Here is a 459,904-nt window from a genome sequence, read left to right on the forward strand (position 1 = left end):
GGGGGGGCCGGCGCCGGGGCGCCGCCACCGCTCGGAGCAGTACCGCACGTTCTCCCAATCCCGGGCCCACTTCTTGCGCCAGACGAACGGCCGCCCGCACACCGGGCACGTCTTGCTCGGCAGCGTCAGCTTCTTGTGGACCACGGCGGGCTCCCTACCAGTCGGCGATCTGCGGGAGTACCCGCTCACCGAGGATCTGCAACCGGTCCGACGAGGCGATGTCCGGCAGCCCGAGATGCACGTGCTGAATGCCCAGGTCGGCCAGCCGCCGCAGACTCGCCAGCACGTCGTCGACTCCCTCGCCGTCCGCGCCCGGATCGAGCCGGGCCATCACCGTCTTCTCGACCTCCGCCTCGTCGCGTCCGAGGTCGGCGCAGTGGCCGCGCAGCACCTCGAGTTTGTGGGCCAGGTCCGGGGTGTCGAAGAGATTGCAGGCGTCGGCGTACTGGGCCACCATCCGCAGCGTCTTCTTCTCGCCCCCGCCGCCGATCAGGATCGGCGGGTGCGGCCGGCTGATGGGCTGCGGGTGGTTCAGCGTCCGGGTCAGGGTGTAGTGCCGGCCGTGGAACGGCTCCTGCGTGTCGGTCCACATCAGCTGGTGGATCTGCAGCGTCTCCTCCAGCCGCTCGAACCGTTCCTTGGTCGGCGGGAACGGCAGGCCCAGGCCGGCGGCCTCCTCGTCGTTCCAGGCCGCGCCGATCCCGAGCATGGCCCGCCCGCCGGACAGCACGTCCAGCGTGGTGACGCACTTGGCCAGCAGGCCGGGCTCGCGGTAGACGACCGCGGTGACCCAGGCCAGCAGCTGGGCGCGCCGGGTGTGCGCGGCCAGGAACCCGAGCGTCGTGTAGGCCTCCAGCATCGGATCGTCGACCGGCCCGACCGGGCCGATCTGCCAGACGTGGTCCATCACGCTGATCCGGGCGAAGCCGAGATCGTCGGCCTGCCGGGCGACCCGGGCGAGATCGTCGGCCAGAGTGGCCGTCCCGCCCGGGAACGTCAGGTTGGCCAGGTGGATGCCGAGCTTCATCGTCTTTCTCCGATCCTTCCGCGCCGCGAGCGGCGGCGCCGTCCTCCAGGGTGCTCCCGTCGACGTCCGGTCACTGCCCGACCCGGCCGTCGATGCACTCGCGCAGCAGATCCGCGTGCCCGCAGTGCCGGGCGTACTCGTCGATGCGATGGACCCAGATCTCGCGGAGGGCGATCCCCTGGTCGCCCACCCGCTCGCCGAGGTCGGGGTACCGGTCGAGCAACTCGTCGGTCTCCCGCTGTTCGCGCGCAAGATCGGCGAACGCACCGTCGACGACGGCGGGATCGCCCACCGCGCCGGCGAAGTCGCCGCCATCAGGCCCGTACAGCTTGTCCAGCGGCCGGTCCGGACGGACCCAGGTCCGCCAGTCCCGTTCCACCTCGGCCAGGTGGCGGACCAGACCCAGCAGCGACAGCGACGACGGTGGCACCGATCGCCGGGCCAGCTGCTCCGCGTCGAGCCCTTCGCACTTCATCGTCAGGGTCAATCGGTAGTCGCGCAGATAGTCCTGGAGGGTGGGGAGTTCACCGTCCGGGCTGACCCCGTCGGTGTTGCGCGGATCGTTCTGCGGGTTCACCCACATGTCCGGGTAGACGGTCGCCTGCGTCCAGCGCTCGGGTCGTTCGGTCATGGGCCCAGCGTCCTCCGCTGCCCCCGACGCGCAACCGGCGGTGCCGGCGTTCCGGACGGGCAGCAGACCGCGCTCGGCGAACATCTTGCGGGCGGTGAAGGTGGCGTTGAGCGCCCGCGGGAATCCGCAGTACACGGCGCTGTGCAGCAGCGCCTCCACGATCTCCGGGGCCGTCAGCCCGACGTCGAGAGCCGCGTTCACGTGGACTTCGAGCTGCGGTTCGCAGCCGCCCAGCGCGGTCAGCATGCCCAGCGTCACCAGCTGTCGGTCGCGGGGCCGCAGGCCGGGCCGGGCGTAGATGTCGCCGAAGCCCCAGGCGACGACATGGTGGGCGAGGTCCGGCGAGACGTCGGCCAGGGCGGCGACGACGCGGGCCCCGGCCGCACCGTCCACCGCGTCCAGTACCGCGGCGCCCCGCTCGTACCGCTGCTGCCGGGTCTGCGCACCGTCGGCCGCGGTCATGACGCGGCCCCGTCGACTCGGGAGTCGGCGCCCAGCAAGGTGTCCCGGTAGGCGGCGATCTTGTCGGCCAGCGCCGCGTCGTGCGACTGCAGGCGGGCGATCTGCTCGCGCAGCGCGGCCTGATGCCGTTCGAGCACGGCCAGCCGCGCCCGCGTGGTCGCCGGACCCTGCGCCCGCAGGTCGGCGTACTCCCGCATCTGCGCCACCGGCATTCCCGTCTCGCGCAGACGCAGCAGGAACGCCACCCAGCCGACGTCCTGCTCGTCGTACCGCCGCCGGCCACCGCTGGTGCGGGCGATGGGGCGGATCAGTCCGACGCGTTCGTACCAGCGGAGGGTGTGGGCCGTCAGACCGGTGACGGCGGCCATCTCGGCCACCGACAACCCGCCGCCCGGCGCCCACGCCTCGTTCTGTGTGCTCACTCCATCGACGGTAGGAGTGCGAGCGCACTCGAAGTCAAGGGCGTGTTCTCAGGAGGCGGGCAGCACGGATGACAGCGCCTGGGACTGCCCGCGGCCATCCCGCAGCTCGAACTGTTCCCACGTCCCGACCCGGACCCGATCGGCGATCAGCGGGGATTGCCCGGCGTCGTCGGCCGACACCCACCGATCGTCGGAATGGCTGAACAGGGCGACGGAGGTGGCGTCGACGGGCACGACGGTGAAGGTCTCCCAGCCGCCGACCCCCGACCGGTTGGCGATGAGGGGACGAGTGCCAGCCGCCTCCCCGGTGACGTACCGGCCGTTGGCCAGTGACCGCAGACTGACATCGGTGGCCGACAGACTCACCATGTCGAATTGCTCCCACGACCCGCCGACCGCGTCGCGGGCGGCGATCAACGGCAGCCGCCCGCCGTTCTCAGCGGTGACGAATAGGCCGTTGGCCTTGGACATCAGGGTGACGACCCTGCCCATCGCCAGCACGCCCCCGGTGACGATCGCGGCGGTACGCACCTGGTCCGGGCACTGCTCACCGCCGGTGATCGACACGATGCCGACGAAGGTGAACTGAGGCTGCAGCAGGGCCGTGTTGTCCTTGGTCAGCTCGGTGAGGATGCTGTCGACGGTCGCCGTCGCGGCCGGTTCCGAGCTCATCAGTTCGGCCCACGGGTTGTTCGAGACGCCGAAGGTGGGGGCCATCTTGATCCCGTAGGGGTTCGTCCCACCGCCACAGGCCCACTCCCCGTTCACGGTGTAACGGGCATAGTCGAAAGCGCTACCGGCGGCCTGCAACGGCGGAGAACCGACGGCGGCCCGGGCCTGGTTTAACCTGGCCATCAGGGCTGCGGGGAGCCCCACCTCGTCGACGACGGGCGTCGCGTCCCGGGCCGTCGCTGTGGGGGCGGTGATCATCGTCCCGATGAGGGCGAGCACGGCGGCCAGCACTGCGGAGCGAAGGGGACGGTGCATGACGGCCTCCCGGGACACGAGCGGACAGTGATCGCGCGATCACGGTAACGCCGTTCCCATCCCCCCACCCGGTCACATCGGACAATTCGCCGGGCCGGCCGTCGTGGTGGCGCCGATGACCTGCGCTGACGCTGGTCACCTCGGCCGAACGGGGCGGGCGGCGGCCCGGATTCGGCGAGATGACCAGCGTCAGCGGCGTTCGACAGCGTCAGTCCGGGCGGGCGGCGGGAGGCCGCCCGGACGACGGATCGGTCACTGCTGTCCGGCGAGGGTCCGCATCTGCTCGGCCCCGAACGCGTCACCCAGCGGGCCGCGCAGTTCGAACTGCTCCCAGCCACCGATGACGGCCCGGTTCGCGATCAACGGTGCCCGCCCGGCACTCTCGGCCGTCACCCAGCGGTTGTCGGCCCGGCTGGCCAGGGCCACGGTGCTGCCGTCGACGGGAACCAGCGAGAACGTCTCCCACGTCCCGACCGAGGAGCGGTTGGCGATGAGCGGGAGCGCCCCGGCGGCTTCCGCGGAGACGTACTGGCCGTTCGCGAGGGAACGCAGAGTGACGTCGGTGGCGGAGACCCGCACGACGTCGAACCGTTCCCACTGGCCGACGCGGTCACGGTTGGCGATCAGTGGGAGGGCGCCGCCCTTCTCCGCGGTGACGTACTTGCCGTTCGCCTTCGACACCATGGTCACGACCTGGCCGAACCAGGCGACCTGGTCGGTCGCGACGACGACCGTCCGCAGCGTGTCCCCGCACTGGGATCCGCCGGACAGCGAGGCCAGACCGACGTACCGCAACTTCGGGTCGAGCAGGGACTTGTCGTTCAGCAGATCCGCCAGGATCGCCGTGATGTCATCGGAGGCCGCCGGCTGAGCGTGCACGCGTTCGGTGAACAGCTCCGGGTCGAGACCGAACGACGGCAGCACCGAAGGCCCGTCCGGATTGGGCTGGCCGTTGCAGGCCCAATCGCCGGATGCGGAGAACAGGGCATAGATGTCGGCGCTCTGGGTCGCACTCAGTGGCGGCGCCCCGGCCTTCGCCCGCGCCTGGTTGATCCCGGTGACCAAGGCCAGATCGAGCGCCTGGTTCGCGACCACCGGGGGCGGATCCGCCGCCGCCGCCGGTCCGGCGGTCATCACCCCCGTCACGACCATCAGCAACGCGGCGAGCAGGAGACGCAAACGCTGGGCCATGAAAGCCTCCGGTTGGTGGCCACCTGGGCGTGACCGTGCGCGGAACGTACCGGTATGCGGATGGCTCTGCACGGTGAACGGCACCGGTTCGGGCGCGCCCCGATCGGGGGTTTCGTCCTCCGAAAGTGGGGGTGCTGGCCCCACCCCGGGGGATCGGCCAGCGCCCGAGCCGGGTGTCGGGTCCGGCTCCTACAGTGACCCCATGTCCGAGCCCCCGGCGATCGAGCGCGCCTCCGACGCGCCGGCCGTCCTGGTGCGCTCGGTGCACCGGACCTTCGAGCCGGACACCGCCCCGGTCCGCGCGCTGCGGGGCGCCGACCTGACGGTGGAACACGGCGAATTCGTCGCGCTGACCGGCCCCTCGGGCAGCGGGAAGTCGACGCTGCTGCAGGTGGTCGCCGGTCTGGACCGTCCGGACAGCGGTTCCGTCCGATTGGCCGGCACGGCGCTGGACGACCTGAGCGACGACGAACTCGCCGTCCTGCGACGCCGGCACATCGGGTTCGTCTTCCAGTTCTTCCGGTTGCTGGACAGCATGACGGCGCTCGAGAACGTGGCGCTGGCGGCCATGATCGCCGGGGCGGGCCGGGCGGCGGCCGAGGCGCGAGCCCGGGAGCTGCTGGATCTGCTCGGCCTGCTCGACAAATCGGGTAGCAGTCCGGTCACGCTGTCCGGGGGGCAACGGCAGCGCCTGGCCATCGCCCGCGCGCTGGCCAACCGGCCGACCGTGCTGCTGGCCGACGAACCGACCGGCGCGTTGGACAGCGCCGGAGCGGCCGGCATTCTCGAGCTGTTCCAGCGGCTGAACGCTGCCGGCCAGACCATCCTGTTGGTGACCCATAGCGAGGAGGTGGCGGCCGGGGCGGGTCGCCGGGTCGCGATGCGCGACGGCCGTCTCGAGCCCGTCGCCGTCGGTGCGGGCGACCGGTGATCGGCGACCGTCAGGGTCGGGCCCGGGCCCGCCGCGCCCTGACGTCGGCGTCGCTGCTGGCCGCCGTCGCCGTGGCCGCGCCGGCCTGTCTGGCCGGGCTGCTCGCCGGCTGGCCGTCGCTGCCCTGGGTCCTGGTGGTGGTCGCCGTCCTGCTGATCGCCGGGCAGGTGGCCGGGGCTGTGCCCGGTGCGCGCCGCCGGTCGACCGACATCCTGCTGACCGCCGTCACGGTCGCCGGCGCGGCGGCCGCGGTGGTCGTCGGGTTGGTCAGCTGGTTGCTGGTCGTCGGTCGGGTCCCGATGGGGGAACCCGGTTCGGCCGAACGCCCCCTGGTCGTGGCCACCCTCGTCGCGTTGCTGGCGACCGCGGTCACCGGCGCGTCGATCGCCCCGGCGATCGCCCGTGGGGTGCGTCGACGCCGGATCGGGCCGGCGACGGCGGTGGCCGATGTGCTGTCGGTGCTCCCGGAGCAGCCGGCGTCCAGCGCCTACGACGCGACCGGCACGACGGCGCGCGAATTCCTGCACGACTACGCCGATTCGGCCCGCCGGGTGCTCCGGTTGGGCACCATCACGGTCTGGGCCGGGGACGGGTATCGCTTGACCCCGGCCGTGCGGCTACCGACCCCTCTGGAGGAACCGGACGGGCGTGAACTGACCGGCGAGGCGCTCCGGGTGCTGACCCGGGCCGGGGTCGCCGGTCCGGGCTGGGTCTCGCTGTGGCTGCCCGACCATGCCGACACCCTGCACCGGCACCCGGCAGAGGGGGCGCCGGACCAGCTGCGGATCGCCCCCGCGGTGGCCGGGACCGGCGACGGGGTCGAGGTGCTCGCCCTGCTGGTGGTGACCCGGGCGGCCGAGGACGAGGAGTTCGGGCCGGCCGACGAACGGGCCCTGGCCGCGGTGGCCACCCGGCTCGCCATCCTGCTGCGCAACCGCACCCTGGACTCGGCGTTGACCCGCACGCTGGAAGAGCTCCAGGTCGCCAACGGCGAACTCCGCGCCTCCCGCGCCCGCCTGGTCGCCACCGCCGACGCCCAGCGGCGCGCCCTGGAACGCGATCTGCACGACGGCGCCCAGCAGCATCTGGTCGCTCTGGCGGTGACGGTCAACCTGCTGCGATCGACCATGCCGGAGATCACCGACGACCAGCAGGAGCTGCTCGACGAGCTGGACGCCGGCGTCCGGTCGAGCATCGCCGAACTCCGCAGCCTCGCCCACGGCATCTACCCGCCGCTGCTCCGCGACGCCGGACTGGGGAGCGCCCTGTCGGCCGCCGCGCGACGCAGCCCGGTCAGGGTGACGGTGCAGGCGCGGCTCAGCCGTCGGTACCCGGCCGACATCGAGTCCGCCGTCTACTTCAGCTGTCTCGAGGCACTGCAGAACGCGGCGAAGTACGCCGAGGGCAGCCCGGTGACGATCACGGTCAGCGACGGACCGGAGATCGCCGCCGACGGCCTCGCGCGACGGGGGGAGCTCGTCTTCGAGGTCGCCGACCAGGGGCCGGGTTTCGACCCGGCGACGGTGGCTCGCGGGGCGGGCCTGACGAACATGGCCGACCGCATCGGCGCCATCGGCGGCACACTCGACCTGCAGGCGGCCCCGGGCGCGGGGAGTGCGGTCCGCGGTCGCGTGCCGCTGGCGGAGCCGTCATGACCTCGCCCGCTGCCGCGCCGGAAAGACCTGCCGCCGCGACGTTGTCGAGCTCGACCGATACCCGGCGAGCCGACTCGCCCACCGCGGCGATCGTGCTGCTGGCCCGGGCCCGCTGGCGCGACGGCTGGAAGGGTTTTCTCGTCTGGGGCCTGCTGATCGGGGTGCTGGCCGGGGCGGCGCTGACCGAGGTGGCGGCCGGGCAGCGCACGGCCACCGTCTACGACCGGCTGGTCGATGCCGTCGGCTGGGACGATGCCCGGCTCAACCCGCGGCCGGACCCGGCCGAACTCGCGCGGATCGCGGCGCTCCCCGGTGTCGAGGCCAGCTACCACGAATGGTCGTGGGTCGCCCAGGTGGAGGGCCCCGGCGTGCGGTACATCGACATCGGGGCCGGTCCGGCCGACCACCAGGGGCTGGTCGACCCCGTCATCGTCGACGGCCGCGCCGCGGACGAGACCCGCCCGGACGAACTGGTCATCGCCGAGGGACTGGCCCAGGATTCGGGATGGACCGTGGGCTCGCAGGTCTCGACCCAGCTGCTCACCCCGCAGGAGGTCACCCAGTTCGGCGCGGGCTTCGACACACCCGACGGGGGCCCCGCCCGCTTCACCGTCGTCGGCATCGCCCGGCTGCCCGCCTTCGGCAGCGGCATCGCCAACACGCACGCCACCGAGGCGTTCTACCAGGCCCACGCCGACACCGCGGCGCTGCTCACGGTCTTCCTCCGCCTGTCCGACGACCCGGCGGAGCGCGAGGCCTTCCGGGCGGCGGCGGCCGAGTACCTGGCGGACAACCCGCCCGACCTGGGGATCAGCGGGCTCGGACCGGTGCGGGTCATCGACACCTCGACGCTGGTCAACCCCTCGGTGCTGACCGGCATCAGCGTCCTGAGCACCGCACTGCGGGTGGTCGCCATGGTGGTGGCCCTCGCGGCCGCACTGCTGTTGCTGACCGTCGTCACCCGGCGGTCCAGCAGCGACCGCATCGACGAGACCGTCGAACGAGCACTGGGTCTCACGCAGGCGCAGCGGGTCCTGAGCCGGGTTCTCCCGCTGACCGCCACCGCCGGTGTCGCCGCCCTGACCTGCGGCGTGATCGGCCTGGCCTCGTCGGCGATTCCCCCGATCGGCGGTCTCGCCCGCCTGGAACCACGTCCCGGTTTCGCGCCCCAGTGGTGGGTGCTCGCGGCCGGGGTGGTCGTCACCCTGGTGGGCGTCGTCGTCATCTCGACCCTCGGATGCTGGGTGGTCCGCAGCCGATCGGCGTCCGGATGGACGGCGGCCGGTCTGCTCCCCCGGTCGTCGACCCGATGGGATCCGTCCCGCGCGACGCGCCCGCGGCTGTCGCGGTCACCCGCGCTGACCGTCGCGCGCCGGCTCGGGTCCGGCCGTCGGCGGTGGGTGGCTATGACCCGGACCGCGGTGGTGGCCGTCTTCGTCGTCGCAGTGGTCGCCTCGGCCACCGTCGCGGCCAGCATGGGACGCACGGTCGACACCCCCGCCCGGTGGGGCTGGAACGCCGACGTCTCCCTCATCGACGCCACCCCCGAACAGGCTCAGGCCCTGTCGCTCGATCCGCGGGTCGCGGCGATCAGGCTGGTCCGGGCGGCCACGGTCCCCCTGGTGCCGGGGGCGGCGGCTGACGGTACGGCGGCCAGCGGCGACGCGGTCCTGGCGTTCGGCTACCGGGACCAGCTGGGAAGCATCCCCTGGTCGGTCATCACCGGACGGGTTCCGACCACCGATAACGAGGTGGCGGTGGGCACCCTCACCGCCGGTCGGCTCGGGCTGATGGTCGGGTCGACGATGCAGTTCCCGGGGCCTTCCGGACCCGCGGACTACACCGTCGTCGGGACCGTGACTGTCGCCCCGGTGTCGAGCACACCGCTGGGCGACATGGCCCTCATGACACTGGATGGCCTGACCCGGATCGACCGGGGCCAGTCCTACGACCACGCCGACATCGTGGCCCGCCCCGGTCAGGCGGAGTCACTGATCGCCGACCTCGCCCAGCAGGCCGAGATCGCCCTCCCCGGACGGCCGGAGTCCGTCGTCTATCTGGCCGACGTCCGGGAGCTGCCCGGTCTGGGAGCGTGGCTCTGGGCGGGCGCCACCATCGCCCTGCTCGTCGCCGGGTGCACGGCCGCCATCCGCCGCGGGGCCACCGAGGGCGCCACCCTGGCCGTGCTCGGCATGACCCGATCCGACCGACGATCCGCGGCGGCCTGGGCCGCGTTCCTGGTGGTCACCCCGGGGGCGCTGATCGGGACTCTGCTCGGCGTGCTCGTCGGACGGCTGGTCTGGTCCAACACCTGGGTGAGCGGGATCGCCACCGACGCCGTCGTCGGGTGGCCGGTCCTCGTCGCGGCTGCGGTCGGCCCGGTGGTGGTGGCGGTGCTCGCCGCCGTAGTGGTCGCCGGGCGGGACGTGCCGGCCAGATCGCCGGTGGAGTAGCAACGCCCGTCGCGATCGCGGCCGGCGGGCCTGGCCGACGCGGAGTCCAGCTCCCCGCGTGGCAGAGTGACCCGATGACCGGGATCCCCGTCGAGTTCGCCGATCGGCCCGAGAACGCGGAGCCGCGTCAACGCTATGGTTTGTTGCGCGGGAACCTCTCAGCTTGACCGTGACGCATCCTGGGCTGACTCTAGGGCTGACGCACTCCGGTCTGTGACGGTGGCAGCCCATTCAACGAGCGCGTCATGATTCTTGGCCAGATCTTCTGCGTTCGCCGTCGATACGGCCTCAATCCAAGCACCTGGGGCACCCGCTTGTTCGGCGCAATCCGCATCAGCCGTGGCTAGTTCGCGCTCGTTGTCACGCATCTGTAGGTATTGACTGAATCTGTCCTCAGACGAAGAGACTGCCACTGCACCTCTTGCCTCGTACAGGTTGGCACGGATTGCTCCGCTAGAAGCGGCATTCAAACCCTTACCCTCGATGCAAACCCTCCATTCTGAGGCCACGCCTTGCCACTTCGAACTCTCGGCGACAGCTGTCTTGGCCTGATTGAGACTCTGGCTAGCTATCCAGGTCATGCGCGTATAGCGGGCCAAATCTCCATACAGATCCCGACGCACATCTGCATAGCATCCATCGGCACCTACATTTACCGTGTAGCCATCGTCGAAGGTCTCTGTGACTATTTTTGAAGGATCGCCGAACGCTGCCTTGTACGCTGCCTCGCGATCCAGGTCACTAGCTGCTTTCCATTGGCTAGACTCGTCAGGCGTTTGGGCCTTGAGAAGTCTGGTCGCCACGCCGTATCCAACTTCTTCCGCGATCGCACGGGTGGGCGGCGGCAACAGGCCCAAATCGGTTTCGTCGGGCTCGGCTTGCGGTTCGGCCGACGACGGGTAGCCCTTCTCGTGAACACACTTTTTCACGAGGACGGCTTCGGCTGAGCCTATGACCTCCGAGGTTCGTTGAACCTGTGCCAGCGCGGCGGCCGCTTCTTGTGCTCGGGCTTCTATTCCAGGTCCTGAACCAGAGCAGCCAGAAGCAGTAGACATTGCGACGATCGCGAGCGTGGCAGCAGCCCACCAACGGGCCCGGGTCTGGCAAGCTGCCACGACCCAGGCCCGACGAGCTGGCTGCGTCAGCAACTGGGGCGTCCGTCCCACTTGTGGGAGGAGCCCCGATCGCTGGCGGAGGAGTTGTAGAAAACGTCCCAGCCCTGCGCGACACAAATGGTCTGCGCGCCGCTGAACTGGGTGTAGTCGTAGACGACGACTGGGACGTCCCAGCGGCTTCGCCATGAGCTGTCCTCGTTGTAGAGATTCGCGTAGCTCGTGAAGGACCAGTTGGTGTTCGCCTGCGTAAACTTATAGGTGGGGCCGTTGAAATAGGTGTCCTTCGAGACGCAGAACTCCTGGCTGGCGCAGGCCAAGGCAGCCCTGGCTGCGGTACCGGAGCCAGCGGCTGGTGCAGGTGCCGCGGATGATCCAACCGGGGCGCCTGGGGTGGTCACAGGAGGGCTGTCGTCGGCATTGGCGACGCCGGACGGGGCGAAGAGCATGCACCCAGCAGCGACGGCAACACCGACGGTAGAACAGACTCGCGAGAGCAAGGACATTTTCTCCTCCAAGAGCTGCGGATGCCTCGATTGCTGCCGGGGCGTGAACCTTCAGGAAGCTTAGACAGGCTAGGCACGGTCTGTCTATGCATCGTGCTGTCCGAATCTAGGTATGGTCGACACATGCGCCCAGACGCGGTCCGTGGCCACCTAGACATGCTGATCTTGGCGGTGCTCGCCGCTGGGCCCCTTCACGGATACGCACTCCTCAACGAGATTCGGAACCGAAGTCGAGGTGAGCTGGATCTTGCACAGGGCACCGTTTATCCGGCACTTCATAGACTCGAAGGTGCAAACCTGCTGGCCAGTGACTGGCGAAGAGTTGATGGTCGTAGACGCCGCTACTACCACCTCACGAGTCCGGGCCGCGAGGCGCTCGCCGATGAACGATCGAACTGGAACAGACTCATGTTAGCCATCAGTGCGACCATCGCGGAGCGTTGATTCAACGTGAACGAGACATACCAGCTCTATTTGCAGAGTATCGAAAAAGAACTTGCGTGGCGTCAAGATGTCGGCGACATTGTCGATGAATTGCACGACCATTTGTCATCGTCTCACGAGCGGCTGATTTCGATGGGACTGAACCCATCAGAGGCGGTCGATCGAACGATCTGCGAAATGGGAAGCCCAGAGGCCGTAGCGTCGTCGTTCTTAGACGACGGCTATGGCGGCGTCGCATACCCGTCCCGCTCCTCGAGGGCGGGAGGCCTGGCCTTCATCGTTGCTGGTTTGATGTGGTTAAGCCTAGGATTGTCCTGGTCGTTCTCGTACTACCGTCCCGCAAGTTGGGTCGCGGTCCTCAATTCCTACTGGTCCGGTCTCGTTTCAGTCGCTGTTCTGCTGACTTCACTCGGGGTCATTTCTTTAGCTTCGAGACTAGCTCGCCCGGTGACCGCTATGCTCAGATTTGGGTCAGCTAGTGCTGCACTGGCGGCGGTCGTCGCTATCGTTTGTCAAGATTCAGCCCCAGTTTGGGCACCATTGCTGGGTGCTAGTACTGCGCTCTCAGCTCTGGCGTACAATAAGTCGTTCTGTGTGTTAAGAATTAGTTCGGCCGTGCTCACGAGTCTGAAGTTTTGGTTCCTGCCCACCTTGCCTCTGCAATTGACAATCGGGCTGATTAGACCCCAGGTGGCAGATGGCGCACCACTTGGATGGCTCGCCGGCTTTGCTCTCCTCGGGATCTCACTGATCAAGACCGGTAGTGCATTATCTTCGGAGCACTGCAGGATCAGTCCCCCTGAAGTGGATCTCGCACAGACATCTGCAAATTGATCGGGCGATAGGAACGGCAGCATCCTCGAACCAGTTGTGTCGGCCGGTCGGGCGAACGCGCGTTGCGCCTCGATGGACACGTGCTCTTGACCGACGATCGCACCCGTACTGGGTTTGGGGCCTTGGCTGGGGTGACGGCGACGACGACCACACCCCGGGCATAACACAGGCCCGGTTGTTGGACGCGGCGGCGCCGCCACCGTGGCTTCGGAGCGTTGGCGGGGTCCTTCCTCAGAGGCACATGTGAACGGACGCCTACCGCACGGGTGCGCGGAGACGGCATTCCCCGGCCGCCTTGACCAGGTCCGGAGCAGATCGTGTCTCGCGTCGGTCTGCGCTTCCGACCGAGGTCGCCGAGTACCTGTCGACCCACCACGCGCCACCCGGGCAGCTGACCAGGCCCGATCTCGCGGTGACCGCGCAGTCCGTCGTCCTCGACGCACCGACCGACCCGCTGCGGGCGGAGCCGACCGCCGATCCGCGGTCACTCAGGCCGGCGCCGACGGCCGACTGACCTGAGCCCAGAGCTCGGCCAACCGCGCCGGGGTCAGACTCTCCTTGGGCAGGAACAGCAGTTCCTCCCCGGTGGTGGGGTCGGCCAGGTCGAGATCGTCGCGGGACTGGGTCGAGACGAGTACCACCAGCGACCAGCCCGCGGCCCGGACGAGGCGGGCGGCCTCGACTCCGCCCATGCCGGGCATCTGCACGTCGATGAGCAGCAGGTCGGGGTGCAACTCGCGGCAGAGACGGACCGCCTCTTCGCCGCTGTCGCCGTCGGCGACGACCTCGAAGCCGGGGGTGCGGCCGACGACGGCCCGGGCGACCCGACGGAAGGGGGCCTGGTCGTCGACGATCGCGACGCGCACCGAGGGCGCCGGGGCGGTCATTGCGATTCCTTGAGGAACACCAGGACGGCACGGACCCGGCGGTTCAGGTCCTTCTCCTCGGCCAGTCCGAGCTTGGTGAAGATCGAGTTGATGTGCTTCTCGATGGCCCGTTCGGACAGGAACAGGGTTCCGGCGATCGCCGCATTGCTCTTGCCCTGCGCCATGTTCGACAGCACCTCGGTCTCCCGGGGGCTGAGCGAGTCGATGACCGACGGCCGCGCGGTGCTCGCCGTGACGAGTTGCTCGACGACCGTCGGGTCAATGACGGACCCGCCGTCGGCGACGGCCCGGATGGCGGCGGTCAGCTCGCCGACGTCGGCGACCCGCTCCTTGAGCAGGTAGGCCCGTCGGGCAGCCCCACCGGACAGCAGGGCCAGCGCGTAGGCGGCCTCAGCGAACTGACTGAGCAGGACGAGTCCGGTGTCCGGGTGCCGGTCCCGCAGGTGACCGGCCACCTGAATGCCCTCGTCGGAGTGGCTCGGTGGCATGCGGATATCGGAGACGACGACGTCCGGGCGTTGTTCGTCGACGAGGGCGAGCAGCGAGGGCAGGTCGGTCGCGGTGCCGACCAGCTTCAGGGTCGGGTCGAGTTCGATGAGGCGCACCAGCCCCTGCCGGAGCAGCGAGTTGTCCTCGGCCAGCACCACGGAGATCGTCACGTCGAAAAGGGTAGCGACGTCCGGTTCACCGATCCGGGGTGCAGGTTCCCCGGATCCGGTGGTGCTGTCCACACCCGGCCACCCGAGGTCCCGGCGGGAATCTCAGAACCAGCGCTCCAGCACCCGCGCGACCCCGTCGTCGTGATGATCGGCGGCGATCTCGTCGGCGACGGCGACGACGTCGTTGTGGGCGTTGCCCATGGCGACGGCCCGACCGGCCCAGGCGAACATCTCCAGGTCGTTGGGCATGTCGCCGAAGGCGATGGCGTGGGCGGGGTCGATGTCCCAGCGGGCCGCGAGCCGGTCCAGGGCGGCGCCCTTGTTGACGCCGGCGGCGGCGACCTCGATGAGCCCGTCGTCGGTGGACCAGGTGATGTGCACGGGACTCCCGTCCACCTCGGCCGAGTCCTCGGTCGTCGTCCAGCCCATCGTGTCGGCCGCCTCCTGGGCGACGGCGGCGAGCGTCCGGGAGTCCGTGCGCCCCCGGACCAGGAGTTTGGCGACCGGTTCGGCCAGCAGGGTCTCCCGCGGCGACCGCTGGAAGTAGCCGAACGCCCACGGATGGTCGTACGACTCTTCGGCGATGCAGGCCTGCAGGGTGGTGCCGAGCCGTTCGACGGCCAGCGAGACCGTCGGGTCCAGTTCGGTGAGGCGCCCGATGAAGGTCTGCATGACCTCGGGGGTCAGCGGCGAGGCCGCGATGATGTCGTCGGCCCCGACGTCGTAGACGATGGCCCCGTTCATGCAGACGGCGACCCCGGTGAACCCGGCCTCCAGGACCGGGGTCAGCCACCAGATCGGCCTCCCGGTGGCGATGACGACGGGGACGCCGGCGTCCTGGGCCCGGCGCAGCGCGGCCATGTTGCGGTCGCTGACCTTCATGCCGGACGCGTCGAGCAGGGTGCCGTCCATGTCGGTGACGATCAACCGGGGCGGGGTTTCGGCAGCGGACCGGACCGGGGACGGGGAGGAACTCACCGGTGCATTCTCCCGCAACGGCCGGCCGGGGCCGGACCGCCGCGGGCCTGCCGGCCCGAACTAGCGGCGGGCGTCGACTCCGCCACGGTGCAGCCGGCGGGCGAGGGCCCGCTCCCGGTACCAGGCCCGGATCTGCGGCGTGATGCTGTCCGGCTCGTCACCGGAGAGCCGTTGCCGATGCCGCTGGGCTGCGCCCTCCCAGGTCAGCACGCCCAGCTCGACCGCGACCAGATCGGCGACCTCGGCCCGACCGGGCCGCCAGTCCTCGTAGTACCCGACGGTCAACCGCGAGATCATGCCGCGACGCTGCGCCGGCGAGAGGTAGCGGAGCAGGTCCGCGTAGTCGTCGGCGATGGTGGGGGTGGACGGGCCGGCCTCGACGATCGGCCAGGGCGAGATCGGGCGGTGGGCGGCGGCCGGGCCCGCGGACAACGACGATCCCCCTCGCCGCTGTCCATTCATCGTCGTGCTCCCGTCCACCGGCCGACCGGTCGCTCGCCAGAGCGTCGAATTAGCTCGTTAGCATTCACTGTAGTTAATCAGCTAACTGTTGGCAGCACCCGTCAGGGTGACCCGTCACACCCCTGTCCACCAGCGACAACCGATCCGGTGGTGCGTCCGCGCCCGCCCGACCGGCACCGGCCGGGGACCCTATGCTCGGCTGCGGTCGGTGACCTCGCCGCCGGCGGGGCGCCGAGGACCCGCATCCGGGTCGGTGCGCCAAGAAGGGTTTCCCATGGGGGCGACGGACGACGCACGTTCGCGGTCGTCGCGCATCCTGGTGGCCACCGCGGAACGCGGCCGCGTCCTGCACAAGAGCGGCACCTTCGACAAGCTGATCGCCCTCGGCCTCGTCGCCTACGGCGTCCTGCACCTGTTGGTGGCCTGGATCATCGTCCGCATCGCCTGGTCGGGCCGGCACGGCAACGTCACCGACGAGACGGCGCTCCACGAGATGGCCGCCACCCTCGGCGGAGAGGCCCTACTGTGGGCCACCGCCCTCGGCCTGATGGCGATGACCCTCTGGCAGATCTTCGAGACCATCTGGCGGCGCAACCCGTCCGAGAGTGCGCTCATGCGCCGTTTCGGCCGGTTCGGCAGCCTGATCAGCGCCGGCGTTTATTTCGGCGTGGGGTTCAGCGCGGCCCGCGTCGCCCTGGCCGGTCGCCTCGTCCGTGAAGGCCGTGCTCCACTCGATCCCACCCCGGAGATCGCCCTGATGACCACCCGCGTCCTCGCAGTGGGGATCGGCATCGGCATCGTCATCGCGGCGGGCCGGCAGTTCTACCAGATCGGCCGCACCCGGTTCGCCGGCGAGCTGCGCCCCGGCGTCCCCGCCTGGGTCCTGGTCGCCGGCCGGGTCGGGTACGTGGGCAAGGGCATCACGCTCGGCATCATCGGCGTGCTCATGATCATCGTCGGCGTCAACGGCCGCGTCGGTCCGCCGGGGTTCGAGGCCCTGGTCCGGCTGATGAATCTCACCCCCGCCGACGGCTCACTGCTCGTCATCAAGGCGGTCGGCCTGGTCCTGTTCGGCCTGTACTGCTTCCTCTGGGCCGCCTACCGCAGGAGATGACCGACGCCGATCACCGGCTGCCGTCGAACGGAAGCCGCCGGGACACCGGGTCGATGATCTCCTCCATGGACCGCATGTCCAACAGGGGCAACCCGGCGAAGGCGGCGAGCCGGTCCAGCACCCGGCGCATCGGATTGCGCAGCAGCACCGCCACCGGATCCGGCTGGGCCTGCCGGAAGGTCAACAGGGCGGCCCCGGCCCGTTCCGCCTCGGCCCGGCAGTCCGCGCCGGTCAGCGCGGCCGCGATGGCCGCACCGAGCGGCTCGGTGACCGCACCGGCCTGCTCCCGGACGACCGGCCACCGCCGGTCGTAGACCTCGCGGCCGGCCAGATCGTCGACAGTGGTGGCCAGCGCGGTCAGCTGGTGCCCGACGGACCGGGCCAGGTCGGCCCGGGGCAGGAGCATCCGGACGGCCGCCCGGTGGCGCAGGTGGGTCGGGGCGACGCGGCCGGTCCGGCCGGCCCGGCGCACGTCGTCGGCCAGCTGCTCGGCCCGGATGGACAGGTCGGCGGCGTCGGCAACGAGCCGACCGGAGCCGCCGGCGTCGGTGGTGGTCACGCGGGTCACCACCTCGGCCATCCCCGCAGCCAGTGCCGCCAGCTCCCCGGTGGCCGCCCGCACCGGGTTCGGCGGGACGAGCAGCAGCGCGACGACGACGGTGACAACGGCCCCGACCACCGTCTCCCACAGCCGGTCCCAGGCATAGGTGTGGGGGTCGGCGTCCGCCGCCGCGAACACCAGCAGGGCCGACAGCGCCACCTGCGCGTTGACCGTCGCGCCCGGGCCGCGGGAACCCCACCGGATGGATCCGAGACCGAGGCCCACCAGTAGAAGCAGGCCCAGTGTGAGCAAGGTGGGGGGCAGCACGTGCAGGGCGGCCAGCCCCAGGGTGACGCCCAGCAGCACACCGACGATGCGGGTGAGCGAGACGTCGAACGAGGCGAACGGGTCGGTCCGCATGGTGAGCACCGGAACGATGACGGCGTAGATCGGGGACGGTGGTGAGCCGAGCCGCCGGCACAGCTCCCAGGCGATGAGCGCCGCCACCAGGGTCCGGCCGATGTCGGACGCGACCGCCGACCACGACCGGGGCCGCACCTGGTACGGACGGGACCCGGACGGCGCCGGGTCCGGACGGATGCTCACCGGCCCAGCATCGCCGATCACCCGGCGGAAGGTGGCCGCCCCGGCGTGATCACCACCGCCACGGGGCACCGAACGACCATGATCTCCCGCGCCCCCCAGGGTGGCCAGACACCGGGCACTGCGTCCTGGGCGCCCCCGGAAGCCGTCACTCCGGAGCCGCCCCGCCGGCTACGGGGCCGTCTGCTGCGGCAGTACTGGGACGACGTGGCGATGGCCCACTGGCCCGTCGACCCGGAACAGGTCGCCCGGCTGCTCCCCGCCGGTTGCCGCCCCGACACCCTGGACGGCCGCACCTACGTCGGGCTGATCGGCTTCCGCATGGTGAAGCTGGGGTTCGGTCCCGGCCCCGGGCTGCCCTGGCTGGGCACGTTCCTGGAGACCAACGTCCGGCTCTACACCGTCGACCGGCTCGGCCGGCGCGGCGTCTACTTCTGCTCTCTGGACGCCCAGCGGGCGTTGCCCGTGCTGGGTGCCCGGCTGGCCTTGCGGCTGCCCTACGAATGGTCACGGATGTCCCTGGAGCGACACGGGGACGAACTGACCTACCGGTGCCGGCGGCTCCTCCCCCGGCCGGCGGCACAGGGGTCGATGACCGTCCGGGTCGGCGAGCCGATGACCGCACCGTCGGCCCTCGACCACTTCCTCACCGCTCGGTGGGGCCTGCACGTCCGCTGGTACGGCGGCCGCACTCTGTATCTGCCCAACCGGCACGAGCAGTGGCCGCTGGCCGCGGCGTCGCTGATCCGGCTGGACGACGATCCAATCGGCGGACTGCTCGGCCGAGCCGGATTCGCCGTCGGCGGCGAGCCGGTCAGCGTGGTCTACGCGCCGCGGGTGCGGGTCGAATTCGGCCCGGGGGACGTCGTCCCGACGGAGTGACGTGAGCCCCGGCGGGTCCGCGCGGTCAGTGCGAGCGGCCGGCGTCCGGACCCCAGGCCGACAGCACGGCGGCCTCCACGATGGTGGCGACGGCGTACAGGACGATGGAGCTGACGACCGCGAGAACCACGATGGTCCAGACGCCGCCGTAGTTGCCCTGGCCCTTGTAGCCGGACAGCACACCGCCCATGCCGTCGAACCCGGCCAGCCACTCGGCCAGCATCGCGCCGACCACGGCGCCGGGGACGGAGATCCGCACCGAGGCGAAGAACTGCGGCAGTGCGGACGGGATCCGCACCTTGAGCAGCGCGGTCAGCTTGGATCCGCCGTTGACCCGGATGACGTCCAACGCCTGCGGTGAGGCGCCCCGCAGGCCGAGCACGATGTTCACCAGCGCCGGGAACAGCACCACGATGGCGGCGATGACCGCGATGGCCACCTTGCCCTGCCCGAACATCAGCAGCAGCACCGGCGCCATCGCGACCAGCGGCACGGACCGCAGCAGCATGGCGATCGGCATGAAGGCGAACTCGAACGGCTGGAACAGCACGAAGCCGACGGCGATCGCCGAGGCGATGACCATGCCGGCGACGAAGCCGATGGCCGCGTCCAGCAGCGTGGTCCCGAGCGCCGAGAAGGCCGCCGATCGGGCCGCCTCGGCGGTGAGCGACGCCGGCCGCACCCCGGGCGGCGGGGTGGCGGAGAACAGGTAGTTCCACACGTCGAGCGGGGTCTTGCCCACGAACGGCGAGACGTCGAAGACCTTGAGCATCAGCGCCCAGAGAGCGGCCAGGACGATCAGGGCGACCACGACGGTGACGACGGCGGTCAGGATCCGCCGGCCGATGCCCGAACCGCCGGACCGGGTCTCGAAAGCCGCGGCGGCGGCGGGCCCGGCGGCGGCGGTGACGGGTTCGGTGCGGGTGAGCGTCATCGCCGGCCTCCTTCGGTGCCGCCGGTGGTCCACGGGGTGACGAGCCGGGCGACCAGCCCGACGAGCAGGTACCCGGCGCCGGCGATCAGACCGGAGATCAACGCGAGGTACCACAGCTGGGGGGCGTCCGACTGGGACTGCGCGGCGATCAGCGCGCGGCCCATCGTCGAATCCCCGCCGGAGCCGAGGTACTCGGCCAGGACCGCACCGAGGAACGCGGCCGGGGCAGCGATCTTGAGCGCGGCGAACAGGCTGGGCAGGGCGGCGATGAGCTGGACCTTGCGCAGCATCGTCCACTTCGAGCCGCCGTAGGCGCGGATGAGATCCAGCGACGTCCGCGGCGCGGCCCGCAGGCCGACCAGGCAGCCGACCACGGTGGTGAAGAAGACCGACATCGCGGCCAGCACCACCGAGGCGCCGCTGGGGTTGGCGCGACCGAAGGTGATGACCAGGATCGGCCCGATCGCCACCAGCGGGATGCAGTAGGTGACGATGGCGATCTGATTGACGATCTCGGCCAGGAACGGCAGCAGCAGGACCAGCACCGACAGGGCGATCGCGGCCAGGTTGCCCCACACATAGCCCAGGGCAGCGGATTTCACGGTCGCGCCGGCGTTGTTCAGGGTCGACGACCACTGCGCGCCGTCGAAGAACTTGGCGACAACCTCGACGGGACTGGGGATGGCCTGGCTGCTCTGGAACAGCGTGAAGGACGCGACCCACCAGACGACGATGATGGCGACCGTGCCGACCAGTCCACCCAGCCACGGCGGGGAGTCCTGCCACCACCGCTGCCGCGGTGCGGTCGGGCCGGGAGCGGGGACGGGCCCGCCCGGGCCGGGGATCTGCTTGGCCGTCAACAGGTCGGCCTCGACGGTCGACCCGGACGACGTCTGACTGTCACTCATCGCCGGTTCACCCGGCCTCGGCGCCGGGCTGACCGCCCCGGCCGAACAGGATCTCGGACAGCTGGTCGGCGTAGGCGTGGAACTCGGGGGTGCGCATCAGGTCCGGCGTCCGCGGCCGGGGCAGATCGATGGTGACGACCTCGGCGACCCGGCCGGGCCGGGGGCTCATCACCGCGACCACGTCGGACAGGAACACGGCCTCCGAGATGCCGTGCGTGACCATCAAAGTCGTCGCCGGCTTCTCCGTCCAGATGCGGAGCAATTCGACATTCAGCCGCTGACGGGTCATGTCGTCGAGGGCGCCGAACGGCTCGTCGAGCAGCATGACCGTCGGCTGGACGACCAGGCAGCGGGCGATGGCCACCCGCTGCCGCATACCGCCCGAGAGCTGAGCGGGCTTGGCGTTCTCGAAGCCCTTGAGCCCGACCAGCGAGATCAGGTCGTCGATCAGACCGGACTCCGGCTTGATCCCGGCGACCTCCAGGGGCAACCGGATGTTGCTGGTCACCGTGCGCCAGGGCAGGAGCGCGGCCTCCTGGAAGGCGATGCCCAGCTCGTGGTTGCGCTGGATCTCGCCGGTCGACGAACCGTTGATCAGGGCCCGTCCCGACGTCGGCGTCTCCAGACCGGCGAGGATCCGCAGGATCGTGGACTTCCCGCAGCCCGACGGCCCCAGCAGGGACAGGAACGAGTTCCGCTTGGTGCCGAGACTGGTGTCGGCCAACGCCGTCACCGAACTGCGGCCCAGGCTGAACTCCTTGCTGAGCCCCTGGATGTCGATACCGGTGGCGGCCCACGGTTCGGCCGCCGGGTCGATGGTGCTGACGGCCGACCGACGATCGGCCGTCACCACCTCGGTCTGCTCGGTGCTGCTCATCGACATCTCCCTCGCCCCAGTGGGTCCCGGTGGCTTCGTGATGGGCGGTGGTGCGGGTGGGGCACGGTCGGCGCCGGTCAGGCCTTGATCAGGCTCGGGTCGGCCGCGTAGACCTCCTTGAGGAGGCTCATGTCGAACAGCTGGTCGGCGGTGACCGTGATCCCGATCTCGCCCAGCGCGGTGATGATCTGGGAGATCAGGGTGTCGGTCATCGTGAACAGACCGTTGGCCTTCGTGTCGGCCGAGACGACGAGCTCGTTCTGAGCGGTGGCCTGCTCGGTCTGCTCGTCGAGCTTGAGGCCGAGATCCTTGCCGTAGGTGTTGACCGCGAGGGCGGCGGCCCCGGCCGGATCGGCCACAGCATCGGTCCAGCCGCGGATCTCGGCGGTCAGGAAGGCCTTGAGCATGTCGCGCTGGGAGTCGATCGTCTCCTGCGCCACGGTGAACGTCTCCGCGGTCAGCGGCAGACCGTTGTCGGCGAACGAGAGCGTGACCGGCGTGAAGCCCTGCGCCTTGACCAGGAACGGCTCGTTGGTCAGGTACGCCATGAAGCCGTCGACCTTCTTCTCGGTCAGCGGCGTCGGCTCGTACTGGACCACGACCTGCGTCAGGGAGGACGGGTCGATGTTGTTGGCCTTGAGGAACCCGGCGAAGATCGCCTGGTTGGTGCCGGCCTGGATGCCGAGGGTCTTGCCGACCAGGTCCTGCGGGGTGCGGATCGGCTTGCCCTCCTCCAGCGAGAGGATGCAGAACGGGTTCTTCTGGAAGGTGCTGCCGATGATCTTCAGCGGCGCGCCCTGCTCGGTGACCAGGCGGGCGGTGGCGTCCGGCGCGGACAGACCGATCGTCACGGTGCCGGCCGCGACGAGCGCGTCCGCGCTCTCGACCGGCCCGGTGACCAGGTCGACCTTCCCGAAGCCCGCGTCGGTGTAGTAGCCCTTGCTGTCGGCGAAGAACTCGCCACCGAACTCGATGTTCTTGATCCAGGACAGCTGCAGCGAGATGTCGCCGTAGGTCCCGGGGGCGACGGACGCCGCACCGGACGAGGCGCTGGCCGAACCACCGGACGCGGCCGCGCTGGTCGCCGAGGACGTGCTGGCCGACCCCGAACCGGAACCGCAGGCGGCCAGCGCACCGGCACCGGCGACACCGAGGGCGCCCAGGCCCGCGATCCGCAGGAACGACCGGCGGCTGGAGGTCGACGCGGCGACCCGCGCGGCGGGGTCGGTCAGGGCCGGCGGCAGCTGCGGGCTACGGGGATCGTTCGAGGTCATCGGGTCCTGCTTTCGCGTCGAGTCGGGCGGCGCCGTGAACAGCACCGGGAGGCAGCGCGCGAACGCTGCACTCGGACACGTGGACGCCACGTCGGTCCGCAGACCGACCCGCCGGACGTGCCGTTGCGCCGAATGTAGGAACGCGGATGACGCGGGGGATGACCGCTGTGTTTCCGGCTCGTTGCCGACCGGCCGGACGAGCCACCCGTCGACCCGCCGTGGCGCGCAGTGATCGCCTGCTCACGAGAACTCGCACGGCACAGCCGGATTCCGGCGGGAGATGGAGCGATCAGCCGCCGTCGGCCATCGACTGCGCCCACCGTCGCGCCACCGGAGCCAGCGGGGAGGTGTGGGTGGTGGCGTCCAGCGACCGGGCGAGGGCACCCGCGGCGTGGAGGTCGAAGCGCTGTCCGGCGACGAGCTCCGGTGTCGGCGGTGGGCGCCAGCCGAGCGCGCTGACCGTGTCGACCACCCGATGCGGCCCGAGCAGACCGGGGTGCGAGCGCTCCGCGGGATCGTTCAGGTCCAGTCGCTCCACCAGCAGCGGTGCACCGCCCTGGCGAACCGTGGTGCGCACGTCGACCGCGCCGCCCCGCTCACCGACCCGGCCCAGCACGACGGTCTCCCGGAGCACGGCGCTCCCGGTCGAAGCGAGGTCCACCGTGGTGACCCGGTCGACGTTGGCGCCGTCGCTGACGACGAACGGTTCCCCGAGCCAGGTCAACCGTCCCCCGTCGGCCACGCTGATCCGGGCCGACCACCGCGACGGCGTCCCGAAGGCGTTGTAGGCGACGGTGCCGGCGGTCTCGACGATCTCCAGCCACGCCCCCGCCCCGACGTGCACGTCGATGACGATGTCGTCGTCGGCGACCAGCACGGCGCTGGTCGCGACCAGTGCGACCACCGCGCCGCGGTCGGTGCTGCGCACCCGGCGGACGGCCAACACCCCCGACCGGAGATCGAGGCGGGCCCGGCCGGGCGCCGCCTCGATGCCGATCCGGGTGAGCGACCGGTTCAGCGCTGCGACCCGGCGCCGGTGACGGGCGCGTGGTCGTGCTCGTGGTCGTCCGGGCCGTGACTGTGCACGTAGCCGCCGTCCTCGTCGGCGTGACTTCGCTGATGTTCCCCGCCTTCGGCGTGGAAGTGCGGGGCCATCGGTCCGGGGTCGACGGCGACGTGGTCGCCGGAGCGGAACGAGGCGAGCACACCCCGCAGCCAGGTCTTGAGTACCTCGATGGAGTCGCGGTCGGTGCGGGACAGGCCGAGCACCGGGCGGCCGTCGCGGGCGGCCTGCGCGTCGGCCACCATCTGCGGCACGTCGACCCCGACGTACGGGCCGAGGTCGGTCTTGTTGACGACCAGCAGGTCGGCCCGGCCGATCCCGGGTCCCCCCTTGCGGGCGACGTCCCCACCACCGGCGACGTCGAGGACGAAGATCTGCGCGTCGACCAGGGCCGGGGAGAACGTCGCGGTCAGGTTGTCGCCTCCGGACTCGACGAGAACGACGTCCAGAGGCGCGAAGTCGGCCTCCAGGTCCTCGACGGCGAGCAGGTTGGCGGTGACGTCGTCGCGGATGGCGGTGTGCGGGCAGGCGCCGGTCTCGACGGCCCGGATGCGCTCGGGGTCGAGCACTCCGGCCGACCGCAGGAAGCGGGCGTCCTCGTCGGTGTAGATGTCGTTGGTGATGACGCCGAGGGCCAGCTCGTCGGCGAGCTCACGGCAGATCAGGGCGATGAGCGACGACTTGCCGGTGCCGACGGGGCCGGCGACACCCAGTCGCAGCGATCGGGTTCCGGCCGGGGCGAGATCGGTCATGGGCTGTGCCTTCCGCTCGGGGATCGACCGCCGGGCCTGACGGTCGAGTCGGCCGGGCGGGACGGGGCGACCCTATACGCGCCGGCGACGGTCCCGTGGCCACGCTTCGCTCACCCCCGGTCCGCCCTCCCCGCGGGTCGCGCAGGACCACCGCCACCGCATCATGGAATGCGGCGGCCCCGGCCGACCCGACGGGGATCCGCGACCACCGGAGGTAGTACGAGCTGTGCGACGCCCCTTCCATCCGCTGTTCTGGACCCTGGCCCAGCTCGGCTCCCGCATCCGCGCCCACGCCCCCAGGGGCACCGAGGATCCGACCCGGCAACTGCCCCCGCTGGAGACCGTGTGGGTCCCCACCCGGCACGGCGACCTGCGCACGGTGCTCCAGCGCCCGGCCGCACCGGATCGTGCCGGCGGGCGTCCGCCGGTGCTGGTGCACCTGCACGGCGGCGGGTTCGTCAACCGGCACCCGGAGCAGGACCGGCACATCGCCCGCCATCTGGCCGACGAGCTGGGGGCGATCGTGCTGCTCCCCGACTACAGCACCGCTCCGCGGGCGGTCTACCCCCGCGCCGAGGAGGAGGTGTTCGACCTGGTCGGGTGGGTCATGACCGATCAGCGGTACGGCTGGGACGGCGGGCGGATCGGGCTGAGCGGGGTCAGTGCCGGCGCCAAACTCGCCATCAACGCGTGCCAGCAACGGCACGCCGCCGGGCTGGCCCGGCCGTCGGCCCTGGTCCTGGTCGTCCCGGTCACCGATGTCGTCGACAACGCCCGGACGTCCGCGATCCGGCGGCCGGTGATCGGGCCGTTCTTTCAGCGGTTCGTCGGCTGGGCGTACTTCCCCGAGATCGCCCGTCGGGCCGAGACCCTCGCGTCACCGCGCTTCGATGCCGCGCTGGCGCAGGCACTTCCGGCCACCCTGGTGCTCACGGCCGAGTACGACACCCTGGCCCCCGAGGCCGACGAACTGGTCGGTGTGCTCCGAGCCGCCGGAGTCGAGGTGGCGCACCACGAATACCCGGGCGCCGACCACGGTTTCGTCGCGACGAAGCCGGTGGGGACGATCCGCGACATGCTGCGTCGGATGGCCGGCTTCCTCGGCCCGCGACTCACCTCGCCGCCGATCGCGGGCGGAGTGCCGGAGCCCGGTACGCCGGGCGACCGGCGGTAGAGACGCGCCGACCCCGTGACCGGCACCCCGGGGTGGGGCGCCGACCACGGGGTCGGGAAGCTCTGGATCAGGCCGAGCGCAGCAGACGCGCGGTGTCGCGGACCGCCACGCGATGGGCGATGCGGACGGCCAGGCGCCGCTCGATCTGCTCGACGGGCAGGGACCAGTGATCGGCGACCCGGCCGGCGAGGAACCGGACCAGGGTCGGGTCCAGCTCGGGGGTCCGGACGACGGCATCGGCGAGGCGTTCGACGTCGGCGTGGGCCGGTCGACGGGGGTCGACGAGGGTTCTCGGGGCGGTTCGTACGGTCATGGTGACTCCTTGGTGTTCAGGTCGGTGCGCGGTGGCGGAGGTTCCGCGGGACCGCAACAGCGTTGGTGTGCGGACGCGACGGCGCGCCTGGGGCCGGTTCCTCCGACTGCGGCGGCAGTGGGTCCGGCGGATCGGGGCCGACGGTGGCCGACCGCCCTGCTCGGGCGGGGTGGCGGGGCTCGGTGCAGTGCGGCACGGCCTCGTGACGATCGTCAGAACAGCCCCCCGGCGTTCTGAATCGATACATCCCACTGTACCGGCGGCCTGGACGGCGCCGCCGTGACACCACCCACACGGGTGGGACGACAGCGGGAACGGCCACGGAACGCGGTGCCGTCGCCGCCTGAACCCGGTCGCCGGATCGCGTTGTTACCGTCGGGCCGATGGGGAGTTCCCCGGGTGGGCAGCTCGGCCGGTCCGACCGGATGGCGGTCATCCTCGCCCGCGACGGCGACCGCTGCGTCTGGTGCGACCGCCCGTTCGGCCGGCTCGTCCCGCCCACCACCGACCACCTGATCCCGCGGGTCAAGGGCGGTCCGTCCTGGCTGGAGAACGAGGTCGCCGCCTGCCGTCGGTGCAACGGCCAGCGCGGCCACCTCGGCCCGGTCGACTGGCTGGCCGAGTGCGAAAGACGTTGCTGGGCTGTCCATGTCACGGCCATCGGCGCCGCGCTCGACCGGCTGGCCGCCGCGATCGTCGAGCGCGGCGGACAGCGCCGGGCCCGGCAGTACCTCCAGACCCAGCGCCGCCGCTTCGCCCGCCGCACCTGACTCCCCCACCCCCGCACCCCCGCCCGACTTGGTAAAGACGGTCGCTGTTTCGTCGGGCAGACGGCGTGTACTCCCCAGTCGCGAGCGGCCCGGTCAGCCGACGTCCACCAGGGCGGCCACCGGCGCGGTGCGGGCCGCCCGGCGGGCCGGCAGCACCGAGGCCAGCAACCCGGCCACCACGGCGCCGCCGAGTACGGCGAGGATCTGCCCCCACGGCAGGTCCATCACCAGCGCCTCCCCCGCCGTGGTGATGACGGCCGACGCCCCGGCCCAGCCGAACAGGATGCCGGCGAGGACGCCGACCAGGGTGCCGGCGACGGCCAGCAGCACCGCCTCGATTGCGAGCATCCGCCGCAGCTGTCCGCGTTGCAGGCCGAGAGCCCGCAGCAGACCGGACTCGCGGGTCCGCTCGACCACCGACAGGCTCAGCGTGTTCGCGATCCCGACGACGGCGATGACCACCGCCACGGCGAGCAGGCCGATCGCGAACGTCAGGATCTGGCTGAGGCCCTTCTGCTGGTCCGTGCGGATGGGCGCGGCGCCACCGACCTGGATCCCGTTCTCCCCCACCGTGAGACGGTTGACCTCGGCGACGATCTCGGTCGACCGGGACTGGTCGGCGATGGTCGCCCAGACCACCGTGGCCGGCGCGGTGGCCGACAACAGGTTCAGGGTCGACGCGGCGACGACGACACTCGCTCCGTTCTGCGTCCCGGCCAGACCGACCGGGGCCTGCCGCACGGCCAGCGCCGCGGTCGTCGTCCCGTCCGGCGCGGTCAGCCGAGCGGTGACCCCTTCGACCGGGCCCTCGATGCCCCAGTATTCGAGGTCGATCAGCACCTCGCCGGGAGCCGGTTGCACGGGCGCCGGCACCCCACCGGCCGGCGCTCCGAGCACGGTCACCGGCTCGGCGAGATCCTGACCGCCGACGGACACCGACAGCGTCGCCGCCGCCCCCGGGAGGGTGACCACGTCGCCCATCCCCGGCACCGCGGCCAGCCGGGCCACCAACGACGGCGCCTGCGTGCCGAGCGCACCGTCGGCGGCCGACAGCGTCAGGTCGACCGGATACCGCTCGGCCAGTTCGCGATCCAGGGTGGCGGCGGCCGATGCCGAGCCGACCAGCAGGGTGACGATGAGGCCCACACCCACCATCAGCGCAGTACCGCTGCTGGCCGTGCGGCCCGGGTTGCGCAGCAGGTTGCCGGCCGCCATCCGGCCGGGCACGCCGGCCAGCCGACCGACCGACCCGAGGGCGGCGATGAGCGGAGGCAGGAACGTCCGGCTGAGCAGCAGCACGCCGGCCGCCGTCGCCGCCCCGCCGAGCAGGGCCAGCTCGAACCGACCGGCCGTCGCCCCGTGGACCAGCGCGACCAGGCCGGGGACGGCCAGCACCAGCGCGACCACCACCCGCACCCGGGACTGCCGGGCCGCCGATGCCGCGTCGCTGTCCACCGGGCGCAGCGCGGCCAGCGGGGCCACCCGCATCGCCGCGGCCGACGGCACCCAGGCCGCCACGACGGTGACGACCACCGCCGCGATCGCCGTGACCACCAACCCGACACCGTCCACCGCGAGACCACCGGTGGACACGCCGAAGAACCGGGCGACCCCGAAACCGCCGGCCACGCCGATACCGACCCCGAGCACACCGCCGATCGCGCCCAGCACCGCCGCCTCCAGGAGCACCTGCGTGCGGACCTGTTCACGGGTCGCCCCGACGCAGCGCAGCAGGCCGATCTGCCGACGCCGCTGGGCGATGAGGGTCGTGAACGTGGTCGCGATGACGATCATGGCCACGACGATGGCGACGACCGCGAACCCCGTCAGGACGTCCCCGAGCACCCGGACCTGCTGTTCCGCCACCTGCGCGGCCGTGGCCGACGCCGCTGCGGCCGTCTCGACGGTGGCCGACCCGGAGGTGGCCGCGCCGATCGACTGGGCCAGGGCGTCGGCGTCCCCGCCGCCGGTCACCAGCAGAAAGGACGGGGTGGTCCGCGGGAACAGCGCCTCCAGTGCGGCCGCGGTCACGTACCCGACGTTGGCCCCGCCCGGCGACCCGACCGCGTCGACCAGACCGACCACGGTGAACGTCGTCCGCGGGGTCGCCCGGGCCGTGGCCGCTGCGTCGGTGCTCGCCGACGGCACCGGCCAGCCCTCCACCGTCAGCGTGCCGCCCACGGGCAGATTGCCGCGGTCGGCGGTGTCCCGGGTCAGCAGGATCTCGTCGTCACCGGACGGCCACCGCCCGGACGACAGGGTCGTCCACCGCAGGGCCGGGTCGTCCGGCAGGCTCCGCGCGCGCAGCCAGCCGCGGGAACCCTCCGCGGTGTAGGCCCCGAAGTTGTCGGCGACCGGGGCGACCGCGGAGACCCCGGGGACGGCGCGCACGTCGTCGACCAGGATGTTCGCCGCGGCCGGGTCGTACGTGGCGTCCCCGTCCGGGACGACGACGACATCGGCGGTGCGGTACTGGGCGGCGGCCGCGTCGGCCACGGCGGCCCGGAAGGTGGCCGAGAAGACGCCGGTGGCGGAGATGAACGCGGTCCCGATGAGGATGGCGACGGTGACGGCGACGAACCGCCCGGGAGTCGCCCGCAACTGGGCGACGGCGGTGTGACGGATGCTCATCTGCTCACGCATCCAAGGGGCGCAGGGTGGCCAGGATGTCGTCGGTGCTCGGCCGGTCCAGGTCGCCGGCCACCCGGCCGTCGGCCAGCAGCAGCACGCGATCCGCGTACGAGGCGGCCACCGGGTCGTGGGTGACCATGACGACGGTCCGCCCCTGTTCCCGGACCGCGCCCCGCAAGGTGGCGAGCAGCGCGTGCCCGCTGCGGATGTCCAGTGCGCCCGTCGGCTCGTCGGCGAAGATCACCTCCGGGTCGGTGACGAGCGCCCGGGCCACCGCGACCCGCTGCTGCTGGCCGCCGGACAGTTCGGCCGGGCGGTGCCGCAGGCGATCCGCCAGCCCCAGGGTGGCGACAATGCGCTCCAGGGCGGCCCGGTCGACCCGCCGCCCGGCCAGTTCCAGGGGCAGCACGATGTTCTGCTCGGCGGTCAGGGCGGGCAGCAGGTTGAACGACTGGAAGACGAACCCGATGCGGTCCCGACGGACCCGCGTCAGCTCCCGGTCGGACAACGCCGTGAGATCGGTGTCGCCCAGCAGGACGCGACCCGACGTGGCCTGGTCGAGCCCGGCCAGGCAGTGCATGAGCGTCGACTTGCCGGACCCGGACGGCCCCATGATCGCGGTGAACGCGCCGGCCGCCACCGCCACCGAGAGGCCGTCGACCGCGGTCACCTGGGCGTCGCCGGTGCCGTAGACCTTGACCAGCTGCTCGGCGGCGCAGGCCACCCCGGCGGGTGATCGGAGGCCACCCGTGGCGGTGCTGACGGACGGGGACGACGTCATGTGGGGGTCGCTCCTTGTGGTGGGACGGTGCGGCCGGTGGGCCGCGATGGTCGTGCTCGACGCTAGGAACTCCGCGGCCCACGCACAGCGGACTCGGGTCGTCGGTACGGCCGGGGCGGGTGCCGCCACCGGGGGACCCGGTACGACCGTGGTCCCACCTTCCCGACGCCCGGCTGCGACCGTGGTCGCGGATGGGCTGCCCGGGCGGGGGACGGGCCGCCGGGCCGACCGCCGGAGCGGCCGGTGTCCCTAGGCTGGCGGAATGCAGGAGCGTCTGACCCGGTGGCTGTCGGACAGCCGGTGGCCGGGGGACGCCCTGGTGGCGCTGGCCGCCGCGCTGCTCGTCCTGTTCACCGGCGGCAATGGCGGCTACGTCGAGTGGCTGGCCAACACCGCTCTGGTCGCGACGCTCGTCTTCCGACGCACCCAGCCCCGGCTGATGATCGTGATGGTCGCCGGACTGTGCCTGCTGCAGATCCTGCTCACCTCGCGGCCGCTGCTCGGTGACCTGGTGATCGCGGCCGTGGTGCACGCGTCGGCCGCCTACATCGCCGATCGTCGCTGGGGCAAGGCCACGCTGACGTTGGCCCTGGTGGGCGCCGGTCTGGCCGCCGTCCGCTGGAGCGTGATCCCCGACTCGATCGCCGCCAACGACGCCCCCGGCGTGGTCACCGAAGTGCCCACCGTGCTGATGAACTTCCTGGCCGGCGCGGCTGCGGTGACCGTGATGTACCTGCTGGGCTCCCGGCAGCGGGACCGCCGCGAGCGGGCCGCCGAGCAGGTGTCGGCGATGGAGGAACGCACCCGGCTGCTCACCGCCGAACGCGACCGGCGGGTGGAACTCGCCGCCGCCGCCGAACGGGCCCGCATCGCCCGCGACCTGCACGACATCGTCGCCCACTCGCTCGCCGTCATCGTCGTGCAGGCGCAGGGGGCGCGGGCCGCGGCGCTCGCCGATCCGTCGGTGGCCCCGGCCGCGCTGGACACCATCGCCGAGACCAGCCGGGACGCCCTGGCCCAGATGCGGCAGATGGTCGGGGTGCTGCGGGCCGGCGGCCCGGACCCGACCGGTCGACCGGCCGATGACGGTCCGGTGCCGGGCGGGTCGGTCCGGACGGCCCCGCTGCAACCGGCGCCCGACCTCGCCGCCCTGCCCGCGCTGGTCGAGGCGGTCCGCACCACCGGGCTGCCGGTGCACCTGCAGGTCTCCGTCCCCCCGGACCTGCCCGTCCCCGTGCAGCTCACCACCTACCGGATCGTCCAGGAGGGTCTGACCAACGTGCTCAAACACGGTGGGCCGGCAGCGTCCGTCCGCATCACCGTCACCGGCCCGCAGCCGTCGCCCCTGGGGCCGGCCCTGCGGGTCACCGTCATCGACGACGGACGCGGCGCCGCCGACGATCCCGCCGCCCCACCCGGCGAGCCCGGGCACGGGCTGCGGGGCATGCGGGAGCGGGTCGAGCTCCTCGGCGGCGATCTGCGCGCCGGCGCACGACCCGGCGGCGGATTCGCGATCACCGCCGTCCTGCCCGTCCAGCGACTGGTTCCGGGGCGTTCGTGAGCGCGCCGGACGGGGTGATCGGGGTCGTCCTGGTCGACGACCAGCACCTGGTGCGCAGCGGGTTCCGGATGCTGATCGACGCCCAACCCGACATGCAGGTGGTCGGAGAGGCCGCCGACGGCGGCGCCGCGGTCGACCTGATCGAACGGCTCGCCGACCGGGTCGGCCCCGGCGACGTGATCCTCATGGACGTGCGGATGCCCGTGCTCGACGGCGTGGCCGCCACCCGGGCGATCCGCGCGCGGCGGGGCCCGGCGTCCCCCCAGGTGCTGGTGCTGACGACCTTCGACCTCGACGAGTACGTGCACGCCGCCCTGCACGCCGGGGCCAGCGGATTCCTGCTCAAGGACGCCCGCCCCGAGGACCTGCTCGGCGCCGTCCGCGCCGTCGCCCGCGGCGATGCCGTCGTCGCCCCCAGCGCCACCCGCCGACTGCTCGACGCCTTCGCCGGCCGGCTGCCCGTCGGCGGCGACACCGGCCCGTCCGGCCCCGACCCGCTCGCCGCGTTGACCGACCGCGAACGGGAGGTGCTCGTCGAGATCGCCCGCGGCGCCACCAACGCCGAGATCGCCGCCACCCTCTACATGGCCGAAGGCACCGTGAAGACCCACATCGGTCGGCTGCTCACCAAACTCGAGGCGAGGGACCGGGTCGCCCTGGTGCTGGTGGCCCATCGGGCGGGGCTGCTGACCTAGTCCGCCGCCCCGCCCGCGACTTGGTAAAGAACGCCGCTGTTTTGTCGCGGAGGCGGCGTGTTGCGCCCAGTCGCGAGTGCTTCAGGCGCGGAACAACCGCTGCCCCGCCACGGCATGCCGCTCGGCCCATTCTTCGACGAGCGGGGCGGTAGTCGCCGGCAGATCGTCGACGGTTGCGAGACCGGCCAGCGACGAGAGGTTCTCGATGTCCGGTGCGGCCTCGAACACCCACCGGGCGGCGCGGGTGGGGTCCATCGGTTCCAGCTTGAGAGCCGCCGCAGCAACGGTCTGGGCGTCGTCGTAGCCGACGAGCCGGGCGACCTGGGCTGCCGACAGTCCAGCCGCGGCGCCCGCCACGCCGAGTACGACGCCACGACTGGGCTTCCCGACGTGGGTCAGCGCCCGCACACCGAGGTCATCGGGCCACAGCCCGCGCAACAGCCGGAGATAGCCGCGGCCGAGCACCTGTGCGTTGTCCCGCAGGGCGGGGCTGACCGTCCGGGCCCGCCAAGCCTCATCGACGGCCGTCAGCCTGGCGGTCAGGTCATCGGGGGCGGTGGCGTCAAGCACCTCGCGACGCGCCAACACCGCGGCCCCGGCTTCGACCGGGACGACGCTTCGCAGCCGGGCCGTCAGGTAGGACGGGATGTCGTCGACGGTCATTCCCGCGCGCAGCGCCGGCTCGAGTCCGGCCGACTGGGTGTGGGCACCGGTCGGAAGACGAGCGTCGCCCAGCAGCATCAGCAGGACCTCGGCGGACGTGGACGGCACCCGCCGACCGTAACCCGTTCCGCGACTCGGTAAAGCCGGCCGTCAACTTGTCGCCGAGACGGCGTGTTCCGCCCTGTCGCGGTGGCGATCTGACGTCGTCCCTGACCAACCGGCGTCGAGCAGGGCCCGTCGGACCCGGTGGACCGTCGCCGCCGGGGAACCGAAGAAGGCCCGCCCGGTCACCCTGACGACTCGCCAGCCAGCCGCGGCCAGGCCGTCCAGGCGCAGGACGTCGCGGTCGAAGACGAGGGTGTCGGTCCGGTGGTGGTCGCCGTCGTACTCGACGACGACACGGAACTCCTCGTAGACCAGATCGCCACGTCCCAGGAAAGCGCCGTTGCTGGAACGGATGTCGACGTTGAGGCGGGGCTCCGGCAAGCCGCCGTCGAGCAGCCTGAGCCGGAGCAACGTCTCCGGTCGCGATTCGGACCCCTGACGGGCCAACACCACCGCCTGTGCGACCTTGCGGCGGCCGCGCCCCCGGTACGTCGTCAGGCGTTCGGTGAGGTCGGTCAGCGTCACGTACGGGCGCCCCTCCTCGGGGTAGACCGAGTCCAGGATCAGGGCGTCGGCGACCGCCACCAGGTCGGGCATCGTCAGGACGAGGGACAGGTGACACAGCAGTGTGGCCGGGTCGATCGTGCGCAGCCCATGCCGTTCGACGATCTGCGCTCCGCGGTCGGAGATCTGCCGAGCCCGCACCCCGGGCCGCCGCGGCGTCCAGGCATCGCCCAGCGCGACGACGTGCAGGTCTTCGGCCCCGTCGTCGAACGGGAGCGGCAACGGCCAGATGCGCGCAGCCGTTAGTGAGCTGAGCGCGACTCCGTTTGGCACCGCTGCCAGCAACGCGAGGCATCGCCGGCGTAGGGCCACCGCACCCGACTCGTGCTGCCAGTCGGCGGCGCTGCCGGCGACGATCCGTACGCCGTGGTGGGGCGCCCAGACGTCCCGACGGCGAAGTCGCGACGGCGGGACCTGACTGGAACCGACCAGGATCGGCCGGTCGACGAGGTTGTCCGGAAGTGGCCAGGGCGCTCGGGGCATGCGCAGAGGATGGGCCGGGCGTCCGACACGCACCCGAAACTGTCCACATCCGTCGGAATGACGGCCCGGTCATCCCCAGACCGTGGCGAGGCCTTGACGCCTTCCCGACACCCGACGGCGCGCGACTGAGCGCAACACGCCGCCTCCGCGACGGAACAGCGGCGGTCTTTACCAAGTCGCGGGGGACGTCAGCGCGGCGCCCCTAGAACATCGAGTACAGCTGCGCCAACGGCAGTTCCGTCGCCGGAGCGGGCTCGACGCGTTCACCGTCGATGGAGATCTGGAACGTGTCGGGCTCGATGTCGATCTTGGGCAGCGCGTCGTTGTTGATCATCTGGGCCTTGCCGACGTCGCGGGTGGGCTTGACGCCGACTAGCTCTCGCCGCAGCCCGAGCCGACCGGCCAGGCCGTCGTCCAACGCGCGCGGGGCGACGAACGAGACGGACAGGTCGGCGCCGATCGCGTCGGTCAGCGCCGGGCGCATGAGCACCGGCTGCGGCGTCGGGATGGAGGCGTTCGGATCACCCAGCGCCCCCCAGACCAGTCCGCCGCCCTTGATGACGACGGACGGCCGGAACCCGAAGAACTTCGGCTCCCACAGCACCAGGTCGGCGAGCTTGCCCGGCTCGACCGAGCCGACGACGTCGTCGATGCCGTGGGTGATCGCCGGGTTGATCGTGTACTTGGCGACATACCGTCGGGCGCGCAGGTTGTCGGCCGGCAGGCCGCCACCGAGATCGCCGCGGCGGTTCTTCATGACGTGCGCGACCTGCCAGGTGCGGGTGATGACCTCGCCGATCCGGCCCATCGCCTGCGCGTCCGAGGACGTCAGGGAGATCGCGCCCATGTCGTGCAGGATGTCCTCGGCCGCGATGGTGGTGGCCCGGATCCGCGACTCGGCGAAGGCCAGGTCCTCGGGGACGGCCGGGTTGAGGTGGTGGCAGACCATCAGCATGTCGAGGTGCTCGGCGACGGTGTTGACGGTGTGCGGCAGCGTCGGGTTGGTCGACCCGGGCAGGACGTTCGGCAGGCCGGCGATCGAGAGGATGTCCGGGGCGTGCCCGCCGCCGGCGCCCTCGACGTGGAATGCACTGATCGAGCGGCCATTGATCGCCGCGACCGTCGAAGCGACGTAACCGGCCTCGTTCAACGAGTCGGAGTGCAGCGCGACCTGCAGGCCCCACTCGTCGGCCGCGGTCAACGCCGCGTCCACGGCGGCCGGGGTGGACCCCCAGTCCTCGTGCACCTTGAACCCGCCGGCCCCGGCCAGGGCCTGCTCGGCCAGCCCGGCGACCGAGGTGGTGTTGCCCTTGGCCAGCAGCAGCAGGTTGATCGGGTACGGGTCGATGGACCGGTGGATGGTCTTCAGGTGCCAGGGTCCCGGCGTCACGGTGGTCGCCTTGGTGCCCTCGGACGGGCCGGTGCCGCCGCCGCCCAGAGTGGTCAGCCCGGTCGCCAGGGCCTCGACGATCTGCGACGGCGAGATCAGGTGCACGTGGGTGTCGATGCCGCCGGCGGTGAGGATCTTGCCCTCGCCGGAAATGACGTCGGTACCGGGGCCGATGACGAGCTGCGGGTGCACGCCGTCGGCGATGTCCGGGTTGCCGGCCCGGCCGAGGGCGACGATCCGGCCGTCCTTGATGCCGACGTCGGCGCGGACGATGCCCCAGTGGTCGAGCACGATCGCGTTGGTGATGACGGTGTCGAGAGCCCCGGCGGCGTTGGTCATCTCGCCCTGGGCCATCGATTCGCGGATCGACTTGCCGCCGCCGAAGACGGCCTCCTCGCCGCCCGCGGTGTAGTCGTCCTCGACCTGGATCCACAGATCGGTGTCCCCGAGCCGGATCTGGTCGCCGGTGGTCGGGCCGTACAGGGCCGCGTACTCGGACCGGGAGATCTGCACCATCTACTTGCTCCCGTCGCGCGTCGCGGAATCGAGGTCGTGCTGGTCGGCCGGCTTGATCTGCACGCCGGGGACCCGGCGCTTCCCCTTGAAGGCGACGGCGGAGACGGTGCGGGACGCACCCGGCTCGAAGCGTCGCGAGGTCCCGGACGGGATGTCGAGCCGGAAGCCGTAGGCGGCCTCGCGGTCGAAGTCCAGGGCGGCGTTGGTCTCGGCCAGGTGGATGTGCGAGCCGATCTGCACCGGCCGGTCGCCGGTGTTGAGGATGGTCAGCTCGATCCGCTCGTCGGCGGAGCGGTCGGCGTTGAGTTCGATGGTGCCCTCGGCGACGCGGATGGCGCCCGGGCCGAAACTGCTGGACGAAGCCATGTCGGTCTCCTGCGTCTCAGGCGATCGGATCGTGGATGGTGACGAGCTTGCGGCCGTCGGGGAACGTGGCCTCCATCTGGACCTCGACGAGCATCTCGGCGACGCCGTCCATCACCTGGTCCCGGCCGAGGACCTCGCGGCCCTGCACCATCAGGTCCTCCACCGACTCCCCGTCCCGGGCCCGCTCCACCACCCACGTCGACAGCAGGGCCACCGACTCCGGATAGTTCAGCTTCACCCCGCGGGCCAGACGGTCGCGGGCGACCATCCCGGCCACGGCCAGCAGCAGTTTCTCGGTGTCCGACGGCGTCAGGTGCACCACGGCCTCCTCTTCGACGGGCGGGGCGGGCCGGCGCCGTCAGGGGTGACGGCGGACGAGTCCGTGGGGATTGTGGCAGCCGGCACGTTTCCGTGGTGTGACGGGTCACCGGTCTGAGATCGGGTGTCGTACCCCGTTGATAGGTTGCCGGCATGGCGATGGCCGCTGACCAGCCCCGACAGACCTCCCCGGTGGGCGGCAGCGTGACGGTCCGCGGGCCCGAGTCACGCGACCGCCCTGTCGACGATGCCGCCGGGCTCACCCACCTCGACGTCATCCGCGGCCATTCCCAGGCAGCACGCGAACGGTACGCGGGCCTCCTCGATCGTCTCGGCCGGTGACGGAATCGACGCCACCGCTGCGGGCCGAGTTCCAGGCCGCCGTCGCCCTCCCGCAGCGGGCCGCGCTTCCCGATCCGATGCCAAGGGCTACTCGCCCCGAAACCTGAAGTCGGTACGCGCGTTCGCTGCCGCGTGGCCGCGGGAGGCAATTGTGCAACAGGCTGCTGCCCAATTGCCCTGGGCCCATCACGTCATCCTGCTGAACAAGCTCAACGACCCTGACCAGCGGGGATGGCACGCAGCAGCGTCGATCGAGCACGGGGTGGAGCCGTACCGTGCTGGCCCATCAGATCGACACCCGGCCGCTCAAGCGAGCCGGACAGGCCGTCATCAACTTCACCCGCACCCTCCCTACCGCCGACTCGAACCTGGCGCGATAGCCCCTCGGTGCACACGTCCGCACCCTCGACCACTCGTTGCGTATGCTTCGAATAGCGAGGAAGGAGCCGTCATGACGGCAGACGTGGCGGGCGGGCCGACCACTGAACAACAGAGTCGAGCTGCGAAGGACGCGGCGTACCGCGTCCACAACATCCTGCGTACCCATTCCGGCGAGACGGTGCCACTGCATGACCCCCAGGACGACGAGCTGACCGTTCCCCGGGCGGCTGCGGAGCTCCTGCGGCAGATCCTCAGCGCCATGGCCGCTGGGGTGCCCGTGTCGGTCATCCCTGCGCATGCCGAGCTCACGACGCAGCAGGCTGCCGATCTGCTCAACGTTTCGCGACCCCACGTCATCAAGCTGTTGGAGCAGGGCGAGATCGAGTACCGGCTGGTGGGAACGCATCGCCGGGTGCTGGCCAGTTCGCTTCGGGCCTTCAAGGAGTCGTCCGAACGTCGCCAGACTGCTGCGGCCGACGAACTCACTCGGCTGACCGAGGAGATGGGGCTGTACTGACATGGCATTCATTGCCGTGTACGACGCCTGCGTCCTCTATCCGTCTGTCACCCGCGACGTCTTGATCCGGGTCGCCATCGCCGGGACCGTCCAGGCTCGGTGGACTGACGACATCCTCGACGAGGTTCGTCGGAATGTGGCGGCGGACCGACCCGACATTTCCCGTGACCAGTTGAGCCGCCTGTTCGAACTCATGGCCGAGGCCCTGCCGTCTGCCGCAGTCGGGAACCACCACCCCCTCATCGATGGTCTCGAGCTTCCCGAACCTGACGACCGCCACGTGCTGGCAGCGGCCATCGCGAGCGGCGCCCAGCTGATCGTCACGGACAACCTGCGTGACTTCCCACCCGCTGTCCTCGACACGTGGAACATCGAGGCCAAGCGCGCAGACGACCTCCTGGTCGATCAGTTCCATCTCGCCCCCGATGTCCTTCACGGGGTCGTCCACCAGCTTTCCCGGGCCTGGAAGGGGGAACCCACTCCCAGCGAGGTGCTGAGGCGGTTCGAGTCGTCCGGTCTCCTGCAGACGGCGGCGCTCCTGCGCTGAGCACCCCTGGCAGACAGCGGAAGGCGAACCATGACAGAACGCGACCACGACATCGTCCTGTTCGGCGCGAGCGGCTTCGTCGGCAGGCTCGTCGCCCGGCAGTTGGCGCAGCACGCCCCGAGCGGGACGAGGGTGGCGCTGGCCGGGCGGACCCGATCGCGGGTGGAGGCGGTCCGCGACGAGATCGGGGTCGACTGGCCCGTCGTCGTCGCCGACAGCGCCCACGCGTCCTCGATGCGGGCCTTGGCCGAGTCGACCGGGGTCGTCATCAGCACCGTCGGACCGTACGCGCGGCACGGGTTGCCGCTGGTCAAGGCGTGCGCCGAGGCGGGCACCGATTACACCGACCTGACCGGCGAGGTGCTGTTCGTCCGGCAGAGCCTGGCCGCCGCCCACCCGCGGGCGGGCCGGACCGGGGCGCGGATCGTGCACTCCTGCGGGTTCGACTCGGTGCCCAGCGACCTGGCCGTCCTGCTGCTGGCCGACCGGGCCGCCGCCGACGGCGCCGGTGAGCTGACCGACGTGGATCTGCTGGTGCGCTCGGCCAAGGGCGGGTTCAGCGGCGGCACCATCGACTCGCTCCGCAACCAGCTCCGCGAGACCCGGGAGGACCCGTCGCTGCGGAAGGTGGCGGCGGACCCGTACGCGCTCAGCCCGGACCGGCAGTCCGAACCGCACCTCGGCAAGCAGCCGGACTTCACCCCGCCGACCCGGCTGGACGACGGGACGTGGGTCGCGCCGTTCGTCATGGCCCCGTACAACACCCGCGTCGTCCGCCGCAGCAACTCCCTGCTCGGCCACCGGTACGGCCGCACGATGCGGTACCGCGAGTCGGTGGCCACCGGTGATTCCTGGTGGTCCCCCGTCGCCGCCACCGGCGCCGCCGTCGGCCAGGGGCTCATCGGGCTGGCGGTCGGACAGCCGTTCCTCGCCCCGGTCGTCGACCGCATCCTGCCCTCCCCGGGCGAGGGACCGAGCGAGAAGGCGCAGCGGGAGGGACATTTCCGCATCGAGGTGCGGGCCCGGACGACCACCGGCGCCCGCTATCGGGCCACCGTGGCGGCCAAGGGTGACCCCGGCTACGCGGCCACCTCGGTGATGCTGGCCGAGAGCGCTCTGGAGCTGGCGGCCACCCGTCAGGACGGGCAGCGAGGCGGGGTGCTGACGCCCGCGGTGGCGTTGGGCGAGGGGCTGGTCGACCGGCTGCGCGGGCGCGGCTTCACCTTCGACGTCGAGCCCGCCTGACGCGTCCCGCTCCGCGACTGGGCGGAACACGCCGCTTCCCGAACGCTTTTCCGACGGGCTTTACCAAGTCGCGAAAGGGGCGACGGCCCGCGCGACCCCGCACCCCCGCGCGACTGGGCGGAACACGCCGCCTCCGCGACGTTTTTCCGACGGGCTTTACCAAGTCGCGCGGGGGGTGAGGTCGCGAGGGGGGGAGGTCGTGGCGGGGGGGTCGGGGGCGTGTGGGATCAGGCTTCGACGGGTTCGGCGTGCTTCTCGTCGGCGCTGTGGGAGTTGTCGAGGGTGGCGGCGCCGAGGAGGGCGACGGCCCCGACCAGGACGGTGAGGACCAGGTAGGCGATCTGCTCGCCGTGGAAGTAGCTCTCGACCAGTTCGGGGCTCCAGGCCCCCAGCGGCAGGGTGGTGACGACCAGGGCGGCGATGAGCGTTCCCACTAGGGCCGCTCCGATACTGGTGCCGACCTCCTGGGCGGTGTCGTTGAGGGCGGCCCCGAGCGACGTGCGGTTCTCCGGCATGGCGTCGACGAGACCGACCGCGCAGATCGTCATGACCGTCCGCAGACCGGCGGTCATGAGCACCATGCCGACGGCGATGGCCAGGTAGCCGTGGTCGACGGCCCAGGCCAGCCAGGCCAGCCCGACGATGAGCACACCGACTCCGATGATGCAGGCGATGCGCCGTCCGTAGCGCCGGACCAGGAACTCGGTGAGCGGGGTCGAGGCCAGCATGGTGACGATGAACGGCAGGTTGGCCAGGCCGGCCACCACCGGGCTCCAGCCGTAGGCGTACTGGAAATGCAGGACCAGGCTGAACATCACGCCGATCATGGCCATCGACGTGCCGAGCTGGGCCAGGGTCGCCCCGCGCACGGTGGGCAGCCCCAGCAGCTTCAGGTCGAGCATCGGGGCCGCCGCGGTGCGCTCGCGCCAGACGAAGCCGACCACCGCGAGGACGGCGCCGACGGCCGACAGCACGGTGGGCCAGGACGACCAGCCGTGCTCGACGCCGCTGGTCAGCGTGTAGCAGGCCAGGCCGATGGCCAGGATGGTCAGCGCGGCCCCGGGGATGTCGAGGGCGTCGTCGGTCAGGCCGGCCGGGTCGTCCTTGGCCACCCCGAAGCGGACCCCGACCAGGGCGATGAGCGCGATCGGGGCGTTGACCAGCAGCAACCACTGCCAGCCGACGTGGGTCAGGGCGGTGCCGCCGAGCACGGGGCCGAGGATGAAGCCGCTCATGCCGACGACGATCATCACCGTCATCGCCCGCATGCGCAGGGTCTGGTCGTCGAAGAGCCGGAAGACCAGTGAGTTGGTGATGGGGGCCATCGCGGCGGCGGCGATGCCGAGCCCGGCCCGCAGCACGATGAGTTCGCCGGTGGTGGTGACCGCCAGCACGGCCAGGCTCATCAGGCCGAACGCGGTGAGCCCGATCAGCAGGACCCGTCGCCGGCCGAAACGGTCGGCGATCGACCCGGCGGTCAGCAGCAGGCCGCCGAAGGTCAGCGAGTAGGCGCCGGTGATCCACTGCAGGGACGTGGTGCTGCCCTGCAGGTCGCGGCCGATGGTGGGCAGGGCGATGGTCAGCAGGGTGTTGTCGACCATCTCGACGAAGAAGGCCAGGCACAGCGCGGCCAGCGGGATCCAGGCGGCGCGGAGTGAGGGGTAGGTGCGGGCGGGGGTGGCCGAGTCCGCGACCGGGGAAGGGGATGTGCTCATGGGGCACCTCTCGGGAGAATCGAACCGCGTTCGGTAACCGAACGACGTTCGAGACTATAGAACCGCGTTCGATACGATGCAAGGGTGTCGTCGCCCCAGTCGCCGCAGCGCGCCGCCCGTCCCCCTCGCCCCGCCCGGCCACCACGGCCGCCGCGCCGACGGGCCTCGCACTCGATGGAGGCCGTGCTCGCCGAGACGGTGCGGTTGCTGGACGAGTCCGGCGAACCGGCCCTGACGTTCCGCGCCCTGGCCGCGCGGCTGGGCGGTGGCGTCGGCAGCATCTACTGGTACGTGCAGAGCAAGGACGAACTGCTCGACCGGGCCGCCGACCACGTCCTGGAATCGGTGCTGGACGACACCGAGCAGTTCGTCGACGACCCGGACCCGATCGACGCCCTGCGTCACATCGCGCTGGCTCTGTTCACCACGGCGGCGCAGCGACCCTGGTTGGCCAGCTACTTCATGCGTAACACGGCCTTTCAGCCGAACTCGTTGCGGTTCTTCGAGCGACTCGGTGGCCAGGTGCTGCGCCTGCACCTCACCCCCCGCCAGTCGTTCGACGCCACGTCGGCCGTCATCGGGTTCGTCGTCGGGGCGGCGGCCGACCTGTCGCAGGAGCCGCCCACCGAGATCGTCAGTGGCGGGGTGACCCGGGAGGAGTTCATGGATCACGTCGTGGAACAGTGGTCGGCCCTGGACGAGGACGAATTCCCCTTCCTGCACTCCATTCTCGACGAGTTCCGGGTCCACGACGACGGCGAGCAGTTCCGGGCCGGGCTCGACCTGCTGCTCGACGGGCTGCGCCGCCAGGCCGAACGCGCCGCGGCCTCACACGACTGACGCGCCGTCCCACCACCGCAGCACCCGGAGGGCATGGAAGGTCAGCCATCTCGACGGCTGACCGACGAAATCGTCGACGTCGAACCAGATCTGGCCCGGGTAGGTCATCCGCCGGATCCACCGTCCGTCGTCGCTCCGGGCGGCCCGGACCAGCTCCACTGCCTCGGCCATCCGCGGGTCCGGGGCGGGATCGCCGAACAGCGCGGCGGCCCGGAAGTGATCCAGCGCCCGCAGGACCGAGTAGTACGAGCGGAACGGGGACGCGTAGTGGTCGACCCAGTCGGCCACCGTCTGCCCGGTGGTCAGGCGCCGGGTGAGATGCCTTTCCAGCAGGTACTCCTCGCCGCGCCGCCGGGATTCCCGCAGTTCCGGGCGCGGCCCGAGGAGCTGCTCGTACCCGAGCAGTCCGCGGATCGCGTTGAGCGTGGAGTGGAACGACCCGCGGACGGACCCCTCGACCCAGTCGCAGTTCCACCCGCCGTCGGCCATCTGGTGCGCCGGGAACCAGGCGCCCAGTCCGCTCATGTCCCGCCCGAGCCAGACGCCGTTGAGCAGCGTCATCGCGTTGATGCAGACGTCGACCTCGCCGTCCCAGTAGGGCAGGTCGTCGTACTCCCACCGGCTGTTGGCCGCGATCAGGTCGCCCGTGCCCGGCCGTAGCGCCGACGCCGGAACCCCCCACTCCCGCAACGACGTCAGCGACCAGGTAGTGGCGATCCAGGGCTGGCCGATCCCGCCGCCGGCATGCTCCTTCTGCGCTTCGGGGTCCCGCGCCGGATGGTCGGCGGCCGGGAAGAACGCACCGCCGGCCCACTGGCCGTCCGGGTCCTGCCGGGCCAGCAGCGCGGCCCCGAAACCTTCCTGGGGCACCCGGTCCCGGGTCGCACGCCACACCTTCGCCGGCGCGTCGGCCAGGTCGCGTTCGACCTGCCAGCGCAGCGCCGGATCGGACTCCAGCAACCAGCCGAGCACATCGGGGTTCATCGCGGGACGAGCCACGCGGCCACGCTAGTACCGCCGTCCGTCACCCGCCCAGGAAGGAGGTCACCGCCAGTCGGGCGGGTCGGCGGGAGCGAGGTCGGGGTCGTCCGCGGCGAAGGTACGGACCGGTCCCGGGCCGGTCAGCGGGCCCTCGAACCGGACGGTCACCCGGTTCAGCCCACTGCCCCAGACCCAGCCGCGGCCCATCCCGGTGTGCTCGACGTCCTGCCCGGGCTGCCAGACCGGCACGGTGGGGACGGGCGCCGGATCGGCGACGGGGGGCAGGACGCTCTCCTCGACGTCGGTGACCGGCACCGGGTCGGCGGCGAACAGATCCCCCTGCAGATCGGTGACGAGGCCGGACACGCCCAGGCCGAGCAGTCTGACCCCACCGGTGCGGTCGATGCCCATCAGCAGCCGTCGCGCGAGGTCCGTGACCGTGCGGGCGTCGTCGACGGGTCGGGGCAGGGTCGTGGACCGGGTGAGGGTGGTGAAGTCGTAGCGCCGGAACTTGAGGGTGACCGTGCGGCCTGCCGTCCCGTCGGCCCGCAGCCGGGTCACCACCCGCTGGGCCAGCACCCCGATCTCGCGCTCCAGGGTGGGCAGGTCGGTGAGGTCGGTGGAGTACGTGCGCTCGGCGGACACGCTCTTGACCTCCCGCTCGGGCACCACCGGTCGGGGGTCCTGCGCCCGGGCCAGCCGGTACAGCTGATCGCCGTGGGCCTGCCCGAGCAGGGCGATCAGATCGGTCAGTGGTTGCGCGTACAGGTCGCCGACGGTGCGGACGTCCACCGCGGCCAACCGGTCGCCGGTGACCGGGCCGACGCCGGGCAGCGCCCGCACCGGTAGCGGGTGCAGCACGTCCAGCTCGCTGCCCGGTGGGACGATCCGCAGGCCGTCGGGCTTGTCGAGTTCGCTGCCGATCTTGGCCAGGGTCTTGGACGACGCGATGCCCACCGACCCGCGCACTCCGCCGGTGGCGGTGAAGATGCGGTGCTTGAGGTCGCGGGCCAGCCCGGTCAGCGCATCGAAGTCGGTGGCGTGCCCCCCGGCGGCGAGGTCGACGTAGGCCTCGTCGACGCTGACCGGCTCCACCAGGGGGGAGAGCTCGCCCAGGATGTCCATCACCACGCGGGAGGTGATCGCGTAGGCGTTGAACCGACCGCCGAGGAACGCCGTCCCCGGCGGGCAGCGGCGGCGGGCCTCGACGCTGGACATCGCAGAGCGCGCGCCGTAGGCCCGGGCCTCGTAGGAAGCGGTGGCGACGACGCCCCGTCCCCCGGTGCCACCGACCACGACCGGCTTTCCCCGCAGTGAGGGCTTGTCGCGCTGCTCCACCGCCGCGAAGAAGGCATCCAGGTCGAGGTGGAGCACGCTGGCCTCGGCCCGCATTCCGCGCATGGTGCTGTCCGAACCCTTCTCGAGACCCGTCACTGGACCGGACGGGCCTGCCGCCGTGAGCGAACTCGACGCCCGGTCCGTCGTGGTGCACCCGAACCCATGATGGACGCGCCCGGCGCCGGTCGGCGTTCCCTGTCGGGCACCCGTGGGGGGGCAGATGTCCGTTTGTGTCCAGGAACGTCAACGGACGGCAATCCCTCGGTAACAGAATGTTCGTAGGTTTCCGCCACGGCGAGCGCGCCGCCTCGGCGCCCGCTCCGGCCCCGAGCGACCGTCGTTTCCCACGGCGGCTCGGACCGGCCAGTCGTCCGGTCCAGGAGGATCGCCATGACCGATGTTGATCGCGCGGGACAGCGCACCGACGTCACCGGGCCGCCGCCCGACGTCCCGCCCACCGTGCCCCCCAGCCTCGAGGAACCGCACTCGCTGGACGCGAGCAAGGAGACGCTCGAGGACTACACGCTGCGCTTCGCGCCCCGCTCCTACCGCCGCTGGGGGACCGGGGTCGTCGCGACCTCGGCCCTGGGCGGCATCGCCTACCTGGCCGACTTCGCCATCGGCGCCAACATCGGCATCGCCCACGGCACCACCAACGCGCTGTGGGGCATCGCCATCGCGGCGGTGATCATCTTCGTCACCGGCTTCCCGCTGGCCTACTACGCGGCCCGGTACAACATCGACCTGGACCTGATCACCCGCGGTTCCGGGTTCGGGTACTACGGGTCGGTGCTGACGAACGTCATCTTCGCGACGTTCACGTTCATCTTCTTCGCCCTCGAGGGCTCGATCATGGCCCAGGGCCTGGAACTGGGGCTCGGCATCCCGCTGTGGCTGGGGTACGCCATCTCCACGCTGATGGTCATCCCGCTGGTCATCTACGGTATGAAAGCCCTGGCCAAGCTGCAGGTCTGGACCACACCGCTCTGGCTGGTGCTGTTCGTCATCCCGATGGTCTACCTGCTGGTCAGCCACCCCGACTCGGTCGAGACGTTCTTCGCCTACCAGGGCGCCGACGGTGACGGGGCGCCCAGCTTCGCCTCGATGATGCTGGCCGCCGGCGTCTGCCTGTCCCTGATGGCGCAGATCGCCGAGCAGATCGACTACCTGCGCTTCATGCCGCCGCGGACCGATGCCAACCGGCGCTCCTGGTGGCGTGCGGTCATCCTGGCCGGACCGGGCTGGGTCATCTTCGGCGCGGTCAAGCAGATCGTCGGCCTGTTCGTCGCGGTCTACATCATCGCCCGGCTGACCCCCGATGCGTCGGCCACCGCCAACGAGCCGGTGCACCAGTTCCTCACCGTCTACGAGCAGTTCCTGCCCGACTGGGCGGCCATGACGCTGGCCGTCATCCTCGTCGTCATCAGCCAGATCAAGATCAACGTCACCAATGCCTACTCCGGCTCGCTGGCCTGGACGAACTCGTTCACCCGGGTCACCAAGCACTACCCGGGGCGGCTGGTGTTCGTGCTGTTCAACCTGGCCGTCGCGCTGCTGCTGATGGAGCTGAACATGTTCAGCGTCCTCAACACCATCCTGGGCTTCTACGCGAACTGCGCCATGGCCTGGGTCGTGACCGTCGCCGCCGACATCGTCATCAACAAGGGTCTGCTGAAGATCTCGCCGACCGTCCCGGAGTTCCGCCGGGGCATGCTCTACGCGTTCAACCCCGTCGGGTTCGTCTCGGTGATCCTGTCCGCCGGCCTGTCCATCGCGGTGTTCTTCGGCCTGTTCGGCAGCGGGATCCAGCCGTTCTCGCCGATCGTGGCGATCGTGCTGGCCCTGGTGCTCACCCCGCTCATCGCCGTGGTCACCAAGGGCAGGTACTACCTGCGCCGCACCGACGACGGCATCGACCTGCCGATGTTCGACGCCGACGGCAACCCCTCCGGTGAGCACCTCACCTGCCACGTCTGCCGGGTCGACTACGAGCGTCCCGACATGGTCAGGTGCCAGACGCACGACGCCTACGTGTGCTCGCTCGACCTGTCGACCGACAAGGTCGGCGACCACGTGCTGCCGGCGCAGCACTGACCTCAGTCGGCGTCGGTCGCGCCGACTTGTCATACCCGCACCTTCCGCCGACGGACGAAGGTGCGGGTATGACAAGTGGACGGAGCGGGGGGCCGGGCGATCGGTGCGGTCAGTCCCGCCACACCGGCAGGGTGAGCCGGCAGCCGGCGTCCGGGCCCAGGTGCAGCGTCAACCGTCCGGTCGCGCGGGTGCGGTAGCCCGCGGGGAACTGGCCGGACACCGGGTTCCGGCCGTGGAACCAGCGGCCCTGCACGTCCAGCCGCAGTTCGTCGCCGGCCCGGAACCGGGTGGCCGACGGCAGCAACCCGATCTGCATCTCCACCCGCTCGCCCGGGGTCACCGGCTGCCGCCGGGTGTGCGGGTGGAACGGCCGGCCCGGCAGCGAACGCGCGGGGTCGGTCTCCCGATGGGACACCAGCAGCACCCCGTGGGTGACCAGGTCGCCCGCGAAGCCGAACGACCCCTCGAACGTCACTTCCCGCCCGCCGGAGAACTTGCGCACCCCGACGATGACCGGGAAGTCGTCGGCGCCGTCCACCGAGACGCTCAGGGTCACCGTCATCGGCCCGACGACGTCGGTGTCGGAGGTGAAGCGGTGGGTGAAGCAGGCCCGTCCGCGACGGCCGGCGACCACGACCGACGACGTGCTCGCGCCCGCGTCGTCGACCAGACGGCCGTGGGTGACGTCGGTCCCGGCGGCGCACGACAGGGTCCGCCACTCGCACTCGACCGGCGGCCAGGCGGTGACGTGCCGGACGTCGGCGACGGTGGTGCGGCGCTCGCGGATCTCGACCCGCACCGGCGGCTGCGTGTCGATGCCGGTGTCCCGGCCGAGCAGGAAGTGGTCGAAGAACCGGGCCTGGGCGTCGAGGGCGGCGGCCGAGTAGTACACCGACCACTTCGGGCCGCGGTGCGTGTAGAGGAACTTCTGCGCCGAGCCGATCCGGCGGAAACCCTCGAAAGAGCCGCGGGAGTGCAGGTTGTGGTCCGAGAAGCTGCCGCAGACCAGCGCGGGCACCTCGATGGCCTCGAGATCCCGGTTGCGGTCGGCGTACCAGTCGTCGATCAGCGGGCGCCGGTGCGCGGGGGCGAGGATGTCCGCCCGACCGCGACTGCGACGCCGGGTCACGGTCCCCCACACGGTGAGGAAGCCGGTCTCGAGAATGCCGCCGGGGCGGGCGAAGTCGCGGTAGAAGTCGGTGAACCCCTCCCACGGGCAGATGGCGGCCAGGTGTGGTGGCCGGGTCGCGGCGGCCGCCCACTGGCTGATCGCCAGGTAGGAGACGCCGTTCATGCCGACGCGGCCGTTGGACCAGGGCTGCGCCGCGGTCCACTCGATGAGGTCGTGGATGTCGCGGCCCTCCTGCGCGGACAGCACCTGCGGCTCACCGTCGGAGGTCCCCCAGCCCCGGAGGTCGGCGTTGACCACGACGTAGCCGCGGGCGACCCAGTGCGCGGGATCCGGGCTCTCCCAGGACGTCCACGCCGAATGGGTCACCGGGGCGCTGCGCATCAGCCGGTACTGCGGCGACGCCCGGTACCTGCGCCGGGTCCGGTGGTGGATCGGCAGGTCGTCCTTGCCGTAGGGGTGCGCGCACAGCAGCACCGGGTGCGGCCCGTCGCCGTGCGGCCGGAAGACGTTGGCCCGCAACCGGATCCCGTCCCGCATCGGCACGGCGACGTCCCACTCGACCGTCGCGCCGCCGGGCGGGTCGGTGATGGTGATCGGCGGTCGCAGCAGCCGCCCGAGGGTCGACCGCGCCCGTGCCCAGCGGCCGTCCCGGCCGACCTCGGTGCCCATCGCCGCACGATAGGCCCACGCTGTCCGGTTCTCCCGGGTGGCGGGCGAGTCCCGCCCGAACCGGCGACCTGGTCCGCGGCCCACCGTCGTCGTCAGCGTTGCGCTGGACCGTCACGCGGACGGCAGCAGCTCCCCCAGGACGGCGACGGCCTCCTCGACCCGCCGGGGTGGTTGCGCGGCGTACCCGAGCACCAGACCGGGTCCACCCGGTGCGAACCGCAGCGCCGACAACGGATGCACCCGCACGCCGCGGTCGGCGGCCGCCGCACACAACGCCACGTCGTCGACGCCGGGCGGCAGTCGCACCAGCAGGTGCACGCCGGCCGCGATCCCCAACACGTCGCACCCCGGCAAGTGCCGGCCGATCGCGGCGATGGCCGCGTCACGGCGCCGGCGGTGCCGCACCCGCATGGCGCGCAGGTGACGTTCGAGCGTCCCCGAGCGGAGCAGCTCCGCCAGCACCAGCTGCGGGACTACCGGCGAGCCGAGGTCGGTGGCCCAGCGCCGGTGCACGACCTCCGCCCGCAGCGCGTCCGGTACCACCATCCAGCCCAGCCGGAGCGCCGGGGCCAGCGTCTTGGACAGGCTGGAGACGTGGACGACGCGGTCGGGCGCCAGTGGGTGCAGTGCCGGCACCGGGGCCCGGTCGTAGCGGTACTCCGAGTCGTAGTCGTCCTCGATGACCCACCGCTGCTCGGCCCGGGCCCAGGCGACGAGCTCACGCCGTCGGGCCGGGCTCAGGACGACGCCGGTCGGGTACTGGTGGGCGGGGGTGACCAGCACCGCCGACCGGCCGGTGACCGCGAGATCGGCGACCACCAGCCCCTGGTCATCGACCGGGACCCCGACCACGTCGTCCAGCCAGGCCTGCAGGATGACCCGGTTGCCATGGGCGCTCGGATCCTCGACCGCGCAGGAGCGGACACCGCGCTCGCGCAGCACCTGGGCCAGCAGGCTCAGCGCGCCGGTCACGCCGGCGGTGATGACGACCTGTTCGGCGGTGGTGCGGATCCCGCGGCTGCGGGCCAACCAGGCCGCCAGTTCGTGCCGGAGGGCCGGCGAGCCCTGCGGATGGGCGTAACCGAGTTCGGTGGCCGTCGCGGTGGCCAGGACCTCCCGTTCGGCCCGCAACCAGGCCGCCCGCGGGAAGGCGGCGAGATCCGGCAGACCGGAGGCGACGTCGATGACGGAGTCCGCGGTCGGCGGCGTCGACCCGACGACCGAGGGCACGGCGACCACCCGGGTCCCCGCGCCGCGGTCGCCGTCCAGCACTCCGGTCTCGGCCAGCCGCCGATAGGCCTCGACCACGGTGCCCCGGGCGAAACCCAGCTCCGCGGCGAGGATCCGCGTCGCCGGGAGCCGAGACCCGAGGCCCAGCCGCCCATCCTGGACGGCGCGCCGCAGCTCGTCGGCCAGCCACCCGACCCGGTCCCGGGCCGGGGCCGCGCCGGGGTCGAGCTGGAGAAAGTCGCTGCCGCGTGCCGCGGGGGTCGCCTCTGCAGTCGCCACCGGGCCAGGGCTCCGATGCGGATCGTCCACCGCCGTCATGGTCGAGCAGCATAAAGCTCGCATGGTCCATCGGAGCGGGTCCTGCTTGGTCCTTCTTCCTGGACCATGCTCCTGACACGGTCGCCCGGTGCCCACTCCGACACCACCCACTCCGCACCCACTCCGGGCGGTCCTGCCGGCCACCACCGCGATGGTGCTGGTCGGAAGTGCCGTCGTGGCCAGTGCGCCCCTCACGTCCGCCCCGCTCTTCGCCGCCCAGGCCGTCCGCTACGGACTGGCGGCCGCTCTTCTGCTGGCGCTGGCGCGGCCGTTCCGGCAGGTCCTGCGCCGACCGCGGGGCGCGGAGTGGCGGTGGATCGGCCTGGGCGCCGGCTCCGGTCTCGTCGCCTACAACGCGGCGCTGGTCGTCGGCACCCGCCATGCCGACCCGGCCGCGCTGGGCACCGCGGTGGCTGCCGTACCGATCCTGCTCGCCCTGCTCGGCCCGCTGACCGCGCGACGATCCGGGACCACCGGACGACGCCCCTCCGGCCGGGTGGTGCTCGGGGCCGTGGTCGTCAGCGCGGGGGCCGCCCTGGTGGCCGGCGGCGGCCGCACCGACCCCGTCGGGGTGGCCTGCGCCGTGGTCATGCTCCTCGGCGAGACGGCGTTCACGGTGTGCGGGGCCCGGGTCGTGGGTCGGCTCGGCGCGTGGACGTACTCGACGGCGACCACCGTCGTCGCCGCCCTCGGGTGCGGGGTCGTCGGCCTCACCGGGGAACGCGAGACCCTCCCCCAGCTCGGGGCGCCGGGTCCGCTGCTGGCCTGCGCGTGGCTGGCCCTGGCCACCGCAGCGGCATTCGTGCTGTGGTTCCGCAGCGTCGACCAGTTGGGGTCGGCGGTCACCGGACTGCTCGCCGGGGTGGCCGGGCCGGCGGCGACGCTCATCGCCCTGGCGGCCGGTGCCTCCGCTCCGCCCGTGGCGGTGTGGGTGGGCCTCGGCGTGGTCCTCGCCGGGCTGGCCGTGGGCCTGAGGCGGCGGCCCACCCGGGTCAGCGCAGCGCGCGGAAGTGGGCGCGCTGCTCGGGCGTCAACCGCTCGACGGCGTAGCTGAGTGCGGTGCGTCCCATCCGGGCCGCGTTCTCGCTCAGGAAGTCGGTGAGCAACCGTTCGTCGATGCGCTTGCCGATCTCGCGCAGCGTCCACCCGAAGGCCTTCTGGATGAGGTCCCGCCGGTCGTCGATCACCGACGGCGCGATCTCCAGCAGCGGCGCCGGGTCGTCGTGACGGATGAAGGCGAAGGTGCCGACGATGCCGACCCGCCGCACCCACAGGTCCGGGTGGCCGGCCATCTCGACGAGCGGATGGTGGTCGCCCTGCCGGCGCAGCCACTCGCCGAGGATGCTGTCGGCCGAGGCGTCGACCAGATCCCAGTTGTCGACGCAGCCGTCGCGGAGCGCGTCGAGGTAGATCTGCACCCAGGGTCGCGGGTCGACGGCGCGCTCGAACTCGGTGCGCAGCAGGGTCAGGGCGATCCGCCGGTGCTCGTGGACGGGTGATTCGAGCAGCGCCCGGACCTGTGCGGGGTCGATGCCGCGGAACTCGCGGGCGATGCGCCGCAGCTCCGGGACGGTCACCCCGACGAAGACGTCCCCCTCGCCGTACTCGCCGGGTCCGGTCTTGAAGAACCGGGCCATGACGGCGGCCCGCTCCGGGTCGCCGGCGGCGTCGACCGCCGCCTGCACGGCCGCGGCCGTCGGGTCCGCAGTCGGCAGCGTCACGGTGTCCCCCCTCGACGGTTCCCGCCGAGGCTAGCGGCACCGACGAAGCCGGCGTGGGGGGGGGGGGGGGGGGGGGCGGGGCCCCCACGCCGACGTCTGCAGGAGGGAACGTCTGGACGAGCGGGTCAGCGGGGGACGTCGGCCGCCTCGCCGATGGGGTGGACCTGCGGGGCCTCGCGGACGGCGTCGTGCCCGGCGATCCCGTCGTCACCCTTGGCCGCTTCCTGGGCGCGGACCTTGTCAGAGTTCAGCAGCAGGTTGAGCAGGATCGCGGTGATCGCGCCGGCGCTGATGCCGGAGTGGAAGATGGTCTTGAACCACGTCGGGAAGGCGTTGTAGAAGTCGTCGCGGACGATCGGGATCATCGCGATCCCCAGCGAGATGGCCACGATGAGGATGTTCTTGTTGTTGAACTTCACCGTCGACAGCGTCCGGACACCCGACGCGGCCACCATCCCGAACAGCGCGATCCCGGCCCCACCCAGCACGGGCTGCGGGATGCCCTCGACGATGGCCCCCATCTTCGGCGTCAGACCGAGGATCAGCAGGATGCCGCCGGCGAGGGTGGCCACGTAACGGCTGCGGACTCCGGTGATCGACACCAGGCCGACGTTCTGCGCGAACGCCGTGTACGGGAACGTGTTGAAGACGCCGCCGAGCATCGTGGACAGGCCATCGGCCCGCAGGCCGTCGGCCAGCCGGCGGCCGTCCACCTTGGTCTTGGTGATCTCGCCGATGGCCAGGATGTCGCCGGTGGTCTCGGTCATGATCACCAGCGCCACGATGCACATCGAGACGACCGCGGAGATCTCGAAGACCGGGAAGCCGAAGTAGAAGGGCGTGGTCACCCCGACCCAGGACGCGTCACCGACCTTGTTCCAGTGCGTCATGCCGAACGGGATGGCCACCAGCGTGCCGACGACGATGCCGAGCAGGATCGACACCCGGGCGAGCACGGGCGGGGCGAATCGTTCGATGAGGACGATGAACAGCAGCACGCCGGCGGCGAGGCCGACGTTGGCCGGAGCGGCTCCGGCCTCGGTGACGAGCCCGCCGGCCACCCAGTTGGCGGCCACACCCATCAGCGACAGACCGATGATGAGGATGACGGTGCCGGTGACCAGCGGCGGGAAGAACCGCACCAGCCGGGCGAACAGCGGTGCCAGCGCCATCATGAACACGCCGGAGGCGATGACCGCGCCGTAGATGGCGGTCACCCCGTAGGTCGAGCCGATGACGATCATCGGCGAGACGGCGGCGAACGTGCAGCCCTGCATCAGGGGTAGTCGCACGCCGAAGTACTTGAAGCCGATCGACTGGATGATCGTGGCGATGCCGGCCACGAACAGGTCGGCCGTGACCAGGTAGCCCAGGTGAGAGGGGTCGAGCTTGCCGGCCGCGATGAGCGCGCCACCGACGACCAGGGGGACGGCGACCGCCCCGGCGTACATCGCCAGGACGTGCTGGATGCCGAGCGGGATGAGCATGCGCCACGGCGGCAGCTCGTCGACCGGTTCGAGCACCTGACCGTCGGGACCGCGTTGCGGGCGAAAACCCATGGTCGGCTCCTCTTCTCCTGGATCGGGACCGCCCGATCACCCTCACGTCGGCGGGTACGGCGGGCAAGCGCCGCACGGACAGCACTGTGATCAGTGCAGGTTTCCGTCGGCCTCGTCATACGTAAACGTGTGATTAACCGATTCAGCGAGGACCGCCCGATTGATCCCGTTCACTCATGGTCGGAAGGCGTGACGCGCTGCGACCTTCCGGGGTTCGGCGCCACCTGATCGGGTACCCGACTTGTCATAACGACAACTGGAGGATTCCGATGCGCACCTCGAGAACCGGCCGCCAGCTCCTGACCACCGCCGCCGCCGGGGCGGCCCTCACCCTGCTGGCCGCCTGCGGCGGCGGCGACAGCGGGACGGCCGGGACCACCGCCCCGACCACCGTCACCAGCGGCACCGACCTGAACGTCTCCGCCGGGAACGGCACCGTCCCCATCGCCACCGGGACCACGGATCCCACCGGGCTGGACGGCGGATCGGGCGGCGCCACCAGTACCAGCGCGGACCCGACGAGTGGGGCCGGCGGGACCGAGGTGGCCCGGGCTCGGCTCGCCACCCCGGACGGCACCGAGGTCGGGACCGTCACGTTCAGCACCGAGGGGTCGACCATGATCGTGCGGGCCTCGGTCACCGGACTCGAACCCGGGTTCAAGGGCTTCCACGTGCACACCATCGGCAAGTGCGAGCCGAACAGCGCCAACCCCACCGACCCGGCCCAGACCGGCGACTTCCTGTCGGCCGGCGGCCATCTCAAGTCCGAGGGCGAGAACCACGCCGGCCACGACGGCGACCTGACCTCACTGCAGATCGGGTCGGACGGGACCGCCGAGCTGATGACGACCACCGACGCCCTGCCGGTGGACGCCCTGCTGGACGCCGACGGCAGCGCGGTGATGGTGCATCTCGGGCCGGACAACTTCGGCAACATCCCGACCCGGTACGCCCCCACCCCGGACGCCGAGACCCTCAACACCGGCGACTCCGGTGGCCGGGCGGCGTGCGGCGTGGTCGAGGCCGCCTGAGGCCCTCAGGCGAAAAGCCCGGCGGCCGCCCAGATCCCGGTCGGCACCGGTGCCTCCTCCCGGACGATGGCCGCCTCGATGAGCCCGTAGGGGCGGTCGGCCGCGAAGAAGACCTGGTTCGGGTTGTCCAGGCCCCATTTGTCCAGGTCGACCAGGAAGTGGTGCTTGTTCGGCAGCGACAGCCGGATCTCCGCCACCTCGGGGACGGCCTCGAGCGCGCCCTTGCCCATGGCGTAAAGGGTCTGCTGCAGGGACAGGCTGTGGGTGGTGGCGAACGCCTCGAGCAGCGCCTCGCGGATCGTCGTGAACGTGGCGTTCCAGTCCAGGTCGGTCGACGAGTGCACCCAGGTCGCGGTGACCGCGGTGGCCAGGATGCGGTCGGCGGTCTCGACCAGTGAGGTGTAGTCGACCTGCGGGAAGCCCCAGAACTCGCTGCCGGTCGACTTCAGCACCACCAGTCCGGTGAGCCCGGAGACCACGTGCTCGGCCGCGCCGTCCTTGACGACGACGGTGGTCCGCTTCTCCTCCGTGCCCTTGGCGAAGGCGTGGTCGTGCGGGCCGGCCGAGGTGCTGATGCGGGTCCAGCCGAACTGCTCCACGGCCATCCGGGCCCCGGTGACCTGGTCGTACTGGTCGACGAAGTTGCGGGCCAGGCGGAGCGCGAACTCCTCCGGCGAGGTGATCCCGCCGGTCCGGGCCAGCGCGTAGACGGTGTTCTTCTGGGTGTCGGTCGCGATGACGGCGTCGTTCGCCCCGGTCAGGTGGGTGTCGACGAAATCGCCGATCAATTGACTGGTGACGTTGACGTCGGTGATCTCGTGGACCGGCGATTCCCGGTTCACGAAGACCATCCGCACCTCGGCCTTGCCGTAGCGGTTGGGTCCCAGCACGATGCCCATCGATCAGCTCCCGTGGTCCGTCGTCGTCAGGTGTGCACCAGGGATGGTGACAACCCCGTGTGACAGCCAGGTGTCGACTGGCCGCCGTTCCGCGTCAGCTGCCGAGATACGTGGTGTACGAGAACGTGCTGGCCAGGACGGCGATGTGGTAGTGCGGGCGGGCCCCGTCGAGCACGAACGTCACCGCGACGGCCGGGTAGAACACGGCGCCGTGGTGGGCGGTGAAGTAGGACGCGGTGGCCAGCGACAGGCGGTACTCGCCCGGTTCGAGATCGGCCGTGTTGACCTGCCCGACCCGGCCGTCGTCGTCGGTGACGCCCTCGCCGACGAGCACGCAGCCACCGTCCGGGGCGACGGATTCCAGGACCACCGGGATGCCGGCGGCCGGCCGGCCGAGCGCGGCGTCCAGGACGTGGGTCGACAGACGGGTGATCGGGGACGGGGCGCTGGGATCGCTCATGCGCCCATCGTGACACCCGGCCGGGGGACGTCCGTCGCCCACACCGGGGTCGCGCGCGCCGGGCGGGCGCCGCCGCGCGAGGATCAGCCGGCACCGTGACATCGCGGTGCACCGGTCGGATGACGAAGGGCGTGTGCCATGACCGATGTTCCGGCCCGCGAGAGGTCAGGTCTCACCCGCACCCAGCGGCTCGACTCGCTGCCGTTCACCGGGCAGCACCGCAAGCTGCTGCTCGGGTCCGGGGTGGGGTGGGCCCTGGACGCGATGGACGTCGGCCTGGTGTCGTTCATCCTCGCCCAGCTGGTCGTCACCTGGGGAGCCACGCCGGGGCAGCTGTCCTGGGTGGCCTCCGCCGGGTTCATTGGGATGGCCCTGGGCGCGAGCCTCGGCGGGCTGCTGGCCGATCGGATCGGCCGGCGGTCGGTCTTCGCCCTGACCCTGCTGGTCTACGGCGTGGCCACCGGCGCCTCGGCGCTGTCCTGGTCGATCGGTGCGCTGATCGTGCTGCGGTTCGTCGTCGGGCTCGGGCTGGGGGCCGAGCTCCCGGTCGCCTCGACCCTAGTCAGCGAGTTCGCCCCGCCACGCATCCGGGGGCGGGTCATCGTCATCCTCGAGGCGTTCTGGGCGGTCGGCTGGACGGTCGCCGCCTTGATCGGGTACTTCGTGGTCCCGCTCGGTGACAACGGCTGGCGGTGGGCGCTGGCCCTCGGCGCCGTCCCGGCCGTCTACTCGGTGGTGGTGCGGATGGGACTGCCGGAGTCCGTGCGGTTCCTGGAGGGTCGCGGGCGGCACGCCGAGGCCGAGGCCGCCGTCCGGCGTTTCGAGGAGTCCGCCGGCCTCCCCGCTCCGGACGCGGCCTCCGCCCCACCGGCCAAGCCGACCGCCGCGACCGAGCCCACCGGCGGCCGGATCGCGGCGCTGTGGTCGTCGGGTCTGCGCCGCCGGACCGTGTGCCTGTGGCTGGTCTGGTTCTGCGTGAACTTCTCCTACTACGGCGCCTTCATCTGGTTACCGACTCTGCTGGTGGCCGACGGCTTCTCGCTGGTGAAGTCGTTCGAGTACACGTTGATCATCACGCTGGCCCAGCTGCCCGGGTACGCGGTGGCCGCCGTCCTCGTCGAGACCTGGGGCCGCCGGCCCACTCTGGCCACCTTCCTGGTCGGATCGGCGGTCGCGGCCGGCGTGTTCTCGATGGCCGGCAGCGTGCCGATGGTGCTGCTCGGCGGCTGTCTGCTCTCGTTCTTCAACCTCGGCGCCTGGGGCGCGCTGTACGCGGTGACCCCGGAGGTCTACCCGACGGCCCTGCGCGCCACCGGCGCCGGGTGGGCGGCCGGGACGGGCCGGATCGCCTCGGTGATCGCACCTCTGCTGGTCCCGGTGCTGCGGGAGTGGGGCGGCACCGGTCTGCTGTTCACGGTGTTCGGGGTGTTCTTCCTCGTCGCGGCGGTCGGGGCGCTGGGTCTGCCGGAACGGCGCAGCCAGGCGCTCACCGAATGAGATGAAGTGCTGCCGGAATGATCCTTTCGGCCGATATGCTCAGCCCGCCGTGCTCAACAGGCAGCGTGGTCCGGTTCTCTCGACGCGCCGCGAAAGACCCCACCGATGCCTGCACCTCGCCCCGCCGCCACCTTCCGCAATGCCCGGATCAGCCCCGGCCATGGCTGACGGGCGCCCCCGGGACGCGGCCGTGGTGGCGGCGGCGTTCACCGCACTACCGGTCGCCGCCGTCGCCCTCCAGGGCCCCGAGCACCTGATCGTCGCCGCGAACCCGGCGTACGAGACGCTGATCGGCCGGGCCGATGTCGTCGGTCGCACGGTGCGGCACGTCATCCCGGAAGCCGTGTCGCAGCAGATCGTCTCGATGCTCGACCGGGTGCGGGACAACGGACTCGGTGAACAGCTCGTCGGCTGGCGGGCGCAGCTCGGCGAGGGGACGGCGCTGCGCGAGGTCTACCTGGACTGCCTGATCGTCCCGTGGGACTGGCCGGACGGTCGGCGCCGTGGGGTCCTGGTCACCGCGGCCGACGTGTCCGACCGGGTCCGGGCCCACCACGAGGAACAGACCCGGGCCCGGCACGCCGAACGCCGGTACGCCGCCGCCCACGACCTCACGCTGGAACTGCAGCGCGCCCTGCTGCCCGCCCACCTGCCGGTCCTGCCCGCCGTCGAACTGTCGGCCCGTTACCTCGTCGCCGCGCTTGGGCAGGCGGCCGGCGGGGACTGGTTCGACGCCGTGCAACTCGATCACGGGCGGGTCGGGCTGGTCGTCGGCGATGTCGTCGGCCACGGGGTCGCCGCGTCAGCGGCCATGGGCCAACTGCGGGTCGTGCTCCGCCATGCCCTGCAGAGCCGCCACGGCGAGCTCGCCGCGGCCGTCGCCGATCTCGACCGCTACATCGGTGACGACCCGGCCCTGCGGGCGACCACCCTGTGTGTCGCTGTCCTCGACCCGCAGGACGGCGCCCTGACCTACTGCACCATCGGCCATCCGCCGCCCCTGCTGGTGAACCCCACCGGGGCCGCCCGGTACCTGACCCCGACCGGACCCGCCCACCCGGGATCCGGTCAGCCGCCGACGGTGGGCACCGACACCGTGGGACCGGACGACGTGCTGCTGCTGTACTCCGACGGCCTGATCGACCGGGCCGGCCAGCGTCGCCGGCAGACCCTGGAGACCCTCGCGACCGTCGCGGGGGACGCGGCGGCCAACCGCATCATGCCGCTGGGCGCGTCGATGTCGCGCACGGAGCGCGTCTGCGAACAGACGGTGGAGGTGCTCACCCGGTCCGGCCACCACGACGACGTCACCGTGCTCGCCGCCCGCCGACGGACCCCCGTCGGCCCCCTGTCCATCGACGTGCCCGCCGAGCGCGCGCAGCTGACGGTGCTGCGGTCCCGGGTCGCCGCGTGGCTGGGCGAGTTCCCGGCGACCAGCGGCCAGTCCCAGGCCCTGACGTTGGCCGTCACCGAAGTCGGCAACAACGTGGTCGAGTACGCGCACCGGCGCGGCGACGGCCGGGACGAGACCATTGCCGTGACCGGCGAACTGACGGCGGAAGGGGTCGTCGAGATCCGCATCGCCGACGGCGGTCTCTGGCCGCCGGCGACGTCCACGGCCGGGGAGGGGGCCGGGCGGGGTCTGTGGATCGCCGGGTCACTGGTCGACGAGCTGCGCGTGGAACACCCGGCCGACGGCGGGACGGTGGTGGTCCTGCGCTCGCGGATGCGGCGGCTCGCCCATCTCGGCGCGGCGACCCTCGGCTCCCGGTCCGAACCCGGCCCCGGCGTCACCGTGCGGGTCATGGCCGGGCCTCCGGCCGTGGTCGTCGTGACCGGGGCGGTCGACGCGTCGACGGCCGACACGGTGGCCGAACGGCTCGACAGTGCGGGTCGCGGCGGGATGCTGCCCCTGACCGTGGATCTCACGGGGGTGACGGTGCTGTCCAGCGCCGGGGTACGAGCACTGTTCACCGCCCGCGACCGGCACGAGCGGCACGGCACGGCCCTGGACGTGCTGGCCGAACCGGACAGCTCGGTGGCCGACGTCCTGGAGTTGAGCGGACTGGACGCGAAAGCCCCGGCGGTCGGCCCGTCCACCGTGGTGGGCGAGCACTGACCGCCGGGGCGTGAACGTCCGGCTTGCCGTGTTTGATCGGGTCAGATGACCTCGACGCCCTCGGCGCCACCGACGGTCGCCGCCGGCTTGCGCTCGGGCTGGTTGCGGCTGACCAGGTAGTGGATCGCGAAACCGACCGCGGCACCGGCGAACCAGCTGTAGTTGGCCGAGTCACCGAAGCTGAAGAAGACCAGGATCAGGGCGACGACGGCACCGACCAGGGTGGCCACGATCGCCACCGGGTTGTAGCCGTTCTTGTAGTAGTACGCCCCGTCCGACTTCATCGAGTACAGGTCGTCGATGTAGACCTTGCGCTTCTTGATCAGGTAGTAGTCGGCGATCAGCACGCCGTACAGCGGGCCGATGAAGGCACCCAGGATGTCCAGCGTGTAGTGGATCGTGGTGGGGCTGTTGAACAGGTTCCACGGGGTGAGCAGCACCGAACCGACGGCGGCGATCATGCCGCCCATCCGCCAGCTGATCTTCTGCGGCCAGACGTTGGAGAAGTCGAACGCCGGGGAGACGAAGTTGGCGACGATGTTGATGCCGACGGTCGCGATCATGAACGTCAGGGCGCCCAGCACGATGGCGTAGGTGTTGCCGAGCCGGCCGACGGTCTCCACCGGGTCGGTGATGAGCTCGCCGTAGACGGGGCGGGTGGCCGCGGCGGTGACCACGGTGACGATCGAGAAGACCAGGAAGTTGACCGGCAGACCGAGGAAGTTGCCCTTCTTGACCGCGGCGAACGTCTTGCCGTAGCGGGAGAAGTCGCCGTAGTTCAGCATCGGGCCGGAGAAGTACGAGACGACCAGCGCGATCGCCGACAGCAGCGCGGGCAGCACGGCCAGACCGGTGATGCTGGTGCCGTCCTCGGCCAGGTTGAAGTCGATGTTGTCCCAGCCGGCCTGCAGGACGAGGTAGCCGCAGAGCAGGAACATGACGACATAGACGGCGGGGCCGCAGAAGTCGATGAACTTGCGGATGGCCTCCATGCCGCGCCAGAACACCAGCGCCTGGGCGACCCACATGATGAAGAAGCCGACGTAGCCGAGCAGCGACAGGCCGGCGAAGCCGTACTGGTTGACGTCACCGTAGGGGGCGAGGTTCGGCCACAGGCTGATGGCCAGGATGACCAGCGAGTGCGAGGCCAGGTAGGTCTGGATGCCGTACCAGGCGACGGCGATGAGGCCGCGGATGATGGCCGGGACGTTGGCGCCGAGCACACCGAACGGCACCCGGCAGGCGACCGGGTAGGGCACGCCGGTGGCCTGGCTGGGCCGGGCGACCAGGTTGCAGAGCAGGTAGACGATGGTGATGCCGACCAGCAGGGCGACGAGCACCTGCCAGGCGGCCAGACCGAGGGCGAACAGGCTGCCGGCGAAGACGTAGCCGCCGACCGAGTGGACGTCGGACATCCAGAACGCGAAGAAGTTGTAGGCCTTCCAGTTCTGCTTACGCAGCGGGGCCAGTTCCTCGTTGGTCAGCCGCGGGTCGTACCCGGGCTTGATCAGCCCGGCACCGGCCGGGTGGTCGACGGACGGGGCCTGCTCGGGCGGCCCGGAGGCGGACCCGGTGACGGGGGCGGTATCGGTCATCGGAACTCCAGCAGAAGGCGACGGTCTCGACTCGGTCGAGAACACTCGGCCGGCGGACGATCGCCGCCGGCGTACCGCATCACCGCCTGCACACCGGGCCCGGGTGCACACGCGGTTCCCGTTCCGACGCGCCATTTCCTGTCCGCGTCAGAACGTTGGACAGGACACTAGGAACGCATTGTTGCGGCCCGATAACGCGGGGGATATATCTGCCTGGTTTCGCCGTTTCCCCAGTTCAGAGCAGTCGGATATATCTCAGAGTGCGCCGATGAGGCGTCCGGCGACCAACTCGTCGTCCAATCGGGTGCCCCGCAACCAGGTGGCGCGAACCACGCCGCGCAATTCACGTCCGAGATACGGCGTGACCGGGTGTCGGTGCCGCACGAGACCGGGGACCACGGTGTAGGTCTCGTCGACGGCCAGAGCGACCAGGTCGGCGTCGGCGCCGATCTCGATACGGCCCTTGTGCTCCAATCCGGCCAGATCGGCCGGGCCACGGGACATCCACGCCAGCACGGTGGCCAGGTCGATCCCGCGCTGCTGCGCGGCCGCCCAGACGGCACCGAGACCGAACTGCAGGCCGGCGATCCCGCCCCAGGCCAGGCCGAGGTCGCCGACGTCGAGCAGCTTCAGTTCCGGGGTGCTCGGCGAATGGTCGGACACCACGATGTCGACGGTGCCGTCCAGCAGGCCGGCCCACAGCGCGTCCTGGTCGGACCGACCCCGGACCGGCGGGCAGCACTTGTACTGCGGCGCACCGTCCGGGATCGACTCCGCCTCGAGAGTCAGGTAGTGCGGGCAGGTCTCGGCGGTGATCGGTACGCCGTCGGCCTTGGCCTGGCGGATCAGCTCCACCCCGGCCGCGCTGGACAGGTGCACGATGTGGGTGCGGCAGCCCGTCGCCGCGGCGGTCTCGACGCACCGTTGCACGGCGCTGCTCTCGGCGGTGTCCGGCCGGGAGGCGACGAACGCGGCGTAGCTGCGGCCCTGCGGGGTGGGCGCGGTGTGCAGCACCGCCGGATCCTCGGCGTGCACCAGCAGCAGCCCCCCGACCCCGGCGATCACCTCCATCGCCGCCTTCAGCTCGGCCGCGTCGACCGGCGGGAACTCGGGGACGCCGGAGTCCTGCAGGAAACACTTCACCCCGAACACCCCGGCGGCGAACAGCTCCGGCAGGTCGTCGAGGTTGGTCGGGACGCAGCCGCCCCAGAACCCGGTGTCCACCCGGCAGCACCCCCGGGCGGCGGCCCGCTTGGTGGCCAGCGCGGCCGCCGTCAGGGTCGGCGGCAGCGAGTTCAACGGCATGTCGATGACGGTGGTCACGCCGCCGTGCGCGGCCGCCAGGGTGGCCGAGTCGAAGCCCTCCCACTCGGTGCGCCCCGGCTCGTTGATGTGCACGTGGGTATCGACCAAACCCGGGATCAGCACCTCGTCGGCGGCCAGGGTGACGGTGCGCCCGGCGCTGACCGGGCTGCCCGGGGCCGCCAGGGCGACGATGCGACCCAGCCGGACGTGGACGTCGACCGCCTGCTCCCGGCCGTCGATCAGGGCGCGCGGGGCCTGGATCACCAGATCGACCGGGTGGTCGTCCGGAGTGACGACAGGGCGGGAGAACGTGTGCGCGGGGCTCATGGGTTCGGAGTATGCCCCCGTTGCCGGGCCCGGGCGTCAGCTGCTCAGCCGCAGGGCCTCCGCCAGGGCGCGCACTCCGGCCGACCGGGCCGCCTCGTCCCCGTCACCACCCGGGGTGAGCACCTGTGCGCACACGTGGTCGGCGCCCGCGGCCAGGTGCTCGTCCAGACCGGCGGCGAGGGTCTGTGCATCCCCGTGCCGGGCCAGGGCGTCGATCAACGCGTCGCTCCCGCCGCCCGCCACGTCGGCGTCCGACCATCCCAACCGCTGCAGGTTCCGGCGGTAGTTGACCCGCTCCAGGTAGTAGGCGGCGGTCGGCCGGGCCAGCTCGCGGGCCCGCCGCGGATCGGTGTCCAGCACCACCTTCTGCTCCGGCGCGAGAAGCGGCCCGGTGCCCAGGGTCTCGCGGGCCAGGCGGGTGTGTTCGGGCGTCGTGAAGTACGGGTGGGCGCCGACCGCCCGCTCCCCCGACAACCGCAGCACCCGCGGCCCCAGCGCGGCGAGCACCCGCCCCGACGCCGGCACCCCCGCTTCGTCGAGCTCGTCCAGGTAGTCGACGATCGTCGCGTAGGGGGTGCGGTACTCGGCGGTCGACTCCCGGTGGCCGATCCCAACCCCGAGCAGGAACCGCGCGCCGAACCGGTCGGCCAGCCGGTGATGGGCCGCCGCGGCCTCCGCCGCCGGGGTCGCCCACATGTTCACGACCCCGGTGGCCACCACGATCCGGTCGGTGGCGGCCAGCAGCGCCTCCACCTCGGCCAGGTCGCCGCCCGGCGACGCACCGACCCACAACGTCCCGTAGCCGAGTTCCTCGACCTGACGGGCGAAGTCGGGCGACACGTCCTGCTTGCGGATCCAGATGCCGTACCGGCCGAGTTCCATGGCGGTGTCTTCTTTCTTTCTCGATGGGTCGGGCGCAGGCGTCGGGGGCGGTCCGGCTCAGGCCGGGTGCACGGGCCGGCCGGTCAGCGGACTGGAGTAGACGACGCTGGTCGCGATGTTCCCCAACGTCGCCAGCCGACCGGTGATCCGTTCCAGGTCGCGCATCGACCGGGCCAGGGTCTTGAGGACGAAACAGTCCTCGCCGGTGACGTGATGGGCCTCGACGATCTCCGGGGTGCTGTCGAGCAGGTCGTGGAACGGCTTGTAGTTGCCCGACCGGTACGCCAACCGCACGAACGCCATCACCGGATACCCGAGCGCCTCCGGATCGAGGCGGGCGGTGTACCCGGTGATCACGCCGGTCTCGGTCAGCCGGCGCAGCCGTTCGGCCGTGGCGCTGGCCGACAGGTTCACCGCCCGGCCGAGATCAGCGGTGCTCGTCCGCCCGTCGCGCTGGACGTGCTCGAGGATGCGGTGATCGGTGGCATCCAGCTCGGGCCGGGGATCACGCGCCATGAACCGGAATCTACCGTCGATCCACCGGCCGTTCCCCGGAAGGGCAGTCGTTGGCGTCTGCCCGTCGCGGCCGTCCTCGGGTGGGATCGGGACATGACCACCGCAGCCCGGTTCTTCGCCGACCGCCTCCGCTTCCAGACCGACCCGGCCGATCTCGCCGCAGCCCGCGCCCGCGGCGACCGGCCGCTGGTGATCGACGTCCGTACCCGGGCCGCCTGGCAGCAGGGCCGGCTTCCGGACGCCGTCCCCGTCCCGTTGTCCGACCTGGCCGAACGGATCGGCGCGATCGCCCCCGACCGGACCGCGGACCTGGTCGTGTACTGCTGGGGCCCCGGCTGCAACGGGAGCACCCGCGCCGGCCTGCTGCTGGCCGAGCTCGGCTACACCCGGGTGCGCGAACTCCTCGGTGGGTTCGAGTACTGGGCGCGCGAGGGGTTCGCCGTCGTCGTCGGCGACGAGCAGAACGCACGCCGGGAGCGCCGGGCGCCCGACCCGTTGACCGCGCCCGCCCCCTGACTGCACCGGTAGCCGGGCGGACTCCCCGAATTTGGGGACGTTTCGACCCTCAGATCGGGGCTGCCCGCCCACCCCCGGTCGTCCGCAGGATGCGACGGACCGACATCCTGGGGGAGCTCTCATGCGTCAGACCGCCGCCGCATCCGTCTGCCCGTTCACCGGCCACGCCGCACCGGCACCGTCCGTCACCGACTCGACCGGGCGGCACACCGGGGGCACGCTGCGGCGCCGCACCTTCCTGAACGGTGTGGTCGCCACGGTGGCGACCGCGGCACTGGCCACCGTCGATCTGCTGGGCGCGGTGCCGGCAGCCGCCGCCGGCCGGCGGGCCCTGAAGGGGTCGCACGGCCGGGGGCTGCGCGGGATGGACATCGTGACCCGGTACGGCCGCGACAAGGAGGCCCGTTTCGGTCTGATGTTCAAGAAGCTGCCGGCCTACGCTCCGAGCGACAGCCTGCTGCGCGGGATGGCCCGACAGATGAACGACGGCAAGGCCCCCCTGTCGGACGTCAAGAACAGCGACGTCGCCTTCGACACCTCGATGCCGGCCGGCTACATCTACTTCGGCCAGTTCGTCGACCACGACATCACCCTGGACCGGACGCCGCTGACCCAGCAGAAGCAGGACACGTCGGCGATGGTCAACTTCGACACCCCGCGTTTCGACCTCGGCAGCGTCTACGGCGGTGGGCCCGCGGCCAACCCCGAGCTGTACGACCCGGCCCGGCCCGGCTACCTGCTGACGTCGGTCCACGACGGACTCACCGACCTGCCGCGGGACGAGGTCGGCGCCGCCTACCTCGGCGATCCCCGCAACGACGAGAACCTCATCGTCGCCCAGCTGCACACCGTCTTCCTGCGGCTGCACAACCGCTTCATGGACGCCGGGATGACTTTCGAGCAGGCCCGGCGACAGACCCGGTGGCACTTCCAGTGGGTGATCGTGCACGACTACCTGCCGCGGATCGTCGGTCAGGCCGCGGTGGACGCGCTGCTGGTACGTCGGGGCAACGGCACGTGGACCACCACCAACGCCTTCTACAAGCCCCGGAACGCCGCCCGGCCCTACATCCCGCTCGAGTTCTCCGGCGCCGCCTTCCGTTTCGGGCATTCGCAGATCCGCGCCGAGTACGAGGTCCAGGACGGTCACACCGTCCCGATCTTCGCGCCGGACGGCTACGAGGACCTGCGGGGCCACCGCCGGATCCCGGCCGACCTGTGGATCGACTGGAACTACTTCTTCGACATCCCGGGCCTGTCCGCGCCGGACGACCGCAACCAGGCCCGCCGTATCGACCCGCAGTTGTCGCTGCCGCTGTCCACCCTGCCGTCGACCGTGGTCGCACCCACCGCGGGCGCCATCGTGGCCCTGGCCGAACGGAACCTGTTGCGCGGCAAACGTCTCGGGCTGCCCAGCGGTCAGGAGGTGGCCGCCGCCATGGGGATCGCCCCCCTCACCAACGCCGAGTTGGGGGTGGCGGGCACCGGCTGGAAGAACCGGGCGCCGCTGTGGTTCTACGTCCTCCGGGAGGCCGAACTGGGCGGCGGACAGCAGCTCGGCCCGGTCGGCGGCCGGATCGTGGCCGAGGTGCTGCTGGGCCTGCTCGTCCTGGACAAGACCTCGTACCTGAACGCCGACCCCGGTTTCGATCCCGGCCCCGGGTTCGGGATGGGCGCGCTCATCCTCCGGGCGGACGCGTTCGATCCGCGCGGCCGTTCGCCTCAGCCCCCGGACCCGGAACCGGTCGACCCGGACCCCGTCCCGGAGGCGCCGGCGGACGCCGGCAACCCGGAGGCCACCGACCCGCTGCCCGGGGACGTCTAGAGCCAACGAAAGCGGGCGGAAGGCGCGGGAGGCCCAGAAGGGGACGTCGGTGACGGCGGCGTCAGGCCCAGGGCCAGTGGTACGGCTCGGGATCGAGCAGTTTGACAAAGGTCCGGGCCGGGGCCAGCAACTGCTCCGAGTCGATGGGCTCGCCGAGTTCCCGGCTCAGGCGCAACGCCCGGTCCCAGCTCAGGGTGCGGGAGATCGGCGCCAGCCGCACCGCGGCGTCCAGGGTCGCGCGCAGGTCCTCCCCGCACGCCGACCCGGCGAAGCCCTCCAGGTAGGCGTCGCGGGTCTCGGTGAACAGCTTCTCGTCCCTGCTCACGTGCCGCAGGTAGCCGAGCGGCAGCTGCACCGCCGCGAAGGGATGGGCGATGCTGGCATCACCCCAGTCGTAGAAGCGGGGGCTGCCCCCGCCGAGGAGCACGTTCCCCGGGTGCAGGTCGTTGTGGTCGACCGACGGCCGCAGCGCCGACCGCTCCAGCACCCGGACCGGGGCAAGCAGCTCCTCACGTCGCCGGTTGATCTGCGCGAGTTGCCCGCGCAGCAGCACCAGATCCTTCCGATCAGGATCGCCGCACGCGGTCGCGGCGTCGATGACCGCGCGGCGGGCGGCGAGCAACGCGTCTCCGAAACTGCGCCGCAGGTTGCTGGGTCGCAGGTCCGGCACCCCGGCCGCGACCAGGGCACACGAGTCGGGGGTGACCGCCCGCTGCAGCCGGCCGTACTCCAGGATCGCCGCGGCCAGGGCCCCCGCCGGGTCGTCGGCCGCCTCCGCGATCGGCGCGCCACCGTCCGGCAGCAGCAACCAGCCCCGGTCGGGGTCGACGGCCAGGGGTGCGACGACCGCGGGGGCGTGCCGCTGGGCGACGACGCTGGTCACCGTCGCCTCGTACCGGGTCGCCGGGGCACTCGACTTGAACCACACCCAGTCGCCGCGCGAACCCGGCGACCGGGGGAACCACGAGGCGACCGGCAGCCGCAGCACCGTGCCCCAGGGGCGGACCCGGGACTCCAACACCGGACCGACCCGCACCGGGCCGTCCGCAGCCGGCCCGGCCAGGTCCGCCAACCGGTCGTCCACCCAGGAAAGGATGGCCTCGTTCATCAACGCCTGCCTCGTACTCCGTCCGCCCCACCGGCGGTCCGCCGATCAAGTTCCCCCGGTGTCGTCCCCCATTCACCCCGGTCCCGACGACGCCGCGACCGACCACCGATCGCGTGACCGGCGCAGACAGGACCGATCAGACCGGTTCGAGGACCTCGAGGCCGCCCAGGCCGGGCCGCAACGCCGGCGGGACGACGACCGAGCCGTCCGGCTGCTGGTGGTTCTCCAGGATGGCGACCAACCACCGCGTGGTGGCCAGGGTGCCGTTCAGGGTGGCCGCGATCTGCGGTTTCCCGTCGTCGTCGCGGTAGCGGATGTTCAGCCGGCGGGCCTGGAACGTCGTGCAGTTCGACGTCGACGTCAGCTCCCGGTAGGCCGACTGGCTCGGCACCCAGGCTTCGCAGTCGAACTTGCGGGCCGCCGACGAACCCAGGTCCCCGGCCGCCGTGTCGATCACCCGATAGGGGACGTCGATGGCGGCCAGCATCTCCTCCTCGAAGGCGAGCAGCCGCTCGTGCTCGGCGAACGAGTCCTCCGGCCGGCAGTACGAGAACATCTCGATCTTCTCGAACTGGTGCACGCGGATGATGCCGCGGGTGTCCTTGCCGTAGGACCCGGCCTCCCGCCGGAAGCAGGACGACCAGCCGGCGTACCGCAGCGGCTGGCCGGCCGGCAGGGTCAGGATCTCGTCGGAGTGGTACGCCGCCAACGGCACCTCCGACGTCCCGACCAGATACAGGTCGTCGGCCTCCAGGCGATAGATCTCCGCCGCGTGTGCCCCCAGGAAACCGGTGCCCTCCATCGACTCCGGCTTGACCAGCACGGGCGGGACCATCGGGATGAGGCCGTGGCCGATGGCCGTGTTCATGGCCAGGTTGAGCAGCGACCACTGCAACCGCGCGCCGATCCCCCGCAGGAAGAAGAACCGGGCGCCCGACACCTTGGCGCCGCGCTCCATGTCGATGGCCTGCAGGCCCTCGCCGATGGCCAGGTGGTCACGGACCTCGAAGTCGAACTCACGGGGCGTCCCGACGTGCTTGAGGACGACGAAGTCCTCCTCGCCCCCGGGCGGGGCGCCCTCGATGAGGTTGGGGACGGCGAACTGCGCGGCCCGCAGCGACTCGTTGGCCGTCGCTTCGGCCGCCTCGGCCGCCTTCACCGCGGCGGACATCTCCTTGCCCCGCTCCAGCAGCGCCGGCCGGTCCTCCTTTGTCGCCTTCCCGATCGTCCGGCCGAACGCCTTCTGCTCGGCCCGCAGGGAGTCGGCGGTGGCGACGGCGGCTCGACGGGCCGCGTCCGCGGCCAGCAGCCGGTCGACGCCCGCCGGATCGGCGCCACGGGCCAGCTGGGAGGTGCGGGCGAGTTCGGGATCCTCACGGACGATGCGCAGGTCGATCACGCCGACCAGCCTAGAACCCGACCGGGACCGCCCTGCTCACCTGGCGCTGCTCCACCACCGGAACGGCCGGCAACGGCGGGACACTGATGAACGTGCGCGCCACCCGACGCAGCAGGACGGCCGACGCGGCCGGCAGTTGGGTCCCGTCATCCCAGGCATCGCACAACATCCGGAAGACGTCCGCCGTGGGCACGACCGCCTCGCCGTCGAACCCGGCGTCGTCCCACGCCTCGACGTAGGCGCTCGAGCGGAACTGCCGCACCCGCGCCCACCAGCGGTGGCCGTCCACGATGGCCGAACGGGACACCGGCTGGCCCCACATCGTCGATGTCATCATCGGGGGTCACCCGCCTTCGCAGGGCGATCGCGGCAGCCGACCGTGCCGATGGCCCGGTGCCGGAACCGATCCGCCCCGACAACCGACCGGCCCCGCCGCTTCAGCGTCGCGGCCGACGGTGACGGACGTGCTAACGGCATCGCACGATCGGGTGAACACCTGCTCAGGCCCACCCCAGCTCGTCGAGCCGGTCGTCGTCGATCCCGAAGTGATGGGCGACCTCGTGGATCACCGTGGTCGCGACCTGGTCGCGGGCCTCGTCCACGGTGTGCGCCATCGCCAGGATCGGCCGCCGATAGATGGTGATCGTGTCCGGGAGGTACCCGGCGTAGGTCGAGGTCCGTTCCGTCAGCGCCACCCCGTGGTACAGCCCGTAGAGGTTCTCCGTCGGGTGCCGGTCCTCGACGAGGACCACCACGTTGTCCATCGCCCGGGTGAACTCCTCGGGGATGAGGTCGAGCGCCTCGCCGACCAGGTCGTCGAAAGCGGCGTGGGACAGCTCGAGGGGCACCGCCCCATTCTGCCCACAACGTCGGACCGGCCCGGCGGCCCTCGCGGGCGACCGATAGTCTGCGGGACCCGACCAGCTGACTCGATTCTCCGGGAGCGTGCCGTGCCGACGATCGCCGTGGTGGGAGAAGTGGTGGCCGACGCGGTGCTGCCTCCGGGCGGCGTCGTCGACGGGGCCGCGCACCTGACCGTCCACCCCGGTGGTGGGCCCGCCAACACCGCCGTCGCCCTGGCCCGGCTGGGCACCACCGCCCGGTTCGCCGGCCGGCTCTCCGGCGGCGCACTGGGCGCGCTGTGCCGGGCCAAGCTGGAGGAGTCCGGGGTCGACCTGTCGGCGTCCGAGGCCGCGATCGAGCCGGCCACCCTGGCCATCGCCCGACTCGATGCCTCCGGGGCGGCCAGCTACGAGTTCTACGTCGACGGCACCGCCGACTGGGCGTGGACGGACGAGAGCCTTGCCCCGCTCGTCGACGGCCCGTTCACCTCGACCCCGCCGGTCGCCCTGCACACCGGCACCCTCGCGCTCGCCCTGCAGCCGTCGGGCATGGTCATCGAACGGCTGCTGGCCCGGGCCCGCGCCCAGCTCACCGTGTCGATCGACCCGAACCTGCGCACCCTGCTGGTCCCGGTCGCCTCCTACCGGCTGTGGATCGACCGGTGGGCCGCGCTCGCCGACATCGTCCGGCTCTCCGAGGACGACCTCGACCAGCTGTGGCCCGGGTGGACGCCCGAGCAGGCGGCCCGCCACCTGCACCAGTGCGGCGTCCCGCTGGCCGTCGTCTCGCTGGGCGCCCAGGGCGCCTACGCCTCGCTCCGGGGCGAGGCCGTCCGGGTCCCGATCGCCCCGACCACGCTGGTGGACACCGTCGGGGCGGGCGACTCGTTCCACGGCGGGCTGCTGCACCACCTCGCCGAATCCGGCCACCTCGGCGGCCGGCTCGAATCGCTCTCCCTGGACGGTCTGCGCAACGCCCTGACCTTCGCCTCCCGGGTCTCGGCCGTCACCTGCTCGCGGGCCGGGGCGAACCCGCCGTGGGCGCAGGAGCTCAACCCGGCCTGACGACGGCCGGAGTCAGAACCAGGACGAGAGCTTGGACGACCGGGGCGGGCGCACCGTCACCGCGCCGGACTTCTTGACCCCGGTCAACACCAGCGTCAGCGGCGGCGACCAGGTCGACGGGATCGGCTCCACCTTGTTGCGCAGCGAGCCGCCGCGCATCTGCAGGCCGTCCATCCGGACTCCGGTGCCGACCGGGACGACGAACTCGGCCGCACCGCCGTAGTTGCCCCGGAACTCGACCGTGACCACGGCCGTCGTCAGCTGGGCCGAGGTGAAGTCGAGTTTGGTGGACGCCCCGGTGCCGCCGACGACGATGCGTTCTGGCGCGACCCAGTAGCCCTTGAACTCGCGGCTCCCCCAGCCGGTGAGCTCGAGCTGGGTGGCCCCCGCCGACGCCGGCGGTCCGTAGCGACCGTGGTCGAAACCCTGGCTCTGGAACTGGCCGGGCCACGAGACGGCGCCGGAGAAACCGGGCCCGGGCGGCGGCGGTGCGGTCGCGGCCTGCGCGGCCTCGACCGAGCGGCCGGCGATCTGCAGACCGGGCAGGTCGACCAGGACCGCGTTCAACTCACCCCGGGTCCGGGCCTCGATCACCCGCCCCGACCGCTCGGTGTACTCCTCGATGTCGATCAGCCCCCGGCCGGTGGCGCGTTCCAGCAGCTGCAGCACATGGGAACGCTCGGCGTCGGACACCCGCAGGTCACGCGGGTCGATACCAGCGGGCGGGTGGGTCGTCATACCGGCCAGAGTAATGACGGGTGAGGAGCCCGGCCTCAGGGTTGAACCCTGAATCGGGCCGCCGCCGGAGCGACCGGAGGGTCAGGCCGCCCCGGTCGGCCCGCCCGGCCAGGCGATCGGCTCGCCGGCCGGCCCGTCCGCGCCCGGATCGTCCAGCTCGGGACCCACGACGGCCTCGCCGGCCCACTCCACCACCCGCCAGCCGCCGACCGGGTCGCCGTCGAGCACGATGGCCCCGGTGTTGTGCAGCGGCCGACGGGCCGAGTACCCGACCGGCAGGTTGTCGCCGCGGATCGACGCCCAGGTGCGGATCACCGCGCCGTGGGCGATCACCACCGCCGCCCCCGGGGCACCGTCGGTCACCGTCTGCGTGACGCGGTCGGCGACGGCGGCGATGCCCGCGTCGAAGCGGTCGAGGACGTCCTGCCCGCTCTCCCCGCCGGGCAACCGCACCTGCGGTTCCCCGCTCATCCAGCGCGCGATGGTCTGCAGGTACAGCTGGACCGCCTCGGAGTCGCCGCGCATCTCCAGGTCACCGGCGCGGACCTCCCGCAGATCGGGCCGCCGCAGCAGCTCCAGCCCCCGGGCCGCCCGCAGCGGCTCGGCCGTCGCATCGGTGCGCACGTAACCCGAGGTCGCGAGCACGTCGATCCGCTGGTCGGCGAAGAACGCCGGCAGCGCGGCCGCCTGCTCCTGGCCGAGCTCCGTCAGACCCGGCCCCGGCGGGTCGGTGTCCAGCAGTCCGGCGCTGTTCGACGGGGTCTGCCCGTGCCGCACCAGGGTCAAGCGCATCAGGATCGGTCCTCCGTCACTGGTCGATCGGTGGTGTCGGGCCCGCGGACGGCGTCCTGCCAGCGCGGCGGCCCGGCGTCCGGTCGACCGGCCGGACCAGCGGGGCCGTCGCCGTCGGAACGACCGTCCCGCCAGCGGGCGACCTGCGCCGCGGCGGCCTCGTACCGGGCGACGGTGGCGAAGTCGGACACCCGGCTGGGCAGACCGTCGCGCCGCGGGTAGGAGCCGAGGAACCGGACCAGGACGTCGTGCCGGACCAGCGCCCCGAGCACGTCGGCCATCGCCGGGTCGGCGATGTGCCCGTCGGCGTCGAGCAGGAAGACGTACTCGCCCATCCGGTGCCGGGTCGGCCGCGACTCCAGGCGGGTCAGGTTGATGCCGCGAGCGGCGAACTCGGTGAGCGCGGCGAGCAGCGAACCGGGCCGGTTGGCCACGCCCAGCACCAGCGACGTGCGATCGTCGCCGGTCGGGCCGGGCATCGACCCCGGACGGGCGACCAGGACGAACCTGGTGACCGCGTCGCGGACCGTCCCGATGTCGTGGACCAGCGTCTGCAGGCCGTACTGGGTGGCTGCGACCGGGGCGGCGGCAGCGGCGTCCAGCTCACCCGCCGCCACGGCCGCCGCGGCCGCCCCGTTGGAGGAGTAGACGGTGGGCTCGGCGGCCGGCAACTCGGCCGCCACCCACTCCCGGACCTGAGCCAGGCCGTGCGGGTGGGCGCCGACCTTGTGGATCGCCGACCGCTCGGTACCCGGGCGGACCAGCAGGTCGAAGGTGACCGGGACGAACGCCTCGTCGACGATCACCAGGTCGGGGCCGGCGGTGAGCGCGTCCTGGGTCAGTGGGACCGACCCCTCGACCGAACTCTCCATCGGCACACAGGCCGCGTCGGCGTCACCGGACCGCACGGCCGCGATCGCGGCGGGGACGTCCGGCGCCGCGACCAGTTCGACCGGCTCCGCATCCGTCGGACGGCGGCTCTCCAGGGTCCGGACGGCCTGTTCGGTGAACGTGCCGACAGGACCGAGATAGGCCCACCGCGTCATGGGCACAGTCCCGGCCGGACCATGGCCAACACCGGGACCGGCACCGCCACCAAGACCGGGACCGGGACCGGACGGATCATGCGCCCTCGGGCGGCAACGCCTGCAGCTGCTGCAGCGTCGCCGGATCCTGGGCCTCCATCCACGCGATCAGGTCACGGAACGGCACGCAGTAGGTGTCCGGCTGCCCGCACTTGTCCAGAACGAAGCTGGTCAGCGCGTTCTCGTACGCGTTGTTGTTCCACGCGTTGAAATGGTTGCCCAGAATGAGCGGCGCGCGGTTGCCGTTGTAGGTGGCGTTGTACATGTCGTTGTACGTGGCCAGCACCTGCGCCTGATCGGCCGCTGACTGCTCCGGGGTCACCCCGTCACTGCTGGCGTTGCGCTGCGTGTAATAGAAGTTGTAGTCCATGGTGATCTGCTTCTTGCCGGTCCCGTTCATCGGGAACGTCGCCATGCCCAGCCGCCAGATCCCGTACTGCGGCGACTTGGTCGGCCACGCCACGCCCGACTCGGTGAACGACGAGTCGTAGGTCATGTTGTGCGCGATCAGCGCCGGGAACAGCTCCTCGGCCTTGCCCTCCAGGCACGGGGTGCGCTCGCCCTTGATGGTCGCCGGGTCCAGCTTCAGATCCGGCAGATCCACGCCCGGGTTGTTCTTCTTGACGTTCTCGACCAGGGAGAAGAACGAATCGAGTTCGCTGTTCCAGTCGGCCGTCGTCCACTGGTTGCCGCTCGGCTCGGCACCGGCGCAGAAGTGACCGTTGAAGTGCGTCCCGATCTCCATGCCCTCGTCGATCGCCTGGTTGAGATCGTTGATCTCGACCGGCAGGTCGGACGGCGAGTTCCAGGAGATGGACGACTTGCCCGGGCTGTGACCGGGGCCCTGATAGGCCATCTTGGTCTGGTCGGACAGCATGTAGGTGCCGGACAGGAAGCCGGTGAAGTGGAACGGCACCTGCTTGGCCACGTCGAACCAGTGCTGCCACTTCTCGTGCCAGCCGACGCCGTCGAAGCTGACCACGATGAACTGCGGCGGCTTCTGGCCGGGCTGGAGCTTGGTCGGCACGAAACCGTCGGGCTGGGCCGCGCCGCTGGCCGCCGTCGAGGATCCCGCCGCCGACGACGATGCTCCCGACGATGCCGCCGCGGACGTCGGTCCCGCGCTGCTCGGCGAGCCGGCGTCCGAGGACTGCGGCCCCGCCGTCACCGTGTTGGTCACGGTCACGTCGGAGGAGTCGTTCAGGGAGCCGGACCCGCACGCGGCCGTCACCCCGAGCATCCCCACCAGCGTTGCCGCGAGTACTGCCCGCCGACCGCTCCGACCCCAGCGCATCCGTGCTCCCGTCTCGGTGACATCCCCACCCGTCCCGTCGGCATGCCGACAGGCGTCCACCGACCGATACCGCGTCGCGGACCGGTCGGGTGAACGGTTTCCCACACTAAACCTCGGTCCGCGGTTCCTGGCGTCGCCACGAGACGGGACCGACCGCCAGACGCGCCCGAGCCGTTCGGGTTGCCTGTCACGGCCGCCTCAGTCGTCGCTCACCCGGCCCACCTAGGCTGCGCGCCATGACCACCCCGGACGCCGTCGCCCCCGGCCCGGCCCGCCCCTACAGCCGGCGCTCGCTGTGGATCGAGCTGAGCATCGTCTTCGCCGTCACCCTCGGGATGTCCGGCGCGTTCTCGCTGCTGAACCTCGTCGACGCGCTGCTGGCACCCGCGCCGCTGGCCTCGCAGACCGTGGCGATCGTGACCCCGCAGGCCCAGGCGTCACTGATCGACCTGCTCAAGCAGCTGCTGTCGATCCTGCGCGGACTGGCCTGGGGTGCGCTCGGCCTCTACCTGCTGTGGCGCGGCGGGGTGAATCTGCGTCAGCGCCTGGGACTGGACGCCCGCCGGCCGTGGACCGACCTCGCCTGGGGCGCCGGGCTGGCCGCCGTCATCGGTATCCCCGGCCTGTTGCTGTACCTCGCCGCGGTCAAGCTCGGCATCAACCTGACGGTCGCGCCGGCCACTCTGAACGACGTCTGGTGGCGGCTGCCGGTCCTCGTGCTGGCCGCCATCGAGAACGGCTTCCTGGAGGAAGTTCTCGTCGTCGGGTATCTGGTCACCCGGCTCGAACAGCTGCGACTGCCCGGCTGGGCGGTGATCGCCGTCAGCGCCGTGCTGCGTGGCAGCTACCACCTGTACCAGGGGTTCGGCGGCTTCCTCGGCAACGCCATCATGGGCGTCGTCTTCGCCTACTGGTTCCGGCGGACCCGGCGGCTGTGGCCGCTGATCATCGCCCACAGTGTGCTCGACATCGTCGCCTTCGCCGGCTACGCCCTGCTCGCCGGGCACGTCAGCTGGCTGCCCTGACGCTTCCACCGGCTGTGTTCGAACCCGGGCCACGGGTCCGTCCCGGCCGGACGGACCCGTGGGCGGCTGCTCAGCGCAGGGTGAACTGGCGGCCCAGGATGCCGTCGCGGGCCCGCCGTTCGGCGTCGGTCAGCGGCTCGTCGGAGGCGAGCGCACGCTGCAGCCGTTCCTCGAAGGCCAGCGCCGGGGCGTCCCACTCCGACGGATGCGCGTCCCGGTCGAGGTCCCACACCGGCACCAGGCGACCGTGCGCCCGGAAGGAGCCGACGTAGCGCGACCCCTCACCCAGGCCCAGTTCGTCGGCCGCCGCCAGCCGCGCCAACGCGGCCATCAGCGGCGCCTCGTCCTCCGGCCGCACCCACCGCAGGTGCGCGCGGTCGCCCGCGTCCACCCAGTAGGCGCCCGGACGGTCAGCGACCCGCTTCGTCGGCAGGATGGCCTGGTTGGCGCGCTCGAGCGACGCGGCCACCTCGCTGCCCGGCTCGGCCGGCTGCTCCAGCCACCAGCTGAAGTCGTCGTGGACGGTGACCTCCAGCGGGCCGTCGACCAGCACGTCCTGCAGTCGCGGACCTTCGGTGGCCCGTCCGACGACGGACAGCACCTGCGACGGACCCGCAGTCAGCGCCCACTCGAGAGCGGCGACCACGTCGCGGGAGAGGTCGCCGGAATGGGTCTGCACCTGCATGCCGAGCAGCACCGTACCGTCGGCCCGGGTCAGCGCGGCGGCCGCCCCCGGGAGCACGGTGGTCAACAGCACCCGGCGGGACTGAGCGTCCGCTTCGGCGGCCTCGGCCTGGTCCGGGGTCTGGACGACGCCGTCGCGCAGGGTCAGCTCGGTGGTCGCCGAGGGCACGAACTCGCGCAGCGCGATCAGTTCGGTCTCGGCCTGCAACCCGGCGAACGGGCGCGGCACGATGAGATCCGCGGCGTCGGCGGAGCCATGGCAGGCCTTGTACCGCCGCCCGGAACCGCAGGAACAGGGACGGCGCGGGTTGTCGGCCGGCGCTTCGAGGGTCGCGGTGCCGCTTCCCGCCTGGGCCCGACGGGCGTTCTTCTTGCTCACGCGGACACGGTAGCCGACCGCTCGGTGGCGCCCTGGTCGTCGTCGGGATCCCCCTCCGGCGTCCCCGACCGGCCCGACTCCGCGCGGCTGGACGGGGATCGCGGATCGCCGGTGCGCGGTCCGGCGCCACCCCGGGTCGGCGGTGGCCGCTGCACCTGCCAGCGCGGGGACGGCGTCGGCTGCACGTCGGCGAGCTGCGCGAACCGTCGCAGCACCACAGCCCCGAGGACGGCGCCGACGGCGGCGACGAGGTCGACCGCGATGTGGAGTTCGACGGTGTCAGCGATCGCCTGCAGGCTTCCGCCCCAGCCACGGGCGATGGTGGCCACCACCAGACCGATGTTGATCACCCAGGCCGCCCACCAGGCCAGGATCAGGCGGCGACCGCGGCGGCGCACCCGGGCCGACCGATCCACCGGGTCGATGGGTCCCGGGAGCGCCGGTGGCCTCAGCAGCAGAGCATGCGTCTCCATCAGGACCTGCCCGGCGCCATAAGCGTTCCAGCCCGGGACCAGCAGCCGCAGCAGCAGTGCGGTCGTCGTCCGCGGCGGCTGGACACCGGCCTGGTCTGCCGCCCAGCGACTGGTGCGGAGCAGGGCGAGGACACAGACGATGAAGGCGGCCACGGTGACGGCCGGGGTGAACAGGCCCGCCGTGGCCACCAGCACGTCACTGGTGCGGACGACGCCGGCCGGCAGCACCGCGGTCCGACCCTGCAACAGCAGAACGAAACGCCAGATCTCGGCGCCCGCGGAGAACAGCGCCAGCCCGGCGACGGCCAGGAGCAGTCCGGCCGCCCAGCCGAGTAGCGGCCGCGGAGCGGTGGCCGGCCGCCCACCGTCCGCCTTCTCCGTCCAGACGACCATCGGCAGCCCCCAGCGCGGATGACCGGTGGCGGCGACCCGCGGGGCGGCAGGCTCGGGAGCGCTCGGCCCGGCGACGACCCGGGGCAGCGGTTCGGTGGGTGGACCGGTCTCACCGGGGACGGCGGGCTGTCCCGGCGGGTGCGCGACCCAGCGGCGGCCGTCCGGAGGGCGACCGCACCGCGGGCAGCTGACCTGGGCCCAGGCGGCCGGTCCCCGCCCGTCGACCGGAGGCGGCGGGAGGAACGTCCCGCACCGGAGACAGCGGCGCACCGGACCGCCGGCGGCGGTCACCGGCGACACTTCCCGCGGTCAGAGAACAATCGGGTCCCCGTCACCGTCGCCGACCATCGGCCGGCCAGCCGCGGCCCAGGAGCCCATGCCGCCGCGCACGTTCACGGCGTCCCACCCATTGCCGTTGAGGTAGGCGGTCACCCGGGCCGACCGGCCGCCGGACCGGCAGATCACGTACACCGGGTCGCCCTCGGGAACGTCGTCGAGCCGGTCGGCCAACTCCGTCATCGGCACGTGGACCGCGCCCGGGGCATGCCCGGCCTGCCATTCGTCGTTCTCGCGGACGTCCAGCAGGACGGCGTCGGCGGGAACCTGGTCGATGTCCACCTCGGGGAGTGCGTCGCTCACCCGCCCATGTTCCCACCGGCCGGGCCGGCGGCCGGGTCCCGGATCGGTCCGGTCGCGTCGTTAACCTGCTCGGGTGGGGACTTTCGGGGTGCTCGTCATCTGTACGGCCAATCACTGTCGCTCGCCGATGGCCGAGTACCAGTTGCAGGCGGCGGTCGACGCACGGCTGGGGCCGGGCGCGTGGGTGGTGAGCTCGGCCGGCACCCGCGCCGACGACGGCCGTCCGGTGCACCCGCTCACCGAGCAGGTCCTCGGCGAACGCGGCCTCTCGGCCGCCGGGATGACCGCTCGTCGGCTGACGCCCGCGGTGATCCGCTCGGCCGACCTGGTGCTGACCGCGGAACGCTCGCACCGGGCCGCGGTGGTCAGCGCCCTGCCCGCCGCGCTGGGGCGGTCCTTCACCCTGCGCCAGTTCGCCCGACTGGTCGATCACGTCGAGCCGCTGGCCGGCGACGATCCGGCGGAGCTGGGCCGGACACTTGTCGAGCAGGCCAAGCTCGCCCGCGGACTCGGTCCGATGGCCGGCCCGGAGGACGACGATCTTCCGGATCCCATCGGTCGTCCGCTGTCCGCCTATCAGACGTGCGCGGCGACGCTGGACGACGTCATCGCCCGCATCGTCCGGCCGTTGCCGGAGCTGGCCGCGCCCTGATCCGGCCGGCCGGGACCGGGCCCGGCTGGAAGTGACGTCGGGTGTGGGACCGCAGTCGCGGATGCCCGGCGGCCCGGGGGTCAGGCCTTGCCGACGCTGCTCAGCCGCCGGACGATGATGCGCCCCAGCACCCGCAGGTCCGGGCCGAGATGGGCGCCGTCGGTCTGGCTGTCCTCTCCTGTCGGCTCGCGCCACCGGCCCGTCCATCCGGGCCGGAGCCAAGGTGGGCCGGCCGCGCCGACCCCGACCGCGGGCAGCACCGGCCGCGGGCCGATCAGCGCCAGGTCCCCGGCGAGCACGTTCAGCAGGCCCGGGACGTTCTCTAGTCCCGATCGACGCAACACCCGCCCGACGGGGGTCAGGCGGGTCGCGGTCGACGAGGCCTCCCGATGGTCGTCGGGGGAACCTCCGTGAGTGCTGGCCACGCAGCGGAACGACCAGATGCGGAACACCAGGCCGTCTCGGCCGACCCGTTCGTTCTCGATGAAGACGGGCGGCCCCTGGGCTACCGCGGAGACGACGACGGCCACGAGCAGCACGGGCAACAGCAGAAGCGTCCCGGCGGCGGCCAGCAGACGGTCGATGACGAGGCGAGCAGCACGTTCCCACCGCGGCGGGCGTGGATCCACCGCGATCAGACCCAGATCGGGAACGCCACGGCCGGCGCTGAATCCGCCGACCAGGCGCACCGCGGCCGACGGCGGGTCGACCATCAGTCCACCAATGGAGGGGGCCGGAACCATGAGATCGGTGCCGACGCCGAGCCCCGTCCACGCGAGTCCGGCGATTTGGCTCGTGCTGTATCTCTCGGGTTCCGCCAGGACCAGCAGATCCGCTCCCGCGGTGCGTACCCATTCGGTCAGGGCCCGCGTCTCGTCGGTCGACGTGTCCTCGACGCGGATCGTCGTCACGACGCCCCAGATGTCCGGGATCCACGTCATCAGCCGCCGTCCCATGTCCGAGTCGGAACCGGCGACGAGGACCAGACTCGGCAGCGCACCGGAAGCCCTCATCGACCGGACCGACCGGGCGGCCGCAGCCCGAGCGATGAGCAACCCGGCCACACCGAGCGGGATCGACACCAGGAGGAAGGCCCGGAAGTGCTCGGCCGCGAAGAGGAAGCCGACCAGTCCCACTCCGAGGAACACCACGCCGGCCCGACGGACGATCGGGCTGGTGGTGGCCCGACCGGACCGCAGAGCGGTCACACACCAGAGATCGCTGAGATGGAGCAGGATCATCCAACCCGCGGCGATTCCGAGAGCCCAGGGGGCTGCCTCCGGATAGCCGGTCGCCCCACCGGTCCCGGTGCCGTCGCCTCCGCCGGACACCCAGGGCAACCGGCTGATCGCCGGAGCGCTGCCGAGGAGGGCGGCGACGATGATGACGGCGCAATCGACGGCGATCACCCGCTGCCGATGCCTCATCCACCACCGGGCCGGTCCGTCGGACACCCCGGAGGACGACCGGCCGGTCCGCGCCGGGAGGGACGGGGAGTCCACGGGCCGCGCCGCCCACTGATGTCGCAGGTCCGTGTCGTAGACCCGGTTGTACTCGCGTGTGGGCCGCCCCCGGATGACACCCCGCGGAGGAAGCCAACGTCCGGGCCGACGAACGCGGACAGGGCTGGTCGCGAACAGCGATCGCGCCGTGGCCATGTCGCCGCCCACCGTCCCGGGTGTCGCCCGTGCGCGGATTCGTCACGTCTGCAGTCATCCTCGACCGAAGTGACGGGCCGCTCCACCGTGCCGCGGGGCGGTTCACCATTTCGGGTAACGGCCGGTCGGCGCACCGGTGACGGTCGGTCGGTGGCCCGACCACGGGAGGTCGGAGCTTTCGCGGTCGGGCCCCGGTGGGCCCGGCCGCCGCCGACCTCACTTGTCCAGTCGGGACCGCCGTCGGTCGGCCAGCCGCCGCCCCTGGGTCTGACAGGTCGGGCAGTACTGGAACGACCGGTCGGTGAACGACACCTCCGCCACCTGGTCGCCGCAGACCGGGCAGGGCAGCCCGGTCCGCGCGTGCACCCGCAGCCCGGTACGTTTCTCGCCTTTCAACCGGGCGGCCTCGCCACCGACCGAGCGGTTCACCGCGTCGTGCAGCACGCGCTGCAGGGCGGCGAACAGCCGGTCGAGTTCGGCGTCCCCCAACGACGCCGCGGTCGCGAAGGGCGACAGCCGGGCGGTGTGCAGGATCTCGTCGGAGTAGGCGTTGCCGACCCCGGCGAGCACGGTCTGATCGGTGATCACCGTCTTGATGCGCCCCGAACGCCCCGCGAGAACGGCGGCCAGCCCGTCGCGGTCCAGGGACAGCGCGTCCGGCCCCAGACGGGCGATGCCCGGCACCGCCTGCGGATCGGTCACGATGGCCGCCGCCACCGACTTGCGGGTCCCGGCTTCGGTGATGTCGAAGCCCACTCCGCCGGTCAGGCGAACCCGCAGGGCGATGGGTCCGCCCATCTTGGGTGGGGTCGGCGAGATCGCGTCGGACCACCGGAGCCAGCCCGCCCGAGCGAGGTGCACGACGAGGTGCCAGTCCTGCGCTCCCGTGGCCGCGTCGGTCAGCGAGGGGTCCGACGCGGGGGCCGGGCCACCGACTCCCGGCGCAGTCACCACGTCGAGGAACTTGCCGTGCCGGCCCGCTCCGACCACCACCCGTCCGACCAGGGCGGACGGTGGTGGGTCGTAGGTCGTCATGACGTTCAGCGAGCTCACCGTGACGGCCTCGATGACGCGCCCCACGGCGTGGTCGACCAGGAATGCGGCGAGGGCAGTCACCTCGGGCAACTCGGGCATGCGCCCCAGTGTGCCGACGCGGGCTCCGGTCTGCAGGCCGCCCGGGCTTCCGGTCCGTTGCGCCGACCAGACCCGAGACGGGATGCGGCTCGGGCTGGCCGGGCGGGCCGGCGCTCACTGCACGCGTCCGATTGCCAGGCTGGCGGCCAGCAGCACCGCGGTGAGAACGATCCCGCACAGCATGGCGGCCCGCAGGCTGTGGCGCGGTTCGATCATCGCGGCGGGGGTTCCGGCCAGCGCCCGCGCGATGCGTCGTCGCTGCCAACGGGCCAGCGCCACGGTGGTGCGCTCCGGAGTGGAGTCCGCTGGTACCTGCCAGGCCGAGGCCCCGCTCATCGATCTTCTCCTCGCCTCACCGAAGCACCGTTCATCCGTCGGCTCTGCACCTGCGCCGTCTCCCCATCGCTGTGCCTGGTCAACTCGCACCCGGCCACCACTGGCCCAGCCAGGGGACGACGCTCCACTGCAGAGCACCCGACGCGACCGGAATCACCAGGCACACCAGCACCCGTTCCGCGGCGCCCGTCAGCCGGCGACGCGTGGCCCCCATCGCCGGCGACAGGGGACCGACGCGGTCGGCGATCACGCGGAAGGCCCCGAAACCGACGGCGACCCCGACGACGGCAACCGCCAGCCGATCCGCCGGGGAGTGCGCTGACGCCAGGGCCAGCGCGGTGACCGTCATCGCCGCCGATCCGGCCATCGGGATGGCGGCTCGCCGGGCACCGAGCGTGCGTCCCCGCGTCGCGAGCACCACCGCCAACGCCCCGGCGGTCAGGACATCGGACGGACCGCTGTCGGGCAGGCGCGCGGCCAACGCCGCCACCGCTACCGCGACCACCCCGGTCAGGGCACCGATCAAGACGGCGGCGGCCCGCTCGGTCGACCGGCCGGCCACGTCCGCCGGCACGCCGTCGACCCCGGCCCGGCCGTCGACCCGCAGCAGACCGGTCGCGGCCACCACCACGGCGGGCAGCCACCCGATCAACACGACCGCGAGCACCGCCACCCCCCTCAGCGCGACCTCCGCACCGATGACCATCGCTCCGACCACCACCAGCAGGAGCGCACCGACCCCCGCCATCCCGGCCGCCAGCGGCGCCCACCCGGCGGACGTGCCGGTGTACAGCTCGTCGGCGTTCGCGCGGGTCCGAGCAATCGTCCACAACCCGCCGACCAACGAGGCGGCCGCCGTGGCAGCGGCCCCACCGGCGCCCAGGACCACGCCCGGCGCCGTCGGGGCCACCGCCCCGACGAGGGCGCAGCCGGCGGTCGCCGACCAGCCCAGGCCGGCGGCCGCGGCCACCGACGGCCAGCCCCGGGCCTTCCCCTCGGACGTCCGCACGGGGGCCCGGGCAGCGGTCCAACCGGCCAGCAGCGCGAGGACGACCGCCGAGATCAACAGCGCGAGCGACGGGGACGTCACCACCGTCGGATCGGTCAGCACCCACCCGACGGCCAGGACGGCCGGCAGCACGAGCAACGTGGTCATCACCAACCCGGCGGAGTCCGACCGCTGACCTCCGATCGGGGGCCCGTCGTCCGGCAGCCGGTCCCGCACACTGCGGACGGCCGGCGGGTCCCGGTGCACCTCGGCCGGTCGCACAAGCAGCACGGCCCCGTCGGCGACACCGGCACCGGCGAGAGTGGACGCGGCCGGTACCGCTGACGACCCGACGGGGACGAGTTCCCAGCCGAGCTGCCCTGGGGGTACGCCCACCGCCCGGGCCAGCGCCGGCAGGAGATCGGCCACCGGCACAGCGGACGGCACGACCAGATCTGCCGTGCGGTCACCACCTGCCACCGTCACCGCGCGGTCGATCATCTGCTGGTTCATCACCGGCATCTCCCTCCCACCTCGCCGCACCGAACGGTCACGACAGCGGGACCGTGCCACAGCCGGAATCCGAACGCCGCTGCTGACGACGAGCTGTGGACAAGTGCACGGGAAATGCCCCGGATGTGGACAACTCCGCTACGTCGTCGGCCGCTCGGCCTAGCGTCGGCGCCGGTGGGTCAGTCGACCCGCCGTGACCCCCGAAGGGATGGTGGCGCCGGTGTCCGTGAGTTCCGACCCCGTGACGGCCGCTGGTCCGGACGATGCACCGACAGCGGCGGCGTCACCGACACCCCAGCTCCCGCCCCTGCCCACGCTGCCCGAACCCGCGTCGGCGGTCGCCGGGGTGGCCATGGTGGCGCTGCCGGTCGCGTCCGGCGCCGGTGCCCTGGTCATGGCCCTCGGTCGCCCCGGGTCGCCCCTGGCCGTGGGCTCGCTCGTCGTCCTCGTCGCGTCGGTCCTGGTCGGGGTCCTGCTGCTCGCCGGGCAGCGGCACAGCAGTCGAGCGCGCCTGCACCGCCACCGCCGGCGCTACCTGGGCATCGTCGACGAGGTCGATCGGCAACTCCGGCTGTCCGGACGGGACCCGGGGAGGCCGCCGACCTCCGGACGGACGGTGCGGGTCGGGGTCGCGATCGCCGAGCGACCGGTGCCGCAGCCGCGACCCAGCTCCGACGAACTGGCCGAGGTCGACCCCGTCTGCGCGGCCGCCGTGGCCGATCTGCGCCTGCGCCGCGGCACCGCCCACGGTGTCCCCTTGGAGCTGCCGTGGGCGAGCGCCCCACTCCTGACCGTCGTCGGACCCGAGGATCAGGCCCGCGATCTGCTGCGTTCCCTGCTGTTCGATGTCGTCCGGTACCTCCCGCCCCGTCAGCTGGCCGTCGTCGTGCGAGGCGACGGCGCATCGTGGGCGAGATGGCTGCCCCACTGTTCATCGGCCGCCGTGTCCGGGCGAGGGGGCGGCCGGCACGGCGATCTCGTCGATCCGGCCGCGGACCCGTTGCCCCGCCTCCTGGCGATACCGGGCCTGTCCGCGGTCATCGAGATCGACTTCCGCCCGCGACGGACGCTCCGGACGGGCGGTCACGGCGACGACCCCCGTCTGCACCGGTGGTTCCGTCTCGACGGCGACGCCCCGGCCGGCTCCACCTCCCTTCGCATCACGATCGAAGCGGACGCTGCGGTCACGGTCTGTTCGTCCCACGGCCAGGTGAGCGGGCGGGCCGACCTGCTGTCGCGGGCACAGGCCCGGATGCTCGCCCGCGACCTCGCCGTACGCCACCAGCAGTCGCCACCGGCGCGGCCCTCGGCGGCCGCCGACGAGTTGAGCGAGGTGGCTCCGCCGTCCGGCCCCGGTTACCTCCGCGCCGCCGTCGGGCACCGCCCCGATGGAACGCCGGTGGTGCTGGATCTCAAGGACGCCGCCCAGGACGGAATGGGACCCCACGGCCTCGTCATCGGCGCCACCGGCGCCGGCAAGTCCGAGCTGCTGCGGACGTTGACGCTGCGGCTCGCCCAGCGGCACACCCCGGACGACCTGGCCCTGATGCTCGTCGATTACAAGGGTGGCGCGACGTTCGCCCCGTTCGCCGGGCTGCCCCACGTCGCCGGGATGCTGACGAATCTGGCCGATGACGACGGGCTCGTCGAGCGGTTCGCCGCTGCGCTGCGCGGCGAGTCGGCCCGCCGGCAGGCCCTGCTGGCCCGCGCCACCGTTCCCGACATCACCGCCCACCGACGGCTGGCCGCGCCACCGGAGCCGCTGCCCACGTTGCTCGTCGTCGTCGACGAGTACGCCGAACTGCTGGCCGCGCACCCGGACCTGGCTGACCTGTTCGTGCAGCTGGGCCGCATCGGCCGCTCCTTGGGCCTGCACCTGCTGCTCGCGACCCAGCGGCTAGACCCCGGGCGCAGCCGAGGCGTCGAGGGCCAGCTCTCCTACCGGGTGGTCCTCCGTACCTTCACCGCCGCCGAGTCCCAGGAACTGCTCGGCAGTACCGCCGCGTTCACGTTGCCGCACACCCCCGGCGAGGCCCTGCTGGGGCGGGCGGGGCAGGACCCCACCCGCTTCCGGGTCTCCTCGTGCACCGTCGCCGACGCGGATCCGGTCATTCCCAAACTGTCCGGGCCGCTGCCGTTCCCGGTGTCCTCGGCGACCCTCGACCGGCTCGGTCGACTGCAGCGCCTGCACGACGAACCCTTCACCGCGATCGCCCCGCCAGACCCGGCTGAGGCCCTGCCGGCCGCCGTCGCCGCGGTGACCGCCCGATGGGGTGAGGGCTCGGCACTGCAGCGACCGGTCCGTCCCATCTGGCTCCCCCCGTTGCCCCGCCGGCTGCGGTTGACCGACCTGCCCCACCGCGAGGCGACGGGACGGGCCGCCGTACCCCTCGGTCTGCTCGACCGGCCCGAACAGCAGCGGCAGGAGGCGCTGACCTGGACCCCGGTCGACCAGCCCAACCTGCTGATCACCGGCGCCGGTCGCACCGGCCGGAGCACGACGCTGCTGACGGTGATCGCCGCGATCGGCTGGACGGCGACCCCGGGCTCGACAACGGTCTACGGCGTCGCACTGGGTGGTTCCGACCTGACCGCGGCGGCGACGTGGCCGCACGTCGCCGGGGTGGCCGCACCCGATGACCCCGATCACGCCCGGCGCTTGCTGGGTCTGATCGTCGAGGAGATCGACCGGCGGGAGCGGGCCACGACGGGCGCGCCGCGCTCACTGGTGCTGCTGGCCGTCGACGACTGGGCACCCAGTACGGCGCTGGACGACGACGTCGACCGGCTGGTCGCCGACATCGCGCGGCGCGGACCCGCCGTGGGGGTCGCCGGTGCGGTCACGACGGCGGCCGGTGTGGCGCTCCGCGGCCGGCTGGCCGCGTCGTTCGGCCTGCGGATCGAACTCCGGCCGGCGGACGCCTTCGAGTCCACCATCGACCGGCGTCGGGCCGCGGCGCTGCCGGCGCAGGTGCCCGGTCGCGCCCTGGTGGCCGACGGGTACGCCCAGATCGCTCTTCCGCCCGAACCGCCGGGCGGGTGGGCTCCTCCGCGTCGTCCCCGGGTGGCGGAGGAGACCGCACCACCGGACGCGCTGGGGACGGAGATCGCCCGGCGCTGGTTCGGACATCGGGTCCCCCGTCGGCACCCCCTGCCGGTACGAGTGCAGCTGTCGACGCTGCTGGCGACGACACCGACGGCGGATCCCGAACCGGTGGGCGCCGACCCGCACGGGACATCGGTGATCCTCGGCGTCGAGGAAGCCGACGGCCCGCCGGTCCGGCACGTGTTCGGACGGTCCGACCCGCACCTCCTCGTGGTCGGAGACCCGGGATCGGGGCGGACCACGGCACTGCGGGCGGTGGCCCGTCAACTCAACGACGTACGACCGGAACCGCTGTTGGTGGCCATCGACCTGCGGGACGGACTGATCGCGGCCGGCGATCACCTGCCCGGGGGCGCCGGCCGCCCGTCGCGAGTAGGTGAGGCGAATCGCATCGGCCACGTCAGGTGGGCGGCGACGGTCCAGCGGGCCGACCAGCTCGGAACCGTGGTCGACAGCGTGCTGCGTCACGTGCGCTCCGACCCGTCACCGCAGGAGCACACTGCCGGAGCCCCCGTCCCGACCCGGGCACCGGTGTTCGTCCTCGTCGACGACGAGGAACTACTGGCTTCCGGGGGAGGTCACCCGCTGATGCCGCTGCTGGGGGCGTTGCGATCCGGGGCCGACCTGGGTCTGCATCTCGTCGTCGCGCGGGCCAGCGGCGGCTACGCGCGGGCCCGCTTCGAACCGCTGCATCAGGCCCTGGCCGACCTCGGAACGCCGACCCTGCTGCTCTCCTCGTCGGCCGAGGAAGGTGCCCTCAACCACCGGTTGCGACCGCGGCGGTTGCCACCCGGCCGCAGCCAGTGGGCGGTGCGCGGCGGAGCGACCCGGCTGCTGCAGCTCCCGGTCCCGGACGACCCGACGCCGCCCGAGGCGCCGCAGTGGTGACGAACAGCTCGGCCTGGCTGATGCGACCGCGACCTGTCGACGGGCGGTCGACGGACCAGGAGCGCAACGTCCGGCCGCGAAACGCAGGAACTCGACCCGACGTCCGTCGGGCGCGTCGATGCGATGATCACTCACCGAAGCCAGGACGAACACAGCGTGGCCGGGCAGCCATCACCAGGTCGCGGATCCAGCAATCTTGGCCAAGCCAACGGTCGGCCGGCTCCGAAACACCGGTCAGATCGGTACAGGACACGTTGCACCGCACCCGCCCGGCGCCACCGGACGGGCCCACGCACTACCGACCCGGAAGCCGTGAGTGTGTGGCGAACGGGCAAGATGACCGAGCCGAACGGGGGTCACCCCCCGGTCGGCTCACCGGCACCCTGCCGGGCGGCGAGCCGCCGTCGACGGCGCACCACGGGACGGTCCGCAGCGCGGACCAGCACACGGAGGTAACGCACCATGGCCCTGCTCAGCCCGTCCCGCACCCCGGCGATCCCCCGCCCGGCTGCGGGCGTGTGGCCCGGGTTGTTCGACGTCCCGCGCTCCCCCATCCACGCCGCTGTCGCCCGCCGCCTGACCCGGGCGGCCGTCTCGTCGCTGCCGATCTCCCTCACCTTCCCCGACGGCACCACCTGGGGCACCGGGGGTCCGCGCCTGCAGGTCGTCCGACCCGACCTGTTCTTCCGACGGCTCGGCACCGACGGGCTGATCGGGTTCGGCGAGGCGTGGATGACCGGTGACCTGACCAGCGGCGACTGGCACCCGGCCGCGGTGACGGGTTCACCCACCGGTCCGACGGCCGAACGGATCAATGAGGCGACCGACGAACTCGCCGCGGCGCTCACGGTCATGGCCCGGCGGATGTCCGTCCTCGTCCCCGAGCCGCTGCAGAAGCTGCGCAGCGCCTGGCAGCGCCGGCCCCCGTTGACCGCCGACAACACCCCGACCAACGCGCGGGAGAACATCCACCGGCACTACGACTTGTCCAACGACCTCTTCGAGCTGTTCCTCGACCCGACCATGACGTACTCGTCGGCCTGGTTCGAGCCCGGTGACGACCTGCGGGCGGCGCAGATCCGCAAGATCGACGGCATCCTCGACCTGGCCCGGGTGGGGCCAGGGATGCGCATCCTGGAGATCGGCTCCGGCTGGGGCGCGCTGGCCATCCGGGCGGCGACCGAACGGGGAGCCCGGGTCACCACCCTCACCCTGTCGCAGGAGCAGAAGGCACTGGCCGAGCGGCGCATCGCCGAGGCCGGGGTGTCCGACCGCGTCGACGTGGTCCTGCAGGACTACCGCGACCACGCCGCCGTCGCCGGCGGGGCCTACGACGCCGTGGTCTCCGTGGAGATGATCGAGGCCGTCGGCGAGCGTTACTGGCCGGACTACTTCACCGCGGTCGACCGGATGCTGGCCGACGGGGGCCGGTTCGCCGTCCAGGCCATCACCATGGCCCACGAGCGCCTGCTGGCCACCCGCAACGGCTACACCTGGGTGCACAAGTACGTGTTCCCGGGCGGGATGCTGCCGTCGATGACGGCGATCGAAGACGTCACGAAGGCCCACACCGGGCTTCGGGTCAGCGAGACCCGCCGGCTCGGACCGTCCTACGTCCCCACCCTGGCCGAATGGCGGCACCGGTTCAACGACCGCCTGCCGCAGGTCCGGGCCCTGGGCTTCGACGAGACCTTCATCCGGATGTGGAACTTCTACCTGGCCTACTCCGAGGCCGGGTTCGCCGCCGAATACCTCGACGTGTGGCAGCTCGGCCTGTCCCGCTGACCGACCGGCCCGGGCCGCCCAGGACCACGTCGGGTCGGCCCCGGACGGGCCGACCCGGATGCGATCCGACCAGCCGGCCGACCTGTCCCTCAGTCGGAGCCGAACCTGGAGGTCACCCCGGGTCGGGCGCCTGGTGGGGGTAGTCGACGGTGGTCGGCGGCACGAACGTCTCCTTGATCGACCGGGGCGACGTCCAGCGGGCCAGGTTGGCCATCGACCCGGCCTTGTCGTTCGTACCCGAACCCCGGGCGCCCCCGAACGGCTGCTGGCCCACCACGGCGCCGGTCGGCTTGTCGTTGACGTAGAAATTGCCGGCCGCGAACCGCAGGTCATGGGCGGCCCGGGCGACGGCGTCGACGTCCCGGGCGATGATCGAGCCGGTCAGCGCGTACGGGGTGGCCGCGTCGACCTCGGTGAGGATGTCGCCGAACCCGTCGTCGGGGTAGACGAACACCGACAACACCGGACCGAAGTACTCGGTCGTGAAGATCTCGTCCCGCGGGTCGGAGCCGACCAGCACGGTGGGCCGCACGTACCAGCCCACCGCGTCGTCGACCGTCCCGCCGGCCAACACCTGAACGGAGTCGACCGACCGGGCGCGGTCCAGGGCGGTGCGCAGCCGCCCGAAGGACCGGCCGTCGATGACCGCGCTGGTGAAGTTGCCGAAGTCCTCCACCGACCCCACCGTCAACGCCTGCGTCGCGTCGGCCAGCCCGTCCCGCAGGGTGCGCCACAACGACTGCGGGACGTAGGCCCGGGACGCCGCCGAGCACTTCTGCCCCGAGTACTCGAACGCCCCCCGCACCAACGCCGTCCGCAGCACGTCGACATCCGCCGAGGGGTGGGCGACGACGAAGTCCTTGCCGCCGGTCTCCCCGACGATCCGCGGATAACCGCGGTACCGGGCGATGTTCGCGCCGACCGTTGCCCACAGCTGCTGGAACACCCGCGTCGACCCGGTGAAGTGGATGCCGGCGAGGTGCTCGGAGGCCAGCAGCACCTCGCTGATCTCCGGTCCCGACCCCGGCAGCAGGTTGATGACGCCGGGCGGCAGACCTGCGGCGGTCAGCAGGTCCATCACCAGCGAAGCCGCGAACTGCTGCGTCGGGGAGGGTTTCCAGATCACCACGTTGCCCATCAGGGCGGGCGCGGTGGGCAGGTTCCCGGCGATCGCGGTGAAGTTGAACGGGGTGATGGCGTACACGAACCCCTCGAGGGGCCGATGATCGGTCCGGTTCCACACCCCCGGCGCGTTGACGGGGGGCTGTTCGGCCAGCAGCTGCCGGGCGAAGGCCACGTTGAAGCGCCAGAAGTCGATCAGCTCGCAGGCCGAGTCGATCTCGGCCTGCTGCACGGTCTTGGCCTGGCCGAGCATCGTCGCCGCGTTCAGCCGGGCCCGCCACGGCCCGGCGAGCAGATCGGCGGCCCGCAGCAGGACCGCGGCCCGGCTGTCGAAGTCGAGATCCCGCCAGCCGGGGGCGGCGGCGCGGGCCGCGTCGATGGCGGCGTGCGCGTCGGCGGCGGTCGACTCGGCCGACCGTCCGAGCACCCGCTGATGGTCGAAGGGCGCACAGACGGTGAACTCGGCGCCCGCGGGTCGACGGGCCCGACCGCCGATAACGGCGGGCAGGTCGACCGGCTCGGTGACCGCCGCCAGGGCCTGCCGGATCGACGCCCGCTCGGGCGAACCGGGGGCGTAACCGAGCACCGGCTCGTTCACCGGTGTCGGCGGGGTGCTCACGCCGGTCACCGTCGCACCGTTCACCATCTGATCCGCCCTCCGTCGTCGATTGCAGTGGTGCGGTCAGCGGCCCCCGACCATCGACCGCAGGAAGAACGCCAGGTTGGCCGGGCGTTCGGCCAGGCGCCGCATGAAGTACCCGTACCAGTCGGTGCCGTACGGGACGTAGACGCGGACCCGCCGGCCCTGCGCCACCAGCCGGCGCTGCTCGTCGGCCCGGATCCCGAAGAGCATCTGGTGCTCCCACCGGGCCGGGGGACGGTGGTGGTCGGCGGCGAGCCGGCCGGCGATGTCGATGATGCGCGGATCGTGGGATCCGACCATCGAGTAGCCACGGCCGGCCATCAGCAGCTGCAGGCACCGCACGTAGGCGAGGTCGACCTCGGCCCGCTCGGTGAAGGCGACATCGTCCGGCTCGTCGTAGGCCCCCTTGACCAGCCGCACCCGCGACCCGGGACCGGTCAGGGCGGCCAGGTCGCCGGGGGTGCGGCGCAGCATGGCCTGGACGGCGACGCCGACGTCCGGGTGGTCACGCCGGACCACGGCGAGCGTCTCAAGGGTGTCGTCGACGGTGCGGTGGTCCTCCATGTCGAGGGTCATCCGTGCGCCGCGGCCGTACGCGGCGGCGGCGATCCGCCGGGCGTTCTCCCGGGCCACCGCCGCGCCCCCGGACGGCGCGTCGGGGCCCACCGGAAGCGACCCGCCGACGGCCGAGAGCTTGACCGAGACCTCGGCGTCACCGACCAGCCCGGCCACGGCCAAACCGTCCAGCAGGTCCAGGTAGGCCTGCACGGTGGCGTCCGCCCCGGCCCGGTCGACGGTGTTCTCACCGAGGTGGTCGAGGCTGACGGCCAGCCCGGCGTCGTGCAGTCGTCCGACCGCGGTCACCGCGTCGTGCAGGGTCTCGCCGGCGATGAACCGTTCGACGACCCGGCCGGTCAGCGGCGCGGCGGTTACCGCGTCACGGACGCCGGTGCGCGTGGACAGGGCGAGCATGGGGCGCCGCAGCAGATACATGCCCACCGTCCCTCCCGGGCGCCGACCGTCGTGTCCCGGTGTCCGTGCCCTTGGTTCTACTCTCTCCCGTCGCCGACCCGTCGAACCCCCCGGATCGCCACCAGAACCGCGTCGGCGCGTTCGCAGTTCGACCGGGCCGGGTGCCGGTGTCGGCGGCGCGGAGGCGCCCGCTCTACGCTGGCCGTTACTACCCGGTGGGTCCCGTTCCCCGGTTGTGATCCAGGAGGTCTCGACGTGGCATTCGGCCGATCGCGCAAGAAGCGCAAGGGTCGCGGCAAGAGCGCCGACACGAAGCGGGGCGCCCTGGAGACGCTGACCGACCCGAAGACGATCCTGCGACTCAGCACCCTGTTCCGGGTGGCCGGGCCGCTGCTGGCCGGCGGGGCGATGAAGGCGTCGACTTCGGTGCGCGGGGCGATGGACGAGCAGCGGGCCCGTCAGCTGGGGGTGGCTCCCGATGCGGTGGCCGCCTACCGGGGACCGGCCGGACCGGCCCGGGCCCGGATCGCCGGCCTGCAGTCGGCCATCGACGAGCTCCGGGGCCGACGGGGTGGGGAGCCCGCCGTCGCCCGCTTCACCGATGCCGCGGTGGCCCGGCTGTCCGATCTGACCGCCGGGGTGAACGCCACGACGACGATGGCTCCGCCGACCCGTCGGGTCGCCCTGCGGGCGGTCGCCGCCGACCTCGACCAGCTGGAGACCGAGCTGATGACCTACCTGGTCGGGCCGCCGTCCCCGGCCGCCCGGGCCCTGAACGCCTGAGCCGGTCCCGACCTGCGACCGGACGGGTCGCCGGGAATCGTCGCCGCGGGGCACGACAGGGCGGGCCGGCCTGACGTCACGTCGTCCGCGGGCATCGTTTGGTTCCCGCGACAATGCCCACATCTGGGCAGGTCACCGGGCGTCGGAGCTCGCGTAGGTTGGCCGAGGGGTCCCCGTGCGCGGCTGCTTTCAGGCAGCGAACGCACCAGCCAGGCCCGGGACCCGCGTCGTCGATCGAGAGGTGAGCTGTGCTCCGCGTGCCATCCCCAGTCCCGTCATCGTCGGTTGCAGCGTCGTCCACGTCGTCGCGACGGGGCGCCGGTCGTTGGGTGGCGGTGGTGACGGCGCTGCTGCTGGGTCTGCTGGTGAGCGCCGTGGGCGCGCCTGCGGCTGCTGCTCACGACACGATCGAGAGCAGCAACCCGGCGGACGGGGCGACCGTCGCGACGGTGCCGGCGTCCGTGACGCTGACGTTCGACGAGCAGCCGCAGGATTTCTCTCCGGTCATCCAGGTCACCGGTCCGGACGGCGCGGACTGGGCGGACGGCACACCGACGGTGTCCGGAACCGATGTCAGCGTCCCGGTCAAGGCCGGAGCCCCGGCCGGGGCCTACCAGGTGGCCTACCGCATCGTCTCGTCCGACGGGCACCCGGTGACCGGCGAGCTGTCGTTCACCGCGGAAGCAGCCGCGGCCGGCAGCGCCCCCGTCAGCAGCGCCCCCGTGAGCAGCGCCCCCGTCAGCAGCGCACCGGTCAGCAGCACCGCCACCAGCAGCACCCCGGCCGCCAGCACTCCTTCATCCAGCGCCGCACCCTCCAGCTCGGCACCGAGCTCGGCGCTGGTCAGCCCGGCCGCCAACGCCTCGGACTCCGGCTCCGGGGTCCCGGCCTGGCTCATCGTGGTGATCGTGCTGGTCATCGCGGCCGGCGGCGCGGTGGTCGCCGTGCTGGTCCGTCGGGCCCGGGGCGGTTCGAACGCCGCCTGACCGGTCGGACGGGTCAGCGACGGCCGGATCACCGACCCGCTGGGTCGGTCCCTTCGGGGGCGGGCGGCAGCCCCGGGTCGATGCCCGTCAGCTCGACGGACCGCTGCCACAACCAGGCGGCGTCCGATCGGTCCTGCAAGGCCGACGGCGCCTTGGCCGGCTGCGGCCGACCGCGGGCCAGAAAACGGGGCCCGACCAGCTCACCGCCGGTCAGGGCGGGGTCGGTCGCGGCGGTCACCTGCGACCGGGCCCCGGCCGCGGGCGTGGAGCCGAGCAGGGCAGTGGCCCGACGGGCCAGTTTCACCCCGACGCCGGCCTCGTCCTCGGGGTCGCGTTCGGCGGTCGCCGACCAGCCGGGATGGGCGACCACCGACACGACGGGCCGGCCCGCGGCGCTGCAACGGCGGTCCAGTTCGGCGGCGAACAACGCGACGGCCAGCTTGGACTGGGCGTACGCCTTCATCGGGGTGTAGCGACCGGTCAGGCCGAGATCGCGGTCGAGGCGGCGGGCGCTGCGGGCGGCCATCGACGTCACCGACACGACGCGGGCCGGGTCGGCGTCCGTCGCGCCGTCGACGAGGGCGGGCAACAGTCCCGCGGTCAGTGCGAAGTGTCCGAGGTGGTTGGTGCCCATGTGCAACTCGAAACCGTCGACGGTGATCTCCCGTCGCGGCGCGAGCATGATGCCCGCGTTGTTGACCAGGATGTCGACCGGGCCCTGCTGGCCCTCCCGGGCCGTGAAATCGGCGACGGAGGCGAGCCGGGACAGGTCGACGTGCACGACCCGCAGACGCGCGGCGGGCACGTCCGCCCGGATGCGCTGGGCGGCCGCCTGCCCCCGGTCGAGGTCACGGACGGCCATGGTGACGGTCGCCCCGGCCCGGGCCAGGGCCAGCGCCGACTGGTAGCCCAGGCCGCTGTTGGCGCCGGTGACGACAGCTCGTCGGCCGTACTGGTCGGTGACGTCCAGGCCCTGCCACCGGGCCCACGGCAGGGCCGGCTTCACGAGCGCTCCTGCATGGGCATGATCACTTCGCGGACGATGAGGATGATCGCCGCGGCCACCGGGACGGCCAGGATCGCGCCGGTGACACCGAGCAGCGCCGCCCCGACGAGGATGGCGACGACCACGGCACCGGTGGAGATGTCGACGGTCCGCTTCATCACCCGGGGGTAGAGCCAGTACGCCTCGAACAGGTGCTGGCACAGGTAGAAGATGCCGGCGATGATCCCGATGGCCAGCGACTGGGTGAGCCCGATGAGCGTCATGGAGACGCCGACCAGGATGGGCCCGACGACCGGGATGAAGTCGAGGATGGCGGCGCCGAGGGCGATGGCCCACGGGTACGGCAGTCCCACGATCGCCGCGAACACGCCGGCCACCAGGCCGGCCTGCATGGCGATGACGGTGGCCCCGGAGAGGTAGCCGCCCATCTGCTTGAGGATGCGGTCGCCGAGGTCGGTGACGCGGGTCCGGCGGGTGGCCGGCACCAGCCGGTAGGCCCCGGCCTTGATGCGCGGGAAACCGGCCAGGAAGTACAGCGTCAGGATCAGGATGATCAGCAGGTCGACGATGATCGTCGCCACCGTGACCCCGACGCTGAGCAAGCCGCCGGCCGCGCCGCTGCCGATGGTCTGCACGATGTTCGAGTTCTGGATGGCCTGCAGCACGCCGAAGCGCTCGTCCAGGTTCCGCAGGCTCTCGTTCTGCTGCAGGTTGGCGATGAGCGTCGGGATGCTCTCGACGAAGGAACCGACCTCGGTGACGATCGGCGGGATGATCGCGTAGATGGCCGCGCCGATGACGGCGAGCAGACCGAGGAACACGAACAGCACGGCAAACCCCCGCCGGACGCCGCGACGCTCGATCCAGCTGACCAGCGGGTTCAGGCCGATGGCCAGCAGGGTGGCGATCGCCAGCAGCAGCAGGGTGTCCCGGATGGTGTCCAGGACGAGGAACGAGACGTAGGCCAGGAGCACGCCGATCCCGCCGAAGAAACCCCAGTGGAACGGCGAGTGCTGGGAGCGACGTCGCCCCGGAAGGGCGGTCGCCGGGGCGGCGTCGGCCGGCTCACCGGTGGGCGCACCGGCCCCCGGGTAGGCGGCCAGGGCCGCGGCCGCCTCCTGGCTCGCGGCCGCCGCCGCGGCGGCGGCCTCGCTCGCGCGCAGGGCCCGTTCGGACAGCACCTTGCTCGAGACGCTCTGCCAGGCCGCCCGCATCGGCGTCCGACGGGACGCGGCGTCGGACGCGCGGTCGACCGTGACCGGGCCGACGACCGGCACGGTCGGGCCGTTGCTCGGCGCCGGTGCGCTGTCCGCCGGCGCCCCGTGACCGGTGCCCGGGGCGACGGAGGTGCCGTCGACGCCCTGCGCCGGATAGCCGTGGGCCGGGACGACGTAACCGTCGCCGGTGTGCCCCCCCGACGGGCGCCCGGGATCCCCGGGGCCCACTCCCGTCATGCCGACACGACGAGGTCTTCGTAGCCCGGCCGGTACTCGTGGATCCACCAGTTCACGTACGGGCAGGTGGGGATGACCTTGACGCCGGCGTCCCGCGCGGCATCGAGAGCGGCCTTGACGAGGTCGCTGGCCACCCCGTAGCCGCGGGAGGCGGGCTCGGTGTACGTGTGCACGATGTTCCACCGGCCGGGAGTGCGCCGGTAGTCGAGGACGGCCACCTCGCGACCGTCGACCAGCAGCCGGAACCGGCCGTTCTCCTCCAGGTGCTCCACCGTCTGGGTGCCGGTCGTACCCGCGCGGGAACCGGAGCCCGTCGTGTGTTCGGTCATCGTGCGACGCCGCCCTTCCGCATCTGGTCTGTCGGGCGAAGCGCGCCCGTCGACCCCGATCGTGGCACATGCCGCACGCCGACGATCGGCCGGTGCGGCCTCATCGTTCGCTGCCGGCCCGCCGGGCCCCGACGCCGGCGACCGGCCCGCTCCAGGTGGGGCTCGCCCAGGTCCGCGGGTGGGATCGGGAGGACGCCGCCCCGGGCGTGGCCGAGGCCGTCGGGGGTCCCGCCGCGGGCGGGGTCGGACGGCTGGGCCGGGGCGATTTGCGCTCGGCCTTGCGGCGGTAGAGCTCGAGGTCGGCCCGGGCGATCAGCTCGGTGGCGGACTCCACCCGGTCGGCCTGGGCCCATCCGAACGTCAGCTGCGGCCGGAAGGTCGACCGCCCAACAGTGAGGGGTTCCCCGACCGCCGCCCGGATGCGCCCGCAGATGCCGGACAGGTCACCGCGGCGCCCGCCGCGTTCGAGCAGCACGGCGAACTCGTCGCCGCCCATCCGGGCGGGCAGGTCGGCGGCGCGGACGGCGGCCTGGATCCGCTGACCGACGACGGCCAGCACCTGGTCGCCGACCAGGTGGCCATGGATGTCGTTGATCTGCTTGAAGCCGTCGAGGTCGGCCAGCAGCAGGGTGACGGGGTCGGCGGCGGTGTCCGCGCCGCCGGCTCGCCGGGCCAACCGGCGGTGCAGGGCCGCGGCGAGCGCCGACCGGTTGGCGATGCCGGTGAGCGGATCGAGACCGGCGAGCGCGGTCTGCGAGGCGACGCGCGCGACCCCCAGCTGTGCGGCGACGATGGCCAGTCCGAGTAGCGGGAGCAGCGCGGGTTCGACGACGACCAGCGCGGCGGGGATCGGGGCCGTGAGGGGCAGGTACCAGGAGGTGCGGCGCGGCCGCAAGCGGCGCTCGACGGCGGTCAGCCCGGTCGGGCCGAAAAGGCGACGCAGCCAGCGGTCCACCGCCCAGCCGACCGCGAGCGAGGCGGTCGCGGCAACCAGGGTCAGCGGCAGGACCAGCCAGCCGGTGACGGCCGCGGTCCAGTCGACCCCGCGGGTGACGGCGGCGAGGGCGACGACGATGACCAGTCCGTGGGTGACGGACAGCGCGGTGGCGAGCAGCACCCGCCAGGGTTCCCGACGGAGCAGCAATGGACCGGTCACCCCGGTCACGGCGAAGACGAGGACGCCGGCCGACCCGAAGGCCAGCACCGCGGCGATGGCGATGGCCAGCGAGGGGACGAAGGCGCCGAGGGCCTTGGTGTTGCGCAGCGGCCGGGTGCGGGGGACGGCGTCGACGATGACGGCGAGCCAGCACAGCAGCCACAGGCCCGGCGCGGTGAGCGACCTCGGGTCACCGCCCGCCCAGCGGGTGGCGACGCCGACGGTGAGGACGCCGGCCAGGGCGGCGAGGACGGCGGCGACCACCCCCCGGCGGGCGGCGAGGGGCAGGCCGCGCCAGGGGGTGAAGGGGGCGGCGACCCCGTCCGCGAGGACCGGGGTGCCGGCGGTCCAGTCCGGGTCGGCGCCGGTCACGGTGTGACCCGGAGGGTCGAGGGGTCGGGCGAGGCGGCCGTGATGGACCAGTGCACGCCCGGCCATCCGGTGGCCGGTGCGGTGATGGCGCCCTGTGCCGCCGTGCTCCAGACGGGTGCGAACGGGCCGCCCTCCGGTTCGTCGTCGACGACCGGCAGGCGCCGCTCGACGAGGGCGACGCTCTTCTTGACGCGGTAGAGGTCCCGGTCGGCCATCTCGACCAGCTCCAGGACGTCGGTCCGCGGGTCGGCGGTGGCGGCCAGGCCGATGGACGCGCCGACCGTGATGGTCTGTCCGCCGAGGCGCAGCGGTTCGGCGAGGGCCCGCTGGATGCGCTCCGCGGTCTCCACGGCGATGGAGGCGGTCGATCCCGGTCCGGGGACGACGGCGAACTCGTCCCCGCCGTACCGGGCGACGAGGTCCCCGGCGGGGACGGCGGACCGGAGGCGGTCGGCGACCCGGCGCAGGACCGCGTCCCCGAGCAGGTGACCGTGGGTGTCGTTGACCGACTTGAACCCGTCCAGGTCGATGAGCAGCAGGTACACGCGGGTGCCGCCGGACCCCGATCCGGAGACGTCGACGGCGCTGATGCGGGTGGCCAGGCGCCGGGTGAGGGTGACGCGGTTGGCCAGACGGGTCAACGGGTCGGTGCGGGCGGCGGCGGTGCTGCGCAGCATGGTGCGACTGAGCTGGTTGAGCGCGGCGATGACGATGACCACCGGCAGGCCGGCCCAGGGCGCGGCGACGGCGAGGGTGGCGACCAGCGGCACCGCGACCAGGCTGATCCCCCAGATCCGCAGGGCCCGGCGGGTCTGTCGCCACGACGCGGCGACGGTGGACCGTCCGAGGGTGGCCGAGGCGACGGCCAGCACGGATCCGTTGACGCCGAGCGCGACGACGGCGACCAGCAGCCCGACGACGGTGACGTGCAGCGGGTCGGCCGTCGGTTGCGGTGTGGTCCATTCCCGCGCGAGCTCGACCAGCAGCAGGCTGATCGACCCGATCAGGCCGAAGCACATCGCGTTGATGCTGGAGCGCCACCAGGGGGCCGTGCCGCGGGCCAGGGAGGTCAGCAGCCCGCTGACCGCGGGCAGCAGCACGGCCGGGGCGCCGAACGCGACGATGGCCCCGAGGGACAGGGGCGCGGACCAGACGAAACGGAGCTCGCCCCGGACGTCCCGCATGGACGGCAGCCAGGGGTAGCAGTCGGCCAGCAGGACGAGCGCCACCACGATCCAGAACCCGGGGGCGGACAGCACCTCGTTCACGGGTGGGGAGTCGACCCCCAGCGGCCCGAGCGCCAGGGCGAGCGTGATCAACCAGAGCGCGGCGGTGAGGACGAGCACTAGCCGGAATCGGGGTGGGGTGGCCCGCCAGGGCAACTGCAGGGCGGCAGAAGAGGACATCGGACCTCCCCCCGGGGGCTCGCACGGATGCGACGCCGACCCACGGGCGCCTTGCTCACCGTTCTCATTGACCCACAATCAGTGACTGATGCTACCGGGGGGTACGGTTCGCCCGAATGGGACGAACGAGGGAACCTCGTCCCGTTCGTCCAGCACGCTCCGTGAGCCCCTGCGCAGGTGGCGCCGGGTGTGGCAGGGTCGGGCGATGGCGGATGGCGCGGTCCGCGCGGCGGACGTGGTGGTGGTCGGGGCCGGGCTGGCCGGACTGGTGGCGGCGGCGGAGGCCGCGGACGCGGGCCGCCGGGTCGTGGTCGTCGACCAGGAGGGTCCGCAGAGCCTGGGCGGGCAGGCCTGGTGGTCGCTCGGTGGCCTCTTCCTGGTGGACAGTCCGGAGCAGCGTCGGCTGCGGGTCCGGGACAGCGCCGAGCTGGCGGCGGCCGACTGGTTCGGCTCGGCCGGGTTCGACCGTCCCGAGGATCACTGGCCGCGGCGGTGGGCGCAGGCCTACCTCGATTTCGCGGCGGGCGAGAAGCGGGACTGGCTGCACCGGCAGGGGGTCAGGTTCTTCCCGATCGTCGGCTGGGCCGAACGCGGCGGGTACGAGGTCGGCGGCCACGGCAACTCGGTCCCCCGGTTCCATCTGGTCTGGGGCAGCGGCCCTGGCGTGGTGCGGCCGTTCGCCGAACGGGTCCGGCAGCACGTCACCGCCGGGCGGGTCCGGCTGCTGTTCCGGCACCGGGTGACCGACATCGTCACGGCGGACGGGGCGGTCACCGGGGTGGCCGGCGAGGTCCTGGCCCCGACGACGGTCGAGCGGGGGGCACCCAGTTCGCGCGAGGTGGTCGGCGGGTTCGACATCACGGCCGGGGCGGTCGTCCTGGCCTCCGGCGGGATCGGGGCCAATCACGAGCTGGTGCGCCGGAACTGGAACCGGGCGTTCGGGGAGCCGCCGGCCGCGATGCTCAGCGGGGTGCCCGACTCGACGGACGGCGAACTGCTGGTGGCCGGTGAGCGGGCCGGTGGCCGGGTCATCAACCCGGACCGGATGTGGCATTACCCGGAGGGCATCGTCAACCACTCCCCGGTCTGGCAGCGGCACGGCATCCGCATCCTGTCCGGGCCGACCCCGTTGTGGTTGGACGCGACCGGGGAGCGGCTGCCGGCGCCGCTGTTCCCCGGGTTCGACGCGCTGGGCGCGCTGCGGCACATCACGACCACCGGGCATCCGTGGTCGTGGTTCGTCCTGGACACGGCGACCATCGGCGCCGAGTTCGCGCTGTCCGGGTCGGAGCAGAACCCCGACTTCACCGGCAAGTCGATCAAGAAGGTGCTGACGGAGCGGGCCGGCGGCAAGATCACCCCGGCCCTGCGGGCGTTCCTGGACCGCGGCGTCGACTTCGTGACGGCGTCGACGGTGCCGGAGCTGGCCGGCCGGATGAACGCCCTCACCGAGCAGGCCGTCGGCGACGGGGCCGCGCCGGTCATCGACGGCCCGGCGCTGCAGCGGGACATCGTGCGGCGTGACGGTCAGATCGCCGCCGGACTGGGCAAGGACCCGCAGGTCACGGCGGCCGCGGCGGCCCGGCGGTACTTCGGCGACCGCCGGATGCGGGTGGCCCCGCCGCACCGGATGCTCGACCCCAAGGCCGGGCCGCTCATCGCCGTGCGCCTGCACGTCATCACCCGCAAGACGCTGGGCGGTCTGGAGACGGACCTGGACGGCCGGGTGCTCCGCCCGGGCGGCGAGCCGGTCGCCGGGCTGTTCGCGGCCGGGGAGGCGTCGGGCTTCGGCGGGGGTGGGATGCACGGTTACCGCTCGCTGGAAGGCACCTTCCTGGGCGGCTGCCTGTTCTCCGGTCGGGTCGCCGGCCGTTCGGCGGCCCGGTGAGCCCCCTGGCGACGGGCCGGACGGCGCCGACGCGTTCACTGGTGTCGACGGCGTTCCGCCGCCGCCCGTCCTGATCCCGTCCCGGAGGACCGCATGAGTACTGCGCAGCCGCCCCGTCACCCCGTCCGGATCGGGGTGCAGATCCAGCCGCAGCACGCCGAGTACCCGGCGATCCGCGACGCGGTCCGCCGCTGCGAGGACATGGGCGTCGACATCGCGTTCAACTGGGACCACTTCTATCCGCTGTCCGGCGACCCGGACGGCCTGCACTTCGAGTGCTGGACGATGCTCGCCGCATGGGCGGAGCAGACCGAGCGCATCGAGATCGGCGCCCTGGTGACGTGCGGCGGTTACCGCAACCCGGATCTGCTGGCCGACATGGCCCGCACGGTCGACCACATCTCCGGCGGCCGGTTGATCCTCGGTCTGGGGGCCGGCTGGTTCGCCAAGGACTACGAGAACTACGGCTACGAGTTCGGCAGCGCCGGGGACCGGCTGCGCCTGCTGGCCGACTACCTGCCGCGCATCCGACGGCGGCTGTCGGAACTGAACCCGCCACCGACCCGCGAGCTGCCGATGCTGCTGGGCGGGGGTGGCGAGCGCAAGACGCTCCGGATGGTGGCCGAGCACGCGACCACCTGGCACGCGTTCGGGGATCTGGACGTGCTGCGCCACAAGAGCACGGTGCTGGCCGAGCACTGCGCCGCGGTGGGCCGGGACCCGGCGGAGATCGAACGCTCGACGTCGGTGCCCTCCGGCGGTCCCGAGGCGGCCGACGCCTATCTGGAAGCAGGATTCACCCTGTTCACGCTGAGTGTCTCCGGACCCGATTACGACCTGTCCGAGGTACCGGACTGGCTGGCCTGGCGGGACCGCCACAACACGGTGTGACCAGCGGGAACCCGGTCTCGACGCATATCGCGACCAATATGCCGCTGTTACGCGTCGAGGGCTGAATCCGGCCTCTCAATCGGGCGGATGTCATCGGCATCACGCTTTGGTATCAACCCTCGCGGGACACCCCCTCCTGGAGCCTATAAATGACCCGGGGAGGGGCTCTGGTCTGTTACCGGGCCCCGGGGGGAGAACGACGTCATGAGCAAGGCCGCAATGCTGTCCGGCGCACCCGAAGAGGCCGCCCTGGCCGCTTCCGCCGAACGGGCGAACACCGGACACACCGAAGTGGCCGCACAGACCCATCCGAGCAGTCCGGACCTGTCGGCCGGCCCGCTGGGCACCGACCTGTTCGTACCGGACTTCGTCACCGGATCCGCGACGGAGGCCGGCCCGGCTCCGGTCGACGACCGATGGGCCTACCCGGACGACGAGGACCCGTGGCTGCCGCTGCTGACCCGGTCGCCGCACCGGGCGCTGCGACTGCCGGACGGCCGCACGTGGTCGTGGGCGGAGTACGGCAGCCCCCGCGGGGTGCCGTGTGTGCTGCTGCCGGACCGGGGATCGTCCCGGCTGGCACCGAACTGGCTGCTGCACGAGGAGCAGCTGCCGTCGACGGTCCGGCTGCTGGCGGTGGATCGGCCGGGCGTGGGGGCGTCCGACCCGATCGGCCTGGGCGGCCGGGAACAGCCGGCCGAGGATCTGCGCCGGATGGTGGAGACCCTGGCGGTCGGCCGGGTGGCCCTGGTCGCGGTGGGCGCCGGAGCCGACGAGGCGTTCGCCTTCGCGGCCCGCTACCCCATGCTGGTCGCGTCCGTCGACGTGCTGTCGCCGCGGCTGCCGGGAGCGGCGGCGCGGCGCCCGTGGCGGCGGTCCGGCTCGGCCCGGCCCGGGGCGGTCGCGTCCTGGATGGGGGCCGCGGGCCGGCATCCCGACCTGACCCGGGAGTCGACGTGGGCCCGCATCGCCCGGTCGTCGGCGGCGTCCGTGCTGCTCGGTGACCGCTGGCGGGACGAGGCGTTCCGCCTGGCCGTGGCCGAGGACGTCGCTGAGTCCGGGCGTGACTGGACGACCCACGGGACCGGACCGGCCGCCTGGGTCGCCGAGCCCCCGGCGCTGCCGCTGCCCGTCCGTCTCTGGTGTGGGCAGGACGAAGTGGGCACCACCGCCGAGGACCTGTCCGCGTTCGTCGGCGCCCGCCCGAACTGGAGCGTCGCGACGGTGCCCGGCGCGTCGGCCGTCCTCGGGGCGTGGACGACCGTGCTGGAGACCGCGGCCCTGGCCTGGACCACGTCGGGTCGGTAGCACTCCCCCGCCCGGCCACCGTGGGCCGGGCGGCTGCCTGCACGTCTCAGCTCGCCGGCAACTGCCGGGTACGGATGAGCTCGGCGCACACCACGCTGCGCCGAGTCCCCACCCGTCTCAGCTCGCCGGCAACTGCCGGGTACGGATGAGCTCGGCGTACCAGTGCGCGGAGTCCTTCCAGGTCCGTTCCAGCGTGTCGTAGTCGACGCGGATGATGCCGAAGCGGCGGTCGTAGCCGAAGGACCATTCGAAGTTGTCCAGCAGCGACCAGAGGAAGTAACCGCGCACGTCGGCGCCGTCCTCGCGGGCCCGCGCCACGGCGTCGATGTGGCCGGTCAGGTAGGCGATCCGGTCGTCGTCGTGGACGGCGGGTCGACCGTCGGGTCCGGTGGAGACCGCGTCGTCGAAGGCGGCGCCGTTCTCGGTGACCATCAGCGGCAGGTCCGGGTAGCGACGGGACATGTCGGTGAGCAGGTCGTACATACCGGATGGGTCGATGTTCCAGCCCATCGCGGTGTACGGGCCGGGGACGGGCGGGTAGTCGATGAGCTGGCCTTCGACGTCGTCGCCGACCCAGGGGCTGAACGGGGAGTCGCCGTGGCCCTTGGGCTGTTCCCGCGGGCTGATGCCGTCCCATCGGCGGGCCTTGGCGGTCGAGTAGTAGTTGATGCCCAGCACGTCCAGCGGCACGTGGCAGGTGGCTTCGTCGCCGTCCTGGACGAACGACCAGTCGGTGATGGTGCGGGTGTCCTCGAGCAGGTCGGCCGGGTAGGCGCCGTCGAGCATCGGTCCGAGGAAGACGCGGTTACCCACGGCGTCGAGCTGCCGGACGGCGTCGCGGTCGGCGGCCGAGTCGGGGTCGGCGGGCCGGGTGACGTGCAGGTTGAGCGTCACCGACAGCGGGGTGTTCTCGCCGAGGACGGACTTGATGGCCCGGCCGGCGAGGCCGTGGGCGAGGTTGAGGTGGTGGGCGGCGGCGAGCGCGTCGGCGCCGTTGCGGCGGCCGGGGGCGTGGGCGCCGGAGGCGTACCCCAGGTAGGCCGAGCACCACGGCTCGTTCAGCGTGGTCCAGGTGGAGACCCGGTCACCCAGGCCGCGGGCGACGTGCTCGGCGTACTCGCCGAAGCGCAGGGCGGTGTCCCGGGCCGGCCAGCCGCCGGCGTCCTCGAGCTCCTGCGGCAGGTCCCAGTGGTAGAGCGTGACGACGGGCTTGACGCCGCGGTCGAGCAGGCCGTCGACCAGCCGGGAGTAGAAGTCCAGCCCCTTCTGATTGACCGGTCCGGAGCCGCCGGGCTGGATCCGCGGCCAGGCGATGGAGAACCGGTAGGCGTCCAGACCCATGCGGGCGATGTGGTCGAGGTCCTCGGACCAGCGGTGGTAGTGGTCGTCGGCCACGTCACCGGTGTCCCCGTTCAGGACGTTGCCGGGGGTGTGACTGAAGGTGTCCCAGATGGACGGGGTGCGGCCGTCCTCGGTGGCGGCGCCCTCGATCTGGTACGACGCGGTGGCCGAGCCCCACACGAAGTCGGCCGGGAAACTGCGTCCGGGGGTCGTCATGGGGGTGGTACCTCCTGGGTCGTGGGACTGTGCAACGAACCGGTCGGGCTCGGCCGGTCCGGACGCTACCGGGTCGGTCGACCCCCCGCCCGGGTCCGGGGATGGGCGGCATTCAGCGAAGGCGTCATGGACGACTGGGCGCAACACGCCGTCTCACGAACAGAACAGCGGCCGGCTTTACCTGGTGGCGGAGGAAGAGGCCGCAGAAGCGGACCGATCCTGGCCGCTTCTGCTCCTACCGTCAGTGGTGTCGATCCGGACCGAAGGAGAACGCGATGACCGTCAACGAGCAGGAACGCGCCGAGCTGCTGGAGACCCTGGCCCTGCACCGGTACTTCCTGACCAGCGCCGCGCAGGGCCTGACCGACGAGCAGGCCCGGGCCACCCCGACGGTGAGCGCGCTGAGCGTCGGCGGCCTCATCAAGCACGTGTCGGCGATCGAGGCCGGGTGGGCGTCGTTCATCGTCGACGGGCCGGCGGCGTTCGGGACCTCCGGCGAGACCGGCTGGTCACCGGACGCGTTCACGATGACATCGAGCCTGGAAGAAACCCTGGCCGAGTACGCGGCGACCGCGGCGCGGACCGAGGAGATCGTCCGGGGCCTCGACTCGCTGGACGCCTCGCACCCGCTGCCCGAGGCGCCGTGGTTCGAGAAGGGGGCCAGCCGATCGGCCCGTCGGATCCTGGTGCACATCGTCGCCGAGACGGCCCAGCACGCCGGTCACGCCGACATCATCCGCGAGACCATCGACGGCAAGAAGTCGATGGGCTGAAACCGGTCGCCTCGCACCGTGGTCGGGCACGGTGCGAGGCGACCGGAGCGTGGTGCCGGACGGTCAGCCGCGGGCGCCCAGGGCGTGCTCGACGGCCAGCTGGTTCAGGCGCACCAGACCACAGGAGCGCGCCCCGGCGGCGTCGGCGTCGAAGTCCTCGAAGGAGGACCGGTCGGCCAGCAGGTCGGCGAAGCTCTCGCCCTCGGCCATGGTCGGCGTGGCGGACTCGAAGATGCCGGCGGTGGTCATGGCCTCCTGCACCTCGGGATCGGCGCGGTAGGCCTGCGCGCGTTCCTTGAGGATCAGGTAGGTGGCCATGTTGGCCCGGGCCGACTCCCACACGCCGTCGAAACCCTCGGTGCGGGACGGCTTGTAGTCGAAGTGCCGGGGCCCGGTGTACTTCGGCCCGCCGTTGGGGAAGCCGTTCTCGATGAGGTCGACGGTGAAGAACGCCGACAGCAGGTCGCCGTGGCCGAAGACCAGGTCCTGGTCGTACTTGATGCCGCGCTGACCGTTGAGGTCGATGTGGAACAGCTTGTCCGACCACAACGCCTGGGCGATGCCGTGCGTGTAGTTCAGGCCGGCCATCTGCTCGTGCCCGACCTCGGGGTTCAGGCCGACGATGTCGCCGTGCTCGAGCTGGGCGATGAAGCCCAGCGCGTGCCCGATGGTGGGCAGGAAGATGTCGCCGCGGGGCTCGTTCGGCTTGGGCTCCAGGGCGATGCGGATGTCGTAGCCCTTGTCCTTGATGTAGGCGGCGACGGTGTCGACGCCCTCGCGGTAGCGGTCGTGCGCGGCGGCCAGGTCCTTGGCCCCGTCGTACTCGCTGCCCTCGCGGCCGCCCCACATGACGAACGTCTTGGCGCCCAGCTCGGCGGTCAGGTCGATGTTGCGGAGCACCTTGCGCAGCGCGTAGCGCCGCACCGAGCGGTCGTTGGCGGTGACGCCGCCCTCCTTGAACACCGGGTGGGTGAACAGGTTGGTGGTCACCATCTCGATGGTGATCTTGTGCTCGTCGCAGGCGTCGCGGAACTTCTGCAGGTGCGCGGTGCGGGAGGCATCGTCGGCACCGAACGGCACCACGTCGTCGTCGTGGAAGGTGATGCCCCAGGCGCCCAGTTCGGCGAGATTGGCCACGGCCTCGGACGGCTCGAGGGCCGGGCGGGTGGCGTCACCGAACGGGTCGCGGGCGGCCCAGGAGACGGTCCACAGGCCGAAGGAGAACTTGTCCTCGGGGGTGGGGGTGGGGACGCGGTTGGCCATCGGGAACTCCCTTGTTCGTCCGGGCGAGGTATTTGTTGTTTGGCTGAACTTATGTGGTCGGGCCGATAGGGTCAAGGGGTGCGCGGAGTCCGGGACGGCGGGTCGCGCCGCGCGCTGCCCCGGGTCGCCGTCCGGCAGGCCAACCTGCGCGAGCACAACCTCGGGCTCGTCCTGGATCTCATCGTCCGGGCCCCCCGGCCACCGTCCCGCGCGGAGATCGCCACCGCCACCGGACTCACCCGCGCCACCGTGTCCGTGCTCGTCGACCGGTTGATCGCCGGCCACCTCGTCACCGAACTCGACCCCCTGCCCGCCCAGCGGGCCGGCCGCCCGGCGGTCCCGCTGGTGCCCACCGCGGGGACGGTGGCCGGGGTCGGCCTCGAGGTCAACGTCGACTACCTGGCCGTCCGCGTGCAGGACCTCACCGCCACCCAGCTGGCCGGGCGCATCGAGACCGGCGACTTCCGGCGCAGCGACCCGGCCACCGTGCTGCACCGGCTGGCCGAGTTGTTCGCCGCCGTCGTCCAGGACCGTCCCGTCGCCGCGGTCTGCGTCGCGGTGCCGGGACTGGTCGATCGGGTGGGCGGGGTGTTGCGGCTGGCCCCGAACCTCGGCTGGCGGGACGTCGACGTGGCCGCAGTGCTGACTTCTCATCCGGCCCTGCGGGCGGTCGGTGTGCGCATCGACAACGAGGCCACGCTGGGCGCCCGCGCCGAGGTCGAGGTGCGGCGGGACGGCGGTTCGTTCATCTACGTCTCGGGCGAGGTGGGCATCGGCGGCGCGCTGGTCCAGGACGGCGCGGTGCATTCCGGTCGGCACGGGTGGAGCGGCGAGATCGGGCACACCGCCGTCGATCCGGACGGGCCGCCCTGCGCCTGCGGGTCGTCCGGATGCCTGGAGCAGTACGCCGGCAAGGACGCGCTGTTCGCCGCGGCCGGCCTCGACCAGGACCTCCCGGTCACCGCCCTCATCGAGCAGGTGGACGGGGGCGACGGGCGGGCGCGGGTGGCGGTCGACACCGCCGCGCGGGCGTTGGGGATCGCCCTGGCCAACGCGATCAACCTGGTCGACGTGGACACCGTCGTGCTCGGCGGCATCTACCGACCACTGGCCCCGTTGCTGACCCCCGGGATCTCCGCGCAGTTGCGCCGCCGGGTGCTGTCGGCCCCGTGGCGGCAGGTGACACTCGACCCGGCGTCCGCCCAGGAACCGGCGGCCCTGCACGGCGCGTCGTGGGCGGCCCTGTCGACCGTGCTGGACGATCCCGACGGCTGGCTGGGGCTGCTCCCGACGGACTGATCCCGCCTGGGCGTCATCCGAGCCGGGCGGGATCACCGCCCCTTCCGGTTGACCCGTCGGTGTCCGTGGTACGAAACCGTCATGAGCTTCGCCTCGCTGTACAGCCACGGGTTCGCGCGGGTCGCCGCGTGCACCGCGGACGTCTTCATCGCCGACCCGGTCCGCAACGCCGCTTCCGTGGTCGACGTGGCCCGGCGCTGCTCGGACGAGGGCGTCGCCGTGGCCGTCTTCCCCGAGCTGGCCCTGACCGGGTACGCGGTCGAGGACCTGCTCGGCCAGCAGGCGCTGCTGGACGCGGTGCACGCCGGGGTGGCCGAGATCGTCGCGGCCAGTGCCGATCTGCTGCCGGTGGTCGTGGTCGGGGCGCCGCTGCGGCACCGGGAGCGGCTGTTCAACACCGCGGTGGTGATCCACCGGGGCGAGGTGCTCGGGGTGATCCCGAAGCTGCACCTGCCGACGTACCGGGAGTTCTACGAGCGGCGTCAGTTCGCCGCCGGCGAGGGCATCGTCGACGAGACGATCGCCGTCGGCGGCCGGTCGGCGCCGTTCGGGGTGGACCTGCTGTTCCCCTGCGCGGACGTCCCTGGCCTGACGCTGGGCGTCGAGGTGTGCGAGGACATGTTCGTGCCCGTCCCGCCGTCCAGCGGGTTGGCGCTGGCCGGGGCGACGGTGCTGGCCAACCTGTCCGGCAGCCCCATCACCATCGGCCGCTCCGACACCCGGAACCTGCTGGCCGCCAGCCAGTCGATGCGGTGCCTGGCCGCGTACGTCTACGCCGCCGCCGGCCAGGGCGAGTCGACCACCGATCTGAGCTGGGACGGCCAGACGTCGATCTTCGAGAACGGCCGCACCCTGGCGATGGGGCCGCGGTTCCAGGAGGAGCCGCAGGTCACGGTGGCCGACGTCGACCTGGATCTGCTGGTGCAGGAACGCGCCCGGCAGGGCACGTTCGAGGACAACCGCCGGATCACCCAGGGCGGCGTGAAGCATCGCCGCATCCCGTTCACCCTGGACCCGCCGGACGGCGACCTGGGCCTGCGCCGGGAGGTGGAGCGGTTCCCGTTCGTCCCGGCCGACCCGGCCCGGCTGGCCCAGGACTGCTACGAGGCCTACAACATCCAGGTCGACGGCCTGGTCCAGCGGCTGCGGTCCATCAACTCGACGACGGTCGTCATCGGGGTGTCCGGGGGTCTGGACTCGACCCACGCGCTCATCGTCGCGGCCCGGGCGATGGACCTGCTCGGGGTGCCGCGGACGAACATCCGCGGCTACACGATGCCCGGGTTCGCCACCGGGGACGCGACGAAGGGCAACGCCTGGGCGCTGATGCGCTCGCTCGGCATCACCGCGGAGGAGCTGGACATCACCCCGGCGGCCCGGCAGATGCTGGCCGGGCTGGACCATCCGTTCGCCCGCGGCGAGGAGGTCTACGACGTCACGTTCGAGAACGTGCAGGCCGGGCTGCGCACCGACTACCTGTTCCGGCTGGCCAACCACCACGGCGGTATCGTGCTGGGAACCGGTGACCTGTCGGAACTCTCGCTCGGCTGGTGCACATACGGCGTGGGCGATCAGATGTCGCACTACAACGTCAACGGCGGCGTCCCCAAGACGCTGATCCAGCACCTCATCCGCTGGGTCAGCGGGTTGCCGGACTTCTCCGAGCAGGTCGGCGAGACGCTGCGCTCGATCCTGGACACCGAGATCTCCCCCGAGCTGGTCCCGGTCAAGCCGGGCGAGGCCCCGCAGAGCACCGAGAAGTCGATCGGACCGTATGAGTTGCAGGACTTCTCGCTGTTCTACACGCTGCGGTTCGGGATGCGGCCGAGCAAGATCGCGTTCCTGGCCTGGCACGCCTGGCGGGACGTCGAAGCCGGCAACTGGCCGGTCGGCTTCCCCGCCGAGCGCCGTCGCGAGTACGACCTGGCCGCGATCCGGAAGTGGTTGACCCTCTTCGTGCGTCGCTTCTTCGGCTTCAGCCAGTTCAAGCGATCGGCCATGCCCAACGGCCCCAAGGTCTCCGCCGGCGGGTCGCTGTCGCCCCGCGGCGACTGGCGGGCGCCGTCGGACGGGAACGCCGCGGTGTGGCTGGCCGACATCGAGGCGAACGTGCCGGAGCAGCTCTGACGCCGGGCCGTTGCCGGGTGGGGCGGGCTGGTGCCGAGGGGGCCGACGCCGCGGGTCGGACCGGCCCGTCAGGCGGAGGCGGGCCCGCCGTTAGCCTGACGCCATGACTCACCCGACGCCGGACGACATGGTGGCCGCAGCGGTCCAGGCCCTGGTCGAGCGGGGCTCGCTGCCGGAGGCCGACCTGCTGCGGCGCCTCGGCCCGAAGGTCCTGGGAAACCCGGAGGCCGCGGACGGTCTGGTCGACGCGCTGCTCGATGAGCCGGGCGTGTACGAGCTGCCGGACAACCGCTGGGTGTGGCTGCCCACCGTGCTCGACGGTCGGGTCTTCACCCATCGGGTCGGTGAGCTCGAGCTGGCGCATGACGTTCTCGTCGTCGACGCGGATCTGCTCACCCCGCTGATGCTCACCGAGCTGCCGCAGTACGCCCGGCTGACCGACGGCAGCACGGTGCAGGACCTGTCGCCGACGTTCGACGCCGAGCTGCTCGCCGAGCGCGGGGTGCCGGTGGGCGACTGGGACGTCGAAGGGGTGCTGCTGCTGGAGCCGGGGCGGCTGAGCGCTCTGGGCGTCTCGGCCGGCGATCTCGTCGCGCTGACCGTGACCCCGGGCGGCTTCGACCTGTCGGTGCCGGGCGAGCTGGAGCCGTCGGACATCGGTGAGCTGGTCGCCGCGCTGGCCGCGCAGGATCCGCAGGCGGCGCTGGACCTGTTCGACGTGATGTTGCAGCTGTGTGTGGAGCGTCCCGACTCGCAGCGGATACCCACCGCGCCCTTGGGTGAGGCGCTGCGGGCCGCCGGACTCGATCACGACGCGGCGGCCGTCGCCGTCGAGGGGTTCGATTTCGACGACGCCCGCGCCCTGGGCCATCTGCAGGCCGAGTACGACCTCGACAGGGACGAGGCAGCGGCGGTGGCCGTCGTGCTGGAGCTGTGCGAGGACGTCGGCCGGCTGCTCGAACGGGCCGTCGACGGTGAAGATGCTGGGGACGGTGGGGATGGGTGGCCGACCCCGGAGGATGCCGATGGCCCGGTGGACGACGACGAGCGCCAGGTGGCCGAGGCGACGCTCGAGTATCTGCGGGTGCCCGCGGTCGCCGACGCGGTGTGCCAGGAACTCGACCCCTCGGATCGGCGTGCGGCGACCGCGTTGGGGGTGTTCGCCGAGTCGGCGGAGGCGTCGGCACCCCGCTCGTTGCTGGGCCCCCTGCGCTACCTGCAGGGGGTGGCGCAGGAGCGGCTCGGTGACACCACCGACGCCGAGCAGACTTTTGGGGTCGCCGAGTCGCTCGATCCGTCCTGGCCGTTGACCCTGATCCGACTGGCCGAGTACGCCGCCGACCGTGGCCAGGCCGACCGCGGGATCGGGCTGCTGCAGCGGGCCGGCGTGGAGGCCGACGATCCGTTGGTGCAGTTGCTGCTGCACTTCCAGCCGGTCCCGCGTCCGGATCTCGGCCGCAACCAGCCGTGCTGGTGCGGTTCGGGGCGGAAGTACAAGGCCTGCCATCTGCACCGGGAGCAGCTCTCACTCGCGGATCGGGCGCCCTGGCTGTACGCGAAGGCGAGCAGCCGGCTCGGGGAGTGGGCGACCGCGGAGATGGTCGAAACGGCCGAGGTGCACGCCGGTGGACAGGGCGGTGACGACGCCCTGTCCGAGGCGCTGGCCGATCCGCTGGTCGCCGACGCCGTGCTGTTCGAGGGCCTGGTGTTCTACCGGTTCCTGGCCCGGCGGGGTGAGCTACTGCCCGACGACGAGCACGAGATGGCCCGTCAGTGGCTGGATGTCGATCGCTCGGTGCACGAGGTGGTGTCCTTCGATGGCGAGTACGCGGCCCGGTTGAAGGATCTGCGGACCGGGGATGAGCACGACGTCATCGGCCTGCCCGTCGATGGGCCGGTGGAGGTCGGTGCGCTGTACTGCGCCCGCGTCGTCCCGGCCGGCGACACCTGGCAGGTGCCGGGCGGTCTCGTACCGGTGGTCCCGGAGGAGAGGGACGGGCTGCTGGCCCTGCTGGCCGACGAGCCGTCGGCGACCGACGTGGTCGGGTTCCTGTCCCGTTCCGGAGGCTGAGCGCCGGGGTGCGACCCGGCCGGTGGGCGCGGTTCCGTCGACCGAACGCCCCTCGCGTGCACCCCACTCCCGTTCGACCGGGAGTGAGGTTCTCTCGCCTGGAGTTGTATGGATCGCCGATCAGCGCAACGCCGCGATGTGGGCCAGCAGATCCCGCGCGGCCCCGGCCGGCGGCGCGGCAGCCCCGGTCCACACGGCCCGCAGCGTGCGTCGCAGGTCGACCCCGGCGACGGGGATCCGGCGCAGCCGCCCGGAGAGCAGGTCGTCGCCGACGGCCAACGCGCTGAGCACCGCCGGCCCCGCACCCTCCAGCACCGCGGCCCGGACCGCCGAGGTGGTGGACAGCGAGAGCACCGGCGGCGGGGGGTCTCCGGCAACGCCGGGGGCGGACCGCAGGGCGGCGTCGAGCGCGTCGCGGGTCCCCGATCCGGCCTCCCGGACGATCAGCGGGGTGGCGTGCAGTTCGGCTGCGGTGACGTCCCGGCGGCGGCGCACCCAGGGATGGTCGGGCCGGACGACGAGGACCAGTTCGTCGCGCCCGATGACCCGGGACCGCACGCCCCGCGGCACGGATGGTCCCTCCACGAACCCGAGATCGGCGTCACCGTCGCGGATCTGGGCGAGCACCTGCTGGCTGTTGGTGGCCGTCAAGGTCACCTCGGCCGCCTGCTCGGTGGACCGCTGGGCCAGCCGGAACGAGACCAGCCAGCGGGGTAGCAGGTGTTCAGCGACGGTCAGGCTGGCGCTGACCCGCAGCCGGTCGTGCCGGTCCTGCCGGAGCGAGGCCAGCCCGGCGTCCACCTCGGCGGCGACGGCCAGCAGCCGGTCGGCCCACTCGGCCAGGGCCGCGCCGGCCGGGGTGAGCGTCGACCCGGACCGGGTGCGGGCCAGGACGGGGACGCCGGTCTGCGCCTCGAGCGCGGCGATCCGCGACGAGACCGCCTGCTGCGACAGGCCCAGTTCGGTCGCCGCCGCGCTCAGGCTCGGCGAGTGGGCGGCGGCCAGGAAGATCTCCAGGGCCCGCAGCTCGGGCATCCGGGGGCTCAGCACCATGCCCGCCGACGCTACCCGTCACAACCCCTGCTTGTGACCCCACAAGAGGCTGATGCTTCCGACCAGCGACGCCGCGCAGCAGGCTGAGAGACATGACCAGCACCCTCGCCCAGCGCCCCACCTCCGTCGTCGATCCCAGGACGAGCGGACGGAAGCGGCGCGTGCTCGGCGAGCTGGACGCCCCGGCGGACGTCTTCGCCCACCTGACCCCGAACTGGTTCGCCGCCGTCATGGGCACTGGGATCGTGGCCAACGCCGCCGCGACGCTGCCGGTCAACGGCCCGCTGCTGCACGTGTTTGCCACCGTCGTGTGGGCGCTGGCGACTGCGATGCTGCTCGCCCTGGTCGCCGGGTTCGTCACCCATTGGGTGCGCCACCCGGAGAACGCCCGGCGGTACGCGAACCACTCGGTGATGGGCCAGTTCTACGGGGCCCTGCCGATGGCGCTGCTCACCGTCGGGTCGGGCACCGTGCTGCTGGGGTCGGACGTCATCGGGTCCGGCCCGGCGCTGATGATCGACGCCGGGCTGTGGACGCTCGGCACCGTGCTGGGCGTGGCCACGGCCGTGTGGCTGCCGTTCCGCATGATCACCGCGCATGACCACGCCACCGCCGTCGCCCTGCCGGCCTGGCTGATGCCGGTCGTCCCGCCAATGGTCTCGGCCTCCGCGGGCGCCCTGCTGCTCCCCCACGTCCCCGAGGGCCGCCTGCGGCTGACCATGCTGGTCGTCTGCTACGCCCTGTTCGGGCTCAGCCTGGTCGTCGGGTTCCTGACGATGGCCCTGGTCTACGGCCGGCTGGTCACCGGCGGAGCGCCCACCGGGGCCGCCGCACCGACCGTGTGGATCGGCCTGGGCCTCATCGGTCAGTCCGCGACCGCGGCCAACCTGCTCGGCGCCGACGCCCTGCACGTCGGCCTGCCGACCGCGATCGCCGACGGGCTGCGGGTCTTCGGCATCGTCTACGGCCTGATCATGGCCGGCTTCGGCGCACTGATGTTCGCCCTGGCCGCCGTGCTGACCGTGCACGCCGCCCGTCAGGGCCTGCCGTTCGCGCTGACCTGGTGGAGCTTCACCTTCCCGATCGGCACCTGCGTCACCGGCGCCACCGCCCTGTCCGTCGCCCTGGGCTCTACCGCGCTCGCCGACCTGGCGGTGCTGCTCTACGCGGTGCTGGTCACCGCCTGGTCAGTCGTGGCGGTCCGGACCGCGCGGGGTGCGTTCAGCGGACGACTCTTCCGCGCGGTCTGACGGAAGGCCGGATGTGCGGGTCAGGCCCTGGACGATCAGTCGCGTCGGGCGGCGTGTCGCCGCGCTGAACGACTAGTCGGTGACCCGTCTCGGGCCAACCGCTCCACCCAGGGTGGAGCGGTCTCCCCCAGCTTCCGGCTGGTCACCAGCTTCAACCGGGCCGCTGCGACCTGGACCCGGGTCGCCATCAGCGGAGGCTGACCGTCTGTATCGACCTGCTCGGTCGTCATCAGCTCTCCTCCGCGGTTGCCGCTGCTTGATCGCCATGGTCCTCGTTCTGCGCGGATTCCGCGAGGAGCACGTCCGCCAGAGCGTCGATGATCCGCACCTCATCACGGGTCGGCTGATCGGTGTCAATCAGTTCGGTGAGCACGACGACGCCGATCAGTCGGCGCTCCTCCGACTCGTGCAGCGTCTGCTCGACGGCCCATTGCACGCGCTCCCACCATTGCGCCCGTCGATCTGAGACCGACTTCTGTCGGACGGTGAGGACGCCGACCAGCAAGGCCACCGCCGCTACCAGCCCGGTCGCCAGCGGGGTCCACTCTGCCGCGCTCACGATGGCCGAGCTGACGGCCAGACCGCCCGGCGCAGCTCCGGGCCAGCCAGGCGGAACGCCCCCAGGCGCAGACACATGCTGTTGTTCATTTCTCACCCCTGTCTCGTGGTGACTCACCTTGGCCGGACGTCGCTCCGTCGGTTCGGTCGTCGCGAAGGCCGTGGACAACAGCGCTGCGATGTGGACAGCTGTCGTCGGCGAGGACGGGACTGTCAGCCCGCCCGTCTACCGTGCTCGACGTGAGCCTGACCCGGGAGATCCTCCGCCTCGCCGTGCCCTCCCTGGGTGCGTTGCTGGCCGAGCCGATCTTCCTGCTGGTCGACGCGGCGATCGTGGGGCACCTGGGCACGGCGCAGCTGGCGGGGGTGGGGATCGCGTCGACGGTGCTGGCCACGCTGGTCGGGTTGTCGGTGTTCCTGGCCTACGGCACCACCGCCGCGGTGGCCCGGGCACTCGGGGCGGGTGATCTCGGCCGCGGGTTGAGCGCGGGCATCGCCGGGCTGTACCTGGCCGCCGGGATCGGCGTCGCCCTGATCGTCCTCGGCCTGCCGCTGGCCCACCCCGTCCTGGCGGCCTTCGGAGCCGGACCCGACGAGACCGCCTACGCGACGACGTTCCTGCGCTGGTCACTGCTCGGACTTCCGGGGATGCTCGTCGTACTGGCCGCCACCGGGGTGCTCCGCGGCCTGCAGGACACCCGCACCCCGTTGCTGGTGGCGGTGGCCGGGGCGGTCGTGAACGTGGCCCTCAATCTGCTGTTCGTCCTGGGCCTGGGCTGGGGGGTGGCCGGTTCGGCGATCGGGACGGCGCTCACCCAGACCGCCATGGGCGCCGTCCTCGTCACCGTGGTCGCGACCTCGTCCCGCCCGCACGGCACGTCGTTGCGACCCGACCTCGGACACATCCGCGGGGCCGGCCGAGCGGGCGTCCCCCTGCTGCTGCGCACGCTGACCCTGCGGCTCGCGATCATCGCCACCGCCGTCGTGGCTGCCCGCCTGGGGGTCGCCGCTCTGGCCGCCCACCAGGTGGTGATGGCTCTGTTCAACCTGCTCGCGCTGGCCCTGGACGCGTTGGCCATCGCCGCGCAGGCCCTCACCGGCAAGGCGCTCGGGGAGGGCGACGGCCCACGGGTCCGCGCGTTGACCCGCACGCTGCTGTGGTGGGGCGTCGGCGCGGGCCTGGTGCTCACCGCCATCTTCGTCGCCGGTCACGGCCTCGCCGGCTCCCTGTTCACCGACGACCCGGCGGTCCGCGCCGCGATCGCCGCCGGGGTGCTGGTGCTGGCCGTCGGGCAGCCGTTGGCCGGGTGGGTGTTCGTGCTGGACGGCGTACTGATCGGCGCAGGCGACGGCCCCTACCTGGCCTGGGCCGGGCTGCTCAACCTGGTCGTCTACCTACCCGCGGTCATCGCCGTCGCAGTCTGGGCACCGGACGGGCCCGCCGGTCTGGCCTGGTTGTGGGCGGCGTTCGTCGTCGCGTTCCTGGGGTCCCGGTCGGTCACGCTGGGTCTGCGGTACCGCCGGGACACCTGGATGGTGCTCGGCGCCGCCCGCGCCTGATGCGGCACCGGGCGGCGCGGGCGCGTCAGCGGCCGGAGTAGAACGCGTTCGCGCGCCGCGAGTACAGGATCGCCATGACGGCCACCCCGATGAGGACGGAGATCAGGCCGGACCAGCGGGTCCCGTGGGAGACGCCGAACATGGTGAAGAACCCGCCGACGATGCTGAGCACCGTGAAGAAGGCGACGACCGCCCGGGAGAACGAGTTGCCGTTGCCCAGGCCCTTGGCCACGGCCAGGTAGATGACGCCGATGACGATCGCGGCAATGCCCGCCCACAACGCGACGGTGGATCCGGTGGACCGCGACAACCCGTCCTGCGCGACGACCTGGTTGGCGACCTCGGAGTTGTTGCGCAGCAGGACGAGGACGAGGCCGCCGATGATCGACAGCACGCCGCTGATGACGACGAGCACCATCAACAGGGTGATCAGGCCGGGTCGGCGGGCGGAGGGCAGATAGGGCGGGACGGCGGCGGCAGCAGTCATGGCGGGTTCCGTTCGGAGTCGGACAGGGCTGGGTCGCATTAGCATCGACGCGATCGCTAGGCCGTCCGGGTGATCGAGCCGGATCAGCCCCAGAGGGGTGACACGCGACGCCCTCAGGCGGACGCGGGGCCCTGGGCCGAGGACCACCGGGGGGCGATCAGCGGCGGCCCGACCCGCCGCGCCACCGACAGTTCGGCGGCCAGCCACTGCTTCTCGAACCACAACCCGTCGACCTGCTCGTACAGCACGTCGTAGTACTCGCGCAGGGCGACCGCCTCACCGATGACGTCGTTGGCCCGGGGCGCCGGCACCGGATCGGGGAAGCTGGAGCGGACGGCGGCGGGCCTCCCGAGTTGCGCCCGTAGGTCGTCGACCTGGGCCTGCGCGGTGTCCCGCACGGACAACATGGGTCCGATCATCGATCGCAGGGTGGCCACCTCGGCCACCGGATCGGGCGTGCTGACGCCGATCCGGATGACGGGCCGGACCGGACGGCGAGGCCGGCGGCGGCGGAACATCCCCATCCGTCCCAGTGAACGCCGGGTGTCCCGGCGACGCCAGAGTGGGGACCGGATGAGGGGGGAATGCCGGGTGTTCTCCGCTCCGCTCGACGTGGCCGGTCTGCGCGATCGACTTGTCATACCCGCACCCTCCGCCGGCTCGGAAGGTGCGGGTATGACAAGTCGATGGCGGCGCAGGTCCGAGCACGCCGGACAACGCCGCGTCAGGGGCCCGAGCGGACGTCGTCGACGGTCTTGTCGATCCGAACGCCCCGCCAGCTCGGCGCGCGCAGCTTGCCGTCCGGCGTCCACTCGACGTACTGCACCTCGCCGACGAGCGTCGGCTCCACCCACACCGCGTCCCGGGCGTCGGGTCGCGGCACGGTTCCGCTGACCGGGGCGGTCCGTCGTCGCTGGGGTTCGAGGTCGGCGAGCAGCCGCTGCAGCACCTGGTCTGTGAACCCGGTGCCCACCTTGCCGGCGTAGCGCAGGCCGCCATTCCCGTCCCCGACGGCGACCAGCAGCGACCCGATGCCGCCGGCTCGCCGTCCGGACCCGGGCTTCCAGCCGACGACGACGACCTCGACGGTGGTGAAGTTCTTGATCTTCAGCCAGGTCCGGGACCGCTTGCCCGGCAGGTACTGCGAGTCGCCGCGTTTGGCGACGATCCCCTCCCAGCCCAGTTCGACGCTGTGGGCCAGGGCGGTGTCGACGTCGTCGTCGAGCCGGTCGGGGACGGAGCAGATCTCGCCGTTTAGCGGCAGCAGGTCGAGGATGCGGCGCCGGTCGTCCAGCTTCTTGGTCAGCAGCGAGATCCCGTCCAGCCACAGGACGTCGAACAGCCAGAACTCCACGGGCACATCGCGGACGGCCTTGGCGATGGCCGCGGACCCCTGCAGGTTCATACGTTGTTGCAGCCGGGCGAAGCTGCTGCGCCCGCCGTCGAGAGCGACGATCTCGCCGTCGAGTACAGCGGTGTGGCCGTCCATCAGCTCGGACAGTTCGGCCAGTTCCGGGTAGGCGGCGGTGAAGTCGTTCCCGACCCGGCTGATCAGCCGCAACCCGTCCGGCCCCACCCACGCCAACGCCCGGATGCCGTCCCACTTGCCCTCGAACCGCCAGCCGTCTTCGTGGAGCACGCCGGACGGTGAGGTGTCGGTGGGACCGGTCGGTGCGGCCAGCATGGGGAGTAGGTCCTCCGGCGGTCGCGGTCCGCTCTCCTCCGCGCCCCCCTCCCCGACGCCGCCCCCCTCCGCGACTTGGTAAAGCTCGCCGCCATTTCGTTCGCGAGACGGCGTGTTCCGCCCAGTCGCGCTCCCCCCACCGGCGTCGACGGCGGCGGAACCTGACGACTGGTCCCCCCACCGGTTCGGGTTGGCGCGGCTCTGGTCCTTCATGCGGTGCAGCAGCCACTGGTCGCCGTTGGTGCGGATGAGCGCGTACCGGCCCTTCGCCCGCTGGCCGCGCAGCACGACGATGACCTCGTGGTCGCGCCACTTCTCGGTGACGTACGTGCCGGAGTCCCAGATCTCCATGTGCCCGCCGCCGTACTCCCCGTGCGGGATGTCGCCGGCGAACGTCGCGTACTCCAGGGGGTGGTCCTCGGTGTGCACCGCCAGCCGGTTCTCGCGGGACGACTCCGGCACGCCCTTGGGGACGGCCCAGGAGACGAGGACGCCGTCGCGTTCCAGGCGGAGGTCGTAGTGCAGGCGGCGCGCGTGATGCTCCTGGATGACGAACGAGTTCCCGGACCCGGCGGGCAGCGGTCCGGGCCTGGGGACCGGCTCGGGGGTGCGCTCGGCGGAGCGTTTGGCCCGGTAGGCATCCAGCTTGCGCCCGTCGCCCCGGTCCTGACGGCGGGTGCCGCCCCGGGTCTCCGGGTCGACCGCCGAACCGTCCTCCAGGCCGGCCATCGGGTCGGGGCCGTCGTCCAGTAGGTCGAGGACCTCCCGGTAGTCCAGTTGCCGCAGGCCGGGGTCGGCGAGCTCGGCCCAGGTGCGGGGCGCGGCGACCCACGGCGCGTCCCGCCCGCGCAGCGAGTACGGCGCGATGGTGGTCTTGGCCGCCGAGTTCTGCGACCAGTCGATGAACACCTTCCCGGGACGGACGGCCTTGCTCATCCGCGAGGTGACGAGATCCCGGTGGTCGGTCTCCAGGGCTTCGGCGATGTCCTTGGCCAGCGCGGACGCCTCGCCGGAATCGAGCTCGCCGTCCAGGTGGGTGTAGAGGTGGATGCCCTTGGAGCCGCTGGTGACGGGGACGACGACGCGGTCGGCGAGCCGGGCCTTGACCCACCGGGCGACCTCGGCGCACTGGGCCAGTTCGACGCCCGGGCCGGGGTCGAGGTCGAACACCAGGCGGTTGGGTCGACCGATCCCGCCCTCACCAGCACCAGAAGCGCAGAGCCATTGCGGCACATGCAGTTCCAGCGCGGCGATCTGGCCGAGCCAGGCCAGGGTGGCCGGGGAGTCGACGATCGGGTACTGCTTCGGTCCGTCGCTGTGCTCGATGGTGCAGCGGGACACCCACTCCGGGGTGCCGCGGGGCAGGTCCTTGTGGAAGAACGGCGCGGTGTCGACGCCGTTGGGCCAGCGTTTGCGGGTGACGGGGCGACCGTCGACGTGCGGCAGCAGGACGTGGGCGGCCTCGGCGAAGTAGCCGATGACCTCGGCTTTCGTCGTCCCGGTGACCGGGTAGAGGACCTTGCGCAGGTTGGTCAGGGCGAGCCGGTGCCCGTCGATGTCGACCGCCGCGCGTTCGCCCGCCATCCGACCCCCTTCGTCTACAGGTTCCGCAGCCCCCCTCCCCCGGCCCGCCACCGGGGTCCATCATGGATCCCATGCGATCCATCTGGAAGGGCTCGGTGTCGTTCGGGCTGGTCAGCGTGCCCGTGAAGCTGTACTCCGCGACCGAGGACCACGACGTCAAGTTCCACCAGGTACACGCCGAGGATGGCGGACGGATCCGCTACAAGCGGGTGTGCGAGCTGGACGGCAAGACCATCGAGTACGCCGACATCGCCAAGGCCTACGAGTCGGACGACGGCCGGACGATCATCCTCACCGATGAGGACTTCTCGCAGATGCCGGTGAGTTCGAGCCGGGAGATCGAGGTCAGTTCGTTCGTGCCGGCCGACCAGATCGACCCGCTGCTGTACGACAAGAGCTACTACCTGGAGCCGGCGACCAAGTCGACCAAGGCCTACAAGCTGCTCTGCGAGACGCTCGAGAAGACCGACCGCATCGCGGTTGTCAGTTTTGCACTGCGGCAGAAATCCCGGCTGGCGGCGTTGCGGGTACGTGACGGGGTGCTGGTCGTCCAGACGCTGCTGTGGCCGGACGAGGTGCGGGCCGCCGAGTTCCCGTCGCTGGACGAGGACGTCAGCATCAAGCCGGCGGAGCTGAAGATGGCCGGCATGCTGGTGGAGAGCTTCGCCGACGATTTCCACCCCGAGGAGTACGTCGACGAGTACCGGGTCGAGATGCAGCAGCTGATCGACGCGAAACTCGAAGGCGCGGAAGCGTTCCCGACCCCGGAGACCGAGGAGGAGGGCGAGGACGCCGAGGTCGTCGACCTGCTGGCCGCGCTGCAGCGCAGCGTCGACCGGCACAAGGGCGGATCGTCGTCGGGTCGCAGTCGAACCGCGGCCAAGGCCGAGCCGAAGGAGGACGACGAAGAGGCGGAGGAGAAGCCCGCGCCGAAGCGCCGCACCACCAGCCGCACCTCGACCCGGTCGCAGACCGCTGCGACGGCCAAGCGCACCGACGACGAGGCAGCCGACGAGAAACCGGCGCCGAAGTCCCGTACCACCCGGGCGAAGTCGACCACCGGCACGACGTCCCGGCGCAAGCCGGCGTGATCGCGAGGCCATACCACCTCGCTCCTGGAGCTGACCCAGGAGTCGGATGTCTCGGGCCTGGTGCGAGAGCCTGTCTCGCACAAGGCAGCGAGACAGGCTCTCTGTGTCGTTCGGCGCGCCCTTGCAAGCTCGGGCGACTAAGAGCTCCGCTGGACCACTCGGTGAACGATCTGACCGGCGGCGATGACCACGGTCGGCGCCCGCAGGACGTCGAGGTGTTCCAGCGGGTTTCCGGGAACGGCGATTAGGTCGGCCCGCAGACCAGCTCGCAGTCGTCCGCGGTCGATCAGGCCCAGGCAGTCCGCCGCCCGCCCGGTGGCTGCGTCGAGAGCCTGCGGGGGCGTGAGGCCGAGGCGATGGAACTGCTCGATCTCGACGACCAGGCTCAGGTTGGGGCACCCGGGTCCACCGCCGTCGGTGCCGGTGGCGATGGGCAAGCCCCGCTCGACCAGTAGTCGCGCGGCGGCCAGTCGGTGCTCGAGATCGCGCAACGACTGCGGTGTCGACCGGTCGACCTGGGTGTGGGCCCAGGCGGTAGCCAGGGTGGGAACGATCCACGTCTGCCGCTCGGCGAGAAGGTCCAGGGTGGCCAGGTCCGGCCAGGTCGTCAGCCCTGGCTCCGCCGTGCCGGAACCGGCGCTGCCGGAGTCGGTGGTGGTGACGTGCGCCAGAAAGCTGGCGTGCTCGAGGGTATCCACCCGGCAGCGCACGGCCTGCGCCATCCCGGCGGTTCCGTGGGCGTGGGCCGCCACGCGCAGGCCCAGTGAGTGGGCATGGTCGACGATGCCGGTGACCGTGGCGTCGTCGAAGACCGCGGCGGTGGGATCGGATGCGGTGTCGGTGACCGAACCGGTGGCGATGATCTTGACGACCCGGGCTCCCTGCGCGACATCGGCATCGATCCGGTCGCGGGCGGCGGCGAGGTCGACGCACCCACCGCCGAGGGCGGCGTTGGGTCCGTTCGGGGTGGTCAGCTGGGCCGTCGAGGGCAGGATGTCCGGTCCGACGCTGCGGCCGTCCGCGATCTCGCGGGTCAACCGGAACGCCGTGTCGCCCAGCGCTCCGAGATCGCGCACGGTGGTCACACCGGCGGCGAGCAGGTTGGCGGCGTTGACCCGGCCCTGGGCGAGCATGGCGTCGGTGTCGTGGGCCACGACCTGCTGGACCACTCGCATGTCACCGGAGAAGGTCACATGGTTGTGCACGTCGATCAGGCCCGGGAGCAGCGTGCTGTCGCCCAGATCGAGTACGTCGACGCCGTCGGGGCGGCCCACCTCGGTGGCGGGTCCGACGGCCTGGATGAGACCGCCGTCGATGAGCACCGCGCCGCCCTGGATGACGGCGCCGTCACCGTCGACGATGCGTCGGGCCAGGAGGAGTTGTCGTGTCATGGTCGGCTCCTCAGCGATCGCGCTTGCGCAGTTTCCAGGCCACCATCTCGGCAGCAGCGGGGATCATGGCCAGACCATGCGGTCGCCCGGCCGGTACAGCGGGGGTCGCGAGATCCGTTCGCTGCCAATTGCTGTCGGGACCATCGAGCGGGTTCAAGCCGATCTCGGCCAGCTGGTTGAGCGCCATCATCGCCGTGAACATCGGATTGGGATTGGCCCCACCGACATCGAGCTTGTTCATTCCGGCGGTGTAACCGACCAGGAATGTCTTCGGGCGCACGGCATCCTGCCCGTCGACGATGTCGAGGGCCAGTGCCTGCAAGGCGGTCGACTGGTCCAGCAGGCTCTCCAGATGTGTGGCGGCGCCGTCCCGGTCGAAGACCTGGAACTCGTGGCCGTCGGTCAGGTGTTGCACACTCCCGTCCTCGACGAGCGCGGCGGCCGTGGCCAGCGATGTCTGCAGCTTCAGTTGGTCCGCGTCCTGCATCACGCCACATGCACCGTTGTCCTCGTCGCCCAGGTGCAGCAGGGCGCAGTCCCGGAAGTACACGACGACGTGACCGCGGCAATGTCCCTGCGACCGGATGACCCGGACCGCCCCGTCAGCGAAGCTCCAGCCCGTGCACCGCTGGGAGCCGATCGAGAAGCGTTCCAGCGGGAGCGATTCGAAGGTGCGGGTCGTCCGGCCGAACGGCCGCAGCGGCTGGAACAGCGACACCACCGAGTCGGCGATCAGGGCGGGCGGAGCGGGCAGCGGAGCGACGCCGACGACCCGGTCGAACGTCGACGTCCAGTAGCGAGTGGGTTCGGTCATCTGCGCGAGATCGCGGGCCGGCACGTAGTGCTCCACCGTGACGCCGCGGTCGGCGGCCCACTCGTCGGGCAGATCGTTGTTGCCGACGTGATCGACGTGGCCGTGGGTGGTCAGCAGGATCAGCGTGCCCCACGGGCCGACCAGGTCGACCGCGCGGCTCAGTGCCTCCCGGAAGGCGGTCGTGACCCCGGTGTCGACCAGGAACAGGGTGTCCTCGACGCGGTGCAGCAGAGCATTGCCGACGTCGGGTTGACCCTTCTCGAAGTCGAGTTCCTGGCCGGTGACCAGAACGGTGCGGTCGTCGATCCTGATGATGGAGCCCAGTGCCATGTCGGGTGCTCTTCCTGTGGGGTGGGTGGCTGTCCGGGACAGGATCGGTGGCGCTACTTGCACGGCACTCACACCCGTCAGCTGCGCCACGGAAGCGGCGTGCATGTCGCCGGGCACACCCTGCGCTCATGACGACCGAGCGCGACGAACCGGACGATGGGCGAGCGGGTTCGCTACCGTGCGGTCGTGGAGTTCCGGGATCTGGGGCCGGTCACCGTCGAGTTCGACGGCGCCCCGATCCGGCTGTCCGGGGGCCGGGTGATGACCGTGTTGGCGGCCCTGCTGGTGAACGCCGGCGAATCGGTGTCGCAGGACCGGCTCATCGACGCCGTGTGGGGCGACCGGCTGCCGCAACGGGCCGGCGCCGCGTTGGACACGTTGATCTTCCGTCTGCGGCAGGTCCTGGAGCCCGACCGGACTCGTCGCAGCGGCTGGCGGGTGGTGGTCACCGAGGGCAACGGTTATCGGTTGCTGGCCCGTGACCAGGATGTGGACTCCCGTGCCTTCGTCAGGGACTCGGCCGACGCGCATGCCGCTCTGCTCGCCGGGGCGGCCGACCGCGGGCTGCTGCTGGCCGAACGGGCCTTGGCCCGTTGGCGGGGACCGGCGTACGACGGTCTGCCGGACACGCCGTGGCTCGAACCGGTGCGAGCCCAGCTGGACGACACCCGCGCCGGCACCGGAGAACTGTTGGTGCAGGCCATGCTCGACCTCGGCCGACCGGAGCAGGCAGTGGCGGCGGTCCAACCACTCGTCCTGCAGCACCCGTTCCGGGAACGCCTGTGGGCCCAACTGGCCCTGGGGCTGTATCGAGCGGGTCGGCAGGCCGCGGCCCTGGAGACCTTCGCCCGCGCCCGGCGGGTGCTCGACGAGGAGCTCGGGGTGAGCCCCGGTCCGGACCTCGTCGTGCTGCAGGAGGCGATGCTCGCCCACGCACCCGAACTCCTCGGCCCGTCGTCGGTGCCGGTGACGGTGACGGACCTCCCCGCGGGGCGTCGACCGTTGTACGGGCGGTCCGCCGACGTGGCCGCGGTCACCGCTCTGCTGGCCCCCGGCCAGGTCGCTTCGATCACCGGACCGGTCGGGGTCGGGAAGACCTCGGTGGCGCAGGCCGTCGCCGCCGCCGCCGCGCCGCACCACCGGGACGGGGCACACTTCGTCGACCTCACCCGAGCCACCACCGGCAGCGATGTTGCGGCCCTCGCCGCCGCGACACTGGAACTACGGGCCGACGGGCCGGACATCACGGGGACGCTGGCCCGTCGCTTGCAGGGCCGGGACATCCTGCTCGTCCTGGACAACTGCGAGCACGTCCTGGACGCCGTCGCCGCACTCGTCCTGGCGCTTCCGGCGACGACGACGGTTCTGGCCACCGGCCGGGAGTCATTGGAGCTGGACCACGAACGGGAATACCGGTTGGCCCCGCTGCCGTCGACGGGTGACTCGGCGGTCCGGATGTTCCTCGACGCGGCGGGCCGTCCCGACGACGAACCCACAGACTCGGACAAGCAACGGATCGGGGCCATCTGCGCAGCGCTCGGAGGGCTGCCGTTGGGCATCGAACTGGCCGGCCGGCGGGCCCGGACTTTCGACCTCGACGAAGTACTGGACAGTGTGCGCGACGATCCGGGCGGTCTGCGCCCCGGTCGCCGCGATCACCGGGCCGGCCGAAGCCTCGCCGACGAGATTTCGACCAGTGTGGGGCTGTGCGAGCCGGCGGAGCAGGTCATGCACGGACGGCTGTCCACCCTGACCGGGCCGTTCACGCTCGCGGCCGCACGGGCGGTGTCAGGATCGACGGCAGCCGAACAGGGTCAGGTGATGGATCTGCTCGCCGGGTTGACCCGTCGATCACTGCTCGTCGTCGAACCCCGGAAAACCGGGGTCCCCACCCAGTTCCGGCAGTTGATACCGATCCGGCACCATGCGGCGCAGACTCTCGCGGCCAGTGACGACGACGCGGCCGCGCGGCGCCGTCACTGGGTTCGCGACCTGGCGTCGGCCGTTCCGCAACGCGGGCGGCCCGGCCAGCGCACCGCCTACGACCGACTCGAAGCCGACGTGTCCACGATCTCGGCGACGATCCAGGAGCTGCTGACCGATCCCGACCCGACCACCGCGGTCCGGGTCGTCACCGAGTTGGTCGGCTGGGCCTACGACCGCAACCGGCTGCAACTGGCCAGGGGCTGGCTCACCACCGCCGTGGCCAGACCCGATCTGGACCCGCTCGCCCGGGCCCTCGCCGAGGCCACGCTCGGCTCTCTGTTGGAGATCGCCCGGGAGACGGCGGCGGCTCACGCGCTGTTCGAACGCAGCCTGCCACTGCTGGTGGAGTCCGGTGATCCGGCTGCGGTCGGTGTCCTGGTGGACATCGCCACCACGGCCTGGGTGGGCGATGACTGGGCCTACGGCGCCGAGATCGCCTCAGTGGCCCGGGATCGGGCCACGGCGATCGACCAGCCGTACGAACGGCTCATCGCCGAATCGACCTTGACCGCCGCCCGCCTCTTCACCGGGCCACCGCACGATGCGCTCCTCGCCGCCGAAGAACTGCTGGCCCAACCCGACACCCAGCAGAACGGCAGGGCGATGCTCATGCTGTGCGCGACCGCTGGCGTGGCCGCGGTCTTCGCGGGTCGGCCGGAGAACGGACTGCGCTGGACCGAGGAATCCCTCCGGGTCGCCCAGGACCTCGGCGTCCGCAACATGGGCGAGACCCTCGAGCAGCGCGGCAACCATCTCGCCGCCGCCGGCCGGCCGATCGATGCCCTGCGCTGCTTCGCCGCCGCCGCGACCCAGTACGACCGGGGCGGGATGAGCTGGCCCCGGCATGAGGGGACGGCCACGACCGTCGACGTCCTGCGGGCCGCCGTACCGGCCGAGGAGTTCGAGCGCACGTGGGCCAGCGGAGCCAGGATCATCGCCGCCGGCGACGGGGTACAGCTCGCCGACTGGATCTGAGACACCGCCCCGGAATCCCCCAGAGCCACTCAGCTGCCGGCGGGCCGATCGGACTGCCGGATCTCCTCCTCGGCGGTGGCCTGGATGAGTGCCAGCAGCTCCGGGTCGAGGCCGGGCGAGAACTCCTCGCGGCGTTCCGGGGCGATGGTGATGGGCTCGCCACCGGAGGGCATGAACTCGGTGGTCAGCTCGGTGCCGTCGTTGGACGGTGAGGCGCCCCGGTAGAGCTTGTCGGCCTCGGACTTGTTGTCGGCGCTGAACGTGTACTGGATGCTCTGCAGGCCCTGGTCCACGAGCTTCTTGACCTCGGGGAAAGCCTCGGCGTTGGTCTTGGGGATCGGCAGCACCTTGCCCCAGTTGACGCCCAGGCTCTCCAGCGCCTTGGCGAAGGCGTTCTCGTGGGCCTGGTCCCGGACGATCAGGTAGGCAATCGTCGACCGGGCCGCCTTGTTGTCGGTCATCTCGTAGATCCGGCACTTCTGCAGCCGGCCGGTCGACTCCAGCATCAGGTTGTAGAGCAGGTCCAGCACCAGGTTGCCGCTGTTGTAGACGTAGGACCCCGACCAGGGATTGCCGGCCGCATCGACCGGCAGGGCGCCCTGCGCGCCGACGAGGAAGTGGTGGATGTTGCCGGTGTCCTTGGCGATGGTCAGCGGCGTCGCCCCCTTGGCGCCGGGGGCGTCGACCGGGTCGGTCTTCTTGCCGCTGTACCCGGGGGCGCCGTCGAGCAGCCGGGCGATGGTGGTGCCGATCAGCTCGACGTGGCTGATCTCCTCGGTGCCCACGCCCTGCAGCAAGTCCTTGTAGGGCTTGGCGGCGGCGTCACCACGGAAGTTCATACTCTGGAACAGGTACTGCATCATCGTGCGCATCTCGCCGAACTGACCGCCCAGGCCCTCCTGCAGCGCATTGGCCGCGGCGGGATCCGGCTCGTCGTTGGCGATTTCGTTGATCAACAGCTCGGTGTGCAGGTACATGGACACTCCATCCTGCGGACCCGACGCCCCGGAACCAGTTTCCGGGGCGACCGCGATGCCGGTCCGTGGGCGAACTACACGACCGACAACCGTGGCGCACGGCGTCCGATGGGTGTTGGGGTTCCCGGCGGTTGCCGGTTGACACGCGGTCCTGGCCGGCGGCCATCGAGCGACGCACCGGAACGTCAGCGCTTGCCCAGATTCTCGAGGTGGTCGGTCAGGACCTCCAGCGACTCGGCGAAGATCTCCGCGGACCGGTCCCGCGAGAGCAGAGGCTGCAGCTGTCGGAGCCGGGGGTAGCTGTCCAGCCCATCGGGGGGCGAGGGCTGGTCGACGTCAGCCTGCTCGACCGGGCTGATGTCGACCCCCTTGTTGGCCACCTCCAGCAGCAGGTTGCCCAGCAGAAAACTCGAGAACGCCTGGTAGGCCGCCACTGCCGCGCCATCGGAGAACCCGCAGCGGTGCAACGTCTCCAGGAACGACTCCATCCACCGCAGGCTGCGCAGCGGAGGCCGCACCCAGGGGGCCTCCGGCGGACGGGTGCAGACCAGCGGGAAGACCTCCGGATGGGCCAGCGCGATGCGCCGCACCCCGTGCGCGAGCCGGTACAGGTACTCCTGCCACTCGGTCGAGTGCAGGTGCACCTCGGGATCGGCGTACAGCTCGTCGATCACCGCCTCCACCACGGCGTCCAGCAGTTGCTCACGGCCCCGGATGTGGTGGTAGATCGCCATCGCCTCGACGTCGAGGTACTCGCCGAGCCGTCGCATGGTGAGCGCCTTGAGGCCGAATTCGTCGATCAGCGACACCGCGCCCCCGACGATCTTCCGGCGGTCCAGACCCTGCCGGCCACTACCCGGCGCCGCCGTCGGTATCGCATCGGACGCCACGGCACTCCCTGCTCGATTCTCGGCTACCGGTATTCCGTTCACATTTCGATCGTATCGGCATCGACGCCGTCGAGCGACCGACCTCACGGGTTTGGGAAAGAAATACCAGGGTAGCGCTGGACCGAACGGGCGACCTGGCGCCTATACGTTGTAAAAGGAACTCCACTCGTGGTTGCCTTACGTCGTAAAACTGTTGTTCGGAGGCGTTGACCTCCACATTTCCTCAACGTCTCCTGGAGCGTCCTGCATGCAAGAATCCCTGATGGCCGGGCTGACCGCCGTCGTCACGTTCGTTCCGAAACTGCTGGCGTTCCTGGCCATCGTCATCATCGGCCTGCTCATCGCGAAGGCGATCGCCAAGGCCGTGAGTAAGCTGCTGGAACGGGTCGGTTTCGACCGGGCCGTCGAGCGGGGCGGCATCAAGAAGGCGCTGGAGAACAGCAAGTTCGACGCCAGCGACATCGTGGCGAAGATCCTGTACTACGCGTTGGTGCTGTTCGTCCTGCAGTTGGCGTTCGGGGTCTTCGGGCCCAACCCGATCAGTGACCTGCTCACCACGATCATCGCCTTCCTGCCGGCGCTGGTCGTCGCCATCGTCATCATCGTCATCGCCGCGGCCATCGCCGCCGCGGTGAAGACCCTGATCCAGGGCACCCTGGGCGGTCTCTCGTACGGCAAGGTGCTGGCCAACGCCGCCAGCATCTTCATCCTGTTCCTGGGTGTCGTCGCCGCCCTGAACCAGATCGGCGTGGCGACCTCGGTGACCACGCCGGTGTTGATCACCGTGCTGGCGATCGTCGGTGGCGTCATCGTCGTCGGCGCCGGCGGCGGCTTGATCAAGCCGATGCAGGCCCGCTGGGAGACGTACCTGTCCAAGGCCGAGGAAGAGGCCCCCAAGATCCGGCAGCACGCTGCGGCCGCCCCGTCGGCCAAGGAGATCGCGGCCGACAAGGCCGCTCAGGCCAAGGCGCAGATGGCCAACAGCCACACCGAGGCCTCGGCCGTTCGCCGCGGTCACTGATCCGGCGGTCCGCCACCCCGACGTCCGGGGTGCCTGCGGCGGGCCCCCACCGTGCACGACATCCACCGCCGGGCCGATCGGCCCTGCGTCATCTCCCTTCAGGAGGACTTCGCCATGATTTCCAGTAATTCAGCCGGCCTGCTCATGGACAGCGGCGAGATCGTCGGCACCGACGGCAGCTCCATCGGCAAGGTCGGTCAGGTCTACCTCGACAACGAGACCGGCGCGCTGACCTGGGTCACCGTCAAGACCGGTTGGTTCGGCAGCAACGAGTCCTTCGTGCCGCTGGACGACGCCACCCTCGACGGCTCCACCGTCACCGTGCCCTACGACAAGGCCAAGGTGAAGGACGCCCCGCACCACGCGGTGGACGCCGAGCTGTCCCCCGACGAGGAGCAGGACCTCTACGCCTACTACGGTCTCGCCGCCTCCGGTGGCGCCGCCGACGCGCAGTACGGCACCGCGAGCACGGGTGACCTGGTCACCGAGGCCGCCGTCGCCGACACCGCGGCTTCCGACAGTGCTGTGTCCGACACCGCCGTCTCCGACACCGCTGTCGCCCCGGTGGCGAACGGTTCCGGCGACGGGTACATCACCCGCTCCGAGGAGCAGCTCCGCGTGGGCACCCGACAGGTCGAGACCGGTCGGGCCCGCCTGAAGAAGTTCGTCGTCACCGAGCAGCAGACGGTCACCGTCCCGGTCTCGCACGACGAGGTCACCCTGGTCCGCGAGCCCATCGCCGAGGGCGCCGTCACCGACGCCGTCATCGGCGACGACGTGATCGAGGTCGTCCTGACCGAGGATCAGGTCGTCGTGGACAAGCAGGCCGTCGCGGTGGAGAAGATCAAGCTCGACACCGAGACCGTGACCGAGCAGCAGCAGGTCACCGAGGCCGTCCGCAAGGAGCAGGTCGAGCTCGACACCGACGGGGTGACCGCCGCCGGCACCACCGGTGTCCGGTCGGACGCCGCTGACCACTCCGACGCCGCGTCGAGCCTGACCGACAAGGCCAAGGGCCTGGCCGACAAGGCGAAGAACGCCGTCAAGTAGTCAGCACCAGCGGAGCGGGTGCGCAGCCGGGTCACCCCGTCGGCTGTGCACCCGCTCTCTTCATTCCGCCACACGCGGGCCCGACCCGGCCCGGACCCACCCTTTTCAGGAGATCCCCATGACCCCGATCAATTCAGATCCCGCCCGTTCCGACTCGGCGAACGCGACGCTCGGCGACGCGGACGCCGTCGGCGCCCGCCCCTACCAGCACGTGGCCGCCGACCTCGGCGTCGACCGTCAGGCCGTGCAGGCCCGGGAGGAAGAACGCTTCGGCGGCATCAAGTTCGGGTCGGCCTTCTTCGGCTGGCTGACCGCTGCCGGGGTCGCCGCCCTGCTGATGTCCCTGCTCGCGGCCACCGGCGTCGCCCTGAGTCTGGCCAGTGACACCAGCACCGGCGACATCACCAGCCAGGCCACCGAGGCCACCGGCGCGGCCCGCACCGTCGGCCTGGTCGGCGGGATCGCCCTGCTGGTGGTGCTGTTCATCGCCTACTTCTGTGGTGGATACGTCGCCGGTCGGATGGCCCGCTTCAACGGCACCAAGCAGGGCCTGGCCGTCTGGATCTGGGGCATCGTCGTCGCCGTCGTCGTCGCCATCCTGGTCGCCGTCTTCGGGGCCAAGTACAACGTGCTGTCCAACCTGAACCTCCCCCGCATCCCCGTGGACGAGGGCAGTGTCACCACTGCCGGGATCATCGCCATCGTCGCCATCGTCGTCGTCACCCTGGGCGCCGCACTGCTCGGTGGCAAGGCCGGCATGCACTTCCACCGCAAGGTCGACAAGGCCGGACTCGGTGCCTGACCCTGCCCTGCCGGGCGTCGCCGATCGGGCGGCGCCCGTCGCCCCCGATGGCGCACCCACACCGTTCGCCGAACGGCGGGACATCGTGCGGTCCGAGGAACGGCTCGCCGTCACCACCGTGCGCGTGCCGACCCGGCGGGTGCGGCTCGAGAAGTACGTCGTCACCGAGACCCGCACGATCACGGTCCGGGTGTCCCACGAGGAGGTCCGGCTCGTCGACGTCGATCCGGCCGACGATCCGGCCGAGTTGGCCGTCAGCGGTTCGGACGCCGATCGGTGGGTGACCCTCAGCGAGGAACGCCCGGTAGTCACGATGCAGGTCGTCCCGGTCGAACGGGTGCGGCTGGCCGTGACCTCGGTGGTCGAGAACCGCGACGTCACCGGCGAGGTCCGTCGCGAACGCATCGCCTTCGACCCCGGGTTCGAGCACCCGGTCCCGACCGCACCATCCACCACTGCGAAGGACTGAGATGAACATCGACAAGGACACCATCCTGGGGTTGCTCCGCGGCAACGACCAGAACGAGCGGGCCGACCAGGCCGCCGCCGAACTGCCCGACCAGGTCGACACCGACGCGCACGCCGGTCTTCTCGAGAAGTTCGGGATCAACCCGGCCGACCTCATCGCCAAGTTCACCGGCGGTGGCGGGGCCCCCGGGGGCGGTCAGTCCGGTCTCGGCGGCCTGCTGGGCAAGATCCTCTGACCCGTCGAACGTCCCCGGTCGCTTCCCGCGGTTCACCGCGAGAAGCGACCGGTCGGTGACATCCGCCGGCCCGACCTTCCGCAGAAGGGCGGGCCGGCGCCGTCGTCAGCGCAGGTCGAAGCGGTCCGCGTCCATGACCTTCGTCCACGCGGCCACGAAGTCGCCGACGAACTGGGCGGCGCCGTCGTCGGAGCCGTAGACCTCGGCCACCGCCCGCAGTTCGGCGTTGGAGCCGAACACCAGGTCGGCCCGGGTGCCGGACCAGCGTCCGTCGGCGGAGACGAACCGGGTGGAGTCCTCGTCGGCCGGCTTCCACTCGGTGTCGTAGTCGAGCAGGTTGACGAAGTAGTCGTTGCTGAGCACGCCCGGCCGGTCGGTGAGCACCCCCAGGTCGGAGCCGTCCCAATTGGCGCCGAGCACCCGCAGACCGCCGACCAGCGCCGTCATCTCGGGCGCGGAGACGCCGAGCAGGTTGGCCTTGTCGACCAGCAGGTACTCGGCCGGGAGGCGGTTGCCCTTGCCCTCGTAGTTGCGGAAGCCGTCGGCGGCCGGCTCGAGGTAGCTGAACGAGTCGACGTCGGTGTGCTCCGGTCCGGCGTCGACCCGGCCGACCGTCACCGGCACGGTGATCTCGACACCGGCGGCCGCGGCGGCCTTCTCGACCCCGGCGGCCCCGGCGATGACGATCAGGTCGGCCAGCGAGACCGGGGTGGCCGACGAGTCGGCGATGCCCTGCAGGGTGCGCAGGACGCGGCTGAGCTGGTCGGGGTTGTTGACGGTCCAGCCGTTCTGCGGCTCCAGGCGGATGCGGGCTCCGTTGACGCCGCCCCGCTTGTCGCTGGACCGGAACGACGAGGCGGCGGCCCACGCGGTGGACACCAGCTCGGAGACGGTCAGCCCGGAGGCCAGCACGGCCTGCTTGAGCGATGCGACCGCCTCCTCGGACGGCGCCGGGTGGGTGGCGGCCGGCAGTGGGTCCTGCCAGAGCAGCTGCTCGCTGGGCACCTCGGACCCGAGATAACGGACGATCGGGCCCATGTCGCGGTGGGTGAGCTTGAACCAGGAGCGGGCGAAGGCGTCCGCGAACTCGGCGGGGTTCTCCATGTACCGGCGGGAGATCTGCTCGTACACCGGGTCGACACGCAGCGCGAGGTCGGAGGTCAGCATGCGCGGCTCACGCTTTCCGTCGCCGAACGCCTCGGGGACCATGTCGGCGCCGCCGCCGTTGACCGGCCGCCACTGGTGGGCGCCCGCGGGCGACTCGGTGAGCTCCCACTCGTAGCCGAACAGGATGTGGAAGAACTCGTTGTCCCAGCGGGTCGGGTGGTAGGTCCAGGTGACCTCCAGCCCGGAGGTGATGGCGTCCTTGCCGACGCCGGTGCCGTAGCTGCTCTTCCAACCCAGTCCCATCTGCTCGATGGGGGCGCCCTCGGGCTCGGAGGCGACGGCGTCGGCCGGGCCGGCGCCGTGGGTCTTGCCGAAGGTGTGGCCGCCGGCGATGAGGGCGACGGTCTCCTCGTCGTTCATGGCCATCCGGCCGAACGTCTCGCGGATGTCGCGGGCCGAGGCCATCGGGTCGGGGTTGCCGTTGGGGCCCTCGGGGTTGACGTAGATGAGGCCCATCTGGACGGCGGCCAGCGGGCCCTGCAGCTCGCGGTCGCCGGTGTAGCGATCGTCGCCGAGCCAGGTGGTCTCCGGGCCCCAGTACACGTCGTTGTCCGGCTCCCAGGCGTCCTCACGGCCACCGGCGAAGCCGAAGGTCTTCAGCCCCATGGTCTCCAGGGCGACGTTGCCGGTGAGCACGATCAGGTCGGCCCAGCTGATGGCGCGGCCGTACTTCTTCTTCACCGGCCACATGAGGCGGCGGGCCTTGTCCAGGCTGACGTTGTCCGGCCAGGAGTTCAGCGGGGCGAACCGCTGCTGCCCGGCGCCGGCGCCGCCGCGGCCGTCGTGCACCCGGTAGGTGCCGGCGGAGTGCCAGGCCATCCGGATCATCAGCGGGCCATAGTTGCCGAAGTCGGCGGGCCACCAGTCCTTGGACTGCGTGAGGGTGGCGGCGATGTCGCGCTTGACCTCGGCGAGGTCGAGGGCGAGGAACGCGGACCGGTAGTCGAAGTCGCCCGGCATCGGATCGATGACCCGCGGGTTCTTGGCGAGGATCTTGAGGTTGAGGGCCTTGGGCCACCACTCGCGGTTCGGGTCACCGGCGACCGGGTAGGGCAGCTGTTCGTGCATCACGGGGCACTTGCCGGCGGCTTCGTCCGGCTCGTTCATCTCGCTCAGCACGGCGTCGTCGTGGACGGACACAGATCATCCTTTCGGTGGCGGTGACCGGGTTCTCCGGTCGGGCGGCGGCTCGGCGTCGGGCTCAGCCGGCGGGGGTCTGACGGCCGTCCCAGGACGGCGGTCTTGATCAGCACTTCGGCATGCTCGGACGGGGCCGACGATAGCCACGTGACGCCGCTGCCGACACCGTAGTGGGCCCGGCGGGTCGTGAGATCGACCACCGCGGTGCGAATCGCGACCGAGAAGCGTGCGAATGCGCCGTCTTTCGCGGGTCCGACGACACCGATGGCGCCGCAGTAGATGCCCCGGGGTCCGGTCTCGACGTCCCGGATGATGCGCATGGAACTGGCCTTGGGGGCGCCGGTGATGGAACCGCACGGGAACAGCGCGGTGAACAGTTCGGGCAACCCGACGTCGGCGCGCAGGTCCGCGGTGACGTCGGACGTCATCTGCAGCACGGTCGGATAGCGCTCGACCCGCAGCAGCGTCGGTACCCGCACGCTGCCCGTGCGGGCGATGCGGCCGAGGTCGTTGCGCATCAGGTCGACGATCATCGTGTTCTCGGCCCGTTCCTTGGGGTCCACGCGGAGGGCGGCGGCCCGCCGGGCGTCCTCGACGGGGTCGGGGCTGCGGCGGGCGGTGCCCTTCATCGGGCGCACCCGGATCCAGGGGCCGTGCCGCTCGAAGAACAGTTCGGGGCTGGCGCTGGCCACCGCGAACCCGGCGACCTCGAGGTAGGCGTTGTGGGCCCCGCTCTGGGCGTGGGCGAGCCGCCGGTAGACCTCCAGCGGGTCGCCGGGGACGTGACCGGCCATCCGCACGGTGAGGTTGCCCTGGTAGCTCTCGCCGCGGGCGATGTGCCCGCGGACCCGTTCCACCTGTTCCGCGTACTCCGGCTCGATCCATTCCGGCCACCAGCGATCGGTCGGCTCGGCGTCCGGGGCGCCGACGACGGGGACCGGCCGGGGGGCGTCGGCGACGCCGAACCAGGCCAGCGGCGGGTCACCGGGCGCCCGGTCGTGGGTGACGAGTTCGGCCCCGAACGCGGAGGCCGCCTCGTACCCCACGTGCCCGTAGGCCCATTGCCCGGCGTCGGTGGCGTGCTGCACCTGCTGCAGGACTCCGACCACCTCGGACGGCTGCTCCGCGATGAGCTCGCGGTGGGGGGCACCGAATTCCAGGGCCGTGCCGGAGCGCAGGTCGTCGAACCGCGCCCACGGCATGGCCCGGTACCGGACGGTCAGCGGAAGACGACGGTGCTGTGCCCGTTGAGCAGCACGCGCTGCTCGCTGTGCCAGCGGACCGCGCGGGACAGGGCCAGCGCCTCGGCGTCCTGGCCGACGGTGGCCATGGCGCGGGCGTCGTAGTTGTGGTCGATGCGGATGACTTCCTGCTCGATGATCGGGCCCTCGTCGAGATCGCCGGTCACGTAGTGCGCGGTGGCGCCGACCAGCTTGACGCCGCGGTCGAAGGCCTGGTGGTAGGGCTTGGCGCCCTTGAAGCCGGGCAGGAACGAGTGGTGGATGTTGATGGCGCGGCCGCGCAGCGTCGTGCACATCTCGTCGGAGAGGACCTGCATGTAGCGGGCGAGGACGACCAGGTCGGCCCGGTACTCGTCGACCAGTTCGAGCAGCGTGGCCTCGGCCTGCGGCTTGGTGTCCGGGGTGACGGGGACGTAGTGGAACGGCAGCCCGGCGGCCTCGGCCATGCCGCGCAGGGTCTCGTGGTTGGAGACGACGGCGACCAGTTCGCCGCCGAGGTTGCCGCCGCGCCAGCGGAAGATGAGGTCGTTGAGGCAGTGGCCCATCTTGGAGACCATCACAAGGATGCGCTGGGGGCGGTCGCCGGAGATCTTGTAGGTCATGCCGAACTCGTCGGCGATCCGGTCGAAGTCGGCGGTCAGCTCGGCGACGGCCTCGTCGTTGGCGCAGCCGTCACCGCGGACGAACGCGGTGCGCAGGAAGAACTCCTTGCTGGCCGACCCGTCGAACTGCTGGTGCTCGACGATGTCGCAGCCGTGCTCGAAGAGGAACGAGCTGACGGCGCGGACGATGCCCGGACGCTCGGGGCAGCTCAGCGTGAGGACGAAGGGGTGCGGCACGGTGGCTCTCCTGGGTTGGGCGGGCTGGGGTGTGGGGCGGCGGGCAGGTGGTGAGACGGGTTGCGCGGGTTCAGCACTCGACGACGTTGAGGGCGAGTCCGCCCCGGGCCGTCTCCTTGTACTTGTCCTTCATGTCCGCACCGGTCTCGCGCATGGTCTTGATGGCCTTGTCGAGGGTGACGTGGTGTTTGCCGTCGCCGCGGACGGCCATCCGGGCGGCGGTGATGGCCTTGACGGAGCCGACGGCGTTGCGCTCGATGCAGGGGATCTGGACAAGCCCGCCGACGGGGTCGCAGGTCAGGCCGAGGTTGTGTTCGATGCCGATCTCGGCGGCGTTCTCGACCTGTTCGGGGGTGCCGCCGAGCAGTTCGGCCAGGCCACCGGCGGCCATGGCGCAGGCGGAGCCGACCTCGCCCTGGCAGCCGACCTCGGCGCCGGAGATGGAGGCGTTCTCCTTGAACAGGATGCCGATGGCCGCGGCGACCAGCAGGAAACGGACGACGCCGTCGTCGGTGAAGTCCAGGAAGTCGCGGTAGTAGTGCAGGACGGCGGGGACGATGCCGGCGGCGCCGTTGGTGGGGGCGGTGACGACGCGGCCGCCGGCGGCGTTCTGCTCGTTGACGGCCAGGGCGTAGAGGGTCACCCACTCCATGGCGCGGAAGGCGTCGGTGTGGTCGACGTCGCCGGCGGTGAGCTGGGCGTGCAGGGCGCCGGCGCGGCGGCGGACCTTGAGCCCGCCGGGGAGGACGCCGGGGGTGGCGATGCCCTGTTCGACGCATTCCTGCATGACCGACCAGATGTGCAGCAGGCCGCTGCGGATCTCGTCCTCGGTCCGCCAGGCCAGCTCGTTCTCCATCATGATCTCGCTGATGGACAGCCCGGTCTCGCGGGTGCGGGCCAGCAGCTCGTCGCCGGTGGTGAACGGGTACTTGACCGGGGTCGCGTCCTCGACCAGGACGGGCCGTCCGGCTTCGTCCTCGTCGAGGACGAAGCCGCCGCCGACAGAGTAGTACTCACGGCGGCGCAGGGTCTCGCCGTCCGGGCCGAGGGCGGTGAACAGCATGCCGTTGGTGTGGAAGTCCAGGCGCTTGCGACGGTGCAGGACGATGTCGTCGTCCATGGCGAACGGGACCGGGTGCTCGCCGGCGACGGGAAGGCTGCCGGTCGCGCGGATCTCGTCGACCTGCGGCTGGGCGGCGAACGGGTCGACCAGGTGGGGCTGCTCGCCGGCGAACCCGAGGACGACGGCCTTGACGCTGCCGTGCCCGTGGCCGGTGGCGCCCAGGGACCCGAAGAGTTCGCAGCGCAGGCCGGTGACCTGCGGCAACAGGCCATCGTGACGGAGTCCGGTGACGAACAGGTAGGCGGCCCGCATCGGCCCAACGGTGTGCGAGCTGGACGGCCCGATCCCCACCTTGAACAGATCGAACACGCTGATGGTCATCGGTGCCTTTCGCCGGGCGACTCGTCAGGGGCGGGCTGACTTCGTGATCGGTACACAACTGATATGTCAGTGATACGCTGATGGTATGACGCTCACCGCCGCCTGGCAAGGCCTATCGGTTGTCAGCCCGTACGATGGGTCCGTGGCAGCCGGTCCAGCGCAGGCAGAAGCCCCCGCGGGGCAGTCGATGGCCGACCGCGCCTACCAGACCATCACCGACCGGCTCATCATGTTGGACATCCGTCCCGGTGACCCGATCGACGACACCGCCCTCGCCCAGGATCTGGGCATTGGCCGCACCCCGGTCCGCGAGGCTTTGAAGCGCCTCGAGGTGGATCGCCTGGTCGTCGCCTACCCGCGGCGGGGGACGTTCGCGACCGGCGTCGACATCGCCGACCTGGCCGGCATCTCCGACATCCGCGCCCAGCTGGAGCCGCTAGCCGCCCGCCGCGCCGCCGAGAGGGCCCCCCGCTCGGTCCGGGCTGAGCTGACGGAACTGGCCGACCAGATCGCCGGCCTGCACATCGGCCTGCTGGAGCGCCGCGAGCTGATGCGCTGGGACATGGTGGTCCACCGCGCGATCTACCAGGCCGCCGGCAACCCGCACCTCGAGGACGTCCTCGTCCGCTACGACAATCTCGCCACCCGCATCTTTTGCCTGTTCCTCGACCAGATCCCGCACGTGGACGAGCACGTCGGGGAGCACGTCGATCTGCTCCGCACCATCGCTGACGGGCAGGTCGAACGAGCGGCCGAGTTGGCGAGGGAGCATGTTTTGGGGTTCGAGCGCGCGATCCGGGCCGCAATATGACGGCGAAGAAGCTCCTCGACCCAGCTGTCGCGAAGTACCAGACTTGACGGGTTCGGACTCTCGAGCTATCGGTCCTGAGATCGACAACTGGCTAACCGCAGTGTCGGCGTGGCTCGGCTAGCCTCAAACAGGAACGGCAAGCCTAAACTACGGAACCAGGTTGCCAGGAATGCGCCCGTCGGTCCAGTGGTCCGACCAAGACCAAGCTCACTACCTGGAACAGGTCCAGGGCGGAGCTGGAGAATCGATAGCGACTGCCATGGAATCTGAGTTGACTGTGGCGCGTCGTCATCAATCAGCCTTTCGTCGGCCTCAGAATGAGGCGTGGCGGAGTACTATCAGGACCAATCCCATGGATTCGAGCTCTATCGTGATGCGGCCGTCCCGAGTTGGCGACCGCCACAAAGGGGCGCTCTCGGTGCACTGCTTGCACATTGGGCGGTTCACGGATCCCAGCCAGCACTGGTAGCGGTGCCAACCGGGTCGGGCAAGACAGCGATTGCTCTCGCAGCTCCCTTCCTAGCTGGAGCGAGTCGAACACTTATCGTCGTTCCCAGCACGCAACTGCGGGGACAAACCGTCAACGCCTTTCGGAGCCAGGAAGTTGTCCGGCGAATCGGCGCCTTGTCTGGGACCACCAGTCCTGAGGTTCTTGAGGTTACGGGTCGCCTAGCGTCATGGGATGTATGCCAACCCGCTGATGTTGTCGTGGCGCTGCCGCAGTCAATAAGTCCTGAGCACTACGGCGAGCACAACAAGCCCCCGACCGATCTATTCGACCTGATCATCGTCGACGAGGCGCATCATGCGCCGGCGCTGACGTGGCGCGCAATCCTAGATCACTTCGGTGAAGCCAGGAAGGTTCTTCTTACTGCCACACCTCGGCGGCGCGACGGAAAGCGAGTACCGGGCGACCTAATTTTTTACTACCCGCTTCGAGCGGCAATGACTGATGGCTATTTTAAAAAGGTAGACGCTCGAATCCTTCCCGTAGACCCATCCGCGAATCGCCCCGAATGGGACGTGTCGATTCGAGATGCGATTCTGGAAGAATTGCGTCAGCCCGAGCATGCCTCGAGCACCTTGCTAATACGCGCATCAAACCGATCTAGAGTCAAAGAACTGGTACAACTCTATCGTGAGGGTGGGATCGACGTCGAAGCTCTCACTTCCGGTCTTGGTCAGGCGCGGACAGCTCAAATTCTCGATGGACTCAAGCGCGGCACCATTAGAGCCGTGGCAGTCGTCGGCATGCTTGGGGAAGGATTTGATCTGCCCAGCCTGCGTCTTGCTGCATACCACGACAAGCACAAGTCCGTTTTATCCACAATCCAGCTCATCGGGAGACTCGTACGGAGTCACAAGGACTTCCCACAGCCTTCTGTACTCATAACCGTGCGAGATGCAGACATCTATCCTGCCCTGAAGGGCGCGCTGTGGGACCTGTACCAGGAGGATGCGGACTGGTCCTTCCTTTTACCCGAGATAATCGACGATTCTGTAAACCAAGACCGCGCTGATAGGGCGTTTACGGAAACCCTTGCCGACCCTCCATCTCAGTTGGTTCTCGAACGTCTCCGGCCTCTTGTACGAGCAACCGTCTTCGAAATAGAAAATGGCTGGATTCCAAACTTTGCGGACGGAAGCGTCCCTGCAGGATTAGCCCCCGGAGACGCGTTACGCGGACAGCATGTCCTCTACTCAACGGTGACCCCGAATGGCCGAACCCTGCTGCTTGTAACGCAAGGGGTCCGTTCACCTAGATGGAACCTCGACCCTGGCCTGGACACACCTGATTACCAGATGCACCTTATAACGTACACACCTCAAAGTGGTTCCGCACAAGGCTCCTTGCTGCTAGTAAACTCGAGCGACGAAAGACTCCTTCCCGCAATCTTGCTAGCCGTGGACGACGCTCTCAATCACGTGAAGACCGCTGATCCGGAACGGCTACAACGTGCGTTCGACACCCTACCGCGGCTGAGTGTATCCAACGTAGGCGTGCGTAATACGTACGGCGGCGGAAGGGGCAGCGCATCCTACAAGATGTTCGCGGGGAGTGGTGTAGACCGCGGCATGCGTGAAGCTGATACCGCCCAGGCGGCCATAGGCCATGCAATGGCACAGGTAAGTGAGAGAGCTGGCAGCGGCGCATACAACTCGGGCTTTGCGGTCGAGAAGGCAAAGATGTGGGAGTCGCGGTACGTTCCACTTCGGGAATACGATGGCGCGCTAATGGACTTCGCCGACCGGTACTGGTCTTTGGCGGCAATCGTGGCGCCCCTACTTCCTGAGGTGGCGCGCGGTGCGCGGCTCGAGAGCTTCCCGGATTCTGCGATCGCCGCAATCGAAATGCACCCACTCCTACTGGCAAGCGAATGGACCACGATGGACGGCTTGCCTATCGGTCGGCTCGATCTTCAGCACGTTCCCACTGGTAATGAAGGCCAGCTTCTGACTATCAGAGCAGTGAGGCCGGACACGGGAGCCACCTACTGGTCCGGAACGATAAGTGTCCAGGGCATCGCGGTCGACGGCGCGACATCGGGCTTGGCGCGGCGGGGGCACCAGACGCCGAGGTCACTCGCCGACCTCTTGTCAACCCGCCCTCCGACCGTCTATTTCCTCGATGGTCAGACAGTCAACGGAGCGACAATTTATCAGTCTCCGTCGGTACAGCGGGACTTGAGTCGTTGGCGTCCCAGCTACCTCGATTGGGGCGCCACGAACATTAGGAAAGAAACTGACAAGAGTGCTCTGGTCGCCGGAGCGGGTAAGTCAGTGCATCAAACCCTTCGCGATCATCTGATGGCGACGGAGTCGAAGGCTCGGCGCCGTTGGATACTTGAGAATGATGGTTCGGGCGAGTTGGCCGATCTTATAGTGCTTGAGCTGCACGGTACCAACGAAGTTAGGCTTGATCTTTGGCACGCGAAGCCAGCAAGCGGGGCCACGCCGTCGGTAAGAGTGACAGATATGCAGGTGGTCGTCGCACAAGCAATCAAGAGCCGAAGATGGCTTACTGACCGCGGACTATGGAAGGAGATGGCCGACCGTCTGTCGGGAGCTAGTACCCCACCTCTGCGACTAGTCAGTGGTAGCGTGAGTCTCTTAAGAGCTCTTCTTGGGCTTGTGCCCGGCCATCCCGGCTGGGCACTCGCCAATCGCGCGTTTCAGCTTCGCGGTACCGTTGTGATCGCTCAGCCGGGACTGTCATGGAGTCAGCTCCTAGCTGGTGTCGATCGAAAAAGTCTGAGCGCCATCCAGGTCAGGGACCTTCTCGCAGTCTTCGACGACGCGCTAGGTGCATTGGGCGACGCAGAAGTGGCGTGCGCGCCCTAGGGATCTTCGATACCCCGCAGAACCAATCAGACTAGCCTAGCTACTGTCCTTTGCGCGAATAGAGAGGCCGCATCCGCATGCAGAACCAGATTGCAAGCCAAGTAGCAAGATCGGTACCAGACGTTTTTTTGTCACACGCCAGTGAGGATAAGGCATTTACGAAAAGTCTAGCCGACATGCTCGTGCGTCTCGGTATCCCTGCATGGTGGGACGGGTACCAGATAGAATTAGGTGACGATATTCGAGAGAAGGTCACGGAGGGCCTCCGAGCCGCCCGCTATGGCGTTATAATTCTATCGGAGAACTTCTACGGGGCTAATAAGCGTTGGACTAAGGACGAACTAGCCGCGCTATGGACCAGTGTCGAAAGAGACAAGCTACTACCCGTTCACCATGGACTGGCGGTGGCGCGACTTGCCGAGCTTGACCCGATGATGGCGGCAAGACGCGGGGTGGATTCGCAAGACAACCCAGTCGAAGTTGCTGCGGTCATCGCACGGAAGATCCTGGGACCGACTGAGACGGACAGTGAGGGAAGGCGAGTCTTTCGCAACAGGACTCTTCGACTGAGTGACCTCGCATTCGATGCCAACGGTCGCATCACCGACACCGTTTTCTCTGGGTGCACACTTGTCGGTTCGTGCCTCTGCCTGAACGTCGCGAGACCTGATGAGGCGCAAACTCTTGGGGTGCGATTCCTAGATACTCCTCCAGCTCGCAACTTCGAGCGGAAATTTGTGGAGTTGCCTCCGATTCCGTACGGTCGAGCAATGGTTGGAGTTATTGGGCTCCGAAATATCATCTTTGAGCGTTGCTACTTCAAAGAGGTTGGTTTCGGTGTCACCTCGTCTGAGCGAGACGAACTCCTGGCTCAGTTTGCTCTGACTCCGGGCACCGGTACCTGGCCAGTTCATCTGAATCCACTGCATGCGGGTCGAGGAGACGGTTTCGGTGGCTATCTGGGCGATTATTAGGAGTATGGTTAGTCGCCCCTCCCGCCTATGGCGCAGCACACCTTCTCTTGACGCGCGAGAACCTAGGGGACTGATGAAATCTGAGCACCTCACTCACTTCTTCTAGCTGGTTGTCCGTAGTTGCCCTGCAACTGGGTAAACACACGACGGATGTGAAACGATTATCGTGACGCCGAAGTGATCGTGTGCTGCAACAGCAACGCCGTCGTCACCGGCCCCACACCCCCCGGCACCGGCGTCAACGCGGCGGCCACGCCGTCGACGGAGGCGAAGTCCACGTCACCGATCAGGCTTCCATCGGCCTCGACGTTCGTTCCCACGTCGACGACGACAGTGTTGGCGCCGACGTGTTTACCGGTGAGCAGACCCGGCTGGCCGGCGGCGACCACCACGACGTCCGCGTTCAGGGTGTGGGCGGCCAGGTCGGTGGTGCGGCGGTGGCAGACGCTGACGGTGGCGTCCCTGTTGAGCAGCAGCAGTGCCGCCGGCTTACCGACCACCGTCGACCGGCCGACCACTACCGCGTTCGCGCCGGACAGCGGGACCTCGTAGTGATCCAGCAGCACCATCACCGCCTCCGCCGTCGCCGGGGCGAACGCCGGCAGCCGGGCGGCCAGCAGACCCAGGCTCAGCGGGTTGGCGCCGTCGACGTCCTTCGCCGGGTCGATCGCCGACGCGAGGGTGTCGAAGTCGGCGCTCGGCGGCAGCGGGGTTTGCAGGATGATGCCGTGCACCGCCGGGTCGGCGCTGAGCGCCTCCAGCTCGGAGCGGATGCGGATGGACGTTGCGTCCGGGCCCAGATCGACCACACTGCAACGGATCCCGCACTTGCGTGCGGCGCCACCGATGGATCGCACGTAGGCGGCGGTCGACTCGTCCGCCGTCGCCACCACGACGGCCAGGTGCGGCTCGCGACCCTCGGCCGACAGCCGCTCCGCCGCGGCGGTCACTCCGGCGCGGATCTCCTTGGCCACTGCCGACCCGCTCAATACCCGGGTCATCGGGACAACCCCGCCCGCACCGCAGCGGTCACCGCATCGGACCGGCGAGCCAACTCGTCGACCCCGGCGATCGCCGCGGTCAACTCGGCGACCACCTCGGGATCGGACAGCCCGGCCAGGTTGATCTCCACGTTGACCCGTCCCGTCGTCGCCGCCGCTCGGGCGGCGTCGGCCGCGGCGGCCACGTCACTGATGACGTTGCGGTTGCCGATGGGGGCCAGCACCTCCGCCAGCGCGACGATCTCGCCAGCCACCGCGATCACCTGGGCCGGCACCCGACCGGCCCCGGCCAGCGCGTCGGCGATCGCGGCCTTGCGGGCGGCCACTTCGTCGTCCGTGCTCTTGGGCCGCTCGTACGCCGCCCCCACCGCCCCAAAGGCGTCGACGTCCGCGTCGGCCAGGGCGGCCGCCCGGTCCCACAGCTCGTCGGCCGCGGCCACGATCGCGGTGATTCGGTCGGCGTGCTCGGCGTACTTGGCCGTGTCGCTGTACCGGCCGACCATGGCCACCAGCGCCGCCGCCTGGGCGGCATGCAGCGCGGCGGTCGCCCCGCCGCCGGGCGTGGGGACCCGATCGGCCAGCTGCTTCAGATAGGTGTCGATGGTGTCGTGACGCAGCACGGAGAGTCCTCGCAGGGGTGCGGACGGCGGTCGGCGGATCGGCACGGGGGTCGAGCAGTTCGACCGGGGCATCGACTCAGGACAACATGCCGTCACGAGAACGTCGAGACGGCATGTCGGCCCCAGTCGACAAGAAGCAACGAGCGCGGCGCCGGAACAGCAGGAAGGGTCCGGCACCGCGCTCGGTCGCGGCGGGGAACGGCGGAGCGAGCGGAGGATCAGCCCCGCAGACGGGTCATCTGCGGGTCGTAGAGCGGCTCGGCGGTGACGGTGGCGGCGATCCGCTCACCGAAGTAGCCGATCTCCACGGAATCGCCCACGGCCAACGAACCAGGCAGCCAGGCGTAGGCGATGGGCTTGCCGATGGTGTGACCGAACGCCGCGCTGGTCACGTACCCGGACGGCTCGCCACCCACGTACACCGGCTCGGAGCCGAGCACCACGCTGCGGCCGTCGTCGACGGTGAGGCAGGTGAGCCGCTTGGACACCGTCTCAGCCGACCGACCGGCCAGGGCGTCGCGACCGACGAACGACTCCTTGCGCGGGCTGACGGCGAACCCGAGACCCGCCTCGTACGGGTCGTACTCGGTGTTCATGTCGCTGCCCCAGGAGCGGTAGCCCTTCTCCAACCGGAGCGAGGCGAACGCGGCGCGACCCGCGGCGACGATGCCGTGCTGCTGGCCGGCGGCCCACAGCACGTCCCACAGCCGCTGGCCGTTCTCGGCACTCGCGTACAGCTCCCAGCCGAGCTCGCCGACGTAGGACAGCCGCATCGCGGTGACCGGGACGCCGCCGATGCGGATCTGCTTGGCCCGGAAGTACTTCAGACCCTCATTCGACATGTCGTCGGCGCTGACCTCGGCCAGCACCTCACGGGCCAGCGGACCCCACAGGCCGATGCAGCAGGTGCCGCCGGTGATGTCGCGGACCTGGACGTCGGCCGGCGCCTCGCGGCGCAGGTAGTCCAGGTCGAGCTGGCCGTTGGCGCCGACCTGGAAGGTCTGCGCGCCGAGCCGGGCGACGGTGATGTCGCTGCGGATCCCGCCGGCCTCGTCCAGCATCAGCGCGTAGGTAACCGCGCCGACCGTCTTGTCCATCTGGCCGGTGGTCAGCCGCTGCAGCAGCTCCAGGGCGCCGGGGCCGCTGACCTCGAGGCGGGTGAGCGGGGTCATGTCGTACATGGCGACCGCGGTGCGGGTCTTCCACGCCTCGGCGGCGGCGATCGGCGAGTGGAACTTCGCGCTCCACGCGTCCCGCTGCGGCGGCACCCACTCGGCCGGCAGCTGGGCGACCAGGTCGGCGTTGGACTCGTACCAGTACGGCCGCTCCCAGCCGCCGCCCTCCAGGAACACCGCACCCAGCTCGGTCTGCCGCGCGTGGAACGGGCTGACCCGCAGGTTGCGCGGGGACTCCTTGGGCTGCAACGGGTGCAGGATGTCGTAGATCTCGACGAAGTTCTGCTGCGAGGTCTCGGACACGTAGGCCGGGTCCAGCTGGACCTGCTCGAAGCGGTGGACGTCGCAGCCGTGCAGCTCGATCTCGGACCGGCCGTCGATGAGCAGCTGGGCGACGGAACGGGCGACACCGGCGGAGTGGGTGACCCACACGGCCTCGGCGATCCAGAAACCCTTGACGTCGGCCGATTCGCCGATCAGCGGGCCGCCGTCCGGGGTGAACGAGAAGATCCCGTTGAAGCCGGAATCGATCTTGCTCTGCTGCAGCGACGGCAGCAGCTTCTTGCTGGCCTCCCACGCCGGGGCGAAGTCCTCCTCGGTGAAGGGCAGCATCGACGGCATGGCCGAGCCGTCCTTGTCACCCTCGGGCAGGGTGCGCAGGTCGACCGGCATGGGCTTGTGGGCGTAGGAACCGATCCCGATGCCGTCGACCCGCTCGCGGTAGTACAGGTCCTCGTCCTGGTGCCGCAGGATCGGCAGGCTCGCCTCCTGCAGCTCGCTGTTGCGGCCGACCAGCTCGGGCACCTGCCCGGTCCACACGAACTGGTGGGCCAGCGGCAGCAGCGGCACGTCCATGCCGACCATGGCGCCGATCTCCACGCCCCAGAAACCGGCGCAGGAGACGACGATGTCGGCCTCGATCACGCCGTCCTCGGTGCGGACCCCGGTGATCTTGCCGTCGGCCTGCTCGATGCCGACGACCCGGGTGTTGCCCTGGAACACCGCGCCGCGGGACTGCGCCCGGGTGGTGAGCGCCTCCACCGCGCGGGTGGCCTTGGCCAGCCCGTCGGTCGGCACGTACAGACCGCCCAGCACCTGGTCACGGTCGACCAGCGGGTGCAGCTCGACACACCGGTCCGGGCCGACGACCTCGGCCTGGATCCCCCAGGACGTGGCCAGACCCTGGCGGCGGTGCAGCTCGGCCAGCCGCTCCGGGGTGGTCGCCACCTCCAGGCCACCGACCTGGTTGAAGCACCAGGCTCCGTCGACGTCCAGGCTCAGCAGCTTCTCGACGGTGTAGGTGGCCAGCCGGCTCATCGTCCGCGAGCCGTTGGTCTGGAAGACCAGGCCGGGGGCGTGCGAGGTGGATCCGCCGGTCAGCGGCAGCGGCCCCTGATCGACGACGGTGAGGTTGTTCCAGCCGCGCTCGGTGAGCTCGTCGGCCAGGTTGGCGCCGACGATCCCCGCTCCGATGATGACCACGCGTGGGGTGGCAGACATGTCGCTGTACTCCTGGGTGTGCGAAAGCTGGCGGGACGTCAGCGGGCGGCGGAAGAGGAAGAGGTGAATTCGAGCGCGGCGTCCAGCAGCCAGGTGGCCAGGTAGCCGGCGAACGAGGAGCGCACGAGCACCAGGTACTCGGGGTGCCCGTCGGCGCCCGGGGGCAGGGCCAGCAGGACGACGCCGGCCTGGCCGAGCACGGTCTGCACGGCGGTGCCGATGCCGAAGTGCTTGGGGTGCAGGTCGATCGAGCAGCCCTTGGCCAGCACGGTGCGGGCCTTCGGTCCGCCGAGGCGGATGCCGAGGCGCTGCGCGGAGACGTCGGTGACGGCACCGCCCACCGTCTGAACAAGATCGAGGAGCTCTCGTTCCCGAGCAGCGGAGGCCGCAGCGTCCGTCGACTCGCTCCCGACGAGCAGCCACTCGTCCGGTCCGAGCCAGATGGCCCGGCCGTCGGCGGTGCGCGACCAGGTGTTCGCCGCGGTCGGCAGCTGCAGCTGGGCGGCCACCGCAGCGGTCGCCGAACCGGCCGGCAGCCGCACGATGTGCTGCGGCAGGAACGGTTCCGGGGTCAGCGTCACTGCCGAACCAGACGCGGCGGAAAGTTCGGAAACGACGAACTCCAGCGGGTGGTGGGCAACCAGGGTGTCAGCCATCGCGACGGGCTCCTTCGGGATCGACCAGGACCGAACCGGTGACCTCGACCGGGATCAGTGCGCCGTTGACGGGGACGTGCAGGGTCTCGCCGATGCGGGCCTGGCCACCCTTGACCAGGGCCAGGGCAAACGGCCGCTCCAGCTCGGCGCTGCGGTAGCTGGACGTGACGTGGCCGAGCATCGGGACCGGCGGCGGGGGCAGCTCGCCGTCGATACAGAAGTCGACGATCTGCGAGCCCTCTGGCAGCAGGGTGGTGCGGTCGATCGGCAGCAGGCCGACGAGCTGCTTGCGCGTCGGATCCTGGTTGGCCGGCCGGGAGAACGACCGCTTGCCGATGAAGTCGACCTTCTTCTTGGAGACCGCCCAGCCCAGGCCCAGGTCGTGCGGGCTGACGGTGCCGTCGGTGTCCTGACCGATGATCGGGTAACCCTTCTCGGCCCGCAGCACGTGCATGGTCTCGGTGCCGTACGGGGTGATGCCGTACCGCTGTCCGGCGGCGATGAGCCGCTCCCAGACCGACAGCGCGTACCAGGGGCTGACGTAGACCTCGAAGGCCAGCTCACCGGAGAAGCTGATCCGGCCGAGCATGACGGGGACGCCGTCGAGGGTGGTGTGCCGGATGGCCATGAACGGGAACACCTCGTTGCTCACATCGACGTCAGCGAAGACGTCGGCGATGAGCTGACGGGACTTCGGCCCGACGACGGGGAAGGTCGCGTACTGCTCGGTGGCCGAGGCCAGCCAGACCTTCAGGTGCGGCCACTCGGTCTGCAGCCACTCCTCCATCCAGTCCAGGATTCTCGCCGCGCCTCCGGTGGTGGTGAGGACCAGGAAACGGTCGTCGGCCAGCCGCAGCACGGTGCCGTCGTCGATGACCATGCCGTCGGCCCCGCACATCACGCCGTAGCGGACCATGCCGACCTTCAGCGTGCTCATCATGTTGGTGTAGATGAGATCGAGGAACTGGCCGGCGTCCTCGCCCTGGACGTCGATCTTGCCCAGAGTGGAGCCGTCGAGCATGCCGACCCCGGTGCGGACGGCGGCGCACTCGCGCAGCACCGCGGTCTCCATGTCCTCCGCCCCGCCGTCGGCGGTGGGCCGCGGGTAGTGGCGGGGCCGCTTCCACATGCCGACGTCCTCGAAGACGGCGCCGGCGGCGACGTGCCAGTCGTGGACGGCGGTGACCCGCTCGGGGTCGAACAGCCGGCCGCGGTCCCGACCGGCCAGCGTCGCGAACGACACCGGCGTGTACGGCGGGCGGAACGTGGTGGTCCCGGTATCGCCGACGGGCATGCCGAGCATCCCGGCGACGATGCCGCTGGTGATGATCCCGGACGTCTTGCCCTGGTCGTGGGCGGTGCCGATGGTCGTGTAGCGCTTGATGTGCTCGATGGACGTCAGGCCGGCGCCGATCGCGGTGGCGATGTCGTGGACGGTGGCGTCCCGCTGCAGGTCGACGAACTCGGTGGTGGCGAGCTTCGGGTCGGTGGTCGACGAACGCCACAGCACGACCGGCGCGGTGGGCGCCTCGACCGCAGCGGTCGCCGGGACGAGACCCTCGGCAGCGGCGACACTGTCGGTGGCGACACCGGCATCGGCCAGGGCGGCCAGCGCGGCCTGGTGGCCGCCGAGCAGGCTGCCGGCCAGGGTGAACGCGCCCGCGGCGGTGCCGGCGACCCGCAGGCCGTCGAGCTCCTCGCCGGGCAGGAACGCGCCGAGGGCGTCGTCGTAGGCGAGCTTGCCGCGACGCTGGCTGAACAGATGCACGGCCGGGTTCCAGCCGCCGCTGACCAGCAGGGTGTCGGTGGCGATCTCCTCGCCGGAGTCCAGCACGACATCGGTGATGCGGACGGTGCCGCGGGTGCCGACGACGGTGGCGCCATTGCGGACGTCGATGCCCAGGTCGGTCAGCTCGGCCTGGCGGCGCGAGCCCTCCGGCCGGGCGTCGATGAGGGCAGTGATGGTGACACCCGCGCGGTGCAGGTCGATCGCCGCGTCGTAGGCGGTGTCGTTGGTGGTGAAGACGACGGCGGTGCGGCCGGGCAGCACGCCCCACCGGTGCAGGTAGGTGCGGGCCGACCCGGCGAGCAGGATGCCGGGGCGGTCGTCGTCGGCGAAGATCACCGGACGCTCATGGGCGCCGGTGGCGACGACGATCGACGCGGCCCGCAACCGCCAGACCCGTTGCCGGGAAACGCCTTCCGCGCCGACGCCACCGAGGTGGTCGGTGCGCCGCTCGACGGCCAGCACGAAACCGTCGTCGTAGGCGCCGAACGCGGTGGTGCGCTGCAGGTGCAGCGCCTCCGGGTAGGTGGCCAGCTCGGCGACGGCCGCGGCGACCCACTGCAGGGCCGGGGCGCCGTCGATCTCCTCCGTGGTGCCGAGCAGCGAACCGCCGGCCTCCGACTGCTCGTCGACCAGGGCCACCCGGGCGCCGGCGCGGGCCGCGGTCAGCGCGGCGGTCAGGCCGGCCGGGCCGGCCCCGACGACGAGGACGTCGACGTGGTGGTGGACCGAGTCGTACCGGGCCGGGTCCGGCTCGGTGGACAGCCGGCCCTGGCCGGGGACGCCGTGACCGACCAGGCCGTCGAACAGCTCGACGGTGGTGGCCAGCAGCATCGGATCCGGGAAGGGGTGCTCGATCTGCACCAGCCCGCAGGGATCCTCGGCCCAGGCGGCCGAGATGCCGCGCGGGCGGCCGATCTTGATGCTGGTGGTGATGGCGTGGCGGCCGTTGGCCAGCAGCGCGGAGGCCAGCGTGTCGCCGGGGTGCCCGGTCAGCTCCTCACCGTTGAAGGTGAAGGCCAGCGTGCGGGAGCGGTCGATGCGGCCGCCGTCGGCGGTGCGGAACGGGGCGGAGACGGCGGTCTCGGGGCTCTGCGTCATGAGTTCACCGGCTGGGGCTCGTCGGGGCGGTAGACCGCCTCGAAGCGGTAGGTGGCGGTGTCGCGGATGGCGTTGAACCAGCGCCGGCAGCCGTGGCTGTGGCTCCAGCGCTCGGCGAACCGGCCCTTGGGGTTGTCACGGAAGAAGAGGTAGCGGGCCCATTCCTCGTCGGACAGCGCGGCCGGTTCGGCCGGGTACTCGACGTGGGCCTGGCCGCCGTAGTGGAATTCGGTCTCCTCCCGGGGACCGCACCACGGGCACTTGATGAGTTGCATCGTGCTGACTCCTGAATTCGCCTGGGGTGGGGGGAGGGCTCAGTGCGCGACGCCGGCGGCACCGTGCTCGTCGACGAGCACCCCGCTGACGAACCGCTCGATGCCGAAGGGCTCCACCAGATCGTGGGGCTCCTGCTTGGCCAGGGTCTGGGCCAGGCACCAGCCGATGCCCGGGGTGACCTTGAAACCGCCGGTCCCCCAGCCACAGTTGACGAAGAGGTTCTCGTAGCCGACCCGGCCGACGATGGGCGAGGCGTCCGGGGTGGTGTCGACGATCCCGCCCCAGGTGCGCAGCAGGTGGGCGCGGGCGAACACCGGGAAGAGCTCGACGGCGGCGGCCATCTGACGCTCGATGATGTGGAACGCGCCGCGCTGGCCGTAGCCGTTGTAGGCGTCCACGCCGGCGCCCATGACCAGCTCGCCCTTGTGGGCCTGCGAGACGTAGACGTGCACGGCGTTGGACATGACGACCGTCGGGTGCACGGGCTCGAGCAGCTCGGAGACCAGGGCCTGCAGCGGGTGCGACTGCAGCGGCAGCTTGATGCCCAGCTGGTCGGTCAGGGTGGAGGTGTGGCCGGCCGCGGCCAGCAGCACCTGCCCGGCGCCGATGGTGCCCTGGCTGGTGCGGACCGCGGTGACGCGGTCGCCGTCGGTCTCGAAGCCCTGGACCTCGCAGTTCTGGATGAGGTCGATACCGGCGTCGCTGGCCCGGCGGGCGAAGCCCCAGGCCACGTAGTCGTGCTTGGCGATGCCGCCGCGCGGCTGGTACGTCGCGCCGAGCACCGGGTAGCGGATGTCGTCGGAGATGTTGACGATCGGGCAGAGCTTCTTGACGTCCTCGGGCCCGACGAACTCGGCGTCGATCCCGTTGAGCCGGTTGGCCTCGACCCGCCGCACGCTGTCCCGCACGTCCTGCAGGGTGTGGGCGAGGTTGAGCACGCCGCGCTGGCTGAACAGGATCGGGTAGCCGAGGTCCTGATCGAGGGTCTCCCACAGCTTCAGGGAGTGCTCGTAGATGGCCGCGCTCTCGTCCCACAGGTAGTTGGACCGGATGAGCGTGGTGTTGCGGGCCATGTTGCCGCCGGCCAGCCACCCCTTCTCCAGCACCGCGACATCGGTGATGCCGTGGTTGCGGGCCAGGTAGTGGGCGGTGGCCAGGCCGTGCCCGCCGCCGCCGACGATGACGATCTCGTACGACTTCTTCGGCTCCGGGTTCCGCCAGAGGAAGTCGGGGTGCTCGGGCAGGTCCGCGCCGGGGGTGTGCGGCGGGGTGGCGTCCAGGTACTGGGTCGACATCACACGTCCTCGGAGAGGTTCGGGTACAGCGGGCGGCTGGCGGCCAGGCGGGCGACCCGCTCGCGCAGGCGGTCGAGCTGGGCGTCGTCGAGCACGGGGTGCAGGGCGGCGGCGATGATGTCGGCGACCTCGGCGAAATCGTCCTCGTCGAAGCCGCGGGCGGCCAGCGCCGGGGTGCCGATGCGGACGCCGGAGGAGATCATCGGCGGGCGCGGGTCGAACGGCACGGCGTTGCGGTTCACGGTGATGCCGATGGCGTGCAGCCGGTCCTCGGCCTGCTTGCCGTCGAGCTCGGAGTCACGCAGGTCGACGAGCACCAGGTGGACCTCGGTGCCGCCGGAGACGACGTTGATGCCGGCGGCGCGGGCGTCGTCGGCCAGCAGCCGGTTGGCCAGCAGCCGGGCGCCGGCCAGCGTGCGCTCCTGGCGCTCGCGGAACTCGGGCTCGGCGGCCAGCTTGAACGCCACGGCCTTGGCCGCGATGACATGCTCGAGCGGCCCGCCCTGCTGGCCGGGGAAGACCGAGGAGTTGAACTTCTTGGCGAGATCCTTGGTGGCCAGGATGATCCCGCCGCGCGGGCCGCCCAGCGTCTTGTGCGTGGTCGAGGTGACGACGTGCGCGTGCGGCACCGGGGACGGGTGCAGACCGGCGGCGACGAGGCCGGCGAAGTGGGCCATGTCGACCATCAGGTAGGCCCCGACGGAGTCGGCGATGCGGCGGAACTCGGCGAAGTCCAGCTGCCGCGGGTAGGCCGACCAGCCGGCGACGATGAGCTGCGGCTTGTGCTCCTGCGCGAGGCGCTCGACCTCAGCCATGTCGACCCGGTGGTCGTCGGCGCCGACGTGGTAGGCGACCGCGTTGTAGAGCTGGCCGGAGAAGTTCAGCCGCATGCCGTGGGTGAGGTGGCCGCCGTGGGCCAGGTCCAGGCCGAGGATGGTGTCGCCCGGCTTGAGCAGCGCGGACATGGCGGCGGCGTTGGCCTGCGCACCGGAGTGCGGCTGGACGTTGGCGTATTCGGCGCCGAACAGATCCTTGATGCGGTCGATCGCGAGCTGCTCGATGACGTCGACGTGCTCGCAGCCGCCGTAGTAGCGGCGGCCGGGGTAACCCTCGGCGTACTTGTTGGTCAGCACGCTGCCCTGGGCCTGCATGACGGCCAGCGGCGCGAAGTTCTCGCTGGCGATCATCTCCAGCGTCGACTGCTGCCGGTCGAGCTCGGCGTTGATCGCCGCGAACACGGCCGGGTCGGTCTCGGCCAGTTCCCGGGTGAGCACCGAATCCGTCACCGGTCGTTCGTCGAGCTCGATCGCCATGAAGGTCTCCCTGTTCGTGCTGTCGTCGGGGACTGGTATATCACTGATACGGCAGTCTACGATCGGCTGATGAAGACCGTCAAGGCATTCACGCAGGGTTTACCGGACGCCGGTGCCGCACCGATCGTGCCGGCCGCGACAATCAGCGCGAACCCGCTGGTCACGGCCCTGCGGAACGCGTCGTACGAGGTGCTGCCGTTCCGCGGCACGGCCGACGCGGTCATCGCCTGCGTCCCGCGTGACCTACCCGTCAGCATCACCATGACGGCCAGCAAGGGCATCGACGCGACCGTCGAACTCGCCGTGACCCTGGCCAGCGCGGGCTACACCGTCACTCCGCACCTGGCCGCCCGCATGTTCGAGGACGCCGACCAGGTGTCACGAACGGTCGACCGTCTGATCGCCGCCCGAGCCACCGGCGCCTTCGTCGTCGCCGGGGACCTGCCCACGGCGCGTGGACCGTTCGCCGACTCGGTCAGCCTTATCGAGCACCTGGACGGGCTGGGCCGCCCCTTCGCGCGGATCGGCGTCGGCGGATACCCGGAGGGACACGCCCGCATCGAACAGGCGGCCATCGACACCGCCCTGCAGGCCAAGGCCGCGCACGCCACCGAGGTCGTCACCCAGCTCTGCTTCACCCCGGGCACCGTCGTCGACTGGGCCCGCGAGGTACACGCCGACGGCCTGACCGCCCCGATCCGCGTCGGGCTGCCCGGGGCCGTCACCCGACAGAAGCTCGTCCGCATCTCCGCCGGCCTGGGCCTCGGCCAGTCGGCCCGCTTCCTGTCCAAACAACAGAACCTGCTCTGGCGGTTCCTGTTGCCCGGCGGCTACCGGCCGGACCGGCTGATCCGCGGGCTCGCACCGCACCTCGGAACCGACGGCCACGGCCTGAGCGGATTCCACTTCTTCACGTTCAACGAAATAGCCCGCACCGAATTGTGGCGGGCCGCCTGGTTGCGCCGCGTGGAAGGCTGAGGAAACCTCGCCCACCACGCGCTCTTGACGACCTGTTGCGGATGCTGCACTCTTTGCGTGATGCGAAACACAATGCGCATGACGCAACGCGGCCGTAACCCACGGACTGCGTTCGCCGCTCACAATCAGTGCGCAGTGTTCCCGAGCCGGGAGAGTTAGCCGCCCTCCTCCACTCTCGGCCGAGACCGCTGCTGAAACGCCCGCGTTCGCCTGCCTCGCCCGGTGGGTCGACGCCGCCGCCGCCGATCGCCGGCCGCGACTCTCGCAGCACCGGATCCCGGGCTCCGCCGAAGCCCGCCATCCGGCCCCCGTTCCCCATTCCCAAGGGAGGCCAAGAATGGCCACACACATCGATGAACCGGCAGCGCCGGTCGACGACGAGGCGAGCCAGCGGTATCCGCTCGACAAGATCGTGTTCGGGGTGTCCGCCGTTCTGGTGGTCGCCCTGCTGATCTGGGGCATCGTCGCCACCGGCGCCCTGGACTCGGTCGCCACCGCCGTCCTCGGCGGCGTCATCACGGCCGGTGGCTGGGGTTTCGTCCTCGCCGCCAGCGCCTTCGTGGTCTTCGCCCTGTGGTTGGCCATCAGCAAGTACGGCCGCATCCCCCTGGGCCGCGACGACGAGGGGCCCGAGTTCAAGACCGTGTCCTGGGTCGCCATGATGTTCAGCGCCGGCATGGGCATCGGCCTGATGTTCTACGGCGTGGGTGAGCCGCTGTCGCACTTCGCGTCGCCGCCCCCCGGCACCGTCGACGCGCTGAGCGACCAGGCGGTCGACACGGCCATGGCCACCACGCTGTTCCACTGGACCCTGCACCCGTGGGCCATCTACGCCGTCGTCGGTCTGGCCATCGCCTACAGCACCTTCCGCAAGGGTCGCCGCCAGCTCATCAGCGCCTCCTTCACGCCCCTGCTGGGCAAGCGCGGCAGCGAGGGCGGCTTCGGCCGGGCCATCGACATCCTCGCCATTTTCGCCACCCTCTTCGGCTCGGCCGCCTCGCTCGGCCTGGGCGCCCTGCAGATCGGCGGCGGCCTGGTCGCCGGCGGGTTCATGGAATCCGTGGGCACCAACCTGCTGGTCGTGATCATCGTCGTCCTGACGATCTGCTTCATCGCCTCCGCGGTCTCCGGTGTCTCCAAGGGCATCCAGTGGCTGTCCAACATCAACATGGTGCTGGCGGGCGTCCTGGCCCTGGTCGTCTTCGTCGGCGGCCCGACCATCGTCATCCTCAACCTGATCCCCAAGATGATCGGCGACTACTTCGGCCAGCTGACCGAGATGGCCTCCCGGACCGCCGCCACCGGCGGCGAGGCCATGGAGACCTGGCTGTCCGGATGGACGATCTTCTACTGGGCGTGGTGGATCTCGTGGACGCCGTTCGTCGGCATGTTCATCGCCCGCATCAGCCGGGGTCGCACCATCCGCGGTTTCGTGGCCGGCGTCATCCTGATCCCCAGCTCCGTCAGCCTGCTCTGGTTCGCCGTCTTCGGTGGCGCCGCCATCCACGCCCAGCAGACCGGCACCGACCTGGCCAGCCAGCCGCTCGCCGGTCAGCTCTTCGGTCTGCTCGACACCCTGCCCCTGGGCGCGATTCTCGGTGTCATCGCCATGCTCCTGGTCGCGATCTTCTTCGTCTCCGGGGCCGACGCCGCGTCGATCGTCATGGGCACGCTGTCGCAGCGGGGCACCATCCACCCCGACAAGAAGGTCGTCATCTTCTGGGGCGCGGCCATGGGGGCCATCGCGGCCGTCATGTTGATGGTGGGCGGCAGTGATGCGCTCTCCGGCATCCAGAACATCACCATCATCATGGCGGCGCCGTTCCTGCTCGTCATGATCGTGATGTGCGTGGCCCTGATGAAGGACCTGCGCTCCGACCCGCTGGTCCAGCGGGGCAGAAAGGTGGAGATCGCCATCGAGCAGGCCGTCGAGTACGGCACCAAGACGCACGGCGAGCACTTCTTCTTCAACATCAAGCCCGACGAGACGATCGACCCCAACGCCGGTCTCACCGTCGACCACGTCAAGGCGCACGACCCGGGCGTGCCGTACGCCAACGGCAGCCTGGACCCGCACCACGACGGCGCGGACCGCGACGTGACGACGTCGTCGTCGAACGGCAACGGCTATGCCGAGGGCCAGCGCTCCACCGTGACGGCCTCGGCCGAGCGGGGCCGATGAGCGAGCCGGCGACGAGCAGGGCCACCGAACTGGTCGGCAACGGCCACCCGGCCCTGTTCGTCGACGGCGCCTGGGTGCATTCCGCGGACGGCGGGGTGCGGCACTCCGGCAACCCGGCGACCGGCGAGGTGGTCGCGACGGTCGACGAGGCCACCCCACAGGATGCAGCCGCCGCCGTCGCCGCCGCCCGGCGCGCTTTCGACACCGGCCCCTGGCCGGCCACGCCGGTGACCGAGCGCACCGCCCTCCTGCGTCGCATCGCCGGCCTGCTCGCCCGCGACAAGGAGGCCCTGGCCCGGCTGGAGACGCTCGACACCGGGAAGACGCTGGAGGAGAGCCGTTGGGACATCGACGATGTCGTGTCGGTCTTCACCTACTACGCCGACCTGATGGCGACGGAGGCCGATCGCCTGATCGACGTGGGTGATCCCCAGGTGATCAGCCGCGTCGTGCGGGAGCCCGTCGGGGTGTGCGTCATGATCGCGCCCTGGAACTATCCGCTGCTGCAGATCTCCTGGAAGATCGCCCCGGCGTTGGCCGCCGGCTGCACCATGGTGCTCAAGCCGAGTGAGGTCACCCCGCTCAGCACGATCGCCCTGACCCGCCTCATCGACGAGGCCGGCGTGCCAGCCGGCGTCGTCAACCTCGTACAGGGCAGCGGAGCCGTCCTCGGCGAGGCACTCACCGACACCGACGACGTCGACCTCATCTCCTTCACCGGCGGTCTGGCCACCGGTCGGACGATCGGGCGGATCGCGGCGAACCGGGTCACCCGGGCCGCTGTCGAACTCGGCGGCAAGAACCCGCACATCGTGTTCGCCGACGCGGAATGGGAGAGCTCGGTCGATCAGGTGCTGACCGGCGCCTTCCTGCACTCCGGTCAGGTGTGTTCGGCCGGGACGCGGTTGATCGTGCAGGCCGGCATTGCCGACGACTTCGTGGCCGCCCTGGTCGAACGGGCCGAGAAGATCCGCCTGGGCGATGGTCTCGACCCGGCCAGCCAGACCGGCCCGCTGGTGTCGGCGGAGCAGCTGGCCAAGATCGAGGGGTACGTCGAGCTGGGGCAGGCCGAGGGGGCCGTGCTGCGGACCGGCGGGCAGCGACCGAAGGACGCCGAGCTGGCCGACGGGTTCTTCTACCTTCCGACGATCTTCGACCACTGCGACCGCTCGATGCGCATCGTCCAGGAGGAGACCTTCGGGCCCATCCTGACCGTGGAGCGCTTCGAGACCGTCGAGCAGGCCATCGCTCTCGGCAACGACACCGCCTACGGGCTGGCCGGGGCCGTGCGCACGTCCGACCCGGCCGTGGCCGAGCGGGTCGCCCGGGCCCTGCGCCACGGGACCATCTGGATCAACGATTTCGGTTACTACACCGCCGCCGCCGAGTGGGGCGGGTTCAAGAAATCCGGTAACGGGCGCGAACTCGGTCCGACCGGCCTGGCCGAGTACCAGGAAATCAAGCACATCTGGCAGCACACCGCCCCGGCTCCCAAGGGCTGGTTCACCACCGACTGAGAGTTCGGCCCACTTCGACGGCGAGGGGTCGCTCCCTCCCCGTTCGGCCAGCAGAAAGAGGCGCCATGACGTCGCGCGAGGCAAACAGAGCCCCCGAGTCGTTCCCCGAGCCGCCCCGTCGCAGTGGCGACGACGACGACCTGGCTGATTTCGGATACAAACCGACCCTGGAACGGAGCATCGGCAAGTTCGCCAGCTTCGCCGCCGGGGTCAGTTACATCTCCATCCTCACCGGCACTTTCCAGTTGTTCTACTTCGGCTTCGGGACGGCCGGCCCGGCCTACCTGTGGAGCTGGCCGATGGTGTTCGTCGGTCAACTCCTGGTCGCGTTGTGCTTCATGGAACTGTCCGCGAAGTACCCGGTGGCGGGCTCGGTCTACAACTGGGCCAAGACGCTCGGCAGTCGGATCGTCGGCTGGTCGGCCGGCTGGCTGATGCTCACGGCGTCGATCGTCACCCTGGCCGCGGTGGTCCTGGCCCTCCAGATCAACCTGCCCAAGCTCTGGCCGGGTTTCCAGTTCATCGGTGACGGCACCGGCAGCAGCTACGCGGCGAACGCCGTCCTGCTGGGTTCGGTGATGATCATCGCGACCACGGCCATCAACGCGCTGGGCGTCCGGCTGATGGCGATGATCAACAGCGCCGGCGTCTTCATCGAGCTCATCGCCGCCGTGCTCATCGCCGTCATCCTGGCCTTCCACATCCAGCGCGGACCCGAGGTGTTCTTCTCCACCAACGGCTACGGCGCCGGTGAGAGCGGCGGCTACCTGAGCCTGTTCCTCATCGCCTCCCTGGCGTCCGGATACGTGATGTACGGCTTCGACACCGCCAGCTCCCTCGGGGAGGAGACGATGGAGCCGCGCCGGACCGCCCCCAAGGCCATCCTGCGCGCGTTGCTCGCCTCGTTCGTCATCGGCGGCGCGATTCTCGTCTTCGCCATCCTGGCCGCCCCGGACCTGCAGGACCCGCTGATCGGCAGCCCCACCGGGAGCCTGCAGTACATCGTCGAGCAGGTGATGAGCGGCCCGATCGGTACGGCCATGCTGGTCTGCATCGTCGTCGCCGTCATCGTCTGCTCGCTGGCCGTGCACACCGCGGCCATCCGGCTCACCTTCGCGATGGCCCGCGACAACGCCCTGCCGTTCGGCGAGAAGCTGGCCCGGGTCCACCCGAAGACGAAGACACCGGTGCTGCCGGCCGTGGTCATCGGCCTGCTGGCGATCCTGGTCCTGGTGATCAACGTCGGCCAGCCGCAGATCTTCACGGTGCTGACGTCGATCGCGGTCATCATGATCTATCTCGCCTACCTGATGGTCACCGCGCCGATGCTTCGCAAGCGCATCGCCGGCCAGTGGCCGCCGCCGGATCTGGCCGCGAACGGCTACTTCACCCTGGGCCGTTGGGGGATGCTCGTCAACGTCCTTGCCGTGCTGTGGGGGATCGGGATGGCCGTCAACCTGGCCTGGCCGCGCCCGGAGGTCTACGGAACCCCTTGGTACAACACCTGGGGCGCGTTCCTCTACATCGCCGTCATCTGGGGTGCCGGAATCGTCTGGTACCTCGTCAAGGGCCGCCGAGCCATCGGCTGCCTCGCCTCGCACGCCAGCGACAAGGCATAGGAGCTCCGCCATGACCCAGCAGTCCTTCGACTACATCGTCGCCGGGGGCGGTTCCGCCGGTTGCGTGCTGGCCGCCCGCCTGAGCGAAGACCCGTCGGTGACGGTCTGCCTCCTGGAGGCCGGGCCCAGCGACGTCGGTGACCAGGCCATCCTGCAGCTCGACCAGTGGATGCACCTGCTCGACTCCGGATACGACTGGGACTACCCCATCGAACCGCAGGAACGGGGTAACAGCTTCATGCGGCACGCCCGGGCCAAGGTGCTCGGCGGGTGCTCCTCGCACAACTCCTGTATCGCCTTCTGGCCGCCGGCCGAAGGGTTGGACGAGTGGGAGAAGATGGGGGCCACCGGTTGGAACGCCGCCGAGACCCACCCCTACGTCACCAAGCTCGAGAACAACGACGCCCCCGGTGACCACCACGGTCACGACGGCCCGGTCCGGTTGCGGGACGTACCGCCGAACGATCCGTGCGGCCGGGCCGTGCTGGCGGCCGCGGCCGCGGCCGGTCTGCCGACGGTGGCCTTCAACCGGGGCGAGACCGTGCGCAACGGCGCCGGCTGGTTCCAGATCAACGCCGCCGAGGACGGCACCCGGGCGTCATCGTCGGCGTCCTACCTGCACCCCATCCTGGACTCGCGCCCCAACCTGCAGGTCCGCACCGGATGCTGGGTCAGCGAGATCCTCATCGACGACGACCTGGTCGCGACCGGAGTCCGTTACCAGCGGCCCGATCTCACCGGGTACGACGAGATCGTCGCCACCCGCGAGGTCATCGTCACGGCCGGGGCGATCGACACCCCGAAACTGCTGATGCTGTCGGGTATCGGGCCGGCCGAGCACCTGCGCGAGATCGGCATCCCGGTGCGGGTCGACTCACCGGGGGTGGGCTCCAATCTCGACGACCACGTCGAGGGCCTGGTCTTCTGGGAAGCGGCCAAGCCGATGGTGACCGAGTCGAGTCAGTGGTGGGAGATCGGCCTGTTCGCCACCACCGAGCCGGGCCTGAACCAGCCCGACCTGATGATGCACTACGGCAGCGTGCCCTTCGACATGAACACCGTTCGGCACGGCTACCCGACCACCGACAACGGCTTCTGCCTGACACCCAATGTCACGCAGGGACTCTCACGCGGAACGGTCCGGCTCCGCTCTCGCGACTTCCGCGACCGCCCCAAGGTCGACCCCCGCTACTTCACCGACCCTGAGGGTCACGACGAGCGGGTCATGCTCGCCGGCATCAGGCTGGCCCGTGAGATCGCGGCCCAGGAACCGTTGCGGGAGTGGATCGGCCGGGAACTCGCGCCCGGTCCGGACGTCACGAGCGACGAAGACCTGATCGAGTACATCCACAAGACGCACAACACCGTCTACCACCCGGCGGCGACGGCCCGCATGGGCGCAGTGGACGATCCGGAGGCCGTGCTGGACCCGCAGTTGCGGGTCAAGGGCGTCGAGCGACTGCGTGTGGTCGACGCCTCGGCCATGCCGAAACTGCCCGCCGTCAACCCGAACATCACCGTCATGATGATGGCCGAGAAGGCCGCTGATCTCATCCGCGCGGAGGCGGGTCAGTGAGACGCTTTACACGCATCCTCGACGGCACCTCGTTGACCGAGGCCACCTGATCGGCGTTCACGACCGTCGACAGGCCACGGTCGGCCCCCACCCCGAACGTCCATCGACATGCCGGAAACGACGGGTTCACCTGCGCGGAAACCGTGATGTGCGGCAAGTCCATCTGCGCCAGGGAAACCGTGACCATGGCCTGTCTCGCACAGGCGGCGAGACAGGCTTCTCGATGCCGCGTGGCGCCCTCACAAGCTCGGGCGACTAGCGGGCGGTATTGGCCAGGTACTCCTCCAGGGCCTCACGGATGACGACAGAGGGTTTCACGTGGCGCCGTTCGGCCAGGGCGACGACGGCGTCGCGGACCGATTCGGGAACACGCACCTGAAGAGTCGGGGAGTGCCCACCTGATCTCGCCAGCGACGGGCGACCGACAGGCAGCGAACCACGGCGCTGAAACTCCTTGACCGCCTCCGCGGCGACAAGACCGGCTCGTTCCTCAGTCAGACGCTCACCGCGATACGTGAACTCCTCGTCGTCAAGGTCGACGTCGGACACCGTCAGGTCATGTCCGAACGAACGGGGTGGTTGAGCGGCGGTCATGGCTCATCCTTTCTACGGAACGCGGTCGGCATGGCGTGGATGACGGCGAAGTCCCCGGGGTAGCGGTCGTCGGGGACCAGGATCAGCTCCAGTTCCACGCCCCGATCGTCCATGCCGACGTAGAGAAACTGGTCGCCAGTGGAATCGACGAGCACCGCACTGAGCAGGGCGGCACGGATGTGAGCGTTTCCGATCCGATGTCGGCGCGCAGACCTCGTCACCCTCACCTTCACTCGTCGATTGTGTCATACACAATCCATTTGTTTGACGTCATGAGAGGCGCTATGGATCGACGTGCCGCTCACGACGAGTCTGGTCGTCTCACACCCGTCGTCGGTGGCATGTCGATCGGGTCGGCAGGCTTCCGTGGGTCGTGGGTGGATCGTGGGGCGAACGAAACAGCAGTCGAGCGAGAGCTTCTCAGGCGGCGTTGCCCCAGTGCCCGAGCCGTCGGCTGAGTTCGACCCCGGCGTCCCGCAGCTTGGGCAGGATCTCCTCGATGCGCTCGGCCGTGAGCCGGTACGCCGGGCCGGAGGCGCTGAGCGCGGCGACCACCGAGCCGTCCTCCCCGCGGACGGGCACGGCCACCGCGTTCAGTCCGACCTCCAGCTCGCCGAAAGTGGTGGCGTATCCGCGGTCGAGGATCTCGGACAGTTCACCCTCCACGCTGGCGAGATCGACGTGGGTCCGTTCGGTGAACCGCTCCAGGTCGCCACCCAGCAGTAGGGTCCGCTGCGGCTTGTCCATGTGGGCGAGCAGCACCTTGCCGCTGGAGGTGGCGTGCAGCGGCGTCAGCTGCCCGATCCAGTTGTGGCTGGCGACCGAGGCCTGGCCGCGGGACTGGACGACGTTGACGGCGAAGTTCTCGCGGGCCACGGCGACGTTGATGGACTCGCCGACCCGGTGGGCCAGCTTCTCGGTGACGGTCTGGGCCTGCTCGCTGATTTCCAGGTGGACGTTGACCCGGCGGGCCAGCCGGACGACCCCGAAGCCCAGCCGGTACTTGCCCCGCTCGACGGTCTGCTCGACCAGATCCCGCGCCTCCAGGGCTCCGAGCAGCCGGAACACGGTGGACTTGTGCACGCCGATCTCGGCGGCCAGCTCGGTGACGCCGCCGGAACCCCAGGCGGCGAGCAGCTCCAAAACCTGTAGGGCGCGATCGACCGACTGCAGACCACCGGGACCGTTGGTCGGCTCCATGTCGCTCACACCCCTTCTTTCGTTGCGGATAGCGCCACCCTCTGCTCAGGACGCTAGCTCGTCAGCACCGGCTGAGAAAGAGGCCTGAAGCTGCCGTCGTGTTACCCCGATGTATCGGCTCGTAAAAGGGGGTGTGCAGCTCTTGACGCCGGGCCCCCCTGGAGGCAAAGTTGCGCACACCGCGACATGCATCACAGTACGCAACACGGCTGGTCGGACCGGGTCCGCTGGTCGAACCACCGGAGCCCGCCGCCCCGGTTCGAGCTCCACCCGTCGGTCCGCCCACCGACACCGCACGTGCCCCGCCAAGTTTCACCGGTTCCTCAGGCTCGCACCCGCCCACTTGCGACGCCACCGGTCCGCCTCGTAGAGGAGAGCCACATGTTCGCCGCTTGTTCGCGCTCGGCCATCGAACCGGGCGAGGCCCTGCGCCTCGACGGACCGGAGACCAAGGGCGTCCCGATCGCGGTGTTCCACACCGACGACGGCGAGTTCTTCGCCATCGACGACACCTGCACCCACCAGGATGCCTCGCTGGCCGACGGCTGGCTCGAAGGCTGCGAGGTGGAGTGCCCGCTGCACGCCTCGAAGTTCAACCTGCGGACCGGCAGCGCCGACGCCCCGCCGGCCAAGCGGCCCGTCCGGACCCACCAGGTCACCCTCGACGAGGAGACCGTGTTCATCACGCTCTCCGACGAGGCCCCCAACCTGCCCCCCGGTGTGGTCCCCGGCGGCGTCGCGTGAGCGGCACTCCTCCGCGCCGGATCGCCGTCGTCGGCGCCTCGCTCGCCGGGCTGTCCACCGCCCGCGCGCTGCGCGCCCAGGGTTTCGCCGGTGAGCTCGTCGTCATCGGCGACGAGGTGCACCGCCCCTACGACCGGCCGCCGCTGTCCAAGGGCTTCCTGGGCGCCGACCACGCCTCGGTCGACCTGTCCCTGGAGGCCGAGGCCGAGGATCTCGACGCCCGCTGGCATCTCGGGGTCTGCGCCACCGCCCTGACCCCGGAACCGGCCGGCGGAGCGACGATCTCCCTCTCGGACGGCACCCAGGAGACCACCGACGCCGTCGTCGTCGCCACCGGCGCGGCCGCCCGGTGCAGCGTCACCGGATTCGACCTCCCCGGCGTGCACCGCCTGCGCACCCTGGACGACGCGATCGGCCTGCGTGCCGACCTGCATGCCGCCGCCGCGGACGGGCGCACCGTCGCCATCGTCGGCGGCGGGTTCATCGGCTCCGAGGTCGCCGCCACCGCGCGGGAACTCGGCTGCCAGGTCACCCTGATCGTCGCCGAGGACGTCCCGTTGCGGCTGGCCCTCGGCCCGTACGCCGACGCCGTCGCCGCCCTGCACGCCGAGCACGGCGTCACGGTCCGGCCGTTCGCCCAGGTCGAGGCGATCGAGACCGGGACCACGGGGCTGCGGGTGCTCATCAAGGACGGCGAACCGGTCGAGGCCGCCACCGTCGTGTTGGGTATCGGCGCCATTCCGTCCGTCGGCTGGCTGGCCGGTTCCGGGCTGGACTGCGGCCCGAACGGTCGCGCCGCCATCCGCTGTGACGAGTCCGGCGCCACCGACCTGCCCGGCGTCTACGCCGTCGGCGACTGCGCGGCCTGGTTCGACAGTCCCCGCGGCCGCCACCACCAGATCGAGCACTGGACGTCGGCCAAGGAGCGCGGCGCGGTCGTCGCCGCCCGCATCCTGGGCGCCGAGAAGCTGCCGACCTGCCGCGCCCCCTACGTCTGGTCCGACCTGTACGGGCATCGGCTGCAGCTGGCCGGGTACCGCGATCTGGCCGACCACGAGAACACCCTGGAAGCCACCCTGGAGGTGGGATCGCCGGCGGAGAAGACCTTCTCGGCCGTCTACCGCCGTGGCGGCGAGCCGGTCGCCGTGCTGTCGCTGGACCAGGCCCGGCACTTCAACCAGATCCGCCGCAAGCTCGCCGTTCCCGTCGCCGCACCCGTCCCCGCTGTCGCCGTCCCCGCCTCCGCTGTTGTCGCCGACGTTCCCACCGCCGCCGTGCCCGCCGCCCAAGGAGTCCCCGCATGACGCTCACCGAGAACCTCACCGTCGACCCCTCAATCCTGGAACCGGCCGGCGAGAGCATCTCCGACAGCCTGGTCCGCACCCTGCCGGGGCACGCCTATTCCTCGCCGGAGGTGTTCGCCAAGGAGCAGGAGCACCTCTTCGAGAAGATGTGGCTGTGCGTGGCACGCAGCTCGGACATCGCCAAGCCCGGCGACTTCCAGACCGTGCAGGTCGGCAGCGAGAACCTGATCATCAGCCGGAACCGCAAGAAGGAGGCCCGCGCCTTCTTCAACGTGTGCCGGCACCGTGGCGCCAAGGTGTGCAGCGCCGAGTCCGGTGAAGGCGCCCGCTCGTTCCAGTGCCCGTACCACGCCTGGACGTACGACCTCGACGGCAAGCTCATCGCCGCCCCGAACCTGACGAAGATGCCCGACATCGGCCGCGAGGAGTACGGGCTGCGCAAGGCCCACGTCCGCGAGTGGCTGGGCTACGTCTGGGTCTCGCTGGCCGAAGAGGCGCCGTCCTTCGAGGAGACCGTGATGGGCGCGGTCCGCTCGCGGCTGGGCGACATCGAGCAGATCGAGCACTACGACATCGACAACCTGCAGGTCGGCCGCCGGATCACCTACGACGTGAAGGCCAACTGGAAGCTCATCGTCGAGAACTTCATGGAGTGCTACCACTGCGCGACCATCCACCCGGAGCTGACGGAGGTGCTGCCGGAGTTCGCCGACGGCCTGGCCGCCCAGTACTTCGTCGGGCATGGCGCCGAATTCGGTGAGGGCATCTCCGGTTTCACCGTCGACGGGTCTGAGGGTGTCGAGAAGATCCCCGGCGTCACCGACGACCAGGACCGCCGCTACTACGCGGTGACCATCCGGCCGAACGTCTTCGTCAACCTGGTCCCCGACCACGTCATCTTCCACCGGATGATCCCGCTGGCCCCGGACCACACCATCGTCGTGTGCGACTGGCTGTACCTGCCGTCGGTCATCGAGTCCGGCGTCGACCTGTCCAAGTCGATCGAGCTCTTCCACCGGGTCAACCTGCAGGACTTCGACGCCTGCGAGCTGTGCCAGAAGGCCACCGACTCCCGGGCCTACGCCCAGGGCGGCGTCCTGGTCCCGAGCGAGCACCACATCGCCGACTTCCAGAACTGGGCCGCCGACGCCATCAAGGGCTGACCACTCCTAGCATGACCTGAGGGCTCCCGGTGCCAGGTTCCATCGGCCCGGGAGCCCTCATCCGTTCCTCCCCGCCCGCACCGCTTTCCCGAGACAAGGATTTCCCGTGCCCCAGCAGGTCCAGGCCGTCATCTCCCGCAGCAAGGACGCTCCCGTCGAGCTCGTGACCATCACCGTGCCCGATCCCGGGCCGGGTGAGGCGGTCGTGAAGATCTCGGCGTGCGGGGTGTGCCACACCGACCTGCACTACGTGAAGGGCGGGATCGGCGACGAGTACCCGTACCTGCTCGGCCACGAGGCCGCCGGTGTCGTCGAGGCCGTCGGCGAAGGCGTCACCGACGTCGCCCCCGGCGACTACGTGATCCTGAACTGGCGCGCCGTCTGCGGTGAGTGCCGGGCGTGCAAGCGGGGCCGGCCCTGGTACTGCTTCAACACCCACAACGCGACCCAGAAGATGACGCTGGAGGACGGCACCGAGCTGTCCCCCGCGCTGGGCATCGGCGCGTTCGCCGAAAAGACGCTGGTCGCCGCCGGGCAGTGCACCAAGGTCGACCCGGCCGCTCCGGCCGAGGTCGCCGGCCTGCTGGGCTGCGGCGTGATGGCCGGCCTGGGTGCCGCGATCAACACCGGCAACGTGGGCCGGGGCGACTCGGTCGCCGTCATCGGCTGCGGCGGGGTCGGCGCGGCCGCCATCGCCGGGGCCCGCCTGGCCGGCGCGAACACGATCATCGCCGTCGACCTGGACGACCGGAAGCTGGCCACCGCCACCGAACTCGGCGCGACCCACACCATCAACTCCAAGGACACCGACGCGGTGGAGGGCATCAAGGCGCTCACCGGCGGCAACGGCGCGGACGTCGTCATCGACGCGGTCGGCCGTCCGGAGACGTACAAGCAGGCCTTCTACGCCCGCGACCTGGCCGGCACCGTCGTCCTGGTCGGTGTGCCGAACCCGACGATGCAGCTCGAACTGCCGCTACTGGACGTGTTCGGCCGCGGCGGATCGCTCAAGTCGTCCTGGTACGGCGACTGCCTGCCCGAGCGGGACTTCCCGATGCTCATCGACCTGTTCCTGCAGGGCCGGCTGCCGCTCGACAAGTTCGTCACCGAGACCATCGGCATCGAGGACATCGACGCCGCGTTCGAGAAGATGCACCACGGCGACGTTCTCCGTTCGGTGGTGAAGATCTGATGACTGCCCGCATCGACCACACCGTCACCTCCGGCACGTTCTCCCTGGACGGCCAGACCTTCGACGTCGACAACAACGTCTGGGTGCTCGGCGACGACACCGAGTGCGTCGTCTTCGACGCCCCCCACGACGTCGACGCCATCACGGCCCTCGTCGGGGACCGTCGGGTGCTGGCCGTGCTGTGCACGCACGCTCACGACGACCACGTCCGCTACGCCCCCGAACTGGCCAAGGCGGTCGACGCGCCGATCTGGCTGCACCCGGCCGACCTGCCGGTCTGGGAACTCACCCACGATCAGGCCCCGGACGGCGAACTGGCCGACGGCCAGCGCATCCCGGTCGCCGGCATCGAGCTGGAGGTGCTGCACACCCCCGGCCACGCCCCCGGCGCGGTCTGCTTCTACGCCCCCGACCTCGGCACCGTCTTCACCGGCGACACCCTGTTCAACGGGGGCCCGGGCGCGACCGGACGGTCGTTCAGCGACCACCCGACGATCGTCCGCAGCATCACCGACCGGCTGCTGAGCCTGCCGGGCGACACGGTGGTCCGCACCGGACACGGCGACAACACCACCATCGCCGCCGAACGCGACGGGATCCTGAACGTCGACGCCTGACGCACTGATCTCCGGCTCCACCTCACGGTCCGAAGTCCGACCCGAGGTGGAGCCGGTCGGTCAGTCGATGGTGCGCCGCATGGCGTCCAGCACCACGGCGGCCAGTTCGCCGTCCCGGGCCAGCACGGCCCGCTGCCGTTCGGACCCGCCGCCGCTGCGCCGCAGCCGCGCAATGCCGGCGTCGACCAGTTCCCGATCGCCGTTGATGGCCAACGCCTCTGCGACGTGCTCGACCAGGGCGTCGACCACGGTCCAGGCGTCGGCCGGCAGCCCGCTACGCGGGTCGACGAGGTCCTCGGTGAGCCCGGAGCGGGCGGCCCGCCACACCCCGGCGCGGAGCATCTCGATCCGTTCCTCCTTCAGCTCCGCCCCGGAGCGCCATTCGGCCGCGGCGGTCTCGACCAGGGCCCGGACCAGGACGGCGACCAGCACGGCGTCGCGGACGTCGGTGCACACGTCCGCGACCCGCACCTCGACCGTCGGGTACTTCGCCGACAGCCGGGCGTCGAAATAGATCATCCCGCTGTCCAGCGCGGTGCCGGAGGCGACCAGCCGGTCGACGGCGTCGCGGTAACCGGCAACGGTGCGGAACGGCTGGGTGGGGCCGGCCGTGGGCCACAAACCCCACGCGATCGTCCGGTACGACGAGTACCCGGTGTCCTCGCCCTGCCAGAACGGCGAATTCGCGGACAGCGCGATGATCACCGACAGCCAGCCGGCCATCCGGTCGATCGCGCCGATGCCCTCCTCATCGGACTCGACGTCGACGTGGATGTGCTGACCGCAGGTGAGCTGCTGACGGGCGATCATCCCGAACGCGTCGGCCATGTGCGCGTACCGGTCGTTCGCGGTCGGCACCGGCCGCACCGGCAACGGGTGGGTCGCCCCGGCCACGATCCCGACCCCGAGTTCCCGGGCAGCCCCGGCGATGGCCCGCCGCAACTCGGTCAGCTGCTCGAGGAGTTCGTCGGCCGTCTCACACGGCGCGGAGCCGATCTCGGTCTGCTGCAACTTGAACTCGTGCTCGACCTGGTGGGCCCGCTCGCGGCCCAGCCGTTCCTGCGCCGCGACCAGCACCTCACTACCGGCCGGCACCGGATGCCCATCGAGGGCGTCGACGAGCAGCAGTTCCTCTTCAACCCCGAAACGTCGTCTCGTCACCGGGTCAGTCTGGTTCACCGCCGGCCCGAGCGTGTTGCCGGGAAGCTACATTCGGCGAATCCGCCCCTGCCTGACCAGCCAAGGCCCCTGCCGGCCATTCCCTGACGTGACGACCAACGATTACCGGTTCCGGCGGCTCTATGCCGAACACGCCACCGCCGTCCACCGGTTTGCGCTGCGCCGTGCCGGGCCGGACACCGCCGACGACGTACTGGCCGAGACCTTCCTGGTCGCCTGGCGCCGCATCGACGACGTCCTACCCGATCGGGAACGGGCGTAGCTCCTCACCACCGCCCGCTGGGTGCTCAGCGATCTCTCGCGCTCCGGACGACGACGGGCGGGTCTCCTCAGTCGCCTCCCGACACCGGTGCACGAACCCGATCCGGCCCCGCCCTGAAAGAGGCGCGCTCATGAAGGCTTTCGACGCCCTGACCCGACTGCGCGACGCCGACCCCAGCCGGGACACCACGCTCCCCTGGACGGCCGACGACCTGCTGGCCGCCTTCGCGGCCGACGACGGCACCGAGGCGAACCGCACCCCCTCCGGTGAGCGGTCGACGACCCGCAGGGCCCACTCCCGCCGCTGGGTCACCGTGGCCGCGGCCGCCGCGCTGTTGCTGTCCACCCCGATCTGGTGGCCCGGGTCGCCGTCGCCGTCGTCGACCGCGTTGGCCGTCACCCGCGACGGGGACGCCGTGCATGTCACCGTTCCCCGGCCGGTCGACGCGTGGGAACTGCAAACGGCGTTGGACGAGGCCGGGGTGCGGGCGACGGTGGTCGAGAGCTCGGCCGACTGCACCAGCCCGTTCCCGGAAGGTCTTCGGGAGGGCTACGACATCGCCCCACCCGAGCAGAACCTCGCGGGCCCGGACGATCCGGCGGCTTTTCATTTCGTTTTCTATCCCGATCGGGCGCCCAGCGGATCGACGGTGCTCTTCGGGGTCGAACCGGGAGCGACCACGCTGCTGCTGGTCCGTGAGGCCCCGGCGTGCCTACCTCGGGTGATGGGGTCCGGGCCGACGGGGTGAACCGGGCGGTTGGCTTCGCAGCCCTGTGGTGGGTGACGGGGACGTCTCGGGTTGCCCCCAGGGGCGGAACGGCAGGCCGGGCCGGATGACGACATGGATGCCGACGAGGCGGGACAGTTCCTCACCCACGGCCCGCAGCGCTTCCTCGGTGAATTGCTCCACCTCTCCGCCGAGGACGACGAAAGGCTCGTCGAAGGTCGGCCCGGAGATGGAATGGACGGTGAATCCGAGCGCGTCCCTGCTGGACGGGTGGGTCATCCACTGCACGAATTCCTCGTACCGGGATTTCGGGAAGGCGATGGGAACGAATTCGACCGACAGTCCGCGTCGTCGACCTTCCGAGACGATGGCCGCCTGCCCGTCGGGGTCGCCGTACCACTGGATGGTCAGGTGCCGGCGGCGATGGTCGGAGCGCGGCTGGTAGTAACCGGTCTGCCCGATGCCGGGGAGCGCCTCGATCCAGTCTGCGAAGTCGCGCTGGTCGCGCTGATTGCGGACGCCGTCCTCTCCCAAAGCCAGCACGAACTGCACCCAGGAATCGTTCGACTCCGCGTCATTCCCGGGTTGGCCCGGGTCCGGCTCGACCGCCATCCGCTGCTCCTTCCCACCTTCCGGGGTCTCCGCACTACGCAGAGTCGCTAGGCACAGTCTGCGCCCGCCCGCGGTCCGTCGCGGCGGCCTGTACGCCCCGCACTCGCCGGGTTACATTCCGACAATGGGGACGACAGAGTTGTCGCGGGGGCAGAACGTCGCACTACCCGAGGGGGCGGAGCAGCTGCGGGTGTCGGTCGGCTGGACCACCGGTTCGGCGACGGAGAAAGGTCCGCAGACGCTCGACCTCATCGCCCTGTTGACGGACGGGGACCGTCGGGCCCGCTCCGACGACGACATCGTCTTTTACAACCAGCGGTCGACACCGGACGGTTCGGTGGTGCACACCGGTCGCACCGAGAGCGACACCGGCGGCCGGGACGACCTGTCGGTGGATCTGACGGCGTTGACCGACGACGTGGCCAGCGTCGTCATCGCCGCCAGCACTGATGAGGGCCCCCTTGGTGACCTCTCCGCCGTCGAGTGGACCCTGCACACCCCCGACGGTGAGGTGGTGACCCGCTTCCCGATCACCGACCTGTCGACGGAGCGGGTCGTCGTGGTGGGCGAGGTGTACCGCCGGCAGGGGGCCTGGCGGGTGCGCGCCGTCGGACAGGGCTGGTCGAGCGGACTGTCCGGACTGCTCACGGACTACGGGGTCGACGTGGTCGATGCCCCCGCCGACGACTCCGATGACGCCGACGGGTCCGGTGTGGCCGGTCACGAGGCCCATGACACCGCTACGGCCGAGGAGAGTGCGACGCCCACGGCCGTGGTCGCCCACTCCACCACGACGACGGTCGAGACCACGGTGGTGCAGACCCGGGCGCCCGCCGACGCCCCTGCCGGCGACCCACCCGCCGGGCCCGTCACCGAGGTCCGACGCACGACGACGGTGTCGCACACCGACGCGGTGGTGGCCACGGGCCGGGTGGCTGTCGCGGCCAGCAGCCGACCCAAGGCCGCCCTGCCAGCGGCGCAGCTGTCCGTCGCGCCGTCGTGGGTGCGGTCGCGGCTGTTCTCGGTCGCCGGTATCGGCGGCGCCGGCGAGCAGGAGAACCGGGCGACGTCGGCCCTGCTCTGGGTGATGGCCGCGGTGCGACCTCTCGGCCGCGCCCTGACCGTCCGAGCCGGCGCACCGAGCGGGCCCATCGAGACCTATCTCGAGGTGCCGTACCGGTTGGGCGAGTCCACCGTCATCCCCGATGGCGTCATCCGCATCGGCCGGCCCGGCAAGGTGTGGACGGCGCTGGTCGAGGTCAAGACCAGCAGCAACGACCTGGGCGTGGAACAGCTGACGAACTATGTCCGGGTGGCCAAGCGGGAGAAGTTCGACGCCCTGCTCACCATCTCCAATCAGGTCACCAGCGATCCGGCCGCCCACCCGGTGACGCTGCCGGCCGGGGTCACCGGCACCGTGAAGGTCGTGCACCTGTCCTGGACGGATGTCATGCACGAGATCCGCATGCTGATCAAGCACCACCGGTTCGACGAGCAATTGCCGCTCTGGATGCTCGACGAACTGCTGCGTTACCTGGAGCACCCCAAGTCGGGGGCGATGGCGTTCTCCGACATGGGCCCGACCTGGGTCGACGTCCGGGACGGGTGCGCGCACCACACGCTGGCCGCCGGCGACCGCATCGTCAAACCCGTGGTGGCCAACTGGAATCGTTTGGCCCGATACCTGGCCCTTCGATTGACCTCTCATACGGGCCGCACCGTGAAGCGGGTGGTGCCCCGCAAGCACGCGGCCGATCCCGTGCTGCTCGACGAGGAGATCGCCCGCAACCTGGCCGACGAGGGACGGCTGTCGTTGCAGTTGCGCGTGCCCGAGACCTGCGGCCCTCTGCGGGTTCTGGTCGACGTGCGCACCACCCAGATCGAGGTCTCGACCGTGGTGACGGCCCCCACCGACGGAACCCCGAAGGCCCGGGTCACCTGGCTGCTGAAGCAACTGAAGAACGCGTCGGACGACGTGGTGGTCGAGGCCCAGTTCCCCGGTCCGGCCGGCGGGGCCACCAAGGAGAACCTGGCCAGCGCCCGGGAGAAGCCGGCGCGGCTGCTCGGCGCCATGACCGGACCGCCGGCCTCCTTTCGCCTCAGCCGGCTTTCCCAGTTGGGGCTCAAACGCTCCGGCCCGACCGGGAGTGTGGTGTCGACCGTGGTGGAGGCAGTTGATGCGTTCTTCGACGACGTGGTCGCACAGGTGGCCGCTCCGGAAACGGCCACTGGGCCCGCGCAGGACTTGGCACCTCAGCCGGCGGCGGACGACGACGCGTGAGGTGGGGCGGCTGCTTCCGGCCGCCGCTCGCGCACGATCCGCGCCACCACGGCGGTCAACGCCGTCACCACGGTCCGCACCGACTTCCGGCGGAGGTTCTCCGGGCGGGCCAGCACGTCGATCCGGCGGCTGGCGCTGACGCCGTCCAGCGGGCGCAGCACGATGGCTCCGGACGGGTCCCGCGGCGAGGTGTAGCGGGGCACGACGCCGATGGCATCCCCCGCGCCGACGATGGAGGTGAGGGTGCCGTAGTCGTTGATGCGGTGAGCCGGCTCGATGTGCTGCCCGGCGACCGCGGTGATGGCGCCGAGCAGATCGTCGGTGGAGTAGCCGCCGCGGCTGGTCACCCACCGCTGATCGGCCACCTGCTCGGGCCGTAGCCGGGGGAAGCGGGCCAGCGGGTGGTCAGCGGCCAGCGCCACGTCCAGGGGCTCGTCGGCCAGGGTCACGCACCGCACCGTCTCCGGCCACGGCGATCCGCCCGCCAGCCGGTGCGCCACCACCAGGTCGTAGCGGCTGGTCAGGGCCGGGTAGTCGTGCCGGGACACGTCCTCGTCGGACAGCCGGACGTCCGGGGCCGGGGTCCGTCGGGACAGCTCGCGCAGCAACGGTCCGAAGAGGGTCTGGCCGGCGCTGTGGAAGCCGCTGATCGTCACCACCCCACTGGGTGACTGCTCGAACTCCTCCACGGCGGCCCGGGCAGCGGCTATGGCGTCGATCACCTCGGCCCCGGCGTCGGCCAGCACCCGACCGGCATCGGTGAGCACCAGCGCCCGACCGTCCTTGTGCGTCAGCGGGGTGCGAAAACCCCGCTGCAGAGCAGCCAGTTGTTGCGACACCGCAGATGGGGTCACGTCCAGCACCCGCGCGACGGCCGAGACCGAGCCCAACGCACCGAGTTCGCGCAGGATGTGCAGCTGATGGACCTCCACGGCTCCCGACCCTAACCGTGAAGCGATCGCTACAGCAATACGCAAGAAGCTTCCCGTTGTTCTACATCGTTCACCCCCCTCTACTTGTCCGCATGCGAGCACTTTTCAAAGCCGAGAAGAGCCCGGGCCTGGAGTGGACCGAGCGACCGGACCCGATCGCCGGACCCGGTGACGTCGTCGTCAAGGTCCTGCGCACCGGCATCTGCGGCACCGACCTGCACATCCACCGCTGGGACGACTGGGCCGCCGGCATCGTCGACGCCCCGCTCATCCCCGGCCACGAATTCTTCGGCGAGGTCGTCGAGATCGGCTCCGATGTGCGCGATGTCGCCGTCGGCCAGCTCGTCTCCGGGGAGGGCCACATCGTCTGCGGCACCTGCCGCAACTGCCGCGCCGGCCGACGCCAGATGTGCATCCGCACCATCAGCCTGGGCGTGCAGCGGGACGGCGCCTTCGCCGAGTACGTCAGCATCCCCGCGGTCAACGTGTGGGTGCACCAGTCGCACGTCGACCCGGACGTCGCCGCGATCTTCGACCCGTTCGGCAACGCCGTGCACACCGCGCTGTCGTTCCCCGTCATCGGTGAGGACGTCCTGGTCAGCGGGTGCGGGCCCATCGGCCTGATGGCCATCGCCGTGGCCCGGCACGCCGGGGCCCGGTTCGTCGTCGGTACGGACGTCAGCCCGTCCCGCCTCGACCTGGCCCGCAAGGTCGGCGCCGACGAGGCCGTGGACGTACGGACGCAGACCATCGCCGAGGTGCAGCAGAGCCTGGGCATGCGCGAGGGTTTCGACGTCGGCTTCGAGATGTCCGGTGCCCCCACGGCACTGTCGTCGATGATCGACTCGATGAACCACGGCGGCCGGATCGCCATCCTCGGCCTGGCCGCCGAGCCGTTCGGCGTCGACTGGGGCAAGGTCGTCACCCACATGCTCACGCTCAAGGGCATCTACGGCCGCGAGATGTTCGAGACGTGGAACGCGATGGCGGCCATGCTGCAGACCAGCGCGCCGCTGCGCGAGGCGGTGGCGTCGGTCATCACCGACCGCATCCCGGCGCGCGACTGGGAGCAGGGTTTCGCGGCGGCCGCGGCCGCCGGCACGGGCAAGATCGTTCTCGACTGGACGGTGATCTAGAGATGTACACGACCATGCGCGACCACCTGAGCGCTGAGCTCGCCGGTATCGAAGAGGCGGGCCTGCGCAAGCGGGAACGCGGGATCGCCGGTCCTCAGGGCGCTCTCATCACCGCCGACGGGCAGGAGGTGCTGAACTTCTGCGCCAACAACTACCTCGGTCTGGCCGACGACCCGGCCCTGGTGCAGGCGGCCAAGCGCTCGCTAGACGAATGGGGTTACGGCCTGGCTAGTGTCCGCTTCATCTGCGGCACCCAGGACCAGCACCTCGAACTCGAACGCCGGCTCTCGGCCTTTCTGGGCACCGACGACACCATCCTCTACGCATCGTGTTTCGACGCGAACGGGGGCGTCTTCGAGACGCTGTTCGGCCCGCAGGACGCGATCATCTCCGACGCGCTCAACCACGCGTCGATCATCGACGGCATCCGGCTGTCGAAGGCCCAGCGGCTGCGCTACGCCAACCGCGACATGGCCGATCTCGAGGAGCAGCTGAAAGCGAGCAAGGACGCCCGGTTCCGGGTGATCGTCACCGACGGCGTCTTCTCCATGGACGGGTACATCGCCCCGCTGGCGCAGATCTGCGACCTGGCCGATCAGTACGACGCGCTGGTGTTCGTCGACGACTCCCACGCCATCGGCTTTCTCGGCGAGAACGGCCGCGGCACCCCCGAGTACTGCGGGGTGGCGGACCGGGTCGACATCCTCACCGGCACGTTCGGCAAAGCCCTCGGTGGGGCGTCCGGCGGGTACGTCGCCGCCCACCAGGAGATCGTCGACCTGCTGCGGCAGCGGTCCCGGCCCTACCTGTTCTCCAACACCCTGGCTCCGTCGATGGTCGCCGGCACCCTCGCGGCGCTGGATCTCATCGACTCCTCCGACGAGCCGCGGAAGCGCCTGCAGGCCAACGCCGAACGCTTCCGGGCGGGGATGACGGAGGCCGGGTTCGACCTGCTGCCCGGCGAGCACCCCATCGTCCCGGTGATGTTCGGGGACGCGGCGCTGACCGCGCGGATCGCCGACGAGATGCAGCACCGGGGCATCTACGTCACCGCGTTCAGCTTCCCGGTCGTCCCCCGGGGCGCGGCGCGGATCCGGGTGCAGTTGTCCGCCGCGCACACGTCCGAGCAGATCGACCGCTGCGTCGAGGCTTTCGTGGCCGCCCGGGCCGCGCACACCGCCTGATCGCTGGGGATCGATGATGGACGACACGGCGCTAACGATCCTGCGGGTCGCCGACCTGCTCGGGGTCCTCGGCTGCGCGCTGCTCGGCGGCCTGGTCGCGCGGCAGCGCGGTTTCGACCCGATCGGTTTCGCCGTGCTGGCCGTCGTCTCCGGTCTGGGCGGCGGCATCGTCCGCGACGTGCTGCTCGGTCAGGGCGCCCCCGTCGCCCTGACCGACGGCACCTACTTCGCCGTCGCCCTCACCGGGGCGGCGGTCGCCTACCTGATCCCACTGGGCGGCCGGATCTGGAGCCGCGGGTTCCCCATCGTCGACGCCGTCGCCCTCGGCTGCTGGGCCGCCGCCGGCACCCAGAAAACCCTGGCCTATGGCCACAGTTGGCAGACCGCCGTGGTTCTCGGCACCGTCACCGCCGTCGGTGGCGGGGTCATCCGCGACCTGCTGATCCGCCAGGTGCCGACCGTCTTCGGCGGCAACACCCTGTCGGTCACCCCGGCGATCCTGGCCGCCAGCACCATGGTCGCGTTCCACGCCGTCGGGCTGACCACGGTCGGACTGCTGGCCTGCACGGCGGTCGGCGCCACGCTGAGCCTGCTCGCCCATCACCGGCACTGGACGCTGCCCGGCGCCCTCACCCCGCGCTGGTGGGGCCGGCCGCTGCGCCCGCGGCTGCGTCGCTCCCCCCGTCAGCCCGTCGGCTGACCCCACCACTTCCCGCCAGCTCCCCTGTCCCGCCGGCCGATCGGCCCGCGGGTTCACCGTGTGAAAGGTCCACCCATGTCGACAACTGCGGCCGACGACGCCCGCGCGACCGATCCTGCCCCGGCTGCGGATCGGGACGTCCACCAGCTCGCCCAGCAGGCCGAGTTCCAGGCCGAGGACGCCGGCTATCACAAGGGTCTGAGCAAGCGGCAGATCCAGATGATCGGCATCGGCGGGGCCATCGGCACCGGCCTGTTCCTCGGCGCGGGTGGCCGGTTGGCCGCCGCCGGACCGGGGCTGGTCTTCGTCTACGCGATCTGCGGCTTCTTCGCGTTCCTCATCATGCGGGCCCTGGGTGAGCTGATCCTGTACCGCCCGGCGTCCGGGTCGTTCGTCTCCTACGCCCGCGAGTTCTTCGGCGAGAAGGCCGCTTTCGCGGTCGGCTGGCTGTACTGGCTGAACTGGGCGGTCATCGCGATCGTCGACACCACCGCCGTCGCGCTCTACATGAACTTCTTCAAGAAGTACGTCGCCTGGATGGGCACCGTCCCGCAGTGGACGTGGGCGCTGCTGGCGCTGATCCTCGTCGTCTCGCTGAACATGATCTCGGTCAAGGTGTTCGGTGAGATGGAGTTCTGGTTCGCCCTCGTCAAGGTGGCTGCGCTGGTCGCGTTCCTGCTCGTCGGCACCTACTTCGTCGTCTTCGGCACCCCGATCGACGGCCACGAGGTCGGCTTCTCGCTGATCACCGATAACGGCGGCTGGTTCCCCAACGGCATCCTGCCGCTGCTGATCGTCACCCAGGGCGTCGTCTTCGCCTACGGCTCGATCGAGCTGGTCGGCACCGCCGCCGGTGAGACCAAGAACCCCGAAAAGGTCATGCCGCGCACCATCAACGCGGTCGTCTTCCGCATCGCCATTTTCTACGTCGGCTCGGTGCTGCTGCTCGCCCTGCTGATGCCGGCGGGCTCCTACAAGGCGGGCGAGAGTCCGTTCGTCACGTTCTTCTCGTCCATCGGCATCAACGGCGTGGACGCGATCATGAACCTCGTCGTGCTGACTGCCGCGCTGTCGTCGCTGAACGCCGGCATGTACTCGACCGGCCGCATCGTCCGCTCGCTGGCCGCGGCCGGCAGCGCCCCGAAGTTCACCGGGAAGATCAGCAAGTCCGGCGTCCCCTACGGCGGCATCCTGCTGACCGGCGTCGTCGCCCTGCTGGGCGTGGGGCTCAACGCGATCGTCCCCGAGCAGGCCTTCGAGATCGTCCTCAACATCTGCTCGCTGTGCCTGATCGCCGCGTGGGGTGCGATCGTCCTGTGCCAGCTGCGGCTGTGGCAGTGGGCCAAGCAGGGCAAGGTCAAGCGGCCGGCGTTCCGGATGTTCGGCGCCCCCTACACCGGCCTGCTGACCGGACTGTTCCTCATCGGCATCATGGTCCTCATCGCGCTCGACTACCCGGTCGGGACCGCGACGTTCGGGCTGTTCGCGCTGGTGGTGCCGATCCTGATCGGCGGCTGGTTCCTGGTCCGCAAACGCGTGACCGCCCTCGCTGCTGAACGGGCCCTGCAGGCGGGCGACGACGCGAGGAGGGTGGAGGCATGACCATCAGCGCACTGGACCTGTTCAGCGTGGGCATCGGTCCGTCCAGCTCCCACACGGTCGGCCCCATGCGCGCCGCGGTGCTGTTCACCGACCACCTGCAGAGGTCCGGTGCGCGACCGACGGTGGCCCGGGTACGGGTCGAGCTGTTCGGCTCCCTCGGGGCCACCGGGCACGGGCACGGCAGCGTCACCGCGGTCGTCCTCGGGCTGCTCGGCCACCGCCCTGAGACGGTCGACCCCGAGGCCGTGCTGCCGGCGATCGACGAGGTGCGCCGCACCGGGTGGCTGCCGCTGCCCGGCGGGGAGCCCGTCCCGTTCGTCATCGAGTCCGACGTCGTCCTGCACCTGCGGCAACGACTCGACTTCCACACCAACGGCATGCGGTTCCACGCGGTCGGTGTCGACGGCCGGGATCTGCTGACCCGCGACTACTACTCGGTCGGCGGCGGTTTCGTCCTCGACGAGGACGAGATCGGCGCTGACCGGCTGCCCGACGACACCGTCGTGCCGTACCCGTTCCTCACCGGCGAACAGCTGCTGGCCCACACCACGGCGACCGGCCTGTCGATCGCCGGGGTCATGCTGGCCAACGAGAACGCCCGGCGCCCGGAGGCGCAGACCAGGGCGCAGCTGCTGCACATCTGGTCGGTGATGCAGGACTGCATCGAACGCGGCTGCCGCACCGAGGGGGTGTTGCCGGGCGGGCTGCGGGTCCGGCGACGGGCGGCCGCCGCCTACGAACGGCTGACCACCATCGACGAGGCCGACACCGTGCAAGCCGATCCGCTGCTGGCCATGGAGTGGATCACCACCTGGGCGCTGGCCGTCAACGAGCAGAACGCCGCCGGCGGGCGGGTGGTCACCGCGCCGACCAACGGCGCGGCCGGGATCATCCCCGCCGTCCTGCACTACTACGTCTCGTTCGTTCCCGGCGCCGACGACGACGGGATCGTGGACTTCCTGCTCACCGCGGCGGCCATCGGGATCCTGTTCAAGGAGGGCGCCTCGATCTCCGGCGCCGAGGTCGGCTGTCAGGGCGAGGTCGGTTCGGCCTGCGCGATGGCCGCCGGCGGGCTGGCCGCCGTCCTCGGGGGTGCGCCCGACCAGGTCGAGAACGCCGCCGAGATCGGCATCGAGCACAACCTGGGATTGACCTGCGACCCCGTCGGGGGGCTGGTGCAGATCCCGTGCATCGAGCGGAACGCGGTCGCCGCGGTCAAAGCCATCACCGCGGCGCGGATGGCCGTCCGCGGGGACGGCGTGCATCACGTCTCGCTGGACACCGCGATCCTCACCATGCGGCAGACCGGCGCGGACATGAGCGACAAATACAAGGAGACCGCCCGCGGAGGGCTCGCTTTGAACGTCGTCGCCTGCTGAGTCACCAACCACACGCTTGGAGGCACTCCTCCAGCGCGGGCAGCGCGCGCTCGCCGAAGTGCCGGACGTTGTTGAGGCGCTTGTGCAGCTGCAGCGCGAACTGCCGGTCCTCGAAGCCGGGGTCGATCGGATACTCGTCCTGGTAGGCCGCCCAGAACTCCTCCAGAGGGTCGGACGCCCGGCGCAGGTAGGCCAGGTCCAGCTCACGGTCCGCGTAGCTGACGGACGGGTCGACCAGCCAGCGCCCGGCGACGACGTTGCCCGGCCACAGGTCGCCATGGGTCAGGCACGGTCGTCCACCGCCGGGCGTGGCGGCCAGCAACTCCTGCAGTGGCCCATCTGCGGCCACCTCGACGCGACGCCGCAGGTCTTCGGAGATGTCGGCGTGCCGCAGATGGTGAAGCACCCGACGCTCGACGTAGAACGTCGGCCAGTCGTCGGCCCAGGTGTTGTCCTGCTCGAACAGACCATGGAAATTGTTGCGGTGCCACCCGAACCGGTCGTTGGTCGTCCGGTGCATGCGAGCCACCGCCCGACCCAGTTCGCCCCACGCGGGCGGCCCGTCGACCTCCTCCAGCACCAACTGCCAGTCGGCGACGTGCAGCACCGCGGGGGTCGGGACGCCCGCGGCGGCCTGCGCGGCGAGGCCCTCGGCTTCGGTGTCGGCCGGGTACGGCGTGTGCTTGACGATCACCCGCCGACCGTCGGCCAGCCGGGCGCGGACGGTGCGGGCGATGAGACCGCCGGAGAGCACCTCGAGTTCGTCCCAGGGCAGCGGATCAACGGGGTTCACAGCTCAGACGTACCCGGACCGGCCAGAGAAAGACAATTCGACCCGGTGCCGAGATGGGTCGAGTCCTCAAGGGCCCTCAAGAGGCAGCTGATGCGGCCACCTACGGGGGGCACCCGAAATCCGGCAACACCCGGTCGGGACGGGGGATCACCCGTGTCACCCGGCGTCGCGATGGGCAGGATGGAGAGTATGAGCGAGCAACGACGTACCGGGGCCAGCCAGAGTCTGGGCGAGGGCGAGAAGAGCGGCAGTTTCGAGCGGGACACCCGCTACATCACCGACCGGATCACCGTCGACGGGCGGGACGGCTGGCCCGTGGAGGCCGGCCGTTACCGCCTCGTGGTCTCCCGGGCCTGCCCGTGGGCGAGCCGCACCGTCATCGTGCGCCGCCTGCTGGGCCTGGAGTCGGCCATCTCGATGGGCATCTGCGGCCCCACCCATGACGAACGGTCGTGGACGTTCGACCTCGACCCGGGCGGCGTCGACCCGGTGCTCGGCTACGAGCGACTGCAGCAGGCGTTCTTCGCGCGCTTCCCCGACTACCCGCGCGGCATCACCGTGCCGGCGATGGTCGACATCCCCACCGGCGGCGTCGTCACCAACGACTACAAGCAGATGGACATCGACCTCGAGACGCAGTGGACCGCGCATTTGCGGGACGGGGCGCCCGACCTGTACCCGGAGAAGTACCGGGACGAGATCGAAGAGGTCGACAAGATCGTCTACCCGGAGATCAACAACGGCGTCTACCGCTGCGGTTTCGCGACCGCCCAGGACGCCTACGAGAAGGCGTTCGACCGGCTGTTCACCGCGATGGACACCATCAGCGAACGGCTCAGCAAGCAGCGTTACCTGGTCGGCGACACCATCACCGAGGCCGACATCCGCCTGTTCACCACGCTGGTCCGGTTCGACCCCGTCTACCACAACCATTTCAAGTGCAATCTCCGCAAATTGTCGGAGATGCCGGTGCTGTGGGCCTACGCGCGAGACCTTTTCCAGACCCCCGGTTTCGGTGACACCGTGGACTTCGTCCACATCAAGCAGCACTACTACGAGGTGCACACGTCGATCAATCCGACCCAGATCGTCCCGGCCGGCCCGGACCTGACGAACTGGTGGGACGCGCACCACCGCGAGGAACTCGGCGGTCGCCCGTTCGGTGACGGCACTCCCCCGCCCCCGGTGCAGCCGGACGAGCAGGTGCCGGACGGGCACGGCGCCCCCCGGTCCTGACTGCGGTCAGATCTCGGCGACCCGGGACACCACCCGGGTCAGCGAGGGCTCCTTCGGCGTGGACCCGGCCCCAAACCGCACGGGCGGGTCCACGGGCCGGAGTTCGCCGAGGTCCTTGCCGTCCAGGTGGACGGTCGCGGCGGTGATGCGGTGCAGGTCGATCGCCGAGTACCACTCGCGGCGCTTCTTGTTGCCGGCACGCGTGCGGACGCCCTTCATGGCCACCCGGGCGACCGGGTCGGTCACCGACGTCCACCACTTGGCCCGGGCCAGCCGACGCGGCACCGCGTACAGCAGCCAGCCGATCGACGGACGGCTGCCGACCTCAAAGGTCAGCACCAGGCCATCGGAGGTGATCTGCCAGGTGCGGCCGTCACGGACCCGCAGCACCGGCGTCACCCGGATCTCGTCGAACGTGTACGTCTCGGCGATGAAGTCGGCGAGTTCCTGGGAGGGGGCGAGCAGGATGCGCTGACCGTCGGGGCGTTCCATCATCACGTCGGTCACCGAGCCGTACGGCGACAGCGGCCACATGCCGACGACGAGCCGGGTCCCCTCTTCGGTCCCGATCCCCGCGATGGCGCCGTCGAACAGCTGCATGCCCTCACCGTAGGCCAGAGGGCCGACAACGAAGGAGTGCCCAGCCGCCGGGCGCCGCGCTCACAGACGACTGACACCCGACAGGGCGAACAGCACCAGATCAGCGGCCGCCACGACCAGGACCAGCAGGAACAACGCCCGTCCGGCGGGCCGACGGGATCCGAGCACGGCGGCCGCCCCGGCCACCGCCGCCAGAGCGACGAGCAGCAGCCACCGCCACCAGGTGGTGGACGCGGCGCCGTCCCAGACGGGGCCGAACAGCACGACGATCGAGCCGGCGAACAGCAGCACGGGGCAGGCGATCGCGGTACCCCGGGCCCCGAGCCGGTGGGGCAGGCCGCGGACGCCGGTGGCCGCGTCGTCGGCCAGGTCGGGCAGGACGTTGGCCAGGTGGGCGCTGGCGCCCAGGACCGCCCCGGCGACCATCGCCCACCCGGGTGGCCAGCGCGGCGGATCCGCGGACAGGGTCGCGACGGCCGGGAGCGCACCGAACGCGACCAGGTAGGGGACGACCGATAAGGCCGTCGCCTTGGCCCCCGCGTTGTAGACCAGCCCGGACACCAGGATGGCCAGCGAGGCCACCGCCCCGGCCGGGCCGAGGAGCAGGGAGAACACCAGGCAGCCGACGGTGGCCGCCGCGGCGGCCAGACCGACCGTGCGGATGCCCAGCGCCCCCCGGGCCACCGGCTTGTCCGTACGGCCGGCGACCTGGTCGCGGCGGGCGTCGATGGCATCGTTCGACCAGCCGATGGCCAGCTGCCCGGTCAGCACCGCCAGCACCACGAGTACGGCGGTCAGTGCGGGCAGGCCGGCGAGCAACGCCAGACCGGCGGACAGCCCGGTGACGGCCGCGGTGGGGACGGGGTGGCAGCTGGCCACCAGGGCACGCAGCATTTCCCTCCCCACCTCCCGTCAAACGCATTCCGGCGCATCGGATTTCGGCTGGTCGTTACGCTCTTCAGATCCCGGACGTTCCGAACTCCTGCACCGTACTGTGGAGAAATGACGTCGCTGGCCGCGGTCCACGGAGTGCTGCCGCCGCACCGCTACCCACAGGACAAGATCACCGAGGCGTTCGCCGAGCTGGTCGGGGTCGGGCCGGACCGGGTGGAGCTGCTGCGCCGGATCCACGCCAACGCCCGGGTCGACAGCCGCTCCCTGGCCCTGCCGTTGGAGCAGTACCGCGAACTGACCGACTTCAGCGCCGCGAACGACGCCTGGATCACCGTCGCCGAGGACCTCGCCGTGCAGGCCATCGAGGGCGCCCTGGCCCAGGCTGGGCTGGCGGCCGACGAGATCGACGTGCTGTTCTCCACCACCGTCACCGGCCTGGCCGTGCCCTCCCTCGACGCGCGGATCGCCCGGCGGCTGGGCCTGCGGCCCGACATCAAGCGGGTACCGCTGTTCGGGCTCGGCTGCGTCGCCGGGGCGGCCGGCATCGCCCGGATGCACGACTATCTCAAGGGCTGGCCGGACCAGGTCGGCGTGCTGCTCTCGGTCGAGCTCTGCTCGCTGACCGTGCAGCGGGACGACACGTCGATGGCCAACCTGGTCGGCTCCGGGCTGTTCGGCGACGGCGCCGCCGCGGTCGTCGCCGTCGGGTACCAGCGAGCCGCCCGCGAAGGGACGGCCGGACCGCGGGTGGTCGCCACCCGCAGCGCGCTCTACCCGGACACCCAGGGCGTGATGGGGTGGGACATCGGCGCCACCGGGTTCCGGATCGTGCTGACCAGCGAGGTCCCGGACCTGGTGCACCGTCACCTCGGCGATGACGTGCGCGCCCTGCTGGCCGACCATGGCCTGACGACCGACGACGTGGCCGCGTGGGTGTCGCATCCCGGCGGCCCGAAGGTCATCGAAGCCATCGAGTCCGAGCTGGGCGTCGGCCCCGAGGCCCTGGAACTGACGTGGCGGTCGCTGGCCGAGATCGGCAACCTCTCGTCGTCCTCGGTGCTGCACGTGCTGCGCGACACCCTGCGGGACCGGCCCCCGTCACCGGGTTCGACCGGGGTGCTGATGGCGATGGGCCCGGGGTTCTGTGCCGAGCTCGTGCTGCTGGAATGGTGACGGCCCGGTGATCGCGTACACGCTGTTCGTGCTGGCCGTCGGGGTCGAGCGGCTGGCCGAGATGGTCGTCTCCAAGCGTCATCTCGCCTGGGCGCTGGCCCGTGGTGGGCGGGAGTACGGCCGCGGGCACTTCCCGCCGATGGTCGCCCTGCACACCGCGCTGCTGCTCGGCTGCGTGGCGGAGGTGTGGCTGCTGGACCGGCCGTTCCTGCCGTGGCTGGGCTGGCCGATGGTCGCAGTCGTGGTCGGCACCCAGGCGCTGCGCTGGTGGTGCATCCGCACCCTCGGCTCGCAGTGGAACACCCGGGTCGTCGTAGTGCCGGGGATGCCGCTGGTCAGCGGTGGGCCGTATCGCTGGTTCAAGCATCCGAACTACGTGGCCGTCGTGCTGGAGGGCATCGCCCTGCCGCTGGTGCACAGCGCGTGGATCACCGCGGTGGTGTTCACGCTGCTCAACGCCTGGTTGCTGCGGGTGCGTCTGGGGGTCGAGAACCGGGCGTTGCTGGATTCCGAGCTGCCCCCGGCCGACCGGTCGGCCGCACCGCGGTGACCGACATCCTGGTGGCCGGGGCCGGTCCGGCTGGCCTGGCCACCGCGCTGCTGGCCGCGCGGGCCGGGTTCGACGTGCGCGTGATCGACCCCCGGGTCGGAGCGGGCGGCGATTCAAGCCCGATCGACAAGGCCTGCGGCGAGGGCCTGATGCCCGGCGCGGTTGCTGCGTTGCGGTCGCTGGGGGTGCGACCGGCGGGGCGGGAGTTCGCCGGGATCGAGTACGCCGACGGCCGGCGACGGGCGGTGGCGGACTTCCCTGCCGGTCCCGGTCTCGGGGTGCGGCGCACGGCGTTGTCGTCGGCGCTGCTGACCGCGGTGGTCGACGCCGGAGTCCCCGTACAGGCCGGCTCGGTCCGGTCGGTCGATCAGGACGACAGCGGGGTCACCGTCGACGGACAGCGATGTCGCTACCTGATCGCCGCCGACGGGCTGCACTCGCCGATCAGCCGCCTACTCGCCCTCGACCGACCGGCCAAGGGGCGGCAGCGGTGGGGGCAGCGGCGGCATTTCGGGGTGGCGCCGTGGAGCGACCGGGTGCAGGTGCACTGGTCGCCGCACGGTGAGGCGTACGTGACGCCGGTGGCCGACGACCTGGTCGGGGTGGCCGTCCTCAGCTCCGAGAAGGTTCCATTCGCCGAGCAGTTGCGGTGGTTCCCCCAGATCGCCGAGCGGGTGGCCGGTTCCGACGGCGGACCAGTGCGGGGCGCGGGCCCACTGCGGCGCCGGACGACGAAGCGCGTCGCCGGGCGGGTACTGCTGGTCGGGGACGCCTCCGGATACGTCGACGCGCTCACGGGCGAAGGTGTCGCCGTGTCGCTGGCCTGCGCACAGGCGCTGGTCGACTGCCTGCACCGGGGACGCCCGCAGGAGTACGAGAAGCGTTGGCGCACGGCCTCCCTGCGGTACCGGGCGTTGACGTCCGGGGTGCTGTGGGCGTCGGGGCGGCCGGTGCTGCGGCGGCGGATCGTGCCGACCGCCGCAGCGTTGCCGTGGGTTTTCCGGGGTGTGGTCGGACAGTTGGCCCGCTAGAGCGACCGTCGCGTCGCGGTCACGACAGGACGGTCACGGTGGGTCCGGCGTCGACGAGGATGGCTTCGCCACTGGGGCGGCGGGGTTCCATGGTCAGCAGGTCGACCGCGGCGCGGGCTACGTCGTCGACGGGGGTCAGCCGGCCGCTGGGGGCGAAACCGGCGGCGAAGCCGTTCTTGTCGTCGGGCGCCCCGCCGGTCAAACGGTCGACCATGGGGGTGTCGATCACCCACGGGCAGAGTGTGTAGACGTCGATGCCGGCGTCGGCGAGCAGGGGCGCGGCGCTGCGGCCGGCGGCCACCACGCCCGCCTTCGCCGCCGCGTAGGGCACGGCGATCGGCACCGGCAGCACGGTGCCGACGAAGGACGCGGTGTTGACGATGACGCCGCCGCTGCGCAGGTGCGTGGAAGCGTGGTGCAGGCCGGACAGCACGCTGGTCAGGTTGGCGTCGACGACCTCGCGGAGGGCCTCGGCGGTCCAGGTGTCCATCGGGCCGATGGGTCCCTCAGTGCCCGCGTTCGAGAACCAGTAGTCGATCGGACCATCGGCTGCGGCGACCCGCGCGAGTTCGGCCACGTCCGCGTCGTTCGTGACGTCGGCGGCGACGAACCGGGCATGACCCCCGGCGTCGGTGATGGCCTGGACGACAGCGGCCCCGCGCTCGGCGTTGCGGCCGGAGACGACGACGTGGGCGCCGGCGGCGGCGAGGCGGTGCGCGATGGCCGCGCCGATGCCGCTGGTGGAGCCGGTGACGACGGCGGTCCGTCCGGTCAGATCGGTCATGGTGCGTTCTCTCCTGTCAAAGGATGGGTGGGTGGTCAGACGGACAAGCTGTGGCCGGCGAGCAGTTTCTCGATGTCCTCGGCGAGACCGGTTGCACCGGGGGCGGTGTCGATAACCGCACCGATGCGCCGGGCGTTCGCCGCGTAGCTGGGGTCGGCCAGGATCCGCTGCACGGCGTCACGGATGGCCGATGCCTTCGGCCGACCGGTGCGGAGGTTGATTCCGACGCCGGCGGCCTGCACCCGGGCCGAGGTCTCGACCTTGTCCTCGGAGTCGCCGGCGATGACGATCGGCACACCGTGTCGCATGGCGTGGTGGAGCCCGCCGTAGCCGCCATTGGTGACCAGCACGCTGGTGCGCTCCAGCAGCTCGTCGTACGGGAGATAACTGGCGGCGAAGGCGTTCGCCGGGAGGGCCGGCAGGGTGTCGACGTCACGTCCGCCGGTGGTGACGGCGACCTGCACCGGCAGGCTGGCCAGGGCGGTGACGGTGGGCAGGATGACCTCGGAGTAGTCGGTGTTGGCCACCGTGCCCTGGGTGACGTGGACGAGCGGGAGTGCCGGGTCGAGCTCGTCGAACCAGGGCGGGGCGGGCGTGGGCTGGCTGGCTGCGGTTGCCATCGGCCCGTAGAAGCGCAGGTCCGGCGGGGCGTCGCTGCGGTGGTACTCGAAGTCCTCGACGGTGAATTGGGCAAGCAGGTCGCTGCGGGAGAGGACGTCCATGAAGAACGCGCCGTCCAGCGGCGGCGCGCCGACGTCGGCGAGGAAGCGGTCGAGCGACTTGTGGACCGGTCGCAGCACGAGCCGGGAGGTGCGGCTCAACAGGCGGTTTCGCATCCGGTTGAGCGTGGGCTGCCGGAGCGGCGTGATGCCGAGGCCGTACGGGGCGGTGTCGCGGCTGGAGAACCCGGCCGGTCCGATGCCGCACAGGACGGTGAGCGGACGCTCGGCCCGCGGTCGCCCGAAGAGGGTTTGGACGCCCAGGAAGGTCATGTCGTGCAGGACAACGTCGGCCGGTTCGCCGCGTAGGAGCTGTTCCAGGCAGGCGGCGGCGGGCCCGGCCGGGTCGACGAAGGCCCGCTCGACGCCCCGGTTGATGGTGGCCAGACCTCGTTCCCGTTTCTCGTCGCCGGCGCCGATCGAGTCGAGGGTGTCGGCCTCGGCCGGGAGGGGGACGAAGGGGATGCCGGCTCGGGTGACCATCGGTTCGTAGCGGGCACCGGTGAGCATCCGGACGCGCCACCCGCGGCGGTGCAGCTCCTGGGCGACGACGAGCAGCGGGCCGACGTGGCCGACGGCGGGCATGCTGCAGAGCAGGGCGGATCGGGTCATGGGGTGGCTCCCAGGTGGTCGGCGAGGCGACCGAGCTGCCCGGTCAGCCAGGTGCGGTAGGCGGCGATGTCCCAACCGCGGGTGACGGTGAGGTGGGTCCAGGGGTCGGGACCGGTGAGGAGGCCGAGCACGTCGGCGGCGCCGTCGAGCTGGTCATCGCGGATGCGACCGCGCTGGAGGAACCAGCCGGCGGCAATGGTCATGTCGCGGTGGCGGCGCTTCTCGAGGTCGAGATAGGCGGCCCGGACCAGGGTGTCGCTGTCGGCCGCCGCGTACATCGCGCGCACGATCGCCGCCGACCGCTGATTGGCGGCGATGAGAAAGTCGACGTACCGGGCGATGGCCAGGTCGGTGTCGGGTTCGCTCATGATCGCGACCAGTTCCGGTCGTTCGGTGAGCGAGTGCCGGCCCTCGTCGCCGGCGAACGAGCGCTCGACCGCGGCGATCAGCAGCGCGTGCTTCGGTCCGTTCAGATGGACCGTCGGCACCGAGACGCCCGCCGCGGCGGCGATGGCTTTGGTCGAGGTGGCCACGTAGCCGTCACGGATGAACAGCCGCGCGGCCGACTCGACGATGGTGATGCGAGTCGCGGCCGCCTCGGCCTGCCGTTGCGGGGAGTGGTAGCTACGAGGCATTCCGGGCGGCCTCGTTCCCGGACGACGAACCCCGGCGGGGTGCGGCTCGCTGGGGGCGCATCGGACCCGCGGTGGACAAGGCAGTCGCGCACCGCATGGGACCTCCCCCGGCCGGATCGAGTCGACCTCCGGGATCGGGGCCGCCCCGTCAGATTCCGTTATAGCGGCGCTCTAGTCAATACAGATCGGCCGTTGGCGCCCAGATGAGGGATCGGCCACCGTCGCGGTGCTCGCGGGGGATAACCACTGGAGTAGAGATTCAGGCCCCCGGCACGCCCCAGAAGTCGCGCAGGTCCCTTCCGACCCCGTAGTCACCCGGTACCGACGCCTGCAGCCGGTGGTCCGGCCGCCGGCCACCGTCGGGCGGGACGACCCGGCCGATTCCCGGTCCACGACGTGACCGGGCCAGCTGGCGGGGGCTGCCCTCCCGGACGTACACGGCGGCCAGCGCGCACGCCTCGCCGATCATCATGCTGCGACCCGTCGCCGTGGACGGGCCGTCGCTCAGCAGCCAGTCGGCGACCGCACAGACACGGACCAACTCGTCGTCGGTACACGTGAGGATCCATTCCGCAGTGGCCGCCTCGCCGTACCGGTCGAGAGCCTCGGCGACCATGTCCACGCCCGTCGTCAGCACGATCGTCACGGTAACGGCGCCGCTGTCCGGTCGGCGGCCGCCGCCCGCATCGCATCGGCGACCGCCGCGATCGCCGGCGTCCGTGCGGCCCGGGTCGAGAGGAAGACCTCACGTCCCACCGGCCCTCGCTCCACCGGCCGGGTCACCACCCCGGGCGCCGGGTGGTGGGCGAGCACGAGATCCGGGAGCAGCGCGACGGCTCCCGCGGTGCGGACCAACTCGATCTGGGTGAGGAAGTCGTCCGAGCTGTACCGCAGGTCAGGCTCAAAGCCGCCGGCCTCGCGGCAGGCGCGCACCACCATCTCGCGGTGACCGGTTCCGGGTTGCGACGCCACCCATGTCGCCGCGGCGAGTTCCGCCAGGGGCACCCGTGCGCGGTCCGCCGCCTCATGGCCCAGCGGCAGTACCAGCCGATTCTGTTCGCGCAGCAACGGTTCCCGGACGAGGTCGTCGTGCACGGCGAGCGGATGGCCTTCGTACTCGTCCCCGACCACCGCATCCAACTGCTGCAGGCGCAGCGCGGGCGCCGCCAGTTCCACGTCGATCTCGGTGGCCTCCACCCGGATGGCCGGATGCTCCCCCAGCACCGAACGGATCGCCGGCACGACGATGCTCAGGAACGCCGACTGGAAGGCGGCCACCCGCACGACCCCGGCCGGCCGGCCGGCGGCGACCGAGGCCAGTTCGGCCTCCGCCGCCTCCACCCCGGCGAGCAGGGACGCGGCGTGCCGCACCAACACCGCACCCGCGTCGGTCAGGCGCACGTTGCGGCCCACCCGTTCCAGCAGCGGAGCACCGGCCTCGCGCTCCAGGACGGCGAGCTGCTGGGAGATGGCGCTCGGCGTGTAGCCGAGCGACCGGGCCGCCGCGTGGACGGTGCCGCGGCCAGCCACTTCGCGGAGCAGTCGCAGGCGGTGCAGGTCCAGCATCTGTTCACCATAGCTACACGATCACGTACACCAACTGGAGATGGACGTGAACGTTGTGGCGCGCCGATGATCACCGCGTGGGAACCGCTCTCTGCCTGTTGTCCGCCGTCGGCTTCGGCGTCATGGCCGTCTTCGGCAAGCTCTCGTACGACGCCGGGGCGTCCGTCGACATGGTGCTGCTGGCCCGATTCGGGATTGCCGGGGCGGTGCTGCTGGCCGTGGCGGCGGCACGACATGCCTTTCGGGGCCTGACCGTCCGGCCGGTGGTCACCGGGTTGGCCATGGGCGCGATCGGCTACGCCCTGCAGGCCGGCTTCTATTTCGCGGCCCTGACGCGTGTCGACGCCTCGCTGGTCGCGCTGATCCTCTACGTCTATCCGGTGCTCGTCATGGCCGGCGCGATCGCACTGCGCCGTGAACGGGCCTCGGTGCGCCGGTGCGTCGCCCTGGTGGTCGCCCTGACCGGCATCGTCCTGGTGCTCGCCGGCGCGAGTGCAGGCCAGATCGACGCCCTCGGAGCCCTTCTCGCCCTGGGATCGGCGCTGACGTACACCGTCTACATCCTGGTCGGTGACCGCCTCACCGCCGACGTCCCGGCGCTGCCGTTGTCCGCGCTGGTCTGCTGCGGAGCGTTCGGCACGTTCCTGATCATCGGAACCACCGGCCACACCGTCGATCTCGCCATCGCGCCGGTCGGCTGGCTGTGGTTGACGGCGATCGCACTGATCAGCACCGTGGCCGCCGTGCTGTGCTTCTTCGCCGGCCTGGCCCGCGTCGGTCCGTCCAAAGCGGCCATCCTCTCCATCCTCGAACCGGTCGTCACCGTGGGATCGGCGGCCCTCGTCTTCGGCGAGTCGATGGGCCCCGCCCAGTGGTGCGGCGGGCTGCTGGTCCTGGGTGCTGTCGTCATCGTGCAGTGGAAGCGGCGGTCGCGTCCGGTGGCGACCGACCCGGTCACCACGGCGAACGGTCCGGCTGCGATCCCCGCCCGGTGCGCCGCCGCCGAGGGGTGAGGCCGGTTCACCCGGGTACTTCTCTCCCCGTTCGCGACGGACATCCCCTCGTGGACGGCTTGGAAAGGAGGCCCCCCGTGGCCGATATCGCGATCTTCGACGTCGACGGCACCCTGGTCGACAGCAACTACCAGCACGCGCTCGCCTGGTACCGGGCGTTCCGGCGCTACGACATCACCCTGCCGCTGTGGCGCATCCACCGGGCGCTCGGCATGGGCGGTGACCAGCTGGTCGGCGCGGTCGCCGGCGACCGGGTCGAGGAGGAGCACGGCGACGACCTGCGGGACGCCTGGCTGGAGGAGTTCGATCCGCTGCTGCCCGAGGTGGCCCCGATCGAGGGCGCCCGCGACCTGCTCGTCGAGGTCAAGCGACGCGGATTCCGCCTGGTGCTAGCCAGTTCCGGCGAGGAACGCATCGTGAAGGCGTTCCTCGAGCTGTTCGACGGGGAGGCACTCGCCGACGCGTGGACGACGTCCGCCGACGCCGAACACAGCAAGCCCGCAACGGATCTCGTCGAGACCGCGGTGCAGAAGGTCGGCGGCGGCTCGGGCGTCATAGTCGGCGACGCCACCTGGGACTGCATCGCCGCCGGCAAGCTCGGCTTCCCCACGATCACCGTGCAGACCGGCGGGTTCTCCCCGGACGAGCTCCGGGAGAGCGGGGCCATCAAGGTCTACGACTCCCTGGTCGAGCTCCGGGAGAACCTGGACGACACCCCGCTACGGGCGGCCGACTGAATCACCGGCGGCGCAGCGAACCGAGCGAGGACACCGACACCGCCAGCACCGACACCGCGATCAGCGCACCGATCGGGGCGATCACCACCCACGGGGCCCGCTCGACGTAGGCCATGCCCTCGGACAGCACGAGGCCCCAGTTCGGCGACGGCGGCTGCGATCCCAACCCGAGGAAGCCGAGAGCGGCCAGGGCCAGGGCAATCCCGGGCAGCCGCAGCAGGCCGTGCCGGGTGACCGGCCCGACCACGGTCGGCAACACGGAGGTGAACAGGATGCGGGCCCGCCCGACCCCGAGCACGGGCAGGATCCGCACGTACGGCTGAGCTTTTGCCTCCGACACCAGGGCGGCGGTGTGCGCGGCCAGCGGGGACCAGCTCACCAGCGTCACCGCGATCGCCGCGCCGAACGGGCCGGCGCCCAGCACCGCCGCGACCAGCAGCCCGGTGATGATCGGCGGGGCCGCGTTGGCGACCTCGATCGGACCGGCCACGAGCCGCGGCATCAGGCCGAGCAGCAACCCGATGACCGTGCACAGCATCGCGACGACCACCGCCAGGCCGACCGTGGAGACGGCCCCGTGGGCCACCCGGGCCAGCAGGTCACGGCCGCTGGCGTCCGCGCCGAACGGCAGGTCGGCGCTCGGCGGCGCCAGCCGCGGCCACGCCGACGTCAACGGATCCCGGCCCAGACCCGCGACCACCATCACCACGAGCGCGGCCAGGATGACCGCGGGCCCGATCCACTGCCGCCGGGCGGGGGAGCGCACCGCCGGCGGGACCGGGAGGTCACCGGCCGACAGAGCCCGGCCGAGCAGGAGCCGCCGGCCCACCTCGGCGACGACTCCGAAGCCGACGCCGAGCAGCAGAAGGAGTAGCACGGCGGCCTGCAGGGCCGGCAGGTCCTGCGCGTTCGCGGCGCCGAGTGCGGCCCGGCCCAGACCCGGGATGGCGAAGACGACCTCGACGGCGACGGCGCCGCCGGTGATCGCCACCATCACCAGCCCGACCTGGGGCAGCAGTCCGGGCAGCGCCCGGCGCAGTACCGCGGCGGTGATGGCCGGTCGCGAGAACCCGGCGACCGCCCAGGTGATCACCCACCGCTCGGTGAAACTGGTCGTCACGGCGTCCGCGGCCAGCCGGCCGACGAGTCCGCCGGCCGGCAACCCCAGGGCCAGCGCCGGCAGCACCGCGTACTGCACACCGGACCAGCCGTACGGCGGGAACCAGCCCAGCCAGACGGCGCCGACCAGCAGCAGGACCGAGGCCAACAGGAACTCCGGCACCGCGGTGAGGGTGGCCGCGACCAGGCCGGACGTCCGCCCGGCCCGGCCCCGCACCCCGGCGACCACCGCCGGCAGCACGATCAGCGTCGCGACGAGCAGAGCGACGATCACGGCGAAGCCCATGACGGTCAGCGAGACCCCCAGAGCCGACAGCATTCCCGGCAGGACCGGGTTGCCGGAGATCCACGAGTTCCCGAAGTCGCCGTGGAGCAGTCCGGACGCCCAGTGGGTGAACGACCCCCACGGCCCGGCACCGAGGCCCAGATCGGCGCGAATGGCGGCCAGCGCCTCCCCGGTGGCCTCCTGCTCGGCGGACCGGGCCCGCAGGATCGTCTGCGCCGGGTCACGACCGGAGAACCACGGCAGCATGCCGACGACCGCCAGCACCCCGAGCACCGTCGCCACCCGGGATGCCGGCGCGATCCACCGCCCCCACGTCCGCCCGGGACCACCCGGCCGACGGGCACCCCTGGACACCGGCACCGACCCCGGCGCTTCCGCCGTCGCCGTCCGACCCTCGGGGTGCCCGCCGCTCACGTCAGCCGACCTGGGTGTCGGCGGTGATCAGGGTGCGCTCCCGCGGGTCGCGCGCGGCGCCGGTGACGTTCGCCTGCTCGCCCTGGATGACCCGCTCGTGCAGCATCGGCACGGCGGCATCGGTGTCCAGGATGAGCTTCTCGGCCTGCAGGATCGCCGCCCGACGCTCACCACCGGCCGGGATGGCCGCGGCGGTCTGCAACGCCTGGTCGACGTTCGGGTCGCACAGCTGCGAGATGTTGAACGACCCCTCACAGGAGAAGTCGGAGTACATGTAGGCGGCCGGGTCACCGGAATCCAGCACGGTCGCCCGCGACAGGATGAACGCGTCGAAATTGCCGGCCAGCGCGTCCTTCTCGATGTAGCTGTACTCGCGGATCACCTGTTCTACCTCGAAACCGGCGGCCTCCAGCTGCTGTTCGAGCTGCACGGCGACCTCGGGCAGTTCGGCCCGGTCGGTGAACGTGCCGAGGGTGATCTTCGGCCTGGTGGTGGCGATGTCGGTGGCCGCCGCGGTCGGCGTGCGCTCCGGACGGTCGGCCGACCAGGGCAGCGCCGGACCCAGCAGGCCCTTGGCGACGTCGGCCCGGCCCTCGTAGACCTGGTCGACGATGACGGACGGGTTGATCGCCCGCCGGGCCGCCGCGCGGACGGCCGGGTCGGTGAAGACGCCCTTCTCCGTGTTCAGGTACAGCGTATTGGTGCGCGGCATCGGCACCTCGTGGATGAGAGCCGGGTCGACCACCGCGGCCTGAGCCACCGGGACGGCCTCGACCACGTCCGCGGTGCCGGTGCGCAGTGCGGCCGCGCGCGCGGTGCCGTCCGGGACGAAGCTGGCGTCGATACCGGCGGCCTTGGCCTTCTCGCCCCAGTAGCCGTCGAAACGGTTCAGGGTGGCGGTGCTCGTGCCGTCGACCGCGACCAGCTCGAACGGGCCGGTGCCGTTGCCGATCGGATCGACCGGCCCGCCGGTGTACGCGTCCGGCGACAGGATCGACAGCTGCGGGCTCGAGAGTCGTTGCGGGACCAGTGGGTCCTTCTTGCCGGTGGTCACCGTGACGGTGCCCGGCGCGTCCGAGGTGACGGTGAGGTCGACGCCGTCGAGGATGCGGGGCTTGGGCGACGCCTTCGTCGCGGCGGTCAGCGCGGTCACCACGGACGCGGCGTCGAAGTCGTTGCCGTCATGGAACTTCACGCCCTCGCGGAGGGTGAACCTCCAGGTGGTGTCGTTCACCTGCTCCCAGGAGGTCGCCAGAGCCGGCTGGGCGTCGCCGTTCTCGTCCAGCACGACCAGCGTCTCCGCGATCGACAGCCGGGACAACTTGAAGGCGTCGTCGCTGAACTGCGACAGGTTCGACCGGGGCGGCTGCATGAAGGCGACCCGTACCCGGGCGTCGGAGGAACCGCCGGAGGTGGCCTCCACGGACGCGGTCGGCGACGAGGCGGTGGAGCCGCCGGTCCCGGCGAAGCAGCCGGTGAGCAGGAGGGTGCCGGTGACGACGCCGACGCCGGTGGTGGCCAGTCGGCGGCGGGTGGTGCGGGGCGGGCTGTGGATCATGGCTGTCCGTTTCTCTTCGGCGTGCTGACGGGGTCGAGAAGTGGGGCGGGGGCGGACGTCGCCACCGCGCGGGAGGTCGAATCGGCCCGGCCGGTGCGGAACAGGACCGCCATGACGACGGCGCTCAGGGCGGGGAACAGGGCCATCAGCCACCAGGCGGTGCCGGCCCCGACGACAGGCTGCCGTGCGTGGTCCAGGAAAGGTCCGACGACGAACGACCCGAGCAGGACGGCGACACCGCCGGCGGTGGCCAGCAGGCCGTACCAGGCACCGGACGGCTGGTTCCCGGCGAACCGGCCGACCTGGTCCATCGCCACCGGCACCACGGTCATCTGCCCGAGCGTCAGCAGCACCACCCAGGTGATGGCGGGCCACAACGCGATCTCGCCCGGTGTGTGCGGCGCCCACACGGCGACGACGACGAAACCGGCGACCATCAGACCGAACCCGACCGGCAGCGACCAGCGGGTCGGCAGCCGCCGGGTCAGCGCGGCGATCGGCAGCTGGGCCACGATGATCAATACCGCGGCCAGCAGGAACAGTCCGGGCAGGGCCGCCGGCCCGGCGCCGACGCGGTCCAGTTCCACCGGCAGACCCACGTACAGCTGGTTGTAGCTGAGCAGGTAGCTGCTGTAGGCCAGGCAGAACAGCAGGAAGCGCCGGTCCCGCAGGGCCACGCGCCAGGACGCGGGCACCGCTGTCGCGTCGGCGCCCGTCGGCCGTGAGCGTGGCGACCGGAGCGGCGGACCGGGCGGCAGCACCCGGTACAGCGCCACTCCGACCACCGCGAACAGCGCGGCGCCGGCCAGCGCCACAGTGGTGAAACCGTGGACGAGCAGCACCCCGCCGAGCACCGGCCCGAGAACGGCTCCCACCTCGCCACACACGGCCAGCAGGGCGAACAGGCGGTCCCGTGTCGGGGTCCTCCGCAGGCCCGTCGAGTCCTGCGGCTCGGCGTCGTCTGCCCGACCCTTGCTGGCCAGCAACGACTCCAGCGCCGGGGAGAACAGCGCGCCACCGATCCCGGTGAGCACGGCGGCGACGATCATCCACGAGACCGAGCCGGCCATTGCGAGAGCGACGTAGCCGATGGTGCGGACGACTGTCCCGGCCACCATCACCCGGCGGGCCCCGTATCGGTCGGCCAGCGCGCCGCCGACGACGAACATGCCCTGCTGGCTGAACGTCCGGACGGCCAGGGTCACCGCGATGGCCGTGCCGGAGGCCGCCAGACCGTCGTGCAGGCGGACGGCGATGAACGGGACGACCCCGTAGAAGCCGACGTTGAAGGCGAACTGGGTCGCGAGCAGGGTGCGGACGACCGCGGTCGACCGCTCGGGAGCGCGGGTGGTCATGCCGTGAGCAGCCGCGGGATGCTGCCGAGCAGGCGCCGGGTCTCCGGATGTGTGGGGCGGGTCAGCAGGTCGGACGTGGTGGCGTCCTCGACGATGCGACCTTCCGACATCACGACGCAGCGATCGCACAGTCGGGAGACGACCGACAGGTCGTGGGTGACGATGATCAGGCCGGTCTGCACGGTCGCGCACACCTGCTCGAGCACGGCCAGCACCTGTTGGCGCAGCGGCAGATCCAGGCCGCTCACCGGTTCGTCGGCGAGGATCATCCGGGCGCCGGGGGCGAGGGCACGGGCGATGGCCACCCGCTGGCACTGACCGCCGCTCAGCTCGTGGGGCCGGCGGAGCAGGAACGTCTCGTCCAGACCCACCGCGGCCAGCACCTGGGCGACCCGGGCCCGGTGATCGACGTCGACGTGCAACCGGCGCAACGGTTCGGCGACCAGGTCGGCCACCCGGCGCCGGGGGTCGAGGGAACCGGCCGGATCCTGGGGGACGTACTGCACCTGCTGCCGGTACCAGCGCAGGTCACGGACCCCGCCGGGCGCGATCGGACGGTTGTCGTAGACGATCTCGCCGGCGTCGGCGGACTCCAACGCCAGCAGCAGGCGCAGCAGCGTGGACTTGCCCGATCCGGAGGATCCGACGATCCCGACCCGCTGCCCCGGGTCGACCCGTAGATCCACCCCGTCCAGGGCGACGACGGACTGCTGCCGGCCGGCCGGGGCCCGATAGACGCGTCGCAGACCGTTGACCCGGAGAACGCCGCAACCGGGGGCTGTCTGGTCGGTCACGAAGTCGGTTCTCACGATGCCCACCTCGTCGCGGCGACGAGGTCGCGCTCGATGTCGTGCGCGGAGTCGATGAGCCGCCGGGTGGCGGGATGGCCGGGCGCGGCGACGATCTGGGCGGCCGGTCCGCGTTCGACGACGACACCGGCGTCCATGACCGCGATCTCGTCGCACAGCGACGCGGCCACCGCGATGTCGTGGGTGATGAACAGCAGCGCCGGCCCGCCTGCCCCACCGGTGCGCTGCCGCAGCAGTTCCAGCACCGCGGCCTGGGTGACGACGTCGAGGGCGGTGGTGGGTTCGTCGGCGACCAGCAGCCCGACCTCACAGGCCAGCGCGAGAGCCAGGCAGACGCGCTGCCGCTGCCCTCCGGACAGTGCCCCGGGATGCGAGCGCAGGATAGGCTCCGGGTCGTTCAGGCCGACCCCGCGGAGCAGCAGGTCGACCTCCGCCGCGGCCGCGGCCCGGGACAGGCCCCGGCGCCGCAGCGGTTCCCGCAGCTGACGGCCGATCCGCGCCATCGGATTGAGGGCGGTGGCCGAATCCTGGACCACCAGCCCGACCCGGGCGGCGGCGGCCCGGCGGGCGGCCGGTCGGTGCAGGACCTCGGTTCCGCCGACCTGGACCGACCCGTGCGCGCGGGCGATGGGCGGCAGGCAACCGGCCACGGCCGCCGCGGTCAGGCTCTTGCCGGAGCCGGACGCGCCCAGCAGCGCCAGGCGTCCACCCGCCCGGATGTGCAGGTCGACGCCGGCGACCGGGGTCGCCGAGCCGAGCCGGACGGTCAGGTCGGACACCGACAGCGCCGGTGGATCCGCCAGTGTCGTCGCGCCCGAGAGGCGTTCTGCCCGCTGGTCATTCGTTCGGGGAGCACGGTCGGATCGCTGCGGCACGGCACGATAGTACCTAATCGGAGTCATTATCATTTTCACTAGCACTGCGAACGACATTCATACCGGGTGGCGCACCGCGTCCGGGTCGCCCGGGAGGGGCACCATCAGCCCATGGACTCCTGGACCGAGCACGTCATCTGGTGGCACGTCTACCCGCTGGGCTTCGTCGGCGCCGAGCCCACTGCCGACGCCGGCACCCCGGTCACCCACCGGCTGGACCGGCTGCACGGCTGGCTCGACCACGTCATCAGCCTGGGCGCCAACGGTTTGGCCCTCGGGCCGATCTTCGCGTCCGAGACCCACGGATACGACACCCGCGACTACCTCACGCTGGATCCGCGGCTGGGCGACGACGACGACTTCGATGCCCTCATCTCGGCCTGCCGGGAACGGGGCATCCGCGTGCTGCTCGACGGGGTCTTCAACCATGCCGGACGCAGCTTCCCGCCGGTCGCTGAGGCCATCGCCGCCGGACCGGGTGGTCCGGCGGGACAGTGGATCCGCTGGAGCGGTGAGCACCCCTACGCGTTCGAGGGCCACGAGCCCCTGGTCACCCTCGACCACGGCAACCCCGCCGTGCAGGACATGGTCGTGGAGGTCATGAACCACTGGCTCGACCGCGGCATCGACGGCTGGCGGCTCGACGCCGCTTACGCCGTTCCGGCCGAGTTCTGGGCGGCAGTCCTGCCCCGGGTCCGCGAACGACACCCGGACGCGTGGTTCGTCGGCGAGATGATCCACGGGCCCTACGACGAGTACGTCGCCGCATCGACCCTCGACTCGATCACCCAGTACGAGCTGTGGAAGGCCACCTGGTCCTCGCTGCGGGAACGCAACCTGTGGGAGCTCGACTGGACCGTCCGTCGGAACGACGAGTTGCTCAGCGCGTTCGTGCCGATGACCTTCGTCAGCAACCACGACGTCACCCGGGTCGCGGGACAGATCGAGGACCACCGGCATCGCAGCCACGCCGCCGCGTTGCTGCTCTTCCTGCCGGGGGTCCCCAGCATCTACTACGGCGACGAGTTCGGCTTCGACGCCGTCAAGGAGGACCGACCCGGTGGCGATGACGCCGTCCGCCCCGAGATGCCCTCCACACCAGCAGAAGTCGCCGACGATGACGGTCTGCGGTCGGTCTACGAACGGCTCATCGGCGTCCGCCGTCGGCACCCCTGGTTGTTGCGCGCACACGTCGAGATGCAGGACCTCGCCGACGAGCGCGCCCGGCTCCGGGCGACGTCAGCGGACGGTCAGAGCCTCGTACTGGCGCTCAACCTGGCCGAGGAGCCCTACCCGGTGGGCGATCTCGGTGAAGTGGTGGAGACATTGAGCCCGCTGGACGGCGAGGCACTGCCCCCGCACTCCTGGTCGATCCACGCGGGGTGACCGGGCGCGGCACCGGCGCGGTTCTGGCGGGAAACAGCCGGTGAGCGGCTGTTTCCCGCCGGAACGCGAGCCCGGGCGGTCGACGATGTCAGTCGTCGTTCTTGTTGCCGCCCAGGCCTTGGGAGATGAGGTTCAGGACGGTGGGGTCCTGCAGGGTGGTGGCATCGCCCGTGGCGCGGTTCTCGGCGATGTCACGCAGCAGGCGGCGCATGATCTTGCCGGACCGGGTCTTGGGCAGTTCGGGGACGACCAGGATGCGCTTGGGTTTGGCGATCGGACCGATCTCCTTGGCCACGTGGTTGCGCAGCTGCTGCACCAGCGCGTCCCCATCGTCGACCGCTCCGCCGCGCAGGATGACGAACGCGACGATCCCCTGCCCGGTCATGTCATCCGCGGCGCCGACCACGGCGGCCTCGGCGACGGCCTCGTGGGACACCAGCGCGGATTCGACCTCGGTGGTCGAGATCCGGTGTCCGGAGACGTTCATGACGTCATCGACCCGCCCCAGCAGCCAGATCGCCCCGTCGTCGTCGTACTTCGCCCCGTCCCCGGCGAAGTAGTAGCCCTGGTCGGCGAACCGCGACCAATACGTGTCGCGGAAGCGTTCGTCATCGCCGTAGATGGTGCGCAGCATCGACGGCCACGGCTTGTCGATGACCAGATACCCACCCTGACCATGCCCCACCGGCCGGCCCTCGTCGTTGACGATCTTCGCCGAGATCCCCGGAATCGGGGTCATCGCCGACCCCGGCTTGGTGTGCGTCACCCCCGGCAACGGGGAAATCATGATCGCCCCCGTCTCGGTCTGCCACCACGTGTCCACGATCGGGCACCGCTCCCGCCCGATGTTGACCCGATACCACATCCACGCCTCCGGGTTGATCGGCTCACCCACCGACCCCAACACCCGCAAACTGGACAGATCAAACCTGGCGGGGATGTCGGCGCCCCACTTCATGAACGTCCGGATCAACGTCGGCGCCGTGTAATAGATACTGACCTTGTACTTGTCGATGATCTGCCAATGCCGCGACTCATCCGGCGTGTTCGGCGTCCCCTCATAGATCACCTGCGACGCCCCGTTGGCCAGCGGCCCGTACACGATGTACGAATGCCCGGTCACCCACCCGATATCAGCGGTGCACCAATACACATCCGACTCAGGCTTGAGGTCGAACACCACCCGGTGCGTGTACGCGGCCTGCGTCACATACCCACCCGAGGTGTGCAGGATCCCCTTCGGCTTGCCCGTCGTCCCCGAGGTGTACAGGATGAACAACGGCTGCTCGGCATCGAAGATCTCCGCCTCATGCTCGGTGGGCTGAGAGTCCACCAGCTCGTGCCACCACACATCCCGCTGCTCGTTCCACGTCACGTCGCCGCCGGTGCGCCGCACCACCAACACCTTCTCCACCGGTGACCCGTCGGCCTGCACGGCCTCGTCGACGGCGTCCTTCAGGTTCACCGCCTGCCCGCGCCGGTACTGACCGTCCGCGGTGATCACCACCTTCGCCGCCGCGTCCCCGATCCGCGACCGCAACGCCTCCGCCGAGAACCCCGCGAACACCACCGAATGCGCCGCCCCCAGCCGGGCGCACGCCAACATCGCCACCACCGCCTGCGGGATCATCGGCAGATAAATCGCCACCCGATCCCCCGCCGACACCCCCAAACTCGTCAAAGCATGCGCAGCCTGCGCCACCCGCCCCTGCAAATCCGCATACGTGATCTGTTCGGAATCCCCCGGCTCACCCTCCCAGAAAATCGCCACCCGATCCCCATGACCGGCCTCCACATGCCGGTCCACACAATTGACCGCCACATTCAACCCACCACCCACGAACCACCGCGCATGCGGCCGATCCGACCAATCCACCACCGCACCAAAATCCCGACCCCACGACAGGGCCCGCGCCTGCTCAGCCCAGAACCCCTCGGGGTCCGCCGCCGCGCGGTCGTAGATCCCGGGGTCAGCGTGGTCGGCGACGGCGGCCGGGGGTGGGAACGAGCGACCCTCCACCGAGAGGTTGTCCAAGGTCGCCGATTCCGCGGTGCTACTGGTGGTCATTGCATGTCTCCTCTGACGACGGTGTCATAAGCAGGCCGAACTCAACCGGGCGTCGATGCGTCCGGCCGTGAACGCCTCACCGTAGGGAGCGGACGTTGCATCCGCGCTGCACGTCATGCGTCGACGTTGCCGCGGGGGACCGTTTCGGCGAGCTCCGGCGATCGAGCGAGAGACGTTCCGCCGACGGTGATCCCGGAGTCTGCCGGCTGGCCAGTACCCACTCCCCGTCACTCGTCCGAAGCGATGCGGTGTCGACGGGGTCACGTCCGGACAGGGTTGAGATGACCCTGTCGATGAGGTAAGCCTTACCTATGCATTTGCTGCCTCATCGGACCCGTCACTCTGCGAACCGCGTCGTCGCGTCGATCCTCGCCCTGGCCGTCGGGATGACCGTGGCCGCCTGCGGGTCGACCGCCCCCACTGCCTCGTCAGCGGCACCGAGCCCGTCGGCATCGGTCGACGCGACCTCGGCCGCGGCGGTCAGCTTCCCGATCACCGTGACCCACCACCGCGGGACGACTGAGATCCCGGCAGCCCCCCAGCGGGTCGTCGCCCTCGACAACAGCCTGGTCGCCGCGGTCGCCGGTCTCGGCGTGGACGTCGTCGGATACACGCTCGACCAGCCGAAGCTCCCTGCGTATCTGCAGGCCCCGGAGACCGCCGACGGCGTGTCGGTGGGACTGCTCGCCTCGCCGAGCCTGGAGCAGATCGCCGCCCTCAAGCCGGATCTCATCGTCTCCAGCTCCGTCCGCCACGACGAGCTGTACGAGCAGCTCGCCCAGATCGCCCCGACCGTCTTCACCGAGACCACCGGACCGACGTGGAAGGAGAACATCCGGCTCGTCGCCCAGGCCCTGGGCAAGCAGTCCGAGGCCGAGGCCCAGCTCGCCGCCTACGAGAAGCGCTCCGCAGCAGTCGGTTCCGAGATCAACGCCAAGGCCGGCAATCCCACCGTCTCGCTGGTGCGGTTCGTCGCCCCGTCGAAGCCGGCGCGGCTGTACGGCAATGCCTCGTTCCCGGGCATCGTGTTGAAGGACGCCGGGCTGGCCCGGCCGGCCATCCAGGACATCGACGACTTCATGGTCGAGATCTCGGCCGAGGAGCTGACCAAGGCCGACGCGGACCAGATCTTCTACACCGACCCGTCTCTCGACGAGTACCCGGGCGACTCCTCGATGGCCACCTTCACCGGCTCCGCGCTCTGGCCCGCGCTCACCGGCACCAAGCACGCCATCTCCGACGACCGCTGGTACCCGTCCGTCGGCGTCCAGGGCGCCCACCTCATCCTCGACGACCTGGCCACCGCCTTCGCCGTCGACCCGCAGAAGAGCTGACCACCCGCCCGGCCGGTGCTGGCGCGTGATCGCCGGCGCCGGCCGGCACGTTCGGCTCAGGCCCGTCGGTTGGGTCGGCTCACGACCACCACGAGGAACCCGCCGACCAGCAGCAGCCCCGCCCCCCAGATGAGCCAGGACGCCACCGGCGCACCGGTCCGGGCCAGGACCACGGCGGCGGCGCTGGTGGTCGAGGTCGGGTAGACGTACGCGGTGCGGGTGGTGGTGACGCCGTTCCACGGGATGTTGCTGTACGTCGGGTCGACCTCGCACGCGATGCCATCACCGTCGGCGTCGAGATCCCGTGCGTAGCCGGCTTCACCGATCCGCAGCGGCCGGCCGATCGCGGCGTACACCGCCGCACAGTTCACGTAGATCACCGCCGAGCTGATGGTCACCGGGATCGTGAAGCTCGACGTCGTCAGCGTGCTGCCGGTCGGCAGGACCGATGACGTGGGCGATGTCGTCGAACCGGTGGTGACGGTGACCGTCGTCGTGGCGGTGGTCGTGGCACTCACGGTGTCCGTGCGAGTGACCGTGGTCGGCACGGTCGTCGTCCGGGTGACCGTGGTCGGCACGGTGACGGTGGTCGGCACCGTGCTCGTGTCGGTCTGAGTCACCGTCGTCGGCACCGTGACCGTCGTCGGCACCGTGCTCGTGTCGGTCTGAGTCACCGTCGTCGGCACCGTGACCGTCGTCGGCACCGTGCTCGTGTCGGTCTGAGTCACCGTCGTCGGCACGGTGGTCGTCTCGGTCTGCGTCGTCGGGACCGTCGTCACGGCCGTGATGGTCGTCGGCACGGTGGTCGTCTCGGTCTGCGTCGTCGGGACCGTCGTCACGGCCGTGATGGTCGTCGGCACCGTGGTGGGCACGGTCACCGTGGTGGGTACGGTCTGCGTGGTCGGCACCGTGACCGTGGTCGGCACCGAGGTGGTCGCCGTGATGGTGGTCGGGACGGTGATCGTGGTGGGCACCGTGACGACCTCGGTCGTCGTGGTCGGGACCGTGATGGTCGTCGGCACGGTGACGGTGGTGGTGACCGTCGTCGGGACGACCTCCGCCTCGTAGTCGTTCGACACGGTTGCGGTGGCGGTCTGGTCGGCCGTGATGGTGACCGGGCCGGGCAGGGCGGTCGTGACGCCGATCGCGCCAGTTCCACCGTTCACCGGTTCGGTCACCGTGCACACCGAGCCGTCGGGGATCGAGGTGAAGAGCCGGGTCTGCGTTCCCGTCACCCCGGCGTCGATGATCCAGTCCGCCGGGGCCCGCCCCGTGCACGAGACCGTGATGGTGATGTCGCCCTGCGAGCCGGCCGCGGAGCCGGTGATGGACTTGGTCACCTGGAGCGCCCCGACCGCCTGGAAGGTCGCCGATGCGCTGGCCCGGCTCTCGACGGTTCCGGTACTGGCCAGGATCAGCTTTTGCGCATTCTCGATGCCGGGCTGATTGCCGTCGTACAGGTAGACGTTCCCGCTGGGGACCTGGACGGCGGCCTGCGCGTCGAGGGTCGCGGACCCGGGATTCGCGTCGTCGGGGAGCAGCCACAGCTGAGTTCCCGCGCCGACGACGGTGCCATTGGCGACGACCTGGGAGCCGCCGGAGTCGCTGTACATGGTGGCGTTCGACGAACTGACCGTGATCTGTGCCCCGGGATCGGCGTCGACGGTGAACGGGCCGGCCAGGGTGCCCGCCGGGAAGCTCGAACCCGGCGGGGTCACCGTCAGGCCGGCGGACGGTTCCGGCAGCGGTCCGGCGTCGATCACGGCGTTGACGATCGTCGACACCTGGGAGCGCAGGGCGGCCCCGGCCTCGAGGACGAACCCGTCGGTGAAGTACCAGATCGCGGCCTGCACGGCGGCGGCCTTCTGGTAGTCGGGTAGGCCGCTCGGCTGGGACGGGACGGTGGGGTAGTAGTCCTGCAGGACGCGCGCGACCAGGTCGAGATTGGGCACGGTGGCCTGCGACCACTCGCCCTGCTGGTAGCCATAGCCGATGCTCGTCGCGGTCAACAGGTCGATGCAGTAGACGAACAACGTCTGGCCCGTCCGCGGGTTCGACTCCGCGTAGAGGGGGCCGCCGTCCGCCCGCTTGGCGGGCCATGCCTGGTTCGCCCAGGGCGGGTACGGACCCCGCTTGTCAATCGCTCCGGCGGGAGCCAATCGCCCGCTGAAGCTGGTCAGACGGCCGATCTCGCTGACCACCAGCTCGGTGTCGGACCGCGGCCCGGCCGGCGTCCCGGGGCCGGGGTCCACCGGTGCGGCGGAGGCCAGCGGAGGGGCGGTCAGGACGACCAGGATGCCGACCAGTACGGCCACGGCGATGCGACCCGCAGTGCTGCGAACCCGGTACATATGCGCCCCCCAGCGTGACCGATTCGGCCCGGACTGTACCGCTCGTGCTCGTTCATGCACAGAGAGTGCTCACGAACGGGTACGAGGTATCGACGCGGTGACACCCGTCCGACCCGCCCTCCTCGCCCCGTGTGCTGCTGGGCGGGCCCTGGTCGAGCCCGGCGGCAACCATTGCGGAACTCGCCCTTGCACCCTCCGCCGCTCCGAGGTACAACGAATCTATAGCGCCCGCCATAGATCAGGTGGCGGAGGAACTCATCTGGAGGTGCATGACCATGACCCTGATGCGGACCGACCCCTTCCGTGACCTCGACCGTCTGACCCAGCAGCTCTGGGGTACCCAGGCCCGCCCCTCGGCCATGCCGATGGACGCGTGGCGGGTGGGCGACGAGGTCTTCCTCGAATTCGACCTGCCCGGGGTCGACCCGGACGCCGTCGATCTCGATGTCGAACGCAACGTGCTGACGGTGACCGCGCGCCGGGAGGGCCTGGACGAGAAGGTCCAGTACCTGACCGCCGAACGGCCCCGCGGGGTCTTCAGCCGGCAGCTCGTCCTCGGCGACAACCTCGACCTGTCGGCGATCCACGCGACCTACACCGACGGTGTGCTGCGGTTGACCATCCCGGTCGCCGAGAAGGCCAAGCCGCGCAAGATCGTCATCGACCGCAACGAGGGGTCTTCCGGGAAGGCCATCGGCCAGCGTTCCAACGGCGCCCGGGAGACGGTCGACGCGTGACTCACACCGGTGTCGTCCGGCCTGTTCAGCGAGGTCGGCGACACCGGCCCCGACCCCGACACGAAGCCGGGCCCACCGCGGGCCCGGCTTTCGTCGTCCTGGGCCCCCGCACGGCGATCAGGACGCCGCACCGGCCTCCCGGGCCACCGACGCACGCAACGCGACGTTGTCCGACGCGAGGCGGACCGTGTCGGCCCGCAGCCGCCGGAGCCGCGCGGCCAGCGTCGCGTTCTCGGCCCGCAGGTCGTCGTTGTCGGACTCCAGGGCCAGCACCCGCTCGATCCCGGCCAGGTTCAGCCCCGCCAGCAGCAGCTCACCGATCCGCCGGAGCCGGGCGACGTCGGCGTCGCTGTAGCGGCGCGTCCGACCGCCGGTGCGCTCCGGCGTCAGCAGCCCCCGCCGTTCGTACAACCGCAGCGCCTGGATGCTCAGGCCGGACAGCTCGGCCGCCACCGAGATCGCGTAGACCGCGACCGCCGCCGCGGGCGTTCCACTGTCGGTGGTGGGCACCTGGTCTCCGATCCGTCGATCTGCTCTAGCGACTATAGATCGACCCGACGCCGAACGACAGGGACCGACCGGCCGGTGGTCTCCCGCCGCACAATGGGGATGTGCCCTCGACGCCCCGCGCCCTGTCCACCGTGGTCTCCACCGTCACGAAGGTCTCCGCCGCCACCGCGGCGCTGGCCGCTCTGACCTCGCTCGGCCGGGCCACCCGCGGCCTGCCCGAGGCGATGGGGGCGGACGCCGACGCGCTCGCCGCCGCGGGCCGCCGCTCCCCGCACTTCGCCGACGGCGTCTTCCACAACACCCTGCCGAGCAGCGTCGTCGACGCCAAGGGCGGCCTGGCTCTGGTGCCCGAGGCCATCAAGGCCCGCGGGCGGGGCCGCCCCGACGGCCGCGTGCCCCTGGTGACCACCCGGCCCCCGGCGCAGGCCGCGGACTGCGCCATCACCTGGCTCGGGCACGCCACCACGCTGCTGGAGATCGACGGGGCGTTCGTGCTCGCCGACCCCGTGTGGGGCAACCGGGTCTCCCCGTCGCCGACCGTGGGCCCGCTCCGACTGCACCCGATGCCCGTCGTCGTCGAGGACCTCCCCCGGCTGACCGCGATCGTCATCTCGCACGACCACTACGACCACCTCGACCTGCCCACAGTGCGGGCACTCCTGCGCTGGCAGACCGCGCCGTTCCTCGTGCCGGTGGGCATCGGCGCCCACCTGCGGCACTGGGGCGTGCCCGAGGACCGGATCGTCGAACTGGACTGGGAGGAGTCGCACCACGTTGGCGACCTCACCCTGACGTGCACCGAGTCCCGGCACTTCTCGGGTCGCGGGCTGACCCGCAACACCACCCTGTGGTGTTCGTGGGCCATCGCCGGCCCCCGGCACCGCATGTTCTTCGGCGGCGACACCGGGTACACGCCGGCGTTCACCGGGATCGGGGAACGGCACGGCCCGTTCGACGTCACCGTGCTGCCCATCGGTGCCTACGGCGACCAGTGGCCGGACATCCACCTCAACCCGGAGGAGGCGGCCCAGGCCAACCGCGACCTCGGCGGCGGCCTGTTCGTGCCCATCCACTGGGCCAGCTTCAACCTCGCGTTCCACGGCTGGGCCGAACCCGTCGAACGGCTGCTGACCGCCGGCCCGGACCTCGACATCGTCGTCCCCCGTCCCGGTCAGCGGATCGAGCCGGGCGGGGACGTGCCCCACCCGGCCGACGATCCCTGGTGGCGGACGCTGCCGCCGGCTCCGATCCGCTGACCGCGGCGCTCCCGGACGCGACTGGGCACAACACGCCGTCTTCCCGACGGAATGGCGGCGGGCTTGACCAAGTCGCGGGGGCGGTCAGGGGCGGTGGCGGCTCACCAGATGCGGACGCGCTCCTGCGGGTCGAGCCACAGCCCGTCGCCCGGCTGCACGTCGAACGCCTCCTGGAACGGGTCGAGGTTGCGGACGACCTGGTTGCACCGGAACTCGGCCGGCGAGTGCGGGTCGATGGCCAGCAGGCGCAGCACCTCGGCGTCCCGGGCCTTGTACTCCCAGGCCCGGGCCCAGGCCAGGAAGAACCGCTGCGACTCGGCCCGCTCCGGGGTGCCGAGACCAGCCTTCTCCCGGGAGATCAGCCAGGCCTGGTAGGCGACACCGAGACCGCCCAGGTCACCGATGTTCTCGCCCACCGTCAGCGCACCGTTGACGTGATGTCCGGGGGTCTGCCGCGGTTCGAGCGCGTCGTACTGGGCGATCAACCGGGTGGTGAGCCGCTCGAACGCGGCCCGGTCCTCGGCGGTCCACCAGTCCTTGAGCGCACCGCGGCCGTCGAACTTGGAACCCTGGTCGTCGAAGCCGTGCCCGATCTCGTGGCCGATGACGGCTCCGATGGCGCCGTAGTTCTCCGGGTCCTGACCCTCCATGTCGAAGAACGGCGGCTGGAGAATGGCGGCGGGGAAGACGATCTCGTTCATACCCGGGTTGTAGTAGGCGTTGACCGTCTGCGGGGACATGAACCACTCGGTGCGGTCCACCGGGCCGGCGAGCTTGGCGAACTGCCGGTCCAGGTCGAACGCGGTGGCCCGCCGGACGTTGCCGATCAGGTCGTCCGGCTCGACGCGCAGGGCCGAGTAGTCCCGCCAGCGCTCCGGGTAGCCGATCTTGGGGGTGAACGAGGCGAGCTTGGCCAGGGCCTGCTCCCGGGTCTGCGGGCCCATCCAGGACAGCGCCTCGATGTCCCGCCGGTACGCCTCGATGAGGTTCTCGACCAGCTCGTCCATCCGGGCCTTCGCCGCCGGCGGGTAGTGCCGCTGGACGTAGAGCCGGCCGACGGCCTCGCCGGCCGCCCCCTCCACGAACTGCACGCCCCGCTTCCAGCGCTCCCGGAGCTGCGGGATCCCGGACAGGGTGCGCCCGTAGAAGTCGAAGTTGCGCTCCACCAGGGCGTCCGGCCCGTACGGGGCGAGCGCGCGCAGCACGTTCCAGCGCAGCCAGTCCCGCCAGACGGGGATCCGCTCGGCCGTCAGCAGCCCGGCGACGTTCCGCAGATGGTCGGGCTGCCGGACGATGACGTGGTCGAGCAGCCCGGACGGCGCCTGCAGGCCGGCCAGCCACGCATCCCACAGATCGGCCGGCAGGATCGCGTCGAGCGCGGACCGCTCGGTCGGGTTGTAGGTCTGGGAGTCGTCGCGGGAGCGGACCCGGTCCCACTGGCCCTGCGCGATCTGCGTCTCCAGCTCGATCACCCGGGCGGCGCGGTCCTGCGCGTCGGGCAGGCCGGCCAGGGCGAACATCTCCGGCACCAGCCGCCGGTAGGCCGTCAGCACCGACGCGTGCGTCTCGTCCAGGTAGTAGGAACGGTCCGGCAGGCCGATCCCGCCCTGCCACAGCCCGACGGCGTACTGGTCGGGATCGGCCGGGTCACTGTCGATGTCGATGCCGAACAGACCGGGGACGCCGCTGCGGCGCAATTCACCAACCGCGCCCAGGAACGAGCGCGGGGTGTCCACGGCGTCCACCACCGACAGCACCTCGACGATCGGGGTCAGGCCCCGCCGAGCCACCTCGGCGGTGTCGGTGAAGCTGCGGTACAGGGCGCCGATGAGGTGCTCGGGGGAACCCGGGGCGGCGCCCGTGTCGGCGGCGGCCTCCTCGATGATCGCGCGGCTGTCGGCCTCGGCCGCGTCCCGCAGCCGGTAGAACGAACCGTCCGACGGGCGATCGGGCGGGATCTCGGCGGTGGCCAGCCAGGCCCCGTTCACGTGCCGGAACAGGTCGTCCTGGGCCCGGGTCGAAGCGTCCAGGACGAACGCCGTCGGATCCAGGGCGGTCTGCGCGGCGACCGCCCGCCCCTGCGGATCGATGGTCGCGAGCGTCTCGTTCGGCTCGGCTGGCGCGGTCATGCACACGCTCCTTGGCGGTCGGGTGGGCCCGACCGAAGCCAGTGCGGCAGCGTGCCGACCAGGTCTCCGGCCGAGTGCAGTGCCTGCACGCTACCCGCGGGTACCGACCGGCCCGCGGGCACCGGCCCCCCGGGGCGACCGGAGCTGACACGGATCAGCCCGCGGCGTGCCCCGGGCCGGGGGGCAACCGCGGATTGAGCAGGTGCGCGACCAGCGCGGTCCACCCGGTCTGGTGCGTCGCCCCCAGACCCTCGCCGGTGTCGCCGTCGAAGTACTCGCTGAACGTCGGGTGCTCGGCCCACAGCGGGTCGTCGGTCGCCTCGATGCGCTCCCCGTCGGACGGCCGCCGCCCGTCGACCGGTCGGAACAGAGCCGTCAGGCCACCGTCGATGATGTCCGCCGCGTCGACCAGGGTCTTGACGTTGCCCGACCCGGTGGGGATCTCGATGGTGAACGAGTCGCCGAAGTGCCGGCCGTAGGTGCGCAGCTTGTCGGCCAGCAGCACGTTCACCGGGAACCACACCGGCCCGCGCCAGTTGGAGTTGCCGCCGAACATCCCGGTCCGCGACTCCCCGGGCTCGTACTCGATCGAGGAGTGCTGCCCGCCGATCTCCGCCCGCACCGTCTCCCGGCACGCCGCCGACAGCGACCGGACACCGAACGGCGACAGGAACTCGTCGGTGTCGAACAACCGCTCCAGAATCCGCCGCAGCCGTTCCGGATCGAGCAGCGACAGCAGCATCTTGCGCTCACCCGGCCGGGACCGGGTGAGCAGCGGGCCGACCAGACCGGGCCGCCGACGCTGCAGCCACCGCAGCCGGGACGTCACGTCCGGGCAGTCCTCGGCGATCCACGTCGGCACCTCGGTGGCCCCGAGGATCGGCAGCAGCCCCACCATGGAGCGCACCCGCATGTGCTGCGCGGTGCCGTCCGGGTTGACCAGCACGTCGTAGAAGAAACCGTCGTCCTCGTGCCACAACGAGAGGTTGTGGGAGCCGAACGTGTTCATGGCCTTGGCGATGGACAGGAAGTGCTCGAGGAACTTCGTGGCCATCTCGTCCCAGACCCGGTTCCCGCGGGAGAGTTCCAGGGCGATCTTGAACATCTGCTGGCAGTAGAACGCCATCCAGCTGGTGGCGTCCGACTGTTCCAGCCGAAAACCCGGTGGCAGCTTGGCCGATCGGTTGAACAGGCCGATGTTGTCCATCCCCAGGAAGCCGCCCTCGAAGATGTTCGAGCCGTCGGCGTCCTTGCGGTTGATCCACCACGAGAAGTTCAGCAGCAGCTTGGTGAAGACCTTGATGAGGAACTCACGGTCGCGGTAGCCGTCGATCCGGTAGACGTGCCAGGCCGCCCAGGCGTGCACCGGCGGGTTGACGTCGCCGAACTCCCACTCGTAGGCCGGCAGCTGACCGTTGGGGTGCATCGCCCACTCCCGGCACATCAGCAGCAGCTGCTCCTTGGCGAACTCCGGGTCGACGTGGGCCAGCGGGATCGCGTGAAAAGCCAGGTCCCAGGCCGCGAACCAGGGGTACTCCCACTCGTCGGGCATCGAGATGACGTCGGCCAACGCCAGCTGCGGCCAGTGCACGTTCCGCCCGCCGGGCCCCTTACGGGTGTCCGGCGCCGGGGTCTCGGTCGGGTCGCCCTCCAACCATTCCTCGACGTTGTAGCGGTAGAGCTGCTTGCCCCACAGCAGACCCGCGTAGGCGCGGCGGGCGACGTGCCGGTCCGCCGCCGACAGGCCGGCGTGGATGACGGTGTCGTAGAACTCGTCGGCCTCCTGCTTGCGGTCGGCCAGCACCTGCGCGAACCCGGGTCCGAAAGTGCTGGTGTGCGGCGGTTCCGGGGACAGCCGCAGGCGCACCTCGACGGTCTCCCCCGCGGGCACCGACAGGCGGTACCAGAAAGCGCCTTTGGTCCCGGCCTGCGCGGGATTGCAGGCCTTGACGTCACCGTCGACCACCCGCCGGTTGATCGCGTCCTTCGGGTAGGCCGAACGGTTCCGCGGCGCCCCGAACAGGGCCACCGCGTTGGTCTCGTTGTCGCACATCAACGCGTCCGGGACACCTTCGGCGGCCAGGTAGTAGGTGCCGAGCAGGCCGTGCGAGCACTCCATCGCCTCGACACCACCGACCGTCAGGGTCGGCGGGAGCATCTGATGGATGGTGCTGCGCCGGCGATCCCGACCCCACGACCAGGTGTTGCGCAACCACAGCTGCGGCAGCACATGGATGTCCGCCGCGTCCGGACCCCGGTTGGCGACCGAGATGACGATGCACAGGTCGTCCGGGGCGGCCTTGGCGTAGGTGACGGTGACGTCGAAGAACCGATTCTCGTCCAGCACGCCGGTGTCACCCAGCTCGTACTCCCGCTCGTCACGGCCCCGCTTCGCGTTCTCCGAACGCAGCTTGTCGTACGGGAACTCGGCCTGCGGGTAGCGGTACATCCACTGCATCCACGCATGTGACGGCGTCCCGTCCAGGGCCCACCAGTACTCCTTGGCGTCCTCGCCGTGGTTGCCCTCGCCGTTGGTCAGACCGAACAGCCGCTCCTTGAGGATCGGGTCCTTCCCGTTCCACAGCGCGACCGCGAAGTTCAGGAACCCGTACCGGTCGCTGACGCCCCCGAGGCCGTCCTCCCCCCAGCGGTAGGCGCGGGCGACCGCGTGGTCGAACGGGAACGACGCCCACGCATCGCCGTTCGCCGAGTAGTCCTCGCGGACCGTCCCCCACTGCCGGCCGGCCAGGTACGGACCCCACAGCCGCCAGGGCCCGTCGGCGCCCTTCGCCTCGGCCAGGCGCGCGTGCTCCGCGGTCAGCGGAGCGGCACTTGTAGGGTCAGGACGGGGCGGTCCGTCGGGGGAGACGGCGGCCTGGTCTGCGGGCGGCGGTTGCACCCGGACAGCTTGCCCACAGGCCGATTGCCGACAGGTGACAAGTCAATGGCGAGCGGATGATCCCGGCGCCGGCGATCACCCGTCCCGGCGACCACGAAAGAAGGGGGCGGGATGCGGGGGACCATGCGGCGCCGGGGACTGCGGGTCCTCGGTGACCTCCCGGCGGCCGGCCGGTGGGAGCAGGCCCGGCACAGCGGGCCGTTCGGCGCCCGCACCTACGACCTTTACCTGCCCCCCGCGCGGCCCCGGGCCACCCTCCCCCTCGTGCTCCTGCTGCACGGCTGCCAACAGAGCTCCGTGCGCTTCGCCCAGGACACCGGGTTCGTCCGCGCCGCCGACCGGGACGGCTTCGCCATCCTCGCCCCGCGCCAGGAGACCCGGCATCAGTTCCAGCGGTGCTGGCACTGGTACGCGCAGGCCCACCAGCGGCGCGGAGCGGGCGAACCGGCCCTGCTGACCGGACTGGTCGACGAGGTCCGCGAACGGGCTCCCGAGGCGTACGGGGTTCGCATCGACCACCGGCAGGTCTACGTGGCCGGGCTCTCCGCCGGGGCGGCGATGTCGCTGATCCTGGCGGCCACCTACCCCGACGTCTTCGCCGCCGCCGGCGTGCACTCCGGCACGGCCTACCGGTCCGCCGCCCGCGGCCTCGGCGCGGTCTCCGCCATGGGCGCCCTGTCAGAGCCGCCCACCGACCTCGGCCTGACCGAGCAGATCGCCCCGCTCATCGTCGTCCACGGCACCGGTGACCGCGTCGTCCGCCCGACCAACGCCGACCGGATCGTCGCCCAGTGGCTGACCTCCCGGGAGCACGGGCGTCGCACCCTGGACCGCATCCGGCCACTGGCGATGACGGCGTCACCGGTCGTCGACGGGCGACGGTGCCAGCGCACCCGCTGGTACTCGGCCCGCGGCCGCCGGATGCTCGAGTACTGGCGCATCGACGGGCTCGCCCACGCCTGGTCCGGCGGCGTCCGGGAGGCCGACTTCATCGACCCGACCGGCCCGGACGCCACCGAGCTGCTGCTCGGATTCTTCGGCCGGCACCGGCTCCCGCTGCCCGAACTGGACCAGGAACCGGCCTGGGCCTGGTGATCGCCGTCAGGACCGGCGCTGCTCGGCCAGGTCCTCCAGCAGCTTGAGCCAGATCTCGCTGACCGTCGGATACGACGGCACCGCGTGCCAGAGCTGCTCCAGCGTCACCCCACCGACCACGGCCACCGTGGCCGACTGCACCAGCTCGGCGATGTCGGTGCCGACGAAGGTGGCTCCCAGCAGGGTGTCGGTCGACCGGTCGATGACCAGCTTCGCCCGGCCGACGTAGCCGTCCCGCAGCAGGGACGCGCCGGCGACGGCGGCGATGTCGTGCTCGACGACTTCCACGTCGTGCCCGGCCTTGCGGGCCTGCTCCTCCGACGGGCCGACCGACCCGACCTCGGGCGAGGTGAACGTCACCTGCGGCACCCGGCCGTCGTCGGCGACGTCCCGGTGCCGGGAGAACGGACCGTCGTCCAGCGGACGACCGTCCGCCCGGGCAGCGATGACGGCCCCGGCGATACGGCCCTGGTACTTGCCCATGTGGGTGAGCAGCGCGCGGCCGGTGACGTCACCCACCGCATACAGCCAGTCGCCGCCGACGCCCTCGACGGTCAGCTGGTCGTCCGTCGTCACGTACCCCTTGGACCCGGACACATCCAGACCGACCGAGTCCAGGCCGAGGTCGCGGGTGGCCGGGGTGCGACCGGCGGCCACGAGGATCTCGTCGACCTCGACCTGCCGGCCTCCGGTGATGGACACCGTGACCGGGCCGCCGTGCACGTGCCCTTCGCCGGCGTCGTTGACCTGCGGGCGGTCGACCTTCTCCACGCGCGCGTCGGTCAGCACGGTGGTGCCGTGGTCGCGGAACGCCTGCAGCACGAGCTCGCCGGCGAACGGTTCGTTGCGGGACAGCAGCCCCGGGGTGGAGCTGACGACCGTGAGCTCCTGGACGCCCAGACCCTGCAGCCAGGTCGCCGCCTCGCAGGCCACGACGCCGCCACCGACCACCAGCACCCGGCGCGGCACCTCGTGCAGGTTGGTGACGTCCCGCGACGTCCACGGCCGGGCCGCCCGCAGGCCGGGCAGATCGGGCACGGTGGCCGTCGTCCCGGGGGCCAGCACGACGGCCCGCCGGGCGTGCAGGGTGCGGACGGTGCCGTCCGACGCGGTCACCTCGACGGTGCGTTCGCCCGCCAGCCGACCGTGCCCGCGGACGACGTCGATGCCGGCTCCGTTGGCCCACTGCACCTGGTACTTGTCGTCGTGATGGCTGGTGAACCCGTCCCGCCGCTCCAGCACCGCCGGGACGTCGAGGCCGGCCGATCCGACGATCGACTGCACCCCCGGCAGGTTCCGGGCCGTCTCGAGCACCTCGACCGGACGGAGCAGGGCCTTGCTCGGCATGCACGCCCAGTACGAGCACTCGCCGCCGACCAGCTCCTTCTCGACGATCACCGCCGTGCGGTCGCTGCCCTGGACGGCGTACTGGGCGACGATCTCCCCGGGCGGCCCCCCGCCGATGACGACGACGTCCCAGGTGTCCTCCGCGTGTGGCGTGTTGTCCGTCATGTCCGGACGGTAGCCCGCCGGGCGGCCTGCCAATCGGGCTCCGCCGGGATGTCCACCTCGGCAGACCAGGGGTGATGCACGCTGCACGGCCGTCGCGGCCCCCCCGGCGTAGACTTGATCGTCCGTTTCGACCAGTCCGCGCATCGGCAGCGGTCGACGTGCGGCCGGGGGACCGGTGGCCGCGTCGGTCCGATGCCCCGGGCTCCACCCGACCGAAGGGCGGGCGTGACCAACAGCAGCGATCACCGCACGGCCGACACCGCGCCGTCCGCACCCGCCACGAGCACCGTCGTCGATGACGGGCACCCAGAGCCCCCACCGGCCGGGGACCACGGGCCGGGTGACGCGGTCACCGAGGAGCAGGGGTTCCTCACCGAGCTCTACCGGCGGCTGGACGCGCTGCGGGCCGAACGGGTCGTCCTGCGGGACCGGTACGTCCGGCACAGCGACAACACCCCCGGCGGTCGCGTCGAACGGGACATCGCCTACGCCCGGCACGCCGAGGCGGTGCAGATGCTCAACGCCGCCGAGGACAAGTTGTGCTTCGGCCGGCTCGACTACGCCCCCGGCGCGGGCGGCGACGCCGACGGAGCGGCCGACGCGGACCCGGAGCACCAGTCCATCCACATCGGACGGATGGGCATCTTCGCCGACTCCGGGGACCACCGGCAGCTGCTCATGGACTGGCGGGCCCCGTCGGCCCGGCCGTTCTACGTGGCCACCGCCGCGCGGCCGCTCGGCATCCGGCGCCGCCGCCACCTGCAGACGGCCCGCCGCAAGGTCACCGCCGTCACCGACGACTACCTGGACCTGTCCGGGCTCGACGCGGCCGAGATCGCCGCCGTCTCCGGTTCCACCGGCGGCCTGGCCGGGGAGGCCTCGCTGCTGGCCGCCCTGCAGGCCCCCCGCACCGGGCGGATGGGCGACATCGTCGCCACCATCCAGGCCGAGCAGGACCGGATCATCCGGGCCGACCGGGCCGGCATCCTCGTCGTCCAGGGCGGGCCCGGGACCGGCAAGACCGCCGTCGCCCTGCACCGGGCCGCCTACCTGCTGTACACCTACCGCGAGCAGCTGGCCCAGCGGGGCGTGCTGATCGTCGGGCCGAACCCGATGTTCCTCCGCTACATCGGCCAGGTGCTGCCATCCCTCGGCGAGAACGCGGTCGTGCTGGCCACCGTCGGCGAGCTGTTCCCCGGGGTGTCGACGACCCGCACCGACCCGCCGGGCACGGCCCGCCTCAAGGGCCGCACCGCCATGAACGCGGTCATCGCCAACGCCGTCCTGCACCGGCAGGCGATGCCCGCCCGGACCGTCGAGGTGCTGTTCGCCGGAGCGCCCGGCGGTCGCCTGCAGGTGACCCGCACGATCCTGCGGAACGCCCAGCAGCGGGCGTGGCAGTCCCGCCGGCCCCATAACCGGGCCCGCGCGGTGTTCCTCAAGCGGGTCCTCGACCAGCTCGTCCCCCAGGTCGCCGAACGGCTCGGGCGGGGACCGGGCGGCGACCTGCTCGCCACCCGGGACGACCTGGACGCGATCCGCACCGACCTGCGGGAATCCGAGGAACTCATCGCGGCGCTGGCCGGCATCTGGCCGCTGCTCACCCCGCAGCGGCTGCTCGCGGACCTGTTCGCCGACCGTGGTCGCCTGGCCTTCGCCGCCGACACCCTCAGCCCGGAGGAGCGGGACCTGCTGTACCGGGCGCCCGTCGTGGACGCCGCCGACCCGGCCGGCACCGGGCGGCCGGAACAGCAGTGGACGATCTCCGACGTCCCCCTGCTCGACGAGGCCGCCGAACTGCTGGGGCAGATCCCACAGTCCCGGCCGACCGGCCCGGACGCGGACACCGCCTACGCCGAGGAGGTCCTGGACCTGCTGCATTCCGGCGAGACGTCCGAGGACGAGGCTCCGCTGGTGTCGATGCTGACCGCTGCCGACCTGGCCGCCCTGCACGACGACGTCGCCCTGCTGACCTCGACCGCCGAGCGGGCCGCTGCTGACCGGGAGTGGACGTTCGGGCACGTCATCGTCGACGAGGCGCAGGAGCTGTCGCCGATGGCGTGGCGGCTGATCATGCGCCGGGTCCCGGTGCGCTCGATGACGGTGGTCGGTGATCTCGCGCAGACGTCCGACCCGGCCGGGGCGACCTCGTGGCGGCGGGTGTTCCGCAACTACGCGCGGGGGGCGCTGACGGTCGAGCAGCTGACGGTCAACTACCGGACCCCGGCGGAGATCATGGAGGCGGCCGAACCGGTGCTGGCCCGCATCGACCCGCGGGCGACCGCGCCGAGTTCGGTGCGGGAGGCCGGCGTGGCCCCGTGGCACCGGCGGGTGCCGGTCCGTCGGCTGGCGGCCGTGGTCGCCGACGAGGCCGTGGCGCAGCGGCCGAGCGAAGGCCTGCTGGCCGTCATCGCCCCCGAGGCGCTGCTCGACGAGGTCGGCGCCGCGGTGCAGGGAGCTCTGGACGCGGCCGGCCAGGGCTCGGCGTTCGGCGCATCGGTGCTGGTCATGGGGATCCGGCAGGCCAAGGGCCTGGAGTTCGACCGGGTGCTGCTGGTGGAACCCACGGTGATGATCGGTGAGTCCGACCGTGGCCTGAACGACCTGTACGTGGCGATGACCCGCTCGACCCAGACCCTCGCCGTCCTGCACAGCCAGGACCTGCCGGACGTGCTGCACCGGCTCAAGGACGGCCCGGCCTGAGTCCCGGTGGAGCTTCGGTCAGGTGCGCGGCTTGAGCCGGGTGTGCGGCAGGGTCGGCGCCGGCAACGGGTCACCCGGGTAGCCGGCCACCGGACCGAACCGAGCCGGGACATCTCCGGTCGCGGGGCCGTCCGGACGGCCGATCTCGGCCATCCACTGTCGGCGGTACTCGACGATCTCCTCATGGGCCCGGCCCACGAAGTTCCACCACATGACGATCTGCTCGCCCAGCGGTTCGCCGCCGAGCACCACCACCCGGGCGTCGGTCGGACCGTCCGCGGCGGACAACCGCAGATTGCGCCGGCCCGGGGCCTGGTAGGCCAGGTGCGCGGCCGCCACCGGGGTGTCGTCGACGGCGACCTCCCCGGTGTCGACCAGGACGCCGTACTCGAACGCCGGGTCGACCGGCAGGTCCACGGTCTGCCCGGCGGCGACCCGCAACTCGGCCCCGACCAGCGGTGAATGCACGGTCGCCGGCGACCGGAGACCCAGCCAGTCGCCGATGAACACGGTGGCCGACAGCGGACCGTCGACCCCGGACGGCGGGCGCACGTTCTCGAAGGCGGCGGGGCCGTCCCGGACGGCGTCCGGCAGGGCGACCCACAGCTGCACCCCGTGCAACACGTCCCGTTGGGCGGCATCGCTGGCCGTGGGGACCTGGGACACCTCCGTGTGGGCGATACCGTGACCGGCCGTCATCAGGTTGAGCTCACCGGGCCGGACCATCGCGTGCGAGCCGATGCTGTCGCGGTGCTCGATCTCGCCGGCGAACAGCCAGCTCACCGTCTGCAGCCCGGTGTGCGGGTGCGGAGCGACGTCCATGCCGCCGGCCGCCAGATCGCGGGGGCCGTAGTGATCGCAGAAGCACCAGGCGCCGATGAGCGACCGGGCCCGCTGCGGCAGGGTGCGACGCACCGGCATGGCCCGCAGCCCCCCGAGGGGGACGTCCCGCGGTTCGACCACCTGCACCGGTTCGCCGTGGGCGTCACCGGGACCGCCGGCGTCGTTGCGGCAGACCAGCTCGTCGGGGTGGGTGTCGGTGTTGGTCACCGGGACCTCCTGATGCTCGGACCTGCGACAACTCAGGCAGTGGCCGGCCGGGGTGGCCTCAGCCGACCCGGACGCCGACGTCGGCGTAGGTGACCCGCAGCAGCAGGGCCGCCTCCGGGCCGACGGTACCGTCGACCAGCTCGACGAACCGGTGGGTGAACGCGGGCCCGTGGCCGGCCTCCGGATCGTCCGGGGCGAGGTGATGAGCCAGTTCGTGCAGCACCACCAGTTCCCGCAGCGCCCACCGACCCGGTCGGTGCACCGGGACGGCGATCACCGCACCCGCCCGCTCGTAGTGGGCGCCGTCCGTACCGGCGCGGGAGCGCACACTCACGGGCACGGCCGCCCGGCTCCACCGGGCCCGCACCCACGCCTGGCGCAGGACGGCGTCGACGTACCGCTGCACCCCGTCCAGATCACCGAAGTGCCGCTCCGGGGGGAGCACCACCGTCGACCCGGCCACCTGAACCACCGGGTGGTCGACAGCACGGTCGAAGATCCGCTGCACCAGATGTTCGGCCTCGTAGACCCGGGACCGTTGACCGTCCCGGACGCGGACAGGGCGGGGTGGCCCACTCGCGGAGGACCGGCCGGGTCTGGTCATCCCCCGCCCGTCCGCCCGCGGGCCACGGCGGGCCGCTGACCGCCGATCTCCCGTTCGGCGCCCAGCCGCGCCCGGCGCCCGGCCTGGTCGCCGGCGCGTTGCGCCCGGCCCGCCCGCGGCACCGAGGACGACACCCCGCCCCACCGGCCCCGGGCCTGCGACTGGGTGGCGTAGTGCTCGGCCAGTTCGACCTCCCGGGCCCGCAGGACCAGGGCCACCCCGGTCTCGGCCGCACCGGCCGATGCCGCCCCGGTGCCCGGCCGCGAGGCGGCGACCGCGGCCCGTTCGCTCTCCTGCTTGGCCTCCATCAATCGCCGCCCGATCCGGGCGGCGAACGCCTCCTGGAAGCTGATGCGGGCGGTGGTCGCGTGCACCGGCCGCGCCACCGTCCGGGTGGCCCGCCGACCGCGCCGGTCGGCCGTCTCGACCTGCCGCAGCACCAGCTCGCGGCTGTGGTCACCCGACTTGATGTAGGCGTCGGACGCCCGCACCATCTGCACCACCAACGAGGCGTAGAGCGCTTCGGTGAGGTCGATGTCGCTGCCGAAGCCGTAGGCGTACACCCGGGTCGAGTCCCGGGCGACGTCGCAGGTCAGGTTGTTCGCCTGCCCGATCACCACGAACAGCAGCACGTACGTCCGCAGGCCCCGCTTGCCCGATTCGCCGATGGTGATGGTCCGCTGGGTCGGCACCACCCGCTGTTCCCGCTGGCTCGTGTGGGCCCGGGCCACGGCCAGGTCGACCGATGACAGGGTGGCCAGCCGCTGGGCGGCCTGCAGGTACGCGTCCGCCTCGTGCTCGTTGTCCGTGCCCTCCGCCTTGCGCAGCAGCGCCGCGATGCGGGCCAGATCCTTGTCCGCCATTGCCGGCTCCCCTCGTCACCCTGACGCCGTCCATCGTCGTACGGAACCAGGCTATCGAACGCCTGTCCGATCGCCAACTGGCGAACGTCAGTCTGTAGACAGGTAGGGCGCGGCCGCCGCGACGCAGGTGTCCCAGAGCCGCTGACGGGCCCCCGGGTCGTCGGACTGCCAGGGCAGGTAGTGGGTGCCGCGGGGCCGGCGGTCGTGCCAGAGGCGGCCGGTGGTCCGGGCCGCCTCCGGGGCGGCGGCCAGCCAGACCATGGTGTCCGCACCGTCGGCCGGGCTCCGCAGGATGGGCCGCAGCACCTTCGCGAATCCCGGGAGCGAGTCGGTCACCCCGGGAGTGCCCGCCCAGCCGGGATGCATGCTGTGCACCGCCGGGTCCCGGGGGTCCGGGTAGGCGCCGGCCAGCTGCTCGGCCAGGGTGATCTGCATGCGCTTGGTGCGGGCGTAGGCGCGGATACCCCGGTACTCGCCCTCCGTCGACTCCCGGTCGTCGCTCAGTTCGGCGGAGTAGGCGCCACCGGAAGTCACGAAGACGACCCGACCGTCGCCGTCGGCCCGCAGCAGCGGACGCAGCCCCTGGGTCAGTAGGAACGGCCCGAGAACGTGAGTGGCGAACGCACTCTCGTGACCCTGCGGGGTCTCGATCCGTTCGGGCGGCATCACGCCGGCACAGTGGATCACCGCGTGCACCGCGTCGACCGTGCGCCGCAGGGTGCTCACCAGACCACCGACGGCGGCCAGATCGGAGATGTCGCACTCGTGGACCACGAGGTCGGCGGCCGGCATCCGCGCCCGGATCGCCCCCGCCACACCCGCCAGCCGGTCACGGGACCGGCCGACCAGGTGCACCCGCGCGCCCAGTTCGGCCAGGCCCTGCACGGCGGCCGCCCCCAGACCGGAGCTGGCCCCCGTCACCACCACGTCGACCGGGTGGTCGAAGCGCGGGGCATCCGCCGGCCACCAGTGGCGTCGCAGCGCCGATCCGATCCGCGAATACCCGGGGACGACGAGCTTGTCCAGGGCACCGTCGACCCCACCGACGACGACCTGCCCGATCTGCGAAGTGCTCATGAACGACCACTGTATGGATCGGACCGACAGTCCGGATCCGACGGGTCAGACCAGCGCGGGAACGGTCAGAACTTCTCGCCGCGGGCGATCAGATCGGCGATGACCGACTCGATCCCGTTCCTGTCGATGATCTTCAGACCCTTGGCGCTGACCTGGAGCCGGACCGTGCGGCCGAGCGAGGGGACGAAGAACCGACGGTGCTGGATGTTCGGGTCCCACCGGCGGTTCGTGCGGACGTGACTGTGGGACACGGACTTCCCGAAGCTCGGCTCGGCTCCGGTGACCTGGCAGTGCGCGGACATGCTGGTGGTGACCTCTCGTACAGGGGGGCGGGATGCCGGTCAGTCCGGCAGCTGCTCCGGGTAGCGGTGGTAGAACGCGACCAGTCGGCGGGGGACAAGGCGGGTCCGGCCCTCGATGGTGACGGGCACCAGATCCGGCGGGGTGGCCTTCCACTGGGACCGACGGGCCCGGGTGTTGGAACGGGACATCTTCCGCTTCGGAACGGCCATCAGTGCTCGCCCCCCGGCGCGTTCGCAGCGCCGGCCCGCTGCCGACGGCCGTACCGGCGGTGGAAGCGCTCGACCTGGCCGGCGGTGTCCATGACCCGCTGCTGCCCCGTCCAGAACGGGTGCGAATAGCTGGTGACGTCGACGACGATCAGCGGATACGTCTGCCCGTCGGTCCACTCGACAGTGGCCGCACTGGTCGCGGTGGACCGCGTCAGGAACTGGTCGCCGGTACTGGAGTCACGGAAGACCACCGGTCGGTAGGTCGGATGGATGTCGGGGCGCACTGGTTCGGACTCCTGGAATTCGTGGGCCGGTCGGCTCGTTGTTGATAACTGTTATCGTCACACTACACGAGAACGATTCTCACGACCACGAGGAAGGTCATGGCCCGCAACGACATCCGCCCGATCGTCAAGCTCCGCTCGACGGCCGGCACCGGCTACACCTACGTCACCCGCAAGAACCGCCGGAACGACCCGGACCGGCTGGTGCTGCGCAAGTTCGACCCCATCGCCCGCCAGCACGTCGACTTCCGCGAGGAACGCTGATGCCCCGGCCCGCCCGGCCCGGCCCGGACCGTGGCCGCCGGAAGAAGTCCAACCCGCTGATCGCCGCCGGCATCGAGGTCGTCGACTACAAGGACACCGCGACCCTGCGCCGCTTCATCTCCGAACGCGGCAAGATCCGCTCCCGCCGCGTCACCGGCTTGACCGGCCAGCAGCAACGGCAGGTCGCCCAGGCCATCAAGAACGCCCGGGAGATGGCCCTGCTGCCCTACCCGTCGGCCGGTAGCCGCGCCGGCTGAAGATCGGTGCCGTCGACTCGTCGCAGATGCACGGCTGGGACCCCAAGGCCGTACATCTGCGGCGAATCGATCAGCGCGACAGAGGCTCTGGCCACCCGATGACGCGTTCGACAACGACGTTCCTCAGGGTGGCTCCGGTGAGATCCGCCCCCGTCAGGTCGCTCCGACCCACATCAACGCGGCCCGAATTGACATAGCTGAATTGCGCTCCCGCCAGATCGGCATCGCGGAGGTCAGCTTGCCGCAGGTCACAGGCGGAGAAGGACGCTCCACGAAGCGAGGCACCGCGAAGTCGAGCACCCCGGAACGAGCAGAATATGAAATGGGCGTCGTGGAAGGTCGACAGGCGCAGATCGGCGCCGTCGAACGAACAGTGGTCGAACCATCGATAGCCGGTCGTCGCCACGGAGTGCAGATCGAGATGGTCGAACTCCAGCCGCCGGCAGTCACTTCGCCCGGCCAGTACGCGGCGCGCCTGCTGTGCCCTCATGCGGGGAACGGTTGCAACCCGGAGGCCGGAAGCTCAATCGCTTTTCCACTCTGTCCGCAGCACCGACATGACGATCGCGTCGATGCGCTCGCCGTCGAACCGGTGCGCGTCCCGGCGGCGGCCCTCCACGACGAACCCGGCGCGTTCGTAGACCCGCAGTGCGCGGGGGTTGAAGGCGTAGACCTCCAGCTCGATGCGGTGCAGACCGGTGGTGCGGAAGGCGTGGTCGACGATCAGCCGGGTCGCCTCGCCACCCAGGCCCCGGTCGCGCCCGCCGGGGCCGATGAGGATGCGGAAGTTGCCGGCGTCGTTGTCCGGGTCGAGGTCGTTAAGGACCGCCTCGCCCACGCAGCGGTCGGTGGCGCGGTCGACGACGGCCAGGTCGAGACGGTCGGCCCGCGCAGCCAACCCCCGATACCAGCCGAGGGTGCGGGCGTCGAGTTCGGCGGACGCCCCGGCGACCTCGGCGCTGGTGTGCGCGGAACCGGTCAGCCGGACGACCTCCGGGTCGGCCAGGATCGGACCCATCGCCTCGATGTCGGCCGCGGTGAACGGGCGCAGGACGACCCGCTCGCCGATCAGGGTGGGCTTGTCGCGGAACGGTGCGGGGTCGGTCGAGAGCATGCGGTCAGTATCTGTCCGCTTCCCCCGGCACAGTGGACCCATGGCTGAGACGTCCGCCCGGCTCCTGCGCCTGCTGTCGCTGCTGCAGGCCCGCCGCGACTGGCCCGGCGGACTGCTGGCCGAGCGCCTCGAGGTCAGCCCGCGCACCGTCCGCCGGGACGTCGACCGCCTCCGCTCCATCGGCTACCCCGTCGCCGCGATCAAGGGACCCGACGGGGGCTACCGCCTGGACGCCGGCGCCGACCTACCGCCGCTGCTGTTCGACGACGAGCAGGCCGTCGCCGTCGCCCTCGCCCTGCAGACGGCCACCACCTCCGTCACCGGCGTGCAGGAGGCGGCACTGCGGGCGTTGGCCACCGTCCGCCAGGTCATGCCGGCCCGGCTGCGATCGCGCGTCGACACGCTCCCGATCGTCGCCGTACCCGGGACCGACGCGGCGACCGTCGACCCCGAGGTGCTGCTGACGGTTGGGTCGGCCGTGCGCACCCAGGAGGTGCTGCGCTTCGACCACCGGCCCGTCGACCACGACGAGCCGGCGGAACCCACCGAACCGGCGCCGCCGCGCCGGGTCGAACCCCACCACCTCGTCACCCGCCGCGGACGCTGGTATCTCATCGGGTGGGACCTCGACCGGGCCGACTGGCGCACCTTCCGGGTCGACCGCATCACCCCGCGCACCCCCACCGGGCCGCGCTTCTCTCGGCGCGAACTGCCCGCTCCCGATGTGGCCTCCTACCTGGCCCAACGCTTCGACCACGCCGCCTGGCCGTGTCGTGGCGAGATCATCCTGGACGCCCCCGCCACCCTGGTCGCCCGGTGGGCCGGCCCCGGAGCGACCGTCGAGGAACTCGGGCCGCAGCGCTGCCGCCTGGTCACCGACTCCTGGTCGTGGACCGGCCTGGCCGCCCGGATCGCGCAGTACGACGTCCCGTTCCACATCGTCGGCCCCGAGGAACTCCGACAGGCCGCGCGGCTGCTGGCCGGCCGCTACACCGAGGCGGCCGGAGAGCGCGTTTGGGCGCAGGAGGGTCGGGTCACCGACGGCGCGCATCCACCGCGCGACGCACAGCCCCCGGGAGACACTCCGTGACCCACCCCTCGGACCTGCACACCGACGACCAGGTGATCCGGCCGCACGTCGAACCGGGCGAGACGTTGCTCTGGACGGGCCGGCCGGACCCGGCGAAGTGGCCGCAGGGCTGGTCGCTCAGCCTGTTCGGCCTCGCCTGGGTGGCCGCGGTGGTCTTCATCGTCGTCGACCGGCTGCCGGGCTCGGACACCCCCTGGCCGGCCGTGCTCATGCTGGTGCCGTTCTTCGTCATCGGCGTCTACCTGTTGTTCGGCCGCTTCTTCGTCAACCGGTGGGCCAAGCAGCACACCCGCTACGGCCTGACCGATCGGCGGGCCATCATGGTCGGCCCCCGCGACCGGCTCACCACCGTCGACCTGTCCACCGTCGCGATCATGCGGTCGCCGTCGCTGCGCGGCGACCACGTCTCGGTGTACTTCGAGGGGCCTCGCCCGCTCTGGGCCGGCCGACGTCTGCCGACCAACGCCGGCGTGGACTTCCTCCGTCAGGGCCCGCCCGGGTTCCACGACGTCGCCGACGTGACCGGGTTGGGTCGGGCCCTGACGTACGTCGTCCGCTGACCGGGTCAGCGCTTGCGGCGCTTGCGGGTCGCCCCGCCGGTCCACATGTCGACCCAGGCGGTGGCGGCCGACTTCGTGGCCTTGCGGCGCTGCCGGGTGGTCTCCGCCTTCGCCGCGCTGGTCGCCCGCACGCGGACGGTGTTGGCCGCACGGTTCGCGGCACTGAGATACGCACTCATGAACGGGTTCTTGGCCATGTCCCGGGCGTATCCGCGCGCCGCCCCGGGCAAACCGGACAGCGGGTCCGCTCACCCACCTGCCGACGTGGCTCCGGCCACACCAGGACCCGGGGAACGGAAAGGCCCCGCAGGTGGAGCACCTGCGGGGCCTGTTCGGTGGGCAAGGGGGGAGTTGAACCCCCACGTCCTTTCGGACACACGGACCTGAACCGTGCGCGTCTGCCATTTCGCCACTTGCCCTAGCGACGCGGAAAAGGCTAGCACGGCGCCCGGCCCGGTGAAGAATCCGCAGGTCAGGCCCGTGATCGGAGCCCGTCGGAACCCGATGAACCGGTCAGGGAATGACGGTGCGCAACCCCGCCCGTCACCACACGTCCCCATTACGATCGAGGCCACACCCGATCCCGGGTGAAGCCTGCCCACACACGGTCGCGACGAACGGGGTGCGGCCACCACCGGCAGGCCGGGTCTCCGGGGCCGGTACCGCGTCAACTGGCTCAGGAGGTGGACGGTGGGGGTTCTGCAGAACTTCGAACGCAGGTTGCAGGGCGCCGTCGGCAACACCTTCGCCCGGGTCTTCGGCGGCACCGTGCAACCGACCGAGGTCGCCGACGCCCTCCAACGCGAGGCCGGTGACCACCTGCAGCAGCAGGGACGGGTCACCGTGGCCCCGAACGCCTACCGGGTCCGCCTCGGGCCGACCGACCGTCAGGCCCTCGGACTGGGACAGGACGGTGAAGATCACGAGAGTGTCGCCACCGCACTGTCCGACATGATCCGGGAGTATCTGCACGAACAGGGCTGGCGAACGTTCGGCGACGTCGCAGTCACCCTCGAATCGTCCGACGCCCTGCACACGGGGCAGTTCCGGATCACTTCGACGGTCGACCCGGACGTCGGCCATCGCAGTGGGCACTTCACCGAGCAGTCACCGAACGCGAGAGCAGGAGCGGGGAGCATGAGCCAGTCGGCGGACCATTCCGGTCAGCGGGGGCAGGACGAGCGGCCGGAGCAGGGCAACCAGCCCGCCGGGTACCCCCAGTACGGTCCCCCGCAGGGCTACCAGCCGTCCGGTGACCAGTACGGAGCCCAGCAGTACGGGGGCGCACAGCAGTACGGCGCACCCCAGCAGTACGACCAGCCCGACCAGTACGGGCAGCCCCAGCCGTACGGGCAGCAGTACGGCCAGGACCCCCAGTACAACCAGTACGGCCAGGGCAACCAGTACGGCCAGCCGTGGGACCAGTCCGGTGGCGGCGGCTACCCGCCCGCCGGCCAGCCCTGGCAGCAGCCGGCCCAGCAGTGGGGCCCGCCCCCCGGCCAGCAGTCCTGGGGTGGCCAGCAGGGTGGGTACGGCGGCGGACAGCCCGGATACGGCGGCTACCCGGGAGCCGACCAGGGCCAACAGGGCTACGGCCAGCAGCCCTACCCGCAGCAGTACGGCGGGCCCCAGGAGATCACCGCGACCCTGTCCGTCGACGACGGGTCCGGGCGCACCTACCAGCTGCAGCGCGGCTCCAACGTCCTCGGCCGCGGTCAGGACGCCGCTTTCCGCCTGCCCGACACCTCGGTGTCCCGTCGGCACGTCGACATCTACTTCGACGGCCACTCCGCGGTCCTGCACGACCTGGGCTCGACCAACGGCACCACGGTCAACGGCTCCTCGGTGCAGACCTGGCAGCTCGCCGACGGCGACGTCATCAACATCGGCCACTCGACGGTCGTGTACTCCAGCCGCTGACCGTCGCCCGGACCGTCCACCGCCACCGCACCCGACCGATCAGGAAGCGATCCCGTGCCCGCCCTCATCCTGCAGCTCAGCCGAGTGGGATTCCTCATCCTGCTCTGCCTCTTCGTGCTGGCCGCGATGCGGGTGGTCCGGGCCGACCTGCGCTGGGCCGGTGAGATCCGGACGTCCGACAGCGGTGGGCGCCGGCGCGGACGGCGGGACGCCGTCGACCCGGCAGCGGCCGTCCGGCTCGTGCCGACGACGCTGGTGGTGACCGCGGGAGCGCTGTCCGGGACGCGCCTGCGCCTCGGTTCCCCCGGGCCCATCCTGATCGGGCGGGCCGAGGACTCGACGCTGGTCCTGGACGACGACTACGCCTCGACCCGGCACGCGCGCATCACCCAGCAGGGCAACCAGTACTTCCTGGAGGATCTCGGATCGACCAACGGCACGTACCTGGACCGCGTCCGGGTCACCACCCCCACCGCGATCCCGGTCGGCGTGCCGATCCGCATCGGCCGCACGGTCCTCGAGTTGCGCCCATGACCGACTCCCCCACCCGCCCCGCCCGGCCCTCCTCCACGGCCGGTCGTCCGGCCCCCCGTCGTCGGCGGACCACCGGATGACCCACCAGCTCGCCTACGCGGCGCGGACCGACCGGGGACTGGTGCGGGCCAGCAACCAGGACTCGGTCTACGCAGGGGACAACCTGCTCGTCGTCGCGGACGGCATGGGTGGTCACGCGGCCGGGGACATGGCCTCGCGGCTCGTCGTGTCGGCGTTCATGCCCCTGGACCGGCGGGCCCCGGGCGGGGACCTGCTGCGGGCGCTCGCCCGGGCGACCCGGGACGGCAACGGGGCGATCTCGCAGGTCGTCCGCGAGAACCCGGACCTGGACGGCATGGGCACCACGGTCACCGCGGTGCTCTTCGACGGTGGTCGCATGGGCCTGGCCCACGTCGGCGACTCCCGCGCCTACCTGTACCGGGACGGTGTGCTGCACCAGCTCACCCACGACGACACCTTCGTCCAGTCCCTCATCGACGAGGGCCGCATCACCCAGGAGGACGCCGCGCACCACCCGCAGCGGTCCCTGCTGCTGCGCGCCCTCAACGGCACCGAGGTCGACCCGTCGCTGACCGTGCGGGAGGTCGCCGTCGGCGACCGGTACCTGCTGTGCAGCGACGGACTGGCCGGAGTGGTGTCCGCGGAGGCCATCGCCGAGGCCCTGGCCGAGTCCGACCCGGAGTCGTCCGCGAACCAGTTGGTACAGCTGGCGTTGTCCGGCGGCGGCCCCGACAACATCACCGTCATCGTCGCCGACGTGCTGGCCGTCGGCAGCGGCGAGGACGGCGCCGCTCTCGCGGTCGCCGCCAATCCCGCCGACCCGGACGCCACCGGCCCGATCGGCACCTACGCCTCGGTGCGGATGACCCAGGAGATGCCCCGGGTGCCGCTGCCGCCGATCCCCGAGGACACCCCCGCCCGCCCCGATTACGCCGGCCTCCCGGCCGGCGCCGGGACCGGGCCGCGGTCGACCGATCTGGACGACGGACTCGACGACGACGAGGACGACCTCGATGCCGACGAGCCGCTGCCGAACGTCGCCCCGCCCCGGCCGCCGAGCCGGCGCGGCGCCGTGCTGGCCGTGGTCGGCGGTGTGCTGCTGGTGTCGGCGGTCGTCGTCGGCTCGTTCCTGTGGGTCAACACCCAGTACTTCGTCGGCGCCGACAGCAGCAACGGCCAGGTCGTCGTCTATCGCGGCGTCGACGGTTCGGTGCTCGGGCTGTCGCTGCGCTCGGTGCAGGAGACGTCCTGCGAGCCCGGACTGAACGGCTGCACGCCCCTCTACGTCCAGGATCTGGTGCCGGCCGCGCGGGACCAGGTGAACGGCGGCATCCAGGCCGGCTCGCTGGACGACGCCCGGAAGGTGATCACCCGGCTCGGGGGGCAGCTGCTGCCGCTGTGCGAGCCCGTCGGCGGGACCGGGACGCCGTCCACGGCTCCGACCACCCCCTCCGCGACGCCGTCCGGTTCCGTCTCCGGGTCGATCAGCCCGTCGCTGGTGACCGTGCCGTCCCTGCCGGTCAGCGGCACCCCGGCCCTGACGGAGTCCGTCCCGACCCCGGCCGCCGCCGGCTCGTTCGTGGACTCGGTCGCGCCGTCGGGGGTGGACGCCTCGGCATCGCCCGTCGCGTCCGACGTACCGACGCCCGCGTCCGGTTCGGCCCAGACCTCCAGCACCGGGACTCCGCTGTCCACCCGGGCCCCGGAACCCGGGGTGAACTGCCGGGTCGCCCGATGATCGGCCGACGCGCGCAGCCCGCCACCACCAGCGGTACGGACGGCGGGCCCGACACACAGCCGGGCGCCCGGGTGCGGGGACGGCGTCGGTGGCCCACCGGACGGGCCGCCGAGCTGAGCATGCTGATCTTCGCGGCCGTCATCGTCACGGCCGCGCTGGTCATCGTCGAGCTCAACCAGAGCCGCACGCTCAGCTGGGCGCTGGCCTGGTACGGCGGCGGCTATCTCGTCGCCCTGGCCGTCGCGCACCTGCTGGTGCGGCGGTTCGCCCCGTACGCGGACCCGGTCCTGCTGCCCGTCGTGGCCCTGCTCAACGGGCTGGGCCTGGTGATGATCTACCGGCTCGACCTCGCCGCGGCCGTCGCCGCCGCGAACCGGGGCACGGACCCGCCGACCGCGCAGGCCACCCTGCAGCTGGTCTGGACCGCCGTCGCGCTGGTGTTCTTCCTGGCCGTGCTGGTCGTCATCCGCGACCACATGGTGCTGCAGCAGTACGCCTACACGCTGGCCCTGGTGGGCGTGGTCTTCCTGGCCCTGCCCGCAGTGCTGCCGGCCAGCATCTCCGAGGTGAACGGCGCCCAGATCTGGATCCGCATCCCCGGGGTGTTCTCCATCCAGCCGGCCGAGTTCGCCAAGATCGCGCTGATCGTCTTCGCGGCCGCGTTCCTCGTCTCCAAGCGAGCCGTGCTCTCCACCGCCGGCAAGAAGATCTTCGGCCTGGTGCTGCCGCGCGGTCGTGACCTCGGCCCGCTGCTGGTCGCCATCATCCTGGCGCTCGCCGTCCTGGTCCGCGGCAAGGACCTCGGCACCGCGCTGCTGCTGTTCGGCACCCTGCTGACCATGATCTACATGGCCACCTCGCGGGTGTCCTGGCTGATCATCGGCCTGCTCGGCTTCGCCGGCGGCGCGTACTTTGCCTACCGGCTGTTCTCGCACGTGCGGGTGCGGGTGGACATCTTCCTCGACCCGTTCGCCGACCCGCTCGGCTCGGGCTACCAGCTGGTGCAGTCGCTGTTCGGGTTGGGCACCGGGGGCATCTTCGGCACCGGTCTGGGCGCCGGACGGCCGGACATCGTGCCGTATGCCTCCACCGACTTCATCACCGCCGCCCTCGGTGAGGAGCTCGGGCTCGTCGGCCTCAGCGCGATCCTGGTCCTGTACCTGATCCTCACCGCGCGCGGCATCCGCGCCGGGCTGGCCGTCCGGGACGGCTTCGGCAAGCTGCTCGCCGCCGGGCTCGCGTTCTCGCTGGCCCTGCAGGTGTTCATCGTCGTCGGCGGGGTCACCCGGCTCATCCCGCTCACCGGCCTGACCACGCCGTTCCTGTCCTACGGGGGCTCCTCGCTGCTGGCGAACTACGTGATCCTGGCCCTGCTGGTCCGCATCTCCGACTCCGCCCGCCGCCCCCCGGAGGCACCGCCCACGCCGGTCGCCCCGGACGACCGGCAGTCGCTGTCGGACACCAGCACGCAGATGGTGCCGGTCCTGTCCCCCGAGAACTCCGGGGGACGCTCGTGAACCGCCCGCTGCGCCGGGTCGGCTACGCCGTCATCGTGATGATCGGCCTGCTGCTGCTGAACATCGCCTACACCCAGGTGATCAAGGCCGACGACTACCGCGCCGACCCCAACAACAAGCGCACCCTGGTCGCCGAGTACAGCCGCCAGCGCGGGCAGATCACCGCCGCCGGCGGTGTGGTGCTCGCCCAGTCCGTCCCGGTCGACGACCAGTACCGCTACCAGCGGGTCTACCCGGAGAAGGAGGTCTACGCCGACCTCACCGGCTACTACTCGATGCGGTACGGACCGACCGCCCTGGAACGCACCCAGAACGAGATCCTGTCCGGCGAATCGCCCGACCTCATCGCCGGGCAGCTGTCCGACCTCATCACCGGGCGGGACCCGCGCGGCGGCAACGTCGAGCTGACCGTCCGGCCGGCGGTGCAGCAGGCCGCCTACAGCGCCCTGGCCGACAAGAACTTCACCGGTGCCGTGGTGGCCATCGAACCGTCCACCGGCAGTGTGCTGGCCATGGCGTCCACGCCGTCCTACGACCCGACCCCGTTGGCCGACCACAGCGACGCCGTCCAGCGCCAGGCCTACAACGAGCTGGTCAGCGCCGACCCCAGCCCGCTGCTGAACCGGTCCATCTCGGCCGTCTATCCCCCCGGGTCGACGTTCAAGCTGGTCATCGCGGCCGCCGCGCTGCAGGCGCAGTACACCCCGGAGACCGAGGTCACCGGCGAGTCGAAGATCAGCCTGCCCGGCACCGGCGGCGCCACCCTCTCCAACTACGGCGGCGAGACCTGTGCGAACGGCGGCGGGTCCGACGTGACGCTGACCCAGGCCCTGGCCTTCTCCTGCAACACCGCGTTCGCCGAGGTGGCGATGAGCCTCGGCGTCGGACCCGTCCGCCAGCAGGCCGCGGCCCTTGGGGTCAACGGCGAGACCACCGAGATCGGCCTGGACGTCGTCGGCTCCCGGCTCGGCGACGTGCCCGACACCGCGGCCCTGGCCCAGACCGGCATCGGCCAGCGCGACGTGGCCGTCACCCCGTTCGAGATGGCCTGGATCACCGCGACCATCGCCAACAGCGGTGACCGGATGGTCCCCCACCTGATCTCCAAGACGACCAAGCCCGACCTGTCGGTCATCTCCGAGACCAGCCCGGAGTCGATGGGGCAGGCCATTCCCATCGACGTGGCCACGGAGCTGCGGGACATGATGGTGCAGACCGAGAAGGACACCCCCGGTTCGGGTGGCATCTCCGGTCTGACGATCGCGTCGAAGACCGGCACCGCCGAACACGGCGCCGACCCGAAGAACACCCCGCCGCACACCTGGTACGTGGCGTTCGCGCCGGCCGACGACCCGAAGGTGGCCGTGGCCGTCATGGTCGAGAACGGGGGCGACCAGGGTCTGAACGCCACCGGGTCCCGGGTGGCCGCCCCCATCGGGCGTTCGGTCATCGCCGCCGCCCTGGCGGGTGGCTGATGATCGCCCCCGGCGTCCTGCTCTCCGACCGGTACCGGCTGACCGCCCGCATCGCGGTCGGCGGCATGGGCGAGGTGTGGGCGGCGCAGGACACCCGGCTGGGCCGGACCGTCGCGGTGAAGATCCTGCGGGCCGAGTTCACCGGCGACCCGGAGTTCGTCGACCGGTTCCGGGCCGAGGCCCGGATGACGGCGTCCCTCAACCACCCGGGGATCGCCGCGGTCTACGACTACGGCGAGACCGACCTCGCCGTCGCCGCCGGTCCGGACGGCCGACCGCACCCGACGGCCTACCTGGTGATGGAACTCGTCGCCGGTGAGCCGCTGTCGGCGGTGCTGCCCCGAGTCCGGCGGCTGTCCCCGGCCCGCACCCTGGACGTGCTGGAGCAGACCGGCCGCGCCCTGCACGCCGCCCACGCCCGGCACCTGGTCCACCGGGACGTCAAACCGGGCAACCTGCTGATCACGCCGAACGGCCAGGTCAAGGTCACCGACTTCGGCATCGCCAAGGTCGCGCACCAGGCGCCGGTCACCCGGACTGGCATGGTGATGGGTACCGCCCACTACATCTCCCCCGAGCAGGCCGCCGGCGAGGAGGCCGTTCCCGCCTCGGACATCTACTCGCTCGGGGTCGTCGCCTACGAGTGCCTGGCCGGACGGTTGCCGTTCCTGGCCGACACCACGGTCGGGATGGCCATGGCCCACGTCCGCGACGAACCGCCGCCGCTGCCGTCCGACGTCCCCGCCCCGATCGCCGCCCTCGTCGCGCACATGATGGTCAAGGACCCGCAGCAGCGCTTCGCCGACGGCGCCGCGCTGTGCGCCGGGATCGCCCGGGTCCGGTCGACGGCGGTGGCCACCCCACCCCGGACGACGGGCCGGTCGACGCCCCCGCCGGCGACCCGCACCTTCGCCCGGCCCCCGGCCACCTCCGGGCCGGTCCGGGTCGGCGCCACCACCGGTGCCCGCCCGGCGACCCGCACCCCCGCCCCCGTGGCACCGCCACCGCCGGCCGCCGCGCGTCCGGCGGCCGGTCCGACCCGGGTACCGGCCCGGACCGATGCGACGCGGGCCCGGCCGGCCTCCCGGCACACCGCCCTGTCCGTGCTGCTGGCCCTGCTGGTGCTGGCCGTCGCCGTCGCCGTGGTGCTGGCCGTGGACCTGCGACTGGTGGGCAGCGCGGCGATCGACCAGGTCCAGAGCTTCGCCCGGAGTGTCGTGGGGAGCGGACCGTGACCGCCGCCGACCGCGGACCCGGGCCCGTTCGCCCCGCCGACCGGGCAACCCGCACCCCCCGTGCCGCGTCGCTCCTGCGGACGCGGCCACCCGGCCCGCCCGCACCGCCTGCGGCGAGCCCCCACCGACGGCGACCCGGCCCCGGGGGATCATCAGGAGCCGGTGTCGGGCCGGTTCGCGCCGGCCGGCGGACGGGGCCCGGCGGGACCACCAGAGGAACACAGACACCAGACGTCCGCCGACACGGGCGGGTATTCGAGGGACGGCAATGACGGGACAGCTGCTCGGCGATCGCTACCAGGTCGGGGACACCCTCGGCTTCGGCGGCATGTCCGAGGTCCACCGCGGCCGGGACCTGCGTCTGGGCCGCGACGTGGCCATCAAGGTGCTGCGGGCCGACCTGGCCCGGGACCCGTCCTTCCAGTCCCGTTTCCGCCGTGAGGCGCAGAACGCCGCGTCGCTGAACCACCCGGCCGTCGTCGCGGTCTACGACACCGGCGACAGCGTGACCGAGGCCGGCAACGGCCTGCAGAGCATCCCGTACATCGTCATGGAGTACGTCGACGGCGACACCCTCCGCGACGTGCTGAAGCGGGAGGGCCCGCTGCCCCCGCGCCGGGCGATGGAGATCGTCGCCGACATCTGCGCGGCCCTGGACTTCTCCCACCGGCACGGCATCGTGCACCGCGACGTCAAGCCGGCCAACGTCATGCTCACCGGGACCGGTGCGGTCAAGGTGATGGACTTCGGCATCGCCCGGGCCGTCACCGACGGCCAGGCCACGATGACCGGGACGTCGGCCGTCATCGGCACCGCCCAGTACCTGTCGCCTGAGCAGGCCCGCGGCGAGGCCGTGGACGCCCGGTCCGACGTGTACGCCACCGGGTGCGTGCTGTACGAGCTGATGACCGGGGCGCCGCCGTTCACCGGCGACTCCCCCGTCGCGATCGCTTACCAGCACGTCCGGGAGGCCCCGCGGCCGCCGAGCGAGCTGAACCGGGCACTGCCCGCCGAACTGGACGCGATCGTCCTCAAGGCGCTGAACAAGAACCCGCTGAACCGCTACCAGACCGCCGCCGAGATGCGCTCGGACCTGGTCCGGGCGCTGTCCGGGCAGGCCGTGCACGCCACCCCGCTGATGAGTGACGACGAGCGGACCGAGCTCATGCGGGCCACCCCGGCCCGGGTCGGTGGCGGGGCTCCGCCGCTGCTCGCGCCGCCGCAACGGCCGGTGGCCGAGGAGGAGTGGGAGCCCGAGGAGACCGACCGCTCCCGCAAGGTGTGGGGATTCGTCGGCATCGGCGTGCTGTGCGTGGCGCTGATCGCCGGGGCGATCTGGCTGGTGGCCAAGCTGCTCTCGGCACCGCCGCCGGCCGCCCTGGTCGCCGTCCCCGACCTGTCCAACCTGTCGGTCGAGGAGGCCACCGCGAAGCTGCGGGACAGCCGGCTGACCCTGGGCACGGTGACGCCCACCGAGTCGACCGACGACCAGAAGGACAAGGTCGTCGGGCAGCGCCCGTCCAAGCAGACCCAGGTCTCGCAGGATTCCGCGGTCAACCTGGAGATCGGCAAGGGCGTCAGCCTGATCAGTGTGCCGAACGTCGTCACGTACTCCCCGGAGGCGGCCAAGCAGGCGCTCAACGAGGTGAACCTGCAGTACGAGGAGGTGCAGGCCTCCTCCTCCGACGCCGACAAGGGCAAGGCGCTGTCCCAGGACCCGGCCCCGCAGGCCCAGGTGGCGCCGGGCACCGTCGTGAAGGTGACCATCGGCACCGGCCTGCAGACGGTCCAGGTGCCGGACGGAATCGTCGGGCAGGCCGTCGCGCAGGCCCAGGCCGCGCTGGCCGCCGCCAAGCTGCAGGTCGTGGTCAACCAGACCGACTCGTCCCTGCCGTCCGGGCAGGTCATCTCGATGGACCCGGCCCCCGGGGCGCGGGTGCAGGAGAACACCGTGGTCACCCTGCAGGTGTCCAACGGTCAGCTGTTCAAGATGCCGAACCTGCAGAACCGCAGCGCGGAGTCGGCCCTGAACCAGCTGGCCAACGCCGGCTGGGACGGCAACTCCGGCGACTTGACCCGTCGCACCCAGCAGGTCACCCAGCCCGGCCTGGTCGGCGCGGTCATCGGACAGGACCCGGCCGCGGGCAGCGAGGTGCCCAAGACCGGGACGCCCATCACGCTCACCATCGGAGTGGGCGCCGCGCCGACGACCCCGCCGACCACGGCACCGACCACCGCCACCACGCCCACCACCCCGGCGGAGCCGACCACCGCCGCACAGCCGACCACCCCGCAGTCGGCCGCGCAGCCCCCGGCCCAGCCGTCGGCGGCCACGCCGAGTGCCCCGGCCAGCGCCCCGGCCGGGTGACCGGTGGTGAGGGATCTCGCCCCGGGCTCACAGCCGGCTGACAGCCTGTCACCGGCGGACGCCATCACGGTCTCAGCAGATCCTCAGCTGACCGTCGGACAGTGGTCGACATGAGTCAGGATCCTTCGCAGCAGTCCGCCCACGGCGGGCCGGCCGGGTCGACACCCGAGCCCGCCACGCCCGACATGAACCGCACCACCGGCCCCGTCCCGGTCACCCCGCCGCCAGCCGGCCAACACGGCCAGCCCGGCCAGCCAGGTCGCAACGACGCCTGGTGGCAGGCCCCGCAGGCCAGTGCCCGGCCGGACCAGGGCGGCTGGTCGGCCCCGACCTGGGGTCAGCAGACCGGCCAGCCCCACGACACCCGCACCTTCCCGGCGGCCGGACCGGGCTACGTCCCGCCGAACTACCAGGCACCCGTCGGCCAGCACGCCGGCGCGCCGACGGGGACCGCCGTCCTCGACCGGCCGAAGCGCAGCCGCACCGGCGTCATCGTCGCCGGCACCACCGCGCTCGCCCTGCTCGCCGGCTTCGGCGGCGGCTACCTGGGAGCCAACCTCAACAGCCCCAGCACCTCCACGGCGGCCGCGACCAGCTCGCTGAACACCACGCCGGCGTCCATCAACGTGCCCGCCGGCAACCAGTCCGTCCAGACGGTCGCCGACGCGGTCCTGCCGTCCGTCGTGTCGATCATGGCCACGTTCCCCAGCGGCTCCGGCGAGGGCTCCGGCGTGGTCCTGAGCTCCGACGGCCAGATCCTGACCAACGCGCACGTCGTCAAGAGCGCGACCGACATCGAGGTCCGGTTCAACGACGGCACCACCGCCCCGGCCGAGCTGGTGGGCATCGACGCCAGCGACGACATCGCCGTCATCAAGGTCTCCGGCGTCTCGAACCTGACGCCGGCCAAGCTCGGCGACTCCGGCAATCTCAAGGTGGGTCAGGACGTCGTCGCCATCGGCTCCCCGCTGGGCCTGTCGGCCACCGTCACCTCGGGCATCGTCTCGGCCCTCAACCGTCCGGTGCAGACCCAGTCGGCGGACACCCAGGACCAGCAGCAGTGGCCGGGTCTGCAGCAGCAACAGCAGCAGCCGACCCAGGACACCATCATCAACGCCGTGCAGACCGACGCCGCGATCAACCCGGGCAACTCCGGTGGCGCGCTTGTCGACATGAACGGCAACGTCATCGGCATCAACTCGGCCATCGCGTCGCTGTCGGCCAGCGGCAGCGGCGAGTCCGGCAACATCGGCGTCGGGTTCGCCATCCCGATCAACCAGGCCAAGCGCATCGCCCAGGAACTCATCGACAACGGCAAGGCCACCCGCGCCGTGTTCGGGGCCTCCGTCGGCGACGCCACCGGAAGCAACAGCTCCATCCCGACCGGGGCCAAGCTCGGTCAGATCACCTCCGGCGGCGGCGCCGAGGCGGCCGGCCTGCAGGCCGGGGACGTCGTCACCAAGATCGGCGACGTGCCGGTGGAGTCGGCCGCGGCGCTGATCGCGCAGGTCCGTTCGCAGGCGCCCGGATCGACGGTCGCCGTCACCTACGAGCGGGACGGCAAGTCCGAGACCGCGAACGTCACCCTGGGGTCGGCTGCCGCCAGCTGACCCGCACCACCCGGATCCGACTCAGATCCCGCAGTTCCGAACAGCCCCGACGCCTGGCGTCGGGGCTGTTCGGCGTTCTCGGCCGGGTGCCGTCAGACCGCGCTGAGCCGCAGTCGTTCGACGTCGGCCTCCAGCGGGGTGACCCGGTCGACCGCCGTCGCGTCCCCGCACTCGACCAGCCAGTTGGCGAGCATCCGATGCCCACCCTGGGTCAGCACGGACTCCGGGTGGAACTGCACGCCCTGCACCGCGTACTCCCGGTGCCGCAGGCCCATGATGACCCCGCCCGCCGTCCGCGCGGTGACCTCGAGCTCGTCGGGGACGGTGCCGTCGACCACCGCCAGCGAGTGGTAGCGGGTCGCGGTGAACGGGTCGGGCAGCCCGGCCAGCACCCCGTCCTGCGCGTGGTGGACCGCCGACGTGCGCCCGTGGAGCAGCTCCTCCGCCCGGTCGACGGTCCCGCCGTAGACCTCGGCGATCGCCTGATGCCCCAGGCACACCCCGAGGATGGGCAGCTTCCCGGCCCCCCACCGGACCACGTCCTCGGTCACCCCGGCGTCCGCCGGCGTCCCCGGGCCGGGGGACAGCAGCACCCCGTCGACCTCCATGTCGGCGATCTCGTCGGTGGTCACGGCGTCGTTGCGCCGGACCACGCAGGTCGCGCCGAGCTGCTCGAGGTACTGGACGAGGTTGAACACGAAGCTGTCGTAGTTGTCCACGACGAGGATGGTCGTCACGCCGTCCAGCGTGACACAGCCCGTCGGTCAGGCGAGCCGGTTCAGCACCTCGGTCAGCTGCTTCTCGGTGTCCGAGGCGACCTTCTCGAAGACCAGCTTGACCGCGGGGGCGGCCAACGCGGCCGCGCCGTGCATGTCCAGGTCGACGTGGTAGGTCAGCTGGGAGCCGGTGCCGTCCGGGACGACCGTGATGGTGTCGGTGGTCGTCGCGGTGTCGTTGCGACCGACGAAGACCAGCCGACTGTCGGTGATCTCCGTCAGCGTGTACTCCAGCTCGGTGGAGATACCGACGATGGTGGACTTGTTGTGCCAGGTGGTCCCGACCTCGATCGGACCGGATCCGTTGCGGGTGGTCTGATCGGTCCCCGGATCCCACTCATTGGTGTGGGTGAAGTCCCTGAGGTACTCGAGCACGGTGGCCGGCGGCGGGGTGACGACGAAGGTGCGTTCGACGGTGGGCATGCCCGGCCAGTACCCCCTCCGGACGGGGCCCAGCACGTCATGTCGGTCCGGCTCAACCGGTGGTCACCTGGTCGAACGGCAGGTACGGCTCGGCCCACGGGAAGACGACGAAGAACAGCAGGGCCACCACCGCGGCGAAGAGCAGCAGGCTCTGCCCGAGCTTCGCGGCGGTCGGCCCGGGCAGGTGACGCCAGATCCAGACGTACATGGCTTTTCCGTCCTCAGCTCTCGGACAGTTCCGGCGGCAGGAACCCGGCGGACTTGCTGTAGCTGGCGGTCAGGACGCCGTGGATGATCATCCGCTCGGCGTCGGAGAACTGGGGGTGGCAGGTGGTGAGGGTGATCAGCCGCTGCGCGTCGGCGGGCACCTCGGTGGAGGCGACGTGCGGTACCGGCAGCACCTGCGCGTAGTCCGACGGCACAGTGATCTCCCGGCCGGCGACGGTGTCGTACGGGGAGCCGAGCGGGGTGACCGCCGCGCACTGGGGCCGGGTGCCGGCCGCGGTCGCCCAGCCGGCCTTCTCCTCCTCCATCGGCAGCACCCGGTAGACGAACCAGTCGTCCTGGGTCTCGACCACGACCGCGTCGCAGCTGTTCAGCAGACCGAGGTCGTTGAACGGCGCGCCCTTGGACACGCGATGCCCCGCGACGGCGAAGTTGCCGGGTTGACCGGGCAGCTGACTGTCGGCGTAGTGGCCGGGGCCGATGTACAGGTCGTCCGCGTCGGTGCCCTCGACGACGGTGAACGTGTAGTCCGCCCCGAAGGCCGGGACGTAGAGCTTGGCGAAACCCTCACCGGTCAGCGTGCTGTACTGCGGCGTCCGCTGCCGGGGGTCGGTGACCAGCTGGGCCGGGTCCTGGACGACGACGGTGTCGGTCGCCGGGGCCTGCTCGGCCCACTGCTTGTCGATCGCCTCGGTGGCCGCGGCCTGCTTGCGCTGACCGAACAGGTCGGTGACGTAGACCTCGTAGACCACGAACAGCAGCAGGACGACCCCCACGGTCACCAGCAGCTGTCCGAGTCCGCTGACCAGCCGGGACCCCCACCCACGACGGGGCGGAGGCGGCGAGGACGCGGGCGTCGCCCGCGTGTCGACGGTCATCGCGGAGCCCCCGTGCTGCACCGCTGCGTGGTGTCCCCCATGTACTGCTCCCCCTTGACGATGCCGTGTCACGTGGGCTGGAGCGACGGTTCGTCGTCCCCCCGGACACGTCGATGGTTCAGCCGGTCCCGGTCCTCGCCGTGGCCAGCCGGATCGGATCGTTGTACGCCGGGACCGTCCACCGGTCGGTCCCGTCCGCCGCTGTCCCGGCGGACCCCGCGGCCCCCTGCCGCTCCTCGATCTCGAAACCGAGGTCGAACTTGTCCACGTACTTCTGGAACAGCCGGACCCCCGGTTCGGCGGCCATCTGCTCCCGCATCCGCTCCGGGTCACCGATGGCGGTCACCACGAACGGCGGCGAGTAGGTGCGCCCCTGCAGCAGCAGGGTGTTGCCGATGCAGCGGACCGCGGACGTGGTGAGCACCCGCTGGTCCATGATCATCATCGCCTCCGCGCCGCCCGCCCACAGCGCGTTGACCACGGACTGTACGTCCTGCTGGTGGACGACGAGGTCGTCCGGATCCACCCCGGCCGGGTAGTTCCCGTCCGCGTCGCGGGGCGCGTCGGACAGCGACACCCGCAGGCCCGGGCCGGTCACCGCGGTCAGCCCGGCGGCGGCGTCCAGCCCGGCGGCCTGCTGGCGGACGGCCTCGACCTGCGGCGAGAGATCACCGGCGGCGGCCGCGTCGACCTGATCCTGCAGCTGCCCGGCCACCGCTGCGGCGGTGGCGACCCGGTTCTCGGCGTCATGGACGACGGCGGAGAGCTCCACGGACCGGTTGTCGATGTCCCTGCCCTGCGACCACGAGTGCGCGGTCCCGAAGAGCACCCCGGCCAGCACGCAGACGACGACGGGCGCGGCCCGCCAGGCCCGCCCGGCGGGCCGGGCTCGGCGGGGACCGGCCGGGTCGGCGGGTCGGGCCGCAACCGGTTCGTCCATGCCGTCGCCCTCCCTGTCCCCTGGTTCACCGGGCTGGTGCGTCGCCCGGATCGGTGCCTTGCCACTGTCCGCCGGACCGCGCCGGGTGCCGCGGTCGACGAGCACCCGACCGGGGCCGATCGGGCCTGCGATCAGCCACGATGGACCAGCGGACACCGTAGGCTGAAATCCCTGCGGATGCCTGCCGCCCCCGGTCGGCCGGGCGCCGAGATCCGCCAGGCAGCCCATAGGCAGCAAGGAGTCAACAGTGCCCAAGTCCAAGGTACGCAAGAAGGTCGCCTCGTCGACCGCGCGCACCGCCGCCGAGGCCAATGCCGCGTCGGCGGCCGCCGCCCGCGCCCACGTCGCCGCACCGTCGTCGCCGTTCTACATCGGCGTGATGCTCGGATTGATGGTGCTGGGGCTGCTCTGGCTGGTCGTCTACTACCTGTGGGGCAGCAGCATCCCGTTCATCGCGGGCCTGGGGAACTGGAACTTCGCCATCGGGTTCGTGCTGATGATCAGCGGCCTGTTGATGACCATGCGCTGGCGCTGACCGGCGCGTTCGCATCTCCGTTCGGTTGAGACCTTCCCACCAGCGGCTCCGTCTGGCCGTCCGCTGCCGCCCGGTCCGGAATGACACGGCTGTCATTTACCCCCACTGTGCACATCTCCTGTGGACAACCGGGAGCCCCGCGGGGATCCACCGGGGACATGTCCCCGGCTCCTGTGGACAACTCCGGTGGATATGGGGACAACCCGGGGGATATCCGCGGTGAACCCCGGTGTACAGGGTCAACCTGTGGACAAGTCCGCGGATTTCCCCGGTCCGGGGGCGCAGAAGTGGCAGCCGCCCCGGGCCGTCGCGGCCGGGGCCGGCGTGCTCGCGGCCGCCGCGGTGGGCTGGGCGGCGTTGGCCGCCGGGATGGATCAGGTGGTGGCCGGGGCCGTCGCGGTGGTGGCGGTCGCCGTGCTGCCGTTCACCGCACGACGTCGGCTGACCGCCGGTCCGGCCGGGATCGCGGTCCGCGGGGTCCTCTCGACACGCCGCTGGTTGTGGTCGGACGTCGAGGCCGTCGCCCTGGCCACCCAGCAACGCCTCGGCCTGACGTCGACGACCGTCGAGCTGGATCTCGGCGAGGAAGTGCTGGTGTTCGGCCGGTTCGACCTGGATGCCGACCCGCAGGCCGTCCACGACGCCCTGCTCCGCTGGTACACCGCCTGAGCGGCCCCGGTCCGACGGGAAAGCCGGGCGTCAGCGGGGCGGGCGGATGAAGTACTCGGGAATGCAGGAGATCCGATCGGGGCTCGTCTCGCAGATCCAGGGACCGATGGCCTGATCGCGCAGCACCAGGGTCACCGTCAACGCGACGACCATCGCCGCGACGGCCCCCCACTGCCAGGCGTTGCGGGTGCGGGACGGTGGGTAGACCATCGCCGCGCCGATCGCGGCGCCGACGACGAGGCCGCCGAGGTGCCCCTGCCACGAGATGCCGGGGAACTGGAACGTGATCCACACGTTGAGGGCGACGACCACGATCAGCTGGCGCAGGTCGGCGCGCATCCGCTTGAACGCCACCACCAGGGCGCCGAGCAGGCCGTAGATGGCACCGGACGCGCCGATCGTCACGCTGACCGGCTCACTGAAGAGCATGACGCTCACCGAGGCGCCGAACAGGCTGACCAGGTAGTGCGTGAGGAAACGGCCGCGACCGAGGATCCGTTCCAGCGGACCCCCCAGGAAGAACAGGGAGATCATGTTCGCGGCGATGTGGATGAGGCTGCCGTGCAGGAAGCCGGCCGTCAGCAGCCGGTAGTACTCGCCGGAGGCGACCTCGGCCGGGATCAGTGCCCCGTCGACGAACAGCTGCGACCCGCTGAGGTCCGTCGCCGAGCCGGACTGGAACGCGGTCAGCAGGAACGCCACCACGTTCAGGGCGATCAGGACGGGCGTGACCAGCGGCCGGTCGATGAGACGGGCACCGGCGACCGTCCGCGGGGCGATCCCCCGCGAGCCGGCGGTGGCGGCCATGAAGTCGGCGACACACTGCCGGCAGTGGAAGCCGACCGACGCCGGCCGCAGGCACTCCGGGCAGGCCGGCCGGCCGCACCGGGTGCAGCTGAGCGCCGTGCCCCGGTCGGGATGCCAGAGGCACGTCCCGCCGGGGGATCCGGCCCCGGCGCCGGAGGGACCGGCGCCGGGGTCGCTCGATGGTCCGATGCTCAGCTCTGGGCCTCGGAGTCGTCCTGGATCTCGACCGACTCGATGACGACGTCCTCGGTGGGCCGGTCGAACCGGTCGACCGAGGTGCCCGAGATGGCGTCCACGACGTCCCGCGACGCCTGGTCGGCGACCTCACCGAAGATGGTGTGCTTGCGGTTCAGGTGCGGGGTGGGGCCGGTGGTGATGAAGAACTGCGACCCGTTGGTGCCCGGCCCGGCGTTGGCCATGGCCAGCAGGTACGGCTTGTTGAAGGCCAGCTCCGGGTGGAACTCGTCGGCGAAGGTGTACCCGGGGCCGCCACGACCGGTGCCGGTCGGGTCGCCGCCCTGGATCATGAAGCCGTCGATGACCCGGTGGAACACGGCCCCGTCGTAGAACGGGCCGGACTGCTCGCCGGCGGCGTTCTGCGTCGTGTACTTGGCGGTCCCCCGGGACAGACCGACGAAGTTGTTGACCGTCTTGGGCGCGTGGTGCGGGAACAGCTCGATCCGGATGTCGCCGCGGTTGGTGTGCAACGTTGCGTAGAGGCTCACCGGACAATCGTGCCACGCGGCACCGACATCGCCCCGGCTGACCGGCCCGTTCCCCGACCGTCGGCCTACAACCCGAGCGCTGAGATGGTGGTGATCGCCATCTGCCGGCCCTTGATGGTCTGCAACTGGTTCGACTCGGCCACCACCGCGTACCGGTCCTTGGCGACGGCGTAGACGGAACGGTCGTTCAGCACCGCCGAGCCGCCCGACCACCCGGCGGGCTGGCGGGCCGGCGACGAGTTCTCGATCGGCACGTGCTGGTTGACGGCCGCCACCGCCTCCGCCAGGGTCGGCGCCTCGACGATCCGCACGGTCGCCAGCCAGCCGCCGTCGGAGCGGGTGAAGGTGCAGACCGGGTAGGGCCCCACCGCCACGATGCTGGTCGGCCCGGTGTGCTGACCGTTGATGTCCGCGACCTGGTCGTCGGTCAGGAAGGGGCAGTCGCCGGCGACCGCGGCCGGCTCGTCGGTGGGCGGCGGGGGCTGCGCCGTGCTGGCCGGCGGGGTGACCGTGCTCGTCACCGTGTTGGTGGCCGCGGCGGAGGACGACGCGACCGGCCCGGAGGACGTCGGGACACCGGTCGATCCCGGCACCGGGCCGGCGTCGGTCGACCCGGACCCGCAGCCGGCCAGGCCGAGGGCCGCCACGGCCGTCAGCAGGCCCATCCGTCGCCTCGACCCGGCCAAGGCCGGGCGAGGCCGCCGCTGGTGTCGTCCTGTACCCCGTTCGCGCATGTGCCGTCCCCCGTCGTTCACGCAACGACTCCAGAATGGCAGGCCCCGCCGCCGGGCGGACCCGGCGCGCGCAACGGCTGCGCCGAGTAGCCTGACGGGACACTTTCGGCCTGTCGGTTCGGGCCGTCCTTCGGTCGCGCCGGCACCTGCCCGGGCGACCGCCGTACCCCGTGGAGAACGTCATGGTCGTCACGCAGCGCCGCAACACCGCGCAACGCGCGGCCATCCTCGACGTGCTGGCGGGCACCGAGGAGTTCCTGTCGGCGCAGGACCTGCACGCCGCACTGCGGGCGTCCGGGTCGACGATCGGACTGGCCACCGTCTACCGGGCGCTGCAGGAGATGGCCGCCGGCGGGGATCTCGACACCGTTCGCAACGCCACCGGCGAGGTCCTGTACCGCCAGTGCGAACAGCCCGCCCACCACCACCACCTGGTCTGCCGACGGTGCGGACGGACCCAGGAGGTCGAGGCGCCCCAGGTCGAACGCTGGGCGCGCAGCATCGCCGCCCAGTACGGCTACACCGACATCGACCACGAGGTCGAACTGTTCGGGCTCTGTGCCGCGTGCTCGGCCGCGGCGGCAGACGCGGGCTGAGCGTCCGCCCTCAGCGCAGGGACGGCTCGTCCGGCGCGGACAGGCTGAATGTCGCCCCGACGACCATCTCCGACTCCTGCACCACCCGGGCCTCCAGCGCGCGCAGCCGTACCGCGAGATGCGATTCGGCCTCGTCACCGGCCAGATCGACGTCCCCGACCACGTACACCTGCCGGGGGCCGACGAACTCCAGTCGCAGGGCGGTGACCCGGTCGACCTCGGGCAGCGCCAGCAGCGCCTTCACCGCCCCGGACCGCGTCTCGGGTCGCACCTGCTGGCCGACCAGGAACGCCCGGTTGCGATCAACCAGGACGATGGCGACCACGCCGAGCAGCACGCCGATGACGATGGAGCCGATGGCGTCGGGGATCGGCGATCCCGTCAGCTGGTGCGCGGCCAGGCCGGCCGCGGCCAGCAGCAGGCCGATGAGCGCGGCGGCGTCCTCGGCGAACACGGCCCGTAGGGTCGGGTCGGAGGTCGCCAGCACCTGGTCCAGCAGGTCACGGCGGGTGGCGGCGGCCTCGGACCGCGCCTGCTTCACCGACTGTCGGAACGAGATCCCCTCCAGCACGAACGAGACGGCCAGCACGACGTAGCCGATGACGAAGTCCGTGGCCGGTTCCGGGTCGATCAGCCCCTGCACGCCGTGGGTGATCGACACGGCCGCGCCGGCGACGAACAGGCCGAGCGCGGCGAACAACGACCAGACGTAGGCCTCCCGGCCGTAGCCCAGGGGATGGTCGGGGTCGGCCGGCCGCCGGGAGCGGCGGTTGGCGGTGATGAGGAAGACCTCGTTGCCCGCGTCGGCCCAGGAGTGGGCCGCCTCGGCCACCAGTGACGCGGAACCGGTGAGCGCAGCGGCGACGCTCTTGGCCACCGCGATGAGCACGTTGGCCACGAAGGCCACGATCACGGTCAGCGTGCTCTCGTCGCCGCCGTCCTTCGGCGCGGCCGGCAGGACCGGCGACGCGGACGGACGGTTCGGTTCGGCCCGGCTGCTCATGCCGTCACTGTCACCCGCGTGGCCGCCCCCCACACTCGTCCGGACGTCGGTCGGCGTGTTCTGCTGGTCCGGTGGCGACCACCGTGACCAGTGCCGGACTCCTGCTCTACCGCTTCGCACCCGCTGAGTCGGGCGACGATCCGGCCGACGGGACCGCAGCCGGCGAACTGCAGGTGCTGCTCGGGCACATGGGCGGACCGTTCTGGATGCGCAAGGACGACCACGCCTGGTCCATCCCCAAGGGGGAGTACGACCCGGACGAGGAGGACCCGGCCGCCGTGGCGATCCGGGAGTTCACCGAGGAGATGGGGTCGCCGCCGCCCGGGACCGCCGACGACGACCTGGATCTGGGCGTCGTCCAGCAGCGCGGCGGCCGCAAGACCGTGCGTGTGTGGGCCCGGCGAGGCGACTTCGATCCGACCACCGCGACCAGCAACACGTTCGACCTGCAGTGGCCGCCCGGCTCGGGCAAGACCAAGGCTTTCCCCGAGGTCGACCGGGTCGAATGGATGACGATCGAGCAGGCGAGGCCGCGGGTGGTGGCGGCCCAGGCCGAGTTCCTGGACCGCCTCGTCGCCGCGCTCGACTCCCCCGCGACTCGGTAAAGCCCGCCGCCATTCCGTTGGCGTAACGGCGCGTTCCGCCCAGTCGCGAGGGGGCTGGGGTCAGCCCGCCGAGTGCGGCGCCCCCATGCCCGGGTCGATCTGCGTCGGGCCGCTGGCGGACGGCCGGACGTCGAAGTCGAAGATCGACGTCGGGATGTAGACGGTCGCGCAGGCGTTGGGGATGTCGACGACGCCGGACAGCCGGCCCTCGATCGGCGCGGCCCCGAGCAGCAGGTACGCCTGCTCGGGGCTGTAGCCGAACTTGGTCAGGTAGTCGATGGCGTGCAGGCAGGCCCGCTGGTACGACAGGTGCGAATCCAGGTAGCGCTGCTCGCCCTCCAGCGTCACCGACGTGCCGGAGAAGGCGATGAACTCGCTGAACCGCGGGTCGACGGTGCCGGGCATGAAGATGGCGTTCTCCTTGACGCCGTAGGTCTCCATCCCGCCGCTGATCACCTCGACGCGCAGGTCGATGAAGCCGCCCATCTCGATGGCGCCGCAGAAGGTGATCTCACCGTCGCCCTGGGAGAAATGCAGGTCGCCCAGCGACAGGTTCGCGCCGTGGACGAACACCGGATAGAAGACCCGGGTGCCCTTGGACAGGTTCTTGATGTCCTGGTTGCCGCCGTTCTCCCGGGGCGGGGCGGTGCGTGCGGCCTCGCCGGCGACCCGGTCGTACTCGGACTGCGGCAGCCCACCGAGGACGGCGAACTCCGGCTCGGGCGGCAGCGCCAGCGGCGGGACGCGGTCGGGATCGGTGTCGATGAGGGCCTGCTCGCGGCGGTTCCAGGTGGCCAGCAGGTCGGCCGACGGGGCGGTGCCCATCAGGCCGGGGTGGATGAGGCCGGCGAACGAGACCCCGGGGACGTGCCGCGAGGTGGCGATCTGGCCGGTGAAGTCCCAGATCGCCTTGTAGGCGTCCGGGAACTGGTCGGTGAGGAAGCCGCCGCCGTTGTGCTTGGCGAAGATGCCGGTGTAACCCCAGCCCTGGCCGGCCAGCGGGCCGGAGTCCTCGTTCGGAATCGGCCCCACGTCGAGGATGTCGACGACGAGCAGGTCACCCGGTTTGGCCCCCTCGACCCGGAACGGGCCGCTGAGCTTGTGCACGGTCTTGAGCGGGGCGTTCAGGATGTCGTCCGCGGAGTCGTCGTTGACGATCGCGCCGTCGAACCACTCCCGACAGTGCACGCGGAACGAGTCCCCGGGTTTGACCGTGGCCACCGGCGGGATCTCGGGGTGCCATCGGTTGTGGCCGATCTTCTCCTGGTCCTCGAACTTCTTGCTCGAATCGAGCGGGAAGATCAGTTCTGGCACGGCGTTTCCCTTCGGTTGGTCCGGGCGACGGCGTTGTCGCCCGGGGGACGGTGCGGGCGTGCGGGGCCGACCGGCCGCGCCCGCAGGCCGGCCGGACCGACATCAGGGGCGAGGCAGTTTCGCGTGCAACGGGTTTCGGGTGATCGGCGTGGGCCGGCGGGACCGGCCCGGGAGGCTGGTGACGACGGCGGGGGTGTCGGCGGTGGCTGCGGTGGCGTCGAGCAGGCGCCGGGACCGGCTGTCGCCGAGGGAGAGCCGGGGGGCGGTGATGATGCGCCGGGCCTGGGCCGGACAGTGCGGGCAGTCCTGCGCGGACGGCGCGGTACCCAGGGCGTGGCTGGCGTCGAACGGCCCGCAGTCGGGGCAGCGGTAGGTGTAGGTGGTCATGGACATCGGCCTGTTCGGGCGCCGGTGGGGTCGACCACGTTCACACACTCCTGTCTCGACGATGAGGTTGCGGGAGGTTGCTGTGTGATCACGGTAAGTCCGGGAACGGGGGTCGGCAATTCGAGAGTGCGCTCCAGCCGGGGACTTTCATCGAGCACCGATCAGCCCAGGTGGACCGTTCGATCACCGACGGCACGACCGCTACCGTCCGGGTCATGATCACGACCGGCGCGACGGACGACCGCGGCCTGCCGCGGGTGCTCGTCGAGAACGTCGTCCGGGGCTGGGGTGAGGCCGGGCGGCGGTGGCTGGACGAGTTGCCCCGGCTGCTGATCGAGATCGCCGACGCGTGGCGGCTGTCGGTGGACCCGCCCTACCCGCTGAGCTTCAACTACGTCTGCCCGGCCGTGCGGGCCGACGGCACCCCGGCCGTCCTCAAACTGGGCGTCCCCGGATCGCCGCTGCTGGAACGGGAGATGGCCGCGCTCGCCGTCTGGAACGGCCGGGGCGCGGCGCAGGTCCTCGACCACGACACTACCCGCGGCGCCCTGCTGCTGCAGCGGGCCGTCCCGGGCACCCGGCTGCGCGAACTGGTCCCGGGACGGGACGAGGAGGCGACCGCGGCGATCGTCGCCGTGCTGCGGGACCTGCACGCGGCGCCCGTACCGGAGCCCGGGTCACCGCTGCCCGCGCTGGAGACCTACCGGTCGGCGTTCGCCGGGCACCTCGGGCACGACCCGGACGGCCGGCTGCTGCCGCGCCGGTGGGTGCAGGCGGCCGACCGACTGTTCGCCGAGCTCAGCTCCGACGCCCCACGCCGCGCGGTGCTGCACGGCGATCTGCACCACGACAACGTGCTGGTCGCCGGCGACGCCCCGGGCGGCTGGCTGGCCATCGACCCGCACGGCGTCGTCGGCGACCCCGGATTCGAGATCGCCCCCGTGCTCTACAACCCCGACCCGGACCGCGTCGACCCCGATCTGTTGCACCTGATCCCGGCCCGGGTCGAGCAGCTGGCCGATGGTCTGGACCTGCCCCTGGAGCGGGCCCGGGCCTGGGGGTTCGTCGGCTGTGTGCTGTCCGCGGTGTGGAACTGCGAGGACGGCGCCGGGCCCGGCGGGCGGGAACTGGCCGTCGCCGAACTGCTGGCGCCTGCGGTCCTCCGTCCGGACTGACAGCACACGCCGACGGCCCGTCACCGCCGAGGCGGGGACGGGCCGGTGGGACGGCGCAGCGGTTACTTGACCTCGCGCCGCAGGCTGCGGGCGACGCCGACGGCGGCGGGCAGGACGATCCAGACGCCGATCGCGACCAGGGTCTGCGGCAGCATCTCGGTCGGGGTGTCGGACATCAGGCGACCCTGGGCCGCGAAGACGTCGAGCCACTGGGCGTTCTCCCCGAAGACCAGCGGGCCCACGATCGACCAGATGGTGGGGGCGACCAGGAAGGCCCCGACGGCCACCGCGGTCTGCGCGAACAGCGCACCGAACCCGGCGGCCATGATCACCTGCAGCGTGGTGAGGATGTAGAGGCCGCGGACGCCGTCGACCAGACCGGTGTAGTCGGCGGTCGTGCCCTGCAGCACCGCGCCGAGCGCGACGGCGCCGGCGATCAACGCGATGACGGCGGCCAGCACCACCCACGTCAGGACCAGGGCGGCGGCGAACTTGGCGGCCAGCACCCGGCCCCGCCGGGGCGACAGCAGGAAGGTGGACAGCGCGGTGCGCTGGGTCCACTCGGCGGTCATCGAGAACAGGCCGATCAACGGGATGATGACGCCCAGGATGGGCGTGAACATCGAGTAGCCCGACCAGGTGGGGTCGATTCCGCGGATCAGGACGTAGGCGACCGCGACGGCGGTGACCCCGATGCCCAGCCCGATGAGGGCCAGACCGCTGCGGGTGTCGGTGGCCTTGCGGATCTCGACGCCGATCAGCCGGTGGAGCGGCTGTCGACGCAGGCCGGCCGACCCGGTACGCCGGACGGCGGTCGGGGTGGTGGTGGGCGCGTCGGTGATGTCGACGGCGAAGTCGTGGCTGGTGTGGCTCATCGGAAGCTTCCTTCGGCGGAGGGCGGAGAGTCGGGTGGGGGCGGCGGTCAGGCGGCGCGGCCGGCGGCCACGGCGACCGAGGCCCCGTCGGTCAACGAGAAGAACAGGTCCTCCAGGCCGCTGGACTGCTCGCGCAGTTCCAGGAGCACCTGGCCGGCGGCGGCCGCGGCCCGGCCGACCTGTTCCGGGCTGCCGGCCACGGTCACCGCACCGTTCGCGGCCGGGCTCACCGACAGTCCGGCGATCCGCAGCGCGGTGGTGAGGGCGGCCGGGTCCAGACCGCGGACGATGCTGCCGCTGCCGCGCAGCAGGTCGGACAGCACCCCGTCGGCGGCGATGCGGCCGCCGCCGATGACGACGAGACGGTCGACGGTGGCCTGCACCTCGGCCAGCAGGTGGCTGGACAGCAGCACGGTGCCGCCGCGGCCGGCGAAGTCCTGCAGCAGTTCCCGCATCCACCGGATGCCCTCGGGGTCCATGCCGTTGGCCGGCTCGTCCATGATCAGCACCGCGGGGTCGCCGAGCAGGGCGCTGCCGATGCCGAGCCGCTGGCGCATGCCCAGCGAGTACTGGCCGACCCGGCGGCTCGCGGCGCCGGCCAGGCCGACCCGCTCCAGCATCTCGTCGGCCTGGCGGACGGGCAGATCCAGCAGCCGGGCGGTGAGCCGGAGCGTCTCCCGCCCGGTGCGGCCGGGGTGGACCGCGGCGGCGTCCAGCAGCACCCCGACCTCGCGTCCCGGGTTGGGCAGGTCGGTGAACGGACGGCCGTCGACCAGGGCCCGACCGGAGGTCGGCGGGGTGAGCCCGGTGATCATCCGCAGGCTCGTCGACTTGCCGGCGCCGTTCGGTCCGAGGAAGCCGGTGATGGTGCCCGGCTCGCAGCGGAAGGAGACGTCGTCCACGGCGAGGTGGTGGCCGTAACGCTTGCTGAGGTTCTCGACGGTGATCATGGCGAGAACGATGCCGGGGAGCGGTGGGCCGGCACATCGGTCGATCGTCCGGATCGACCCCCGACGAAAGTAGGGGGGTCCTCCGGGTGACCCCCTACCGTCGGCCGATCCGGTTCCGGACGCCCACTCCTACGCTGGCCGGGTGAGCACCCGTCCGGATCCCTCCCTGGTGGGTTCCGGTGAACCCGTCCGCCCGCGGTGGTGGTCGGCCCTGACCGGGCCCCGGGCCCGGATGGTGGGGGTTGTCGGCCTCAGCCTGCTCAACACCGCGCTGGCGGTCCTGGTCAGCCTGCGACAGTCCCCGTCCGGGGTCTTCGGCCTCCAGGCGCCGGTCCCGGTGGCCGTTGCCGTTGCGGTGATCGCCCCGTTCCTCCTGCTGTGGCGACGACGGGCCGCCGTTCCCGTCCTGGTGCTGACCGTGGCGGCGTTCCTGGTGTCGGGCGTGATGGTGCTGCCGGTCGGATTCGCCCTGCTCACCGTGGCGATCCAGCGCCGGGATCTAATTCTGGTGTTCTGCACGGCCGGGGTCGCAGTGGCCTTCTGGACCTCGCCGGGCTCGTCGACCTGGTGGGCCGACGGCGCCCTGTCGGTGGTGTTCGCCGCGTTCTGGGCGCTGTGGGGGTCCTACGTCGGGGCCCGGCGGGACCTGCTGCAGTCCCTGCGCGACCGGGCCCGCCGCGCCGAGGAGGAGCAGCTGGTCCGCGCCGATCAGGCCCGGCAGACCGAGCGGGCCCGCATCGCCCGGGAGATGCACGACGTCGTCGCCCACAAGGTCTCGCTCATCGCGTTGCAGGCCGGCGGCCTGGAGGTCAACGCCCAGCTCGCTCCGGACCGGGTCGCCGGGACGGCCGCGCAGATCCGGACGACCGCCCGGGAGGCGCTGGAGGATCTGCGTAGCGTGCTCGGGGTGCTGCGGGCCGGGGAGACCGACGACGGGGCGGGGGCCGAACTGCTGCCCCAGCCGGGACTGGACGACGTGCCAACCCTGGTGGACCGGTCGCGCGCCGCGGGGCTGGCCGTCACCCTGGTCCGGGAGTCGGACGACGACGTCGGGCCGGTCTTCGCGGTCGCTCCGGCGGCCGGCCGGACCGCCTATCGGATCGTGCAGGAGGCGCTGACCAACGTGACCAAACATGCCCGCGGAGCCACCACCACGGTGTCGATCGGTCACCGGGCGTCCGCGCCGGCGACCGAGGCCGCGATCGATGGACCGGTGGTCACGGTGTCCGTGGTCAACCGCCGCCCGGTCGCGTCCGGGACGCTGCTGCCCGGCAGCGGCGCGGGGTTGATCGGTCTGCGGGAACGGGTCGAACTGGTCGGTGGCGTGCTGGACACCGGGCCGACCGGCGACGGTGGTTGGGCCGTGCGGGCCGTTCTGCCCGCCGCCGCCGGGGATGCGATCGGGACGGCCCCGGCCGGGCCGGGTGTCGTCCGCGGGGGTCGGGGATGACGCGGGTCCTGCTGGTCGACGACGACGCGCTGGTGCGCGCCGGTCTGCGGATGATCCTGGAATCGGCTCCGGACCTCGAGGTGGTGGGCGAGGCGGCCGATGGTGCGGACGTCCCGGAGGCGGTTGCCGCGCACCGTCCCGACGTGGTGCTGATGGACATCCGGATGCCCCGGGTGGACGGTCTGGCCGCCACGACCGCGCTGCTGTCCCGGCCGGACCCGCCGAGGGTGATCGTGCTGACCACGTTCGACCTGGACGACTTCGTCTTCCGGGCCCTGGAGGCCGGGGCGGCGGGGTTCCTGCTCAAGGACACTCCGCCGTTGGAACTGGTCGCGGCGGTGCGGGTGGTCGCGGCCGGCGAGGCCATGCTGTCGCCGACCGTGACCCGCCGGTTGATCTCGCGGTTCGCCGAGGACCCCCGGGCGGCACGCCGACGCGCCGCCGTGAGCAGGATCTCAACGCTCACCGAGCGCGAGACCGAGGTGCTCCTGGAAGTGGGACGGGGGGCCTCGAACAGTGACATCGGACGCACGCTGTACATGAGTGAAGCGACGGTCAAAGCGCACGTCAGCAAGCTGCTCGTCAAGCTCGGAGCGGCCAACCGGGTACAGGTCGCGATCGTCGCCCACGATGCCGGTCTGCTCGACGAGTGACCCGCCGTTCCCTCTCCGGGTGAGGGGACGCTGACGGTATCGGTGCAGGTGAACGAGGGTCTCCGGGGCATTGTCGGGCGCCGCCACCAGCCGGCGGTCGGGGCGGCCGGGCCCGCCCAGGCCGCGCGGCCCGCGGTGGTCGGCTCGTGGGTCCGCGCCTGTGGAACGGGCGGCGACACCGTCCGGCCGGCGGCCTGGGCGCCGCGGCGGGCCCACACCGTCTGGGCCATCTGAGTGACCGACGAGACAACGTTTTCCCGAATCGGTTCAGATGCGCGTGCTTACACTCGAAACCGGGGGGTCACCGCGGATCACCGTTCCCCGTCATCACCCGGCGCCGATGTCGCCCGCCGCCCATTTCCCGAGGACACACATGTACACCGATCGCCCGATCAGCGGCGAGACGGTCGACACGGGCGTCGACACCGCTGCTTCTCCGTCCACCTCCGTGGCCACGTCTTCCGCCCCCGGCGCAGCCCACCCGTCGACCCCTGCGGGTGAGACGGCCGGCCGGCGCAGCTACCTGGACCCCCGTTCGACGACGGAACGGCTGCGCCTGCTGTGGTCGACGGGAGCCCGGGACGTCACCCTGGTCGCCCCACGCGACACTCCCCGTCTGCACGCCATCGATCCGCGGGGCTGGATCGCATGACGGCCGGGCCCGCGGCCCGTAGCGGACGGCCCGGTCGTCCCCCGGTGGCCTGGCTCCCGGCGCAGGTCGACGCGGAGTTCGCCGCCATCGTCTCCCGGGTCGCCGACACGGCAGTGTCCGGAGACCGGCTGCCCGCGGCGGAGTTGCTCCCCGAACCGCCCGCCGGCGCCGCACCGGGCGTCGCCGAACAGGCCGGGCGGATCGCCAGTGCGTTGTTCTGCACCGGACGCCTGGACCCGTCGTTCGTCGCCTTCACCGTCCGCCGCACGGCCGAACACGGCCGGATGAGAGCCGAGGAGGTCGTCGACCTGGTGGCTGCCCGGGTGCTGGCGATCGCGGCCGGGCTGTTGGCCGCGACCCCGCCCGGGCCGGCAGCGGATCCCAGTGACCCGGTGCCGACGGACGAACCGGAGCTGATCCGATCCGCCGGTCGACGGTCCGGCGGCGGCAGCGGCCGTCGCCCCGGTGATGTCCGGGCAGCCGAAGCCGCCTGAGGCGCGTCCCGCACCGGCGGCGAGACCCGCTCTGCGGTGACCTTCTGACGCCGTTGCGCGCTCGGGCGGTTAGCCTCCGGCCCATGCCCGTCCCCGATCCCGCCGTGCCGCCGTCCGACCCCGGCCCGGTCGGGTCGCCGACGACCGGGTCGACGGAGGCGCCGGGGCCCGGTCCCGCTGATCGCCTGCGGGCGACCGCACCGGGGACGCGGGTGGTGGTACGCAGCCGGATCGTCAGCGGGTTCACCGACACCCTCGGTGAGCTGCGCAGTTGCGACGGGACGGTGGCCGTGATCGACACCCGTGGGGGGCCCGCGCAGGTGGTCGTCGCGCACGTGGTGGCGATGCGGATCGTCCCGCCACCCCCACCGCGTCGATCCCAGCGCGTGCCACCCGGTTGACCGCCGGCGGTCGCCGCCGACCCGATGCCCGTAGGTCCGAACCGGGGCGGCGGTCCGTCAGGCGGCCAGGGCGTCCCGCAGCAGGGTGATCTCGCCGGCTCGCTCGGCCGGCCCGCCGGGGGTTTCCAGGATGACCGGGGCGTTCGCGGCCCGGACCACGCCGATCAGCTGGGCGGCGTCGATCTCGCCGCCGACGAGCGGGGCGTGCCGGTCCCGGGCGGAGTCGAACTCGTCTCGGGAGTTGTTGCAATGCACCAGGTCGATGCGACCGGTGATGGCCTTGACGTCGTCGACGACGGTCTGCAGGTCCAGGCCGGCGGCGAACGCATGACAGGTGTCGAGCACGAAACCGGCGCCGTACTGGCCGACCTCGTCCCACAGCCGCGCAAGCGCGTCGAGGTGCCGGGCCATCGCCCGGTCGCCGCCGGCGGTGTTCTCGATGAGCACCGGCAGCGGGAAGCCGCCCTCCTCGGCCTGCCGGGAGAAGACCTTCCCCCAGTTGGCGAACCCGACCTGCGGGTCGGTCTTCCCGGCCACATGCCCGCCGTGGACGACCAAGCCCTTGGCCCCCAGCGCGGCGGCCGCCGCGGCGTGCTGGCCCAGGATCTTGCGGCTGGGGATGCGGATGCGGTTGTTGTCGCTCGCGACGTTCACGATGTACGGGGCGTGCACGTAGATGTCCAGGCCGGAGGACTGCAGCGCCTCGGCGTGCGGGTGGGGCTTCGGCGCCTTCCACCCCTGCGGATCGGCCAGGAAGATCTGCACCGCGTCGGCCCCGGAGGCCCGTGCCTCGGCGACCGGGTCGGCATCGTCCTCGCGGGCCCCGGAGTGGACGCCCAACGGCGGTGTGCTGCGCTCGTTCGTCACGAGGCCACGGTAGCGGCCACGTCCGACAGCCGGGCCGGTTGCAGCCGCCCCACGGTGCCCGCACAGCAGCCGGGTCGGCGTCCCGGCCGGCGGCTCCCATGTGGCGACTTCGCCCCGGGCGACACGCATCCCCGTTCGATGGACCGACCGGACGACCCCCGGCGTCACCGGCAGTCTCGGGTGCGATCATCACGGCATGTCGGAGACCCCGCAGACGATCGCCTATCCCGCCCCCGGTTCGCGCCCGCAGCGGCGGGAGTCCGACCATGTCGCCCCGCACGTGGTCGTACTGTTCGGCGCCGGTGGCGACCTGGCCCGGCGCAAGCTGCTGCCCGGGTTGACGTTCCTGTCGCTGTCGGCGCTGACCCCGGACATCCAGGTGGTCGCGACGTCGCTCGAGGACTACACCACCGAGACGTTCCGCGAATTCGCCTACCAGGCGGTCAAGGACTTCAGCACCCGCCCGATCACCCGCGAACAGTGGGACGAGTTCGCCGTCCGCCTGCAGTACGTGCCGCAGTCGGCCGGACCCGACGCCCTGGCCGCCGCCGTCGCCGAGGCCGAGGTGCAACTGGGCCCGGACGTCCGGCGGTTGCACTACCTGAGCGTCCCGCCCAAGGCCGCCCTGGCGGTGGTCACCATGCTTCGGGACGCCCACCTGGTCGAGCGCTCCCGCGTGGTGATGGAGAAGCCGTTCGGCACCGACCTGCAGAGCGCGATCGTGCTGAACGAGCAGGTGCACAGCGTCTTCGACGAGCGGCAGATCTTCCGCATCGACCACTTCCTGGGCAAGGAGGCGGCGCAGAACATCCTGGCGTTCCGGTTCGCCAACGGCCTGTTCGAGCCGATCTGGAACCGGACGTTCATCGACCACGTGCAGATCGACGTGCCCGAGACGCTGGGCCTGGACCGGCGGGCCGGCTTCTACGAGTCGACCGGTGCGTTCAAGGACATGGTCGTCACCCACCTGTTCCAGGTGATGGCGTTCGTCGCGATCGAACCGCCGACCGCGCTGGAACCGCGAGCCATCAGCGAGGAGAAGAACAAGGTCTTCCGTTCGCTGATGCCTCTCGACCCCCGCAACGTCGTCCGCGGGCAGTACAACGGCTACCGGCAGGCCGAGGGTGTCTCCCCGGAATCGGAGACGGAGACGTTCATCGCGCTCAAATGCGAGATCGACAACTGGCGCTGGGCGGGGGTGCCGTTCTACCTGCGGACCGGCAAGAAGATGGCCGAGGGGCAGCGCATCATCTCGATCGCCTTCAAGGAGGCGCCCAAGAGCATGTTCCCGGCCGGCTCCGGAGTGGGGTTGCAGGGCCCGGACCACCTGACGTTCGACCTCGCGGACGAGACGAAGGTGTCGCTGTCGTTCTACGGCAAGCGCCCGGGACCGGGGATGCGGATGGACAAGCTCTCGATGCAGTTCTCCGCGCACGACACCGACCGGGTCGGTGACGTCCTGGAGGCGTACGAGCGGCTCATCCTGGACGCCATGCGGGGCGACCACACGCTCTTCACCACGGCCGAGGGCATCGAGAGCCTGTGGGAGCGGGCCGCTCCGCTGCTGGAGAACCCGCCACCGGTGAAGCCGTACGCGCCGGGCTCGTGGGGCCCCAACGCGATCCACCAGCTCATCGCCCCGCACGCCTGGCGGCTGCCCTTCGAGCGCGCCTGGCGCGAGTCGAAGTAGCCGGGCCGGCCCGGGCCGCTGCGGCCCGGGCCACCGTGGGGCACTCATCGGACGTCGCTCTTGGAGTTCGCCTCGTACCGGTACCCGGTGAGGTCCGAGCGCAGGTAGTCGTCGTCCAGCAGCTTGAGCAGGGCCCACCGCTGTTGCGGTCCCGGCTCGAACACCAGGGCCGGGCTGGGACCGCTGCGATCGACCGGCACCGTGACCTGGGGGTTGGTGGCCAGGAACGCCAGGACCCGGTCCATCGTCAGGGCGGCCCGGAACCGCGGGTCCTCCAGCCGGCGCCGGATGCTGAGCAGCTTGCGCATCATGTTGAGGTCGGACAGGCAGGCGACGCGGAGCTCGTCGACCCCCCGGACGAGCAATGCGTCCTCGAACGCGTCGGCGAAGGTCGCGGCGGCCTCGACCCGCACGGCCGTCGGCGGGCCGAACAGACCCTCGTACGCGGCCGCCGTCGGCATCAACGCCATTCCCTGCGCCACGACCACCCGGAACGCGCGGTCGATGACCAGCGGCGCGGTCAGCGCGGTGAACCGCTCACCCGACCAGAAGCCGACGAGCCGGCGACCGGTGCCGAGCGCCTTGTCCGGCGAGAAGCCCTGGTAGAGCCGGAGCAGATCGGTTCCGTCGTCCGCCCGTATCCGCAGCACCATCAGATTGGACCGGCCGAAGCGCACCGACCGCTGATAGGGGGCATGGGTGGGCCGGCAGATCTCCTCGTCCAACCCGGCCAACGGGGTGTGCGCGGTCGCCGTCCACAGCCACTGACCGGCGGCGGGCGTGAAACCGGGCGCTGCCGGGCGCCATTCCGCTTCGGCCGCGTCCGTGGACACCTCGGTGGCCAGCTCGACCAACTGCTCGGCAAAGGCCAGGTCGACCGGCGCCGCGAACACCCGCGGTCGGCTGGTGCGGTGGTCGGTGACCATCAGCAGCGAGGCCCGGCCGGACCCGGCGCCGGCCAGCGCCGCCCGGACCGCCGTGCTGCGATCGTCCGGCGTCATCGACCCGATCCGCTCCCGGCCGGCCCGGTGGACGACCCGCACGGGCCGCCGCGGCCCGCGACCGCTGCGGCCGGCGACGCTGGTCCGCCCGGCCCCCCGACCCCGGACGGCATGACCGCGGTCGACCGGGTGCGCCGGAGCGTCCCGTCCCGCGCCGGCCTCCGGCGGAGGCGGTGCGGTGGGATCGGCCCACGCACCCACCCGGTCGATCGGATCCATCTGCTGCGTCATCGCGCTCCCCCTCGTCGTCATGCCGATCCCCCTCGTCCCGCTGTCGCGGCGGCGGCGGCCGCCGTACCCCCCGAGCGCCGCCCCACCGAGCCGTCGACCGGGTCGCCGTCGGCGGACCCTCCCGCGCCGGTGGCCCGCTGCAACCCGGCGGATCCCCGGTGCGCGTGGACGTAGCCACCGAGCGGCACCAGCTCCAGGACCTCCCGGGGCGCCAGGTACCGGCTCCGGGTCAGCACCAGCAGGAACCCGCCGTCGACGCGGTTGAGCTCGAAGACGCGGTAGCCGAGCAGGGCCAGCACCGGGTTCGCCGCGAACATCTCGCTCTGCAGGTAGAGCACGGCGATCAGCACGAGGTAGACGATCAGCGCCCACCGGTGCGTCGGGGTGGCGGTCTGCAGGATGAAGAACGGGACGACATACGTCGCGAAGAACCGGATCGCCTCACCGTCCCGCGGACGGGCCTCGAAGACGACCTCGGGTTCCGTGGCACGACGGCGGACGGCCACCGCGACGAAGACCACCGTCACCAGCACGCCCGTCCCGGCCACCAGTGCCGGCAGCCAGCGCAGCCACGGCGCATCGCTCGACCCGAGCGCGAAAGAGTCGAGGACCGCGATCAGCACCAGAAGCGGCGCGTAGGCGGCCACCAGCATCAGCCCACGGACGCCCAGCGCGGGCTGGAAGTAGGTGCTCCGGTCACTCCGACTCATGTTCTAAAAGATAGACTCGAACACCGACAGCGAGTACTTCGGTGGCCGATCTGCGAGACCCATCTGACGATCGTATGTTCGAACCCGGACAATACGCCCAGGGTCCCGGACGACGGGACGATCACGCCCCCCGACGGCTCAGCTGAGCAGGGCGCGGATGTCGGCAGCGGACAGGTGGGGGTCGCCGTCGGCCCGCAGATCGGCGCCCGCCACGCCGCCGCCGGCCGGACCGAGGACCGCGTCGAACAGGGCGGCCTTGCCCGCCTTGAGCGCCATGACCTTCTCCTCGACGGTGTCGGCCGAGACGTACCGGTAGACGACGACGGTGCGCTGCTGGCCGATGCGGTGGGCGCGGTCGACGGCCTGGTTCTCCGCGGCCGGGTTCCACCACGGGTCGAGCAGGATGCAGTAGTCGGCCTCGACCAGGTTCAGCCCGAAACCACCGGCCTTGAGGCTGATGAGGAAGACGGGCGCGGTCCCGGTCCGGAACCGTTCGATGACCGCCGGGCGGTCGCGGGTCGAGCCGTCCAGCCGGCAGCACTCGATGCCGGCCTGTTCCAGTTCGGCCTGCGCGCGGTCGAGGAAGCTCGTGAACTGGCTGAACACCAGCGTCCGATGCCCGCCGGCGGCGATCTCGGTGACGTGCTCGACCAGCCGGTCGAGCTTGGCCGACCGCGGTGGCGTCCGCGTGTCCGGCGGGATCACCCCGTCGACCAGGGACGGGTCGAGGGACAGCTGCCGCATCCGGGTGAGCGAACGCAGGATCTCCAGGCGGTGCGCCCCGCCGCCCTCGTCGGCGGCCAGCAAACCGAGCACCTTGCGCCGTTCGCGCTGCAGCTGCCGGTCGTACAACCGCCGGTGCCCGGGGGTCAGCTCGAGGTGCAGCACCTGCTCCTGCTTGGGCGGCAGGTCCGGGGCCGCCTCCTCCTTGGTCCGGCGGAGCAGGAACCGGGCGATCCGGCGGCGCAGCTGGGCCAGCCGTTCGGTGTCCCCGCGTTCGGCGGGCTGCCGGTAGTACTCGTCGAAGGCGTCCGGGTCGGCGAACAGGCCGGGCACGGTGATCGACAACAGCGCCCACAGTTCGCCCAGGTTGTTTTCCAGCGGGGTGCCGGTGACGGCGAACTTCACCCGGGCCGGCAGCCGCAGCGCGCAGTCGTAGGCCTGTGACGTGCGGTTCTTCACGAACTGCGCCTCGTCGAGGATCAGACCGGACCACGGCAGGGCCCGGTACTCGTCCTTGTCCAGCCGGAACAGCGCGTACGAGGTGACGACGATGTCGGCCCCGTCGACCGTCGCGGCCAGCGAACGGCCGCGGCGCCGACGACCGGCCGCGACGACCCGCACCTGCAGGCCGGGGGTGAAGGCGGCGGCCTCGGTCGCCCAGTTCCCGACGACGCTGGTCGGGGCGACGACGAGGAACGGACCGGCCGCCGGGTCCCGGCGTCGGGCGGCCGCGATCATGGCCAGGGTCTGCACCGTCTTGCCCAGGCCCATGTCGTCGGCCAGGATCCCGCCGACCCCGGCCTCCTCACGGCGCCGCAGCCACTGCACCCCGGTGCGCTGGTACCCGCGCAGGGTGGCCCGGAAGTCGACGTCGAGGTCCTCGAACGCGGTCAGCTCGGCCGGGTCCTTTGCGGCCAGCCCACCGAGTTGCTGCTGCCAGCGCAGCGCCTGCCGGCTGAGCAGACCGGACGCGACCAGTTCGGCCCAGCGGGTGCCACCGTCGCCGGCGAACCGGACCTGCTGACCCGGCAGCTCGTACAGGCCGCGGGACTCCTCGATGAGCTGGCGCAGCGGACCCCACTGCTGTGCGTCGAGCGGGAAATAGGTGCCGCCAGGAGTGACGGCCACGTCGTCGCCGCAGGCCAGGGCGAGGAACACCGACTCGAACGGCACAGGCTCGTCGTCGACCAGGACGGTCAGATCGAGATCGAACCAGTCGGCGCCCGTCGGGTCCCGCGGCTCATCGGACGGTGAACCGCCGAGGTCGATCTGCACCGGGCCGGTCGCGGGACGGTGGCCCGGTGCGGCGCCGGTCTCCTCGGTGATGAGCCGAGGGTCGTCACGCAGTACCGGCCACTGCCGGTGGACGAACTCGGCGGCCGCCAGACCGGTGAGTTCGGTGGTCGGCGCCGGCAGGTCGGCCGAGTCGTCCGACAGCAGCACCGCCGGGACGAGCCCGTCGCCGGCCAACGCGGCGACCAGTTCCTGCAGCACGCCGCGTTCCGCCGGGCGCGCGGTCAGGGCGTCCCAGTTCCGCCACTCGCCCGACCGCGGATCCTGCCAGTCCCACCGGACGGTCACCCGGGGCCGCAGGTGCGCTCCCGCGGCGTGCCGCGCCGTCAGCCGGAGCCGGGGCCGGTCGGGGTCGGGCAGAGCGACCGTGCCGTCCGGGCTGGCCACGGCGGCGACCCGACGCAGCCGGGGCAGGAAAGCCTCCAGGAACCGGTCGGCGTCGGCCGCCGGGATGGTCATGGATGCGGCGCGGGCCAGGGCGGACAGCGCCGTGGGCACGACGCCGGCGACCGGGGCGAGCAGCAGCCGGCCGTCCGGACCGCCCCCTTCCGGCCAGGTCAGGACACCGGCGACCGGGTCGCCGAACCACCGGAACCGGGTGGGCCGCAGGTGCTCGCCGGCCAGCGACAGGCCCGTCGTCACCGTCAGGTCCCCGGTGTCGTCGGCGCGGACGACGTCGGTCCACAGAGTGGCCGGTTCGGTGCTGATCTGCACCGGCCGCAGGCCCTGCGCGGTGACGATCTCGACCCCGGCGAGGGCGGCGGCATCCAGCAGGGCCCACAACCGGCCGCCGCGGTCGGCCACGTCGAACCACCCGGAGACCTGACGCGGCGCGGCCAGCTCGGCCAGTTCGTGCAGGGCCGCGACGTGGTCCGGGGCGTACCGCAGCGCCGCGCCCGACGGCAGCAGATCCGTCCAGGTCACCCCGGTGCGGATCCACCGTCCGTGGGCGCCGCGGTGAGCCGGCCGCAGGGCGATGCGGGCGGTCCCGGCCGCGCCGGCCGCCCCACCGGACCGGCTCCGGGCGGCACCGCCGCCGAGAGTGATGTCGACCAGCAGGGCCAGAGGCTGGCCGGCCGAGCGGACCGGTCGAGGCAGGGCGAGCAGCCCCCGCAGCGACCGCTCCCACTCCGGCGCGGGATCGACCGCCGGCCCGTCCGCCTCCGGTTTGCGGCCCGGGCCGCGACCGCCCCAGCGGCGTTCGGTCAGCGACGACAGCAGGTCGCGGGTGAGATCGGATCCCTCCGGCGCGTCCGGCTCGAAGGGATCGAGCTCACCCCACGCCGAGGGCTCCTCGGCCGCCCACCCCTCGCCGTCGGCCCACCAGGAATCGACCGTGGACCCGTCGGCGGTGTCCGGCTCGTCCGTCGCGTGAAGCTCGTCCTCCTCCCGCGCCAGGTGACTGATCAGCACGGCCACCGCGTGCTTGCAGTCCAACCCGACCGGGCACGTGCACTCGCCGGAGAAGGACCGGACCCGATCCTGGGCGTCGAGCGCGAACGACACCCGGGTGCGGTAGGGCCGCGCCCGGGTCCCGCGGACGGCGGCGACCAGCTCCCCGGGGCCGGACGACTGGATGTGCACGGCGTCGCTGAAGGCCAGGGACCGACCGCGGGCGTACGTCGCCGCCCCGACGATCCGCAGGAACTCCGCGTCGATGACCCGCAGGCCGGGGCGGGGCGTCGACCGACGGGCGGCGGCGGAACCGATCGCCCGGACACGGCTGGGCGGCCAGGATCCGGACATCGACGTCACCTCCCGGGGTCGGCCCCCGGGCGGCGCCGGGGGTCGAGTGGGACGGTAGGACGGACCACCGACAGCGGGAAGTCGCCACACCGCAGCAGGCCCCGGACCAGCCCCGATACTGACGGACAGTCAGCGCGGCGGGCGGCGGGATCAACCGAGGGTCAGCACGACCTTGCCGGTCGAGGATCCGCCGTCGACATCGGTGAACGCCTCGCGCACCTGCTCCAGCGGGTACGTCGCGGCCACCCGGACCGTCACCGCACCGCGGGAGACGGCGGCGACCGCGTCCACCAGCGCGTGCTCGAATCCGGGTTCGCCGCCGGTGCTGACGTGCACGTTCGGGCCGCTCGCCGCGAAGTCGGCGATGGTGACGATCGGGCCGCCGTCGCGCACCAGCGTGAGCGAGCCCTCGACGACCCCGCGGCCGGCGGCGTCGATGACCGCGTCGACCTGGTCGGGGCCGTCGGGGCGGTCCAGGACCGCGCGGACCCGCTCGACCCACCCGTCGCCGTAGACGACGGGCACGGCCCCGAGGGACCGCAGATAGTCCTGGTTGGCGGCCGATGCCGTGCCGATGACGGTGGCCCCGCGTTCCACGGCGAGCTGGGTGACGAAGGAGCCGACGCCACCGGCGGCCGCATGCAGCAGCAGCACCTGCCCGGGCTGCAGGTCGACCAGGCCCAGGGTACGGACCGCGGTGGTGCCGACGACCCCGATCGCCGCCCCCGTGACGTCGTCGACGTGATCGGGCAGCACCACCAGTTTCTCGGCGGTCGCGAGCACGAAGTCGGCGGCCGCCCCGGTGGCCTGCCCGACGACCCGCTCGCCCCCGGTGAACAGGTCGGAATGGCCGCCGAAGCCGTCGATCACACCGGCGAAATCGGTGCCGACCCGTCGGGGCCGCGTGATCGGCTTCCCGCCGGACATCGCGCCGCTGCGCACCTTGCTGTCGTACGGGTTCAGGCCGGCGGCGGTCACCCGCACCCGGATTTGCCCGGGTTCGGGTTCCGGCCGCGGGACGTCGACGACGTTCAGGACCTCCGGCCCTCCGTACGACTCGAACACGACGGCTCGGGGCATGGCTTCCTCCTGGTTGCGTGCGCCGGTCACCTGACCCGGTACCGCAGGAGTACCACGACCCGGACGGATGCGATCGGGTCGCGGGCGGTGGAACCGCGACGGGCTGGGAAATGAAGGGGCGGGCGGTGCTGCCGATCCGCTCCTACGCTGGGCGTCCTGACCGGGGTCCGGCCAGTTCCCCGCCGCAGTGGATCGGAGCCGACATGCGCATCCCCGGACCGGGTGACGTCCTGAAGTTGGCCGGGGCCGGTTACGAGGCGGCAGAGCGGACGATCGCCCTGGTGCCCCGGCTGGTCGCGATGGTCGCCGAGGTCGGCACCCTGCTGCTGCGGGTGCAGGTGCTGCTGTCCGAGGCCGAGACACTGGTCCGGCGGGCGGCGGCCGCGGTGGACCGGGTGGACGCCATCGAGGACAGCACCGAGCAGGTGCTGGCCCGGACGACCGGCATCGTCGACCAGGTCGACGGCGTGATGGTCCGGGTCGAGGAGGTACTGGACGGCACCCAGTCGGCGATCCGCCGGACGTCGGGGATCCTCGCCGCGACCGAGGGGGCGGTGTCCCGCACCGGCGGCATCCTCGACAGCACCGAGACCGCCGTCTCCCGGACCGGCGGGATCCTGGACTCCACCGAGAACGCGGTCGGCCGCACCGGGCACATTCTGGACTCGACCGAGGGCGCGGTCGCCCGGACGGACGGCATCCTCAACCGCACCGACGGCCTGGTCGATCAGACGGCCGGCCTCACCGCGCAGGTGCAGCCGCTGCTCGACCGGTTCGTCCCGCTGCTGGACCGGCTCCACCCGCTGGTCGCCAAGCTCGTCGACACCACGAGCGATCGGGAGATCGCCGCGGTCATCCAGCTGGTCGATGCGTTGCCGACGATCGTCGACAAGCTCGACGCCGACATCCTGCCGGTGCTGGACACCCTGGCCACCGTGGCCCCCGACCTGCGCGACCTGCTGGACGTCTCCAAGGAACTCAACGAGCTGATCGGATCGCTGCCGGGGCTCGGCCGGGTCAAGAAGCGCATCGAGGAGCAGCAGCGGGCCGAGGACGAGTACCGGGCGGCCGAGCAGCCGCCGTCGGCGCCGGGTCGGCGGTCGGTCCACCTGTTAGACGATCACGACCAGGCGGCCCACTCCGTCGACGGCCGGTCGGACGGGACCCGCAACGCCGAGCTGGTCGACCGGTGAGCCCGGCAGCTGTGACCGAGGCCGACCTGGTGCATCTGCGCCGGTGCGTGGAGCTGGCCGGTGCGGCGTTGGCCGACGGCGACGACCCGTTCGGGTCGGTGCTCGTGCTGGCCGACGGCACGGTGGCGGCCGAGGACCGGAACCGGACGGCCGCCGGTGACCAGACCCGGCACCCGGAGTTCGAGCTGGCCCGGTGGTCGGCCGAGAACCTCCCGCCGCCGGAGCGTGCTCGCGCCACGGTCTACACCTCCGGCGAGCACTGCCCGATGTGCTCGGCCGCGCACGCCTGGGTCGGTCTCGGTCCGATCGTCTACGCCGGTTCGTCGGCGCAGTTGACGGCGTGGCGGTCGGAGTGGGGCGCGCCGCCGTCGCCGGTGGCTCCGCTACCGGTGGGCGCGGTGGCCCCCGGGGTCGCTGTCCGCGGTCCGGCGCCCGAACTGGCCGACGACCTGCGGGCGTTGCATCGGCAGGCCTTCGAGCGGATCGGCTGACCGGAGGTCAGGCGTCGGTCGTGACGGGTTGCCGGGGCCGGGTGCCGAACATGATCGCGGCGATGACGAACCCGCCGACCGCGATGATCGCCAGCGCGACGAGCGACATCATCAACGGCTCGGCGATGAACCAGGCCGGGACCCGGCGGGTCCGCACAGCCAGCACGCCGACGAACGCGCCGATCAGACCCAGGTAGGTGCCGACCATGAACCCTCGGTGCCGGTCGATGCGGCCGCGGCGGGCCTGGACGACGGCCATGATCACGCTGAACGTGGTCCAGACGGCCAGCGCGCGCAGGAAGATGTCGATGGGGCTGTCGTAGCCGCCGAACAGCCACGACCCGAGGGCGACGTAGAGCATGAGGCCGACCCAGATCCGGCCGACGGCCCTGTGCGGTGGGTCGCCCTTGGCGGTGCGCAGGAACTGGAAAGCGCCGAGCACCAGGGCCAGGCTCGCCGCGATCGCGTGCAGGGCGATGAGCCACGTCCAGGCGGGCAACATGCCCGAATCCTAGGTATCCGCGAGGATCGACCGCACCGTCCGGGCGGCTCGCTTCCCCGAAACGAGGGCACCCTGGATCGACGGGGTGTCGATGTGGTCCCCCGCGACCACGATCCGGCCGTCGGCGCTGGTGACCAGGTTGGGTGACCGCAGCGGGGTGCCGGGCGGGAACGTCGGCAGTGCGGCGTGGATGACGTCGACGCGCAGCAGCTCCCAGCGGTCGGTCGGAGACCCGTAGACCCGGGCGCACTGGTCGCGGACGGCCCGTTCCAGGGTGGCGTCCGTGCCGAGCACGGTCGCGGCCACCAGATGCCCGTCGGAGGCGTAGGTCGGGGCCACGTTGCTGACGACGCCGGTGTTGACCAGCGGCCCGTCCGCGTCCCCGTCGACGTGCAGGATCGCGCTGTCGGTCGGCGCCTCGTCGGCCCGGAACCAGAACGTGGTGAGTGCCTTCGTCGGCCGCGCCGGCAGGTGCAGCCAGGTCCGGGCGGTGGCCGCGTCGGTGGCGACGACGACGGCCTTCGCGCTGATCGGGCCCTGAGCCGTGTCGACCCGGTCGGGGCGGACGTCGGTGACCCGGGTGTTCAGGTGGAGGGTGCCGGCGGGTAGCGCGGCGGCCAGCTGGTCGGGCATCGCCTGCATCCCGGCGGCGGGCAGCGACGGGGTGCCCCGCAGGAACGCGCGCAGGAACAGTTCGCCCAGGCGGCGGGACGTGGAGAGTTCCCGTTCGGCCAGCACCCCGGCCAGGAACGGACGCAGCACCCGGTCGGTGACGGTGCGCAGCCCCCGCCGTTCGAGCTCGTCGGCCAGCGTCCGGTCGGTGGCGTGTTTGATCCGAGACGACGGCCCGTACCCGACCGGCAGCGCCCAGGCGACGAGCGCGAGCCGTTCCTTCAGCGAGGCGATGGGGGCGGTCAGGTCCCCGGGCAGCGACGACGGCAACCGCAACGGGTCGCCCAGCGTGTGCCGCTTCCCGCCCATCGCCACCACCACCCCAGCCTGGAACGGCCGCAGGTCGAGCGCCTCGAGGTCCAGCACCCGTTGCGCCTCGGAGTACGACGGGTTGAGCAACTGGAACCCGCGGTCCAACCGGAACCCGTCCACCAGATCGGTCCGCACCCGCCCGCCCGGCGCGTCGGCCGCCTCGACCACGGTGGTCTCGATACCCGCTTCGGTCAGGGCCTTCGCGGTGGCCAGGCCGGCGAGACCAGCGCCGACCACGACGACATCGGAACGGGAAGGGGCGGTCACGTTACGGAAGGTACGGCAGGCGCGGCACGGTGGGGGCCGGACCGTATTCGCCATCGACATGCTGTTGGACGGGGCCGGACCGGCACAATTCGTTATCAGCTATCTTTATGTGTATCCGTTTTGTGTCAGACCGAGGGTGGTGGCGATGGCGGCGGTCAGGCCGGGCTCGGCCGAGGAGGCCGGTATGTCGCGCAGCGGGCTGTACCGTGCAGCGCACGAGGGGCGGTTGAAGCGAATCGCTCGTGGGATCTACCTTCCGGCGGATGCGGACGCGGCGGACTGGGATTGGATCGAGGCCGCGACTCGTCGCTCGGATGCCACGATCTGTTTGGCGTCGGCGCTCGCTCATCATGACCTGACCGATGCGATCCCCGCGGCGTTGGACGTCGCGATCCCACGGGGGTCGCGCATACCGGCGAGCGATGGCGCTATCGCTTGGCATCAGTTCGATCAGGCCACGTTTGACATCGGCCGGAAGGAGATCCTGATCCCGGGCACGGGTCAGACGGTCGGTATCTACTCGCCCGAGCGGTCGATCGCGGACGCGTTCCGCCTGCGTGGAGAGGTCGGATACGAGCTCGCACGGGAGGCAGTGAAGGAGTGGCTGCGCCGCGGCGGGAAACCTACTTCGCTGATGGAGATCGCCTCTCGCCTCCCCCGGGCGAAGTCTCCCGTCCTCCAAGCGCTAGAGGCATTGGGATGAGCCCAGGCGATGAGGCGTTCCGCCGCATCCAGTCCGCGGCACGGTCGGCAGCGGCGAAGACCGGAGTCGCTACGCCGACGCAGGAGTATTTGATCCGGCACACGCTGGAGTCGTTCCTGGATCGTCTCTCTCGCACGGCGCATGCCGATGACTTCGTGCTCAAAGGCGGGATTCTGCTGGCCGCTTACGGGGTGCGGCGCCCGACGAAGGACGCCGATGCGAACGCCATCGGAGCAGACGTCACCGCCGGTCACCTCATCGACGTCGTCCATGACCTCGTCGCGGTCGAGACCGATGACGGGGTGGTGTTTGATCTCGACTCGGTCAGTGTGCAAGAGATCCGCGAGCACGCCGCCTACCCTGGACTCCGGGTCCGGCTCGGTGTGTCGATCGGGCCGTGGAAGGGCGCGGCCGCGTGGGATGTCTCCACCGGAGATCCGATCGTGCCCGCCCCCCGCAAGGTGCGCATCGATCGCATCGTGGGCGACCCGTTCGTGCTGCTCGGGTACGCGTCCGAGACCACGATCGCCGAGAAGGGCGTCACCATCCTGGAGCGGGGCATCACCAGCACGACGTGGCGCGACTACGTCGACATCGTCCAGCTTGCCCGGCAAGGAATCGATGCTGACGAGCTGCTCCGCTCTGCGCAAGCCGTGGCCCGCTACCGCAACGTTTCCCTCGAACGCATCGCACCGCACGTTGCCGGCTACGGACAGATCGGCCAGGCCAAGTGGGCTGCCTGGCGTCGCAAGGAGCGACTGGAAGCGGTGTGCGAAGCGGACCTCGACCAGCAGATGGCGCTGGTGGCCTCGTACCTGGATCCCGTGTTCAGCCACGGTGACGCCGTGCCTCGCAGATAGCGCGCGAACAGCTTCTGGTGGAGACGAGGAGAATCGAACTCCCAACCCCCGCCTTGCAAAGGCGGTGCTCTGCCAATTGAGCTACGTCCCCGGGCCTGGATCCGAGGATCCAGATGCGGTTCAGGCGGTGGTGCGGGGCGGTGCCGGGGTGGAGGTGGCCTGGTCCCAGAGCGCGGCTTCGGCGGCGGCGGCCTGTCGGCGGCGGACCACCACGGCGGCCAGGGCGCCACCGGCGGCCAGCAGCAGAGCGAGCTTCTTCACGGGACACCGTCCTGGTTGTCGCGGGCACTTCCGGGTCCGAGGCTACCGCTGGACGTCCACACCGACGATGGCGGTGGGGGGAAGAGAACCGAACGGGACCACGTCCCGCCGAGCCGAACTGTGTGGTGGGCCTAGGAGGACTTGAACCTCCGACCTCTTCCTTATCAGGGAAGCGCTCTAACCGCCTGAGCTATAGGCCCGCACTACTTCGCACCCTCCGGACCAGCCGGAAGCAGCGACGAACGAGGTTACCCCAGAGCGCGATCAGCTCCCAAATCGGTCACCGTCCGGATCGGCCCAGTAGGCCAGATGCGCACGGTGCAGGAACCCGTCGACCCAGGCCCGGTCGGGCTGGTCGGGCACCCGCGGCGATCGGTTGAGCGACTCCAATTCGGCGGCCACGTCGTCGATGCGACGCACCACCTGCTCCACCGGCACCTCGCCGCGCCGCACTGCCCGCAACTCGCCGAGCGCCGGTTCCGGCACCGGCAGCGTGATGCGCCCGGTCCTCAGCAGCTCGACGCCCTGGAATCCCAGACGGAGCGCGTGCATGGCGAACTTGGTGTCGTACCCGTGCGCGGCGACCAGCTCGGGCCGGTTCGTGCGGGCTCCGGCGCCGACCATCGACGCCCGCTGGGAGGCCAGGTACCCGAGGAACCGGTCGCCGGCCAGACGGGAGACGAAGCGGTGCCCGTTCTCGACGAGCTCGCAGCCGACGGTGTCCCGCACGACCACCTCCTCGTCGGGGACGAAGAGCACCAGCAGCACGGTCGGATTGCCGGCCAGGGCCAACCGGCACCACTTGCGCAGCGAATAGACGACGACGTCGAGATCGCCGGCCCCGGACCGGTTGGCCAACCCGCCCGGCCGGTCCCACACGGTGTGCCGTTGGTACTGCTCGAACGCCACGGTCCCCGGCTGACCCAGCGCGGCACCGTCGTCCCCGGACCCGTCGGGTGGCGCCTCGGCCCGGACCCCGGCCGGCACCCGGGCCAGACCGGTGACGAACTCGGCCGGTTCCAGGCAGATCCCCATCTCGTCGCGGTCGTCCTGGCCGCCGATCGCGGTGCCGTGCACGCCGGACCCGACCTGTACCCGCAGGATCTGCCCGCGTTCGGCCAGCCGGCGGGCCGCCTCGGAGGCGTGCGGGTGGTCGTAGCCGGGCGGCAGGGTGCGGTCACCCCGGATGACCCGGGCCGGTCGGCCGGTCACAGCCGCGGGTCCACGGGCTCGGACTCCAGAGCCAGCACCGCGAACGCGCACTGGTGCACCCGCCACAGCGGCTCCCCGGCGACCAACCGGTCGAGGCCCTCCAGGCCGATCGCGTACTCCCGCAGGGCCAGCGAGCGTTTCGCTCCGACCTGCCGGGACCGGAGCCGTTCGAGGTTCGCCGGCTGCCGGTACTCCGGCCCGTAGATGAGCCGCAGGTACTCCGGCCCGCGCACCTTCAGACCCGGCTGGACGAGCCGTCGACCGTCGGGGGTGCGGGTCAGGTTGCCGGCCGGTTTGACGACCATCCCCTCCCCGCCGGCAGTGGTCATCTCCTCCCACCAGGTCACGGCAGCCGCCGCGGACTCCGGGTCGGCCAGGTCGACGACCCGCCGGTCCGTGCGCACGCCCAGCTCCGGGTCCGTGGCGACCAGCCGGTCGGCCACGTCCAGGTGCCAGGCGTGCGGGCGGTCGGCGAACGTCGCCCCCTCGGCGGCCAGCACCTGGAACACGGCGACCCCCACCCCACCGAGACGGTCCGGGTCGGTGTCGGCGCGATATCGCCGGTAGGCGTCCCGGAAACCGGCGACGTCCTCGACCCGTCGACGGGTGCGGTCCAGCAGGTCACCGACGTCCAGACCCGCCGCGGCCGCCTGCTCGAGCGCGGCCACCGACGCCGGCAACGCCACGCCCGCAGCCGCGGCCACCGACGCGTACTGCTCCCGGATCAACGGCTCGGCCTTCACGCTCCACGGCAGGATTTCGGCGTCCAGCACCAACCAGGACGTCCCGAGTTCGGCGAACAGCCCCGCCCGCTCGGCGGCCGCCCGCATGCGGTCGACCAGCAGCGCCGTCCGCTCGGGGCCGAAGAACGACCGACCGGTCCGCGTCCACACCGCCCCGTCCGGCACCCCGAACCGCTCGGTCAACGCACCCTTCGCGGCACCGATCAGCAGCGTCGCCCGGGAGCCCATGTGCTTCTCCTCGGCGACCACCTGGCCCACCCCGGCCTCCCGGAACGTGGCGAACGCCTCGTCCGGGTGCTCCAGCAGACCCGGCCGCGACGACGTCGTCACCGGGCTCATCGTCGGCGGCAGGTACACCAGCGCCCGCGGATCGATGGCGAACCGGCTCATCACCTCCAGCGCGGCCGCCGCCTGCTCGGTGCGCACCTTGACCCGCCCGGCGTACCGGGTGTGTACGCCGCGATTGCCCAGGACGTCACCGATGTGCAGGTCCTGCGGGTCCCGCCGCTCCGCCGGCGCCTGGTCGACCGGTAGCGCGGATTCCGTGACCGCCTCGACCGGCGGAACCAGGTCCGGCGCCTCGATGGGAACAACCTCGGGTGCGTCCATCGGCCGCAGACCCGGGTGCACCGGGAACGGCCGGCTCGGCTCGTGGTGCACGGCCAGCGCCGGCACCGCGACGAGCTCGCGCTCCGGGTACCGCAGCGCGGTCAGGTGCCCACCGAAGACGCACCCGGTGTCCAGGCACATCGTGTCGTTCACCCAGGTCGGCGCGGCCACCGGCGTGTGCCCGTAGAGCACGGTCGCGCGGCCGCGGTAGTCGCGGGCCCAGTCACCGCGGACCGGCAGCCCGTAGTCGTCCCGGGTGCCGTCGACCTGCCCGTACAGGCAGAATTCGCGCACCCGCTTGGACGCCCGGTTCTGGTAGCGCTCCAGCACCCCGGCGTGGGCGACGGCCAGCCGACCGCCGTCCAGCACGTAGTGCGAGATCAGCCCGTCCAGGAAGGTGCGGACCTCGGCCTGGAGTTCGGCGGACTCCACCCTCAGTTGGTCCAGCGACTCGGCCAGGCCGTGCGACACCGTCACCTTCCGGCCCGCCAGCGCCCGGGCCAGCTTGTCCTCATGGTTGCCGGCCACACAGAGGGCGTGCCCGGCCGCCACCATGCCCATCACCAGCCGCAGCACCCCCGGCGTGTCCGGCCCCCGATCGACCAGGTCGCCGACGAAGACCGCCCGCCGCGTCGGGTGCGCGGCGTCGACGGCGCGGCCGTCCTCGTCCCGGGTGATCGCGTACCCGAGCCGGTCGAGCAGCGTCTCCAGCTCGGCCCGGCACCCGTGCACGTCGCCGATGACGTCGAACGGCCCGGTCTCGTCCCGCCGGTCGGTGCGCAGGCGCTCCCGGCGGACCGTCGTGACCGCATCGACCGCGGCGGCCGAACGCAGGAAGTGCACGCCGCGGAACCCTTCCCCGGACAGCCCGCCGCGCTGTTTCATCCCCCGGCGCAGCTGGTCGTGCTGCCGGCGCACCACGTCCGCGCCGAACGGCCGGTCGGTGCGGGCGGCGTGCCGGGTCAGCAGGTCGTCCATCGGCAGGTCGAGGACCACGGCGATCGGCAGCACGTCGTGCGCCTTGGCCACGGCCAGCAGGGACGCCCGGGCCGCCGGCTGGACGCTGGTGGCGTCCACGACGGTCAGCCGACCGGCGGCCAGCCGGAGCCCGACGATGGTGTTGACCAGCTCGAACGCGGCCGCGGTGGCGTCCTGGTCGTTCTCGTCGTCGGCGACCATCGCCCGGCAGGCGTCGGACGAGACGATCTCGGTGGGCCGGAACAGTCGACGGGCAAACGACGACTTCCCCGACCCGGTGACCCCGATGAGGATGATCAACGCGACCTCGGGGACGGTGAGCACGGTCGGGTCGCTCGGTTCCGGAGTCGACCCGCGGCCCGGTGCGGTCCGGTTCATCGCGACACCTCCCGGGTGAAGACGGCCAGTTGGGTCGGGGCGCCGACGAGCTCGTCCACCGGCCCCACCGGGCGGCGGGTGACGGTGTAGCCGTGGACGGCGGCGACGCGGTCGGACCAGGCCGTGAACTCGGCGCGGGTCCATTCGAAGCGGTGGTCCGGGTGCCGTCGGCCGCCGGCGACCAGCGCCGGGTAGTGGACGTTGTACTCGACGTTCGGGGTGGTGACGACGACCGTCGACGGCGCCGCGTCGGCGAACACCGCCCGTTCCAGGGCCGGCAGCCGGTCGAGGTCGACGTGTTCGACGACCTCCATCAGCACGGCGACGTCCAGACCGGTCAGCCGCGGGTCGCGGTAGGTCAGGGCCGACTGGAAGAGCCGGATCCGGTGCTCCCGGCCCGGCGGCGGGTCGCCATGCCCGGGCCGATCAACCCCGTCGGCGTCGAACCGGTCGAGCCGGTCGGTGACGGCGTCGTCGTCCAGGTGGAGCCGGCGGGCGGCCGCGGCGAGCGCCCCGGCCGACACGTCGGTGGCTACCACCCGTTCCACGCCCGGCAGCGCGGCGAGGTCGGCCACCAGGGCCCCGGAGCCGCATCCGAGGTCGCCGACGACCCGCGGCCGCGCGGCGCGCACCGCATCCAGCACGGCGGCGTGGCGCTGCTCCCGCAGCCGTCCCTTCGCCGCGACCGAGTCCGCCTCGGCCGGTCGACTTGTCATACCCGCATCGTCGGCCCCCTTCGGAACATGCGGGTATGACAAGTCGGCGCCGACCACCGACGGCGCACCGGCGGCGACCCGGTGGGCCCCGTCGAGTCGTTCCCGGGCGTCCCGGGTCAGATCCCGTTGCCCGGCCAGGTAGCGGCGGGTGATGAAGTCGCGCTCCGGGTGGTCGGTCAGCCAGCCGGAGCCGGCCCGCACGAGCTTGTCGACCTCGGCCTCGTCCACCCAGTAGTGCTGGCCACCGTCGAGCACCGGCAGCAGGACGTACAACTGACGGAGGGCGTCGGCGAGCCGCAGCGTCCCGGACAGCCGCACGGAGACGACCGGTGCGGCACCCCAGTCCGGAACGTCGGGATCGAGCGGCGGCGCCGTGGCCTCGACGGACCAGCCGAGCGGGGTGAACAGTCGCCCTACCAGGTCGACGTCCCCCGGGAGCGCCGGAACGCCGATCTCCAACGGCAGCGGGGTCGCGGCGAGCTCCGGCCGGAGCTTGCAGACGCCGGCGGCGGCGGTGCCGAACACGCTCTGCAGCGCGACGGCCAGCAGGCTGGACGCCACGTACGGCCGGTCGTTGACATACCGACCGAGCGGGAAGCCGGTGTCGCCCTCCCGACGTCCGCGGACCAGGGCGATCGGGTCGACCTCGAGCAGCAGCGCCGCCGTGCACCGGACCTCGTCGGCCTGCGGATAGAAGACGTGCGCGGTTCCACTGGACTGCGGGAACGACTGCACGCGACCGGGGTGCTTGTGCAGCAGGAAGCCCAGGTCGGTGGCCGGTCGGTGCGTCGTGGTGATCGTGAGGAGCACGAGGAGCCACTCTGCCGGACCGGTGTTCGCAACGCCGGTCAATTAGCCCGGTGGTGGCGCACCGGTCCGCCAGGACGACGACAGCCGACCCGCTGTCACCCCGGTAGGCATGACGGCGGATCGGCTGCGGTCGTTCAGGTGGAGCGGCGTCAGTCCCGTTCGCCCAGGGTCAGCTCGACCCCGCCGGACATGGCGGCGGCCGCGTTGTAGACGAACGCCCCCACGGTGGCCAGCAGCGTGAACAGCACGATGTTCACGGCGCCACCGACCGCGGTGATGCCGAACACCCACAGCGGGGTGATGAGGTCGGTCTGCCCGGCCGCGGCGGTGTCCGGCGACGAGGTCAGCGTCGAGAACGTGTCGTTGATCTTCGACCAGACGCTCATCGCATCCAGCGTGTAGTAGAGGATCGCCACGGCGATCATCCACACGAAGAACATGACGACCGAAACGATGAGGCTGATCTTCAGCACCGTCCACGGGTCGACCCGCTTGAGCTGCAACGACGCCAGCCGCGGGGGCCGGCGCGGGGTCTTCGGCCGGCGGACGTCCGGTCGGCTCGCGGCGGTCCGGCCGGTCGGACCGTTGGGTCCGTTGGGTCCGACGTGCTGCGGCGGGGCCAGACCCGGACCGCCGTTGCCGTCAACGGACGGCTCGGGACGCGCGTGGCTGCCCCGGGACCCGTCGGTCACCGCGCCGGGCCCACCCGCAGGGCGGGCGTCACCCCGCTGCCCGGCGTCCGGTTCGGCGACGTCGTCGCGGACCTGGCCCGACCCGGCCCGGGACGAGCCGGGCTGCTGCCGGGCGTTCACGACGACTCACCCCCGCTGCCGGGCGCCGGATCGATGGCCGCCTCCAGCACCTCGTCGGCGTTCCGGGCGATGGCCACGAGGCTGTCCCCCTCGGACAGGTTCATCAGCCGCACTCCCATCGTCTGCCGCTTGGCCTTCCGGACCTCACGGGCCTGGGTCCGGATGACCCCGCCCCCGGAAGTGATCGCGTAGACCTCGGTGTCCAGGTCGACGATCAGCGCGCCCACCAGCTTGCCACGCCGACGGTCGTACTGGATGGTCAGCACGCCCTTGCCGCCGCGACCCTGGACCGGGTACTCGTCCATGTCGGTGCGCTTGGCGTAGCCGCGTTCGGTGGCCACCAGCACCTGGCCGCCCTCGCGCGCGACCTCCATGGACAGCAGCTCGTCGCCCTCGTTGAAGCGCATGCCGAGCACCCCGGACGTGGCCCGGCCCATCGGGCGGAGCGCCTCGTCGGAGGCGTGGAAGCGGATCGACTGACCCTCCGCCGAGATGAGCAGCAGGTCGTCGGTGGCCGAGCACAGCACCGCGCCGACCAGCTCGTCGTCCTCGCGCAGGTTGATGGCCTGCAGGCCACCGGACCGGTTGGAGTCGAACGCAGTCAGCTCGCTCTTCTTGACCAGACCGCCCTTGGTCGCCAGCACCAGGTACGGCGAGACGGCGTAGTTGCGGATCTGGATGACCTGGGCGATCCGCTCGTCCGGCTGGAAGGCCAGCAGGTTGGCGACGTGCTGACCGCGGGCGTTGCGGTTGGCCTCCGGCAGCTCGTACGCCTTCGCCCGGTAGACCCGGCCCTTGTTGGTGAAGAACAGGATCCAGTCGTGGGTGGAGGAGACGAAGAAGTGGGCGACGATGTCGTCCTGCTTCAGCGCCGCGCCCTGCACGCCCTTGCCGCCGCGCTTCTGCGCCCGGTACAGGTCGGTCTTCGTCCGCTTGGCGTAGCCGGTGCGCGTGATGGTGACGACCACGTCCTCGACGGCGATGAGGTCCTCGACCGAGACGTCCCCGTCGTAGGGCACCAGCCGGGTGCGCCGCTCGTCGCCGTGCTTCTCGACCGCCTCGGCCAGCTCGTCACGGACGATGGCCCGCTGCCGCTCCGGCTTGTCGAGGATGTCGCGCAGGTCGGCGATGACCAGCTCGATCTCGGCCAGGTCGTCGATGATCTTCTGCCGCTCCAGGGCGGCAAGGCGACGCAGCTGCATGTCCAGGATCGCGACGGCCTGGATCTCGTCGACGTCCAGCAGCGCCATCAGGCCCGACTTGGACTCCTCGGCCGACGGCGACCGCCGGATGAGGGCGATGACCTCGTCCAGCATGTCCAGGGCCTTGACCAGGCCACGCAGGATGTGGGCCCGTTCCTCGGCCTTGTTGAGGCGGTAGCGGGTGCGCCGCTGGATGACCTCGATCTGGTGGGCCACGTACAGGCTGATCATCTGGTCCAGCCGCAGGGTGCGCGGCACCCCGTCGACGATCGCCAGCATGTTCGCGCCGAAGCTGGTCTGCAGCTGGGTGTGCTTGAACAGGTTGGCCAGCACGACCTTGGCGACGGCGTCCCGCTTGAGCGTGACGACCAGCCGCATACCGACGCGGTCGGACGACTCGTCGGCGATGTCGGCGATGCCGGCGATCTTGCCGTCCTTGACCAGGCCGGCGATGTTCTCGACCAGGTTGTCCGGGTTGACCTGATAGGGCAGCTCGGTGACGACCAGGATGGTGCGACCGCGGGCGTCCTCGTCGGTGTTGACGACGGCCCGCATGCGGATCGAACCGCGGCCGGTCTTGTAGGCGTCGGCGATGCCGTCGCCGCCGACGATGAGGCCACGGGTCGGGAAGTCCGGCCCCTTGATGAACTCCATCGCCGCCTCGAGGAGTTCCTCGGCGCTGGCCTCGGGGTGTTCGAGGTACCAGGTGACGGCGGCGGCCACCTCGCGAAGGTTGTGCGGCGGGATGTTGGTGGCCATGCCGACCGCGATGCCCGACGAGCCGTTGACCAACAGGTTGGGGATCCGCGACGGCAGCACCGTCGGCTCGGTGGTCTTGCTGTCGTAGTTCGGCACCATGTCGACGGTGTCTTCGGTGATGCCGTCGAGCATCAGCATGGCCAGCGGCGTCAGCCGGCACTCGGTGTACCGCATGGCCGCGGGCGGGTCGTTGCCCATCGAGCCGAAGTTGCCCTGGCCGTCGATCATCAGATAACGCAACGACCACGGCTGCGCCATGCGGACGACGGAGTCGTAGATCGGGCTGTCGCCGTGCGGGTGGTAGTTGCCCATCACCTCGCCGACGACCCGGGACGACTTGACGGTGCTGCGGTCGGGGCGGAAACCGGCGTCGAACATGCCGTACAGCACCCGCCGGTGGACGGGCTTCAGACCGTCCCGCACGTCGGGCAGCGCGCGGCTGACGATGACGCTCATCGCGTAGTCGATGAACGACCGCTGCATCTCCTGCTGGATATCGACCGGTTCGGTGCGGTCGTGTTCTCCAGTGGTGGGTCCTGTCACGGAATGCCTACCTCCGAGGCGGCGGAGTTCCCCGTCCGTGCGAGCCGATCACTCGGCCGGCCGGGGATATCCACATGTGGATGATCACTGTGCATAGCTTTGCGCTCCACGAAAGAGCGGCGCCGAATCACCGGATGGATACCTGGAGATCATTTCCCGGTCACCCAGGGGATTCGGCGTGACCCTCACAGGTCGAGGAACCGCACGTCCTTGGCGTTCCTGGTGATGAACGACCGTCGCGCTTCGACGTCCTCGCCCATCAGCACCGAGAACAGGTCGTCGGCCTGGGCGGCGTCCTCCAGGGTGACCTGCAGGAGCAGCCGGTGCTCGGGGTCCATCGTGGTCTCCCACAATTCCTTGGCGTTCATCTCGCCCAGACCCTTGTAGCGCTGGACGCCCTCGTCCTTGATGAGCCGGCGGCCGGCCTTCTCGCCCTGGGCGATGAGGCCGTCCCGCTCGCGGTCGGAATAGGCGAACTCGTGGGCGCCCTTGGTCCACTTCAGCTTGTACAGCGGCGGCTGCGCCAGATACACGTGCCCGGCCTCGACCAGCGGCCGCATGAAACGGAACAGCAGCGTCAGCAGCAGCGTGCGGATGTGCTGGCCATCGACGTCGGCATCGGCCATCAGGACGATCTTGTGATAGCGCAGCTTGGCCAGATCGAAATCGTCGTGGATACCGGTGCCGAGCGCCGTGATGAGCGACTGGACCTCGGTGTTGCGCAACACCCGGTCGATGCGGGCCTTCTCGACGTTGATGATCTTGCCGCGGATCGGCAGGATCGCCTGGAACATCGAATCCCGGCCGGACTTGGCGCTGCCACCGGCGGAATCACCCTCGACGATGTACAGCTCGGACTTGCTCGGGTCGGTCGACCGGCAGTCGGCCAGCTTGCCGGGCAGCCCGCCGATCTCCAGGGCGCCCTTGCGTCGCACCAGCTCACGGGCCCGCCGGGCTGCGTCGCGGGCCTGCGCCGACGAGACGGCCTTGCTGATGATGACCTTGGCCTCGGTGGGATTGCGCTCCAACCAGTCGGCGATCCACTCGTTGGCCGCCGTCTGCACGAACGACTTGGCCTCGGTGTTGCCGAGCTTGCCCTTCGTCTGCCCCTCGAACTGCGGTTCCCGCAGCCGGATCGAGATGATCGCGGCCAGACCCTCCCGGACGTCACTGCCGTCCAGATTCGAGTCCTTTTCCTTCAGCAGCTTCTTCTCGCGCGCGTACTTGTTCACCGTCGAGGTCAGTGCGGCGCGGAAACCCTCCTCGTGGGTCCCGCCCTCGTGGGTGTTGATGGTGTTCGCGAAGGAATGGACCGACTCGTTGTAGGAGGAGTTCCACTGCATGGCGACCTCCACCTCCATGGTGTCGCCCTTCACCTCGAACCCGATGGTCGACGGGTGGATGGGGTCCTTCTTCGAATTCAGATGCTTGACGTAGTCCACCAGCCCGCCGGGGTAGTGGAACGTGCGCTCCAGCGGCTTGTGCTCGGAATCGCTGGCGTCGTCCTGCGCGGCCGACTCCGCGATGGCCGATTCGGCCGCCTCGTCCAGGTCGGCGGTCTTGCGCTCGTCCCGCAGCGTGATGGTCAGGCCCTTGTTGAGGAAGGCCATCTCCTGCAGGCGGCGCGAAATGGTCTCGACGTTGTAGGTCGTCGTCTCGAAGATGTCCGGGTCGGCCCAGAAGGTGACCGTGGTCCCGGTGTGCGAGCTCGGCCCGCGCACCTCCAGCGGCCCGGGCTTGGCCCGGGTGTATTCCTGATGGAACGACTTGCCGTCCCGCTCGATGTCGACCATCAATTTGAACGACAACGCGTTGACGACCGAGACGCCGACCCCGTGCAGACCACCGGACACCGCGTAGGAATCGGAATCGAACTTGCCGCCCGCGTGCAGGATGGTCAGCACGACCTCGACGGTCGGACGCTTCTCCTTGGGATGGATCTCGGTGGGGATGCCACGGCCGTTGTCGGTGACCGACACCCCGCCGTCGGCCCGCAGCACGACCAGCACCCGGTCGGCGTACCCGGCCATCGCCTCGTCGACGGCGTTGTCCACGACCTCCCACACCAGGTGGTGCAGACCGCGCTCGCCGGTCGAGCCGATGTACATGCCCGGGCGCTTGCGAACCGCCTCCAGGCCCTCCAGCACGGTGATCGATGAGGCGCCGTACTCGTTCTTCTTCGCCACGATGTGTCGTCTCGTTCCTGCTCGGTCCGGCACCGGCGTGGCCGCGCCGCCGGCTGGCGGTGTGCGGATGGTCACGCTGGTGCATTCGGGTGGACGACCTCGCGAGTGGGGGCCGACGACCGGGGAGAGCGACGACGGACAGGACCACGACCCGGCGTCGGGAGCCGATGAGGTCGGGGATGTCCGATCGCTCAGCGGCCGTTTCAGCGCCGTTCGCGGGGGTATCCCTGTCCATCCTACCGACGAACACGCCCACAGGAGGGCAATAGCGGCCTCTGATGCGGCCGTGGCGTCCCGGATTTCCCCCGGGTCGAGTGGTCGGCCCGAGATGCCGCGTCACGAGCGGCCACGGCGGCGCGGGAACGATCTTGAACCGGTCGGCTCACTGCGCCGTACGGGTGAACGACAGGCCCCGGTGACTCGTCCGATCCCGGACCGTGAAGGGCGGGCCCGATCGTCGCGGAACGCGGCAAGCGGAGCGCCTGCGATTACCGACCGTGTCCAGCGGGTAAAACCAGCGCACCGGCCGACCCCGTCAGGGACCGTCCGGACCGGCACCCGCCGGCGACCCGCCCCACCCGCACCCGCGGAAGCGGCCGGGTACCCCAGAGAGGACGGACCCGCCACCGCCCGCGGGACGTCCTCGAGTTCATGAGCAGGTGACCCGTCCATGAGTGCGCTCGATCCCCGACCGCTGGTCGGTGACGGCCCCGCCGTCACCCTGACCGAGCGACCCACCGCCCGACCCACGGACCTGCGCGCCACCCTCGACGAGGCCGTGCACCACGCCGTCCGCCGCGACCTGCAACGACTCGTGCAGGTCCTGAGCGACCCCGTCACCACGGTGCGCCGGGCCGCGATCGTCGGACACATCGAGTTCCTCGTCCCCCGGCTGCTCGCCCACCACGCCGGCGAGGACCGCCGCTGGAACCGGCTGTGCGACCGCCGCCCCGACCTGGCCGGGCACGCCGCCGCCGCCCGATCCGGCCACCGCGCCGTCCGCCGCGCCGGTCAGGACGTACTGTCCGCCGCCCGCACCTGGGCCGCCGACGGTGACCGGGACGCCCGCACCACACTGCGACGTCGGGTGTCCGACCTCGCCGCCCTGGCCGCCGAACAGTTCGAGCACGACGAGCGGGACCGCGCCCTGCTGCACGAGCCGACACTCGCGCTCGACCGGCCCCGACGGACCACGACCGGCCCCGGACGGTCCCCGCGCCGCACCGGCCGACGGCCCGCCTCCGTCGCCCACGAGACGTTCTGGCTGGTCGACGAACTCGACCCGGCCCTGGCCGCCCGCATCGTCGGCCGACACTCCCGGACCGCCCGCTGGGCGATGCGCAACCTGTTCAGCGGCGGCTACAACCGCTCCACCCACCTGATGTGGGTCGGCGGCGGCGACGGCCCGGCGATCTGAGCCGGCGCCGTCCGGGCGGGTAGGCGACTCGCTGCGCCATCCGCTCAGCGCCCGAAGCTCGCTCCCGGCTCCGCTCGTCCCTCGCTGCGCCGTCCGCTCAGCCGTACGTGTCGCGGGGGCCGCGTCCCGGCACGTGCCGCTGACCGAACCGCCAGGTCGGACCGGACGGCCCACGCGCGGTCAGCCGCTTCACCGAACGATCGCCCATCTGATCGTTGATCCGCTTGACGATCGGCCCCGCCATCATCCGGATCTGCGTCGCCCACGCCGTCGACTCCGCCTGCACCGTCAGCGCACCGTCCACCAGCGACACCGGCACGCAGTGGTCGGCGACCTCCGGGCCCACGATCTCGGCCCACCGGCCGAACAGCATCGCTTTGGTCAGGTCGGCGCCGGTACCGGCCGTCCGCACCCAGGTGCGCATGGTCGCCGCCAGCGGTTGCGGATCCCGCGCGTCCGGCCCCGGACCCGACCACCGGCGCCGACGCAGACCGGCCGCCCCACCCCGACGGACCATCGGGGTCCGCCCGGCCGCCTGCCGGCGCTGCGCGTTGGCCTCACGGGCGGCGGCCAACGCCGCCCGGGCCAGATCGACCCCCCTTGGCGGGGGCAGCAACCCCGGCGACTCCCCGTCCACCGGGTTCTGGGAGCTGTCCGCCTGATCAGCCATCGTCGTCCCCTCGCTGCTCCACCGGTGCGGCCGGCACCGGCGCCGCCGGATCGGCCGTCTCCCGGACAGGATCGCCGGCCCCACCGACAGTGTCCGTCGGCGCACCAGCCTCCGGACCGGCCGGCACGATCGCCTCGGCCGAGACCGTGATGTGCCGACCGCCCAGCACCGCGGGCACGTCCCCGGGCACCGCCGCGGTGATGAGCACCTGCTCGGCGTCGGCGATCAGCCCGGCCAACCGCTCCCGCCGGGCGACGTCGAGCTCGGCGAACACGTCATCGAGGACGAGCACCGGGTCGATGCCGTCGATCCGGAGCAGTTCGAACGCCGCCAACCGCAGGGCCAGCGCGAACGACCACGACTCCCCGTGGGAGGCATAGCCCTTGGCCGGGCCGGCCCCGAGCTGCAGCTCCAGCTCGTCGCGATGCGGACCGACCAGCGACACCGCCCGTTCCAGCTCGACCGGCCGTCGCCGGCCCAGCTCGGCGAGCATCGCGACCCGGAGCCGTTCGGCCAGCTCCGGATCGACCAGGTCGCGGCCGCCCGGTGCCGTTCCGGCGTCCGGGTCCGGTGCGGTGCCGGACGCGGTGTCGAGCGGGACCGTGCCCCGGTAGACCAGGTCCGCCCGGGTCGCGTCACCGCCGGCCGGGAGCTCGTCGCCGTCCGGGTAGGGCCGGGCGCCCTCGGCCAGGTCGGCGTAGGCGGCAGCAACGTACGGCCGCAGCCGGTCGACCAGACCCAGCCGGCCGGCGATGAGCTCGGCCCCCGCGGTCGCCAGGTGCTCGTCCCACACGTCCAGGGTGGCCAGGCCGTCGGACCGTCCCCCGGCCGAACGAGATCCGCGGGCCGACTTCAGCAGAGCGTTCCGTTGCTTGAGCACCCGCTCGTAGTCGCTGCGCACGCCGGCCATCCGCGGGGACAACATGGTCAGCGTCTCGTCCAGGTACCGCCGCCGCTCACCCGGGTCCCCGCGGACCAGGGCCAGATCCTCCGGGGCGAACAGCACGGTGCGCAGCACCCCGAGGATGTCCCGCGGCCGGGTCAGCGGCGACCGGTTGATGCGGGCCCGGTTGGCCCGGCCGGCGTTGATCTCCACCTCGAGCAGCAGCTCACGTTCCTGGGACACCACCGCGGACCGGACGAGCGCCCGCTCGGTCCCCCGCCGGATCAGCGGGGCGTCGGTGGCCACCCGGTGGGAGCCGAGGGTGGCCAGGTAGCCGAGCGCCTCGACGAGGTTCGTCTTGCCGATGCCGTTACGGCCGACCAGCACGTTGATCCCGGGTTGCAGCGGGACCTCGGCCGTGGCCCAGGAGCGGTAGTCGCCGAGCGACAGGTGACGTACGTACATGCTCCGGGGGCGACGGGCCGGCCGGCCGAACGGCGGGCGTTCAGCTGACCGGGACCGGCGCCGACGATCCTTCCTGACCCATGGCGTGACCGCCGAACTGGTTGCGCAGCGCCGCGACGACCTTCATGGCCGCGGAATCGGTCTGCCGGGAGGCGAACCGGGCGAACAACGCGGCGGTGATGACGGGCAGCGGAACGGCGTTCTCGATGGCCGCCTCGATGGTCCACCGACCCTCGCCCGAGTCCTGCGCGTACGGCCGGACCTGGGCCAACCCCGGGTCGGCCTTGGTGGCCAGAATCAGCAGGTCCAGCAGCCAGGAGCGGATGACGGTGCCCTCGGCCCAGGAGGCCATGACCGCATCCGGGTCGGCCACCAGATCGACGGCCTTCATGAGCTCGTAGCCCTCGCCGTAGGCCTGCATGATCCCGTACTCGATGCCGTTGTGGACCATCTTGGTGAAGTGGCCGGCGCCGACCGCACCGGCGTGCACGAAACCGCCCTCGCCCGCCGGCTTGAGCGAGTCGAAGATGGGTTGGGCGACCGCGACGGTGTCGGCGTCGCCGCCCACCATCAGGGCGTAGCCCTCGGTCAGGCCCCACACCCCGCCGGAGACGCCGACGTCCAGGTAGCGGATGCCCTTGCCGGACAACTCCGCGGCGTGGGCCTGGTCGTCGGTGTACCGGGAGTTGCCACCGTCGATGATGATGTCGCCGGCCTCCAGCACCTCACCGAGGGAGGCGACCGTGGCGCGGGTCGGCTCACCGGACGGCACCATCACCCACACCACGCGCGGCGCCGAGAGTGCACCGGCCAGTGCTTCCAGCGAGTCGACGTTCCGGTCGCTGGCCGGATTGCGGTCGTACCCGACGACCTCGTGACCGTCGCGGCGCAGCCGCTCGGCCATGTTGCCGCCCATCTTGCCCAAACCGATCAGGCCCAGCTGCATGTCTGTTCCTCTCCCCCGGGGGGCCGCTGTCGCGACTCCGTCGTGGTGATTGTGGGACAACGAGGCGGCCGGTGAGCCGGTCGGGGGTCGCAACCCACCGACCGGGGACCGCCCCGGGGACTGCTGCGCGTGCGGTGGTGCCCGGGTGCCGAGCGGATCCTGCGCCCCGCCCGCCCCCGGCCGGGATCAGCCGGGCAGACGAGCGGGCATCACCAGGTAGCGGTAATCCGGTGCCGGGGCCTCCTGCTCGGCCGCGGCGGATCCGTCGGCGTCCGCCGCGCCGCCGTTGTCGGCCGGGACGGGCAGCATCAGCGCCGGTCGCGACGGAGTGGTGAAGGCCAGGCGGACGGTCGGGGCGTGCACCACCCCCAGTCCGTCCAGCAGGTAGGCGGGGTTGAAGGCGATGAGCAGCTCCGCGCCGTCGGCCTCGACGGGCAGGGTCTCCTCGGCGCGGCCCTCGTCGTCGCCGCCGGCGGTCAGGGTGAGCGACCCGTCGGAGACCTGCATCCGCAGGTGGTGGCCACGGTCGGTGACCAGGGCGACGCGCTTGATGGAATCGCCCAGCGCGGCCACCGGGACGTCGACCGTGGTGGTGTGGCTGGTCGGCAGCAACGAGCGGTACTTGACGAACTCGACGTCCAGCAGCCGGACGGTGGTCCGCCGGGACCCGGCCTTCAGGCCGAGCAGCCCGTCCCCGAGGGCGACGGTCACCTCGCTGGCGCCGCCGAGGGTCTTGGCCGCGTCGGCCAGGGTCCGGGCGGGGACCAGCACCGCGGTCGAGACGTCGGCCTGTTCGGGTTTCCAGTCGAGTTCACGCACGGCCAGCCGGAACCGGTCGGTGGCGGCCAGGGTCAGGCGGTCGCCCTCGATCTCGACCCGGACACCGGTGAGCATCGGCAGGGTGTCGTCGCGGCCGGCGGCGATGGCGGTCTGGGCCACGGCCTCGGCGAACGCCGAGGCATCGACCGTTCCGGAGGTCTCCGGGAGATCGGGCAGCGGAGGGTAGTCCTCGACCGGCATCGTCGGCAGGGTGAACCGGGCCGAGCCGCCCACGATGCTGACCCGGGCCCCGTCGACGGCCACGTCGACGGGCTTGGACGGCAGGGCACGGGTGATCTCGGCCAGCAGGCGGCCGGAGACCAGGACCCGCTCGGCGACGGGATCGTCGTCGGAGCTGTCCGGGTCGTCGAGCCCGCTGAGGCTGTCGACCGACACCGAGGCCCGGGTCGAGACCTCGTAGTCGAACCCGGAGACGGTCAGCGTGGACCCGACGACATCCAGCAGGATGCCGCCGAGCACCGGCACCGGCGGCCGGCTCGGGAGCGACTTGGCGACCCAGGCCACGGCATCGGCCAGGTCGTCGCGTGCGACACGGAACTTCATCGACGGTCCTCCAGGGACAAATGCGCCAAAACGGGCAGCGGGACACCGCCCGACGCAGGTTCATCGTCGGCTCGGGGCGTCCCACGGTACGGCCTTCCCGGCCTGTGATTCCAGCAGGGGTGAGTCGCTGCGTCCTTGGTGCCCTCGTTCAGGGAGCGAGCCCGATCCGGTGCGTAGCGAGTTGTCCCCAGAGTGACCACGGAGGGGATCTCTTCGGAAACTCTTTCAGTAACAGCAGTCGGGGGTGTGCACAGTGGGGACAAGCCATCGTCCGGGCAGATCGGGCCGCGTGTCGGCGCCGTGGACAACTCCGGGACCGGTCCGGGACAGCCGGGGCCGATTGTGAATGCCATCGGACGGCCCGGTGGTTGTCCCCGTCCATCCCCAGTTGTCCCCAGGGTTGTCCACACGTTGTGCATGGGTTGACTGTGGGTAGGTCGCGGCCGGGCCCGAATGACACGTTCGGGCGGATGGGGGGCCGAACGACGGGGCTGCCGGTGTATCGGCGTGCGCTGACCGGGCGTTGGGCTCGTGATCGCGTCCCTGCATTGGGCAAGACAGGTGAATTTCTGGCCGGGATCCTCGGTCGGTACACGGATCCGTGAAATTCGGCGGCTCCATCGGGGGTGACGCGTCAGTTGGAGCGCTCTAACCGGGAGCAAACCGACACGAGCCGCGGTGGAACCCCGGAGACAGGGGTGCAGATGGGGACCCTGGGGGGGACCGGAGATGCGGTCGCTGGACTCGCGCGCCCTGGCGAGATGACGGGAATGTCCGGTTCAATGGTGCGACGTGGTCAGCCGAGTCGCGGGCCGGGCGCCTCTGATGGCTGTCTCCGGTCGGGGGATCAGGCCTACGGACGACCCCAGGGCGCTGCAGCGCGCCGCCGAGCACGGTCAGGGAGGGTGTGGATAGCCCGGCGAACCGGGTCGTCGGAGTGCGCCTGGGAGCCGACGCCGGGCGTCAGGGGCCGGAACGGGCCTGTGGTCAACGGGCCAGAGCTGAGGTCAGCCGGCGACAGCGGGCGGAACCAGCGAGACGGATCGAGTGACGGGACGAACCTGGCGTCCGGCGAACATGGTCCGACGTCAGCGGCGGGCGCGGTCGCGCACGCGGGCGCTGAGCTCCTGCACGTGGTCATAGGTCTGCCGCCGCTCGGCCATCTCGGCCCGGATCTTCTTCGCGGCGTGCATGACGGTGGTGTGGTCGCGGCCGCCGAACGTCTGCCCGATCTTGGGCAGGGTCAGGTCGGTCATCTCCCGGCACAGATACATCGCGATCTGCCGCGCGGAGGCGATCTGCTTGGTCTTCACCGGACCGCAGAGGTCCTCCATGGTCACCGCGAAATACTCGGCGGTGACGGCCATGATCGTGGCCGCGTCGACGTCGTTGCCGACCGGGTCCTGGATGAGGTCCCGCAGGACGATCTGGGCCAGGGCGAGATCGACGGGCTGCTTGTTGAGGGACGCGAACGCGGTCACCCGGATCAGCGCACCCTCGAGTTCGCGGATGTTGCGCTCGACCCGGCTGGCGATGAACTCCAGGACGTCGTCCGGGGCGTTCATCCGGTCCAGCGCCGCCTTCTTGCGCAGGATCGCGATCCGGGTCTCCAGCTCGGGCGGCTGGATGTCGGTGATCAGACCCCACTCGAAGCGGGTCCGCATGCGGTCTTCCAGGGTCTCCAGGCGCTTGGGCGGCCGGTCCGAGGAGATGACGATCTGCTTGTTGGCGTTGTACAGGGTGTTGAAGGTGTGGAAGAACTCCTCCTGAGTACCTTCCTTGCCCTCCAAGAACTGGATGTCGTCGACCAGCAGGACGTCGACGTCGCGGTACCGCCGCTGGAAGGCGACCTTGCGGTCGTCCCGCAGCGAGTTGATGAAGTCGTTGGTGAACTCTTCGCTGGAGACGTACCGCACCCGCATGCCCGGGAACAGCCGCTGCGCGTAGTGCCCGATCCCGTGCAGCAGGTGGGTCTTGCCCAGACCGGAGTCACCCCAGATGAAGAGCGGGTTGTACGCGACCGCGGGAGCCTCGGCGACGGCCACGGCCGCCGCGTGGGCGAACCGGTTGGAGGAGCCGATGACGAACGTCTCGAACGTGTACTTCTCGTTCAGCCGGGTCTGTGACGGGTGGGTCGACGCGGGGTGCGATCGTCCGCTGTAGGACGGCCACGCGGGGGGGACCGGGCCGGTCGGCTCGAACTCCTCCTCTTCCAGCTCCTCCAGGTCGGCGCCGCTGGCATCGGTCGCTCCGTATCCGGCGCCGGGGGCCGAGCGCGCGGCCAACGGCAGCTGGTCCGATTGACCGTTGCGCTGGGGTCCGCCGTAGCCATCGACGGACGCCCCGCCGTCGTATCGGCGTTCGCCCGGACCGCGACGGTGCTGCAACGGGAACGGGGCGTTGCCGTACCGGGTGCCGGGACCACCGTTCATCGGTCCCGGACCGGGATCGGTGTCGGCCGCGACGGGGGGCAGCGGGTCGTCGGTGACGGTGACGGCGAGGGTGATCGTCTGGTCGAGGTGCCCGGACAGCGCGGTGGCGATCGGTTCGCGCAGGTGGCGCTCGATCTCCTCCTTGACGAAGTCGGAGGGCGCCGCCAGCAGGGCGGTCGAGCCGAGCATGCCGATCGGTCGCGTTACCGACAGCCAGGCGCGTTGCCGGGAGGTCAGGCGGGGCGCGAGCTCGGCGACCATCGGGGTCCAGACAACCGTCAGGCGATCGTCGTTGGCCAGGTCCGACACCCGATGATCCTCCCTCGTCGTCGGCCCGGAATGAGCCGTCCACACAGTTGTCCACAGGTGTGGACGAAGGGAAGACGGTACGGCGCCGGACGCACGGGTGTCGTGGCCGGGTCGAACGCCGGGGTGCTCAGCTGCGGTTGATGCTCGTACAGGCACGCGACCGTCGGACCGATCGATGAAAGGAAGGCGAGTTCGTCGTCCCCCCTGGGACTCGCCGGTCCGTGTCGTGGTGCGCCCCGGGACGCTAACAACTCGACCCGCAGTCCCACAAGACGGCATGGGCCGCAACGATCATGGTCAGCGTGTTGCGCCACGAATGTGCGATTCGTCCGCCCCGGATGCCGGGGCTCGCTCACCGTCGGTGGTCGTTGTCGGGGCCGGCGACTGCTCCGTCGGGGCATCGCGTGGGGGGCTCGCCGCTCGCCCGGGTGGTGGGGCGGATGCGTGACCGGACGGGCTCGTGGGCCCGCTTCACCCCGTTCGCGAGTGCGACGGGACCGTGCAGGACCCGGCGACGATCGGACGGATCGGTCCTTCCCTGGGCAGATCGGGTTTGACCGTCCGGCTGCCGGGTCCGTACCCTGGGAAACGTCGGTCTGTCCGGCCGCTTTGTGCTGTCCGTGTGCCGATGCCAGTACGCGAGTCTTTCGGGTCTCGCGACAGCCGGTCCCTCCGCGGGCCGGTGTCGAGGCGCCCTGTGGACGGTGCCGACCGGGCGGTCGTGCTGACAGCCCGGACAGTAGTGACCAGCAGTGACGACAGTGGAGAGATTTCCGTGAGCAAGCGCACCTTCCAGCCGAACAACCGTCGCCGGGCCAAGACCCACGGCTTCCGCCTGCGCATGCGGACCCGCGCCGGCCGCGCCATCCTGGCCGCCCGTCGGCGCAAGGGTCGCGCCGAGCTGTCGGCCTGATCCGTCCTTGGTGATGCTGCCGGCCGACAGCCGCCTGCACACGCCGGCCGAGTTCTCGGCCGTCGTCAGGGGTGGCGTGCGGGTCGGCGGGCGTCGTCTGGTCGTCCATCTGCGACGTGACCCGGCCGGTGCCGGTGCGACTTCCCGCGCCCGCGCCGGTTTCGTGGTTTCCAGCAAGGTCGGCAACGCCGTTGTCCGGCATCGGCTGACCCGCCAGCTGCGACCCCTGTTGCGGGAGCGACTGGGCGGGCTGCCCGCCGGTACCGATGTCGTGGTCCGCGTCCTGCCGGATGCGGTCGGCGCGGCCAGCCACGACCTCGCGGTCGATCTGGACGATGCTCTGGCCCGCGGCGGACGCCGGTGGGATCGACGGGTGTCCGGATGAGTGCCCCGGACGCGGCGACCGCGACTCGGCGGACGTCACCGGCGGCCTGGCTGTTGATCGCTCCGATCCGCTTCTACCAGCGGTTCATCACGCCGTACACCCCGGCGACCTGCCGGTACTACCCGACGTGCAGCGCCTACGCGGTGACCGCCTTGCGACGCCGGGGCGCGGTGGTCGGGTCGGTGCTGACGGGGTGGCGCCTGCTGCGCTGCAACCCGTGGAGCGACGGGGGCATCGATCACGTCCCGGTCCACGGCTGGCCCCGGCGCGGCGGCGAACCCCGCCCCGACGCCGGCCCCACCACTGACGCTGCACCGCACGGTGCCCAGCCCGGTCGTTCGTCCGTGACGGACGACGCCGGATCAGGGCATCCTGTTGACTACAAGTCGGATTCGACAGAGCTGACCCGGACGGCGACGGCCGGCAGTCAGACCACCGGGAGACCTGCCGCGTGAGCTTCAACTTTTTCTCGCTGGACTACATCTACTACCCGGTCTCCGGGATCATGTGGGTCTGGCACAAGGTCTTCGGTTCGTTCCTGGGCGCCGACAGTGCGATCACCTGGGTGCTGTCGGTCGTCTTCCTGATCTTCACGCTGCGCGCGATCCTCTTCAAGCCGTTCATGAAGCAGATGGACTCGCAGCTGAAGATGCAGGCCGTGCAGCCCAAGATGAAGGCGCTGCGCGAGAAGTACAAGGACGACCGGCAGCGGTTGACCGAAGAGATGATGAAGCTGAACAAGGAGGCCGGGGTCAACCCGCTGGCCTCCTGTCTGCCAATGCTCATCCAGGCGCCGGTCTTCATCGGTCTGTTCCACGTGCTGCGCATGTTCCAGCCGGTCAACGACGGTCCCGAGGGCCCGGCGAAGTGGTTCTACCGGATGAACGTCTACTTCTTCGGTCAGGCCGACGTCGAGTCGATGGGCAACGCCAAGCTGCCCGGCGGCGCCCCGCTGGTCGGCTACATGACGATGCCGCTGGACCAGCTGAACTTCATGGACGGCGTCCGTGAGGCGATCATCGTCTGGGGCATCCCGCTGACCATCCTCGCGGGCATTGCCACCCACCTGACGTCCCGCCGGTCGGTCGCCCGCCAGCGCGAGATGAACATCAACAACGACAATCCGCAGACCGCGATCATGAACAAGCTGATGCTCTACTTGTTCCCGTTGTTCGTGGTCGTCGGTGGTCCGTTCTTCCCGCTCGCCATCCTCTTCTACTGGCTGGCCAACAACTCCTGGACCTTCGGTCAGCTGTGGGTGGCCCACCGTCTGCAGGACAAAAAGAAGGCGATGGCCGCGACGGTCGTCGAGGAGAACAAGCAGGCCAGTCGCTTCACCACCCCGAAGCCCGGGGCGAAGCCCAAGTCGACGCCGTCGGACCGGCCGGTCATCACGCAGTCCCCGGTCGACGGCGGGTCGACCAACGGAGTGAGCAAGGACCCCACCCCAAGCGCGAACGGTCAGGCCGGCGGCCCGGGCACCAACGGCTCGACCAATGGGTCCGCCGGGACGAACGGGGCCGCCAGTCGGCCCGCGGCCGGTGCGCGGCCGCCGGCCCGACCGAACCGCAAGAAGAAGCGCGGCTCACGCTGATCGGCGCCCGGCGCCGCCGCCCTGGTGAGGGGCGAGGTCGGCATCGGCCGCCCAGACCTGAAGTACGTCGACGACGAGGGACAACACATGAGCGAGGACACGATCGTGCCGGCCCAGGACGTGGCCGACGGCGCGGCCGCCGAGACGCCGGAGACGGCGCCGTCGGCTGGCGGTTCCAAGCACGACCACTTGGTCGCCGAGGGCGACGCGGCGGGCGACTACCTGGAGCGGTTGCTCGACATCCTCGATTTCGACGGGGACATCGACCTAGACGTCGAGGGCGAACGCGCGGTCGTGTCGATCATCGGCGAGGGCGACATCGAGCGGCTGGTCGGTGACCGGGGCGAGGTGCTGGACGCCCTGCAGGAGCTGACCCGGCTCGCCGCGATGGCCGAGACGGGCCACCGTTCCCGGCTGATGCTGGACATCGCCGGCTACCGCGCCCGCCGCCGCACCGAGCTGCGCGAGCTCGGCCAGGCGACGGCCGAAAAGGTGCTGGAGTCCGGCGAGGCCGTCCGGCTGACCCCGATGAACCCGTTCGAACGCAAGATCGTGCACGACGCGGTCGGTGCGGTGGACGGCGTCGAGTCGTCGAGCGAGGGCGAGGAGCCTCGCCGGCGCGTCGTCGTCAGCCCGGTCTCCTGACCACCCCGGCCGTGACGCGACGATGACCGACGGATCGACCGGTGTCGAACCGGAACCGGCGGTCGCCGGGGACCTGTTCGGCACCGGGTTGGCCGGCGCTCGGCAGTACGTCGAGCTGCTGGCCACGGCGGGCGTCGAACGAGGACTGATCGGCCCCCGGGAGACCGACCGGCTGTGGTCCCGGCACGTCGTCAACTCGGCGGCCGTCACCGAGGTGTTCCCGGCCGACGTCCGGGTCGTCGACATCGGTACCGGGGCCGGGCTGCCCGGCATCCCCCTGGCGTTGGCCCGACCGGACCTCCGGGTCGATCTGGTCGAGACGCTCGAGCGTCGGGTCGTGTTCCTCCGCGAAGCCGTCGAGGCGTTGGGGCTGACGGGGCGGTGCCGGGTGGTGCACGGCCGCGCCGAGTCGGTCATCGACGAATGCGGCGAGGCGGACGTGGTCACCTCGCGGGCCGTCGCTCCCTTGCACCGGCTGGCCGGCTGGTCCGCGCCGCTGTTGCGCGCCGGTGGGCTGCTGCTGGCGATGAAGGGACAGTCGGCCGCCGACGAGATCGTCCGCGACGCGGCGGCGCTGGACCGGGCCGGTCTGGTCGGTGCCGAGGTGGTGACCACGGGCGGCCGCTGGACCGATCCGGCTGTGACGATCGTGCGAGCGACCCGATCGGCCGGAGGCCCGCCGCGTCCGCGGAGCCGCACCCGTCCGTCGCGACGGAGTACCGGCCGAGGGTGAATCGGCGCCGGGGCGCGCCGAGGGGTCGGCCGCCGTCGCGTACGGTCGCCCTCATGTACGTGGGTATCGACAGCTTCGTCTCACAGGTGACCGACCCGTCGACCGGACATGTGGTCGGTCCGGCCGAGCGGATGGCCCATCTGCTCGAGGAGATCGCCCTCGCCGACCGGGTGGGCCTGTATTCGTTCGGCATCGGTGAGCACCACCGGGCCGAGTACTACGACTCGGCTCCGCCGGTCATTCTCGGGGCCGCGGCCGCATTGACGTCCCGGATCCGTCTGGGCAGTGCGGTGGCTGTGCTGTCGGCCAACGACCCGGTCCGGGTGTTCCAGCAGTTCGCCACCCTCGATCTCATCGCCGGGGGACGCATCGACCTCGTCGTGGGGCGCGGTTCGTTCACCGAGGCGTTCCCGCTGTTCGGTCTGGACCTGGCCGACTACAACGAGCTGTTCGAGGAGAAGCTGGATCTGCTGCTGAAGATCCGGGACTCGACGAAGGTCACCTGGTCCGGACGTCACCGGCCGGCCCTCACCGGGCAGGGCGTCTATCCGCGACCGGTGCAGGATCCGTTGCCGATCTGGGTCGGCGTCGGCGGGACCCCGGAATCGTTCATCCGGGCAGGCCTGCTCGGTCTGCCACTGATGGTCGCGATCATCGGCGGGGAGCCGCGGCGATTCGCGCCGCTCGTCGACCTGTACCGGCGGGCCGGCGCTCAGGCCGGCCATGCCCCGGAGGTCCTCAAGGTCGGGCTGCACGTGTTCGGGTACGTGGGCGACAGCCGCCAGCAAGCCTCCGACGTCATCTATCCCGGATGGCATCAGATGTTCACCAGCGTCTCCCGGGAGCGGGGTTTCCCGCCGCCGAACCGCGCCCAGTTCGACGCGACGAGCGGGCCGGATGGCGCGTTCTTCCTCGGTTCCCCGGACGAGATCACCGCCAAGCTCGGCCGCGTCGCGGACCAGTTGGGCGGGGTCGACCGCGTCTCCATCCAGATGACCAACCCCCGCCTCGCCCACGCGGATCTCCTGCACGGCATCGAACTGCTGGGCGAGGTGGCGCCGCGGGTGGCCGCGGTCTGACGCCGGTCGTCGAGCGCGCTGCCAGACGCAGGATGCCCATGTCCGTACGTGATGTCCTAGATATGTCACGTGACGAATGGCAGGGATGAGCCCGCGCTGTGCGGACGCGCCGTTGTTGACCACTGGTCGCTGAGCTTCGGTCGGGCCTGATCGAGTGGCCGCCGGGCGTGGGTGTCCCGGGGTCCGTCGGGCAGCGCTCTGGGTGACGACGGATGCGTTTGTTCCGGGTCTCGGTTGTGCGATGAGCGGAAACGCGGTCTTCTGGTCGGCGTGGGGTGAGGTCTCGGTCCTCCTGACGAATCCGACAGACGCGCTCCCTCCGACGGTCGAGCCGCCGCCCGCAGACCTCCTGCGGAACGCCTGGGTCAGCGGGGCTGTCGGACCCGGGCTCTGAGTGGGGCTGTCGGGACCGTCCAACACGTTGGGGGTCGTCCGGGTTCTCCCGAACCGGGTTGCCCGTCCGGGGCGGAGCCAGCGACGAGGCGTGCGGCGATGCAGTCGGCGACGAGGGACATGCAGACACTGGCAGCCGATCAGCCCGGGCGGCGCTGAGGCGCGGCGCGTCAAGGTGCTGGCCGCTCCTCTGGTCTCGTGGACAGCCGCTTGTGAGTACCGCCGGGCAGGGTACGAGGCAGCCCGGGCGATGGGAGGGCCGTGCGTCGACAGCGGGACGTTTCACGTGAAACTAGGCGCGTCCGCTGACCCGGCCACACCGGGCCCCGGGACGCGTCAGGCACTGATGCAGAAGGCGTGGCGAAGACAGCAGCGTCGTTCAACATGAGAGCCCGGTCTCGCGTTGTGGTCCCCGCGCGGATGCCCCTGGCCAGGCATCGGTTCGCCGTCCCTCGGTCCGGCCTGTCGGCGCAACAAGACCGTCAATGCCCGAGACGGCCGATTCCGAACTGTCGGGGCCTGCTGGCCGGCGCCTCGCGCGCGTGTCCTTCGGTCGGTCATTGCTGGTCGCTGGCATCGTGGGCGAACGAGAAGGTCCGAGGATTTCCAGGGCTCGGCTATTTGAGTTGAGCTGATGTGCTTCTGCGGTGAAGGGTGTTGCGGCGCCGTGATCGTGGAGCGTCGGGCGCCGAAGAGCTGGGGGCACTGCGGCTGCCGAACTCAGCGGGGCGGGACGAACCCCGGTATGGCCCGTCCTCCGCACCGGGCTGGTCGGGATGACGACGGTCCGGCATCAGGGGCGAAACGCCCCTGCCGGTTCGCTCAGAGATGTCGCCGCCTCGCACCCGCTGTTTCACGTGAAACAGCGCAGCGAGCAACCTGACAGTGGCGGCGCATTCGCTGAAGGCCCGGCCGGGGTCCGGCTGTGTCGGTCAGCGGGGCATCTTCCGACATGACCGAGCCCGCTCTGATGATCGACATCAACGGCCCGAGCAGTGCTCCCAAAACAGACAATAGGGATGCGGCAATTTCGCATGCAGGAACACCAGCTCAATACGTCACGGTGACAATGCGGCGCAGCGCGTGATGTGGTTCCGACGCTGGCATGATTCACGCGGCCCGTCCACCGTGCAGATTTTGCTCGAAGTCGCCTCTCGGGCCGAACAGAAGGCAAACCAAGATGCACACGATGAGGCTCCGGAACGACGCCGGTCGCGTTTCACGTGAAACTGGCCCCGTTTCCCAGCCCCCTCCCGTCTGACTACAGGCAATGCGCGGCGGAGGTAGAGGACCACGGCCGGACGAAACCCCGCATCTGCAAAGTGGCCCCACACCCGTCGAGGTCCACACGTCCTGACCACTACGTCCGGACAGCGGCAATTCCTGAACGTAGCGCCCGTTTCACGTGCAACCCGGGGTTGTAATCAGCTTGATCGGTCAATGCCGGCCAGGCGCGCGTCCCCCAACTCGGTCCGAAACGAAAAGCACGGGGAACAGGGCTGCCGGTTGGCCGGACAGACCGCCCGATCGTTGGCCAGTGCTTTGCGGGCGCGCTCCTGGTGCCCGCTCCGCCGGCACGTTGCTTTCCATGACTGCGGGCCTTTGAGGTGGGCATTACGTTCCTTGCCATAGATGGTGATGCCCCCACCAGGAGATCGACGACGCCGGACGGAGCCGGCCCCAGGATCCGGACCTCGCAAGTCAGGATCTACAGCCGGTGTTTCACGTGGAACACCCCATGGCCGTTCATCCTCGAGTGCATCTCCGCTCGAGGGAGGCGGACCGCGGTGGCCACCGCCGGCGCTACAGGAACGCCCGGCACGCTGGTTCACTGGCCCACGCGAAGCCATGCCCCGTTTCACGTGAAACCTGGGCCAGTCCCGGGCGTTCCGTCAATCCACGTAGAACCGGCGAGCCTTTTGGTCGATCCCGGGCACGGCGTGTGCGCTGGCGATGCCGAGTGCAGTCCATTGATGAGGCACGCTGCAGATCGAGGGACACCCGGCAAGCTGGGTCAGCCGTCCACGGGAGACCAGGCCCCGTTACACGTGAAACGCTGAACGGCCCGCCCCAAGCCCCGTCTACCTCGAACAACACAGCGGCGTGCGGACCCATCACCTGGCAAGGCCTCAGGGCGTACGGGCAACAAGCACCCACCGGCCCCGCACGCCGAAGCACCGTGTTCCACGTGAAACAGCCCGGATGCCGGCGGGTCGACCGCGCTGAGGCCGATCAACGACCGGTGGACGGGCGAATTCGACGCCTGACTGGTGCGGATCCACCGAGATCAGACTCCCGCCCGGCGCGGCTCCCCGTGACCCGATCGTATGAACCGTAGCGTTGGCCACGCGCTGTCCACGCCCCACCGGACGGCCGTCGGAGAGGAGAGTGCGTGAGTATCGATGTCGACGACCCCCGTCTGTTGGGTCTGGCCCGGCCCCGTCATTCGGCCGATGACGACCTGGATGAGGGCGGCGAGGTGCCGCTGGAACTGCAGAACGGCGATCTGAAGATGCCGCGCCCCCGGCGTCGGCGCATCTTCGCGGTGGCCAATCAGAAGGGCGGCGTCGGCAAGACGACGACCACGGTAAACATCGCCGTCGCCCTGGCGCTGGCCGGCCTGAACGTCCTGGTCATCGATCTGGACCCGCAGGGCAACGCCTCCACGGCGCTGGGCGCGGAACGGAAGACCGGGACCCCGTCGGTCTACGACGTTCTGCTCGGCGAGATCAGCCCCGCGGAAGCGATCCAGACCTGCCCCGATGCGCCCCGGCTCGGTTGCATCCCGGCCACGATCGACCTGGCCGGCGCGGAGATCGAGCTGGTGTCGATGGTGGCGCGCGAGCATCGACTCCGGAAGGCCGTGCAGTCGATCGACCGCTACTACGACTACATCTTCATCGACTGCCCGCCCTCGCTCGGACTGCTCACGGTGAACGCGATGGTCGCGACCGACGAGGTGCTGATCCCGATCCAGTGCGAGTACTACGCGCTGGAAGGACTGGGCCAGCTGCTGCGCAACATCGAGCTGGTCAAGGCGCACCTGAACCCGGACCTCAACGTGTCCACCATCTTGCTGACGATGTACGACCGCCGGACCAAACTGGCCGATCAGGTGGCCAACGAGGTCCGTAACCACTTCGCCGGCAAGGTCTTGACCACCATCATCCCGCGCTCGGTGAAGGTGTCCGAAGCGCCCGGTTACGGCCAGTCTGTCCTGACCTATGACCCGGGTTCACGGGGCGCGATGAGCTACCTGGACGCCGCCCGCGAGGTGGCCGAGCGAGGAACGAGGGAGACCCCGTGAGCAAGTCCCGCGGTGGGCTGGGCCGTGGCCTGGCCGCGCTGATCCCCAGCGGACCGGAGACCACCACCCTGCGCGACACGTTCTTCGAGAGCTCGTCGTCCCCCTCCGAGCGCGAGCCCCGTCCGCCGGCGACCGCCCGTGCCACGGGAAGTCGCCCCCGCCCGAAGCTGGCCGAAGCGTTCGATCCCACGACCCCGACGACCGCGTCGTTGCCGTCGTCTGATGGCCCCCAGTTCCGGGAGCTGCCCGTCGGATCGATCCGGCCCAATCCACACAACCCGCGGGACGTGTTCGACGAGGAGGCCCTCGACGAACTCGCGCACTCCCTGAAGGAGTTCGGCGTCCTGCAGCCCATCGTCGTCCGGCAGATCGGCCGCGACCAGTACGAACTGGTCATGGGTGAGCGTCGGTGGCGGGCTTCGCAGCGCGCCGGGCTGACGACCATCCCGGCGATCGTGCGGCGCACCGAGGATGCCGACATGCTGCGCGACGCGCTGCTGGAGAACATCCACCGGGCCAACCTGAACCCCCTCGAAGAAGCGGCCGCCTATCAGCAGCTGCTCGAGGAGTTCGACGTGACCCAGGAGGAGCTGGCGTCCCGCCTAGGCCGGAGCCGCCCGGTCATCTCCAACACCATCCGGCTGCTGCGGCTGCCGGTCGCGGTGCAACGGCGGGTCGCCGCCGGGGTGCTGTCGGCCGGGCACGCTCGGGCACTGCTGGGCCTCAGCGCTGCGGAGGATCAGGAGCAGCTGGCCGCGCGCATCGTCGCCGAGGGCCTGTCGGTACGGGGCACCGAGGAGGCCGTGACCCTGCTGAACGGCCGGGCACAACCGCGACGACGTCCGGCGCCCAAGGCCCGGTCGGTGGAGGGGCTCGACCAGATCGCCGGCTCACTGTCCGACCGGTTCGACACCCGGGTACGTCTGGAGATGGGCCGCTCCAAGGGCCGCATCATCGTGGAGTTCGCCACGCCGGACGACCTGCACCGGATCATGGGCGTGATGGCACCGGAGTCGCTGGCCACTCTGCGCAGCGGCGACTGACGCGTCCGCGCGCCCATGCCTGACGGCATCGTCACGTGACGCAACGGCCCCCACCTCTCCGGGGTGGGGGCCGTACGCGTCTGTGACGACCACGAAGATGGGACACCGAGGCCACCGGCTGTGGCTGGTCGGGTACACCCGGCACGCAGCGGCCGTCACCACCCCGTCGAGGCCACGCCTATCCTGGCCAAGGGGTCCCCGCGGCGGTCACATGTCGACGACCGGTGTCAGCCCCCGCTCGACGCCGACCGACCCGAGGAGTTCCGTGACGCCCGTTGTCGTCCCGCTGACGATGAGCACCGTCCAGATGCTCCCGGCGGAGTGCCGGCGGTGCGTGGCGTGGGAACTCGACCCGGCAGGGGCCCGGGTCGCGCTCTCCTCCGGTGACACCGAGTTCGAGAAGGAAGTCTGGCTGTCCGGAGTCATGCTGACGTGGGGATCGGCCGGTCAGGTGATCACCGTCGACGACGAGCCCGTCGGGTTCGCGCTCTACGCGCCACCCACCGCCGTCCCCGGGGCGAACGCGTTCCCCACCTCACCCGTGTCCCCCGACGCCGTCCTGCTGACGGCCGCCCGGATCCGGGACGACCACACCGGACAGGGTCTGGCCCGCTTCCTGATGAACGCCGTGGTCCGCGAACTCACCCGCCGCGGCGTCCGCGCCATCGAGCTCTTCGGCCGCGAGGACTCCGCCACCGAAGCCGAAAAGAGCGAGCCCATAACAGGTCTCGACACCGAAGGAAGACACGGTGACGACGTGCCGCAGTGTCTGGTGCCCGCCGGGTTCGCTCGCGCGGTCGGCTTCACCGTGGTGGCCCCGCATCCCCGCTACCCGCGCCTGCGTTATGAACTCGAACGCGAACTCGGGTGGAAGGCCGAGGTCGAGGCGGCGCTGGAAAAGCTGTTCACCACCATCACCGTGCCCGGTTCCCCGAGCCCGTTCCGCGAACTCGCCGGTGCCACCGCCAGCACGGCAGATCCGGTGCAGGTCAACGGATCTCGGGCCGAGACGACGACAGGCGCCCGGCCGGAGCCGAGCGCCTGTCACCGGAGGGTCAGCGAACCGCCGCGTCGTGGATCATCTGCTCGTGAGCCAGGAGATCCGAGAAGCTGAAGGTCCCGGTGTGCGGGTCGTCGCGACCGTCCAGGTACAACCGCTTCACCGCGACGAGCAGGCCGTCGGCCAGCCGGTTACGGAAGTCGTCGTCGAGCAGCAGTGAGCGCTCGTAGGGGTTCGACAGGTACCCCATCTCGACCTGCACGGCCGGCATCTTGGTCAACCGCAGGATGTCCCACGGGCGGTGGTGCACCCGGCAGTCCATGAACCGCGTCCGGGAGACCAGTTCGCGTTGGACCAGCGCGGCCAGCGTCTCCCCGATGGTGGACGTGGCCCCGGAGTCGGTGCCGAAATGGAACGTCGCGATCCCGCAGGCCTGCGGCGACGGCGAGCCGTCGATGTGCAGGCTCAGCAGCAGATCGGCGCCCAGGGAGTTGGCGTACTCGGCGCGCTCCTCGGGGGACGGGTTGCCGTCCTCGTCGCGGGTCAGGAACGTGGTCATCCCGGCGGTCTGCATGCGGGACTGCAGACGGCGGGCGACGTCCATCACGAGATCGCTCGCCCGGGCCGAACCGTGCTGCCACCCGGCGTCGGCCCCACCGTGCGCGGGGTCGAGCACGATGCGCTTGCCCTGCAGGCGGGGACCGGACATCTGGATCAGCTGGTGCTCGCGGAGGTACTGCGGGCGGCCACCGGTGACCATCCGGCCGATACGGTTCAGTTCGCGGTAGGTGGCGGCGCCGAACACGCCGTCCTCGTCCAGGCCGCGGTGCCGCTGGAACTCGCGGACGCACCCGTCGGTCAGCGGACCGAAGATGCCGTCCGGCCGGCCGGTGTTGTAGCCGAGCTCGGCGAGCCGGGTCTGCAGAGCCATGACGTCGTCACCGGTCATGACGGCCGACAGCGTGTACGCCAGCGAGCGGTCACCCAGCTTCCAGCGGGCATCGGTGAGGGAGCGCACCGTGACCGGGCCGACGACCCCGTCGACGATCAGGCCGCGCAACTGCTGGAACGAACGGACCGCCCGATCGGTCGCCGCGTCGAACTCGGCGTACCGCCGGTCCTCCTCCGGTGGCGCCGCGAGCAGGTTCAGACTCGCCAACGCATCCCTGATATCGGCTACTGCCGGTCCCCGGTCGCCGCGTCGCAGCATTGTTCTCCTCGGATCAAGGGTCGACCCATCCGGATGAACCGGACAGTCGTCAACCCGCACTGTTCGGACCACCGACGGGATGACGTCCGACCACTCGGACCCGCCGACGATGCCGTGCCGTGTGGTGCCGTTCGCCATTGTGCCCCGCTGGGGGACACCTGGCCGTGGGTGACACCCGAAAGCGAGTCACCCGACAGAGGGCACCGCAGCCGATGTCAGCCGAGACACAGCCGGCTGTGAGACGCATGAGGGGCCGCCGGGTTCCCCCGGCGGCCCCTCATGACGTGACGATCAGGCGATCAGGCCAGCACGTCGGCGAACTCGGCCAGCAGAGCCGCCTTCGGCTTGGCCCCCACCACGGTCTTCACCGGCTGCCCGCCCTGGAAGACCATCATCGTGGGGATCGACAGGATCTGGTACTGCTGGGCGATCTCCGGGTTGGCGTCGATGTCGACCTTGGCCACCGTCACCTTGTCGGCGTTGGCCTTGGCGATCTCCTCGAGCACCGGGGCGACCATGCGGCACGGACCGCACCACTCGGCCCAGAAATCGACGATGACGGGCTTCTCGGACTGCAGGACGTCCTCGGTGAACGTGGCGTCCGTGACCTTGACGGTGGCCATGGCTTTCTCCTTCGGGCTTGGTGGGTGCGGTGACGGTGGACGGGACGAGCGGATCAGACGCCGGCGGAGACGGCGTCGTCGGTGCGGTCCGCGACGTGCTCGGCCGGCACCTCCAGACGCGGGTGGGCGGCGACGTAGTGCTGGGCGTCGAGGGCGGCGGCGCAACCGACCCCGGCGGCCGTGATGGCCTGCCGGTAGGTGTGGTCGACGACGTCGCCGGCGGCGAACACCCCGGACGCACTGGTCGCGGTGGAGACGTCGGAGCCGACCCGGTGACCGGTCAGCACGTAGCCCTCGTCGTCCAGTTCGATCTGCCCGGTGAACAGCGACGACCGCGGGTCGTGGCCGATGGCGACGAACAGGCCGGTCGCCTCCACCTCGGTGTGCTCACCGGTGCGGGTGTCGGTCAGCCGGACCCCGGACAGGGTGGTCTCGCCGTACAGCTCGGAGACGACGGCGTTGGTGACCCAGCGGATCTTCGGGTTGTTGCGGGCCCGGTCGAGCATGATGGCGCTGGCCCGGAACTCCTCCCGGCGGTGCACGATCGTCACGGTCGCGGCGAAACGGGTGAGGAAGGTGGCCTCCTCCATCGCCGAGTCACCGCCGCCGACCACGATGATGTGCTGGTTGCGGAAGAACGAGCCGTCGCAGGTGGCGCAGGCGGAGACGCCGCGGCCGATGTACTGCTGCTCGTTCGGCAGGCCCAGGTAGCGGGCCGCCGAACCGGTGGCCAGCACCAGCGCGCGGGCCCGGAAGGTCTTGCCGTCGACGGTGACCGTCTTGACCGCGCCGGTCAGGTCGACCGCGTCGACGTCCTCGGAGCGGAGATCGGCGCCGAAGCGTTCGGCCTGCTCGCGCATCTTCAGCATCAGGTCCGGTCCGAGGATGCCCTCGGAGAAGCCGGGGAAGTTCTCGACCTCGGTGGTGGTCATCAGGGCCCCACCGAACTGCGAGCCCTCGAAGACCAGCGGCTCCAGCTCGGCCCGCGCCAGGTAGACGGCCGCGGTGTAACCGGCCGGGCCGGACCCCACCACGATGACGTCCCGCACGCGGTCGTCGGCCTGCTCGCCACCGGCCGGCACGGATTCGCCGCTCGGCAGGGAAACCAGGCCGGAGGCCACCAGGCCGTTGAAGCTGTCGGTCACGTCGCATCCCTCGATCTCGTGAACTACCCGGGCCGCGACGACCCGGCGGACGATGGGCCCGCCCGACGATCATCCCTGGCGGAACCGGTCCCGATGCACGTCAACGCAACCTTACCGAGCGGCATTCCCCACTCCGGGTGTCGAGCGCGGGTCAGCTGCCGGTGATCGAGACCTCGGTGATCTTGCTCTGGAACTGACCGTCCGACGTCGGGGCCATGGCGGTGAGCCAGACCAGCAGGTACTTGGACTGCGGAGCGTTGTTCAACTGGATGGTCTTCGGGTCGTTGTTGTCGATGACCGCCGTCCCGATGACCGTCGTCTGGTCGAGCGTCGGGGTGGCGCTGGTCGCCGACCGCACCTCGATGCTCGTCTTCGGCGCGTTCGGGCTGGTGCCCGCCGGCACGGGGCTGGTGACCGTCACCGTGGCCGGGGTGACCGGCTTCTCGAGTTCCAGCAGCAGCCCGACGCCGGGCTTGAGCGTCGGGAACTGCTGCTTGTAGACCCACGTGAGCCAGGCCGTGTCGGGGTTGCCGTCGAAGGCCCGGTCGACGTACGAGGCATAGTCGGCCTTGCCGTCCCCGCCCGGATCGAAGACCGTGCCCTTGACGATCTTCACCGGGCCGGCGGTGGGGGCCGCGGCTGACGACGTACTGGGTCCGGGGTCGGCGGCCGCGGTGGTCGTCTCGGCCGGCGGCGCCTCGGCGGCCGTCGAGGACGAAGCAGCGGCACTCTCCACCGGCGCGACGTTCCCGACCGAGGCCAGCACCTGCTTGGTCACCCCGCCGGCAGCCACCACGATCAGCACGGCCAGGACGACCAGCACCGCCGAGGCCATCGACAGCTTGATGCGGCGATCCCGGACGAGCCGGCGGTCAGCGGCCGACAGCGTACGGATGACCGGTTCGTCGACCGGCGCGACCTCGTCCTTGTCCGGGGTGCGCAGCAGGGTCGCGATGGCCGCCATCGCGTGGATGCCGTTCGGCTCGTCCGGGTGCAGGGCGTGCTCGGCCAGCGCCGACAGCGCCTCGGGGACCTCCGGCCGGACCTCGTCGGCCGGCAGCTCGCGGCCCAGCCGGGTGGGGGCGGCGGGGATGGCGGCGGCCGTCCGGCCCGACCGGGACTCCGAGGTGCCGAACTCGGCGGCGTGGTCCAGCGGCTCGGCCAGCGGCCAGGTCCCGGTCACCATCAGATAGAGCAGTGCGCCGACCGCGCGGATGTCCTGGTCGGGAGTGGCGGTCCCGTGCGCGATGACGTGGGAGATCCGCACCTGGCCGTCGAAGTTGACCCGGACCAGCGACGGGTTGATCGCCCCCAGGGCGATGCCGTTGCGATGGGCCTCGGCCACCGCGTCGGCGACCTTGCCGGTGATGGACGTGGCCACGTCCGGGTCGAGCGGGCCGGCGCTCAGCAGATCCGTGACGGTGGCCCCGTCGACCCACTGACCGACGACGTACGACTGGCCGAGGTCGGTGCCGACGTCGAGCGTCTGCGGAAGGCCGATGTGGTGCAGGCGCCCGGCCCGCAACGTCCGGGCCACCGTCGCCGACGTCCCGGTGGTGTCCGGGAGGATCGTGACGGCCATGTCACGGGGCAGCACGGTGTCCTTGGCCCGCCAGAACCAGTTCCCGTTGGCGTCGGCCGAGATGAGGCTGACCAGCCGGTACCGGCCGCCGACCACGGTCCCGGGGGTCAACCGGGACGCGGCGTCGCCGGCCGTTCCCGGAGCGGCGTGGGCACCCGGACGGGTCGCCGGCAGGGTCAGCTCCGCCTCCCCGGTCGCCGGATCGTCCTGGCTCTGTTCGTCCCGGTCGGAGCCGTCGGCGGTGGGCTGCGCGGTCCCACCGTTCACGGCGGCCAGCGGCACGGCGACCGTGGCGGTCGCGTCGTCCGCCGGCGGCTGGTCGCGGTCGGCGCCCGGGCCCGTGGGTGTGGGTTCGTCGTCGTTGCGCACCGGTGGTGACACCTGCTCCCCATGGCTGTTGCGGTCGTCGGACGGTGGTTTCTGGGTGGTGGTGCCGCGGCGCAGAACCCGGCTCGCGAGGCCGGTGATCCGGCGGCGGAGCGGGATCAGCTCGGGCACCTTGAGCAGCGTGGCGACCGCGGCGATGACGATCAGGCCGACCAGGCCGGCCACCAGGATGTACAGCAGAGCCTCACCGGAGGAGTCGACCGCCCCGGTGACGACCCGACTGCCGGCCAGCAGGGCCGCCCCGGCGCCGGCCAGCCCGGCGAGGGTCATCTTGGCCGCGGTGAGCAGGGTCCGCCGGGTGTCCATCGAGCCGTACCGGTGCCGCAGCCACAGCTCACCGACGATCGCCCCGACCAGGTACGACAGCGCGGTCGCCGCCGCCATCCCGGGGATGATCAGCCGTTCGTCCAGGGCAACACAGGCGATCAGCAGCGGGATCCGGACGCCGACCATGACCGCATTGATCAGGGTCGGCGTCCGGGCGTCCTTCATGGCATAGAAGACCCGCATCTGCACGAGGGTCATCGCGAACGGCACCAGGCCCAGGGTGAGCGCGGCGAGTGTCGCGCCGAGTTCGATGGTGTCCTGGAGGCTCACCCGGCCGTATCCGGCGGCGAGGATGGCTAGTGAGGAGGCCAGGACGACCATGCCGGCGGCGACCGGAGTGAGCGCCACGATGGACAGTCGGTTGGCCAGGGCGGCGTCGCTCTTCATGGCGTCGACGTCGCCGGCGGCGGCGTTCCGGCTCATCCGCGGCATGATCGCCGTCAAGAGCGAGACGCCGATGATCCCGTAGGGCAGCTGGAACAGCAGCGACGCGAACGTATAGACCGCGACCCCGCCGACCACGTCGCCGGCGATGTTGGTCAGCACGATGTACCCGGCCTGGGAGACCAGCACGTAGGCGACGGCCCACAGCAGCAGCTGACCGGCCTCGGTCAGCCGCTTGTCGCCGCCCCACCGCCAGCGGAAGCGGAAGCCACTGCGCAGCAGGGCCGGGATCATCACCAGCGCCTGCACGACGATGCCGGCCGTGGTGCCCAGGCCCAGGAACAGCACCTGGGCGGTGGTGAGCCCGGAGAGTGCGTCGCCCCCGTTCGGCGGCCAGGTGACGACGAAGCCGATGCCGACCGCGATGACAATGACGTTGTTGACCACCGGCGCCCAGGCCGGGACGCCGAACTTCTCCTTGGTGTTCAGGATGGCCCCGAACAGCGCGGCCAACCCGTAGAACAGGATCTGCGGCAGCAGCAGCACGGCCAGGTGGTTGGCCAGGTCGATGTCGACGACGGTGTCGCCGCCCAGGTAGAGACGGGTCAGGAGCGGCGCGGCGGCAATGGCCAGCCCGGTGGCGGCGATGAGGCCCACGAAGGCCGCGGTCATCAGCCGCTGCGTGTACAGCTCCCCGCCGTCCGGGTCGCTGCGGGCCCGGGACAGCAGCGGGATCGCCACCGACGTCAGGACGCCGCCGATCAGCAGCTCGAAGACGATGTTGGGCAGCGTGTTGGACAAGGTGTAGGCGTCGTTGGCGACGCCGAAGCCGAGCACGGCGATGAGGACGACCTTGGCGCCGAAACCGGTGACCCGGCTGACCAGGGTGGCGATGGCCATCACCAGGCCGGCGCGGATGACCCCGCCGGTGCGGGCCGTCTTCATCCCGGAGATGTCGTCGGGGCTGGTGCGGTCGGCCGCGGCGATCTGCGCGGGTACCTCCGCGCCGACCACCCCGGCGGTGACGGTCTCCTCGGCGAGCAGTCCCGGGTCCGGCGGCGGCGTCGGGTCCGGGGATGCGACGGCTCCGCGGAGGGGGCGGTGCTCGCCTCGTCCGTCGCTCACTGGCCCTCCGCTCACTGCTCTTCCGTCCCTGTCGGCCGCTGTGCGGGCCCGGTCATCCTGGTGTCCGGTCCGGCTCCCGGTCGCCGCCGTCCTCGTCCGTCACTGGTGGTTCGCCGGCGGCCTCCGCGGCGATCCGGGCCCGCCGGGCCTGCAGGCGCTGCCGGACCCGCAGCACGACCATGATCAGCAGCACCGCCCCGGCGACCGCGATGATCACCACGGTGACCGCCCCGAACGCCGACGATTGCACCGAGAGTGGCACGGTCTGCCCCCAGACCGCGCCGTCCGCGCCGACGACCTGGGCCGAGACCTGGAACTGACCGGACCGGCTGACCTCGGTGGCGATCCGGAAGGGCACCGACCGCCCGGCCGGCACGACCTGCGGTTCCGGGTCGGTGGCGTCCAGACCCACGTACTCGCCGCCGACGATCCGCACGGTGACGGTGACGTCGTACGGCAACGTGTTCTGCACGGTCACCAACAGGGGGGAGGACGACGAGGCCAGTGTGTAGGTTGCGTTCGTCGTGGCGATCCGCACCCCGCTGTGCACCTCGTCCAGGGTCGCCCGGACGGTGTCGAGGTTCGCTCGTCCACCCGTCGGGCGGCTCCGGTAGGCCGTCGATCCCGCGGTGAGCAGGGCCTGGTCGAGGGCGTCCAGCACCGGGGCCGGGTCCTGGGGTTGGGTCTGCGCCGCGAACGAGGCCCGTAGCTGCGCCACTTCGGCCTGCGCGGTGCGGACGGCGTCGAGGTAGCCGGCGTCCAGTTCGGCGTTGCGCGCCGACTCCGGGTACTGCAGCGTCGCAGACGTGGTGGCGCGCCCCAGGGTGGTCCCGAGGTCGACGCCGCTGATCAGGCCGCCCTGGCCGAGGGTGACGAGCACGTCCTGCAGTCGCTGAATCGACGCCAGGCTGGGCGACCACTGGCGGTTGGGCACGATGATCGCGGTCGCTGGCGTGCGGCCCGAGCTGGTCGTGCTCTCGTCCCGGATCTGCTGGTAGAGCAGTCCGGTCAGCGCGTTGACGCGCACCGACCAGTTGTTGCCCGATTCCTGGCCGGCGAGCACCGCCAGATCGCCGAGACCGCCGCTCTGCGCCAGCGCCGCGCGCAGGCCGGTGTCGGCGCCGCCGTCCGTCGTGACGACCACGGCATCGGGCTGCGATCCGTCATCGGCGCCGCTCACCCCGGCGGCGGCGAGGATCGTGCCGGTGAAACCGGCCTGCCCCAGGAAGGTGGCGGTGGCGTCGTCCAGCAGGCCCTGCGCCGGGAAGGCGGTGGTCGTGGTGAGACGGGCCGCCAGATCGGTTCCCAGGACCCGCTCGGCGACGGCCTGGCCGGCGGTGACGGCGCCCGGGATGTCGGCGGTCAGGCCGCTCCGGGTCAGGGCGACGGTGTCGGGGTCGGCCAGTGGCAGCAGCAGGGTCGGGAACCGCTGGACGACTGTTCGCAACCCCTCCAGGTACCGCCGGGCGTCCGCGCTGCCCGCGCCGGTGGTGACCTGGTTGCCGTCGGCGCCGACCGCGGTCGTGCCGGTGCCGGGCGTCGCCGCTCCGGTCGTCGTGGCCGGCGCGGCCGAACCGGACGTCGTCGGGCTCGCCGACGAGCTGGCCGGGACACTGCTGGTCGGGGTCCCGGACGATCCGGAGGGGGTCAGGGCGAGCGGCTGCTGCGGCCCGGTCAGCACCTCGTAGCCGCCGCTCATCCGGTCCAGCTCGTCGAGCAGCTGGGGGTCGAGCACCAGGGTGATCGCCCCGGCCGGCAGTTGCTCGGCCGTACTGCCCCGCAGGCCCTCGAGCAGCACGGCGAGGCGACCACCGGGGGCGATCGCGGTGGCCAGGTCGTCGTTGCGGAAGACCCCGCCGACCCCCAGGTGCGGGGTGTCGACGAACGGCCACAGCATCCCCACCCCGAGCGCGCCGACCGTCGGCTCGCTCGGAGTGCTGCTCGACGACCCGGGGACCCCGAGGACGGGCAGGACCAGGTGCAGTTCCCCGACCCGGGCGGCCAGCGGACCGGACTCCAGGGCCACGTCGCCGTTGACGTTGAGCAGCAGGGGGTAGACGCCGGCGCTCTGCACCCCGATACCCCCGGTGCCGCTGAGCGGCACGGTGGCGGTGAACGGCGCCGACTGCCCGGGGTCGAGCCGACCCAGCAGCGAGCTGAACCGCGGCGGCACGGCCGCGGTGGGTTCACCGGGTTCGCTCAGTTCGCGTTCCAGGGCGGCGGTCGAGTCGACGGCGGTGCCCCGCTGGAAGCGGTAGATGAGGTCGGTGATGGCCTCGGACCCGGTGTTGGTGACCGACCCGGTGACGGTGACCGAGGTGGGACCGGCCGTGGTGACCAGGACGGGGTCGACGGAGTCGACGGTGAACGCGAGCCGGCCGGCGTAGTCGTCCTCGGGCGCGGTGCGGGTCAGCGATCCGGCGGCCAGGGCCGGTCCACCGGCGGCGATCAGCAGCAGCGCCGCGACCATCAGCAGGATGGCCGCCCGGGCCGCGCGACGCAGGGCGCCGCGACCTCGGATCACGCCGTTGCTGCCAGCAGCTCGACGGCCCGGCGGGCCAGTCGTCTCTCCCCGGCGTAGGCGAGCCGGGCGTCGAGGTCCGCGAGCGGGACCCAGGCGACCTCGGTCACCTCGATGTCGTCGTCGGACAGCTCGCCGTCGACGGCCTCGAGGAGGAAGTGGTGGACGCGTTTGTGGACGAGCCGTCCGGCGGCGACGAACGTGTAGTCGACGCTGCCGAGACTCGCGGTGATCCGCCCACAGATCCCGGTCTCCTCGGCGACCTCGCGGACGGCGGCCTGCTCGGTGGTCTCCCCGGCCTCGATGTGTCCCTTGGGCAGGGACCAGCGCAGACGCCCGCGCCGGTCGAGCCGGCCGATGAGGGCGGCCGCCGCTGCTCCGTTCGCGGTGCGGACGACCAGCCCGCCGGCGGACGTCTCGTCCGCGGCCCGCCGACGCCGGATCGGCGTCGGGGTCGGCTCACGGTCGGCGGGCATCCTGCGATGGTAGTGCGGCAGGTCCCCGTGACCGGGGAGGACGGTCGCCCGCCCAGGTCACTGCGACGGCAATTCGGGGGGCCGGCGAGCTGCCGGCCCGTAGACTCGCGCGACGTGCCGTCCCCCGTTGACCCGACTCCTCCCGCGACCGGTCCTTCCCCGGCCGGCGCCCGTCCCCACCGGCTCGACGCGTTGCAGCAGGCCGCGGTGGCCGGGCTGATGCGGGTGGCGCCGGTGGCCGACGAGCTGGGCCAGCGGTTCACCGCCGCCGGGCACGAACTCCACCTGGTCGGCGGCTCGGTGCGGGACGCCCTGCTGGGCCGGCTCGGCGACGACCTCGACTTCACCACCGACGCCCGCCCGGAGCGGGTGCTCGAGCTGGTCGAGGGCTGGGCCCACTCGACGTGGGAGACCGGGGTGACGTTCGGGACCGTGGGCGTGAACCGGGGCGGGCTGCGCCTGGAGATCACCACGTTCCGGTCCGACGTCTACGACGGTGACACCCGCAACCCGGTGGTGACGTTCGGCGACACCCTGGAGGGCGATCTCGGGCGGCGGGACTTCTCGGTCAACGCGATGGCAGTGTCGGTGCCCGGGCACAAGTTCGCCGACCCGTTCGGCGGGCTCGACCAGTTGGCGACCAAGGTGCTGGACACTCCGGGCACTCCGGAGCAGTCGTTCCACGACGACCCCCTGCGGATGCTGCGGGCCGCCCGTTTCGTCTCCCAGCTCGGCTTCACCCCGGCGCCCCGGGTCGTCGCGGCGATGACGGCCATGGCCGATCAGATCACCCGCATCACCGCGGAGCGGGTCGGGGCCGAGCTGAACAAGCTGCTGCTGGGGGCGCATCCGCGGGCCGGTCTGGCGTTGTTGACGCAGACCGGGCTGGCCGATCACGTATTGCCCGAGCTGCCGGCGCTGCGGCTGGAACGGGACGAGCACCTGCAGCACAAGGACGTCTACGAGCATTCGCTGACCGTGCTGGACCAGGCCATCGCCCAGGAGGAGGACGGCCCGGACCTGACGCTGCGGTGGGCGGCGCTGCTGCACGACATCGGCAAGCCGGCGACCCGCCGTTTCGAGCCGGGACAGGGCGTCAGCTTCCACCATCACGAGGTGGTCGGGGCCAAGCTGGTCCGCAAGCGGCTGCGGGCCCTGCGGATGCCGAAGTCGATGATCGACGACGTCGCCCAGCTGACGTTCCTGCACCTGCGGTTCCACGGATACGGGACCGGGGCGTGGACGGATTCGGCCGTCCGTCGCTACGTGACGGACGCCGGTGATCTGCTCTCCCGTCTGCACAAACTGGTGCGCGCCGACTGCACGACCCGCAACCCGCACCGGCGGCGGGCGTTGCAGCGCTCCTACGACGACCTGGAACGGCGGATCGGCGAGATCGCCGCGGCCGAGGACCTCGCGCGGGTCCGTCCCGATCTGGACGGCAACGCGATCATGGAACTGCTGGGCATCCCCGCCGGGCCGCTGGTCGGCAAGGCCTGGAAGTTCCTCAAGGAGCTGCGGCTGGAACGGGGCCCGCTCGATCGGGACGTCGCCGAGGCCGAACTGCTGGCCTGGGCTCGCGAGCAGGGGATCACCCCGGCGGCCGGTGCCGCCGGGGATGCCGACGGTCAGTAGCCGTGGTCCAGGCCGCCCTCGTGCGGTCGGATGCGCTCGCGGAAGACGTAGTAGTTCCAGATCTGGTACCCGATGATCAGCGGCAGGAAGATCCCGCCGACCCAGGTCATCAGGACCAGTGTGTAGTGCTCGCTGGCCGACCCGTCGATGGTCAGGCTGAACGCCGGGTCGAGGGTGGACGGCAGCACCTGCTGGCGGGTGAACAGCGAGATGAAGATGGTGATCGTCGAGAAGACGATCGTCGCGCCGCTCATCGCGAACGCCATCCGGTCCCAGTGCCGGGTCAGCGCCAACCAGATGCTGGCCAGGGTGACGGCGGAGATGACCGGGAAGACCCAGGGCAGCACGCCGAACGAGGTGAACAGGCCCTTGCCGACGTAGCCGAGCCAGACGAAGGCCAGGATGGCGACGGTGGCCAGCGCGCCCCAGAGCAGGGCGGCCTTGCGGGCACGGACGTACAGCACGGTGTCGGTGTGCAGCCGGAGCAGCAGGAACGTCGCGCCGTGCAGCATGAACAGCAGCAGCGTGCCGAGCCCGCCGACCACCGAGAAGAGCGAGAAGTTGTCGCCCAGCCCGCCGACGGCGCGCCGGTCGCCGTCCAGGGCCAGGCCCTCGATGAGCTTGGCCATGACGACGCCCCACAGGAACGAGGGCACGAGGCTGCCGAAGAACGACGCCCAGTCCCAGGCGTTGCGCCAGACCTGCTTGTCGACCTGGTTGCGGTACTCGAAGGCGACCCCGCGCAGCAGCAGGGCCAGCAGGATGGCCACGAAGATCGGGTACATGCCGCTGAACAGCGCGCCGTACCAGACGGGGAACGTGGAGAACATGACGCCGGCCGCGGCGATGACCCACACCTCGTTGCCGTCCCAGAACGGGCCGATGGTGCCGGTCAGGGCCCGTTCTTCGGCCTCGGTGCGGGCCAGCAGCGGGCGCAGCAGGTCGACACCGAAGTCGAAGCCCTCCAGGAAGAAGTAGAGGGTGAAGCAGACGGCGATCAGCCAGAACCAGAGGTTGACCAGGGTCATGATCAGAGGCTCCCGCTCCGGTCGGAGTCGCTGGGGCCCTCGCTGTAGCTGGGGGCCGGGGCGGCGACGATCTCGGCGGACGGCTTGTGGTCGATGCCGGCCCGGGCGGTGACCGACAGCAGGTAGATGTCGAGGCCGATGAGGGCCAGGTAGATCGCCCACAGTCCGATGAGGCCGACCAGCACCTCGGTGAAGCTGTTCGGACTGACGCCCTGGTCGACCCGCAGCAGGCCGTAGACCATGAACGGCTGCCGGCCCATCTCGGTGGTGATCCAGCCGAAGAAGTTGGCCAGCCAGGGCAACGGCACGATCCACACCAGCCAGCGCAGGAACAGCCGGTTGGTCAGCAACCGGTCCTTGCGCCCCTTGCGGCCCCACCACCACAGGGCCAGGCCGCCGAAGGCGGTGGCCAGCAGCACCATCCCGATGCCGACCATGAGCCGGAACGAGTAGTAGACGGGGGCGACGGGCGGGATGTAGTCGCCGGGGCCGTACTGCTGCTGGTACTCCTCCTGCAGCCGGATCATGCCCTCGTAGGACGAGTTCAGGGAGTTGTCGGCCAGCACCGACCCCAGGAACGGGATCTCGATGTTGAAGGTGTTCCGCTGCCCCTCCTGGTCGATCACCGCGATGGCCGACCAGGGTGCGGGGGCCTCGGAGTCCTCCCACTGGGCCTCCATGGCCGCGAACTTCATCGGCTGGTCCTCGCGCGCGGTCTGCGCGGCGGTGTGGCCGCTGAGCGCGGAGAACAGGGTGCCGACGGCGCCGACCACCAGCCCGAGCTTGAGGGCGGGCCCGAAGATCTCGACGTGGTGCCGGCGCAGCAGGTGGTAGGCGGCCACGCACAGCACGAGGAACGCGGCCACGGTCCAGGCACTGCCCTGGACGTGGAAGAAGTAGATCCAGGCCTTGGGGTTGAAGACGACGTCGGAGAAGCTCGTCAGGATGGCCTGACCGTTCTCGATGCGGTAGCCGACCGGGCGCTGCATCCAGGCGTTGGCGACGATGATCCAGAACGCGCTGACCTGGGTGCCGATGGCGACCAGCCAGATGCTCGCGAGCCGGACCCAGTGCGGCAGCCGGTCCTTGCCGAACCACCAGAGCGCGATGAACGTGCTCTCCAGGAAGAACGCCATCAGCACCTCGAGGGCCAACGGCACCCCGAAGATGTTGCCCACGAAGCGCGAGTACTCGCTCCAGTTCATGCCGAACTGGAACTCCTGGACGATGCCGGTCACCACACCGACCGCGAAGTTGATCAAGAACAGGTGACCGAAGAAGTTGGTCATGTTCTCGTAGCGCTGCTCCTTCTTCGCGTAGGAGAGCGTCTCCATGATCGCGATCATGAAGGCGAGCCCGACGGTGAGCGAGACGAAGAAGAAGTGGAAGATGCTGGTCGAGGCGAACTGGAACCGCGACAGGCCGATGACATCCATGGTGGGCAGAATTCCCTATCTGCGGCCACTCAGCCTGTTGGCAGTCGGGGAGCGCCGACGACGCTTCGTGGTGACGTCAGACCACCACGTCAAAGGTTGTGCCCTCCCCCGACGGACCCACAGCTCCGATCCAGGAGGGTCAGGACACCTCCGTGACGTAGGAGAACCAGAACGTCCCACCGGACTGCACCAGGAAGGTGAAGGACACCGGTACGGATTGGCCGGGGTCCAGCCGGCCGTTCGGCAACGGAACCGAGTACGTGGTGTTCAGACCGCCGGTGGACAGCACCGGGGCGGTCGGGCTCAGGTTCTGCACGGTCACCGCCTGGCCCCCGACGTCGAAGGTGGTCGTGGGACTCGACGGAGGGGCAACGACCAGAGATGCCGGACGCGTCACGCCCGGCCGCGGGATGCCGTTGGCCTCGCTGATCGACGTCAGTCGGACCCGCATCGCGGTGATCGGCACAGCCGAGCGATTGGTGACGACCCGGTTGACGGTGAGGGTGGTCGCCCCACCCGGGGTCCGGGTGACGATGCGATTGGGTGATGCCGCGACATCGGCGGCCCCGGCCAGCAGGGTCGACGGTGCCGCTCGGGTGGGAGCCGGGCTGTCATCGCCGATCGGAGAGGGCGCCCCGATCATCGAGGGCACCCCGCCGACCGGACCGCCGGCGCTGGACACCAGCGCGAAGTCGGCCACGTTGTCGCCGGTGTTCTGCAGTCCGTTGCCACCCGACCTGAGACGAACCCAGGCGTACTGCTGTGTGGGGGAGCCGGCGAGGGCGGGGAGAGCGGTGCCGCTGTGCGGACCGGTGAGCGGTCCGACGGCATCGGTCGCGGTGGTCGCGGGGTCCGGTGCGACGACCTTCAACCCACCCGAGCCCAGTGACGGCACCGTCGTGTCCGCCGGGGTCGTGCTGGTCAGGGAGTATCCCGCGGCGGCGACCAGGTGGGAGCGGCCCGGAGCGACGGTGCCGGACGCTGCGGCCAGTGGGACGGTGGTCCCGCTGCCGGTGACGATCTGGTAGCCGACGAGGGGGATCGGGCTGGTTCCGGTGTTGGTCAGCACGACATAGCCGTCGGTGGCGCCGCCGGGGCCCGACTGGCGGAACTCGGACACGACCAGCGAACCGGGTTGGGCCAGGACGGAGACCGAGGCGACCGGTGAGGTCGAGGCCAGATGCGTGCTGTCGCCGAGGTAGGTCGCGGTCACGTCGTACGCACCCAGACCCGGTGGAGTCCAGGACAGCGCCGCCGTTCCGTCGGCGGCCACCATGGCGGTCCCGATCGCGACCGTCGACCCGGTGGATGGACCCGACGTGGCCGTGGCGGCGAATCGCACCGATCCGGTACCGATCGGCGTCACCGCGGCGGAGACGGTGATCGGCTGGGCGACCCGGGTCGATGCGGGGGCGGTCACGGTGGTCGCGGTGGCGCTGCCGGCCTGATGCAGAACGGTGCAGCCGATCGAGCTGGTGGACAGGGTGTCGACCTGGAATCCGGTGGCGCCCTGGTTGGTGACCGACACCGCAGCGCCGGTGGACAGGTCGCGACAGGCGGCGTTGGCCCCGTTCTGTTGCACGACGGTGGCGCCGGCGGGGACCTGGTCGGTGATCGTCACCGGGGTGTTGGCCGATCCCGGGGCGGCGCCGACGGTGAAGGTGGTCCCGCCGGTGTCGTCAGTCGTCCCCGTGCCCGGGGTGACCGTCGCGTCCTCGGGAACCGCGGCCCCGAAGATCCAGCCCGGCTGGACGGTGGCGTTCGCGGCGGTGCCCCCGGCCGGGATCAGCTGGGAGACGACCGACACCGAACCCTTGCACTTGCTCAGAGCCTGGGCGCGGAGTGCGGCGCCGGCCGCGGCGTAATCGCTGGTCAGGTAATAGTCCGAGTTGACGGTCCGGCCGGAGATGGCGGCAAGATTCTCGGCCGCCGAGGTGATGCCGGGGCCGACACCGACGGCCACCACACGGGTGCCTTCCGCCTTCAGCGCGTTCGCCGAGAACACCCCGTTCTCGAACTCCCGCGCCCGGGTCGCCGATCCCGGGCCCTGCGCGTACTCGGGATTGTTCGGATACCACGTCGGGTTGGGGGGCAGACCGTAGAAGGTCGGATTGCCGTCGGTGATCATCATGGCGATGTCGTAGTGATGCTCGTTCTCCGCGACCTGGGCCAGGCCCCGGTCCCAGTTCGTACCCCCGCCGACGGTGGTCCCGCTGATCCAGCCGTTGACCGCGTCGGCGCCGGCCTGGGTGGACACCGCCGTCCGCGGCCGGTTCTGGTTGCCGGTCGTGTTGGCCGGTGAGTTGTTGGAGAACGTGTACAGGCTGACGTCGGACGGAGTGCCGACCAGAGAGTTGACCAATGCCCGGCCGGCTCCCTGCAGATCCGGCAGGTTGGCCCCGACCGAGCCCGACACGTCCAGGATCAAAGCGACCGACAGCCCGCAGCCGGCGAGGCCGGGGTTGATCCGGGATTGCTGCCACACGCCACCCGAGGCGAGGGGAGTGGTGTTCCGATTGGTCGGATCGCTCATGAACCCGGCGTTGGTGGTGCTGGCGCCGGTTCCGGACCGGTAGACGGTTCCGGCGACCATCTGCGGAGTCTGGAAGGCGTAGGGCGTCGCCACCGGTGTTTGGCCGGAAGAGGTCTGGGTCCGGACCACCCCGTTGGCGTACCAGCCCGACGGCGCGCTGATCTGCTTCACGAAGAAGCGGGCGTTGACGTTGGCTCCACCGGTCTGTGTGTCGGGCACCGTGAACGAGCAGTCGCCGGCGGCGTCAGCGGTGCACACGGCCCACGTGGGATTGACCGGGTCGGACGACGTCACGGCGGAGAACAGTCCGAGCTGCACGCCCGGCAGCGGTGTCACTCCGGAGACGCCGGTCCGGTCGCCGCCCGTCTTGACCGTGACGACCGAGGTGGTCGCGGTCGCCGCGGGGACCGCGGCGTCGGCCGGGGAGATCGAGGGCGCAGCGGCGGTGCCGGCACCCAGGCCGGCCACCACCAGACCGGCGGTCAGGGCAACGCTGACAATGCGGCGGGCACGGCTGCCGTGCAACGGACTGCGGGTCACCAGGGCTCCTGGAAGGTCGCCGACTCGTGCCACCGCAGTGCTGGGTGATCACGGGAGCCGAACGTGAGGCGGCACCGCCGACGCAGCACGACTGCGCATCGGAGCCGAACGGGACCAGTCCATTGCATCCTCGCCGGCATCCCGACCACCACCGGGCGGTTGAGTGAAGGTTCGCCGACGTCATGACCGGACCGTGGTCGGGCCGATCACGCCATGGACCGCGGGCGGCTCGGATGGTGTGACCATTCGGCCGATGAGGATGGCAACGGGGCCCACCCCTTGACCGGCGTGGGGCGGAGGGATAGCGGCATGCTGTCCGACCTCCCGGTCGGAGCGGGTCGGTGAGGCCTCAGACCGCCGCGGCGGTCGACGACGGTGTCCGCCGCAGCCTGCTCATCATGACGCCGTAGCCGATCCCGGTGATCAGGAACAGCCCACCGACCAGGAACACCGGCGCATAGCCGTGCCCGTTGTAGGGCACGAGCACTACGCCGAGCGCGAAGGCGCCGACGTAGCACACGTTGTTGAGGGTGTCGTAGAGCGCGAAGACGCGGCCGACGTAGGCGTCGTCGCTGTCCTGCTGGACGACGGAGTCCATGCAGACCTTGCTGGACTGGTAGGCGAACCCGACCACGAACGCCGCGATCAGGGTGGAGATCAGGGTGAACTGGCTGCCGGCGGCGGCGGCGACGATCGCGCAGACGCTGAGCATGATCGCGACCCAGCGGGTGCGGCCGAGCTTGCGGACGGTCGGGGCGGTGACGACGGCGCCGAGGAACACCCCGAGCGCACCGAACCCGAGGACCTCGGCGATGCCGGACGGCCCGGTCCGCAGCACGCCCTGGCTCTCGGTGAAGTAGTGCTGGAACAACAGCAGCACGACCATCGTGCACAGGCCGAACCCGAACCGGACGATCATCACGACGACCACGGCCAGGCCGACGGTCGGCCGCTGGACGATGTGCCGCAGCCCGCTGGTGAAGCCCAGCAGCACGGCGCGCAACGGCTCGGCCGGCTCGTCGGTCTCGTCCGGTCCGAGGGCGGTGCGCCGGTACCGGGTGGCCAGCAGGGCGGCCAGGCCGTAGAACACGGCGACGGTGGCGGTGATGAAGGCGGCGTCGCTGACCGACCCGCCGAGGGCGCTGCGCAGGGCGATCGCGTACCCGCCGCCGATGGCGGTGGCCACCGCCCCGACGGTAGTGGCAAGTGCGTTCGCGCCGACCAGGGAGTCGCGGGCGACGGTGTGCGGCATGGATGCCGAGAGGCCGGATCCGACGAAGCGGCCGACGCCCATGATGAGCAGGGCGGTGCCGAACAGCACCGGGCTGGGCCAGTTGCCCCACACCTGAGCGGCCGCGAGGAGCACGAGGACGGCCCGTAGGACGGTCGCCCAGACGATGACCTGCCGTCGGCTCCACCGGTCGAGCAACGCTCCGGCGAACGGCCCGACCAGCGAGTACGGCAGCAGCAGGACGGCGAACCCGGCGGCGATGGCGGCCGGTTCGGTCTGTCGTTCGGGGCTGAACAGGATGATGACGGCCAGCGCGCCCTGGAAGGCGCCGTCACCGAACGAGCTCAGCAGGCGGACCAGGACCAGGCGGCGCAGCGACCGCACCCGCCACAGGTCACGCAGTCCCTTGACGGAGGGTCGATCGGTGCCGGCCGACCCGGGGTCCGGCAGGGTGGCCACGACGGGGCGCGGACCGTGCGGCCGGTGGTGCGGGTTGCCCCCGTCAAAGCCGGGGGTGTCGGTTCCGCTGGGGCCGGGTACCGCTCCGTCGGCTCCCGCCGCCGCCACTGTGGTGGTGGCGGTTCCCGGGTGCGCACGGCCGGTCCCGGAGCTGCGGGGACGGGGCGACTCGGTCACGAGATCAAACGGTACGCGTGGCCCGCGGCCGCATGCTCGCCCCAGGACGCTTTCCACCGGTCGAGGGCCGGGCACAATATGCGGCGATGACTGCGCACGAGGGGTTCGAGCCCGGTGGGGCGGGCAACAGCGCGCTGCGCCCGGGTGCGCTCCTGGTGGCGACCCCGGAACTGGGTGACCCCAACTTCCGTCGCACCGTCGTCTACCTGGTGGCGCACGGCGAGGACGGCACGGTCGGTCTGGTCCTTAATCGGCCGAGTGAGACGGCCGTGCACAACGTGCTGCCCGAATGGGCGCCGCACGTCATCAAGCCGCAGGCGCTCTACGTCGGCGGGCCGGTGCAGACGAACGCGGCCATGTGCGTCGGCGTGTGCCGGACCGGGGTGGACCCGCGTCGGCTGGACGGGGTGATCGGGGTGACGGGGCCGGTCGTGCTGGTCAATCTGGACGCCGACCCGGCAGAGCTGTCCCCGTCGTTGCGCGGGGCCCGCGTGTACGCGGGCCGGGCCGGGTGGAGCCCCGACCAGCTGGCCGGTGAGGTGGCGGAGGGGGCCTGGGTCGTCCTGCCGGGCCTGCCGGACGACGTGCTGGCCGGGCCGCGGGTCGATCTGTGGTTCCGGGTGCTGAAGCGGCAGGGTTTCCCGTTGGCCTGGTTGGCCTACCACCCGCAGGACGTCACCCGGAACTGAGTCCGTCCTGATCAGGCCTGATGAGTGGTGCGGGGAAGCTTGCTGATGGCGCAGCCGCCGCCGCTGCAGTCGCACCCGCCGCAGCTGGCCCCGGCGGTCGGACGGCGCGCCGGGATCGGGACGGTGCGGGCGGCCTTCTCGCCGAGGGTGCCGCCGGCGACCAGGAGGCCGAGGGTGCCGATGACGCCGAGTACGGCCATCACGATGGCGGTCAGCGTGGGGGGTTGTAGCGCCAGGATCAGCACGCCGAGCACGAGGCTGACGACGGCGGCGCCGGCGACCACGGGGGCGGCGACCCGGTTCGCGGTGGCGAACGCGTCCTCACTGGCCAGCGCGGCCGGGGTGTGGACGCCCAGGCGACCCTCCCGGCGCAGGGTGCCGATCCAGCCGGCTCGGGCGGTCACCGCGCACAGCAGGCCCAGACCGATCAGCACGACGGCGAGCGGGATGGTGAGCAGGAACGGAGCGGACACCCTGTGATGGTAGCCGCGGGCCCCCGGACCCTCGCCGCTCCGCTGCGTCGCGATCGACCGGCGAGCGGGACGAAGCCGGACCCACCACCGACGACCAGGAAGGCCCCCCGTGCGACTCGACCCCCTCGACCCACCCTCCCCGGAAGCGGCCGACCTGGCGGCGGCGATCGTCGCCTCCCGGGCGAGGGCGCTGCCGGGTGTGCAGGTCGCCGACCCCGACGGGAGACTGCAGGGCCCGTTCGCCTGCCTGCCGTACACCCCGCCACTGAGCCGCGCGGTCCAGCAGGTGGGATCCGAGCTGCGTCGGTCGACCCGGTTGTCGAGCGCGGTGACCGAGGCGGTGATCCTGTCCGTCGCGACCCATTGGCGCGCGGACTACGAGTGGTACGCCCACGCCCGGTCGGCGGTCGAGGACGGCAGCCTGGACCCCGAGGACCTCAACCGGATCGCGGCCGGGGAGCGGGGGCTGGCCGACCCGGCGGCGGACGTGGCCAGTGCCTTGACCCGCGAGCTGCTGGCGACCACCGCGGTGTCGGACGGGCTCTGGTCCGAGGCGCGGACCGCGCTGGGTGACCGTCGAGCCGTCGAGGTCGTGCTGTTGGCCGGCTACTACTCGTCGCTGGCGATGCTCATCCGCACCTTTCACACCCCGTTGCCGGCGGGGGCGCAGGTACCCCCTGAATGGAACGACCGGACCGCGTGACCGGGATGCGGTGATCGTCGTCGTCGTGTCGGCGGCTGGGCGGTCGAGTCAGTACGGACACCGACGTCCCCTCCCGGCGGTACCATCGGCGCATGTCAGCGGTACTGCTTCTTGCCGGGCCGCGCTGATCACCAGGAGCTGGTCGCCCTCCGGGGTGGCCGCCGGTCGGCGCGGCGATCCCTCCTGAGCCTCAGGAGGGTTTTTTTGTGCCCGGGGTTCAGGCAGACGGACAGGCCGACTGAGTTTGCAGACAGCAGTGCGAGGAGAGTCGAGAACGGTGTCGAACAGCGTGACGGATGCGACGGTGGAGATCTCGGGAGGCGTGGGCGACGCGCCCCCGTTCCGGTACACCCCGGAGCTGGCCGGGCAGATCGAGAGCCGCTGGCAGCAGTACTGGGCCGACCACCACACCTTCGAGGCGCCGAACCCGAGCGGCCCGCTGGCCCCGGTGAGCCCGGCCGAGGTCCCGGCCGACAAGACCTACCTGCTGGACATGTTCCCGTACCCGTCCGGGCAGGGCCTGCACGTCGGGCACCCGCTGGGCTACATCGGCACCGACGTCATGGGCCGCTACCTGCGGATGACCGGCCGAAACGTGCTGCACACCATCGGTTACGACGCGTTCGGTCTGCCGGCCGAGCAGTACGCCGTCCGCACCGGCACCCACCCGGCGACGACGACCGCGGCCAACATCGCCCGCTACCGTGAGCAGCTGTACAAGCTGGGCTTCGCCCACGACCAGCGGCGCAGCGTGGCCACCACCGATCCGGAGTTCTTCCGGTGGACGCAGTGGATCTTCCTGCAGCTGTTCAACGCCTGGTACGACGAGTCGGCGGGTCGGGCGCGGCCGATCGCCGAGCTGGTCGTCGAGTTCGAGTCCGGCGGCCGGCCGACCCCGGACGGCCGGCGCTGGTCCGAGCTGAGCAAGGTCGAGCAGGGCAAGGTCGTCTCCGACCACCGGCTGGCCTACGTCGACGAAGCGCCGGTGAACTGGTGCCCGGGCCTGGGGACGGTGCTGTCCAACGAGGAGGTCACCGCCGACGGCCACAGCGAGATCGGCAACTTCCCGGTGTTCCGGCGGAACCTGCGTCAGTGGATGATGCGGATCACCGCCTACGGCGACCGGCTGCTGGACGACCTGGACCGGTTGGACTGGCCGGAGTCGGTGAAGTCGATGCAGCGCAACTGGATCGGCCGCTCCTACGGTGCCGCCGTGACGTTCCCGGTGGCCGGGACCGAGGAGAGCTTCGAGGTCTACACCACCCGCCCGGACACCCTGTTCGGCGCGACCTACGCCGTGCTGGCCCCCGAGCACCCGCTGGTCGACGCGATCACCGCCGCGCAATGGCCGGAGGGCACCGACGAACGGTGGACCGGCGGCGCGGCGACTCCGGCCGACGCCGTGGCGGACTACCGGCTGGCCGCGTCCCGCAAGTCCGACCTGGATCGGCAGGAGAACAAGACCAAGACCGGCGTCTTCACCGGGGCGTTCGCCGTCAACCCGGCCACCGGTGGCCGGCTGCCGGTCTTTGTCGCCGACTACGTGCTGATGGGCTACGGCACCGGCGCGATCATGGCCGTCCCCGCGCAGGACACCCGCGACTGGGAGTTCGCCACCCCGTTCGGGCTGCCGATCATCCGCACCGTGCAGCCGCCGGCCGACCATCCGGACGACGAGCCGTTCATCGGTGACGGGCCGGCGATCAACAGCGCCAACAGCGAGATCTCGCTGGACGGGCTGAGCGTGGCGCAGGCCAAGGCGGCCATGATCGAGTGGCTGGTCGCGAAGGGCTTCGGCCGCGCGCAGAAGCAGTACAAGCTGCGGGACTGGCTGTTCTCCCGGCAGCGCTACTGGGGCGAGCCGTTCCCGATCGTCTACGACGCCGACGGCGTGGCCCATGCGCTGCCCGACGAGCTGCTGCCGCTGGAACTGCCGGAGGTGGCCGACTACTCGCCGCAGTCCTTCGACCCGCAGGACGCGACCTCCGAGCCGGTGCCGCCGCTGGCCCGGGCGACCGAGTGGTCCACCGTCGAGCTGGACCTGGGCGACGGTGTCCAGACGTACCGGCGTGAGCTGAACGTCATGCCGCAGTGGGCCGGGTCCTGCTGGTACGAGCTGCGGTACCTGGATCCGACCAACACGCAGACGTTCTGCGACCCCGAGGTCGAGCGGTACTGGATGGGCCCGGACCCGGCCCGCCTGGGTGACCCGGGTGGCGTCGACCTCTACGTCGGCGGGGTCGAGCACGCGGTGCTGCACCTGCTGTACTCCCGGTTCTGGCACAAGGTGCTGTTCGACCTGGGCCACGTGTCCAGCGAGGAGCCGTTCCGGCGGCTGTTCAATCAGGGTTACGTGCAGGCGTACGCGTACACCGACGAGCGCGGCGTGTACGTCCCGGCCGACCAGGTCGTCGAGACCCCCGGTGCTGACGGCGATCCCGTGTTCACCTACGAGGGCCGGCCGGTCAGGCGTGAGTACGGGAAGATGGGCAAGTCGCTGAACAACGTGGTGACGCCCGACGAGATGTGCGATCGCTTCGGGGCGGACACGTTCCGGCTGTACGAGATGGGCATGGGCCCGATGGACGTGTCCCGGCCCTGGCAGACCAAGGACGCGGTCGGGTCGCAGCGCTATCTGCAGCGGTTGTGGCGGCTGGTGGTGTCCGAGCAGACCGGTGAGGTCGTCGTCGCGGATGTCGAACCGGACGCGGAGACGCGGAAGATCCTGCACCGCACCATCGACGGCGTCCGGACCGACTACGCCGCGATGGGCTACAACACCGCCATCGCCAAGCTGTACATGCTGACCAACCACCTGACGAAGTCGTCTTCGCCGGTGCCGCGGTCGGTGGCCGAGGCCCTGGTGCTGATGACGGCGCCGCTGGCCCCGCACATCGCCGAGGAGATGTGGTCGCGGCTGGGGCATTCCGGATCGCTGGCCCACGGCCCGTTCCCGGAGGCCGACCCGGCCGAACTGGTCGAGGACGCCGTCGAGTACCCGATCCAGGTCAAGGGCAAGGTCCGATCGCGGATCACGGTGGCCGCCGACGCGCCGGCCGCGGTCATCGAGGCGGCCGCGCTGGCCGACCCGAAGATCGTCGAACTGCTGGCCGGTGCGACGCCCCGCAAGGTCGTCGTGGTGCCCGGCAAGATGGTCTCGATCGTCCCGTGACCCGGTTCCTGGTCGGCTGTTACACCGACGGCGACGGTGGCGAGGGCGTCGGCCTGACCGTCGCGTCCCACGATCCGGCGTCGGGTCGGTGGACGGTCGAGCAGCCGGCGGTCGCCGGGGTTGTCGCGTCGCCGACCTACCTGGTGGCCGGCCCGGAGGGTCTCGCACTGGCGGTCAGTGAGGTCCCGGACGGCGTGGTGTTCGCCGTGTCGGTGGCGGGAGTTGTTGGGGCGGATGTGGTCTCGACCGGTTCGACCGGTGGCGAGTTTCCCTGCCATCTGGCAGTCGACCCGTCGGGGCGGTGGGTGGTGAGTGCGAACTACGGCTCGGGCAGCCTGTCCGTCCACGCGCTGACGGCGGACGGCATCGGCGCGCGGACCGCGCTGGTCGAGCACACCGGCAGTGGCCCGAATGTCGATCGGCAGGCCGGCCCGCACGTCCACATGATCCATTTTCTCAGCGAGACGTTGCTGCTGGCCGTGGATCTGGGTGTGGACGCCATTTTCGCTCACCGGCTCGACGGTGCCACCGGTGCGCTCACCGAGGTGCAGCGGTCGGCCGTGCCGGCTGGTTTCGGACCCCGACATGTGGTGTCGCTGCCCGGTGACCGGCTGGCCGTCGCCGGTGAGCTGGCGGGCGAGATCGCCCTGGCCAGGGTCGATCTCAGCACCGGTGCGGTGACGGTGCTGGATCGGCATCCGGGTTCGGCGGCGGGTGAGCAGTACGGTCCGAGTGCCATCCTGGCCATGGCCGATGGCCGTTTCGTGCTGCTCGCCAACCGCGGCCCGGACACCGTCTCGTCGTGGCGGGTGGACGGGGATCGGCTTGCCGCGGTGGACGAAATCCCCACGGGCGGAGCCAATCCCCGCGACATGACGCTGGTCGGGGACCTGCTCTACGTCGCCAACCAGGACGACCACACCATCACGGTCATCGAGGTCGATCTGGCGACCGGGGATCTGCGTCGACGTGACGAGGTGCTCAGTCTGCCGAGCCCGACACGGTTGCTGCCGCTCTGATCAGGCGTACCGCACGACATTGAGCTGCCGAGCGAGGTCGTCCGCCTCCGCAGGGTCTGTTCCGGCGACGCCGGGATAGAACCACTTCTCCCACACCGCGATGACGTCGCCCGCCGTGAGCGGGGTGAGGCTGTCAGTACGACCGAGCATTTCGACGAAGTCGTCGATCTCATTATCGTATTCGTCGGTGGGACAGCCCATCTCGAGCAGGCCTACCGGGTCGGCAGTGTCGACGACGGCCTTGACGCGACTGCGCAGCGATCGGCGTTGCGGGCCGGTGGGTGACCGCTCGGGTCTCGGAACTTGAATAGCCACCTCATCAACTATTGCCGAACTTATTTCGGTCATGAAACCAGTATGCGCGGAGAGTGATCTCTGGGTCGCGTAATTGAACATTATGTGACCCAGAGATTCGGACTCGGGTACCGTCCAGACCATGACCCCGGCCCCGGTTTCCCGCCGCCGCACGCGGCGATCGGAGCTGTGCGTGCGGTCCGGGGGTGTCTCCGTCCATCGACCGGGGCCGCCGCGATCGGTCGCCGGGTCATCGGCCGGGCGGGTGCTGTCACCGTGACACTTCTCCCCACTCGACCATTCGAGCCGGCGGTCGGCGACGAGGGCCGGGGTGAGGTGCGCCCGGAGCTGTGGGAGCAGGTCCTGGCCGCGGTGGCCGGGTCGACCGCGGCGGCGACGCAGGAGGCCTACCGGCGGGACTGGGCCCGGTTCGCGGCCTGGGCCGGCGAGCAGGGGTATGTGGCGTTGCCGGCGTTGCCGGCGGTGGTCGCCGGGTACCTGACCGCGGCCGCCGCCGAAGTCGACGAGTCCGGCCGGCCCCGGTACAAGACCGCCACCCTGATCCGGTGGGTGGCCTCGATCAACCAGATCCACCGGGCCGCTGGCCACCCCGGGCCCGGCGCAGCGAGCTGGTCCGCCGCACCCTGGGCGGCATCAAACGCCAACACGGCACCCGCCCGTCCCGGCGGGACCCGCTGCTACTGACCGACCTGCGGGCCCTACTCGGCCCCATCGGCCAGTCGTTCGGGGGGTGGCCGGCCGGGGTCGCCGCCCGCCGCGACGCCGCCCTGATGCTGCTCGGGTTCACCCTGGCCGCCCGCCGCAGCGAACTCACCACCCTGACCCTCGGGGACCTGACCCTGCACGGCGACGACGGCCTGCACGTGCTGCTGCGCCGATCCAAGACCGACCAGGAAGGCCGCGGCCAGGTCAAGGCCGCCCCCCGCGGCCGCAACCTCGCCACCTGCACGCCCTGCGCCGTGACCCGGTGGGTGCAGCTCGTGCACGCCGCCGACACCGCCACCCCGACCCCGGACGGCCGGGACGGGCAACGCCTCGCGCTCATGCCGGTCCTGCGCCGGCAGATCCGCCCCGTGCCCGGTGACGGGCACGTGTGCCGCGACCCCCTCCCCACCCCGGCCGACCCGACCGCGCCGGTGTTCCGGGTGGTGCACCGCACCGGCCGCCTCTACCCCCGCGCGATGGGCGGGGACGCGGTCAACCAGGTCATCGCCCGCCGCGCCGCGGCCGCCGGCTGGCCCCCGGAGAAGATCGCCCTGCTCGGCGGGCACTCCCTACGGTCGGGGTTCATCACCGAAGGGTTCCGGGCCGGCGGAGACCCCGCCGCGATCATGCGGCAGACCGGGCACCGCAACCCCGCCCAACTGGAGACCTACCGCCGCGAACACTCCCCCCTGGTCGGCAACATCGTCCAACAACTCGACCTATGACCAGCACCCCGCCACCGCCGGCGCCGGTGGGGGAGCAGCCCGTCAAGATGTCGCCGGCGTACCGGGCGGCGTGGGAGCTGTTCGTCGACTGGTGCACCACCACCGGCCACACCCCGCTCCCCGCCGGCTCGAGCACGGTGCTGGCGTTCCTGCACGATTGCCCGGCCGCCCCGGCGACCCAGGCCCTGCGGGTCCGGGCCATCACCACCGCCCACACCCACGCCGGCCACCCCGCCCCGCCCCGCACCCCCGAGATCCTGGACGTCCTGCGCGGACGGGCCCGGCGGCCCGACCCGCGGATCCCGCTCCCGCCCGGGCACGTCGACCAGCTCCTGACCGCCCTCCCGATCCACGGGTGGACGCAAGGCTGGTTCGGCCGCCGCGACCGCGCCCTACTCGTCCTGGCCGACACCGCCCTGACCTACCGGGCCATCGCCGAACTGACCGTCGGCGACATCTACTTCACGCCCGCCGGCGCCAGCGTCCACAGCGGGAACGACGTCGTCGAGCTGCCAGTCGGGACAAGCCCCGTGCGATGCCGGCCCTGCGCCCTGGCTCTGTGGATCGACGCCCTGCAGCTCGCCGCCACCAGCGCCACCGTCCGGGTCGCTCGCACCGTCCACCGCGCCGCACCGCTCACCGCCGACAGCCCGCACCGTTGCCGACAACCCGTCACCATCACCGACGGCGCCCTACCGCTGCTGCCCGCCGCCAATCCCTGGGGCCAACTCGACCTGCAACCCGCCCCGATCACCCGTCGGACCGTGTCCCGCCTCGCCCGCAACGACGAGCCCCGCAACCACCGGCACCACCCACCACCAGCCGGCGAATCACCGACCCCGCCGCCTGCGGCCCCGCCCCCGCGCGTGCGGCTGGAACCGCTCGACTCAGCCAGGGCGGCCGCCGTACGGAACGCCACCGCAGCCGCTCTCGCGCCGCTGACCGTCGTTCTCGATGACCTTGACGCTGCCGCAGTCGAACTCGAACGTAAGTCCGTGGCGCTATTGAAAAAATTTGTAGGCGAGTGACATCTACTCACTCAGTACTATTTGACAGTTAAGTCAATTGACGCTTCGAATCGTGTTGAATACCCACTTCGTTTGGCGACCAGCCAGTCAGCGTACTGCAGCAAGCCCAAGGCTAATGCAATGGACGGGCAGATGGTCAGAACGTTAACGGTTCCTCGAACTAATGTGCCCGTCTCGGTCTCTTCAAGGGACTCGAATTCCGCAGAATTTAGGTGAGCCCAGGATCGAGCGTGAGCGTGACCACTGGCAACACGCCACAAGATGACAGCGCTGTCCGGCTTTGCGCATCTCGATTCTCGAGCCGCTACCTTGATGCATTCAACGGCGGCAGGGCCGTTCACGATCTGCTCACGACTCATTGCCCATGGTAATAGTTCGAGCTTTTCGGTAAGCCTGGCGCTATGCGCTTGTCGCAGGCTCAGACCCAGGCGCTGTCGTTTACGAGCAGAATAGGTAAGTTCGATTGCAGTGATCTCATCAATTGCATCCCTGTTCCACATTTGAAACGCGCGGGCGAAGCGCTCCTTCTGAGAATCGGGAGACGCAATCCAGATCGCGTATGCCGCCGCCTCGATGACAACCCGTGTGAGCGTCCAAGCCGAGTGAGATGGCCATTCGGCTAACCCTCCCGGTGGCTGCCCTGTTAGCCGACGCAGTACTTGCATATGGTCTCTGGCAGCGGCCAAATGAACATTGCACCAGTAAGGTGGTGTCGGATGCCTCATTAGCTTGAGGTCGTCGCCGAAAGAGCTAGCCGGTAAGACCCTAAGAGGGCGCTCTGCCTCGTAGAGTTCATGGAACGCCCGGTAGTAGGACTCGATCTCCAAGAGGGCTGACTGTTCAGTTGAGAGTCCACCAGGCACTTCGTGCATCGGCAGCCTCTCAAGTCTATCGGACGCCTCGATCGGTAGCGGTAACTATGAGGATAAAGCTGGCACGCGATGTCCATCAGATCCTTCCAGCGCCAGGCGCCGCTGGTTGACTGTCGGAGGTATTGCCCCCTCTAGGATCGCTTTTTGTACCACCACTTTCCTGTGTAGAAGAAGATCGGTATGAATAGTAGTATGAGTAGTCCAAATGCGGTACTTGCCACTACTCCGTACCCTTGAGTGATTCCTAGGGTAGTCAGTGCGATAGCACACACGAAACCTAGAATTGAAATCGCTATCTTGGCCTTTCGGAAACCCTCTTCGTCATACTCGCTGGTAGGCGTCATTGGTCTCCTCGGGTTCTAGTGAATGCAACATGCTACCAAGCAAGGGGAACCAGCGAGCCGGGCGGCCCCCTTGCTTCCAACTAGCAGGCGTTCTCGGAACAGTAATCCTCGCCCACCTGAGCCGAGGTGGTAGCAACGCCGTAGGCTGCTGATGCTCCCCATCCGGCTTGCGCCGAGTCATAGGCTCCCGCGACAGATTTGCCAAGGGCCCCACCCAGGACGCCCACGGTGACGTCTGTTGCGATCCCACCAAGGACTTCGTCAGATGATTTGCCCTTCATGACGTCCGAGGCGGCACCCAGAGCGCCAGCGACAATACCGGCTCCGATACCCCACCAGCCGGGGAAGAAACTCCCGACCATGCCGATGGCGTCACTGGCGACTCCCAGAAAGTCTGCAAAGTCCAGGCCGCTTGGGTCGCTATAGGTGACGGGGTTGTTGCCGGCGTAGGCGTAGCGGTTGGCTTCCTGGCCGGAGGGGTCAGGTTGAGTGAAGCGGCCGGTATTGGGGTTGTAGTAGCGGGCGCCCATCTTGTACAGGCCGGTGGGGTCGAGGTAGGCGCTGGTGTATCGCCATGGGTTGTTGGTGGCTTCGGAGCCGGTGGCGGACAGGGTGTTGCCGTACGGGTCGTAGGTGTAGGCGGCGGCGCTGGCGCCGGAGGAGTTGGTGACCAGCAGGACGGAGTTCAGGTTGTCCAGGGTGTAGTAGAAGCTGGCGCCGGGGTCGTTGTGCCAGGCGACGAGGGTGCCGTTGGGTTCGCGGATGTACTTTTCGCCGCTGCTGCTGGTGGTGCGTTGTCCGACCTGTCCGCTGGCCAGGTTGGTTGTGAAGCCGGTGCCGCCGGCCTGGGTGCGTTCGTTGTTGCTGACGCCGGCGTAGGTCAGGGACGCGGTTCCGCCGCTGGTGGTGCCGGTGAGCTGGTCGAACCCGTTGTAGCTGTTGCCGCCGCTGGTCTGGTTGCCCTGGCCGTCGTAGGTGTAGGTGGTGGCCCCGGACGGTGCGGTGCACGAGCTGCTGGTGCCGGTGCCGGACCAGCAGAGCTGGTCGGCGGCGTTGTAGCCGTAGTTGGTGGTCGCCGCGGTGCCCAGGCTGCTGCCGGTGATGGCCTGCTGGGTGCGGTTGCCGTTGAGATCGAAGACCCAGGTGCCGGTGCCGGTGGTGACGCCGCTGCTGTTCTTGACGGTGGCGGTCTTGAGCTGGTTGGCGCTGTCGTAGGTGTAGGTGGTGGTGTTGTTGTTCTGGTCCTTGATGGTCTGCACCAGACCGGTGTCGGTGTTGGTGCCGGTGGTGTAGGTGTAGGCGCGTTTGACCAGGGTGCCGCCGGAGGGGTTCAGGCCGGTGACGGCGGTGAGCCGGCTGCTGGTGTCCCAGGTGTAGGTGTTCTTGCCGCCGGTGGGGAACTTGTTCTCGGTGCGCCGGTTGGCGTTGTCGTAGGAGAACCCGATGCACTTGGTGGAGTTCGGGAACGACGGGGTGGCCGGGCAGGACCCGCCGGGCTCGGCCAGGGAGGTCAGCCGGTTCGCGGCGTCGTACCGGTAGGTGATGACGTCCAGGGACCCGTTGCCGCCGTCGGCGCTGGTCAGCTGGTTACCGACCCGGTCGTAGGTGGCGTAGCTGTTGAGCCAGGCCGCACTGGCCTCGGTCTTGGTCAGGGGCCGGTTCTGGGCGTCGTAGGTGATGGTGGCGGTGCCGGCGGCGCCGGTACGGCTGGTCATGTTCCCGGCGGCGTCATAGCCCTGGGTGACCCCGGACGCGGCGCCGCAGTTGCTGGAGGTGGTGGACACCTGCCGGATGCGGTCGTTGGCGTCGTAGCAGGTCCAGGTGGTGGTGCCCTTGCCGTCGACCTCGCTGGTCTTACGGCCGGCGGCGTCGTAGGTGAACGTGTGCGCGCCCAGCGGCGAGGGGTAGGTGATCGTGGTGACGTTGCCGGCGGTGTTGTAGCTGTAGCTGGTGACGTTGCCCTTGCCGTCGGTCACCGAGCACAGCTGCCCGGACTTGCCGCCGCACGAGGCGGCGGTCGCTCCGGAACCGCCCTGGTACTTGTAGCTCCAGGTGCCCAGGGCGCCGGCGCCTCCGCCGGCCGGGGCGCCGCGGACCTCGCTGGCGGTCTGGCCCCACGAGTTGTAGGTCAGGGTCGACTTGTTGCCCTCGGCGTCCTTGACGCTGGTGGGCCGGTAGTCGGCGGTGGCGCCGCCCCCGATCGCCGTCGGGTAGGTGTACTCCACGGTCCGCCCCGCCGCGCCGGTGCCGCCGCTGCCGCCGGTCGGGGAGGTGACCTTGGTCAGGTTGTACGTCGAGGTCGCGAACTCCATGTTCGTGGCGTCGTTCAGAGCGCTGGTCCGCTTGGTCAGCTCTCCGTGGGCGGCCCACACGCTGCCCGTCGAGTGGTTCAGGGCGTCCTTGACGTCCTCGACCTGCTTGGTCGCGGTGACGTAGGTGTAGGTGGTCGTGTTGTTGTTCGAGTCGGTCACCGTGGTCTGGGTGGACGAGGGGTAGGCCCACGTCCAGGTGCCGGACACCGCGGTGTCGTTGGCGCCGAACACGGTCGAGGTCACCTTGCTGCCGGTGCCGTAGGCGAAGTCGGTGCGCCGGCCGGAGCCGTCGGTGATCGAACCGAGCCGGTTGGCCGAGTTGTAGGCCCAGGTCGTCTGCTGGCCGGTGGCGTCGGTGACCTTGGTCAACGCGCCCTTGGGGCCGCCGTAGACCAAGGTGATGGTCCGGTTCAGCGAGGTGTCGGTGATGGTCGTGGGCTGGGTCGGGTTCGGCGAAGCCGAGTACCCGAAGTTCACGACCCGCCCCTGGGTGTCGGTGATCTTGGTGAGCTTGCCGCCGGCGTAGGTGTAGGTGATCTTGTTCTGGCCGGTGACGTCCTCGGTGCGGACCAGCTGCAGGTTCGCACCGTCGGAGATGTAGACGTTCTTGACCTGGGCCGGGTGGAACACCAGCTCATAGGTCGCGCCGGGGCTGGTCTCCCAGTTCGGGGAACCGTTGACGGTGCGCGTGAGATGGGCGTTGATGTCGTTGGGCACGTTGAACACCCCGGTAGACCCGGTCTCGACGAACTTGAATGCGGTGCCCTTGCCGTCGGTGTAGCGCATGGAGCCGTCGGAGTTGCGGTACAGCTGGGTCTCGAACAGGCCCATGTTCAGGGTCGGCCGGAAGTCGTTGAACGAGTTGTAGCGGACCCCGATCCCTACGGCCGGACCGACGCCCTTGAGGCCGAGGAGCTGTTGGGTGACCAGCAGGTTGCCGTTGGTCGGGTTGACCTCGACCTGGGTGCGGTCGTTGATCGACCGAGAGGACGGCTGCTGCGAGCCGCGGGACCCGGACTGCTCGACCGCGGACCCGGACGCCGGGCCGACGACGTTGCTGTTAGTGAAATAGCTCTGGGCGTCGACGATCACGTTGATCGACCCGGACGTCGAGTTGTTGCGGACCTTGATCTTGCCGTCGGTGCACCCAACCCGGGTGATCACCGTGTTGGAGGTGATCGCGTCGGCGGAGAAGTTCATCGACGCCGCGGTCGGCGTCGACTCATCCGACGGCCACACCGTGACTGACCCGTCCGGAGCGGAGGCCGAGTCGGCCATCACGTGGAACACGACACCGGCGGCGTTACAGATGTCGGCCGGGACGCCCTGGGCACCGGCGACCTGCACGTCACGGGTCGTTCCGGCGGCCACCTTGTTAGTCGAATTGGTCTGCAGCAGCCGGTAGCCCAGCGGGGTCCACGCCGGGTTGGACGGTTGACCGTCGAAGTAGCCGAGCACGTTGACCTTGATCGGCACCGACGGGTTGGCGTTGGTCATCTTGATGGAGAACTTGCCCTGCGCGTCCAGGTCGATGATCGTGCCGATCGAGACCTTCTTTGGGAACTCGTACCGGATCGTCGTCGGCGGCGGGGTGGTCGCCGCCGACGGGAACGCCACGAACTCACCCGGACCAGTCGAGGCAGTCGAGTCGACCTCGAGGTTGGCGTAGATCGCGGTCGCGGTGATGGGGATCTGCCCGACACCGGTGGCCTGGATGGGGCTGGAGGTCTGCCCGGACGACAACGGACCCACGGTTCCGAGATCGGCCAGGCCGGAGACGTACCCGCCGGGGGCGGGCGCGCCATTACCGGTGGTGAAGTAGCCCTGCACGTCGATCTGGATGTTCGGGATCGTCGCCCCGGCCGCCCACAACTTGATCTTGCCGTCGTCACCGTTCTCGATGACCACGGTGTTGGAGGCGCCGTCGACCTCCTCGAAGTTCAGCAGGGTCTGCGCCGCCGCCGCCGAGCCGCCGGTGTTGGCCTCCGCCGAGATCCACCCGTTGGACGAGCTCGGGTTGATGATCGACACCGTGGCCACGATCGCGGCCACATTGCTGGTCGGCAGACCCGCGGCCCCGTTCACCGTGATCACCCGCGGCGTCGCGGTCAGATCACCGCTGAACCCGACTCCGGAGGTGTTGTTGACCAGCGTGGCCTGCGGGATTGGAACGAACTGACCGCCCGTACCCGTCGGGTCCGCCGCCGCCGGAGCACCGGTGGGCGCCGCGGCGACCTGCACCCCGAACACCACCAACACCACCGCCACGATCCCGGCGATCAGCCGCCGACCCCTACCGCGCCAGCCGCCGCCGCAGCGCAGAGCGGCCTGATTTCGGGCATGGCGAAGCAGGGCAGCAGACATGGTGATCCCCCGAAGAAGGAAGGTGTCAACTCGAAGACCCAGATCCCACCCTGTAGGCCAAACGAGCATGTGAACGAGCTATGACAGCCTCGCACAATCGGGGCATAGCCATGCCACAGCGACAACTGAACCAATGGATAGATACCGTAGGCAGAGGGATCGTTACCCGAATGCAAGAAATCGTCGCGGGACGTTACGCAGTCGAGATAACAAACTGTCACAGCGATATGCCGCTCGATAGATCTGAGCGGGCGACATCGGACCCTCGGACCAGCGAGGACACCAACGACCAAGATCAACATTCCGGGTCGAAACCGGTCATAGGTTGAGCAACCCGATCGTGTCCTATCGACCGCCGATGTTCATGTGCTTCGTGCCGACGCATACACCGTGGCGTGCGGGCGAGGTGCGTAGGCCTGGCTTTGGGGATGGGTCATCGAAGCGGCTGACACCATGGTCAAGATGGCCAATGTCGAGGTGGGCGGACGTTGCAAGATCAGCGTTGGCCTGGTCGCCATCACGGTCCGGGGCCACCTCGGTGCGGTCTATCAGTTGGAGCTGACCGAGCCGATCAAGTCAGGACAAAAGCTTGACTTCCTAGATGATTCGTAAACGCTGCGCCCAACTGACCCAACGTGAACGAACGCGATGCTCCTATTTGGAGTGGCAGGGAAAGATCGGTAGCGGCCACGGAAGGGGCACTGCGGATGACAGAGCGCAAAAGACCGGTACCAGCTTGCCCGGCATGGTTAACTGAGGAACAATGCTTAGAAATGCTGGGCCAGTGGCTTCTGTACTCGCCGGAAGTTCGGTCAGCCGAACAAGCGCTGATGGGTGGACATTTTCCTCACTCAGGCACCGACCTGTTTGCAGACGACCTCGCCACCAGCCCGGAGCAGATATCGCACCGCATTACGTCGCGGATCGACGTCGCGGCGGACCATATCGAGTCCCTGCGACTGAATATCTTTCAGGAGGAGCAGATGGCTCCTCCCTACGCCATGTTCTCCTTGCTGCGCGGAGCAGTTGAAAGCGCTGCCACCGCGTGTTGGTTGGCCTTCCCGGCCGACGCCGTGACCCGGCGGCTTCGCGCCCTACGTGTAGCCCATCACGAGGCGAAAGACCACGAGACGTACGTCCACCACCAGATGGAACGCAACCCGAACCTTCCGCAACCAGAAGGTAGCCCACCCACGACCGCGCCGAAGAGGCTGCTCGAGGCGCTCCAGTTCAACCCTGCTAAGAACAAGCTGACCTACGTCGAGATTATGAAGGATGTCGATAAAGAGATCCAGATCGTTCCCGGCCGAGCGTGGTGGTGGGAGATCGAGAACTGTTGGCGCCTCTGCTCGGCAATGGCGCACGGACGGCGATGGGCCCAATCAACCGTTCTGAAAATGGAGATAGTATCCGAACCAGAACAAACGCAGTCTGTGACTGCGAGGTTCACGCCCTCCGCTCAATGGCTGGCCTGGGCAATCGTTCATGCCGTTGGCATGATGGACTTGGCCTTATATCGAGCGCAAGAGCTGGGTACTCGCCGTGACGGCCAGGAATCGACAACCTGAAAGTTCTGCCCAGGCCTCGGCGAGGTGTGATCGTTTCCGAGACACCTGCGGCGGCGGGCTGTTGGCCCAGCTCACCCGTGTCTCAGATCGTTCGTCCGGCGCTGTGTCCGACCAACCCGCGTCTTTGAGACGACGCTGCGGGGGACGGCGCCAAGGTCGGGACTGACCCGAGCGCTATCGGCACCACTTGGTGTCTTGGTAGACCAACGTCATACGAGACGGGCAATCACCGGCTAGCGGTTCGGGATCTTCCCGCTGTTATGCAGAGCGAGGACGACAACGACGAGGACGACGTACCAGACTGCCCGGGCGATGACCGGCCAAGAGCGGCGGAGGAAGCTGCTGCCCGGGGGTGGCCTCTGTTGGGGTTTTCCGCTCTTCCGTTATGTGGGGTCGTCAACGGGGTATCCATGACGTCGTCGACGAGGTGTCAACGGCTGCCAGCGTCGTGTCGTGGACGACTTATCTGAGGTGTCCGCGACAGCGAATCTCAGCTGAGGGCCGGTCGTCAGCTCGTTGGTCCGGCGTCCGTCGAAGGCGGGGAGTCCTGGTCGTACCGGTAGGTGACATCGAAGCCCTCGCCGAGAGCGGTTCGGACGCGGTCTGTCAGCGCGCGGCCCTGCTCGATCCATCGTTTGTCCTGTTCTGGGGTGGTTTCTCCTTCGCCGGCGCGGTGCCATTCCTCGGCCCACGCCAGCAGGTCACTGATCAGTTCTCCGCCAAGGGGGAGCATGTCGAGTTGCCGAATGTTCGCACCGTGCCGCCCGGCGCCGCCCTTGATCCACAACGGGGTTGAACTCCATGTGCACGGAGAAGCGCCAGCGCGGCTGGCCTTGCGCGGGAGCGCGTGTCCATGGGGGTGGTGGCAGGTCGGACTGCGGCATCCATCTGCCCGACTCACCTCGTCGAATCGCGTAGCCCCGGGCGTCGGCACGGAGCTGGGCGGCGTGCTCGTCCAGGTCGACGTCGTCATCGACTTGAAGGGCTCGGCGAATCCGCTCGTCGTGGATACCGGCTTTGCGGGCTTCGCCGACGAATGCGGTCGCTGACTGCCGACCGTGGATGACGGCTTCGTCGAGCAGCAGGCTCCAGTCGAACAGCACGTCGTTGGGCATCGGCGGAAGATTTTGGCGCCGCGCCGCGAGCGTGTAGAGCGCCAGGGGAGCGAACCCGGCCTCGGTCATGCTGCCAAGTCCGTTGGCCTGTAGCCACGCCTTCAACGCCTTGGTGCGGTCAGGCAGCTTCGGTACGGGGCGGGGCGAGTCCGCTTCGGTCGGCATAGACAAGGATGCCCGATTCGGTCGACCTGAGGTCTTAGCCTTGCGGGGTGTCCGGCATGTTTCACGTCAGCTCGTCGGTCAATCGTGCGTCGATCGAGCGGCACGGCTTGGACTGGACGTACATGCGTGATGCACCGGGGATCGCCGGCAGTCGGGCCCCCGAAGTCGCCGGCGTCTTCCTGGTCTCCGACTACTCGACGGTCCTTTTCTTCGTCCGCATCAACAACACCGGCGGCCCGGTCGACGTCTGGGCTGTCGAGGACGTCCCCGACAGCGACCTGATCGACAACGGAACCGGCTTCGTCTATGTCCCGTACCCGATCCCCGCCCATCGCCTGACCCTGCATGAGCCGGGACCGACCAGCGCCGGACATTCACCGGCCGACCATCACGGGGAAGCCGTTCCTCCCGTGGTCGCCACCCTCTCGGGCGCCCCGGAACCACTCAGGCCATGGACCGAGTACACGCCCGATCTCGACGCATCTACCGCGCGGGATCTACCGTTCTCCAACAAGTCTGACCTGCTGAAGCGACCGCCCACCGGCACACTGACCCGGTGACCCCCGCAGATCGGCCCGGTCGACCGGACGACGGAGAGGCGCGTAGGCGGCTGGCGGCGATACGTGCCCAGCACCTCGCGGCCCAACCGCCGGTCGATGTACCCCTGTCGCAGGAGCTGCCGGTCGCGCTCGCGGTGAACCTGGTTCTGGCTCGCAGCGACGATGTCGTCGTCACCCTGCCCCTGGCGATGCTGTCCACTGCTGGGCTCGAGCTGTCCATTCGAGCCGTCGCCCGCCGCGGCGGCGACCGCGACGGCGTCCAACTCGCCGGCCCGCCCGTGCCCCTCCCCGGAAGAGACCCGGCACCGCCGTTCCTGTTCGGTGTGGTCTACGCGGACGGCCGGCGAGCCGACAACGCCGACGCGCGACCCAGTGGCCCGCCCGGCCCATTCTCGGACTCGACTGAACCCCGGTTGACCTTCCAAGGCGGCGGTACTCAGCACTCCGGTCGGGTGTCCACGGTGTCCTACTTCCTGACCCCCGCCCCGGAGCGAGGCGACCTCACCCTCGTCACCGCCTGGCCCCACCATCACCTCGCGGCCACCCGGACCACCATCACCGCCGCCGAACTGGACGCCGCCCGCAGCAGGATCGTCACCCTGTGGCCCGAGCACGCACAGCCCCCCGCCGCCCCGACCCGCTGGCTGCCACGGCTCTGATTTTCGGGACAGCGGGCTCACACAGCAGGTGGCTGGGGCGTCTGCAGTGCGTTCATACCCTCGCGCATTCCCTGGAGATGTCCGTGCCGACAGCGTCATCGCAGCGATCGTGGAGCACAGTGGCGATGTTTGTTGCCCTGGCGGCGACGTGGGGGTCGAGCTTCCTGCTGATCAAGATCGGCCTGGAGGGGCTGACGCCCGAGCAGGTGGTGTGGGGTCGATTGGTGACGGGAGCCGCTGCCTTATTGGCGATTTCGGCAGCGACCCGGACACCGTTGCCGCGGGACCTCGGGTTGTGGGGGCACCTCGTGGTGGTCGCTCTCCTGCTGTGTGTGGTGCCGTTCTCACTGTTCGCGTGGGCCGAGCAGCATGTCTCATCAGGGATGGCCAGCGTGATCAACGCGACCACGCCGCTGATGACCATGCTTGTCGGCCTGGTGGCGCTGTCGCAGGAACGTCTGTCCCGCGAACGTCTCACCGGCCTGCTGCTGGGTTTCGCCGGAGTGATGGTCGTCGTCGGGATATGGGACCGGTCGACCGGCGGAGAGCTGGCCGGCCAGGTGGGTTGCCTCGGTGCCACCGCGAGCTACGGACTCGGGTTCGTCTACCTACGGCGCTTCGGCTCCGGCCGTCAGCTTCCCGCGCTGAGCGTTGCCACGGCACAAGTCCTGCTGGGTGCTCTGATCATGTTGTTGGCGACTCCGATCGTCATGGAGCCGGCTCCGCTTCTCACCCCTCGTGTCGTGGGTGCCATCGCCCTCCTGGGCGTGACGGGTACCGGGCTGGCCTACGTGTGGAACACGGCGATCGTCCGACGCTGGGGGGCCACCAACGCCGCCGCGGTCACCTACCTCACCCCGCTGGTCGGTGTCCTTCTCGGGGTCGTCGTCCTGGGTGAGGACGCCACCTGGAACCAGCCGGTCGGTGCGCTGGTCGTCGTCGCCGGCGTGGTCATCTCCCAGGGCCGGGTCCGCCCTCCGCGACGTCTCATCGAGGCGACTGACCAGGAGTCGGCTGCTGCCGCTCCGACAACGGTGCCGTCGTCGAGTGGGCTCGAAGCGACCACCCCACGCCGGCGATCGCGACGACTCCGATCGCGGCGCCGGCCAACCAGGTGAGCACATCGGGGCGGATGATCGACTGGCCGCGCAGGGCCTGCCAGGTCAGCAACGCGGTGGTCGCGGTGAGGACCGTTGCGGTGACGACGACGAGTCGGGCGCGGACGTCGACCTGGCGCAGCACCGGAACCCGGCGGCTCAGCAGTTCACAGACCAGGAGGGCCAGCGGAATGATCTGCAAGGCATGCATTCCCAGGAAGTGGGCGATGCGCAGGTCGCCACCCTCGGTGCTCCACCCGACGATCGGCAGGCCGGCTCCGTCGTCCGGCACCCCGACGGAGTGGGCGCCGATGGCACCCGCCGGGGCCTGCAACTGGGCCGCCGTCGGCAGCACCATCAGGAAGGCGACCGCCATGCCCAGGATCGAGATGAGGGCACCGGAGCGGATGGCCAGGTTGCGGGCGCGGTCCGGGCCCGGGCTGGCCAACAGGAACAGCGACAGGACGAGGGTCGCCACCCAGGCGACGACGATCGCGGCGCCCATCACCGCCCACAGCGTGGCGTCCAGACCGGTGGACACGTTGAAGTGACTGGTGGTGCCTCGGAGCACGGCGGCCACGATCACCACCATCTCGACACCCAGCATGAGTGCAGCGAGAGTGCCCATCCACCAAGCAGTCCGCTGGAACCGGGTGAGCTGCCGCAGCAACCATGACCAGGTCAGGGCGTAGATGGCGATCGACACAGCGAACTTCAACGGCTTGGCCCAGATGGGCTGACCGGTGAGCGTGCGGCCGTCCGCCACCAGTCCGCCGACCGCGATCAGGGCGCAGATCGCCATCGCCGCGGTCAGGGCCAGCAGTGGTCGGTGCCAGGGCAGCGGTGCGCTCGGGATCCGTTGGCGGGGAGGGCTTTCGGTCAGTCTGATCATCGGGCGCTCCTGGTGTGACCGGGGGGCGGGATTCCGGCCGGGTCGTCCCGGCGACGGACCGTGCTGTCAGAGCTGGGGGTACTGTTTGCGCGCGTGGTGCTCCTGGGCCATCCGTCGGAGGGCGAGGATCAGAGCGTCACCGAGAACCGTCCCGGTCACGACTGTCTCGACCATCTGGTCGCGTTCGCCGTCCGAGTCGCGGACCAGCTGCAGATCCGCCTCGGCGACGACGTCCGCCGCCATCGCCGCGGCGCGCACCAGATCGCTGTAATCGGTGCCGTCCAGGTGCTGGAACGTGGCCAGGACGTCGACTGCCGCGGCCCGGCCGGGATTGCCGGCCGAGACCTGCCAGCCCTGCCGGAGGACCAGCTCGTCGAGCGCTAGCTCGGCGGACTGCCGGTCGACCGCGGTCGCCGCGGCGACGAAGCCGGACACCGAACGTTGAGCAGCGCTGAGCACCTCATTGACCGAGGTCGACTCGTCGTCCATCGCCGCGATGACTTCTGTGGCGTGGGCGATCGACAGGCCGCCGATGTCCAACAGTGCCCGCACCAGAGTCAGGCGGCGGACGTGCGACTCGTCGTACTCGGTCTGCGTCCGGCTGGTCGGCAGGCCGGCGTGCAGCAGACCGGTCCGCAGGTAGTACTTGATCGTCGCGATCGGCACGCCCGTCCGCTCGCTCAACCGGCCCACTCGCATACTCGAAACCATAACTATCGATAGTGACGATCGCAAGTGTTGGCCGACAGTCCACGACAACGTCCAGGACCGGCCCGACCGGTCCTCCCGCCCCGGCTGGTCAGCCAGCACCAGGAGCATCATCGGCAGCGGGCCGAACCCCCGGCCCCGTCCCCGCGGGAGCCGGTATGTGGCAGGACCTGATGACCATCCAGATCCCCGTGCTGGAGAAAGTCGTCCGCACCGTTCTGGTCTATGCACTGATCGTGTTGATCTTCCGGGTGATCGGGAAGTCGGCGATCCAGAGCATGAATACCATGGATTTCGTCGTGATCTTCCTGCTGTCGAACGTGGTGCAGAACGCGATCATCGGTGACGACAATTCGCTGCTGGGTGGGGCCATCGGCGCCGTCACGCTGGTGACGGTCGACCAGATCGTCGACCGGCTCGCCTACCGCAGCCCCTTCGTCCGCAGCCTCGTCGAGGGCCGGGCCACGCCAGTCATCACCGACGGCCGATTGGACCGGAACGCGTTACGCCGGCTGGGCATGCGCCCAGCGGAACTGGAGCACGCCGTGCGGGTGCAGAACGGGGAATCGGTCGACCAGGTGTGGTCCGGCGTCGTCGAGCCGAGCGGGCAGCTGGTCCTCGACCTCCGCACACAGGACCAGTCTGCGACGCAGGCCGACGTCCAGGCGCTGACGGAGCGGCTGGCCCGCATCGAGGCGCTGCTCACCGCGGGGGCGGGTGGTCCCACCGTCAGCTCGACCCCGAGGAGCTGATCGCTCGCGCCGGACGGTGGGTGCCGATGGCGATGGCGACCGCGCGGGTGGGTACCCATCCAGGGCTGGGGTGGCGTCGAACCACCCGGACGGCGGGGCTCCAGGAGCCGGCCGCGGCCGGCTCGGTGAGCCGGTCCGAGACGAAGACGGAAGGAAGTGCTCGATGACCGAGATCACCGCTCACCACGGCCTGTTCAAGGACACCAACCTGCACGTCGACGACACCGGCGGCAGCGGCCGTCCGGTCGTTCTGATCCACGGCTGGCCGCTGTCCGGCGAGGCCTGGAAGGATCAGGTCCCGGCGTTCGCCGACGCGGGCTACCGGGTCGTCACGTACGACCGTCGTGGCTTCGGGCGCAGCGACAAGCCGTTGACCGGTTACACCTACGACACCCTGTCCGAGGACCTGCAGTCCATCCTCGAGGGACTGGATCTGACCGACGTCACCCTCGTCGGGTTCTCGATGGGCGGCGGTGAGGTCGCCCGGTACCTGTCGAAGTTCGGCAGCGACCGCATCCGCAGCGTCGTGTTCGCCTCGGCCGTCCCGCCGTACCTGCTCAAGACCGGGGACAACCCGGACGGTCCGCTGGAGAAGTCGGCCGCCGCGAAAATGGCCGCCCAGCTGACCGCGAACCAGGACGAGTTCTACGACCAGTTCACCACCGAATTCTTCTCCGCCAACGGCGTTCTCAAGGTGACGGAGCAGCAGCGGCAGGAGGCGTTGGCCCTCGCCCACCAGGCCAGCAAGCCGGCCGCGCTGGCCTGCATGGCCGCCTTCGGCGGCACGGACTTCCGTGACGACCTGACCAAGGTCACGGTCCCGACCCTGGTCATCCACGGTGACGCCGACGCGACGGTGCCGTTCGAGGGATCCGGGGCGCGTACGGCCGCGGCCATTCCGGGCAGCGAGGTCAAGGTCATCTCCGACGCCCCGCACGGGGTCACCGTCAGCCACGCCCCGGAATGGAACGAGGCGGTTCTGGACTTCCTGCGTCGGCACTGAGCAGAGAACGTCCCGGTGGACCCGCCGGGACATGGGTCAGGCGGGTCTGACGTCGTTCAGCGCCCGGACGAGCTGGTCGACCGCCTGCGGGTGGTCGGCCAGCCACGTGTCGGGGCCGAACCGGGCCACCCACACCTCCAGCACGTCAGCGGCGGTGATCGACCGGGCCCGCAGTCGCCGGGTCAGCTCGCCCACCTGAGCGCTGTATTCGTCGTCGGGGGCGCCGAGGGCGAGCAGGCCTTCCGGGTCGGCGGCAGTGATCACCGTCTGGACGCGGCCGCGCAGCTCGTCGGCCGCCGCGCTCGCTTCGCCGTTCGTCGTGTGTTCGTCCACCGGATGGCCTCCCGTCGCCCAGGGCCATGACCGGCCCGATCTCGCCGCCGGATCCTCTCAGCCCCCGACTCGTGATCGGCGTCGCGGTCGCTCGACCGGGCCCGCACGGGTGGAGCCGCCGTAGGATCGCCCGACCGGCAGCCGAGGGGACAGCATGGCGAACAGCGAGCAGGCGGCCCGCGAGGTCTTCCTCCGGCGGTACGACGAGGTCATGCAGTCCTGGCCGGACGCCGGCGGCACTCCACGGCACCTCGACCTGACCTCGGAGTTCGGGACGACGCGGGTGTGGGCGGCGGGGGCCGACCCGGCCGATGAGTCGGTGCCCGCCCTGGTTCTGCTGCCGGCCTACCAGGCCACGTCCGCCGAATGGATCCCGCTGGCCCTCGCCCTGGGCGCGACGAGGCGGGTGTTCGCGGTCGACATCCCGGGTGACGCCGGACGGAGCGTCGCCGGTTCCCGCGCCCTCGACGACATCACCGCCCTCGTCCACTGGCTGGACAGCGTGCTGGACGGGCTGGGACTGGCGAACACGGAGATCGGTGGCCACTCCTACGGCGCGTGGATCGCCCTGCGGTACGCCGTCGACAGCCCCGACCGGGTGGGCCGGCTGATCCTGGTGGATCCGACGATGGTGTTCCTACCGCTCTTCCCGACGTACATCCTGCGGGCCGCCCCGGCGATGAGTCGCCCGTCCCCGCAACGGCGGCTCGGCGTGATCCACTGGGAGAACAAGCGTTCCGGTCATGAGCTGGACGAAAGCTGGCTGCAGCTGGCCGAATTGGCCGGCGGCGCCTTCCCCTCCGTACCGTCCGCCCGGACCCCGATCCCGAAAGCCACGATGCTGCAACGGCTCACGATGCCGGTGGAGGTTGTCGTCCCCGGAAGAAGTCGGGTACATGTGGCCCGGACCCTGGCCCGCCGGGCCAGGACCCGGTTGCCGCGCGGCACCGTGCACACCGTCAAAGACGCCGGCCACTACAACGTCCCGTGGGTCGGTGCTGCTGAGATCGCCGGTGCCATCACGGATTCTGCGACCGGTTGACCGGGGTGCCCCAGTAGGGGTAGGGCACACCGGCCACCAGGACATCAGGACGTCAGGAGTCGAGCTCGCCCCGGATGAACGCCTCGACCTTGTCGCGAGCGACGTCGTCGGCGTACTGCTCCGGCGGCGACTTCATGAAGTACGACGAGGCGGAGAAGACCGGGCCACCGATGCCGCGGTCCTTGGCGATCTTGGCCGCCCGGACGGCGTCGATGATGACACCGGCCGAGTTCGGCGAGTCCCAGACCTCCAGCTTGTATTCCAGGCTCAGCGGCACGTCCCCGAACGCGCGCCCTTCGAGGCGCACGTAGGCCCACTTGCGGTCGTCCAGCCACGGCACGTAGTCGCTCGGGCCGATGTGCACATTGCGGGCCCCCAGATCCCGATCCACCTGGGAGGTGACGGCCTGCGTCTTGGAGATCTTCTTGGACTCCAGGCGGTCCCGCTCCAGCATGTTCTTGAAGTCCATGTTGCCGCCCACGTTGAGCTGCATGGTGCGGTCCAGCAGCACACCGCGGTCCTCGAACAGCTTGGCGAGCACCCGGTGGGTGATGGTCGCGCCGACCTGCGACTTGATGTCGTCGCCGACGATGGGAAGGCCGGCGGCCCGGAACTTCTCGGCCCACTCCGGGGTTCCGGCGATGAACACCGGCAGGGCGTTGACGAAGGCGCAGCCGGCGTCGATGGCGCACTGGGCGTAGTACTTGGCCGCCTGCTCGGACCCGACCGGCAGGTAGCAGACGACGACGTCGACGGCTGCGTCCTTGAGTGCCTTGACGACGTCCACCGACGGCGCGGGCGACTCGGTGACGGTCTCCATGTAGTAGCGGCCGAGACCGTCCAGCGTCTCGCCGCGCTGCACCGGCACGCCGAGCGGCGGGACGTCGGCGATCTTGATGGTGTTGTTCTCGCTGTTCAGGATCGCCTCGGACAGGTCGAAGTCGACCTTCTTGGCATCCACGTCGAACGCGGCCACGAACTCGAGGTCGGAGACGTGGTAGTCGCCGAACTGCACGTGCATCAGTCCGGGGACCCGCGATCCAGGAACGGCGTTGCGGTAGTACTCGACGCCCTGGACCAGGGACGACGCACAGTTGCCCACGCCGACGATGGCGACGCGGATGGGGTGCCGTTCCCGGCCGGCCAGGCCGGGCTCGGAGAGGGTGGCGGTCTCGGTCATGTGGTTCCTCCAACGGTTCTCGGTGTGAGAGTGCGGGTGGGACGGGACATGCGGCGGAGTGGAGTCAGGGGTGTTCGGGGGTCGGGCCGGCCGCTGACCGGCGACCCCGCCGTTCGGTGTCGATGAGTTCGTTGAGCCACCGGACCTCCCGGTCGGAGGCGTCGAGACCGAGCTGGTGCAGCTCGGCGGTGTACTGGTCGAGGCGTTCGGCGGCCCGAGCCATGGCCGTGCGCAGACCTTCTCGCTTTTCCTCGACCCGTCGCCGCCGTCCTTCGAGGATCCGGAGTCGGGTCTCGGCCGAGGTGCGGGCGAAGAAGGCCAGGTGCACGCCGAAGCCGTCGTCCGACCAGGCGTCCGGCCCGCCGTCGCCGAGCAGCTCGCTCAGGTGGTCGCGACCGGCGTCGGTGATCCGGTACGTCACGCGCGAGCGACGGCTGGACAGCGGAACGGCATCGACGTCCGCGACCGGTTCGTCCGCCGCGATCCAGCCCGCCTCGTTGAGTCGGCGGAGCGCCGGGTAGAGCGAGCCGAAGCTGAACGCCCGCAGCGTGCCCAGCGTGCTGCGCAGCCGCTCGCGCAGCTGGTAGCCGTGCATCGCAGATTCGGCGAGCAGGCCGAGGACGGCCAGATCGAGGACTTGCGCGTTGCGTACCACTGTCCGGCCCACCCCCTCGCTGCATCGCCCGGATGTATCGCGACGATACACACGTCGATCTGTACCGTTTCGACCCGGACAGGGCCTGGGCGGCCGAGTTAGGCTCCTGAGCGTCGCGAAACGACTGTGCCTGCGGAGGTGTCATGACCACCCTGACCGACCGTCCGAACACGGCCCTGCTCGTCGTCGACGTCCAGAACGGCGTCGTGGCCACCAGCCCGAACCGTGACGAGGTGGTGGCCAACGTGGCCCGCCTGGTCGACCACGCCCGGGCGGAGGGCGTGCCGGTCGTGTGGGTCCAGCACAGTGACGAGGGCCTGCCCGAGGGGTCCGACGACTGGCAGTACGTCCCGGAGTTGACCCGGAACGACGACGAGCCCCTGGTCGCCAAGAACTGGGGTGACTCCTTCGAGAACACCGATCTGGCCGACATTCTCGCCGAACAGAAGGTGGGTCGACTCGTCGTCTGTGGTGCTCAGTCGGATGCCTGCATCCGCAGCACCCTGCACGGTGCCGTCGTGCGCGGGTACGACGCCGTTCTGGTCGCCGATGCCCACACCACCGAGGACCAGACCGCGTGGGGCGCACCGCCGCCGCAGGACGTCGTGGCCTTCACCAACCTGTACTGGCAGGGTCACCGGGCTCCGGGCCGGCAGGGCGGCATCGTCACCACCGACGCCGTGGATTTCGCACCCACCGACTCCTAGGAGCCGTGCGTCCTCACCGGTGCTTCACGTGGAACATTTCTTGGCATGAGGACGGGGGCGTTCGCCGCCTCGCGGCGGGTCGTGATGCTCTCGCGCACTGCGAAACGAAGCCGGCGTCCGCGTCAGAAGCCCGGGGCGGACGGACGGGGAACTCTCGAGGCAGGTGCAGGGCCCCGCCGGGCGCTCTGACCTGCTGACTGATATACTAGCAGAGGTTGGCCAGTGGTGGCCGTGGTGAGCCGGCGTGGGCTCGGGCAGGGAGTGACGCAGTGCGGGATACGCAGAATGTCCAGGACTACCAGGAGTCCGATCTGACGGTCGGGCACCAGAAGGACCACGCCGCCGGGGTGACGGCCGTCGCGGTCTCCATGAAGCGGTCGCTGGACCACATGGGCGCGGTGCGCACGGCCAAGACGTTGCTCAAGCTGAACCAGGCCGAGGGCTTCGACTGCATGAGCTGCGCCTGGCCGGACCCGGAGGTGGGTCACCGGCACACCGCCGAGTTCTGTGAGAACGGCGCCAAGGCCGTGGCCGAGGAGGCCACCACGGCGCGGGCGACGCCGGAGTTCTTCGCCGCCCACAGCATCGCCGAGCTCGACGCCAAGTCGGAGTGGTGGCTCGGCCAGCAGGGCCGCATCACCCAGCCGATGGTCAAGCGCCCCGGTGCGACCCACTACACGGCGATCGAGTGGGACGAGGCGTTCCGGTTGATCGCCGCGGAACTCAACGGACTGAACTCCCCCGACGAGGCGACGTTCTACACCTCGGGCCGCGCGTCGAACGAGGCCGCTTTCGCCTACCAGCTTTTCGTCCGCGCCTTCGGCACCAACAACCTGCCCGACTGCTCCAACATGTGCCACGAGTCGACCAGCGTCGCCCTGGCCGAGGCCATCGGCATCGGCAAGGCGTCGGTCAGCATCGAGGACGTCTACCAGGCCAAGCTGATCATCGTCGCCGGCCAGAACCCCGGCACGAACCACCCGCGGATGCTGTCCGCCCTGGAGATCGCCAAGGACAACGGCGCCACCATCGTCTCGATCAACCCGCTGCGCGAGGCCGGTCTGACCCGGTTCAAGAACCCGCAGCGCCCCAGTGGCGTCGTCGGCGCGGGCACCGCCATCGCCGACCTGCACCTGCCGATCAAGGTCAACGGCGACATCGCCCTGTTCCAGGCCCTTGGTGCGCTGCTGCTCGAGTGGGACGCCCTGGATCACGATTTCATCGAGCGTCACACCACCGGATTCGACGCCTGGAAGGCTCACCTGGCGACGCTGGACTGGGACCAGGTCACCGAGGTCAGCGGGCTGTCCCGGGCCCAGATCACCGAGCTGGCCGAACTTCTCCGCGACTCGTCGGCCACCGTCTTCTGCTGGGCGATGGGTCTGACCCAGCACCGCAACGGGGTCGCCGCCATCCGCGAGCTCTGCAACCTGGCCTTCGCCCAGGGCAACATCGGCAAGCCCGGTGCCGGGCTGTTCCCGGTCCGCGGGCACTCCAACGTCCAGGGTGACCGGACCATGGGCATCTGGGAGCGGCCGCCGCAACACTTCCTCGACGCGCTGCAGAACGAGTTCGGCTTCGACCCGCCCCGCGAGCACGGGCTGGACGTCGTCGACTCGATCCGCGGCATGCGCGACGGCAAGGTCCATGTCTTCATCGGTCTCGGCGGCAACTTCGTGCAGGCCTCGCCGGACACCGACGTGGTCAGCGATGCCCTGCGCAACACCCGGCTGACCGTCCACGTGTCGACCAAGCTGAACCGGTCCCACCTGGTGTGCGGAGACACCGCGCTCATCCTGCCGACCAAGGGCCGCACCGAGAAGGACGTGCAGGCCGCCGGCGAGCAGTGGATCTCCGTCGAGGACTCGACCTGTTCGGTGCACGCCTCGCGCGGCCCGCTCAAGCCGGCCAGCCCGCACCTGCGCTCCGAGGTGGAGATCGTCACCGGCATCGCGCAGGCCACCCTGGGCGACCGCCACGGCATCGCCTGGCAGGCCATGCGCGACGACTACAGCGTGATCCGCCAGCACATCTCGCGCGTCGTGCCCGGTTGCGCCTCGTACGAGGTGAACGTCCGCCGCCCCGGCGGGTTCGTGATGCCGCACCCGCCGCGCGACTCACGGACGTTCCCGACGTCGTCCGGGTTGGCCGAGTTCGCCGTGAACCCGATCGACACGATCGTCGCACCACCCGGGCACCTGCTGCTGCAGACCCTGCGCAGCCACGACCAGTACAACACCACCATCTACGGGCTCTCCGACCGCTACCGCGGGGTGGAGGGCGGCCGCAAGGTGATCTTCCTGCACGCCGACGACATCGCGGCGCACGGGTTCACCGACGGCCAGCTCATCGACATCGAGACCTGGTGGCCGGGCGACGATGTCGTCCGCGCGGTGGAGGACTTCCGGGTCGTCGCCTACGACACGCCCCGGGGCTCGGCGGCGGCGTACTACCCGGAGACGAGCCCGCTGATCCCGCTGGATTCCACCGCCGACGGCAGCAACACCCCGACGTCCAAGTCGGTGGTCATCAAGCTGCTACCCGCCGGACACAGCCCCAACCGGCGCAAGCCCGGCGACCCGCAGGACGCGGTCGGGTCGGACGACGGCCACAAGCGCTGGCCGGACGTGGATCCCTACCTGTCCTGAGCGGACCCGGCGCCGGGTGTCGGTCGGCATGACTCCCCGCCTGCCGACACCGGGGTTTCAGGTGACGGTGGGGCCGCCGCCCTCGGTGCCCGGAGCGTTCTTCTGCTCGCGTTCGGCGCGCAATGCCTCGATGGACCTCTGGTTCTCCTTCCGGTCGCGAATCCGGGCGAGGATGCCGAAACAGCAGACGGCGACCACGGCGATGAAGGCGAGCGAGCCGAGGAACACGCCGGTCCAGCCTTCGAGCAGGCCGGTTCCGGTCGAATCCGCGGCATGTTGCCAGGTCATGAGGCGCTCCGATCGGCGGTCTGGGGGTTGTGGACCGGCATGTCCGGCAGGCAGGACCACTGCAGGTGGCTGCCGTCGTCGTCGACCTCGGAGAAAACGACTGCCGGGTCGAGCAGGTGTGTCTCGGCCCGGTCGGCGTCCACCAGGACGTCTGCGCGGCTCATGGCATCTCTCTTCCGTCGGTGATCGCCGGTCGACCGCCGGGGCCGATCTGGTTAGTGCACTAACGAAATGTACACCAATGGGTGGGGCAGAGGTAGTTTGGCGACATGACCGGTCCAGACGTACCCCAGGCCGTCCCCGCATCGGGCGAGGACCTGCTCGCCCTGGACCGGCAGGTCTGCTTCGCCCTCGCCGTCGCGTCCCGCTCCGTCATCGCGGTGTACCGGCCCCTGCTCGAACCGCTCCAACTCACGCATCCGCAGTACCTGGTCATGCTCGCCCTGTGGGAACGGTCGCCGCGGTCGGTCAGGGACATCAGTGCGTCCCTCCGACTCGACCCGGCGACCCTGTCGCCGTTGCTGAAGCGCCTGGAGGCGCTGGGGTATGTGACCCGTCGGCGCAGCGACGAGGACGAGCGCCGACTGGCCGTGGAGCTCACCGAGGTCGGACGAAGCCTGCGTCAGCAGGCGGAGGCGATCCCCCCGGCTGTCGTCGAACGCCTCGGCCTGGCCCGCTCGGATCTCGACGAGCTGCATCGGGTCCTGACCCGCGTCATCACCGCGACCGAGCGGACGGTCGCCGACCCGATCTGAGTCGGCCGCCGGCCCGCGGCCGCCAAGCTCGACGTCGACGGCCGTCTCCGGTTCAAGACCGCCACCCTGATCCGGTGGGTGGCCTCGATCAACCAGATCCATCGGGCGGCCGGCCACCCCGGCCCCGGGCGCAGCGAGTTGGTCAGCCGCACCCTGGGCGGCATCAAATGCCAGCACGGCACCCGCCCCTCGCGGCGGGACCCGCTGCTGCTGACCGACCTGCGGGCCCTGCCCGGGCCCTTGTCGCAGTCGTTTGGGGCGTGGCCGGCCGGGGTCGCCGCCCGCCGCGACGCCGCCCTGCTGCTACTCGGTTTCACCCTGGCCGCCCGCCGCAGCGAACTCACCACCCTGACCCTCGGCGACCTCACCCCTGTACGGCGACGACGGCCTGCATGTGCTGCTCCGCCGGTCCAAGACCGACCAGGAAGGCCGCGGCCAGGTCAAGGCCGGCCCGCTCCCAGATCAAAAAGGCGACCCGCGAGAACCTGCACCTGGCCTACGTCAACACCACGCACGGCGTGCAGGGCGACGCCAGCGAGCACGGCGACGAACTGCTCACCGACCGCACCAGCGCCCCCGCCGCCTATGTCGGGCTCACCCGCGGGCAAAAGTCCAACACCCTGCACATCGTCGCCCGCACCGTCGACGACGCCCGCGAACAATGGGTCACCGCCGCCGGCCGCGGACGCCCCGACCTCTGCCTGGCCAACGCACAAGCCGTCGCCGCCGGCGAAGCCGCCGACTACGCAACCCAGGAACAGGAACCAACCGTGAGCGTCGTCGACGACCGCGCCGCAAAAAAACCTCGCTCGAGACCCGAGCAGGAAAACCAGCCGCGCCCCGGGGAACCCGGCGGTCGGCAACTCACCCCCGCAGAACGGCTCGCGCGTGTCCGAACGCAATCCGCCACCCGATTCGCCGGACGGGCCGGCCGCCGCACAACGCCCGTCGACCGTCGGGAACGGGAAACCGTCGCCGACACCACGCACGAGGAGGACACCATCGACCTCGTCGACGACGACAACCCCCGGCAGCAATACCGCGGCCACGGACCACGTCGCTGATAAGCTTTGGGGCGGGCCAATGAGCTTTCCGGGTCGGATGTCGGTGCCTGCGGCGTGTACCTCGGCTCGATTGATGGGGGCCGGCCTGCCGGCCGTGCCGGTCTCACCCCCGAGAAGGTGTCACTCGAGAGTGCTCTCGTTGGCCACAGAACCATCTACCACCTCAGCGTCGGGTGCCATCACCGTGACGTTCAAGACCGCGGCCGCGGGCCTGCCGACTGGCGGCGGCCACGCTCCGCCAGCCAGTAAGAAGTGATTCGGACGGAAATCTCCGGTCTCTACGAACCGTTCAGTTCCGGGGACCCACTCGAACGCCGTCGCGGTAGGTCGGTGATCGCTGTAGACCTCCCGCGCACGATCGATCCGCAGATCGAACGGGAAGCACCCGTCCGGAACAGGATCCGGGACGGCCTGCGGGGCCCTGAGATGTAGACCGAAACGAGAAACCTCCCCCGGCCTCGCTCCGGCCGTCCCGAAACCTGCACCGAATTCCGTAGCCAACCAGACGCGTGGCCGCGGGGCTTGAATCGAGATAACCCGTGCACCAAGGAAAACGGGAGGGTCCTCGAGGAAAGGCAACTCGAACGGCGGTGGAGGCATCAATCGCAGAAAAGCTCTCAAACGAGATCCTACCGGATACGGACCGACTTGGTCCGGCCCGGTGAAACCGTTGTCCAACGCGCAGAAAACAACCAGCCGATGGTCAACATCGGTACCCGGCACAACCCGGTCCGCATCCGTCATAGGGTCGCACACCTGTTCCATTGCTCGGTGGTGTTAGCCCAGCCGATCAGGTAGGCCGTGACCACTGAATATTGGTGTGAGGAAGGTGCCAGACTGGGCGTCGCGGTATAGATGACGATTCCTTGCTGCCCACCTGACTCATAGGTGTAGGCAAGATTGCCCTCACCTGTGGCGGCGCCAGGGTTGTATCTCCCCTTAGATAAGATTTTGGAAATGCAGGCGTCAGTGTTGTAGTTGTAAGAGTGGCCGGCAGCGACGTGACGCACTCCGAACCCGCTGTTGTCGATGGAGTTGTGCTGTCCGCAAAAAAGAGCGATGTCGTGCTCGAATACGTTGGCCTCCCAGTACAGATCCCCCTGGTCGGGGCTGAAAAGGCACTGGTCCCACTCGGTCGACACGCTGTTGGTAGTGACGTCTGGGGCGTCTGGAGCCGCCGCGGCCGTGCCCGACACCCCGAAGATACCGATGAGCGCCGCAGCGAGCAGCGCGACTGGCGTCCGCCTGATCATGGTCAGCCCGCCTTCAGCAGCATGGATCGGATCTGGTCGTTGAACGGGTCACCTACGCTCGATTGATCGCCGAAACGGGAGCCACTGCTCACGCCACCGTAATTGCCGGCGGTGAACATGATGGTCTCGTTGCAGCCGTTGAAGACGCGGTACGACGATGCGTTCTGAAGTGTCCACATGCCGACCGGGTCGACCGTGTAATACCACCCCTCAAGCGTTCCCATGTCGCGGAGGCCGTACCCCTCCGTGTCGCAGGGACCATCTTTTCCCTTGATCAGGGCGCTCGTCCCGCCGAATCCAGCATCGGCGTGAAAGGCAACCAGGAGCGTTCCGTCAGCCGCGGACTGGGCCTTCTCCAGGTCCATGTCGGAGGTTTGGACGCATGAGCTCTCCGGGTCCACGGCGGGATTCTTGGAAATGTAGATGGTGCACTGCGTACTAGGCGCTGGTTCTGGCTCGGCGGTCGACGCATAGGTAATCGACGGGGTGCCCACGAATGCTAACGCAGCTGCCAAAGCGGCCGTTGTGATCCTTCTGCAGTTCATGAACACCGTCCCCATGTCGAAGTAATGACCAAGTAAATAGACCGTACCTGGCGTGTCTTTGCGTTCGCAACGGGGACAATGGAGTAGTCCCCGTCGAATCTAGTTACATTGCGTAGTTTGTGCAGGTGAGAACCGCGCCGGCGCGGGGAAGCTGACGCTAATTATTCACGCTAAAATGCTTGGATCCGCTATCTGGATGGGCCAGATGAACCTTCTGCGCTCAACTATCTTCGCATTGCATTCGGTGTCACTCCAGGACCACCGATGACGGGAGCCCGGCTCCGAACGCACGAAGCGGACGCCTCAGTCCCTCCAGCAGGTCACGCCAGGTAGGCAGGCGGTGCTCAGGAGCACAGGTCCGGCCGATTGGGTCGTCAGTCGCGTCGTCGGGTGAGACCCGGTGGGAAGAGGCTGCGATCGGTGGGCAGGTCGATCGGGACGGGGTCGGGTCGGTGAGCGCGGCGGAGGCAGTCGGCCATCGTGTAGCGGGGGCTGGTGATGCGTTCCAGGCACGGCCACAGCCACCGCTCGAACCGCGCGGTATAGGCGGCGGTCCCGGCCTTACGGGTCTGGGCGTCGGTGATGACCGTCTGCTTCCACGCGGTGTGCAGGGCGGCCAGTTCTTCGACGACCCCGCGGTGCGCGGGCCAGCACTCGGCGACGACGTGCTTGTCGTTCAGCGAGGTCGACAGTCGCAGCGTGTCGACCCACCCGGCCAGTTCGTCCCAGTTGTCGCCGTCGGCGCGAGTGGACCACCAGGCCGGCAGTAGGGGGCAGCCGTACTCCGGATCGCAACGTGATCTCACCGCGTTCAGCGCTCACCAGGGCCGGGGAGGACCATCGACCGGTTCCCGCCGGATCCATCGTCAGCATGACGAACCCGGGCACGCAGCCATGCCGGTGGGCCCCGCTAGGGACGGGTCGAACGTATGCGCCACGCCGACCACCGCCGCCGACCCGCCGGTGCGGTGGCTCAGCGACCTCATCCACGGTCTGTGCCAGGTGGTCGAGCGGGTACGCGTGCCCTGACCTCGCCCCGATTGGAGACCGGTCCGCAGGAGGCGAATGATGGCAGGCAGATCATTCGCTGGAAGGGGCTTTCGTTGGTAGGCAATCAGAGCGTGACCGGTGACCTGCAGGTGGACCCGGCCCTGGCGGCGTTCGTCGCCGAGGAGCTGGTCCCGCGGGTCGGACTGACCCCGGAGTGGTTCTGGGGGACGGTCGCGCAGTTGCACGCACAGTTCGGTCCCCGGGCCGCCGACCTGATGGCCCGGCGGGACGAGCTGCAGGAGCGGATCGACGCCTGGCACCGGGAGAACGGCGCTCCGGGCGAGGACGACGTCGAGGCCTACGCGGCATTCCTCACCGAGATCGGCTACCTGCTGCCGCTGGAGGAGCCCACCATCTCGGTCAGCAACGTGGAGCGCGAGATCGCCGAGATCCCCGGCCCGCAGCTGGTCGTCCCGTCGACCGTCCCGCGGTACGCGCTGAACGCCCTCAACGCCCGGTGGGGGTCACTGTTCGACGCGCTGTACGGCACCGACGCGCTGGCCGATCCGACCGGCACCCGGGGTTACGACGCCGACCGCGGCGCCCTGGTCATCGCCGAGGTCGACCGCCTGCTGGACGAACACTTCCCGCTGTCCGGGTCGAGCCACACCGCCGTCACCCGCTACCGGGTGCAGGACGGTGCTCTCATCGCCGACGTCGACAGCGCGGCCGACGGCTCGACACTGGCCGATCCGGCGCAGTTCGCCGGCTACCGGGGCGACCCGGGCTCGCCCGATGCGGTCCTGCTGCGCCACCACGGACTGCACCTGGAGTTGACCGTCGACCCGGGCAAGGGAGTCGGCCAGCAGCACCACGCGGGCGTGGCCGACGCGGTGCTCGAATCGGCCATCACCACGATCATCGACCTCGAGGACTCGGTGTCCACGGTCGACGGTCCGGACAAGGTCGTTGGCTACCGCACCTGGCTGGGGCTGGTCACCGGCGACCTCACCGCCACCTTCCGCAAGGGCGGCAAGGACGTCACCCGCACCGTCGCCGACGACCGGGTCTACACCGCGCCGGACGGCTCCGAGCTGGTGCTGTCCGGACGCGCGCTGCCGCTGGTCCGCAACGTCGGGCACCACATGCGCACCGACGCCGTGCGCACCGCCGACGGGGAGCCGATCCTCGAGGAGTGCCTGGACATCGCGGTGTCCGCGGTGGCCGCGCTGCACGACTTCCGCGACCTGGGCAAGCACCGGAACTTCCCAGCCGGCAGCTTCTACGTGGTCAAGCCCAAGATGCACGGGCCCGACGAGGTCGCGCTGTCGGTCGACCTGTTCGCCGCGGTCGAGGAGGCGCTGGACCTGCCGCCGAACACCATCAAGATCGGGATCATGGACGAGGAGCGGCGCACCTCGCTCAACCTCGAGGCGTGCATCGCGCGGGCGTCTGAGCGGGTCATCTTCGTCAACACCGGCTTCCTGGACCGCACCGGCGACGAGATCCACACGGTCTTCGAGGCCGGGCCGGTCATCCGCAAGGACGACGAGAAGTCGGCCACATGGCTGAAGTCGTACGAGGACCGCAACGTCGACGTCGCGCTGCGAGCCGGGTTCTCGGGCCGCGCCCAGGTCGGCAAGGGCATGTGGGCGCAGCCGGCCGGTATGCGGGCCATGCTGGCCGCCAAGGGGTCTCAGCCCAAGGCGGGCGCCAACACCGCATGGGTGCCATCGCCGACCGCGGCGACCCTGCATGCGCTGCACTACCTGGAGACCGACGTGCTGGCCGTGCAGGCGGAACTCAAGAACCGGCCGCTGACCGACCGGAACAAGCTGCTCGTCGCCCCGATCCTGCCGCGGCGCGGCGAGGAGCTGACCGAGGAGCAGATCCGCCACGAGGTGGAGACCAACGTCCAGTCGATCCTCGGGTACGTCGTGCGGTGGGTCGGCATGGGCATCGGCTGCTCCACCGTTCCGGACCTGGAGGGCGTCGGGCTGATGGAGGACCGGGCCACGCTGCGGATCTCCAGCCAGGAGCTGGCCAACTGGCTGCGGCACGGCCTCATCGACGAGGCCCAGCTGCGCGAGACCTACGCCCGGATGGCCGTTCTCGTCGACGAGCAGAACGCCGGCGAGGCCGGTTACCAGCCCCTCGCTCAGGACCCGGACACCAACCCGTCCTACCAGGCCGCGCTCGAGCTGGCGCTGGCCGGCCGCGAGGAGCCCAACGGCTACACCGAGCGGGTGCTGACCACCTGGCGGCAGAAGGCCAAGGCCTGACCGTCCTGCGAACGCACCGCCCCACCTCCACACAGGAGGTGGGGCGGTTGTCGTTGCCGACCACTGGCGGGTGGGGATCGACGGCAGCAGGATGGTGCATGACCTTCCTCGCCGAACCGGAGCCGACGCCCGAGGTCGAGGCGACGTACGCCAACGACCGGGCCGCCTACGGCTTCGTGATGAACCTGTCCCATCTGTGGGCGCATCAGCCCGAGGCGCACACCCGGCTCTTCGATCTGCTGGCCCTCGTCGGCGGTGACCTGTCGTTCCGCGAACGCGGGATCCTGGTCACCGCCGCCGCGTCGACGATCGGTGATTCCTACTGCTCGCTGGCCTGGGGCTGGAAACAGTCCGACGCCGGCAATCTCGACGCCGTCGCCGGCGTTCTGGCCGGCACCGACGACGGTCTGACGCCCCGCGAAGCCGCGCTGGCGACGTGGGCCAGGGCGGTCGCCGGCGGCGCCGGCCGGACCACCCCGGAAGACGTCGAGGCGCTGCGCGACGCCGGATGGTCCGACGACGAGATCTTCCGGGCCACCGTGTTCGTCGCGCTGCGGGTCGCCTTCTCGACGGTGAACGGCGCGCTGGGGGCCCGGCCGGACGCGGAACTGGCCGAGCGTGCCCCCGCAGCGGTCACCGACCTGGTCACCTGGGGCCGTCCGGTGGCCGGGCGCTGATGAGATCTGCAGCGTCGTGACCGCTCAGCGGGAGAGACGCTTCACGAGCGGTCGCAGAGGTCAGGCCCCACGGTCGATCAGCCGGTCGCCCAGCGTCCCGGCGTAGAGCTGCAGCCGGATCTCCCGCGCCTTGGCCATGTGGGCGGTGGCGATGGCAGCGGCGTCGTCGGCGCGATGCTCGGTGATCGCGTCCAGCAGTTCGCCGTGCTCGGCCAGGATGTCGTCCCAGCGGCCGGGGAACCGCAGCGTGGTCTGCGGGTGCAGGTGCGCGATGAGGCGGTCGATCACGTCGACCAGGGTGCCGTTGTGGCTGGCCGCCCACAGCGCCTCGTGGAAGAGCCGGTTGAGGCGCACGCGGTCCTCGTCGTCGTCCGGTCCGGCGGCCAGCATCTGCTCGTGGATGACCCGGAGCCGGTTGAGGTCCAGGCTGGTGGCCCGTTCCGCGGCGGCCCGGGCGGCCTGGCCCTCCAGCAGGATGCGCAGTTCGTAGATCTCCAGGATCTGCTCGGGGCTCCGCTCGACGACCCGGGTCCCACGGCTGGTGCGCTCGACCAGGCCGTCCTGCTCCAGCCGGCGCAGCGCCTCGCGGATGGGGGTGCGGCTGACGCCCAGGCGCGCGGCCAGCGACGTCTCGACGAGCATCGCGTCGGGGCCGAACTCGTCGCTGAGGATCAGCGCTCGCAGCTGCTCGTACACCGGCACAGCCACCGCGGCACCCCTTTCCCTGGCGAGGTCGCCCGCCGCCGGTGACCTGATGCGCCACCGGGTCTAGCAGTAGCAGCTCGCATACCCGACAAGCCCGTGATGTTACCTGGAACACAGCTGTTGACATCTGCGCACCACTGTATACAGTCGGATCCAATCACATACCACTGGATGTTCGGAGACCGACGTGAGCGAGATCGAAGTGGGCACAGCCGAGATGGCGGTGCCGGCGTCGTGGGTCCGCGGCGGCACCAGCAAGTGCTGGATCTTCCAGGCCGAGGACATCGACGCCCTCCCGGTCAGCCGGGACGAGTTCCTGCTGCGGGCGTTCGGCAGTCCGGACCTGCGGCAGATCGACGGCATCGGCGGCGCCACCTCGACCACCAGCAAGGCCATCGTCGTCGAGTCCCGCCGGCCGGGTCAGTCGCCGGACGAGATCGTCTACTCGTTCGCGCAGGTCAGCGTGGATCACCCGAAGGTGGAGTGGGTCAGCAACTGCGGCAACTGCGCCACCGCCCTGGCCCTGTACGTCGTCCAGCACCGCCTCGTCGGCCTGAGCGAGGACGCCACGGCGTTCCAGATGCTCAACCGGCCGACGGGTCTGGTGCTGCAGGCCACCGTTCCCACCCCGGACGGCCAGGCCCCGTCCCAGGGCGACCAGCTGGTCCGCGGCGTGCCGTTCCCCGGGGTGCCGGTCGACCTCGGCTTCACCGAGGCCACCTGGTCCACCCACGGCGCGCTGCTGCCGACCGGCCACCCGGTCGACACGCTCACCGTCGACGGCGCCGAGCTGGCCGTCACCATGGTCGACGCCGGCGCCCCGGTGGCCGTGGTCCGGGCCGACGCCATCGGCCTCACCGGCGCGGACGATGCCGCCGCCGTGGCCGAGCGGATGCCGTTCTTCGCCGAGCTCCGGCGCCAGGCCGCCCGGGCGATGGGCCTGCCGGACGACGACCAGTCGGTCCCCAAGGTCGGGATCGTGGGCCCCGGCACCCCAGGGCCAGCCGGTCCGGTCACCGAGCTGAACGCCCGAATGATCTCGATGAGCGCCCCGCACCCCGCTATCGGCCTGACCAGTGCGGTCGCTCTCGCCGCTGCGGCCACCGTGCCCGGCACCCTGGTCCACGACCTCGCCCCGGCTGGAGCGAGCTACCGCATCGGCACCCTCTCCGGACCGATCTCGCTGGTCGTCTCCGGGATCGGCACCGACCACCGGGTGGTCGAGTTCCGGCGCAATTCCCGCCGCATCGTCGACGCCCTCGTCTACATCCCCGCCGACACCGTCGAGACCGAGCCGGCCGTGCCTTCCGCGGTCGTGAGCCCGGTCCCGAGTTCCGCCTGATCACCCGATTCGTCCGGTCGTCCGCCGTCCGTCCTATCCCTGCACCAGCCGAGCCGCCACGATAGAGAAGTCGTGTCGGAGAGGAAGACCAATGAAGATCGCCCTCGAACACCTGAGCCTGACCTACGGGACCAACACCGTCGTCAAGGACCTCGACCTGCAGATCGCCGACGGCGAATCGCTGGTCCTGCTCGGTCAGTCCGGCTGTGGCAAGACCAGCACCATGCGGTGCATCGCCGGGCTCGAGCAGCCCAGCGGCGGCCGTATCACCATCGGCGACACCGTCGTGCACGACTCCGAGCGGCGGGTCACCGTCGCGCCGTACAAGCGGAACGTCGGCATGGTCTTCCAGTCCTACGCCGTCTGGCCGCACCGGACCGTCTTCGAGAACGTCGGGTTCTCGCTGAAGATGAAGAAGGTGCCCAAGGACGAGGCCGCCGTCCGCATCCGCAAGGCGCTGGCCATCGTCGGCCTGTCCGACTTCGAGTCGCGCGGCGCCAGCCAGCTCTCCGGCGGCCAGATGCAGCGGGTCGCCCTGGCCCGCAGCCTGGTCATGCAGCCCAGCGTGCTGTTGCTGGACGAGCCGCTGTCCAACCTGGACGCCCGGCTGCGCGAGCGGCTGCGCATCGAGCTCCGCGAGATCCAGCTCGAGCAGAACCTCACCACCGTCTACGTCACCCACGACCAGATCGAGGCGTTCGCGCTGGCCGACCGCATCGCCCTGATGCAGCACGGCCGGATCGTGCAGATCGGTACGCCTCAGGAGATCTATGCGGCGCCGACGACCAAGTCGATCGCCGACTTCCTCGGCGTGGGCAACATCTTCCCCTGCACCGTCGAGAACGAGGGTGGCCGTCAGGTCGCCAAGCTGAGTGGCTACCCGGTCGCCATCCCGGTCGCCGAGGTCCCCGAGATCGAGGGCCCGACCGTGCTGTGCCTGCGGTCCGAGGACCTGCACGTCACCCCGGCCGGACCGGACGACGTGAGCACCCCCGGCGCTTGGCGCGGCCACGTCGACGTCGCCAGCTTCCAGGGCGCGACCGTCCGCTACCGCATCACCCTGGAGGACGGCCCTGTCCTCGAGGCCATCGCCATGCCCCGGGCCGGCGACTGGCTGCGCACCGGCGACACCGCCATGGTCCGCATCGCCCCCAACGCCGCTCAGGTCCTGCGCGACGACACCGCCTCCCCGGTCCTGCCCGCCCGCAAGCCGGTGGCGGTGGCGGCATGACCACCACCTTGTCCCGTCCCCCGTCCACCGAGAAACCGCAGCCCAAGGGCAGCTCTTCCGGGGTCCGCGCCGTCAAGAAGGTGCTGCCCTCCGGTCTGCAGCTGATCATCCTGGCCCTGCTGGTGCTGTTTCCGGTCGGCTTCGTCATCCTGGCCGCCTTCACCGACACCAGCCCCGGCCCCGGTTCGCTGGCCGACACCTCCTTCACCATCAGCAATTTCCAGGTGCTGTTCACCTCCAGTGCGCTGATGGCGATGCTGAACTCGGCGCTGGTCGGGATCGGCTCGTCGATCGTCGCCCTGGTCATCGGATCCGGGATGGCCTTCCTCGCGGCCCGCACCAACGTCCCCGGCCGCAAGCTCATCTACTTCTTCGGCATCGCCCCGCTGTTCCTGCCCGCGCTGGTCGGAGCCCTGGCCTGGGCCCAGCTGGGCAGCCCGGCCTCCGGCTACATCAACGTGGTCGCCCGCGCCGTCGGCGTTCCCGACCTCATCAACATCTACAGCTTCGGCGGGCTGATCTTCGTGCTCGGCCTGTACTACGCGCCGTACACGTTCCTGATGGTCCATTCGGCCCTGTCGCTGATGAACCCGGACCTGGAGGACGCGGCCAGCCTGCATGGCGCCCCGCTGTCGAAGATGTTGCGCACCATCACGTTCCCGCTCGTCATGCCGGCCATCGTCGGCTCCGGGATCCTGGTTTTCGCCCTCACCGTCGAGAATTTCCCGGTCGCCCAGGTGATCGGCGTCCCCGGCCAGATCGACACGCTGCCGACCCTGATCTACCGGCTGATGAACGCCTCGCCGTCCCGGCAGAACGCGGCCGCCGCCATCGCCGTCGTGCTCACCGCAGTGCTGATGATCGTGGTCTTCGTCCAGCAGCGGACGGTGGCCAAGAAGCAGTACACGACGGTCAGCGGCAAGGGTGTCCGCGCCCGCCGGGTCCCGTTGCGGAAGTGGCGCTGGCCGGCGGCCGTCGCCGCGTGGGCCTACTTCCTGCTCGCCGTCATCCTGCCGATCGGCGCGCTACTGGTCACCGCGCTGCAGACCAGCCCGTACCTGGGTCAGCTGTCCGAGCTGTTCCAGCCCGGCGCGCTGTCGTTCTGGTCGATGGGCCAGACCCTGCAGGACTCGGAGTTCTGGCACGTGCTGCAGAACAGCGTGATCGTCGGCCTGGGCACCGCCGTCGTCGGCACCGCGCTGTGTTTCGCCCTGTCCTACACCCGGTACCGCACCAACGCCTGGGGCCGGAAGGCGCTGGAGTACATCGCGATGCTCCCGCTGGCCATCCCGGCCATCGTGCTGGGCCTGGGCCTGCTGTGGACCTGGCTGACCCTGCCGATCCCGGTCTACGGGACGCTGATCGTCCTGGTCATCGCGTGTATCGCCGTCTTCATCCCGCAGGGCTACCGCGGGGTCTCGTCGTCCATCGTCCAGCTGGACAAGGACCTCGAGGACAGCGCGATCATGCTGGGAGCCCGCCGCCCCAAGGCGATCTCCTTCGTCACCATCCCGCTGCTGCGCGTCGGCCTGTCGTCGACGTTCCTGCTGCTGCTGATGCTGGGCATGCGCGAGCTCACCGCCGTGCTGTTCCTCTTCACCTCCGACACCCGTCTGCTGTCCATCGCGATCTTCGACGCCTACGACAACGGGTCCTTCCAGCAGGCCGCCGAACTGAGCCTGCTCTACATCGTGGTCATCGGGATCCTCGCGGTCCTGGCCCGCCGCCTCGGCGCGAAGGATGTGCACTGACATGACCGTCTTCACCCGCCGCGCCGCTCTGCGGAGCGCCGCCCTGGCCGTCGCCGCCGGCCTCGCCGCCGTCGCCACCACCGCCTGCGCCCCGCCGCCGGCCCCCAAGGAGGTCGTCACCCCCGCCGGTCAGATCCAGACCAGCGACGGACTGGTCATCGACGGCGAGCAGATCGCCGACCAGCAGCTGTGGGACGCCGCGGTCGCCGAGGGCAGCATCACCCTCTACACCGGCTACACGGAGAACACCGAGGCCGCGCTGCTCAAGCAGTTCAAGGCCGACACCAAGCTCGCCGTCAACGTCGTCCGGCTCACCCCGAACCGGCTGTTCGAACGGATCTCGGCCGAGTACGGCGCCGGCCGCCTGAAGGCCGACGTGGTCCGCACGTCGGACTCCGGGTTTGCCAGCTCGCTGAGCGAGAAGGGCGTCTTCCAGCCGTACGAGCCGTCGACCGCGGTGAACCTGCAGGAGGACGTGTCCTTCGACGGCGGCAACTACTACCGCACCTTCGACCCGATCTACACCTTCGGCTACAACACCGCGATCCTGGACGCGGAGGAAGCGCCGACGTCCTGGTCGGTGATGACGGACCCGGCGATGCGCGGCAAGATCGGCATCGCCCAGGTCGGCGCCGGTGGTAGCGCCCTGGCCCTGACCCGTTTCCAGCGGGCCGTGCTGGGCGACGAGTTCCTCACCGCGTACGCCGGCAACCGGCCGCGCATCTTCGACTCGCTCGGCGCCGAGCTGGACAGCCTGGCCCGCGGCGAGGTGCAGGTCGGCACCACCGTCGTCAGCGCGGTCAACCTGGCCCAGGCCCGCAACGCCCCGGTCCAGTTCGTCATCCCCCAGGAGGGTTTCGCGGTCTACGACTACTACACCGGCGTGGCCTCGACCGCGTCGCACGTCAACGCGGCCAAGGTCTTCCTCAACTGGAACCTGTCGAAGCGGGGTCAGAACGTGTTCCGCGAACTGGGCGAGTACCCGGTCCGCACCGACGTGCAGCCGCCGAACGTCCTGGGCCAGCAGTTCCCCGCATTCGACTCGCCGCAGGTTCACCGGGTGCTGCCCGACCAGGCCAAGGAATACGCCAAGCAGGACCAGGCCATGTGGAACGGGCTGTTCGGCTACAACGAGTAGTTCGCGCTGCACCTGGTTCCCGCCGCCGGTCCGCCGGCCGCGGTGAAGCTCGGTGGCAGGGCCCCACCCCGACGGGGTCCTGCCACCGTCATCGTCACCAGTGAGGCAGGCGAGCCACTCCCGACCGTTTCGGCGACCGGCCGCCTGTCCTGTGTTCGACCCCGTACGGATCGCCCGCCCCCGACCCGAGGACACCGGCCGCCATGACTGTGACTTCCGCACCGATCTTCCGATCCACCGAGCCGGATGCCAGGCGTCCGTTCGACAATGAGTCGATGTCAGACACCGGATCCGACACCCACGATTCCGCCGCCGGTCCGGCCCGTGGCCCGCTCGCCGGACTCCGGGTGCTGGATCTCGGCACCGTCTACGCCGCCCCGATCACCGCGATGCTGCTGGGCGACTGGGGAGCCGACGTCATCAAGGTCGAGCACCCCAAGGGCGATCCGGCCCGCACCCACGGCCTCAGCAAGGACGGCCACGGCCTCTGGTGGAAGGTCATCTCCCGCAACAAGCGGACCGTCACCCTCAACTTCGGCAAACCGGAGGGCCAGGACATCCTGCGCCGCCTGGTCGAGCAGGCCGACGTGGTCATCGAGAACTTCCGCCCCGGTGTCCTGGAGAAGTGGGGTCTGGGTCCCGAGGACCTGCAGAAGATCAATCCGGCTCTGGTGGTGCTGCGGGTCACCGGCTTCGGCCAGACCGGGCCGTACGCGACGCGCCGCGCGTTCGGCACGCTCGCCGAGGCGATGAGCGGCCTGGCCCACCAGACCGGTGAAGCGGACGGCCCGCCCACCCTGCCACCGTTCGGGTTGGCCGACGGGGTGGCCGGCCTCGCCGGCGCCTATGCCGTGATGCTCGCGCTCTACCACCGCGCCACCGGTGACGGGGCCGGCCAGATCATCGACCTGTCCCTGCTGGAACCGCTGGTCGGCATCCTCGGGCCGGGCCCGAGCGTCTACGACCAGCTCGGGCTCATCTCGGGCCGGCACGGCAACCGGTCCAGCAACAACGCCCCCCGCAACGCCTACCTGACCAGGGACGGCCGCTGGGTGGCGATCTCGGCCAGTGCCACGTCGATCGCCGAGCGGGTGATGCGGCTGGTCGGCCGCCCCGACATCGCGCAGGAGCCCTGGTTCCCCCAGGCCGGCGAACGGGTCCGGCACGCCGACCTCATCGACCCGCCGGTGGCGCAGTGGATCGCCGAACGCGACTACGAGGAGGTCTCCGCCGCCTTCCAGGAGGCCGGCGCCGCGCTCGCCCCGGTCTACGACATCGAGCAGCTGATGAACGACGAACACGTCATCGAACGTGAGGTGGTGACCACCATCGACGACGAGGACCTCGGCCCGCTGAAGATGCAGAACCTGATCTTCCGGATGGATCGCACGCCGGGATCGATCCGGCACGGCGGCCGACGGCTCGGTCAGGACACCGAATCGGTGCTCGACGAGCTGCTCGGCCTGTCGGGCGACAAGCTCGACCAGCTCCGCGACGACGGCGTCGTCTGATGAACCGCAGCTGGCTGTTCGCTCCCGGGCACTCGGATCGGCTGCTGGAGAAGGTGTTCACCGCCGGCGCCGACGCGGTCATGCTCGACCTGGAGGACGCCGTCCCACCCGAGGCCAAGGCGACCGCGCGGGGCATGGTGGCCCGGGTACTGGCCGACCGACCGGCCTGGGTGCGGGTCAACGCGGCCGGGAGCGACTGGTGCGCCGCCGACCTCGACGCCGTCGCCGAGCACGCCACGGGTATCCGCATCCCCAAGGTCGAATCCGCCGGGGACGTGGAATGGGTGCTCGACCGGGCCCCCGGCCGGCCGATCATCTGCGCGATCGAAAGTGCCCGCGGGGTGCTCGCCGCGCAGGAGATCGCCACCGTGCCCGGGGTGCGGCACCTGGCCATGGGTGGTGTCGACCTGCAACGTGATCTGCACACCAGCGGCGGGAACCTCCAGACCCTCTACGCGCGTTCGCATCTCGTCCTGGTCTCCCGGGCCGCCGGCCTTGCGCCGCCGATCGACAGCGTCTACCCGCGGATCGACGACCTCGACGGACTGCGGGAGCAGGCCGAGTTCGCCCGGTCACTCGGCTTCGGCGGCAAGTCGGCCATCCATCCCCGCCAGCTACCCGTCGTGCACGAGGTGTTCACTCCCGACGCGGCCGAGATCGAGTGGGCGAGGACGGTACTGGCCGCCTTCGGCGCGGCCGGTGGGCAGGCACTGCAGCTGCCCGACGGCGAGTTCGTCGATCTTCCGGTCGCCCAGCGGGCCCGTCGCGTGCTCGAGCTGGCGGGTCGACCCGAGCCGGTGGCCGGCTGAGGTCAGTCGTCCCAGCCGCGGCGCAGTCCCGCCAGCACCCCCATGGGAGTGAGCATCCGCCCGGCCCGCCAGTGGCGGTCGAAGTCGTGCTCGGGCAACGCCGCTCGGACTTCATCGAGCAGCTGAAGGCTGAGTTCCCGCCAGGGCCATCGCATCCCGACCCGCCGGGTGATGGCGTGGGCCGCCCCGTACAGCCGGGCGGCCAGCGGGTGGTCGTGCTGCTGGGCGGCGAAGTTGGCCCGGGTCTCGATGAACGCGCCACCGGCCCCCGTCCCGGACGGGAAGTGGTCGGCCATGCATCGCTCGGTCCACGGGATCCCGATGTCCGGCCGGCCGGAGAACAGGGCGACGGCCAGCGGAGGACCGGCCGCCAGCCAGCTGGCCATCGGCACCCCGGCGGCCCCGGCCCGGTGCTGCACGTCGACGGCCGCGGCCACCGCCGACGCCGGTCCGCCGACCACTGCGGTCGCCATCACGTCGGCGGCGTCCACGAGCAGACGGAGATGATCGGACTCGCTGTCGCCGATCAGCTCGCGCAGGTGCCCGTGCGTCCGGATCAGGAGCGCGTGGTCGTCGGTCACCCAGCACGCCGCGACGAGACCGATCAGCAGCAGTTCGAGGATCTCGTCGACCCGTCGCTCGCCGGGCGCCGGCCGGACGGCCAGGGCGGCGTCCATGGCGGGACCCGCCCGCTCCGGCCGGCCCTGCAGCGTCAGGATGGCCGCCAGTGCGAGCCCGGTCACGGCCCGGTCCTGGGGGTCGCCGTCAGCGAGCAGCTCATCGGCCCGGGTGAGCCAGCGGGTCGCTTCGGCCAGTCGGCCGCGGTAGTACCAGTAGAACGTCAGCGGCGCGGCCAGCCGACCACCCGCCGCGGTGGGTCGGTCGACGAGCTGCCGGGTGAGGGTGGCCCGGACGGCCGCGTGGTCGTCGTCCAGCGCGTCGAACCAGGCCGGCTCGCCGGTGGTGCCCAGCAGGGGGCGTCGGCCGATGAGGTCGACGACGAAACCGTCACGCCGGTCCTCGATCTCATTGGATTCCGGGCCGTCGTGCAGGGCGTGGGCGGCATGCCCCCGGACGGTGACCAGCTGCCGGAACGTCGTGCGGCCGCCGGGCCGGACGGGGCCGACCCGCTGCAGCATCGACCGGTGCACGAGTTCGACCACGGTGTCGGCCGCCTCGTCGGTGCCCGCGCCCAGGACCGCGGCGGCTGCTGATCCGGTGAACGGCCCGGGGAGGACCGACAGCCGGCGGTGGGCGATTCGCTCGGTCTCCGACAGCAGCTGGTAGCTCCAGTCGATGGTCGAGTGCAGGGTCGACCGATGGTCGCGGGCCCCCCGGCCCGGCCGCCGGAGCCGACCGGGGTCGGTGCTGACCTGGTCGGCGATCTCCGCCACCGAGAAGGCCGACGCCCGGGCCGCGGCCAGCTCCAGGGGGAGGGGCAGGCCGTCGAGGGCGACGCAGATCCGGATGACGGCGTCCATCACGGCCCGGTCGAGCTCGAGCGTCGGGTCGGCGGCGCGCAGTCGCTGCACCATGAGCTGGACCGCGGGCGAGTCGGCCGGGTCGTCCGCCCCGGTGCCGGCCGGCGGGAGGGCCAACGGCTCCAGTGTCCACCCGATCTCTCCGATCACGCCGAGTCGTTCGCGGCTGGTGGCCAGGATGTGGGAGCCGGCGCCCGGTGCATCGTCGTCCAGCACACTCTCCGCGAACGCCGCCGAGGCGGTCAGCAGGTGCTCACAGTTGTCGAGCAGCAGCAGCACCCGGCGGGTGGCCAGGTACCGCCGGACGTTGTCGGCGCTGGAGGCGTCGGCCGACGGCAGGAACCCGATGGTCGATGCGACCACGTCCGCGATCGAGGCCGGGTCGCCCACGCCGACCAGGTCGACGAACCAGACGCCGTCGGCGAAGGTCTCGGCCAGCACCCGGCCGACCTCGACCGCCAGTCGGGTCTTGCCACACCCGGCGGGACCGCTGATGGTCACCAGGCGGTGCTGCGCGACGAGCGAACGGATGCGGTCGACCTCGACGTCACGGCCGATGAGCGCGGCCATCGTCGGCGGCAGGTGGACATCGGCCGACGGCCGGGGCGGGGACACCGCTGGCAACCGGGCCGGTTCGGCGGCGGTGACGGTGACCCGGGCCGGAATCGCTGCTGGCAACCTGGCCGGTTTGGCGGCGGTGACGGTGACCCGGGCCGGAGCTGCCGCGACCAGGGTCGGGTCACCGTCCAGGATGCGGCGATGCAGGGTCTGCAGGTCGTGGCCCGGCTCGATGCCGATCTCGTCGACCAGGGTCCGCCGGGCGTCCTGGAACGACTCCAACGCCTGCTCGGTGCGACCGCTGCGGTGCAGGGCCTCCATCTGCAGTGCGCGCAGCGTTTCGTGGAACGGCAGCGCCGCGATGAGCGGTCGGAGGTCGGACAGCGCGGTGTCCAGCGCACCCAACCCGACCAGGGCGGCGATCCGCCGTTCCTGCAGCTGCTGGTGGAGCTCGTCGAGTCGGGCGACCGCCGGCCGGGCCCAGTCGGCGTCGGCCGCGCGCCCGTAGGGCCGTCCCCGCCAGCGGTCCAACGCCTCGTCGGCCCCCGTGCGGGCGGCGTCGAGGCGGCCGGCGGCCAGGTCGTCGCGGACCCGGGACGACGCGTGGGCCAGGAACAGCGAGTCGACGGTGTCCGCGGTGCCGATCAGCCGGTAGCCGCCGTCGTCGTTCAGCAGCACCGCCGGGGCGTCGCCGCTGCGGCGGTCCGGCTCGAGCAGTTGCCGGAGCCGCCAGATGTGCGACAACAGGGTGGAGGCCGCCCCGGTCGAGACGTGGTCGCCCCAGGCGGCTTCGGTCAGCGCGTCGACCGAGACCTGTTGGTTGACGTGGATGGTGAGCAGGGCCAGCATCGCCGACCCCTTGGTCCCGACGACCGGCTGGTCCCTGCCGGGCTGCTCGACGAGCAGGGGACCGAGGTCGCGGACGCGCACGCCCGACGGTAACCCCACCGGTGGTCGACGTCAGCCCCCCGGTGCAGTCGGACTGGATCGTCACTGGATGCCGCCGCGGTAGGCATTCGTCCCGGTCGATCCAGCCGGTCGATCCCAGCAGTCGATCCGAGGAGACGATCCATGACCCCGCAGCCGCGTCCCGATCATCGCCGTCGAACGGTCGCCGTCGCGCGCCGACCCGACGCGATCTGACGGCCATGCCCGGAACCGGCTCCCTGCAGGTCGTGCTGGATCTCGTGGGCATCGCCGTGGCGGCCTCCGCGGGTGCGTGGATCGCCGTGCGCAACGGTCTGCACCTGATGGGTGGGGTGCTCCTCGGCCTGGTCACCGGCCTGGGTGGGGCCCTGGTGCGGGACGTGCTGCTCGGCGCGGTACCCCCGGCCTGTCTGACCGACTGGCGGTATCTGGTCACCGCTCTCGCGGCGGGTCTGTTCGCCCAGCGCTTCCACGCGCTGCCGGCCCGGTTGGACCGGGCGGTCGACTACCTGGACGCCGTGTGGCTCGGTCTGTTCACCGTGGCCGGCGCGCTCAAGGCCGTGCACCTGGGGGTGCCCCCCATCACCTGCGTGCTCATGGGGGTGGTGACCGGGATCGGTGGCGGTGTCCTGCGGGATGTGCTGGTCAATCGGAAGCCGGTCGTCCTGACCGACGAGATCTACCTGTTCCCCTCGCTGCTGGCCGCCCTGGTCGTGGTCCTCGCGCCGATGGTCGGGGCGTCGGCGGCCGCCGTGACGGTACCGGCCGCAGCGCTGGGCACCGCGGTGCGGATGGTGGCCATCCGGCGCGGCTGGCACGGCCCTTCCGTGCGGCGGGCCGCCCCGCAGCTGTGAGGGCGGCACCGGTGGATCGCCGTTGGAGCGGGAGCGGATCGCCCCGTCCGACGCTGAAGCAGTTCCCGCCGATCCCGGCCGGACACCGACCGGCGGTCCGCCGCCACGCCCGAGGAGCACGACATGCCCGTCTACCAGGTCGCCCACTCCGGTCTGCCCCTGACGCTGACCCAGCGTGACCGGCTCGCCCGGGGTATCACCAAGATCCACCACGATGTCACCAACGCCCCGGAACCGTTCGTGCGCATCGTGTTCCAGCCCATCCCGTTCGGGCTCCTGTACACCGCGGGGGAGATCGCCCCGTCGATCATCGTCGCCGGCAACATCCGCGACGGGCGTTCGGAGGCCTCGCGGCAGCAGATCATCCAGCGCTGCTACGACCTGGTCACCGAGGTCACCGACGCCATGCCCAGCCAGATCGTCGTCACCGTCGACGAGGTGCCCTACAGCTGGATCATGGAGGCCGGCTACTTCATGCCCCCGGCCAACGACGCCGCCGAGGACGCCTGGATCGCGCAACTCCAGCGGGCCTACCCCGGCGAGTTCGACGAGTGGGGCGCGAGCGGCAAGGCGCCGGCGCTGGAGACCGAGGCCGACGACCAGTCGCGGCTGCAGCGGATCCGGCAGCTGACCGAGCGCTACGCGATGATCGCCCGGCGCAACGGTCACGACGTCAAGACCCTGCTCGGCCAGATGGCCGAGCAGCTGGACGGCGAGCCGGCCGCCAACGGCCGCCGCTGAACGCGGCCCCGACGCAACGGTCCCGGTCATGACCCACACCGGTGTTCTCGCCCAGAACGTGCACGGGGCAGCGCAGTGCTTCGTCAGCTACTGCTGTGAGGGGGCTCGACGCCTCGGCGGGCACGTCTATCCCGACATCACCGTCGACTACATCGGTCTCGGCCACACCCTGGCCGCGGCGCAGCGGGACCCGTACCGGGCCCGGGAGATCATCGCCCGCAGCGTCTCCCAGCTGAGCCGGGCCGGCGCCGGGTTCTTCGTCTGCGCCGACAACACCGCCCATCTGGCGCTCGACCTACCGGGAGCCGACCTGGAGATCCCCGGGCTGCACCTGGCCCAACTGGTCACCGAGCAGGCCAGTGCTCGGGGGTTCCGGCGGCTCGGCCTGCTCGGGACCGGGATGACGATCGGCAGCGACCTGTACCCCCGGTGGTGTGCTGCCCAAGGCATCGACGTGGTCCGGCCGGCACCGGAGGACGTCCAGGCCGTCGACCGGATCGTCATGGGAGAGCTGATCAACGGCGGGCTGTCCGAGCAGTCCCGGCAGCAGGCGCAGCGGATCGTCCGGCGGTTCGCCGAGCAGGGGTGCGATGCGGTCGTTCTGGCCTCCACCGAACTACCCCGCCTGGTCGTGGGTCTGGAGCTCGCTCTCCCGGTCCTGGACACGGCGGACATCGCGGCCACGGCCGCCTTGGACGTCGCGCTGGACGATCGGCCGCTACCGACCTGGCGAGGTGGCCCGCATCCCGACCTGCCCCGTCCCACCGCCTGACGCGGGCGGTTCGCGGCGCTGGTCGCCGGGGAACACTGCAGGGGGTTCCGGACGAGGGCGAGGTCGGCGATGCGGGTAGCGGTGACGGGCGGCAGCGGCAAGCTGGGCCGGGCGGTCGTGCGGGACCTGGTCGAGCACGGTCACGAGGTGATCAACCTGGACCGGGCGCCGTCGGCCGATCCGGTCGGCACCTTCGTCAAGGTCGACGTCGCCGACTACGGCCAGGTGCTGGGGGCGTTCCTCGGCGTGGACGACCGCTTCGACAATCTCGACGCGGTCGTGCATCTCGCGGCGATCCCGGCCCCGGGCCTGGTCCCCAACACGGCGGCCTTCGAGAACAACATCCTGTCCACCCATCACGTCTTCGCCGCGGCCCGCGCCGCCCGCATCCGCACCGTGGTGTGGGCTTCCAGCGAGACCGTGCTCGGTCTGCCCTTCGGCCCGGACGCCCCGCCGCCGTACATCCCGGTCGACGAGGACTACCACCCGCGCCCGAACTCCGCGTACTCGCTGGCCAAGACGCTCGAGGAGGAGATGGCCGCCCAGTTCTGCCGCTGGGATCCGGAGCTGACGATGACCGGACTGCGGTTCTCCAACGTCATGGAGCCCGCGGACTACGCCGAGTTCCCGTCGTTCGACGACGACCCGAGCCGGCGCATCTGGAACCTGTGGGGGTACATCGACGCTCGGGACGGGGCTCAGGCCGTCCGTCTGTCGTTGACGCGCCCCGGTCCGGGCGTCGAGGTCTGCATCATCGCCGCCGCGGACACCGTGATGGGCCGCCCGAGTGCCGAGTTGGCCGCCGACGCGTTCCCCGATGTCCCCCTGACCCGTCCCCTCGACGGCCACGAGACCCTCCTGGGCATCGACAAGGCCCGTCGTCTGCTGGGTTTCGCGCCGGCGCACAGCTGGCGCGCGGAGGTCTGAACGGGTCAGGCCGCCGCGAGAGGCGTCGGCGCGGGGCGGTCCGCCACCCGCTCGCCCCACAGCACCCGCCCGAACATCGTCAGGCCCAGGCCGAGACTGACGAAGCCGATCGACCAACCCGCTTCGATGACGACGACGTTGAGATCGGACCAGAGCTGCAGGAGGAAGTGGGCCGGGATCGTGGGGGCCCACCACAGGGCCAGCAGGGTGCGGGACCCGACGGGGCAGCGCAAGGTGCTGCGGCCCCGCAGCGCCGATGCGGTCAGCGCCGTGGAGACCGCCAGCAGACCGCACCAGAACGGGGTCGCCCCCACCTCGGCAACGCCGACGAGCGCGCCGGCGCCACCGATACCGAGCGCCACGCCGGCTCGCGCCGACAGCGGTCGGGACACCCGAAACAGCACACCGGCCAGACCGACGACGGTGAGGATCATCAGGCCCGGAAGAGCCGGGAACAGGACGGCCTGGAAATGCCCCCACCAGGTGCCCGGCCGGAAATACGCGCCGAACCAGCCGAGACCGACCAGGCTCCATCCGACTCCGGCGATCATGGCCACGATGCCGGCGAGTCGCGTCCCGCGGCTGGGCAGGGAGTACCGATCGGCGCCGCCGTCCTGCAGCGCGTGGGTCACGGTGTCCAGTGGGCCGACCCGGTCGAGGGCCTCCTGCGCCGCGTCGGCATCCGACAGACCGCGGGCCTGGGCCGCCTCGAACGCCGACCACAGGTGATCGCCGTACTCGTCGACGATGTCGTCGACCTCGCCGCGCCAGGCCAGCTGCTCACGCAGCTGGCTCAGGTATCCGTCAATGCTCGGGGCGGACACGGGCGCCGGTGCCGGTGATGGTCGCGACTACCGCGGACGACAACCGTTCCCAATGGCTGCGTTCCTCGCCGAGCGCGGTCAGGCCGCGCGGGGTGAGCCGGTAGTAGCGGCGCCGTCGCCCGGAGACGACATCCCAGTCGCTGGTGAGGTATCCGGCCGCCTCCAGCCGATGCAGGGCCGGATAGACGGTGCCCTCGGGGAGGTCGAACTCGCCCTGGCTGCGGGTGCGCAGTTCATCGATGAGGGCATAGCCGTGCATCCGCTGCTCGGACAGCACGGCAAGAATCAGCAGGTCGAGATGACCCCGGACAGCATCGCTCCTCATTTCTCGGAGGGTACTCAGCAGAACGGGAACGGCATGCATAGACAGCGGATGGGACTCCACACCTAGACAGGACATGCCTGGCCTGGCTATGGTCGAACGGCCCTCCCTGGTCGTCGCAGAACGGGTGATGCGGGGCAATTCGGTCCACTCACCTCCGGAGTGACGTCATGCCGCTGTTCCGCCATGCCCATGTTCTTTTCGCGGTCCTTGCCATCGTGGCCGGCGCACTCCTCGCGGCGACCGGTTCGGCCAGTGCCGACGACAGCCCACCGGTGACCACCCCGGGGGCTCCGACCGGCGCCTCGTCCGCTCCGGCGGCCGTCCCGGCCGGCGCTGTCACCGCCGCGGCCGTCGCCTGCAACTCCATGGAGTTCTGCGTCTCGAAGGACACCTACTTCAACGGCGCCACCTTCAAGTTCACGGCGGCCAGCTCGAACTGGTCCGCGGTCAGTTACGCCAATCTCTACAACGAGGACAGTTCCTGGCGCAGCCGCTGGACGGTCCCGGTCGTCGTCTACGACTACACCCAGTACGCCGGCAGCCAGACGCTCTGCGTCAACGTGAACTGGGACGTCTTCTACAACAACGGCGCCAGTGACCGCGGGTCGTCCCACAAGTGGGACGGCCGGAACTCCTGTTGACCATCGGCATCGGCGAAGGGCGGGCCGGCTGGGTTTCCCGGCCGGTCCGCCGACGATGGCTGCCTGCCCTGACGATCGCGGTCGCCCTCGGGGCGGCTCCGCTCGCCGGCTGCGCCGCCGCCGACCGGCCCGCTGCCGCAGCCGACTCGCCGCCGACCGCGCAGGTCCCGCCCACCCCTGGGCAGGTCATGCCGCAGGCCTCGACGGCCGGGCCGGAAGCGGGAACCGTCGCCGCGGCCCTGGTCGCCCTCCGGTCCGATCTCGAGGTCACCGGCGTCGCGGAGTCCGTTCTGGTCGGGGAGTGCGTTCGCCAGGCCGGGTACCCCGTCCGCCCGAGCGACCCGCAAGCCGAACCCGACCGGGAGACCTTCGCGGCCTACCCCTCGCCCACCCCGGAATCAGCGGCCCGCAGCGGGTACGGCATCGCCGGCCGGGTGCTGACCGCGCAGACCGCGGTCAGCGGGCAGGCGTGGCTCGAGGTCGACGAGACCTACAAGGCTGGACTGACTCTCGCCATGTTCGGCGATCCGCAGAACCAGGTGGAGGTCACCTTCGCCGACGGGTACAGCGCCCGCATCGGCGCGGACGGCTGTTACGCAGACGTCCGGCGCAGCTTCTTCGGCGACCTCGGCGAGTATGCCCAGCAGAGTTGGGCGGCCAGCCAGGCCTTCGGGCGAGCCATCGGTGCGGTGGCCGAGAACCGCACCTGGAAAGCCGCTCTCGCCCCCTGGTCGGCCTGTATGAGCGCGGCGGGCCAGCCCGGTTACGCGGCTCCGGGCGACATCCGCATGGCGCTGTTCCAGCGGGTCGCGGCCATCGAGGTGACCTCCCCGTCGGACCGGGTCGACCGGTACCGGCAGCTGGCCGCCGACGAGCGGGCGCTGGCGATGCAGGATGCCGCGTGCGCCGACTCCACCGGTCTGGACGACGCGTGGGTCGCCGCGGTGGCGGCCGACGACCCGGACGGGCTGGCGGCCAGCGGGGCCCAGATCACCGCATGGGCCGGGCGTCTCGCCCCGCTCGCTCCGCAGGTCCGCGACCGGGCAATCGCCGCGGCGGGGGCGTGATGGGGCGGAAGTCGTGGTCGATCGACGTCACCACCGTCGATCGACCGCCGCGTCCGACCCGAAGGCACCCGGCGGTGATCCGCAATCCCCGTCGCATCGACGAGGCCGGCTCCGGCTCCCCCGCGGACACGGCCACGGACGGTCGGCGTCGTCGACGCCGGTGGTTCGCTCTGGTCGGCCTGCGCTGATCGGCGTCCGCCCAGGGTGGGGTGCCGGGTCTCCGGCGCCCCACCCTGGTCGTCGTCCCCGGCTTCAGACGGTGTTGTCCGCCGCACCGGGATGGCTGCTGTACCCCGGGATCGTGGACTGGGTGGCCTCATCGTCGCTGTCGGCCTGCGGGTGGCTGCTGTAGCCGGGGATGCTCGACTGCGTGGTGGCGTCGTCCTCGGCCGCGCCGGGATGGCTGCTGTAGCCGGGGATCGTGGACTGGGTCGCGGCGTCGCTCGTGGCGTCGTCGATCGGGTGGTTCTGCGGCGTGCTCATGGTGGTTCCTCCTGGCGGGTGTCGCGGTTGACCGTGCCGACCGCTGTACTTCCCCGCCGCCGCGGTCTCGCAACGCCGCGCCGTCGACCCACCACGGCTCGTATCGCCAGTGGCCACCCGTACCCCGTTCAGGTTCTCGGGTCGGGAGCCTGACCGACGGACGATCAGCCCGACAGCGGGCTGGTCAAGACGATGCGGTTCCCGTCCGGGTCGGTCAGCGGCAGGATGCGCACCGTCGTCGCGTCCAGGGGCCGATCGTGCTCGATGCCGGCGGCCGTCAGCCGGTCGGCCGCGTCGTCCACATCGGTGACGTCCAGGACGAGCGACGAATGCCCCGCCCGGTCGGCCTCCGCGAACACCTGGACCCCGAACGTCGGGGCGAGATGCCATTCGAGCAGACCATCCATGGGCCGGGCGTCCGGAGCGGAACCGAACAGCCGCTGGTACCAGGCCTGTGCCACCGCAAGATCGGTGACGGTCATCTGGGCCAGGATGCGGTCGATCTGCATGGGCGCGGTCCTCTCTTCGTTGCTTCGCGTCGTCCTTCAGGGTGGACCGAGCTCCTCGACCGAAGTCATCGCCGGTCGACCGGCGGGTTCCCACTGGCCGGTGGAACCGTCGATGCGATAAGCACAGGGGATCGATGCCCAGGTTGGCGGTGAACGACGATCGGCAGGATGACGATCGACAGGATGAGGTGCCAGGTGAAGACTCGGACGACGCACACTCTCGGCCTCGTGGCGGCGGCCGGGCTGCTCCTCGGCGGGTGCAACTCGACGAGCGGTACGGCGGGCAGTTCGGCGACAGTGAGTTCCGCCAGTCCGGCGACCGGTGCCGGCTCGTCGAGCACCCCGGCGACCGGTGCTGGCTCGTCGAGCACCTCAGCGCCGTCCTCCGCCGCGAACGCGGACCAGTTGGATGCCCAGAGCGTGGCCTGGTTCGGCACCGTGTGCACGGGCCTGACCGCGATCCAGCAGATGAAGCCACCGGCCGCCGGGCAGTCCCTGAACGCCGCGGGCGACACCCTCGTCGGTACCGGCGAGACTCTGACCCGGACCGCCCAGGAGCTGCAAAGCCAGCCGGCCCCGACCTTCTCCGGCGCCGACGAGTTCGCGCCCGCGGCCCAGGACGCGTTCGCCACGGTGGGCGGCCGGCTGACCGAATTGGGCCAGCGGGCCCAGGCGCTCAAGCCCGGGGACATGGCCGCCGGTCAGCAGTTCATGACCGACTACCAGGCGTTCGTGCAGGAGATGCAGCAGACCCTCGCCCCTACTCTCAACCTGCGGCGGGACATCCTACGAGCGGTGGTCGACCAGGTGCCGGGTTGTCAGCTCCTGGCCGGTGCGGCCGGGGGCTGATCGGCCGGGGCTGCCGCCCCCGGACATTGCGTTTTTCGGCTGCCGCGTTGCGCTTGCCCTTGTTGAATGGTCAAATAACTTCAGCTGGTCCAGAAGAGGCGCTGGCGACTCGACCCATTCTGGGGAGTTGCTGTGCCGCCCGAAGATCTTTTTTCCGTTGGCGTTCTCGACCGTCCGTCCACCGTCCAGCTTCCTGACGATCACATCGTCCCGGCTCTCGATGCCGCCCCGACGATCCCGGCCGTCGCACCCTCGTCGCCTTCGCCGGCTCCGGCGGACCCGTCAGCAGCCCCGGCCCGGCCGGGTCAGCCGCTGTCGTCCGCACCCTCGCGGGAGCGGGCCGCCCGGTGCCGCGACCTGCTCGACCAGGCGCTCACCTGCGGCAACGAGGCCCGGGCCCGGCGGCTGCGGGGCGAGGTGGTCGAGGCCTATCTGCCGGCCGCCCGGTCCATCGCGGCCCGGTACGCCGGGCGCGGGGTCGACCGCGCCGATCTGGAGCAGCTGGCCAGCATCGGTCTGGTCAAGGCGGCCCGTCGCTGGCAGCCCGGTCTGTCCGAGGACTTCCTGCAGTTCGCCGTGCCCACGATGGTGGGCGAGATCAAGCGCTACTTCCGCGATCATTCGTTCGTGGTCCGGCCGACGCGGCGCGTGCAGGAACTGCGGGCGCAGGTCCGCCAGGCCCAGCACGACCACTGGCAGCGGCACGGTTCGGATCCCACGGACCACGACCTGGCCGTGGCCACGGGTGCGGACGTGGCCGACGTCCGGGAGGCCCGCGCGGCCTCCGGGGTGTGCCGGCCGCCGTCGTTGGACGAGCCCCAGGGCGCCGGGTGGGCGATCACCCAGACCCTCGGCGAGGTCGACGACCGCATCGGTGACATCGAGAACCGCATGATGGTCGCGCGTCTGCTGCAGTCGTTGACCGAGCGCGAACGGCGGGTTGTGCAGTTGCGCTTCGAGATGCAGTGGTCGCAGTCGCAGATCGGGCAGGAGCTCGGCGTCAGCCAGATGCAGATCTCCCGCTGGCTGCGTGCCATCACGATCAAGCTGCGGGAAGTCGCCACCCAATAGCGCTGGACTGGGCTGCTCCGCAACCGTGCCGGTATTTCTTCGACGCGGGGGGCAGGCGGGGGATTGAGCCGGGGTCCAGCTGGGTCACTTGTCATCCGGGCGGTACACACCCGTCGGGGATGGCCCGCCCGGGCTTCGGCTTTCCAGCAGCGCGGAACTCGGGGCCGGCCCCGGTCATCCGTGGCTCAGGCCACGGATGGCCGGCGGTCCCTCCCCGATGGACGGCGGCCTTCGAGGCCGCCAAGTGCGCCGGGGTGACGGGTGGCTCGCCGGGCCTCACGGAAGCTGACCGGTTTCGGTGACTTCGTCCGCGATGTCCCTGAGCTTGCGATTGAGGGCCGAGCTGGCCAGGCGCAGCCGGTCGAACGCCTCGTCGGCGGTGATGCGGTGCGCGTACATCAGGATTCCGACGGCATTGCCGATGACGCGGCTGGTGGCCAGAGCCCGGTCCAGGTTGATGGCCTTGTCGGTCTGCCGGGTCAACATCAGCAGCACCTGGGCGTGAGCGGCGAACAGGGTGACGACGTCCACCGCCTCCGGGGCGAACACGTGGGTCTCGGTGCTGTACAGGTTGAGTGCGGCCCGCACCGGCGCCGGGTGGATGGTCAGGGACAGCAGCGACCTGATGGGCGTCCGGGCAGTCACCCGGGCGCCGAAGATCGGCCAGTCGTGGCTGGTCCGCAGATCTCCGGCCAGGAAGACGCCGTCGTGACGGGCGGCGTCCACGCATGGCCCCTGCCGTAGCTCGTACTGCAGGTCATCGGCTTCCGACACCAGGGGATCGGTGGCCGCGATGGTGACGAAGCGGCTGTCGTCATGGCCGGCGACCTGGGTGATGCCGGCCCAGGCGCAGAACGGCACACTCTGCCGGGCCAGGTGCACGACGTCGTTCAGGGCGGTGTCGATGTCCTGCGTCCGGAACAGGCGGAGACTGAGCGCCCTGAAGTCCTCCGCCAGGGCTGCGGACATCATCTGATCGATCATGGCGACCTCCCAGCGGAGTCGACGGCAGGAACTCCTGGCACCGTCACGCCCAAGGCCGCTGGGTTCAACCCGGGTCATCGCGAACCCTACCCATCATCGGTACCCGGGCATACCGGCAGCCGGGGCTGGCGGACGGCATCGCCGGCCCACCGGATCGCCGCGACCGGCCGATCGTGATTCGCATAAGACTTCCGAGCGGACTCATGGGCACAAGCAGTGAACGTGACCAACCCGGATGGCGGCGATATCGAGCCGGATTCGGGTCGCGGCGGCCGAAGGTGGGGTGGGCGGAGTCGCCGGTCGGACGAATCGGATGGGAGACCACCGATGCGGAAGAATCGGGCAAAAGTCGGTGGGGGGAGAACCTCGATCGCCGCCGCGCCGCCGCCGACCGCCCGGACGACGGCCCTGTCCCCGGACGGGCGACGTACTGTCGCTGCGGGCCGCGACAGCGGGGTAGTCGGATCGGGGGGGGGCAGCGGTGACCGCACTCGACGAGCGGACCGAGGTCCTGACCTCTCGTCGGCTCCTCGATCTGGTCGACACCGTGATCGACACCGAGCGGCTCGACCTCACGGCCTCGTCGCTCGCGAACGCCACGACCGATCCCGAGCCTCGCCCGGCCCCCCTGGACGTCAGCCGGGCCTGGGAGGCGGTCGACCCCGCATCCGCCCCCGCCACCCTGGCGGCCTACCGCGCGGACTGGACCCGGTTCACGCGCTGGTGCGTCGAGCACGGCCGACCGGCGCTGCCGGCGGCACCGGCCGTGGTCGCGGAATACCTGACGGCCGTCGGTCGACCGGCCGGCTCGCGAGCGTGTGCCCCCAGCACGCTGGTCCGGTGGGTCTCGGCCATCAACAAGGTGCACCTGGCCCACGGGATGACTCCACCCGGTCAATCCGCGCCGGTCCGCAGCATCCTGGCCGAGGCGCGACAGGCCCGCGACGCGGGCGCCCCCCGCTCGGCGCCACTGGCCCTGGACGACCTGCGAGCGATGCTCGCGGCCATCGAGCCCGAGCGCGCGGTCTGGCCCACGGCCGTCGCCGCCCGCCGGGACACCGCCCTGCTGCTGCTCGGCTTCGCGGGCGCACTCCGCCGGTCGGAGCTCATCGAGCTGACCCTGGCCGACGTCACGATCGAGCCCGCGGTGGGGCTGCGCATCCGCGGCGGCGGGGCCGGTCATCGGCGCGATCGTCCCGTTCGGATGCTGCCGTTCGGACAGGACCCGGTAACCTGCGCGCCCTGTGCGTGGACGGCGTGGCGCCAGATCCTCGACGCCTGGGACGGCGCCGACCCCGCCGGTGGCCGCCGGGCCGTCCTGGTCGAGTTGCATCGGCGCCCTGGCGGGGAACGGCCGGGGCACGTCTGCCGGGACGCCGTCCTGGAGCCGGTCGGCCGCGACGCGCCCCGGGCGCAGCGGTCCCTGTTTCCCGGCGTCCACCGGTCCGGTGCGATCGCCGGTACCGCGATGACCGGCGAGGCCGTCCGCAAGATGGTGCGCCGCCGAGCCCAGGGCGCCGGGGTGACCGAACCACCGGGCGCCAGCCTGGGCGCACACTCCCTGCGTTCCGGGTTCATCACCGAAGCGCTCCGGCGCGGGGCCGATCCGCGGGCCGTCATGGCGCAGACCGGTCACCGCGATCTCGCCGCCGTACAGGCCTACGCCCACCGCGTCGCCCCGCCGCCGGCCGACGCCGTCGCCCTGCTCGACCTGTGAACGCCGGCCCACCACGGGCGCGACTGCGTCCGTTGCCGGAACCGCCGCCGCAGCGGGCGCGGACGCCGCGGCCCGTCGGTACCGTGCCGCCGCGCTACGCCCAGAGCTGGGCGCTGTTCGCCGACTGGTGCGCCGCCGCCGGTCGGTCCGCGTTGCCGGCCGACCCGGCCACCGTGCTGACGTTCCTGCAGGCGTGCCCGGCGGCGGTGCCGACCCAGCGTCGCCGGGTGGTGGCGATCGACCACCACCACGTCGCCGCCGGGCAGGCCCCACCGGGCGACGACGACGACGTCCGCGCGGCGGTGGGCCGCCCGCCCGGTGAGCCGCCCTGGGTCGCGCCGGATCGGGCCGGCGTCGACGCTGCGCTGCGGACCCTGCCATCACACGGGTTCACCCGCGGCCTGTTCGGCCGGCGGGACCGGGCCCTGCTCGTGCTGGCCGCGGTCGCCGGTCTGCCGTACCGGACGATCGCCGGATCGACCGCTGCCGACCTGCATCACGAACCCGGAACGGGCACGGTCGCGGTGGCCATCGGCCGACGTCGACGCGTGATCGTGCCGGTCGAGAACGCCCTGCTCTGCCCGGCGTGCGCGCTGACCCGGTGGGCGGAGACGCACGCCGTCCTGACCCGGCAGATCGCCACCCGCGCCCTGGCCGCCCATCTCCGCGCCGTCGCGCCGGTCACCGACACCGACGACCACCACTGCCGGCGGCCGGTGTCCTTCGCGGTCGGCCCGGTCCCGCTGTTCCCGCCGATCGACCAGTGGGGGCACGTCGCCTTCCCGCAGACCCCCCTGAGCCCCCACGCCGTCTCCCGGCAGACCCGCACCCTGCTCGCCGGTGACGTCAGCGAGCACCGGGACGTCCCGGTCGTCACGGTGGAAGAGCAGTCGGTCCCCCCGACGGCGCCCGAGCCGGCTGCCCCGACCTACGGCCGGGCCGAGCGGGACGAGGCGTGGAACCGCCGCCGGGCCGACCTGCACCGGTTGTCCGGGGTGGCCGACGAGCTGGACGAGGTCGAACGCCGGGCCGCCGAGCTGAACCGCCGGGTCGAGGAGTTGCTCGGGCAGCTGCTCTGACCTGCGACGCGAGGCGAACGGCAAGTATATCCGCTGATCGGTAGATCTATTCCGTCATGCGGATTAGCGTCGGTGCATCGGTTCGGCCGGTTCGATGGAGAACCAGCCCGGCCCGGGCGTTCGCCGCCCGGCCGACACTCGCGGACCGAGCACCGGAACCGGCGCCGACGCAGCTGCTGCGCCGGCCGGACACCCGCCGTTCGCCTGACCCGGCGATGTCCAGCCCGTCCCGGATGGCCCTCTTCCGAAGGAGCAGGATGGCTGTGGTCGATGTGGTGCCGGCGTCCCAGGACCGGATCAGCCCGCGGTTGTACAACGCGGATCTGGCCCCCACCCAGCGGGCCGGCCGCCGGTGGAACTCGTACAACATCTTCACGCTGTGGGCCAACGACGTCCACAGCCTCGGCAACTACGCGTTCGCCATCGGCCTGTTCGCCCTCGGTCTCGGCGCGTGGCAGATCCTGCTCGCCTTTCTCGTCGGCGCCGTCCTGCTCTTCGGCCTGCTCAGCCTGTCCGGTTTCATGGGCGAGAAGACCGGGGTGCCGTTCCCGGTGATGAGCCGGATCGCGTTCGGCATCCACGGCGCGCAGATCGCCGCGGTCGTCCGCGGCGGCGTGGCCATCGTCTGGTTCGGCGTGCAGACCTACCTCGCCTCGGTCGTGCTCAGAGTGCTGCTCGTGGCCCTTTTCCCGGGCCTGGACGCGATGGACCAGAACAGCATCCTGGGTCTGTCGTCCCTGGGCTGGATCGCCTTCGTCGCCCTGTGGATCGTGCAGGTCGTGATCGTCAGCTTCGGCATGGAGATGATCCGCAAGTACGAGGCGTTCGCCGGACCGGTCATCCTGGGCAGCATGTTGGCCATCGCCGTGTGGATCTTCTTCTCGGCCGGCGGATCCATCGCCTTCTCCACCGACAACGCCCTGACCGGCGGCGAGATGTGGCGGGAGATCTTCGTCGGCGGAGCCCTGTGGGTCGCGATCTACGGCACGTTCGTCCTGAACTTCTGCGACTTCACCCGCAACGCGGTCGGCCGGTCGGCGATCACCCGGGGCAACTTCTGGGGCATCCCGCTGAACATGCTGTTCTTCGGGGCCATCGTCGTCGTGCTGGCCGGCGGCCAGTTCAAGATCAACGGCCAGATCATCGGCAGCCCGGCCGACATCGTGCAGACGATCCCGAACACGGTCCTGCTGGTGCTGGCCTGCCTCGCGCTGCTGCTGGTCACCATCGCCGTCAACCTGATGGCGAACTTCGTGGCCCCGATCTACGCCCTGACCAACCTGTTCCCGACCAAGCTGAACTTCCGCCGCGCCGCCCTGGTCAGCGCCGTGATCGGCCTGGTCATCCTGCCGTGGAACGTCTACAACAACCCGACCGTCATCGTGTACTTCCTCGGCGGTCTGGGCGCGATCCTGGGCCCGCTGTTCGGCGTGATCATGGCCGACTACTGGCTGGTCCGAAAGGCCCGGGTCAACGTGCCCGACCTGTACACCGAGTCGCCGGACGGCGAGTACCACTTCACCCGCGGCTTCAACCCCAGGGCCATCGCCGCCCTGATCCCCGCGGCCGCCATCGCCATCGTGATCGCCATCGTGCCGGCCTTCCACGCCCTGGCCGGGTTCTCCTGGTTCATCGGCGCAGGCCTCGGGCTCGGCTTCGCCCTCCTGCTGGCCGATCGCCGTCGACCGGTCAGCGAGGTCTCGGGCGAGTCGATCGCCGTTCCCAGCGTTCACTGACGACTATTTCCTCGCGTTCCCCTCGCGTTCCCCGCACCACCCCGCCCCCGAAGGAGACCGCGCCGTGCGCATCCTGGTCGTCAACGTCAACACCACCGAGTCCATGACCGCCGCCATCGGACTCAGTGCGGCCGCCGCCGCGTCCCCGGGCACCGAGATCGTCCCGCTCACCCCGCTGTTCGGCGCCGAATCCGTGGAGGGCAACTACGAGAGCTACCTCGCGGCCATCGCGGTCATGGAGACGGTGCGGGCCTACCCCGAGCCGTTCGACGCGGTCATCCAGGCCGGCTACGGCGAGCACGGCCGGGAGGGTCTGCAGGAACTGCTGACCGTGCCGGTCGTCGACATCACCGAGGCCGCGGCCAGCACGGCCATGTTCCTCGGCCACAAGTACTCCGTCGTCACGACGCTGGACCGCACGGTGCCGCTCATCGAGGACCGGCTCAAGCTCGCCGGCCTGGACGCCCGGTGCGCCTCGGTGCGGGCCAGCGGCATGGCCGTGCTCGATCTCGAATCCGACCCGGCGGCGGCGGTCGAGGCCATCGTCACCGAGGCCGAACGGGCCGTCCGCGACGACCGGGCCGAGGTCATCTGCCTGGGCTGCGGCGGCATGGCCGGTCTGACCGAGCAGGTCATCGAACGCACCGGGGTGCCGGTGGTGGACGGGGTGGCCGCGGCGGTGACCATCGCCGAGTCGCTCGTCCGGCTCGGGCTCACCACCTCCAAGAGCCGCACGTACGCCCCGCCCCGTCCGAAGCGGATCGTCAACTGGCCGCCGACGGCCGCCCCCGGGTTCGTGCTGGCCGACGACCCGCACGCCGCGGCGGCGATGGCCTGACCCCCCGCTGACGGGCCGCCGACGAGCGGCCCGTCCGGTCATCAGGTCTCGACGGTCAGCCCACCGGTCGCCGGCAGGTGGGCGACGATGCCCTCCAGGGTGCGGGAGTGCCGCTCGGCCGCCGCCAGCAGCCGTTCGGCGTCCCGGGCGGCGAAGGCGTCCGCCATCTCGCGGTGGTCGTCCTGCAGGCTGCGCCGGGTCTCCGGCGGCGTGTGCCGCATCAGCTGGAACGGCTCGGTGAGATTCCACGCCGACTCCAGCATCGCCAGCAGTCGGTGCATCTGCGAGGAGGTGACCAGCGCGGTGTGGAACCGTCGGCTGCCCTGCTGATAGCCCGGGCCGTCCTCGGCCATTCCGTCGAGATCGGCCAGCGCGGCCCGGACCTCGGCGTCGTGCTCGTCCCCGGCGTGGGCGACCGCCGCGCCGAGGGCCGCGTTCTCCAGCACCCGCCGGACGACGTACAGCTCCTCCAACTCGGCCCGGGTCAACGAGGTGATCGTGTAACCGGCCCGGGGCCGGTGGTCGACCAGCCCCTCCCCGACGAGCGTCTTGAGTGCCTCGCGGACCGGGATCCGGCTCACCGAGAACAGCGCCGCCACGTCGTCGACGGGGATGGCCGTCCCGGGGACGGCGCCCCCGGCCAGGATGACCTGCCGCAGCTCCGCGACGATCTGCTCGGAGGACGGTCCCACCCCGCCCCGCAGTTGGCGCAGCAGATCGGTCTGGGCGGCCCGCTCGGCGGGGGGCAGGGGGCGCAGTGACACGTCGATCATCTTGCGCCAGCGCGGGTCGTCCCGCTTGCACGGCCGGGTGCGCCCGTTCAGTGCGGTCGGCGCTCGAACCGTTCCACCCCGGCCAGCAGCGTCAACTGGACGGCCGCGACCACGGCTCCGAGGAACTGGTCGAGGTAGAAGATCAGACCGGTGGCCACCGTCAGCGAGAGCAGCAGGCCGATGCGGGCCAGGCCGATCGCCCGGTCGGTCCGGCCCCGCGCGAGCGCGACCGCCGCGATGAGCAGCAGGACACCGACCAGACCGTCGGCCACGGCCCGGACGACCACGAACACCACGCCGGTCAGGTCGTCGATCTCGATACCGGTGAACTCGTTCGCCGTCCGGACGATGTCGCTCACCGACCGGTCGACGAGGTCGACGGCGACCACCGCGACGACCACCAGATCGGCCAGCGCCAGCAGGCCGACGACCACGAAAGCCGCCAGAAGCAGACGGCGCAGCCGGGCCTGGGTCAGCAGCCGGTCCGTCCGTCGGCCGAGCCGCTCGACGAAACGTCGGAGCCGGCCGGGCGGATCGACCGGCGGCAGGACGTCCTTCGTGACGGCATCGGCCAGCGCGCCGGCCAACGGGATGAGCTCGGTCCGGTCCTGCTGGTCCCGGGCCGACGTCAGGCGCCGGCACAGTTCGGCCTGCTCGGACTCGTCCAGCCGGCCGTCGACCGCGTCGCCGAGCAGCTCCAGCGCGGCGTGCAACTGGGTGCGCGTGCTCGGCCGGCGGCGACCCCGCACCCGCACGTACAGCCAGACCGTCAGCAGGAAGACGGCCCAGATGACGGGGGCTGCCGGTTGGAAGAAGTAGTCGTAGTCGACGGTGACGAGCTTGCCGACCTCGTCGATGAACAGGCCGACGCCGACCCCGGTCAGCAGGGCCGACCAGGTCAGGGCCCGTTCGTTGACGATCAGCAGGGGCAGCAGCGCACCGACGAACAGCAGCAGGCCGCCCCACAGGGCGTGCGAGAAGTGCAGGGTCTCGCCGCCGACCTGGGGATAGCCGGTCAGGGCCAGGTAGGCGCGGGTGAGCAGGACCGATCCGCCGAATCCGAGCAGGGTCAGCCGCAGGTAGCGGTCGGCGTCGCGTCGCCGCACCCAGTGGGAGTGGCTCACCCGCCCGGCCCGGACCCGGTTCGTGCTGCGCGTGCGTGCATCTCGACCCCCTCAGGGCCGCTGCGGGCCCGCCGTTGTGGTCAGTCTGCGGGCAGTTCCGTCTGCATGTCCGGTGACGTGCCCCGTCGTGGGCCATGTTTCGTGTTCGGTGACCCGGGTCATTGTCCAGCCGAGGTTTTCGACGACGAGGGAGACACCGTGAGCAAGTCCGACCGGGACGACGTGAACAAGACCGGCAAGACCGCCGACCACAGCGCCGGGGACAGCCGGGAGCCCTTCAGCGAGGAGGGTGGTCCCGACGCCCGTCACGCCAAGACCCATGACGTGGCCCGCGAGCAGGCGACCAACTCCGAGCCGCAGACCGAGGAGACCGACGAGTTCGCCGACGACCTCGAGCGGGACAACCGCACCAGCTGAGTTCACCGGCGCAGCCGCACCCGTACGGCCGTCCCGGCCGCGAGTACCACGGCCGCGCCGCCGACCACGGTCGGCCAGCCCAGCGGCTCACCGAGCAGCAGCACGGCCCAGCCGATGGACAGGACCGGTTGCACGAGCTGGACCTGGCTGACCGTGGTCATCGGGCCGATCGCCAGACCGCGGTACCAGGCGAAGAACCCCAGGTACATGCTGATCACCGCCAGGTAGCCGAAAGCGGCCCACTGGGCCGATGTCGCCGACGGGGGCTGGGGCCCGATCGAGATCGCTGTCAGGGCAACGGTGATGGGGGCGGCCACGATCAGTGCCCACGACACCGTCTGCCAGGCACCGAGTTCCCGGGACAGCAGCCCGCCCTCGGCGTAGCCGACGGCCGCGGCCACCACCGCGCCCAGGAGCAGCAGGTCGGCCCAGTGCAGACCTCCGCCGGAGCCACCCTGGACCCACGCGAACGCGACCGCGACCACGGCGCCCGCGCCGGCGGCCCACCAGAACGCGGTCGACACCCGTTCGCCGCCGCGCAACACCGCGGCCACCGCGGTCGCCGCCGGCAGCAGCGCGATGACGACCGCTCCGTGTGCGGCCGGCACGCTGCTCAGGGCGAACGAGGTGAGGAACGGGAAGCCGATGACGATGCCGCCGGCCACCACCGCGAGCCGGCGCCACTGCCGCGGGGTCGGGCGGGTCTGACGGGTCACGGCCAGCACGACCGCGGCCAGCGTCGCGGCCACGGCGGCGCGACCGGCGCCGATGAACAGCGGGGACAGTCCGGCGACGGCGACCCGGGTCAGTGGGACGGTGAGGGAGAACGCGGCCACCCCGAGCAGGCCCAGGACCGGGCCGGCCCACCGGACCGATCGGTGGGGGGTCGGTAGCGGCAGTGCCGGAACTGCAGTAGCGCTATCGTTGCTGTTCATGAATGACGATAGCACCGGCCGGTTGGTGCGATGGCTGCGCGAGTGGGTCGCCGCCGTCCCGCCCGGCACCCGGCTGCCCTCCAGTCGCTCGCTGGCCGCCGAGCACGGGGTGGGACCGGTCACGGTGCAGCGCGCCACCCGCGCCCTGGTCGACGCCGGCCTGGTCGAGACCCGCTCCGGCGTCGGTGCTTTCGTGCGGCAGCGGGGTACCGCCCGGCCGCCCGACCTCGAGTGGCAGACCGGTGCGCTGGGGCCGCGCCCCCCGGGCCCCGTCGCCCTCCCGGCCCCGTTACGGCCGACCGCCACCGATGTGCTCGCCCTGCACTCCGGGTACCCGACCGCGGATCTGCTGCCCGAGCGGCTGGTCCACGCGGCCCTGTCCCGAGCCGCCCGGAGCGCGTCGGCCACCCGGGTGGCCGACTCCGCGGGCCTACCCGAACTGCGGGCCTGGTTCGCCGGCGAACTCGCCGGCGGCACGCCGGCGGGCATCGCGCCACCGGCCGCCCGCCAGGTCCTGGTCACGCCGGGCAGTCAGAGCGGGCTGAGCGGGGTGTTCCGCGCCCTGGTCGGCCCGGGCCGCCCGTTGCTCGTCGAATCGCCCACCTACTGGGGCGCGCTCACCGCGGCGGTCCACGTGGGCGTCCACGTCGTCCCGGTCCCCAGCGGACCGGACGGACCCGACCCCGATGCCGTCGACCGGGCCTTCGCCGAGACCGGCGCCCGCGCCTTCTACGCGCAGCCGTCCTTCGCCAACCCGACCGGCACCCGCTGGTCGGCCGAGACGGGCGACGCCGTCCTCGATGTCGTCCGCCGCCGGTCCGGGTTCTTGATCGAGGACGACTGGGCCCACGACTTCGGCATCGACGCCGACCCCCGACCGCTGGCCGCCCAGGACGACGCGGGACACGTCGTCTATCTGCGGTCGCTGACCAAGAGCGTCTCGCCGGCCATCCGGGTCGGCGCCGTGATCGCCCGGGGCCCGGCGTTCGAGCGGCTGCTGGCCGACCACGCCGCCGAGGCGATGTACGTCAGCGCGGTGCTCCAGACCGCCGCCCTGGACGTCGTCCGCCAACCGGCCTGGACCACCCACCGGCGCAACCTGCGCCGGACGCTGCGTGATCGGCGGGACCTGTTGCTGCACAGCCTGTCCCGCCACACCCCGGCCGCGCTCGTCGACCGGACACCCGTCGGGGGCCTGCACCTGTGGATCCGCGTCCCCGACGGCGTCGCCGTCGACCGGCTCGTCCGCGACTGCGCCGCGGACGGCGTGCAGATCGCCGCCGGCGACGAATGGTTCCCGGCCGAGCCGACCGGCAGCTACGTCCGGGCCAGTTTCGCCGGGCCGGACCCGGACCGGTTCGACGACGCCGCCCGGGTGCTGCAGGGGGCGGTCGACCGGCAGGCCTGACCGTCAGCCCGACGGGGCGTCCGGTCCGGTCGGGTCGACGGCAGCCGCCAACGCGGGACCGACCGCCGCCCCGACGATCTGGCTCTCCGTCCGGCCCGGCAGACCGGGCAGGGTCGCCCAGTGCGTGACCTCCTCGCCGCCGTGCCCCGAGCCGGCGGGGAAGCGGACCACCCGGTCGGCATCGAGATAGCAGTCGTGGAGCACCGGATCGCCCGGCTCGATGACGTGCACGGCGCAGAAGTGCATCGGCAGGACCAGCCAGAAGTCGTCGTCCGGCGATGGTGACCGACCTGGCTCCGGCGGGTAGCGACCGGTGATGGCGGCCAGCACCAGCTGACCGTCCCGGGGCTGCCGCCGGCGGGCGTCGACCCAGCCGATCGCCGCACGGTCAGGGGGCGCGGGCATCCCGCGGCCGGCATCGGGCGCGGTCACAACCGGCCCTCGGCCGGCAGCCAGTCACCGAACCGGGCGGCCAACCGGTCCCGCTCGGCCGGGTCGGCGGCGATGACGTCCACCCCGCCGTCGTAGGGGGCGAACAACCAGCGCAGCTCCGGGTCGGCCAGAATGACCCCGACGATCACCTCGTCGGCGACCATGCGCAGGATCGGATCCAGCCGTGGATCGTCCCGGTCCGTCGTCTCGACCCACAGGTGCAGGCAGCGCGGTTCGCCCTCGTCGACTTCGGTGACGATGCTGTCCCAGAGCCACGACTGCGGGGTGAGCGCGGTCAACGGCGCCGGGCGATCCGGCACCGCGAGGCCACCGCTCCAGGCCGCCGTGATCAGGAGCAGCTCGGCCGTTCCGGAAAGGCCGGCGAGCTCGGCCAGGACCGCCCGGTGCCGGCGGACGATCTCCCGGTGGTCGGCTTCGTCGGCGGCGTACCGCCGGCTCTCCGGCAGCGAATGGAAACGCACCCACCGGTCGGCCAGCGCCGTCCGCAGCTCGTGGCTCACCGGGCGACTTCCCGGCAGCCGGTCCATCCACATACGCGTCAACGCCGCACCCTGCGGCGCCCGATCCGGTGCGGGCGGGCGGCGCGGGTCGGGATCGCGGGGGAGGTACCCATCCGGCACCCCGGCGTGGGCGAGCGCGGCGGCCACCACGTCCGCATCGACCGGCCAGCCGGTGCCGGAGCGGTTGTCACCGACCCGGCCGCCGGCGATCGTGACCCACCGGAGCCACTCGTCGGCGCCGTCCCGCAGTTCCAGAACGACATCGGAGAGCCGGCCCGGGCCGGCATCGTCGGCCGAGGCCGCCGTCGAGGTGAGCGCGGCCGCCAGCCGGGCGATGGCCGCCGGGTCGCCCACGACGGCCAGCGGCGGGGGATCGACAGGCCCCGGGTAGGTCTCGTGGAGCGAACCGCCCCACACCAGCACCGTGACCGCCGACTCCACACCCCGGCGCAGGTCCGCGCGAGCCTGCTCGCCGGTCGGTCGTCGGCTCGATGCCCCGTCCGCGGCTACCACGACGGAGAACGGGCTGGACGACTCGGCGTCATCGGTCATCGGCGGCGGTCCCTTCCGGCGGTCGCGGTCACCCGATGCCTACTCCTCCGCCCGGCGCCGCCGTCCCCGGGACCGGATGCGCCATCCGATCGGGGGGTTGAGCACGGATCGGTGCGGACGCATGACCCCTCGCGCTGGGTCGACGTGCACGCCCACCCGGCCACCGTCCGGACCGGTCGCTCACCCCGTCCGGTGCATCGCCGGTCCGCCGGCCCCGACCGGCGCTCGCCGACCGTCATCAGACCCCGGCCCGGCCGGCCCGTTCGGGGCTGCAGGCGCCGTCGGCGGGTCTGGCTACCGTCCGAACCAGAACGTCCGCCGGGCCGCCGGGCGGACCCGTGATCGCCCGTCAGGAGTGCCGATGCCGTTCCCGTCCCGCGGTCTTCGCCCCGCCCTGGCCGGCCTGGCGCTCGTGACGGTCGCCGTCTCCGGGTGTGGATCGTCGACGACCGTCGAGACGGTCACGGCCGGAGCCAGCGGGGCCGAGACCGTCAGCAGCGACGCGCAGGTCACAGCCGACAGCGGGTTCCGGGTCGCCGCCAACGGTTTCTCGTTCGCCAACTACGGCAACGAGAAGTCGCCGGCCAACCTCGACGCGGCCACGATGCAGAGCCTGTTCGGAGACGAGGTCTGCGCCCGCACCGACGGCGGCACCTGTTCGCTGACCGCCGTGGCCAAGGCGTTCATGAACTTCGCCAACGGGACGATGGGCGACGGCCACTGCTTCGGCATGGCGGCCCTCGCCTCGCTCATGCACCAGGGCACCGTCGACCCCGCGACCTACGGGGCCGCGACCGTGGCCCAGCTCTCCGACACGGCGGCCGTCCAGCAGGCCGTCGCGCGCTACTTCACCACCCAGATGACTCCGAACGTGCAGTCCACGGAGACGGGTCAGACGGTGAAGGAGGTCATCGACACCCTCACCCAGGGCTGGGCCCGGGGCGAGGGCTACATCCTCGGCATCTCCGCGGCGGACGATACGGGCGGCCACGCCATCACCCCGACCGCGTTGGCCACCCGGCCCGACGGCACCGTCGAGATCCGGGTCTACGACAACAACTTCCCGGGGGTCGAGCGCGTCGTGCTCGCCGATCCGGCCGCCGACACCTGGCAGTACGCAACCGCCGCCAACCCGGCGACCGACCCGAAGCCCTACGTCGGCAGCCCGACGAACCGGATGGTCCTGACACCCGTCAGTGCGGTGACCGGCCCCCAGCAATGCCCGGTGTGCGAGGAGCAGAGCGGCCGCACCCTGGTCATGGTCACGGATCGCTCCCATGACCTGCCGGTCGACGTCGAGATCACCGCCCCGGACGGCGAGCCGCCGGTCGACCTCCAGAAGCTGGAATCGCTCAGCGACTCCGATTCCACCTGGGTCTCCGTGGGCACCAGCGGTCGCTTCGTCGTCTCCCTGCAGGCCGGTGACGGGCCGCAGGCCGACGACGTGGACATCGCAGTGCTCGGGTCCGGCTACGTGCGGCAGGCCAGCGACGTGAAGATGGCACCTGGTCAGCAGAGCACGATGATCATCGATCCGGGCGCGGACCGGTTCACCTGGCAGTCCACCGGTGACGGGGCGCCGACCCTCTCGGCCAGTGGTGAGAACGGGGCCGTGTCCTACTCGTTCGCGGCCGGCCTGGACGCGCTGGCCCCGAACACGCCGGTGACGGTCGGCAGTGACCCTGCCGCGGGCACGGCGTCGGTCTCCGTGGGCACCGACGCGGCCGCCGCGCAGCAGGTGGCGTTGGCCGTCGAACGCACCGACGCCACCTCGGACGGCACCCTCACCATCACCTACCCGGACCTGGGCGGCGGTCAGACCCTCACCATGGACTACGGCCGGTGGGACGGGAACTCGGCCGGGCCCATCTCGGCGACGCTGGCCACGCCCGGGCAACCGGACCAGCCGGTGAACCTCACCGGCTGACGGTCAGCGGTCGGCCGATCCCTCGTCCGCCGTCACCCGGGGGTGCCGCGCCCAGACGAAGCAGTACCCGCCGAAGGCGATCACGCCGAGCGCCAGGACGGCCAGCAGCACGGCCCCGAACGGCGCGTCGTGCACCGTGCGCAGGGCGTCATCCATCCCCCCGGCCTTGGCCGGGTCGTAGGTGACGGCGGCCCAGACGAACAGGCCGCCGACGACGGCCAGCGCGGCGCCCTTGGCGATGTACCCGACCTGGCCCAGCCGGACCACCCAGTGCGCGGCCCCACCGGCCAGGTCGCGGGTGAACTTCTTCCTCGCGCCCTTCCAGATCTGCCGGCCGGCCACCACCAGGACGGCGATGCCGACGGCGCCCACCAGGAAGCGCCCGAACCCCATGCCCAGCAGTTGCGCGGTCAGCCCCTCCTGCTTCTGGTCACCGCCGGACGAGCCGGCTCCCGTCACGGTCTTTACCGCAGCCCAGCCCAGCCCGGCGTAGACGACCGCGCGGCCGGCGGACCCGACCCGGCGGCCCAGCCGCTTCTTCTCGTCGTCGACGTTGCGGTGGCCGATCGCCGCCTCCAGGCCCTGCCACACCACGAGCGCGAACAGGCCGACCGCCGTCACCCACAGCAGCACGGCGCCGAACGGCTGACCGGCGAGGGTGGCCAGCGCGCCCTGTTGGTCGGCCTCGCCGGAACCGCCGGCCCCGAAGGCGATCTGCAGGGCGAGCCAGCCGACCAGCAGATGGACCAGCCCGTAGGCGACGAGACCGACGGTGATGAGAATGCGCAGTGGTCGCGACCCGGCGGCGTCGGCTCCGGCTCGACGCGCCGTTCCCGCGGCCGTCATCGGGACTGCTCCGCGAGCGGAGACGAAGCATTCGTCGTCGGCGCGCAGCGCGCCACGGTGCGCATCATGGGCACACCGTTCCCCGCCGCCGGACGCGCAAACCTGCTGAATCGGTTCCCGCTGCGGGTTCCGCTCCCCGTGCCGACCCGCCCACCGGGATTGTCACTCCGTGAGACTCGCGTGGTGGCACGGCATCCCGCTCCCTACGGTGGCGGCAACGGTGACCGCCGCGGTCATCGGCGGGCGATCACGAAAGGCCCGCGCGGCTGCCCATCAAAGGAGTTGTGCAGTGACCGACATGCGTGCAGTCCAGGTCGTCGGCTATCACCAGGACCTGCAGATGACCGAGATCGAAAAGCCCGAGGTCAAGGGACCGTGGGACGTCCTGGTGAAGGTCGGTGGTGCTGGTGTCTGCCGGACCGACCTGCACATCCTCGAAGGGCAGTGGGAGCCCAAGACCCACGTCCCGCTGCCGTACACCATCGGCCACGAGAACGCCGGCTGGGTCGAGGCCGTCGGCAGCGCCGTCACCAACGTCAAGGAGGGCGACAAGGTCATCCTCCACCCGCTCATCACCTGTGGGCTCTGCCGGGCGTGCCGTTCCGGCGACGACGTGCACTGCGTCAACAGTGCGTTCCCGGGGATCGACACCAACGGCGGCTACGCCGAGTATCTGCTGACCTCAGCCCGCTCCACGGTGAAGATCGACGACTCACTGGAGCCGTCGGACGTCGCTGCCCTGGCGGACGCCGGCCTTACCGCGTACCACGCGGCCGCGAAGGCGGCGAAGAAGCTGACCCCCCGGGACAAGGTCGTCGTCATCGGCGCCGGCGGGCTCGGCCACATCGGCATCCAGGTCCTGCGGTCGCTGAGCCCGGCCGAGATCATCGTCGTCGACCGCAACCCGGACGCGGCGAAGCTGGCCCAGAGCATCGGCGCCCACCACGCCGTCGTCGGCGACGGCACCCAGGTCGACCAGGTCCTCGAGCTCACCGGCGGCAACGGCGCCGAGGCGATCATCGACTTCGTCGGCGAGGGCGGCGCCACCGCCGAGGGCGTGCGGATGCTGCGCCGGGCCGGCGACTACTACGTGGTCGGGTACGGGGAGAACATCGACGTGCCGACCATCGACATCATCTCCACCGAGATCAACTTCATCGGCAACCTGGTCGGTTCCTACAACGACCTGCAGGACCTGATGGCGCTGGCCGCCCAGGGCGCCGTCACCCTGCACACCCAGAAGTACGCCCTGGACGACTTCCAGTCCGCCATCACCGATCTGGACAACGGCAAGGTCCGCGGGCGCGCCATCCTCGTCCCCTGACGGTGCTTTCCGCCGCCTGACGACGTCGTTCGACGCCGGCCGCCCCCGATCCGGGGGCGGCCGGGGTGATGGTCGCGCGGCGTGATCGGCGGGCGCTGCGACACCACCCGACGGGGCCGGAACAGCCCGCGTACGCTGACCGGGTGCGGACCCAGCGGGGACTCGTGGACTATGCGTTGCAGCGCCGGGCGCTGCTCGCGGAGGTCCGCTCGGGTCGGACCGGGGTCGGCGAGGTGTGCGACGCGTCGCCGTACCTGCTGCGCGCGGCCAAGTTCCACGGGGTGCCCACCGACACCGACTGCCCGGTCTGCCGCAAGGAATCGCTCATCCACGTGTTCTGGGTCTACGGGGACGAGATCAAGCACATGGCCGGCTCCGCCCGCCTGCCACGCGAACTCGAGACGATGGCGCAGACGTTCGGGGAGTTCGACGTCTACCAGACCGAGGTCTGCCGCACCTGCACGTGGAACCACCTGGTGGCCTCGTTCGTGATGGGCCACAAGGGCGCCCAGGCCGCGCCGCGGACCCGCCGCCGGGCCGCCAAATAGCGCCGCAGACCCGCCGCCCGGGTCGCCAAGTTGCGCCGCAGACCCGCCGCCGGGCCGCCGGTTCGATCAGTCGGTCTCGGGTCCGCAGCAGTAGACGCAGCTCGCGTCCGTGCACCGATCGGCGTCGAGGCCGGCGGAGCGGGTGAAGGCCAGGGTGTCGGCGGTCGTCTCGGTGGTGTCGGCCAGTTCCAGCAGCATGGTCATGTCTGCTGGACGCACGACACCCGCCGAGGATGCCCGGTCCGGCGAAATCGGGTGTCCACTCTGCGTGACGGTCACCGTGCGCTGACGGGACGTGTCGCCTTCCCGGGACGGGCGACCCGCCTCGGTAGCATCGCCCGGGTGACCGTAGAGCCGCCGGAGCGGGCCATACCGGATCCGGGGCCATCACCCCTGACGTCGGACCCATCGCCGGATCGGTCGGCAACGGGCGACCCGGCGGACCAGTCGGGGACCACGGGTCGGTCGACCTCACTGTCACCGTCCGACCGGGTCGTCCCCACCTGGACCGACCCGACGGTCGCCCGGGCCAGCGAAGCCGTCGGCGGACCGATGGGCCGCCACGCGGTGGTCGGCCGGATGACCCTCTTCACGCCCCTGCGCGTCTGCCTGATCATGGCCATCGCCGTCCTCATCTGTGGATGGCTGTTCAAGGCGGCCTGCATCCAGCAGAAGCCGGACGGCAACGGCGGGGTCACCCTCGACCAGGGCGGCCAACGGCCCTGGATCACCGCCTGCTACACCGACGCCGTCCCGCTGTACGGCAGCCACAAGCTCAACACCGGTGACCTGCCCTACGCCACGTCCTGGGAGGACAACGGCCAGGTCCGGTACATGGAGTACCCGGTCGTCACCGGCTTCTGGATGTGGGCCGTCGCCGGCATCGGACGCGGGTACGACTCGTTCGCGCAGGCCACCGGTGTCCTCCCGGTGCCGTTGAACGTCGCCAGCTACTTCACGATCGGCGCGATCCTGCTCGGGTTCGTCTATCTCGTCGCGGTGGCCTGCACCGCCCGGATGGCCCGAAGACGGGTGTGGGACACGGCCATCATGTGCCTGTCCCCGTTGCTCGTCGTGCACGCCTTCACCAACTGGGACCTGCTGTCCATCGGCTTCACCGCCGGCGCGATGCTGGCCTGGGCCCGGGGCAAACCCGTGCTGGCCGGAGCCCTGATCGGGCTCGGGACGGCGGCCAAGCTCTACCCCGCGCTGCTGCTCGGGCCCCTGCTGGTGCTGTGCCTGCGGTCCGGCCGGATGCCCGAATGGGCGCGGGCCGCGGGGGCGGCGGCGATCGCCTGGCTCGTGGTCAACCTGCCGATCATGCTGCTCTACCCGCAGGGGTGGTACGAGTTCATCCGGCTGAACTCCGAACGCCCGGCCGAATACGACTCCTGGTACTTCATCACCACCACGCTCACCGGGACCACCCTGTGGGACAAGGCCCCGGGCACCGACTCGCCGTCGTTCCTGAACGCCGTCTCGCTCGTGCTGTTCCTCGTCGCCTGCGCGGCCATCGGCTGGTTCGCGCTGTCCGCGCGACGGCGACCCCGGTTCGCCCAACTGGCGTTCCTCGTGGTGGCCGCGTTCCTGCTGACCAACAAGGTCTGGTCGCCGCAGTACTCGCTGTGGCTGCTGCCGCTGGCCGTGCTGGCCGTCCCGCGCTGGCGGCCGCTGCTGTTCTGGCAGGCCAGCGAGGCCATCGTCTGGGTGCTGCTGATGCTGTCCTTCGCCGGGGTGTCCAACAAGGGACTGTCGATCTACCCGTTCATCGGCGCCGCGCTCGTCCGGGACGCCCTCGTCATCACCCTGGTCGTGCTCGTCGTCCGGGACGTGCTGCGCCCGGAGCGGGACCCGATCCGGATGGCCGGCGACGACGACCCGACCGGCGGGCCGATCGAGAACACCCCTGACCGGTTCACCCTGCCGTCGCTGCCGGCCTTGTGGGCCCGGCGGAGGACGGCCGCCCCGGAGCCGGTCGACACCGCACCGGGGCCGGGGGAGTCCGTCCCCACCTCGTGACGGCGTGCCGCCGAGAACCGATCAGACGACCTTGCCGGACTCCTGCGACCGGTCGATCGGCAGGGAGCTGCCCGCGCCGCTGCCGTAGTGCTCGGCGTCGTCCGCCGCCCGCCCGACCGGCTGATCCCCGGACTCGGCGACGGCCTGCTGGACGTCGCTGAGCAGCCCGACCCAGGTGTCGTCGGGCAGCCCCTGTTCGGCGCGATCCATCTGGCCGCGTTCGGCCATCTCCTCCAGGCCGTGCCGGGCCCACTGCGAGATGCCCTGGGCGCGCCACTGCTCGCCGGAGCCCTCGCCGATGTTCTCGCTGCTGTTGTCCGAACCGTGCGCGCTCACCAGTACTCCCTCGTCCGTGGGCCGGATCCCGTCCGGGTCCAGCATGCCCTTCCGGCCGTCGACGGGGACGCACCGACCGGGCTGATGCATCGGTCCCCGCAGTGATCTGGGTGAAACACCCCGGCCATATCGCTCCCGCACGATGACGTCAAGACCGGGGGAGTTGATGTGTCGATGACCGAAATGACGACGGCGGTGAGCCGGGCACCGGGGGGTGCCTGTGCTCCGGCCCAGCGGCGGCGGGTACGACGGGCCCGCGACGGCGGCCCGGTCGACCTGCCGGTGACCGGACGGGCACCGGCGCCGACGAGGGAGCCCGAGACCCGGGCGCCGTCCGCGCCCCGGATCCTCGTCGTCGACCAGGATCCGCAGACCGGCGTGACGATCGCGGCCATGCTCGGCGCGCGCGGCGGCACGGTGCTGCGGACCGTCGGGCGGAGCCGGGACGCGCTGCGGTGGGCCGCCGAGCTCCGCCCGGACCTGGTGATGGTCGACGCCGGACTGCGGGACGCCGCCGGGAGCGTCGGGCCGACGACGGACGGCCTGGGCGCCGCCGCCGAGCTGCACCGTCGGCAGGCCGCCCCGGTGGTCCTGATGATCGGTGAGCGCGCCCCGTCCCGGGAGCGGATCGCCACCTCGGGGGCGCTCGGGTGCGTCGTCAAGCCGTTGCGTCCGGCTGCGGTGCTTCCCGCGGTCGAAGTGGCGCTGGCGCGGTCGGCCACCCTGGAGGCGCTGCGCGACCAGGTGCAGGACATCACCGTCCGGCTGCGGGACCGCGAGCTGGTCGAACGGGCGAAGGGCCTGCTGATGACCCATCGGGGGATGAGCGAACCGCAGGCCTTCCGGTGGCTGCAGCGCACCGCCATGGACCGGCGCACCCCGATGGCCGCCGTGGCCGCCGCGACCCTGGACCGGTTCGCGGCGGACCAGGTCGCCGCACCGTCACCCACCCCGGCCGCCTTCGCGGTGGTCCCGCCGACGGACCGGCGTACCCGCCCGGCCCTGCTCGACCAGCCCACCCCCACGCGGAGTTCCTGAGCACCACGCCGGCGCCGCGACCGGTGCCATCGACGGGCGACGGGGACCGCAGGTCCCGACGGAAGGAAAGGACGACCATGACCACGACGGACGGGACCCACCCTACGACCCGCCGCATCCGCCCCCTGATGCGTCGGGTGTCGGCCGACCACGTGCAACTGGCCCGGCCCCCCGCACCGCTGCCCGTCCAGGGCTCGTCGTCCGGTTGGATCGTCCGCCGCGACCAGGCGCTGGTCGCGCTCACCGCGGTGGGGCTGACCGCGCCGGCGGTCTCCGCGCTGACCGTGGGCTGTGTCCGGTTGGGGACGGGCGAGGTGCTGGTCCACGTGCCGGGCGAGTCGGTCGACGTCCGCGTCCCCGGGTGCCCGGACGGGCGCGCGGTGTGCGGGGCGTGCGCCGTCCACCGGTGGGTCCGGGCCCTGGAACTGACCGTTCAGCACACCGATCCGTGGGTCATCCCGGCGATCCTGGCGCGCGCCCCGGCGCTCACCGCGTCGGCTGAGCACGACTGCCTGCCGGGACGGTCGGTGGACCCCGCCGTCGTGCCCCTGATGTTGCTGCCGCCCATCGACCAGTGGGGGCCGGTGCCGAGCCGGGCGTCGACCCGCTCGCCCGCCGGAGCCGGACGGGCCGTCCCGTCGGCGATCGACCGGCGCGTCCGGCCAGGTCAGTCTTTCCCCGGCCCCTGACCGCCGACGCCGACGATCGCGGCGCGAAACCGGGATGCCCGGTACTGGTCCGGCCCGCCCGACCGACCGGGCAGAATGGACCCCCGTGTCGTCAGTGTCGAACTCCCCCACGTCGAATTCCGCGACGTCGAGCGCCAAGCGCGTCGAAACCCTGACCCAGGTGGTCATCCGGTTCGCCGGTGACTCCGGTGACGGGATGCAGCTGACCGGTGACCGGTTCACCGTCGAGACCGCGGCGTTCGGCAACAGCCTGTCGACGTTGCCGGACTTCCCGGCCGAGATCCGCGCCCCTGCGGGGACCCTGCCCGGGGTGTCGGCGTTCCAGCTGCACTTCGCCGACCACTCGGTGGTGACCCCCGGGGACGCGCCGACGGTGCTGGTGGCGATGAACCCGGCCGCGCTCAAGGCCAACCTCGGTGACCTGCCCAAGGGCGGGACCGTCATCGTCGACACCGACGAGTTCACCAAGCGCAACCTGGCCAAGGTCGGCTACACCGTCAGCCCGCTCGAGGACGGCAGCTTGGCCGACTACCAGGTGCACGCCGTCGCGCTGACGACGATGACGGTCGACGCCATCAGCCGGCTCGATCTGTCCCGCAAGGACGCCGAGCGGGCCAAGAACATGTTCGCGCTGGGCCTGCTGTCCTGGCTGTACCACCGGCCGCTGGAGGGGACCCGGCGGTTCCTGGAGACCAAGTTCGCCAAGAAGCCGGACATCCTCAAGGCCAACCTGGTCGCCCTGGAGGCCGGTTGGTCGTTCGGCGAGACCACCGAGGGCTTCGCCGTCCACTACGAGGTCAAGCCGGCGGCCCTGCCGGCCGGGCGTTACCGCACCATCCGCGGCAACCAGGCGCTGGCGTTCGGGCTGGTCGCGGCGGCCGAGCGCGCCGGCCTGCCGCTGTTCCTGGGGTCGTACCCGATCACCCCGGCGTCGGACATCCTGCACGAGCTGTCCAACCTGAAGCATTTCGGTGTCCGCACCTTCCAGGCCGAGGACGAGATCGCCGGGGTGGCCGCCGCGCTCGGGGCGTCCTACGGCGGCTCGCTGGGGGTGACCACCACGTCCGGTCCCGGGGTGGCCCTGAAGGCCGAGACCATCGGTCTGGCCGTCGCCCTGGAGCTGCCGTTGATCGTCGTCGACGTGCAGCGGGGTGGCCCGTCGACCGGTCTGCCGACCAAGACCGAGCAGGCCGACCTGCTGCAGGTGCTGTTCGGCCGCAACGGGGAGGCCCCGGTCCCGGTGGTCGCCGCGCAGTCGGCGTCCGACTGCTTCGCCGCCGCCCTGGAGGCCGCGCGGATCGCGCTGACCTACCGGACCCCGGTGTTCCTGCTGTCCGACGGCTACCTGGCCAACGGGTCCGAGCCGTGGCGGATCCCCGACGTGCAGACCCTGCCCGACCTGCGGGTTCCGTTCGCCACCGAACCCAACGGCGGCACCGAGGACCGGCCGCTGTTCCTGCCCTACCTGCGCGACCCGGAGACCCTGGCCCGCCCGTGGGCGATCCCCGGCACCGCCGGTCTGGAGCACCGCATCGGCGGCATCGAGAAGAAGGACGGCACGGGCGACATCTCCTACGACCCGGCCAACCACGACTTCATGGTGCGGACGCGCGCGGCCAAGGTCGCCGGGATCGACGTCCCGGACCTGCAGGTCGATGACCCTTCGGGGGATGCGGACATCCTGGTGCTGGGCTGGGGGTCGACGTTCGGGCCGATCACCGGCGCCGTGCGCAACCTGCGGGCCGCCGGTCTGCCGGTCGCCCAGGCCCACCTGCGGCATCTCAACCCGATGCCGGCCAACACCGTCGAGGTGCTGCGGTCCTACCGCAAGGTGATCGTGCCGGAGATGAACCTCGGCCAGCTGGCCCTGCTGTTGCGGGGTCTGTACCTGGTCGACGCGATCGCGGTGAACCAGGTCCGGGGCCTGCCGTTCCGGGTCGCCGACCTGGAGGCGGCCGTCCGGTCCGTCGCGGAGGGCACCTTCACCCGGACCGATGTCGGTTCGGCCGGTCGTTACGGGCCGGTCGCCGGCCCGGTCGTCCCCACCATCGAGATCACCGGAGAGGACGCCTGATGACCGAGCCGAGCACCCCCACCCGTCCGGCCCGCCCCGCCCGCGGCGCCGGCCCGGTGCTGCTGGACGCCCCGGCCCTGCGGCACCTGCCGAAGGCCGACGGCCCGCAGAGCGCCAAGGAGTTCAAGTCCGACCAGGAGGTGCGCTGGTGCCCGGGCTGCGGGGACTACGCGATCCTGGCCGCGGTGCAGAACTTCCTGCCGCAGCTCGGGGTCAAGCGGGAGAACATCGTCTTCATCTCCGGCATCGGCTGTGCCGCCCGCTTCCCGTACTACGTCAACACGTTCGGTATGCACTCGATCCACGGGCGCGCGCCGGCCATCGCCACCGGACTGGCCACCTCCCGGTCCGACCTGTCGGTGTGGGTGGTCTCCGGCGACGGCGACGCGTTGTCGATCGGTGGCAACCACCTGATCCACGCGCTGCGCCGCAACGTGAACCTCAAGATCCTGCTGTTCAACAACCGGATCTACGGGCTGACCAAGGGCCAGTACTCGCCGACGTCCGAGATCGGCAAGCTCACCAAGTCGACGCCGCTCGGCTCGGTGGACACCCCGTTCAACCCGGTGTCGCTGGCGTTGGGCGCGGAGGCGTCGTTCGTGGCCCGCACCATCGACTCCGACCGCACGCACCTGACGTCGATGCTGCAGGCCGCCGCGTCCCACCCGGGGACGTCGCTGGTGGAGATCTACCAGAACTGCAACATCTTCAACGACGGCGCCTTCGACCCGCTCAAGGACTCGACCAGCAAGGACGAGGTCACCATCCGCCTGGAGCACGGGCAGCCGATCCGGTTCGGCATCGGCGGGCACCGCGGCGTCCGGCGCGATCACGCCGGCCGGCTCGAGGTCGTCGACGTCGACCAGGTCGGGGTGGACGCCCTGCTGGTGCACGACGCCCACGACCCCGACCCGTCGACCGCGTTCGCGATCTCCCGGCTGTCCGACCCGGAGACCCTGGATCAGACGCCCATCGGCATCTTCCGCGACGTCAAGCGCCCGACCTACGAGGCGGCGATGACCGCGCAGATCGACACGGCCATCGCCCGCCGTGGACAGGGCGACCTGTCGGCGCTGCTGGCCGGGCGGGACACCTGGACCGTCGGGTCGGGTCAGGTCGGGTCAGGTCGGTAAAGAATGCCGTTACCAGGTACCTGGTAGCGGCATTCTTTACCGACTCGGTGCGGCCCGGGCTACTTGCCGTACGAGCCGAGCTTGCCCATCACGACGCCCATCTCGTCGGACGACAGGATGCGCGGGTCGCCGATCTGGCGGGCCGTGACCCAGACCCGGCACACCCATTCCAGGTACAGCGAGCGGGAGAAGGCGCTGTGCAGGGAGTCGCCCCAGGTGGTGGCGCCGTGGTTCTGCATGAGGACGGCGTGCCGGTCGACCATGGCGGTACGGACGTGTTCGGCCAGCTCGTCGCTGCCGAACGGCGCGTAGGGCGCGACCCGCACCGGGCCGCCGTGCAGCGCGAGCATGTAGTGGATGCAGGGGGTCTCGTCGACCAGGGTGGAGACCACGGTCGCGTAGACCGGGTGGGTGTGGATGACGGCCGTCGCGTCGGTCTCCCGGTAGACCAGCAGATGCATCGGCACCTCGGTGGACGGCTTGCGCTCGCCCTCGACGACGGTGCCGTCCAGGTCGATGACGCTGATCAACTCGGGGGTCAGGACGTCGTAGTCGACGCCGGACGGGGTGATGGCGACCAGGTCGCCGACCCGGACGCTGATGTTCCCCGAGGTGCCGACGGTCAGGTCCTCGGCGGCCATCTTCAGGCAGTAGTCGATGATCTCGCGGCGTTGCGATTCGAGCAGCATGCCCCCGGGTCTACCAGACCGGCCCGCCGGCGACCGCGGGAAGCCCCCGATGCGCCGCTGGGACAATCACCGGGACCGCAGGGCCAAGCGCCGGGACCCCCGTCCGTGGTCCCATGGGACACCGCCGGACCGGAAGGGGAGTGCTGCCATGACGACCAGCTGTCATCCGCTGGCCGGCCCCGCCGTGGCCACGCGCACCGTGGGGCAGGCCATGCTCCGGTCGCCCAAGCGGTGTGGCCCCTGGACGACGGTCGCGCAGGCGCGCCAGCTCTTCGCCGGCGGCCACGTGCACGCCCTGCTGGTGGTGGACGGCGACCGGCTGCTCTCGGTGGTGGAGCGCGGCGACCTGACTGATCTCGATCCGTCGGCCGGGCCGCTGCCGGTCCGCGGCTTCGGCAGTACGACCGGGCGGGTCGTCGACCCGGCTCTGCCGCTCGACGAGGCGAGGGTGCTGCTGGGAAGCCACCGTCGCCGGCTCGCCGTGGTCGACGGCGGACGGCTGGTCGGGCTGCTCTGCCTCAAGCGCAGCCGGACCGGGTTCTGCACCGACGACGACGTACGGGCCCGGGCCATCGAGCGGAGCACCACCGCCCGCTGAACTGCGGAACATGTGATGCCCCCGTCATGAACGTGCCCGATCATGTCCTGATGGCCATCAGCACGATCGACACCGCGACGGTGGCCGACGCGGACCGTCTGGAGTTCTGGCGGAGCACCGTCTGCGATCAGTTCGTCCCGCTCGCCGTCGATCCGCTGGAGTCCCGGATGTCCCGGGCCCGGGTGCATGCCACCACGGTCGGCGACACCCTGATCCGCCGCATCGAGGGCGGCCCGCACCGGTTCCACCGCACGTCGAGCCTGGTCCGTCGCGCCGACGAGGACTACCTGCAGATCGCGGTGGCCCGACAGGGCACGACCCTGGTGGTGCAGGACGGGCGCGAGGCGGTCATCGGGCCGGGTGACCTCGTCGTCTACGACAGCAGCCGCCCCTTCGTGTTCGAGACATCGGGTCCGTTCGCCTACTCGGTCTGCCTGTTCCCGACGCGATTGCTGCCGCTCACCCGCGCGGAGATGACGCGGGTGACGGCGATCCGGTTCGACGGGCGGTACGGGGTGGCTGCGATGGTGCCGCCGTTCCTGTCCGCGTTGCATCGCCTCGACGGCGAGGCGCTGGTGGGGCCGGCCGCCGAGGCGATGACGCAGAGCGTCGGGGACCTGCTGGTCGCGCTGGTCCGCAGTGTGCCTGTCCAGCAGCAGGAATCGACGACGCACCTGCACCTGGACCGGGCGAGGGCATACGTCGCCCGGCATCTGGCCGACCCCGACCTCGCCCCGTCGCAGATCGCAGCCGCCTGTGCGATCTCGACGAGCTACCTGCACCGCCTCTTCCGCGGCTCCGGGACGTCGGTCGTCGAGTACGTGCGCGAGCAGCGGCTGCAGCGTTGCTGGCGGGCTCTCGGCGAGCCCGGTGACGTCAGCATCGGGGCGGTGGCGGCCCGTCACGGGTTGCCCGACCACGCCCACTTCTGCCGCATCTTCCGGGCCCGCTTCGGGATGACGCCCTCTCAGCGGCGGGCGGCGGCCACCGGTTCCGGGGCGGCGGAACCGTCGGCCCCCAGATCACTGGAGTGACCGGGCACCACGGACAGGTCGGGTCGGGCCAGCGGCGCGAGATGGTTGACCGCGGTCGCGGCCTCCCCGAAGCCCACTGAGATCAGCCGCACCTTGCCGGGGTGGTCGGCGATGTCGCCGGCGGCGAACACCCGGGGACGGCACGTCTGCATCGACCGGTCGACCGGGATGTGCCGGCGGGCCAGCCCGAGGCCCCAGCCGGCCAGTGCGGACAGGTCGGCCTGGAATCCGATGGCCCCGACGATCTCCGTCACCGGCAGCGTGCGCACGCCGTCCGGTCCGAGCAGGTCCACGCCGGTGACGGAGTCCTCCCCGTGGACGGCGGTCAGCTCGTACGGCGTGAGGACGCGGACCGACGAGGCGTGCAGCTGGTCGACGCTGGCCGCGTGGGCCCGGAACGTGGGCCGCCGGTGCACCAGGGTGACGCTCGCGGCCAGCGGTTCCAGGCACAGCGCCCAGTCGACGGCCGAGTCCCCACCGCCGACGACCAGCACGTCCTGCCCGGCGAGTTCGGCCGGGCGGGGCACGGCGTGCCGGACCCCGCGGCCGACGTACTCGTTGCCGACCGGCAGGGGGCGCGGGACGAAGCCGCCCATGCCGCCGGTGATGAGTAGTCCGGCCGCCCGGACCGTCGCGCCGCGATCGGTGCGGACGGTGACCCCGTCGTCGTCCTGGTTCAGTTCGACGGCCCGGTGCCCGAGCAGGTACGTCGGCCGGGCCTGCTCGGCCTGCCGGACGAGGTTGTCGACGAGGTCCTGGGCCCGCACCTGGGGGAAGCCGGCGATGTCGTACACCGGTTTCTCCGGGTACAGCGCGGTCATCTGCCCACCCGGCTCGGGCAGGGCGTCGATGGCCACCACCGACAGGCCGCGGAAACCCGCGTAGTAGATGGCGTACAGGCCGACCGGCCCGGTCCCGACGATCACGAGATCGGCGACCAGGTCGGCGTCCTCGGTCATCGGGGCCGCCGTTCGTCGACGATGGGGTGGTCCACGCCGATGGGCTGTTCGTCGGAACCACCGCCCAGGCCGTGCTCGGCGACGAATTCCGCCGCGGCCGCGGTGAACGGGGCCTGGTCGGGCGGCATCTTGTACTCCCAGTTGATGGCCTCACTGGGGCAGGCGGGCATGCACTTGCCGCAGTCGACGCATTCGTCGGGGTGGATGTAGGCCATGCGGTCACCGATGTAGATGCAGGCGACCGGGCATTCCTCCATGCACGACCGGTCCATGATGTCGATGCACGCGTCACCGATGACGTAGCTCATGCGATTTCCACCTCGACCAGCGTGTCCGAGAACGTGGGGGCGTTGCCGAGGTCGGCGAACGCCGTCGGGTTGACGGCGGCGAGAGTCGCGCCGGCCTTGGAGTGCTTGCGCCATTCGCCCATCGCGGTGACGACAACGCCGGGGAGCAGCGTCTTGTCGAGTTTGGCCACCAGCGTGAACCGGCCCCGGTCGTTGAACACCTGCACCGTCGCGCCGTCGGTGATGCCGCGGGCGGCCGCGTCCTGCGGGTGCACGATCAGGGTCGCGGGCTTTTGCACCTGACGGTGGAACTCGTGGCTCGCGAAACTCGAGTTGAGGTAGGCGTGGGATTTCGGGGTGAGCAGGTTGAGCGGGTACCGGGCGGCGAGTTCCGGGTCGGCCTCGTGGCTCTCCCGTGGCGGGATGTAGTGCGGCAGCGGGTCGATCGGCTGGCCCGGTTGGAAGTCGTTGGAACCCTGCCGGAAGAGGGGCACGACGAAATTCCCGCCGGCCGCGGCCGAGGCCACGAATTCGACCTTGCCGGAGGCGGTGGGGAAATTGCCCTGGGCGTGGGGCGCGTACTCCTCCGACGGCGGGACCGACAGACGCATCCAGCCTTTCTCCTGCAGCAGTTCCAGGGTGATGCCCTGCATGTGCGGGTGGGTCCAGTCGAACGCCTCGGCGATCATCTCTGCGTCGGTGCGCCGGAAGACCGGGTCGTCGAAGCCCATCGCCGCGGCGAGCCGACGGAACAGCTCGGTGTTGGGGACGGCTTCGCCCAGTGGGTCGATGGAGCGGTGGTTGTACGTCACGTACAGGTGCCCCCAGGAGAACATGATGTCGTCCTGCTCCAGCTGCGTGGTCGCGGGCAGGACGATGTCGGCGTAGTCGGTGGTGTCGGTGAGGAACTGCTCGCTGACCACGGTGAACAGGTCCTCGCGCTGCAGTCCGGCGACGAGCCGGTCCTGGTCGGGGCAGACGACGACCGGGTTCGAGTTGTAGACGAACAGCGCCTTGAGCGGCGGTCCCGCGGGTAGCTCACCGGCGAGGGCGGCGCCCAGGCGGTACTGGTTCATCACCCGGGTGCCCGGGGTCAGCATCTCGGGGTGCATGAACGCGCCCCAGTTGACGGGGAACGCCCACAGCGGCAGCTGCAGGATGCCGCCCCCCGGCCGCCGCCACGCGCCGACCAGGCCGGGCAGGCAGGACAGCGCCCGGACGGCCTGCCCGCCGCCGGCGTGCCGTTCCACGGCGACACCGATCCGGATCACCGACGGCTGGGTGCTCGCGTACTCGCGGGCCAGGGTGCGGATGACCTCGGCGTCGACCCCGGTCTCCTCGGCGGCCCACTCGGGCGTGTACTGCTGCACGCGTTCGGCGAACTCGGGGAAGCCGACCGTGTACTGGGCGACGTAGTCGTCGTCGGTGAGTCCCTCGGCGATGATCACGTGGGCCATGGCCAGCGCGAGGGCGCCGTCGGTGCCGGGCCGGATGGCGATGTGCTGGTCGGCGGCCGCGGCGGTCCGGGTGCGCACCGGGTCGACGACGACGACCTTGGCCCCGCGCTTGCGGGCCTCGGCGATGATCGGCCACAGGTGCAGGTTGGTGCTCATGATGTTGCAGGCCCAGATGAGGATGAAGCGCGAGTGCACCATGCTCTCCGGGTCGACGCCGGCGGTGTCGCCGATGGTCATCGCGTAGGCGGTGCACGAGCCGGAGTCGCAGTAGGTCCGTTCGGCGACGGTGGCGCCGAGCTTGGCGAAGAACGGGTCGCCGACGTTCAGCCCGTTCAGAATGCCCTGGGTCCCCAGGTAGCTGACCGGCATCACCGCTTCCGGTCCGAATTCGTCGACCACGCCGCGCAGGCGGGTGGCGACCTCGTCGATGGCCTCGGGCCAGCTGATGCGCTCGAACTGGCCGCTGCCCTTGGGGCCGGTGCGGCGCAGCGGGTACAGCACCCGCTCGGGGTCGTAGACGCGGTCGAGGTAGTTGTTGACCTTCACGCACAGACCACCGTTGGTGTACGGGTGGTCGGGGTCGCCGGCGACCGCGGTGGCCCGGCCGTCGGTGACGGTCACCAACATGGCGCAGGTGTCGGGGCAGTCATGGGGGCAGGCGCCGCGGACGACCGTGGTGGCGTCCGGTCGCTGGGTGGTGGGGTCGGGCAGGGTGGTGGTCATGGGAGCTCCCGGTTGGCGGCGGGCAGGAACGAAGACCTACCTGCGCAGCGTGCGGGATCGTGCGGGCGCCGGACTTGGCTTTCCCGGCACCGTGGTTGTCACCGAGGGGACAACCGGGTCGCTCCGGATCAGGAGAGGGCGGCGGCCTTACGGCGCAGCGACTCGACGACCTTGCGGGCCTCGGCCGCGTCCTTGATGCCCGAACTCCGGCCGATCAGGGCGCCGGTCTTGCCCCGGTAGACGAAACGGGCCACGTGACGGGCCGGGGGAGCCACGGTGTCCGCCAACGATGGTTCCGACTCATGGGTGTCCACGCTCGTCACCGTCCTCTCCGTCGTCATCACCGGGTGACGCTTCTGGTCCGAGGATACGTCGGCGTCGTCGGGTTGGGGAGGATCCGACCGGTGAAGGCCGCGGACGGCTGAGGGTCCGGTGGACGGTGGCGGCCACGGCCACGGCCACGGCGGCCCCGAGCAGCAACCACCATCCGACGGTCCGGGCCGGTTCGGGAACGGGCACGGCCATGTAGAGGCCGGCGGCGATGAGCAGGGCCCCGACTCCGAGGAGGTGGCGGCGCGGGCGGCGCAGGACTGCAGCCACGATGCGGTCCTCGGGGGTACGGGCGATCCAGGTCAGCACGATGGCGCCCCCGGCGGACAGGATGCCGGCCGCGGTGGGGGCGACGGTGGCGCCCGGGTTCCACAGGTCACGCAGATGACGACCCAGGACGATCGCACCGAGCACCAGCGTGGCGAGCAGGGTGCCGGCGAAGCTCTGGCTGACCACGCCGTACCGGCGCGGTACCAGGGCGGCGACGACCGCCGCGGTGGACAGCCGGGACCGGGGCCGAACGGCCAGGTGTCCGACGCTGACCCCCGCCGACGGCAACTCGGTGGTTCGCGGGGAGACCTCGTCGCCGGAGACCTGCACGAGGGTGAGTGAGGTGATCTCCAGCAACTGGGGACTGACCAGCTCGAAGTGGTAGCTGGCCGCCACGCCGAAATGACCCAGGTCCCAACTCATCTCGTACCGGGGGCGGTCGTGGGGATCGTTGCGGGAATCCAGGTAGGAGTACTTGACGATGCACCTGCGGCCGACCAGGTCTGCGTCCAGTTCGATGACCATGAGGAAGCGGCGGGCGAACACCTCGACCATCGAGAAGAAGGTGGCGACCTCGAGCGGGTCGGCGGCCGGTGCGCCGGGCGAGTCGTCCAGGAGGCGACGCAGTCGCTCGACGGCCAGTCGCCCCCGTCGGCGGTCGGAGGAGACGATGTCGGCCAGCAGGATGCCGACCGTCACCGGTTCGGTGGCCGGCGAGAACCCGTAGGTGACCCGGGCGAGCGCGTGCAGGAACGCGGCCGCCAGCTCGCTGTTGGCCGCCGACTCGAGCAGCGGGACCGGGCGGTCCTCCGGCCCGATGACGCTGAACTGGCTGAGCGGGCCTTTGGCCAGCAGGGACACCGGGACCTGGACGGCCCCCCGCGAGCCGGGCAGGGCCAGGTCGGCCGGCACGGTCAGGTCCAGCGACACCTGATGCAGGACATCGCCGGTCGGCATGATCTCCACCCGCTCGACCTGCCGGTGGATCCAATCCTGCGAGCCCAGGATCAGCTCGATGAGCTTCTGCCCGGCCGACAGTTCCACGGCGGGCGGCGGGGGTGGGCCGGACATGGGACGAGCGTAGGGCGGGGGTCCGACAGTGGCCTCCGACCGTCCTCGATCCACGTCCGCCCCGTGGTCGTGGTCGTTGGTCCCGTTCGGGGGGCCGAGCCCTCGGCCGGCCCGCTGTCCCGCCGGGGGGTCGCAGGATCGGTGCCACGGTCTCGGTTCGAGGGGGCCGTCGAGGCGAGGGAGGCGCGGTGAACCCCGTTCGGATCCTGCTGGGCATGGCGCCGTGGATCGTGTTCAGCGTGATCGTCCACGACACCGGCCCACAGGTCGCGACGGTCATCGCTGCGGTGCTCAGCCTCGGGTTGGCGATCTGGCAGCGCCGCCTGCTCGAGTTCACCAGCCTGGCCGTCTTCGTCGTGCTGGCCGTCATCGCGCACGGTGGGGCCGCGAACGCCGAGTGGGTGGCGGTGTGGGGTCGCACCACCGCGGCCGTCGTGCTGGCCGCGGTCATGCTGCTGTCGGCCGCGACCGTCCCGTTCACCGAGGCCTACGCGAAAGAGTCGGTGCCGCAGCAGTACTGGGGGTCGCCGAGGTTCCGGGAGACCAACCGCCGGATCAGTGCCCTGTGGGGACTGGTCGTCCTGGGCATGGCCGTCAGTCACGTCGTCGCGGCCCTGGTCAACCCGGACGCGGCGACGGCCGGGTTGACCTCCGGCCACGGCAACCTGCTGCTGAACTGGGTCATCCCCATCCTGCTCATCGCACAGGGCGTCAAGCAGACCCAACGGCTGGCCGCCCACGCGCCCACCGCCGACCACCGCTAGACCTCGACCCGAGGAGGACCCCGTGGGCACCGACCGCTTCTTCGCCGCCGACGACTTCGACTTCGCCGCCCGGCTGATCGTCGGACACAGCGGACAGGGGGTCATCGACCCCGGGATCGTCCTGCGGACATTGGCCGCCATCGAGGACGACGACGCGACCGGCTGGTACACGCAGTGGAACGCGGTCGCCGATCGGCTGGCCGGCCAGGCCGCCGAACGCCAGGCCGCCGGTCGACCCAGCGCCGGTCGGCTGTGGTTGAACGCTTCCGCGGCCTACGACGCCGCGCTGGCCTTCGTGGACGGCATGCCCGACGACAGCGTGCTGCGGCCGACGTTCCGCCGGCACCGCGACGCCTGGGACGCGTTCATCGCCGCCTCGGGCGGGGCGCACGTCCGGTTCGACGTCCCGTGGGGTGAGCACCGGCTGCCCGGCTATCTGCTGCGCCCGGCGGCCGACGGGGCGCCCCGGCCGACGCTGGTGGTCACCAACGGCAGCGACGGCGCCCTGACCTCGCTGTGGTCGGCCTGTCTGCGGATGGCGCTGGACCAGGGCTGGAATGCCTACGTCTTCGACGGGCCCGGGCAGCAGTCGATGCTGTTCGAGCAGGGGGTTCCGTTCGTGCCCGATTGGGAGTCCGTGCTGACCCCGGTGGTCGACGCGCTGGTGGCGCGGCCGGACGTCGACGCCGACCGGTTGCTGGCCTACGGCATCAGCCAGGGCGGCTACTGGTTGCCGCGGGCGCTGGCCTTCGAGCACCGGTTCCGCGCGGCGGTGGCCGATGGCGGCGTCGTGGATGTGTCCCGGACCTGGAACGCGCACCTGCCGCCGGTCATGCTCGACCTGCTGCGGTCCGGTGACGCCGAGACGTTTGACCGGTACATGGCTGAGCCGGCCGACGATCCGCGCACCGAACGTGAGCTGGCCTTCCGGGCCCGCCCCTACGGCGCCGACCTGACGCCGTTCGCGTTGTTCACGCAGGTCGACCGGTTCGTCCTCGACCCGGCGACCATCGCCCGCATCGACACCCCGCTGCTGATCACCGATCCGGCGGGCGAGCAGTTCTTCCCGGGACAGTCCCGTGAGCTGTACGAGGCGTTGCCGGGGGAGAAGCAGCTGATCGCCTACGGGGAGCAGGACGGCGCGAGCTGGCACTGCGAACCGATGGCCCGCGGCCTGGTCGCCCTGGACATGGCCGACTTCCTGCACGGGCACCTGGGCTGACCCGGGTATCACCGCCGCGCCCGAACGTCTCGTGATCGGCCGGTGCCGGCGTCGCGGCAGGCATCCTGGTCGCGAGTGAGCGCACCCGTCAGCTGATCCACGAGGAGCCCTTCCATGCAGGTCGAACTGCGTCACAGCCCGTCCTACGCCGTCGCCCGGTGCCATCTGGCGCCCGGGGAGCAGTTCCAGGGGGAGAGCGGGGTGATGGTGATGCAGTCGACCGGGGTCACCGTCTCCGCGCAGATGCAGGGCGGGTTCATGGGTGCGTTGAAACGGTCGGCGCTGGGCGGGGAGTCGTTCTTCGTCTCCACCTTCGCCGGCCACCCGCATGCCCCGACGTGGGTGGACATCGCCCCGAGCCTCCCCGGCGACATCACCGTCATGGAGGTGACCCCGCAGCGCGGGTTGGTCCTCACCCGCGGTTCGTGGATCGCGTCGGAGCAGGGCATCAGCCTGGACACCAAGTGGGGCGGGGCCAAGCTGCTGTTCGGTGGCGAGGGCGGGTTCGTCGTCCGCTGCTCCGGTCAGGGCAAGGTGATCGCCGCGTCGTTCGGGGCGTTGGACCTGCTGGAGGTGCCACCGGGTCAGGGTTTCACCATCGACACCGGCCACTTGGTCGCCTACGACGAAGGCATGCAGGTCCAGTTGCGCAAGGTGGCGAAGGGCTGGATCCAGACCGGTAAGACCGGTGAGGGTTTCGTCATGGACATCCAGGGTCCGGGTCGGGTGTGGACGCAAAGCCGTAACCCGACCGCGCTGGTCGACTGGCTGACCACCGCGCTGCCGTTCACCCGGGCCTGACGCCAGGACGCCCGGGCCGCCCGTCATCGCGACGGCCGACCCGGGCGCGACCGGTCACTGGTCGGACAGTCCCTGACCGGACGGCGAGACCAGGATCTTCACCGCGGTGTCGTTGCGGTGGATCAGCGTGTCGAAGCCCTTGTCCACCAGGTCGTCCAGCCCGATCTTGCCGGTGATGAACGGGGCGAGGTCGACCTTGCCCTCCTGGACGAGCGCGATCGCCGCCGGGTGGTTGCCGCGGTAGGCGATGGTGCCGCGCAGATCGACCTCCTTGAGCACCAGCTTCTGCAGCTCGATCTGCGCGGGGTGACCCCAGATGGCGACGACGACGATCACCCCGCCGGGCCGGATCGCGTCGAAGAGGGTGTCCAGCACGACGTTCACCGAGCTGCACTCGAAACCGACGTCGGCGCCGCGGCCGTCGCTCAGGCGCTTGACCTCCTCCACAACATCGACCTCGCGGGGATCGAGGGCATGGTCGGCCACCCCGGTGTCGATGGCCTTCTGCCGCCGTAGCGCGCTGGGCTCGGAGACGACGACGGTCAGGCCGTTCGCCCGCAGCACCGCGGCGGTGAGCAGGCCGATCGGGCCGGCCCCGCCGACCAGGGCGATGTCGCCGGCCTTGGCGCCGCTGCGCACGAACGCGTGGTACCCGACCGACAGCGGCTCGATGAGAGCGGCCTGGTCGAGCGGGATGTCGCCGACCGGGTGGACCCAGCGGCGTTCGACGACGATCTTCTCGCCCAGCCCGCCGCCGCGGCCGCCGAGGCCGATGAAGTTCATGTTCGGCGTCAGGTGGTAGTCGGTGTCCGGGTCGGTGGAGTACTGCGGGTCGACGATGTAGGGCTCGACGACGACCCGGTCACCGACCGACAGCCCTTCGACGCCCTCGCCGACCTCGTAGACGGTGCCGCTCATCTCGTGCCCGATGGTGATCGGCGCCGCCTCCCCGGAGACCGGGTGGGGGTGACCGGCCGGCGGGATGAAGATCGGCCCTTCCAGGTACTCGTGCAGGTCGGTGCCGCAGATGCCACACCAGGCGACGTCGATGCCGACGGTGCCGGGGTCGACGGGCGGGGCCGGGATGTCCTCGATGCGGATGTCTCCGCGGTCGTAGTAGCGCGCTGCGCGCATGGGTGTTCCTTTCGACGGTTCGGAGGGGAGGGGGCCGGGCGCGATCAGCGGTAGACGAGGCCGCCGTCGATGAGGCCGGCCTGCCCGGTCATGTAGTCCGAGTCGGGCCCGGCGAGGTAGGAGACGAACGCGGCGACGTCTTCCGGGGTCTGCGCCCGGCCCAGAGCGATGCCCCCGACGAACTTGTCGTACGTCTCGCCGATCGCGGCGCCGGTGAGGGCGGCGAACCGCTCGTCGATGGTCACCCACATGTCGGTGCCGACGACGCCGGGGCAGTAGGCGTTGACCGTGATCCCGGCGCTGGCGTACTCCTTCGCCGCCGCCTGGGTCAGGCCCCGCACGGCGAACTTGGTGGCGCAGTACGGGCCCAGCATGGCGAAGCCGTCGTGCCCGGCGATGGACGACGCGTTGATGATCTTGCCGCCGTGGCCGCGCTGCTGAAACTTCGCGGCCGCGGCCTGGATGCCCCAGAGCACACCGTCGACGTTGACCGCCCAGAGCTTGGCGACCTCCTCCGGGGTGACCTCGGAGATCGGGTTGACCTGGGCGATGCCGGCGTTGTTGACCATGACGTCGAACCCGCCGAGGGCGGACTCGGCGTGATCGACCGCGGCGTAGACCTCGTCCCGGCTCGTCACGTCGGCCACGAAGGTGGTGGCCTTCCGGCCGAGCGCGGCCACCTCGTCGGCCACCGCGGTCATCTTCGCCTCGTTGAGGTCGACGATCGCGATGTTCGCGCCGTCCGCGGCTAGCCGCAGCGCGATGCCGCGGCCGATGCCCTGACCGGCGCCGGTGATCAGGACGACCTTGTCCTGGATGCTCATGCTTTCTCTCCCTGCTCGTTCTGTCCGGGGGTCGTGGTCTAGCGGAGGTGGTGGGTTTCCTGCAGGCCGTAGACCGGGGTGGGGATTCCCTCCAGGCGGGCCTTCAGCTGGAGCGCGAGGTAGAGCGAGTAGTGGCGCGACTGGTGCAGGTTCCCGCCGTGGAACCAGAGCGCCTCCTGCTGGGTGGGCTTCCACATGTTGCGCTGTTCGCCTTCCCAGGGACCAGGGTCTTTGGTCGTGTTCGAGCCGAGACCCCAGACCTTGCCGACCTTGTCGGCGACCTCCTGGGAGATCAGGTCGGCGGCCCACCCGTTCATCGACCCGTAGCCGGTGGCGTAGACGATGACGTCGGCCGGCAGTTCCTTGCCGTTGGTCAGCACCACCCCGGTCTCGGTGATCCGCTCGACGTCGACCCCGGATTCCAGGTGGATGTCACCGTTGGCCACCAGTTCGGAGGCGCCCACGTCGATGTAGTAGCCGGAGCCGCGGCGCAGGTACTTCATGAACAGGCCGGAGTCGTCGTCGCCGTAGTCCAACATGAAGCCGGCCTTCTCGAGCCGGTCGTAGAAGTCGGCGTCGCGCTTGCGGATCTCGTCGTACACCGGGATCTGGAACTCGTGCATGATCCGGTACGGCAGCGAGGCGAAGGTGAGATCGGCCTTCTGGGTGGTCATCCCGGCCGCCAGGGCTTCCTCGGAGTACAGCCCGCCGAGCGCCACGGTCATCAGCGAATCGCTCTTGACGATGTGCGTGGAGGAGCGCTGCACCATCGTGACGTTCGCGCCCGCCTCCCACAGGGCGGCGCAGATGTCGTGAGCGGAGTTGTTGGCCCCGATGACGACGGCGTTCTTGCCCTTGTAAGCATCCGGGCCGGGGTGCTGGGACGAGTGGTGCTGGTCGCCGCGGAACAGTTCCATCCCCGGGAAGCTGGGGATGTTGGCTTTGCCCGACATGCCGGTGGCCAGCACCAGCTGCTTGGGCCGCAGGGTGATCTCCTCGCCGTCCCGGACGACGACGACCGTCCACTCCTTCTTCTGCTCGTCGTAGCTGGCGCTGCGACACTCGGTGCTGCCCCAGTAGTTCAGTTCCATGATCCGGGCGTACATCTCGAGCCAGTCGCCGATCTTGTCCTTGGGGGCGAAGACCGGCCAATTCTTCGGGAAGTCGATGTAGGGCAGGTGGTCGTACCAGACCGGGTCGTGCAGGCACAGGGACTTGTAGCGGTTGCGCCAGGCGTCGCCGGGTCGGGCATTGCGGTCGATGATGATGGTGGGCACGCCCAGCTGGCGCAGTCGTGCGCCCAGGGCGATGCCGCCCTGTCCGCCGCCGATGATCAGGGTGTCGGGCTGCGTCGTGTACCCGAGCTGCTTGGCCTCGTCCTCCTTGCGCTCCAGCCACGTGCGACGCTCCTTGTTGGCCCCGTGCTCGGCCCCCTTGGGCCGCCGGGTGCTCATCGGCTCCTCGTGGCCCTTGAGCTCGTACATCGTGGTCAGCAGGGTCCACGCCTTGCCGCCCTTGAGGCGGAGGTGGCCGACGCCGCGGCCGACGGAGGTCTCGAACCGGATCCACGACTCGACGATGCCCTCGCCGGCCGGTTCGCCCATGTCGTCGGCGATCTCGAAGCCGGTGGGGGCCACCCGCTCGAGGTTGGCCTGCAACATGTCGCGGATCCCGTCGTGGCCCTCGACGGTGACGATGTTCCAGGTGAACGAGATCAGATCGCGCCAGTAGCTGTCCTCGACGAAAAGGTCGACGACGGCGTCGATGTCACGATCGGCGAGGGCCTGCTGGAAGTCGCCGAGCCAGGCGGTGACGGTACTGCGGGCGGTGGGTGCGATGGTGGCGGTCAACGGGGGACTCCTTCGAACTCGGGCGCACGGGGGCGCGCGGGGACACCGCGTGGGCGGATGGCCGGAACGCGGGAATGCAACAGGCGCTGGGACGAACAGGGACGGGTCAGGCGGTGGCGTGGTGGTCGTACCGGAGACGTCGAATGGTCGGGGCGAGCGAGGCCGGTAACAGGTCAGCAGGGTCGTCCGGGTAGCGGACCGACACCTCCACCCAGTCGGCCAGCCGATAGGGGCGTTGCAGCAGGGAGCCGGTCAGATACCGCCGCAGCCGGGAGATCTCGGAGCGAACCGCCACCACATGGTCGGCGGAACCGTAGATCTGCCGGGACAACTCGACGGCGTTCAGGCCGCGTGGGGTCACCGCCAGCAGCAGCAGGATCTCGCTGTGCCGGGGCGTCAGGCGGTGCGACGACCGGCCGGCCTGGGACACGATCTGCACCGTCGGCGAAGCGGAGTCACGCAGGTCCAGGACGACCGAGGTGGCGGTGGCGACCTCGTCGTTGAGCACCTCGATGAGCCAGCCGCCGTCGACCGGTTCGAGCCGGCAGGACCCGAAGGCCGGCAGCCAGGCCCGGTCGGAGTCGCGCTGCTGGGGCAGAGCGACCCGGGACAACGGGACGCCACCGGTGGAGGCCGCGACCCATCCTTCGGTGTCCGTCACCATGAGGTGCTCACGGCTACCGCGCAGCATATGAGAGGTGTTGCTGCGCAGGGTGTTCAGCGCGGCGTGGTGTTCTTCGCGGAGGAACGACTCGGCCATCCGGGCCGCCGCGTCCACCAGGGCCAGGGTGCTCGGGTGCACCGTGGAGGCCGCGCCGCTGACGTCGACCACTCCGAGCAGGTCGCCGTTCACCGGGTCGAGAATGGGCGCCGCCGCGCACGTCCACGAGTGGTGGCTGCGGACGAAGTGCTCGGCCGAGTAGATCTGCACCGGTCGGGACAGCACCAGGGCGGTGCCGATGGCGTTGGTGCCGACGGTCCGTTCGCTCCAATTCGCGCCGACCTGGAAACCGAGGCGCTCGGCGTGCTGCCGGATCTTCGAAGGCCCGTCCTGCCACAGGATCATCCCCTGGGCATCGACGATCACCATCACGTGGCCGGCGTCCTCGGCGGCGGGTAGCAGCACGTCACCCAGCACGGGCAGCACGCGGGTGAGCTTGCCCGATTCCCGTCGATGCTCGACCTCCGCCTCGTCGGCCGCGTCGGGCAGGGTGCGACCGTGGTCGGGATCCATGCCGAAGTCCAGGGTGCGTTGCCAGGAGTCGTTGACCAGCGCCCGCGGGGCCGCTGGGGCGGAGCCGCCGGACAGGGCCGCGTCGCGGATCCGGCCCAGCAAGCGGGCGTATTCACGGGGGTCCGCGCCGGCCGGCACGGCGGCTTCGAACGCGCCGTGGGTCGGGCCCGGACGGGGGGTGCTCCCGCCGGTGCGGGACCGGGCCGGTCGGCGGGTGGGGGCGGAGTCATCGGCGGACTGCTGCACGCTCGGCACGAGGTTGAGCACCACCATCTCCTGACCGCTACGCCGGGGTCGTTGGACTGACCTGGCTACCGTCTCCCGTGCCGGTTGTCATTGCAACCATTGCAGTGAGGTTGCAGTGACGTACGTCGCATGAGGTAAGCCTTACCTAAGGCCCTAGAGTGCGACCATGGCCCGTCAGAATCTGACCGCAACCCGCATCAAGCCGGCGACCAGTGAACTGCTGACGCTGTTCGTCCAGCGATCGGAGCAGGTGTCACCAGGGTTCCGCCGGGTCACATTCGGCGGCGGCGACATCGCGCGGTTCGTCCCCATGGGGTTCGACCAGTGGTTCCGGTTGTTTCTACCCACCGGTGAGGACCAGAACGCCTCACTGCGCAGGCTCCCCACCCGCCTCGACACCCTGACCTATGCCCGGTATCTGCTCATCAGCAAGGCCGTCCGACCGGTGCTGCGCAACTACACGGTGCGGGCCTACCGACCGGACGGGGCGGACGGCCCGGAGCTCGACGTCGACTTCGTCCTGCACCAGGCGGCCGACGGTTCTTCCGGCCCGGCCGCGGCCTGGGCGGGGCGGTGTCTGCCCGGCGACGCCGTCGCCATCCTCGACGAGGGCATCGGGTTCAACCCGCCCGCGGACGTCACCGGCGATCTGCTGCTGGTCGCGGACGAGACCGGCTTGCCGGCGGTGGCCGGCATTCTCGCCTCCCTTCCGGCCGACGCGATCGGCCGGGCAGTCGTCGAGGTCGGACATCCCGACGACCGCCAGCCGCTGGCCGGGCCGCCCGGGGTGAAGGTCGTCTGGGTGGTGCGTGCCGACCCCTTCGCGGTTCCTGGCCGGGCGGCGCTGGCCGCCGCCCAGGAGGTGCCGGTGCCGCTGTCCGGGTACGGCTGGGTGGTCGGCGAGCAGGGGCTGTGCGCGGACCTGCGCCGATACTGGCTGGCTGCCGGAATGCCCAAGACGTCGGTCAGCTTCTGCGGCTACTGGAAGGCCGGGCACTGACCTTGTTGAGCTGCCGGCTCAGCCGGTCTCGTCCTCGACGGCGACGTCCGTCTTGATCTGCGCGGTCCGCCGCTGCACCTCCAGGCGCAGCTCCCGCCGCATCCGTGCTTCCGCGGCCCGGCGACGCTCGGTCGGGGTGCGGGGCACCCAGGGCCGCACCGGAACCGGTCGGCCGTTCTCGTCGACCGCCACCATCGTGAAGTAGCAGCTGTTGGTGTGCCGCACCTGACCGCCGTGCAGGTTCTCGGTGGTGACCCTGATCCCCACCTCCATCGACGTGCGGCCGGTGTAGTTGATGCTGGCCTGCAGGGTCAGCAGCTCACCGATGTGCACCGGCTCGCGGAACACCACCTGGTCCACCGACAGGGTCACCACGTACGACTGGGACCAGCGGGTACCGCAGGTGTAGGCGACCTGGTCGAGGAACTTCAGGATCTGCCCGCCGTGCACATTGCCGGAGAAGTTGGCCAGGTCCGGCGTCATCAGCAGCGTCATCGACAGACGGTGCGGGGTGTCGACCCCGTCCTCGGGGCTGCCCACCTGGCTCGACGGCGGTCCGGTGGGGTTGTGCGATGCAGGGGTCGTCACGACGGCTCCTCGGGGCGGCGGGACCGGGGCGGTCACGGTACCGCCTGCTCATCGTGCGGTGGCCGCCCGGGCCGAGCGCCGACTTCTTGGCAGGCTGGTGGTCATGGACTTCGATGAGATCACCGGACGACTCATGGCTTGTCTGACCGAAGCAGAAGTTCTGGGACTACCGCAGTTCGATGTCGACAATGTGCGGGACCTCATCTCGCACGGAGAACCCGGGGTCGCTCTGGAGAATCTCTGCACGCAGCTCTACGAACTCTCTATTCCGGTCACCGCCGGTGTCCGGGAAAACGTGGCTGCGGTCGGCGCGGCGATGAACGTCGACCAGCACTACTGGACGATCCTCGAAGAGCTGGACCCCGCCCGCCCTCGCGCTGACGGAGCCAGGACTGTTGACGACACCCCGCTGCGGTGAACGGATCTCGTCAGCCCCCGGTCCCCGTCCGGCGGACCTTCACCGTGTCGGCCTGGCAACCCCCAGCCGGTAGTCGTGCTGACCGGTCGGTCGATACCGTCGCGGGGATCGAGTCCTTCCCGCCGCCGTCCGGCGGCCCGGCGGCGTCGTGGGCCAACGCGTCCGCGGTCAGCCCCGCACCGGCCTGCTGGGCCAGCAGCACCGCCACCCGCAGCTGGGTCGCGGTCGGCCGGCTGACTCGGCTGGACGCGGTGAGCAGATAGTGCCCGCGCACCCGTCCGCCGCCGACCACCGGCAGCGCGATGGTGCTGTTCGTCGGTAGGCCGAGCCGTGCGACGTCCAGCGGTCGTCCGCTGCTGACGATCCTGCCGTCGTCGCCGACGGTGGGTCCGCCGTATCGGGTGGCGGGGTCGAAGCGCACCCGGTCGACCCGGAGCACGTCGGCGATCTGGGCGCCGACCTGCTCGACCAACGACGCCGACGACGACCGGGCGGCCGACGCGGCGGCGGAGATGACGCCGTCGAGGTAGCCCTGGTCGCGGCTGGCCCGGGCGGCCTGCCGTCGCCCCCACAACGCGATCTCGCCGACCGCCGCCCCGACCAGGAGCAGCAGGGCGGCGGCCTCCAGGTTGTGCGGATCGGCGATCGTGAAGGTGAAGTACGGCTGGGTCAGGAAGTAATCGAAGGCCAGCGCGGCGGTCACCGCGGACAGCAGGGCCGCCGCCCGTTGTCCCGTCGCGGCTGCGGCCACGATCAGCACCACCAGGATCAGTACGGCGGTCGCGCTGGTGATCGCGTCCCGGGCGAACGTCAGCAGGGCGCAGGTCAGCACGGGCAGCGCCGCGGCCAGGAGGACGACCAGGCCACGGTGGGCCCGCAGAAGGGGATCGACTCGCACCCCTCGATACAACTCCGGCCCCGTTGACGAGCGCCGTAGTGGAACCGTCAAGGTTCGTGGGCCGCCCGTCAAGGAACCGTCAAGATCACCGGGCCCGACACCACGACCCTCCTAACGTCCGATCCGGACCTGAACCACCCCACCCCGGATTGGAACCCCCGCCATGACCGTCGTCGCGGCCCTGCTCGCCCTCGGGCTGCTCGGCTACCTCGTCGTCGCCCTGCTCCGCCCGGAGCGATTCTGATGAGCCCCGCCCTCGCCGCCGCCCTGTCCATCGCCGTCCTGGTGCTGGCCCTGGCGATCGTGCACGTGCCGCTCGGCGACTACATCGCCCGCCTGCTGACCTCCGCGCGGGACAACCGGGTGGAGACCGGCGTCTACCGCCTGCTGCGGGTCGACCCCCGGGCCGACCAGCGCTGGACCACCTACCTGCTGTCGGTGCTGGCGTTCAGCGTGGTCGGCATCGTGCTGCTGTGGATCCTGGTCAGCGTCCAGGGTCTGCTCCCGTACGCCAACGGCACCCCGAACATGCCGGCCGCCCAGGGGTTCAACACCGCGGTCAGCTTCGTCACCAACACCAACTGGCAGTCCTACGCCGGCGAGACCGCGCTCGGGTACACGGTGCAGGCCATCGGCCTGACCGTGCAGAACTTCCTGTCCGCCGCCGTCGGCATGGCCGTGATGGCCGCCCTGATCCGCGGTTTCGTCCGCCGAGCGACGGACCGGCTCGGCAACTTCTGGGTCGACCTCACCCGGCTGTCCCTGCGCCTGCTGCTGCCGCTGTCGTTCCTGGCCGCGATCGTGCTGGTGATCGGCGGGGTCATCCAGAACCTGCACGCACCCACCGATGTCACCACCCTGGCCGCCGGGACCCAGACCCTGCCCGGAGGTCTCGTCGCCTCCCAGGAGGCGATCAAGGAGCTGGGCACCAACGGCGGCGGCTACTTCAACGCCAACTCGGCCCATCCGTTCGAGAACCCCAGCGCCCTGACCAATCTGTTCGAGGTCTTCCTCATGCTGGTCATCCCGTTCTCGCTGCCCCGCACGTTCGGCACGATGGTCGGTAGCGCCAAGCAGGGCCTGGCCATCCTGTCCGTGATGGTCGTGCTGTGGGCCGGCGCGCTGGCCGCCGTCCTGGCGTCCGAGAACGCCCGCGGCGGGATCGCCACCCAGGCCGCCGGCGCCGCCCTGGAGGGCAAGGAGGTGCGGTTCGGCATCCCGCTGTCCGCACTGTTCGCGGTCACCTCGACCGCGACGTCCACCGGGGCCGTCGACGCCACCCACTCCTCGTTCTCCGGGTTCGGCGGCGGCGTCCTGATGCTGAACATGCTGCTCGGCGAGATCTCGCCCGGCGGAACCGGTTCCGGCATCTACGGCATCCTGATGCTGGCCGTGGTCACCGTGTTCATCGCCGGTCTGATGGTCGGTCGGACGCCCACCTACCTGGGCAAGCGGATCGGCGGCGCCGAGATGAAGTGGGTGGCCGGCTATCTGCTCGTCACCCCGGCCGTCGTGCTGCTCGGTACCGGGGTCGCGCTGTCCGTCGACGCCGGACGCAGCGCCGTCCTCAACCGCGGACCGCACGCACTGTCCGAGATCGCCTACGCCTTCGCCTCGGCCGGCAACAACAACGGTTCGGCCTTCGCCGGACTGTCGGCCAACAGCGACTTCTACAACATCACCCTGGGTCTGGCCATGCTCATCGGCCGGCTGCTGCCGATCGCCCTGGTGCTCGGCCTGGCCGGCACCCTGGCCCGTCAACCCGTGCTGGCCGCCCAGACCAGCGGCACCCTGCCCACCCACCGTCCCCAGTTCGTGACCATGCTCGTCGGTGTGGTCGTCCTCGTCGCCGGCCTGACCTACCTGCCGGCACTGGCCCTGGGACCGATCGCCGAAGGACTGACCCGATGAGCGCCCCGGTGCTCCCTCGCCCCGACCAGACCACCGAGAACCCCGGCAGCACCGGCGATGTCACCGCCAAGATCGGTGGAGGGGTGTTCCGCCCGGCCGCCCTGGTGGCCGCGCTGCCCACCGCGCTGCGCAACCTCGACCCCCGCGTCATGGTCCGCAACCCGGTCATGTTCGTGGTGCTCGTCGGCGCCGCGCTGTGCACGGTGCTGTGTTTCACCGAGCCCAGCGGGTTCGTCATCGCGGTCACCGTCTGGCTGTGGTTGACCGTGCTGTTCGCCAACCTGGCCGACGCCGTGGCCGAGGGCCGCGGCAAGGCCCAGGCCGCCACCCTGCGCGCCGCCCGGGACACCGGCGTCGCCCGCAGGCTCGACCCGTCGGCCGGGACCGCGGCGTCCACCGCGGTGGTCACCGAGATCGCCGCCGCCGACCTGCAGGTCGGTGATCTGGTGGTGTGCGAGGCCGGTGATGTCATCCCCGGCGACGGCGATGTCGTCGAGGGGGTGGCCAGCGTCGACGAGTCGGCCATCACCGGCGAGTCCGCCCCGGTCATCCGGGAGTCCGGTGGCGACCGGTCGTCGGTCACCGGTGGCACCCGGGTGCTGTCGGACCGGATCGTCGTGCAGATCACGACCAAGCCGGGCGAGAGTTTCGTCGATCGGATGATCGCGCTCGTCGAGGGGTCGAGCCGCCAGAAGACGCCGAACGAGATCGCCCTGAGCATCCTGCTGGCCGCGCTGACCATCGTGTTCCTGCTGGTCACGGTGGTGCTGTCGCCGATGGCCGACTTCGCCGGCGCGCCGCAGTCGATCGTCGTGCTGGTCGCCCTGCTGGTCTGCCTGATCCCGACGACGATCGGCGCACTGGTCGCCGCCATCGGCGTCGCCGGGATGGACCGGCTGGTGCAGCACAACGTGCTGGCCATGAGCGGCCGCGCGGTCGAGGCCGCCGGTGACGTGTCCACCCTGCTGCTGGACAAGACCGGCACCATCACGTTCGGCAATCGCCGGGCCAGCCGGCTGATCCCCGCCCCGGGGGTCTCCGAGACCGACCTGGCCACCGCCGCGCTCGTTGCCAGCGGCGCCGACGAGACCCCGGAGGGCCGTTCGCTGGTCGAGCTCTGTGTCAGCGAGTTCGGCCTGACCGAGCGGGCTGTCGATCCGGAACGGGTCGTCGAGTTCAGCGCGGTCACCCGGATGAGCGGCGTCGACGGCCCGGACGGCCAGATTCGCAAGGGCGCCGTGTCCGCGGTCGCCCGCTGGGTCACCGACCAGGGCGCCACCGTCCCGGCCGAGTCCCTGGCCACCGCCGACGAGATCTCGTCCACCGGTGGGACCCCGCTGCTGGTCGCCGAGACCCGGAGCGGGGCAACGGGTCCGGCGGCCCGGGTGCTGGGCGTCGTGCACCTCAAGGACGTCGTCAAGCCGGGCATCGCCGAGCGGTTCGCGCAACTGCGGGCCATGGGCATCCGCACCGTCATGATCACCGGCGACACCACCCTCACCGCACGGTCCATCGCCGCCGAGGCCGGGGTCGACGACTTCCTGGCCGAGGCCACCCCGGAGGACAAACTCGCCTACATCCGCAAGGAGCAGGAGGGCGGCCGTATCGTCGCCATGTCCGGCGACGGCACCAACGACGCCCCCGCGCTGGCCCAGGCCGACGTCGGGGTGGCCATGAACACCGGCACGGCCGCGGCCAAGGAGGCCGGCAACATGGTCGACCTCGACTCCAGCCCCACCAAGCTGCTGGACATCGTGGAGATCGGCAAGCAGTTGCTCATCACCCGCGGCGCGCTCACCACGTTCTCGCTGGCCAACGACGTGGCCAAGTACTTCGCGATCCTGCCGGCCATGTTCGTCGGCGCCTACCCGGGCCTCGCGGCGCTGAACATCATGCACCTGTCGTCGCCGACCTCGGCGATCCTGTCGGCCGTCGTCTTCAACGCGCTGGTGATCATCGCGCTCATCCCGCTGGCCATCCGCGGCGTCCGTTACCGGCCGTCGTCGGCGTCCCGGCTGCTGACCCGCAACCTGCTGATCTACGGCCTCGGCGGCCTGATCGTCCCCTTCATCGGCATCAAGCTCCTCGACATGGGGCTGTCCCTCATCCCCGGAATCGCGTGATCACCATGAGCACCCCCCACGGCCGCGAGTCGGCCTCCGACACCCTCTCCGCCGCTCGCGTCCTGTCCGACCGGGCCGACACCCGACCGACGGCGACGGCGCTGCTGTCCATCGGCGGGCGGCAGCTGCTGGTCGCCGTTCGCGCGCTGCTGGTCTTCACCGTGCTGCTCGGCGTCGGCTACCCGCTGGTGGTATTCGGCATCGGCCAGCTCATCGCCCCCGACCGGGCCAACGGGTCCCTGGTCACCGACGCCGCCGGGCAGACCGTCGGCTCCTCCCTGATCGGCCAGCAGTTCGCCGGCGACCAGTGGTTCCTCGGCCGGCCGTCCGCCGCCGGCGACGGGTACGACGCGATGTCCTCCGGCGGCTCCAACCTGTCGGCGGACAGCGCCGACCTGCAGGCCACCATCGAGCAGCGGCGGGCCGAGATCGCCGCGGCCGACGGGGTCGACCCGGCCGCGGTGCCGGCCGACGCGGTCACCGCTTCGGGATCCGGCCTGGACCCCGACATCAGCCCCGCCTACGCGCTCGAACAGGTCGACCGAGTCGCCGCCGCGCGCAACCTGCCCGCCGATCAGGTCCGCGATCTGGTGGAATCGCAGACCGAGGGTCGTGCCCTCGGCTTCGTGGGGGAGGAACGGGTGAACGTGCTGGAGCTCAACCTCGCGCTGACCCGGCTCGGCTCCTGACTCCGTGACCAACGACCCAGCGCACTCGACCCCGGCCGTCGGTTCCGGCCGGGGTCGGTTGCGGGTGTACCTGGGCGCCGCCCCGGGGGTCGGCAAGACCGTGGCCATGCTGTCCGAGGGGCGGCGGCGGGCCGAACGGGGCACGGACGTCGTTGTCGCTGTCATGGAGGACCACGGCCGGGACTTCACCGCCCAGGCGGTCGGCGAGCTGCCCGTCCTGCCCCGCCGCCGGGTCGAGCACCGCGGCGTGGTGGTCACCGAGATGGACACCGCCGCCGTGCTGGCCCGCCGTCCCGCGGTCGCGCTGGTCGACGAGCTCGCCCACACCAACGCGGTCGGGTCCACGAACCCCAAGCGTTGGCAGGACGTGCAGGAACTGCTTGCCGCCGGGATCGACGTCATCACCACCGTCAATGTGCAACACCTCGAGTCGCTCAACGACGTGGTCGCCGCGATCACCGGGGTGCGGCAGCAGGAGACGGTGCCGGATGCGGTGGTGCGGGCGGCCGAGCAGATCGAACTGGTCGACATGACCCCGCAGGCGCTGCGCCGCCGCATGGCCCACGGTCACGTCTACCCGGCCGAACGCATCGACACCGCGCTGGGCAACTTCTTCCGGGAGGGCAACCTGACCGCGCTGCGGGAGCTCGCCCTGCTCTGGGTGGCCGACCGCGTCGAGGAGGGGTTGGAGCGCTACCGCACCGATCACGGCATCACCGGGTCGTGGCCGGCCCGCGAACGCATCGTCGTCTGCATGTCCGGCGCCCCCGAGGACGCCGCGCTGCTTCGCCGCGGGGCGCGCGTCGCCGGCCGGGTGTCCGGACGTTCACTGGTGGCCGTGCACGTCGTCCGCTCCGACGGCACCGCCACGGGGGCCGGCAGCGCGACACTGGAAAAGCTCCGGCTGATCACCGAGAGCCTCGGCGGCACGATGCATCTCGTCGTCGGTGACGACGTCGCCGCCACCGTGCTCGACTTCGCCCGGGCGGTGAACGGCAGCCGGATCGTCGTCGGGTCGTCCCGGCACGGCCGGTTCACCCGGCTAGTGCGGCCCAGCGTCGCGCAGGCCATCGTCGACGGATCCGGCGACATCGACGTGCTGGTGGTGACCTCCCGCTCGGCGGGGTCGCGGCCGGCCACCGTACTGCGCACCGCCCGGCGCGGCCCGCAGCGCTGGACCTCCTGGCTGGCCGCCGTGCTCATCCCCGTGCTGCTGGCCCTGGCGCTGCTGCCGCTGCGGGGTGCGCTCAACCTGACCACCGTGCTGCTGGTCTTTCAGCTCGGTGTGCTCGGCAATGCGCTGATCGGCGGTGTGCTGCCAGCCGCGGCAGCCGCGGTCACCGCCGGGGTGCTGGCCAACCTGCTCTTCGTCCCACCGCTGGGTTCGCTGACCATCGCCCAGCCCGAGAACGCTTTCGCGATCGTCGTCTTCGTCATCGTCGGGGTGACGGTGGCGTCGGTGGTGGACCGCAGCGCCCAACGGGCGGTGGAGGCGGCCCGCGGCCGGGCCGAGGCGCAGATGATCGCCGCGGCGGCCACCGGCATCGCCGAGGACGCCGACCCGGTCCACGCGGTGCTGGAGCAGGTCCGGGTGGCGTTCGGGATGCGGCGGGCCCGACTGCTCCACGGTGCCGACGACACCGTCGCCGCCGAGGGGGAGGTCATGGCCGAGGTCGGCGCCGGGGACCCGGATGCGACCGACGACGTCACCATCCCGGTCGGTCGGGACGGGCTGGAGCTGGGCCTGCTCGGCCGCACCCTGCCCGGCAGCGACCGCCGGCTGGCCGAGGTGTTCGCCGCCCAGGCCGGTCTGGCCGCCGAGCGGCAACGACTGGCCGCCGAGGCCCAGGCGACCGCAAAACTCCGGGCCGCCGACCGGGTCCGCACCGCGGTGCTGGCCGCGGTCTCCCACGACCTGCGCACTCCGTTGGCCACGGTGAAGGCGTCGGTGTCCAGCCTGCGCGATCCCAGCATCGACTTCGACCCGGCCGACCGGTCCGAACTGCTGGCCGCCGCCGATGAGGCCGCCGACCAGCTGGACCGGCTGCTGGCCAACCTGCTCGACCTGTCCCGCCTGCAGACCGGCGTGCTGGTGCCGGTACTGCGGCCCCGCTCGGTCGACGAGGTGGTGCACCCGGCGCTCCTGGGCCTGCCGCCGGGGACCATCGAGGACCGCATCCCCGACGACCTGCCGCTGGTCTCCACCGACGCCGGCCTGCTGGAACGGGTCATCGCCAACCTGGTCGGCAACGCGGTCCGGCACCGCGGGGACCGACCGGTCCGGCTGCTGGCCGGGGTGGTCCCGGGGAACGGACCGGGGACCCTGCAGATCCGTATCGTCGATCACGGGCCCGGCGTCCCGATGGACCGTCGGGAGACAATGTTCGCCCCGTTCCAGCGGCTGGGGGATGCGCCCGACGGCGCCGGCCTCGGCCTCGGTCTGGCGGTCGCCCGGGGGCTGGCCGAGGCGGTCGGCGCGACCATCGAGGTCGACGACACCCCCGGCGGCGGGCTGACCATGGTGGTGACGGTGCCGCTGTGGGACCCGGATCGCACTGATCGTGCGGCGGAGGTGACGGGATGACCAAGGTCCTGGTGGTCGACGACGATCCGGCGCTGGCCCGCGCGCTCGGCATCAACCTGCGCGCCCACGGCTACGACGTGCTGGTGGTCGGGACCGGCCGGGCCGCGCTGACCGAGGCGGGCCGGGCCCACCCCGACGTCATCGTGCTGGATCTCGGGCTGCCCGACCTCGACGGTTTGGAGGTGCTGGCCGGGGTGCGCGGCTGGTCCCCGGTGCCGGTGATCGTGCTGTCCGCCCGGTCGACCTCGGCCGAGAAGGTGGCCGCGCTGGACGCCGGCGCCGACGATTACGTGACCAAGCCGTTCGGCATGGACGAGCTGCTGGCGCGTATCCGGGCCGCCGCCCGCCGGGCCCAGGTGGCCACGGGGCCGGTCGCGACTAGCGACGTGGTGACCACCCCCGACTTCACCGTCGAGCTGACCGCCCACCGGGTGACCCGCGGCGGCCAGCCGGTCCGGCTGACCCCGACCGAGTGGTCGCTGTTGGAGATGCTGGTCCGCCACCCTGGGCAGCTGGTCGGCCGCGAGACCCTGCTGACCGAGGTGTGGGGGCCGGCGTACAAGGACGAGACCCACTACCTGCGAGTCTATTTCGCCCAGTTGCGCCGCAAGCTGGAGCCGGACCCGGCGCACCCGCGGTACCTGATCACCGAGGCGGGAGTGGGCTATCGGTTCGAACCGGCGTGACGAGTGAGCCGACAGCAGTGAAACGGCGTTGAGTCCATGCCGAGACGCTCAGTACCTACTCGATGGTCGAAGTGCGAAGGCGTTCCGCGCGAGAACGCAAGACACCGTCCATCCGGTCGTACATCGCGACCAAAGTGCGTGCCGCCCACACGATGAGTCGCTCACGTTCGTCGGAGTCTTCGAGGTCCGAGACCGGCTGGTAGCTCGCGATGCGGCACGCCTTCCTGTCGTCGAGCCGTTCCCAGCTCAGCTGACCCAGGGTCTCTTCCCAATCGGCCGCCTCCGAATGGATCTCATCAAAGAGCCGCTTGTTCAGATCCGCCGATCCGCTGTCGATATAGGCCTCGACGCGCAAGGTTGACCGCTGACCAAAAGCAAAGCCCCACCGCCCCCACCGTCCTCCCGCGAAGTTGATCCAGTTCTGCCTTCCGATGTGTGGCATCCGGATAGCGGGTCGAGACTCGCCAACTGCAGACAAGACGTCGCGGAAGAAGCGTTGGCGTTCGTCGTTGGCGCCGTCGGCTTGACCGGCAAGCGCGGCGCCAGATTGTTTGACGCCTTTTTGCCACCAGTTCGGACGTGCCACCACCTCGAAGATCGGCGCTCTCGGACCGCTCTCCCCGATTTGGACGACTCCGACCTCAACCCCAAAAAAGTCGACGCCACTGTCGGTCCGCTCATTCAACCAATCGAAGGCACGGCGATGGTCGTCCCGGAAGCGAGGCGCGACCCATACCACTGCGGTCGCCTCGAGCCCAGAGGCATAGACCAACAGTTGACCCAGGTGGCCGTGATCGGTTCTCTCCAGCTGATTTTCGACGATGACGATGCGCCCGTCGTCAGCCTCGGCTTGTATGTCCAGGCGAAAGTCACCCACGATGACCTCGGTGCCGATGAGGGTCAGGGTCATACCGAGTTCGTCGGCTAGGACATCCAGGTTCTCGGCGAGCCAGGGTGTGAAGTCGCCCGCCTCCGAGATCCATACGTCACGCGCGTTGGCCACGCGACTCAGTCGCCCCAAGCCCTTGCTGTCCAGTTCCATACCTGTGACTTACCAGTTCACCTTGGTGCGGCAGATGTACCCGCGCCGGTTCCAGGAGCACTCTTCTTCGAGCTCTCGAACGTTGGATCGTTGCCGGCGTGAGCCCGAAGATGCCGGCGCAGACGACGCCGGGTGGCGCACCGGCCGCGCCACGTCCGGCCCGCGGTCGATGACGGAGGTCACTCGGCTTGGTGACGACAGAACTTGCATACTCTGCAATGATGCAGAGTATGCAAGTTGATGCCGTCGAGGGGTTGCGGACCACCAAGAAGCGGGCCACCCGGACGCAGTTGATCACCGCGGCGCGGCGGCTCACTGTGGAGCACGGCCTGGACGGGGTGACCGTCGAGATGATTGCGGCCGAGGCCGGGGTCTCCGTGCGGACGTTCCACAACTACTTCCCGACCAAGGACGACGCCCTGGTCGGCGACCAGCCCGAACTCGGCGACGAGGAGGCCGCCCGGCGCTTCGTCGCCGGCGGACCCACCGGCGTCCTGCTGCCCGACCTGGTCGATCTGGTGGACCCGAGCCGGACGATCGACGGCACCGACCCGTCGGAGCTGCGCCTGGTGCACACCGTCCTGCTGGCCGAGCCCCGACTATTGGCCCGCCAGCTCGCGCACGCCATGGCCCAGGAGGACCGAATCGCCGGTCTCATCGCGCAGCGACGCGGCCGCACCGCACCCGACGCGGCCTGCCGGACGGTGGCGGCCGTCGTCGGCGCCGTCCTGCGGGCCGCCTTCACCGAGTGGGTGACCGCGGACGACGGCAGCCCGCTGCGCTCGCACCTCGACGCCTGCCTCGCCGTCGCCATGACCGAACTCGGACCCGACCCCGCCGCCCTCCGCGAACCCCGCCCTTCCGCTGACCTGGAGTACTCGTGACCACCACCCCGTCGGCACCGCTGGTGCTGACCCAACGCCGGATCTGGCTGATCTTCTCGGCCCTGCTCGCGGGCATGCTGCTGTCCAGCCTGGACCAGACGATCGTCTCCACCGCGATGCCGACCATCGTCGGCGACCTCGGCGGGGTGGCCCACATGACGTGGGTGACCACCGCGTACCTGCTGGCCACCACCATCGCCATGCCGATCTACGGCAAGTTCGGCGACATCTTCGGCCGCCGCAACCTTTTCCTCATCGCCATCGCCCTGTTCACGCTGGCCTCGTTGGGTGCCGCGCTGTCCACGAACTTCTGGGAGTTCGTGGTCTTCCGCGGTATCCAGGGGCTGGGCGGCGGCGGGCTGATGATCCTGTCGCAGGCGATCATCGCCGACATCGTCCCGGCCCGGGAACGCGGCAAGTACCTGGCCCCGATGGGTGCGGTCTTCGGCGTCAGCTCCATCGGTGGCCCGCTGCTCGGTGGCCTGTTCACCGACCACCTGTCGTGGGAGTGGTGCTTCTGGATCAACATCCCGGTCGGCGTCATCGCGTTCGCCATCGCCTGGAAGACCCTCAGCCTGCCCCGCAAGCACAACACCAGCCGGGTCGACTACCTCGGCATCGTGCTGCTGTCCGCCGCGACCACCTGCCTCATCCTGTTCACCGACTGGGGCGGCAAGCAGTACGAGTGGACCTCGCCGACGATCCTCGGCCTGATGGCCGCGTTCGTCGCCGCCGTGATCGCGTTCATCGTCGTCGAGAACCGGGCCGAGCAGCCGGTCATCCCGCTGGCGCTGTTCCGCAACCGCGCCTTCGTCCTGGCCACCACCATCGGCCTGGTCCTGGGCCTGGCGATGTTCTCCGCGCTGGCCTTCATGCCGACCTTCCTGCAGATGGCCTCCGGCACCTCGGCGTCGGTGTCCGGACTGCTGATGATCCCCATGATCGTCGGCCTGATCGGCACGCTGACCGTCTCGATGCGGCACATCACCAAGACCGGTCGCTACAAGATCTTCCCGATCCTCGGCGCCGTCGTCACCGCGCTGGGCATGCTGTGGATGACGACACTGGCCGGGAACACGCCGATCTGGCTGATCTGCGCCATGCTCTTCGTGCTCGGCGCCGGCCTCGGCTTCATCATGCAGGTCATCGTCCTGGTGGTGCAGAACGCGGTCGACCCGCACGACGTGGGCACCGCGACCAGCACCAACAACTACTTCCGTGAGGTCGGCGCCAGCCTGGGGGTCGCCATCTTCGGGTCGATCTTCACCAGCCGGCTGGTCGAGGGCCTGGGCTCCGCGTTCGCGGCGAATCCCGCGCAGGCCGCGACCAGCGGACTGGACCCGGCGTCCCTGGTCCCCGCCCAGGTCAAGGCGGTCGGCGAACCGCTGCACACGGCGATCGTCGACTCCTATGCGAGTGCCCTCGCGCCGGTGTTCTGGTACCTCATCCCGGCGGTGCTGGTCGCCCTCGTCCTGGCGTTCTGGCTCCCGGAGATCCCGCTGTCCGACGAGGCCGGCATGATCGCCCGCGGTGAGGCGGTGGCCGACGAGTCCGCGCTGGCCGGGCTGGCCCCGGTGTCGGTGACGGACGAGTCCGACCCGGTGCTGGCCGTTCCCAGCCCGGGCTCCGATGGCGATCGACCGACGGACGGGCGGCACGCCGCCCGCTGACGGCGCTGGAGCAGGGCCGACGACGAGCCCGGCGGAGCCCTAGGGGTTCACCGGGCTCGTCGCGACCGACTCCCGCCGATACCGCAGCAGCACCACGGCCAGGCGCGCGACGGACTCGGCCAGCAGGAAGGCGAGGAGTCCGACGACCAGGAACGGGAACACGCCCTGACGCGGCAGCAGATCCTGCTCGGCGACGAGCTTGACGATCAGCAACAGCAGCAGGGCGAGCACCGACTCGATGCTGAACCGCAGAACCACACCGTGGAGCGGGGGAACGGCCCGGACGAAGGTCGACCGGGCGCGGTAGACGCCGAATGCCGCTCCGACGACGGCACCGATGGCGGCCCACAGCATCGACGGCAGCCCGGCGTCGACGTGGCTGAGGAACACCGATCCGACGACGACCAGGGCGAAGACCGGCTCGACGACCTGCAGCAGCAGCGTCCGGAACCGCTCACCCCTGCGCAGGTGCAGTCCGGGATGCGCGGCGGCGATCTCCCGCCCCCGGCGGATCTCCCGGACCATCACGACGAGGACCAACAGGACCACCAACGACGACACCGACACCGCAAGCTCCCCGATACTCATGACGCATCAGTCGTTCCTCCTCACCGTGGGGGCGGCGGTGGCGGAGCCGGACGCATCGCGCCCATGTTCACCCGAAGAGGCCTCGGTCGTCGATCGCAGGGATGGGCCGCCCAGCACGCGCGGTCGGACGGTGCTGCGCGATGGGACCGCCGATCAGAGACGTTCGAGGATGGTGGCGTTCGCCTGCCCGCCGCCCTCGCACATCGTCTGCAGTCCGTAACGGGCGCCGGTGGCGTGCAGGTGGTGTGCCAGCGTCGTCATGATCCGCGCCCCCGAACCGCCGAGCGGATGGCCGAGGGCGATGGCGCCGCCGTTCGGGTTGAGCGCCTTCTCGAGGTGGCTGCGGTCGGTGCCGTCCGGACCGAACTCGGCGAGCCAGGCCAGCGGAACGGACGCGAACGCCTCGTTGACCTCGAACACCCCGATCTCGTCGAGCCGAAGGCCGCTGCGTTGCAACACCTTCCAGGTCGCCGGCAGGGGAGCGGTGAGCATTGTCAGCGGGTCGTCGGCCGCCAGCACCGCGGTGTGCACCCGGGCGAGCACCGGCCAGCCGTGGTGGGCGGCGACCTCCGACGTCGTCATCAGCAGGGCGGCGGCGCCGTCGGAGATCTGGCTGGCGTTACCGGCCGTCACCACGCCCTGCGGGTCGAACGCCGGACGCAGCATCCCGAGTGACTCGAGGGTGCCGCCCCGGCGCACCCCCTCGTCGACGTGCAGCGGCGAGTCCCCGGTCAGCGGGGCCGGGACCGGGGTGATCTCGGCCTGGAACCGGCCGGAATCCTGTGCGGCGGCGGCCTTCTCGTGTGAGGCGAGACTGAACTCGTCCAGCTGGGCCCGGGACAGGTTCCAGCGGCGCGCGATGGCCTCCGCGCCGGGGCCCTGGGCGGGCAGCACCTCGCCGTACCGCTCCACCCAGCCGCGGGCGGTGAACGGGTGGCTCTCGGCCGAGATGCTCGATCCCATCGGGATCCGCGACATCGACTCGACCCCACCGGCCACCACGACGTCGTACTGACCGGCGATCAGCCCGGCCGCCGCGAAGTGCACCGTCTGCTGCGACGACCCGCACTGACGGTCCACGGTCACCCCGGGTACCGACTCCGGCCAACCGGCGGCCAGGACCGCGAGCCGGGCCAGGTCGAAGCTCTGCTCGCCGACCTGTCCCACGCAGCCCCACAGCACGTCGTCGACCTGTGCCGGGTCCAAGCCGGTCCGCGCGACCAGCGCGTTCAGCACATGGGCCGACAGATCGACCGGGTGCACGGCGGCCAGGCCGCCGTTGCGTTTGCCGATGGGTGTACGGACGGCATCGACGATCACGGCGTCACGCATGGTCGACCTCCTGGCACCGGACGTTGCGGGAACGACGAGGCCGGGCCGCGGTCAGCGTCGTTTCCCCAGGCTACGAGCCCCGAGACCGGGACGGGGTGGTCCTGCTGCCGGCCTTCCGACGGGCAACGGCCTGGTAAGCTCCTCGGTTGGCCCGCCGAAGTCGGCGGGCTCAGTTGTGCGGAGCCCCGAACAGGGCTCTGGGCATGACCCTCCTGCCGCGGAACGACCGTGGCCGATGAGTCCATAGGAGGTGCACGTGAGCGTTTCCACCGCTACGCGTCACTACGAGCTGCTGCTCATCCTCGATCCGAGCCTCGACGAGCGCACCGTCGCTCCCTCGATCGACACGTTCCTCAACGTCATCCGCCAGGGTGGCGGCACCGTCGAGAACGTCGACATCTGGGGCCGTCGTCGGCTCTCGTTCGAGATCCGCAAGAACGCCGAGGGCATCTACGCGGTCATCAACGTCCGCTGCCAGGCTCCCGTCGTGGCTGAGCTCGATCGTCAGCTGAACCTGAACGAGTCGGTGCTGCGGACGAAGATCATCCGCCCGGACGCGAAGTAATCGCGTGGCCGGCGACACCCAGATCACCGTGGTCGGCAACCTGACCGCGGACCCGGAACTGCGGTTCACCCCGTCCGGCGCGGCCGTTGCCAACTTCACCGTCGCCTCCACCCCGCGCACGTTCGACCGTGCCTCCGGCGAGTGGAAGGACGGCGAGGCTCTCTTCCTGCGCTGCAACATCTGGCGCCAGGCGGCCGAGAACGTGGCCGAGTCGCTGACCCGCGGCTCCCGCGTCATCGTGTCCGGTCGGCTCAAGCAGCGGTCCTTCGAGACCAAGGAAGGCGAGAAGCGCACCGTCTTCGAGGTCGAGGTCGACGAAATCGGCCCGTCCCTGCGGTACGCGACGGCCAAGGTCAACCGCGCCCAGCGGTCCGACGGCGGCGGTGGCGGCGGCAACTTCGGTGGCGGCTCCAGCGGCGGGGGTGGCGGCTACGGCGCCTCCCGCGGTGGTGGCGGCGCCCCGAGCGAGGACCCGTGGAGCTCGGCCCCTCCGGCCGGCGGCGGGTACTCGGACGAGCCGCCCTTCTAAGCCGGCCGGCCAGCCGACTCCCAGCTCAGCTCACTGCATTCGAAACTTTCGGAGACATCCATGCCCAAGCCCCCCGTTCGCAAGCCGAAGAAGAAGGTGTGCGCGTTCTGCAAGGAATCCGCGCAGCCGATCGACTACAAGGACACCACGCTGCTGCGTCGGTTCATCTCGGACCGCGGCAAGATCCGCGCCCGTCGCGTGACCGGCAACTGCACCCAGCACCAGCGGGACATCGCCACGGCCGTCAAGAACGCCCGTGAGGTCGCCCTGCTGCCCTACACGTCCACCGCGCGCTGAGCGCACTGACGAGAAGGACGACGCAGATGAAGCTCATCCTGACCGCCGATGTGCCCGGCCTGGGCGCCCCCGGCGACATTGTCGAGGTCAAGGACGGCTACGGTCGTAACTACCTCATGCCCCAGGGCAAGGCCATCCTGGCCACCAAGGGTGCCGAGAAGCAGGTCGCGACCATCAAGCGGGCCCAGCTGGCCCGGGAGATCCGCGGCGCCGAGCACGCCAACGAGGTCAAGCAGGCTCTCGAGAGCCTGTCCGGCAAGATCGTCATCACCGCCCGCACCAGCGGCGACGGCTCCCGCCTGTTCGGCTCGGTGACCTCCGCCGAGGTCGCCGACGCGGTCCGCAAGGCCGGTGGCCCGGCCCTGGACCGTCGGACCATCGAGACCGGCGGGCACATCAAGACGGTCGGCCAGCACCCGGTCTCGGTCCGCCTGCACCCGGGCGTGACCGCCGAGTTCTCGGTCACCATCAACGGCGGTTCCTGACCGCTGAGTTCTCGGTCGCCCGCCCATGGCGGTGCCCGACCGATGCCCGCCCGCGTCCACCCATGACGCCGGCGAGCGATTCGACGCCGTCCCCGTCCCGCACACCCGCGGGCGGGGGCGGCGTCGTCGTTTTTCCAGGGTTGCCGGTGCCTTGCGACGCTGGCCGCCCGGCTCACGATCTGAGGGTCAATCGCTCTTTCCGGACGAGTTCGGTCACGTTCTGTGACATCGTCACCCGAGGTGTGCGGCGATCGGTCGGTCGCTCACCCGCTTCCGCCTGGCCGGCGCCCGTCGGCCCTAACGGGGTTGTCGCAGGTCACGGACAGGTGAAGGGAAGATCGCTTCCAGGTGACGGCAATCAGTCGCACCTGTCGGAACGCACGGTCCAGCGCGTCGCGAAAGATTCTTCTGTCCACAGCCACATTGACAAGTCCACAGGGCTTGACCTGGGCTAATGCTGCAGCGGCCGCAACCTGTCCCCAGGTTGTCCCCAGGGCGGTGGAAAACTGGCCTGCGACGATGGGTATTCATCCCCAGGTTGTCCCCACACCTGTGCACAGGCGGGTTTTGCGTCCGTCGATGTGTCCCCTAGCGTCGTCATCCGTCGGTGCGGCAACGCCCCGCGAGGATCGTCGTCTTCACTTTCGGTAGCCAGGCCCGGCTCGGTCGGGACCAGCCGGAACGCGAGAGAACCCGCTGTCGGGGCGGTCGGATAGACAGCACTCACGGTCGGCGTCCAGCGGACGTCGACCGGCCCGTTTCCGAGTGTCGGCGGCGGGCCCCGGCCAAGAGTCGGGATCGGCAACAGGGGGGAGTGCGCGTTCTCGTGGCGGTCGTGGACGAACGGTGGTCCGGTCCGGCGAACAGCCGGGACCGTGGGTCGGAGCGGTCCGCGTCGCCGATGCCCTTCGAGCGCCAGCCCCCGCAGGACCTCGCGGCCGAGCAGTCCGTGCTCGGTGGCATGTTGATGTCGAAGGACGCCATCGCCGACGTCGTCGAGACGCTCCGGTCCAACGACTTCTACAAGCCCGCCCACAGCCTCGTGTTCGACGCCGTCCTCGATCTGTACTCCCGAGGTGAACCGGCCGACACCATCACCGTCGCTGCCGAACTCGACCGGGCCGGGTCTCTCGGCCGGGTCGGCGGAGCGGTGTACCTGCACACGCTGATGGCCACCGTGCCGACCGCGGCGAACGCCGGCTACTACGCGCAGATCGTCGCCGAGAAGGCCGTCCTGCGGCGCCTGGTCGAGGCCGGCACCCGCATCGTCCAGCTCGGGTACGGCGGCGCCGAGGGCGAAGTGGGCGGCGGTGAGGTCGACGAGATCGTCGATCGCGCCCAGGCCGAGCTGTACGACGTCACCGAACGGCGGACCACCGAGGACTACGTCGTCCTCGAGGAGCTCCTCCAGCCGACCATGGACGAGATCGACGCCATCGCCACCGCCGGCGGTCAGTCCGCCGGCGTGCCCACCGGTTTCGCCGATCTGGACGCCCTGACCAACGGTCTGCATCCGGGTCAGATGATCATCGTCGCGGCCCGACCTGGTGTTGGTAAGGCGCTCGCCCTCGACACCCCTCTCCCGACACCCACGGGCTGGACCACGATGGGCGAGGTGGTCGTCGGTGATCAGATCATCGGCGCTGACGGCCGGCCCGTCACGGTCGTTGCCGCCACCGACGTGATGATCGACCGGCCCTGCTTCGAGGTCACCTTCTCCGATGGCGAGCGGATCGTCGCCGACGCCGAGCACCAATGGCTGACCGACACCCGAGCCTCTCGCCGCGCAGCGCAGGAGGCCCGCGCCGGGCGTCCGCAACGGGTCCTCCCCGAGGTCCGCACCACCGCCGAGATTGCCCGCACCGTCCGGTTGGACACCGCCGACGCTCGGCTCAACCACTCGGTCCGTACCGCCGCTCCGCTGCAGCTGCCCGCCGCTGATCTGCCGATCCCGCCGTACACGCTGGGCTACTGGTTGGGCGACGGCACCACCGACTCCGCCTCCTACACCTCGGCTGATCCCGAGGTGGCCATGTTCATCGAGGCCGAGGGCATCGTCGTGGTCCCGCTGGGCAACCTGCGCTACGGCCTGCGACTGCCCGCCGAGCCCGCCGTCGAGCCTCGGCTCTGTGTGGTCTGCGCCAAGTCTTTCGTTCCCCAGACCTCGCAGGTGCGTACCTGCGGCCGCAGTTGTGGTGGGCGGGCCAAGGGCATCGGTGTGACCGTGCCTCCGACCTGTGTCCACTGTGGTTCCCCGTCATCCGGTCTAGCCATGTGCCGGGACTGCCGACTAACCCGCGGCAGTGTCCAGGCGAAGTTGCGCACCCTTGGTGTCCTCGGTGACAAGCACATCCCGGCCATCTACCTGCGGGGGTCCGAGGCGCAGCGTCGGGCTCTGCTGGCTGGTCTGCTCGATTCCGATGGCACCGTGAGTCCGGGCGGACAAGTGCAGTTCGCGGTGACCGACAAGCGTCTAGCGGCCGACGTCCACGAGCTGATCCTGAGCCTCGGCTACCGCAGCAGCGTGATGACCAAGGCGGTCAACGGTCGGAACGCGGACCGGTCTGTCTGCTACACCGTGAACTTCCGTTCGTCAGAGGAAGTCTTCGCTCTCCCGCGGAAACAGCTGGTGCACAAGGAGCGTGACCGCGCGACCTCGCCGGCTCGCCGGAACTCGCGCTATATCACCGACGTGCGCCCGATCCCGTCCGTGCCGGTCCGCTGCGTACAGGTGGACAACATCGACCACCTGTACCTGGCCGGTCGCGCCATGGTCCCGACCCACAATTCGACGCTCGCCCTGGACATCGCGCGGCACGCATCGGTGAAACACCGCCAAGCGGCGGTCGTCTTCTCTCTCGAGATGAGCAAGACCGAGATCACGATGCGTCTGCTGTCGGCCGAGGCGGGCATCCGGTTGTCGCAGATGCGTGCGGGCACGATGAGCGAGCAGGACTGGCAGAAGATCGTCCGGCGGATGACGGAGATCTCCGACGCACCGCTCTACATCGACGATTCCCCGAACATGACGATGATGGAGATCCGGGCCAAGGCCCGCCGCCTCAAGCAGCGCAACAACCTCAAGCTCATCGTGCTCGACTACCTGCAGCTGATGACCTCGGGGAAGCGCGTCGAGTCCCGGCAGCAGGAGGTCTCGGAGTTCTCGCGCCAGATGAAGCTGCTGGCTAAGGAACTCGAAGTGCCGGTCATCGCGATCTCCCAGCTGAACCGTGGTCCCGAACAGCGCACCGATAAGCGCCCCATGCTGTCCGACCTGCGTGAATCGGGATCGCTGGAGCAGGACGCCGACATGGTCATCCTGGTCAATCGACCGGACGCCTGGGAGGCCGACGACCCGCGCGCGGGTGAGGCCGACCTCATCATCGCCAAGCACCGGAACGGCCCCACCACGACGATCGCCGTCGCCCACCAGCTGCACTACTCGCGGTTCGCCGACCTGGCCGGCTGACGGATCGGCCCGGTCGGGATGTGAACGGCTGCACAACCGCGACGAGCCCCTGTTCCTTTCAGGGTTGGTAAGGCTAGCCTTGCCCCATGTCCGACTCCGTCGCCCTCCCGCCCCGCATCTTCCGGGCCGAGGTGGTCTCCGTCCGCCGGCTGACCCCGGTGATGACCCGGGTCGTCCTCGGCGGGCCCGGACTCGCCGATTTCCGCAGTACGGGGGTCGGTGACGAGTACGTGCGGCTGTTCCTGCCGGCCGCAGGCCAGACCGAACCGGTACTCCCGACCGCGACCGCGACCGGCTGGGACTACCCCGACGGCGTCGAGCCGGGCCCGATGCGGACCTACACGGTCAGGGCGGTCGACCCCGGAGCGGGCACGGTCACCATCGACATGGTCCTGCACGACGGCGGTGTCGCCGCGGCTTGGGCGCGCACGGCGAAGCCGGGCGACCTGGTCGGCCTCAACACCCCGGACGCCCTGTACGCACCGCCGCCGGACATGGCCTGGCAGCTGATCGTCGCCGACGCTGCCGGTCTGCCTGCCGCCGCTCGTCTGCTGGAGCAGACCCCGCCCGGTGTGCGGACGCGCGCCGTCCTCGAGGTGCCGACCGCCGCCGACCGGCAGCAGATCCCCGTCCACGACGACATCGACATCTGCTGGGTCTACGGCGGCAACGGCCAGCGGGCCAGTTGCCTCGAACAGGTCGTCCGGACCGCGGAACGCCCCACCGGACCCGGCTACATCTGGGTGGCCGGTGAGACCCGGACCATGCGCGGGGTCCGCCGCCACCTGCGTCACGAGCTGCGTCTGCCCTGCACGGCGTACAAGGTCGTCGGGTACTGGCAGGTCGACAACGAGGCCTGGACCGCCCGCTACCAGGCGCTGCCCGAGGCCACCCGCCAGGAGTTGATGGCGATGTGGGACTGCGATCGTGACACCGAGGACATCCAGGACGAGTGGACCGCACGGTTGGAGTCGCTCGGACTCTGACCGTTGTCGGTCCCCCTCCCTATGCTGGCGGGGTCAGTCCGGCCCGCGGGCCGGGCAGTGCCGGTAGTGCGAGGAAGGACTCCGCCGCATGACCCTGACCGCCCCCACCAGGTCCGACGCCGAGGGATCCCGCCCCGAACCCCCGACCATCGAGGACATCGAGCCGTTCCGGTCCGAACTGACCGGCTACTGCTACCGGATGCTGGGCTCGGTCTTCGAGGCCGAGGACGCCGTCCAGGACACGATGGTGCGTGCCTGGAAGTCGGCCGACGGGTTCCAGGGGCGGTCGAGCCTGCGGTCCTGGCTGTACCGGATCGCCACGAACGTCTGCCTGGACGCCCTGAACGGCCGCAACCGGCGGGCCCGGCCGATGGATCTGCAGGGGCCGGGCCGCCCGGTCATCGAGTCCCTGGGCGCCCCGCTCACCGAGAGCACGTTCATCGAGCCCATCCCGGACCGGATGATCTTCGGCGCCGCGGCTCCCGACCCGGCCGAGGTCGCGGCCGTCCGGGACTCCGTCCGGCTGGCCTTCCTCGCCGCTCTGCAGCACCTGCCGCCCCGGCAGCGGGCGGTGCTGATCCTGCGCGACGTCCTGCGCTGGTCCGCGGCCGAGGTCGCCGAACTGCTCGACACCACCGTCGCGTCCGCCAACAGTGCCCTGCAGCGCGCCCGGGCGACTCTGTCCACCCTGCCGGAACAGGACGACGGGCCGCCCGCGGGAGTGGGTGACCTGGAGGACGAGCACCGCGCGCTGCTGGAGCGGTACGTGGATGCTTTCGAGCGCTACGACATGGCACAGCTGGTCGCGCTGCTCCATGAGGACGCCACCCAGAACATGCCCCCGTTCAGCCTGTGGCTGCAGGGCCGCGACGATCTCATCGCCTGGTATGTCGGGCCCGGCGCCGAGTGCGAGGGTTCCGTTCTCCGCGCGGTGCAGGTCAACGGGCTGCCCGGTTTCGCCCAGTACCGTCGCGACCCGCAGGGCGGCTGGTTCGCCTGGGCCATCCAGGTTCTCGAGCTGCGGGACGGGCGGATCGCCCACATCACCTCGTTCCTCGACACCAAGCTGTTCGCCCTGTTCGGGCTGCCCGAACGGCTGTCGGCCGCGGATCTGGGGGAGACGCAATGAGCGAACGGACAGGCATTACCGTCGTCGGATCGGGGACCGCGGCGGCGGCGGTCGACCAGGTGCAGATCAACCTGGCGGTCGAGGTCACCCGCGCCCAGCTGGGGGAGGCCTTCACGACGGTGGCGCAGACGGTGACCGCGCTCCTGACGATCCTGGCCGACGGTGGGGTGGAATCCCGGTCGGTCCGGACGACCAATCTCAGTCTGGGTCCGGCGTGGGACCACAACCATGGACAGCCACGGCTGGCCGGTTATCAGGCCGGCCAGCGGCTGATCGTCCGGGTGGTGGGGGTGCACGGCCTGGATCGGCTCCTGGGCGACATCGCCACGCTCGGCGCCGAGGGCGTCCGCATCGACAACCTGTCGATGACGCCGGGCTCGCCCGGGCAGGCCTTGGCCCAGGCGCGGGATGCCGCATTCGCCGACGCGAAGGCCCGGGCCGAGCAGTTGGCCGGACTGGCCGGTCGGCGGTTGGGCCCGGTGCAGTCGGTGCAGGAGGCTCCGGGGGGCGGCCACCCAGACTGGATACCCCAATCCACTGGTGCATTCTCGCGCCAGTCCATGCCAGTGGCCGCGGGGGAGACCGACGTCGCCGTCGAGTTGACGGTGCACTGGTCGTTCGTCGACTGACCGGCCCACCACCGCCTAGTCGCCGGACAGGCTGGAAGGTAGCGTTCCCCGTTCGGTGGTCGCACCGGGCCCTGGCAGTTGGCGCCGTCCGACCTCCAGCAGCACGGACCGCAGACGCCGGACGAGGGGGTCGTGCTCCCGGGTGGTCCGCCAGGCCAGCACGACGGGGCGGCGTGGCGTGGGATCCACCACGGGGACCATCCGGACCTCGGGAGGCACGGGGCCGCGACCCAGCCGGGGGATCAGGGCGACGGCCGAGCCGGCCGCCACGTAGGCGAGCTGGGAGGCGAATTCGCTCGACCAGTAGCGCACCCGGGGTGCGCGCCCCGACCCGGCGGACATCTGCAGCAGCCACTGGTGGCACACCGACCCGGTATGCACCGACGCCCACGTCTCGTCGGCCAGTTCGTCGGCGGCGACCCGGTTGCGATCGGCGAAGCGGTGGTGGGCGGGGACGGCCAGATCGGCGACGTCCTCGCCGAGGAGCTCGGTCGCGATCTGCGGCGGAAGGTGCGCGGGGAGGCCGACCCAGCTGTGCAGCAGGGCGAGATCGACCTCGCCGCGCTCGAGGGCCGCCGTGGCCTCCGGGGGGTCGCGTTCGATGACGTGCAGGTCGACCTGCGGTGCGGTGGCGTGCAGTCGCGCCGACGCCTCGGCCACGAGGCCTCGCTCGGCCGTCGAGAACGTCGCGAGGGCGATCCGACCGTCGAGGCTGTCAGCGGTGGTGACCTCGGCACGCAGGGCTTCGAGACTGTCCAGCACTGTCCGGGCGCGGGCGGCGGTGACCCGGCCTGCGGGGGTGAGAACGATGCCGCGGCCGACCCGCTCGGTGAGTTCCACACCGAGGTCACGTTCCAACTTCTTGAGTTGTTGCGACACCGCGGACGGGGTGTAGCCCAGGGCGTCGGCCGTGGAGGCGACCGTCCCCGTGGCCTCCAGGACGACGAGCGCGCGGAGCAGGGACGCCTCGATCATGTAGCGAGGCTACTGAATCCACAGCAGCAAACGTTGCTGGATTTCCGTGTGACCGCGGGGTCTGATCGATGGGTGCGTACGAAGGACATCTGCCTGGCCCTGATGGTCGTGGTGATCTGGGGGGTCAATTTCGTCGTCATCCACGTCGGGCTCCCGGGGGTGCCGCCGCTGTTGTTCGCGGCCCTGCGGTTCGCGGTGATCTGTCTGGTGGTGCCATTCGTGCCGCGCCCCCAGGTCAAATGGCGTGACCTGGCCGCGGTCGGTCTGCTGATGTCGGCCGGTCAGTTCGGTTTCCTGTACTCGGCTCTGGCAGTCGGGCTGGCCTCGGGGCTGGCCTCGCTGCTGCTGCAGGCCCAAGCGCTGTTCACGGTGGCCGTTGCTGCGGTGGTCCTGCGGGAACGGCCCCGTCCGGTCCAGTTGATCGGTTTGGCCGTCGCCGTGGGTGGTCTCGTGGTCGTCGGCGCGGGCCAGTCGGGCGCGACTCCCGCCGTCGGGATCGCGCTCTGTCTGGCCGCCGCGGCGTGCTGGGGAGCGGGCAACGTCGCCGCCCGGCGGTGCTCCGGCGCGTCCGGGTTGGGGTTGACCGTCTGGGGCAGCATCTTCGTTCCGCTGCCCCTGCTGGCGCTGTCGGTGCTCATCGACGGACCCGCCGCGATCGGCCAGGCGCTGACGCATATCGGGTGGCCGGCGGTGCTCTCGACCGTCTACACCGTGGTCCTGGCCAGTCTGGTCGGCTACACGGTGTGGAACGGTCTGCTGGGGCGGTATCCGGCCGGGATCGTGGCCCCGTTCACGTTGCTGGTCCCGGTGGTCGGCCTGCTGGCCGGCTCGCTGCTGCTGGACGAGCAGATCCGACTGACCACGCTGGTCGGCGGGGCGCTGCTCCTGGTCGGGGTCGCGGTCGTCGTGGTGGGCCCGCGGCTGGTGGCCCGCCGGGCGGCGACCGGTCGAGTTCCTGGGGTGCTCGGGCGCACCTAAGGTGGTTCGGTGCCTCTCACCGCCAAGTACGCCACCACCTGCCCCGGTTGCGGCCGCTCCGTCGAACCGGGCGCGCCGATCGGCCGGATCGGTTCCCGCTGGGGGCACCAGGACTGCGCGGAGACCCCCGACGGGCTGCTTCCCCTGGCCGACGTCGACCCGGCGGTCGCCGCCGCGGCCGACCAGCCGTCCGCGGCGCCGGCCTCCCGAGCCCGCACGGCTGGGAGTGCCGGAGCCCGGGCCAAGCGACCGCGGCCGGCCGACATGGTCGCGCCCACCGACGCTCTCGAGGTGTGGACGGACGGTGCGTGTTCCGGCAACCCGGGCCCCGGCGGCTGGGCGTGGGCGACCAGGGACGGTCGGCAGGCCAGTGGGGGCGCGAAGCCCACGACCAACCAGCGCATGGAGATCCAAGCCGCATTGGAAGCCGTGACTGCATTGGACGGGCCGCTGGTCGTGGTCAGCGACTCGACCTACGTCGTCAACTGTTTCCGCGACGGCTGGTGGAAGGGCTGGCTCGCCCGCGACTGGCAGACCAGTGCCAAGAAGCCGGTCGCCAACCGCGACCTCTGGGAGCCGCTGATCACCGCCGTCAACGATCGCGGTGACGTCTCGTTCCGCTGGGTCAAGGGCCACTCCGGGGACGAGATGAACGACCTGGTGGACCGTCTCGCGGTGGCGGCGGCCAAGGACGTGGCCTGACGGTCGACGCCGCCCGGGGTCGCTGGCGCTGATCATGTCGTCGCCCACGGTCCCCACCCGGCCTCGAATCGCATCGTTGGTCAGCGTCGGCGGGGATCGTCGGCGTCCGGGGCGGCCGAGATGTCGACCGGCTCAGGCCGACAGCACCAGCGAGACGGCCAGGGTGAACATGACGGCCGCGATGAAGCCGTCCAGGACCCGCCACGCCGCCGGGCGGGCGAAGACCGGTCGCAACAGGCGGGCGCCGTAGCCGAGCGCCGTGAACCACAGGATGCTCGCGAGACCCGCCCCCGCGGCGAACCACCAGCGCTGGTCGCCGTGGGTGCCGGAGATGGATCCGAGTAGCACCACGGTGTCGAGGTAGACGTGCGGGTTGAGCCAGGTGAGGGCCAGGACGGTGGCGAGGGTGACGCCCAGAGCCGTTGCTGCACCTGAAGGATCGGTGATCAGCGCGCCACCCCGCAGGGCGCGGCGGGCGGCGAGCAGGCCGTAGGCGAAGAGGAACGCGGCCCCGGCGTAGCGGATGACGGTGAGCAGCCACGGGACCGCCGACACGAGCGTCCCCGCCCCGGCGACCCCGGCCATGATCAGTACGAGGTCGGAGATCGCGCAGACGGCGACGACGGGTCCGACGTGTTCGCCGCGCAGCCCCTGGCGCAGGACGAAGGCGTTCTGAGCACCGATGGCGACGATGAGGGACAGGCCGAAGCCGAGGCCGGCGAGCGCGGCGGGCAGTGCTGGGGTCACGGCCGCGACGCTACGGATCACGAACGTCACCGGTCCAGCTCAGGATTCTTCAGGATCTGAAGCCGAGCTTCACCTAGCCTGAGGGGGTGGATCTGGACCTGGCCCAGTTGCGAGCGCTCGGCGCCATCGCCGAGGCGGGCACGCTGGACGGCGCGGCGCGGGCCCTGCACCTCACGCCGTCCGCGATCAGCCAGCGTCTGAAGGCGTTGGAGGCCACGGCCGGTCGGGTGCTGCTGGTCCGCAGCAAACCGGTCCGCCTGACCCCGTCCGGGGAGGCGATGGTGCGGCTGGCCCGGCAGGTCGACCTGCTGGCGGGCGACACCGCCGCACTGCTCGGCGCCGACGACGCGCCCGGTCGGCCGCCGTCACTACCGCTGGCCGTCAACGCCGACTCCTTGGCCACCTGGATCCTGCCCACACTCGGTCCCCTGGCCTCGGAGATCTGCTTCGATCTGCGGAGCGACGACGAATCCCACACCGCCGAGCTGCTTCGTGACGGCACGGTGATGGCCGCGGTCACCACGCAGGCCGACCCCGTTCCCGGCTGTTCGGTGATCCGTCTCGGTTCGCTGCGGTACCGGCCGGTGGCCGCGCCGACCTTCGTCGATCGCTGGTTCGCCGATGGCGTCACCCGCGCCGCACTGGCCGAGGCGCCCCTGCTGATCTTCGACCGCAAGGACACCCTGCAGCACCGTTACCTGCAGCGGCGGGTACGGACGGGTGCCGGGCAGCCGCTCGACCCGCCCATCCACGCCGTCCCCGCGTCGTCGGAGTTCATGGCCGCCGTCGCCGCCGGCTTCGGGTGGGGTCTGCTGCCGCGCCAACAGAGCGCCGAGCTGCTCGCCCGCGGCGAACTCGTCGAATTCGACGCGGATCGTGGTATCGACGTCGTCCTCTTCTGGCAGCAGTGGAAGCTGCGGTCCCCGGCCCTGGACCGGGTCGCCGCCGCCGTCCGCGAAGGGGCGACGCGGTACCTGGACTGACCCCGGCCGGGGCCGAGAACGTGGTGCTTCAGCAGCTCAGACAGCTGCCCCGGCACCACTCGCCGCAACGCCGGACGGTCAGCGGATGCGGCGCACCGGGAAACGGGCCGACGGGTGGGCGATCTGGTCCTGGGCGGCGATGAGCTGGATCTCGCGGGTCCCGGCCTCCCGGGTGGCGTCGAGGATGTCGAAGACGGTGGACGCCACCCGGGCGAGGGCGGTCTCGACCCCGGCGGACAGGTGGGCGAGGAAGACGGCGGCGGTGACATCGCCGGCGCCATTGACCGAGAGGGGCAGCCGGGGAGTGGCCACCTCGAAGGCGCCGGTGTCGTCGACGGCGATGAGGCCGATCTCGTCGTCGGCCACTCCGGCGTGCTCCACGGAGGTCACCAGTACGGTCGACGGGCCGAGCGCCCGGACGGCGTCGACCGCGGCCAGGACTCCTTCGATGGTGCGCACCGACTCGTGCACCCGGATCTGCTCGTCGGTGGTCGGGGTGGCTGTCGGGTCGATCCCGGACGCGAGGAAGGACAGCTCGTAGGCGTTGGGGGTGACGACGTCGGCGGCCGGGACCACGGTGGTGCGGATCAGTTCGGGCAGACCGGGCAGCACGAACATGCCGCGGCCGACGTCGCCCATCACCGGGTCGCAGCAGTACCGGACCGTCGGGTTCAGTTCACGCAGGTGGGTCAGGGTCTGCAGGACGACCTCGGCGACCCCGGGGGACCCCAGGTATCCGGTCAGCAACGCATCGGCCGTGCCGAGCGCCCCGCGGTCCTCGATACCGGCGATCACCTCGGCGACCATGGCCGGCTCGAAGACCTGCCCGCGCCATGCGCCGTAGCCGGTGTGGTTGGAGAACTGGACGGTCGAGACGGGCCACACCTCGTGCCCCAGACGCTGCAACGGGAACACCGCCGCGCTGTTGCCCACGTGCCCGTAGGCGACCGACGACTGAATGGACAGGATCCGCATGACCGGGACCTTAGCCCGGACCGCCCCCGGGCTGGTCGCGTGCCAGACTGTCCGCCGGGCCGGACACTGGGGACGACCCGACCATGGGTGCGCCCGCACCGGCAGTCAGGACTCCGGGAGGACCACACCGTGTCCGAGGATGCCTCCGCTTCGGCCCGGCTGCTGCCCCGCGAGCAACTGGCCGGACGTATCCAGCACACGCTCATCGGCCAGGCCATCACCGAGAACCGGGTGCGTCAGCACGTCCGCGAGGTGGCCGAGTACGGCTTCGACGCCGCCTACGTCCCGCCGTGCTGGGTCGGGGCGGCCCGCGACGAGCTGCGGCGCAGCGGCGGCTCGGCCCGTATCGGGTCGATGATCGACTATCCGTACGGGGCGGCGCCGACCGCATCCCGGGTGGCCGAGGTGCGGGCCCTCATCGACGCCGGTGCGGACGAACTGGACCTCACCGTCAACGTGTCCCTGCTGTTGTCCAGCCGTCGGCCCGAGTTCGCGGCCGACCTCGCCGCGGTCGTTCAGGCCGCGGCCCCGGTCGGCATCAAGATGCTGCTGGAACTCCCCCTGCTCGATCCGCGGCAACGGGAGATCGCGGTAGGGACCGCGGTCGAGTCGGGTGCGGCGTTCGTGGCGCCCGCTTCCAGTGGATCGGTCGGCTTCGCCGATCCGGCGACGATCGCCTACCTGCGGGCGGCCGTGCCGACGTCCGTGGGCGTCAAGGCATCCGGCGGGGTGAAGACGGTCGAGCAGGTCCGCGACCTGCTGGCCGCCGGTGCCGACCTGATCGGCACGTCGGCCGGGGTGGCCATCGTCTCCGGGCGACGCGTGACCAGCGGGACGTTGTACTCGTACTGAGCTGCGATGGACGGACCGTCGCTCTGCGGGGTCGGTGCAGCGCGGTGCGTCGTCGTGGTCCGGCGGCCTGGGGTGTCGATCACAACGCTGCGCGCTGGTTCCAGTCGGTTGCATTCTCGTCCTCGCGGTCACACCGGGCGCGTTCCAGGATCTCCGGAAACCGAAAGCCTGCCGCCGGGCGGCAGGCCGGCCCGGAGGAGAATGCCATGGCCATTGATTTCACTCTCAGCGAGGCCGAACTCGGCCTGAAGAAGCAGGCAAGGGAATTCGCCGACACGGTGCTGTCGCAGGTGACGCCGGCGCTGGCCGGAATGACCGATCCACTTGACCGATTCCGGGCCCTGAAGCCGTTCTATCAGCAGATGGTCGACGCCGGATTCGTCAAGGGGCTCGTCCCGGCCGAAGACGGGGGTCACCGGTTCACCAATCTCCAGTTCGCCCTGGCCTGCGAGGAGCTGGCCCGCGTCGAGATCAACACGCCCACCGCCATCCTCGGTACCGGCCTCGGCCTGTACCCGATCGTCAAGGCGGGCACCCCGGAGCAACGGGAGCGCTTCTTCGCGCCGTTCCTGGACGGCAGTCCGGCGCTGGGGGCCATCGCCTTCACCGAATACGCCGGCGGGGCCAACTTCGACCATCCGGACCCGGCGTACGGCGTGCAGACCTTCGCGGTGCAGGACGGTGACGAGTGGGTCATCAACGGCCGGAAGGCGTACACCACCAACGCTTCTGGCTGGGATGACGAGGGCGCCGACCTGATCAGCGTGGTCTGTCGCACCGACCCCAGCAAGCCGCCGAGCGAGTCGCTGGCGATCATCGTCGTCGAGAAGGGCACCCCTGGCCTGGAGGTCAGCGGAATCATCGACACCTGGGGTCACCTGGCCACGAACTCCCCGGTGGTGGAACTGAAGGACGTGCGTGTCCCGCTGTCCAACATGATCGGCCGGCCCGGCGACGGGATGGCGCTGACCAAGGGCGCGTTCTCGTGGACGTGCTCGAGCATCGCCGCCGCCGCGGTAGGCCGGATGCGGGCCGCGTTCGACATCGCCTACGAATTCACCCGCACCGAGAAGCGGTCCGGGTCGGTCCCGGTGCTGGAGCACCAGAACGCCGGCTACATGCTGGCGGACATCAAGACGCGCATCGAGGTCGGCCGCTATTTCGCGTGGAAGGCCGCGCACCAGTTCGATGTCACGGGCGGTCTGGACCGAGAGCTGTCCAACATGTCCAAGATCTACAATTCGGAATTGTCCGTCCAGACGGTGTACGACGCGATGCGACTGGTCGGCGTCGACGCCTACGGCGACCGGACGGCCATGGGGCCGATCATGCAGGACGTGTTGTGTCTTCCCGTCTACGACGGGGGCAACATGGGGGTGCGACGCCGCCATCTCCACGAGATGCTGCTGAACCCGAATTACGACCCGCTGGCCGCCGGCGAGGGCCGCGTCTCGGCCTGACGTGGCTCCGGACAGGGAGGTGAGGTGACGTGACCGCGATCGAGCGATCGTCCCCTGGATCCCTGCGCCGGTGGCAGACGGACGACAAGCCACCCGCCGAGCAGTACGCGTACTGGCGTGAGGTGGTGTGCGCGGCCTTCACCACGCTGAACCCGGCCGCCCGGGGGGCCGGCCGCGACCGATGGGATCGGCCGGGCCTCCCGGGGTGGGTGGACAGTCTGCCCATCGGATCGACCAACGCGGCCGAGGTGGAGTCCTGCGAACAGCAGTTGCGCCACGGTCGCGCCCAGGTCGCCGCCATGGACCATCCGGTGCTGTTCATCAACCTGCAGCTCCGGGGCCGGTCGGTGGTGTCCCAGGACGGTCGGACCTGCCTGTCGGGTCCCGGCACGTTTTCGCTGGTCGACGCGTCCCGACCGTTCACTCTCGACTACCTCGAGTCGTGGCGGACCGTCTCCTTCCGTCTGCCGCTGGAGGCGGCGGGGGGTCTGACCTCCCCCGGCCGGTCGTTGACCGCGCGGACCTTCTCCGCCTCGCACGGGATGGGCCGGGTGCTCACCCAGACGATGCGTTCGCTGTGGACGGAGGGACCGCACCTCACCTCGGAGGCCGCAGCCGCGGGGTCCGCGGCCATCTGTGCGCTGGCGTCGGCCCTGGACGGGTCGGCGGTCGAGGACGACCACACCAGCATCGCCGAGAGCATCCGGCGGAGCATCGACGACTACGTCGAACTGAACATCGAGTACGCCGACGTGCGCCCGGAGGCGGTGGCCCGGAACTTCGGGATCTCGGTACGTCGACTCCATCAGTTGTACGAGGACGGGCCGTGCACGTTCGGGCAGATGGTGATGTCGACGCGGGCCCGGTACTGCGCCGACATGCTCGCCGCCGAACCGCACGTCTCCCTGACCGAGGCGGCCGCGCGGTGGGGGTTCAGCGACCTGTCCCACATGAACCGCGTCTTCCGACGCCTCTTCGGCCATTCGGCGTCGGAGCTCCGGGGTCGGCGGGTCGCCCCGATCGCTCCGTCGCCCGGGCCCGACGGTCCGAGCCTCCCGGTCTGATCAGGTCGCCATCAGCTCGTGGCGACGGTCGGCGACCTCGCGCTGCAGCATCTGCAGGACGGCGGTGGCTGCCGACCGTCGGAGTGCGCGCGGTGCCAGGGCGACACGGAACTGCAGGGCGATGTCGACCTGGTCGGCCAGCACGCGCCGCAGCGTCGGCCGCCGGACGGCCAGGAAATGGGGCAGCACCCCGATCCCGCCGCCCGCGACCGTCGCTTCCAGCTGGGCGTACACGCTCGTGGAACCGATGTCGGGGGTCCCGCCGGACAGGAAGCGATCGAGCAGGTCGAGATCGTCGACCCGCAGCAACGAGTCGACGTAGTAGACGAGGGAGTGCCCGGCCAGGTCCTCCCGCGACTGCGGGTGTCCCGCGGCGGCGAGGTACTCGTCGGTGGCGTACAGCCCCAGTGAGTACGGGGTGAGCAGGTGGGTCCGCACCCGCGGGGAGGCGGGCAGTCCGACGCCGACCTCGATGTCGGACCCGACCCCCTGGACCAGAGGCCGGGTCGCGGTCACCACCTCGATGCGGAGTTTCGGATGGGCCCGGCGCAGGCGGGCGGCCAGCGGGGCCACGAAGCAGGAGCCGAACCCCTCGGGGGCGGCCACCCGCACCATCCCGGTCAGGGTGGAAGGCGGGTCGTGCGGGGACGTGGCCCGCCGGGTGACGTCCGCCATGGTCCGTTCGATGCGTTCGGCGCTCTCCAGCAGGTCCAGTCCGAGGTCGGTGAGGGTGCAGCCGCCGGGTGTGCGGATGACGACCGGCCCGCCGAGGTCGCGTTCCAGGGCGGTGATGCGCCGCGAGACGGTCGTGTGCTCGACCCCGAGCGCCGCACCGACGGCCGCGAACGACCCGTAGCGGGCGACCTCCAACAGCAGGAGCAGATCGTCGGGACGGGTCATCCGTGTCACCTCGCCTTGAGGCTCGTCGGGGGCGATGGGTGTGCATCGTTGCACAGGCGGCGTGCAGCTTCGCCGCTGGACGGCGTCGCACTCCGGGAGTGGACTGTCAGCGGCGGCGCCGCTCGGCGGCGCCTCTTCCCCGGTCATCGACGACAGAGGAGCTGGCGATGAAGGTCGCGTGGATCGGTCTGGGCAACATGGGTACACCGATGGCCGCGAATCTGGTCCGGGCCGGCCACCAGGTCGTGGGATTCGACCTGGTCGAGGGGGCCCGCGCCCGCGCGGCGGGACTCGGCGTCATCGTCGCCACCGGCGCCGCCCAGGCGGTCGCCGACGCCGAGGTCGTCTTCACCATGCTCCCGGCCGGCCGGTTCGTGCGGTCGGCCCTGCTCGATCCCGGTGGCGTGCTCGACCACCTCGCCCCCGGCAGCGTCGTCGTGGACAGCTCGACCATCGACATCGCGACCGCCCGGGAGCTGCACGAGCAGGTGACCGCCCGGGGGTTCCGCTTCCTGGACGCCCCGGTGTCCGGCGGCGTCTTCGGTGCCGAGGCGGGGAAGCTCACCTTCATGGTCGGCGGGTCGGACGAAACGCTCGCGCTGGTCGCCGATGTCATCGACGCGATGGCCGGCCGGGTCTTCCACGCCGGCGGTCCCGGCAGCGGGCAGTCGGCCAAGCTGGCGAACAACATGATGCTCGCCATCAACACGGCCGGGCTGGCCGAAGGGGCCGTGCTCGCGCAACGGCTGGGCCTGGACGCCCGGACCTTCTACGACATCGCCACGGTCTCCTCGGGCGACAGCTGGCCGCTGCGGAACTGGTACCCGGTGCCCGGAGTGGTCGAGACCGCCGCAGTGAACCGCGATTTCGACGGCGGCTTCGCCGTGACCCTGATGAGCAAGGACCTGGGCCTGGCCCTTCAGGCCGGCCGCGAGACCGCGACCGACCTGCCGCTGGCCGAACAGGTGATGGGCCAGTTGGCGAGCCTGATCGAGCTGGGCTGGGGCGGCAAGGACACCGCATCGCTGGTCAAGCTCGTCGACGGCTCGCTCGGCCCGGCCGCTTCTTCCGACAGCGAGGACAACCGATGACGATCGCCCCCCTCCCCCCGGTGGCCGATCATCCGATGATCATCGACGGCCAGCCGGTGGCGGCCGGCAGCGGTGAGTGGGCGGACGTCCACTGCCCGGGCCGGCGCGGCACGGTGCTGGGTCGGGTGCCCCGGGCGGACCAGGCCGACGTCGACCGGGCCGTGGCCGCCGCGCACCGGGCCCTGCCCGGCTGGCGCGACCTGCACTTCAAGGACCGGCAGATCGCGCTGCTCCGGATCGCCGACGCCCTGCAGGACGCGGCCGAGGAACTGGCGGTGCTGACGGCGGCCGACACCGGCAACGCGATCCGTCCGCAGGCGCGGCCGGAGTCGCAGACCCTGGTCAACCTGTTCCGATACTTCGGCGGCGTCGCCGGCGAGTTCAAGGGCACCGTGCTGCCGGCCGGCGCCGACCAGTTGCAGTACACCCGGCGGGAACCGCTGGGCGTCCTGGCCGGGATCCTGCCGTGGAACTCGCCGCTGATGATCGCCGGAATGAAGGTGCCGGCCGCGCTCGCCGCGGGCAACAGCATCGTGCTCAAGCCGGCCGAGGACGCCCCGCTGACGATCATCCGGATGGTGGAGATCGCCAACCGGTTCCTGCCTCCCGGGGTGCTCACCGTCGTCACCGGCCGCGGTTCGGTGGTCGGGGAGGCCCTGGTCCGGCATCCGGACGTGCACAAGGTCTCGTTCACCGGCTCGACGGAGATCGGCCGGCACGTCGCGGCGGTCACCGGTGAACGGATCGCGCACACCTCCCTGGAGCTGGGCGGGAAGTCCCCGACGATCGTGTTCCCGGACGCGGCGGCCGACGACCGGCTGGCCGAGACCGTCGAGGGTGTGCTGCTGGGCATGCGCTTCACCCGGCAGGGCCAGTCCTGCACCGCCGGGTCGCGGTTGTTCGTGCACGCCGACGTCTACGACAGAGTGCTCGACGCGGTGGCCGCGCGGGCCGCCGAGCTGGTGGTCGGGGACCCGCTGGACGACGCGACCGACATGGGTGCGCTGATCAACGAGAAGCAGTACCGCTCGGTCCTGGACTACGTGCGGGACGGACGGGCGCAACCCGGGGTCCGGGTCGCCCTGGAGGGTGGGCCGTACCGGGCCGAGGGGCTGGACGGCTGGTACCAGTCGCCGACCATCCTTGGAGGCGTGGACAACACCTGGCGGATCGCCCGTGAGGAGGTCTTCGGGCCGGTGCTGGTGGCGATCCCGTGGACCGACCGGGACGAGGTCGTGCGGATGGCCAACGACTCGCACTACGGGTTGGCCGCCTACATCTGGTCGCGGGACCTGACGGCCGCGCTGGACACCGCGCACCGTATCGAGTCGGGCTGGGTGCAGGTCAACCAGGGCGGCGGACAGGTGATCGGCCAGTCCTACGGGGGCTACAAGCAGTCCGGTATCGGCCGGGAGTTCTCGCTCGAGGGCGCGATCGAGGGCTTCACCCAGACCAAGCAGATCAACGTCCGCCTGGGCTGACGGTCGGTCACCGCCCTGTCCGGGCTGTGACCGGTGCCGCTGCCCTCACAACCTTGCGAACAATTGCTCGGACATCCGATAATCGGAGAGCCGAGCAACAAGCCACCACCGGAGGTAGCCGTGTGTGAACTGTCCGAGGACCAGCAGGCGCTGGCGGAGGTCGCCCGGCAGTTCGCGGACGAGTTCCTCGCCCCGAACGCGATCGAGTGGGACCGCACCAAGCACTTCCCCGTGGACGTGCTGCGCAAGGCGGGGGAGCTCGGCATGGGCGGTATGTACGTGCGGGAAGACGTCGGGGGATCGGGTCTGACCCGATTGGACGCGGCGCTGGTCATCGAGTCGCTCGCCACCGGATGCCCGTCGATCGCCAGCTACGTCTCGATCCACAACATGGTCGCCTGGATGATCGACAAGTACGGCACCCCGGCGCAGCGTCAGCAGTACCTCCCGTCGTTGACGACGATGGCGGACCTCGGCTCCTACTGCCTCACCGAGCCCGGGGCCGGTTCCGACGCCGCCGCGCTCAGTACGCGGGCGGTCCGCGACGGCGACGACTACGTCCTCAACGGGGTCAAGCAGTTCATCTCCGGGGCCGGGAGCACTCAGGTCTACGTGGTGATGGCCCGCACCTCCGCCGACGGAGCCGATGGCATCACCGCGTTCATCGTCGAGAACGGTTCCGCTGGTCTGTCTTTCGGTCCCAACGAGGTCAAGATGGGCTGGAACGCGCAGCCCACCCGTCAGGTTGTCATGGAGGACGTCCGGGTCCCCGCGGCCAACCGGCTCGGCGACGAGGGGCAGGGTTTCCGCATCGCGATGAGCGGCCTGAACGGCGGGCGGGTCAACATCGCGGCCAGCTCGCTGGGCGGCGCTCAGGCCGCCCTGGAGAAGGCGATCCGCTACACCGCCGAACGTCGCGCGTTCGGCCGGACCATCGACCAGTTCCAGGTCGTGCAGTTCGAACTCGCCGGGATGGCGACCAAGCTGGAGGCCGCGCGACTGCTCGTCCGCCACGCCGCGAGCGCCATCGACGGCGCGCACGCCGACGTCATCTCGCGGTGTGCCATGGCCAAACAGTTCGCCACCGACGTCGGCTTCGAGGTGGCCAACGCCGCGCTCCAGTTGCACGGCGGCTACGGCTATCTCGCCGAGTACGGCGTCGAGAAGATCGTGCGCGACCTGCGCGTGCACCAGATCCTCGAGGGGACCAACGAGATCATGAAGGTCGTCGTCTCGCGGGGCCTGGTCGGTGCCCGATGACCGCGACCACCGCCATCGCCCCGAACGGCACCACACCGGCGTCCGCCGATGCTTCGGTCCTGATCCGCGTCGACCGCGGCATCGGGCGGATCACCCTGAACCGCCCGCGGCAGCTCAACGCGATCAACCACGAGATGGTCCACACCATCACGGCCGCGTTGCAGGAGTGGGCGGCCGACCGGGACGTCACCGCGGTCGTCATCGACGGCGCCGGTGAACGGGGCCTGTGCGCGGGCGGCGACATCAAGGCGATCCACGCGGACGCGCTGGCCGGCACGGGGACGTCCATCGACTACTGGCGGGACGAGTACCGGCTGAACGTGCTGATCTCACGGTTCCCCCGCCCGGTGCTCGCGCTGATGGACGGGATCGTGATGGGCGGCGGCGTGGGCATCTCGGCGCACGCCGGGCACCGGGTCGTGACCGAACGGTCCCGCGTCGGCATGCCCGAGGTGGGCATCGGCGTCATCCCGGACGTCGGCGGCACCTGGCTGCTGTCGCGGACGCCCGGGCAGCTGGGTCTGCACCTCGGATTGACCGGGCAACCCATGTCCGGGGCCGACGCGCTCCTCGCCGGGTTCGCCGACCACTTCGTCCCCGCCGACGATCTCGGCGCCCTGACCGACGCGGTCGCCGAGGACGGGGTCGAGGCGGCGCTGGCGGCCTTCGCCCAGCACCCACCGGCCAGCGCACTGGCAGCTGAACGGGAGTGGATCGACCGGTGCTACGTCGGCCGCGACGTCGCCGACATCCTGGACCGCCTGGACCGCGAGGCGAACCCCGCCGCCGCCCGGGACGCCGCCGCGATCCGGTCGGCCAGCCCCACCTCGGTGACGGTCGCGCTGCGGGCCATCCGGGGGGCCGGCGCCCGCACCCTGGACGAGGCCATCGAGGTCGAGTTCGCGCTGATGGGCCACGCGTTGCGGCAGCCGGACCTGGTGGAGGGCATCCGCGCCCAGGTCGTGGACAAGGACCGGAACCCGCAATGGCGACCCGCCACGCTGGACGCGGTGGGTTCGGTCGACCATTGGTTCACGGCCCCGGCCACGGAACCCGTCTTCCCGTGGTCGGGCCTGCCGTCCGTGTCCCGTCCGACAGCGAAGTAGGAGCCCCATGACCGAGTACGAGACGATTCTGGTGTCGCGGCCCTCCCAGGCGCCGCGGGTCGCGCTCATCACCCTGAACCGCCCGAAGGCCCTGAACGCCCTCAACCGGCAGCTCATGCTCGAACTCGTCGGCGCGGTCACCGAGCTGGACCGCGACCCCGATGTCGGGGCAGTCGTCATCACCGGCTCCGAGCGGGCGTTCGCGGCGGGCGCGGACATCCGGGAGATGCAGCCGCAGGGTTTCCCGGGGGTCTACGTCGACGACCTGTTCCGTGAGTGGGACCGGCTGGCCGACGTCCGCATCCCCCTCGTCGCGGCGGTCGCCGGGCACGCCCTCGGCGGTGGCTGCGAACTGGCCATGCTGTGTGACATCCTGCTGGCCGCCGACAACGCGACATTCGGCCAGCCCGAGATCCGGCTCGGCGTTATCCCGGGCATCGGCGGGTCACAGCGGCTGACCCGGGCGGTGGGCAAGGCCAAGGCCATGGACCTGGTGCTCACCGGCCGGACGATGGGCGTCGAGGAGGCCGAGCGCAGCGGCTTGGTCTCCCGGATCGTGCCGCTGGCCGATCTGCTGGACGAGGCGCTGAAGACGGCGGCCACCATCGCCGGCTACAGCTCGCCGGTCGTCTCGATGGCCAAGGAAGCCGTGAACCGTTCGTACGAAACGACTCTCGCCGAAGGTATCCGCTTCGAGCGGCGCGTGTTCCACAGCATCTTCGCGACCGCCGACCAGAAGGAAGGCATGGCCGCGTTCGTCGAGAAGCGCGCCGCCGACTTCACCCACTCGTAGCCGGTGCGGGCGGGCGCCCCCACCGATATTCGATCGCCGCGACGGATTTCCGTCCCGCGGCCGGTCGACTGCACCCAAACAGGAGATCCATGACCACCATCGTCGTCGCCTGCAAGTACGTCCCCGACTCGACCGGCGATCGGTCGTTCGAGCCGGACGGCACCGTCGACCGGGAAGCGGTCGACGGTCTGCTGTCCGAGCTGGACGAGTACGCCGTCGAACAGGCCCTGCAGATCGCCGAGAACCACGGCGGTGAGGTCACCGTGCTGACCGTGGGGCCGGCCGACGCCGTGGACGCCCTGCGCAAGGCCCTGCAGATGGGCGCGCACCAGGCCGTGCACGTCACGGACGAGGCGATCGCCGGCTCGGACGTCTTCGCCAC

General features: G+C 71.1%; 410 protein-coding genes, 3 tRNA genes and 2 pseudogenes (1 of these 415 cut by a window edge). 203 read left to right on the forward strand and 212 right to left on the reverse strand.

The window, feature by feature from the left end:
* From FDO65_RS23350 to FDO65_RS18075, 7 genes and pseudogenes are all read right to left on the reverse strand, one after another.
* The coding region (locus FDO65_RS23350; RefSeq protein WP_420847554.1) for a DUF2256 domain-containing protein at positions 1-189 on the reverse strand (189 nt) is incomplete at its 3' end.
* Positions 155-1,027: an LLM class F420-dependent oxidoreductase gene (locus FDO65_RS18050; RefSeq protein ID WP_137451146.1), complete on the reverse strand. Its 873-nt coding sequence runs from the start codon at positions 1,025-1,027 to the stop codon at positions 155-157. The genes FDO65_RS18050 and FDO65_RS23350, both read right to left, overlap by 35 nt.
* Before the next feature lie 70 nt (positions 1,028-1,097).
* Positions 1,098-1,658 (reverse strand): DinB family protein, encoded by a 561-nt coding sequence (locus FDO65_RS23355; RefSeq protein WP_137451513.1) that lies wholly within the window; start codon positions 1,656-1,658, stop codon positions 1,098-1,100.
* Between the two features lie 54 nt (positions 1,659-1,712).
* Positions 1,713-2,120, reverse strand: a pseudogene (locus tag FDO65_RS23360) (carboxymuconolactone decarboxylase family protein); the annotation flags it as partial.
* Positions 2,117-2,542, reverse strand: coding sequence for a MerR family transcriptional regulator (locus tag FDO65_RS18065; RefSeq protein ID WP_205850153.1), 426 nt, complete (start codon positions 2,540-2,542; stop codon positions 2,117-2,119). The pseudogene FDO65_RS23360 and the gene FDO65_RS18065, both read right to left, overlap by 4 nt.
* A gap of 48 nt (positions 2,543-2,590) precedes the next feature.
* Entirely contained in the window at positions 2,591-3,529 is a 939-nt protein-coding gene (locus FDO65_RS18070) for a hypothetical protein (RefSeq protein WP_137451147.1), read from the reverse strand.
* Positions 3,530-3,781: 252 nt separating this feature from the next.
* The gene (locus FDO65_RS18075) at positions 3,782-4,720 is read right to left on the reverse strand and encodes a fascin domain-containing protein (RefSeq protein ID WP_137451148.1); all 939 of its coding nucleotides are present in this window, start codon (positions 4,718-4,720) and stop codon (positions 3,782-3,784) included.
* A 202-nt stretch (positions 4,721-4,922) separates the two neighbouring features.
* On the opposite strand from FDO65_RS18075, the gene FDO65_RS18080 reads away from it, so the two are divergent.
* The 3 genes from FDO65_RS18080 to FDO65_RS18090 are packed head-to-tail and all read left to right on the forward strand — an operon-like array spanning position 4,923 to position 9,759.
* Entirely contained in the window at positions 4,923-5,651 is a 729-nt protein-coding gene (locus FDO65_RS18080) for an ABC transporter ATP-binding protein (protein WP_205850154.1), read from the forward strand.
* Positions 5,648-7,306 carry a sensor histidine kinase gene (locus FDO65_RS18085; protein WP_137451150.1) on the forward strand — a complete coding sequence of 553 codons (1,659 nt, stop codon included), beginning with the start codon at positions 5,648-5,650 and terminating at the stop codon, positions 7,304-7,306. The genes FDO65_RS18080 and FDO65_RS18085 overlap by 4 nt, the downstream gene beginning before the upstream one ends.
* Positions 7,303-9,759 (forward strand): FtsX-like permease family protein, encoded by a 2,457-nt coding sequence (locus FDO65_RS18090; protein ID WP_137451151.1) that lies wholly within the window; start codon positions 7,303-7,305, stop codon positions 9,757-9,759. The genes FDO65_RS18085 and FDO65_RS18090 overlap by 4 nt, the downstream gene beginning before the upstream one ends.
* 158 nt (positions 9,760-9,917) lie before the next feature.
* On the opposite strand, the gene FDO65_RS18095 is transcribed toward FDO65_RS18090, so the two are convergent.
* Both FDO65_RS18095 and FDO65_RS18100 read right to left on the reverse strand, forming a co-directional pair.
* Positions 9,918-10,814, reverse strand: a complete 897-nt coding sequence (locus tag FDO65_RS18095) for a hypothetical protein (protein ID WP_137451152.1) — start codon at positions 10,812-10,814, stop codon at positions 9,918-9,920.
* A gap of 86 nt (positions 10,815-10,900) precedes the next feature.
* A complete protein-coding gene (locus FDO65_RS18100) occupies positions 10,901-11,320 on the reverse strand; it encodes a peptidase inhibitor family I36 protein (RefSeq protein WP_166442279.1) in 420 nt (139 codons plus the stop codon).
* Positions 11,321-11,533: 213 nt separating this feature from the next.
* Between FDO65_RS18100 and FDO65_RS23230 the strand changes: the two genes are divergently transcribed.
* A complete protein-coding gene (locus FDO65_RS23230) occupies positions 11,534-11,821 on the forward strand; it encodes a helix-turn-helix transcriptional regulator (protein ID WP_338101058.1) in 288 nt (95 codons plus the stop codon).
* Positions 11,822-11,827: 6 nt separating this feature from the next.
* Entirely contained in the window at positions 11,828-12,655 is an 828-nt protein-coding gene (locus FDO65_RS18110; RefSeq protein ID WP_137451155.1) for a hypothetical protein, read from the forward strand.
* A 488-nt stretch (positions 12,656-13,143) separates the two neighbouring features.
* On the opposite strand, the gene FDO65_RS18115 is transcribed toward FDO65_RS18110, so the two are convergent.
* From FDO65_RS18115 to FDO65_RS18130, 4 genes are all read right to left on the reverse strand, one after another.
* The gene (locus tag FDO65_RS18115; RefSeq protein WP_137451156.1) at positions 13,144-13,542 is read right to left on the reverse strand and encodes a response regulator; all 399 of its coding nucleotides are present in this window, start codon (positions 13,540-13,542) and stop codon (positions 13,144-13,146) included.
* Complete coding sequence (locus tag FDO65_RS18120; RefSeq protein ID WP_137451157.1) at positions 13,539-14,201, reverse strand: response regulator transcription factor; 663 nt, start codon at positions 14,199-14,201, stop codon at positions 13,539-13,541. Before FDO65_RS18120 ends, FDO65_RS18115 begins: the two co-directional genes overlap by 4 nt.
* Positions 14,202-14,303: 102 nt before the next feature.
* Positions 14,304-15,179: an HAD family hydrolase gene (locus tag FDO65_RS18125; RefSeq protein ID WP_137451158.1), complete on the reverse strand. Its 876-nt coding sequence runs from the start codon at positions 15,177-15,179 to the stop codon at positions 14,304-14,306.
* Positions 15,180-15,239: 60 nt separating this feature from the next.
* A complete protein-coding gene (locus FDO65_RS18130; protein ID WP_137451159.1) occupies positions 15,240-15,611 on the reverse strand; it encodes a hypothetical protein in 372 nt (123 codons plus the stop codon).
* 304 nt (positions 15,612-15,915) lie between these two features.
* Between FDO65_RS18130 and FDO65_RS18135 the strand changes: the two genes are divergently transcribed.
* On the forward strand, positions 15,916-16,755 hold the full coding sequence (locus tag FDO65_RS18135) for a DUF1206 domain-containing protein (RefSeq protein WP_137451160.1): 840 nt from the start codon (positions 15,916-15,918) through the stop codon (positions 16,753-16,755).
* A gap of 10 nt (positions 16,756-16,765) precedes the next feature.
* Here the strand turns inward: FDO65_RS18135 and FDO65_RS18140 are convergent, their stop codons facing one another.
* The gene (locus FDO65_RS18140; protein WP_137451161.1) at positions 16,766-17,902 is read right to left on the reverse strand and encodes an FUSC family protein; all 1,137 of its coding nucleotides are present in this window, start codon (positions 17,900-17,902) and stop codon (positions 16,766-16,768) included.
* Between the two features lie 78 nt (positions 17,903-17,980).
* On the opposite strand from FDO65_RS18140, the gene FDO65_RS18145 reads away from it, so the two are divergent.
* Positions 17,981-18,781, forward strand: a complete 801-nt coding sequence (locus tag FDO65_RS18145) for a YqjF family protein (protein ID WP_137451162.1) — start codon at positions 17,981-17,983, stop codon at positions 18,779-18,781.
* 25 nt (positions 18,782-18,806) lie between these two features.
* On the opposite strand, the gene FDO65_RS18150 is transcribed toward FDO65_RS18145, so the two are convergent.
* From FDO65_RS18150 to ureG, 6 genes are all read right to left on the reverse strand, one after another.
* Complete coding sequence (locus FDO65_RS18150) at positions 18,807-19,715, reverse strand: ABC transporter permease (protein ID WP_137451163.1); 909 nt, start codon at positions 19,713-19,715, stop codon at positions 18,807-18,809.
* The gene (locus tag FDO65_RS18155) at positions 19,712-20,623 is read right to left on the reverse strand and encodes an ABC transporter permease (RefSeq protein ID WP_137451164.1); all 912 of its coding nucleotides are present in this window, start codon (positions 20,621-20,623) and stop codon (positions 19,712-19,714) included. The genes FDO65_RS18150 and FDO65_RS18155 overlap by 4 nt, the downstream gene beginning before the upstream one ends.
* 7 nt (positions 20,624-20,630) lie before the next feature.
* Entirely contained in the window at positions 20,631-21,506 is an 876-nt protein-coding gene (locus tag FDO65_RS18160) for an ABC transporter ATP-binding protein (protein WP_420847555.1), read from the reverse strand.
* A gap of 71 nt (positions 21,507-21,577) precedes the next feature.
* A complete protein-coding gene (locus tag FDO65_RS18165) occupies positions 21,578-22,774 on the reverse strand; it encodes an ABC transporter substrate-binding protein (protein WP_137451166.1) in 1,197 nt (398 codons plus the stop codon).
* A 289-nt stretch (positions 22,775-23,063) separates the two neighbouring features.
* Positions 23,064-23,702 (reverse strand): urease accessory protein UreD, encoded by a 639-nt coding sequence (locus tag FDO65_RS18170; RefSeq protein WP_166442280.1) that lies wholly within the window; start codon positions 23,700-23,702, stop codon positions 23,064-23,066.
* 86 nt (positions 23,703-23,788) lie between these two features.
* Positions 23,789-24,589 (reverse strand): urease accessory protein UreG, encoded by an 801-nt coding sequence (gene ureG / locus FDO65_RS18175; RefSeq protein ID WP_137451168.1) that lies wholly within the window; start codon positions 24,587-24,589, stop codon positions 23,789-23,791.
* Between the two features lie 226 nt (positions 24,590-24,815).
* On the opposite strand from ureG, the gene FDO65_RS18180 reads away from it, so the two are divergent.
* A complete protein-coding gene (locus FDO65_RS18180) occupies positions 24,816-25,763 on the forward strand; it encodes an alpha/beta hydrolase (protein WP_166442281.1) in 948 nt (315 codons plus the stop codon).
* A gap of 67 nt (positions 25,764-25,830) precedes the next feature.
* Here FDO65_RS18180 and FDO65_RS22300 read toward each other — a convergent pair whose 3' ends face one another.
* Positions 25,831-26,076 (reverse strand): hypothetical protein, encoded by a 246-nt coding sequence (locus tag FDO65_RS22300; protein ID WP_166442282.1) that lies wholly within the window; start codon positions 26,074-26,076, stop codon positions 25,831-25,833.
* Between the two features lie 383 nt (positions 26,077-26,459).
* On the opposite strand from FDO65_RS22300, the gene FDO65_RS18190 reads away from it, so the two are divergent.
* Complete coding sequence (locus FDO65_RS18190) at positions 26,460-26,846, forward strand: HNH endonuclease (RefSeq protein WP_137451171.1); 387 nt, start codon at positions 26,460-26,462, stop codon at positions 26,844-26,846.
* 93 nt (positions 26,847-26,939) lie between these two features.
* Here FDO65_RS18190 and FDO65_RS18195 read toward each other — a convergent pair whose 3' ends face one another.
* The gene (locus FDO65_RS18195; RefSeq protein WP_137451172.1) at positions 26,940-29,477 is read right to left on the reverse strand and encodes an FtsX-like permease family protein; all 2,538 of its coding nucleotides are present in this window, start codon (positions 29,475-29,477) and stop codon (positions 26,940-26,942) included.
* Positions 29,478-29,481: 4 nt separating this feature from the next.
* Positions 29,482-30,258, reverse strand: a complete 777-nt coding sequence (locus FDO65_RS18200) for an ABC transporter ATP-binding protein (protein ID WP_137451173.1) — start codon at positions 30,256-30,258, stop codon at positions 29,482-29,484.
* Between the two features lie 262 nt (positions 30,259-30,520).
* Between FDO65_RS18200 and FDO65_RS18205 the strand changes: the two genes are divergently transcribed.
* Positions 30,521-31,819 carry a sensor histidine kinase gene (locus FDO65_RS18205; RefSeq protein ID WP_137451174.1) on the forward strand — a complete coding sequence of 433 codons (1,299 nt, stop codon included), beginning with the start codon at positions 30,521-30,523 and terminating at the stop codon, positions 31,817-31,819.
* Positions 31,816-32,514 (forward strand): response regulator, encoded by a 699-nt coding sequence (locus FDO65_RS18210; RefSeq protein ID WP_240757705.1) that lies wholly within the window; start codon positions 31,816-31,818, stop codon positions 32,512-32,514. Before FDO65_RS18205 ends, FDO65_RS18210 begins: the two co-directional genes overlap by 4 nt.
* A gap of 81 nt (positions 32,515-32,595) precedes the next feature.
* Here FDO65_RS18210 and FDO65_RS18215 read toward each other — a convergent pair whose 3' ends face one another.
* The 5 genes from FDO65_RS18215 to FDO65_RS18235 all read right to left on the reverse strand — a co-directional run bounded on the left by FDO65_RS18215 (position 32,596) and on the right by FDO65_RS18235 (position 36,920).
* Positions 32,596-33,285: an urease accessory protein UreF gene (locus FDO65_RS18215; RefSeq protein WP_240757706.1), complete on the reverse strand. Its 690-nt coding sequence runs from the start codon at positions 33,283-33,285 to the stop codon at positions 32,596-32,598.
* A gap of 42 nt (positions 33,286-33,327) precedes the next feature.
* Positions 33,328-34,329 (reverse strand): hypothetical protein, encoded by a 1,002-nt coding sequence (locus FDO65_RS18220; RefSeq protein WP_137451175.1) that lies wholly within the window; start codon positions 34,327-34,329, stop codon positions 33,328-33,330.
* A 202-nt stretch (positions 34,330-34,531) separates the two neighbouring features.
* Positions 34,532-36,235: an urease subunit alpha gene (locus FDO65_RS18225; RefSeq protein ID WP_205850155.1), complete on the reverse strand. Its 1,704-nt coding sequence runs from the start codon at positions 36,233-36,235 to the stop codon at positions 34,532-34,534.
* Entirely contained in the window at positions 36,236-36,601 is a 366-nt protein-coding gene (ureB, locus tag FDO65_RS18230) for an urease subunit beta (protein WP_137451176.1), read from the reverse strand.
* Positions 36,602-36,617: 16 nt separating this feature from the next.
* Positions 36,618-36,920, reverse strand: coding sequence for an urease subunit gamma (locus FDO65_RS18235; RefSeq protein WP_137451177.1), 303 nt, complete (start codon positions 36,918-36,920; stop codon positions 36,618-36,620).
* Positions 36,921-37,072: 152 nt separating this feature from the next.
* On the opposite strand from FDO65_RS18235, the gene FDO65_RS22925 reads away from it, so the two are divergent.
* From FDO65_RS22925 to FDO65_RS18255, 5 genes and pseudogenes are all read left to right on the forward strand, one after another.
* On the forward strand, positions 37,073-37,261 hold the full coding sequence (locus FDO65_RS22925) for a hypothetical protein (protein WP_240757707.1): 189 nt from the start codon (positions 37,073-37,075) through the stop codon (positions 37,259-37,261).
* Between the two features lie 103 nt (positions 37,262-37,364).
* Positions 37,365-37,463 (forward strand): annotated as a pseudogene (locus FDO65_RS23365) (PDDEXK nuclease domain-containing protein); the annotation flags it as partial.
* A gap of 249 nt (positions 37,464-37,712) precedes the next feature.
* Positions 37,713-38,159 (forward strand): helix-turn-helix domain-containing protein, encoded by a 447-nt coding sequence (locus FDO65_RS22930; protein ID WP_137451178.1) that lies wholly within the window; start codon positions 37,713-37,715, stop codon positions 38,157-38,159.
* Position 38,160: 1 nt separating this feature from the next.
* Positions 38,161-38,706, forward strand: a complete 546-nt coding sequence (locus tag FDO65_RS18250; protein ID WP_137451179.1) for a PIN domain-containing protein — start codon at positions 38,161-38,163, stop codon at positions 38,704-38,706.
* A 30-nt stretch (positions 38,707-38,736) separates the two neighbouring features.
* A complete protein-coding gene (locus FDO65_RS18255) occupies positions 38,737-39,951 on the forward strand; it encodes a saccharopine dehydrogenase family protein (RefSeq protein WP_137451180.1) in 1,215 nt (404 codons plus the stop codon).
* Between the two features lie 227 nt (positions 39,952-40,178).
* Here the strand turns inward: FDO65_RS18255 and FDO65_RS18260 are convergent, their stop codons facing one another.
* On the reverse strand, positions 40,179-41,666 hold the full coding sequence (locus FDO65_RS18260) for an MFS transporter (RefSeq protein ID WP_137451181.1): 1,488 nt from the start codon (positions 41,664-41,666) through the stop codon (positions 40,179-40,181).
* Between the two features lie 174 nt (positions 41,667-41,840).
* Between FDO65_RS18260 and FDO65_RS18265 the strand changes: the two genes are divergently transcribed.
* Entirely contained in the window at positions 41,841-42,506 is a 666-nt protein-coding gene (locus tag FDO65_RS18265; protein ID WP_137451518.1) for a TetR/AcrR family transcriptional regulator, read from the forward strand.
* Here FDO65_RS18265 and FDO65_RS18270 read toward each other — a convergent pair.
* Together FDO65_RS18270 and FDO65_RS18275 are read right to left on the reverse strand one after the other, a co-directional pair.
* On the reverse strand, positions 42,495-43,490 hold the full coding sequence (locus FDO65_RS18270; protein ID WP_137451519.1) for a squalene cyclase: 996 nt from the start codon (positions 43,488-43,490) through the stop codon (positions 42,495-42,497). The genes FDO65_RS18265 and FDO65_RS18270 overlap by 12 nt on opposite strands.
* 60 nt (positions 43,491-43,550) lie before the next feature.
* Positions 43,551-44,879 carry a DNA polymerase IV gene (locus tag FDO65_RS18275; RefSeq protein WP_137451182.1) on the reverse strand — a complete coding sequence of 443 codons (1,329 nt, stop codon included), beginning with the start codon at positions 44,877-44,879 and terminating at the stop codon, positions 43,551-43,553.
* Between the two features lie 336 nt (positions 44,880-45,215).
* Here FDO65_RS18275 and FDO65_RS18280 point away from each other — a divergent pair, with 336 nt between their 5' ends.
* Positions 45,216-46,919 carry a purine-cytosine permease family protein gene (locus FDO65_RS18280; protein WP_137451183.1) on the forward strand — a complete coding sequence of 568 codons (1,704 nt, stop codon included), beginning with the start codon at positions 45,216-45,218 and terminating at the stop codon, positions 46,917-46,919.
* Positions 46,920-47,028: 109 nt separating this feature from the next.
* Here the strand turns inward: FDO65_RS18280 and FDO65_RS18285 are convergent, their stop codons facing one another.
* On the reverse strand, positions 47,029-48,720 hold the full coding sequence (locus FDO65_RS18285) for a CocE/NonD family hydrolase (RefSeq protein WP_137451184.1): 1,692 nt from the start codon (positions 48,718-48,720) through the stop codon (positions 47,029-47,031).
* 111 nt (positions 48,721-48,831) lie between these two features.
* Positions 48,832-50,229 (reverse strand): MocR-like pyridoxine biosynthesis transcription factor PdxR, encoded by a 1,398-nt coding sequence (gene pdxR, locus FDO65_RS18290; RefSeq protein WP_240757710.1) that lies wholly within the window; start codon positions 50,227-50,229, stop codon positions 48,832-48,834.
* Positions 50,230-50,356: 127 nt separating this feature from the next.
* Between pdxR and FDO65_RS18295 the strand changes: the two genes are divergently transcribed.
* A complete protein-coding gene (locus FDO65_RS18295) occupies positions 50,357-51,322 on the forward strand; it encodes a DMT family transporter (RefSeq protein WP_137451186.1) in 966 nt (321 codons plus the stop codon).
* On the opposite strand, the gene FDO65_RS18300 is transcribed toward FDO65_RS18295, so the two are convergent.
* Both FDO65_RS18300 and FDO65_RS18305 read right to left on the reverse strand, forming a co-directional pair.
* Entirely contained in the window at positions 51,261-51,983 is a 723-nt protein-coding gene (locus tag FDO65_RS18300; protein ID WP_137451520.1) for a DNA alkylation repair protein, read from the reverse strand. The two genes, FDO65_RS18295 and FDO65_RS18300, sit on opposite strands and share 62 nt — an antisense overlap.
* 131 nt (positions 51,984-52,114) lie before the next feature.
* Positions 52,115-53,548, reverse strand: a complete 1,434-nt coding sequence (locus tag FDO65_RS18305) for a nucleobase:cation symporter-2 family protein (protein ID WP_137451187.1) — start codon at positions 53,546-53,548, stop codon at positions 52,115-52,117.
* A 269-nt stretch (positions 53,549-53,817) separates the two neighbouring features.
* Here FDO65_RS18305 and FDO65_RS18310 point away from each other — a divergent pair, with 269 nt between their 5' ends.
* A complete protein-coding gene (locus FDO65_RS18310) occupies positions 53,818-54,579 on the forward strand; it encodes a superoxide dismutase family protein (protein WP_137451188.1) in 762 nt (253 codons plus the stop codon).
* A gap of 5 nt (positions 54,580-54,584) precedes the next feature.
* On the opposite strand, the gene pucL is transcribed toward FDO65_RS18310, so the two are convergent.
* Complete coding sequence (gene pucL, locus FDO65_RS18315) at positions 54,585-55,478, reverse strand: factor-independent urate hydroxylase (protein WP_137451189.1); 894 nt, start codon at positions 55,476-55,478, stop codon at positions 54,585-54,587.
* Between the two features lie 94 nt (positions 55,479-55,572).
* Complete coding sequence (uraH, locus tag FDO65_RS18320) at positions 55,573-55,938, reverse strand: hydroxyisourate hydrolase (protein WP_205850158.1); 366 nt, start codon at positions 55,936-55,938, stop codon at positions 55,573-55,575.
* A gap of 138 nt (positions 55,939-56,076) precedes the next feature.
* On the opposite strand from uraH, the gene FDO65_RS18325 reads away from it, so the two are divergent.
* Together FDO65_RS18325 and FDO65_RS18330 are read left to right on the forward strand one after the other, a co-directional pair.
* The gene (locus FDO65_RS18325; protein ID WP_137451190.1) at positions 56,077-57,435 is read left to right on the forward strand and encodes an MFS transporter; all 1,359 of its coding nucleotides are present in this window, start codon (positions 56,077-56,079) and stop codon (positions 57,433-57,435) included.
* Positions 57,436-57,595: 160 nt separating this feature from the next.
* Entirely contained in the window at positions 57,596-59,554 is a 1,959-nt protein-coding gene (locus FDO65_RS18330; RefSeq protein WP_166442283.1) for a SpoIIE family protein phosphatase, read from the forward strand.
* A gap of 41 nt (positions 59,555-59,595) precedes the next feature.
* Here the strand turns inward: FDO65_RS18330 and FDO65_RS18335 are convergent, their stop codons facing one another.
* From FDO65_RS18335 to FDO65_RS18350, 4 genes are all read right to left on the reverse strand, one after another.
* Positions 59,596-61,149: an NCS1 family nucleobase:cation symporter-1 gene (locus FDO65_RS18335; protein ID WP_137451192.1), complete on the reverse strand. Its 1,554-nt coding sequence runs from the start codon at positions 61,147-61,149 to the stop codon at positions 59,596-59,598.
* A gap of 255 nt (positions 61,150-61,404) precedes the next feature.
* Positions 61,405-62,781, reverse strand: coding sequence for an allantoinase AllB (gene allB, locus FDO65_RS18340; RefSeq protein WP_137451193.1), 1,377 nt, complete (start codon positions 62,779-62,781; stop codon positions 61,405-61,407).
* A 36-nt stretch (positions 62,782-62,817) separates the two neighbouring features.
* Positions 62,818-63,663, reverse strand: a complete 846-nt coding sequence (locus FDO65_RS18345) for an LLM class F420-dependent oxidoreductase (protein ID WP_137451194.1) — start codon at positions 63,661-63,663, stop codon at positions 62,818-62,820.
* A gap of 57 nt (positions 63,664-63,720) precedes the next feature.
* On the reverse strand, positions 63,721-64,179 hold the full coding sequence (locus FDO65_RS18350) for an Lrp/AsnC family transcriptional regulator (RefSeq protein WP_137451195.1): 459 nt from the start codon (positions 64,177-64,179) through the stop codon (positions 63,721-63,723).
* A gap of 93 nt (positions 64,180-64,272) precedes the next feature.
* Here FDO65_RS18350 and FDO65_RS18355 point away from each other — a divergent pair, with 93 nt between their 5' ends.
* Together FDO65_RS18355 and FDO65_RS18360 are read left to right on the forward strand one after the other, a co-directional pair.
* On the forward strand, positions 64,273-64,695 hold the full coding sequence (locus FDO65_RS18355) for a rhodanese-like domain-containing protein (protein ID WP_137451196.1): 423 nt from the start codon (positions 64,273-64,275) through the stop codon (positions 64,693-64,695).
* Positions 64,696-64,816: 121 nt separating this feature from the next.
* Positions 64,817-66,520: a peroxidase family protein gene (locus FDO65_RS18360; protein WP_137451197.1), complete on the forward strand. Its 1,704-nt coding sequence runs from the start codon at positions 64,817-64,819 to the stop codon at positions 66,518-66,520.
* Between the two features lie 61 nt (positions 66,521-66,581).
* Here the strand turns inward: FDO65_RS18360 and FDO65_RS18365 are convergent, their stop codons facing one another.
* From FDO65_RS18365 to FDO65_RS18380, 4 genes are all read right to left on the reverse strand, one after another.
* Complete coding sequence (locus FDO65_RS18365) at positions 66,582-67,628, reverse strand: phosphotransferase family protein (RefSeq protein WP_137451198.1); 1,047 nt, start codon at positions 67,626-67,628, stop codon at positions 66,582-66,584.
* Between the two features lie 136 nt (positions 67,629-67,764).
* Positions 67,765-69,027, reverse strand: coding sequence for a serine--tRNA ligase (gene serS / locus FDO65_RS18370; RefSeq protein ID WP_137451199.1), 1,263 nt, complete (start codon positions 69,025-69,027; stop codon positions 67,765-67,767).
* Between the two features lie 10 nt (positions 69,028-69,037).
* Positions 69,038-69,364 carry a hypothetical protein gene (locus FDO65_RS18375; RefSeq protein WP_137451200.1) on the reverse strand — a complete coding sequence of 109 codons (327 nt, stop codon included), beginning with the start codon at positions 69,362-69,364 and terminating at the stop codon, positions 69,038-69,040.
* A 163-nt stretch (positions 69,365-69,527) separates the two neighbouring features.
* Positions 69,528-69,875 (reverse strand): metallopeptidase family protein, encoded by a 348-nt coding sequence (locus FDO65_RS18380; protein WP_166442284.1) that lies wholly within the window; start codon positions 69,873-69,875, stop codon positions 69,528-69,530.
* A 102-nt stretch (positions 69,876-69,977) separates the two neighbouring features.
* On the opposite strand from FDO65_RS18380, the gene FDO65_RS18385 reads away from it, so the two are divergent.
* Complete coding sequence (locus tag FDO65_RS18385) at positions 69,978-70,934, forward strand: carbohydrate kinase family protein (protein WP_137451201.1); 957 nt, start codon at positions 69,978-69,980, stop codon at positions 70,932-70,934.
* Positions 70,935-70,946: 12 nt separating this feature from the next.
* Here FDO65_RS18385 and FDO65_RS18390 read toward each other — a convergent pair whose 3' ends face one another.
* From FDO65_RS18390 to FDO65_RS18405, 4 genes are all read right to left on the reverse strand, one after another.
* Positions 70,947-71,672 carry a DUF1707 SHOCT-like domain-containing protein gene (locus tag FDO65_RS18390; protein ID WP_137451202.1) on the reverse strand — a complete coding sequence of 242 codons (726 nt, stop codon included), beginning with the start codon at positions 71,670-71,672 and terminating at the stop codon, positions 70,947-70,949.
* An 81-nt stretch (positions 71,673-71,753) separates the two neighbouring features.
* A complete protein-coding gene (locus tag FDO65_RS18395) occupies positions 71,754-72,464 on the reverse strand; it encodes a histidine phosphatase family protein (RefSeq protein ID WP_137451203.1) in 711 nt (236 codons plus the stop codon).
* Positions 72,464-73,510: a prephenate dehydratase gene (pheA, locus tag FDO65_RS18400; protein WP_137451204.1), complete on the reverse strand. Its 1,047-nt coding sequence runs from the start codon at positions 73,508-73,510 to the stop codon at positions 72,464-72,466. The genes FDO65_RS18395 and pheA overlap by 1 nt, the downstream gene beginning before the upstream one ends.
* A gap of 76 nt (positions 73,511-73,586) precedes the next feature.
* Positions 73,587-74,789: a polysaccharide deacetylase family protein gene (locus FDO65_RS18405; RefSeq protein WP_137451205.1), complete on the reverse strand. Its 1,203-nt coding sequence runs from the start codon at positions 74,787-74,789 to the stop codon at positions 73,587-73,589.
* A 290-nt stretch (positions 74,790-75,079) separates the two neighbouring features.
* Between FDO65_RS18405 and FDO65_RS18410 the strand changes: the two genes are divergently transcribed.
* Positions 75,080-75,868, forward strand: a complete 789-nt coding sequence (locus FDO65_RS18410) for a CPBP family intramembrane glutamic endopeptidase (protein WP_137451206.1) — start codon at positions 75,080-75,082, stop codon at positions 75,866-75,868.
* 70 nt (positions 75,869-75,938) lie between these two features.
* Here FDO65_RS18410 and FDO65_RS18415 read toward each other — a convergent pair whose 3' ends face one another.
* The 3 genes from FDO65_RS18415 to FDO65_RS18425 are packed head-to-tail and all read right to left on the reverse strand — an operon-like array spanning position 75,939 to position 78,436.
* Positions 75,939-76,931: a DUF5926 family protein gene (locus FDO65_RS18415; protein ID WP_137451207.1), complete on the reverse strand. Its 993-nt coding sequence runs from the start codon at positions 76,929-76,931 to the stop codon at positions 75,939-75,941.
* Positions 76,928-78,088 (reverse strand): DUF4328 domain-containing protein, encoded by a 1,161-nt coding sequence (locus FDO65_RS18420; protein WP_137451208.1) that lies wholly within the window; start codon positions 78,086-78,088, stop codon positions 76,928-76,930. The genes FDO65_RS18415 and FDO65_RS18420 overlap by 4 nt, the downstream gene beginning before the upstream one ends.
* 18 nt (positions 78,089-78,106) lie before the next feature.
* Positions 78,107-78,436, reverse strand: coding sequence for a rhodanese-like domain-containing protein (locus FDO65_RS18425; protein ID WP_137451209.1), 330 nt, complete (start codon positions 78,434-78,436; stop codon positions 78,107-78,109).
* 73 nt (positions 78,437-78,509) lie between these two features.
* Between FDO65_RS18425 and FDO65_RS18430 the strand changes: the two genes are divergently transcribed.
* Positions 78,510-79,088, forward strand: coding sequence for an arsenate reductase/protein-tyrosine-phosphatase family protein (locus FDO65_RS18430; protein WP_137451210.1), 579 nt, complete (start codon positions 78,510-78,512; stop codon positions 79,086-79,088).
* An 80-nt stretch (positions 79,089-79,168) separates the two neighbouring features.
* On the opposite strand, the gene FDO65_RS18435 is transcribed toward FDO65_RS18430, so the two are convergent.
* The 4 genes from FDO65_RS18435 to FDO65_RS18450 all read right to left on the reverse strand — a co-directional run bounded on the left by FDO65_RS18435 (position 79,169) and on the right by FDO65_RS18450 (position 83,717).
* Positions 79,169-80,515, reverse strand: coding sequence for a sugar transferase (locus FDO65_RS18435; RefSeq protein ID WP_166442285.1), 1,347 nt, complete (start codon positions 80,513-80,515; stop codon positions 79,169-79,171).
* 447 nt (positions 80,516-80,962) lie between these two features.
* On the reverse strand, positions 80,963-81,880 hold the full coding sequence (locus FDO65_RS18440; RefSeq protein WP_137451212.1) for an Fpg/Nei family DNA glycosylase: 918 nt from the start codon (positions 81,878-81,880) through the stop codon (positions 80,963-80,965).
* A 114-nt stretch (positions 81,881-81,994) separates the two neighbouring features.
* Positions 81,995-82,216: a hypothetical protein gene (locus tag FDO65_RS18445; RefSeq protein ID WP_137451213.1), complete on the reverse strand. Its 222-nt coding sequence runs from the start codon at positions 82,214-82,216 to the stop codon at positions 81,995-81,997.
* Between the two features lie 79 nt (positions 82,217-82,295).
* The gene (locus FDO65_RS18450; protein ID WP_166442286.1) at positions 82,296-83,717 is read right to left on the reverse strand and encodes an EsaB/YukD family protein; all 1,422 of its coding nucleotides are present in this window, start codon (positions 83,715-83,717) and stop codon (positions 82,296-82,298) included.
* Positions 83,718-83,943: 226 nt separating this feature from the next.
* Between FDO65_RS18450 and FDO65_RS18455 the strand changes: the two genes are divergently transcribed.
* Positions 83,944-87,711, forward strand: a complete 3,768-nt coding sequence (locus FDO65_RS18455) for an FtsK/SpoIIIE domain-containing protein (RefSeq protein WP_137451215.1) — start codon at positions 83,944-83,946, stop codon at positions 87,709-87,711.
* Between the two features lie 462 nt (positions 87,712-88,173).
* Entirely contained in the window at positions 88,174-89,496 is a 1,323-nt protein-coding gene (locus FDO65_RS18460) for an SAM-dependent methyltransferase (protein ID WP_137451216.1), read from the forward strand.
* 112 nt (positions 89,497-89,608) lie between these two features.
* Here the strand turns inward: FDO65_RS18460 and pruA are convergent, their stop codons facing one another.
* Both pruA and FDO65_RS18470 read right to left on the reverse strand, forming a co-directional pair.
* The gene (gene pruA, locus FDO65_RS18465; RefSeq protein ID WP_137451217.1) at positions 89,609-91,246 is read right to left on the reverse strand and encodes an L-glutamate gamma-semialdehyde dehydrogenase; all 1,638 of its coding nucleotides are present in this window, start codon (positions 91,244-91,246) and stop codon (positions 89,609-89,611) included.
* Between the two features lie 54 nt (positions 91,247-91,300).
* Positions 91,301-92,254 (reverse strand): proline dehydrogenase family protein, encoded by a 954-nt coding sequence (locus tag FDO65_RS18470; RefSeq protein ID WP_205850196.1) that lies wholly within the window; start codon positions 92,252-92,254, stop codon positions 91,301-91,303.
* 234 nt (positions 92,255-92,488) lie between these two features.
* Here FDO65_RS18470 and FDO65_RS18475 point away from each other — a divergent pair, with 234 nt between their 5' ends.
* Positions 92,489-93,016 carry a DUF6474 family protein gene (locus FDO65_RS18475; RefSeq protein WP_137451218.1) on the forward strand — a complete coding sequence of 176 codons (528 nt, stop codon included), beginning with the start codon at positions 92,489-92,491 and terminating at the stop codon, positions 93,014-93,016.
* A 329-nt stretch (positions 93,017-93,345) separates the two neighbouring features.
* A complete protein-coding gene (locus FDO65_RS18480) occupies positions 93,346-94,002 on the forward strand; it encodes a copper resistance CopC family protein (RefSeq protein ID WP_166442287.1) in 657 nt (218 codons plus the stop codon).
* A 28-nt stretch (positions 94,003-94,030) separates the two neighbouring features.
* Here FDO65_RS18480 and FDO65_RS18485 read toward each other — a convergent pair whose 3' ends face one another.
* The 5 genes from FDO65_RS18485 to FDO65_RS18505 all read right to left on the reverse strand — a co-directional run bounded on the left by FDO65_RS18485 (position 94,031) and on the right by FDO65_RS18505 (position 99,725).
* Positions 94,031-95,008, reverse strand: a complete 978-nt coding sequence (locus FDO65_RS18485; RefSeq protein ID WP_205850159.1) for an SDR family NAD(P)-dependent oxidoreductase — start codon at positions 95,006-95,008, stop codon at positions 94,031-94,033.
* Complete coding sequence (locus FDO65_RS18490) at positions 95,005-96,462, reverse strand: AI-2E family transporter (protein ID WP_137451220.1); 1,458 nt, start codon at positions 96,460-96,462, stop codon at positions 95,005-95,007. Before FDO65_RS18490 ends, FDO65_RS18485 begins: the two co-directional genes overlap by 4 nt.
* Entirely contained in the window at positions 96,459-96,791 is a 333-nt protein-coding gene (locus FDO65_RS18495; protein WP_137451221.1) for a GNAT family N-acetyltransferase, read from the reverse strand. Before FDO65_RS18495 ends, FDO65_RS18490 begins: the two co-directional genes overlap by 4 nt.
* 100 nt (positions 96,792-96,891) lie before the next feature.
* On the reverse strand, positions 96,892-98,319 hold the full coding sequence (locus FDO65_RS18500; protein WP_166442288.1) for a GGDEF domain-containing protein: 1,428 nt from the start codon (positions 98,317-98,319) through the stop codon (positions 96,892-96,894).
* Positions 98,316-99,725 carry a GGDEF domain-containing protein gene (locus tag FDO65_RS18505; RefSeq protein WP_137451223.1) on the reverse strand — a complete coding sequence of 470 codons (1,410 nt, stop codon included), beginning with the start codon at positions 99,723-99,725 and terminating at the stop codon, positions 98,316-98,318. Before FDO65_RS18505 ends, FDO65_RS18500 begins: the two co-directional genes overlap by 4 nt.
* An 88-nt stretch (positions 99,726-99,813) precedes the next feature.
* Here FDO65_RS18505 and FDO65_RS18510 point away from each other — a divergent pair, with 88 nt between their 5' ends.
* From FDO65_RS18510 to FDO65_RS18520, 3 genes are all read left to right on the forward strand, one after another.
* Entirely contained in the window at positions 99,814-101,613 is a 1,800-nt protein-coding gene (locus FDO65_RS18510; protein WP_137451224.1) for an FAD-binding dehydrogenase, read from the forward strand.
* A 93-nt stretch (positions 101,614-101,706) separates the two neighbouring features.
* Positions 101,707-102,504, forward strand: a complete 798-nt coding sequence (locus FDO65_RS18515) for an LLM class F420-dependent oxidoreductase (RefSeq protein WP_137451225.1) — start codon at positions 101,707-101,709, stop codon at positions 102,502-102,504.
* A 204-nt stretch (positions 102,505-102,708) separates the two neighbouring features.
* Positions 102,709-103,812 (forward strand): alpha/beta fold hydrolase, encoded by a 1,104-nt coding sequence (locus FDO65_RS18520; protein ID WP_137451226.1) that lies wholly within the window; start codon positions 102,709-102,711, stop codon positions 103,810-103,812.
* A gap of 117 nt (positions 103,813-103,929) precedes the next feature.
* On the opposite strand, the gene FDO65_RS18525 is transcribed toward FDO65_RS18520, so the two are convergent.
* Positions 103,930-105,369, reverse strand: a complete 1,440-nt coding sequence (locus FDO65_RS18525) for a glycoside hydrolase family 1 protein (protein ID WP_137451227.1) — start codon at positions 105,367-105,369, stop codon at positions 103,930-103,932.
* A 275-nt stretch (positions 105,370-105,644) separates the two neighbouring features.
* On the opposite strand from FDO65_RS18525, the gene FDO65_RS18530 reads away from it, so the two are divergent.
* Positions 105,645-106,142: a DinB family protein gene (locus FDO65_RS18530; protein WP_137451228.1), complete on the forward strand. Its 498-nt coding sequence runs from the start codon at positions 105,645-105,647 to the stop codon at positions 106,140-106,142.
* Positions 106,143-106,205: 63 nt separating this feature from the next.
* Here the strand turns inward: FDO65_RS18530 and xylA are convergent, their stop codons facing one another.
* On the reverse strand, positions 106,206-107,405 hold the full coding sequence (xylA, locus tag FDO65_RS18535) for a xylose isomerase (RefSeq protein ID WP_137451229.1): 1,200 nt from the start codon (positions 107,403-107,405) through the stop codon (positions 106,206-106,208).
* Positions 107,406-107,483: 78 nt separating this feature from the next.
* On the opposite strand from xylA, the gene FDO65_RS18540 reads away from it, so the two are divergent.
* The 3 genes from FDO65_RS18540 (at position 107,484) to FDO65_RS18550 (ending at position 112,902) form a co-directional block, all read left to right on the forward strand.
* Positions 107,484-108,704, forward strand: coding sequence for an ROK family protein (locus tag FDO65_RS18540; RefSeq protein ID WP_205850160.1), 1,221 nt, complete (start codon positions 107,484-107,486; stop codon positions 108,702-108,704).
* Between the two features lie 81 nt (positions 108,705-108,785).
* On the forward strand, positions 108,786-110,831 hold the full coding sequence (locus FDO65_RS18545; RefSeq protein WP_137451230.1) for an NAD(+) synthase: 2,046 nt from the start codon (positions 108,786-108,788) through the stop codon (positions 110,829-110,831).
* A gap of 103 nt (positions 110,832-110,934) precedes the next feature.
* On the forward strand, positions 110,935-112,902 hold the full coding sequence (locus FDO65_RS18550) for an SEC-C domain-containing protein (protein WP_137451231.1): 1,968 nt from the start codon (positions 110,935-110,937) through the stop codon (positions 112,900-112,902).
* Between the two features lie 120 nt (positions 112,903-113,022).
* Here the strand turns inward: FDO65_RS18550 and FDO65_RS18555 are convergent, their stop codons facing one another.
* Positions 113,023-113,955: a LysR family transcriptional regulator gene (locus FDO65_RS18555; RefSeq protein WP_137451232.1), complete on the reverse strand. Its 933-nt coding sequence runs from the start codon at positions 113,953-113,955 to the stop codon at positions 113,023-113,025.
* A 92-nt stretch (positions 113,956-114,047) separates the two neighbouring features.
* Between FDO65_RS18555 and FDO65_RS18560 the strand changes: the two genes are divergently transcribed.
* Positions 114,048-115,205 carry a TDT family transporter gene (locus FDO65_RS18560; RefSeq protein ID WP_137451233.1) on the forward strand — a complete coding sequence of 386 codons (1,158 nt, stop codon included), beginning with the start codon at positions 114,048-114,050 and terminating at the stop codon, positions 115,203-115,205.
* Positions 115,206-115,434: 229 nt separating this feature from the next.
* On the opposite strand, the gene FDO65_RS18565 is transcribed toward FDO65_RS18560, so the two are convergent.
* Positions 115,435-115,764 carry a hypothetical protein gene (locus tag FDO65_RS18565; RefSeq protein WP_137451234.1) on the reverse strand — a complete coding sequence of 110 codons (330 nt, stop codon included), beginning with the start codon at positions 115,762-115,764 and terminating at the stop codon, positions 115,435-115,437.
* Between the two features lie 239 nt (positions 115,765-116,003).
* Between FDO65_RS18565 and FDO65_RS18570 the strand changes: the two genes are divergently transcribed.
* Entirely contained in the window at positions 116,004-117,323 is a 1,320-nt protein-coding gene (locus FDO65_RS18570) for an MATE family efflux transporter (protein WP_240757714.1), read from the forward strand.
* A 25-nt stretch (positions 117,324-117,348) separates the two neighbouring features.
* Here FDO65_RS18570 and FDO65_RS18575 read toward each other — a convergent pair whose 3' ends face one another.
* The 3 genes from FDO65_RS18575 to FDO65_RS18585 form a co-directional block, all read right to left on the reverse strand.
* A complete protein-coding gene (locus FDO65_RS18575) occupies positions 117,349-117,810 on the reverse strand; it encodes a hypothetical protein (RefSeq protein ID WP_137451236.1) in 462 nt (153 codons plus the stop codon).
* Positions 117,811-117,923: 113 nt separating this feature from the next.
* Positions 117,924-118,229 carry a hypothetical protein gene (locus tag FDO65_RS18580; protein ID WP_137451237.1) on the reverse strand — a complete coding sequence of 102 codons (306 nt, stop codon included), beginning with the start codon at positions 118,227-118,229 and terminating at the stop codon, positions 117,924-117,926.
* A gap of 305 nt (positions 118,230-118,534) precedes the next feature.
* Positions 118,535-121,078 carry an ATP-dependent DNA ligase gene (locus tag FDO65_RS18585; protein WP_137451238.1) on the reverse strand — a complete coding sequence of 848 codons (2,544 nt, stop codon included), beginning with the start codon at positions 121,076-121,078 and terminating at the stop codon, positions 118,535-118,537.
* A 71-nt stretch (positions 121,079-121,149) separates the two neighbouring features.
* Here FDO65_RS18585 and ku point away from each other — a divergent pair, with 71 nt between their 5' ends.
* The gene (ku, locus tag FDO65_RS18590; protein ID WP_137451239.1) at positions 121,150-122,169 is read left to right on the forward strand and encodes a non-homologous end joining protein Ku; all 1,020 of its coding nucleotides are present in this window, start codon (positions 121,150-121,152) and stop codon (positions 122,167-122,169) included.
* A gap of 137 nt (positions 122,170-122,306) precedes the next feature.
* Here ku and FDO65_RS18595 read toward each other — a convergent pair whose 3' ends face one another.
* Positions 122,307-123,560 (reverse strand): amidohydrolase family protein, encoded by a 1,254-nt coding sequence (locus FDO65_RS18595; protein ID WP_137451240.1) that lies wholly within the window; start codon positions 123,558-123,560, stop codon positions 122,307-122,309.
* Positions 123,561-123,570: 10 nt separating this feature from the next.
* A complete protein-coding gene (locus FDO65_RS18600; protein ID WP_137451241.1) occupies positions 123,571-124,704 on the reverse strand; it encodes an MBL fold metallo-hydrolase in 1,134 nt (377 codons plus the stop codon).
* A gap of 186 nt (positions 124,705-124,890) precedes the next feature.
* Here FDO65_RS18600 and FDO65_RS18605 point away from each other — a divergent pair, with 186 nt between their 5' ends.
* Entirely contained in the window at positions 124,891-127,665 is a 2,775-nt protein-coding gene (locus tag FDO65_RS18605) for an AfsR/SARP family transcriptional regulator (RefSeq protein ID WP_166442289.1), read from the forward strand.
* Positions 127,666-127,694: 29 nt separating this feature from the next.
* Here the strand turns inward: FDO65_RS18605 and FDO65_RS18610 are convergent, their stop codons facing one another.
* Positions 127,695-128,642, reverse strand: coding sequence for a manganese catalase family protein (locus FDO65_RS18610; RefSeq protein ID WP_137451243.1), 948 nt, complete (start codon positions 128,640-128,642; stop codon positions 127,695-127,697).
* A 185-nt stretch (positions 128,643-128,827) separates the two neighbouring features.
* Positions 128,828-129,532: a TetR/AcrR family transcriptional regulator C-terminal domain-containing protein gene (locus tag FDO65_RS18615; protein WP_205850161.1), complete on the reverse strand. Its 705-nt coding sequence runs from the start codon at positions 129,530-129,532 to the stop codon at positions 128,828-128,830.
* Between the two features lie 247 nt (positions 129,533-129,779).
* Here FDO65_RS18615 and FDO65_RS18620 point away from each other — a divergent pair, with 247 nt between their 5' ends.
* The 5 genes from FDO65_RS18620 (at position 129,780) to FDO65_RS18635 (ending at position 133,109) form a co-directional block, all read left to right on the forward strand.
* On the forward strand, positions 129,780-130,553 hold the full coding sequence (locus tag FDO65_RS18620; protein ID WP_137451244.1) for a mechanosensitive ion channel family protein: 774 nt from the start codon (positions 129,780-129,782) through the stop codon (positions 130,551-130,553).
* A gap of 114 nt (positions 130,554-130,667) precedes the next feature.
* Entirely contained in the window at positions 130,668-131,603 is a 936-nt protein-coding gene (locus FDO65_RS18625; RefSeq protein ID WP_137451245.1) for a DUF2382 domain-containing protein, read from the forward strand.
* A gap of 118 nt (positions 131,604-131,721) precedes the next feature.
* On the forward strand, positions 131,722-132,405 hold the full coding sequence (locus FDO65_RS22305) for a hypothetical protein (protein WP_166442290.1): 684 nt from the start codon (positions 131,722-131,724) through the stop codon (positions 132,403-132,405).
* Entirely contained in the window at positions 132,398-132,874 is a 477-nt protein-coding gene (locus tag FDO65_RS18630; RefSeq protein WP_166442291.1) for a YsnF/AvaK domain-containing protein, read from the forward strand. The genes FDO65_RS22305 and FDO65_RS18630 overlap by 8 nt, the downstream gene beginning before the upstream one ends.
* Before the next feature lies 1 nt (position 132,875).
* A complete protein-coding gene (locus FDO65_RS18635) occupies positions 132,876-133,109 on the forward strand; it encodes a hypothetical protein (protein WP_137451247.1) in 234 nt (77 codons plus the stop codon).
* 105 nt (positions 133,110-133,214) lie between these two features.
* On the opposite strand, the gene katG is transcribed toward FDO65_RS18635, so the two are convergent.
* The 4 genes from katG to FDO65_RS18655 all read right to left on the reverse strand — a co-directional run bounded on the left by katG (position 133,215) and on the right by FDO65_RS18655 (position 138,940).
* The gene (gene katG, locus FDO65_RS18640; RefSeq protein ID WP_205850197.1) at positions 133,215-135,383 is read right to left on the reverse strand and encodes a catalase/peroxidase HPI; all 2,169 of its coding nucleotides are present in this window, start codon (positions 135,381-135,383) and stop codon (positions 133,215-133,217) included.
* Positions 135,384-135,388: 5 nt separating this feature from the next.
* Positions 135,389-136,618 carry an aminodeoxychorismate synthase component I gene (gene pabB / locus FDO65_RS18645; protein ID WP_137451249.1) on the reverse strand — a complete coding sequence of 410 codons (1,230 nt, stop codon included), beginning with the start codon at positions 136,616-136,618 and terminating at the stop codon, positions 135,389-135,391.
* A gap of 17 nt (positions 136,619-136,635) precedes the next feature.
* Positions 136,636-137,496 carry a formyltetrahydrofolate deformylase gene (gene purU / locus FDO65_RS18650; protein ID WP_137451250.1) on the reverse strand — a complete coding sequence of 287 codons (861 nt, stop codon included), beginning with the start codon at positions 137,494-137,496 and terminating at the stop codon, positions 136,636-136,638.
* 70 nt (positions 137,497-137,566) lie between these two features.
* Positions 137,567-138,940: an L-serine ammonia-lyase gene (locus tag FDO65_RS18655; protein WP_137451251.1), complete on the reverse strand. Its 1,374-nt coding sequence runs from the start codon at positions 138,938-138,940 to the stop codon at positions 137,567-137,569.
* 187 nt (positions 138,941-139,127) lie between these two features.
* On the opposite strand from FDO65_RS18655, the gene FDO65_RS18660 reads away from it, so the two are divergent.
* The 3 genes from FDO65_RS18660 to FDO65_RS23370 all read left to right on the forward strand — a co-directional run bounded on the left by FDO65_RS18660 (position 139,128) and on the right by FDO65_RS23370 (position 144,067).
* A complete protein-coding gene (locus FDO65_RS18660; protein ID WP_420847557.1) occupies positions 139,128-139,751 on the forward strand; it encodes a GntR family transcriptional regulator in 624 nt (207 codons plus the stop codon).
* 324 nt (positions 139,752-140,075) lie between these two features.
* Positions 140,076-143,093, forward strand: coding sequence for a DEAD/DEAH box helicase (locus FDO65_RS18665; RefSeq protein WP_137451253.1), 3,018 nt, complete (start codon positions 140,076-140,078; stop codon positions 143,091-143,093).
* A 77-nt stretch (positions 143,094-143,170) separates the two neighbouring features.
* Complete coding sequence (locus FDO65_RS23370; RefSeq protein WP_137451254.1) at positions 143,171-144,067, forward strand: toll/interleukin-1 receptor domain-containing protein; 897 nt, start codon at positions 143,171-143,173, stop codon at positions 144,065-144,067.
* 161 nt (positions 144,068-144,228) lie between these two features.
* On the opposite strand, the gene FDO65_RS18675 is transcribed toward FDO65_RS23370, so the two are convergent.
* From FDO65_RS18675 to glyA, 8 genes are all read right to left on the reverse strand, one after another.
* Positions 144,229-145,068, reverse strand: coding sequence for a bifunctional 5,10-methylenetetrahydrofolate dehydrogenase/5,10-methenyltetrahydrofolate cyclohydrolase (locus FDO65_RS18675; protein ID WP_137451255.1), 840 nt, complete (start codon positions 145,066-145,068; stop codon positions 144,229-144,231).
* A complete protein-coding gene (locus FDO65_RS18680; RefSeq protein ID WP_137451527.1) occupies positions 145,065-145,685 on the reverse strand; it encodes a cyclodeaminase/cyclohydrolase family protein in 621 nt (206 codons plus the stop codon). The genes FDO65_RS18675 and FDO65_RS18680 overlap by 4 nt, the downstream gene beginning before the upstream one ends.
* 221 nt (positions 145,686-145,906) lie before the next feature.
* Positions 145,907-148,363, reverse strand: a complete 2,457-nt coding sequence (locus tag FDO65_RS18685) for a GcvT family protein (RefSeq protein ID WP_137451256.1) — start codon at positions 148,361-148,363, stop codon at positions 145,907-145,909.
* Between the two features lie 38 nt (positions 148,364-148,401).
* On the reverse strand, positions 148,402-149,019 hold the full coding sequence (locus FDO65_RS18690) for a sarcosine oxidase subunit gamma (RefSeq protein ID WP_137451257.1): 618 nt from the start codon (positions 149,017-149,019) through the stop codon (positions 148,402-148,404).
* Positions 149,012-151,906 carry an FAD-dependent oxidoreductase gene (locus FDO65_RS18695; RefSeq protein WP_137451258.1) on the reverse strand — a complete coding sequence of 965 codons (2,895 nt, stop codon included), beginning with the start codon at positions 151,904-151,906 and terminating at the stop codon, positions 149,012-149,014. Before FDO65_RS18695 ends, FDO65_RS18690 begins: the two co-directional genes overlap by 8 nt.
* Entirely contained in the window at positions 151,903-152,181 is a 279-nt protein-coding gene (locus FDO65_RS18700) for a sarcosine oxidase subunit delta (protein WP_137451259.1), read from the reverse strand. The genes FDO65_RS18695 and FDO65_RS18700 overlap by 4 nt, the downstream gene beginning before the upstream one ends.
* A 39-nt stretch (positions 152,182-152,220) precedes the next feature.
* Entirely contained in the window at positions 152,221-153,477 is a 1,257-nt protein-coding gene (locus FDO65_RS18705; protein ID WP_137451260.1) for a sarcosine oxidase subunit beta family protein, read from the reverse strand.
* Positions 153,477-154,790 (reverse strand): serine hydroxymethyltransferase, encoded by a 1,314-nt coding sequence (gene glyA / locus FDO65_RS18710; RefSeq protein ID WP_137451261.1) that lies wholly within the window; start codon positions 154,788-154,790, stop codon positions 153,477-153,479. Before glyA ends, FDO65_RS18705 begins: the two co-directional genes overlap by 1 nt.
* 69 nt (positions 154,791-154,859) lie before the next feature.
* Here glyA and FDO65_RS18715 point away from each other — a divergent pair, with 69 nt between their 5' ends.
* From FDO65_RS18715 to FDO65_RS18735, 5 genes are all read left to right on the forward strand, one after another.
* Positions 154,860-155,768 carry a methylenetetrahydrofolate reductase gene (locus tag FDO65_RS18715; RefSeq protein WP_137451262.1) on the forward strand — a complete coding sequence of 303 codons (909 nt, stop codon included), beginning with the start codon at positions 154,860-154,862 and terminating at the stop codon, positions 155,766-155,768.
* 337 nt (positions 155,769-156,105) lie between these two features.
* The gene (locus tag FDO65_RS18720) at positions 156,106-157,950 is read left to right on the forward strand and encodes a BCCT family transporter (protein ID WP_137451263.1); all 1,845 of its coding nucleotides are present in this window, start codon (positions 156,106-156,108) and stop codon (positions 157,948-157,950) included.
* Positions 157,947-159,467, forward strand: a complete 1,521-nt coding sequence (locus tag FDO65_RS18725; protein ID WP_137451264.1) for an aldehyde dehydrogenase family protein — start codon at positions 157,947-157,949, stop codon at positions 159,465-159,467. Before FDO65_RS18720 ends, FDO65_RS18725 begins: the two co-directional genes overlap by 4 nt.
* 65 nt (positions 159,468-159,532) lie before the next feature.
* Positions 159,533-161,086: an APC family permease gene (locus FDO65_RS18730; RefSeq protein WP_137451265.1), complete on the forward strand. Its 1,554-nt coding sequence runs from the start codon at positions 159,533-159,535 to the stop codon at positions 161,084-161,086.
* Between the two features lie 10 nt (positions 161,087-161,096).
* Complete coding sequence (locus tag FDO65_RS18735; protein ID WP_137451266.1) at positions 161,097-162,662, forward strand: GMC family oxidoreductase; 1,566 nt, start codon at positions 161,097-161,099, stop codon at positions 162,660-162,662.
* Positions 162,663-162,917: 255 nt separating this feature from the next.
* Here FDO65_RS18735 and FDO65_RS18740 read toward each other — a convergent pair whose 3' ends face one another.
* Both FDO65_RS18740 and FDO65_RS18745 read right to left on the reverse strand, forming a co-directional pair.
* Complete coding sequence (locus FDO65_RS18740; RefSeq protein ID WP_137451267.1) at positions 162,918-163,211, reverse strand: ribbon-helix-helix domain-containing protein; 294 nt, start codon at positions 163,209-163,211, stop codon at positions 162,918-162,920.
* A gap of 465 nt (positions 163,212-163,676) precedes the next feature.
* On the reverse strand, positions 163,677-164,456 hold the full coding sequence (locus FDO65_RS18745; protein WP_137451528.1) for an IclR family transcriptional regulator: 780 nt from the start codon (positions 164,454-164,456) through the stop codon (positions 163,677-163,679).
* A gap of 381 nt (positions 164,457-164,837) precedes the next feature.
* Between FDO65_RS18745 and FDO65_RS18750 the strand changes: the two genes are divergently transcribed.
* The 5 genes from FDO65_RS18750 (at position 164,838) to FDO65_RS18770 (ending at position 169,476) form a co-directional block, all read left to right on the forward strand.
* Positions 164,838-165,200 carry a bifunctional 3-phenylpropionate/cinnamic acid dioxygenase ferredoxin subunit gene (locus tag FDO65_RS18750; RefSeq protein WP_137451268.1) on the forward strand — a complete coding sequence of 121 codons (363 nt, stop codon included), beginning with the start codon at positions 164,838-164,840 and terminating at the stop codon, positions 165,198-165,200.
* Entirely contained in the window at positions 165,197-166,504 is a 1,308-nt protein-coding gene (locus FDO65_RS18755) for an NAD(P)/FAD-dependent oxidoreductase (protein WP_205850165.1), read from the forward strand. Before FDO65_RS18750 ends, FDO65_RS18755 begins: the two co-directional genes overlap by 4 nt.
* On the forward strand, positions 166,501-167,667 hold the full coding sequence (locus FDO65_RS18760) for an aromatic ring-hydroxylating oxygenase subunit alpha (RefSeq protein WP_137451269.1): 1,167 nt from the start codon (positions 166,501-166,503) through the stop codon (positions 167,665-167,667). The genes FDO65_RS18755 and FDO65_RS18760 overlap by 4 nt, the downstream gene beginning before the upstream one ends.
* 106 nt (positions 167,668-167,773) lie before the next feature.
* Positions 167,774-168,859, forward strand: coding sequence for an S-(hydroxymethyl)mycothiol dehydrogenase (locus tag FDO65_RS18765; RefSeq protein ID WP_137451270.1), 1,086 nt, complete (start codon positions 167,774-167,776; stop codon positions 168,857-168,859).
* Positions 168,859-169,476: an MBL fold metallo-hydrolase gene (locus FDO65_RS18770; RefSeq protein ID WP_137451271.1), complete on the forward strand. Its 618-nt coding sequence runs from the start codon at positions 168,859-168,861 to the stop codon at positions 169,474-169,476. Before FDO65_RS18765 ends, FDO65_RS18770 begins: the two co-directional genes overlap by 1 nt.
* 60 nt (positions 169,477-169,536) lie before the next feature.
* On the opposite strand, the gene FDO65_RS18775 is transcribed toward FDO65_RS18770, so the two are convergent.
* Positions 169,537-170,637: a carboxylate-amine ligase gene (locus FDO65_RS18775; protein WP_137451272.1), complete on the reverse strand. Its 1,101-nt coding sequence runs from the start codon at positions 170,635-170,637 to the stop codon at positions 169,537-169,539.
* Between the two features lie 106 nt (positions 170,638-170,743).
* Here FDO65_RS18775 and FDO65_RS18780 point away from each other — a divergent pair, with 106 nt between their 5' ends.
* Both FDO65_RS18780 and FDO65_RS18785 read left to right on the forward strand, forming a co-directional pair.
* A complete protein-coding gene (locus tag FDO65_RS18780) occupies positions 170,744-170,917 on the forward strand; it encodes a sigma factor (protein WP_137451273.1) in 174 nt (57 codons plus the stop codon).
* A 130-nt stretch (positions 170,918-171,047) separates the two neighbouring features.
* Positions 171,048-171,665 carry a hypothetical protein gene (locus FDO65_RS18785; RefSeq protein ID WP_137451274.1) on the forward strand — a complete coding sequence of 206 codons (618 nt, stop codon included), beginning with the start codon at positions 171,048-171,050 and terminating at the stop codon, positions 171,663-171,665.
* Here FDO65_RS18785 and FDO65_RS18790 read toward each other — a convergent pair.
* A complete protein-coding gene (locus FDO65_RS18790) occupies positions 171,630-172,256 on the reverse strand; it encodes a hypothetical protein (protein WP_137451275.1) in 627 nt (208 codons plus the stop codon). The genes FDO65_RS18785 and FDO65_RS18790 overlap by 36 nt on opposite strands.
* 124 nt (positions 172,257-172,380) lie before the next feature.
* On the opposite strand from FDO65_RS18790, the gene FDO65_RS18795 reads away from it, so the two are divergent.
* Positions 172,381-174,537 carry a TerD family protein gene (locus FDO65_RS18795; protein ID WP_137451276.1) on the forward strand — a complete coding sequence of 719 codons (2,157 nt, stop codon included), beginning with the start codon at positions 172,381-172,383 and terminating at the stop codon, positions 174,535-174,537.
* Here FDO65_RS18795 and FDO65_RS18800 read toward each other — a convergent pair.
* The gene (locus tag FDO65_RS18800) at positions 174,510-175,469 is read right to left on the reverse strand and encodes a LysR family transcriptional regulator (protein ID WP_137451277.1); all 960 of its coding nucleotides are present in this window, start codon (positions 175,467-175,469) and stop codon (positions 174,510-174,512) included. The two genes, FDO65_RS18795 and FDO65_RS18800, sit on opposite strands and share 28 nt — an antisense overlap.
* Before the next feature lie 92 nt (positions 175,470-175,561).
* On the opposite strand from FDO65_RS18800, the gene tdh reads away from it, so the two are divergent.
* From tdh to FDO65_RS18825, 5 genes are all read left to right on the forward strand, one after another.
* Positions 175,562-176,605, forward strand: coding sequence for an L-threonine 3-dehydrogenase (gene tdh / locus FDO65_RS18805; protein ID WP_137451278.1), 1,044 nt, complete (start codon positions 175,562-175,564; stop codon positions 176,603-176,605).
* A gap of 2 nt (positions 176,606-176,607) precedes the next feature.
* Positions 176,608-177,789, forward strand: a complete 1,182-nt coding sequence (locus FDO65_RS18810) for a glycine C-acetyltransferase (RefSeq protein WP_137451279.1) — start codon at positions 176,608-176,610, stop codon at positions 177,787-177,789.
* A gap of 16 nt (positions 177,790-177,805) precedes the next feature.
* A complete protein-coding gene (locus FDO65_RS18815; RefSeq protein WP_137451280.1) occupies positions 177,806-178,489 on the forward strand; it encodes a trimeric intracellular cation channel family protein in 684 nt (227 codons plus the stop codon).
* 75 nt (positions 178,490-178,564) lie between these two features.
* Entirely contained in the window at positions 178,565-180,091 is a 1,527-nt protein-coding gene (locus FDO65_RS18820) for an amino acid permease (protein WP_137451281.1), read from the forward strand.
* Positions 180,088-181,470: an L-serine ammonia-lyase gene (locus FDO65_RS18825; RefSeq protein WP_137451282.1), complete on the forward strand. Its 1,383-nt coding sequence runs from the start codon at positions 180,088-180,090 to the stop codon at positions 181,468-181,470. Before FDO65_RS18820 ends, FDO65_RS18825 begins: the two co-directional genes overlap by 4 nt.
* Position 181,471: 1 nt before the next feature.
* Here FDO65_RS18825 and FDO65_RS18830 read toward each other — a convergent pair whose 3' ends face one another.
* On the reverse strand, positions 181,472-182,263 hold the full coding sequence (locus FDO65_RS18830) for a fructosamine kinase family protein (RefSeq protein WP_137451283.1): 792 nt from the start codon (positions 182,261-182,263) through the stop codon (positions 181,472-181,474).
* A 189-nt stretch (positions 182,264-182,452) separates the two neighbouring features.
* Between FDO65_RS18830 and FDO65_RS18835 the strand changes: the two genes are divergently transcribed.
* Complete coding sequence (locus FDO65_RS18835) at positions 182,453-183,499, forward strand: glutathione S-transferase family protein (protein ID WP_137451284.1); 1,047 nt, start codon at positions 182,453-182,455, stop codon at positions 183,497-183,499.
* Positions 183,500-183,505: 6 nt separating this feature from the next.
* Here the strand turns inward: FDO65_RS18835 and FDO65_RS18840 are convergent, their stop codons facing one another.
* Positions 183,506-184,099, reverse strand: a complete 594-nt coding sequence (locus FDO65_RS18840; protein ID WP_137451285.1) for a hypothetical protein — start codon at positions 184,097-184,099, stop codon at positions 183,506-183,508.
* Positions 184,100-184,159: 60 nt separating this feature from the next.
* A complete protein-coding gene (locus tag FDO65_RS18845) occupies positions 184,160-184,993 on the reverse strand; it encodes a UbiA family prenyltransferase (RefSeq protein ID WP_205850166.1) in 834 nt (277 codons plus the stop codon).
* Positions 184,994-185,101: 108 nt separating this feature from the next.
* On the opposite strand from FDO65_RS18845, the gene FDO65_RS18850 reads away from it, so the two are divergent.
* The 3 genes from FDO65_RS18850 to FDO65_RS18860 are packed head-to-tail and all read left to right on the forward strand — an operon-like array spanning position 185,102 to position 187,747.
* On the forward strand, positions 185,102-186,166 hold the full coding sequence (locus FDO65_RS18850) for a type III polyketide synthase (RefSeq protein WP_137451287.1): 1,065 nt from the start codon (positions 185,102-185,104) through the stop codon (positions 186,164-186,166).
* A 7-nt stretch (positions 186,167-186,173) separates the two neighbouring features.
* Complete coding sequence (locus FDO65_RS18855; RefSeq protein WP_137451288.1) at positions 186,174-186,716, forward strand: isoprenylcysteine carboxyl methyltransferase family protein; 543 nt, start codon at positions 186,174-186,176, stop codon at positions 186,714-186,716.
* Positions 186,713-187,747 (forward strand): NAD(P)/FAD-dependent oxidoreductase, encoded by a 1,035-nt coding sequence (locus FDO65_RS18860; protein WP_137451289.1) that lies wholly within the window; start codon positions 186,713-186,715, stop codon positions 187,745-187,747. Before FDO65_RS18855 ends, FDO65_RS18860 begins: the two co-directional genes overlap by 4 nt.
* A 19-nt stretch (positions 187,748-187,766) precedes the next feature.
* Here FDO65_RS18860 and FDO65_RS18865 read toward each other — a convergent pair whose 3' ends face one another.
* The 5 genes from FDO65_RS18865 to FDO65_RS18885 form a co-directional block, all read right to left on the reverse strand.
* The gene (locus tag FDO65_RS18865; RefSeq protein ID WP_137451290.1) at positions 187,767-188,531 is read right to left on the reverse strand and encodes an SDR family NAD(P)-dependent oxidoreductase; all 765 of its coding nucleotides are present in this window, start codon (positions 188,529-188,531) and stop codon (positions 187,767-187,769) included.
* A gap of 35 nt (positions 188,532-188,566) precedes the next feature.
* Entirely contained in the window at positions 188,567-189,862 is a 1,296-nt protein-coding gene (locus FDO65_RS18870; RefSeq protein ID WP_137451291.1) for a glycosyltransferase, read from the reverse strand.
* Entirely contained in the window at positions 189,859-190,497 is a 639-nt protein-coding gene (locus FDO65_RS23160; RefSeq protein WP_137451292.1) for a TetR/AcrR family transcriptional regulator, read from the reverse strand. The genes FDO65_RS18870 and FDO65_RS23160 overlap by 4 nt, the downstream gene beginning before the upstream one ends.
* Positions 190,498-190,756: 259 nt before the next feature.
* Positions 190,757-191,134, reverse strand: coding sequence for a hypothetical protein (locus FDO65_RS18880; RefSeq protein WP_137451293.1), 378 nt, complete (start codon positions 191,132-191,134; stop codon positions 190,757-190,759).
* 5 nt (positions 191,135-191,139) lie between these two features.
* Positions 191,140-192,063: a LysR family transcriptional regulator gene (locus FDO65_RS18885; protein WP_137451294.1), complete on the reverse strand. Its 924-nt coding sequence runs from the start codon at positions 192,061-192,063 to the stop codon at positions 191,140-191,142.
* A gap of 77 nt (positions 192,064-192,140) precedes the next feature.
* Between FDO65_RS18885 and FDO65_RS18890 the strand changes: the two genes are divergently transcribed.
* Both FDO65_RS18890 and FDO65_RS18895 read left to right on the forward strand, forming a co-directional pair.
* Positions 192,141-193,076 carry a DMT family transporter gene (locus FDO65_RS18890; RefSeq protein ID WP_137451295.1) on the forward strand — a complete coding sequence of 312 codons (936 nt, stop codon included), beginning with the start codon at positions 192,141-192,143 and terminating at the stop codon, positions 193,074-193,076.
* Positions 193,077-193,153: 77 nt separating this feature from the next.
* On the forward strand, positions 193,154-193,813 hold the full coding sequence (locus FDO65_RS18895) for an HAD family hydrolase (RefSeq protein ID WP_137451296.1): 660 nt from the start codon (positions 193,154-193,156) through the stop codon (positions 193,811-193,813).
* A gap of 1 nt (position 193,814) precedes the next feature.
* Here FDO65_RS18895 and FDO65_RS18900 read toward each other — a convergent pair whose 3' ends face one another.
* The 5 genes from FDO65_RS18900 to FDO65_RS18920 form a co-directional block, all read right to left on the reverse strand.
* Positions 193,815-195,464: an ABC transporter permease subunit gene (locus FDO65_RS18900; protein WP_137451530.1), complete on the reverse strand. Its 1,650-nt coding sequence runs from the start codon at positions 195,462-195,464 to the stop codon at positions 193,815-193,817.
* Positions 195,465-195,633: 169 nt separating this feature from the next.
* Complete coding sequence (locus FDO65_RS18905) at positions 195,634-197,190, reverse strand: ABC transporter substrate-binding protein (RefSeq protein WP_137451297.1); 1,557 nt, start codon at positions 197,188-197,190, stop codon at positions 195,634-195,636.
* Complete coding sequence (locus FDO65_RS18910; RefSeq protein ID WP_137451298.1) at positions 197,187-198,545, reverse strand: MDR family MFS transporter; 1,359 nt, start codon at positions 198,543-198,545, stop codon at positions 197,187-197,189. Before FDO65_RS18910 ends, FDO65_RS18905 begins: the two co-directional genes overlap by 4 nt.
* A complete protein-coding gene (locus FDO65_RS18915; protein ID WP_205850169.1) occupies positions 198,542-199,354 on the reverse strand; it encodes an ABC transporter ATP-binding protein in 813 nt (270 codons plus the stop codon). The genes FDO65_RS18910 and FDO65_RS18915 overlap by 4 nt, the downstream gene beginning before the upstream one ends.
* Complete coding sequence (locus FDO65_RS18920; protein ID WP_240757715.1) at positions 199,351-200,229, reverse strand: ATP-binding cassette domain-containing protein; 879 nt, start codon at positions 200,227-200,229, stop codon at positions 199,351-199,353. Before FDO65_RS18920 ends, FDO65_RS18915 begins: the two co-directional genes overlap by 4 nt.
* 111 nt (positions 200,230-200,340) lie before the next feature.
* Here FDO65_RS18920 and FDO65_RS18925 point away from each other — a divergent pair, with 111 nt between their 5' ends.
* Entirely contained in the window at positions 200,341-201,615 is a 1,275-nt protein-coding gene (locus FDO65_RS18925; protein ID WP_137451299.1) for an alpha-amylase family glycosyl hydrolase, read from the forward strand.
* Positions 201,616-201,703: 88 nt separating this feature from the next.
* On the opposite strand, the gene acs is transcribed toward FDO65_RS18925, so the two are convergent.
* Positions 201,704-203,683 carry an acetate--CoA ligase gene (acs, locus tag FDO65_RS18930; RefSeq protein ID WP_137451300.1) on the reverse strand — a complete coding sequence of 660 codons (1,980 nt, stop codon included), beginning with the start codon at positions 203,681-203,683 and terminating at the stop codon, positions 201,704-201,706.
* A 311-nt stretch (positions 203,684-203,994) separates the two neighbouring features.
* Here acs and FDO65_RS18935 point away from each other — a divergent pair, with 311 nt between their 5' ends.
* Complete coding sequence (locus tag FDO65_RS18935) at positions 203,995-205,017, forward strand: ABC transporter substrate-binding protein (RefSeq protein WP_137451301.1); 1,023 nt, start codon at positions 203,995-203,997, stop codon at positions 205,015-205,017.
* Between the two features lie 56 nt (positions 205,018-205,073).
* On the opposite strand, the gene FDO65_RS18940 is transcribed toward FDO65_RS18935, so the two are convergent.
* The gene (locus FDO65_RS18940) at positions 205,074-207,332 is read right to left on the reverse strand and encodes a DUF5979 domain-containing protein (RefSeq protein ID WP_137451302.1); all 2,259 of its coding nucleotides are present in this window, start codon (positions 207,330-207,332) and stop codon (positions 205,074-205,076) included.
* Positions 207,333-207,637: 305 nt separating this feature from the next.
* On the opposite strand from FDO65_RS18940, the gene FDO65_RS18945 reads away from it, so the two are divergent.
* Entirely contained in the window at positions 207,638-208,105 is a 468-nt protein-coding gene (locus FDO65_RS18945) for an Hsp20/alpha crystallin family protein (RefSeq protein WP_137451303.1), read from the forward strand.
* Positions 208,106-208,222: 117 nt separating this feature from the next.
* Here the strand turns inward: FDO65_RS18945 and FDO65_RS18950 are convergent, their stop codons facing one another.
* Entirely contained in the window at positions 208,223-208,615 is a 393-nt protein-coding gene (locus tag FDO65_RS18950) for a MerR family transcriptional regulator (protein WP_137451304.1), read from the reverse strand.
* Positions 208,616-208,716: 101 nt separating this feature from the next.
* On the opposite strand from FDO65_RS18950, the gene FDO65_RS18955 reads away from it, so the two are divergent.
* Positions 208,717-209,871, forward strand: coding sequence for an MBL fold metallo-hydrolase (locus tag FDO65_RS18955; protein WP_240757716.1), 1,155 nt, complete (start codon positions 208,717-208,719; stop codon positions 209,869-209,871).
* Between the two features lie 101 nt (positions 209,872-209,972).
* Here the strand turns inward: FDO65_RS18955 and FDO65_RS18960 are convergent, their stop codons facing one another.
* Complete coding sequence (locus tag FDO65_RS18960; protein ID WP_137451305.1) at positions 209,973-212,000, reverse strand: M13 family metallopeptidase; 2,028 nt, start codon at positions 211,998-212,000, stop codon at positions 209,973-209,975.
* 154 nt (positions 212,001-212,154) lie between these two features.
* Positions 212,155-214,821, reverse strand: a complete 2,667-nt coding sequence (locus FDO65_RS18965; protein WP_137451534.1) for an MGH1-like glycoside hydrolase domain-containing protein — start codon at positions 214,819-214,821, stop codon at positions 212,155-212,157.
* Between the two features lie 189 nt (positions 214,822-215,010).
* Here FDO65_RS18965 and FDO65_RS18970 point away from each other — a divergent pair, with 189 nt between their 5' ends.
* Entirely contained in the window at positions 215,011-215,994 is a 984-nt protein-coding gene (locus FDO65_RS18970; protein ID WP_137451306.1) for an extracellular catalytic domain type 1 short-chain-length polyhydroxyalkanoate depolymerase, read from the forward strand.
* Between the two features lie 6 nt (positions 215,995-216,000).
* Here the strand turns inward: FDO65_RS18970 and FDO65_RS18975 are convergent, their stop codons facing one another.
* Positions 216,001-217,506, reverse strand: coding sequence for a dihydrolipoyl dehydrogenase family protein (locus tag FDO65_RS18975; protein ID WP_137451307.1), 1,506 nt, complete (start codon positions 217,504-217,506; stop codon positions 216,001-216,003).
* 225 nt (positions 217,507-217,731) lie between these two features.
* On the opposite strand from FDO65_RS18975, the gene FDO65_RS18980 reads away from it, so the two are divergent.
* The gene (locus FDO65_RS18980; RefSeq protein ID WP_240757718.1) at positions 217,732-220,209 is read left to right on the forward strand and encodes a HelD family protein; all 2,478 of its coding nucleotides are present in this window, start codon (positions 217,732-217,734) and stop codon (positions 220,207-220,209) included.
* An 18-nt stretch (positions 220,210-220,227) separates the two neighbouring features.
* Here the strand turns inward: FDO65_RS18980 and FDO65_RS18985 are convergent, their stop codons facing one another.
* The 7 genes from FDO65_RS18985 to FDO65_RS19015 form a co-directional block, all read right to left on the reverse strand.
* A complete protein-coding gene (locus FDO65_RS18985; RefSeq protein ID WP_205850171.1) occupies positions 220,228-221,259 on the reverse strand; it encodes a pirin family protein in 1,032 nt (343 codons plus the stop codon).
* A 58-nt stretch (positions 221,260-221,317) separates the two neighbouring features.
* Positions 221,318-221,863: a TIGR04338 family metallohydrolase gene (locus FDO65_RS18990; RefSeq protein ID WP_137451309.1), complete on the reverse strand. Its 546-nt coding sequence runs from the start codon at positions 221,861-221,863 to the stop codon at positions 221,318-221,320.
* Positions 221,860-222,726 carry a DUF2786 domain-containing protein gene (locus tag FDO65_RS18995; protein WP_137451310.1) on the reverse strand — a complete coding sequence of 289 codons (867 nt, stop codon included), beginning with the start codon at positions 222,724-222,726 and terminating at the stop codon, positions 221,860-221,862. Before FDO65_RS18995 ends, FDO65_RS18990 begins: the two co-directional genes overlap by 4 nt.
* Before the next feature lie 87 nt (positions 222,727-222,813).
* Positions 222,814-223,803, reverse strand: coding sequence for an SDR family NAD(P)-dependent oxidoreductase (locus tag FDO65_RS19000; protein WP_137451311.1), 990 nt, complete (start codon positions 223,801-223,803; stop codon positions 222,814-222,816).
* A gap of 65 nt (positions 223,804-223,868) precedes the next feature.
* Positions 223,869-224,105 (reverse strand): 50S ribosomal protein L28, encoded by a 237-nt coding sequence (rpmB, locus tag FDO65_RS19005; RefSeq protein ID WP_137451312.1) that lies wholly within the window; start codon positions 224,103-224,105, stop codon positions 223,869-223,871.
* 39 nt (positions 224,106-224,144) lie between these two features.
* Positions 224,145-224,315, reverse strand: a complete 171-nt coding sequence (rpmF, locus tag FDO65_RS19010) for a 50S ribosomal protein L32 (RefSeq protein WP_137451313.1) — start codon at positions 224,313-224,315, stop codon at positions 224,145-224,147.
* Positions 224,315-224,599, reverse strand: coding sequence for a type B 50S ribosomal protein L31 (locus FDO65_RS19015; RefSeq protein ID WP_137451314.1), 285 nt, complete (start codon positions 224,597-224,599; stop codon positions 224,315-224,317). The genes rpmF and FDO65_RS19015 overlap by 1 nt, the downstream gene beginning before the upstream one ends.
* Before the next feature lie 99 nt (positions 224,600-224,698).
* On the opposite strand from FDO65_RS19015, the gene rpmG reads away from it, so the two are divergent.
* On the forward strand, positions 224,699-224,863 hold the full coding sequence (rpmG, locus tag FDO65_RS19020; protein ID WP_137451315.1) for a 50S ribosomal protein L33: 165 nt from the start codon (positions 224,699-224,701) through the stop codon (positions 224,861-224,863).
* Positions 224,863-225,120, forward strand: a complete 258-nt coding sequence (rpsR, locus tag FDO65_RS19025; protein WP_137451316.1) for a 30S ribosomal protein S18 — start codon at positions 224,863-224,865, stop codon at positions 225,118-225,120. Before rpmG ends, rpsR (FDO65_RS19025) begins: the two co-directional genes overlap by 1 nt.
* A 70-nt stretch (positions 225,121-225,190) precedes the next feature.
* On the opposite strand, the gene FDO65_RS19030 is transcribed toward rpsR (FDO65_RS19025), so the two are convergent.
* On the reverse strand, positions 225,191-225,610 hold the full coding sequence (locus FDO65_RS19030; protein ID WP_137451536.1) for a pentapeptide repeat-containing protein: 420 nt from the start codon (positions 225,608-225,610) through the stop codon (positions 225,191-225,193).
* Positions 225,611-225,643: 33 nt separating this feature from the next.
* A complete protein-coding gene (locus FDO65_RS19035; RefSeq protein WP_137451317.1) occupies positions 225,644-226,234 on the reverse strand; it encodes a GNAT family N-acetyltransferase in 591 nt (196 codons plus the stop codon).
* 40 nt (positions 226,235-226,274) lie between these two features.
* Between FDO65_RS19035 and FDO65_RS19040 the strand changes: the two genes are divergently transcribed.
* Positions 226,275-227,324, forward strand: a complete 1,050-nt coding sequence (locus tag FDO65_RS19040) for a helix-turn-helix transcriptional regulator (RefSeq protein WP_137451318.1) — start codon at positions 226,275-226,277, stop codon at positions 227,322-227,324.
* Positions 227,321-227,884, forward strand: a complete 564-nt coding sequence (locus tag FDO65_RS19045) for a hypothetical protein (RefSeq protein ID WP_137451319.1) — start codon at positions 227,321-227,323, stop codon at positions 227,882-227,884. The genes FDO65_RS19040 and FDO65_RS19045 overlap by 4 nt, the downstream gene beginning before the upstream one ends.
* Before the next feature lie 5 nt (positions 227,885-227,889).
* Here FDO65_RS19045 and FDO65_RS22310 read toward each other — a convergent pair whose 3' ends face one another.
* Both FDO65_RS22310 and FDO65_RS19050 read right to left on the reverse strand, forming a co-directional pair.
* Positions 227,890-228,063 (reverse strand): hypothetical protein, encoded by a 174-nt coding sequence (locus tag FDO65_RS22310; RefSeq protein ID WP_166442293.1) that lies wholly within the window; start codon positions 228,061-228,063, stop codon positions 227,890-227,892.
* A gap of 157 nt (positions 228,064-228,220) precedes the next feature.
* Positions 228,221-228,303: transfer RNA gene (locus FDO65_RS19050), tRNA-Leu, on the reverse strand.
* 271 nt (positions 228,304-228,574) lie between these two features.
* Here FDO65_RS19050 and FDO65_RS23165 point away from each other — a divergent pair.
* The 8 genes from FDO65_RS23165 (at position 228,575) to FDO65_RS19090 (ending at position 240,302) form a co-directional block, all read left to right on the forward strand.
* Positions 228,575-229,804 (forward strand): FhaA domain-containing protein, encoded by a 1,230-nt coding sequence (locus FDO65_RS23165; RefSeq protein ID WP_137451320.1) that lies wholly within the window; start codon positions 228,575-228,577, stop codon positions 229,802-229,804.
* Positions 229,805-229,858: 54 nt separating this feature from the next.
* A complete protein-coding gene (locus tag FDO65_RS19060) occupies positions 229,859-230,338 on the forward strand; it encodes an FHA domain-containing protein FhaB/FipA (RefSeq protein ID WP_137451321.1) in 480 nt (159 codons plus the stop codon).
* A gap of 76 nt (positions 230,339-230,414) precedes the next feature.
* Positions 230,415-232,097: a PP2C family protein-serine/threonine phosphatase gene (locus tag FDO65_RS23170; RefSeq protein WP_137451322.1), complete on the forward strand. Its 1,683-nt coding sequence runs from the start codon at positions 230,415-230,417 to the stop codon at positions 232,095-232,097.
* Positions 232,094-233,614, forward strand: a complete 1,521-nt coding sequence (locus FDO65_RS19070) for an FtsW/RodA/SpoVE family cell cycle protein (RefSeq protein ID WP_137451323.1) — start codon at positions 232,094-232,096, stop codon at positions 233,612-233,614. Before FDO65_RS23170 ends, FDO65_RS19070 begins: the two co-directional genes overlap by 4 nt.
* Entirely contained in the window at positions 233,611-235,089 is a 1,479-nt protein-coding gene (locus FDO65_RS19075) for a peptidoglycan D,D-transpeptidase FtsI family protein (protein WP_137451324.1), read from the forward strand. The genes FDO65_RS19070 and FDO65_RS19075 overlap by 4 nt, the downstream gene beginning before the upstream one ends.
* The gene (locus tag FDO65_RS19080) at positions 235,089-236,324 is read left to right on the forward strand and encodes a serine/threonine-protein kinase (RefSeq protein ID WP_137451325.1); all 1,236 of its coding nucleotides are present in this window, start codon (positions 235,089-235,091) and stop codon (positions 236,322-236,324) included. Before FDO65_RS19075 ends, FDO65_RS19080 begins: the two co-directional genes overlap by 1 nt.
* Positions 236,325-236,592: 268 nt before the next feature.
* Positions 236,593-238,692, forward strand: a complete 2,100-nt coding sequence (gene pknB / locus FDO65_RS19085) for a Stk1 family PASTA domain-containing Ser/Thr kinase (protein ID WP_166442294.1) — start codon at positions 236,593-236,595, stop codon at positions 238,690-238,692.
* A gap of 110 nt (positions 238,693-238,802) precedes the next feature.
* Positions 238,803-240,302, forward strand: a complete 1,500-nt coding sequence (locus FDO65_RS19090; RefSeq protein WP_137451326.1) for a S1C family serine protease — start codon at positions 238,803-238,805, stop codon at positions 240,300-240,302.
* 92 nt (positions 240,303-240,394) lie between these two features.
* On the opposite strand, the gene FDO65_RS19095 is transcribed toward FDO65_RS19090, so the two are convergent.
* The 5 genes from FDO65_RS19095 to FDO65_RS19110 form a co-directional block, all read right to left on the reverse strand.
* On the reverse strand, positions 240,395-241,039 hold the full coding sequence (locus FDO65_RS19095; protein ID WP_240757719.1) for an aminodeoxychorismate/anthranilate synthase component II: 645 nt from the start codon (positions 241,037-241,039) through the stop codon (positions 240,395-240,397).
* Between the two features lie 27 nt (positions 241,040-241,066).
* Positions 241,067-241,501 (reverse strand): SRPBCC family protein, encoded by a 435-nt coding sequence (locus tag FDO65_RS19100; protein WP_137451327.1) that lies wholly within the window; start codon positions 241,499-241,501, stop codon positions 241,067-241,069.
* Positions 241,502-241,553: 52 nt separating this feature from the next.
* A complete protein-coding gene (locus FDO65_RS22315) occupies positions 241,554-241,709 on the reverse strand; it encodes a hypothetical protein (protein ID WP_166442295.1) in 156 nt (51 codons plus the stop codon).
* Positions 241,710-241,722: 13 nt separating this feature from the next.
* Positions 241,723-242,604, reverse strand: a complete 882-nt coding sequence (locus FDO65_RS19105) for a class E sortase (protein WP_137451328.1) — start codon at positions 242,602-242,604, stop codon at positions 241,723-241,725.
* A 118-nt stretch (positions 242,605-242,722) separates the two neighbouring features.
* Positions 242,723-243,544: a DUF881 domain-containing protein gene (locus FDO65_RS19110; protein WP_137451329.1), complete on the reverse strand. Its 822-nt coding sequence runs from the start codon at positions 243,542-243,544 to the stop codon at positions 242,723-242,725.
* A 247-nt stretch (positions 243,545-243,791) separates the two neighbouring features.
* Between FDO65_RS19110 and FDO65_RS19115 the strand changes: the two genes are divergently transcribed.
* Complete coding sequence (locus FDO65_RS19115; RefSeq protein WP_137451330.1) at positions 243,792-244,079, forward strand: cell division protein CrgA; 288 nt, start codon at positions 243,792-243,794, stop codon at positions 244,077-244,079.
* A 246-nt stretch (positions 244,080-244,325) separates the two neighbouring features.
* On the forward strand, positions 244,326-244,748 hold the full coding sequence (locus tag FDO65_RS19120) for a PH domain-containing protein (protein WP_137451331.1): 423 nt from the start codon (positions 244,326-244,328) through the stop codon (positions 244,746-244,748).
* 30 nt (positions 244,749-244,778) lie between these two features.
* On the opposite strand, the gene FDO65_RS19125 is transcribed toward FDO65_RS19120, so the two are convergent.
* From FDO65_RS19125 to FDO65_RS19135, 3 genes are all read right to left on the reverse strand, one after another.
* Positions 244,779-245,555 carry a rhomboid family intramembrane serine protease gene (locus tag FDO65_RS19125; protein WP_205850172.1) on the reverse strand — a complete coding sequence of 259 codons (777 nt, stop codon included), beginning with the start codon at positions 245,553-245,555 and terminating at the stop codon, positions 244,779-244,781.
* A gap of 191 nt (positions 245,556-245,746) precedes the next feature.
* Positions 245,747-246,280: a peptidylprolyl isomerase gene (locus tag FDO65_RS19130; RefSeq protein ID WP_137451333.1), complete on the reverse strand. Its 534-nt coding sequence runs from the start codon at positions 246,278-246,280 to the stop codon at positions 245,747-245,749.
* 65 nt (positions 246,281-246,345) lie between these two features.
* Positions 246,346-246,945: a DUF2020 domain-containing protein gene (locus tag FDO65_RS19135; RefSeq protein ID WP_137451334.1), complete on the reverse strand. Its 600-nt coding sequence runs from the start codon at positions 246,943-246,945 to the stop codon at positions 246,346-246,348.
* 251 nt (positions 246,946-247,196) lie between these two features.
* Between FDO65_RS19135 and FDO65_RS19140 the strand changes: the two genes are divergently transcribed.
* Positions 247,197-247,610 (forward strand): Fur family transcriptional regulator, encoded by a 414-nt coding sequence (locus tag FDO65_RS19140; protein ID WP_137451335.1) that lies wholly within the window; start codon positions 247,197-247,199, stop codon positions 247,608-247,610.
* A 10-nt stretch (positions 247,611-247,620) separates the two neighbouring features.
* Here the strand turns inward: FDO65_RS19140 and FDO65_RS19145 are convergent, their stop codons facing one another.
* Positions 247,621-248,613, reverse strand: coding sequence for a cation diffusion facilitator family transporter (locus FDO65_RS19145; protein ID WP_137451336.1), 993 nt, complete (start codon positions 248,611-248,613; stop codon positions 247,621-247,623).
* A gap of 71 nt (positions 248,614-248,684) precedes the next feature.
* On the opposite strand from FDO65_RS19145, the gene FDO65_RS19150 reads away from it, so the two are divergent.
* The gene (locus FDO65_RS19150) at positions 248,685-249,218 is read left to right on the forward strand and encodes an NUDIX hydrolase (protein ID WP_205850173.1); all 534 of its coding nucleotides are present in this window, start codon (positions 248,685-248,687) and stop codon (positions 249,216-249,218) included.
* 60 nt (positions 249,219-249,278) lie between these two features.
* Here the strand turns inward: FDO65_RS19150 and fmdA are convergent, their stop codons facing one another.
* Together fmdA and FDO65_RS19160 are read right to left on the reverse strand one after the other, a co-directional pair.
* Positions 249,279-250,532: a formamidase gene (gene fmdA, locus FDO65_RS19155; protein WP_137451337.1), complete on the reverse strand. Its 1,254-nt coding sequence runs from the start codon at positions 250,530-250,532 to the stop codon at positions 249,279-249,281.
* Between the two features lie 102 nt (positions 250,533-250,634).
* On the reverse strand, positions 250,635-250,919 hold the full coding sequence (locus FDO65_RS19160; protein ID WP_137451338.1) for an FmdB family zinc ribbon protein: 285 nt from the start codon (positions 250,917-250,919) through the stop codon (positions 250,635-250,637).
* Positions 250,920-251,134: 215 nt separating this feature from the next.
* On the opposite strand from FDO65_RS19160, the gene FDO65_RS19165 reads away from it, so the two are divergent.
* Positions 251,135-252,094 (forward strand): aminoglycoside phosphotransferase family protein, encoded by a 960-nt coding sequence (locus FDO65_RS19165; RefSeq protein ID WP_137451339.1) that lies wholly within the window; start codon positions 251,135-251,137, stop codon positions 252,092-252,094.
* Between the two features lie 62 nt (positions 252,095-252,156).
* Here FDO65_RS19165 and FDO65_RS19170 read toward each other — a convergent pair whose 3' ends face one another.
* Together FDO65_RS19170 and FDO65_RS19175 are read right to left on the reverse strand one after the other, a co-directional pair.
* Entirely contained in the window at positions 252,157-252,969 is an 813-nt protein-coding gene (locus FDO65_RS19170; protein ID WP_137451340.1) for an ABC transporter permease, read from the reverse strand.
* 47 nt (positions 252,970-253,016) lie between these two features.
* Positions 253,017-253,919, reverse strand: a complete 903-nt coding sequence (locus tag FDO65_RS19175) for an ABC transporter ATP-binding protein (RefSeq protein ID WP_137451341.1) — start codon at positions 253,917-253,919, stop codon at positions 253,017-253,019.
* Positions 253,920-254,061: 142 nt separating this feature from the next.
* Between FDO65_RS19175 and FDO65_RS19180 the strand changes: the two genes are divergently transcribed.
* The 6 genes from FDO65_RS19180 (at position 254,062) to FDO65_RS19205 (ending at position 257,569) form a co-directional block, all read left to right on the forward strand.
* Complete coding sequence (locus tag FDO65_RS19180) at positions 254,062-255,369, forward strand: sensor histidine kinase (RefSeq protein ID WP_205850174.1); 1,308 nt, start codon at positions 254,062-254,064, stop codon at positions 255,367-255,369.
* The gene (locus tag FDO65_RS19185; protein ID WP_137451342.1) at positions 255,366-256,022 is read left to right on the forward strand and encodes a response regulator transcription factor; all 657 of its coding nucleotides are present in this window, start codon (positions 255,366-255,368) and stop codon (positions 256,020-256,022) included. Before FDO65_RS19180 ends, FDO65_RS19185 begins: the two co-directional genes overlap by 4 nt.
* A gap of 48 nt (positions 256,023-256,070) precedes the next feature.
* Positions 256,071-256,256: a hypothetical protein gene (locus FDO65_RS19190; RefSeq protein ID WP_137451343.1), complete on the forward strand. Its 186-nt coding sequence runs from the start codon at positions 256,071-256,073 to the stop codon at positions 256,254-256,256.
* Between the two features lie 139 nt (positions 256,257-256,395).
* A complete protein-coding gene (locus FDO65_RS19195; RefSeq protein WP_137451344.1) occupies positions 256,396-256,674 on the forward strand; it encodes a hypothetical protein in 279 nt (92 codons plus the stop codon).
* Complete coding sequence (locus FDO65_RS19200) at positions 256,671-257,168, forward strand: hypothetical protein (RefSeq protein ID WP_137451345.1); 498 nt, start codon at positions 256,671-256,673, stop codon at positions 257,166-257,168. The genes FDO65_RS19195 and FDO65_RS19200 overlap by 4 nt, the downstream gene beginning before the upstream one ends.
* A gap of 83 nt (positions 257,169-257,251) precedes the next feature.
* Positions 257,252-257,569 (forward strand): putative acetyltransferase, encoded by a 318-nt coding sequence (locus FDO65_RS19205; RefSeq protein WP_240757720.1) that lies wholly within the window; start codon positions 257,252-257,254, stop codon positions 257,567-257,569.
* Positions 257,570-257,626: 57 nt separating this feature from the next.
* Here FDO65_RS19205 and FDO65_RS19210 read toward each other — a convergent pair whose 3' ends face one another.
* Positions 257,627-258,436 carry a deoxyribonuclease IV gene (locus tag FDO65_RS19210; protein ID WP_240757721.1) on the reverse strand — a complete coding sequence of 270 codons (810 nt, stop codon included), beginning with the start codon at positions 258,434-258,436 and terminating at the stop codon, positions 257,627-257,629.
* A gap of 196 nt (positions 258,437-258,632) precedes the next feature.
* On the opposite strand from FDO65_RS19210, the gene zwf reads away from it, so the two are divergent.
* Positions 258,633-260,126 (forward strand): glucose-6-phosphate dehydrogenase, encoded by a 1,494-nt coding sequence (gene zwf / locus FDO65_RS19215; RefSeq protein WP_137451347.1) that lies wholly within the window; start codon positions 258,633-258,635, stop codon positions 260,124-260,126.
* 44 nt (positions 260,127-260,170) lie between these two features.
* Here zwf and FDO65_RS19220 read toward each other — a convergent pair whose 3' ends face one another.
* From FDO65_RS19220 to FDO65_RS19235, 4 genes are all read right to left on the reverse strand, one after another.
* Entirely contained in the window at positions 260,171-261,358 is a 1,188-nt protein-coding gene (locus FDO65_RS19220; RefSeq protein ID WP_166442296.1) for a Kiwa anti-phage protein KwaB-like domain-containing protein, read from the reverse strand.
* A gap of 17 nt (positions 261,359-261,375) precedes the next feature.
* Positions 261,376-262,068: a hypothetical protein gene (locus FDO65_RS19225; protein ID WP_137451349.1), complete on the reverse strand. Its 693-nt coding sequence runs from the start codon at positions 262,066-262,068 to the stop codon at positions 261,376-261,378.
* 138 nt (positions 262,069-262,206) lie between these two features.
* On the reverse strand, positions 262,207-265,830 hold the full coding sequence (locus FDO65_RS19230; RefSeq protein ID WP_137451350.1) for a DEAD/DEAH box helicase: 3,624 nt from the start codon (positions 265,828-265,830) through the stop codon (positions 262,207-262,209).
* A 150-nt stretch (positions 265,831-265,980) separates the two neighbouring features.
* On the reverse strand, positions 265,981-266,910 hold the full coding sequence (locus tag FDO65_RS19235; RefSeq protein WP_137451351.1) for an NADP-dependent oxidoreductase: 930 nt from the start codon (positions 266,908-266,910) through the stop codon (positions 265,981-265,983).
* 203 nt (positions 266,911-267,113) lie between these two features.
* Between FDO65_RS19235 and FDO65_RS19240 the strand changes: the two genes are divergently transcribed.
* Both FDO65_RS19240 and FDO65_RS19245 read left to right on the forward strand, forming a co-directional pair.
* On the forward strand, positions 267,114-268,103 hold the full coding sequence (locus tag FDO65_RS19240) for a hypothetical protein (protein ID WP_137451352.1): 990 nt from the start codon (positions 267,114-267,116) through the stop codon (positions 268,101-268,103).
* Positions 268,100-268,594 (forward strand): nucleoside deaminase, encoded by a 495-nt coding sequence (locus FDO65_RS19245; protein ID WP_240757722.1) that lies wholly within the window; start codon positions 268,100-268,102, stop codon positions 268,592-268,594. Before FDO65_RS19240 ends, FDO65_RS19245 begins: the two co-directional genes overlap by 4 nt.
* Before the next feature lie 7 nt (positions 268,595-268,601).
* Here the strand turns inward: FDO65_RS19245 and FDO65_RS19250 are convergent, their stop codons facing one another.
* The gene (locus FDO65_RS19250; protein ID WP_137451353.1) at positions 268,602-269,096 is read right to left on the reverse strand and encodes a DUF2306 domain-containing protein; all 495 of its coding nucleotides are present in this window, start codon (positions 269,094-269,096) and stop codon (positions 268,602-268,604) included.
* Positions 269,097-269,105: 9 nt separating this feature from the next.
* The gene (locus tag FDO65_RS19255; protein WP_166442297.1) at positions 269,106-270,347 is read right to left on the reverse strand and encodes an NAD(P)/FAD-dependent oxidoreductase; all 1,242 of its coding nucleotides are present in this window, start codon (positions 270,345-270,347) and stop codon (positions 269,106-269,108) included.
* A 145-nt stretch (positions 270,348-270,492) separates the two neighbouring features.
* On the opposite strand from FDO65_RS19255, the gene FDO65_RS19260 reads away from it, so the two are divergent.
* A complete protein-coding gene (locus FDO65_RS19260; protein ID WP_137451355.1) occupies positions 270,493-271,050 on the forward strand; it encodes a type IV toxin-antitoxin system AbiEi family antitoxin domain-containing protein in 558 nt (185 codons plus the stop codon).
* Complete coding sequence (locus tag FDO65_RS19265) at positions 271,047-271,910, forward strand: nucleotidyl transferase AbiEii/AbiGii toxin family protein (RefSeq protein WP_137451356.1); 864 nt, start codon at positions 271,047-271,049, stop codon at positions 271,908-271,910. The genes FDO65_RS19260 and FDO65_RS19265 overlap by 4 nt, the downstream gene beginning before the upstream one ends.
* Before the next feature lie 15 nt (positions 271,911-271,925).
* On the opposite strand, the gene FDO65_RS19270 is transcribed toward FDO65_RS19265, so the two are convergent.
* The 9 genes from FDO65_RS19270 to gyrB all read right to left on the reverse strand — a co-directional run bounded on the left by FDO65_RS19270 (position 271,926) and on the right by gyrB (position 283,122).
* A tRNA-Ala gene (locus tag FDO65_RS19270) sits at positions 271,926-272,001 on the reverse strand.
* A 29-nt stretch (positions 272,002-272,030) separates the two neighbouring features.
* Complete coding sequence (locus FDO65_RS22320; RefSeq protein ID WP_166442298.1) at positions 272,031-272,171, reverse strand: DLW-39 family protein; 141 nt, start codon at positions 272,169-272,171, stop codon at positions 272,031-272,033.
* 123 nt (positions 272,172-272,294) lie between these two features.
* Positions 272,295-272,371 (reverse strand) — tRNA-Ile (locus FDO65_RS19275).
* Between the two features lie 64 nt (positions 272,372-272,435).
* The gene (locus tag FDO65_RS19280) at positions 272,436-273,383 is read right to left on the reverse strand and encodes a nucleotidyltransferase domain-containing protein (protein WP_205850175.1); all 948 of its coding nucleotides are present in this window, start codon (positions 273,381-273,383) and stop codon (positions 272,436-272,438) included.
* Entirely contained in the window at positions 273,380-276,091 is a 2,712-nt protein-coding gene (locus tag FDO65_RS19285) for a polynucleotide kinase-phosphatase (RefSeq protein WP_137451357.1), read from the reverse strand. The genes FDO65_RS19280 and FDO65_RS19285 overlap by 4 nt, the downstream gene beginning before the upstream one ends.
* The gene (locus FDO65_RS19290; RefSeq protein WP_137451358.1) at positions 276,088-277,617 is read right to left on the reverse strand and encodes a 3' terminal RNA ribose 2'-O-methyltransferase Hen1; all 1,530 of its coding nucleotides are present in this window, start codon (positions 277,615-277,617) and stop codon (positions 276,088-276,090) included. The genes FDO65_RS19285 and FDO65_RS19290 overlap by 4 nt, the downstream gene beginning before the upstream one ends.
* A 149-nt stretch (positions 277,618-277,766) precedes the next feature.
* Positions 277,767-278,429, reverse strand: coding sequence for a DUF3566 domain-containing protein (locus FDO65_RS22960; RefSeq protein WP_240757723.1), 663 nt, complete (start codon positions 278,427-278,429; stop codon positions 277,767-277,769).
* Positions 278,426-280,933 (reverse strand): DNA gyrase subunit A, encoded by a 2,508-nt coding sequence (gyrA, locus tag FDO65_RS19300; RefSeq protein ID WP_137451359.1) that lies wholly within the window; start codon positions 280,931-280,933, stop codon positions 278,426-278,428. The genes FDO65_RS22960 and gyrA overlap by 4 nt, the downstream gene beginning before the upstream one ends.
* 185 nt (positions 280,934-281,118) lie before the next feature.
* Positions 281,119-283,122: a DNA topoisomerase (ATP-hydrolyzing) subunit B gene (gene gyrB / locus FDO65_RS19305; RefSeq protein WP_137451544.1), complete on the reverse strand. Its 2,004-nt coding sequence runs from the start codon at positions 283,120-283,122 to the stop codon at positions 281,119-281,121.
* Positions 283,123-283,789: 667 nt separating this feature from the next.
* On the opposite strand from gyrB, the gene FDO65_RS19310 reads away from it, so the two are divergent.
* Positions 283,790-284,536 carry a hemerythrin domain-containing protein gene (locus tag FDO65_RS19310; protein ID WP_137451360.1) on the forward strand — a complete coding sequence of 249 codons (747 nt, stop codon included), beginning with the start codon at positions 283,790-283,792 and terminating at the stop codon, positions 284,534-284,536.
* Positions 284,537-284,633: 97 nt separating this feature from the next.
* Here the strand turns inward: FDO65_RS19310 and FDO65_RS19315 are convergent, their stop codons facing one another.
* From FDO65_RS19315 to dnaA, 5 genes are all read right to left on the reverse strand, one after another.
* Positions 284,634-285,206: a DciA family protein gene (locus FDO65_RS19315; RefSeq protein ID WP_137451361.1), complete on the reverse strand. Its 573-nt coding sequence runs from the start codon at positions 285,204-285,206 to the stop codon at positions 284,634-284,636.
* Positions 285,199-286,554 (reverse strand): DNA replication/repair protein RecF, encoded by a 1,356-nt coding sequence (locus tag FDO65_RS19320; protein ID WP_137451362.1) that lies wholly within the window; start codon positions 286,552-286,554, stop codon positions 285,199-285,201. Before FDO65_RS19320 ends, FDO65_RS19315 begins: the two co-directional genes overlap by 8 nt.
* Positions 286,555-286,594: 40 nt before the next feature.
* Positions 286,595-287,500 carry a phosphogluconate dehydrogenase (NAD(+)-dependent, decarboxylating) gene (gene gnd / locus FDO65_RS19325; RefSeq protein WP_137451363.1) on the reverse strand — a complete coding sequence of 302 codons (906 nt, stop codon included), beginning with the start codon at positions 287,498-287,500 and terminating at the stop codon, positions 286,595-286,597.
* A 186-nt stretch (positions 287,501-287,686) separates the two neighbouring features.
* A complete protein-coding gene (dnaN, locus tag FDO65_RS19330) occupies positions 287,687-288,883 on the reverse strand; it encodes a DNA polymerase III subunit beta (protein WP_137451364.1) in 1,197 nt (398 codons plus the stop codon).
* Positions 288,884-289,971: 1,088 nt separating this feature from the next.
* Positions 289,972-291,624: a chromosomal replication initiator protein DnaA gene (dnaA, locus tag FDO65_RS19335; RefSeq protein ID WP_240757724.1), complete on the reverse strand. Its 1,653-nt coding sequence runs from the start codon at positions 291,622-291,624 to the stop codon at positions 289,972-289,974.
* A gap of 775 nt (positions 291,625-292,399) precedes the next feature.
* On the opposite strand from dnaA, the gene rpmH reads away from it, so the two are divergent.
* The 10 genes from rpmH (at position 292,400) to FDO65_RS19385 (ending at position 302,830) form a co-directional block, all read left to right on the forward strand.
* Positions 292,400-292,537: a 50S ribosomal protein L34 gene (gene rpmH, locus FDO65_RS19340; RefSeq protein ID WP_010849920.1), complete on the forward strand. Its 138-nt coding sequence runs from the start codon at positions 292,400-292,402 to the stop codon at positions 292,535-292,537.
* A 13-nt stretch (positions 292,538-292,550) separates the two neighbouring features.
* Positions 292,551-292,922, forward strand: a complete 372-nt coding sequence (gene rnpA, locus FDO65_RS19345) for a ribonuclease P protein component (protein ID WP_137451545.1) — start codon at positions 292,551-292,553, stop codon at positions 292,920-292,922.
* On the forward strand, positions 292,919-293,377 hold the full coding sequence (gene yidD / locus FDO65_RS19350; RefSeq protein WP_137451366.1) for a membrane protein insertion efficiency factor YidD: 459 nt from the start codon (positions 292,919-292,921) through the stop codon (positions 293,375-293,377). Before rnpA ends, yidD begins: the two co-directional genes overlap by 4 nt.
* Positions 293,374-294,516, forward strand: coding sequence for a membrane protein insertase YidC (gene yidC / locus FDO65_RS19355; RefSeq protein ID WP_205850176.1), 1,143 nt, complete (start codon positions 293,374-293,376; stop codon positions 294,514-294,516). Before yidD ends, yidC begins: the two co-directional genes overlap by 4 nt.
* Before the next feature lie 87 nt (positions 294,517-294,603).
* Positions 294,604-295,161 carry a Jag family protein gene (locus tag FDO65_RS19360; RefSeq protein WP_137451367.1) on the forward strand — a complete coding sequence of 186 codons (558 nt, stop codon included), beginning with the start codon at positions 294,604-294,606 and terminating at the stop codon, positions 295,159-295,161.
* A gap of 22 nt (positions 295,162-295,183) precedes the next feature.
* On the forward strand, positions 295,184-295,894 hold the full coding sequence (gene rsmG, locus FDO65_RS19365; RefSeq protein WP_137451368.1) for a 16S rRNA (guanine(527)-N(7))-methyltransferase RsmG: 711 nt from the start codon (positions 295,184-295,186) through the stop codon (positions 295,892-295,894).
* Positions 295,895-295,947: 53 nt separating this feature from the next.
* Positions 295,948-296,973 (forward strand): LLM class flavin-dependent oxidoreductase, encoded by a 1,026-nt coding sequence (locus FDO65_RS19370; RefSeq protein WP_137451369.1) that lies wholly within the window; start codon positions 295,948-295,950, stop codon positions 296,971-296,973.
* A 2,872-nt stretch (positions 296,974-299,845) separates the two neighbouring features.
* The gene (locus FDO65_RS19375; protein ID WP_420847558.1) at positions 299,846-300,673 is read left to right on the forward strand and encodes a ParA family protein; all 828 of its coding nucleotides are present in this window, start codon (positions 299,846-299,848) and stop codon (positions 300,671-300,673) included.
* On the forward strand, positions 300,670-301,716 hold the full coding sequence (locus FDO65_RS19380) for a ParB/RepB/Spo0J family partition protein (protein WP_137451370.1): 1,047 nt from the start codon (positions 300,670-300,672) through the stop codon (positions 301,714-301,716). The genes FDO65_RS19375 and FDO65_RS19380 overlap by 4 nt, the downstream gene beginning before the upstream one ends.
* 265 nt (positions 301,717-301,981) lie before the next feature.
* Positions 301,982-302,830, forward strand: a complete 849-nt coding sequence (locus FDO65_RS19385; RefSeq protein WP_137451371.1) for a GNAT family N-acetyltransferase — start codon at positions 301,982-301,984, stop codon at positions 302,828-302,830.
* Here FDO65_RS19385 and FDO65_RS19390 read toward each other — a convergent pair.
* From FDO65_RS19390 to FDO65_RS19415, 6 genes are all read right to left on the reverse strand, one after another.
* On the reverse strand, positions 302,772-303,926 hold the full coding sequence (locus tag FDO65_RS19390; RefSeq protein WP_137451372.1) for an N-acetylmuramoyl-L-alanine amidase: 1,155 nt from the start codon (positions 303,924-303,926) through the stop codon (positions 302,772-302,774). The two genes, FDO65_RS19385 and FDO65_RS19390, sit on opposite strands and share 59 nt — an antisense overlap.
* 299 nt (positions 303,927-304,225) lie before the next feature.
* Positions 304,226-304,549 carry a thioredoxin gene (gene trxA, locus FDO65_RS19395; RefSeq protein ID WP_137451373.1) on the reverse strand — a complete coding sequence of 108 codons (324 nt, stop codon included), beginning with the start codon at positions 304,547-304,549 and terminating at the stop codon, positions 304,226-304,228.
* Positions 304,550-304,602: 53 nt separating this feature from the next.
* Positions 304,603-305,631: a thioredoxin-disulfide reductase gene (gene trxB, locus FDO65_RS19400; protein WP_137451548.1), complete on the reverse strand. Its 1,029-nt coding sequence runs from the start codon at positions 305,629-305,631 to the stop codon at positions 304,603-304,605.
* A 214-nt stretch (positions 305,632-305,845) separates the two neighbouring features.
* Positions 305,846-309,499 carry a murein biosynthesis integral membrane protein MurJ gene (murJ, locus tag FDO65_RS19405; RefSeq protein WP_137451374.1) on the reverse strand — a complete coding sequence of 1,218 codons (3,654 nt, stop codon included), beginning with the start codon at positions 309,497-309,499 and terminating at the stop codon, positions 305,846-305,848.
* A 52-nt stretch (positions 309,500-309,551) separates the two neighbouring features.
* Positions 309,552-312,023 (reverse strand): DUF6049 family protein, encoded by a 2,472-nt coding sequence (locus tag FDO65_RS19410; protein ID WP_137451375.1) that lies wholly within the window; start codon positions 312,021-312,023, stop codon positions 309,552-309,554.
* Entirely contained in the window at positions 312,020-312,496 is a 477-nt protein-coding gene (locus FDO65_RS19415; protein ID WP_137451376.1) for an NUDIX hydrolase, read from the reverse strand. The genes FDO65_RS19410 and FDO65_RS19415 overlap by 4 nt, the downstream gene beginning before the upstream one ends.
* A 6-nt stretch (positions 312,497-312,502) precedes the next feature.
* Between FDO65_RS19415 and FDO65_RS19420 the strand changes: the two genes are divergently transcribed.
* The gene (locus tag FDO65_RS19420; RefSeq protein ID WP_205850177.1) at positions 312,503-314,131 is read left to right on the forward strand and encodes a CCA tRNA nucleotidyltransferase; all 1,629 of its coding nucleotides are present in this window, start codon (positions 312,503-312,505) and stop codon (positions 314,129-314,131) included.
* Here FDO65_RS19420 and cydB read toward each other — a convergent pair.
* The 4 genes from cydB to FDO65_RS19440 all read right to left on the reverse strand — a co-directional run bounded on the left by cydB (position 314,125) and on the right by FDO65_RS19440 (position 321,358).
* Positions 314,125-315,159 (reverse strand): cytochrome d ubiquinol oxidase subunit II, encoded by a 1,035-nt coding sequence (gene cydB / locus FDO65_RS19425; RefSeq protein WP_137451377.1) that lies wholly within the window; start codon positions 315,157-315,159, stop codon positions 314,125-314,127. The genes FDO65_RS19420 and cydB overlap by 7 nt on opposite strands.
* 2 nt (positions 315,160-315,161) lie before the next feature.
* Positions 315,162-316,595 carry a cytochrome ubiquinol oxidase subunit I gene (locus FDO65_RS19430; RefSeq protein WP_137451378.1) on the reverse strand — a complete coding sequence of 478 codons (1,434 nt, stop codon included), beginning with the start codon at positions 316,593-316,595 and terminating at the stop codon, positions 315,162-315,164.
* A gap of 139 nt (positions 316,596-316,734) precedes the next feature.
* Positions 316,735-319,668, reverse strand: a complete 2,934-nt coding sequence (locus FDO65_RS19435) for an Ig-like domain repeat protein (RefSeq protein WP_137451379.1) — start codon at positions 319,666-319,668, stop codon at positions 316,735-316,737.
* A 349-nt stretch (positions 319,669-320,017) separates the two neighbouring features.
* A complete protein-coding gene (locus FDO65_RS19440; RefSeq protein ID WP_166442299.1) occupies positions 320,018-321,358 on the reverse strand; it encodes an MFS transporter in 1,341 nt (446 codons plus the stop codon).
* A gap of 263 nt (positions 321,359-321,621) precedes the next feature.
* Between FDO65_RS19440 and FDO65_RS19445 the strand changes: the two genes are divergently transcribed.
* Positions 321,622-322,224 carry a YqgE/AlgH family protein gene (locus FDO65_RS19445; protein ID WP_137451381.1) on the forward strand — a complete coding sequence of 201 codons (603 nt, stop codon included), beginning with the start codon at positions 321,622-321,624 and terminating at the stop codon, positions 322,222-322,224.
* 11 nt (positions 322,225-322,235) lie between these two features.
* Here the strand turns inward: FDO65_RS19445 and FDO65_RS22325 are convergent, their stop codons facing one another.
* Entirely contained in the window at positions 322,236-322,697 is a 462-nt protein-coding gene (locus tag FDO65_RS22325; protein ID WP_166442300.1) for an SdpI family protein, read from the reverse strand.
* Between the two features lie 109 nt (positions 322,698-322,806).
* Between FDO65_RS22325 and FDO65_RS22330 the strand changes: the two genes are divergently transcribed.
* The 3 genes from FDO65_RS22330 (at position 322,807) to FDO65_RS19460 (ending at position 327,591) form a co-directional block, all read left to right on the forward strand.
* Positions 322,807-323,400 (forward strand): carboxymuconolactone decarboxylase family protein, encoded by a 594-nt coding sequence (locus FDO65_RS22330; protein WP_166442301.1) that lies wholly within the window; start codon positions 322,807-322,809, stop codon positions 323,398-323,400.
* A 310-nt stretch (positions 323,401-323,710) separates the two neighbouring features.
* Positions 323,711-326,572, forward strand: a complete 2,862-nt coding sequence (gene leuS, locus FDO65_RS19455; protein ID WP_137451550.1) for a leucine--tRNA ligase — start codon at positions 323,711-323,713, stop codon at positions 326,570-326,572.
* On the forward strand, positions 326,569-327,591 hold the full coding sequence (locus tag FDO65_RS19460; RefSeq protein WP_137451383.1) for a lactonase family protein: 1,023 nt from the start codon (positions 326,569-326,571) through the stop codon (positions 327,589-327,591). The genes leuS and FDO65_RS19460 overlap by 4 nt, the downstream gene beginning before the upstream one ends.
* Here the strand turns inward: FDO65_RS19460 and FDO65_RS19465 are convergent, their stop codons facing one another.
* The gene (locus FDO65_RS19465) at positions 327,592-327,939 is read right to left on the reverse strand and encodes a hypothetical protein (protein WP_137451384.1); all 348 of its coding nucleotides are present in this window, start codon (positions 327,937-327,939) and stop codon (positions 327,592-327,594) included.
* 512 nt (positions 327,940-328,451) lie between these two features.
* Here FDO65_RS19465 and FDO65_RS19470 point away from each other — a divergent pair.
* Positions 328,452-329,336 carry a site-specific integrase gene (locus tag FDO65_RS19470; RefSeq protein WP_137451385.1) on the forward strand — a complete coding sequence of 295 codons (885 nt, stop codon included), beginning with the start codon at positions 328,452-328,454 and terminating at the stop codon, positions 329,334-329,336.
* A complete protein-coding gene (locus FDO65_RS19475) occupies positions 329,333-330,364 on the forward strand; it encodes a site-specific integrase (protein WP_137451386.1) in 1,032 nt (343 codons plus the stop codon). Before FDO65_RS19470 ends, FDO65_RS19475 begins: the two co-directional genes overlap by 4 nt.
* A 1,296-nt stretch (positions 330,365-331,660) precedes the next feature.
* Here FDO65_RS19475 and FDO65_RS19480 read toward each other — a convergent pair.
* Complete coding sequence (locus tag FDO65_RS19480; RefSeq protein WP_137451387.1) at positions 331,661-336,256, reverse strand: RHS repeat-associated core domain-containing protein; 4,596 nt, start codon at positions 336,254-336,256, stop codon at positions 331,661-331,663.
* Between the two features lie 435 nt (positions 336,257-336,691).
* Between FDO65_RS19480 and FDO65_RS23175 the strand changes: the two genes are divergently transcribed.
* Positions 336,692-336,868, forward strand: coding sequence for a BMC domain-containing protein (locus tag FDO65_RS23175; protein ID WP_276606880.1), 177 nt, complete (start codon positions 336,692-336,694; stop codon positions 336,866-336,868).
* 161 nt (positions 336,869-337,029) lie between these two features.
* A complete protein-coding gene (locus FDO65_RS19490) occupies positions 337,030-337,824 on the forward strand; it encodes a hypothetical protein (RefSeq protein WP_137451389.1) in 795 nt (264 codons plus the stop codon).
* Positions 337,825-338,525: 701 nt separating this feature from the next.
* On the opposite strand, the gene FDO65_RS19495 is transcribed toward FDO65_RS19490, so the two are convergent.
* Positions 338,526-339,008, reverse strand: a complete 483-nt coding sequence (locus FDO65_RS19495; protein ID WP_137451390.1) for a hypothetical protein — start codon at positions 339,006-339,008, stop codon at positions 338,526-338,528.
* Positions 339,009-339,151: 143 nt separating this feature from the next.
* Between FDO65_RS19495 and FDO65_RS22590 the strand changes: the two genes are divergently transcribed.
* The 3 genes from FDO65_RS22590 to FDO65_RS19510 all read left to right on the forward strand — a co-directional run bounded on the left by FDO65_RS22590 (position 339,152) and on the right by FDO65_RS19510 (position 341,441).
* Positions 339,152-339,664: a hypothetical protein gene (locus FDO65_RS22590; RefSeq protein ID WP_205850178.1), complete on the forward strand. Its 513-nt coding sequence runs from the start codon at positions 339,152-339,154 to the stop codon at positions 339,662-339,664.
* Positions 339,661-340,323 (forward strand): hypothetical protein, encoded by a 663-nt coding sequence (locus FDO65_RS19505; RefSeq protein ID WP_137451391.1) that lies wholly within the window; start codon positions 339,661-339,663, stop codon positions 340,321-340,323. Before FDO65_RS22590 ends, FDO65_RS19505 begins: the two co-directional genes overlap by 4 nt.
* Positions 340,324-340,448: 125 nt before the next feature.
* On the forward strand, positions 340,449-341,441 hold the full coding sequence (locus FDO65_RS19510) for a DMT family transporter (protein ID WP_137451392.1): 993 nt from the start codon (positions 340,449-340,451) through the stop codon (positions 341,439-341,441).
* A 937-nt stretch (positions 341,442-342,378) separates the two neighbouring features.
* On the opposite strand, the gene FDO65_RS19520 is transcribed toward FDO65_RS19510, so the two are convergent.
* Positions 342,379-343,011 carry a MerR family transcriptional regulator gene (locus FDO65_RS19520; protein WP_137451393.1) on the reverse strand — a complete coding sequence of 211 codons (633 nt, stop codon included), beginning with the start codon at positions 343,009-343,011 and terminating at the stop codon, positions 342,379-342,381.
* Between the two features lie 167 nt (positions 343,012-343,178).
* Here FDO65_RS19520 and FDO65_RS19525 point away from each other — a divergent pair, with 167 nt between their 5' ends.
* Together FDO65_RS19525 and FDO65_RS19530 are read left to right on the forward strand one after the other, a co-directional pair.
* The gene (locus tag FDO65_RS19525) at positions 343,179-343,772 is read left to right on the forward strand and encodes a DUF421 domain-containing protein (protein WP_137451394.1); all 594 of its coding nucleotides are present in this window, start codon (positions 343,179-343,181) and stop codon (positions 343,770-343,772) included.
* 163 nt (positions 343,773-343,935) lie between these two features.
* Positions 343,936-344,775 carry an alpha/beta fold hydrolase gene (locus tag FDO65_RS19530; RefSeq protein ID WP_137451395.1) on the forward strand — a complete coding sequence of 280 codons (840 nt, stop codon included), beginning with the start codon at positions 343,936-343,938 and terminating at the stop codon, positions 344,773-344,775.
* A gap of 36 nt (positions 344,776-344,811) precedes the next feature.
* On the opposite strand, the gene FDO65_RS19535 is transcribed toward FDO65_RS19530, so the two are convergent.
* Entirely contained in the window at positions 344,812-345,108 is a 297-nt protein-coding gene (locus FDO65_RS19535) for a hypothetical protein (protein WP_137451396.1), read from the reverse strand.
* A gap of 154 nt (positions 345,109-345,262) precedes the next feature.
* On the opposite strand from FDO65_RS19535, the gene FDO65_RS19540 reads away from it, so the two are divergent.
* On the forward strand, positions 345,263-346,150 hold the full coding sequence (locus FDO65_RS19540; protein WP_137451397.1) for an alpha/beta fold hydrolase: 888 nt from the start codon (positions 345,263-345,265) through the stop codon (positions 346,148-346,150).
* A gap of 52 nt (positions 346,151-346,202) precedes the next feature.
* Here the strand turns inward: FDO65_RS19540 and FDO65_RS19545 are convergent, their stop codons facing one another.
* Positions 346,203-347,330 carry an inositol-3-phosphate synthase gene (locus FDO65_RS19545; RefSeq protein WP_137451398.1) on the reverse strand — a complete coding sequence of 376 codons (1,128 nt, stop codon included), beginning with the start codon at positions 347,328-347,330 and terminating at the stop codon, positions 346,203-346,205.
* Positions 347,331-347,394: 64 nt separating this feature from the next.
* Positions 347,395-347,925: a PadR family transcriptional regulator gene (locus FDO65_RS19550; protein WP_137451552.1), complete on the reverse strand. Its 531-nt coding sequence runs from the start codon at positions 347,923-347,925 to the stop codon at positions 347,395-347,397.
* A 203-nt stretch (positions 347,926-348,128) separates the two neighbouring features.
* Here FDO65_RS19550 and FDO65_RS19555 point away from each other — a divergent pair, with 203 nt between their 5' ends.
* Positions 348,129-348,692, forward strand: coding sequence for a cysteine hydrolase family protein (locus FDO65_RS19555; RefSeq protein ID WP_137451399.1), 564 nt, complete (start codon positions 348,129-348,131; stop codon positions 348,690-348,692).
* A gap of 269 nt (positions 348,693-348,961) precedes the next feature.
* The gene (locus tag FDO65_RS19560) at positions 348,962-351,340 is read left to right on the forward strand and encodes an FdhF/YdeP family oxidoreductase (RefSeq protein WP_240757730.1); all 2,379 of its coding nucleotides are present in this window, start codon (positions 348,962-348,964) and stop codon (positions 351,338-351,340) included.
* 57 nt (positions 351,341-351,397) lie between these two features.
* Here FDO65_RS19560 and FDO65_RS19565 read toward each other — a convergent pair whose 3' ends face one another.
* Positions 351,398-351,628 (reverse strand): hypothetical protein, encoded by a 231-nt coding sequence (locus FDO65_RS19565; RefSeq protein WP_137451400.1) that lies wholly within the window; start codon positions 351,626-351,628, stop codon positions 351,398-351,400.
* On the reverse strand, positions 351,625-351,792 hold the full coding sequence (locus FDO65_RS22595; RefSeq protein WP_205850179.1) for a hypothetical protein: 168 nt from the start codon (positions 351,790-351,792) through the stop codon (positions 351,625-351,627). Before FDO65_RS22595 ends, FDO65_RS19565 begins: the two co-directional genes overlap by 4 nt.
* A gap of 105 nt (positions 351,793-351,897) precedes the next feature.
* On the opposite strand from FDO65_RS22595, the gene FDO65_RS19575 reads away from it, so the two are divergent.
* Positions 351,898-352,383, forward strand: coding sequence for a MarR family winged helix-turn-helix transcriptional regulator (locus tag FDO65_RS19575; RefSeq protein ID WP_137451401.1), 486 nt, complete (start codon positions 351,898-351,900; stop codon positions 352,381-352,383).
* Between the two features lie 518 nt (positions 352,384-352,901).
* A complete protein-coding gene (locus FDO65_RS19580) occupies positions 352,902-353,447 on the forward strand; it encodes a hypothetical protein (RefSeq protein WP_137451402.1) in 546 nt (181 codons plus the stop codon).
* Between the two features lie 740 nt (positions 353,448-354,187).
* On the opposite strand, the gene FDO65_RS19585 is transcribed toward FDO65_RS19580, so the two are convergent.
* From FDO65_RS19585 to FDO65_RS19595, 3 genes are all read right to left on the reverse strand, one after another.
* Positions 354,188-354,700, reverse strand: a complete 513-nt coding sequence (locus FDO65_RS19585; RefSeq protein ID WP_137451403.1) for a hypothetical protein — start codon at positions 354,698-354,700, stop codon at positions 354,188-354,190.
* Positions 354,701-354,702: 2 nt separating this feature from the next.
* Entirely contained in the window at positions 354,703-355,065 is a 363-nt protein-coding gene (locus FDO65_RS19590) for a hypothetical protein (protein WP_137451404.1), read from the reverse strand.
* Between the two features lie 554 nt (positions 355,066-355,619).
* Positions 355,620-356,051 (reverse strand): hypothetical protein, encoded by a 432-nt coding sequence (locus FDO65_RS19595; protein WP_137451405.1) that lies wholly within the window; start codon positions 356,049-356,051, stop codon positions 355,620-355,622.
* A 315-nt stretch (positions 356,052-356,366) separates the two neighbouring features.
* On the opposite strand from FDO65_RS19595, the gene FDO65_RS19600 reads away from it, so the two are divergent.
* Together FDO65_RS19600 and FDO65_RS19605 are read left to right on the forward strand one after the other, a co-directional pair.
* Positions 356,367-358,517: a malate synthase G gene (locus tag FDO65_RS19600; RefSeq protein ID WP_240757731.1), complete on the forward strand. Its 2,151-nt coding sequence runs from the start codon at positions 356,367-356,369 to the stop codon at positions 358,515-358,517.
* A 98-nt stretch (positions 358,518-358,615) separates the two neighbouring features.
* Positions 358,616-359,194: a carboxymuconolactone decarboxylase family protein gene (locus FDO65_RS19605; RefSeq protein WP_137451407.1), complete on the forward strand. Its 579-nt coding sequence runs from the start codon at positions 358,616-358,618 to the stop codon at positions 359,192-359,194.
* Between the two features lie 60 nt (positions 359,195-359,254).
* Here FDO65_RS19605 and FDO65_RS19610 read toward each other — a convergent pair whose 3' ends face one another.
* Positions 359,255-359,902, reverse strand: coding sequence for a GntR family transcriptional regulator (locus FDO65_RS19610; RefSeq protein WP_137451408.1), 648 nt, complete (start codon positions 359,900-359,902; stop codon positions 359,255-359,257).
* Positions 359,903-360,086: 184 nt separating this feature from the next.
* On the opposite strand from FDO65_RS19610, the gene FDO65_RS19615 reads away from it, so the two are divergent.
* The 6 genes from FDO65_RS19615 (at position 360,087) to FDO65_RS19640 (ending at position 367,681) form a co-directional block, all read left to right on the forward strand.
* Positions 360,087-361,241, forward strand: coding sequence for a PrpF domain-containing protein (locus tag FDO65_RS19615; protein ID WP_205850180.1), 1,155 nt, complete (start codon positions 360,087-360,089; stop codon positions 361,239-361,241).
* 91 nt (positions 361,242-361,332) lie between these two features.
* Positions 361,333-362,472, forward strand: coding sequence for an ABC transporter ATP-binding protein (locus FDO65_RS19620; protein ID WP_137451409.1), 1,140 nt, complete (start codon positions 361,333-361,335; stop codon positions 362,470-362,472).
* Complete coding sequence (locus FDO65_RS19625) at positions 362,469-364,223, forward strand: ABC transporter permease (protein ID WP_137451410.1); 1,755 nt, start codon at positions 362,469-362,471, stop codon at positions 364,221-364,223. The genes FDO65_RS19620 and FDO65_RS19625 overlap by 4 nt, the downstream gene beginning before the upstream one ends.
* A gap of 1 nt (position 364,224) precedes the next feature.
* The gene (locus tag FDO65_RS19630; RefSeq protein ID WP_166442303.1) at positions 364,225-365,361 is read left to right on the forward strand and encodes an ABC transporter substrate-binding protein; all 1,137 of its coding nucleotides are present in this window, start codon (positions 364,225-364,227) and stop codon (positions 365,359-365,361) included.
* Positions 365,362-365,636: 275 nt separating this feature from the next.
* Entirely contained in the window at positions 365,637-366,872 is a 1,236-nt protein-coding gene (locus FDO65_RS19635) for a CaiB/BaiF CoA transferase family protein (protein WP_137451412.1), read from the forward strand.
* Positions 366,872-367,681 (forward strand): HpcH/HpaI aldolase/citrate lyase family protein, encoded by an 810-nt coding sequence (locus tag FDO65_RS19640; protein WP_137451413.1) that lies wholly within the window; start codon positions 366,872-366,874, stop codon positions 367,679-367,681. Before FDO65_RS19635 ends, FDO65_RS19640 begins: the two co-directional genes overlap by 1 nt.
* A 2-nt stretch (positions 367,682-367,683) precedes the next feature.
* Here FDO65_RS19640 and FDO65_RS19645 read toward each other — a convergent pair whose 3' ends face one another.
* Positions 367,684-370,650, reverse strand: coding sequence for an AfsR/SARP family transcriptional regulator (locus FDO65_RS19645; RefSeq protein ID WP_137451414.1), 2,967 nt, complete (start codon positions 370,648-370,650; stop codon positions 367,684-367,686).
* A 218-nt stretch (positions 370,651-370,868) separates the two neighbouring features.
* Here FDO65_RS19645 and FDO65_RS19650 point away from each other — a divergent pair, with 218 nt between their 5' ends.
* From FDO65_RS19650 to FDO65_RS19665, 4 genes are all read left to right on the forward strand, one after another.
* The gene (locus FDO65_RS19650) at positions 370,869-371,501 is read left to right on the forward strand and encodes a trimeric intracellular cation channel family protein (RefSeq protein ID WP_137451415.1); all 633 of its coding nucleotides are present in this window, start codon (positions 370,869-370,871) and stop codon (positions 371,499-371,501) included.
* Between the two features lie 123 nt (positions 371,502-371,624).
* A complete protein-coding gene (locus tag FDO65_RS19655; RefSeq protein ID WP_137451416.1) occupies positions 371,625-372,242 on the forward strand; it encodes a tautomerase family protein in 618 nt (205 codons plus the stop codon).
* 28 nt (positions 372,243-372,270) lie between these two features.
* Positions 372,271-373,014 (forward strand): aspartate/glutamate racemase family protein, encoded by a 744-nt coding sequence (locus FDO65_RS19660; RefSeq protein ID WP_137451417.1) that lies wholly within the window; start codon positions 372,271-372,273, stop codon positions 373,012-373,014.
* A gap of 69 nt (positions 373,015-373,083) precedes the next feature.
* Positions 373,084-373,941 carry an NAD-dependent epimerase/dehydratase family protein gene (locus FDO65_RS19665; protein WP_137451418.1) on the forward strand — a complete coding sequence of 286 codons (858 nt, stop codon included), beginning with the start codon at positions 373,084-373,086 and terminating at the stop codon, positions 373,939-373,941.
* 5 nt (positions 373,942-373,946) lie between these two features.
* On the opposite strand, the gene FDO65_RS19670 is transcribed toward FDO65_RS19665, so the two are convergent.
* Positions 373,947-374,765, reverse strand: coding sequence for a hypothetical protein (locus tag FDO65_RS19670; RefSeq protein ID WP_137451419.1), 819 nt, complete (start codon positions 374,763-374,765; stop codon positions 373,947-373,949).
* A complete protein-coding gene (locus FDO65_RS19675) occupies positions 374,746-375,090 on the reverse strand; it encodes a PadR family transcriptional regulator (protein WP_137451420.1) in 345 nt (114 codons plus the stop codon). Before FDO65_RS19675 ends, FDO65_RS19670 begins: the two co-directional genes overlap by 20 nt.
* A gap of 167 nt (positions 375,091-375,257) precedes the next feature.
* Here FDO65_RS19675 and FDO65_RS19680 point away from each other — a divergent pair, with 167 nt between their 5' ends.
* A complete protein-coding gene (locus FDO65_RS19680) occupies positions 375,258-375,731 on the forward strand; it encodes a peptidase inhibitor family I36 protein (protein ID WP_137451421.1) in 474 nt (157 codons plus the stop codon).
* On the forward strand, positions 375,728-376,798 hold the full coding sequence (locus FDO65_RS19685) for a hypothetical protein (protein ID WP_137451422.1): 1,071 nt from the start codon (positions 375,728-375,730) through the stop codon (positions 376,796-376,798). The genes FDO65_RS19680 and FDO65_RS19685 overlap by 4 nt, the downstream gene beginning before the upstream one ends.
* Before the next feature lie 252 nt (positions 376,799-377,050).
* On the opposite strand, the gene FDO65_RS19690 is transcribed toward FDO65_RS19685, so the two are convergent.
* Positions 377,051-377,281 (reverse strand): hypothetical protein, encoded by a 231-nt coding sequence (locus tag FDO65_RS19690; RefSeq protein ID WP_137451423.1) that lies wholly within the window; start codon positions 377,279-377,281, stop codon positions 377,051-377,053.
* A 164-nt stretch (positions 377,282-377,445) separates the two neighbouring features.
* Positions 377,446-377,790, reverse strand: a complete 345-nt coding sequence (locus FDO65_RS19695) for a VOC family protein (RefSeq protein ID WP_137451424.1) — start codon at positions 377,788-377,790, stop codon at positions 377,446-377,448.
* A 195-nt stretch (positions 377,791-377,985) separates the two neighbouring features.
* Between FDO65_RS19695 and FDO65_RS19700 the strand changes: the two genes are divergently transcribed.
* Together FDO65_RS19700 and FDO65_RS19705 are read left to right on the forward strand one after the other, a co-directional pair.
* On the forward strand, positions 377,986-378,639 hold the full coding sequence (locus FDO65_RS19700; RefSeq protein WP_137451425.1) for a hypothetical protein: 654 nt from the start codon (positions 377,986-377,988) through the stop codon (positions 378,637-378,639).
* 132 nt (positions 378,640-378,771) lie between these two features.
* Entirely contained in the window at positions 378,772-379,710 is a 939-nt protein-coding gene (locus tag FDO65_RS19705) for a sigma-70 family RNA polymerase sigma factor (protein ID WP_166442304.1), read from the forward strand.
* 276 nt (positions 379,711-379,986) lie between these two features.
* On the opposite strand, the gene FDO65_RS19710 is transcribed toward FDO65_RS19705, so the two are convergent.
* Entirely contained in the window at positions 379,987-380,682 is a 696-nt protein-coding gene (locus tag FDO65_RS19710) for a GAF and ANTAR domain-containing protein (protein WP_166442305.1), read from the reverse strand.
* Positions 380,683-381,175: 493 nt separating this feature from the next.
* Here FDO65_RS19710 and FDO65_RS19715 point away from each other — a divergent pair, with 493 nt between their 5' ends.
* The 4 genes from FDO65_RS19715 to FDO65_RS19730 all read left to right on the forward strand — a co-directional run bounded on the left by FDO65_RS19715 (position 381,176) and on the right by FDO65_RS19730 (position 386,064).
* Positions 381,176-382,411 carry a tyrosine-type recombinase/integrase gene (locus FDO65_RS19715; protein ID WP_137451428.1) on the forward strand — a complete coding sequence of 412 codons (1,236 nt, stop codon included), beginning with the start codon at positions 381,176-381,178 and terminating at the stop codon, positions 382,409-382,411.
* A gap of 83 nt (positions 382,412-382,494) precedes the next feature.
* On the forward strand, positions 382,495-383,490 hold the full coding sequence (locus tag FDO65_RS19720; protein WP_137451429.1) for a hypothetical protein: 996 nt from the start codon (positions 382,495-382,497) through the stop codon (positions 383,488-383,490).
* Positions 383,491-383,723: 233 nt separating this feature from the next.
* Positions 383,724-385,226 (forward strand): NCS1 family nucleobase:cation symporter-1, encoded by a 1,503-nt coding sequence (locus tag FDO65_RS19725; RefSeq protein WP_205850181.1) that lies wholly within the window; start codon positions 383,724-383,726, stop codon positions 385,224-385,226.
* A 64-nt stretch (positions 385,227-385,290) separates the two neighbouring features.
* The gene (locus FDO65_RS19730; RefSeq protein ID WP_137451431.1) at positions 385,291-386,064 is read left to right on the forward strand and encodes an aspartate/glutamate racemase family protein; all 774 of its coding nucleotides are present in this window, start codon (positions 385,291-385,293) and stop codon (positions 386,062-386,064) included.
* A 41-nt stretch (positions 386,065-386,105) separates the two neighbouring features.
* Here FDO65_RS19730 and FDO65_RS19735 read toward each other — a convergent pair whose 3' ends face one another.
* Positions 386,106-386,813 carry a GntR family transcriptional regulator gene (locus FDO65_RS19735; protein WP_137451555.1) on the reverse strand — a complete coding sequence of 236 codons (708 nt, stop codon included), beginning with the start codon at positions 386,811-386,813 and terminating at the stop codon, positions 386,106-386,108.
* Positions 386,814-386,884: 71 nt separating this feature from the next.
* The gene (locus FDO65_RS19740) at positions 386,885-387,961 is read right to left on the reverse strand and encodes a hypothetical protein (protein WP_137451432.1); all 1,077 of its coding nucleotides are present in this window, start codon (positions 387,959-387,961) and stop codon (positions 386,885-386,887) included.
* A gap of 198 nt (positions 387,962-388,159) precedes the next feature.
* On the opposite strand from FDO65_RS19740, the gene FDO65_RS19745 reads away from it, so the two are divergent.
* Positions 388,160-388,378 carry a hypothetical protein gene (locus FDO65_RS19745; protein WP_137451433.1) on the forward strand — a complete coding sequence of 73 codons (219 nt, stop codon included), beginning with the start codon at positions 388,160-388,162 and terminating at the stop codon, positions 388,376-388,378.
* Between the two features lie 2 nt (positions 388,379-388,380).
* Here FDO65_RS19745 and FDO65_RS19750 read toward each other — a convergent pair whose 3' ends face one another.
* Entirely contained in the window at positions 388,381-389,313 is a 933-nt protein-coding gene (locus tag FDO65_RS19750) for a DMT family transporter (RefSeq protein WP_137451434.1), read from the reverse strand.
* Between FDO65_RS19750 and FDO65_RS19755 the strand changes: the two genes are divergently transcribed.
* On the forward strand, positions 389,312-390,721 hold the full coding sequence (locus FDO65_RS19755; protein WP_137451435.1) for an aminotransferase-like domain-containing protein: 1,410 nt from the start codon (positions 389,312-389,314) through the stop codon (positions 390,719-390,721). The genes FDO65_RS19750 and FDO65_RS19755 overlap by 2 nt on opposite strands.
* A 3-nt stretch (positions 390,722-390,724) precedes the next feature.
* Here FDO65_RS19755 and FDO65_RS19760 read toward each other — a convergent pair whose 3' ends face one another.
* Both FDO65_RS19760 and FDO65_RS19765 read right to left on the reverse strand, forming a co-directional pair.
* Positions 390,725-391,126 carry an AQJ64_40280 family protein gene (locus FDO65_RS19760; protein WP_137451436.1) on the reverse strand — a complete coding sequence of 134 codons (402 nt, stop codon included), beginning with the start codon at positions 391,124-391,126 and terminating at the stop codon, positions 390,725-390,727.
* A 23-nt stretch (positions 391,127-391,149) separates the two neighbouring features.
* Positions 391,150-392,226 (reverse strand): DUF3885 domain-containing protein, encoded by a 1,077-nt coding sequence (locus FDO65_RS19765; RefSeq protein WP_137451437.1) that lies wholly within the window; start codon positions 392,224-392,226, stop codon positions 391,150-391,152.
* Positions 392,227-392,587: 361 nt separating this feature from the next.
* On the opposite strand from FDO65_RS19765, the gene FDO65_RS19770 reads away from it, so the two are divergent.
* On the forward strand, positions 392,588-394,153 hold the full coding sequence (locus FDO65_RS19770; protein WP_137451438.1) for a hypothetical protein: 1,566 nt from the start codon (positions 392,588-392,590) through the stop codon (positions 394,151-394,153).
* 3 nt (positions 394,154-394,156) lie between these two features.
* Here FDO65_RS19770 and FDO65_RS19775 read toward each other — a convergent pair whose 3' ends face one another.
* Positions 394,157-394,999 carry a DUF1206 domain-containing protein gene (locus FDO65_RS19775; protein ID WP_137451439.1) on the reverse strand — a complete coding sequence of 281 codons (843 nt, stop codon included), beginning with the start codon at positions 394,997-394,999 and terminating at the stop codon, positions 394,157-394,159.
* 298 nt (positions 395,000-395,297) lie between these two features.
* Between FDO65_RS19775 and FDO65_RS19780 the strand changes: the two genes are divergently transcribed.
* The gene (locus FDO65_RS19780) at positions 395,298-396,323 is read left to right on the forward strand and encodes an NAD(P)-dependent alcohol dehydrogenase (RefSeq protein ID WP_137451556.1); all 1,026 of its coding nucleotides are present in this window, start codon (positions 395,298-395,300) and stop codon (positions 396,321-396,323) included.
* 143 nt (positions 396,324-396,466) lie between these two features.
* Positions 396,467-396,871, forward strand: a complete 405-nt coding sequence (locus FDO65_RS19785; RefSeq protein ID WP_205850183.1) for a DUF5318 family protein — start codon at positions 396,467-396,469, stop codon at positions 396,869-396,871.
* Positions 396,872-396,937: 66 nt separating this feature from the next.
* Here FDO65_RS19785 and FDO65_RS22335 read toward each other — a convergent pair whose 3' ends face one another.
* Positions 396,938-397,075 (reverse strand): hypothetical protein, encoded by a 138-nt coding sequence (locus FDO65_RS22335; protein ID WP_166442307.1) that lies wholly within the window; start codon positions 397,073-397,075, stop codon positions 396,938-396,940.
* Positions 397,076-397,450: 375 nt separating this feature from the next.
* On the opposite strand from FDO65_RS22335, the gene FDO65_RS19790 reads away from it, so the two are divergent.
* The gene (locus FDO65_RS19790) at positions 397,451-398,890 is read left to right on the forward strand and encodes a glycosyltransferase family 87 protein (protein WP_205850184.1); all 1,440 of its coding nucleotides are present in this window, start codon (positions 397,451-397,453) and stop codon (positions 398,888-398,890) included.
* Between the two features lie 21 nt (positions 398,891-398,911).
* On the opposite strand, the gene FDO65_RS19795 is transcribed toward FDO65_RS19790, so the two are convergent.
* The gene (locus tag FDO65_RS19795) at positions 398,912-399,226 is read right to left on the reverse strand and encodes a hypothetical protein (protein ID WP_137451441.1); all 315 of its coding nucleotides are present in this window, start codon (positions 399,224-399,226) and stop codon (positions 398,912-398,914) included.
* Positions 399,227-399,400: 174 nt separating this feature from the next.
* Between FDO65_RS19795 and FDO65_RS19800 the strand changes: the two genes are divergently transcribed.
* The 4 genes from FDO65_RS19800 to FDO65_RS19815 all read left to right on the forward strand — a co-directional run bounded on the left by FDO65_RS19800 (position 399,401) and on the right by FDO65_RS19815 (position 404,160).
* Positions 399,401-400,264, forward strand: coding sequence for an ANTAR domain-containing response regulator (locus FDO65_RS19800; protein ID WP_137451442.1), 864 nt, complete (start codon positions 399,401-399,403; stop codon positions 400,262-400,264).
* A gap of 77 nt (positions 400,265-400,341) precedes the next feature.
* A complete protein-coding gene (locus FDO65_RS19805; protein ID WP_137451443.1) occupies positions 400,342-400,953 on the forward strand; it encodes a hypothetical protein in 612 nt (203 codons plus the stop codon).
* A 34-nt stretch (positions 400,954-400,987) separates the two neighbouring features.
* Entirely contained in the window at positions 400,988-403,027 is a 2,040-nt protein-coding gene (locus FDO65_RS19810) for a 2-oxoacid:acceptor oxidoreductase subunit alpha (protein ID WP_137451444.1), read from the forward strand.
* Positions 403,027-404,160 carry a 2-oxoacid:ferredoxin oxidoreductase subunit beta gene (locus tag FDO65_RS19815; RefSeq protein WP_137451445.1) on the forward strand — a complete coding sequence of 378 codons (1,134 nt, stop codon included), beginning with the start codon at positions 403,027-403,029 and terminating at the stop codon, positions 404,158-404,160. The genes FDO65_RS19810 and FDO65_RS19815 overlap by 1 nt, the downstream gene beginning before the upstream one ends.
* Before the next feature lie 59 nt (positions 404,161-404,219).
* On the opposite strand, the gene FDO65_RS19820 is transcribed toward FDO65_RS19815, so the two are convergent.
* Entirely contained in the window at positions 404,220-404,849 is a 630-nt protein-coding gene (locus FDO65_RS19820) for a class II aldolase/adducin family protein (RefSeq protein ID WP_137451446.1), read from the reverse strand.
* Between the two features lie 148 nt (positions 404,850-404,997).
* Here FDO65_RS19820 and FDO65_RS19825 point away from each other — a divergent pair, with 148 nt between their 5' ends.
* Together FDO65_RS19825 and FDO65_RS19830 are read left to right on the forward strand one after the other, a co-directional pair.
* A complete protein-coding gene (locus tag FDO65_RS19825; protein WP_166442309.1) occupies positions 404,998-405,447 on the forward strand; it encodes a CBS domain-containing protein in 450 nt (149 codons plus the stop codon).
* Positions 405,448-405,497: 50 nt separating this feature from the next.
* The gene (locus FDO65_RS19830; protein ID WP_137451448.1) at positions 405,498-406,481 is read left to right on the forward strand and encodes an AraC-like ligand-binding domain-containing protein; all 984 of its coding nucleotides are present in this window, start codon (positions 405,498-405,500) and stop codon (positions 406,479-406,481) included.
* On the opposite strand, the gene FDO65_RS19835 is transcribed toward FDO65_RS19830, so the two are convergent.
* The 5 genes from FDO65_RS19835 to FDO65_RS19855 form a co-directional block, all read right to left on the reverse strand.
* Positions 406,415-407,440 carry an NAD(P)/FAD-dependent oxidoreductase gene (locus FDO65_RS19835; RefSeq protein ID WP_137451449.1) on the reverse strand — a complete coding sequence of 342 codons (1,026 nt, stop codon included), beginning with the start codon at positions 407,438-407,440 and terminating at the stop codon, positions 406,415-406,417. The genes FDO65_RS19830 and FDO65_RS19835 overlap by 67 nt on opposite strands.
* Complete coding sequence (gene fdxA, locus FDO65_RS19840; RefSeq protein WP_137451450.1) at positions 407,437-407,748, reverse strand: ferredoxin; 312 nt, start codon at positions 407,746-407,748, stop codon at positions 407,437-407,439. The genes FDO65_RS19835 and fdxA overlap by 4 nt, the downstream gene beginning before the upstream one ends.
* Positions 407,745-409,907, reverse strand: coding sequence for a molybdopterin-containing oxidoreductase family protein (locus FDO65_RS19845; RefSeq protein ID WP_137451451.1), 2,163 nt, complete (start codon positions 409,905-409,907; stop codon positions 407,745-407,747). The genes fdxA and FDO65_RS19845 overlap by 4 nt, the downstream gene beginning before the upstream one ends.
* A 128-nt stretch (positions 409,908-410,035) precedes the next feature.
* Positions 410,036-410,230 carry a hypothetical protein gene (locus FDO65_RS19850; RefSeq protein WP_137451452.1) on the reverse strand — a complete coding sequence of 65 codons (195 nt, stop codon included), beginning with the start codon at positions 410,228-410,230 and terminating at the stop codon, positions 410,036-410,038.
* A complete protein-coding gene (locus tag FDO65_RS19855; RefSeq protein ID WP_137451453.1) occupies positions 410,208-411,578 on the reverse strand; it encodes a hypothetical protein in 1,371 nt (456 codons plus the stop codon). The genes FDO65_RS19850 and FDO65_RS19855 overlap by 23 nt, the downstream gene beginning before the upstream one ends.
* Positions 411,579-411,766: 188 nt before the next feature.
* On the opposite strand from FDO65_RS19855, the gene FDO65_RS19860 reads away from it, so the two are divergent.
* The 3 genes from FDO65_RS19860 (at position 411,767) to FDO65_RS19870 (ending at position 414,365) form a co-directional block, all read left to right on the forward strand.
* On the forward strand, positions 411,767-412,342 hold the full coding sequence (locus FDO65_RS19860; RefSeq protein WP_137451454.1) for a hypothetical protein: 576 nt from the start codon (positions 411,767-411,769) through the stop codon (positions 412,340-412,342).
* 22 nt (positions 412,343-412,364) lie between these two features.
* On the forward strand, positions 412,365-413,564 hold the full coding sequence (locus FDO65_RS19865; RefSeq protein WP_137451455.1) for an alpha/beta hydrolase family protein: 1,200 nt from the start codon (positions 412,365-412,367) through the stop codon (positions 413,562-413,564).
* Positions 413,565-413,678: 114 nt separating this feature from the next.
* The gene (locus FDO65_RS19870) at positions 413,679-414,365 is read left to right on the forward strand and encodes a TIGR00266 family protein (RefSeq protein ID WP_137451456.1); all 687 of its coding nucleotides are present in this window, start codon (positions 413,679-413,681) and stop codon (positions 414,363-414,365) included.
* 54 nt (positions 414,366-414,419) lie between these two features.
* Here the strand turns inward: FDO65_RS19870 and FDO65_RS19875 are convergent, their stop codons facing one another.
* The 4 genes from FDO65_RS19875 to FDO65_RS19890 form a co-directional block, all read right to left on the reverse strand.
* On the reverse strand, positions 414,420-415,499 hold the full coding sequence (locus FDO65_RS19875) for a 2,3-butanediol dehydrogenase (RefSeq protein ID WP_137451457.1): 1,080 nt from the start codon (positions 415,497-415,499) through the stop codon (positions 414,420-414,422).
* 44 nt (positions 415,500-415,543) lie between these two features.
* A complete protein-coding gene (locus FDO65_RS19880) occupies positions 415,544-416,323 on the reverse strand; it encodes an acetoin reductase (RefSeq protein ID WP_137451458.1) in 780 nt (259 codons plus the stop codon).
* 38 nt (positions 416,324-416,361) lie between these two features.
* Entirely contained in the window at positions 416,362-418,173 is a 1,812-nt protein-coding gene (locus FDO65_RS19885) for an NAD(P)/FAD-dependent oxidoreductase (protein ID WP_205850185.1), read from the reverse strand.
* Positions 418,174-418,279: 106 nt separating this feature from the next.
* Positions 418,280-419,674, reverse strand: a complete 1,395-nt coding sequence (locus FDO65_RS19890; protein ID WP_205850186.1) for a GAF domain-containing protein — start codon at positions 419,672-419,674, stop codon at positions 418,280-418,282.
* A 145-nt stretch (positions 419,675-419,819) separates the two neighbouring features.
* Between FDO65_RS19890 and FDO65_RS19895 the strand changes: the two genes are divergently transcribed.
* On the forward strand, positions 419,820-420,653 hold the full coding sequence (locus tag FDO65_RS19895; RefSeq protein WP_205850187.1) for a siderophore-interacting protein: 834 nt from the start codon (positions 419,820-419,822) through the stop codon (positions 420,651-420,653).
* Between the two features lie 18 nt (positions 420,654-420,671).
* On the opposite strand, the gene FDO65_RS19900 is transcribed toward FDO65_RS19895, so the two are convergent.
* Positions 420,672-421,148: an acyl-CoA thioesterase gene (locus FDO65_RS19900; RefSeq protein ID WP_137451560.1), complete on the reverse strand. Its 477-nt coding sequence runs from the start codon at positions 421,146-421,148 to the stop codon at positions 420,672-420,674.
* A 196-nt stretch (positions 421,149-421,344) separates the two neighbouring features.
* Here FDO65_RS19900 and FDO65_RS19905 point away from each other — a divergent pair, with 196 nt between their 5' ends.
* The gene (locus FDO65_RS19905) at positions 421,345-421,659 is read left to right on the forward strand and encodes a MafI family immunity protein (protein WP_137451460.1); all 315 of its coding nucleotides are present in this window, start codon (positions 421,345-421,347) and stop codon (positions 421,657-421,659) included.
* Between the two features lie 10 nt (positions 421,660-421,669).
* On the opposite strand, the gene FDO65_RS19910 is transcribed toward FDO65_RS19905, so the two are convergent.
* Positions 421,670-422,557 (reverse strand): DUF4118 domain-containing protein, encoded by an 888-nt coding sequence (locus tag FDO65_RS19910; RefSeq protein WP_240757738.1) that lies wholly within the window; start codon positions 422,555-422,557, stop codon positions 421,670-421,672.
* Between the two features lie 163 nt (positions 422,558-422,720).
* Between FDO65_RS19910 and kdpF the strand changes: the two genes are divergently transcribed.
* The 6 genes from kdpF to FDO65_RS19940 are packed head-to-tail and all read left to right on the forward strand — an operon-like array spanning position 422,721 to position 430,550.
* The gene (gene kdpF, locus FDO65_RS23375) at positions 422,721-422,801 is read left to right on the forward strand and encodes a K(+)-transporting ATPase subunit F (protein ID WP_137451561.1); all 81 of its coding nucleotides are present in this window, start codon (positions 422,721-422,723) and stop codon (positions 422,799-422,801) included.
* Positions 422,801-424,468: a potassium-transporting ATPase subunit KdpA gene (gene kdpA, locus FDO65_RS19920; protein ID WP_137451462.1), complete on the forward strand. Its 1,668-nt coding sequence runs from the start codon at positions 422,801-422,803 to the stop codon at positions 424,466-424,468. The genes kdpF and kdpA overlap by 1 nt, the downstream gene beginning before the upstream one ends.
* Entirely contained in the window at positions 424,465-426,591 is a 2,127-nt protein-coding gene (gene kdpB, locus FDO65_RS19925) for a potassium-transporting ATPase subunit KdpB (RefSeq protein ID WP_137451463.1), read from the forward strand. The genes kdpA and kdpB overlap by 4 nt, the downstream gene beginning before the upstream one ends.
* A 5-nt stretch (positions 426,592-426,596) precedes the next feature.
* The gene (kdpC, locus tag FDO65_RS19930) at positions 426,597-427,280 is read left to right on the forward strand and encodes a K(+)-transporting ATPase subunit C (protein WP_137451464.1); all 684 of its coding nucleotides are present in this window, start codon (positions 426,597-426,599) and stop codon (positions 427,278-427,280) included.
* 4 nt (positions 427,281-427,284) lie between these two features.
* Positions 427,285-429,864 (forward strand): DUF4118 domain-containing protein, encoded by a 2,580-nt coding sequence (locus FDO65_RS19935; RefSeq protein WP_205850188.1) that lies wholly within the window; start codon positions 427,285-427,287, stop codon positions 429,862-429,864.
* Entirely contained in the window at positions 429,861-430,550 is a 690-nt protein-coding gene (locus FDO65_RS19940; RefSeq protein WP_137451465.1) for a response regulator, read from the forward strand. The genes FDO65_RS19935 and FDO65_RS19940 overlap by 4 nt, the downstream gene beginning before the upstream one ends.
* Before the next feature lie 55 nt (positions 430,551-430,605).
* Here the strand turns inward: FDO65_RS19940 and FDO65_RS19945 are convergent, their stop codons facing one another.
* Complete coding sequence (locus FDO65_RS19945) at positions 430,606-431,592, reverse strand: DUF4268 domain-containing protein (protein WP_137451466.1); 987 nt, start codon at positions 431,590-431,592, stop codon at positions 430,606-430,608.
* Positions 431,593-431,813: 221 nt separating this feature from the next.
* Here FDO65_RS19945 and FDO65_RS19950 point away from each other — a divergent pair, with 221 nt between their 5' ends.
* Together FDO65_RS19950 and FDO65_RS19955 are read left to right on the forward strand one after the other, a co-directional pair.
* The gene (locus FDO65_RS19950) at positions 431,814-432,476 is read left to right on the forward strand and encodes a TetR family transcriptional regulator (protein WP_166442311.1); all 663 of its coding nucleotides are present in this window, start codon (positions 431,814-431,816) and stop codon (positions 432,474-432,476) included.
* Entirely contained in the window at positions 432,473-434,146 is a 1,674-nt protein-coding gene (locus FDO65_RS19955; RefSeq protein WP_205850189.1) for an MDR family MFS transporter, read from the forward strand. Before FDO65_RS19950 ends, FDO65_RS19955 begins: the two co-directional genes overlap by 4 nt.
* Positions 434,147-434,185: 39 nt before the next feature.
* Here FDO65_RS19955 and FDO65_RS19960 read toward each other — a convergent pair whose 3' ends face one another.
* Both FDO65_RS19960 and FDO65_RS19965 read right to left on the reverse strand, forming a co-directional pair.
* Positions 434,186-434,734, reverse strand: a complete 549-nt coding sequence (locus FDO65_RS19960; protein WP_137451467.1) for a hypothetical protein — start codon at positions 434,732-434,734, stop codon at positions 434,186-434,188.
* 153 nt (positions 434,735-434,887) lie between these two features.
* Entirely contained in the window at positions 434,888-436,066 is a 1,179-nt protein-coding gene (locus FDO65_RS19965) for a thiolase family protein (protein WP_137451468.1), read from the reverse strand.
* A gap of 256 nt (positions 436,067-436,322) precedes the next feature.
* Between FDO65_RS19965 and rpsF the strand changes: the two genes are divergently transcribed.
* The 8 genes from rpsF (at position 436,323) to FDO65_RS20005 (ending at position 444,155) form a co-directional block, all read left to right on the forward strand.
* Positions 436,323-436,631: a 30S ribosomal protein S6 gene (gene rpsF / locus FDO65_RS19970; RefSeq protein ID WP_137451469.1), complete on the forward strand. Its 309-nt coding sequence runs from the start codon at positions 436,323-436,325 to the stop codon at positions 436,629-436,631.
* Between the two features lie 4 nt (positions 436,632-436,635).
* Positions 436,636-437,160: a single-stranded DNA-binding protein gene (locus FDO65_RS19975; protein ID WP_137451470.1), complete on the forward strand. Its 525-nt coding sequence runs from the start codon at positions 436,636-436,638 to the stop codon at positions 437,158-437,160.
* A gap of 60 nt (positions 437,161-437,220) precedes the next feature.
* Positions 437,221-437,457, forward strand: a complete 237-nt coding sequence (rpsR, locus tag FDO65_RS19980; RefSeq protein ID WP_137451471.1) for a 30S ribosomal protein S18 — start codon at positions 437,221-437,223, stop codon at positions 437,455-437,457.
* 26 nt (positions 437,458-437,483) lie between these two features.
* Entirely contained in the window at positions 437,484-437,942 is a 459-nt protein-coding gene (rplI, locus tag FDO65_RS19985; RefSeq protein WP_137451472.1) for a 50S ribosomal protein L9, read from the forward strand.
* Positions 437,943-438,768: 826 nt separating this feature from the next.
* Entirely contained in the window at positions 438,769-441,411 is a 2,643-nt protein-coding gene (gene dnaB / locus FDO65_RS19990) for a replicative DNA helicase (protein ID WP_420847556.1), read from the forward strand.
* Positions 441,412-441,497: 86 nt separating this feature from the next.
* Complete coding sequence (locus FDO65_RS19995; protein ID WP_137451474.1) at positions 441,498-442,397, forward strand: siderophore-interacting protein; 900 nt, start codon at positions 441,498-441,500, stop codon at positions 442,395-442,397.
* Between the two features lie 88 nt (positions 442,398-442,485).
* Positions 442,486-443,526 (forward strand): sigma-70 family RNA polymerase sigma factor, encoded by a 1,041-nt coding sequence (locus FDO65_RS20000; RefSeq protein WP_137451475.1) that lies wholly within the window; start codon positions 442,486-442,488, stop codon positions 443,524-443,526.
* Positions 443,523-444,155: an SIMPL domain-containing protein gene (locus tag FDO65_RS20005; protein ID WP_137451476.1), complete on the forward strand. Its 633-nt coding sequence runs from the start codon at positions 443,523-443,525 to the stop codon at positions 444,153-444,155. The genes FDO65_RS20000 and FDO65_RS20005 overlap by 4 nt, the downstream gene beginning before the upstream one ends.
* Positions 444,156-444,170: 15 nt before the next feature.
* Here the strand turns inward: FDO65_RS20005 and FDO65_RS20010 are convergent, their stop codons facing one another.
* Positions 444,171-445,130, reverse strand: coding sequence for a LysR family transcriptional regulator (locus FDO65_RS20010; protein WP_137451477.1), 960 nt, complete (start codon positions 445,128-445,130; stop codon positions 444,171-444,173).
* Positions 445,131-445,202: 72 nt separating this feature from the next.
* Here FDO65_RS20010 and FDO65_RS20015 point away from each other — a divergent pair, with 72 nt between their 5' ends.
* Positions 445,203-446,108 (forward strand): EamA family transporter, encoded by a 906-nt coding sequence (locus tag FDO65_RS20015; protein WP_205850190.1) that lies wholly within the window; start codon positions 445,203-445,205, stop codon positions 446,106-446,108.
* 9 nt (positions 446,109-446,117) lie between these two features.
* Positions 446,118-446,810 carry a ribonuclease H family protein gene (locus FDO65_RS22600; RefSeq protein WP_205850191.1) on the forward strand — a complete coding sequence of 231 codons (693 nt, stop codon included), beginning with the start codon at positions 446,118-446,120 and terminating at the stop codon, positions 446,808-446,810.
* A gap of 132 nt (positions 446,811-446,942) precedes the next feature.
* Here the strand turns inward: FDO65_RS22600 and FDO65_RS20025 are convergent, their stop codons facing one another.
* Positions 446,943-447,557, reverse strand: a complete 615-nt coding sequence (locus FDO65_RS20025; protein ID WP_137451479.1) for a LysE/ArgO family amino acid transporter — start codon at positions 447,555-447,557, stop codon at positions 446,943-446,945.
* A gap of 86 nt (positions 447,558-447,643) precedes the next feature.
* Between FDO65_RS20025 and FDO65_RS20030 the strand changes: the two genes are divergently transcribed.
* Positions 447,644-448,540 (forward strand): LysR family transcriptional regulator ArgP, encoded by an 897-nt coding sequence (locus FDO65_RS20030; RefSeq protein WP_137451480.1) that lies wholly within the window; start codon positions 447,644-447,646, stop codon positions 448,538-448,540.
* A gap of 78 nt (positions 448,541-448,618) precedes the next feature.
* On the opposite strand, the gene pdxY is transcribed toward FDO65_RS20030, so the two are convergent.
* Positions 448,619-449,515 carry a pyridoxal kinase PdxY gene (gene pdxY / locus FDO65_RS20035; protein ID WP_137451481.1) on the reverse strand — a complete coding sequence of 299 codons (897 nt, stop codon included), beginning with the start codon at positions 449,513-449,515 and terminating at the stop codon, positions 448,619-448,621.
* 129 nt (positions 449,516-449,644) lie between these two features.
* Between pdxY and deoC the strand changes: the two genes are divergently transcribed.
* From deoC to FDO65_RS20050, 3 genes are all read left to right on the forward strand, one after another.
* Complete coding sequence (deoC, locus tag FDO65_RS20040; RefSeq protein ID WP_240757740.1) at positions 449,645-450,367, forward strand: deoxyribose-phosphate aldolase; 723 nt, start codon at positions 449,645-449,647, stop codon at positions 450,365-450,367.
* A 206-nt stretch (positions 450,368-450,573) separates the two neighbouring features.
* Positions 450,574-451,827 (forward strand): acyl-CoA dehydrogenase family protein, encoded by a 1,254-nt coding sequence (locus tag FDO65_RS20045; RefSeq protein WP_137451482.1) that lies wholly within the window; start codon positions 450,574-450,576, stop codon positions 451,825-451,827.
* Positions 451,828-451,856: 29 nt separating this feature from the next.
* Positions 451,857-452,891, forward strand: coding sequence for an AraC-like ligand-binding domain-containing protein (locus tag FDO65_RS20050; RefSeq protein ID WP_137451483.1), 1,035 nt, complete (start codon positions 451,857-451,859; stop codon positions 452,889-452,891).
* Here FDO65_RS20050 and FDO65_RS20055 read toward each other — a convergent pair whose 3' ends face one another.
* Complete coding sequence (locus FDO65_RS20055) at positions 452,892-453,791, reverse strand: LysR family transcriptional regulator (protein ID WP_137451484.1); 900 nt, start codon at positions 453,789-453,791, stop codon at positions 452,892-452,894. It lies immediately after the preceding gene.
* 167 nt (positions 453,792-453,958) lie between these two features.
* Here FDO65_RS20055 and mmsB point away from each other — a divergent pair, with 167 nt between their 5' ends.
* The 6 genes from mmsB to FDO65_RS20085 form a co-directional block, all read left to right on the forward strand.
* The gene (gene mmsB / locus FDO65_RS20060; protein WP_137451485.1) at positions 453,959-454,882 is read left to right on the forward strand and encodes a 3-hydroxyisobutyrate dehydrogenase; all 924 of its coding nucleotides are present in this window, start codon (positions 453,959-453,961) and stop codon (positions 454,880-454,882) included.
* Positions 454,879-456,363, forward strand: a complete 1,485-nt coding sequence (locus FDO65_RS20065) for an aldehyde dehydrogenase family protein (RefSeq protein WP_137451486.1) — start codon at positions 454,879-454,881, stop codon at positions 456,361-456,363. Before mmsB ends, FDO65_RS20065 begins: the two co-directional genes overlap by 4 nt.
* Before the next feature lie 120 nt (positions 456,364-456,483).
* On the forward strand, positions 456,484-457,623 hold the full coding sequence (locus FDO65_RS20070; protein WP_137451487.1) for an acyl-CoA dehydrogenase family protein: 1,140 nt from the start codon (positions 456,484-456,486) through the stop codon (positions 457,621-457,623).
* On the forward strand, positions 457,620-458,729 hold the full coding sequence (locus tag FDO65_RS20075; protein WP_137451488.1) for an enoyl-CoA hydratase/isomerase family protein: 1,110 nt from the start codon (positions 457,620-457,622) through the stop codon (positions 458,727-458,729). Before FDO65_RS20070 ends, FDO65_RS20075 begins: the two co-directional genes overlap by 4 nt.
* Before the next feature lie 7 nt (positions 458,730-458,736).
* Positions 458,737-459,522 (forward strand): enoyl-CoA hydratase, encoded by a 786-nt coding sequence (locus FDO65_RS20080; protein WP_137451489.1) that lies wholly within the window; start codon positions 458,737-458,739, stop codon positions 459,520-459,522.
* Between the two features lie 89 nt (positions 459,523-459,611).
* Positions 459,612-459,904 carry the 5' end (the start) of an electron transfer flavoprotein subunit beta/FixA family protein gene (locus tag FDO65_RS20085; RefSeq protein ID WP_137451490.1) on the forward strand. It continues 487 nt past the right edge of the window, so only the first 293 of its 780 coding nucleotides appear in the window; its start codon is at positions 459,612-459,614; the stop codon falls past the right edge of the window.

Origin of the sequence: Nakamurella flava (assembly GCF_005298075.1) — a bacterium.
GTDB lineage: Bacteria > Actinomycetota > Actinomycetes > Mycobacteriales > Nakamurellaceae > Nakamurella > Nakamurella flava.

Excerpts from the sequence above, each read along its gene's own strand:
- FDO65_RS18115 (WP_137451156.1), bottom strand. The coding sequence starts at position 13,542 with ATGACCGCCCCGGCGCCCTCGGTGCGCGTCGCGATCGTCGACGACCAG.
- FDO65_RS19810 (WP_137451444.1), top strand. The coding sequence starts at position 400,988 with ATGCCCGGTACTGGTCCGGCCCGCCCGACCGACCGGGCAGAATGGACC.
- FDO65_RS19475 (WP_137451386.1), top strand. The coding sequence starts at position 329,333 with ATGACCAGCACCCCGCCACCGCCGGCGCCGGTGGGGGAGCAGCCCGTC.
- FDO65_RS19775 (WP_137451439.1), bottom strand. The coding sequence starts at position 394,999 with ATGACGGCCGCGGGAACGGCGCGTCGAGCCGGAGCCGACGCCGCCGGG.
- FDO65_RS19695 (WP_137451424.1), bottom strand. The coding sequence starts at position 377,790 with ATGCAGATCGACCGCATCCTGGCCCAGATGACCGTCACCGATCTTGCG.
- rplI (WP_137451472.1), top strand. The coding sequence starts at position 437,484 with ATGAAGCTCATCCTGACCGCCGATGTGCCCGGCCTGGGCGCCCCCGGC.
- fdxA (WP_137451450.1), bottom strand. The coding sequence starts at position 407,748 with ATGAGCTACGTCATCGGTGACGCGTGCATCGACATCATGGACCGGTCG.
- FDO65_RS18595 (WP_137451240.1), bottom strand. The coding sequence starts at position 123,560 with ATGACACGACAACTCCTCCTGGCCCGACGCATCGTCGACGGTGACGGC.
- FDO65_RS18900 (WP_137451530.1), bottom strand. The coding sequence starts at position 195,464 with ATGCTGCCGTGGTTCTCCGGTCGTGACCCGGCGCAGACGATCCTGCGG.
- FDO65_RS19790 (WP_205850184.1), top strand. The coding sequence starts at position 397,451 with ATGACCCTCTTCACGCCCCTGCGCGTCTGCCTGATCATGGCCATCGCC.
- FDO65_RS19665 (WP_137451418.1), top strand. The coding sequence starts at position 373,084 with ATGCGGGTAGCGGTGACGGGCGGCAGCGGCAAGCTGGGCCGGGCGGTC.
- FDO65_RS20055 (WP_137451484.1), bottom strand. The coding sequence starts at position 453,791 with ATGACCCGTCCCGACGATCTGCTCCTGCTGTTGGAGGTCGCCCGCTAC.
- FDO65_RS18575 (WP_137451236.1), bottom strand. The coding sequence starts at position 117,810 with ATGACTGCTGCCGCCGCCGTCCCGCCCTATCTGCCCTCCGCCCGCCGA.
- FDO65_RS18545 (WP_137451230.1), top strand. The coding sequence starts at position 108,786 with ATGAGCTTCGCCTCGCTGTACAGCCACGGGTTCGCGCGGGTCGCCGCG.
- FDO65_RS19820 (WP_137451446.1), bottom strand. The coding sequence starts at position 404,849 with ATGCTGCTCGAATCGCAACGCCGCGAGATCATCGACTACTGCCTGAAG.
- FDO65_RS20000 (WP_137451475.1), top strand. The coding sequence starts at position 442,486 with ATGACCCTGACCGCCCCCACCAGGTCCGACGCCGAGGGATCCCGCCCC.
- yidD (WP_137451366.1), top strand. The coding sequence starts at position 292,919 with ATGAGTGCCCCGGACGCGGCGACCGCGACTCGGCGGACGTCACCGGCG.
- FDO65_RS18560 (WP_137451233.1), top strand. The coding sequence starts at position 114,048 with ATGACCAGCACCCTCGCCCAGCGCCCCACCTCCGTCGTCGATCCCAGG.
- FDO65_RS19750 (WP_137451434.1), bottom strand. The coding sequence starts at position 389,313 with ATGAACAGCAACGATAGCGCTACTGCAGTTCCGGCACTGCCGCTACCG.
- FDO65_RS18410 (WP_137451206.1), top strand. The coding sequence starts at position 75,080 with ATGACCACCCCGGACGCCGTCGCCCCCGGCCCGGCCCGCCCCTACAGC.
- FDO65_RS18155 (WP_137451164.1), bottom strand. The coding sequence starts at position 20,623 with ATGAGTGACAGTCAGACGTCGTCCGGGTCGACCGTCGAGGCCGACCTG.
- FDO65_RS19880 (WP_137451458.1), bottom strand. The coding sequence starts at position 416,323 with ATGAGCATCCAGGACAAGGTCGTCCTGATCACCGGCGCCGGTCAGGGC.
- FDO65_RS18090 (WP_137451151.1), top strand. The coding sequence starts at position 7,303 with ATGACCTCGCCCGCTGCCGCGCCGGAAAGACCTGCCGCCGCGACGTTG.
- FDO65_RS18515 (WP_137451225.1), top strand. The coding sequence starts at position 101,707 with ATGAGTACTGCGCAGCCGCCCCGTCACCCCGTCCGGATCGGGGTGCAG.
- mmsB (WP_137451485.1), top strand. The coding sequence starts at position 453,959 with ATGAAGGTCGCGTGGATCGGTCTGGGCAACATGGGTACACCGATGGCC.
- FDO65_RS20010 (WP_137451477.1), bottom strand. The coding sequence starts at position 445,130 with ATGATCGAGGCGTCCCTGCTCCGCGCGCTCGTCGTCCTGGAGGCCACG.
- FDO65_RS18840 (WP_137451285.1), bottom strand. The coding sequence starts at position 184,099 with ATGCAGCTGTTCGACGGCGCCATCGCGGGGATCGGGACCGAAGAGGGG.
- FDO65_RS19635 (WP_137451412.1), top strand. The coding sequence starts at position 365,637 with ATGTCAGACACCGGATCCGACACCCACGATTCCGCCGCCGGTCCGGCC.
- FDO65_RS19995 (WP_137451474.1), top strand. The coding sequence starts at position 441,498 with ATGTCCGACTCCGTCGCCCTCCCGCCCCGCATCTTCCGGGCCGAGGTG.
- FDO65_RS19035 (WP_137451317.1), bottom strand. The coding sequence starts at position 226,234 with ATGCTCTCGACCGACCCCGCACCGTTCCGCGACAAGCCCACCCTGATC.
- FDO65_RS19195 (WP_137451344.1), top strand. The coding sequence starts at position 256,396 with ATGTACACCGATCGCCCGATCAGCGGCGAGACGGTCGACACGGGCGTC.
- FDO65_RS22310 (WP_166442293.1), bottom strand. The coding sequence starts at position 228,063 with ATGAGTGCGTATCTCAGTGCCGCGAACCGTGCGGCCAACACCGTCCGC.
- FDO65_RS23230 (WP_338101058.1), top strand. The coding sequence starts at position 11,534 with ATGCTGATCTTGGCGGTGCTCGCCGCTGGGCCCCTTCACGGATACGCA.
- FDO65_RS22300 (WP_166442282.1), bottom strand. The coding sequence starts at position 26,076 with ATGACCGTACGAACCGCCCCGAGAACCCTCGTCGACCCCCGTCGACCG.
- FDO65_RS20065 (WP_137451486.1), top strand. The coding sequence starts at position 454,879 with ATGACGATCGCCCCCCTCCCCCCGGTGGCCGATCATCCGATGATCATC.
- FDO65_RS19175 (WP_137451341.1), bottom strand. The coding sequence starts at position 253,919 with ATGATCACCGTCGAGAACCTCAGCAAGCGTTACGGCCACCACCTCGCC.
- FDO65_RS18725 (WP_137451264.1), top strand. The coding sequence starts at position 157,947 with ATGAGCGAGCCGGCGACGAGCAGGGCCACCGAACTGGTCGGCAACGGC.
- FDO65_RS19260 (WP_137451355.1), top strand. The coding sequence starts at position 270,493 with ATGGCGGCGGTCAGGCCGGGCTCGGCCGAGGAGGCCGGTATGTCGCGC.
- FDO65_RS19765 (WP_137451437.1), bottom strand. The coding sequence starts at position 392,226 with ATGACCGATGACGCCGAGTCGTCCAGCCCGTTCTCCGTCGTGGTAGCC.
- FDO65_RS18390 (WP_137451202.1), bottom strand. The coding sequence starts at position 71,672 with ATGACGACCCACCCGCCCGCTGGTATCGACCCGCGTGACCTGCGGGTG.
- FDO65_RS19620 (WP_137451409.1), top strand. The coding sequence starts at position 361,333 with ATGAAGATCGCCCTCGAACACCTGAGCCTGACCTACGGGACCAACACC.
- FDO65_RS18995 (WP_137451310.1), bottom strand. The coding sequence starts at position 222,726 with ATGGCGGACAAGGATCTGGCCCGCATCGCGGCGCTGCTGCGCAAGGCG.
- FDO65_RS19200 (WP_137451345.1), top strand. The coding sequence starts at position 256,671 with ATGACGGCCGGGCCCGCGGCCCGTAGCGGACGGCCCGGTCGTCCCCCG.
- FDO65_RS18505 (WP_137451223.1), bottom strand. The coding sequence starts at position 99,725 with ATGTCCTCTTCTGCCGCCCTGCAGTTGCCCTGGCGGGCCACCCCACCC.
- FDO65_RS19825 (WP_166442309.1), top strand. The coding sequence starts at position 404,998 with ATGACGACCAGCTGTCATCCGCTGGCCGGCCCCGCCGTGGCCACGCGC.
- pdxY (WP_137451481.1), bottom strand. The coding sequence starts at position 449,515 with ATGCGGATCCTGTCCATTCAGTCGTCGGTCGCCTACGGGCACGTGGGC.
- FDO65_RS19895 (WP_205850187.1), top strand. The coding sequence starts at position 419,820 with ATGGCCCGTCAGAATCTGACCGCAACCCGCATCAAGCCGGCGACCAGT.
- rpsR (WP_137451316.1), top strand. The coding sequence starts at position 224,863 with ATGCCCCGGCCCGCCCGGCCCGGCCCGGACCGTGGCCGCCGGAAGAAG.
- FDO65_RS19545 (WP_137451398.1), bottom strand. The coding sequence starts at position 347,330 with ATGACCGAGACCGCCACCCTCTCCGAGCCCGGCCTGGCCGGCCGGGAA.
- FDO65_RS19830 (WP_137451448.1), top strand. The coding sequence starts at position 405,498 with ATGGCCATCAGCACGATCGACACCGCGACGGTGGCCGACGCGGACCGT.
- FDO65_RS19605 (WP_137451407.1), top strand. The coding sequence starts at position 358,616 with ATGACCTTCCTCGCCGAACCGGAGCCGACGCCCGAGGTCGAGGCGACG.
- FDO65_RS19650 (WP_137451415.1), top strand. The coding sequence starts at position 370,869 with ATGCCCGGAACCGGCTCCCTGCAGGTCGTGCTGGATCTCGTGGGCATC.
- FDO65_RS18735 (WP_137451266.1), top strand. The coding sequence starts at position 161,097 with ATGACCCAGCAGTCCTTCGACTACATCGTCGCCGGGGGCGGTTCCGCC.
- rpsR (WP_137451471.1), top strand. The coding sequence starts at position 437,221 with ATGCCCAAGCCCCCCGTTCGCAAGCCGAAGAAGAAGGTGTGCGCGTTC.
- FDO65_RS19310 (WP_137451360.1), top strand. The coding sequence starts at position 283,790 with ATGAGTGCGCTCGATCCCCGACCGCTGGTCGGTGACGGCCCCGCCGTC.
- FDO65_RS19520 (WP_137451393.1), bottom strand. The coding sequence starts at position 343,011 with ATGCGAGTGGGCCGGTTGAGCGAGCGGACGGGCGTGCCGATCGCGACG.
- FDO65_RS19540 (WP_137451397.1), top strand. The coding sequence starts at position 345,263 with ATGGCGAACAGCGAGCAGGCGGCCCGCGAGGTCTTCCTCCGGCGGTAC.
- FDO65_RS18580 (WP_137451237.1), bottom strand. The coding sequence starts at position 118,229 with ATGATCGGACCCATGTTGTCCGTGCGGGACACCGCGCAGGCCCAGGTC.
- FDO65_RS19135 (WP_137451334.1), bottom strand. The coding sequence starts at position 246,945 with ATGGGCCTGCTGACGGCCGTGGCGGCCCTCGGCCTGGCCGGCTGCGGG.
- rnpA (WP_137451545.1), top strand. The coding sequence starts at position 292,551 with ATGCTGCCGGCCGACAGCCGCCTGCACACGCCGGCCGAGTTCTCGGCC.
- FDO65_RS18810 (WP_137451279.1), top strand. The coding sequence starts at position 176,608 with ATGTACACGACCATGCGCGACCACCTGAGCGCTGAGCTCGCCGGTATC.
- FDO65_RS20075 (WP_137451488.1), top strand. The coding sequence starts at position 457,620 with ATGACCGCGACCACCGCCATCGCCCCGAACGGCACCACACCGGCGTCC.
- FDO65_RS19555 (WP_137451399.1), top strand. The coding sequence starts at position 348,129 with ATGACCACCCTGACCGACCGTCCGAACACGGCCCTGCTCGTCGTCGAC.
- FDO65_RS18200 (WP_137451173.1), bottom strand. The coding sequence starts at position 30,258 with ATGACGTCGTCCCCGTCCGTCAGCACCGCCACGGGTGGCCTCCGATCA.
- FDO65_RS18365 (WP_137451198.1), bottom strand. The coding sequence starts at position 67,628 with ATGAACGAGGCCATCCTTTCCTGGGTGGACGACCGGTTGGCGGACCTG.
- FDO65_RS18160 (WP_420847555.1), bottom strand. The coding sequence starts at position 21,506 with ATGTCGATGAGCAGCACCGAGCAGACCGAGGTGGTGACGGCCGATCGT.
- FDO65_RS19550 (WP_137451552.1), bottom strand. The coding sequence starts at position 347,925 with ATGCACGGCTACCAGCTGCGCGAGCGGCTGCGCAGCACGCTGGGCACG.
- FDO65_RS19590 (WP_137451404.1), bottom strand. The coding sequence starts at position 355,065 with ATGGACCTGGAGAAGGCCCAGTCCGCGGCTGACGGAACGCTCCTGGTT.
- FDO65_RS19565 (WP_137451400.1), bottom strand. The coding sequence starts at position 351,628 with ATGACCTGGCAACATGCCGCGGATTCGACCGGAACCGGCCTGCTCGAA.
- gnd (WP_137451363.1), bottom strand. The coding sequence starts at position 287,500 with ATGCAGCTGGGCCTGATCGGTTTGGGCAAGATGGGCGGCAACATGGCC.
- FDO65_RS18870 (WP_137451291.1), bottom strand. The coding sequence starts at position 189,862 with ATGACCCGATCCGCCCTGCTCTGCAGCATGCCCGCCGTCGGCCACGTC.
- FDO65_RS19655 (WP_137451416.1), top strand. The coding sequence starts at position 371,625 with ATGCCCGTCTACCAGGTCGCCCACTCCGGTCTGCCCCTGACGCTGACC.
- FDO65_RS18910 (WP_137451298.1), bottom strand. The coding sequence starts at position 198,545 with ATGACCACCCGCGCTCCCGAGCGGTCGACCGCGGTCGTCCGCACCCTG.
- FDO65_RS19575 (WP_137451401.1), top strand. The coding sequence starts at position 351,898 with ATGACCGGTCCAGACGTACCCCAGGCCGTCCCCGCATCGGGCGAGGAC.
- FDO65_RS19480 (WP_137451387.1), bottom strand. The coding sequence starts at position 336,256 with ATGTCTGCTGCCCTGCTTCGCCATGCCCGAAATCAGGCCGCTCTGCGC.
- FDO65_RS18260 (WP_137451181.1), bottom strand. The coding sequence starts at position 41,666 with ATGAGCACATCCCCTTCCCCGGTCGCGGACTCGGCCACCCCCGCCCGC.
- FDO65_RS19105 (WP_137451328.1), bottom strand. The coding sequence starts at position 242,604 with ATGACCGTCGACACGCGGGCGACGCCCGCGTCCTCGCCGCCTCCGCCC.
- FDO65_RS19170 (WP_137451340.1), bottom strand. The coding sequence starts at position 252,969 with ATGAGCCACACCAGCCACGACTTCGCCGTCGACATCACCGACGCGCCC.
- FDO65_RS19230 (WP_137451350.1), bottom strand. The coding sequence starts at position 265,830 with ATGTCCGGATCCTGGCCGCCCAGCCGTGTCCGGGCGATCGGTTCCGCC.
- FDO65_RS18345 (WP_137451194.1), bottom strand. The coding sequence starts at position 63,663 with ATGGAACTCGGCCGGTACGGCATCTGGATCCGCAAGCAGGACGTGTCG.
- FDO65_RS19100 (WP_137451327.1), bottom strand. The coding sequence starts at position 241,501 with ATGCCCACCGTCGAACGCACCTTCGTCGTCACCCCGCCGCCGGCCACC.
- ureG (WP_137451168.1), bottom strand. The coding sequence starts at position 24,589 with ATGACCGATCTCGCCCCGGCCGGAACCCGATCGCTGCGACTGGGTGTC.
- FDO65_RS18150 (WP_137451163.1), bottom strand. The coding sequence starts at position 19,715 with ATGACGCTCACCCGCACCGAACCCGTCACCGCCGCCGCCGGGCCCGCC.
- FDO65_RS18330 (WP_166442283.1), top strand. The coding sequence starts at position 57,596 with ATGGCTGACGGGCGCCCCCGGGACGCGGCCGTGGTGGCGGCGGCGTTC.
- FDO65_RS19160 (WP_137451338.1), bottom strand. The coding sequence starts at position 250,919 with ATGACCACCTACACCTACCGCTGCCCCGACTGCGGGCCGTTCGACGCC.
- FDO65_RS19030 (WP_137451536.1), bottom strand. The coding sequence starts at position 225,610 with ATGAGGGCACAGCAGGCGCGCCGCGTACTGGCCGGGCGAAGTGACTGC.
- kdpA (WP_137451462.1), top strand. The coding sequence starts at position 422,801 with ATGAGCCCCGCCCTCGCCGCCGCCCTGTCCATCGCCGTCCTGGTGCTG.
- FDO65_RS19640 (WP_137451413.1), top strand. The coding sequence starts at position 366,872 with ATGAACCGCAGCTGGCTGTTCGCTCCCGGGCACTCGGATCGGCTGCTG.
- FDO65_RS18835 (WP_137451284.1), top strand. The coding sequence starts at position 182,453 with ATGAGCGAGCAACGACGTACCGGGGCCAGCCAGAGTCTGGGCGAGGGC.
- FDO65_RS19185 (WP_137451342.1), top strand. The coding sequence starts at position 255,366 with ATGACGCGGGTCCTGCTGGTCGACGACGACGCGCTGGTGCGCGCCGGT.
- FDO65_RS18265 (WP_137451518.1), top strand. The coding sequence starts at position 41,841 with ATGGAGGCCGTGCTCGCCGAGACGGTGCGGTTGCTGGACGAGTCCGGC.
- FDO65_RS18445 (WP_137451213.1), bottom strand. The coding sequence starts at position 82,216 with ATGAGCGGGGCCTCGGCCTGGCAGGTACCAGCGGACTCCACTCCGGAG.
- FDO65_RS18285 (WP_137451184.1), bottom strand. The coding sequence starts at position 48,720 with ATGGGCACCGAGGTCGGCCGGGACGGCCGCTGGGCACGGGCGCGGTCG.
- allB (WP_137451193.1), bottom strand. The coding sequence starts at position 62,781 with ATGAGCCCCGCGCACACGTTCTCCCGCCCTGTCGTCACTCCGGACGAC.
- FDO65_RS18190 (WP_137451171.1), top strand. The coding sequence starts at position 26,460 with ATGGGGAGTTCCCCGGGTGGGCAGCTCGGCCGGTCCGACCGGATGGCG.
- FDO65_RS19625 (WP_137451410.1), top strand. The coding sequence starts at position 362,469 with ATGACCACCACCTTGTCCCGTCCCCCGTCCACCGAGAAACCGCAGCCC.
- FDO65_RS18070 (WP_137451147.1), bottom strand. The coding sequence starts at position 3,529 with ATGCACCGTCCCCTTCGCTCCGCAGTGCTGGCCGCCGTGCTCGCCCTC.
- FDO65_RS18530 (WP_137451228.1), top strand. The coding sequence starts at position 105,645 with ATGACCGTCAACGAGCAGGAACGCGCCGAGCTGCTGGAGACCCTGGCC.
- FDO65_RS18205 (WP_137451174.1), top strand. The coding sequence starts at position 30,521 with ATGCAGGAGCGTCTGACCCGGTGGCTGTCGGACAGCCGGTGGCCGGGG.
- FDO65_RS18905 (WP_137451297.1), bottom strand. The coding sequence starts at position 197,190 with ATGATCCACAGCCCGCCCCGCACCACCCGCCGCCGACTGGCCACCACC.
- FDO65_RS18450 (WP_166442286.1), bottom strand. The coding sequence starts at position 83,717 with ATGAACCAGCAGATGATCGACCGCGCGGTGACGGTGGCAGGTGGTGAC.
- ku (WP_137451239.1), top strand. The coding sequence starts at position 121,150 with ATGCGATCCATCTGGAAGGGCTCGGTGTCGTTCGGGCTGGTCAGCGTG.
- FDO65_RS18335 (WP_137451192.1), bottom strand. The coding sequence starts at position 61,149 with ATGACCGATACCGCCCCCGTCACCGGGTCCGCCTCCGGGCCGCCCGAG.
- FDO65_RS18435 (WP_166442285.1), bottom strand. The coding sequence starts at position 80,515 with ATGAGGCATCGGCAGCGGGTGATCGCCGTCGATTGCGCCGTCATCATC.
- FDO65_RS18655 (WP_137451251.1), bottom strand. The coding sequence starts at position 138,940 with ATGACCATCAGCGTGTTCGATCTGTTCAAGGTGGGGATCGGGCCGTCC.
- FDO65_RS19835 (WP_137451449.1), bottom strand. The coding sequence starts at position 407,440 with ATGACCGAGGACGCCGACCTGGTCGCCGATCTCGTGATCGTCGGGACC.
- FDO65_RS18850 (WP_137451287.1), top strand. The coding sequence starts at position 185,102 with ATGACGTCGCTGGCCGCGGTCCACGGAGTGCTGCCGCCGCACCGCTAC.
- FDO65_RS19815 (WP_137451445.1), top strand. The coding sequence starts at position 403,027 with ATGACCGAGCCGAGCACCCCCACCCGTCCGGCCCGCCCCGCCCGCGGC.
- FDO65_RS19225 (WP_137451349.1), bottom strand. The coding sequence starts at position 262,068 with ATGAGTCGGAGTGACCGGAGCACCTACTTCCAGCCCGCGCTGGGCGTC.
- FDO65_RS19080 (WP_137451325.1), top strand. The coding sequence starts at position 235,089 with ATGATCGCCCCCGGCGTCCTGCTCTCCGACCGGTACCGGCTGACCGCC.
- FDO65_RS18195 (WP_137451172.1), bottom strand. The coding sequence starts at position 29,477 with ATGAGCATCCGTCACACCGCCGTCGCCCAGTTGCGGGCGACTCCCGGG.
- FDO65_RS19965 (WP_137451468.1), bottom strand. The coding sequence starts at position 436,066 with ATGCGTGACGCCGTGATCGTCGATGCCGTCCGTACACCCATCGGCAAA.
- FDO65_RS18495 (WP_137451221.1), bottom strand. The coding sequence starts at position 96,791 with ATGACCGAACACACGACGGGCTCCGGTTCCCGCGCGGGTACGACCGGC.
- FDO65_RS19680 (WP_137451421.1), top strand. The coding sequence starts at position 375,258 with ATGCCGCTGTTCCGCCATGCCCATGTTCTTTTCGCGGTCCTTGCCATC.
- pheA (WP_137451204.1), bottom strand. The coding sequence starts at position 73,510 with ATGACGCGGTGGGCCTATCTCGGTCCTGTCGGCACGTTCACCGAACAG.
- FDO65_RS19755 (WP_137451435.1), top strand. The coding sequence starts at position 389,312 with ATGAATGACGATAGCACCGGCCGGTTGGTGCGATGGCTGCGCGAGTGG.
- FDO65_RS19675 (WP_137451420.1), bottom strand. The coding sequence starts at position 375,090 with ATGAGGAGCGATGCTGTCCGGGGTCATCTCGACCTGCTGATTCTTGCC.
- pknB (WP_166442294.1), top strand. The coding sequence starts at position 236,593 with ATGACGGGACAGCTGCTCGGCGATCGCTACCAGGTCGGGGACACCCTC.
- cydB (WP_137451377.1), bottom strand. The coding sequence starts at position 315,159 with ATGACCCTGGTCAACCTCTGGTTCTGGCTGATCGCCGTCTGCTTCACC.
- ureB (WP_137451176.1), bottom strand. The coding sequence starts at position 36,601 with ATGGCTTCGTCCAGCAGTTTCGGCCCGGGCGCCATCCGCGTCGCCGAG.
- FDO65_RS18820 (WP_137451281.1), top strand. The coding sequence starts at position 178,565 with ATGTCGACAACTGCGGCCGACGACGCCCGCGCGACCGATCCTGCCCCG.
- FDO65_RS19415 (WP_137451376.1), bottom strand. The coding sequence starts at position 312,496 with ATGCCCGCCGACCGTGAGCCGACCCCGACGCCGATCCGGCGTCGGCGG.
- FDO65_RS19960 (WP_137451467.1), bottom strand. The coding sequence starts at position 434,734 with ATGAGTATCGGGGAGCTTGCGGTGTCGGTGTCGTCGTTGGTGGTCCTG.
- FDO65_RS19800 (WP_137451442.1), top strand. The coding sequence starts at position 399,401 with ATGACCGAAATGACGACGGCGGTGAGCCGGGCACCGGGGGGTGCCTGT.
- rsmG (WP_137451368.1), top strand. The coding sequence starts at position 295,184 with ATGACCGACGGATCGACCGGTGTCGAACCGGAACCGGCGGTCGCCGGG.
- FDO65_RS18685 (WP_137451256.1), bottom strand. The coding sequence starts at position 148,363 with ATGTCTGCCACCCCACGCGTGGTCATCATCGGAGCGGGGATCGTCGGC.
- FDO65_RS23160 (WP_137451292.1), bottom strand. The coding sequence starts at position 190,497 with ATGCCTCGTAGCTACCACTCCCCGCAACGGCAGGCCGAGGCGGCCGCG.
- FDO65_RS18700 (WP_137451259.1), bottom strand. The coding sequence starts at position 152,181 with ATGCAACTCATCAAGTGCCCGTGGTGCGGTCCCCGGGAGGAGACCGAA.
- FDO65_RS18715 (WP_137451262.1), top strand. The coding sequence starts at position 154,860 with ATGAAGACCGTCAAGGCATTCACGCAGGGTTTACCGGACGCCGGTGCC.
- FDO65_RS18815 (WP_137451280.1), top strand. The coding sequence starts at position 177,806 with ATGGACGACACGGCGCTAACGATCCTGCGGGTCGCCGACCTGCTCGGG.
- FDO65_RS22335 (WP_166442307.1), bottom strand. The coding sequence starts at position 397,075 with ATGACCATGCTGCTGGAACTGGCCGACACCACCGAGACGACCGCCGAC.
- FDO65_RS19430 (WP_137451378.1), bottom strand. The coding sequence starts at position 316,595 with ATGGATGTCATCGGCCTGTCGCGGTTCCAGTTCGCCTCGACCAGCATC.
- FDO65_RS18635 (WP_137451247.1), top strand. The coding sequence starts at position 132,876 with ATGAACATCGACAAGGACACCATCCTGGGGTTGCTCCGCGGCAACGAC.
- FDO65_RS19390 (WP_137451372.1), bottom strand. The coding sequence starts at position 303,926 with ATGCTGCGACGCGGCGACCGGGGACCGGCAGTAGCCGATATCAGGGAT.
- FDO65_RS19205 (WP_240757720.1), top strand. The coding sequence starts at position 257,252 with ATGCCCGTCCCCGATCCCGCCGTGCCGCCGTCCGACCCCGGCCCGGTC.
- FDO65_RS18750 (WP_137451268.1), top strand. The coding sequence starts at position 164,838 with ATGTTCGCCGCTTGTTCGCGCTCGGCCATCGAACCGGGCGAGGCCCTG.
- FDO65_RS19250 (WP_137451353.1), bottom strand. The coding sequence starts at position 269,096 with ATGTTGCCCGCCTGGACGTGGCTCATCGCCCTGCACGCGATCGCGGCG.
- FDO65_RS19445 (WP_137451381.1), top strand. The coding sequence starts at position 321,622 with ATGACTGCGCACGAGGGGTTCGAGCCCGGTGGGGCGGGCAACAGCGCG.
- pabB (WP_137451249.1), bottom strand. The coding sequence starts at position 136,618 with ATGCCGTGGGCGCGGTTCGACGACCTGCGCTCCGGCACGGCCCTGGAA.
- FDO65_RS18730 (WP_137451265.1), top strand. The coding sequence starts at position 159,533 with ATGACGTCGCGCGAGGCAAACAGAGCCCCCGAGTCGTTCCCCGAGCCG.
- rpmB (WP_137451312.1), bottom strand. The coding sequence starts at position 224,105 with ATGTCCGCGCACTGCCAGGTCACCGGAGCCGAGCCGAGCTTCGGGAAG.
- FDO65_RS18095 (WP_137451152.1), bottom strand. The coding sequence starts at position 10,814 with ATGTCTACTGCTTCTGGCTGCTCTGGTTCAGGACCTGGAATAGAAGCC.
- FDO65_RS23355 (WP_137451513.1), bottom strand. The coding sequence starts at position 1,658 with ATGACCGAACGACCCGAGCGCTGGACGCAGGCGACCGTCTACCCGGAC.
- FDO65_RS18960 (WP_137451305.1), bottom strand. The coding sequence starts at position 212,000 with ATGACCGCGCCAGCCGAGCCGAACGAGACGCTCGCGACCATCGATCCG.
- FDO65_RS18080 (WP_205850154.1), top strand. The coding sequence starts at position 4,923 with ATGTCCGAGCCCCCGGCGATCGAGCGCGCCTCCGACGCGCCGGCCGTC.
- FDO65_RS18395 (WP_137451203.1), bottom strand. The coding sequence starts at position 72,464 with ATGCGCTTGACCCTGGTGCGGCACGGGCAGACCCCGTCGAACAGCGCC.
- FDO65_RS18310 (WP_137451188.1), top strand. The coding sequence starts at position 53,818 with ATGCGCACCTCGAGAACCGGCCGCCAGCTCCTGACCACCGCCGCCGCC.
- kdpC (WP_137451464.1), top strand. The coding sequence starts at position 426,597 with ATGAGCACCCCCCACGGCCGCGAGTCGGCCTCCGACACCCTCTCCGCC.
- tdh (WP_137451278.1), top strand. The coding sequence starts at position 175,562 with ATGCGAGCACTTTTCAAAGCCGAGAAGAGCCCGGGCCTGGAGTGGACC.
- FDO65_RS19240 (WP_137451352.1), top strand. The coding sequence starts at position 267,114 with ATGCGCATCCCCGGACCGGGTGACGTCCTGAAGTTGGCCGGGGCCGGT.
- FDO65_RS18690 (WP_137451257.1), bottom strand. The coding sequence starts at position 149,019 with ATGGCTGACACCCTGGTTGCCCACCACCCGCTGGAGTTCGTCGTTTCC.
- FDO65_RS19725 (WP_205850181.1), top strand. The coding sequence starts at position 383,724 with ATGGCCCTCTTCCGAAGGAGCAGGATGGCTGTGGTCGATGTGGTGCCG.
- FDO65_RS18660 (WP_420847557.1), top strand. The coding sequence starts at position 139,128 with ATGGCCGACCGCGCCTACCAGACCATCACCGACCGGCTCATCATGTTG.
- FDO65_RS19420 (WP_205850177.1), top strand. The coding sequence starts at position 312,503 with ATGGTAGTGCGGCAGGTCCCCGTGACCGGGGAGGACGGTCGCCCGCCC.
- FDO65_RS18460 (WP_137451216.1), top strand. The coding sequence starts at position 88,174 with ATGGCCCTGCTCAGCCCGTCCCGCACCCCGGCGATCCCCCGCCCGGCT.
- FDO65_RS18625 (WP_137451245.1), top strand. The coding sequence starts at position 130,668 with ATGATTTCCAGTAATTCAGCCGGCCTGCTCATGGACAGCGGCGAGATC.
- FDO65_RS18470 (WP_205850196.1), bottom strand. The coding sequence starts at position 92,254 with ATGTATCTGCTGCGGCGCCCCATGCTCGCCCTGTCCACGCGCACCGGC.
- FDO65_RS19905 (WP_137451460.1), top strand. The coding sequence starts at position 421,345 with ATGGACTTCGATGAGATCACCGGACGACTCATGGCTTGTCTGACCGAA.
- FDO65_RS20005 (WP_137451476.1), top strand. The coding sequence starts at position 443,523 with ATGAGCGAACGGACAGGCATTACCGTCGTCGGATCGGGGACCGCGGCG.
- zwf (WP_137451347.1), top strand. The coding sequence starts at position 258,633 with ATGTCGGAGACCCCGCAGACGATCGCCTATCCCGCCCCCGGTTCGCGC.
- FDO65_RS19690 (WP_137451423.1), bottom strand. The coding sequence starts at position 377,281 with ATGAGCACGCCGCAGAACCACCCGATCGACGACGCCACGAGCGACGCC.
- FDO65_RS18785 (WP_137451274.1), top strand. The coding sequence starts at position 171,048 with ATGAAGGCTTTCGACGCCCTGACCCGACTGCGCGACGCCGACCCCAGC.
- FDO65_RS19360 (WP_137451367.1), top strand. The coding sequence starts at position 294,604 with ATGAGCGAGGACACGATCGTGCCGGCCCAGGACGTGGCCGACGGCGCG.
- FDO65_RS22595 (WP_205850179.1), bottom strand. The coding sequence starts at position 351,792 with ATGAGCCGCGCAGACGTCCTGGTGGACGCCGACCGGGCCGAGACACAC.
- FDO65_RS18050 (WP_137451146.1), bottom strand. The coding sequence starts at position 1,027 with ATGAAGCTCGGCATCCACCTGGCCAACCTGACGTTCCCGGGCGGGACG.
- FDO65_RS18520 (WP_137451226.1), top strand. The coding sequence starts at position 102,709 with ATGAGCAAGGCCGCAATGCTGTCCGGCGCACCCGAAGAGGCCGCCCTG.
- FDO65_RS19875 (WP_137451457.1), bottom strand. The coding sequence starts at position 415,499 with ATGCGCGCAGCGCGCTACTACGACCGCGGAGACATCCGCATCGAGGAC.
- FDO65_RS18845 (WP_205850166.1), bottom strand. The coding sequence starts at position 184,993 with ATGCTGCGTGCCCTGGTGGCCAGCTGCCACCCCGTCCCCACCGCGGCC.
- FDO65_RS18885 (WP_137451294.1), bottom strand. The coding sequence starts at position 192,063 with ATGCTGGACCTGCACCGCCTGCGACTGCTCCGCGAAGTGGCTGGCCGC.
- uraH (WP_205850158.1), bottom strand. The coding sequence starts at position 55,938 with ATGAGCGATCCCAGCGCCCCGTCCCCGATCACCCGTCTGTCGACCCAC.
- FDO65_RS18440 (WP_137451212.1), bottom strand. The coding sequence starts at position 81,880 with ATGCCCGAGTTGCCCGAGGTGACTGCCCTCGCCGCATTCCTGGTCGAC.
- FDO65_RS19900 (WP_137451560.1), bottom strand. The coding sequence starts at position 421,148 with ATGACGCTGCTGATGACGCCGGACCTGGCCAACTTCTCCGGCAATGTG.
- FDO65_RS19530 (WP_137451395.1), top strand. The coding sequence starts at position 343,936 with ATGACCGAGATCACCGCTCACCACGGCCTGTTCAAGGACACCAACCTG.
- FDO65_RS20080 (WP_137451489.1), top strand. The coding sequence starts at position 458,737 with ATGACCGAGTACGAGACGATTCTGGTGTCGCGGCCCTCCCAGGCGCCG.
- FDO65_RS19285 (WP_137451357.1), bottom strand. The coding sequence starts at position 276,091 with ATGAACCGGACCGCACCGGGCCGCGGGTCGACTCCGGAACCGAGCGAC.
- FDO65_RS18135 (WP_137451160.1), top strand. The coding sequence starts at position 15,916 with ATGGGGGCGACGGACGACGCACGTTCGCGGTCGTCGCGCATCCTGGTG.
- FDO65_RS19110 (WP_137451329.1), bottom strand. The coding sequence starts at position 243,544 with ATGGACGAACCGGTTGCGGCCCGACCCGCCGACCCGGCCGGTCCCCGC.
- FDO65_RS18970 (WP_137451306.1), top strand. The coding sequence starts at position 215,011 with ATGCGGGGGACCATGCGGCGCCGGGGACTGCGGGTCCTCGGTGACCTC.
- rpmF (WP_137451313.1), bottom strand. The coding sequence starts at position 224,315 with ATGGCCGTTCCGAAGCGGAAGATGTCCCGTTCCAACACCCGGGCCCGT.
- FDO65_RS19870 (WP_137451456.1), top strand. The coding sequence starts at position 413,679 with ATGCAGGTCGAACTGCGTCACAGCCCGTCCTACGCCGTCGCCCGGTGC.
- FDO65_RS18405 (WP_137451205.1), bottom strand. The coding sequence starts at position 74,789 with ATGCTCGGGGTGACGGCCGCGTGCGGGTCCGGCTCCCTGAACGACTCC.
- kdpB (WP_137451463.1), top strand. The coding sequence starts at position 424,465 with ATGAGCGCCCCGGTGCTCCCTCGCCCCGACCAGACCACCGAGAACCCC.
- FDO65_RS18100 (WP_166442279.1), bottom strand. The coding sequence starts at position 11,320 with ATGCTCTTCGCCCCGTCCGGCGTCGCCAATGCCGACGACAGCCCTCCT.
- FDO65_RS18945 (WP_137451303.1), top strand. The coding sequence starts at position 207,638 with ATGACCATGACCCTGATGCGGACCGACCCCTTCCGTGACCTCGACCGT.
- FDO65_RS18280 (WP_137451183.1), top strand. The coding sequence starts at position 45,216 with ATGACCGATGTTGATCGCGCGGGACAGCGCACCGACGTCACCGGGCCG.
- FDO65_RS19315 (WP_137451361.1), bottom strand. The coding sequence starts at position 285,206 with ATGGCTGATCAGGCGGACAGCTCCCAGAACCCGGTGGACGGGGAGTCG.
- FDO65_RS18585 (WP_137451238.1), bottom strand. The coding sequence starts at position 121,078 with ATGGCGGGCGAACGCGCGGCGGTCGACATCGACGGGCACCGGCTCGCC.
- FDO65_RS19845 (WP_137451451.1), bottom strand. The coding sequence starts at position 409,907 with ATGACCACCACCCTGCCCGACCCCACCACCCAGCGACCGGACGCCACC.
- FDO65_RS19760 (WP_137451436.1), bottom strand. The coding sequence starts at position 391,126 with ATGCCCGCGCCCCCTGACCGTGCGGCGATCGGCTGGGTCGACGCCCGC.
- FDO65_RS18550 (WP_137451231.1), top strand. The coding sequence starts at position 110,935 with ATGACTCACCCGACGCCGGACGACATGGTGGCCGCAGCGGTCCAGGCC.
- FDO65_RS19490 (WP_137451389.1), top strand. The coding sequence starts at position 337,030 with ATGCTGGGCCAGTGGCTTCTGTACTCGCCGGAAGTTCGGTCAGCCGAA.
- FDO65_RS19145 (WP_137451336.1), bottom strand. The coding sequence starts at position 248,613 with ATGAGCAGCCGGGCCGAACCGAACCGTCCGTCCGCGTCGCCGGTCCTG.
- kdpF (WP_137451561.1), top strand. The coding sequence starts at position 422,721 with ATGACCGTCGTCGCGGCCCTGCTCGCCCTCGGGCTGCTCGGCTACCTC.
- FDO65_RS18675 (WP_137451255.1), bottom strand. The coding sequence starts at position 145,068 with ATGACCCGGGTATTGAGCGGGTCGGCAGTGGCCAAGGAGATCCGCGCC.
- FDO65_RS19630 (WP_166442303.1), top strand. The coding sequence starts at position 364,225 with ATGACCGTCTTCACCCGCCGCGCCGCTCTGCGGAGCGCCGCCCTGGCC.
- FDO65_RS18935 (WP_137451301.1), top strand. The coding sequence starts at position 203,995 with ATGCATTTGCTGCCTCATCGGACCCGTCACTCTGCGAACCGCGTCGTC.
- FDO65_RS18600 (WP_137451241.1), bottom strand. The coding sequence starts at position 124,704 with ATGGCACTGGGCTCCATCATCAGGATCGACGACCGCACCGTTCTGGTC.
- FDO65_RS18225 (WP_205850155.1), bottom strand. The coding sequence starts at position 36,235 with ATGGTGCAGATCTCCCGGTCCGAGTACGCGGCCCTGTACGGCCCGACC.
- FDO65_RS19710 (WP_166442305.1), bottom strand. The coding sequence starts at position 380,682 with ATGATGTCCGCAGCCCTGGCGGAGGACTTCAGGGCGCTCAGTCTCCGC.
- FDO65_RS18610 (WP_137451243.1), bottom strand. The coding sequence starts at position 128,642 with ATGTACCTGCACACCGAGCTGTTGATCAACGAAATCGCCAACGACGAG.
- FDO65_RS19220 (WP_166442296.1), bottom strand. The coding sequence starts at position 261,358 with ATGACGCAGCAGATGGATCCGATCGACCGGGTGGGTGCGTGGGCCGAT.
- FDO65_RS19165 (WP_137451339.1), top strand. The coding sequence starts at position 251,135 with ATGATCACGACCGGCGCGACGGACGACCGCGGCCTGCCGCGGGTGCTC.
- FDO65_RS18620 (WP_137451244.1), top strand. The coding sequence starts at position 129,780 with ATGCAAGAATCCCTGATGGCCGGGCTGACCGCCGTCGTCACGTTCGTT.
- rpmG (WP_137451315.1), top strand. The coding sequence starts at position 224,699 with ATGGCCCGCAACGACATCCGCCCGATCGTCAAGCTCCGCTCGACGGCC.
- FDO65_RS19000 (WP_137451311.1), bottom strand. The coding sequence starts at position 223,803 with ATGAGCACTTCGCAGATCGGGCAGGTCGTCGTCGGTGGGGTCGACGGT.
- FDO65_RS19140 (WP_137451335.1), top strand. The coding sequence starts at position 247,197 with ATGGTCGTCACGCAGCGCCGCAACACCGCGCAACGCGCGGCCATCCTC.
- FDO65_RS18825 (WP_137451282.1), top strand. The coding sequence starts at position 180,088 with ATGACCATCAGCGCACTGGACCTGTTCAGCGTGGGCATCGGTCCGTCC.
- FDO65_RS18275 (WP_137451182.1), bottom strand. The coding sequence starts at position 44,879 with ATGCGGGCCGAGGCCAGCGTGCTCCACCTCGACCTGGATGCCTTCTTC.
- FDO65_RS19070 (WP_137451323.1), top strand. The coding sequence starts at position 232,094 with ATGATCGGCCGACGCGCGCAGCCCGCCACCACCAGCGGTACGGACGGC.
- FDO65_RS18165 (WP_137451166.1), bottom strand. The coding sequence starts at position 22,774 with ATGACCTCGAACGATCCCCGTAGCCCGCAGCTGCCGCCGGCCCTGACC.
- FDO65_RS18270 (WP_137451519.1), bottom strand. The coding sequence starts at position 43,490 with ATGAACCCCGATGTGCTCGGCTGGTTGCTGGAGTCCGATCCGGCGCTG.
- FDO65_RS18325 (WP_137451190.1), top strand. The coding sequence starts at position 56,077 with ATGACCGATGTTCCGGCCCGCGAGAGGTCAGGTCTCACCCGCACCCAG.
- FDO65_RS18350 (WP_137451195.1), bottom strand. The coding sequence starts at position 64,179 with ATGGCGCGTGATCCCCGGCCCGAGCTGGATGCCACCGATCACCGCATC.
- FDO65_RS19805 (WP_137451443.1), top strand. The coding sequence starts at position 400,342 with ATGACCACGACGGACGGGACCCACCCTACGACCCGCCGCATCCGCCCC.
- FDO65_RS18975 (WP_137451307.1), bottom strand. The coding sequence starts at position 217,506 with ATGACGGACAACACGCCACACGCGGAGGACACCTGGGACGTCGTCGTC.
- FDO65_RS19855 (WP_137451453.1), bottom strand. The coding sequence starts at position 411,578 with ATGTCCGGCCCACCCCCGCCGCCCGCCGTGGAACTGTCGGCCGGGCAG.
- FDO65_RS19495 (WP_137451390.1), bottom strand. The coding sequence starts at position 339,008 with ATGACCGAGGCCGGGTTCGCTCCCCTGGCGCTCTACACGCTCGCGGCG.
- dnaN (WP_137451364.1), bottom strand. The coding sequence starts at position 288,883 with ATGAAGTTCCGTGTCGCACGCGACGACCTGGCCGATGCCGTGGCCTGG.
- FDO65_RS19320 (WP_137451362.1), bottom strand. The coding sequence starts at position 286,554 with ATGTACGTACGTCACCTGTCGCTCGGCGACTACCGCTCCTGGGCCACG.
- FDO65_RS18720 (WP_137451263.1), top strand. The coding sequence starts at position 156,106 with ATGGCCACACACATCGATGAACCGGCAGCGCCGGTCGACGACGAGGCG.
- FDO65_RS18745 (WP_137451528.1), bottom strand. The coding sequence starts at position 164,456 with ATGGAGCCGACCAACGGTCCCGGTGGTCTGCAGTCGGTCGATCGCGCC.
- FDO65_RS18865 (WP_137451290.1), bottom strand. The coding sequence starts at position 188,531 with ATGACCGATCTGACCGGACGGACCGCCGTCGTCACCGGCTCCACCAGC.
- FDO65_RS19040 (WP_137451318.1), top strand. The coding sequence starts at position 226,275 with ATGGCTGAGACGTCCGCCCGGCTCCTGCGCCTGCTGTCGCTGCTGCAG.
- FDO65_RS19945 (WP_137451466.1), bottom strand. The coding sequence starts at position 431,592 with ATGGAACTGGACAGCAAGGGCTTGGGGCGACTGAGTCGCGTGGCCAAC.
- FDO65_RS18490 (WP_137451220.1), bottom strand. The coding sequence starts at position 96,462 with ATGACGGGAGTGGGCCCCGGGGATCCCGGGCGCCCGTCGGGGGGGCAC.
- FDO65_RS18990 (WP_137451309.1), bottom strand. The coding sequence starts at position 221,863 with ATGACCAGACCCGGCCGGTCCTCCGCGAGTGGGCCACCCCGCCCTGTC.
- FDO65_RS18250 (WP_137451179.1), top strand. The coding sequence starts at position 38,161 with ATGGCATTCATTGCCGTGTACGACGCCTGCGTCCTCTATCCGTCTGTC.
- FDO65_RS19510 (WP_137451392.1), top strand. The coding sequence starts at position 340,449 with ATGTTTGTTGCCCTGGCGGCGACGTGGGGGTCGAGCTTCCTGCTGATC.
- trxA (WP_137451373.1), bottom strand. The coding sequence starts at position 304,549 with ATGGCCACCGTCAAGGTCACGGACGCCACGTTCACCGAGGACGTCCTG.
- FDO65_RS20045 (WP_137451482.1), top strand. The coding sequence starts at position 450,574 with ATGGCCATTGATTTCACTCTCAGCGAGGCCGAACTCGGCCTGAAGAAG.
- FDO65_RS18220 (WP_137451175.1), bottom strand. The coding sequence starts at position 34,329 with ATGCCCCGAGCGCCCTGGCCACTTCCGGACAACCTCGTCGACCGGCCG.
- FDO65_RS19780 (WP_137451556.1), top strand. The coding sequence starts at position 395,298 with ATGCGTGCAGTCCAGGTCGTCGGCTATCACCAGGACCTGCAGATGACC.
- acs (WP_137451300.1), bottom strand. The coding sequence starts at position 203,683 with ATGACCACCAGTAGCACCGCGGAATCGGCGACCTTGGACAACCTCTCG.
- glyA (WP_137451261.1), bottom strand. The coding sequence starts at position 154,790 with ATGGCGATCGAGCTCGACGAACGACCGGTGACGGATTCGGTGCTCACC.
- pucL (WP_137451189.1), bottom strand. The coding sequence starts at position 55,478 with ATGGGCATCGTGCTGGGACCCAACCGCTACGGCAAGGCCGAGGTGCGG.
- FDO65_RS18360 (WP_137451197.1), top strand. The coding sequence starts at position 64,817 with ATGCGTCAGACCGCCGCCGCATCCGTCTGCCCGTTCACCGGCCACGCC.
- FDO65_RS18925 (WP_137451299.1), top strand. The coding sequence starts at position 200,341 with ATGGACTCCTGGACCGAGCACGTCATCTGGTGGCACGTCTACCCGCTG.
- FDO65_RS19525 (WP_137451394.1), top strand. The coding sequence starts at position 343,179 with ATGTGGCAGGACCTGATGACCATCCAGATCCCCGTGCTGGAGAAAGTC.
- FDO65_RS19125 (WP_205850172.1), bottom strand. The coding sequence starts at position 245,555 with ATGGCCGCCACCGCCGGCTCGCGGGGGATCGCCCCGCGGACGGTCGCC.
- FDO65_RS18255 (WP_137451180.1), top strand. The coding sequence starts at position 38,737 with ATGACAGAACGCGACCACGACATCGTCCTGTTCGGCGCGAGCGGCTTC.
- FDO65_RS18075 (WP_137451148.1), bottom strand. The coding sequence starts at position 4,720 with ATGGCCCAGCGTTTGCGTCTCCTGCTCGCCGCGTTGCTGATGGTCGTG.
- FDO65_RS19090 (WP_137451326.1), top strand. The coding sequence starts at position 238,803 with ATGAGTCAGGATCCTTCGCAGCAGTCCGCCCACGGCGGGCCGGCCGGG.
- FDO65_RS18355 (WP_137451196.1), top strand. The coding sequence starts at position 64,273 with ATGACCACCGCAGCCCGGTTCTTCGCCGACCGCCTCCGCTTCCAGACC.
- FDO65_RS18695 (WP_137451258.1), bottom strand. The coding sequence starts at position 151,906 with ATGACGCAGAGCCCCGAGACCGCCGTCTCCGCCCCGTTCCGCACCGCC.
- FDO65_RS18375 (WP_137451200.1), bottom strand. The coding sequence starts at position 69,364 with ATGATGACATCGACGATGTGGGGCCAGCCGGTGTCCCGTTCGGCCATC.
- FDO65_RS18525 (WP_137451227.1), bottom strand. The coding sequence starts at position 105,369 with ATGACGACCCCCGGACGCAGTTTCCCGGCCGACTTCGTGTGGGGCTCG.
- FDO65_RS18555 (WP_137451232.1), bottom strand. The coding sequence starts at position 113,955 with ATGGTGCTGAGCCCCCGGATGCCCGAGCTGCGGGCCCTGGAGATCTTC.
- FDO65_RS19265 (WP_137451356.1), top strand. The coding sequence starts at position 271,047 with ATGAGCCCAGGCGATGAGGCGTTCCGCCGCATCCAGTCCGCGGCACGG.
- FDO65_RS18790 (WP_137451275.1), bottom strand. The coding sequence starts at position 172,256 with ATGGCGGTCGAGCCGGACCCGGGCCAACCCGGGAATGACGCGGAGTCG.
- FDO65_RS19465 (WP_137451384.1), bottom strand. The coding sequence starts at position 327,939 with ATGACCGAAATAAGTTCGGCAATAGTTGATGAGGTGGCTATTCAAGTT.
- FDO65_RS18705 (WP_137451260.1), bottom strand. The coding sequence starts at position 153,477 with ATGTCGACCCAGTACCTGGACGCCACCCCGCCGCACACCCCCGGCGCG.
- FDO65_RS18305 (WP_137451187.1), bottom strand. The coding sequence starts at position 53,548 with ATGGGTTTTCGCCCGCAACGCGGTCCCGACGGTCAGGTGCTCGAACCG.
- FDO65_RS23370 (WP_137451254.1), top strand. The coding sequence starts at position 143,171 with ATGCAGAACCAGATTGCAAGCCAAGTAGCAAGATCGGTACCAGACGTT.
- FDO65_RS19235 (WP_137451351.1), bottom strand. The coding sequence starts at position 266,910 with ATGCCCCGAGCCGTCGTGTTCGAGTCGTACGGAGGGCCGGAGGTCCTG.
- katG (WP_205850197.1), bottom strand. The coding sequence starts at position 135,383 with ATGAACGAGCCGGACGAAGCCGCCGGCAAGTGCCCCGTGATGCACGAA.
- FDO65_RS19585 (WP_137451403.1), bottom strand. The coding sequence starts at position 354,700 with ATGATCAGGCGGACGCCAGTCGCGCTGCTCGCTGCGGCGCTCATCGGT.
- FDO65_RS18770 (WP_137451271.1), top strand. The coding sequence starts at position 168,859 with ATGACTGCCCGCATCGACCACACCGTCACCTCCGGCACGTTCTCCCTG.
- FDO65_RS19660 (WP_137451417.1), top strand. The coding sequence starts at position 372,271 with ATGACCCACACCGGTGTTCTCGCCCAGAACGTGCACGGGGCAGCGCAG.
- FDO65_RS22315 (WP_166442295.1), bottom strand. The coding sequence starts at position 241,709 with ATGTACGTCTGGATCTGGCGTCACCTGCCCGGGCCGACCGCCGCGAAG.
- FDO65_RS19950 (WP_166442311.1), top strand. The coding sequence starts at position 431,814 with ATGCAGAGTATGCAAGTTGATGCCGTCGAGGGGTTGCGGACCACCAAG.
- FDO65_RS19940 (WP_137451465.1), top strand. The coding sequence starts at position 429,861 with ATGACCAAGGTCCTGGTGGTCGACGACGATCCGGCGCTGGCCCGCGCG.
- FDO65_RS22930 (WP_137451178.1), top strand. The coding sequence starts at position 37,713 with ATGACGGCAGACGTGGCGGGCGGGCCGACCACTGAACAACAGAGTCGA.
- FDO65_RS18145 (WP_137451162.1), top strand. The coding sequence starts at position 17,981 with ATGATCTCCCGCGCCCCCCAGGGTGGCCAGACACCGGGCACTGCGTCC.
- xylA (WP_137451229.1), bottom strand. The coding sequence starts at position 107,405 with ATGGCCAACCGCGTCCCCACCCCCACCCCCGAGGACAAGTTCTCCTTC.
- FDO65_RS18795 (WP_137451276.1), top strand. The coding sequence starts at position 172,381 with ATGGGGACGACAGAGTTGTCGCGGGGGCAGAACGTCGCACTACCCGAG.
- FDO65_RS23170 (WP_137451322.1), top strand. The coding sequence starts at position 230,415 with ATGACCCACCAGCTCGCCTACGCGGCGCGGACCGACCGGGGACTGGTG.
- FDO65_RS19370 (WP_137451369.1), top strand. The coding sequence starts at position 295,948 with ATGTACGTGGGTATCGACAGCTTCGTCTCACAGGTGACCGACCCGTCG.
- FDO65_RS18760 (WP_137451269.1), top strand. The coding sequence starts at position 166,501 with ATGACGCTCACCGAGAACCTCACCGTCGACCCCTCAATCCTGGAACCG.
- FDO65_RS18510 (WP_137451224.1), top strand. The coding sequence starts at position 99,814 with ATGCTACCGGGGGGTACGGTTCGCCCGAATGGGACGAACGAGGGAACC.
- FDO65_RS22305 (WP_166442290.1), top strand. The coding sequence starts at position 131,722 with ATGACCCCGATCAATTCAGATCCCGCCCGTTCCGACTCGGCGAACGCG.
- FDO65_RS19770 (WP_137451438.1), top strand. The coding sequence starts at position 392,588 with ATGCCGTTCCCGTCCCGCGGTCTTCGCCCCGCCCTGGCCGGCCTGGCG.
- FDO65_RS22925 (WP_240757707.1), top strand. The coding sequence starts at position 37,073 with ATGGCGATGGCCGCTGACCAGCCCCGACAGACCTCCCCGGTGGGCGGC.